This window comes from Cupriavidus necator (assembly GCF_016127575.1).
Classification (GTDB): domain Bacteria; phylum Pseudomonadota; class Gammaproteobacteria; order Burkholderiales; family Burkholderiaceae; genus Cupriavidus; species Cupriavidus necator_D.
Genome location: NZ_CP066019.1, coordinates 1,810,170 through 2,267,653, shown reverse-complemented (window position 1 = coordinate 2,267,653; position 457,484 = coordinate 1,810,170). Strand labels below are relative to the sequence as shown.

At 66.9% G+C, this 457,484-nt stretch carries 405 protein-coding genes, 6 pseudogenes and 1 other annotated feature (2 of these 412 cut by a window edge); of the genes and pseudogenes, 214 read left to right on the top strand and 197 right to left on the bottom strand.

Annotated features, from left to right (window positions below; genetic code table 11):
* Positions 1-222, top strand: the end of a protein-coding gene (locus I6H87_RS29270) for an MFS transporter (RefSeq protein WP_231881519.1). Its footprint begins 1,305 nt before the window's first position; 222 of the gene's 1,527 nt are visible here — the last part of the coding sequence; its start codon lies off the left edge, out of view; it ends in the stop codon at positions 220-222.
* 23 nt (positions 223-245) lie between these two features.
* Positions 246-707 (top strand): MarR family winged helix-turn-helix transcriptional regulator, encoded by a 462-nt coding sequence (locus I6H87_RS29265; RefSeq protein WP_010811054.1) that lies wholly within the window; start codon positions 246-248, stop codon positions 705-707.
* A gap of 26 nt (positions 708-733) precedes the next feature.
* Here I6H87_RS29265 and I6H87_RS29260 read toward each other — a convergent pair whose 3' ends face one another.
* The gene (locus I6H87_RS29260; RefSeq protein WP_010811055.1) at positions 734-1,399 is read right to left on the bottom strand and encodes a response regulator; all 666 of its coding nucleotides are present in this window, start codon (positions 1,397-1,399) and stop codon (positions 734-736) included.
* Between the two features lie 401 nt (positions 1,400-1,800).
* Positions 1,801-2,760 (bottom strand): LysR family transcriptional regulator, encoded by a 960-nt coding sequence (locus tag I6H87_RS29255; RefSeq protein WP_010811056.1) that lies wholly within the window; start codon positions 2,758-2,760, stop codon positions 1,801-1,803.
* 830 nt (positions 2,761-3,590) lie between these two features.
* Between I6H87_RS29255 and I6H87_RS29250 the strand changes: the two genes are divergently transcribed.
* From I6H87_RS29250 to I6H87_RS29235, 4 genes are all read left to right on the top strand, one after another.
* A complete protein-coding gene (locus I6H87_RS29250) occupies positions 3,591-3,881 on the top strand; it encodes a transposase (RefSeq protein ID WP_010811057.1) in 291 nt (96 codons plus the stop codon).
* Between the two features lie 76 nt (positions 3,882-3,957).
* The gene (locus I6H87_RS29245; protein WP_041688188.1) at positions 3,958-4,332 is read left to right on the top strand and encodes a hypothetical protein; all 375 of its coding nucleotides are present in this window, start codon (positions 3,958-3,960) and stop codon (positions 4,330-4,332) included.
* Between the two features lie 49 nt (positions 4,333-4,381).
* Entirely contained in the window at positions 4,382-5,728 is a 1,347-nt protein-coding gene (locus tag I6H87_RS29240; protein WP_010811059.1) for a DUF3300 domain-containing protein, read from the top strand.
* 3 nt (positions 5,729-5,731) lie between these two features.
* Entirely contained in the window at positions 5,732-6,601 is an 870-nt protein-coding gene (locus tag I6H87_RS29235; protein ID WP_011617628.1) for a DUF2950 domain-containing protein, read from the top strand.
* Between the two features lie 30 nt (positions 6,602-6,631).
* On the opposite strand, the gene I6H87_RS29230 is transcribed toward I6H87_RS29235, so the two are convergent.
* Positions 6,632-7,411, bottom strand: coding sequence for a Crp/Fnr family transcriptional regulator (locus tag I6H87_RS29230; RefSeq protein WP_011617627.1), 780 nt, complete (start codon positions 7,409-7,411; stop codon positions 6,632-6,634).
* 240 nt (positions 7,412-7,651) lie between these two features.
* On the opposite strand from I6H87_RS29230, the gene I6H87_RS29225 reads away from it, so the two are divergent.
* Entirely contained in the window at positions 7,652-8,740 is a 1,089-nt protein-coding gene (locus I6H87_RS29225) for an extracellular catalytic domain type 1 short-chain-length polyhydroxyalkanoate depolymerase (RefSeq protein WP_010811062.1), read from the top strand.
* 82 nt (positions 8,741-8,822) lie between these two features.
* Here I6H87_RS29225 and I6H87_RS29220 read toward each other — a convergent pair whose 3' ends face one another.
* A complete protein-coding gene (locus tag I6H87_RS29220) occupies positions 8,823-10,133 on the bottom strand; it encodes an MFS transporter (protein WP_011617626.1) in 1,311 nt (436 codons plus the stop codon).
* Between the two features lie 271 nt (positions 10,134-10,404).
* Between I6H87_RS29220 and I6H87_RS29215 the strand changes: the two genes are divergently transcribed.
* Together I6H87_RS29215 and I6H87_RS29210 are read left to right on the top strand one after the other, a co-directional pair.
* On the top strand, positions 10,405-14,394 hold the full coding sequence (locus I6H87_RS29215; protein ID WP_011617625.1) for a DUF748 domain-containing protein: 3,990 nt from the start codon (positions 10,405-10,407) through the stop codon (positions 14,392-14,394).
* A gap of 121 nt (positions 14,395-14,515) precedes the next feature.
* Entirely contained in the window at positions 14,516-14,698 is a 183-nt protein-coding gene (locus I6H87_RS29210) for a rubredoxin (RefSeq protein WP_010811065.1), read from the top strand.
* A gap of 39 nt (positions 14,699-14,737) precedes the next feature.
* Here the strand turns inward: I6H87_RS29210 and I6H87_RS29205 are convergent, their stop codons facing one another.
* Genes I6H87_RS29205 through I6H87_RS29195 form a run of 3 tightly spaced genes read right to left on the bottom strand, consistent with a single transcriptional unit; the run spans position 14,738 to position 18,345 of the window.
* Complete coding sequence (locus I6H87_RS29205; RefSeq protein ID WP_011617623.1) at positions 14,738-15,979, bottom strand: Zn-dependent hydrolase; 1,242 nt, start codon at positions 15,977-15,979, stop codon at positions 14,738-14,740.
* Positions 15,976-17,007: a histone deacetylase family protein gene (locus tag I6H87_RS29200; protein WP_010811067.1), complete on the bottom strand. Its 1,032-nt coding sequence runs from the start codon at positions 17,005-17,007 to the stop codon at positions 15,976-15,978. Before I6H87_RS29200 ends, I6H87_RS29205 begins: the two co-directional genes overlap by 4 nt.
* A 27-nt stretch (positions 17,008-17,034) precedes the next feature.
* Positions 17,035-18,345 (bottom strand): MFS transporter, encoded by a 1,311-nt coding sequence (locus I6H87_RS29195; RefSeq protein WP_010811068.1) that lies wholly within the window; start codon positions 18,343-18,345, stop codon positions 17,035-17,037.
* A gap of 130 nt (positions 18,346-18,475) precedes the next feature.
* Here I6H87_RS29195 and I6H87_RS29190 point away from each other — a divergent pair, with 130 nt between their 5' ends.
* On the top strand, positions 18,476-19,492 hold the full coding sequence (locus tag I6H87_RS29190) for a LysR family transcriptional regulator (protein WP_010811069.1): 1,017 nt from the start codon (positions 18,476-18,478) through the stop codon (positions 19,490-19,492).
* Positions 19,493-19,549: 57 nt separating this feature from the next.
* Here I6H87_RS29190 and I6H87_RS29185 read toward each other — a convergent pair whose 3' ends face one another.
* Together I6H87_RS29185 and I6H87_RS29180 are read right to left on the bottom strand one after the other, a co-directional pair.
* A complete protein-coding gene (locus I6H87_RS29185) occupies positions 19,550-19,714 on the bottom strand; it encodes a hypothetical protein (protein ID WP_010811070.1) in 165 nt (54 codons plus the stop codon).
* A gap of 42 nt (positions 19,715-19,756) precedes the next feature.
* A complete protein-coding gene (locus I6H87_RS29180; RefSeq protein ID WP_010811071.1) occupies positions 19,757-19,936 on the bottom strand; it encodes a hypothetical protein in 180 nt (59 codons plus the stop codon).
* Between the two features lie 284 nt (positions 19,937-20,220).
* On the opposite strand from I6H87_RS29180, the gene I6H87_RS29175 reads away from it, so the two are divergent.
* The 6 genes from I6H87_RS29175 to I6H87_RS29150 all read left to right on the top strand — a co-directional run bounded on the left by I6H87_RS29175 (position 20,221) and on the right by I6H87_RS29150 (position 25,881).
* The gene (locus I6H87_RS29175) at positions 20,221-20,724 is read left to right on the top strand and encodes a membrane protein (RefSeq protein ID WP_011617622.1); all 504 of its coding nucleotides are present in this window, start codon (positions 20,221-20,223) and stop codon (positions 20,722-20,724) included.
* 263 nt (positions 20,725-20,987) lie between these two features.
* Entirely contained in the window at positions 20,988-22,346 is a 1,359-nt protein-coding gene (locus tag I6H87_RS29170) for a cytochrome c oxidase subunit II (RefSeq protein WP_011617621.1), read from the top strand.
* A 10-nt stretch (positions 22,347-22,356) separates the two neighbouring features.
* Complete coding sequence (gene ctaD / locus I6H87_RS29165; protein ID WP_010811074.1) at positions 22,357-24,114, top strand: cytochrome c oxidase subunit I; 1,758 nt, start codon at positions 22,357-22,359, stop codon at positions 24,112-24,114.
* Positions 24,111-24,758: a cytochrome c oxidase subunit 3 family protein gene (locus I6H87_RS29160; protein ID WP_011617620.1), complete on the top strand. Its 648-nt coding sequence runs from the start codon at positions 24,111-24,113 to the stop codon at positions 24,756-24,758. Before ctaD ends, I6H87_RS29160 begins: the two co-directional genes overlap by 4 nt.
* A gap of 26 nt (positions 24,759-24,784) precedes the next feature.
* Entirely contained in the window at positions 24,785-25,492 is a 708-nt protein-coding gene (locus I6H87_RS29155) for a heme-copper oxidase subunit III family protein (RefSeq protein WP_011617619.1), read from the top strand.
* 5 nt (positions 25,493-25,497) lie between these two features.
* A complete protein-coding gene (locus tag I6H87_RS29150; RefSeq protein ID WP_010811077.1) occupies positions 25,498-25,881 on the top strand; it encodes a cytochrome C oxidase subunit IV family protein in 384 nt (127 codons plus the stop codon).
* A 66-nt stretch (positions 25,882-25,947) separates the two neighbouring features.
* Here I6H87_RS29150 and I6H87_RS29145 read toward each other — a convergent pair whose 3' ends face one another.
* Together I6H87_RS29145 and I6H87_RS29140 are read right to left on the bottom strand one after the other, a co-directional pair.
* Complete coding sequence (locus I6H87_RS29145) at positions 25,948-27,375, bottom strand: NAD-dependent succinate-semialdehyde dehydrogenase (RefSeq protein ID WP_011617618.1); 1,428 nt, start codon at positions 27,373-27,375, stop codon at positions 25,948-25,950.
* A 122-nt stretch (positions 27,376-27,497) separates the two neighbouring features.
* Positions 27,498-28,286, bottom strand: a complete 789-nt coding sequence (locus I6H87_RS29140; RefSeq protein WP_011617617.1) for an MHYT domain-containing protein — start codon at positions 28,284-28,286, stop codon at positions 27,498-27,500.
* Between the two features lie 229 nt (positions 28,287-28,515).
* Between I6H87_RS29140 and I6H87_RS29135 the strand changes: the two genes are divergently transcribed.
* From I6H87_RS29135 to I6H87_RS29120, 4 genes are all read left to right on the top strand, one after another.
* Positions 28,516-30,006 carry an MATE family efflux transporter gene (locus I6H87_RS29135; protein WP_011617616.1) on the top strand — a complete coding sequence of 497 codons (1,491 nt, stop codon included), beginning with the start codon at positions 28,516-28,518 and terminating at the stop codon, positions 30,004-30,006.
* Between the two features lie 443 nt (positions 30,007-30,449).
* Positions 30,450-30,911 (top strand): tripartite tricarboxylate transporter TctB family protein, encoded by a 462-nt coding sequence (locus tag I6H87_RS29130; RefSeq protein ID WP_010811081.1) that lies wholly within the window; start codon positions 30,450-30,452, stop codon positions 30,909-30,911.
* Between the two features lie 12 nt (positions 30,912-30,923).
* Positions 30,924-32,426: a tripartite tricarboxylate transporter permease gene (locus I6H87_RS29125; RefSeq protein ID WP_010811082.1), complete on the top strand. Its 1,503-nt coding sequence runs from the start codon at positions 30,924-30,926 to the stop codon at positions 32,424-32,426.
* Positions 32,427-32,643: 217 nt separating this feature from the next.
* Positions 32,644-32,946 carry a helix-turn-helix transcriptional regulator gene (locus tag I6H87_RS29120; protein ID WP_010811083.1) on the top strand — a complete coding sequence of 101 codons (303 nt, stop codon included), beginning with the start codon at positions 32,644-32,646 and terminating at the stop codon, positions 32,944-32,946.
* 97 nt (positions 32,947-33,043) lie between these two features.
* On the opposite strand, the gene I6H87_RS29115 is transcribed toward I6H87_RS29120, so the two are convergent.
* From I6H87_RS29115 to I6H87_RS29080, 8 genes are all read right to left on the bottom strand, one after another.
* Complete coding sequence (locus I6H87_RS29115) at positions 33,044-33,823, bottom strand: DUF4397 domain-containing protein (RefSeq protein WP_010811084.1); 780 nt, start codon at positions 33,821-33,823, stop codon at positions 33,044-33,046.
* A gap of 335 nt (positions 33,824-34,158) precedes the next feature.
* The gene (locus tag I6H87_RS29110; protein ID WP_011617614.1) at positions 34,159-35,178 is read right to left on the bottom strand and encodes a diguanylate cyclase domain-containing protein; all 1,020 of its coding nucleotides are present in this window, start codon (positions 35,176-35,178) and stop codon (positions 34,159-34,161) included.
* A 54-nt stretch (positions 35,179-35,232) separates the two neighbouring features.
* Entirely contained in the window at positions 35,233-36,252 is a 1,020-nt protein-coding gene (gene cheB, locus I6H87_RS29105; protein ID WP_010811086.1) for a chemotaxis response regulator protein-glutamate methylesterase, read from the bottom strand.
* A complete protein-coding gene (locus I6H87_RS29100) occupies positions 36,249-38,504 on the bottom strand; it encodes a hybrid sensor histidine kinase/response regulator (RefSeq protein ID WP_011617613.1) in 2,256 nt (751 codons plus the stop codon). The genes cheB and I6H87_RS29100 overlap by 4 nt, the downstream gene beginning before the upstream one ends.
* The gene (locus I6H87_RS29095; protein ID WP_011617612.1) at positions 38,501-39,187 is read right to left on the bottom strand and encodes a chemotaxis protein CheW; all 687 of its coding nucleotides are present in this window, start codon (positions 39,185-39,187) and stop codon (positions 38,501-38,503) included. Before I6H87_RS29095 ends, I6H87_RS29100 begins: the two co-directional genes overlap by 4 nt.
* Positions 39,180-40,451 (bottom strand): CheR family methyltransferase, encoded by a 1,272-nt coding sequence (locus I6H87_RS29090; protein WP_011617611.1) that lies wholly within the window; start codon positions 40,449-40,451, stop codon positions 39,180-39,182. Before I6H87_RS29090 ends, I6H87_RS29095 begins: the two co-directional genes overlap by 8 nt.
* On the bottom strand, positions 40,448-40,924 hold the full coding sequence (locus I6H87_RS29085) for a chemotaxis protein CheW (protein WP_010811090.1): 477 nt from the start codon (positions 40,922-40,924) through the stop codon (positions 40,448-40,450). Before I6H87_RS29085 ends, I6H87_RS29090 begins: the two co-directional genes overlap by 4 nt.
* 18 nt (positions 40,925-40,942) lie before the next feature.
* Positions 40,943-42,598: a methyl-accepting chemotaxis protein gene (locus tag I6H87_RS29080; RefSeq protein WP_011617610.1), complete on the bottom strand. Its 1,656-nt coding sequence runs from the start codon at positions 42,596-42,598 to the stop codon at positions 40,943-40,945.
* A 245-nt stretch (positions 42,599-42,843) separates the two neighbouring features.
* Here I6H87_RS29080 and I6H87_RS29075 point away from each other — a divergent pair, with 245 nt between their 5' ends.
* Positions 42,844-44,172: a putative bifunctional diguanylate cyclase/phosphodiesterase gene (locus I6H87_RS29075; RefSeq protein WP_011617609.1), complete on the top strand. Its 1,329-nt coding sequence runs from the start codon at positions 42,844-42,846 to the stop codon at positions 44,170-44,172.
* A 288-nt stretch (positions 44,173-44,460) separates the two neighbouring features.
* Positions 44,461-47,355: a DUF6600 domain-containing protein gene (locus I6H87_RS29070; protein WP_136227879.1), complete on the top strand. Its 2,895-nt coding sequence runs from the start codon at positions 44,461-44,463 to the stop codon at positions 47,353-47,355.
* A gap of 156 nt (positions 47,356-47,511) precedes the next feature.
* On the opposite strand, the gene I6H87_RS29065 is transcribed toward I6H87_RS29070, so the two are convergent.
* The 5 genes from I6H87_RS29065 to I6H87_RS29045 all read right to left on the bottom strand — a co-directional run bounded on the left by I6H87_RS29065 (position 47,512) and on the right by I6H87_RS29045 (position 52,119).
* On the bottom strand, positions 47,512-48,684 hold the full coding sequence (locus I6H87_RS29065) for an ABC transporter substrate-binding protein (RefSeq protein WP_011617607.1): 1,173 nt from the start codon (positions 48,682-48,684) through the stop codon (positions 47,512-47,514).
* Positions 48,685-48,759: 75 nt separating this feature from the next.
* A complete protein-coding gene (locus tag I6H87_RS29060) occupies positions 48,760-49,467 on the bottom strand; it encodes an ABC transporter ATP-binding protein (RefSeq protein WP_010812719.1) in 708 nt (235 codons plus the stop codon).
* Positions 49,454-50,218, bottom strand: a complete 765-nt coding sequence (locus tag I6H87_RS29055; RefSeq protein WP_011617606.1) for an ABC transporter ATP-binding protein — start codon at positions 50,216-50,218, stop codon at positions 49,454-49,456. The genes I6H87_RS29060 and I6H87_RS29055 overlap by 14 nt, the downstream gene beginning before the upstream one ends.
* Positions 50,211-51,242 carry a branched-chain amino acid ABC transporter permease gene (locus tag I6H87_RS29050; protein ID WP_011617605.1) on the bottom strand — a complete coding sequence of 344 codons (1,032 nt, stop codon included), beginning with the start codon at positions 51,240-51,242 and terminating at the stop codon, positions 50,211-50,213. The genes I6H87_RS29055 and I6H87_RS29050 overlap by 8 nt, the downstream gene beginning before the upstream one ends.
* A gap of 13 nt (positions 51,243-51,255) precedes the next feature.
* Positions 51,256-52,119: a branched-chain amino acid ABC transporter permease gene (locus tag I6H87_RS29045; RefSeq protein WP_010812722.1), complete on the bottom strand. Its 864-nt coding sequence runs from the start codon at positions 52,117-52,119 to the stop codon at positions 51,256-51,258.
* A 700-nt stretch (positions 52,120-52,819) separates the two neighbouring features.
* Here I6H87_RS29045 and I6H87_RS29040 point away from each other — a divergent pair.
* Positions 52,820-53,935: a hypothetical protein gene (locus I6H87_RS29040; protein ID WP_136227878.1), complete on the top strand. Its 1,116-nt coding sequence runs from the start codon at positions 52,820-52,822 to the stop codon at positions 53,933-53,935.
* Positions 53,936-54,056: 121 nt separating this feature from the next.
* Here I6H87_RS29040 and I6H87_RS29035 read toward each other — a convergent pair whose 3' ends face one another.
* Both I6H87_RS29035 and I6H87_RS29030 read right to left on the bottom strand, forming a co-directional pair.
* Entirely contained in the window at positions 54,057-55,457 is a 1,401-nt protein-coding gene (locus tag I6H87_RS29035; protein WP_136227877.1) for a hypothetical protein, read from the bottom strand.
* A 342-nt stretch (positions 55,458-55,799) separates the two neighbouring features.
* Positions 55,800-56,132: a type 2 periplasmic-binding domain-containing protein gene (locus tag I6H87_RS29030; RefSeq protein ID WP_136227876.1), complete on the bottom strand. Its 333-nt coding sequence runs from the start codon at positions 56,130-56,132 to the stop codon at positions 55,800-55,802.
* Between I6H87_RS29030 and I6H87_RS29025 the strand changes: the two are divergent.
* Positions 56,107-56,979, top strand: a pseudogene (locus I6H87_RS29025) (adenosine deaminase family protein); the annotation flags it as partial. The gene I6H87_RS29030 and the pseudogene I6H87_RS29025 overlap by 26 nt on opposite strands.
* A 201-nt stretch (positions 56,980-57,180) precedes the next feature.
* Here I6H87_RS29025 and I6H87_RS29020 read toward each other — a convergent pair.
* Complete coding sequence (locus I6H87_RS29020; RefSeq protein ID WP_010812729.1) at positions 57,181-57,948, bottom strand: ParA family protein; 768 nt, start codon at positions 57,946-57,948, stop codon at positions 57,181-57,183.
* Positions 57,949-58,210: 262 nt separating this feature from the next.
* On the opposite strand from I6H87_RS29020, the gene I6H87_RS29015 reads away from it, so the two are divergent.
* From I6H87_RS29015 to I6H87_RS29005, 3 genes are all read left to right on the top strand, one after another.
* Positions 58,211-59,158, top strand: a complete 948-nt coding sequence (locus tag I6H87_RS29015; protein ID WP_041688181.1) for a pseudouridine-5'-phosphate glycosidase — start codon at positions 58,211-58,213, stop codon at positions 59,156-59,158.
* Positions 59,159-59,325: 167 nt separating this feature from the next.
* Positions 59,326-59,664, top strand: a complete 339-nt coding sequence (locus I6H87_RS29010) for a hypothetical protein (RefSeq protein ID WP_011617600.1) — start codon at positions 59,326-59,328, stop codon at positions 59,662-59,664.
* An 864-nt stretch (positions 59,665-60,528) separates the two neighbouring features.
* Positions 60,529-62,739, top strand: a complete 2,211-nt coding sequence (locus I6H87_RS29005; RefSeq protein WP_011617597.1) for a penicillin-binding protein 1A — start codon at positions 60,529-60,531, stop codon at positions 62,737-62,739.
* Between the two features lie 112 nt (positions 62,740-62,851).
* Here I6H87_RS29005 and I6H87_RS29000 read toward each other — a convergent pair whose 3' ends face one another.
* The 3 genes from I6H87_RS29000 to I6H87_RS28990 all read right to left on the bottom strand — a co-directional run bounded on the left by I6H87_RS29000 (position 62,852) and on the right by I6H87_RS28990 (position 64,396).
* Positions 62,852-63,292: a YMGG-like glycine zipper-containing protein gene (locus I6H87_RS29000; RefSeq protein WP_010812733.1), complete on the bottom strand. Its 441-nt coding sequence runs from the start codon at positions 63,290-63,292 to the stop codon at positions 62,852-62,854.
* 275 nt (positions 63,293-63,567) lie between these two features.
* A complete protein-coding gene (locus I6H87_RS28995; protein ID WP_010812734.1) occupies positions 63,568-63,771 on the bottom strand; it encodes a cold-shock protein in 204 nt (67 codons plus the stop codon).
* Positions 63,772-64,021: 250 nt separating this feature from the next.
* Complete coding sequence (locus I6H87_RS28990) at positions 64,022-64,396, bottom strand: hypothetical protein (RefSeq protein WP_010812735.1); 375 nt, start codon at positions 64,394-64,396, stop codon at positions 64,022-64,024.
* A 1,020-nt stretch (positions 64,397-65,416) separates the two neighbouring features.
* Here I6H87_RS28990 and phaP4 point away from each other — a divergent pair.
* Positions 65,417-65,986 (top strand): TIGR01841 family phasin PhaP4, encoded by a 570-nt coding sequence (gene phaP4 / locus I6H87_RS28985; RefSeq protein ID WP_011617595.1) that lies wholly within the window; start codon positions 65,417-65,419, stop codon positions 65,984-65,986.
* A 74-nt stretch (positions 65,987-66,060) separates the two neighbouring features.
* On the opposite strand, the gene I6H87_RS28980 is transcribed toward phaP4, so the two are convergent.
* A complete protein-coding gene (locus I6H87_RS28980) occupies positions 66,061-66,369 on the bottom strand; it encodes an EthD family reductase (protein ID WP_010812738.1) in 309 nt (102 codons plus the stop codon).
* Positions 66,370-66,512: 143 nt separating this feature from the next.
* Here I6H87_RS28980 and I6H87_RS28975 point away from each other — a divergent pair, with 143 nt between their 5' ends.
* The 3 genes from I6H87_RS28975 to I6H87_RS28965 all read left to right on the top strand — a co-directional run bounded on the left by I6H87_RS28975 (position 66,513) and on the right by I6H87_RS28965 (position 68,202).
* Entirely contained in the window at positions 66,513-66,716 is a 204-nt protein-coding gene (locus I6H87_RS28975; RefSeq protein WP_010812739.1) for a hypothetical protein, read from the top strand.
* A gap of 540 nt (positions 66,717-67,256) precedes the next feature.
* Positions 67,257-67,718, top strand: a complete 462-nt coding sequence (locus tag I6H87_RS34540; RefSeq protein ID WP_010812741.1) for a transposase — start codon at positions 67,257-67,259, stop codon at positions 67,716-67,718.
* A 172-nt stretch (positions 67,719-67,890) separates the two neighbouring features.
* Positions 67,891-68,202 carry a hypothetical protein gene (locus I6H87_RS28965; protein ID WP_011617593.1) on the top strand — a complete coding sequence of 104 codons (312 nt, stop codon included), beginning with the start codon at positions 67,891-67,893 and terminating at the stop codon, positions 68,200-68,202.
* 83 nt (positions 68,203-68,285) lie between these two features.
* On the opposite strand, the gene I6H87_RS28960 is transcribed toward I6H87_RS28965, so the two are convergent.
* The 8 genes from I6H87_RS28960 to I6H87_RS28925 all read right to left on the bottom strand — a co-directional run bounded on the left by I6H87_RS28960 (position 68,286) and on the right by I6H87_RS28925 (position 76,458).
* Entirely contained in the window at positions 68,286-68,876 is a 591-nt protein-coding gene (locus I6H87_RS28960; protein ID WP_010812743.1) for a helix-turn-helix domain-containing protein, read from the bottom strand.
* A 57-nt stretch (positions 68,877-68,933) separates the two neighbouring features.
* Positions 68,934-70,250 (bottom strand): M20 family metallo-hydrolase, encoded by a 1,317-nt coding sequence (locus I6H87_RS28955; protein WP_011617592.1) that lies wholly within the window; start codon positions 70,248-70,250, stop codon positions 68,934-68,936.
* Between the two features lie 15 nt (positions 70,251-70,265).
* Positions 70,266-71,570, bottom strand: coding sequence for an amidase (locus I6H87_RS28950; RefSeq protein ID WP_010812745.1), 1,305 nt, complete (start codon positions 71,568-71,570; stop codon positions 70,266-70,268).
* Between the two features lie 15 nt (positions 71,571-71,585).
* On the bottom strand, positions 71,586-72,299 hold the full coding sequence (locus tag I6H87_RS28945; RefSeq protein ID WP_010812746.1) for an ABC transporter ATP-binding protein: 714 nt from the start codon (positions 72,297-72,299) through the stop codon (positions 71,586-71,588).
* Positions 72,296-73,078 carry an ABC transporter ATP-binding protein gene (locus I6H87_RS28940; protein WP_011617591.1) on the bottom strand — a complete coding sequence of 261 codons (783 nt, stop codon included), beginning with the start codon at positions 73,076-73,078 and terminating at the stop codon, positions 72,296-72,298. The genes I6H87_RS28945 and I6H87_RS28940 overlap by 4 nt, the downstream gene beginning before the upstream one ends.
* Positions 73,075-74,286 (bottom strand): branched-chain amino acid ABC transporter permease, encoded by a 1,212-nt coding sequence (locus I6H87_RS28935; protein ID WP_010812748.1) that lies wholly within the window; start codon positions 74,284-74,286, stop codon positions 73,075-73,077. The genes I6H87_RS28940 and I6H87_RS28935 overlap by 4 nt, the downstream gene beginning before the upstream one ends.
* The gene (locus I6H87_RS28930) at positions 74,273-75,202 is read right to left on the bottom strand and encodes a branched-chain amino acid ABC transporter permease (protein WP_013953596.1); all 930 of its coding nucleotides are present in this window, start codon (positions 75,200-75,202) and stop codon (positions 74,273-74,275) included. Before I6H87_RS28930 ends, I6H87_RS28935 begins: the two co-directional genes overlap by 14 nt.
* An 80-nt stretch (positions 75,203-75,282) precedes the next feature.
* Positions 75,283-76,458: a branched-chain amino acid ABC transporter substrate-binding protein gene (locus I6H87_RS28925; RefSeq protein WP_011617589.1), complete on the bottom strand. Its 1,176-nt coding sequence runs from the start codon at positions 76,456-76,458 to the stop codon at positions 75,283-75,285.
* A gap of 417 nt (positions 76,459-76,875) precedes the next feature.
* Between I6H87_RS28925 and I6H87_RS28920 the strand changes: the two genes are divergently transcribed.
* Complete coding sequence (locus I6H87_RS28920; protein ID WP_010812751.1) at positions 76,876-77,127, top strand: antitoxin; 252 nt, start codon at positions 76,876-76,878, stop codon at positions 77,125-77,127.
* Positions 77,124-77,534, top strand: a complete 411-nt coding sequence (locus tag I6H87_RS28915) for a type II toxin-antitoxin system VapC family toxin (protein WP_010812752.1) — start codon at positions 77,124-77,126, stop codon at positions 77,532-77,534. The genes I6H87_RS28920 and I6H87_RS28915 overlap by 4 nt, the downstream gene beginning before the upstream one ends.
* Positions 77,535-77,614: 80 nt before the next feature.
* Here the strand turns inward: I6H87_RS28915 and I6H87_RS28910 are convergent, their stop codons facing one another.
* From I6H87_RS28910 to I6H87_RS28900, 3 genes are read right to left on the bottom strand one after another with little or no spacing between them, the layout of a single operon-like run.
* Positions 77,615-78,562 (bottom strand): tripartite tricarboxylate transporter substrate binding protein, encoded by a 948-nt coding sequence (locus I6H87_RS28910; protein ID WP_051398610.1) that lies wholly within the window; start codon positions 78,560-78,562, stop codon positions 77,615-77,617.
* 53 nt (positions 78,563-78,615) lie between these two features.
* Complete coding sequence (locus I6H87_RS28905) at positions 78,616-79,626, bottom strand: NADPH:quinone oxidoreductase family protein (protein WP_010812754.1); 1,011 nt, start codon at positions 79,624-79,626, stop codon at positions 78,616-78,618.
* The gene (locus I6H87_RS28900; protein WP_011617587.1) at positions 79,623-80,852 is read right to left on the bottom strand and encodes a CaiB/BaiF CoA transferase family protein; all 1,230 of its coding nucleotides are present in this window, start codon (positions 80,850-80,852) and stop codon (positions 79,623-79,625) included. Before I6H87_RS28900 ends, I6H87_RS28905 begins: the two co-directional genes overlap by 4 nt.
* Positions 80,853-80,942: 90 nt before the next feature.
* Here I6H87_RS28900 and I6H87_RS28895 point away from each other — a divergent pair, with 90 nt between their 5' ends.
* The gene (locus I6H87_RS28895) at positions 80,943-81,917 is read left to right on the top strand and encodes a LysR family transcriptional regulator (protein ID WP_010812756.1); all 975 of its coding nucleotides are present in this window, start codon (positions 80,943-80,945) and stop codon (positions 81,915-81,917) included.
* A 29-nt stretch (positions 81,918-81,946) separates the two neighbouring features.
* Here the strand turns inward: I6H87_RS28895 and I6H87_RS28890 are convergent, their stop codons facing one another.
* The 3 genes from I6H87_RS28890 to I6H87_RS28880 form a co-directional block, all read right to left on the bottom strand.
* Entirely contained in the window at positions 81,947-82,921 is a 975-nt protein-coding gene (locus tag I6H87_RS28890; protein WP_011617586.1) for a tripartite tricarboxylate transporter substrate binding protein, read from the bottom strand.
* A gap of 273 nt (positions 82,922-83,194) precedes the next feature.
* The gene (locus tag I6H87_RS28885; RefSeq protein WP_010812758.1) at positions 83,195-83,971 is read right to left on the bottom strand and encodes an aldolase; all 777 of its coding nucleotides are present in this window, start codon (positions 83,969-83,971) and stop codon (positions 83,195-83,197) included.
* A gap of 47 nt (positions 83,972-84,018) precedes the next feature.
* Positions 84,019-85,008, bottom strand: a complete 990-nt coding sequence (locus I6H87_RS28880; RefSeq protein WP_011617585.1) for a Bug family tripartite tricarboxylate transporter substrate binding protein — start codon at positions 85,006-85,008, stop codon at positions 84,019-84,021.
* 149 nt (positions 85,009-85,157) lie between these two features.
* On the opposite strand from I6H87_RS28880, the gene I6H87_RS28875 reads away from it, so the two are divergent.
* Positions 85,158-85,757 (top strand): helix-turn-helix domain-containing protein, encoded by a 600-nt coding sequence (locus tag I6H87_RS28875; RefSeq protein ID WP_010812760.1) that lies wholly within the window; start codon positions 85,158-85,160, stop codon positions 85,755-85,757.
* A gap of 152 nt (positions 85,758-85,909) precedes the next feature.
* Here I6H87_RS28875 and I6H87_RS28870 read toward each other — a convergent pair whose 3' ends face one another.
* Positions 85,910-86,767: an alpha/beta hydrolase gene (locus I6H87_RS28870; protein WP_011617584.1), complete on the bottom strand. Its 858-nt coding sequence runs from the start codon at positions 86,765-86,767 to the stop codon at positions 85,910-85,912.
* Positions 86,768-86,904: 137 nt separating this feature from the next.
* Here I6H87_RS28870 and I6H87_RS28865 point away from each other — a divergent pair, with 137 nt between their 5' ends.
* The 4 genes from I6H87_RS28865 (at position 86,905) to I6H87_RS28850 (ending at position 90,304) form a co-directional block, all read left to right on the top strand.
* Positions 86,905-87,690 carry an AraC family transcriptional regulator gene (locus I6H87_RS28865; RefSeq protein ID WP_011617583.1) on the top strand — a complete coding sequence of 262 codons (786 nt, stop codon included), beginning with the start codon at positions 86,905-86,907 and terminating at the stop codon, positions 87,688-87,690.
* A gap of 146 nt (positions 87,691-87,836) precedes the next feature.
* On the top strand, positions 87,837-88,301 hold the full coding sequence (locus tag I6H87_RS28860) for a RidA family protein (protein ID WP_011617582.1): 465 nt from the start codon (positions 87,837-87,839) through the stop codon (positions 88,299-88,301).
* Between the two features lie 3 nt (positions 88,302-88,304).
* The gene (locus I6H87_RS28855; RefSeq protein WP_010812764.1) at positions 88,305-89,681 is read left to right on the top strand and encodes an adenylosuccinate synthetase; all 1,377 of its coding nucleotides are present in this window, start codon (positions 88,305-88,307) and stop codon (positions 89,679-89,681) included.
* Positions 89,678-90,304 (top strand): pyridoxamine 5'-phosphate oxidase family protein, encoded by a 627-nt coding sequence (locus tag I6H87_RS28850; protein WP_174549448.1) that lies wholly within the window; start codon positions 89,678-89,680, stop codon positions 90,302-90,304. The genes I6H87_RS28855 and I6H87_RS28850 overlap by 4 nt, the downstream gene beginning before the upstream one ends.
* 52 nt (positions 90,305-90,356) lie before the next feature.
* Here I6H87_RS28850 and I6H87_RS28845 read toward each other — a convergent pair.
* Positions 90,357-90,497 (bottom strand): annotated as a pseudogene (locus I6H87_RS28845) (transposase); the annotation flags it as partial.
* 311 nt (positions 90,498-90,808) lie between these two features.
* Positions 90,809-91,147 (bottom strand): winged helix-turn-helix transcriptional regulator, encoded by a 339-nt coding sequence (locus I6H87_RS28840; protein WP_011617580.1) that lies wholly within the window; start codon positions 91,145-91,147, stop codon positions 90,809-90,811.
* Positions 91,148-91,237: 90 nt separating this feature from the next.
* Between I6H87_RS28840 and I6H87_RS28835 the strand changes: the two genes are divergently transcribed.
* The 3 genes from I6H87_RS28835 to I6H87_RS28825 all read left to right on the top strand — a co-directional run bounded on the left by I6H87_RS28835 (position 91,238) and on the right by I6H87_RS28825 (position 94,154).
* Positions 91,238-91,567 (top strand): nuclear transport factor 2 family protein, encoded by a 330-nt coding sequence (locus tag I6H87_RS28835; RefSeq protein WP_011617579.1) that lies wholly within the window; start codon positions 91,238-91,240, stop codon positions 91,565-91,567.
* Positions 91,564-92,343 (top strand): SDR family oxidoreductase, encoded by a 780-nt coding sequence (locus I6H87_RS28830; protein ID WP_011617578.1) that lies wholly within the window; start codon positions 91,564-91,566, stop codon positions 92,341-92,343. Before I6H87_RS28835 ends, I6H87_RS28830 begins: the two co-directional genes overlap by 4 nt.
* Before the next feature lie 437 nt (positions 92,344-92,780).
* Complete coding sequence (locus I6H87_RS28825) at positions 92,781-94,154, top strand: MFS transporter (RefSeq protein WP_010812767.1); 1,374 nt, start codon at positions 92,781-92,783, stop codon at positions 94,152-94,154.
* A gap of 40 nt (positions 94,155-94,194) precedes the next feature.
* Here I6H87_RS28825 and I6H87_RS28820 read toward each other — a convergent pair whose 3' ends face one another.
* Positions 94,195-94,686 (bottom strand): polyhydroxyalkanoate granule-associated phasin, encoded by a 492-nt coding sequence (locus I6H87_RS28820; protein WP_231881453.1) that lies wholly within the window; start codon positions 94,684-94,686, stop codon positions 94,195-94,197.
* A gap of 363 nt (positions 94,687-95,049) precedes the next feature.
* On the opposite strand from I6H87_RS28820, the gene I6H87_RS28815 reads away from it, so the two are divergent.
* The gene (locus tag I6H87_RS28815; RefSeq protein ID WP_010812769.1) at positions 95,050-95,529 is read left to right on the top strand and encodes a carboxymuconolactone decarboxylase family protein; all 480 of its coding nucleotides are present in this window, start codon (positions 95,050-95,052) and stop codon (positions 95,527-95,529) included.
* Positions 95,530-95,602: 73 nt separating this feature from the next.
* The gene (locus tag I6H87_RS28810; protein WP_371852230.1) at positions 95,603-95,944 is read left to right on the top strand and encodes a cupin domain-containing protein; all 342 of its coding nucleotides are present in this window, start codon (positions 95,603-95,605) and stop codon (positions 95,942-95,944) included.
* Between the two features lie 72 nt (positions 95,945-96,016).
* On the opposite strand, the gene I6H87_RS28805 is transcribed toward I6H87_RS28810, so the two are convergent.
* The 3 genes from I6H87_RS28805 to I6H87_RS28795 all read right to left on the bottom strand — a co-directional run bounded on the left by I6H87_RS28805 (position 96,017) and on the right by I6H87_RS28795 (position 98,379).
* Entirely contained in the window at positions 96,017-96,523 is a 507-nt protein-coding gene (locus I6H87_RS28805; RefSeq protein WP_011617575.1) for an Ohr family peroxiredoxin, read from the bottom strand.
* A 17-nt stretch (positions 96,524-96,540) separates the two neighbouring features.
* Complete coding sequence (locus I6H87_RS28800) at positions 96,541-97,299, bottom strand: SDR family oxidoreductase (protein WP_010812772.1); 759 nt, start codon at positions 97,297-97,299, stop codon at positions 96,541-96,543.
* 144 nt (positions 97,300-97,443) lie between these two features.
* The gene (locus I6H87_RS28795) at positions 97,444-98,379 is read right to left on the bottom strand and encodes a GlxA family transcriptional regulator (RefSeq protein WP_010812773.1); all 936 of its coding nucleotides are present in this window, start codon (positions 98,377-98,379) and stop codon (positions 97,444-97,446) included.
* Positions 98,380-98,832: 453 nt separating this feature from the next.
* Here I6H87_RS28795 and I6H87_RS28790 point away from each other — a divergent pair, with 453 nt between their 5' ends.
* The gene (locus tag I6H87_RS28790; RefSeq protein WP_011617574.1) at positions 98,833-99,852 is read left to right on the top strand and encodes a LysR family transcriptional regulator; all 1,020 of its coding nucleotides are present in this window, start codon (positions 98,833-98,835) and stop codon (positions 99,850-99,852) included.
* Positions 99,853-99,889: 37 nt separating this feature from the next.
* On the opposite strand, the gene I6H87_RS28785 is transcribed toward I6H87_RS28790, so the two are convergent.
* Positions 99,890-100,825 carry a LysR substrate-binding domain-containing protein gene (locus tag I6H87_RS28785; protein ID WP_010812775.1) on the bottom strand — a complete coding sequence of 312 codons (936 nt, stop codon included), beginning with the start codon at positions 100,823-100,825 and terminating at the stop codon, positions 99,890-99,892.
* Positions 100,826-100,944: 119 nt separating this feature from the next.
* Here I6H87_RS28785 and I6H87_RS28780 point away from each other — a divergent pair, with 119 nt between their 5' ends.
* Positions 100,945-104,511: an indolepyruvate ferredoxin oxidoreductase family protein gene (locus I6H87_RS28780; RefSeq protein WP_011617573.1), complete on the top strand. Its 3,567-nt coding sequence runs from the start codon at positions 100,945-100,947 to the stop codon at positions 104,509-104,511.
* A gap of 41 nt (positions 104,512-104,552) precedes the next feature.
* Here the strand turns inward: I6H87_RS28780 and I6H87_RS28775 are convergent, their stop codons facing one another.
* Positions 104,553-105,170, bottom strand: a complete 618-nt coding sequence (locus I6H87_RS28775; protein ID WP_011617572.1) for a LysE family translocator — start codon at positions 105,168-105,170, stop codon at positions 104,553-104,555.
* A 53-nt stretch (positions 105,171-105,223) separates the two neighbouring features.
* On the bottom strand, positions 105,224-105,847 hold the full coding sequence (locus I6H87_RS28770) for an FMN-binding negative transcriptional regulator (protein WP_011617571.1): 624 nt from the start codon (positions 105,845-105,847) through the stop codon (positions 105,224-105,226).
* Between the two features lie 83 nt (positions 105,848-105,930).
* Here I6H87_RS28770 and pdxR (I6H87_RS28765) point away from each other — a divergent pair, with 83 nt between their 5' ends.
* Complete coding sequence (gene pdxR, locus I6H87_RS28765) at positions 105,931-107,505, top strand: MocR-like pyridoxine biosynthesis transcription factor PdxR (protein WP_011617570.1); 1,575 nt, start codon at positions 105,931-105,933, stop codon at positions 107,503-107,505.
* Here pdxR (I6H87_RS28765) and I6H87_RS28760 read toward each other — a convergent pair.
* A complete protein-coding gene (locus tag I6H87_RS28760) occupies positions 107,483-109,582 on the bottom strand; it encodes a TonB-dependent siderophore receptor (protein WP_041688178.1) in 2,100 nt (699 codons plus the stop codon). The two genes, pdxR (I6H87_RS28765) and I6H87_RS28760, sit on opposite strands and share 23 nt — an antisense overlap.
* Positions 109,583-109,785: 203 nt before the next feature.
* On the opposite strand from I6H87_RS28760, the gene I6H87_RS28755 reads away from it, so the two are divergent.
* From I6H87_RS28755 to I6H87_RS28745, 3 genes are all read left to right on the top strand, one after another.
* Positions 109,786-110,712, top strand: coding sequence for an IclR family transcriptional regulator (locus tag I6H87_RS28755; RefSeq protein WP_010812781.1), 927 nt, complete (start codon positions 109,786-109,788; stop codon positions 110,710-110,712).
* Between the two features lie 32 nt (positions 110,713-110,744).
* Positions 110,745-111,557 carry an SDR family oxidoreductase gene (locus tag I6H87_RS28750; RefSeq protein WP_010812782.1) on the top strand — a complete coding sequence of 271 codons (813 nt, stop codon included), beginning with the start codon at positions 110,745-110,747 and terminating at the stop codon, positions 111,555-111,557.
* Positions 111,558-111,642: 85 nt separating this feature from the next.
* On the top strand, positions 111,643-112,617 hold the full coding sequence (locus tag I6H87_RS28745) for a Bug family tripartite tricarboxylate transporter substrate binding protein (RefSeq protein WP_010812783.1): 975 nt from the start codon (positions 111,643-111,645) through the stop codon (positions 112,615-112,617).
* 66 nt (positions 112,618-112,683) lie between these two features.
* Here the strand turns inward: I6H87_RS28745 and I6H87_RS28740 are convergent, their stop codons facing one another.
* The 3 genes from I6H87_RS28740 to I6H87_RS28730 all read right to left on the bottom strand — a co-directional run bounded on the left by I6H87_RS28740 (position 112,684) and on the right by I6H87_RS28730 (position 118,279).
* A complete protein-coding gene (locus I6H87_RS28740; protein ID WP_081225751.1) occupies positions 112,684-114,075 on the bottom strand; it encodes an MFS transporter in 1,392 nt (463 codons plus the stop codon).
* Positions 114,076-114,217: 142 nt separating this feature from the next.
* On the bottom strand, positions 114,218-117,613 hold the full coding sequence (locus tag I6H87_RS28735; protein WP_011617567.1) for an ATP-binding protein: 3,396 nt from the start codon (positions 117,611-117,613) through the stop codon (positions 114,218-114,220).
* A gap of 18 nt (positions 117,614-117,631) precedes the next feature.
* On the bottom strand, positions 117,632-118,279 hold the full coding sequence (locus tag I6H87_RS28730) for a response regulator (protein ID WP_011617566.1): 648 nt from the start codon (positions 118,277-118,279) through the stop codon (positions 117,632-117,634).
* 468 nt (positions 118,280-118,747) lie between these two features.
* Between I6H87_RS28730 and I6H87_RS28725 the strand changes: the two genes are divergently transcribed.
* The gene (locus I6H87_RS28725) at positions 118,748-118,912 is read left to right on the top strand and encodes an FmdB family zinc ribbon protein (protein ID WP_010812787.1); all 165 of its coding nucleotides are present in this window, start codon (positions 118,748-118,750) and stop codon (positions 118,910-118,912) included.
* A 181-nt stretch (positions 118,913-119,093) separates the two neighbouring features.
* The gene (locus tag I6H87_RS28720; RefSeq protein WP_010812788.1) at positions 119,094-119,348 is read left to right on the top strand and encodes a hypothetical protein; all 255 of its coding nucleotides are present in this window, start codon (positions 119,094-119,096) and stop codon (positions 119,346-119,348) included.
* A gap of 9 nt (positions 119,349-119,357) precedes the next feature.
* Here I6H87_RS28720 and I6H87_RS28715 read toward each other — a convergent pair whose 3' ends face one another.
* Together I6H87_RS28715 and folE are read right to left on the bottom strand one after the other, a co-directional pair.
* On the bottom strand, positions 119,358-119,801 hold the full coding sequence (locus I6H87_RS28715) for a BLUF domain-containing protein (protein WP_010812789.1): 444 nt from the start codon (positions 119,799-119,801) through the stop codon (positions 119,358-119,360).
* 45 nt (positions 119,802-119,846) lie between these two features.
* Positions 119,847-120,596 (bottom strand): GTP cyclohydrolase I, encoded by a 750-nt coding sequence (gene folE, locus I6H87_RS28710; protein ID WP_011617565.1) that lies wholly within the window; start codon positions 120,594-120,596, stop codon positions 119,847-119,849.
* A gap of 292 nt (positions 120,597-120,888) precedes the next feature.
* On the opposite strand from folE, the gene I6H87_RS28705 reads away from it, so the two are divergent.
* Complete coding sequence (locus I6H87_RS28705; protein WP_041688176.1) at positions 120,889-121,080, top strand: hypothetical protein; 192 nt, start codon at positions 120,889-120,891, stop codon at positions 121,078-121,080.
* A 9-nt stretch (positions 121,081-121,089) separates the two neighbouring features.
* On the opposite strand, the gene I6H87_RS28700 is transcribed toward I6H87_RS28705, so the two are convergent.
* Genes I6H87_RS28700 through I6H87_RS28690 form a run of 3 tightly spaced genes read right to left on the bottom strand, consistent with a single transcriptional unit; the run spans position 121,090 to position 125,433 of the window.
* Positions 121,090-122,343: an arsenic transporter gene (locus I6H87_RS28700; protein WP_010812792.1), complete on the bottom strand. Its 1,254-nt coding sequence runs from the start codon at positions 122,341-122,343 to the stop codon at positions 121,090-121,092.
* Between the two features lie 30 nt (positions 122,344-122,373).
* Entirely contained in the window at positions 122,374-124,485 is a 2,112-nt protein-coding gene (locus I6H87_RS28695) for a penicillin-binding protein 1A (RefSeq protein ID WP_011617564.1), read from the bottom strand.
* Between the two features lie 30 nt (positions 124,486-124,515).
* Positions 124,516-125,433: an alpha/beta hydrolase gene (locus I6H87_RS28690; RefSeq protein ID WP_011617563.1), complete on the bottom strand. Its 918-nt coding sequence runs from the start codon at positions 125,431-125,433 to the stop codon at positions 124,516-124,518.
* A gap of 190 nt (positions 125,434-125,623) precedes the next feature.
* Between I6H87_RS28690 and I6H87_RS28685 the strand changes: the two genes are divergently transcribed.
* On the top strand, positions 125,624-125,866 hold the full coding sequence (locus I6H87_RS28685; RefSeq protein ID WP_010812795.1) for a hypothetical protein: 243 nt from the start codon (positions 125,624-125,626) through the stop codon (positions 125,864-125,866).
* 169 nt (positions 125,867-126,035) lie between these two features.
* Positions 126,036-127,988, top strand: a complete 1,953-nt coding sequence (locus I6H87_RS28680) for a sigma-54-dependent Fis family transcriptional regulator (RefSeq protein WP_010812796.1) — start codon at positions 126,036-126,038, stop codon at positions 127,986-127,988.
* A 96-nt stretch (positions 127,989-128,084) separates the two neighbouring features.
* On the opposite strand, the gene I6H87_RS28675 is transcribed toward I6H87_RS28680, so the two are convergent.
* The 4 genes from I6H87_RS28675 to I6H87_RS28660 all read right to left on the bottom strand — a co-directional run bounded on the left by I6H87_RS28675 (position 128,085) and on the right by I6H87_RS28660 (position 131,223).
* Positions 128,085-128,486 carry a DUF779 domain-containing protein gene (locus I6H87_RS28675; RefSeq protein WP_011617562.1) on the bottom strand — a complete coding sequence of 134 codons (402 nt, stop codon included), beginning with the start codon at positions 128,484-128,486 and terminating at the stop codon, positions 128,085-128,087.
* Positions 128,487-128,488: 2 nt separating this feature from the next.
* Positions 128,489-130,009, bottom strand: a complete 1,521-nt coding sequence (gene adh / locus I6H87_RS28670) for an aldehyde dehydrogenase (RefSeq protein ID WP_010812798.1) — start codon at positions 130,007-130,009, stop codon at positions 128,489-128,491.
* Positions 130,010-130,229: 220 nt separating this feature from the next.
* Complete coding sequence (locus I6H87_RS28665; protein WP_010812799.1) at positions 130,230-130,568, bottom strand: antibiotic biosynthesis monooxygenase family protein; 339 nt, start codon at positions 130,566-130,568, stop codon at positions 130,230-130,232.
* A 25-nt stretch (positions 130,569-130,593) separates the two neighbouring features.
* Entirely contained in the window at positions 130,594-131,223 is a 630-nt protein-coding gene (locus I6H87_RS28660) for a LysE family translocator (RefSeq protein WP_011617561.1), read from the bottom strand.
* Positions 131,224-131,307: 84 nt separating this feature from the next.
* On the opposite strand from I6H87_RS28660, the gene I6H87_RS28655 reads away from it, so the two are divergent.
* Complete coding sequence (locus I6H87_RS28655) at positions 131,308-132,633, top strand: aminotransferase-like domain-containing protein (protein ID WP_011617560.1); 1,326 nt, start codon at positions 131,308-131,310, stop codon at positions 132,631-132,633.
* A gap of 22 nt (positions 132,634-132,655) precedes the next feature.
* Here the strand turns inward: I6H87_RS28655 and purU are convergent, their stop codons facing one another.
* The 7 genes from purU to I6H87_RS28620 all read right to left on the bottom strand — a co-directional run bounded on the left by purU (position 132,656) and on the right by I6H87_RS28620 (position 142,341).
* A complete protein-coding gene (gene purU / locus I6H87_RS28650) occupies positions 132,656-133,552 on the bottom strand; it encodes a formyltetrahydrofolate deformylase (protein ID WP_041688172.1) in 897 nt (298 codons plus the stop codon).
* A gap of 30 nt (positions 133,553-133,582) precedes the next feature.
* Entirely contained in the window at positions 133,583-136,078 is a 2,496-nt protein-coding gene (locus I6H87_RS28645) for a GcvT family protein (RefSeq protein ID WP_011617558.1), read from the bottom strand.
* 97 nt (positions 136,079-136,175) lie between these two features.
* Positions 136,176-137,027, bottom strand: a complete 852-nt coding sequence (locus tag I6H87_RS28640; protein WP_041688170.1) for an EamA family transporter — start codon at positions 137,025-137,027, stop codon at positions 136,176-136,178.
* A 98-nt stretch (positions 137,028-137,125) separates the two neighbouring features.
* A complete protein-coding gene (locus I6H87_RS28635) occupies positions 137,126-138,259 on the bottom strand; it encodes a 2-aminoethylphosphonate--pyruvate transaminase (RefSeq protein ID WP_011617556.1) in 1,134 nt (377 codons plus the stop codon).
* A gap of 41 nt (positions 138,260-138,300) precedes the next feature.
* On the bottom strand, positions 138,301-140,115 hold the full coding sequence (locus I6H87_RS28630) for a putative 2-aminoethylphosphonate ABC transporter permease subunit (protein ID WP_041688168.1): 1,815 nt from the start codon (positions 140,113-140,115) through the stop codon (positions 138,301-138,303).
* Positions 140,106-141,218, bottom strand: a complete 1,113-nt coding sequence (locus I6H87_RS28625; RefSeq protein ID WP_010812807.1) for a putative 2-aminoethylphosphonate ABC transporter ATP-binding protein — start codon at positions 141,216-141,218, stop codon at positions 140,106-140,108. The genes I6H87_RS28630 and I6H87_RS28625 overlap by 10 nt, the downstream gene beginning before the upstream one ends.
* Before the next feature lie 88 nt (positions 141,219-141,306).
* Positions 141,307-142,341: a putative 2-aminoethylphosphonate ABC transporter substrate-binding protein gene (locus I6H87_RS28620; protein ID WP_010812808.1), complete on the bottom strand. Its 1,035-nt coding sequence runs from the start codon at positions 142,339-142,341 to the stop codon at positions 141,307-141,309.
* Between the two features lie 263 nt (positions 142,342-142,604).
* Here I6H87_RS28620 and I6H87_RS28615 point away from each other — a divergent pair, with 263 nt between their 5' ends.
* The 12 genes from I6H87_RS28615 (at position 142,605) to I6H87_RS28560 (ending at position 156,594) form a co-directional block, all read left to right on the top strand.
* The gene (locus I6H87_RS28615) at positions 142,605-143,315 is read left to right on the top strand and encodes a phosphonate utilization associated transcriptional regulator (protein ID WP_010812809.1); all 711 of its coding nucleotides are present in this window, start codon (positions 142,605-142,607) and stop codon (positions 143,313-143,315) included.
* A 60-nt stretch (positions 143,316-143,375) separates the two neighbouring features.
* Positions 143,376-144,638, top strand: a complete 1,263-nt coding sequence (phnA, locus tag I6H87_RS28610; protein WP_011617554.1) for a phosphonoacetate hydrolase — start codon at positions 143,376-143,378, stop codon at positions 144,636-144,638.
* Positions 144,639-144,680: 42 nt separating this feature from the next.
* The gene (gene phnY / locus I6H87_RS28605) at positions 144,681-146,144 is read left to right on the top strand and encodes a phosphonoacetaldehyde dehydrogenase (protein ID WP_010812811.1); all 1,464 of its coding nucleotides are present in this window, start codon (positions 144,681-144,683) and stop codon (positions 146,142-146,144) included.
* Positions 146,145-146,277: 133 nt separating this feature from the next.
* The gene (locus tag I6H87_RS28600) at positions 146,278-147,033 is read left to right on the top strand and encodes a DeoR/GlpR family DNA-binding transcription regulator (RefSeq protein WP_010812812.1); all 756 of its coding nucleotides are present in this window, start codon (positions 146,278-146,280) and stop codon (positions 147,031-147,033) included.
* 308 nt (positions 147,034-147,341) lie between these two features.
* Positions 147,342-148,685 carry an NADP-specific glutamate dehydrogenase gene (gdhA, locus tag I6H87_RS28595; RefSeq protein ID WP_010812813.1) on the top strand — a complete coding sequence of 448 codons (1,344 nt, stop codon included), beginning with the start codon at positions 147,342-147,344 and terminating at the stop codon, positions 148,683-148,685.
* A gap of 339 nt (positions 148,686-149,024) precedes the next feature.
* Positions 149,025-149,711 (top strand): hydrolase, encoded by a 687-nt coding sequence (locus I6H87_RS28590; protein WP_010812814.1) that lies wholly within the window; start codon positions 149,025-149,027, stop codon positions 149,709-149,711.
* A gap of 60 nt (positions 149,712-149,771) precedes the next feature.
* A complete protein-coding gene (locus I6H87_RS28585) occupies positions 149,772-150,593 on the top strand; it encodes an alpha/beta fold hydrolase (protein WP_010812815.1) in 822 nt (273 codons plus the stop codon).
* A 5-nt stretch (positions 150,594-150,598) separates the two neighbouring features.
* Positions 150,599-152,539 (top strand): amidohydrolase, encoded by a 1,941-nt coding sequence (locus tag I6H87_RS28580; protein ID WP_011617553.1) that lies wholly within the window; start codon positions 150,599-150,601, stop codon positions 152,537-152,539.
* Positions 152,540-152,573: 34 nt separating this feature from the next.
* A complete protein-coding gene (locus tag I6H87_RS28575) occupies positions 152,574-153,023 on the top strand; it encodes a DoxX family protein (protein WP_010812817.1) in 450 nt (149 codons plus the stop codon).
* The gene (locus tag I6H87_RS28570) at positions 153,020-154,645 is read left to right on the top strand and encodes an MFS transporter (RefSeq protein WP_011617552.1); all 1,626 of its coding nucleotides are present in this window, start codon (positions 153,020-153,022) and stop codon (positions 154,643-154,645) included. Before I6H87_RS28575 ends, I6H87_RS28570 begins: the two co-directional genes overlap by 4 nt.
* Before the next feature lie 161 nt (positions 154,646-154,806).
* Positions 154,807-156,267, top strand: a complete 1,461-nt coding sequence (locus I6H87_RS28565; RefSeq protein ID WP_011617551.1) for an aldehyde dehydrogenase family protein — start codon at positions 154,807-154,809, stop codon at positions 156,265-156,267.
* A 39-nt stretch (positions 156,268-156,306) separates the two neighbouring features.
* Entirely contained in the window at positions 156,307-156,594 is a 288-nt protein-coding gene (locus I6H87_RS28560; RefSeq protein WP_010812820.1) for a XapX domain-containing protein, read from the top strand.
* 8 nt (positions 156,595-156,602) lie between these two features.
* On the opposite strand, the gene I6H87_RS28555 is transcribed toward I6H87_RS28560, so the two are convergent.
* Complete coding sequence (locus tag I6H87_RS28555; RefSeq protein WP_010812821.1) at positions 156,603-157,577, bottom strand: tripartite tricarboxylate transporter substrate-binding protein; 975 nt, start codon at positions 157,575-157,577, stop codon at positions 156,603-156,605.
* A 178-nt stretch (positions 157,578-157,755) separates the two neighbouring features.
* Here I6H87_RS28555 and I6H87_RS28550 point away from each other — a divergent pair, with 178 nt between their 5' ends.
* Together I6H87_RS28550 and I6H87_RS28545 are read left to right on the top strand one after the other, a co-directional pair.
* Positions 157,756-158,685 (top strand): LysR family transcriptional regulator, encoded by a 930-nt coding sequence (locus tag I6H87_RS28550; RefSeq protein WP_010812822.1) that lies wholly within the window; start codon positions 157,756-157,758, stop codon positions 158,683-158,685.
* A 460-nt stretch (positions 158,686-159,145) separates the two neighbouring features.
* Entirely contained in the window at positions 159,146-159,451 is a 306-nt protein-coding gene (locus tag I6H87_RS28545; RefSeq protein WP_010812824.1) for a DUF1272 domain-containing protein, read from the top strand.
* A gap of 12 nt (positions 159,452-159,463) precedes the next feature.
* On the opposite strand, the gene I6H87_RS28540 is transcribed toward I6H87_RS28545, so the two are convergent.
* Positions 159,464-159,892, bottom strand: a complete 429-nt coding sequence (locus I6H87_RS28540) for a phasin family protein (protein WP_010812825.1) — start codon at positions 159,890-159,892, stop codon at positions 159,464-159,466.
* Between the two features lie 280 nt (positions 159,893-160,172).
* Between I6H87_RS28540 and I6H87_RS28535 the strand changes: the two genes are divergently transcribed.
* Positions 160,173-161,714 carry a methyl-accepting chemotaxis protein gene (locus I6H87_RS28535; RefSeq protein ID WP_011617550.1) on the top strand — a complete coding sequence of 514 codons (1,542 nt, stop codon included), beginning with the start codon at positions 160,173-160,175 and terminating at the stop codon, positions 161,712-161,714.
* Between the two features lie 70 nt (positions 161,715-161,784).
* Here I6H87_RS28535 and I6H87_RS28530 read toward each other — a convergent pair whose 3' ends face one another.
* Entirely contained in the window at positions 161,785-163,146 is a 1,362-nt protein-coding gene (locus I6H87_RS28530; protein WP_011617549.1) for an esterase-like activity of phytase family protein, read from the bottom strand.
* Positions 163,147-163,486: 340 nt separating this feature from the next.
* Here I6H87_RS28530 and I6H87_RS28525 point away from each other — a divergent pair, with 340 nt between their 5' ends.
* Positions 163,487-165,724, top strand: a complete 2,238-nt coding sequence (locus I6H87_RS28525) for an NADP-dependent isocitrate dehydrogenase (RefSeq protein ID WP_011617548.1) — start codon at positions 163,487-163,489, stop codon at positions 165,722-165,724.
* A gap of 82 nt (positions 165,725-165,806) precedes the next feature.
* On the opposite strand, the gene I6H87_RS28520 is transcribed toward I6H87_RS28525, so the two are convergent.
* Positions 165,807-166,034, bottom strand: a complete 228-nt coding sequence (locus I6H87_RS28520; protein WP_010812829.1) for a hypothetical protein — start codon at positions 166,032-166,034, stop codon at positions 165,807-165,809.
* Positions 166,035-166,359: 325 nt separating this feature from the next.
* Here I6H87_RS28520 and I6H87_RS28515 point away from each other — a divergent pair, with 325 nt between their 5' ends.
* The 4 genes from I6H87_RS28515 to I6H87_RS28500 all read left to right on the top strand — a co-directional run bounded on the left by I6H87_RS28515 (position 166,360) and on the right by I6H87_RS28500 (position 167,980).
* A complete protein-coding gene (locus tag I6H87_RS28515; protein ID WP_010812830.1) occupies positions 166,360-166,563 on the top strand; it encodes a cold-shock protein in 204 nt (67 codons plus the stop codon).
* Between the two features lie 178 nt (positions 166,564-166,741).
* Complete coding sequence (locus tag I6H87_RS28510) at positions 166,742-167,044, top strand: hypothetical protein (RefSeq protein ID WP_010812831.1); 303 nt, start codon at positions 166,742-166,744, stop codon at positions 167,042-167,044.
* Positions 167,045-167,184: 140 nt separating this feature from the next.
* Positions 167,185-167,511, top strand: a complete 327-nt coding sequence (locus tag I6H87_RS28505) for a hypothetical protein (RefSeq protein ID WP_010812832.1) — start codon at positions 167,185-167,187, stop codon at positions 167,509-167,511.
* Between the two features lie 94 nt (positions 167,512-167,605).
* Positions 167,606-167,980 (top strand): hypothetical protein, encoded by a 375-nt coding sequence (locus I6H87_RS28500; RefSeq protein WP_010812833.1) that lies wholly within the window; start codon positions 167,606-167,608, stop codon positions 167,978-167,980.
* 29 nt (positions 167,981-168,009) lie between these two features.
* Here I6H87_RS28500 and I6H87_RS28495 read toward each other — a convergent pair whose 3' ends face one another.
* The 4 genes from I6H87_RS28495 to I6H87_RS28480 all read right to left on the bottom strand — a co-directional run bounded on the left by I6H87_RS28495 (position 168,010) and on the right by I6H87_RS28480 (position 170,222).
* Positions 168,010-168,264, bottom strand: coding sequence for a hypothetical protein (locus tag I6H87_RS28495; protein ID WP_010812834.1), 255 nt, complete (start codon positions 168,262-168,264; stop codon positions 168,010-168,012).
* A gap of 77 nt (positions 168,265-168,341) precedes the next feature.
* On the bottom strand, positions 168,342-168,563 hold the full coding sequence (infA, locus tag I6H87_RS28490; protein WP_008646230.1) for a translation initiation factor IF-1: 222 nt from the start codon (positions 168,561-168,563) through the stop codon (positions 168,342-168,344).
* A gap of 98 nt (positions 168,564-168,661) precedes the next feature.
* A complete protein-coding gene (locus I6H87_RS28485) occupies positions 168,662-168,886 on the bottom strand; it encodes a hypothetical protein (RefSeq protein ID WP_037023361.1) in 225 nt (74 codons plus the stop codon).
* A 427-nt stretch (positions 168,887-169,313) separates the two neighbouring features.
* Positions 169,314-170,222, bottom strand: coding sequence for a LysR family transcriptional regulator (locus tag I6H87_RS28480; RefSeq protein WP_011617546.1), 909 nt, complete (start codon positions 170,220-170,222; stop codon positions 169,314-169,316).
* Positions 170,223-170,374: 152 nt separating this feature from the next.
* On the opposite strand from I6H87_RS28480, the gene I6H87_RS28475 reads away from it, so the two are divergent.
* Positions 170,375-171,052 carry an isochorismatase family protein gene (locus I6H87_RS28475; protein ID WP_010812837.1) on the top strand — a complete coding sequence of 226 codons (678 nt, stop codon included), beginning with the start codon at positions 170,375-170,377 and terminating at the stop codon, positions 171,050-171,052.
* 91 nt (positions 171,053-171,143) lie between these two features.
* Positions 171,144-171,770: an isochorismate family cysteine hydrolase YcaC gene (ycaC, locus tag I6H87_RS28470; protein WP_010812838.1), complete on the top strand. Its 627-nt coding sequence runs from the start codon at positions 171,144-171,146 to the stop codon at positions 171,768-171,770.
* 81 nt (positions 171,771-171,851) lie between these two features.
* Here the strand turns inward: ycaC and I6H87_RS28465 are convergent, their stop codons facing one another.
* From I6H87_RS28465 to I6H87_RS28450, 4 genes are all read right to left on the bottom strand, one after another.
* Complete coding sequence (locus I6H87_RS28465) at positions 171,852-173,210, bottom strand: MFS transporter (protein WP_010812839.1); 1,359 nt, start codon at positions 173,208-173,210, stop codon at positions 171,852-171,854.
* A gap of 47 nt (positions 173,211-173,257) precedes the next feature.
* Positions 173,258-174,862, bottom strand: a complete 1,605-nt coding sequence (locus I6H87_RS28460) for a benzoate-CoA ligase family protein (protein WP_011617545.1) — start codon at positions 174,860-174,862, stop codon at positions 173,258-173,260.
* An 85-nt stretch (positions 174,863-174,947) separates the two neighbouring features.
* A complete protein-coding gene (locus I6H87_RS28455) occupies positions 174,948-176,495 on the bottom strand; it encodes a 3,4-dehydroadipyl-CoA semialdehyde dehydrogenase (protein WP_011617544.1) in 1,548 nt (515 codons plus the stop codon).
* Positions 176,496-176,503: 8 nt separating this feature from the next.
* Positions 176,504-176,968 (bottom strand): DUF4863 family protein, encoded by a 465-nt coding sequence (locus I6H87_RS28450; RefSeq protein ID WP_010812842.1) that lies wholly within the window; start codon positions 176,966-176,968, stop codon positions 176,504-176,506.
* A gap of 89 nt (positions 176,969-177,057) precedes the next feature.
* Between I6H87_RS28450 and I6H87_RS28445 the strand changes: the two genes are divergently transcribed.
* The 4 genes from I6H87_RS28445 to boxA all read left to right on the top strand — a co-directional run bounded on the left by I6H87_RS28445 (position 177,058) and on the right by boxA (position 182,735).
* The gene (locus I6H87_RS28445; RefSeq protein ID WP_011617543.1) at positions 177,058-178,020 is read left to right on the top strand and encodes a helix-turn-helix transcriptional regulator; all 963 of its coding nucleotides are present in this window, start codon (positions 177,058-177,060) and stop codon (positions 178,018-178,020) included.
* 159 nt (positions 178,021-178,179) lie between these two features.
* Entirely contained in the window at positions 178,180-179,838 is a 1,659-nt protein-coding gene (boxC, locus tag I6H87_RS28440; protein ID WP_010812844.1) for a 2,3-epoxybenzoyl-CoA dihydrolase, read from the top strand.
* 45 nt (positions 179,839-179,883) lie between these two features.
* The gene (boxB, locus tag I6H87_RS28435; protein WP_011617542.1) at positions 179,884-181,311 is read left to right on the top strand and encodes a benzoyl-CoA 2,3-epoxidase subunit BoxB; all 1,428 of its coding nucleotides are present in this window, start codon (positions 179,884-179,886) and stop codon (positions 181,309-181,311) included.
* A 143-nt stretch (positions 181,312-181,454) separates the two neighbouring features.
* Positions 181,455-182,735 (top strand): benzoyl-CoA 2,3-epoxidase subunit BoxA, encoded by a 1,281-nt coding sequence (gene boxA, locus I6H87_RS28430; protein ID WP_010812846.1) that lies wholly within the window; start codon positions 181,455-181,457, stop codon positions 182,733-182,735.
* Between the two features lie 23 nt (positions 182,736-182,758).
* On the opposite strand, the gene fusA is transcribed toward boxA, so the two are convergent.
* Positions 182,759-184,813, bottom strand: a complete 2,055-nt coding sequence (gene fusA / locus I6H87_RS28425; RefSeq protein WP_010812847.1) for an elongation factor G — start codon at positions 184,811-184,813, stop codon at positions 182,759-182,761.
* 202 nt (positions 184,814-185,015) lie between these two features.
* A complete protein-coding gene (locus I6H87_RS28420; protein ID WP_010812848.1) occupies positions 185,016-185,894 on the bottom strand; it encodes an oxidoreductase in 879 nt (292 codons plus the stop codon).
* A gap of 189 nt (positions 185,895-186,083) precedes the next feature.
* Here I6H87_RS28420 and gcvA point away from each other — a divergent pair, with 189 nt between their 5' ends.
* The gene (gcvA, locus tag I6H87_RS28415; RefSeq protein WP_011617541.1) at positions 186,084-186,980 is read left to right on the top strand and encodes a transcriptional regulator GcvA; all 897 of its coding nucleotides are present in this window, start codon (positions 186,084-186,086) and stop codon (positions 186,978-186,980) included.
* Positions 186,981-186,986: 6 nt separating this feature from the next.
* On the opposite strand, the gene I6H87_RS28410 is transcribed toward gcvA, so the two are convergent.
* The 13 genes from I6H87_RS28410 to I6H87_RS28350 form a co-directional block, all read right to left on the bottom strand.
* On the bottom strand, positions 186,987-188,222 hold the full coding sequence (locus I6H87_RS28410) for a CaiB/BaiF CoA transferase family protein (RefSeq protein WP_011617540.1): 1,236 nt from the start codon (positions 188,220-188,222) through the stop codon (positions 186,987-186,989).
* Between the two features lies 1 nt (position 188,223).
* Entirely contained in the window at positions 188,224-188,643 is a 420-nt protein-coding gene (locus I6H87_RS28405; RefSeq protein WP_010812851.1) for a PaaI family thioesterase, read from the bottom strand.
* Positions 188,640-189,623 (bottom strand): tripartite tricarboxylate transporter substrate binding protein, encoded by a 984-nt coding sequence (locus tag I6H87_RS28400; RefSeq protein WP_010812852.1) that lies wholly within the window; start codon positions 189,621-189,623, stop codon positions 188,640-188,642. The genes I6H87_RS28405 and I6H87_RS28400 overlap by 4 nt, the downstream gene beginning before the upstream one ends.
* Before the next feature lie 32 nt (positions 189,624-189,655).
* Positions 189,656-190,459, bottom strand: coding sequence for an enoyl-CoA hydratase/isomerase family protein (locus I6H87_RS28395; RefSeq protein ID WP_010812853.1), 804 nt, complete (start codon positions 190,457-190,459; stop codon positions 189,656-189,658).
* A gap of 11 nt (positions 190,460-190,470) precedes the next feature.
* The gene (locus tag I6H87_RS28390; protein ID WP_011617539.1) at positions 190,471-191,235 is read right to left on the bottom strand and encodes an SDR family oxidoreductase; all 765 of its coding nucleotides are present in this window, start codon (positions 191,233-191,235) and stop codon (positions 190,471-190,473) included.
* 1 nt (position 191,236) lies between these two features.
* Positions 191,237-192,382, bottom strand: coding sequence for a thiolase family protein (locus I6H87_RS28385; protein ID WP_010812855.1), 1,146 nt, complete (start codon positions 192,380-192,382; stop codon positions 191,237-191,239).
* 28 nt (positions 192,383-192,410) lie between these two features.
* Positions 192,411-192,764, bottom strand: coding sequence for a Zn-ribbon domain-containing OB-fold protein (locus I6H87_RS28380; protein WP_010812856.1), 354 nt, complete (start codon positions 192,762-192,764; stop codon positions 192,411-192,413).
* Between the two features lie 200 nt (positions 192,765-192,964).
* Complete coding sequence (locus I6H87_RS28375; protein WP_011617538.1) at positions 192,965-193,312, bottom strand: hypothetical protein; 348 nt, start codon at positions 193,310-193,312, stop codon at positions 192,965-192,967.
* A gap of 194 nt (positions 193,313-193,506) precedes the next feature.
* Positions 193,507-194,436 (bottom strand): LysR family transcriptional regulator, encoded by a 930-nt coding sequence (locus tag I6H87_RS28370; RefSeq protein ID WP_041688165.1) that lies wholly within the window; start codon positions 194,434-194,436, stop codon positions 193,507-193,509.
* A gap of 136 nt (positions 194,437-194,572) precedes the next feature.
* Positions 194,573-195,016: a GNAT family N-acetyltransferase gene (locus I6H87_RS28365; protein WP_010812859.1), complete on the bottom strand. Its 444-nt coding sequence runs from the start codon at positions 195,014-195,016 to the stop codon at positions 194,573-194,575.
* A 235-nt stretch (positions 195,017-195,251) separates the two neighbouring features.
* Positions 195,252-197,366 (bottom strand): xanthine dehydrogenase family protein molybdopterin-binding subunit, encoded by a 2,115-nt coding sequence (locus tag I6H87_RS28360; protein ID WP_011617536.1) that lies wholly within the window; start codon positions 197,364-197,366, stop codon positions 195,252-195,254.
* Complete coding sequence (locus tag I6H87_RS28355) at positions 197,363-198,340, bottom strand: FAD binding domain-containing protein (RefSeq protein ID WP_011617535.1); 978 nt, start codon at positions 198,338-198,340, stop codon at positions 197,363-197,365. Before I6H87_RS28355 ends, I6H87_RS28360 begins: the two co-directional genes overlap by 4 nt.
* Entirely contained in the window at positions 198,337-198,870 is a 534-nt protein-coding gene (locus I6H87_RS28350; protein WP_011617534.1) for a (2Fe-2S)-binding protein, read from the bottom strand. The genes I6H87_RS28355 and I6H87_RS28350 overlap by 4 nt, the downstream gene beginning before the upstream one ends.
* A 469-nt stretch (positions 198,871-199,339) precedes the next feature.
* Here I6H87_RS28350 and I6H87_RS28345 point away from each other — a divergent pair, with 469 nt between their 5' ends.
* Positions 199,340-200,224: a helix-turn-helix transcriptional regulator gene (locus tag I6H87_RS28345; protein ID WP_010812863.1), complete on the top strand. Its 885-nt coding sequence runs from the start codon at positions 199,340-199,342 to the stop codon at positions 200,222-200,224.
* A gap of 131 nt (positions 200,225-200,355) precedes the next feature.
* A complete protein-coding gene (locus I6H87_RS28340) occupies positions 200,356-201,129 on the top strand; it encodes an SDR family NAD(P)-dependent oxidoreductase (RefSeq protein ID WP_011617532.1) in 774 nt (257 codons plus the stop codon).
* A 49-nt stretch (positions 201,130-201,178) separates the two neighbouring features.
* Here I6H87_RS28340 and I6H87_RS28335 read toward each other — a convergent pair whose 3' ends face one another.
* From I6H87_RS28335 to I6H87_RS28320, 4 genes are all read right to left on the bottom strand, one after another.
* Positions 201,179-202,624, bottom strand: coding sequence for an NAD(P)/FAD-dependent oxidoreductase (locus I6H87_RS28335; protein ID WP_011617531.1), 1,446 nt, complete (start codon positions 202,622-202,624; stop codon positions 201,179-201,181).
* 15 nt (positions 202,625-202,639) lie between these two features.
* Positions 202,640-203,044 carry a nuclear transport factor 2 family protein gene (locus I6H87_RS28330; RefSeq protein ID WP_010812866.1) on the bottom strand — a complete coding sequence of 135 codons (405 nt, stop codon included), beginning with the start codon at positions 203,042-203,044 and terminating at the stop codon, positions 202,640-202,642.
* Positions 203,045-203,184: 140 nt separating this feature from the next.
* Positions 203,185-204,747, bottom strand: a complete 1,563-nt coding sequence (pdxR, locus tag I6H87_RS28325; protein ID WP_011617530.1) for a MocR-like pyridoxine biosynthesis transcription factor PdxR — start codon at positions 204,745-204,747, stop codon at positions 203,185-203,187.
* A gap of 76 nt (positions 204,748-204,823) precedes the next feature.
* Positions 204,824-206,260, bottom strand: coding sequence for an amino acid permease (locus I6H87_RS28320; protein WP_010812868.1), 1,437 nt, complete (start codon positions 206,258-206,260; stop codon positions 204,824-204,826).
* 334 nt (positions 206,261-206,594) lie between these two features.
* Here I6H87_RS28320 and I6H87_RS28315 point away from each other — a divergent pair, with 334 nt between their 5' ends.
* From I6H87_RS28315 to I6H87_RS28305, 3 genes are read left to right on the top strand one after another with little or no spacing between them, the layout of a single operon-like run.
* Positions 206,595-207,425 (top strand): IclR family transcriptional regulator, encoded by an 831-nt coding sequence (locus I6H87_RS28315; protein WP_011617529.1) that lies wholly within the window; start codon positions 206,595-206,597, stop codon positions 207,423-207,425.
* A gap of 48 nt (positions 207,426-207,473) precedes the next feature.
* Positions 207,474-208,490 (top strand): AAA family ATPase, encoded by a 1,017-nt coding sequence (locus tag I6H87_RS28310; RefSeq protein ID WP_011617528.1) that lies wholly within the window; start codon positions 207,474-207,476, stop codon positions 208,488-208,490.
* Positions 208,487-210,208: a cobaltochelatase CobT-related protein gene (locus I6H87_RS28305; protein ID WP_011617527.1), complete on the top strand. Its 1,722-nt coding sequence runs from the start codon at positions 208,487-208,489 to the stop codon at positions 210,206-210,208. Before I6H87_RS28310 ends, I6H87_RS28305 begins: the two co-directional genes overlap by 4 nt.
* An 86-nt stretch (positions 210,209-210,294) precedes the next feature.
* Here the strand turns inward: I6H87_RS28305 and I6H87_RS28300 are convergent, their stop codons facing one another.
* The 4 genes from I6H87_RS28300 to I6H87_RS28285 all read right to left on the bottom strand — a co-directional run bounded on the left by I6H87_RS28300 (position 210,295) and on the right by I6H87_RS28285 (position 212,911).
* Positions 210,295-210,597, bottom strand: coding sequence for a 2Fe-2S iron-sulfur cluster-binding protein (locus tag I6H87_RS28300; protein WP_010810366.1), 303 nt, complete (start codon positions 210,595-210,597; stop codon positions 210,295-210,297).
* A 26-nt stretch (positions 210,598-210,623) separates the two neighbouring features.
* A complete protein-coding gene (locus I6H87_RS28295) occupies positions 210,624-210,947 on the bottom strand; it encodes a hypothetical protein (RefSeq protein WP_011617526.1) in 324 nt (107 codons plus the stop codon).
* 1 nt (position 210,948) lies between these two features.
* Positions 210,949-211,290, bottom strand: coding sequence for a 2Fe-2S iron-sulfur cluster-binding protein (locus tag I6H87_RS28290; protein WP_010810364.1), 342 nt, complete (start codon positions 211,288-211,290; stop codon positions 210,949-210,951).
* 82 nt (positions 211,291-211,372) lie between these two features.
* On the bottom strand, positions 211,373-212,911 hold the full coding sequence (locus tag I6H87_RS28285; RefSeq protein WP_010810363.1) for a hypothetical protein: 1,539 nt from the start codon (positions 212,909-212,911) through the stop codon (positions 211,373-211,375).
* A 442-nt stretch (positions 212,912-213,353) separates the two neighbouring features.
* On the opposite strand from I6H87_RS28285, the gene I6H87_RS28280 reads away from it, so the two are divergent.
* The 10 genes from I6H87_RS28280 (at position 213,354) to I6H87_RS28235 (ending at position 223,116) form a co-directional block, all read left to right on the top strand.
* Positions 213,354-214,049 (top strand): sulfite exporter TauE/SafE family protein, encoded by a 696-nt coding sequence (locus tag I6H87_RS28280; protein ID WP_051398576.1) that lies wholly within the window; start codon positions 213,354-213,356, stop codon positions 214,047-214,049.
* Positions 214,050-214,108: 59 nt separating this feature from the next.
* Positions 214,109-215,041 (top strand): ornithine cyclodeaminase family protein, encoded by a 933-nt coding sequence (locus tag I6H87_RS28275; protein ID WP_011617524.1) that lies wholly within the window; start codon positions 214,109-214,111, stop codon positions 215,039-215,041.
* A 176-nt stretch (positions 215,042-215,217) separates the two neighbouring features.
* Positions 215,218-215,949, top strand: a complete 732-nt coding sequence (locus tag I6H87_RS28270; RefSeq protein WP_010810360.1) for an iron-containing redox enzyme family protein — start codon at positions 215,218-215,220, stop codon at positions 215,947-215,949.
* Positions 215,950-215,974: 25 nt separating this feature from the next.
* Positions 215,975-217,420 (top strand): aldehyde dehydrogenase family protein, encoded by a 1,446-nt coding sequence (locus I6H87_RS28265; protein WP_011617523.1) that lies wholly within the window; start codon positions 215,975-215,977, stop codon positions 217,418-217,420.
* Between the two features lie 29 nt (positions 217,421-217,449).
* Positions 217,450-217,929: a GlcG/HbpS family heme-binding protein gene (locus tag I6H87_RS28260; protein WP_010810358.1), complete on the top strand. Its 480-nt coding sequence runs from the start codon at positions 217,450-217,452 to the stop codon at positions 217,927-217,929.
* An 8-nt stretch (positions 217,930-217,937) separates the two neighbouring features.
* Positions 217,938-218,936, top strand: a complete 999-nt coding sequence (locus I6H87_RS28255; RefSeq protein WP_011617522.1) for a 2Fe-2S iron-sulfur cluster-binding protein — start codon at positions 217,938-217,940, stop codon at positions 218,934-218,936.
* Positions 218,937-219,007: 71 nt separating this feature from the next.
* Positions 219,008-219,715, top strand: coding sequence for a GntR family transcriptional regulator (locus I6H87_RS28250; RefSeq protein WP_010810356.1), 708 nt, complete (start codon positions 219,008-219,010; stop codon positions 219,713-219,715).
* A gap of 139 nt (positions 219,716-219,854) precedes the next feature.
* On the top strand, positions 219,855-220,031 hold the full coding sequence (locus I6H87_RS28245; RefSeq protein WP_010810355.1) for a hypothetical protein: 177 nt from the start codon (positions 219,855-219,857) through the stop codon (positions 220,029-220,031).
* Between the two features lie 250 nt (positions 220,032-220,281).
* Positions 220,282-221,778 (top strand): amidase, encoded by a 1,497-nt coding sequence (locus I6H87_RS28240; protein ID WP_011617521.1) that lies wholly within the window; start codon positions 220,282-220,284, stop codon positions 221,776-221,778.
* 33 nt (positions 221,779-221,811) lie between these two features.
* Complete coding sequence (locus tag I6H87_RS28235) at positions 221,812-223,116, top strand: MFS transporter (protein ID WP_010810353.1); 1,305 nt, start codon at positions 221,812-221,814, stop codon at positions 223,114-223,116.
* Positions 223,117-223,148: 32 nt separating this feature from the next.
* Here the strand turns inward: I6H87_RS28235 and I6H87_RS28230 are convergent, their stop codons facing one another.
* The 8 genes from I6H87_RS28230 to I6H87_RS28195 all read right to left on the bottom strand — a co-directional run bounded on the left by I6H87_RS28230 (position 223,149) and on the right by I6H87_RS28195 (position 232,539).
* The gene (locus tag I6H87_RS28230) at positions 223,149-223,919 is read right to left on the bottom strand and encodes a sulfite exporter TauE/SafE family protein (protein WP_011617520.1); all 771 of its coding nucleotides are present in this window, start codon (positions 223,917-223,919) and stop codon (positions 223,149-223,151) included.
* Positions 223,916-224,950, bottom strand: a complete 1,035-nt coding sequence (gene pta / locus I6H87_RS28225; protein WP_011617519.1) for a phosphate acetyltransferase — start codon at positions 224,948-224,950, stop codon at positions 223,916-223,918. The genes I6H87_RS28230 and pta overlap by 4 nt, the downstream gene beginning before the upstream one ends.
* Positions 224,951-225,072: 122 nt before the next feature.
* Positions 225,073-226,839 (bottom strand): sulfoacetaldehyde acetyltransferase, encoded by a 1,767-nt coding sequence (xsc, locus tag I6H87_RS28220; RefSeq protein ID WP_037023447.1) that lies wholly within the window; start codon positions 226,837-226,839, stop codon positions 225,073-225,075.
* 402 nt (positions 226,840-227,241) lie between these two features.
* Positions 227,242-228,417: a c-type cytochrome gene (locus I6H87_RS28215; RefSeq protein ID WP_011617518.1), complete on the bottom strand. Its 1,176-nt coding sequence runs from the start codon at positions 228,415-228,417 to the stop codon at positions 227,242-227,244.
* 31 nt (positions 228,418-228,448) lie between these two features.
* Positions 228,449-229,327 (bottom strand): ABC transporter ATP-binding protein, encoded by an 879-nt coding sequence (locus I6H87_RS28210; RefSeq protein WP_011617517.1) that lies wholly within the window; start codon positions 229,325-229,327, stop codon positions 228,449-228,451.
* On the bottom strand, positions 229,321-230,379 hold the full coding sequence (locus tag I6H87_RS28205) for an ABC transporter permease (protein ID WP_010810347.1): 1,059 nt from the start codon (positions 230,377-230,379) through the stop codon (positions 229,321-229,323). The genes I6H87_RS28210 and I6H87_RS28205 overlap by 7 nt, the downstream gene beginning before the upstream one ends.
* Before the next feature lie 4 nt (positions 230,380-230,383).
* On the bottom strand, positions 230,384-231,400 hold the full coding sequence (locus I6H87_RS28200) for an ABC transporter substrate-binding protein (protein ID WP_011617516.1): 1,017 nt from the start codon (positions 231,398-231,400) through the stop codon (positions 230,384-230,386).
* Between the two features lie 41 nt (positions 231,401-231,441).
* On the bottom strand, positions 231,442-232,539 hold the full coding sequence (locus I6H87_RS28195) for an LLM class flavin-dependent oxidoreductase (protein ID WP_011617515.1): 1,098 nt from the start codon (positions 232,537-232,539) through the stop codon (positions 231,442-231,444).
* Positions 232,540-232,767: 228 nt separating this feature from the next.
* Between I6H87_RS28195 and I6H87_RS28190 the strand changes: the two genes are divergently transcribed.
* The 3 genes from I6H87_RS28190 (at position 232,768) to I6H87_RS28180 (ending at position 236,329) form a co-directional block, all read left to right on the top strand.
* On the top strand, positions 232,768-233,979 hold the full coding sequence (locus tag I6H87_RS28190; RefSeq protein WP_011617514.1) for an acyl-CoA dehydrogenase family protein: 1,212 nt from the start codon (positions 232,768-232,770) through the stop codon (positions 233,977-233,979).
* Between the two features lie 113 nt (positions 233,980-234,092).
* Complete coding sequence (locus I6H87_RS28185) at positions 234,093-234,710, top strand: cysteine dioxygenase family protein (protein WP_010810343.1); 618 nt, start codon at positions 234,093-234,095, stop codon at positions 234,708-234,710.
* Positions 234,707-236,329, top strand: coding sequence for a rhodanese-related sulfurtransferase (locus I6H87_RS28180; RefSeq protein WP_011617513.1), 1,623 nt, complete (start codon positions 234,707-234,709; stop codon positions 236,327-236,329). Before I6H87_RS28185 ends, I6H87_RS28180 begins: the two co-directional genes overlap by 4 nt.
* 139 nt (positions 236,330-236,468) lie before the next feature.
* Here I6H87_RS28180 and I6H87_RS28175 read toward each other — a convergent pair whose 3' ends face one another.
* On the bottom strand, positions 236,469-236,828 hold the full coding sequence (locus I6H87_RS28175; RefSeq protein ID WP_011617512.1) for a type II toxin-antitoxin system PemK/MazF family toxin: 360 nt from the start codon (positions 236,826-236,828) through the stop codon (positions 236,469-236,471).
* Positions 236,821-237,051, bottom strand: a complete 231-nt coding sequence (locus tag I6H87_RS28170) for an antitoxin (protein ID WP_037023349.1) — start codon at positions 237,049-237,051, stop codon at positions 236,821-236,823. The genes I6H87_RS28175 and I6H87_RS28170 overlap by 8 nt, the downstream gene beginning before the upstream one ends.
* Before the next feature lie 156 nt (positions 237,052-237,207).
* Here I6H87_RS28170 and I6H87_RS28165 point away from each other — a divergent pair, with 156 nt between their 5' ends.
* The 4 genes from I6H87_RS28165 to I6H87_RS28150 all read left to right on the top strand — a co-directional run bounded on the left by I6H87_RS28165 (position 237,208) and on the right by I6H87_RS28150 (position 243,568).
* Complete coding sequence (locus tag I6H87_RS28165) at positions 237,208-237,612, top strand: hypothetical protein (protein WP_010810337.1); 405 nt, start codon at positions 237,208-237,210, stop codon at positions 237,610-237,612.
* Positions 237,613-237,827: 215 nt separating this feature from the next.
* Positions 237,828-239,282 (top strand): TolC family protein, encoded by a 1,455-nt coding sequence (locus tag I6H87_RS28160; RefSeq protein ID WP_041688163.1) that lies wholly within the window; start codon positions 237,828-237,830, stop codon positions 239,280-239,282.
* 2 nt (positions 239,283-239,284) lie between these two features.
* The gene (locus I6H87_RS28155; RefSeq protein WP_010810335.1) at positions 239,285-240,445 is read left to right on the top strand and encodes an efflux RND transporter periplasmic adaptor subunit; all 1,161 of its coding nucleotides are present in this window, start codon (positions 239,285-239,287) and stop codon (positions 240,443-240,445) included.
* A 6-nt stretch (positions 240,446-240,451) separates the two neighbouring features.
* Positions 240,452-243,568, top strand: coding sequence for an efflux RND transporter permease subunit (locus tag I6H87_RS28150; protein WP_010810334.1), 3,117 nt, complete (start codon positions 240,452-240,454; stop codon positions 243,566-243,568).
* Between the two features lie 161 nt (positions 243,569-243,729).
* Here I6H87_RS28150 and I6H87_RS28145 read toward each other — a convergent pair whose 3' ends face one another.
* Together I6H87_RS28145 and I6H87_RS28140 are read right to left on the bottom strand one after the other, a co-directional pair.
* Positions 243,730-244,098 (bottom strand): hypothetical protein, encoded by a 369-nt coding sequence (locus I6H87_RS28145; protein ID WP_011617510.1) that lies wholly within the window; start codon positions 244,096-244,098, stop codon positions 243,730-243,732.
* Positions 244,099-244,213: 115 nt separating this feature from the next.
* A complete protein-coding gene (locus I6H87_RS28140; RefSeq protein ID WP_011617509.1) occupies positions 244,214-246,667 on the bottom strand; it encodes a DUF3772 domain-containing protein in 2,454 nt (817 codons plus the stop codon).
* 446 nt (positions 246,668-247,113) lie between these two features.
* On the opposite strand from I6H87_RS28140, the gene I6H87_RS28135 reads away from it, so the two are divergent.
* Positions 247,114-247,782 (top strand): alpha/beta hydrolase, encoded by a 669-nt coding sequence (locus I6H87_RS28135; RefSeq protein WP_011617508.1) that lies wholly within the window; start codon positions 247,114-247,116, stop codon positions 247,780-247,782.
* A gap of 20 nt (positions 247,783-247,802) precedes the next feature.
* Here I6H87_RS28135 and I6H87_RS28130 read toward each other — a convergent pair whose 3' ends face one another.
* The 3 genes from I6H87_RS28130 to I6H87_RS28120 all read right to left on the bottom strand — a co-directional run bounded on the left by I6H87_RS28130 (position 247,803) and on the right by I6H87_RS28120 (position 251,710).
* Complete coding sequence (locus I6H87_RS28130) at positions 247,803-248,528, bottom strand: GntR family transcriptional regulator (RefSeq protein ID WP_011617507.1); 726 nt, start codon at positions 248,526-248,528, stop codon at positions 247,803-247,805.
* 68 nt (positions 248,529-248,596) lie between these two features.
* A complete protein-coding gene (locus I6H87_RS28125) occupies positions 248,597-249,925 on the bottom strand; it encodes an MFS transporter (protein ID WP_011617506.1) in 1,329 nt (442 codons plus the stop codon).
* Positions 249,926-250,054: 129 nt separating this feature from the next.
* Positions 250,055-251,710, bottom strand: a complete 1,656-nt coding sequence (locus I6H87_RS28120; RefSeq protein WP_010810328.1) for a GMC family oxidoreductase — start codon at positions 251,708-251,710, stop codon at positions 250,055-250,057.
* Positions 251,711-251,840: 130 nt separating this feature from the next.
* Here I6H87_RS28120 and I6H87_RS28115 point away from each other — a divergent pair, with 130 nt between their 5' ends.
* Positions 251,841-252,665, top strand: a complete 825-nt coding sequence (locus tag I6H87_RS28115; protein ID WP_010810327.1) for an IclR family transcriptional regulator — start codon at positions 251,841-251,843, stop codon at positions 252,663-252,665.
* An 18-nt stretch (positions 252,666-252,683) separates the two neighbouring features.
* Here the strand turns inward: I6H87_RS28115 and I6H87_RS28110 are convergent, their stop codons facing one another.
* On the bottom strand, positions 252,684-253,691 hold the full coding sequence (locus tag I6H87_RS28110; protein WP_010810326.1) for a LysR family transcriptional regulator: 1,008 nt from the start codon (positions 253,689-253,691) through the stop codon (positions 252,684-252,686).
* A 172-nt stretch (positions 253,692-253,863) separates the two neighbouring features.
* Between I6H87_RS28110 and I6H87_RS28105 the strand changes: the two genes are divergently transcribed.
* The 3 genes from I6H87_RS28105 to I6H87_RS28095 are packed head-to-tail and all read left to right on the top strand — an operon-like array spanning position 253,864 to position 257,405.
* Positions 253,864-254,853: a Bug family tripartite tricarboxylate transporter substrate binding protein gene (locus I6H87_RS28105; RefSeq protein WP_010810325.1), complete on the top strand. Its 990-nt coding sequence runs from the start codon at positions 253,864-253,866 to the stop codon at positions 254,851-254,853.
* A 26-nt stretch (positions 254,854-254,879) separates the two neighbouring features.
* On the top strand, positions 254,880-256,379 hold the full coding sequence (locus I6H87_RS28100) for a M81 family metallopeptidase (protein WP_010810324.1): 1,500 nt from the start codon (positions 254,880-254,882) through the stop codon (positions 256,377-256,379).
* A gap of 33 nt (positions 256,380-256,412) precedes the next feature.
* Positions 256,413-257,405 (top strand): tripartite tricarboxylate transporter substrate-binding protein, encoded by a 993-nt coding sequence (locus tag I6H87_RS28095; protein WP_011617505.1) that lies wholly within the window; start codon positions 256,413-256,415, stop codon positions 257,403-257,405.
* 43 nt (positions 257,406-257,448) lie between these two features.
* Here I6H87_RS28095 and I6H87_RS28090 read toward each other — a convergent pair whose 3' ends face one another.
* Positions 257,449-258,066, bottom strand: a complete 618-nt coding sequence (locus I6H87_RS28090; protein WP_011617504.1) for a uracil-DNA glycosylase family protein — start codon at positions 258,064-258,066, stop codon at positions 257,449-257,451.
* Between the two features lie 13 nt (positions 258,067-258,079).
* Positions 258,080-258,838: an IclR family transcriptional regulator gene (locus tag I6H87_RS28085; RefSeq protein WP_010810321.1), complete on the bottom strand. Its 759-nt coding sequence runs from the start codon at positions 258,836-258,838 to the stop codon at positions 258,080-258,082.
* A gap of 178 nt (positions 258,839-259,016) precedes the next feature.
* Between I6H87_RS28085 and I6H87_RS28080 the strand changes: the two genes are divergently transcribed.
* The 10 genes from I6H87_RS28080 to I6H87_RS28035 all read left to right on the top strand — a co-directional run bounded on the left by I6H87_RS28080 (position 259,017) and on the right by I6H87_RS28035 (position 269,006).
* On the top strand, positions 259,017-259,796 hold the full coding sequence (locus I6H87_RS28080) for an enoyl-CoA hydratase/isomerase family protein (protein ID WP_011617503.1): 780 nt from the start codon (positions 259,017-259,019) through the stop codon (positions 259,794-259,796).
* Complete coding sequence (locus tag I6H87_RS28075; RefSeq protein ID WP_011617502.1) at positions 259,793-261,418, top strand: acyl-CoA mutase large subunit family protein; 1,626 nt, start codon at positions 259,793-259,795, stop codon at positions 261,416-261,418. The genes I6H87_RS28080 and I6H87_RS28075 overlap by 4 nt, the downstream gene beginning before the upstream one ends.
* Complete coding sequence (locus I6H87_RS28070) at positions 261,415-261,831, top strand: cobalamin B12-binding domain-containing protein (RefSeq protein WP_010810318.1); 417 nt, start codon at positions 261,415-261,417, stop codon at positions 261,829-261,831. The genes I6H87_RS28075 and I6H87_RS28070 overlap by 4 nt, the downstream gene beginning before the upstream one ends.
* Positions 261,828-262,955, top strand: a complete 1,128-nt coding sequence (locus tag I6H87_RS28065) for a CaiB/BaiF CoA transferase family protein (protein WP_010810317.1) — start codon at positions 261,828-261,830, stop codon at positions 262,953-262,955. Before I6H87_RS28070 ends, I6H87_RS28065 begins: the two co-directional genes overlap by 4 nt.
* A complete protein-coding gene (meaB, locus tag I6H87_RS28060; protein ID WP_010810316.1) occupies positions 262,952-263,854 on the top strand; it encodes a methylmalonyl Co-A mutase-associated GTPase MeaB in 903 nt (300 codons plus the stop codon). The genes I6H87_RS28065 and meaB overlap by 4 nt, the downstream gene beginning before the upstream one ends.
* Positions 263,855-263,891: 37 nt before the next feature.
* Positions 263,892-264,227 carry a hypothetical protein gene (locus I6H87_RS28055; RefSeq protein WP_010810315.1) on the top strand — a complete coding sequence of 112 codons (336 nt, stop codon included), beginning with the start codon at positions 263,892-263,894 and terminating at the stop codon, positions 264,225-264,227.
* Positions 264,228-264,333: 106 nt separating this feature from the next.
* Entirely contained in the window at positions 264,334-265,506 is a 1,173-nt protein-coding gene (locus tag I6H87_RS28050; RefSeq protein WP_037023437.1) for an ABC transporter substrate-binding protein, read from the top strand.
* Positions 265,507-265,602: 96 nt separating this feature from the next.
* Positions 265,603-266,703: an isopenicillin N synthase family dioxygenase gene (locus I6H87_RS28045; protein WP_011617500.1), complete on the top strand. Its 1,101-nt coding sequence runs from the start codon at positions 265,603-265,605 to the stop codon at positions 266,701-266,703.
* 107 nt (positions 266,704-266,810) lie between these two features.
* Positions 266,811-268,244, top strand: a complete 1,434-nt coding sequence (locus I6H87_RS28040) for an aldehyde dehydrogenase family protein (protein WP_010810312.1) — start codon at positions 266,811-266,813, stop codon at positions 268,242-268,244.
* Positions 268,245-268,253: 9 nt separating this feature from the next.
* Positions 268,254-269,006: an SDR family oxidoreductase gene (locus I6H87_RS28035; RefSeq protein ID WP_011617499.1), complete on the top strand. Its 753-nt coding sequence runs from the start codon at positions 268,254-268,256 to the stop codon at positions 269,004-269,006.
* Positions 269,007-269,034: 28 nt separating this feature from the next.
* Here I6H87_RS28035 and I6H87_RS28030 read toward each other — a convergent pair whose 3' ends face one another.
* The 7 genes from I6H87_RS28030 to I6H87_RS28000 are packed head-to-tail and all read right to left on the bottom strand — an operon-like array spanning position 269,035 to position 277,428.
* Positions 269,035-269,859 (bottom strand): IclR family transcriptional regulator, encoded by an 825-nt coding sequence (locus tag I6H87_RS28030; protein WP_010810310.1) that lies wholly within the window; start codon positions 269,857-269,859, stop codon positions 269,035-269,037.
* A 37-nt stretch (positions 269,860-269,896) separates the two neighbouring features.
* Positions 269,897-271,054, bottom strand: coding sequence for an alpha-hydroxy acid oxidase (locus I6H87_RS28025; protein ID WP_010810309.1), 1,158 nt, complete (start codon positions 271,052-271,054; stop codon positions 269,897-269,899).
* Between the two features lie 13 nt (positions 271,055-271,067).
* Positions 271,068-271,982, bottom strand: a complete 915-nt coding sequence (dapA, locus tag I6H87_RS28020) for a 4-hydroxy-tetrahydrodipicolinate synthase (RefSeq protein WP_011617498.1) — start codon at positions 271,980-271,982, stop codon at positions 271,068-271,070.
* 11 nt (positions 271,983-271,993) lie between these two features.
* Entirely contained in the window at positions 271,994-273,763 is a 1,770-nt protein-coding gene (locus I6H87_RS28015; RefSeq protein WP_011617497.1) for an ABC transporter permease subunit, read from the bottom strand.
* Positions 273,760-274,851 carry an ABC transporter ATP-binding protein gene (locus I6H87_RS28010; RefSeq protein ID WP_011617496.1) on the bottom strand — a complete coding sequence of 364 codons (1,092 nt, stop codon included), beginning with the start codon at positions 274,849-274,851 and terminating at the stop codon, positions 273,760-273,762. The genes I6H87_RS28015 and I6H87_RS28010 overlap by 4 nt, the downstream gene beginning before the upstream one ends.
* 38 nt (positions 274,852-274,889) lie before the next feature.
* Positions 274,890-275,975: an ABC transporter substrate-binding protein gene (locus I6H87_RS28005; RefSeq protein WP_011617495.1), complete on the bottom strand. Its 1,086-nt coding sequence runs from the start codon at positions 275,973-275,975 to the stop codon at positions 274,890-274,892.
* Positions 275,976-275,994: 19 nt separating this feature from the next.
* A complete protein-coding gene (locus I6H87_RS28000) occupies positions 275,995-277,428 on the bottom strand; it encodes an FAD-binding oxidoreductase (RefSeq protein ID WP_011617494.1) in 1,434 nt (477 codons plus the stop codon).
* A 227-nt stretch (positions 277,429-277,655) separates the two neighbouring features.
* Between I6H87_RS28000 and I6H87_RS27995 the strand changes: the two genes are divergently transcribed.
* Together I6H87_RS27995 and I6H87_RS27990 are read left to right on the top strand one after the other, a co-directional pair.
* A complete protein-coding gene (locus I6H87_RS27995) occupies positions 277,656-278,849 on the top strand; it encodes an acyl-CoA dehydrogenase family protein (RefSeq protein ID WP_010810303.1) in 1,194 nt (397 codons plus the stop codon).
* A gap of 41 nt (positions 278,850-278,890) precedes the next feature.
* A complete protein-coding gene (locus I6H87_RS27990; RefSeq protein ID WP_010810302.1) occupies positions 278,891-279,709 on the top strand; it encodes an IclR family transcriptional regulator in 819 nt (272 codons plus the stop codon).
* A 17-nt stretch (positions 279,710-279,726) separates the two neighbouring features.
* Here I6H87_RS27990 and I6H87_RS27985 read toward each other — a convergent pair whose 3' ends face one another.
* The 3 genes from I6H87_RS27985 to I6H87_RS27975 are packed head-to-tail and all read right to left on the bottom strand — an operon-like array spanning position 279,727 to position 282,476.
* Positions 279,727-280,077 (bottom strand): AtuA-related protein, encoded by a 351-nt coding sequence (locus I6H87_RS27985; protein ID WP_010810301.1) that lies wholly within the window; start codon positions 280,075-280,077, stop codon positions 279,727-279,729.
* Positions 280,078-280,086: 9 nt separating this feature from the next.
* Complete coding sequence (locus I6H87_RS27980; RefSeq protein WP_011617493.1) at positions 280,087-281,442, bottom strand: acyclic terpene utilization AtuA family protein; 1,356 nt, start codon at positions 281,440-281,442, stop codon at positions 280,087-280,089.
* Positions 281,443-281,480: 38 nt separating this feature from the next.
* Positions 281,481-282,476 carry a Bug family tripartite tricarboxylate transporter substrate binding protein gene (locus tag I6H87_RS27975; protein ID WP_010810299.1) on the bottom strand — a complete coding sequence of 332 codons (996 nt, stop codon included), beginning with the start codon at positions 282,474-282,476 and terminating at the stop codon, positions 281,481-281,483.
* Positions 282,477-282,663: 187 nt separating this feature from the next.
* On the opposite strand from I6H87_RS27975, the gene I6H87_RS27970 reads away from it, so the two are divergent.
* Both I6H87_RS27970 and I6H87_RS27965 read left to right on the top strand, forming a co-directional pair.
* Entirely contained in the window at positions 282,664-282,906 is a 243-nt protein-coding gene (locus I6H87_RS27970) for a hypothetical protein (RefSeq protein ID WP_168711903.1), read from the top strand.
* A 52-nt stretch (positions 282,907-282,958) separates the two neighbouring features.
* A complete protein-coding gene (locus I6H87_RS27965) occupies positions 282,959-283,963 on the top strand; it encodes a tripartite tricarboxylate transporter substrate-binding protein (RefSeq protein ID WP_011617492.1) in 1,005 nt (334 codons plus the stop codon).
* Between the two features lie 517 nt (positions 283,964-284,480).
* Here the strand turns inward: I6H87_RS27965 and I6H87_RS27960 are convergent.
* The 4 genes from I6H87_RS27960 to I6H87_RS27945 all read right to left on the bottom strand — a co-directional run bounded on the left by I6H87_RS27960 (position 284,481) and on the right by I6H87_RS27945 (position 288,487).
* The gene (locus I6H87_RS27960; RefSeq protein WP_010810296.1) at positions 284,481-285,485 is read right to left on the bottom strand and encodes a tripartite tricarboxylate transporter substrate binding protein; all 1,005 of its coding nucleotides are present in this window, start codon (positions 285,483-285,485) and stop codon (positions 284,481-284,483) included.
* A gap of 70 nt (positions 285,486-285,555) precedes the next feature.
* Entirely contained in the window at positions 285,556-286,638 is a 1,083-nt protein-coding gene (locus I6H87_RS27955; protein ID WP_011617491.1) for a hydroxyacid dehydrogenase, read from the bottom strand.
* A complete protein-coding gene (locus I6H87_RS27950) occupies positions 286,635-287,315 on the bottom strand; it encodes an RraA family protein (protein ID WP_011617490.1) in 681 nt (226 codons plus the stop codon). The genes I6H87_RS27955 and I6H87_RS27950 overlap by 4 nt, the downstream gene beginning before the upstream one ends.
* Positions 287,312-288,487 (bottom strand): alpha-hydroxy acid oxidase, encoded by a 1,176-nt coding sequence (locus I6H87_RS27945; protein ID WP_011617489.1) that lies wholly within the window; start codon positions 288,485-288,487, stop codon positions 287,312-287,314. The genes I6H87_RS27950 and I6H87_RS27945 overlap by 4 nt, the downstream gene beginning before the upstream one ends.
* A gap of 257 nt (positions 288,488-288,744) precedes the next feature.
* Between I6H87_RS27945 and I6H87_RS27940 the strand changes: the two genes are divergently transcribed.
* Both I6H87_RS27940 and I6H87_RS27935 read left to right on the top strand, forming a co-directional pair.
* Positions 288,745-289,647, top strand: a complete 903-nt coding sequence (locus I6H87_RS27940; protein WP_010810292.1) for a LysR family transcriptional regulator — start codon at positions 288,745-288,747, stop codon at positions 289,645-289,647.
* 224 nt (positions 289,648-289,871) lie between these two features.
* On the top strand, positions 289,872-290,372 hold the full coding sequence (locus I6H87_RS27935) for a DUF6496 domain-containing protein (protein ID WP_041688505.1): 501 nt from the start codon (positions 289,872-289,874) through the stop codon (positions 290,370-290,372).
* Positions 290,373-290,535: 163 nt separating this feature from the next.
* Here I6H87_RS27935 and I6H87_RS34530 read toward each other — a convergent pair.
* Positions 290,536-290,721: pseudogene (locus I6H87_RS34530) on the bottom strand (biotin carboxylase N-terminal domain-containing protein); the annotation flags it as partial.
* A gap of 77 nt (positions 290,722-290,798) precedes the next feature.
* On the opposite strand from I6H87_RS34530, the gene I6H87_RS27925 reads away from it, so the two are divergent.
* Positions 290,799-291,761: a Bug family tripartite tricarboxylate transporter substrate binding protein gene (locus tag I6H87_RS27925; RefSeq protein ID WP_011617487.1), complete on the top strand. Its 963-nt coding sequence runs from the start codon at positions 290,799-290,801 to the stop codon at positions 291,759-291,761.
* A 15-nt stretch (positions 291,762-291,776) separates the two neighbouring features.
* Here the strand turns inward: I6H87_RS27925 and I6H87_RS27920 are convergent, their stop codons facing one another.
* The 9 genes from I6H87_RS27920 to I6H87_RS27880 all read right to left on the bottom strand — a co-directional run bounded on the left by I6H87_RS27920 (position 291,777) and on the right by I6H87_RS27880 (position 299,671).
* Positions 291,777-292,766, bottom strand: coding sequence for a 2-hydroxyacid dehydrogenase (locus I6H87_RS27920; RefSeq protein ID WP_011617486.1), 990 nt, complete (start codon positions 292,764-292,766; stop codon positions 291,777-291,779).
* Between the two features lie 20 nt (positions 292,767-292,786).
* On the bottom strand, positions 292,787-293,731 hold the full coding sequence (locus I6H87_RS27915) for a sugar kinase (RefSeq protein ID WP_010810288.1): 945 nt from the start codon (positions 293,729-293,731) through the stop codon (positions 292,787-292,789).
* A complete protein-coding gene (locus tag I6H87_RS27910) occupies positions 293,728-294,516 on the bottom strand; it encodes a sugar phosphate isomerase/epimerase family protein (protein ID WP_011617485.1) in 789 nt (262 codons plus the stop codon). The genes I6H87_RS27915 and I6H87_RS27910 overlap by 4 nt, the downstream gene beginning before the upstream one ends.
* Positions 294,513-295,247 carry an amino acid ABC transporter ATP-binding protein gene (locus I6H87_RS27905; RefSeq protein ID WP_010810286.1) on the bottom strand — a complete coding sequence of 245 codons (735 nt, stop codon included), beginning with the start codon at positions 295,245-295,247 and terminating at the stop codon, positions 294,513-294,515. Before I6H87_RS27905 ends, I6H87_RS27910 begins: the two co-directional genes overlap by 4 nt.
* Positions 295,234-295,884, bottom strand: a complete 651-nt coding sequence (locus I6H87_RS27900) for an amino acid ABC transporter permease (RefSeq protein ID WP_010810285.1) — start codon at positions 295,882-295,884, stop codon at positions 295,234-295,236. Before I6H87_RS27900 ends, I6H87_RS27905 begins: the two co-directional genes overlap by 14 nt.
* A complete protein-coding gene (locus tag I6H87_RS27895; RefSeq protein WP_010810284.1) occupies positions 295,881-296,639 on the bottom strand; it encodes an amino acid ABC transporter permease in 759 nt (252 codons plus the stop codon). Before I6H87_RS27895 ends, I6H87_RS27900 begins: the two co-directional genes overlap by 4 nt.
* A gap of 54 nt (positions 296,640-296,693) precedes the next feature.
* Positions 296,694-297,497: a transporter substrate-binding domain-containing protein gene (locus I6H87_RS27890; RefSeq protein ID WP_010810283.1), complete on the bottom strand. Its 804-nt coding sequence runs from the start codon at positions 297,495-297,497 to the stop codon at positions 296,694-296,696.
* Between the two features lie 245 nt (positions 297,498-297,742).
* Positions 297,743-298,798: a LacI family DNA-binding transcriptional regulator gene (locus tag I6H87_RS27885; protein WP_011617484.1), complete on the bottom strand. Its 1,056-nt coding sequence runs from the start codon at positions 298,796-298,798 to the stop codon at positions 297,743-297,745.
* Positions 298,799-298,927: 129 nt separating this feature from the next.
* Positions 298,928-299,671: an SDR family oxidoreductase gene (locus I6H87_RS27880; RefSeq protein ID WP_010810281.1), complete on the bottom strand. Its 744-nt coding sequence runs from the start codon at positions 299,669-299,671 to the stop codon at positions 298,928-298,930.
* 98 nt (positions 299,672-299,769) lie between these two features.
* Here I6H87_RS27880 and I6H87_RS27875 point away from each other — a divergent pair, with 98 nt between their 5' ends.
* Together I6H87_RS27875 and I6H87_RS27870 are read left to right on the top strand one after the other, a co-directional pair.
* On the top strand, positions 299,770-300,666 hold the full coding sequence (locus I6H87_RS27875) for an AraC family transcriptional regulator (protein ID WP_174549449.1): 897 nt from the start codon (positions 299,770-299,772) through the stop codon (positions 300,664-300,666).
* 138 nt (positions 300,667-300,804) lie between these two features.
* Positions 300,805-301,173: an AraC family transcriptional regulator gene (locus I6H87_RS27870; RefSeq protein ID WP_255266277.1), complete on the top strand. Its 369-nt coding sequence runs from the start codon at positions 300,805-300,807 to the stop codon at positions 301,171-301,173.
* Positions 301,174-301,251: 78 nt separating this feature from the next.
* Here the strand turns inward: I6H87_RS27870 and I6H87_RS27865 are convergent, their stop codons facing one another.
* Genes I6H87_RS27865 through I6H87_RS27855 form a run of 3 tightly spaced genes read right to left on the bottom strand, consistent with a single transcriptional unit; the run spans position 301,252 to position 302,591 of the window.
* Positions 301,252-301,767, bottom strand: a complete 516-nt coding sequence (locus I6H87_RS27865) for a DUF1097 domain-containing protein (RefSeq protein WP_010810278.1) — start codon at positions 301,765-301,767, stop codon at positions 301,252-301,254.
* Positions 301,768-301,826: 59 nt separating this feature from the next.
* Positions 301,827-302,246, bottom strand: coding sequence for an organic hydroperoxide resistance protein (locus tag I6H87_RS27860; RefSeq protein WP_011617482.1), 420 nt, complete (start codon positions 302,244-302,246; stop codon positions 301,827-301,829).
* Positions 302,247-302,279: 33 nt separating this feature from the next.
* Positions 302,280-302,591 carry a hypothetical protein gene (locus I6H87_RS27855; RefSeq protein ID WP_010810276.1) on the bottom strand — a complete coding sequence of 104 codons (312 nt, stop codon included), beginning with the start codon at positions 302,589-302,591 and terminating at the stop codon, positions 302,280-302,282.
* A gap of 414 nt (positions 302,592-303,005) precedes the next feature.
* On the opposite strand from I6H87_RS27855, the gene I6H87_RS27850 reads away from it, so the two are divergent.
* The 8 genes from I6H87_RS27850 (at position 303,006) to I6H87_RS27815 (ending at position 310,413) form a co-directional block, all read left to right on the top strand.
* Entirely contained in the window at positions 303,006-303,941 is a 936-nt protein-coding gene (locus tag I6H87_RS27850; protein WP_010810275.1) for a dioxygenase family protein, read from the top strand.
* 42 nt (positions 303,942-303,983) lie between these two features.
* Positions 303,984-304,733: an SDR family NAD(P)-dependent oxidoreductase gene (locus I6H87_RS27845; RefSeq protein ID WP_041688159.1), complete on the top strand. Its 750-nt coding sequence runs from the start codon at positions 303,984-303,986 to the stop codon at positions 304,731-304,733.
* A gap of 51 nt (positions 304,734-304,784) precedes the next feature.
* Positions 304,785-305,669, top strand: coding sequence for a beta-keto acid cleavage family enzyme (locus I6H87_RS27840; protein ID WP_011617480.1), 885 nt, complete (start codon positions 304,785-304,787; stop codon positions 305,667-305,669).
* A gap of 41 nt (positions 305,670-305,710) precedes the next feature.
* Entirely contained in the window at positions 305,711-306,688 is a 978-nt protein-coding gene (locus tag I6H87_RS27835) for a quinone oxidoreductase family protein (RefSeq protein ID WP_011617479.1), read from the top strand.
* Positions 306,685-307,026: a cupin domain-containing protein gene (locus tag I6H87_RS27830; protein ID WP_010810271.1), complete on the top strand. Its 342-nt coding sequence runs from the start codon at positions 306,685-306,687 to the stop codon at positions 307,024-307,026. The genes I6H87_RS27835 and I6H87_RS27830 overlap by 4 nt, the downstream gene beginning before the upstream one ends.
* 85 nt (positions 307,027-307,111) lie before the next feature.
* Positions 307,112-308,215: a porin gene (locus I6H87_RS27825; RefSeq protein ID WP_011617478.1), complete on the top strand. Its 1,104-nt coding sequence runs from the start codon at positions 307,112-307,114 to the stop codon at positions 308,213-308,215.
* Positions 308,216-308,302: 87 nt separating this feature from the next.
* Entirely contained in the window at positions 308,303-309,286 is a 984-nt protein-coding gene (locus I6H87_RS27820; RefSeq protein ID WP_010810269.1) for a tripartite tricarboxylate transporter substrate binding protein, read from the top strand.
* A 92-nt stretch (positions 309,287-309,378) separates the two neighbouring features.
* Positions 309,379-310,413: a LacI family DNA-binding transcriptional regulator gene (locus tag I6H87_RS27815; RefSeq protein ID WP_010810268.1), complete on the top strand. Its 1,035-nt coding sequence runs from the start codon at positions 309,379-309,381 to the stop codon at positions 310,411-310,413.
* Positions 310,414-310,434: 21 nt separating this feature from the next.
* Here the strand turns inward: I6H87_RS27815 and I6H87_RS27810 are convergent, their stop codons facing one another.
* Both I6H87_RS27810 and I6H87_RS27805 read right to left on the bottom strand, forming a co-directional pair.
* The gene (locus I6H87_RS27810) at positions 310,435-310,743 is read right to left on the bottom strand and encodes a hypothetical protein (RefSeq protein ID WP_041688501.1); all 309 of its coding nucleotides are present in this window, start codon (positions 310,741-310,743) and stop codon (positions 310,435-310,437) included.
* Positions 310,744-311,049: 306 nt separating this feature from the next.
* A complete protein-coding gene (locus tag I6H87_RS27805) occupies positions 311,050-311,853 on the bottom strand; it encodes an SDR family NAD(P)-dependent oxidoreductase (protein WP_010810266.1) in 804 nt (267 codons plus the stop codon).
* A gap of 169 nt (positions 311,854-312,022) precedes the next feature.
* Here I6H87_RS27805 and I6H87_RS27800 point away from each other — a divergent pair, with 169 nt between their 5' ends.
* Both I6H87_RS27800 and I6H87_RS27795 read left to right on the top strand, forming a co-directional pair.
* The gene (locus I6H87_RS27800; RefSeq protein ID WP_010810265.1) at positions 312,023-312,973 is read left to right on the top strand and encodes a GlxA family transcriptional regulator; all 951 of its coding nucleotides are present in this window, start codon (positions 312,023-312,025) and stop codon (positions 312,971-312,973) included.
* 149 nt (positions 312,974-313,122) lie between these two features.
* Positions 313,123-313,587, top strand: coding sequence for a RidA family protein (locus I6H87_RS27795; RefSeq protein ID WP_010810264.1), 465 nt, complete (start codon positions 313,123-313,125; stop codon positions 313,585-313,587).
* Between the two features lie 15 nt (positions 313,588-313,602).
* Here I6H87_RS27795 and I6H87_RS27790 read toward each other — a convergent pair whose 3' ends face one another.
* Positions 313,603-314,514 carry a LysR family transcriptional regulator gene (locus I6H87_RS27790; protein ID WP_010810263.1) on the bottom strand — a complete coding sequence of 304 codons (912 nt, stop codon included), beginning with the start codon at positions 314,512-314,514 and terminating at the stop codon, positions 313,603-313,605.
* 289 nt (positions 314,515-314,803) lie between these two features.
* Between I6H87_RS27790 and I6H87_RS27785 the strand changes: the two genes are divergently transcribed.
* The 3 genes from I6H87_RS27785 to I6H87_RS27775 all read left to right on the top strand — a co-directional run bounded on the left by I6H87_RS27785 (position 314,804) and on the right by I6H87_RS27775 (position 317,706).
* Positions 314,804-315,514 (top strand): SDR family NAD(P)-dependent oxidoreductase, encoded by a 711-nt coding sequence (locus I6H87_RS27785; RefSeq protein ID WP_011617474.1) that lies wholly within the window; start codon positions 314,804-314,806, stop codon positions 315,512-315,514.
* A 147-nt stretch (positions 315,515-315,661) separates the two neighbouring features.
* Positions 315,662-316,405 (top strand): response regulator, encoded by a 744-nt coding sequence (locus I6H87_RS27780; RefSeq protein ID WP_011617473.1) that lies wholly within the window; start codon positions 315,662-315,664, stop codon positions 316,403-316,405.
* On the top strand, positions 316,402-317,706 hold the full coding sequence (locus I6H87_RS27775; protein ID WP_011617472.1) for a sensor histidine kinase: 1,305 nt from the start codon (positions 316,402-316,404) through the stop codon (positions 317,704-317,706). Before I6H87_RS27780 ends, I6H87_RS27775 begins: the two co-directional genes overlap by 4 nt.
* Positions 317,707-317,722: 16 nt before the next feature.
* Here the strand turns inward: I6H87_RS27775 and I6H87_RS27770 are convergent, their stop codons facing one another.
* Positions 317,723-319,201, bottom strand: coding sequence for an efflux transporter outer membrane subunit (locus tag I6H87_RS27770; protein WP_011617471.1), 1,479 nt, complete (start codon positions 319,199-319,201; stop codon positions 317,723-317,725).
* Between the two features lie 122 nt (positions 319,202-319,323).
* Here I6H87_RS27770 and I6H87_RS27765 point away from each other — a divergent pair, with 122 nt between their 5' ends.
* The 4 genes from I6H87_RS27765 to I6H87_RS27750 all read left to right on the top strand — a co-directional run bounded on the left by I6H87_RS27765 (position 319,324) and on the right by I6H87_RS27750 (position 324,017).
* Positions 319,324-319,812: a winged helix-turn-helix transcriptional regulator gene (locus I6H87_RS27765; RefSeq protein ID WP_011617470.1), complete on the top strand. Its 489-nt coding sequence runs from the start codon at positions 319,324-319,326 to the stop codon at positions 319,810-319,812.
* Between the two features lie 84 nt (positions 319,813-319,896).
* Entirely contained in the window at positions 319,897-321,003 is a 1,107-nt protein-coding gene (locus I6H87_RS27760; RefSeq protein ID WP_010810257.1) for an HlyD family secretion protein, read from the top strand.
* Entirely contained in the window at positions 321,003-322,601 is a 1,599-nt protein-coding gene (locus tag I6H87_RS27755; RefSeq protein WP_010810256.1) for a DHA2 family efflux MFS transporter permease subunit, read from the top strand. The genes I6H87_RS27760 and I6H87_RS27755 overlap by 1 nt, the downstream gene beginning before the upstream one ends.
* 363 nt (positions 322,602-322,964) lie before the next feature.
* On the top strand, positions 322,965-324,017 hold the full coding sequence (locus I6H87_RS27750; protein ID WP_011617469.1) for an alpha/beta fold hydrolase: 1,053 nt from the start codon (positions 322,965-322,967) through the stop codon (positions 324,015-324,017).
* A 209-nt stretch (positions 324,018-324,226) separates the two neighbouring features.
* Here the strand turns inward: I6H87_RS27750 and I6H87_RS27745 are convergent, their stop codons facing one another.
* From I6H87_RS27745 to I6H87_RS27735, 3 genes are all read right to left on the bottom strand, one after another.
* A complete protein-coding gene (locus I6H87_RS27745) occupies positions 324,227-325,546 on the bottom strand; it encodes an epoxide hydrolase family protein (protein WP_011617468.1) in 1,320 nt (439 codons plus the stop codon).
* Positions 325,547-325,579: 33 nt separating this feature from the next.
* Positions 325,580-326,401: an alpha/beta fold hydrolase gene (locus I6H87_RS27740; protein ID WP_011617467.1), complete on the bottom strand. Its 822-nt coding sequence runs from the start codon at positions 326,399-326,401 to the stop codon at positions 325,580-325,582.
* 71 nt (positions 326,402-326,472) lie between these two features.
* The gene (locus I6H87_RS27735; RefSeq protein ID WP_011617466.1) at positions 326,473-326,862 is read right to left on the bottom strand and encodes an MAPEG family protein; all 390 of its coding nucleotides are present in this window, start codon (positions 326,860-326,862) and stop codon (positions 326,473-326,475) included.
* Positions 326,863-326,985: 123 nt separating this feature from the next.
* Here I6H87_RS27735 and I6H87_RS27730 point away from each other — a divergent pair, with 123 nt between their 5' ends.
* Both I6H87_RS27730 and I6H87_RS27725 read left to right on the top strand, forming a co-directional pair.
* The gene (locus tag I6H87_RS27730) at positions 326,986-327,945 is read left to right on the top strand and encodes a GlxA family transcriptional regulator (RefSeq protein WP_010810251.1); all 960 of its coding nucleotides are present in this window, start codon (positions 326,986-326,988) and stop codon (positions 327,943-327,945) included.
* A 96-nt stretch (positions 327,946-328,041) separates the two neighbouring features.
* Complete coding sequence (locus tag I6H87_RS27725) at positions 328,042-328,476, top strand: MarR family winged helix-turn-helix transcriptional regulator (protein ID WP_010810250.1); 435 nt, start codon at positions 328,042-328,044, stop codon at positions 328,474-328,476.
* Between the two features lie 32 nt (positions 328,477-328,508).
* Here the strand turns inward: I6H87_RS27725 and I6H87_RS27720 are convergent, their stop codons facing one another.
* Complete coding sequence (locus I6H87_RS27720; protein ID WP_010810249.1) at positions 328,509-329,285, bottom strand: enoyl-CoA hydratase; 777 nt, start codon at positions 329,283-329,285, stop codon at positions 328,509-328,511.
* Positions 329,286-329,578: 293 nt separating this feature from the next.
* Here I6H87_RS27720 and I6H87_RS27715 point away from each other — a divergent pair, with 293 nt between their 5' ends.
* From I6H87_RS27715 to I6H87_RS27700, 4 genes are all read left to right on the top strand, one after another.
* On the top strand, positions 329,579-330,067 hold the full coding sequence (locus I6H87_RS27715) for a winged helix-turn-helix transcriptional regulator (RefSeq protein WP_011617464.1): 489 nt from the start codon (positions 329,579-329,581) through the stop codon (positions 330,065-330,067).
* 116 nt (positions 330,068-330,183) lie between these two features.
* Positions 330,184-331,371, top strand: a complete 1,188-nt coding sequence (locus I6H87_RS27710) for a thiolase family protein (protein ID WP_011615250.1) — start codon at positions 330,184-330,186, stop codon at positions 331,369-331,371.
* A gap of 65 nt (positions 331,372-331,436) precedes the next feature.
* Positions 331,437-331,910 (top strand): MaoC family dehydratase, encoded by a 474-nt coding sequence (locus I6H87_RS27705; protein WP_010810246.1) that lies wholly within the window; start codon positions 331,437-331,439, stop codon positions 331,908-331,910.
* The gene (locus I6H87_RS27700; protein WP_010810245.1) at positions 331,907-332,845 is read left to right on the top strand and encodes a 2-dehydropantoate 2-reductase; all 939 of its coding nucleotides are present in this window, start codon (positions 331,907-331,909) and stop codon (positions 332,843-332,845) included. Before I6H87_RS27705 ends, I6H87_RS27700 begins: the two co-directional genes overlap by 4 nt.
* Positions 332,846-332,948: 103 nt before the next feature.
* Here I6H87_RS27700 and I6H87_RS27695 read toward each other — a convergent pair whose 3' ends face one another.
* Together I6H87_RS27695 and I6H87_RS27690 are read right to left on the bottom strand one after the other, a co-directional pair.
* Entirely contained in the window at positions 332,949-333,290 is a 342-nt protein-coding gene (locus I6H87_RS27695; RefSeq protein ID WP_010810244.1) for a putative quinol monooxygenase, read from the bottom strand.
* Between the two features lie 73 nt (positions 333,291-333,363).
* Positions 333,364-334,113 (bottom strand): SDR family oxidoreductase, encoded by a 750-nt coding sequence (locus I6H87_RS27690; RefSeq protein ID WP_011617463.1) that lies wholly within the window; start codon positions 334,111-334,113, stop codon positions 333,364-333,366.
* Between the two features lie 113 nt (positions 334,114-334,226).
* On the opposite strand from I6H87_RS27690, the gene I6H87_RS27685 reads away from it, so the two are divergent.
* Complete coding sequence (locus I6H87_RS27685; RefSeq protein WP_010810242.1) at positions 334,227-335,144, top strand: LysR family transcriptional regulator; 918 nt, start codon at positions 334,227-334,229, stop codon at positions 335,142-335,144.
* A gap of 68 nt (positions 335,145-335,212) precedes the next feature.
* A complete protein-coding gene (locus tag I6H87_RS27680) occupies positions 335,213-336,592 on the top strand; it encodes an FAD-containing oxidoreductase (protein ID WP_011617462.1) in 1,380 nt (459 codons plus the stop codon).
* 29 nt (positions 336,593-336,621) lie between these two features.
* On the opposite strand, the gene I6H87_RS27675 is transcribed toward I6H87_RS27680, so the two are convergent.
* Complete coding sequence (locus tag I6H87_RS27675; RefSeq protein ID WP_011617461.1) at positions 336,622-337,218, bottom strand: DJ-1/PfpI family protein; 597 nt, start codon at positions 337,216-337,218, stop codon at positions 336,622-336,624.
* Between the two features lie 83 nt (positions 337,219-337,301).
* A complete protein-coding gene (locus tag I6H87_RS27670) occupies positions 337,302-338,426 on the bottom strand; it encodes an NAD(P)H-dependent flavin oxidoreductase (protein WP_010810239.1) in 1,125 nt (374 codons plus the stop codon).
* Between the two features lie 264 nt (positions 338,427-338,690).
* Between I6H87_RS27670 and I6H87_RS27665 the strand changes: the two genes are divergently transcribed.
* Positions 338,691-339,590 carry a GntR family transcriptional regulator gene (locus I6H87_RS27665; protein WP_051398573.1) on the top strand — a complete coding sequence of 300 codons (900 nt, stop codon included), beginning with the start codon at positions 338,691-338,693 and terminating at the stop codon, positions 339,588-339,590.
* A gap of 108 nt (positions 339,591-339,698) precedes the next feature.
* Here the strand turns inward: I6H87_RS27665 and I6H87_RS27660 are convergent, their stop codons facing one another.
* Positions 339,699-340,367, bottom strand: coding sequence for a GntR family transcriptional regulator (locus I6H87_RS27660; protein ID WP_010810237.1), 669 nt, complete (start codon positions 340,365-340,367; stop codon positions 339,699-339,701).
* Positions 340,368-340,702: 335 nt separating this feature from the next.
* On the opposite strand from I6H87_RS27660, the gene I6H87_RS27655 reads away from it, so the two are divergent.
* From I6H87_RS27655 to I6H87_RS27640, 4 genes are read left to right on the top strand one after another with little or no spacing between them, the layout of a single operon-like run.
* On the top strand, positions 340,703-341,956 hold the full coding sequence (locus I6H87_RS27655) for an MFS transporter (RefSeq protein WP_010810236.1): 1,254 nt from the start codon (positions 340,703-340,705) through the stop codon (positions 341,954-341,956).
* 28 nt (positions 341,957-341,984) lie between these two features.
* A complete protein-coding gene (locus tag I6H87_RS27650) occupies positions 341,985-342,797 on the top strand; it encodes a putative hydro-lyase (RefSeq protein ID WP_010810235.1) in 813 nt (270 codons plus the stop codon).
* 27 nt (positions 342,798-342,824) lie between these two features.
* Positions 342,825-344,468, top strand: a complete 1,644-nt coding sequence (gene pxpB, locus I6H87_RS27645) for a 5-oxoprolinase subunit PxpB (protein WP_011617459.1) — start codon at positions 342,825-342,827, stop codon at positions 344,466-344,468.
* 27 nt (positions 344,469-344,495) lie between these two features.
* Complete coding sequence (locus I6H87_RS27640; protein ID WP_011617458.1) at positions 344,496-346,226, top strand: acetyl/propionyl/methylcrotonyl-CoA carboxylase subunit alpha; 1,731 nt, start codon at positions 344,496-344,498, stop codon at positions 346,224-346,226.
* Between the two features lie 39 nt (positions 346,227-346,265).
* Here the strand turns inward: I6H87_RS27640 and I6H87_RS27635 are convergent, their stop codons facing one another.
* Entirely contained in the window at positions 346,266-347,069 is an 804-nt protein-coding gene (locus tag I6H87_RS27635; protein WP_011617457.1) for a BPL-N domain-containing protein, read from the bottom strand.
* Positions 347,070-347,241: 172 nt separating this feature from the next.
* Positions 347,242-348,153 carry a LysR family transcriptional regulator gene (locus I6H87_RS27630; RefSeq protein WP_041688156.1) on the bottom strand — a complete coding sequence of 304 codons (912 nt, stop codon included), beginning with the start codon at positions 348,151-348,153 and terminating at the stop codon, positions 347,242-347,244.
* A 114-nt stretch (positions 348,154-348,267) separates the two neighbouring features.
* On the opposite strand from I6H87_RS27630, the gene I6H87_RS27625 reads away from it, so the two are divergent.
* The gene (locus I6H87_RS27625) at positions 348,268-349,266 is read left to right on the top strand and encodes a Bug family tripartite tricarboxylate transporter substrate binding protein (RefSeq protein ID WP_010810230.1); all 999 of its coding nucleotides are present in this window, start codon (positions 348,268-348,270) and stop codon (positions 349,264-349,266) included.
* A gap of 7 nt (positions 349,267-349,273) precedes the next feature.
* Positions 349,274-350,449 (top strand): M20 aminoacylase family protein, encoded by a 1,176-nt coding sequence (locus I6H87_RS27620; protein ID WP_010810229.1) that lies wholly within the window; start codon positions 349,274-349,276, stop codon positions 350,447-350,449.
* Positions 350,450-350,595: 146 nt separating this feature from the next.
* Here I6H87_RS27620 and I6H87_RS27615 read toward each other — a convergent pair whose 3' ends face one another.
* The 7 genes from I6H87_RS27615 to I6H87_RS27585 form a co-directional block, all read right to left on the bottom strand.
* A complete protein-coding gene (locus I6H87_RS27615) occupies positions 350,596-351,549 on the bottom strand; it encodes a tripartite tricarboxylate transporter substrate binding protein (RefSeq protein ID WP_011617455.1) in 954 nt (317 codons plus the stop codon).
* Between the two features lie 58 nt (positions 351,550-351,607).
* A complete protein-coding gene (locus I6H87_RS27610) occupies positions 351,608-353,107 on the bottom strand; it encodes an aldehyde dehydrogenase family protein (protein WP_011617454.1) in 1,500 nt (499 codons plus the stop codon).
* 24 nt (positions 353,108-353,131) lie between these two features.
* On the bottom strand, positions 353,132-354,031 hold the full coding sequence (gene mmsB / locus I6H87_RS27605; RefSeq protein ID WP_011617453.1) for a 3-hydroxyisobutyrate dehydrogenase: 900 nt from the start codon (positions 354,029-354,031) through the stop codon (positions 353,132-353,134).
* 12 nt (positions 354,032-354,043) lie between these two features.
* On the bottom strand, positions 354,044-355,111 hold the full coding sequence (locus tag I6H87_RS27600; RefSeq protein WP_328706765.1) for a CaiB/BaiF CoA transferase family protein: 1,068 nt from the start codon (positions 355,109-355,111) through the stop codon (positions 354,044-354,046).
* Positions 355,112-355,176: 65 nt separating this feature from the next.
* Positions 355,177-356,430, bottom strand: a complete 1,254-nt coding sequence (locus tag I6H87_RS27595) for a CaiB/BaiF CoA transferase family protein (RefSeq protein ID WP_011617451.1) — start codon at positions 356,428-356,430, stop codon at positions 355,177-355,179.
* A gap of 73 nt (positions 356,431-356,503) precedes the next feature.
* Positions 356,504-357,340 (bottom strand): patatin-like phospholipase family protein, encoded by an 837-nt coding sequence (locus tag I6H87_RS27590; RefSeq protein WP_011617450.1) that lies wholly within the window; start codon positions 357,338-357,340, stop codon positions 356,504-356,506.
* Positions 357,341-357,436: 96 nt separating this feature from the next.
* On the bottom strand, positions 357,437-359,506 hold the full coding sequence (locus tag I6H87_RS27585) for a flavin-containing monooxygenase (RefSeq protein ID WP_011617449.1): 2,070 nt from the start codon (positions 359,504-359,506) through the stop codon (positions 357,437-357,439).
* Positions 359,507-359,870: 364 nt separating this feature from the next.
* On the opposite strand from I6H87_RS27585, the gene I6H87_RS27580 reads away from it, so the two are divergent.
* From I6H87_RS27580 to I6H87_RS27520, 13 genes are all read left to right on the top strand, one after another.
* Positions 359,871-360,977 carry a Zn-dependent alcohol dehydrogenase gene (locus I6H87_RS27580; protein WP_011617448.1) on the top strand — a complete coding sequence of 369 codons (1,107 nt, stop codon included), beginning with the start codon at positions 359,871-359,873 and terminating at the stop codon, positions 360,975-360,977.
* 55 nt (positions 360,978-361,032) lie between these two features.
* The gene (locus I6H87_RS27575) at positions 361,033-362,184 is read left to right on the top strand and encodes a 4Fe-4S binding protein (protein WP_011617447.1); all 1,152 of its coding nucleotides are present in this window, start codon (positions 361,033-361,035) and stop codon (positions 362,182-362,184) included.
* A gap of 20 nt (positions 362,185-362,204) precedes the next feature.
* Complete coding sequence (locus I6H87_RS27570) at positions 362,205-363,401, top strand: cytochrome P450 (RefSeq protein WP_011617446.1); 1,197 nt, start codon at positions 362,205-362,207, stop codon at positions 363,399-363,401.
* Between the two features lie 40 nt (positions 363,402-363,441).
* The gene (locus tag I6H87_RS27565; protein ID WP_039016261.1) at positions 363,442-364,302 is read left to right on the top strand and encodes an enoyl-CoA hydratase/isomerase family protein; all 861 of its coding nucleotides are present in this window, start codon (positions 363,442-363,444) and stop codon (positions 364,300-364,302) included.
* 70 nt (positions 364,303-364,372) lie between these two features.
* On the top strand, positions 364,373-365,233 hold the full coding sequence (locus tag I6H87_RS27560; protein WP_011617444.1) for an enoyl-CoA hydratase-related protein: 861 nt from the start codon (positions 364,373-364,375) through the stop codon (positions 365,231-365,233).
* Positions 365,230-366,423, top strand: coding sequence for a CaiB/BaiF CoA transferase family protein (locus tag I6H87_RS27555; protein ID WP_011617443.1), 1,194 nt, complete (start codon positions 365,230-365,232; stop codon positions 366,421-366,423). Before I6H87_RS27560 ends, I6H87_RS27555 begins: the two co-directional genes overlap by 4 nt.
* Positions 366,424-366,425: 2 nt before the next feature.
* Positions 366,426-366,671, top strand: a complete 246-nt coding sequence (locus I6H87_RS27550) for a ferredoxin (RefSeq protein WP_136227872.1) — start codon at positions 366,426-366,428, stop codon at positions 366,669-366,671.
* Positions 366,672-366,729: 58 nt separating this feature from the next.
* Positions 366,730-367,527: an enoyl-CoA hydratase gene (locus I6H87_RS27545; protein ID WP_041688154.1), complete on the top strand. Its 798-nt coding sequence runs from the start codon at positions 366,730-366,732 to the stop codon at positions 367,525-367,527.
* Positions 367,528-367,585: 58 nt separating this feature from the next.
* Positions 367,586-368,554 carry a LysR family transcriptional regulator gene (locus tag I6H87_RS27540; RefSeq protein WP_011617440.1) on the top strand — a complete coding sequence of 323 codons (969 nt, stop codon included), beginning with the start codon at positions 367,586-367,588 and terminating at the stop codon, positions 368,552-368,554.
* Between the two features lie 261 nt (positions 368,555-368,815).
* Positions 368,816-370,420 carry a class I adenylate-forming enzyme family protein gene (locus I6H87_RS27535; RefSeq protein WP_041688152.1) on the top strand — a complete coding sequence of 535 codons (1,605 nt, stop codon included), beginning with the start codon at positions 368,816-368,818 and terminating at the stop codon, positions 370,418-370,420.
* 18 nt (positions 370,421-370,438) lie between these two features.
* The gene (locus I6H87_RS27530) at positions 370,439-371,860 is read left to right on the top strand and encodes an aldehyde dehydrogenase family protein (protein ID WP_011617438.1); all 1,422 of its coding nucleotides are present in this window, start codon (positions 370,439-370,441) and stop codon (positions 371,858-371,860) included.
* 44 nt (positions 371,861-371,904) lie between these two features.
* Positions 371,905-372,933 (top strand): zinc-dependent alcohol dehydrogenase family protein, encoded by a 1,029-nt coding sequence (locus I6H87_RS27525; protein ID WP_011617437.1) that lies wholly within the window; start codon positions 371,905-371,907, stop codon positions 372,931-372,933.
* A gap of 48 nt (positions 372,934-372,981) precedes the next feature.
* Positions 372,982-373,908, top strand: a complete 927-nt coding sequence (locus I6H87_RS27520) for an AraC family transcriptional regulator (protein WP_011617436.1) — start codon at positions 372,982-372,984, stop codon at positions 373,906-373,908.
* A gap of 43 nt (positions 373,909-373,951) precedes the next feature.
* On the opposite strand, the gene I6H87_RS27515 is transcribed toward I6H87_RS27520, so the two are convergent.
* On the bottom strand, positions 373,952-374,713 hold the full coding sequence (locus I6H87_RS27515; RefSeq protein WP_011617435.1) for an SDR family NAD(P)-dependent oxidoreductase: 762 nt from the start codon (positions 374,711-374,713) through the stop codon (positions 373,952-373,954).
* Positions 374,714-374,869: 156 nt separating this feature from the next.
* On the opposite strand from I6H87_RS27515, the pseudogene I6H87_RS27510 reads away from it, so the two are divergent.
* A pseudogene (locus tag I6H87_RS27510) lies at positions 374,870-376,094 on the top strand (IS3 family transposase).
* Positions 375,148-375,264, top strand: a sequence feature (AL1L pseudoknot). Its footprint overlaps the pseudogene before it by 117 nt.
* Before the next feature lie 561 nt (positions 376,095-376,655).
* Here the strand turns inward: I6H87_RS27510 and I6H87_RS27505 are convergent.
* From I6H87_RS27505 to I6H87_RS27495, 3 genes are all read right to left on the bottom strand, one after another.
* On the bottom strand, positions 376,656-377,522 hold the full coding sequence (locus I6H87_RS27505; protein ID WP_011617433.1) for an alpha/beta hydrolase: 867 nt from the start codon (positions 377,520-377,522) through the stop codon (positions 376,656-376,658).
* 103 nt (positions 377,523-377,625) lie between these two features.
* A complete protein-coding gene (locus I6H87_RS27500; protein ID WP_011617432.1) occupies positions 377,626-378,384 on the bottom strand; it encodes an anti-sigma factor family protein in 759 nt (252 codons plus the stop codon).
* Positions 378,381-378,899: a sigma-70 family RNA polymerase sigma factor gene (locus I6H87_RS27495; protein ID WP_011617431.1), complete on the bottom strand. Its 519-nt coding sequence runs from the start codon at positions 378,897-378,899 to the stop codon at positions 378,381-378,383. Before I6H87_RS27495 ends, I6H87_RS27500 begins: the two co-directional genes overlap by 4 nt.
* 270 nt (positions 378,900-379,169) lie before the next feature.
* Here I6H87_RS27495 and I6H87_RS27490 point away from each other — a divergent pair.
* The 4 genes and pseudogenes from I6H87_RS27490 to I6H87_RS27475 all read left to right on the top strand — a co-directional run.
* A pseudogene (locus I6H87_RS27490) lies at positions 379,170-379,534 on the top strand (Tn3 family transposase); the annotation flags it as partial.
* A gap of 112 nt (positions 379,535-379,646) precedes the next feature.
* Positions 379,647-379,994, top strand: a complete 348-nt coding sequence (locus tag I6H87_RS27485) for a helix-turn-helix domain-containing protein (RefSeq protein ID WP_136227871.1) — start codon at positions 379,647-379,649, stop codon at positions 379,992-379,994.
* 635 nt (positions 379,995-380,629) lie between these two features.
* Positions 380,630-380,815: a hypothetical protein gene (locus I6H87_RS27480; RefSeq protein WP_010810228.1), complete on the top strand. Its 186-nt coding sequence runs from the start codon at positions 380,630-380,632 to the stop codon at positions 380,813-380,815.
* Positions 380,816-381,031: 216 nt separating this feature from the next.
* Complete coding sequence (locus tag I6H87_RS27475) at positions 381,032-381,907, top strand: EamA family transporter (RefSeq protein WP_041688485.1); 876 nt, start codon at positions 381,032-381,034, stop codon at positions 381,905-381,907.
* A 24-nt stretch (positions 381,908-381,931) separates the two neighbouring features.
* On the opposite strand, the gene I6H87_RS27470 is transcribed toward I6H87_RS27475, so the two are convergent.
* The 3 genes from I6H87_RS27470 to I6H87_RS27460 all read right to left on the bottom strand — a co-directional run bounded on the left by I6H87_RS27470 (position 381,932) and on the right by I6H87_RS27460 (position 385,241).
* Positions 381,932-382,624 carry a GntR family transcriptional regulator gene (locus I6H87_RS27470; RefSeq protein ID WP_010810226.1) on the bottom strand — a complete coding sequence of 231 codons (693 nt, stop codon included), beginning with the start codon at positions 382,622-382,624 and terminating at the stop codon, positions 381,932-381,934.
* Positions 382,625-382,741: 117 nt separating this feature from the next.
* A complete protein-coding gene (locus tag I6H87_RS27465; protein WP_011617429.1) occupies positions 382,742-384,355 on the bottom strand; it encodes an OpgD/OpgG family glucan biosynthesis protein in 1,614 nt (537 codons plus the stop codon).
* A gap of 133 nt (positions 384,356-384,488) precedes the next feature.
* Positions 384,489-385,241 (bottom strand): TerC family protein, encoded by a 753-nt coding sequence (locus I6H87_RS27460; protein ID WP_010810224.1) that lies wholly within the window; start codon positions 385,239-385,241, stop codon positions 384,489-384,491.
* Between the two features lie 206 nt (positions 385,242-385,447).
* Here I6H87_RS27460 and I6H87_RS27455 point away from each other — a divergent pair, with 206 nt between their 5' ends.
* The 11 genes from I6H87_RS27455 (at position 385,448) to I6H87_RS27405 (ending at position 400,702) form a co-directional block, all read left to right on the top strand.
* Complete coding sequence (locus I6H87_RS27455; protein WP_011617428.1) at positions 385,448-386,425, top strand: 2-dehydropantoate 2-reductase; 978 nt, start codon at positions 385,448-385,450, stop codon at positions 386,423-386,425.
* A gap of 276 nt (positions 386,426-386,701) precedes the next feature.
* The gene (locus tag I6H87_RS27450; protein WP_011617427.1) at positions 386,702-387,421 is read left to right on the top strand and encodes a GntR family transcriptional regulator; all 720 of its coding nucleotides are present in this window, start codon (positions 386,702-386,704) and stop codon (positions 387,419-387,421) included.
* 358 nt (positions 387,422-387,779) lie between these two features.
* Complete coding sequence (gene frc, locus I6H87_RS27445; protein ID WP_011617426.1) at positions 387,780-389,012, top strand: formyl-CoA transferase; 1,233 nt, start codon at positions 387,780-387,782, stop codon at positions 389,010-389,012.
* 137 nt (positions 389,013-389,149) lie between these two features.
* A complete protein-coding gene (locus I6H87_RS27440; RefSeq protein ID WP_011617425.1) occupies positions 389,150-389,932 on the top strand; it encodes a fumarylacetoacetate hydrolase family protein in 783 nt (260 codons plus the stop codon).
* Positions 389,933-389,969: 37 nt separating this feature from the next.
* Positions 389,970-391,532: a Re/Si-specific NAD(P)(+) transhydrogenase subunit alpha gene (locus I6H87_RS27435; RefSeq protein WP_011617424.1), complete on the top strand. Its 1,563-nt coding sequence runs from the start codon at positions 389,970-389,972 to the stop codon at positions 391,530-391,532.
* 16 nt (positions 391,533-391,548) lie between these two features.
* The gene (gene pntB, locus I6H87_RS27430; protein WP_010810218.1) at positions 391,549-392,946 is read left to right on the top strand and encodes a Re/Si-specific NAD(P)(+) transhydrogenase subunit beta; all 1,398 of its coding nucleotides are present in this window, start codon (positions 391,549-391,551) and stop codon (positions 392,944-392,946) included.
* A gap of 344 nt (positions 392,947-393,290) precedes the next feature.
* Complete coding sequence (gene oxlT, locus I6H87_RS27425) at positions 393,291-394,634, top strand: oxalate/formate MFS antiporter (RefSeq protein ID WP_011617423.1); 1,344 nt, start codon at positions 393,291-393,293, stop codon at positions 394,632-394,634.
* A 585-nt stretch (positions 394,635-395,219) separates the two neighbouring features.
* On the top strand, positions 395,220-396,959 hold the full coding sequence (gene oxc, locus I6H87_RS27420; RefSeq protein ID WP_010810216.1) for an oxalyl-CoA decarboxylase: 1,740 nt from the start codon (positions 395,220-395,222) through the stop codon (positions 396,957-396,959).
* Positions 396,960-397,001: 42 nt separating this feature from the next.
* Positions 397,002-398,252 carry a formyl-CoA transferase gene (gene frc / locus I6H87_RS27415; protein ID WP_010810215.1) on the top strand — a complete coding sequence of 417 codons (1,251 nt, stop codon included), beginning with the start codon at positions 397,002-397,004 and terminating at the stop codon, positions 398,250-398,252.
* 155 nt (positions 398,253-398,407) lie between these two features.
* Complete coding sequence (locus tag I6H87_RS27410) at positions 398,408-398,845, top strand: PAS domain-containing protein (RefSeq protein WP_011617422.1); 438 nt, start codon at positions 398,408-398,410, stop codon at positions 398,843-398,845.
* Between the two features lie 279 nt (positions 398,846-399,124).
* Positions 399,125-400,702, top strand: coding sequence for an AMP-binding protein (locus I6H87_RS27405; protein ID WP_011617421.1), 1,578 nt, complete (start codon positions 399,125-399,127; stop codon positions 400,700-400,702).
* 6 nt (positions 400,703-400,708) lie between these two features.
* On the opposite strand, the gene I6H87_RS27400 is transcribed toward I6H87_RS27405, so the two are convergent.
* The gene (locus tag I6H87_RS27400) at positions 400,709-401,314 is read right to left on the bottom strand and encodes a TetR/AcrR family transcriptional regulator (RefSeq protein ID WP_010810212.1); all 606 of its coding nucleotides are present in this window, start codon (positions 401,312-401,314) and stop codon (positions 400,709-400,711) included.
* Between the two features lie 253 nt (positions 401,315-401,567).
* On the opposite strand from I6H87_RS27400, the pseudogene I6H87_RS27395 reads away from it, so the two are divergent.
* Positions 401,568-401,845 (top strand): annotated as a pseudogene (locus I6H87_RS27395) (type II toxin-antitoxin system RelE/ParE family toxin).
* An 11-nt stretch (positions 401,846-401,856) separates the two neighbouring features.
* Entirely contained in the window at positions 401,857-402,174 is a 318-nt protein-coding gene (locus I6H87_RS27390) for a HigA family addiction module antitoxin (protein ID WP_041688146.1), read from the top strand.
* Positions 402,175-402,239: 65 nt separating this feature from the next.
* On the opposite strand, the gene I6H87_RS27385 is transcribed toward I6H87_RS27390, so the two are convergent.
* The gene (locus I6H87_RS27385) at positions 402,240-402,545 is read right to left on the bottom strand and encodes an HAD family hydrolase (RefSeq protein ID WP_010810209.1); all 306 of its coding nucleotides are present in this window, start codon (positions 402,543-402,545) and stop codon (positions 402,240-402,242) included.
* A gap of 104 nt (positions 402,546-402,649) precedes the next feature.
* The gene (locus I6H87_RS27380; RefSeq protein WP_010810208.1) at positions 402,650-403,591 is read right to left on the bottom strand and encodes a LysR family transcriptional regulator; all 942 of its coding nucleotides are present in this window, start codon (positions 403,589-403,591) and stop codon (positions 402,650-402,652) included.
* A 318-nt stretch (positions 403,592-403,909) separates the two neighbouring features.
* On the opposite strand from I6H87_RS27380, the gene I6H87_RS27375 reads away from it, so the two are divergent.
* From I6H87_RS27375 to I6H87_RS27350, 6 genes are all read left to right on the top strand, one after another.
* The gene (locus I6H87_RS27375) at positions 403,910-404,833 is read left to right on the top strand and encodes a LysR family transcriptional regulator (RefSeq protein WP_011617419.1); all 924 of its coding nucleotides are present in this window, start codon (positions 403,910-403,912) and stop codon (positions 404,831-404,833) included.
* Positions 404,834-404,981: 148 nt separating this feature from the next.
* On the top strand, positions 404,982-405,200 hold the full coding sequence (locus I6H87_RS27370) for a hypothetical protein (RefSeq protein WP_010810206.1): 219 nt from the start codon (positions 404,982-404,984) through the stop codon (positions 405,198-405,200).
* A 679-nt stretch (positions 405,201-405,879) separates the two neighbouring features.
* The gene (gene oxlT, locus I6H87_RS27365; RefSeq protein WP_010810205.1) at positions 405,880-407,199 is read left to right on the top strand and encodes an oxalate/formate MFS antiporter; all 1,320 of its coding nucleotides are present in this window, start codon (positions 405,880-405,882) and stop codon (positions 407,197-407,199) included.
* Positions 407,200-407,379: 180 nt separating this feature from the next.
* Positions 407,380-409,089, top strand: coding sequence for an NADH-ubiquinone oxidoreductase-F iron-sulfur binding region domain-containing protein (locus I6H87_RS27360; RefSeq protein ID WP_011617418.1), 1,710 nt, complete (start codon positions 407,380-407,382; stop codon positions 409,087-409,089).
* A gap of 9 nt (positions 409,090-409,098) precedes the next feature.
* Entirely contained in the window at positions 409,099-411,915 is a 2,817-nt protein-coding gene (gene fdhF / locus I6H87_RS27355; protein WP_011617417.1) for a formate dehydrogenase subunit alpha, read from the top strand.
* A gap of 169 nt (positions 411,916-412,084) precedes the next feature.
* A complete protein-coding gene (locus tag I6H87_RS27350) occupies positions 412,085-413,101 on the top strand; it encodes a zinc-binding alcohol dehydrogenase family protein (RefSeq protein ID WP_010810202.1) in 1,017 nt (338 codons plus the stop codon).
* A 77-nt stretch (positions 413,102-413,178) separates the two neighbouring features.
* On the opposite strand, the gene I6H87_RS27345 is transcribed toward I6H87_RS27350, so the two are convergent.
* A complete protein-coding gene (locus I6H87_RS27345; protein ID WP_010810201.1) occupies positions 413,179-413,472 on the bottom strand; it encodes a GYD domain-containing protein in 294 nt (97 codons plus the stop codon).
* 274 nt (positions 413,473-413,746) lie between these two features.
* Positions 413,747-414,268: a MarR family winged helix-turn-helix transcriptional regulator gene (locus I6H87_RS27340; RefSeq protein WP_041688483.1), complete on the bottom strand. Its 522-nt coding sequence runs from the start codon at positions 414,266-414,268 to the stop codon at positions 413,747-413,749.
* Between the two features lie 139 nt (positions 414,269-414,407).
* Between I6H87_RS27340 and badH the strand changes: the two genes are divergently transcribed.
* Genes badH through aliA form a run of 4 tightly spaced genes read left to right on the top strand, consistent with a single transcriptional unit; the run spans position 414,408 to position 418,859 of the window.
* Positions 414,408-415,175 carry a 2-hydroxycyclohexanecarboxyl-CoA dehydrogenase gene (gene badH, locus I6H87_RS27335; protein ID WP_011617415.1) on the top strand — a complete coding sequence of 256 codons (768 nt, stop codon included), beginning with the start codon at positions 414,408-414,410 and terminating at the stop codon, positions 415,173-415,175.
* A 30-nt stretch (positions 415,176-415,205) separates the two neighbouring features.
* Complete coding sequence (gene badI / locus I6H87_RS27330) at positions 415,206-415,988, top strand: 2-ketocyclohexanecarboxyl-CoA hydrolase (RefSeq protein ID WP_010810198.1); 783 nt, start codon at positions 415,206-415,208, stop codon at positions 415,986-415,988.
* 30 nt (positions 415,989-416,018) lie between these two features.
* A complete protein-coding gene (gene aliB / locus I6H87_RS27325; RefSeq protein WP_011617414.1) occupies positions 416,019-417,170 on the top strand; it encodes a cyclohexanecarboxyl-CoA dehydrogenase in 1,152 nt (383 codons plus the stop codon).
* A gap of 45 nt (positions 417,171-417,215) precedes the next feature.
* On the top strand, positions 417,216-418,859 hold the full coding sequence (gene aliA, locus I6H87_RS27320; RefSeq protein WP_011617413.1) for a cyclohexanecarboxylate-CoA ligase: 1,644 nt from the start codon (positions 417,216-417,218) through the stop codon (positions 418,857-418,859).
* A gap of 48 nt (positions 418,860-418,907) precedes the next feature.
* Here aliA and I6H87_RS27315 read toward each other — a convergent pair whose 3' ends face one another.
* Genes I6H87_RS27315 through I6H87_RS27300 form a run of 4 tightly spaced genes read right to left on the bottom strand, consistent with a single transcriptional unit; the run spans position 418,908 to position 422,170 of the window.
* Positions 418,908-420,332, bottom strand: a complete 1,425-nt coding sequence (locus I6H87_RS27315; RefSeq protein WP_011617412.1) for a diaminobutyrate--2-oxoglutarate transaminase — start codon at positions 420,330-420,332, stop codon at positions 418,908-418,910.
* Entirely contained in the window at positions 420,329-421,162 is an 834-nt protein-coding gene (locus tag I6H87_RS27310; protein WP_011617411.1) for a 4'-phosphopantetheinyl transferase family protein, read from the bottom strand. Before I6H87_RS27310 ends, I6H87_RS27315 begins: the two co-directional genes overlap by 4 nt.
* Positions 421,149-421,967: a thioesterase II family protein gene (locus tag I6H87_RS27305; protein WP_011617410.1), complete on the bottom strand. Its 819-nt coding sequence runs from the start codon at positions 421,965-421,967 to the stop codon at positions 421,149-421,151. Before I6H87_RS27305 ends, I6H87_RS27310 begins: the two co-directional genes overlap by 14 nt.
* Complete coding sequence (locus I6H87_RS27300; protein ID WP_010810192.1) at positions 421,964-422,170, bottom strand: MbtH family protein; 207 nt, start codon at positions 422,168-422,170, stop codon at positions 421,964-421,966. Before I6H87_RS27300 ends, I6H87_RS27305 begins: the two co-directional genes overlap by 4 nt.
* A 383-nt stretch (positions 422,171-422,553) precedes the next feature.
* Between I6H87_RS27300 and I6H87_RS27295 the strand changes: the two genes are divergently transcribed.
* From I6H87_RS27295 to I6H87_RS27280, 4 genes are all read left to right on the top strand, one after another.
* Entirely contained in the window at positions 422,554-423,501 is a 948-nt protein-coding gene (locus I6H87_RS27295; protein WP_136227916.1) for a TauD/TfdA family dioxygenase, read from the top strand.
* A 115-nt stretch (positions 423,502-423,616) separates the two neighbouring features.
* Entirely contained in the window at positions 423,617-432,901 is a 9,285-nt protein-coding gene (locus I6H87_RS27290) for a non-ribosomal peptide synthetase (protein ID WP_011617408.1), read from the top strand.
* Positions 432,894-435,989: a non-ribosomal peptide synthetase gene (locus I6H87_RS27285; RefSeq protein ID WP_011617407.1), complete on the top strand. Its 3,096-nt coding sequence runs from the start codon at positions 432,894-432,896 to the stop codon at positions 435,987-435,989. The genes I6H87_RS27290 and I6H87_RS27285 overlap by 8 nt, the downstream gene beginning before the upstream one ends.
* 37 nt (positions 435,990-436,026) lie before the next feature.
* Positions 436,027-442,053 carry a non-ribosomal peptide synthetase gene (locus I6H87_RS27280; RefSeq protein WP_011617406.1) on the top strand — a complete coding sequence of 2,009 codons (6,027 nt, stop codon included), beginning with the start codon at positions 436,027-436,029 and terminating at the stop codon, positions 442,051-442,053.
* 12 nt (positions 442,054-442,065) lie between these two features.
* On the opposite strand, the gene fhuF is transcribed toward I6H87_RS27280, so the two are convergent.
* On the bottom strand, positions 442,066-442,821 hold the full coding sequence (fhuF, locus tag I6H87_RS27275) for a siderophore-iron reductase FhuF (RefSeq protein ID WP_011617405.1): 756 nt from the start codon (positions 442,819-442,821) through the stop codon (positions 442,066-442,068).
* A 250-nt stretch (positions 442,822-443,071) separates the two neighbouring features.
* Here fhuF and I6H87_RS27270 point away from each other — a divergent pair, with 250 nt between their 5' ends.
* The 8 genes from I6H87_RS27270 (at position 443,072) to I6H87_RS27235 (ending at position 455,269) form a co-directional block, all read left to right on the top strand.
* The gene (locus I6H87_RS27270) at positions 443,072-446,299 is read left to right on the top strand and encodes a non-ribosomal peptide synthetase (protein WP_011617404.1); all 3,228 of its coding nucleotides are present in this window, start codon (positions 443,072-443,074) and stop codon (positions 446,297-446,299) included.
* Positions 446,296-447,978 (top strand): cyclic peptide export ABC transporter, encoded by a 1,683-nt coding sequence (locus I6H87_RS27265; RefSeq protein ID WP_011617403.1) that lies wholly within the window; start codon positions 446,296-446,298, stop codon positions 447,976-447,978. Before I6H87_RS27270 ends, I6H87_RS27265 begins: the two co-directional genes overlap by 4 nt.
* Positions 447,979-448,010: 32 nt before the next feature.
* Positions 448,011-449,111 carry a GNAT family N-acetyltransferase gene (locus I6H87_RS27260; RefSeq protein WP_011617402.1) on the top strand — a complete coding sequence of 367 codons (1,101 nt, stop codon included), beginning with the start codon at positions 448,011-448,013 and terminating at the stop codon, positions 449,109-449,111.
* Positions 449,112-449,133: 22 nt separating this feature from the next.
* The gene (locus I6H87_RS27255) at positions 449,134-450,534 is read left to right on the top strand and encodes a lysine N(6)-hydroxylase/L-ornithine N(5)-oxygenase family protein (RefSeq protein WP_011617401.1); all 1,401 of its coding nucleotides are present in this window, start codon (positions 449,134-449,136) and stop codon (positions 450,532-450,534) included.
* A 180-nt stretch (positions 450,535-450,714) separates the two neighbouring features.
* On the top strand, positions 450,715-452,922 hold the full coding sequence (locus I6H87_RS27250) for a TonB-dependent siderophore receptor (RefSeq protein ID WP_051398566.1): 2,208 nt from the start codon (positions 450,715-450,717) through the stop codon (positions 452,920-452,922).
* A 70-nt stretch (positions 452,923-452,992) separates the two neighbouring features.
* Positions 452,993-453,316: a hypothetical protein gene (locus tag I6H87_RS27245; protein ID WP_010810181.1), complete on the top strand. Its 324-nt coding sequence runs from the start codon at positions 452,993-452,995 to the stop codon at positions 453,314-453,316.
* Positions 453,313-454,944, top strand: coding sequence for a PepSY-associated TM helix domain-containing protein (locus I6H87_RS27240; RefSeq protein ID WP_011617398.1), 1,632 nt, complete (start codon positions 453,313-453,315; stop codon positions 454,942-454,944). Before I6H87_RS27245 ends, I6H87_RS27240 begins: the two co-directional genes overlap by 4 nt.
* Positions 454,928-455,269 (top strand): DUF3325 domain-containing protein, encoded by a 342-nt coding sequence (locus I6H87_RS27235; RefSeq protein ID WP_011617397.1) that lies wholly within the window; start codon positions 454,928-454,930, stop codon positions 455,267-455,269. Before I6H87_RS27240 ends, I6H87_RS27235 begins: the two co-directional genes overlap by 17 nt.
* A 128-nt stretch (positions 455,270-455,397) precedes the next feature.
* Here the strand turns inward: I6H87_RS27235 and I6H87_RS27230 are convergent, their stop codons facing one another.
* The 3 genes from I6H87_RS27230 to I6H87_RS27220 all read right to left on the bottom strand — a co-directional run.
* Positions 455,398-455,730 carry a DUF2917 domain-containing protein gene (locus I6H87_RS27230; protein ID WP_011617396.1) on the bottom strand — a complete coding sequence of 111 codons (333 nt, stop codon included), beginning with the start codon at positions 455,728-455,730 and terminating at the stop codon, positions 455,398-455,400.
* Between the two features lie 14 nt (positions 455,731-455,744).
* Complete coding sequence (locus tag I6H87_RS27225; protein ID WP_011617395.1) at positions 455,745-456,770, bottom strand: alpha/beta fold hydrolase; 1,026 nt, start codon at positions 456,768-456,770, stop codon at positions 455,745-455,747.
* A gap of 171 nt (positions 456,771-456,941) precedes the next feature.
* Positions 456,942-457,484, bottom strand: the 3' portion of a protein-coding gene (locus I6H87_RS27220; protein ID WP_041688140.1) for a TetR/AcrR family transcriptional regulator. Its footprint extends 63 nt past the window's final position; 543 of the gene's 606 nt are visible here — the last part of the coding sequence; its start codon lies beyond the right edge, outside the window; the stop codon is at positions 456,942-456,944.

The following is a 457,484-nucleotide window of genomic DNA, read 5'->3' as shown; positions in this document are numbered from 1 at the left end:
CTGATCGACAAGGCCTCGCAAGTCGCGTTGCTCGGCCAGCTGGAGCAGGCCGGGCACAATGGCGCCCTGCTGCTGGAACAGGCGCGCGTATCGCTGGTCAGCGCCATCCACCTCGGCCTGGTGGTGGCTGCGGTGGCTGCCGCGCTGGGTGTGTGGTGCGCCCGCCGGGTACCGTCGATCAAGCTGACCCGGGCGCCGGCGCCCGCCATGGCAGCCGACTGAAGAACGTAACCTGAGGAAAACGGATGGAACTGGAGCGACAAAGCGTGGCCGTACTGCAGCAGTTCGGCCGCACCTACCGCGCCTACGCGGCCGCGTTCGAACAGCGCCTGGGGCTGCCGCTGCCCCGCTGGCGCATCCTGCATGCGCTGCATCACCAGGAGGGCGCGATCGGCCAGAAGGCGCTGGCTGACCTGGTCGGCATGGACCCCGGCGCGCTGACGCGCCAGCTCAAGGCCATGCAGGAACTTGGCTGGGTGGAGCGCAGCACCTCGGAACGCGACAACCGCGTGACCCACGTCACGCTGTCACGGACCGGCCAGCAGGTGGTGGCGCACGCCATGCCGCTGCGCTCAGCCTTTCTGGAGGATGTGCTTGCCGAGGTGTCGCCGTCGACCATGCGCGAGCTGTCGCGCGGACTGGCGCGGCTGGAGGCCGGCATTGCATACGCGCAGGCCCATGCGGCACAGGCAGCCGACGCCGCCTGATACGGCCGCGCCCGTGCCGCTGGCGCTCAGGCAGTCAGCAGCATGCCGTTCAGCGCCGCGAATTCAAACAGTTCCCGGTCGTTGGTGACGCCGAGCTTCTGCATGGCGCAGTTCTTCTGCCGGCTGATGGTCTTGACGCTGCGGCAGAGCAGGACGGCGATCTCACTCACGGACCGTCCGGTCAGGTACAGCCGCAATACTTCCATTTCACGCCGGGACAGGCGCTCCGCGCCGGCCTGGCCGGGTGTGGCCGGGTTGCCGGGATCGGCCTGCGACAGTACTTCAAGCGCGGATTTGCCGATGTAGTGGAAGCCCCGCTGGATACGGCAAACCACAGTCACCAGTTCTGACAGGGGCGAGTCCTTGAGCAGCAGGCCGTGCACCTGGGTGTCCAGGATGGAGCGCAGCACCAGCGGATTGGTGATCATGGTCAGCACGATCACGGCCAGCGACGGATGCCGCCGCCGCAGGCTGGCAAGCAGGCGCAGGCCGTCGCTGTTGCCTTCGCCGTGCGCGGGCATGTGGTAGTCGGTGATCACGACATCGGGACGCAGGCTTTCCACGCTGTTCAGCAAGGCCGTCGCGCTGGTCACGCAGCCGCACACCTCCCACCCGGTCTGGGTATGCAGGCGGTCCGCGACGGCTGCGCTGACCAGGGGGTGGTCGTCGGCAAGCAGGATCCTCAATGTCATCTGGTTGCTCCTCGATTCTTGTTCGTGGCAGCGCCGGCATCAAGAAAACGCCGCACGTCAGCGAGACGTGCGGCGCAAAAACGACGCCAAACAATACGACGCCAGACAACTGCGTGCATTGCCCCGGGACCGGGCCAAACGGGAGACGGCCGGACCGCGGCAATGCCATTGCAGGATATCGGCCGCGCGGTCTGGCGAAACTAGGAGGATTCGCAAAGCGCCGCCGTGGCGCAGCGGCCTGCACCGGTCAAATTGGCGCGAGTGTAGCGCAGGGTCAGCGCTCGGAAAAATGTCTCAAGACTGTAATAAGAACGCCGCCGCTTCTGCGCAGCCAAAGAAAAAGGCGCTGGCGCCATGGGGCTGCCAGCGCCTTGCGGGCGCCGCCGCTGCGGGGCGTTGCGTCACGCCAGTGCGGATTGCGCGTGGGCTGCGGCGCGGCCGTTGCGGCGGCTGTCGATGGCCTTGAGAGGGGCGCGCAGCACGGCGCTGCCGACATCCATGATGTCGCGCAGCACGCCCTTGTCGCCGCTGCGCTCCGGTGCCCAGAAATGCAGTGCGGCCCATTCCGGGAAGCTGCTCGGCGGTGCCAGCAGGCGCGTCTTGCGCTCGCGCGTGACCAGCGGCACGTTGAAGTCCAGCACCGGGCAGATGCCCCCGGCCGAATGCAGCAGCGTGATCTGGGTATGCCATGATGGGACCACGGTCTCGCGATGCCCCGGAGTGCTGGCCTGGCGGCTCAGGAAGGCCCGCAGCGGGCTGCCGGCCTCGCAGTCTTCCTGCAGCAGGATCCAGTCGCTTTCGCCTTCGTCATGGCTGCCGCCGCGCGTGGCGCTGACCAGCCGGCGCGGCGTGGCCATGATGTTGTGCTGGCGCACGCGTTCGGGATCGTGGCCGCTGTCGACGATGAAGGCGCAGTCCAGTTCGCCGCTGCCGAGATGGCCGGCAAGGGTGGCGTCGGCGATCACCGGGCGCGTGATAAAGCTGTCGCGCGGAAACTGCTCGCACAGTGCGGTCAGGATCTCGGTGATGACCGGGTCGCCGATCGACGATGAAAAGCCGATCGAAACGCGTCTGCCGTCGTCACGGCGCTTGCTCAGGCCAGGCTCGCCGGGGCGCACCAGCTGGTTCCATTTGGCCAGGATCTGCCGCGCCGTCTGCTCCAGGCGCAGCGCATGCGGTGTGGGTTCGAGCATCCCGTTGCGCTTGACGAACAGCGGATCGCCGGTGATTTCGCGCAAGCGCGCGAGGCTGTAGGCCACCGTCGGCACGCGTCCCTGCGTGCAGGCCGCAACGGCGCTGAGGTCCCGGTATTCCATGACCAGGACAAAGACATGCAACAACTTCGTGCTGACGTGACGCATTCCGACTTCTCCCGATCCATGACTTTGTTTTCTCTATTTTCTTGTTGGTCCGACACCTACAGCACTGCGTCGAAACAAAGGGCGCAAGCGCGGCCTGGTGTCAGGGCAACGATCCGGTCCCTGACAGTGACAGGCGCAAGCGGCATGCACGGCGCGCGCTGCGGGCATGTCCGGATGAAAGACAGGTGGGCGAAAGCCCGGGCAGGATGCTGCGAAAACGCATGGCACGACTCCTAAATGTCCGACTTGCGTCGACAAATGGCGCAGTGACGATTCGATCCTTCAGGCCCGGTACTGTTGGCAGCGTGAACGCGCACCACGTCTGGGTGGTGCGGGCTGCCTGGCCGCTCTTCTGCCGGCGCCGCCAGGGCGCCGCGCGAAGGCGTGCGAAATTTAGTTGTGCCGAGGAATCTTAATACATGCTCAGCAAAAGTCATAGAAACTTGAATTGATGGCAGTCTTCTAATTTTGTTTAGTACCTCTTTGTCTGTACATCAATACATGGCTTGAAATCGGGGCCACCGGGCGATTCATCCACGATCACTGCCGTGCAGAAGGTCGTCATGCCCATGTGTTATCGCGGCCGGCATCTTCGTTTCCGCGATGCGCAGCGCGAATGATCTAACTGGACTCCAAATTGGCTTAACGAAATTTGGCAATGCGCGCCAGCGCCGGCGGCAGCTTGTGCAGAGATAATTTTCTTAACTCGCGCAGCGAAGACACTGAATTGCTTTTTGGCGCGGCCGTGGGCTAACGTAGGGCCAGAGTCGGCACGGTTGGCGGCGCGGCTGGCGCCGCTTGTGGCCCGCCGTTGTGATGCGGAGAGATTCGTGAACAGACGGTATTCGGAAGAGCAGATCCGCGGCTACCTGGCCGAGGCGGCCAGCGGCGTGCCGGTGCGTGAGCTGTGCGCGCGCTATGGTTTCAGCGATGCTTCGTTCTACGGATGGCGGGCCCGTTACGGCCAGCCCAGCCAGGGTGATGCACGTGACGGCCGCAAGCTGCGCGAGCTGCAGGAAGAGAATGCCCGGCTGAAGAGTATGCTTGCGGATGCGCTGCTCAAGCTTGAGCTGATGCGCAACCGTACCGGCCGCCGCAATGGCACTGGCAAGGATCGCTAGCGGCGGACGGTTCTTGCAACTTGCAATGCGCCGCGGTGTCGCTTCCACGTGCCGCGGAGGGTTCTGGAGTATTGGTTTGACGAAGTTTCTGATCAAGGCGGGCGTGCTGGCATGCGCCGCCATGGTGGTTGTCCCGGCGTGGGCAGCCAGTGCTGCATCGGCGGCTGCGGCCGCCGGCACTCCGATGGTGGCCCCGCCGCCGCCACGGATGCTGGACGAAGCCACGGCCGTGGTGGAAGGACCTGATGGCAAGGTGTCTGCGTCGCAGCGGCAGCACTGCCAGTCATTGCTGGACCAGGTCAACGCGCTGCCCGGCGGGCCGCAGTGGTCCACTGGCAAGTCGTCGGTAACCACTGCCGACGGGCGCACATATCCGACACTGGAACGCCAGGCAGACCGCAAGCGCCTGGAAGAGGCGTATCGCCAGGAATGCACGCAGCAGCGCCGCTGAGGCGCCCCCCGGCAGCGGGCCGTCACCTGCGTATTTGTGGAGAGCCGACATGCACCGTTTCAAACACCTCTTCGCATGGTGCCTGGCACTGATGCTGATGGCGCCGCTCGGGCCAGCGATGGCGCAGTCCAAGCTGAGCAATGCCCAGCTTGACCAGCTGACCGCGCCGATTGCCCTGTATCCCGATGCGCTGTTGTCGCAGGTGCTGATGGCTGCCACCTATCCGGCCGACGTCGCAGCTGCGGCGCAATGGTCCAAGGCCAATCCCAGCCTGTCTGGCGATGCCGCGACCAAGGCGGTCGCCAGCCAGGCCTGGGACCCCAGCGTGCAGTCGCTGGCCGCGTTCCCCTCCGTGCTCGACATGATGGGCCGCCAGCCGCAGTGGGTGCAGTCGGTCGGCGACGCTTTCCTGGCCCAGCCCAATGACGTGATGGATTCGGTGCAGCGGCTGCGGGTGCAGGCGCAGAAAGCCGGCACGCTGAAGACGACCGAGCAGCAGAAGGTCGTGACGCAGACCACCGGCGGCACCACGATCGTGCAGATCGAGCCGGCCAATCCGCAAGTGGTCTACGTGCCGACCTACAACCCGACCACGGTTTACGGTACCTGGGCGTATCCCGCGTATCCGCCGGCCTATTACCCGCCGCCGCCCGGCTCCGTGTTTGCCACGGCACTGGTAACGGGCATCGGCTTCGGGCTTGGCGTGGCGGCGGTCGATGCGATGTGGGGCGGGTTCAACTGGAATAGCCACGACGTCAACATCAATGTGAACCGCTACAACAACATCAACGTCAACCAGCGCCTGGACGTCAACCGTGCCAACGTGAACTGGCAGCACAACCCCGCCAACCGCGGCAACGTGCCCTACAACAATGCGGCGGTGCGCGGTCGCTATGACCAGCAGCGCCAGTCCGGCCTCGCCAGCCGCCAGCAGGCTGCGCAACCCGGCCAGCGCGTGGGGGCCGCCGGCGGCGGGGTGCAGCGCCAGCCTTCCGAGCGCGACCAGGCGCGTGAGCGCGCCGCGCAGTCGTTCGAGGGCCGTACCGGGCAATCCATACCGGGCCATGCGGGCGGGGTGGCAGACCGCTCGCGCCCGGGTGCCGCCGGCGGTGGCGTGCAGAATCCGCGGCCGGCCGGCGCCGACCGCCAGCGCGCAGACCAGGCCCAGGCCCGCGACCGTGCGCGCAATGCCAACCGGGACAGCGCGCTGCGCGATGCCGGCAACGGCGACCGCGTGCGCCAGCAGACCCAGCGCGCGGCGACGCCGCAGCGGGAAGCGCCGCATGCGCGCCCGGCCGGGCTCCACCAGGGCGGCGGGCACCAGGGCGGTGGTCTGGGCGGCGGCGGTGGAGGCCGGCTCGGCGGCGGCGAACATTTCGGCCATGGTCGGAGGTAAGTCATGATGCACATGACCGCTAATCCCTTCTCTGCCGCAGCCCGAGCGCGCGCGCTGCGCACGCTGGCGGCGGCCGCGGCCCTGTCCCTGGCCCTGCCGGCGATGGCCCAGCAGGTCTTCCCCAGCCCTGACGCTGCCGCCGAGGCGCTGGGTGATGCCATCGCGCGCAGCGACGGCGATGCATTGCAGCGCGTGCTGGGCAAGCAATACCAGTCGCTGGTGCCGGAGGGCTCCATCAACCGCGACGACGTGTACGAATTCCTTGGCGCCTGGGCGCGCCACCATGCCGTGCAGCCCGATGGCGAGCGCCGCGCGCTGATCGCGGTCGGGCAGAGCGGATGGACCTTCCCCGTGCCGCTGGCAAAGCAGAAGGACGGTTGGCAGTTCGACCTGCGTGCCGGCCAGCAGGAAGTGCGCCGCCGCCGGCTCGGGCGCAATGAACTGGTGACGATGGAAACGCTGCTGCAGCTGGCCGATGCCCAGCAGCGCTACGCGGAGCAGGTGGGGCTGGGGCGCTACGCGACCCAGTTGATCAGCGCGCCGGGCAAGACCAACGGCCTGTACTGGCCCGCGGCCAGCGAGCAGGACGCCAGCCCGATCGGCCCCGATGCGCTTGCCATGGGCCCGGATACGCCCGCCGCAGATGCTTTCTACGGCTACCATTACCGGATCCTGCCGCCGGCCAAGGGCAGCGACGCCAAGTATGGCCTGATTGCCTGGCCGGCCCGCTATGGCGATACCGGCGTGCATAGCTTCATGCTCGGCAGCGACCGCGTCTTCTATGAGCGCGACCTCGGGCCCGGCACCGCATCGCGCGCCAAGGCCATCCGCAGTTTTTCGCCTGCCGGCTGGCAGCGCGTGGCGGACCGCTGAGCCCTTGGCCCCTGCGCCCCGGCCAGCCGTCTAGGCCAGCCGGGGTTCGCCGAACTCCCCGCCGTAGGCTTCTGATCTGGCCGCCGCCTGGCGCGGGGCCGGATCCAGGTCGGCATAGACCGCGGCCAGCCCGTCGCGGTCGATGATGCGCAGGTGCCGCTGGCGCACCGAGATCAGCCCGACCGAGGCAAAGCGCGACAGCAGCCGCGACACCGTTTCCAGGGTTAGCCCAAGCAGGCTGGCGATGTCCGTGCGCGACATCGCCAGCGTCAGCGCGCCGTCGCGGTTGCCGTCGCGGCGCGCCTGCTCGCCGGCGAGGTCGAGCAGCAGCATCGCCAGGCGCTGTGGCGCCCTCATCGACCCCACCGCCACCAGCAGCACGCGTTCGCGCTCGGCGTTGCGGCGCATCGCTTCCAGCACCGTTTCACGGAATGGGGCGGCCTGCATGAGGGTGCGCAGGGATTCGACCGAGACCGCACAAACCATTGCATCCTGCAGCGCGATTGCACCAGTCCCATAGACCGGACCTTCGTGCGGCTCAAGCCCCAGCACGTCGCCGGGCAGCGAAAAACCCGTTACCTGCCGCCAGCCCAGCGGCGATTCATAGACCTGCTTGGCGCTGCCATGGCGCAGCGGGTAGACCGTCAGCGCAGGGCGGCCCTGGCGAAACACATGCTCGCCGGTGCGCACCTCTACCAGCTCCGGCTGCAGCGCCATCGGCGCGTGCGGCAGGGGGGCTTGTGGCCCGGCATTGTGGCAAACGTGGCGAAAGAGGCAGAGCAGGCAGGCTGGGGCGCCGCTGTCCGGCATGGTGTCATTGTCCTCCGGTGACGATGGCCAAGTATAAAACGCCGGCAACGCAAGCCATCTCGCTGCGATCTGCATTCTTTCGTATGGCTGGTTTAAAAATTTCGCATTACGGGGGCGAGGCTCGTTGCGTTTGTGCCATAAGCGCGGGAGCACGCCGGCGGGCGTAATGCGGATTGTGATATGCTGCAACGCAACAATAAAGGCATAGGAGGAGATCGCGTCACACGATCAGGAGTCCTCATGACCAAAAGCTTTGCCGCTGACTGGCACGCGCAGATCCGGCGACTGAGCCGTGCGCAAGCCCGCACGGAAGCCCAGGTGAAGTCCTGGCTGGACCGCGTGGATTCGCTTAATCCGCTCACGCCGGCTCGGCCTGACCGCCCGCCGGGCAAGGTCCGGCCCGCCCGGCCAGCACCCGCGCCGGGTTCCCTGCCCGGTACCTGGCAGGCGCACAGGCTGCGCCTGGCGCCGCTGCCGGGCGAACTGGTGCCGCAACTCTCGTATCACCTCTACATACCGTCCAAGGCCCATCGCGGCCCGTTGCCGGTGGTGGTGGTGCTGCATGGCTGTCGCCAGACGCCGGATGACCTGTCGGCCGGCACCCGCATGAATGCGCTGGCCGAGCGCGAGGGATTTATCGTGGCCTACCCGCAACAGCCCTTGCGGCGCCAGGTGCAGCGCTGCTGGCAGTGGTTCGACCTGGGCGCCGCTGAGGGCGGACGCGAGGCGCAGGCGGTGGCCGCGCTGATCGATGCGCTGGCTGCGCGCCACGACGTGCGCGAGCGCGAGATCTACCTGGCCGGCATGTCCGCCGGCGCGGCCATGGCCGCGGTGGTGGCGTTGCGCTACCCGGGCAAGGTGGCGGCCGCGGCGCTGCATTCCGGCGTGGTCATCGGCGCCGCCGACAACCCGCGCGCCGGCCTGCGGGCCATGCAGCAAGGCTCGGCGGCCGATCCGTCATGGCTGCTGGATGCCGCCGGCGTGACGCCGGGCGGTCCCGAGATGCCCGCGCTGGTGATCCACGGCCTGGCCGACGACGCGGTCCATCCGGTCAATGGCCGTCTGCTGGCGCGGCAGTTCCTGGCTTACAACGGCCTGGAAGACCGGCTCGCCGGTGCGCCCGCGCAGTCCGGCCCGGAGGACGAAGCGCCGGGCCGGTCTCATGAATACCGCTTCGGCCGCTGGCGCCGCGACCTGGTCACGCTGGTGGAAGTGGAGGGCTTGGGCCACGCCTGGAGCGGCGGCGATGCCAGCTATGGCTACCACAGCGATATCGGCCCGGATGCCAGCACGATGATGTGGCAGTTCTTCAGCCAGCACCGCCGTTGAAGTCGGGCAGCACCAATGCGCATCAAGCGCGCACAAGTAAAGGGAGGGCGCCTGCCCTCCCTTTTTCCTTGCAGCAGCCGCGTCAGCCGCGCGAGCGGTCCTTGACGAACAGCGCAGTCACCATGCCCAGCACGCACAGCGCGACCACATAGTGGGCCGGTGCCAGCGGATCCTGCTTCAGCATCAGCGTGACGACCATCGGCGTCAGCCCGCCGAAGATCGCATACGACACGTTGTACGAGAATGACAGGCCCGAGAAGCGCACCTGCGCCGGGAACGCATTGACCAGCACGAACGGCACCGCGCCGATGGTGCCGACCAGGAAGCCGGTCAGCGCATAGAGCGGCAGCAGCAGGTCGGGGCGGGTGAAGATCGTCGTGTAGAACATATAGGCGCAGATGGCCAGCAGCAGGCCGCCGACGAACAGCGTGCGGCGCGCACCGATGCGGTCGGCTAATGCGCCGGAGACGACACAGCCGATCGTCAGGCACAGCGTGGCGACGCTGTTGGCGACCAGTGCCGTGCGCGCGTCAAAGCCATACAGCTTCTGCAGGAAGGTGGGCGTCATCAGGATCACCACCACGATGCCGGCCGACAGCATCCAGGTCAGCAGCATCGACACCGCGACGCTGCCGCGGTGGTTGCGCACCACCGACTTCAGCGGCATTTCCGCGGCCAGCGCCTTGCGCTTCTGCAGTTCGGCGAAGACCGGCGTCTCATGCAGCCAGCGCCGCAGGTACATCGAGGCGATGCCGAACACGCCGCCGATCAGGAACGGCACGCGCCAGCCGTGGTCGGCCAGCTCGGCCGGGGTGAAGACGCTGTTGATGCCGGTGGCGACCAGCGAACCCAGCAGGATGCCGGCAGTCAGCCCCGCGGTCAGCGTGCCGCAGGCATAGCCGACATGGCGCGCCGGCACGTGCTCCGATACGAACACCCAGGCGCCGGGCACTTCGCCGCCGACGGCCGCGCCTTGCAGGATGCGCAGCACCAGCAGCAGCACCGGCGCGGCCAGGCCGATCGACTGGTAGGTGGGCATCAGGCCCATCAGCAGCGTGGGCACCGACATCAGCAGGATCGACAGCGTGAACATCTTCTTGCGGCCGAGCAGGTCACCGAAGTGCGCCATGATGATGCCGCCCAGCGGCCGGGCCAGGTAGCCGGCCGCGAAAATGCCGAAGGTCTGCAACTGGCGCAGCCAGTCCGGCACCGACGGCGGGAAGAACAGCTGCCCGATGACCGTCGCGAAAAAAACGAAGATGATGAAGTCGTAGAACTCAAGGGCGCCGCCAAGCGCGGCAAGGGCAAGGGTCTTGTAATCCTGGCCGGTCAGCGGGCGCGCGCTGGCTCGCGGCGCGCCGATACCTGCGGCGGTACTGCTGGTGGTAGACATGAATGGACTCGCATGGAAGAGATCGCATGCGAAGCGCGCAGCACGGAATACGTGATGGGTGTGGCCGGAGGGTACAGCGCAGGGGAGGCAGGCCCGATGTGGCGGGTAAGCCGCAGGCTTGCGACGAAACGCTTCGCAAAGGGCGTAAAGATACCAGATCGGCCTACGCAGCGTTGAGGGGTCAATTCTGATTTCTTTGCTTTGTCCGAAACCGTTGCCATAATGTCGAAAAATGTGAAATCCGGGGCACAAACCATCGTGCAGCGCCGGAATGCGGGGTCAGATCTTCTGGAACGACATGGCTTTCAAGCAATCCATCCAGGCAGTGGCTGCCACGCCACGCGGCCGGCTGACGACGCGCGTCGCCGGCGGCGTGGTCGCGGCGCTCGCGGTGTTTGGGCTGGCCGGGTATTTTGGCGGCCCGCCGCTGCTCAAATACCTGATTGAAAAGAACGCGACCGACGCGCTGGGGCGCAAGGTTACGCTGGGCAGGGCCCACGTGCGCCCGTTCGAGCTGGCGGCCACGCTGACCGATCTCACTATCTATGAGCGCGATGGCAAGACCCCCGCGCTGACGCTGGGCGAGGCCGAGGCCAATACCTCGCTGGCCTCGGTCTGGCACCTGGCGCCGGTGGTGGACAACCTCCACGTCGACCGGCTGGCCGTGCACGTGGTGCGCGACGCCGACGGCCGCATGAGCTTTGCCGACGTCCAGGAGAAGCTTGCTGCCCTGCCGCCCAAGCCGCCCGATGCCAAGCCGGCGCGCTTTTCGGTCAACAACATCGCAGTTACCGGCAGCAGCTTCGGCTATGACGACAAGCAGCTCGGTTCCAGCCTGCGCGTCGACAACCTGACGCTGACCCTGCCGTTCCTGTCGAACCTGCCGCATGACGTCGAGATCGTGACGCGGCCCACGCTGAGCGCACGGGTCAACGGCACGCCGCTGGCGCTGGACGGCGAAGTGCTGCCGTTTGCCGATTCGCGCCAGACCCGGCTCAACGTCAACCTAGACGGCCTGGAGGTCGCGCGCCTGATGGCGTTCGCGCCGCCGCTGCGCGATGCCGAGGTCAAGTCCGGCAAGCTCGATACGCGCCTGACCGTGGCATTCCGACAGCAGAAGGACACGCAGGAGATGCTGGTGATGGGCACGGCCGCGTTGCGCGATGCCGAGGTCGTCACGCGCGTCGGCCAGCCGCTGGTCAAGAGCGGCCGCCTGGCGGTGGATATCGGCAAGCTCGAGCCGCTGGCTCACCGCGCGCAGCTGCGCAGCGTTGAGATCGAGGGGCTGGGCGTGGAAGCCGCGCGGCGCGCGGATGGCTCGCTGAACCTGGCCACGGCGTTCCTGCCACAGGCGGTCAGCAAATCCACGGATGGCGTGGCGCCCGCGCCGGCGCCTGCCTCGGCGCCGGCAGCGGCCGCCGCCTCGGGGGTGCAGGCGGCGCCGGCCAAGGCGGCGCCAAAAGACGTGCCGTGGCGCTATGCGGTCGACCGCATCGTCGTCAGGCAGGCCCGGCTGGGGTTTGAAGATGCGCTGGCGCCATCGGGCCCGGGCAAGCTTGCACTCGGCCCGCTCGATGCCGAGGTCAAGGGCTTCGCCGGCACCGACGGCGACAAGCCGGCCAGGATCGAGGCCACGCTGACCGTGGCCGATGGCCAGACCCTGCACCATGCCGGCGACCTGCTGCTGCGCGACGGCTCGATGGCCGGCACGCTGGAAACCACCGGCCTGCGGCCGCAGGGGTTTGCCGCATGGTGGCCGCGCGAGCTGCGCAGCCAGTTCGGCACTACCGCGGTCAATGCCGAACTGAACTACCGCATGTCGTGGGGCACGCCGCAGTTCCAGTTCGTGCTGGAAAAATCGCGGCTGGAACTGGCGCCGCTCTACGTGGCCACGCGCGATCCGGTGACGATGCCGGTTCCGGCCGCCGCACGCGATGCCGATGCCAGTGCAAGACCCGCCGGCAACGACAATGCCGCCCCGCGCAGCGCACGCCGCGCGCGTGAGCGCGCCGCCGACCGCGAGGGCGCCAACCTGCCGCTGCTGCAGGCTGAAAAACTGGTGCTGGACGATATCCAGTTCGACCTGGCCAAGCAGACCTTCGCCACCAGCCAGGTCACCCTGGCCAGGCCGCAGCTCGCTGCCACGCGCGACCACAGCGGCGAGCTGATCGAGATGGCGCGCCTGTGGGCTACCGAATCGGCGCAGCAGGTGCGCGCCACGCCGCGCCGGAATGGAGCAGCCGCACCCGCCACCAACGGCAAGCCAGCGGGTGGCGGCTGGAAGGCAGACATCGGCAAGGTCACGGTGGAAGGCGGCAGCGCCCGCCTGGCCGACTACCAGCCGGCCGGGGCCAACCGCGGCCGCCCGGTGATCCACCAGTTCCGCAATATCGCGCTGAGCACCGGCTCGGTCGCCTGGCCGCTGACGCCGGCGGCGGTGCCGCTCAAGCTGCATGCCGAATCCGGTCGCCGCGGCGTGATCGGCGTCGATGGCACGGTGTTGCCGACCGTCCCCGCCAGCCGGCTGCAGCTGGACCTGCGCGAGGTCGAGGTGAGCCCGCTCCAGCCCTATCTGGCTGACCGCTTCAACGCCGCCCTGCGCACCGGCACGCTGACGGCAAGGGGCAAGCTCAATGTCGATGCGCCAACCGGCAAGCCCATCGCCGCGCAGTTCAGCGGCAACGTGCAAACCGGCAACGTGCGCACGGTGGACCGCGTCAGCGGCGAAGACTTCCTGCGCTGGCGTTCGCTGGCGGTATCGGGCATCGACTTCGCCATGGACGAGAGCAAGGGCCCGATGCGCGTGAGCCTGGGCAATGTCGCGCTGTCTGACTTCTATGCCCGCGTGATCCTGAACGCCAACGGCCGCCTGAACCTGCAGGACGTGATGGCCGGCGGCGCCGAGAAGGGCGAGGCGGCGCCATCGACCAGCCTGACGCAGGCCAACCCGGCCTCGGCGCCGGCAACGCCGCCGGTGCAGACCGGTGATACGCGTACGGCCCAGGTCGAGCAGAAGCCGGGCGGCCCCAAGCCGCAGGTGCGCATCGGCGGGGTCTCGGTCGAGAAGGGCAATATCAATTTCTCGGACTTCTTCGTCAAGCCCAACTACACGGCCAACCTGACCGGCATGAAGGGCAAGGTGTCCAAGGTGTCGTCGGGCGACCCCACGCCGGCCGACCTGGTGCTGGATGGCCGCATCGACGACGATGCGCCGGTCAATATCAGCGGCAAGCTCAATCCGCTGGGTGAGCAGCTGTTCCTGGACATTGCCGCCAAGGCCTCGGGCGTGGAACTGACGCGGCTCACGCCGTATGCGGCCAAGTACGCCGGCTACCCGATCACCAAGGGCAAGCTGACGGTGGACGTGGCCTACAAGATCGAGAACGGCAAGCTCGATGCGAGCAACCACCTGTTCCTGGACCAGCTCACCTTCGGCGAGCGCGTCGACAGCCCGGATGCGACCAAGCTGCCGGTGCTGCTGGCGGTGTCGCTGCTGAAGGACCGCAACGGCGTGATCGACGTGAACCTGCCGGTGTCGGGCTCGTTGTCGGATCCGGAGTTCAGCATCGGCGGCGTGATCGTGCGCGTGATCGTCAATCTGCTGACCAAGGCGATCACGTCGCCGTTCTCGCTGATCGCCTCGGCCTTTGGCGGCGGCGGGGGCGAGGAGCTGGGCTATGTCGAGTTCGCGCCCGGCACCGCGGCGCTGACGCCGGCGGCCAGGGACAAGATCACCAAGCTGGGCCAGGCGCTCAATGACAGGCCCGCGCTGCGGCTGGAAATCAGCGGCCGCATCGACCCGGCCACCGACGAGGCCGGCGCGCGCCGCGCGTGGCTGGATGCGCGCGTGGCCGAGCAGAAGCGGCGCGACCAGCGCGACAGCGCACAGGTGGGCGGCGAGGCCGACAACGACGAAGCCGGCGAGCAGGGCGCCGAGATCAAGGTCTCGAAACAGGAGTACCCGAAGTACCTGGAGCAGGTCTACAAGCGCACATCGATGAAGAAGCCGCGCAACTTCGTCGGCTTCACCAAATCCCTGCCGCCCGAGGAAATGGAAAAGCTGCTGATGGCCAACGCCACGGTCACCGAGGCCGACCTGAAGCGCCTGGCCGAGCAACGCGCACTGGTGGTCAAGCAGTCGCTCGAACGCGAGGGCAAGGTGTCGGAGAGCCGGCTGTTCCTGACCGCGCCCAAGCTCAGCGCCGAGGGCATCAAGGACAAGGGCGCGCCCAACCGCGTGGACTTCTCCATTCGCGGCTAGCCGGGGCGGCAGCGCCGCACGGTGCGGCGCCGCCACAGGCCCGGCCCGGAAAACCGGTATGATTCGGCCCGGACAATCCGTTCCATAGCCGATTCAGGAGTGTGTTTTGCAGCAGGATCAATTGGAAGCCGCCGTCGCCTACAAGACCTGGGTGTGCGTGATCTGCGGCTGGGTCTACGACGAAGAACAGGGCTGGCCGGAAGACGGCATCGCCCCCGGCACGCGCTGGGAAGACATCCCCGAGGACTGGCGCTGCCCGGAATGCGACGTCGGCAAGGCCGAATTCGCCATGATCGAGCTGTAACGCCGCACGCACTTTCCTGTCCGGCCGACCCATGCGGGCTCAGCCCCGGGCTTGCGCCAGCATGGCGGCAAGCAGCACATTGGCGCCCGCCTCGAGATGCTCGGGCCTGGCGTCCTCGATCTCGTTATGGCTGATGCCGTCCTTGCACGGCACGAAGATCATTGCCGCCGGCGCTACCCTGGCCAGGTAGACCGCGTCGTGGCCAGCGCCGGTGACGATGTCGCAATGCGTGTAGCCACGCGCCGCGGCCGCGTGCCGGACATGGGCCACAAGCTCGGGCGCGAAGGGCGTCGGCTCGAAGCGCTGGATCGCTTCGACTTCCACCGCCAGCGCGGCACCTGTAGTGCTGCCGCTGGCCAGCGCCGCGCACGCTGCGCGCAGCCTTGCTTCCATCCGGTCGAGCTGGCCGCCATCGAGATGGCGAAGGTCGACGCTGAACTGTACCCGCCCCGGAATGACGTTGCGTGAAGACGGGTGGACATTGACCACCCCGACCGTCCCCCGGCCATCGGGGGCAAAGTCGTCCGCGATCTTCGCCACTTCCTGGAACAGGAACGAAGCGCCATGCAGGGCGTCCCGGCGCAGCGGCATGGGGGTGGGGCCGGCATGCGCCTCCATGCCCGTCACCGTGACGTCATACCAGCGCAGGCCAAGCGACCCCGTCACCACGCCGATGACCTTGTCCTCGGCCTCGAGGATCGGGCCTTGCTCGATATGCGCCTCGAAGTACGCGCCAACCTTGTGGCCGACCGGCGCGGTGCCCGCATAGTCGATCGCCGCGAGTTCGCCGGCAACGGACTTGCCGGCGTTGTCGGTTGCCGTCAAAGCGGTGGCTTCGGGGAAAACGCCGGCGAACACGCCCGATCCCATCATCACCGGCACGAAGCGCGCGCCTTCCTCATTGGTCCAGATCGCCAGTTCCAGCGGCGCCTCGGTGGTCACGCCGTGCTGGTTGAGCGTGCGCATGACTTCCAGCCCGGCCATCACGCCATAGCATCCGTCGAACTTGCCGCCGGTGGGCTGGGTGTCGATATGGCTGCCGGTCATGACCGGGGCAAGCGCGTCGTTGCGGCCCGCCCGGCGCCCGAAGATATTGCCCACGCGGTCGATGCGCACCGCCAGGCCGGCGTCGCGCATCCAGCCGGTGACGAGGTCGCGCGCCTGCCCGTCCAGCGCGGTCAGGGCCAGACGCGCATTGCCGCCCCTGGGCGTGGCGCCGATCCGCGCCAGGTCCATCAGCGCTTGCGACAGGCGTTCGCCATTGATCGTGATTGCGTTCATACGCCCGTCCCTGACTGTTGGATGCCGCCGAAGAAGGCCGTTGCATTGGCGGCGAGCGAATCGAGGTGGTAGCCGCCTTCCTGCACGACCAGCGTGGGCAGGCCCAGTGCGGCAACGGCGCGGCCGAGGCGGCCGAAGCCTGCGGTGGACACGTCCACCAGCGACTGCGGATCCTCGCGGTAGATGTCGAAGCCGAGCGACAGCACCAGCGCGTCTGCCTGGAAGCGTTCGATGGCGCCGCGTGCGGTGTCCAGCTTGTCGAAGAAGACGGACTCGGGCGAACGGTGCGGCATCGGCAGGTTGAGGTTGTGGCCGGTGCCGGCGCCGCGGCCGTGCTCATCGTCGAAGCCCGCGACCACCGGATAGAAGTTGGTCGGGTCGCCGTGGATCGACACGTAGAGCACATCGGCCCGGTCGTAGAAGATCTCCTGGATGCCCTGGCCGTGGTGCATGTCGGTATCGAGGATGGCCACGCGGCCAAGGCGCGCGCGCAGGGCCTGGGCGGCGATCGCGGCATTGTTCAGGTAGCAGAAGCCGCCCGCCGCGTCGCGCCGGGCATGATGGCCAGGCGGCCGGCACAAGGCGTAGGCGCGGCGCGCGCCGTCCAGCAGCGCCCGGGCCCCGGCCACCGCGCTCTGCGCCGACCAGTAGGCCGAGCGCCAGGTGTTCAGGCCCACCGGGCAGCTGCCATCGGCGAGATAGCGCGCGGCCTGCGCCAGCACGCCGCGCAGGGCGTTGGGCTCGCGCACGAAGATATTGGACATGACCTCGTCGCCCCAGTCCTCCGGCAGCTCGCGCCAGCTGGCATGGGCGTCCTGCAGGAACTGCAGGTAAGGCTGGTCGTGCACCGCGGCAAGCGGCGCGAGGCCGTGGTCGGCGGGGGCGTGGAGCGCGAAGCCAAGCGCCTCTGCCGCCTGGACCAGCCGCTGCGCCCGCGCAGGCAGCTCCTGCGGCGAGCGCATCCTGCCGCGCGAGTAGTAGCTCTGCGGATGGTGCAGCAATTGCTCGGGATGGAAAAACGTCAGCATGGGGTTTGCAATGTCCGTGGAAAGGCGTCAGGCCTGCGCGGCTTGCGCGGCCGGTTGTGGTTGCTGGCGCTGGCGTGCATCGATGCTGGCGATGCACAGCAGCGACACGCCGGCCAGCAAGGTGTAGAACACCGCCAGCGGCCACCATTGGCCCTGGAAGCGCTGCGCGAGGACGGTCCCCACCAGCGGTGTCAGCCCGCCCGCCACCGCGCCGCAGACCTGGTAGGACAACGAGATCGCCGAGTAGCGCACGCGCGTTTCGAAGACACCGCTGACAAAGCCCGCGATCACCGAATAGAAGCTCGCCATGCACACCACCGCCAGCGCGATGCCGAGCACGATGGCCGGCGCCTGGCGCGTCTGCACCAGCAGGAACATCGGATAGGGTGAAGCCATCGCCAGCAGCGCGGCCAGCTTGAGGAAGCGCGCGCCGCCAAGCTTCTCTGCCAGCCAGGCGGCCAGCGGCTGCGCCAGGAACTGGATGATGGCGACGGCGAACAGGCAGTCGAGGATCAGCGTCCTGGGCAGCGACAGGTATTGCGTGGTGTAGGCAATCATGAAGGTGTTGGTGAAGTACACCCCCGCAATGCCGATGGTATTGGCGCCGATGCACAGCAGCACCGGCACGCGGGCCGTGCGCCAGACCTCGGCAAGCGGCAGCCTGGCGGTCTTGCGCTGCGCCTGCACCTGCGCGAACTCGGGCGATTCATTCACGCCCAGCCGGATCGCCACGCCCACCAGCAGCAGCGCCGCGCTGGCCAGGAATGGCAGGCGCCAGCCCCAGTCCATGAACACCTCGTGCTCCATCGACGTGACCGCGCGGAAAGCCAGCAGCGACAGGATCAGGCCGGCCGGGCTGCCGAGCTGCGCGAACGAGGCGAAGAAGGTGCGGCGGCCCTTGGGGGCATGCTCGCCCGCCATCAGCACCGCGCCGCCCCATTCGCCGCCCACGGCGATGCCCTGCACCACGCGCAGCAGGACCAGCAGCACCGGCGCGATCGCGCCCGCAGTGGCGTAGGTCGGCAGCAGGCCGATGCCGATGGTGGCCACGCCCATCATCATGAGCGTGATCATCAGCGCCTGCTTGCGGCCGATGCGGTCGCCCCAGTGGCCGAACACGATGCCGCCGAGCGGACGGGCAAAGAAGCCGACCGCGAAGGTGCCGAATGACGCCAGCGTGCTCAGGAAGGGATCGCCGCCGGGAAAGAACAACGGGCCGAACACCAGCGCGGCGGCGGTGGCGTAGATGTAGAAGTCGTACCACTCGATCATGGTGCCGACAAAGGCGGCGGTGGCGGCGCGCACGGGCTGGCGCGTGCCGGAAGGGGACACTTGCATGGACTGGCTCCTCACTATGTTTGTGCCGCTGCATCAGGGGCAGCTGTGGGAGGAGTTATCGCGCGTTGACAAATATCAGTCAAATTTCTAATATTTATTTTTCATATAACTTCAATTTATACGTTGCGTGATGGAGCGTTCTGCCCTGGACCGGGCCCTGCTGACCGACCGGCTCGACTGGAACCTGCTGCGCACCTTCCTGACCATCGTCCACGAGCGCAGCCTGAGCCGCGCCGCGGTGCGGCTGCATATCACCCAGCCGGCGGTGAGCCTGGCCTTGCGCCGGCTCGAAGAGCATCTGGGACACACGCTGATCGAGCGGCGCGGCAGCAATTTCCGCCTGACCCGGGCCGGCGAAGAAGTGCTGCGCATCGCCACCGACGTCTATGGCAGCGTGGCGCGGCTGGGGGCTGAACTGGCGGAGCAGCAGGACGAAGTCAGCGGCCTGCTGCGGCTGCTGACCGTGAGCCGTATCCATTCAGGCGTCTATGACGAATGCCTGGCCGCGTTCCATCGGCAGCATCCGCGCGTCACGCTGCAGGTGGACGTGATGCGCAGCACCGAGATTGCGGACGCGCTCGCGCAGAAGGCTGGCGGCGTGGGCCTGAGCCTGTACCGGCAGCCGGGCCGGCAGTCGGGCGACGGGCTTGAGCACATGCTGTTCCTGCGCCAGCGCTATGCCATCTTCTGCGGGCGCCATCACCGGCTGTTCGGGCGCACCGGGCTGGCCATTGCCGACCTGCTGGCCGAGCACTTCGTCTCGTTCAGCAGCGACCAGCTTGGCGACGTGCTGGCGCCATTGGCCGTATTCCGCGACCAGCACGGCTTTTCCGGCCAGATCGTCGCGACCTCGCCCAGCCTCGATGAAATCCGGCGGCTGGTGTTCGCGGGCTATGGCATTGGCTGCCTGCCCGAACATATCGTTGCCGACGATGTCGCCCAGCAACGGCTGTGGCGCCTGCCGCCCGAAGAGGGCGTGGCCGATATCGACATGTACCTGCTGTGGAATCCGGAGCGGCGCCAGACGCCGGCCGAGGCCGCGTTCATCGAGCACTTCCGCCACTACGTGGCGCGCTATTCGCTGATGGAGCGGCTGGGGGAGTCAGTGAACGCGCCGCTGGCGGCGTTGCGCGCGCCGACGGCATGATGGACTACTGCCCGGTTCGCGTACCGGGCAATGGTGCAGAAGAACGCTTGTTGGGGCCTAGCCGTGCCGTCGCAGCGTATGCCGGCACAGCCCGGCGCGTTGCCGTTGTGCAGCGCAACGCCGGTAGCGCATCCGGTACGGATGGCTGCAGCGCCAGATGGCCCGCAAGACGGTAATGAACAGCAGCGCCGCCATGACGGCAGCAAGCAGGCCGATCGACATAACGGCCCTCCTCCCCAAAAACCGTCTGTCCGACCTCTGGGGTCAGATCAGCAGCGGTAATGCCTCTAGCACCAACACGGCAACCAGTGCGCCGATCAGGGCGCCCATGGTCCGGCAACTGATGCGCAGGTACTTGGCAGTCACCGGGATCGAACCCATGGCGATCACGCCTACCAGCGCCATCGGAATCAGGAATACAAGATCATGCGCGGTGAAGTGCATGGCGGTCTCCTGTCTCTCTTTTGTGATTCCAGTATAGGCAGTGTGTGCCCGATGCATGGCTGCGTGCATCGGGATTGTCCCGAACCCGGGAGATGCGGATGCCACCCAGGTACCGATGCGCGCACTTAGGACGGTTCAGGCGTTGCGCTGCGTACGCATGCCCCACGTTTTTCGCCATGCGAACCCCCGAAGCGGGAAACACGTGTCCTATGCTGATCAGAGACGCGGGGCCCCGTTCCCATTCAAGTCCAATGCCCCGCGGACCGAGAGAGACGGAGGTGGCTATGGAACTTCACATGCAATCGCACCACTACGTGCGGCGGCAGCCGGACTGGACCGCGGCAGCGGTCTCGGGGCTGGCGGCCGGGGCGTTGCTGCTGGTGCTGGAGCTGTTCTGGTCGTCGATGGTGTCGGGCGTGAACCCGTGGATCGCCACGCGCATGATCGCCGGGATCCTGATGGGCCAGGACGTGCTGCAGAGCGCAACGTTTACCGTCGGCACGGTGGCCGCGGCGCTGGTGATCCATTTCGTGCTGGGCGCCGTGCTGGGCATGATCCTGGCGGCCATCATCGCGCCATTCACGCTGGATTCGAGCCTGGGCATGGCAATGCTGGCGGGCGCCGTGTTTGGCATGGTAGTGTACTTCTTCAATTTCTATGTGATGACGTTGGCCTTCCACTGGTTTGTCGAGGTGCGCGGGTGGCATACCTTCATCGGGCATCTGATCTTCGGGATGGCCGCGGCGGCATGCTACTGGAAGCTGGAGAGCAAGGACGTATCGCACTGACAGCGCTTCGGGGCAGGGCGCGGCGAGCGCCGGCTCATGGCGGTTGCGTTGCGCGCGCCAGCCTTTGGGCGGGTACGCGCGCAAGACCTGCGGCGGCCGGAACCAGGGGTTCCCGCCGCCGCTTTTTCTCGCGCTGCGCGCTTGTGCAGTGCGACACCAATGCATTGGCATGTCGCCTTGCAGTGACCTGACGGCATGCACTAGTCTTATGTCTACCTGCGTGACTTGCGCATCCCTCGCCGCGCGCGAGGAGGAGGGTGGATATGGCGTTGGCCATCGCACTCGTAGTCATGGTCGTCGGTTCGGTGCTCTTCCATTTCATGAGCCCGTGGTGGGCGACCCCGCTGGCGTCCAACTGGCAGCAGATGGACGACACGCTGACCATTACCCTGGTCATCACCGGCATTTTCTTCATCGGCATCAACCTGTTTGTCGGCTACATCGTCTGGCGCTTCCGGCATGAGGCACCGCATCCCAATGGCGGCACCGGCCACCGCGCGTCCTACCACCCGGAGAACAGCAAGCTCGAACTGTGGCTGATCGGCGGCACCACGCTGGGCGTGGTGCTGCTGCTGGCGCCGGGCCTGTTCGTCTACGCCGACTACGTGCGCCCGCCGCGCGAAGCGATGGTGATGGAAGTGGTGGGGCAGCAGTGGTCCTGGGCCTTCCGCTTTCCCGGCAAGAGCGGCCAGCTGGGTGCTTCCGATGCGCGCTTTGTCACCGGTGCGAATCCGCTCGGGCTGGACCCCGACGATCCGCGTGGCCTGGACAATATCGTGATCGTCGGACCGGAGGTGCACCTGCCGCTGAACAAGCCGGTCAAAGTGCTGTTGCGCTCCAAGGACGTGCTGCATGACTTCTACGTGCCGCCGTTCCGCGCGCGCATGAACATGGTGCCGGGCATGGTGACGTCGTTCTGGTTCACGCCGACGCAGGCGGGGCGCTTCGATATCCTGTGCGCGCAGCTGTGCGGCGTGGGGCACTACAACATGCGCGGCACGGTGGTGGTGGAAGAACCGGCTGCGTACGAGGCATGGCTGGCCAGGCAGCAGACCTTTGCCATGACGCTGGCGAAGGCCGCGGCACCGCCGGCGGCAATGGCCGCTGCCGCACCCGGCGCCGCGGGCGACGCCGGCACCGTCGAGAAGGGACGCGCGCTGGCGCAGAGCAAGGGCTGCGTCGGCTGCCACAGCATCGACGGCAATCCGGGCGTGGGGCCGACCTGGAAGGGCCTGTACGGCAAGACCGAGACCTTTGTCGACGGCAGCAGCGCCAAGGTGGACGATGCCTTCCTGCACAAGGAGATCACCGACCCCAATGCGCGGCTGGTCAAGGGCTTCGGCCCGGTGATGCCGAAGTTGCCGATGAGCGAGGATGAGGTCGCGGCACTGACCGCCTATATCAAGTCGGCCGGCAGCGGCGCGGCGGAAGCCGGCACGGTGGCGCCGGTGGCGCCCGCGGACGTGCCCGCCGGCCCGGCTGCCGTGACCAGCGCCGCCACCACGGCAACCGCTGGCTCTGGGGCGCCCGCTGCCACGCCCGGGGCCGCGTCCGGCACCTATACGACTTCGACGGCCGTGGCCGTGCCGCCCTCGGCGGCACCCGCGCCCGCCAGGAAGTGAGGAGACCCGCATGGCTTACGCCGACGATGCCGCCCATCACGCGCCGCAGAGCTTCTGGACCCGCTATGTCTGGAGCCAGGACCACAAGGTGATCGCCGTGCAGTACACCATCGTGGCGATCGTGGTGGGCCTGGTGGGCGTGGCGCTGTCCAACCTGATGCGCATGCAGCTTGGCTTCCCGGGGCGCTTCGAGTTCATCGACGCCAACCGCTACTACCAGTTCGTCACCATGCACGGCATGATCATGGTGATCTACCTGCTGACGGCGCTGTTCCTGGGCGGCTTCGGCAACTACCTGATCCCGCTGATGGTGGGGGCGCGCGACATGGTGTTCCCCTTCCTCAACATGCTCAGCTTCTGGGTCTACCTGCTGTCGGTGATCGTGCTGCTGGCCAGCTTCTTCGTGCCCGGAGGGCCCACCGGCGCGGGCTGGACGCTATACCCGCCGCAGGCCATCCTGCCCGGCACCCCAGGCCATGACTGGGGCATCATCCTGATGCTGGTGTCGCTGGCGATCTTTATCGTCGCGGCCACCATGGGCGGCCTCAACTACGTCACCACCGTGCTGCAGGCGCGCACGGAAGGAATGACGCTGCTGCGCATGCCGCTGTCGGTATGGGGCATCTTCATGGCCACCATCCTGGCGCTGCTGGCGTTCCCGGCGCTGTTCGTGTCGGCGGTGATGATGCTGCTGGACAAGACCCTCGGCACCAGCTTCTTCATGCCGGCGATGGTGTCGATGGGGCAGCAGCTGCAGTACAAGGGCGGCAGCCCCCTGCTGTTCCAGCACCTGTTCTGGTTCTTCGGCCACCCCGAGGTGTATATCGTCGCGCTGCCGGCCTTCGGCATCGTCTCGGACCTGGTCAGCGTGCATTCGCGCAAGAGCATCTTCGGCTACCGCACCATGGTGTGGGCAATCCTGGCGATCGGGGTGCTATCGGTGGTGGTGTGGGCCCACCACATGTTCGTCAGCGGCATGAACCCGTACTTCGGCTTCTTCTTTGCCACCACCACGCTGATCATCGCCATCCCCACCGCGATCAAGGTCTACAACTGGGTCATCACGCTATGGCGCGGCGATATCCATTTCACCGTGCCGATGCTGTTCGCGATCGCCTTCATCAGCACCTTCGTCATCGGCGGCCTGACCGGGCTGTTCCTGGGCAATGTCAGCGTGGATATCCCGCTGTCCAACACCTACTTCGTGGTGGCGCACTTCCATATGGTGATGGGCGTGTCGCCGATCCTGGTGGTGTTCGGCGGCCTCTACCACTGGTACCCGAAGGTCACTGGCCGGATGCTGGACGACAGCATGGGCCGGATCCATTTCTGGGTCACCTTCGTCGGCACCTACGCCATCTTCTTCCCGATGCACTACCTGGGCGTGCTGGGCATGCCGCGCCGCTACTACGCCTACGAGAACTACGCCTTTATCCCGGAGTCGGCGCATGTGATGAACATGTACATCTCGGTGGCCGCCTTCATCGTCGCCACGGCGCAGCTGCTCTTTGTCTTCAACCTGGTGTGGAGCCTGTGGCATGGCCGCAAGGCCGACGCCAACCCGTGGCGCGCGGCCTCGCTGGAATGGCAGACGCCGCAGACGCCGCCCGCGCACGGCAACTGGGGGCCGCACCTGCCGGTGGTGTACCGCTGGGCCTATGCCTACAGCGTGCCGGGCGCGCGCGAGGACTTTATCGCGCAGAACGCGCCGCCGGAAGAGGGCGGGGCCGAGCCTGAACCGCATGCCAGCCGCGGAGCCGTCGCATGAACGCCGAAGCCCTGTACAAGGTCAGCCGCGACGATTTCGGCGGCAGCCCGTCCGACGAGAATGCCGCCAACCACCGGCCGCAAGGGCGCGCCCCCGCGAGCATCGGCCTGTGGGTGTTCATGGGCGTGGTGACCTCGCTGTTTGCGCTGTTCCTGACCGCCTATGCGCTGCGCATGGACAGCCCGGACTGGCACCGCATCGGGCTGCCCTGGCAGGTGTGGCTGTCCACCGCGCTGCTGGGCGCCGGCAGCGTGGCGATGGCGGTGTCGTCGCGCGCCGCGGGCCGGGGCGAGATGGCCGTGGCCAGGCAGGCGCTGCGCCTGGGCGGTCTGGGCGCGGCCGGCTTCGTCGCCTCGCAGCTGTGGGCCTGGCAGGCACTGGGCGCGATGCAGGTGATGCCTGCCGGCAACCCGGCCGGCAGCTTCTTCTACCTGCTGACCGCGATGCACGGCCTGCACGTGCTGGGCGGCCTGGCCGGCTGGGGCTTTGCCATGTCGTCGCGCGGCAGCGGCGAGGCCGCGGTGCTGCGCATGCGGCTGTGCGCGCGCTACTGGCATTTCCTGCTGGCGGTATGGGTGGTGCTGCTGGCGGCGCTGGGGTGGCTTACGCCCGAACTGGTGCGCTATATCTGCGGCACGGCCTAGCGGCGGCGGCAGCAAGGAGGACCGGCATGTCAACGCAACTGTCTTCACCATCGAGCCCACCCGGCGTGGCGCCCGCGCCCCCGGTGGGCGGCGTGCGCGGCCTGCTGGCCGACTGGTCGTCGGACCAGCAGGCCTTCAAGGTGTCGTGGGGCAAGGCCATGATGTGGATCTTCCTGCTGTCCGACACCTTCGTCTTCAGCTGCTTCCTGACCGGCTACATGACCGTGCGCATGTCGACCACGGTGCCGTGGCCCAACCCCAGCGAGGTGTTCGCGCTGCACGTGGGTGGCGCCGACATTCCGTTGCTGCTGATCGCCATCATGACCTTCGTGCTGATCACCAGCAGCGGCACCATGGCGATGGCGGTCAACTTTGCCTACCGGCGCGCGCGCCGCGAGTGCGCGCTGCTGATGTTCGTCACCGCGCTGTTCGGCGTCATGTTCGTCGGCATGCAGGCCTTCGAATGGACCAAGCTGATCGTGGACGAGGGCGTGCGCCCGTGGACCAACCCGATGGGGGCGGCGCAGTTCGGCTCGACCTTCTTCATGATCACGGGCTTCCACGGGCTGCATGTGTCGTGCGGCGTGGTGTACCTGCTGATCGTGGCCACGCGCGTGCTGCGCGGACGCTACGAGGCCACCGGCAACTACCAGATCGTGGAGATCGCGGGCCTGTACTGGCACTTCGTCGACCTGGTCTGGGTGTTTATCTTTGCGTTGTTCTATCTCTGGTGACGGCCATGGCATCGAATCCGGCAACTCCCGCAACCCCGGTGACGCCAGCGCATGGCTCCGGCAACGATGCCGGGCATGCCGCGCACTCCGGCCAGCAGCATCCTATCGGGCTGTACCTGAAGATCTGGCTGCTGCTGTTCGTTCTGTCGACGCTGTCGTACCTGGTCGACTATTTCCATGTCACCGGCTACCTGCGCTGGACGCTGATCCTGGTGTTCATGGGGCTGAAGGCGGGGCTGATCGTGGCAGTGTTCATGCACATGGCATGGGAGCGCATGGCGCTGATCTGCGCCATCCTGGTACCGCCGCTGTGCCTGCTGGTGCTGGTCTGGCTGATGGCGGAAGAAGCGAATCATACGTTCCTGACGCGCGGTATCTTCTTCCGCTGACGGGGAGGCGCCGCCGGCCCCGGGGAGGGAGCCGGCGGCAAGCCGCCTTGCACCGCGCCCGGGCGCTCAGGCCTGGGTGATGAACTTGGTTACCAGGTAGCCATCGAAGGTCTCCTGGCCGCCTTCGCTGCCGATGCCCGAATCCTTGATGCCCCCGAACGGGGTCTCGGCCAGCGCCATGCCGAAGTGGTTGATGTTGACCATGCCGGCTTCCAGGCCGTTGGATACTTCGGTCGCGGTCTTCAGCGAGTTGGTGAACACATACGAGGCCAGGCCAAAGGGCAGGCTGTTGGCGCGGCGCAGCACCTCGGCCGTGTCCTTGAAGCGCGTCACGGGCGCCACCGGGCCGAACGGCTCGTCGGTCATCAGACGCGAGTCGTCGGGCAGGTCGGTGACCACGGTGGGCGCGAAGAAATAGCCCTTGTCCCCCAGGCGCGAGCCGCCTGCCACCACCTTGCCGCCACGCTGGCTGGCATCGTCCAGGAACTGCTCCATTGACAGCACGCGGCGCTCATGCGCCAGCGGCCCCATCTGGGTGCCGTCCTCCAGGCCGTTGCCGACCTTGATCGAGCCGATCACCTCGGTAAAGCGCGCCAGGAAGCGGTCATAGGCTTTCTCCTGGACATAGAAGCGCGTCGGCGACACGCATACCTGGCCGGCATTGCGCAGCTTGAAGCGCGCCAGCATCTCGGCGGCGGGGTCGATGTCGGCGTCGTCGAACACCAGCACCGGCGAATGGCCGCCCAGCTCCATGGTCACGCGCTTCATATGCGCGCCGGCCAGCGCCGCCAGCTGCTTGCCCACCGGCACCGAGCCGGTGAATGAAATCTTGCGCACGATCGGCGATTCGATCAGGTAGGTCGAGACCTCGCTGGGCACGCCCCAGACGATGTTGAGCACGCCCGGGGGCAGGCCCGCATCATGGAACAGCTGCGCCAGCGCCACCACCGCGCTGGGCGAGTCTTCCGGCCCCTTCAGGATCAGCGTGCAGCCCGCGCCCAGCGCCGACACGATCTTGCGGATGGCCTGGTTGAACGGGAAGTTCCACGGCGTGAAGGCGGCGCACACGCCGATCGGCTCGCGCACCACGATCTGGCGCACATTGGGCTGGCGCGGCGGGATCACGCGGCCGTAGATGCGGCGGCATTCCTCGGCATGCCAGTCGGCGTGCTCGGCGCAGACCATCACTTCGCCGACGGCTTCGGCCAGCGGCTTGCCCTGGTCCAGCGTGATATTGCGGCCGATCTCCTTGGCGCGCTCGCGGGTGAGCTCGCCCACGCGGCGCAGGATCCTGGCGCGCTCCAGCGGCGAGGTCTTCTTCCAGGTTTCAAAGGCGCGCTGCGCGGCGGCCAGCGCGCGGTCCAGGTCGGCGCGGCTGGCGTGCGGCAGCTTGCCCAGCACTTCCTGCGTGGCCGGGTTGATGACATCCTGCTCGCGCCGGTCGCCTCCCTTGATGAATTCTCCGTCGATATAGAGGGCGAGATCCTGGTACATGTGTGTTCTCCTGGTGGGCGGTGAAACCGCAAGCTTAACCCGGCGGCCGCGTTCATGCAGCGCGCCGGGTGTGTTCCCAGGAGGAATGTGCGGGAATGTCCCCGCGGCCGGTTCAGCCGATGTCAGGCGGCATCGCGCGTGCGCGCCACCGGCACGACTTCAGCCCCGGTGCGGGTGGCTTCCACCACCAGGATCACGAGCAGCGTGATCAGCGTCAGGCCGAACACCGCATAGCCGATGCTGTCGCCCTCGATGGCGAACAGGCTGGGCGCGTAGGTCGGGCTGGTGCAGATCATGGTGCCCGCAGACATGCCGGTGTAGTGCATGCCGCAGACGGCGACGCCCATGACCACTGCAGCTGCCAGCTGCTTGCCGCGGGTCTTCACCGTGGTGGCCAGCCACAGCGCCACCACCGACACCACCACGGCGATCACCACCGACAGCCCGATGATGGCCAGGTCCCAGTCGAAGCGGGTGTTGGAGCGGATCGCGGCCATGCCGGTGTAGTGCATCGCCACCACGCCCAGCCCGGTCAGCACGCCGCCCTTGATCACGTTGTCGGTACGGCTGCCGCGCGGGCGCGAGGCGATCGCCAGTCCGGCGCCGGCCAGCACCATCACGACCACCAGCGAAGCCAGCGTCATGAACAGTCCGAACTCGCGGTGCGTCGGGGTCTGGTAGGCCACCATGCCGATGAAATGCATCGACCAGACCGCGCCGCCGCCCAGCGCCACGCTGGCGCACAACAGCCGGTCCACGTCCAGGCGGCCGTCGGGCATGCGCACGCGCCGCGACCAGCGCAGGCCCACGTAGGCGCCGCAGACAGAGATCAGGAACGACAGGCCCACCATCGGCCAGTCATAGGCAAACGGCACCAGGGCGCCGGAAACAGGCTGGAAACCGACAAACATGACCCCACCTCCTCGTTTTGACTGCGACTGAAGGGCGCACGCGCATGCCGGGCATTGCTTCCGGCAGCCGGCCTAGGACGCGGTGGTCCCGTGCCGAGTATGCAGGGGGCCGCAACCGGAGGGGAATAACTCATTCAGGTAAAAAGCACGGCGCCGTGCCGGCCGTGTGTCCTTGTAGCTGCCTCCGGGCAGGAATAGACTGGCCGGATTTCCCCATGCGCGACGCCTCATGAAGCCAGACGCCAGACTGACCACCGGCCCGATCGGCCGCACCCTGCTGCTGTTCTCGCTGCCGGTGCTCGGCAGCAACATCCTGCAGTCGCTGAACGCCTCGATCAATTCGGTCTGGGTCGGCCGCTTCCTGGGCGAGGCCGCGCTGACGGCAACCTCCAACGCCAACATCATTCTGTTCTTCCTGCTGGGCGTGGTGTTCGGTATCAGCATGGCCAACACCATCATGATCGGACAGGCCGTGGGCGCGCGCGACCTGGACGAGGCGCGTCGCGTGGTCGGCACCAGCACCACCTTCTTTGTCGGGCTGTCGGTGCTGGCCTCGGCGCTGGGCTATTTCTATACGCCGGCCATCCTCGCGGCGATGCACACGCCGGAAGACGCCGCGCCGCTGGCGGTGAGCTACCTGCGCATCATCTTCCTGGCGCTGCCATTCATGTACTTCTACAACTTCGTGATGATGACGCTGCGCGGCGCGGGCGATTCGCGCACGCCGTTCTGGTTCATGCTGTTGTCGGTGGTGCTGGACGTGGCGCTCAACCCGGTGCTGATCTTCGGTATGGGCCCGGTCCCGCCGCTGGGTATCGCGGGCTCGGCGCTGGCCACGCTGATGGCACAACTGGCGAGCCTGGCGGCGATGATGGTGCTGCTGTACCGGCGCCACCATTTCCTGCTGCTGCACCGTGGCCAGCTTGCACTGCTGCGGCCTGATCCGGCAATCCTGCGGGCACTGGTGGTCAAGGGCTTGCCGATGGGCCTGCAGATGGTGGTGATCTCGTCGTCGGCGATCGTGATGATGGCGCTGGTCAATGCCTATGGCTCGCAGACCACCGCCGCCTACGGCGTGGCCTCGCAGCTGTGGACCTATGTGCAGATGCCCGCGCTGGCGGTAGGCGCGAGCGTGTCATCGATGGTGGCGCAGAACGTCGGCGCCGGACTGTGGCAGCGGGTGTCGCGCATCACGCGCGTGGGGCTGCTGATCAATGTGGTGATGACCGGTGCGCTGGTCGCGCTGATCTATCTGTTCAACCGGCATCCGCTGGGGCTGTTCCTGGGCACTGACGGCGTCGCCATCGGCATCGCGCAGCATATCAACGTGGTGGTGCTGTGGTCGTTCATCCTGTTTGGCTTCACCATCGTCATCTTCGGCACGGTGCGCGCCACCGGCGCGGTGATGGCGCCGCTGGTGATCCTGTTCCTGTCGATGTGGGTGATCCGGCTGCCGTTCGCGTGGTTGCTGGGACCGCGCATCGGCGCCGAGGCGATCTGGTGGAGCTTTCCGCTGGGCTCGGTGGTGTCGCTGGTGCTGGCGGCCGGCTACTACCGCTTCGGCAACTGGCGCCGCAGCCATATCCTGCCCACCGTGCCGCACCCGGCGCAAGCCGTGGGGCAGGCGCCCGATACCAGCATGGGAACGCCCTGCGAAGACGCGGGCGAGGTCGTCGAGGAGACCGCCTCTGCAACGCCCGAGCCCGCAGTCGTGCGCTGAGCTGCAGCGGCCCGCGATCGTGCCGCCGGCTTTGAAAGCCATTCGAAAGATCGGTGTGTCATCGTGTCATCGCTGGCACTCCCTCCCAGCGCACGCGTCGCCTGCCTGGCCAGAGCAGGCGCGCATCCTTCCGGCCGCGCCTTGCCTTGATGCAAGTGCGCGTGCCGTCTTGTTCGCCTGACATTCCCGTCGACTTTTCTTCCGGATTCTTCACCAAGAGATACATCACGTTGTGATGTATTTTTTTCGTAAATAGGCTGGATTTGCCCTTGTTTCCAAGGGGTATCGGTGAATACCCCTAAACCAAGACAAATGAAAGGCACCTGAAAGATCACGTCTCTAAGGTTCGGGTCAACCGTCGGGGAGCATGCGCGCCGCATGCCTTGCCGCTCGAGCCAGTGCGTCCCCGGCATGGCATTTCGTGAACTTTGAGGAGAATCGTTTTGCGCATACGCAGCCAAAAGGACTTTGCCTCCGGCCTGATGTTCGTTCTGGTCGGTCTGGGCTTTTCCTGGGTCGCTCGCGGCTATTCCATGGGAACGGCCGCGAAGATGGGACCCGGATATTTTCCATTCCTGCTGGGACTGGTGCTGGCAGTGCTGGGGGCGGTGGTGCTGCTGTCCTCGCTGTCGCCCAAGGGCGAGGAAGACCATCTGGCGCGCTGGGACCTGAAGACGCTGCTGTGGATCCTCGGTTCGGTGGTGCTGTTCGGCCTGCTGCTCAAGCCGCTGGGCATGGTGCTGTCGGTGTTCGTGCTGGTGATGGTGTCGTCGATGGCCAGCCATGAATTCAGCTGGAAGGGCGCGCTGCTCAACGCCGTGGTGCTGGTGCTGATCAGCCTTGGCGCATTCGTCTACGGCATCAACCTGCAGATGCCGGTGTGGCCGGCCTTTATCACCGGTTAAGGAGCGCCGACCATGGAATTGTTTGATCACCTTGCGCTGGGCTTTTCCACGGCCCTGTCGCTGCAGAACCTGGCCTACGCCTTCCTGGGCTGCGTGCTGGGTACCCTGATCGGCGTGCTGCCGGGCCTGGGGCCGCTGGCCACCATCGCCATGCTGCTGCCGATCACCTACACGCTGCCGCCGGTGGCCGCGCTGATCATGCTGGCCGGCATCTACTACGGCGCCCAGTACGGCGGTTCGACCACCGCCATCCTGGTCAACCTGCCTGGCGAATCGTCATCGGTGGTGACCACCATCGACGGCTACCAGATGGCAAGGCGAGGACGAGCGGGGGTGGCGCTGGCCACCGCCGGCCTGGGCTCGTTCTTTGCCGGCTGCGTGGCCACCCTGATCCTGGCAGCCTTTGCCACGCCGCTGTCTGAACTGGCGTTCAAGTTCGGCCCTGCCGAATACTTCTCGCTGATGGTGCTGGGCCTGATCGGCGCCGTGGTGCTGGCCTCGGGGTCGCTGCCCAAGGCGATCTCGATGATCGTGCTGGGGCTGTTGCTGGGCCTGATCGGCACCGACGTGAACTCGGGCGCGGCGCGCTTCTCATTCGATGTGCCGGAACTGACCGATGGCATCGACTTCGTGGCGCTGGCCATGGGCATGTTCGGCTTTGCCGAGATCATCGCCAACCTGGAGCAGAAGGAAGCGCGCGAGACCTTCACCAACCGCGTGACCAACCTGTTCCCGACCAGGGAAGACTTCAGGCGCATGATCCCGGCTGTGCTGCGCGGCACCGCGCTGGGCTCCGCGCTTGGCATCCTGCCCGGTGGTGGCGCGGCGCTGGCCTCGTTCGCGGCGTACTCGCTGGAGAAGAAGACCTCCAAGTACGCACATGAATTCGGCAAGGGCGCGATCGAAGGCGTGGCAGGTCCGGAGTCTGCCAACAACGCCGCGGCACAAACCTCGTTCATCCCGCTGCTGACGCTGGGCATTCCGCCCAACGCGGTGATGGCGCTGATGGTGGGTGCGATGACCATCCACAACATCCAGCCCGGCCCGCAGGTGATGACCAGCAACCCGGCGCTGTTCTGGGGCCTGATCGCCTCGATGTGGATCGGCAACCTGATGCTGATCATCCTGAACCTGCCGATGATCGGCATCTGGGTGAAGCTGCTGACCGTGCCGTACCGCTTCCTGTACCCGGCGATCCTGGTGTTCTGCGGCATTGGCGTGTACTCAGTCAACAACCAGACCTTCGACGTGTTCATGGCCGCCGGCTTTGGCATCATCGGCTACCTGTTCCTGAAGCTGCGCTGCGAACCCGCTCCGCTGCTGCTGGGCTTCGTGCTGGGGCCGATGATGGAAGAGAACTTCCGCCGCACGCTGCTGCTGTCGCGTGGTGACTTCACCGTGTTCGTGACCCGGCCGCTGTCGGTCGGACTGCTGATCGCAGCCGCTGCCCTGGTTGCAGTAGTGGCGCTGCCGTCGATCAAGGCCAAGCGCGAAGAAGCGTTCCAGGAAGAATAGCGCCACGCGCGCTCCCCGGAAGGGCGCCGGCCTGTTTGATGCCGGCCGGCGCACGCAACGCAAGCAAACGGGGTGCCTTCGCGCACCCCGTTTGCTTTCGCGGGCCGATCGCGTATCCGCCCGCCATCAAGACCAGAGAGCGCCCGACTGCGGCAGCAGTCATGGGCTGCGCATGATGATCAGGATTCCCGCACCATCGGGTGCGCCGACAGCGCCCATGAAACCGCCCATCTTTGACCGGCTTTTCTCACGCATCCATGTGCTCAAGCTTGTGCAGTCGAGCCCGTCCACGGTCCTGAGCCTGGTCGACCGGCTGCGCGAGCGCGGCATCGACAAGAATATCCGCTCGTTGCGGCCGATCCTGCGCAGCCTGATGATGGCGCGGGCCATTACTGCCGAGCTGGTTGAAGGCTGTGGCCGCGTCTATTGCATCACCGAGCAGGGGCGGGCGGAGCTGGAGGCTTATATGTCGCACCTGGCGGTGCTGAAGGCGGAGCTGGAGCCGGGGGCAGAAGAGTAGGGGCAGTCAGCTGCCACCCGTCAGACAAAAAAGGCCGGCCCATCGGACCGGCCTTCTGCATGCTGCCCGCCTGCCGCAGGCAGCTGCAAGCACGCTGTTACTGCGTTACGAGTTCAAGACCAGCTTGCGACTCATCATCGCCGCGTGCCACCAGCACCTTGATCTTGTTCGGCGTCAGGCCGGCAATGCCATCCACCGGGATCGTGGTGATCAGCCAGTCAGCGTTGTTGGCCAGGGTCAGTGCGCCGGAATCGAAGATCACGGTCTTGGTCCCCGCGGTGGTGATGCGCAGGCGGTAGGTGGTGTTGCCATCCACGTCGATCGAGTCGGTGCCCGAGGCTGGCACAGCCTGCTTGTAGCCCACGTTGGCGAAGGTCGGGCCCACCGAGTTCAGGTCGATGGCCGGCAAGGTCAGGTAGATGTCAATGTTCTGCGCATTGAACGAGGCGTTCAGGCTGCGCACGCGTGCCTTGTGCGACAGCAGGCCCTTCTCGAACGGATCGTCGATCGTCAGCGTTTCAGCGGAGCTCGCACCCGGCAGCGCGACCACGGTGTATTTGTGGCCGGTGGCGGCGGTCAGGGTGGCGCGGCCCAGTTCCGTCTGCGTGCCAGCCGTGTTGAAGGAGATCAGCTGGTTGCCGGTTTCGACATTGAAGTAGGTCGAGACGAACTTGTAAGGCTTGTTCACGAAGCTGGTCAGGGTGCCGTTCTGCAGCACGTCGACGTTCGGGCCGCCGGTGATGGCGTGGATCACGCGGATCGTCGGCTTGCTCAGCCCGATGCGGTCGTCGATGCCGTCATCACCGCCGCCGCAGGCAGTCAGGACTGCAGTGGCAGCTAACGCGAGGCCGATAAACAGGGTCTTGGATCGGAACATGGGTCACCTCTTGCTGTTGGAGGAGTCAGAGACGATCTGGCCCATGCCCGCGCGGGGGCGCGCCGGTCGCGTGGCCAGTTGGCTGTCTGTTGTTGCAGGCGCAGCGATTGCACCTGTCGTGATGCAACGATAGGTATCAACCCAGGGGCGAGACAGGCGCGGGGCTCCGAATCGCATGTCGGACAATTCCGACAAGCGGTGACGCGTGCGTGCGTGGCGGGGCCGGCCAGGCCCGCAGGTGCGGGGCCTGGCGGGACGTTGGCCGGGCTGGTGGCCCGGTTGGCCGGTGGCCGCCAGTGTGTAACTGGTTGTTGCGGCTGTGCTGCTGCAGTGACTCAGCCTTGCGCCATCATCACCTGGTTGCGGCCATTGCGCTTGGCCTGGTAGAGGCCTGCATCAGCGGCTTCCACTACCTGGTTCGGCGCCTGGTCAGGCTGGGGCACCAGCACGGCGCCGCCGATGCTGACGGTGACGCAGTCGGCGGTGGGGGAGCCGCCGTGGGCAATGGCCAGCCCCTGCACTGCGCGCCGCACCTTTTCGGCCAGCAGCCGCACGCCGCCTGGCGAGGTCGCCGGCAGCACCATGGCGAATTCCTCTCCGCCAAAACGCGCGGGCAGGTCGGTGGGGCGCACGCAATTGTCGCGGATCACAGCGGCCACGCGGCGCAGCACCTCGTCTCCGGCGACGTGGCCGTAGGTGTCGTTGTAGGCCTTGAACGCGTCGACGTCGATCATCAGCAGCGCCACCTGGGTTTGCTCGCGCAGCGCGCGGCGCCATTCCGCGCCGAGGTATTCATCGAAATAGCGCCGGTTGGACAAGCCGGTCAGGCCGTCTGAATTGGTCAGCCGCTGCAGCTCCAGGTTGGTTTCCAGCAGTTGTTGCTGGCTTTGCCGCAGCGCGCGATAGGCTTCGTCGCGCTGCAGCTGGTTCAGGTAGGAGCGCGAGTGGTAGCGGATGCGCGCAATCAGCTCGATGCTGTCGGGCAGCTTGACCAGGTAGTCGTTGGCGCCGGCGGCAAACGCCGCGCCCTTGGTCGCGGCATCTTCCTTGGTCGAAAGCACGATGATGGGGATGTCGCGCGTGGCGGGGTTCTCGCGATAGCGCTGCACCAGCGTCAGGCCGTCCACGCCCGGCATCACCAGGTCCTGCAGGATCACGGTGGGCTTGGTCCGCTGCGCCACCGCCACGGCCTCGTCGGGCTGCGCGCAGTAGTGGAAGTCGATGTCGGCTTCGGTGGAGAGCGCGCGGCGCACCGCTTCGCCGACCATGGCCTGGTCGTCCACCAGCAGCACCATGGCAAGGTAGTCCTTGTCGGCCGCAGGCGCTGCGGGTCGGTTGGGTAATTCGGGTTGCATGTTCAGTTCCTGGGTGTCACGGTCCCGGTGCCGGCCGCGACGTATTGCATCGGGTCAAAGCGGCACGGTGCCGCCGCATGCCTGCACCAGCCGCGGCGCAATGCGCGGCAGCGGCAGGATCTCCGCGGCCGCGCCCATGGCTGCGGCGGCCTTGGGCATGCCGTACACGGCGCTGGTGGCGCGGTCCTGGGCGATGGTCAGGAAGCCGCGCTCGCGCATCGCCTTCAGCCCCAGCGCGCCGTCGCGGCCCATGCCGGTGAGCAGCACGCCGATCACGTCGCCGCGCCAGTGCTCCACCACGCTTTCAAAGAACACATCGATGGAGGGGCGGTACAGGTAGTCGCAGGGCTGTTCGGAGTAGGCCATGCGCGTGGGACTGGCCAGGCGCAGGTGGTCGTTGGTGCCGGCCAGCAGCACCGTGCCGGCCTGGGGCGCGTCGCCGGCGCGGGCAATGCGCACCGGCAGCTTGCACTGTCCGTCGAGCCAGTCGGCCATGCCGGCGGCAAAGGCTTCGTCCACATGCTGCACGGTGACCACCGCGGCGCCGAAGTCCGCCGGCAGCGCGCCCAGCAGCGTGGCCAGCGCGGCCGGGCCGCCGGCCGAGGCGCCGATCGCCACCAGCCGTGGTGCGGCCACTGCGCGCGGCGCTGCCGTCAGCCTATGCTGCGGGGCCACGCGGCCGGCCAGCAGGCGGCCGATATTGCGCAGCTTGCGCAGCAGCGGCCCGGCGGCAAGCTGGGCGTCGGGCTCGACCAGCGTGGGGGTGTCGACCGCGTCGATGGCGCCGTGGCCCATTGCGTCGAACACCTGCGAGGCATTGCGGCCCAGGTCCATGGTCACCACCACGATGGCGCAGGGGGTGGCGGACATGATGCGCCGGGTCGCCTCGACGCCGTCCATGACCGGCATCAGCAGGTCCATCAGGATCAGGTCCGGGGTCTGGCGCGCGGCCATCTGCACCGCCTGTTCGCCGTCGCCGGCGACCCAGGCGATCTCGAACGACGGATCCAGCGCAAGCGCGCGGCGCAGCGCGGCTACCGCAAGCGCCGAGTCATTGACGATGCCGATCTTCATGGGCGTGCCTCGCCGATCAGGTCATGGACCGCGTCGAGCAACGCGGCGTCGTGGAAACTGCCCTTGGCCAGATAATAGTCCGCGCCGGCCTCGAGCCCGCGCTGGCGGTCCTGTTCGCGGTCCTTGTACGACACCACCATCACCGGCAGCTGCCGCAGCGCGGCGTCCTGCCGGATCCGGCGCACCAGCTCGATGCCGTCCATGCGCGGCATGTCGATATCGGTGATGACCAGGTCGAAGGGCTCGGCGCGCAGCACATTCCAGCCGTCCATGCCGTCGACCGCCACCGCCACGTCATAGCCGCGCCCGGCCAGCAGCTTGCGCTGCAGCTCGCGCACGGTGAGCGAGTCGTCCACCACCAGCACGCGCCGCGCGCGCGCCTGGACGCTGGCCACGGCCGCCTGCCGCACGCCTTCGATGCGGCCCTCGGAGACCAGCTTCTCGACCGAGCGGATCACGTCCTCGACATCGAAGATCAGCACCGGCGTGCCGTCGTCGGTGAGGCTGCCGGCGGCGATGTCGCGGACCTTGCCCAGTGCCGCCGGCAGCGGCTGCACCACCAGCAGGCGCTCGCCCAGCATGCGGTCGACGGCAATGCCATAGATGCGCTCGGCCTCGCCGATGACCACCACTGGCACTTGCGCGTGCGCATTGGCAGCGTCAGCCTCGGGGCGTTGCAGCACCTGCGCCGCGCTGACCAGCCCGATGGCGCGGCCTTCGTGGCGGAAATGCTGGTGCCCTTCGGTCTGCTCGATCTCGCTGCGCGCCACCGAGGCCGCGCGCAGCACGCGGCCCAGCGGGAAGGCATAGGCTTCGCCCGCGACCTCCACCAGCAGAGCGCGCACCACCGACAGCGTCAGTGGCAACTCCATCCGGAAGTGCAGGCCCTGGCCCGGCTGCTGCGTCAGGCGCAGGCTGCCACGCACGCGGCGCACCATCTCCTGCACGGCATCGAGGCCCACGCCGCGGCCGGAGACCTCGGAGACCGAGTCGCGCATGCTGAAGCCCGGCAGCAGCAGGAAGTCGAGCAGCTCTGCCTGCGACAGCCGTGCCGCGGTCTCTGCGGACGCCAGCCGCCGCCGCACGATGGCGTCGCGCAGGGCTTCCAGGTCGACGCCGGCGCCGTCGTCGAAGATTTCGATCACCAGGCGGCCCGCGTTGTGGCGCGCCTGCAGCGTGACGCGGCCTTCCGCCGGCTTGCCCTGCGCCGCGCGCACCTCGGGCGCTTCGATGCCGTGGTCCACCGCGTTGCGCAGCAGGTGCGCCAGCGGCGCGTCCAGTGCTTCCAGGATATCGCGGTCCACCTGGGTGCCGGCGCCGATCAGGTCCAGGTGCACCGGCTTGCCGAGCGCGCGCCCGAGGTCGCGCACCATGCGCGCATAGCCGGTCAGCGCGTCCGCCAGCGGGCGCATGCGCGAGGCCAGCGCGCTGTCATAGAGCCGGCGCGCCAGCCGCGTGGCGCGGTGATCGTACTGTTCGAACTCTTCCAGCCGCGCGGCCAGCTGATCGTGGCTTTCGTCCAGCAGCTGGCGCAGTTCTGCCAGCGCGGTGTGCGCAGCCGCGCCCGCGTTGCCGTCCTGCAAGGCTTGCTGCAGCGCATCGACGGCGCGCAGTGCGCGTGCCTGTTGCCGCCTTGCCTTCTGCAGCGAGGTGCCGAAGGGGCGCAGCCAGTGCGACTCGACCATGGCCTCGCCGGACAGCGCCAGCAACTGGTCAAGCGCGTCGGCATTCACGCGCAGCATGCGCTCCTGTGTGTCGTCTGCCGGTGCCGGCGGCGCCGGTATCGCGGGCGCTGGTTCCGGTAACGGGGCCGGCGCTGGCTGTGCCTGCACGACCGGCGCCGCGGCACCGCCATCGACCGTGCCCAGCCGCTGCACCACTGCATCGATCTCGGCGCGGCCCGCGTGCTCGGCCCAGCCCGGATTGCCGCCGGGCGGATGGCCGATGCGCAGCAGCAGGTCGGTGCCTTGCAGCAGCGCGTCGATATGCGCGGCGGTCAGCGGCATGCCGCCCTGTGCGGCGACCAGGCAGTCTTCCATGGCGTGTGCTACGCGCACGCCGCCATCGAGCCCGACGATGCGGGCCGCGCCCTTGAGCGAGTGGGCGGCACGCATGCAGGCTTCGAGCTGCTCGGCGGCTGCCGGGTTGCGCTCCAGCGCCAGCAGGCCGGCATTGAGGACTTCGGCCTGGGCATCGGCCTCGAGCGCGAACAGTTCCAGCAGCGAGGCGTCGCGCAGTTGCTCGGAATTCATGCCAGGCTCCTGGCCAGCGCCTGGCGTACCAGTGCGGCATCGAGCAGCCCGACGCTGCGGCCCTGGTCGAGGAACAGCGCCTGCGTGTAGCGCGCCGAGGCCCGCGCAAGGGTGGCGGGCAGCGGCTGCAGCGCGGGCTGCGGCACGCGGGCGATGCCAGACACCTCGGCCACCGGCAGCGCGATCGCGGCGCGGCCCTGCCCGAGGATCAGGAAACGGCTGCCGCTGGCACTTTCACCGGCGCCCGCGTCGAACAGCCGGGCCAGCGACAGGCAGGCCAGCAGGTTGCCGCGCACCGCGGCCAGCCCCAGCACGGCGGCATCGCGCCGGTGCGGCAGCGAATGGATCGGGCAGGGGGCGGTGACTTCGCTCAGCGCTGCGGTTGGCAAGGCCAGCCACTCATCGCCGATGCGGAACACCAGGCAGGCCAGCGCGGTGCCGCGTTCTGCCGGCAAGGCCCCGTCATCGTCGGTGAACGTGGCGGCATCGGGCAGTGCCTCCGGCATTACGTCCAGCCGTTGCGCGTCCAGCAGCATGGCCGCGGCCCGGGCGTAGGTGGGGCAGTTGCGGCAGTGCGCGTGCTCGGCCAGGGCGGGGCACGAGCCGTCGCCGCGCACGCCGATGCGCCGCCAGCAGTCGTCGACGTTTTCGGTGCGCAGGAGAATGCCTGGGGGCTCAGCCATGGTGCTTGCGGGTGTGGCGTTGCGCGCGCTGGCGCAGGTGCATGGCGCCAGCGTGATCGCCTTCGGTATCGAGCAGCGCGGCCAGGTGGTACAGGCTTTCCTGGTGCGCCGGGTCCAGGTACAGCGCCTTGCGGTAGGCGGCATGGGCCTGCGCGGCGCGGCCCGCGGCGTCGTGCAGCACACCCAGCATGCAATAGGCGTCGGCGTTGGCATCCGCGGTGCGCTCGAGCAGCGCCAGGCAGGCTGCGGTGGCAGCCTCCAGCTCGCCGCGGTCGGCCTGGGCGGCAATGGCAGCCAGCGCGGCGCGCTGATCGTTGCCAGGCGCGGGCGCTGCGGGCCGCAGGGGCGGGGGCGTGACCGGGACGGGCCGCATCGAGGCAGGCGGCCGCGGCAGCCGTGGCGGTGCGGCCATGCGCGGCGGCTGGGCCGCGTGCACGGGCGCACGCGGCGCCGCCCTGGCGGCGGGCACGGCGGACGGCTTGCGGAAGGCAAAGGTCAGCGGCAGGCCGACCGGCTCCAGGCCCTGCGCGCTCAGCACGCTGGCCTCGGCCGGCCCGACAAAGAGAATGCCGTCGGCAGCGGCCAGCCGCGCCAGCGTCTGCACCGCATGCCGCTGCCCCGGCGCGTCGAAGTAGATCAGCAGGTTGCGGCAGAACACGAAGTCATAGGGCCGCTCGCCGGCCAGCAGGCCGGGATCGACCAGGTTGCCCTGCAGCAGCCGCACCTGTGCGCGCACGCGTGCATCCAGCACATAGCCGCTGGGCGTGGCCGTGAAATAGCGGTCGCGGAAATCCAGCGGCGCGCTGCGAAACGCGTTTGCGCCGTATTCGCCCTGGCGTGCGCGGGCCAGCGCGCGGGCGCTGATGTCCACCGCATCGATGGCAAAGCGGCCCGCCGGCACGCCCGCATCGAGCATGGCCATGGCGATCGAGTAGGGCTCTTCGCCGGTGGAGCAGGGCAGGCTCAGCGCGCGCAGGGTGCGCCTGCCGTCGGCAAAGGCGCGCTCGGCGGCAAGGCGGCCCAGCGCCAGCAGTGCTTCGCGATGCCGGAAGAACCAGGTCTCGGGCACCACCACGGCCTCGATCAGGGCCTGGAATTCATCGGCGGTGCCGTGCAGCAAGTCCCAGTAGGCCTGGGTGTCCGGCGCCTGCCGTGCCTGCTGGCGCTCACGCACGGCGCGTGCTACCGCGCCGGTGCCGATGGCGCCGGCGTCCAGGCCGATGCGGGCCTTGAGCAGGGCCTCGATGTGCGTGGCAGTGCTCATGCCGCGGCCTCCCCGGAGGTGTCGGCAAACAGCATGGCATGGACGTCGTCCGGCAGCAGGGCATCGACCCGCACCCACTGCAGCAGGCCGCGCGCGTCGTGCCGCACCGGCCCAAGGTAGCGCGGGCTGGCTCCGGCGATGCCGCCGTCGACAAACGATTTCACCGGGCAGCGCAGCGTCTGGGTGGCCGATTCCAGGCGCAGGCCCAGCAGCCGGCCGGCCTCGCCGCCATGGCGGCGGTAGTGGACCAGCACCGTGCGCGTGCTGGTGCGCAGCGCCGCCGGCACGCCGGTGGCCAGCGCCGGCAGGTCGATCACCGGCACCGGCTGGCCGCGGCGCTCCATCAGGCCCGCCACCCAGGCCGGCGCGCCGGGGATCTGCTTGAGCCGCGTGAGCGGCAGCACCTCGGCCACCTCGGCGGCATCGAGCGCATAGTGGTCAGCGCCGAGGCGGAACAGCAGGAAAAGTTTCATGGCGGCGGGGCGCAGGCCCTAGACCTTGAAGCGCGAGACGCCGCTGCGCAGGTCGTTGGCCACCAGCGTCAGTTCGTCGATCGCCTGGCTCGACTGGCGCAGCGACTCCACGGTCTGCTGCGCGGCCTCGGACAGCTGCATCAGCGCCTGGTTGATCTGCTCGGCGCCGCCGGCCTGGGCCTGCATGCCTTCATTGACCATCAGCACGCGCGGCGCCAGCGACTGCACCTGCGCGATGATCTGCGACAGCTGGTCGCCGACCTGCGTGACCTCGGACATGCCGCGGCGCACTTCCTCCGAGAACTTGTCCATGCCCATCACGCCCGCCGACACCGCCGACTGGATCTCGCGCACCATCTGCTCGATATCGTAGGTGGCCACCGCGGTCTGGTCGGCCAGGCGGCGGATCTCGGTCGCCACCACGGCAAAGCCGCGGCCGTATTCGCCGGCCTTCTCGGCCTCGATCGCGGCGTTCAGCGACAGCAGGTTGGTCTGGTCGGCCACCTTGGCGATGGTGGTCACGACCTGGTTGATATTGCTGGCCTTTTCGTTGAGCGTGGCCAGCTTGGCATTGACCGAGCCGGCGGCGTCCATCACATGCTGCATGGTGCCTTCCATGCGCGACAGCCCGACCTGGCCGGTGCCGGCCAGCCCGGCCGCCTGCTCGGCGGCGCTGGAGACTTCATGGATGGTGCGCACCAGGTCGCGCGCGGTGGCCGAGATCTCGCGCGAGGTCGCGCCGATCTGGGTCGTGGTGGCGGCGGTCTCGGTGGCGGTGGCCTGCTGCTGGCGCGCCGTCGCGGCGATCTCGTTGACCGAGGTGGTGACCTGGATCGCGGTGCGCTGCGCCTGGCCCACCAGCGAGGTCAGCTCTCCCGTCATCTGGTTGAAACCTGCCTCCACTTCCTGGAATTCGTCCTTGCGGCGCAGCGCCATGCGCAGGCGCAGGTCGCCGCCGCGGATGCCGGACAGCAGGTTGACGATCGACTGCATCGGCACTGTGATCGCGCGCAGCAGCAGGTAGCCGCAGACGATGGCGACCACCAGGGCCACGATCAGTGCCGCTTCGATGCCGATCTTGGCGGCATTGACGGCGTCGTCGATGCCGCGCGCCGCCCGCGCATTGACCGCGCTGTTGTCGTCCACCAGGTGCTGGGCGGCCTTGCGCGCCTCGATCCAGCGGTCATGCACGGTGCCGCGCAACGCGGCTGAGGCGGCGGCGCCGTTCCACTCGCCCGTCCGGGTCAGGATCTGGGCTGCCTGTTCGTATTGCGCGCGCACGTCCCGATAGGCCCTGAAGGCGGCGCGGTCTTCGTCGCGCGTGATCGAGGTCTCGTACTGCTGCTCGACCTTGTCGAGCCGGCTTGCGGCGTCCTGGCCCTGTTGCTGGAAGCTGCGCCGCTCGGCCTCGTCGGCGGCATTGATGGTCTGCCACGCCAGCACGTAGCGCTCGCCCCAGATGCCGCGGATGCCGGTACTGTGGTTCAGTCCGGGCAGCGCGTCCTTCAGCATCAGCGTGGTTTCGCGCTCAATGGCGCTCAGGCGGGTGTAGGAGACAACGCCCATCAGCGCCATGACAAGCAGGATCAGCGAAAAGCTTGCCAGGATGCGCGTGCGGATGGTCCATTCGTTCACGGTGTGGTCCCGGTGATGTTCTTGTTCAGGAGCGGCCATTCCCCGCAAAGCCGCCTCAGGGGCTCCTCTCGGGGTAGCAAGGGGCGGCGCGGCGGCGGCGGGCGGCCTCGACGCGCGGTAGGGTACTGTAAGCCGGGACCCGATTCAACGCGCAATGCGGCGCCGTTGCGCGGGTGCATAGCCATTCCCGCCACAATCGGAACTGCTTGATTTTTTCCAAGTTTTCGTCACACTTGCTAAATTGCTAGCGGGTAACAATGTCGACAATTACAGATGGGGCAGGGATGGTGGCCAAGTCGGGGGCGAAGGCGACTGGCGCCTCGCCAGGCTCGGATCTCGATCCGCTGACCGGCGTTGACAATCGCCAGGGATTTCTGAAGCGGCTGGAGGCACGCCTGCAGAGCGAGGCGGTGCCCCGCTGTGCTTTGCTGTTGATCGGCATTGACGATTTCCGCGCCTTCAACGACATGCACGGGCATGCCGAAGGCGACCTGATCCTGCAGCGCGTGGCCCGCCGCCTGCGCGACGCCTCGCCGCGCGACGCTGCCATCGGCCGCATTGGCAGCGACGAGTTCGGTGTGCTGCTTCCCTCCATTGCGGATCCCACGCTGGTGCGCCATGTCGGCGCGGCGATCCTCTCGATGCTGTCCTCCCCGCATGAGAACGCGGGTGGCCGCCACCATGTGCTGGCCAGCATCGGCGCCTGCGTGATCCCCGCCGCCGGCGAACAGGGGTCAGACGTGCTGGCCGCGGCCAGCCTGGCGCTGGCCCGCGCCAAGCACGACGGCGGCCGCACCATCCGCTTCTTCAAGCCGCAGATGCGCTCGGACGTGACCACGCGGCTGTCGCTGGTGCAGGCGTTGCACGAAGCCTATGCCCAGCGCCAGTTCGAGCTGCTGTACCAGCCGCAGGTCGACCTGCGCGACGGCCGCGTGCACGGTGCCGAGGCGCTGATGCGCTGGCGCCATCCGACCCGCGGCCTGCTGGCGCCGGCCGCCTTCATCGACGCGCTGGCCGGCAGCAGCATCGCCAGCGATGTCGGCATGTGGCTGCTGCAGACCGCCTGCGCCCAGGCGCGCGCGTGGTCGCTGGCCTTTCCCCAGCCGCCGCGGGTGGCGATCAACCTGTTCGCGGCCCAGCTGTCCGAAAGCCGGCTGCTGACCGAGGTGCGCCACGTGCTGCGCGCGCTGGAACTGGCCCCGGACTGCCTGGAGATCGAGATCACCGAAACCATCGCGCTGCAGCAGGGCGACGAGGTCGCGGACCAGCTGCAGGCGCTGCGCCGCGACGGCGTGACGCTGACTTGCGATGACTTCGGCACCGGCTATGCCTCGCTCAGCTTCCTGAAGTCGTTCCCGGTGGACCGGCTCAAGATCGACCAGTCCTTTATCCGCAACGTGACCGAAGACCCGGTCGATGCCGCAATCGTGCGCTCGGTGATCAACGTGGGCGCAAGCCTGCACATTGGCGTGGTCGCAGAAGGCGTGGAAACGCCCGAGCAGCGCGACTTCCTGCTGGCCAACGGCTGCCATGAGGCGCAGGGCTACCTGTACGGCCGCCCGATGCCGGCCGAGCGCCTGACCGAAATGCTGCGCCAGCAGTCCGGCCGCTGAGCCGCTTCCGCCGCCGTTTTGCCCCCCGCCCTGTCAGGGAAGTTGTTTCCACCTTTGACGGCGAGCCTGCTCGTCCCGGGCACCCGCTGACCCCCCGCCCGCCCGCAGCCTGCCTGGGATAGCGGTCCTGCCCGCGCGGCATGGCCGCATGGCGAAATACGAACTTACAAAGTCTGCCGCCCCGGGCGTGCCGCGGCATCCGGGGCAATGTATGGTGACATTAGGGTTGCCGCTGACATCGGCCGGCCGCCCCGGTGCGTTATGCGTTTTGTCCTGGTCCTGACTTCCATGTTCGATCCTTCCCAATCTGTCCCCCCTGCTCGAGGCCAGTTCCGTGGCAGGCTGGCGCTGACGGCCATGGCCGCCGCCGGCCTGGCGGTGGCGGCGGCTGCACTGGCCCAGGTGCCCGCCGGCCCTCCCGGCGAGGCCTATCTTGATGCGCCGACGACTGACGGCCAGTACCAGCAAGCCGATCCTTCCTCGCGCATTGCCACGCTGACCGCCGTCGACGGCAATCTCAGCTTTGCGCCGGCAGGCTCGGACGACTGGGCTGCCGCAGGCCTGAACCGGCCCTTCACCACCGGCGACCGGCTTTGGCTTGACCACGGCGGCCGTGCCGAGGTGCATGCCGGCACGGTGGCGGTCCGGCTGGGCGGTGCCACCGCGGCCAGCATCCTGAACCTGGACGACAGCGCCACGCAGGTCAAGCTGACCCAGGGCACGCTGCAGCTGCGCGTGCGCGCGCTGCCGCCGGGCCAGACGGTCGAGGTCGACACCCCCAACCTGGCCTTCGTGCCGCGCGAGCCGGGCGACTACCGGCTGGATGTGGCGCCTGACGGCAGCACCACCACCGTGACCATGCGCCACGGCAGCGCCGTGGTCTACGGCGACAGCCGCTCGATCGAGCTGCAGCGCGGCGACCGCATGCGCTTTGCCGGCACCGACCTGACCGACGCCGGTGGCGGCGGCGCGCCGGAAGACGCCTTCGACCGCTGGACCGCGGCCCGCGACGCGCGCGAAGACGCCTCGCCGTCCGCCCGCTACGTGCCGCGCGAGATGCCGGGCTACGCCGCGCTGGACGGCTACGGCGACTGGCAGGAAGACCCCGGCTACGGCGCGGTCTGGTTCCCGCACGTGGTCAGCGCCGGCTGGGCGCCGTACAGCGCCGGGCACTGGGCCTGGATCGCGCCGTGGGGCTGGACCTGGATCGACGACGCGCCCTGGGGCTTCGCGCCTTCGCACTACGGCCGCTGGGCCTATGTGGGCTCGCGCTGGGGCTGGGTGCCGGGCCCGCGCGTGCGCCCGTGCTACGCCCCCGCGGTGGTGGCCTTTGTCGGCGTTAGCGGCCCGAACTGGAGCGTGCGCGTTGGCAGCGGGCCGGGCGTGGCCTGGTATCCGCTGGGGCCGCATGACGCGTACCGGCCGGTCTATCGCGCCAGCCCGACCTATGTCGCCCGCATCAATCGCGTCACCGTGAACAACTTCGTGATGGGCGACCGCCGGCCTCCGCCTTACGCCAACCGCAACGTGCCCGGCGCCATCACCGGCATGCCGGCACGCAATTTCGTCGAAGGCCGCCCGGTGCGCGGCATGCATCGCGACGAATGGCGCAACCTGCCGGCAGGCGAGGCCAGGGGGGCGCCGCCAGTGGCGCCGGTCAAGGGCAGCCTGGTGGGATCGGCCCCGATGCGGCCGCTGCCGCCGCAGGCCCGCCATGGCTTCGAGCGCCAGGCCATCGCCGCCCGCCCGCCGGGCCGGCCCGCCACGGACGACCTGGCCCGCCGCTTCGCGCGCGAGGGCGGGGTTGTGCCCGGCGCCGGCCCGGCCTGGCGCGGCGGCAATGAGCGGCGGCCCGGGCGCGACGTGCAGCGGGCGCCCGATGTGCGCATGAGCCAGGCGGCCATCGCCGCGCGCGACCAGGCGCCGTCGCAGCCGCGCGCCGGCCGCGGCGATGCCGATGGCCCCGCACGTGGCGATCGCAACTATTCGAACGCCCCGGGCGAACCCTGGCGCGGCAACGGCCGCGGCCAGAGCAGCCGGCCCGACGAAGCCCGCGGCTTTGTTGGCCAGCCGGGCCAGCCGGGCGGACCGGCCGACCCGCAACGGCGGGCGCAGGGCATGCAGCGCGAACAGCAGCAGGTTTTGCAGCGCCAGCAGATGGAGCTGCAGCGGGAACAGCAGCGCGCGCTGCGCGAGCAGCAGCGGCAGGCGCCTGATCTGCAGCGGCAACAGCAGGAGGCCCGGCAACGCGACGCCCAGCAACGCCAGTGGCAGGACCAGGCCCGCGACCAGCAACGCCAGCAGGATCAGCAGCGCATGCAGCAGCGCCAGTGGGCGGATGGGCAGGACCGTCCCGATCCGGGGCGGCAATCGCAGGAAATGCATCGGCAGCGCTTTGAGCAGCAACGGCAGATGCAGGATGCCCAGCAACAGCGCCAGATGCAGGAGGCCCAGCAGCAACGGCAGATGCAGGAATCGCGGCAGCGCCAGGCGCAAGACGCCCAGCGCCAGCAGATGGAGCAACAGCGCCAGTCCGAAGCCCAGCAGCAGCGGCAGATGCAGGAATCGCGGCAACGCCAGGCGCAAGACATCCAGCGCCAGCAGATGGAGCAGCAGCGCCAGTCCGAAGCCCAGCAGCAGCGGCAGATGCAGGAATCGCGGCAACGCCAGGCGCAAGACATCCAGCGCCAGCAGATGGAGCAGCAGCGCCAGTCCGAAGCCCAGCAACGCCAGGCCGCCGACCAGCAGCGCCAGCAGGCGGAGCGCCAGCGCCAGATGGCCGAGCAGCAGCGGCAGGGCCAGGAGATGCAGCGCCAGCGTTTCGAGCAGCAGCGGCAAATGCAGGAGGCGCAGCAGCGCCAGGCCGAGGCGGCCCAGCGCCAGCAGATGGCACAGCAACGCCAGATGCAGGAGCAGCAGCGGCAGATGCAGGAGCAGCAACGCCAGGTGCAGGAGCAGCAACGACAGCAGGCCATGCAGCGCCAGCAGGCGGAACAGCAGCAGCGCCACATGCAGGAGCAGCAGCGTGCCGCGCAGGAGCAGCAACGTGCAATGCAGGAGCAGCAGCGGCACCAGCAGGACCAGCAACGGCAGATGCAGGAGCGCCAGCGGCAGCAGATGGAGCAGCAGCGCCAGCAGCAGCAACAGCAACAGCAGCAACAGCAACAGCGCGCCCAGAACTAACGCGGCGAGATGGAGGCGCGCAACGGGCGCGACGGCGATCGCCGGCAGTGGCACGGCCCGCTTGACGGAGCCCGGAAGGCAGAAACCCCGGCAGGCCTCGCGGCCTGCCGGGGTTTGTTCTTGCGCGGTGCCGCGCGGGCGCCGTCGCGGCCTGGCTTACTTCGCCAGCTCCGACAGCCGGACCTGCGAAATCTTGCCGTTCTGCACCCAGCCGACGATGGTGTCGGCCATCGAACCGCCCTTGGCGTCGATGCCGTCGACTTCGTTGGGGTTGACCTCCTTGGCCAGGCCCTTGACCGCGTCGGGCATCTTCGCCCGGATCGCTGCCGCGTCGCTGGTGGTGCCGGCCAGCTTCATCGCACCGGCCAGCGCGTACACCATGGTGTAGTTCAGCGACATCTCGGTGGTGGCATCGCGCCCGTCATGCAGCTTCTTGTACTTGGCGTTGAAGTTCTGCGCGGCGGGGCGGCTGTCGTTGACCAGCGGCAGCACGCCGATGGAACCCTCGAGCATGCCCAGGCCGTTGGTGACCTTGGCCATCTCGTCCATCTTGGCCTGGTCCATCACGATAAAGCCGCCCTTGAAGCCCAGTTCGCGCGCCTGCTTGACCACCAGTGCGGTCGGTTCCGACGGGCCGCCGACGAACATCACGTCCGGCTTCTCGCTCATCGCGCGCGACACGCCGCTGTAGAAGTCCGTGGCCTTGGTGTACGACATCGGGTTGTTGGCCACCACCTTGCCGCCGGCCGATTCCCACGCCGGCACGAAGGCCTGCACCCAGGCCTTGGCGTAGTCGTGGTCGGCCGGGGCCAGCGCCACGTTCTTGCCGTAGCGCTTCATCTGTGCCTTGACGAAGGGCTCGATATAGCCCGTGTACGCGGGCGGGATGCGGATGGTCAGCTTGTTGCCGGCGTCGGTGATGCGCGGCACGCTGGAGTAGGCCATCACCAGGAATTTCTCCTGCTCATTGAAGGCCTGCAGCGCGAAGATGCCGCCCGAATGCGGGACGAACACCGCCGGGGTCTTGTGCTGCTGCACCAGGCGGCGGCCGTTGATGGCGGCCTCGGCGGGCGAGTACTTGTCGTCCAGCGCCACCACCTCCAGCTTGACCTTCTTGCCCTTGACTTCCAGGCCGGATGCATTGATCTCGTCCACCGCCATCTGCACGCCCGACAGCACGTTCTTGCCATACAGCGCGGCGCCGCCGGACAGCGGGCCGGTATAGCCGATCTTGACCACTTCCTGCGCCAATGCGGCGCCAGAGGCCAGCATGGCGGCCACGGCGCTGGCGGCCAGCGGGAAGATACGGCGCATGATCTTGCTTTGCATTGCTATGTCTCCTGAAAGTACTGCACTTGCTAGGTCTGGTTGTGTTTTGCTGTCGCGAGGCCGGCTCCTCTGAACCTACCCCCCGATATACGCCTTCCGAATCCCCTCATCCTTCAGCAACGTATCCCGATCCCCCTCCATCACGATGCGCCCGCTCTCGATCACATAGGCGCGATGCGCGATGCCCAGCGCCGCGTAGGCGTTCTGCTCGGCCAGCAGCACGGTGGTGCCGGCACGGTTGATGCGCTGGATGATCTCGAACATCTGCTTGACCACCAGCGGCGCCAGCCCCAGCGACGGCTCGTCCAGCAACAGCGCGCGCGGGCGGCTCATCAGGGCGCGGCCCAGCGCCACCATCTGCTGCTGCCCGCCGGACAGCGAGCCGGCCGGGTCGTCCTTCTTCTGCCGCAGGATCGGGAACAGTTCATAGACCTCTTCCAGCGTCTTGCGGATACCCGCACCATCGCGCCGGTGCACGTAGGCGCCCAGCACCAGGTTCTTCTCCACGCTCATCGCCGGGAACAGCTTGCGGCCCTCCGGGCAGTGCACCAGCCCGGCCTGCACGATCTGCGACGGCTTCATGCCCGACAGCTCGCGCCCATCGAAGCGCATGCTGCCACCGCTGATGCGGTGGATCGCGCTCATCGCCAGGAAGATCGAGCTCTTGCCGGCGCCGTTGGCGCCCAGCAGCACCACCAGCTCGCCGGCGCCGGCGTGCAGGGTGATGTTGTCGAGGGCGCGGAAGCTGCCGTACGACAGCGAGACGCGTTCAAGCTGCAACATGGTCGGCTCCCAGGTAGGCCTCGATGACATGCGGATCCTGCTGGATCTGCGCGGGCGTGCCTTCGGCAATCTTCTCGCCGTAGTTCAGCACCATGATCTTGTCTGCCAGGCGCATGATCATGTCCATCTTGTGTTCGATCAGGCAGACCGTCTTGCCATGGCGCACCATCTTGCGGATCAGCTCGGCCAGGCCCACGGTCTCTTCCGGGTTCACGCCGCCAGCGGGTTCGTCGAGCAGCAGCAGTTCCGGGTCGGTCGCCAGCGCCAGCGCAAAGGCCACCCGTTTGCGCGCCTCTTGCGTGATATCGGCGGCGACCTCATGCGCCAGGTGCGACAGCCCGACGAAGTCCAGCGCCGCTTCGGCCTTGTCGCGGCACAAGCGCTCTTCCTCGCGCAGGCGGCGCGTGCTGAACAGCACGTCGCGCAGGCCCGAGTGGGTGCGCAGGCGGTGGCCGACGATCAGGTTGTCGAGCACCGTGGCGCGGTCGAACAGCGCCGTGGCCTGGAAGGTGCGGGCCACGCCCAGGCGCGCGATCTGGTCGGCGCGCAGGCCGGCCACGTCCTCGCCCTTGAACAGGATCTGGCCGGAGCTGGGCGCATGCGTGCCCGCCACCAGGTTGAAGAAGGTGGTCTTGCCAGCGCCGTTGGGGCCGATGATGGCGTTGATATGGCCTGGCTCGAAGGTCACCGAGACATCGTGCACCGCGGTCAGGCCGCCGAATTTCTTGGTCAGGTTGCGGATCTCAAGCATGGTCGGCTCCGGCGCGGGTGGTCGGGACAGCGGTGACGGGTTGTGCAGGGAACTGCGCCGCCAGCTTGCCGCGCCGTTCGGCCGCGGCCTTGCGTGCGTGCTTCTTCAGCCAGGAACCCACGATGCCGTCCGGCACGAAGATGATCAGCAGGATCAGCACCGGGCCGAACACCAGCATGCGGTAGTCCTGCATGAACTGCAGCGACTGCGTGATCCACGGCACCAGCACCGCGCCCAGCAGCGGCCCGAAGATGGTGCCGATGCCGCCTACCAGCATCGACATCACCATGTCGAAGGTCAGGTCGGTGCGCGCGATATCCGGCCCCAGGAAGCGCACCTGCCCGGCGTACAGCGCACCGGCAAAGCCGGCGTAGCCCACCGACAGCACGAACGACAGCACCTTGGTGCGCATCAGGTTGATGCCCAGGGCCTCGGCCAGGGCGTCGCTGTTGCGAACCGCCATGAAACTGCGGCCCAGCAGCGAGGTGACGATGCGGTGCATCAGGAAGGTGCCGACCGCCAGGAAGAACAGCACCAGGTAGTACTGCGCCTGCACGCTGTCGAAGCTGAGCGGCCCGATCGCGGCCGGCACCGGGATTCCGATCAGGCCCACCGTGCCATGCGTCAGGCTTTCCCACTTCTCGATCAGCAGGTAGATGATGTAGCCCACGCACATGGTGAAGATCGAGAAGTAATGGCCCTTCAGGCGCAGCGACACAACGCCGATCACATAGCCCAGCACCATGCAGATCACGCCGGCCAGCACGAAGGCCAGCCAGAACGGCACCTGGTGGTCCACCGTCAGGATGCCCAGCGTATAGGCGCCGATGGCCATGAAGCCGCCATGGGCCAGGTTCAGTTGCCCGGTGTAGCCGGTGATCAGGTTCAGCCCGAGCGTGGCGATGGCATAGATGAAGGCCAGCGTCATCACGGTCAGGTAGTAGCTGTTGGGCGTGATCAGCGGGAAGGCGATGGCCGCCGCAAGCAGCAGCGTCCAGCCGGTTTTTCCTTGCAGTGCTTTCATTGTGTTGTGCTCCTCAGGCCGTCTTGCCGGCAAACAGGCCCTGCGGCCGGATCGACAGGATCACCACCAGCAGCACGAAGGCGATGATGTCCTTGTAGTCGGTGGAAACGTAGAAGCCGCCGAAGCTCTCGGCCATGCCGATGATCAGCCCGCCGACGATGGCCCCGGGGATGCTGCCCATGCCGCCCAGGATGATGATGACGAAGGCCTTGGTGATCACCAGGTTGCCCATGCTGGGGTAGACCAGGTTGATCGGGGCGTAGAGCGTGGCGGCGATTGCGGCAAGCGCGCCGGAGATGGCAAACACCAGCAGCGTCACGCGGGTGGCGTCGATGCCGACCAGTGCGGCGCCTTCGCGGTTCTGCGCCATGGCCATGATGGTGGCGCCGGTCATGGTGCGCGTCAGGAACAGGTGCAGCAGCACCATCAGCGCAAAGGCGGCGCCGATGATCAGCAGGCGCTGCAGCGGCGCGGTCAGCCCGAACACGTCGACGATCTGGCCATAGGGCGTGGGCATGCGGTGGAAGTCCGCGCCCCACAGCGCCTGCGCCCCGGCTTCCAGGAACAGCAGGATGCCGATCGCTGCGATCATGTCGTGCAGCTCGGGCGAGTTGCGCAGCGGGTGGAACACCAGCCGGTCGGCAGCCATCGACAATACGGCCACCACCAGCGCCGCGCCAAGCATCGCCAGCCAGTAGTTCACGCCCAGCGATGTCATCAGGAAGTACGACACATAGGCGCCAGCCATGTAGAAGGCGCCATGCGCGAAGTTGGGCACGTGCAGGATGCCGTAGACCAGCGTCAGGCCAAGCGCCACCAGGCTGTAGACGCCTCCCAGCGTCAGGCCGTTCAGGAACTGTTGAAGGAACAATGCCACAGGGGTACCTCGTGCGGTTCGGGAAACCAGGCACGCAGCGGCAAAGGCCGTGCGTGTTCCGTCGCGGCGGCGCCAGGCGCGGCCACGGTCAGGAAGTCGGGGGTGGAACTCAGGCGGGCGGCAGCGCCGGCTCGCGCGCTGTGATGCGCGGGCGGGATGGCCTGGCCCAGGGCGCGCCGTGGCGGTCACGGTGCGGGTGTGCAGATGCGTGTTGCAGGTACTGCATGGTTGTCTCCTGTGCGATGCGGCACGCTGGCCGCCCGGCAAGCCGGGGCACTTGGCCGCGTCGGCGTGGACGGCGGCGTTGCGATCCGGTGACGAGGTGTCGGGAGTATTCCCGCACGATCGTTCGTTTTCACCGACTTTTGCATAGGCGTCGCGGCATCGTCAAGGAAAGCGGCGGAGTATTCCGCACCGCGAAATAGCAGTCGGCGCGTCTCCGGGTAAGCCCGGAGGCTTGCCCCGCCATCCATCGACAAGGCCGATGACCCCTATGCGTCCCCTGCATGGACAGCAGCCCGCCATTCCTTTGTTGCTGACTTCATTGATGCGACTGCGGATTGCGTGCCCAGCACATCCTGCGTTCTTTTTGATAGCATCGCGCAGGCTTCCTTCTGCCCTGGCGGTCGCCTGGTCGGCTTCCTTTATCGCGTGGGCGCTGGTGTAAAAAACCCTAAAAATCAAGAGGAAGGAGAGTTCTATGAAGAGGCTCATAACGGCGATTTGCAGTTGCCTGCTGCTCGCTGCATGCGGAGGCATGCACGTGCGGCCTCCCGGCGACTATGTGTTGGCTGGTGAGCCAGCGCCTTCCAGCAATCTCGTGAGGGTGGCTTTCGACCAGCTTGGGGATGTTTATCCCCGAGACGCTTCCAGCATTCCCTGGCCGCAACGGGCGCCGGGCGTGAATTCTCGCTTTGCACTGAGCGACATTCTTGAACATGGCGATCACGGTCGGCGACTGTACGGTCCAGAGCAACGGCGGGAAGCGGAAGATGCCGTTGTTGCAGCGCTCAATTCGAAGCTTGCCGCTGGCGACACGCTCCTGGTGCTGGTGCATGGCTTCAATGAGGACTTCGAATCCGCGCAACGGCTGTACAGCGGTTCCCGTAATCTGCTTGGAAGTGAAAAGCCGGCGGTTATTCTTGAGGTCTACTGGGACGGACTTCGAACGCGCAACCCGGAGATCATGACGGAGCAAACGCGACTTACCTTCTGGCCGGATGCGCTTCTGAGCTCCAACTACGCTGGCCAGAGGGGTTTGCGGCCCATCTTGAATCGGCTTTCGAAGCCTGTCGATCTCCGCTTTCTTGTGCACTCGCGAGGTACGGCTGTGGCCCTCTCAGCAGTGGCCGACCCTGTTTATGAGCGCAATTTCGGAAACGATCCGGAGAATCGTGTCCGTCCGCTGGACAACCCCAATATTCGTAGCATTAAGATCGCAGCCTTTGCGCCGGCAGTGGGGAGCGGACATGTTGGCCAAGCCATCTATGACAAGTGGGGAAATCACCCCGTTGATCTGGCTTTCACAGTAAATCCTTGGGACCTGGCACTCTCAAAGCTCTTTGTCTTTCATGACACTTTTTGGGGTGACACAAGTCTAGGTACATCCGAACATTTCGTCCGAGCTCGGATGGAGGAGCATTTCGCGCGGCTCCGCCTCATCCCTGTCAGATTTCCCAATAAAATCGGTCATGCTCTGGACAAATACGTTGAGGGAGACCCCGACGCAGCTACCTGCATCATTCGATTTGCAGGCCTGACATCGTCCGAATGCCCGTCGAGCGTTGAAATCATTCATTTGCGTGATGGGCAGTGACGGCTCTCAGGCTTACGCAGGCGGCTATCCATCGTTAGCTTGGTTTTCGGCTGCGGGTTAGACTCGACCCGCAACTGCGGGGAGGCAAGGAGTCCTCCCTTCCTGCTTGCCGCGTGCGGCATCACTCCGTCAGGCGCAATGTGACCGTGCGTGGTGACGCGTCGACGGATGCCAATGCGGCCAAATTGGCGGGACAATTCTGGAGCCGCGACCACATCACGCCTTCGGCGGTTTTGCGTACGCCGACGGCAACTGCTGTTTGTATGGAAGTGGCTAGCGCCTCATTGTTGATCGAGAACAGCCAGCCACCTCGAATCGCAATGCCAACGGCTGCAAACGTGCCAGCCTCGGCGCGGTCGCCGATATTGTCCACTTGCTTGAGCTTGTCAGTGTTGTCCTTGCCTGCACACATGGAAGCGGAGGCCCTGCACAGGGAAGAATTTTTTGCCCCAGGGACGCGGATGCGGTCGTCACCCGTCGCCTCGAACAGGACACGCACCAAGTCAGAAACCACCGCATTGGGGTCGATCTTGTTTGTTGAAACCTTTTTGTCCCCCGCCAGATCGACCGTGGCGGCCAGACCTGGAAATCCATAGCTCTTGCCCGCACGACTCACAAACGTCTGCTCGCCCAGTACGCCCAGGATCCGGCAGGAGGTGACCTTACCTTCCTCCTGGCACAGCCGCTGTCCGAGGTCCTTGGCAAGCTGGTCGATCTGGGCATCCGCAGCCGTCAAGACCGTCTCGTCCTTGATCGACTTCTTGAGCTTGTCAAGGAGCTTGGACTTCAGGTCGGGGTAGTCAAAATCGAGTGTGACGATTTTTCCATTCCGGAAGTAATCCGACACATAGCGCGCCACGAGGAGCCGCAGTGTCACCTGAGCGGCATCTTGCGCCTGCGTAGTAGTTGTTATCTGGTTGAGTCCATAGGTCTTCGCGTAGTGGCCCAACGCTTGCGCTGCCGCACCGACCCACCCTTCGCCGCTGGTGGCGAACGATACGTCCTGAATCATCCCGGTCCATTCACGGCGGCTGATGGTAATTTCGCCGCCGCCAAATTTCGACGAGGTAACCGCAGGGTCCGCTGGCGCCAGGTCTCGAAACAGCGTCGAAGTCAGTACCTGATTGGCGCGATCCACTGCATCAGGCGCAAGAGCGTCGAGATTGACCTCGATGCCGCTCGGATCAATCCCGAGTCGTGCGAACAGCCCTTGTGAAAAGCCCGTGACATGATCATCGTATGCTGCAGCTGATGCCGGCACAGCGCTTCCGGAAGTGGCGGACGCCAGCATACTCAGCCCGAGTTGCAGATCAGTGCGATTGCGCTGGTTGCCCGACAAGCTGGCATTCACTGCGGCCGGCGGCATAGTCGTTGGGGACAGGGCGTATTCAGCTTTCGCACGTGCACAAGCGCTGACAGGCGAGCCAATGACTACCGTCGTGCCTGTGTCTGCGATCTTCTTGTTGAAGTCGCCAGCCGTGATGCATCCGCCGAGTGATGGCAACACCGTCGCGAAAAGCACACCCCTAAAGCATTTCCTCATAGCCATTGTTCCATGGACGAACCGTCGGAGTTGAATAGGATGCCGGGATGTTTAGGGCGGCGGAGAGAACTGTCCGCCCGCCAACTACCTGGCCGACTGCACCTAAGCGACATAAGTCAGCCACGCGGGCAGTTCATTGGATGGCTTCCGTCGTGTTTTTCACATGCTCTGGGGCTGGACGGGCAGGAATATTCCTGACAAGGCAACCACGCCGCGAGTACTACGACGCAATCGGTGAAACTGTTCGTGCGTGACGCGTTGCGCGAGAGTGCGCGATGCATTTGGTCCCCGGAGGGAGTTGCTGAAGGCTACCGCAAGAGTTCAATACCGCAAATCCCCCCAAGAAGGGGGATCTGACACCTTGATCTTTTCAGGCCTGGCGACGGCACGGGCGCCGCTCAGCAGCGGATCGCGCCGGACAGGAAGCGGAAGCAGCCGGCGGCCGCCGGCATCCTGGGCGCCGGTTCCTTGCGCATCATCAACGCCACGCGGCGCTTGAAGCTGGGGCTGCCCAGGGGGCACGGCACGCAGCGCCACATCGTTGATGCCCTGGGCGTATAGCCGGGACAGCAGACCGACCGCGAGCCCCGCGCACACCAGGCTGTAGAGCGATTCGCTGTACTGCAACCTGCAGGACGCGGCGGCCGAAGGCATCCGCTACAGCGAGTTCTTCTGGAACCCCACCGGCACCGTCAGACAGTCCGGCATTCCGTACCGCGCCGCCATGGAAGCCATCGTGCGCGCGATCGTCGATGCCGAGGCAGGGTTTGGCATCGTGGGGCGGCTGGTGCCGTCGATCGACCGCGAAGCCGATCCCGCCGAGGCGGTCGAGATGGTCGACTGGGTCATCGCCGACCGCCGCGACGAGGTGATCGGCATCGGCATCGACTATCGAGAGAATGACCGGCCGCCCGAGCTGTTCGCCGAGGCCTATCGCAAGGCCCGCGCCGCCGGGCTGAAGACCACTGCCCACGCCGGCGAGTTCGGCACGCCCTGGACCAATGTGGCCACCGCGCTGGACCTGCTGCAAGTGGATCGCATCGACCATGGCTACACCGCCATTGACAACCCCGAGTTCGCGCAGCGTTGCGCGGACCGCGGCATCGTCTTCACGGTGGTGCCGACCAATTCCTACTACCTGCGCACGCTGCCGCGCGAGCGCTGGGCGCTCGATCACCCGATCCGCCATATGCCGGGCATGGGCTTGCGTGTGCACCCCAACACCGACGACCCCGTGCTGCACCACGTCACCGCCAGCCAGGCCCGGGGGATGATGGTGCGCGATTTCGGCTTTGGCCTGGACGACCTGCGCGAGTTCATGCTTAACGGGCTGGACGCCGCGTGGATCGACGACAGCACGCGCCGTGCGTGGCGGGGGCAACAGTGCGCCGAGTTCGATGCGCTGCGCGCCAGGCTGTTCGCGGCCCCGGCTGCCCGAGGCTGCAGCCTGGTCCGTTTCCGTTCCGCTGTTCGTGGACCAGTTCCTGTCCAGGCGTACTGACATCTTCCTGACCGGGCGCTACCAGCGTGCTATGGGCGAAGCGACTACGGCGGCGATTTTCGGCTACCCGACTTCCGCCGGGCGCGATCAGGTGGTGGTTACCACGGGGATGCGGCATCGGTTCTGACCGGCCGCGAGGAAGCTGACGCCCGGCAGTGTCATTGCGTGGGGAAATCGATCTCAGCGCGCCTTGGCGATTCCTCAACCAGCCAGCTCGCGGTGCAACGCCACATATTCCTGCGCCAGCTTGTGGCGCGGATCCAGATGGATCATGGGGGTGGCATGCTGATGCGATTCGCGGATCTTCACCGATGCAGATAGCCGCGATTCAAGTACTGGCAGGCCCTCGCTTACCAGTTCGTCGACCAGCTTCTGCGGCAAGCTGGCTCGCGGCTGGAACTGGTTGATCACGATCCCCTCGACCTGCAGCCCGTCGTTGTGGTCCTGTTGGATTTCCTTCACGTTATCGAGCAGCGTGTAGAGGGCACGGCGCGAGAAGTCATCGCAATCGAACGGGATCAGGCAGCGCTCCACGGCGATCAGTGCGGAGCGGGTATAAAAATTCAGGGCCGGTGGCGTGTCGATGTAAATGGCGTCATAGACTGCCTCCAGCTCGAGCAGGGCGTCGCGTAGCTTGTAGATCTTGTAGCGGGATTCGAGCTTGCCGTGGAGGGAATCCAGGTCAGGATGCGCCGGCATCACATCGAGGTTCTCGAACGGCGTCGGGTGGACAAAGGACGTAAATTCCACCGGCCTGAAGTTGTAGGTCAGGGAGGTCTCGAAGAAATTCGCCGCGGTCGGACTTGCCTCCGCGGCCCGCGCGCCAAGCAGGTACTGGGTGGAGTTGCCTTGTGCATCCAGGTCAATGACCAGGGTGCGCAAGCCCTCGCTGGCGCTGATCGCCGCGAGATTGCACACAATGGTCGATTTTCCGACCCCACCCTTCTGATTGAACACGACGCGCCGCATTTGCCCCTCTGGAGAGAATCGATCCGAAAGCGGCAGCATACCTCAGCGTGAGGTTCCCGGCAGCACCCCGCCCGGCTATGACAACGATATTCCAGGCCGTGATGAGGTGGCACCCGCGGGCAGGCGATTCAGTGGGTGCCAGAGTCAGCCGTCCGATTCCTGCTCGCGGTACCATTGGCGCCTTGAGGTGGTCCCGCGCTTGCATCTCATGGACCAGCCTTGTGCTGCACACTATGCGGCTCACGCCACCGAATGCATCGACATGGTTGCCGACCTTGCCCGTTCCTGGTTGACCTTCAGCGCGCCTGTGGCCGCTGCACAGGCTGCCGGCCGCCCGCTCGTGGCGCTCGAATCCACTATCATCGCCCACGGCATGCCCTACCCGGAGAACGTTCGCACGGCGCGTGAAGTGGAGGCCCTGATCCGCGACCTGGGAGCCGAGCCCGCGACGATCGCGCTGATTGGCGGGCGAATCCGCATCGGGCTTTCGAACGACGAGCTGGAGCTGCTGGGGCGCTCGGAGCGGGCACACAAGGTGAGCCGCCGCGACCTGCCAGCCGTGCTGGCCGGCGGCGGGCTCGGCGCCACGACCGTGGCCGGCACGATGATATGTGCCGCGCTGGCGGGCATTGAGGTCTTCGTCACCGGCGGGATTGGCGGCGTGCACCGCGGTGCGCAGGAAACCTTCGACATCTCGGCTGACCTGCAGGAACTGGCCAGGACCTCGGTGGCGGTGGTCTGTGCCGGGGCGAAGTCCATCCTGGACATCGGGCTCACGCTGGAATACCTGGAAACACACGGTGTGCCGGTGCTCAGTTGTGAGCAAGACAATGTTGCTGCGTTCTACACGCGCGACAGCGGCTTTCGTGCTGACTTCAGGCTGGACGACGCGGCGGAGCAGGCACGCTTCATCCGCACCAAGTGGGACTTGGGCCTGGCGGGCGGCGTGGTGTTGAGCACACCGGTGCCGCAAGCGGCAGCGATGACGTCCGGGGAGATCGACGCGCTGACTCGGCAGGCGCTTGCCGAGGCCAGGGCGCAGGGAATCACCGGCAAGGCCGTGACGCCTTTCCTGCTGGCTCGCATCAAGGCGCTGACGAGCGGACGCAGCCTGGCGACAAACATCGCGCTTGTGAAACACAACGCCGAGGTGGGAGCAAGGCTTGCGCTGGCATTGGCACGCGCGGGGCGCGGGGCGGGCGCAGCCTAGTCATGTGAGCAGGCCGGCATCCGCAGGGTGCGGGCGCGCACCTGGCAAGCTGGGTCTATGCGCCAACGTCGCCTAATCTTGTGTCTTAGCGATCAGCGAGTGGAAAACTCGCCTGAAGTCGCAACGCGTACATTTTCGATCCGGGGCTAGCGGAAGGAGTCATCATCATGCGACTCTCACTAATAGTCAGCGGCGCCATGCTGGCGCTTTCGGCATGTACATTGGAACCGGCCGGAACAGGCGCCTTTACAGTCATGGGGCCGGCCAGCTTCGATCGCACCTTCACCGCAGCAGCCGGGGCCATGCGCGACCAGGGCCTGGCGATCAGCGTCGAGGACCCGGTCAATGGCGTGGTCGTCGGCAGTCTGGATACCACGACGGTGATGGCCGGTGTGCACCAGCAGGCAGACGGCTACGTGCGGGTGGAATTCGACGGCATGGCTGCACACGATCCAGCGTTGATGGCGCGAATTTCGCGCAGCTACAACCGCCGCATGGGCCGCTGAATCGCGTCAGAGGTCAATTCAATGGATGTCCGCTTTCCGGAAGCGGACCCTGACGAGCCAGATCACGACCGGCTGTCTGCCCTTCAGAACGCTCGGACGTCGGGGACGCGGGCATGGCTCGGGCAAAGCGCCAGCGCGAAATCCTCCGGATCCTTCTGGGTGTTGCCGTGAGGCTTCCGGACCCGATCCATGGGTTCAACGCGGATTCGCCTTCCCATGTCCGCGCCGTTCAGCGAGCGCGTCGGCGAGTGCTCTCACCCGCAACGGTATGTGGCGATGGCTGGGGGCCTGAGCAACCTCTCCGTCTGGCAGCAGAGCAGCGCGCCTGGCGGCCTGCTGGCGTTGGCGCAGGGTATGGGTCCGCTCGGCCAGGTAGGGCAGGTTCGCCGATAGGCATGCCCCTTTAGTCGCCGGCTCTGACGGGCTTGGTAATTGCAGTCGCGACTCCGCGTCGTTCACTTTCTTGGCCGGCGCCGGAGCCCGGGGAAAAGGATCGCGGCGAGCAATAGTCCTCCGCCGGTGAGAATCAGAATGTCCTGCATGCCTTGCGCCTCCCACGAAGATGCCAGATCGAGCGAGCCAATCTTAGGGATAACGCTGTCGCAGTGCTATCCGCCTCTGTCCGACAAGATGTTGGACCGAGCGCAGGAGTTCGGATCGCCGACGCGCGCTCGCATGCAATACGCCGCCGGCCGGCATTGATCGCAAAAATGACCGCAAAGCCAGAGGCACAGGCAGCGAACGTGCGCCGTACGAAACAAATGTAATCGTTTGTTAATGCCGCCCCCGCAGCCCCGTGTTGCCAACAGATGCTTCCTTCCGCTTTGGTACGATGCCGCTCTTTCCGCAAAGCGTCCCGCCACCGTGAATCGCCGCTGTATATTGTTTTTTCGTGAGTATTGCGTACGGTGGCTCATCCGCATCCAATCGCTGGCCGCTGCCGGCATCACGATAGCCAGGCGCGTCTTTCCCGGCGCGCTGCGCCGCCTTGGCCACCCGACGCGACGCGGCATCATGCTGACGCTCGCCGCGGTGCCGGCGCTGTTTCTGCTGTACGTGCTGGCGCTCGTGCCGTTTACGCCGGGCATCGGCGACATCCGCAAAGCCCGCATCGACCGCCCAGCGCTGATCGTATCGGCCGACGGCAGAGTGATCGACGAATTCAAACCGGTCAATCGCGAGTGGGTATCGCTCGGGCAGATCTCGCCGTACATGGTCGCTGCATTGATCGCCACCGAAGATCGCCGCTTTTATGAGCATCACGGGATCGACTGGCTGCGTACCGCGTCGGCTGCGCTGCATACGTTCTCCGGCGACCGGCAGGGTGGCTCGACGATCACGCAGCAGCTTGCGCGCAACCTGTATCCCGACGAAATCGGCCGCGCGCCGACCCTCGCACGCAAGCTCAGGGAAGCGATCACGGCGCTCAAGATCGAAGCCGTGTACAGCAAGGACCAGATCCTTGAGACATACCTGAACAATGTGCCGTTCCTGTACAACGCCTACGGCGTGGAAATGGCCGCACGCACGTATTTCGGCAAATCGGCGCATCAGCTCGATATCCTCGAGAGCGCGACACTCGTCGGCATGCTGAAGGCCAACAGCACCTACAACCCAGTGCTGAATCCCGAGCGCGCATTGGAGCGGCGAAACACTGTGCTAGGGCAGATGAACAAGTACGGGAAGCTCAAGCCCGACGCTTACACCTGGCTGAGGCGGCAACCGCTCAACGTCAATTTCGGGTTGCAGACCGCGCCACGAAGCGCAGCGCCGCATTTTTCCGCGCAACTGCGCAAGTGGCTGATCACATGGGCCGAGCGCAACGGCTACAACATCTATGCCGACGGGCTTGTCGTGCGCACAACCATAGATTACCGTCTGCAGACGATGGCGGTGCAGGCGATGGACTGGCAGGCGAGCCAGTTGCAATGGATCGCGAACGGGGCATGGAACGAACGCACTGGCTGTTGGCCAGGCAACGACCTGTTCCGGACATTCATCCGGCAAACGCCTGACTATCGTGCAGCACGCGATGCTGGTCAATCGGATCAGGTCGCGCTCAGGAAGCTCGGCATGAATCGCACGTTTGTCCGCGCACTCTGCCGGAGCAAGACTCAGGTCCAGGCGGGTTTTGTCGCGATCGATCCGCGCAACGGCGATATCAAGGCATGGGTGGGTAGTCGCGATTTCGGTGATGCACCATTCGATCACGTGCAGCAGGCCCGGCGCCAGCCGGGTTCTACCTTCAAGCCATTCGTCTACGGGGCGGCGTTCGCGGACGGCGCGCGGCCAGGCGATACGATCGTAGACCGGAACGTCGCCATTCCACTGGCCGGCCAGGCGATCTGGCGGCCTACCGATGCGGCGCCGCCCACCGACCGGCCGATGACGCTGCGCGACGCGCTAGTGTATTCGCGCAACCGCGTCACCGCTCAGCTCATGCAAAAGGAAAGCCCCGAGAAGGTCGCACGGCTCGCGCGCGCGATGGGCGTGCGCGACAGTCCCCTCGCAGCGGTGCCGTCGCTCGCGCTCGGCACGAGCCCGGTCACGCTCAAGGAAATGGTATCGGCGTACAGCACGATCGCGAACCGCGGTGCCTATGTCGAACCGCGCATGGTTACCCGGATCGAGGATCACGACGGCAAGGTGCTCGCCGAATTTGCGAGCGCATCGCCGGAACAGGCACTGTCCGCCGCCGCCGCGCAAACGCTCGTCGATGTGATGCGCGACGTCATTATCCGCGGCACCGGCGCAGGCATCCGCACGCGCTTCGGGATTCGCGCCGACGTGGCCGGCAAGACGGGCACCACGCAGGACAACGCGGATGGCTGGTTCATCCTGATGCATCCGCAACTGGTCGCGGGCGCGTGGGTGGGTTTTGACGATGGACGTGTGACGCTCGGTAACGACTGGGGCCAGGGCGCGCATAGCGCGCTGCCGATGGTGGGCGCGTTCTACGACATGGCGCTGCGCGCACGAGTGATCGACCCGGATGCGCGGTTCAGTCCTGAGACCCGGGCTCCTCGCAAGCCCCATGCGCGACAGCATCGGCAATTCCTGTTCTGGAAATTCTGATGTCGTCGCTGGCGGACGCGACATTCGCTTTCGCAGGTGCCGCCGCGCGATGCGGTTAAGAGCGCGATGGGATGGATGCCCAAGTGACGGGCGCCATCGCGCGTCGCCTCACTCAGTCGTCGTGACGATGCTTCTTGTGGCCCTTGTGCTTGCCGCGATTGCCGTTCTTGTGGTCATCGGCATAGTTGTTGCGCGACACATTGCCGCCCAGCGCCGAACCCGCTGCACCACCGGCCGCGGCACCGACGATGCCGCCGGTTCGGCCGCCCAAGGCATTGCCGGCCGCCGCGCCGGCGCCACCGCCCAGCGCGCCACCCACGATGGCGCCGGTTCGTTCCTTCTTGTTGGCAGTCACCGCGCCGCCCGCACCGCCGCCCACGGCACCGCCGACCACGGCACCCGTGCTGCCGCCCAGTGCGCCACCGACGGCGGCGCCCGCGGCACCACCCAGACCGCCGCCCACGGCGTTCTTCAGGTCATCGGCCAGCACCGGTGTGGTGGCAGCGGTCAGCAGCAGGGTCAGGCACAGCGTACGAAGTGATTGTCGAGTCATGTTCTTCCTCAATAGGGGATGGTTGGCGATCCGCCGATGCAGGAGTTTACACGGGGCGGCAAGCGGCTCCGTTTGGAACTCGCAACGGTGGTCGACTACCTCCGTCGCCATGAGCCCGAGGTCTGTCGCGCTGAGCCCGGAATGCTGTTGTCAGTCGATATTGGCGCAGGAAATAGCGACCCCCCGGATGCGGCTGGCACCAGCCGCAAAACAGAAAAGCCCTTCGCAATTCGTGGAGGGCTTTGTCAATTCAGGCCGTCAGGTGGGCAGGTCGACTATAGCGGGCGAATCTTTGACGCTTGTGGGCCCTTCTGACCTTGCGTGACTTCGAATTCCACTCTCGCACCTTCCTCCAGCGATTTGAACCCGGTGCCTTGGATTTCGCTGTGGTGGGCAAACAAGTCCTTGCCACCATCATCCGGCGTGATGAACCCATAGCCCTTTTCACTGTTAAACCACTTCACGATGCCAGTCGCCATCTCGTCCTCGACATTTGGTGCACACAGGTTGCGTGCTGAGAAGTCCCGCCCCAGAATCGCCCCGTCGCCAAAATATGGTTGGATGCGTTACGGCGCGCCGAACCCCTAGCATACCGAAGAGGAGGGCGGGCAGCATCTGCGGGTTAACCTCTGGATCAGAGCGCTGATGATGAGGCGGGCGAGTCGCGATACGGGCTGAGTGCGCAAATTTCCGATCGCCGAATCCGAGGAAAATCCCCTCGATCCAGGCTCACTCAGTCCAAACGGCATCGACGTCCCGCAGCAGGTGCCCGGCCAGGATGTAGTCGCCAGCCTTCATGGCCTTTGTCTCCAAGGCAACCAACTCGTTGGCTGCCAGCTGGTCCAATGCAAACTGGCAGTACAGGTTCCGTTGCCGGAAGGACACCTTCGGCCGGCTGAGGCCAGCAATGAGCGCCGCGAGGGACTTCACGGCAATGCTTTCGTGTCCGCGGTACTCCACCCGTATCCCTACCTTATTACCAAGGCGCCCGAGCTCAATAGCATCTTGCCAACCTGACTCATAGTCGAGCTCGACCAGCGCGACCCCCTCTGCCTCCAGGAGCCTGATGGCTTCCCCTTTGGTTCCAGCCCGAGCCGTTGTCATTTCTGCCTCCACTCACACCATCCCGCGCGGGGTTGCCGGTCTGATTCAATGTGCTACTGAATTCAACTCAGCGTTGCCCTGCTCACCTTGCCCCTTGGCTTCAGATCTGGAGAGTCAAGGTCTTGCTTAATTCTGACGTAAGAAAAATCTAAGTCAATATAGAATCGCCCTGAAGTCCTGCTACTACCACCCGCGTCACCACTCCGGCGACGCGTTTTTTTTGACGCAGAGCGGTCCTCATTCGGCCTGAAGCTCCATGCCTTTCCCCAGCAGCGACATATCGGTAGCGGACCTCGGCGAGTTGCGCTAATGCAAGCCGTCCGGTCGGTCGGCGAATGGTGCTCCCGAACCTGAATGTATGTCATGTTGCGATATTCGTTGATCTGCCCCTGCGCACGTTTTGGTAAAGGAGAAAATACCGGGGATTACGGCAAACATGCTTGCAATCACATTGAACACAAGGTGGCGAGCAACTAAGATGAACGTTCCGGGTGCGAAAACAAGCACCCGCCAGCCAGAACCTCGCGTCCGAGACGAAACAAGCGGCCTGTGCAAACCAGGCCGGCTGTCACGGACAGTAGTGAAGTCCCGTAGCAAAAGTAAACCTACAGCTTGGGAGACGACTGTGCTGAGTCATCATGAATTCGCCACGCTTGTGCTGGTAAGCGGCAGCTCCGACCCAACGGGGCTGGACCGCGCGGATATGGACGCGCTGCTCGCGTATAAACTGGTTACGCTTGAGCGCCTTGGGCCAAACCACAGCCGCCCTCAGGTGACAATCCAGGGCTACGCTTTTCTGAAAGCCCTCGGGCGAGTTCGCGCAAGCGAGGGTCAGGCTCGCCAGGCCTCCTTATGAGCGTATTGCTTTAGCTGGAAGCGACTGCCGGCGTTGGCGCGCTTTCGTCTGATCGGCGTGGCCTGCCAGGGTCACGATGCAGCAATTGTTTTCCACTCGATTCCGGTCCCGTCGGAGCTCTCATCGGATAGCTCAGGTGGCGGGTCGCACTTAGGAGACGCAAGATGACTCAGTGGTCCCCCGAGCAATTCATTAAGGTCCAGATGGCAGGCATTGAAGCCCTGACCGGGCTGACCGGCAAGGCCTTTGAAGGCTTCGAAAAACTGCTGGAGCTGAATCTGCAAGCGATGAAGACGGCGCTGGCTGATTCACGAGAAGGCGCAAGGAAAGCGCTCTCAGCCAAGGACCCGCAAGAATTGGTCGAATTGCAAATCGCGTTATTTCAACCCGCGGCCGACAATGTACTGGCATATCGTCGTCAACTGTACGACATCCTCGCCGCCACCCGGGCGGAGTTCGAGAAGGTCGCCGAGGTCCAGTACACGGCAGGCAAGCAGGGTCTGCACGACTTCCTTGGAAGCGTGGTGAGCCAAACGCCCAGCGGCGCGGCGGCGGCGCCATTGGCTGCCTGGCAGGAGGCCGTCAGCGCGACCACTACGCTCTATGAGTCGATGCAAACGACGGCAAAACAGGCCGTGCAAGCGGCCGAGAGCAGCTTCAATACTGCTGCGCAGGTGGCCTCGAAAGGCATGCAACGTCGCGCAGCACAGGCCTCAAAGGCAGCTGCAAATTAAGTCGGCTTTGGCTCTTGGGAGGCCAGAAGAGGCGGAGCGCTGGGGGCGGCCATGTGCTTTGCACCGCCGCCGGCCTAAACTTCCTTCGTGTCGAAGATGAGCATGTCAACCCCGGCCTGGGCAAAATTGGCCAGGTCAGCTGCTGCTGCGGCGCCCTCAGGCGAAGCCATTGCCTGCTGGAGCGCCGCCAGCGAATCGAAGCTCAGCACCGCAACCAGGTGAAACGGCGAATCGCCGGCCGGGCTTGCAACCGGGCCGCTGCTGACCTCGTAGCGTCGCAGGCCGGCGATCTTCTTGGCGATCGGAACATGGGTCGAGAAGTAATATGAATCAAACGCCGCCGTGTCCGCAGGCTTCTTGTATAGCACCACTAGCTTTGCCATCGTGGTTCCTCCAAGCGTGAGTTTGATATAGCCCGAGCTTGCAAGTGTATCGTCCCTATGGCGGGTGAACCCCATTTCTGTCAGAGGGTCGGGTTGACCAGTTTCTTCATGCTACGATTTTCCTATCTAAGTCGGAGGTCGTCATGACAATCGAAAGCTACCAGGGCTACATCGTCCGCGGCTTTGCAAAGCAGCTTGGCGACGGATCCTTCGAGGCATCCGGTGCAGTTGAGAAGGACGGCCGCATCGAAGAAGGATCGGATCCCTTGGGGTACTACCCCTCGTTTGAGCGTGCCGCGGCAGCCGGCATTGCCTGGGCGAAAGCGTGGGTAGATGATCACGGCTGAACCCCTCTGAAATCGCCCACCCAGACCCACGGATTGGCACCTATGCGCCGCCGCAGTTGATGCCGGATGGTGCGTTCTTTCGTCATGCTAGGATGCCTCGAAACGCTGGGAGGTCGCCATGTCGAGCCATGTCTGGGTCGAAGAAGGGGAGTACTACTGCCACTGCACGGTCTGGAAGTCTAAGTCCGGGACCTGGGAGGCATCGGTATTGTTCGAGCGAAGAATCGATCACGCAAACGAGTTTGTCCCAGGCTTGCGGCACAAGATCAAAGCCTCGTTCAATAGCGAGGGCGAGGCAATGACCGAAGCAATCGCTTACGCAAAAGCATGCGTCGAGAACACTAAGACCGGCTTGTAGCCCCATGCGGCTACCCCAAATCGTTTCGATCCCTGCACCGACTGGCTCGCCATCTCAGGCACGTTGACGATCGGTGCTGCCGTCATCGGCGACTTCGCGCTCGGGACACGATTTCTTACAACCGGGGGAGGTGCCCGTCGGTATCCTTGCGGCAAATTCGCCAACTGCAAGCGCAGGTCACCATGAAACCCCTATTTGTGCTCACCGTGGTCACGGCAGCACTTCTCACCGGCTGCGCCGTCGCTCCCTATGATGACGGCTACTACCACGGCGGATACTCGCGTCCGATTTACGGCGGCGGTTACTCCGATTGGGACGGCGGAAGGTACTACGGCGGCAACCGAAAGTGGGGCGGTGACTGGGATCGAGGCTGGGACCGGGACGAGCAGCGAAACAGGGGCCGTGACTGGAGCGGCCGTGATAACCGCGGCTGGAACCGTGGTGGAGACCAAGGCGAAAACCGCGGCGAGAAGCGTGGATGGAACCGGGGCGATGAGCGAGCAGAGAATCGCGGCCGGGACCGGCGCGGAGAGCATGGCGGGGACCGGGGCAATGACCGTGGCGGTAACCGCGGTGATGACCGTGGGCGGAATCGTGACGCCGACGGTGGCAACGGTCGCGGCAGAGACCGTAACAAGGATTGATGCGACAGCCTCTGACTTCGCAGTGGATACAAAGCCTTACAAGACTCTCAAGCGCCGTGGTCAACTGTCACAACCTGCCGCCGTTACACGAGGTAACCAGCTTTAGGTTCTGCACATACCAAACAGGGCGAGAACGCCATAAGGTATTGGCAACATTCGACGGAACAGCATCATGCAGAAGATCCTGGCAGTTTGTGCAATCGCAGTCGCATCCATGCTTGCGTCTGGCGCCGCCCAGGCAAGGGTAGACGTCGGAATTGGCATCGGTATTCCAGGTGTCGTGGTTGCAGCGCCTCCGCCCCCGGTGTACTACGAACCGGCCCCTGTCTACGTTGCTCCGCGCCCGGTGGTAGTGGCGCCTGATTACTACGACGATTGGCAGGCACGCGCATGGCGTGAACAACAGTGGCGCGAGCAGCGGTGGAGGGAACGCGAGTGGAGGCGGCGCCATCGCGAGTGGCACCGCTGGCACGATGACGATTGAAGCCGTCGGGGCTCTGAGCCAAGTCTGCCTTCGTGCGGGCCTGACCCGAGCCACGGGCTTCCCTGCGCAAGCCCGCTCCCGTCTCAGAAGGTGGCGGGCGAATTCACCCACAGCACCCTGGCCACCACGTCGCCCACATTGCGGTAGCCATGCGGCACCTGGCTGGAGAACGTGAAAGCATCGCCCGGGCCGATCAGGTAGACGTCGTCGCCGAGCATCAGTTCGAGCTGCCCTTCGAGCACGTAGCCAACTTCCTCGCCCTGGTGCTCGATCTGCCCGTCGCTGGCCTCGCCGGGCCAGACGATGTGGATGTTGGCCTGCAGCAGGCCGCCACGCTTGGGCAGCACCACGCGTTCGAGCGCCACGCCGCCGGCCCGGATCACCGGGCGTTCACCATGCCGCAGGATCGGTGACTGGTTTGGCTCCTCGTCGCTGGTCAGCGCGCCGATATTGGTGTCCAGCGCCACGGCCAGCCGGTGCAGCGTGGTAAACGACGGGGTTGCCAGCCCGCGCTCAATCTTTGAAATCAGGCTTTCCGAGCAACCCGCCTTTCCGGCGAGCTGCAGCAGCGTGTAGCCGGCCACCAGCCGGGCGTGGCGCAGCTTGACGCCAAGCGTCAGGGTGGCCGACTTGCTGTCGGCCGCTTCAGGTGTGGGTTGCTCGGTCTTTGCCATGCAGGCTCGGAATTGGTTGGACTTGGGTCGGCCACCAGGCGCCGTACGTCAATGCGTTCAGCGGCTGGCCAGTTCGGCGACAGTGTAAGCCAGTGCCTGGGCTCCAAGGAACAGATCGGCGCCTTCCGTATCTTCGGCGGCATTGTGGCTGATGCCCCCTTTGCTTGGCACGAAGATCATCGCCGTGGGGCAATGGTCGGCCAGGTACATGGCGTCGTGGAACGCGCCGGAGGTCAGCCGCACCGGCAGCGCGCGGCCGGCGTTGCGGCTGGCACGCGCGCAGGCGCGCTCGATGGTGCCCAGCATGGCCTCGGGGAAATGCGTCGGCTCGCGATGGAAGAAGCGCGTGACCGTGACCGCTTCGGGCGCATGTGCGTGCCTGACGCACACCGCGCGCAGTGCCGCTTCGGCGCGGTCAAGCGCGGCGTCGTCCAGGCAGCGCATATCGACCGTGAACGTGACGTGGCCGGGAATGGTGTTGACCGAGTTCGGCGCCACGCTCCAGCGGCCCAGCGTCAGGCGCAGTTCAGGAGTGCCGGGGGTGGCCGCATGGCGCGGCGCCAGCGCGTACAGGTCTTGCGCGATGGCCACGGCCGCGGCCATCGCATCGCATCGTACCGCCATCGGCGTGGTGCCGGCATGGGCCATCGTACCCGTGCATTCCACGCGGAACCAGCGCACCGCCTGGATGCCGGTGACCACGCCCAGCGGCACATTTGCGCCTTCCAGCACCGGCCCCTGTTCGATGTGCAGTTCGACGCATGCCGCCATGGGCCGCGCCATCGGCACTCTGGTGACATCGTGGCTTTCCGCGAGCGCGGCATCGAGCGCCTCGCCGAAGCGAATGCCGGCGGCGTCAGCCACGTCGCGATAGCCTGCCAGCCGGGCGGGTTCGACGAAAGCGCTCGACCCCATCGCGCCGGGACCGAAGCGGCTGCCTTCCTCGTTGGTCCAGGACACGACCTCGATGGGGCGCAAGGTCTCGATGCCGGCCGCGTTGAGCGCGGCAATCACTTCCAGGCCGGCCAGCACGCCGTACGCGCCGTCGTACTTGCCGCCCACCGGCTGGGTATCGGCGTGGCTGCCGGTCAGCACCGGCGGCAGGTCTTCGCGGCCGGGGCGGCGGAAGAACAGGTTGCCGCAATCGTCGATGCCGACGGTGCAGCCCAGCGCGCGTGCCTGGTCGATCAGGTGGCGCCGGGCGGCCAGGTCGGTCGCGGTCAGTGTTTCGCGGGAAACGCCGCCGTCGTGGCGCAGGCCAAAGCTGGCCAGGGCTGCCAGCGATGCGGCCAGGCGCCCGGCGCCCACATGATCCTGTGCGCGTTCGGCAATGGCTTGTGCGTTGGCGAGGGGGGGCGGGTTCGATACGGTCAATTTGGTCTCCAGATATCAGGCAAGGCTGGCGCCAAGCGCCTGCTCAAGGCGATGAGCCATGCCGAGCACGCGGGCATCGGCATGGCGCGGCCCCGTCACGGTCACGCCAACCGGCATGCCGGTGGCGCCGGTGCCCGTCGGCACATGGACGCATGGGGTGCCCAGCAGCGACCACATGCGGCAGAAAATCGGATCGCCGGTGGCGCCAAGGCCAGCAGGCGCTTCGCCTTCGGCGCTCGGGGCCAGCACGACGTCGAATCCTGCCATCGCCGTGTTGAACGCCGTGCGGGCCGCTTCCGCGTATGCCAGCGCGACATGGAAGCGCTGGCCGGTGACGGCGCGGCCCGCTTCGAGCTGGCGCGCGAAAGCCGCGCTGAAGTCTTCTGCGTGCTCGCGTGCTTCCGGCGCGAATGCGGCGAGTGCCTCGAATGCCATGATGTCCAGTTGGGCTTCAGTCAGCCCGTGGCAAGCCTGCGGCAGGTTGAAGTCGCGCACCGTGCCACCGATGCGTTCGAGCGCACGGATCGCGGTGTCCAGTGCGGCTTGTGTATCGGCACCAGCACGTTCCCAATGCGGCGTGCGGCAAATGCCGATGCGCAGCGGCGCGTGGCGTAGCGTCGACGCGTCCGCTAGCGCGGCATCGCGCGCCAGGGTGCCGATGAAGAAGGCCGCGTCGTCCACGCGGCGGGCCAGCACGCCCACCGTATCCAGGCTTGGTGCCAGCGGCTTGATACCGGCCAGCGGCAGTGTGCCATGCGTGGGCTTGTAGCCCACCACGCCGCAATAGGCGGCCGGCCGCACAATCGATCCCGCGGTCTGTGTGCCGAAGGCCAGCGGCACCATGCCTGCGGCGACGGCGGCGGCCGATCCGCTCGACGAGCCGCCGGGGGTGCGGGGCCTGTCCGCCGGCGCGCGCGGGTTGCGGGTCGGCCCCGGCTGAAACGTGGCGAATTCGGTGGTGACGGTCTTGCCGACCACGACCGCGCCCGCCGATCGGGCCAGTGCCACCGCCGCCGCATCCACGCCCGGCCGATGTCCGGCGTATATCGGCGAACCATAAGTGGTCGGCATGTCGGCTGTATCCATCAGGTCCTTGGCGCCAAGCGGGACGCCCGGCAACGCGCCTGACGCGCCGCCGGCATCCAGCCGCCGCGCCTGCGCCACGGCGGTGTCGCCACCCACGTGCTGCCAGGCCAGAATGCCTGCGTCTTGCGCCGCAATGCGGGCCAGTGCCGCACGGACCACCGCTTCGGCGCTCAGTTCGCGCCGCGACACCATCGCCGCCAGCGTGCGGACCGGAAGATCGAGGAAGTCGTCCATCGCATGTTCTCCGGATCAGCCGAAATAGGCTGCGCGAACCTCATCGTTCTCGCGCAGCGCCTGCGCGGTGCCCTGGGCCACGACACGGCCCTGGGTCAGCACATAGCCCTGGTGTGAGATGGCCAGCGTCTGGCGCGCGTTCTGTTCCACCAGCAGCACCGTCATGCCCAGTTCGTTGATCTGCTGGATGACCTTGAAGTTTTCCTTCACATAGAGCGGCGACAGGCCCAGCGACGGCTCGTCGATGACCAGCAGCCGCGGCTGCGCCATCAGTCCGCGCCCGATCGACACCATCGCCTGTTCGCCGCCGGACATGGTGCCGGCGAGCTGGCCCGCGCGCTCGCGCAGCCGGGGGAAGATCGTGTACACGCGCTCGATGCGCTCGCGCACCCTGGCCGGGTCCGCCTCAAGGAATGCGCCCAGCGCAAGGTTTTCGGCCACCGTCATGCGCGGGAACACCTTGCGGCCTTCGGGAATGCAGGAGATGCCGCGTGCGATGATGTTGTGGGTCTTCTCGCCCGCGATGTCCGTGCCGTCCCACAGGATGCGTCCCTGGCGCGGCGGTGTCAGGCCCAGGATCGAACGGATCAGCGTGCTCTTGCCGGCGCCGTTGGCGCCAAGGATGCATGTGATCTTGCCCGGCGGCACCTCGATCGAGACATCGTGCAGGACGTTGACCCTGTCGTAGCCCGTGGTCAGCCCTTCCACGCGCAGTGTGCTGTCGCTCATGCGGCTTCCTCCCCCAGATAGGCGGTCTGCACGTCGGGATCGGCGGTAATCTCGGCGTAGGTTCCCTCGGCAATCTTCTTGCCGTAGTTCAGCACGATGCAGCGGTCGGTGATGCGCTCGATCACGTTCATTTCGTGCTCGATCAGCACCACCGACAGGTCCTGCAGCTTGCCGCGCACCTGCAGGATGTCGTCCATCAGTTCATGGGTCTCGTCATGCGTCATGCCCGCCGAAGGCTCGTCGAGCAGCAGCAGGCGAGGGCGGCTCATCAGGGCCCGGCACACCTCGATGCGGCGGCGGTCGATCATCGTGAACGTTTCCACCGGCTCGAACAGCCGCGCCACCAGTGGCGGGCTGAAGATGCCCAGCAGCTCGCGCACCGACTCCACGTAGCGTTCGTACTCGGCGCGGAACGCCTTGCGCCGGAACAGGTTGAAGACCAGCCCGTGACGCATGTTCTGGTAATCGCCGATCACGATGTTGTCGAACACCGTCAGCGGCAGCGACAAGCGCGAACGCTGGAACGTCCGCGCCACGCCGCTGCGGTAGATCTGCTGTGGCGTCTTGCCGATGACGTTGTTGCCGTCATAGGTAATGGTTCCGGCGCTTGCCTTGTACAGCCCCGTCAGCACGTTGAAGAACGTGGTCTTGCCGGAGCCGTTGGGGCCCAGCAGGCCCAGGATCTCGCCACGGCGGATCTCGAGCTGGAGGTTGTCCAGCGCGGTCAGGCCGCCAAAGCGCATGGTCAGGTCGCGCACCTGGATCATTGCGTCGCTCATTGCGCATCCTCCCGGGGAAAGAACAGGCGGGTCTTGCGCGGCATCAGGCCGTCCGGGCGGAACAGCAGGATGGCGATCACCAGCGCCGCGTAGAACAGGAAGCGGTATTCCTGGATGAACTGCAGCTTTTCGGGCAGCACCAGCACGATAATGGCCGCCGGCACCAGGCCCACCACGTTGCCGAGGCCGCCCAGGATCACGATCGACAGCATCAGCAGCGAGTCGGCGAAGGTGAAGTTGTTGGGCGCCACGAACGCAGTGACCATGCCGTAGACACTGCCGGCGATGCCGGCAAAGAAGTTGCCGAGCATGAACGCAATCACCTTCCACCGGGCGATGTGCAGGCCGAACGCGGCGGCGGCGGTCTCGTCGGTGCGCACCACGTCCATCGCCAGGCCTACCCACGAGCGCTCCAGCGCCTTGACCACGGCAAACGTGCCCGCACAGATCAGCAGGCTCAGCAGCGCATAGCTGGCGTAGAACGACACGTCCACGCCGAACAGTGTCACGCTCTCATTGAACGCGAAGCCGAACAGCGTCATCCCGGGCACCTGCAGGCCCTGCGGCCCGCCCAGCACGTCGTTGACCTCAAGGAAGGTCTTGAACAGGATGCCGAACGCGATGGTCACCAGCGCCGCATAGTGGCCGCGCGTGCGCAGCACGGGCGCAACCAGCACCGAGCCGATCACGGCCGCTGCCAGGCCAGACAGCACGATCACCAGCACGTGAGGAATGCCCGTGTGCGTGGCCAGCACGGCCGTGGTGTAGGCGCCGATGCCAAAGAACGCCGCGCCCGCGAAATTGGACACGCCGGAAAACCCGAACTGGACTGTCAGCCCCAGGCAGGCGGTGGTGTAAAGCAGCACGGCACACAGCATCAGCAGGACGAAATGGCTCTCGTGGAACAGCGCGACCAGCGCCAGCGTGCCGGCCAGCGTCCATAGCCTGGACTGCCCTGGCCGCCGCGATGCTGCCTGCTCCACGGCCTGCGTCAGGCCCAGCCGGCCCGCCGCGAACACCGCGGCCCCGGCCAGCGCCAGCAGCACGGCTACCGCCAGTTGCGATTCCGCATGCAGGAAGAAGTAGAGATAGGCCACCAGGGCGATGGCCGAGATGGCCAGCACCATGGCCGGGCGCCGCTGCGGGCCCTCGGCCGTGGCGGCGGAGGCCGCCGGCAGCGGCTTCGAGACGTTGTCAGACACGTTCACTGGCTTTCTCCGCGATGAGTCCGGTCGGCTTCCAGGCCATCAGCACGATGACCACGGCAAAGGCGAATACGTCCTTGTAGGCGCTCGGGATGTCGGGCACCAGGGCCGGCAGCATGGCACTGCCCAGTACCTGCAGCGCCGCAAACAGGAAGCCGCCGAGGATGGCGCCGTAGATATTGCCTAGCCCGCCAAGGATGGCAGCGGCAAAGCCGATCACCCCCAACAGCAGCCCGACGTTGAAGTTGATCTCGTTGTAGTAGAGGCCGTTCATCACGCCCGCCAGTGCCGCCATGGCGGACCCCAGCGCAAACGTGACCAGTACCACCACCTCGAAGTTGATGCCCATCAGCCGGGCCGTTTCGCCATCCTGGGCCACGGCACGAATGGCCATGCCAAAGCGCGTGCGGGTGATCAGCAGATGCACGCCGAGGATGATGGCCACGCCGGCGGCCAGCAGGATCAGGTTGTCCGCGCGGATGGAGAGCGCGCCGATGGTGAACTCGCCAGCGGGCAGCAGCGCGGGAAATGGCTTCGGGTTCGAGCCGTCCGGGTAGAACAGCCGGACCGCCTCACGCAGCACCGTGCCCAGCATCAGCGTGGCCAGCAATGTGTTCAGCGGCGGCGCACGGCGCAGCGGCAGGATCAGGACGCGGGCGATGCCGGCGCCCAGCAGGCCGGTCACCGTCACCGCGCACACCACGATGGCCAGCAGCTGCAGCCACGGGGAATCCACATGCATCGCCACCACGCCGGCTGATGCCGCCAGCCCGGCAAACGCACCCACCATCAGCACATCGCCATGAGAAAACTTGATCACGTCGAGCACGCCGAAGAACAGCGTGAAGCCTACCGCCACCATTGCGTAGATCATCCCGAGCATCAGCCCGTTAAAGACGTACTGCCCTAATACACTCATCGGTATCCCCCGAATTCCGGATGCCCAGGCGGGCGCGGGGCCGGGCGGGGGCAGGATTGCCCCGAACCCGGCCGCCATGCTTACAGGCCGGTCAGCTTCTTCTTGCCCTTGCCGTAGGTGCTGTCTTCCCAGATCACCCACTTGCCGTCTTCCACCACATACTTGGTGATCAGCGGCACCACGTTCTGGCCGTGGTCGTCGAAGGTGACCTTGCCGATGATGGTGTTCACGTCCCTGGTGCCGTTCAGCACATCACGCACCTTCTTGCGGTCCGGGCCCACCTTTTCCACGGCGTCGATGATCAGGTTGGCCGCGGCAAACGCAAACGGGCCGTACGCTTCCGGCGGTTCACCGTATTTCTGCTGCGTGTAGCGTTCCATGAAGAACTGGCCGCCCGCCAGCTTCTCTACCGGCGCGCCTTCGATGAACGCCAGCGAACCCTCCGACAGCGATTTGCCCACGCCTTCGATATAGGCATCGGACTTGATGCCCGACGTGCCCTCGAACTGAGCCTTGATGCCGAGCTTGTCCATCTGCGTGCGGATGCGCACGCCCAGCGGCGTGAGGCCGCCAAAATACACCACGTCGGGCTTCAGTTCGCGGATCTTGGTCAGCTCCGTGGTGAAATCTTGCTGATCGGCTGTCACGCCGAACGTGCCGACGATGGTGCCGCCGTCCTTCTTCAGGAACTCGCTGAAATACTTGTTGTGGCCCTTGCCGTAGTCGGTGGTGTCATGGATGATCGCCCACTTCTTGTAGCCCAGCCCGGTCATGAATTTGGCCGCCACTTCGCTCTGGTTGATCATCGTGCCGTTGACGCGATGGATCTCCTTGAACTTGTTGCCATAGGTGACCTCGGGCAGCACGGCGCCCCACACCACGGCGGGCATGCCGAAGCGGCTGTAGACGCCCACTGTGCCCATGGCCACGGCAGAGCAGAAGTGCGTCACGCCGGCAACGATGGACTTGTCCGCCGCGATCTTGGTCGCCACCTGCACGCCGACGTTCGGCCGGCACTCGTCGTCCTGCACCACCAGTTCATAGGTGTACCTGGCCTTCGGGTCCGCATTGCGCAAGCGCACGGCCAGGTCCGCGGAATTGCGTCCGCCCAGGCCGATCGACGACACGCCACCGGTCAGCGGACCGACAAAGGCAATCTTGACGACATCCTTGGCCTGCGCCGGTGCTGCCGTCAGGACCATTCCGGTCGCTGCGGCTGCGATGGCGGCGGCTACTGCAGTGTGTTTCTTGCGCACTCTCTTCCCCCTGGGTTGCATGGACAATTGGACGGACCGCTGCGCGGCGTCACCGACCCGAACCGATGCAAGGCGCGTGTGGACGCCCGGGAAAGCTCTTGGAAAGCTGCCTGCACCATATTCAAGTCACTTGAATACTATGCAACAGACATGCCAACGTTCAACGAGCGAAAACCCGTAGCTTTGAATGGGCGCTGGGGAAATGAGGGGGAGCCCGTGCTCAATCCGGGCGCATGGGTGCACGGTTGCGGTGCGCCGCAGAGCAAAACAAGGGACGAAGCATTGCTGGGACGTAGGTGTTGCTTAGCGCATTTTTCGTCCCATCTCGTTAGACATCCCACAGATACAGCTAGTGGTAGCTATCTTGATATCCATCGCATGACGGTATATCTTTTGGTATCTATCAAAGGAAATATCGTGAGCACCACTGCCAAGATCTTCACCACCGGCCGCAGCCAGGCGGTACGGCTGCCGCAGGAATTCCGCTTCGCCGAGCGCGAGGTATATATTCGCCGTGACCCGTCCACCGGTGACGTGATCCTGTCGCGCCGGCCGGAGAGTTGGGACGGCTTTTTGGCTGCCATCAAGGACAGCGCCGTGCCGGAAGACTTTATGGCCGACCGCGCGCAGGGCGAGCAAGCCAGGGATCCGCTGGCGGGTCTCGAATGACGCGCTACATGCTCGACACCAATATCGTGAGCCTTCTGTTGCGGGCACATCCGGCAGTCGTGGCACGCGTGACGGCAGCGCCGATGGTGGCGCTGTGCCTGTCAGCCATCACCGGTGCGGAACTGATGTACGGGCTGGCCAAGCGTCCCGGCGCAGCGCGCCTCGCGCGCGCGGTCGACGAGTTGCTGCGCAGGGTCGAGGTATTGCCCTGGACCCCTTCAGTGATGGCCGGCTATGGTGAAACCCGCGCTGCGCTGGAATCCCAAGGACAGCCGGTGGGGGCACTGAACCTGCTGATCGCCGCGCACGCGCTGGAGACTGGCGCGGTGCTGGTGACCAATGACCAGGCATTCCGGCGCGTCCCTGGCCTGGTGGTGGAGGACTGGACGGTTCCGACCGGAAATTGATCGCAGCAATCTGAAAGATTGGCCAACTGCGCGTCTGGCCGACACCCGGCATCGGCCAGTCCTGCGGCAACCGCCGTGCGCTACTGGTCTGCCTTGGCCCCCGAGCGCCGCACGATTTCCGCCCATTTTTTGCCTTCGGAAGCGTTGTAGCGGGCAAAGTCGCCAGGTGAGGAGCCGACCGGCTCGGCGCCCATGTCGGCATATTGCTGGCGCACATCGGGCCGCTTCAGCGCGCCGGCCGCATGCGCGGCCAGCTTTTCCACGACCGGGGCCGGCGTGCCGCGCGGCGCCCACAGCCCATACCAGGTGCTGATGTCGAAGCCGGGCAGGCCGGACTCGGCGACGGTGGGCACGTTTGGCAGCGCGCTCGCGCGCCGCGCGGTGGTCACGGCAACGGCACGCAGCTTGCCGGACTTGATGAAGGGCATCGCCGACGGCATGGAATCAAACATCAGCTGGATCTGGCCGCCCATCAGGTCCGTCAGCGCCGGCGCGCTGCCCTTGTACGGCACATGCTGCATCGGCACCTTTGCCGCCAGCTTGAACGATTCGCCGGCCAGGTGCTGGGCCGAGGCATTGCCCGCCGAGCCGAAGTTGAGCGCACCGCCCTGGCTATTTGCGTAGGCGATCAGGTCCTGCACTGTCTTCACCGGCGAGGCGTTGTTGACCACCAGCACCAGCGGCACGTCGGCCAGCTGCGTGATCGGCACGAAGTCCTTGAAGGAGTCATAGCGCATCTTCGGCTGAATGCTGGGGTTGATCACATGCAGCGAGGCATTGGCCAGGATGGTGTAGCCGTCGGCGGGAGCGCGCGCCACGGCTTCGGCGCCGATCATGCCGCTGGCGCCGGGTTTGTTGTCGACCACCACGCTCTGGCCCAGGCTCTCGCCCATCTTGACCGCGACCACGCGCGCGAGCAGGTCGGTGGGCCCGCCGGCGGGGTAGGGCAGCACCATGCGCACGGGATGCTGCGGGAAGTCCTGCGCGACGGCGGCAGCCGGCAGCGCGGCCGCGGCTGCCGCCAGCATCAGTGCCGCGCGCAGCCGCGGCCAAGCCGGAAGTCGTTTCTGGTATCGGTTGTTCACGTCTCTGTCTCCTTGATTTTTATGGCTACCTTGCCCACCACCTGGCGGGATTCCAGCGCGGCCAGGGCGTCGTCCAGGCCGGTGATCGGATAGACCGCGGATACGGTCGGCTCCAGCTTGCCCCGCGCGGCCCAATCGAACAGCGTCGCCATGACCTCCTGCAGCGCCGTTGCATGCTCGGCCCGCTCGTTGGCGGGCGTCCAGCCGATGTAGCGGCCAAAGAAGAACCCGTGCAGCGTGAGGTTCTTGACCAGCAGCAGGTTGACCGGGGCCTGCGGGATGGTGCCGCTGGCAAAGCCGATGCTGAGGATGCGCGCGTTCGCCGCCGCCGCACGCAGGGCCTGGTTGAACAGGTCGCCGCCGACCGGGTCCACCACTACGTCCGCGCCACGGCCGTGCGTCAGCGCCTTGACCGATGCCGCCAGGTCCGCCGGGGCCAGCGCGTGCGTGGCGCCGCGCCGCAGCGCGTCGGCACGCTTGGCCTCGGTGCTGGCGCAGGCGATGACGGTGGCGCCGAGCTGGCGCGCAATTTCCACGGCAGCCAGGCCGACACCGGCCCCGGCGCCAAGCACCAGCACCGTGTCATTCGGGCGCAGCGCGCAGCGCCACACCAGCCCGCAATACGCCGTGCCATAGGAAATCGGGATCGGCAGCGCGGCCTTTGACGGCAGCGCATCCGGGACGCGGTAGACGGTGTACTCGGGCACGGTGACCTGTTCGGCAAAGCAGCCCCAGTCCGCGATCGCCACCACCCGGTCGCCGGGACGCAGCCGCGTGCACGCGTCACCGCAGGCCACCACGCGGCCGACCGCTTCGGTACCGGGCACGAAGGGCAACGGGGGCCGGCGCTGGTACTGGCCGGCGATCATCAGGCCGGTGGCGTGGCTGACGCTGGCGTACTCGACGGCAATCGTGACCGCATGCGGGTCGGCCAGCACCGGTTCCGGGATGGCCTGCAGCGCCACGTCCTGCACGCCGCCGAACTGCTTGCAGACAAGCGCCTTCATTGCACACCTGCCTTGGCCGCGGGGGCCGTCGCCTGTCGCACCACACCCTGCTGCAGCCATGCGTCGATGGCCTGCTGGCCGAAGCCGGCCTCGCGCAGGACCTGCACGGTATGTTCGCCGTTGGCCGGCGCCGGGCCGGCATCCCGGCGCATGTCGCGCGCCGGGATGCCGGCGAAGGGCAGCGGTCCGAGCCCCGGCTGCGCGATCGTCTGGAAGGTCTGCCGGTATGCCGCCTGCGGGTGCGCCAGCACGTCGTCATAGCTGCGCACCGGGGCATGCAGCACGTCGTGCCGGCTGAGGATGTCTTGCCATTGCGCGGTCGTGCGCGTGGCGATCTGCTCGGCCACCTGCTGGTTCAGCAGCGCGGCGTGGGCCATGCGCGCGGCATTGTCGGCAAAGCGCGGGTCTTCCAGCCAGCCGGTGCGGTCCAGCGCATGGCATAGCTTGGCGAACTGCGCGTTGTTCAGCGCCAGCAGCGTCACGCTGCCGTCGCTGCTGGCATAGACGCCATTGGGCGCGCTCACCGGGCCGGCGGCCGTCGGACCACCGATGGCATGCTCGAGCAGGTTGTTGGCCTGCAGCGCACAGCAGGCATCGAACAGGTTCAGCTCGACATGGCCGCCGAGCCCGCTGCGAAAACGCCGGCACAGCGCCGCGGCGCAGGCCTGGGCGGCATAGAGGCCGGTGGCGGCGTCGGCGAGCAGCATGCCGATGCGGCGCGCGCCACCGTCGGCGCCACGGTTGGCGAACATCAGCCCGGAGTCGGCCTGCATCACCGAGTCCGAAGCCGGATAGTCGGCATAGGGACCATCCGGGCCATAGCCGCTGATCGACACATAGATCAGCGCTGGCCGCTGCGCGGCCAGCGCCGCATAGCCCACGCCCAGCCGTTCCGCCACTTGAGGGCGGAAGTTCTGCACGACGATGTCCGCCTGCAGCGCAAGGCCGAGCAGCACCTCCTTGCCGGCGTCAGTGGTGGCGTCGATGCAGGCGCTGCGCTTGCCGGCGTTATAGGCGATCGCCAGCGCGCTGGTATCGCCGCGCACGACCCCGACCTTGCGGCCCCAGTCGCCCGCGGGCGGCTCGACCTTGACGATTCCAGCGCCTTGCTGCCACAGGATGTGCGCGCAATACGGGCCGGCAATGCCCTGGCTGATGTCGAGCACGCGCAGGCCGGCGAAAGGCAGGTCGGTGTCGGACAGGTCGGAAGCGGGCAGTGCGGACATGGCGTTCGAAAGGTGGGTAAGCAGGAGGTTTATGCTAGGGTTGGCTTCCTGCCAGGACAATCCCTCGATTTGTGCCTACGGTGTTGACTCATGATTGACAATAATTTCGATCTCAACCTGGTGCGGCTGTTCGTGACCATGGTCGAGTCGCGCACGCTGACCGCCGCCGCGGAGCGCAGCGGCATGACCCGCTCCAACGTATCGCGCCGCCTGAAATTACTGGAGCAGCACCTGGGCGCCCAGTTGATGCGCCGCACCACGCGCCATGTCGAACTGACCGAGGCGGGCCAGTTGCTGTACGCGCATGGCTTGCGCATGCTGGACGAACTGCAGTCGGCCAATACCTCGATCGACAGCCTTGGCCAGGTGGTGCGCGGCGACGTGCGTATTCGCCTGCCCACGGGACTGGGTCATCTCTACCTGACCCCATTGCTGCTGGAATTCGCGCGCAACTACCCGCAGATTTCGCTGCGCGTCGTCATCAACGACAACATTGGCGACCTGATCCCGGCCGAGGTCGACGTGGCGCTGAAGATCACCTCGCAGCCGCCCGATGACCACGTGGCGAGGCGCATCTGCGATGTCGGCTGGTGCCTGTGCGCGTCGGCCTCGTTCCTGGACAGCCACGGGCCGATCCGGACCGTGGCCGACCTGGAGCGCTGCGACATGATTGCCCCGGCATCGCTGGGGCGCCGCTTTACGCTGAAGGTATGGCTGGCGGGCACGCCGATGACGCTGCGCGTGTCGCCCCGGATCCAGTCAGGCGACTATCCGTTCCTGTTCGAGTCGGTGATGGGCGGGCTGGGCGTGGCGCTGCTGCCGCGCTATGCGGTCTGGCGGCAACTGCAGTCCGGACAGATGCGCGAGGTGCTGGCCGAGTGCGAAGCCGAAGGCGTGGGCGACAGTGTCTACATGCTGACCGCGCCAAACCGCTATCCCACGCTGGCAACGCGAACGCTGATGGACTTTATCCGCCTGCACCTGGAGCGGCAGGCAGAGAACTGGGGGCGCCGCAACCTGCCTGCGGCAACGGCCAATGAAAGCCGTGCCGCCCCGGCGTCCTGACCGATGGGGCGGCATGGCGGGCACAGCGATTACTTCTCCTGCATCCTGGCGGCCTTGACAATCTCGCCCAGCCGCTTGCGCTCCGCCTCGACAAACTTCACGAAGTCCGCACGCGTGCCGCCGACCGGTTCGATGCCCACGGCCTTCAGCTTGGCGGCGGCGGCCGGGTCCTTCATGGCCTTGTCCACCGCGGCGGCCACCTTGTCCAGGATGGCGTCGGGCGTCCCCTTGGGGGCATGGACGCCGGCCCAATGCGCGATCTGCAGGTCCGGGAAGCCTTGCTCCACCGCGGTGGAAAGCTGCGGGTAGGCCGAGATGCGCTGCGTCCAGGTGGTGGCGAGCGCCTTGAACTTGCCATCGTGCAGGATATGCGGAAGGGCGATGATGCTGGCCTCGGAGGTTCCTTCCACCTGGCCGCCCAGCACTGCCGTAGTGCTTTCCGACCCGCTCTTGTAGGGCACCGGCTGCAGCTTTGCGCCGTACTTCACATTCAGGATCTCCGCCACGAAGTGCGGGGTGCTGCCGGTCCCCGCGGTCGCGAAGTTGAAACCGTTCCCCTTCTTTGAGGCCTCGACGAAGTCGCGCAGATCCTTGTAGGGCGCGTTCTTCGGCACCACGATGACCGAAGGCGCAAGGCCGATCATGGCCACGGGAACCAGCGCGTCATCCTTGAACGGCATTGACTTCTTGATCATGCTGTTGGAGATGACGCCGGCTGCGCTGATCAGGAAGGTATAGCCATCCGGCGCGCTCTTGGCCACGATGTCGGCGCCCACGGTGCCGCCCGCGCCGGGCCGGTTCTCGATCAGCACGGTCTGGCCCAGCGCCTTGGTTGCGCCCTCGGCCGCGGCGCGCGCCATCAGGTCATTGGCGCCGCCGGCGGCAAAGGGCACGACAAAGCGGATCGTCTTTGCTGGCCACTGTTCTTGTGCGCAAGCCGGGGCCGCCGCGATGAGGGCTGCCGTTGCCAACAGGCCCAGGGTGAATCGGTTTTTAATGGTCAAGGCATGTCTCCGTTCTTGGGTAGGGATATGAGCGCCGGCGGCGGGCGCCGGCTATGGCGCCGTCACTCACCTGCGCCATCGGCGGCAGATCTGCGATTCCCGCCCTGCCTGCCATGACGCGATTATCCCATTCGACCAATACTGTCGGAGCTTGCGCTTCTCATATCAAGCAAGCGGCAATGGCGCAGGGCCAGGCGTGGTTCAGGTTCTCAGCAGACTGCAGACTTCGCCATGTCCTGGCCGTGCTTGCGCCGGCCCGTCGGCGCCCTGTTGCTATTCGGCGCCCAGCCCGCGACGCGCACGCCGCGAGTAGTAGGCAAAGGTAGCTTCGAACCGCTTTTGGGTGCTGACCCAGCGCTGCGCTTCGCAGCCCAGATCGTGCGGGATCGGCTGGATCGGGCCCGCCGCCATGGCCAGCAGTTGCAGCCGGGCGGCACGCTCGAACATCACACCCAGTACGCAGGCTTCTTCCACCGTGGCACCGGCCACCAGCAGGCCGTGGTGGGACAACAGGATGGCCTTCTTGTCACCAAGGGCTCCCGAGATGATTTCTCCCTCTTCATTGCCGACAGGAATGCCAGGCCATTTCTCAAGGAACGCGCACTGGTCGTAGAGCACGCACGTGTCCATATGCGAAATGACCAGCGGCACCTCCAGCATCGCCAGCGCCGAGGCGTGCGGCGCGTGCGAATGGACAATGCAGTTCAGGTCCGGACGCGCACGGTAGAGCCAGGAATGGAAGCGGTTGGCCGGGTTCGGCATGCCGCTGCCTTCCAGGACTTCCAGGTCTTCGTTGACGAGCAGCAGGTTGTCGGACGTGATTTCGTCGAAGCCCAGACCCAGGCGCTGGGTCCAGTAGGTGCCAGGCTGTTCTGCGCGCGCGGTGATCTGGCCTGAGAGGCCGGAGTCGTGCCCGAAGGCGAACAGGATCCGGCAGGTTTCGGCTACTGCCTCGCGCAGCGGCATTTTCTGCGTGCGCAGTTCCATCTGGATTTTCTGGAGCGAGGCGGCGACGATTTCGCTCTTGCTCAGTTGCATGGTGCTGGCCATGGGATTTTCCTTTCGTTGTGCTGGAGAAGGGGAGCTTTCAGTCCGCGTTACCTGGTCTTGTTGTCAGCCTTGAGCAAGGCCGACCAGCGCTGGTCTTCTTCTTTGATCAGCTTGCGGAATTGTTCGGGCGACGATGACATCGGTTCAGTGCCCTGTGCCATCAGCGTGGCCTTGAACTTGGGGTTCGATACCACGCCGGCAATGGCTGTGTTGAGCTTCTTCACGATGGCGGCATCAAGGCCGGCAGGCGCAATCAGGCCTGCCACCGAACCGGACACGATGGTCGGCAGGCCCAGTTCCGGTGTCGCCGGCACGTCCGGCGCGGTGGCCAGCCGCCGCGGATTGGCAACGGCCAACGCCCGCAGCTTGCCGGAGGCGACGAATGGCATCACCTGCGGCGTGGCCTCGAATGTCATGTTGACCTGCCCCGAGACAACGTTGGTCACCGATTCAGCGCCGCTCTTGAACGGTACGTGCAGGAATTCGGCCCGGGCCGCGTCCTGCAGCACGCGCATGCCCTGGTACGGCGAGCTGCCGACGCCTGCGGTGCCTACGCTGACGGCGCCGGGCTGGCGTTGCGCGAGCTTGATCAGTTCGGGCAGCGTCCTGGCCGGGACGTCGGCGCCGACCACCACCAGATGGGGCGTGGAACCGACGAGCGAGATATAGGTGAAGTCCTTCGCGCTATCAAAGCTGACCTTGACGTCCGTATGCGGATTGACCGCAAGGACGCCCACGGTGGCAAACATCAGTGTGTAGCCATCGGGCCGGGCACGACGTACGAAATCTGCCGCGATGTTGCCGCCCGCGCCGGGGCGGTTTTCCACGACGATCGACTGGCCAAGCTGTTCAGACAGGGCCTTGCCGGTGGCGCGTGCCACCAGGTCAGTGATGCCGCCGGCGCCGAATGGCACCACCAGCGTAATGGGACGATCCGGATAGCCGGCCGCGTGGGCAGCAGGCAAACCACTGAGGAAGAGGGTGACAAACAGGGCTGCTGCACCTGCGAGATGGGGGCGCTTGGGACTCACTTGCATGCTCCTTCGGGGGCGGGTGGGGAAACAAGTGTGTCTATAATGACACCGAAGTGTCATTTAGGCAAACCGAGTTGCCGATGTGTCGTGCCGACCTTACAATCCGAGCCGACCCATGCGCCTGTCCGGGCGCTTCTAACCAGTGACTGCGGATGATCAGGAAGCAAGAATCGGGCGCTCCGGCCGCTCTTTCGACCATCGCCGAACGGCTGGCGGCACTGCGCAAGCTCAACGGGCTGACGCTTGAGGAACTGGCGCAACGGGCATCGCTGACCAAGAGCTACCTGTCCAAGCTGGAGCGCGGCCTGTCGTCGCCGACCATCGGTACGGTGCTCAAGCTGGCCGAGGCCCTCGACGTGACCGTCGACCAGCTGATCGCCAAGCCGCAGCGCGGCAATGAGATCCTGCTGGTCAAGGCCGCGGACCGGGTTCCGTTCAGCCCGTCCGCCGAGCGCCAGGGCTATACCTACGAAGCCATTGCCACGGAGCGCGTGGACAAGGCGATGCAGCCCTTCGTCATGGTGCCGCCGTTCACGCTGGCACAAGACCAGCCAATGGCCAGCCATGCCGGCGAAGAGCTGATCTTCGTCGTATCGGGCGAGATGGAGGTGCTGTTCGATGACCGCACGGTACGGATGCGGGCTGGCGACTCGCTGTATTTCAACGCATCGATCCCGCATCGCTCGCGCTCGATTGGCAAGACCCTGGCACAGGCGCTGGTGGTAGTCAGCGACCGGAAGAGGGTGGGGTAGCGCGTGGTTTGCCACGCCATGGAATCTTCTGATCACGAGTTCGCGCTTTCACAACCGTGCAGGCAAGCGCCCCGATCCGGTGATTGCACCGGGACCGCGGACATGGCGGCCTATGCTGAATGCCGCCCTGCCCGCGATCCGGCCCTCAGGCCTCAGGCGCGCTCGATCATGCGCAACACCGACGCGGCCAGGGCGCCATCGGCATCGCCCAGCAGGTCGACCGCGTCGAAATGATGGCCGCGCTCCTGCACCACCACCTGCACGTCAAAGCCGCATTCGCCCAGCAGCGCCTGGTATTCGCGCTGCAGCCGGTGGTACTCCGGCGACTCATCCCCGCCAGCGGTCAGGATCATGGGCAATTTCACTCGTGGAACATGATGAATCGGGCTGTAGCTGGCGACATCCGCCTCGGTCAGGCCGACCACCTTGTTGAGATAGCACAGGCGGATAGGTTCCAGGTCATACAGGCCGCTGATCGCGCATCCGCCCTTGAGCACGTCAGCGGGGAGGCCGAACGACTCCCAATCGGTTCCTGCCAGCGTGGCGGTGAGATGTCCGCCGGCTGAGTGGCCGGATACATAGATGCGGTTCGCATCGAACCCCAGTTCGGCCGCATTGCCGTAGAGCCATGCCACGGCGTCGCGATTATCGCGGACGATCTCGGCCATCCCGACCTCCGGGGCGAGCCGGTAGTTCACCACGGCGACGTTGATGTCGTGCTTCAGGTACGGGGCGGCAACGTGGCTGAAGTCCGACTTGTCCAGCGATTGCCAGTAGCCGCCATGAATGAAGACGAGCAACGGACGGCTCCTGGTGGCTGCGGGAAAGAAGTCCAGCGCCTGCTTGGCGTCCAGGCCATACGCAAGGTTCTCCTTTACGGGATGGGCGCGACGGAATGCGGCGCTGGTGTTCTCCCATCCCTTGAAGATGTCCTGGAACCCGGGAATTCCCGCCCTGACGTTGTACTGCTTGTCCAGTTCTTCCTGATTGAAGTTTCGATACACTGACATTACTTTTGGCTCCAGACTGTGGGACCGATGCCTCGATTCCATTTGATCGTTGCGACGCATTTGGCGTCCGGCCAAAGATACGTATCGGCGTGTGGCTGCGCGCGCCCCTGGATGACAACGACTATCGCAAAGACGCCATGTTTGGAAAGAGCGAAAACCGGGATGACTACCAGGCGATAGACCGGCGAGTGGGCGGGATGGCGCGCAAGCTGAAGGACGGCTTCTATATCTCCGCGCATTCCCACCCGCGTGGCCAGCTGATCTACGCCTATGTGGGCGCTATCCTGGTGACCACCGATTTCGGCTCCTGGGTGGTGCCGCCTCAACGCGCGGTCTGGGTTCCGTGCAACGTCGAGCACGCCATGCAGGCCTGCGGCGATGTGGAAATGCGCACGGTCTATATTCGCGCTGATGCCATTCCTGATGAGTTGCGCAACTGTTGTGTCGTCGCTGTGCCGCCGCTGCTGCGCGAACTGATATCGGCCGCCGTGCGCATGCCGCTGGACTATGACGAAAGCGGCCGCGACGGCCTGGTGGTGCAGCTTCTGCTGCAGGAACTGCGCCCGCTTTCCGTGGTGCCGCTGCATCTGCCGATGCCCAAGGACCCTCGGCTGAGCAAGATCTGCGCAAAGATCCTCGAGGACCCTGCCGATGAGACTTCCGTGGCGGCGTGGAGCCGTTCGGTCGGCGCCAGCGAGCGCACCATCATCCGCCTGTTTCCCGAAGAAACGGGCATGACCTACAGCCGCTGGAAGCAGCAGGCCCGGCTGATGGCCGCGGTACGCCTGCTTGCCGAGGGCTGCCATGTCACGGACATCGCGCTGCAACTTGGCTATGAGAGTCCAAGTGCCTTCAGTGCCATGTTCAGGCGTGCGCTGGGCATGACGCCGACCGAATACTTCAGGGACATGGCTGGCGACTAGGCGCCAGCCGGCAGGTTGGCGTCTGCGCGACATCAACTGGCGTCGCCACGCGAATCTAAGGCTTAACTGTGCGGCACAGTCGTGGTGTCGGCGGAGGCCCGCACCGTGCTCACTTCGCCGACACTTTTTCAAGTCGAGGAGTCAGTATGTCAGTGATGGATCGTATCCAGGCTGCCGGCATTGTCTTGCCTGCCACGGAATTTCCCAAGGCGCACTATGTCCCTTACACCCTGCACCATGGTTTGCTGACGGTATCGGGGCAGTTGCCGCTTCAGGACGGCAAGCCGGTCTTCGTCGGCAAGGTCCCGGGCGCAGTCACCGTCGAAGCGGCACAGCAGGCCGCGCGGTTGTGCCTGGCCAACCTGCTGGGTTGGGTGGCGGCAGCGACCGATGGGGATTTCGAACGAATCCGGGGCATCGTCCGCGTTGGAGGCTATGTTGCGGCGGAGCCGGGTTTCCATGATGCGCCGCTGGTGATCAATGCAGCGTCGGAATTGCTGAACCGGATCTTTGAAGAGAGAGGGCGCCATGCCCGCCTGGCGCTCGGCGTGGCGAGCCTTCCCTTCGGTGCCCCGGTGGAGATCGAGGCGACATTTGCGCTGGACGCGTAGGCGATGGGCACCGCGAAAAAGGCGGGGTACGCCGACGTCCTGGTCGGACTGCAATATGGCGATGAGGGGAAGGCGCGGGTCGTCGATCACCTCGCCGGCGAGTACGAGGTGATTGCGCGCTTCAATGGCGGCGCGAACGCCGGGCATACCATCGCCACGCCTGACGGAACCTTGCGGCTACGGCAGGTCCCCTCCGGGGTGCTGCATCCCGGCGTTGCGCTCTACATCGGCTCAGGCTGCGTGATCGGGTTGCAGCAACTGGCAGCCGAAATCGAGATGCTCGCGGCGCAGGGGATCGATCTGGGCGGGCGGTTGACGATCAGTGACAGGTGTCCGGTCGTCCAGCCTCTCCATGTCCTGGCCGATCGCCACGATGGCGCCCAGATTGGCACCACCGGCAACGGCATCGGCCCGTGTTATGCGGATCTCGCGACCCGCGTGCGGGGAGGGGAGCGATCTTCGTTTCAGCTCCGCGACCTGGTGGTTGACGGGAGCCGGGTGTTCGAGCAGATGATGCGGCTGGCCGTGCAGCGCGACGGCGACGGCGAGGGTCTTGTGGCCGTGGTGAACGCGATGCGCCAGGCGTGGAAGGTGGTTGAGCCGTTCGTGACGGACGATCCGGTTGCGCTCTTGCGGCGGGTCGAAGCGGGTGCCAATGTGCTCTTCGAGGGCGCGCAGTCCGTCATGCTCGATGTGGTGCAGGGCGTTCAGCCTTGGGTCACGTCCAGCCATACGATGCCTTCTTACGCGTATGTGGGTGGCGACCTCCCATGCAAGTATCACCGCAAGACCATCGGCGTCGCCAAGGCGATCGTATCCCGGGTCGGCAGCGGGCCGTTGCCAACCGAACTTGGCGCAGGGCGATCCGAGGCCTATTGCGCCGATGCGGCGCGGGAGGGCCGCGGCGGGGCCGACGAGGCGGCCAGGCTGGATCCGCTGGCTTTGCTCGCCGAAGCGGACGAATTCTCCATCGGCGTGGCGATCCGGATGCTGTCGAATGAGTACGGCACCGGAACCGGCCGGCCACGGCGGGTAGGGCTGCTTGACGTGGCGCAGCTCCGGCTTGCTGTACGGCAATGCGGGGTTGACGAGGTGTATCTGAACAAGTGCGACAGCCTGGCGGCCTTTGACCGCACGCGCGAGCGCTGCATCCCGGTCGTTGCCGGCGCCACTGACACCGGTGGCCAGCGCGTGGTGCGGTTTCCTGCCTTTGCCGAAGACACCATCCCGAGGGATGCCACTTCCCCCCTGCCTCCGCAACTGGAAGCCCTGCTTGAATGGCTGGCGGATGCCATTGGCCGGCCCTTGCGCGGAATTGGTTTGGGGCCCGGACGCGCGCAGATGCGGCATTTTCAGAACCATCAGCAGACGAGACCATGACGACCACGACACCCGCCTACCTTCACAACGAAATGCGCCGGACCGACCTGGCCTGGACCGACTGGCCGGCCATCGAGGCCTTCCTCCGGAACGAGCTGATCTGCCGGGTCGCGGTGCATGACACACCCTATCCCTACATTACCGCGCAGAGCTTTACCTTCACCGGCGACGCCTTCCTGATCCACAGTTCCAGATTCGGAAAGCTGGCCTCGGCGATTCGGTCGAATCCCCTGGTCACGATCGAGGTCGACCGGCCCGTGGCCTTGCTGAAGGCACCGAAGGGACAGAATACAAGCCTCGAGTACTACAGCGCCATCGCGCGATGCGAAGTCACGCTGCGTGACAGTGCCGACGAGGTGCGTGCGCACCAGTACCAGGCGCTGGACAAGTTCCGGCCCGAGAAAGACTACTCGCCGATCGAGGACGGCGCAGCCAGCCAGATCGTTGCCTATCGCTGCGAGATTCGTGAGATGAGCGCGAAGAAACGCATTCTTGCCGATGGACAGTACTCGCCACCGGGTCAGCCGAAAGCGCCGTACCTGCGCTATCCCTTCCAGTCCGGTGCCACGCTGTCCGGCTTGCCGCCGGAGGCATTCGATCCCCACAGGTTTGCTTCCAGGTGAGTCAGGCCATCGCGCGACATGAAGAGGTGCTCCGGCACCTCTTCTTTTTGGTTCAACGAGGAATTCCGGGGAACGCCGCCTTGATCTTCAGGAAGAAGTAGTCCTCGACACGGTAGCCGTAGGCTCGGCGCTTGATGACTTTGATGGTGTTGTTGATGCCCTCAACGACGCTTGTGTTCAGCGGGTGCCGGCATCACGCGCTATACGATGCCCGAGCGAACTGTTACGCCTTCCTGTGAGCGGAGAGGTGAACATTAGGATATCCGCATATTCTGATTTGATGCCTTCATTGCATGCTGCACTGCAAGTGTCGAACAAATCGGAGACACGATTTCACAGCGCGGTCGGCCGTCTCAGTTCGCCCCAGTGCTGCCTCTCAAATGAGATGGACGACCGTCAGGTTCCAGCGCGACATGAGACCATCGCGGATGAGACCACGTCGACGACTTTGCGAATTGGAGTTCTGGATGACAGCTAGCGTCACGCACGCAAGCTCGTCGCAGCCTACGGAAAGTCTTCACGGTGCTCCGCCCATGTCAGGATCGCATCCAGTGCCGGGCACAACGCCTGGCCCCAATCAGTCAGGCGGTAGTCCACCTTCGGCGGCACCTGATGATAGACCGTACGTGTCACGATGCCGTCCGCTTCGAGGCGGCGTAGCTGCTGGGCAAGCATCTTCTGTGTGATGCCGGGGATCAGTCTCTCGAGGTCCGAAAAGCGCTGTACCTGACCACCGAAAAGGTGAAACAAAATCACCAGCTTCCAGCGGCCTTCCAGCAGCTTGAATGCGGCTTCGACATCGATTGCGGCAGTCGCGGGGGTGTAGTTTTTTCGGTTAGCCAAGGGTTACTTACTTTTTTGTGCGTTCTTGCGATACGGTAACTGTAGCGCCATGATTGGGGCATGCAAACCTTCACGTTGAGGTAAACCCCGATGAACATGATGCTGCCTCCGCCACTGGATGCCTATCTGCTCGCGGAAACCGTCACGGACACCGCCCCTCTCTCGAACTGCTTTACCGCCGATGCCGTTGTGCGGGACGAAGGCCGCACGATCAAGGGGCTGGAAGCAATCCAGGCCTGGAAGAAGGACAGCAAAACCAGGTACCAGTACAGCATTGAGCCGTTGGACGTCTCCCAGAACGGCGCCACTGTGACGATGCACGCACGACTCACGGGCACATTCCCTGGCAGCCCGGTCGAGCTGACCTACACGTTCGTCCTGGCCGGCGGCAGGATTGCGTCGCTGGAGATTCGCCAATGAGCTCCGCACCCGAACTTCTGGGGCTTCGGGCGCTCGTTACGGGCGGAACGAAAGGCGTCGGCAAAGCCGTCGTCGCACGCCTTTGCGAGGCAGGTGCGAACGTTCTGACGACGGCGCGTTCCCGTCCCGATGAACTTGCCGAAGAACGGTTCATCGGGGCGGACATCACGACGGCCAAGGGCTGTAAAGCCATTGTCGACGCCGTGCTCAAGCGGTTCGGTGGCGTCGATATAGTCGTGCACGTCGTGGGCGGCTCATCTGCACCGGCCGGTGGCTTCAGCGTGCTAGATGACGATGAATGGAACAAGGCATTGAACCTGAACCTATTCCCGGCAGTGCGCATCGATCGCGCGCTGTTGCCCTCGATGGTCGAGCAGCGTTCGGGCGTCATTATCCACGTCACGTCGATCCAGCGGCAATTACCGTTGCCGGAGGCGACGATTGCCTATGCCGCCGCCAAGGCTGCCCTGTCAAACTACAGCAAAGCCTTGTCCAAGGAGGTCAGTCCGAAGGGCGTTCGCGTCGTGCGTGTCTCACCGGGCTGGGTCGAGACGGATGCCGCCGCAGGTCTCGTTGCCGAGATCGCCCGCCAAGGCGGCATCGACGCGGAAGGCGCCCGCAAGGTCATCATGGATTCGCTCGGCGGCATTCCTCTTGGCCGGCCATGCTCACCCCGGGAAGTGGCAGAACTCATTGGTTTCCTCGTCTCTGGCCGCGCCAGCGCCATCACCGGCACTGAGTACGTCATCGACGGAGGAACTGTTCCGACTGCGTGATCTGAGCCGCTTGCCCGGCCGCCCTGGTGTCGAACGTGTCTGCCTACGGACAGGCAGCCACGACCAAGCCTCTTCTGCGACACAGGGCTTCTGTTCGCGACCGCCGCAACGGTCTACGAGCCGACGGTCACAGCATCATTGACGACTGTCTCTTATCGGTCCGGGAGCGGGCAGTCGTGAAATTTCCTTGAGCGACTCAAGCTGGCCGAACTCGGCCGTCGGACCAGTGGCCTTCCCCGGAAATCGGCGATGAACCTTTTTTTTTGGGGCCCACGCGACCCGCGGCAATTGGCTTGGCACCTGCGAGACAGACCTTGGCGTTCCCGCGCGCGTCGCGGCTGCGTCTCCACGCGACAGTAGCAGGCGATATCGCATCGATGCGTTATCGCCTGCCGCCAGTGCCCAAGAGCGCTGGTACTGGAACTACTGGAGACAAGATGAAGCTTACCTCTCTCGAGCTGATGCGCGTGCGCACCGGCGACCGGCTGGAACGGCTACCCGTATGCGGGTATCACCGCCTTCTGTTTGCCATCATTGCGCTGGCCTTCTTTTTCGATAACCTCGACCTGGCCATGATGACGTATCTGCTGGGATCGATTCGGACGGAATTCGGGTTGACCGCAGCGCAGGCCGGCATGCTCGGCAGCGCCAGCTTCGTCGGCATGGCCACTGGCGCGATCAGCTCCGGGGTGCTGGCGGACAAGTTCGGCCGCAAGCCGGTCTTCCAGGTCAGCATGATCATCTGGGGCGTGGGCAGCTATCTGTGCTCCACCGCGAACGGTCCCATGGAGCTGGGTGCGTATCGGCTGTTGCTCGGGCTCGGCATGGGCATGGAGCTGCCATTGGCGCAGACGCTGATGTCGGAATTCATTCCCGCGCGCCAGCGCGGCAAGTACCTGGCGCTGATGGACGGAAACTGGCCGATCGCCTTCATTTGCGCTGGGCTGATGTCGTACTACGTGCTGAGCGCCTACACCTGGCGCACGATGTTCCTGCTCGGCGCGGTCCCGGCGCTATTCCTGATCGTAGTCCGCCGCTTTGTGCCCGAGTCCCCGCGCTGGCTGGAGTCGCAGGGACGCCATGCCGAAGCGGCCGACATTGTCGACCGTATCGAGCAATCGGTCATGCGGCGGATGAAGCTCGATGCGTTGCCGGAAGTCACGCCGGCGGCAGCGGCGGCGGAGCCGGCCACATCGGGCCTGCGCGTGCTCTGGTCCCGCGAGTACCGTAGTCGGACCTTGACCGTATGGGGCCTGTGGTTCTTCGCCCTGCTGGGGTTCTACGGCCTCAATACCTGGATTGGCGCGTTGCTGCAGCAATCGGGCCTCGGGGTAACCAAATCCGTGCTGTACACGGTGTATATCTCAATCGGCGGCATTCCCGGCTTTCTCTGGGCCGCATGGGCGGTGGAGCGCTGGGGGCGCAAGCCAGCATGCGTGGCGACTCTGGTGGGCGGGGCGTGCATGGTGTTTATCTACGGCAGGGTCGCCGGGTCCAGTCCCGACCCCATGGCGCTCTTCCTTTCCGGCGGCATGATGCAGTTCTTCATGTTCGGCATGTGGGCAGTGCTCTATACCTATACGCCGGAACTGTATCCCACGCGGGCGCGCGCTTCAGGTTGCGGGATGGCGTCGACGGTCGGGCGGATCGGATCGCTGCTGGGTCCGGCGTTGGTGGGGCTGGTTCTGCCCGTTGCCGGCCAGGCTGGAGTGTTCTGCCTTGGCGCGCTGTGTTTCCTTGCTGCGGCCGGCATCGTGTTCCGGTTCGGCATCGAGACCCGTGGCAGAGCGCTGGAGACCATTGCTGACTAATACCGCCCCTAGCGATGCATGCGCCCGGGCCCGGCAGCCTTCATGATGCACGCAGGCGCTTCGCATTTGCCATCGCGCGGCCGTGGATCGGCGCGAGGATCTGCTGCATCAGGTTTGTCGCCAGGTCTGCCAGCTGCAGCGGGTTGCCGGGGAACCCGGCGGCCAATTGCAGAAGGTCGGCCTGGCGTTCGAACCATTGCGCGGCGGATCGACTGGACGCCAGCGTCGCCGCGGCCGCGGAGGTCGCCCAAAGATGATCGCTGGTGTCCTTTGCGAGGGTCATGGTCAGGTTGATCCATCCCGAACCCATGGCAAGCAACGATTCAGACGCGGCCTCTCCTTTCTCAACGCTCATCAGGCTGAATTCGCGCTGGTCCTGTTCGCCAGGCGCCGGACCGGCGATGGCCATGCGCGTGGTGCGAATGCTGACGACATGTATTGCTGCCTGGAGCAGTTCGCACATGTCACGAAAGAGGCGGGAGGAGTTTGCAGAAGCGTCGAGGATCGGCTGCGGAAGAGGGGAGGAGGGCACGCGGGTTTTCCTTCGGCATCCGATGAATAACGGACACCTGGCAAGTTCTTGGGAGGCGAGCGGCGTCCGGGTCGCTTTTCGAAGGCGTAGCCGGCTGGCATGCCTCCAAGCATAGGGGTATTTATGTTGCATTGCACCATTTCTTTTGGTTTTCTGCGCTGGATCGGCACGACACGACAGGATCCGGCTTCCCCCGAGCCGCGCTACGCCAAAGCCCTGATTGGTGTCGAAGCCTCAACAGTGTGGGTACCTTGGCGCGCCTACCGCCGTGCGCCGCCGCGGCCTACGATTTGCTCCATGCCGCGGCACGCAGTGGTGAGTGCCACGGCATCCCTTCACATTTTCCATCCCTCAGGAGCCGACATGACCCAACGCGTGAATGCCATGAAGCAGTCCCCCGAACTCTTCAAGAAGTACCTGGAATTCGGCACCCTGCTGCAGGACAATGCGATCGAGCCATCCATCCGTGACCTGGTCGAGATTCGCGCTTCGCAACTCAATGGCTGTGCCTTCTGCCTGGACATGCACGTCAAGCAGTCGCGCATCCATGGCGAGCGAGAGCTCCGCCTTCACCATGTCGCGATCTGGCGCGAATCGACGCTGTTCCAGCCGCGCGAGCGGGCCGCGCTGGCGTGGACCGAGGTGCTGACCAACATCCCGCCGCACGGTGTGCCGGATGACCTGTACGAGCGCGTGCGCGCGCATCTGTCGGAAAAGGAACTCTCGGACCTGACCTTTCTGGTCATGGCCATCAATGGCTGGAACCGGCTGAACGTGGCCTTCCGGACCGTGCCGGGCTCGGCCGACAAGGCCTATGGCCTCGATAAGGCAAAGCTGGAGTGACATCGTGAAAATCATCAGAACGCTGGGCCTGGCCCCGCTGCTGCTTTCCGTCCTGCTGGTGGCGCAACCGGCCATGGCTGCGCCGCCGGAGCCCAAGGTGACGCTGCTGTCGACAGAGGCGCTTCCGGAATATCCCGGCAAGGAGGTGCAGATGATCGTGGTGGAATACCCGCCCGGCGGCGCCGACCCGGTGCATCGCCATGACGCGCACGGATTCGTCTATGTCCTTGAGGGCAGTATCGTGATGGGAGTCCGGGGCGGCAAGGAAGTCACGCTGACTGCCGGGCAGACCTTCCACGAAGGCCCTGACGATATTCATATTGTCGGGCGCAACGCCAGCAACACCAGGCCCGCGAAGTTCATGGTGCTGTTGCTGAAGAACAAGGGCGCTCCGATCCTGACGCCAACGAAGTAGCACATTGGCCGGCTGCGGATGCGATCCCGAAGGTTCAGGGATCGCATCCGCGGGCCCGTCGTTGCGCGCAGCTCAGTCAACCACTGCCACGACGCTGACAATGCCCTGCCTGGCCATCTTCACATAGGGGCAGAAGCGCTCGGTATTGCGCACCAGTTCTTCCGCCACCTGTCGTTGCACGCCAGGCATCCTGACCCGGATGTCCGCGGCCAGCGCGAAGCCGCCGTCAACGGGATCGCGGCCGAACGCTATCTCCACTTCCACTGCGAGGTTGTCGACGCTGACATTGGATCGCTGGGCCAGCAGGTTCAGCGCCCCATGAAAGCAGGCGGCATATCCCGCGGCGAACAACTGCTCGGGATTGGTGCCGTGGCCGTGGCCGGGGCCGCCCAGCGCCGCCGGCAGCCGCAGGTCGATGACAAGATTGCCGTCGTCGGAACGCGCCACGCCCGAGGCGCGGCCGTGTCCGGTTTCCCCGCCCGAGACGGTGACGGTCGTGGTGTAGAGGGCGTGGAAGCCCTGCCCGCGATACTTGTCGAGCAGGCTCAGCGGGGGGGCTTGCAGCCCCTTGTTGTCCATATGGCCCGCCCGCGTTGTCAGGCCTTCGGCTTCTGGCTCTGTCGCAGCCACGCTTCGAAAGCGGTCTTGCCCAGGCGTGCCGGGCCTTCCGGTACCAGCGTATCGTCTTGCAGTTCGGCGCCGAAATAGCGGGCCTTGCCATCGACGACAACCTTGCGCGGATCCTTGGTGGCATCGAGATAGCGTTGCACGAGGTCGCTCAGGTGGAAGCGTTCCGGCCCGGCGATATCGACGATGCCGTTGACGGGATCGGCAAGGGCGTGGTCGGCCACAGCTTCGGCCACGTCATCCGAGGCAATCGGCTGGATCGATGCGGATGACAGGCGCACGGAATCGCCATCGGCGCCCGACTGGACGATGCCGCCAAGGAATTCGAGGAACTGCGTGGAGCGGACAATGGTGTAAGGGATGCCGGCGTTCCGGATCAGCGCTTCCTGCGCAATCTTGCCGCGGAAGTAGCCACTTTGTGAGAGCTTGTCCGTGCCGACCACTGACAGCGCCACATGGTGCGCGACACCGGCTGCCTTCTCCGCCGCCGCAAGGTTGCGGCCGGACGTCTCGAAGAAATGCAGGACGGCATCATCCGCGAACGATGGCGAGTTGGCCACGTCCACGACAACCTGCGCCCCGGCAAGTGCCTGGCTCAGGCCTTCGCCTGTCAGCGCATTCACGCCGGTCTGCGGAGACGCGGCAACGACTTCATGGCCTTGCCCGGCAAGCCGGGCGACGACCTTGCTGCCGATCAGGCCAGTACCTCCAATCACAACGATCTTCATCATGCACCTCGATTCTGGTGGAAGGGATGGGCATCCAACCCATGTCCCATGCTAGGCGAAGGGGTGCAGTGACGGTAGCGCCGGCGGCGGACGCATGGTGTTTCCCGTTCGGCACCAATGGTGCGGCCGGGTTGTGGCGTTTTCTCAGCCGGTCACCTTCGACCGATACTCGCTGGGCGAGAAGCCCAGGTTGCGCTGGAACGTAAGGCGCATCCGTTCCTCGCTGCCGAAGCCGCACTGCCTTGCGATCTGCTCCACCGGCAGATGCAGGTCCTGGAGCAGCCGGCGTGCGGCTTCCAGCCGGAAATGCTCAACCCCCTTGGCCGGGGTGCGCCCGGTCTTTTGCTTGTAGACCCGGGCAAAGTTGCGGGGGCTCATTCCGACCTGTTCGGCGAGCTGTTCCACTGACAGCCCTTCCCGCGACAGGTTTTCGATGATCCATAGATGGAGCGCCTCGAACAGCGGCACGTGCCGGCTCTGCGCCAGCAGGATCTCGCTGATCTGTGGCTGCGTGCCCGGCCGCTTGATGAAGACCGCCAGCTCCCTGGCCGCGCTCAGCGAGATATCGTGGCCATAGTCGTCCTCGACCAGCGCAAGCGCCATGTCGATGCCGGTGGTCACGCCGGCCGAGGTCCAGATGCGGTCCTGGCGGACGAAAATGGCGTCCCGGTCCAGTTCGACCGCGGCAAAGCGCGCGCGGAACTGCGCATGCATCGCCCAGTGAGTGGCAGCGCGCCTGCCGTCAAGCAAGCCCGCTTGCGCAAGCAGGAAGGCCCCGCTGCAGACCGAGGCAACGCGGCGTACCTGTCCGGCGGCCTGCTGCAGCCAGGCGACCAGCGAGGTGGCGCTGTCGAGCACCCTGACCATCTCGGGGGCACCCGGGAGGATGATCGTATCGATGTGCTGCAGATCGATTTCCGAGAGCGCCATGGCCTGCACGGCGGTGCCTTCGGCCGAGGCAACCAGGCCGCCGTGCTCGCTTGCCAGATAGCTCCGGTAGCCGGCGAAGCCGCGTTCGCGTGCAAACCGGGAGGCAGCCCAGAACACGGTTTGCGGTCCGGTGAGATCAAGCAGGCTCATGTCCGGGAAGGCCACGAACAGAAGATTGCGTGGCTGGTCGTCAAGTGTCCGGGAAGAGGGCGCAGGCGGAGAGGGAACCATGGCAGGGATCTTGAAAGTCGATGGATGTTATGCCGCCGGCGCGATCCCGCGCAAGGCATGTGGCCGGCAAGCACGCGCAGTGCGACGCCTTCGCCACGGATCGCAGCGGAAGGCCCTGTGGACCGGCGCCTTCCGCTGCTTCATATCTGCATTGTCGCCGCTCGCGCCGGGCCGGATGGCAGAAATCCAGGGGCATCTGTCATTTACCCGGGCATGGCGGGTCATTACGATCATGCCATGGTTGTGCACCGCACAGCGTGGATCCTCATTCGTTGCGCCGCTCCGAAAGGCAATGACATGGACATCGTCGTTCCAGACGTTCGCCTGACGTCCCCTGTCAACCGCGGGGGGGCGGATAGAGACGTAACCGGTATGCCGCAGCGGGGCTTTCGCCCCGGCCCGCCGGATCGCGCGGACGGGCTGTCCGCCAGTTTCGCGGCAAGCTACGCCGGCATCATCGCCTTCATGGCGGTCGCCACCGAGGGCAGCTTCTCCAAGGCGGGCGAGCGGCTGGGCATCGGCCGCTCAGCGGTCAGCCGCAACGTCCTGAAGCTGGAAACGCAGCTGAGCACCCGGCTGTTCCTGCGCACCACGCGCACCACCCAACTGACCCGCGAGGGCGAGCGCTTCTTCGAGAACTGCCACCAGGGCGTGGCGCATATCGTCGAGGCCATGAACGACATGCTGGAACTGCGCCTTGGACCGCCAAGCGGCCTGCTTCGCATTAGCGCGACGGCCGGCTTCGGCCGCAAGGTGGTGGCGCCGCTGCTGTCGAAGTTCTCGGCGGCTTATCCGGACATTTCCCTGGACCTGGTGCTCGATGACCGGCCAACGGACTTCGCGGCCGGGAACATCGACGTCGCGTTCCGCAATGGCCGCATCGAGGATTCAAGCATCGTTGCGAAGCAGCTGATCCCGATGCAGATGGCTGTGTGCGCGTCTCCTGCCTACGCGGCGCGGCATGGACTACCGTCGACGCTGGAGGATATCGCCCGGCACGAATGCATCAACACCCGCATCGCCGGCGCGCGCATCCTTGAATGGGAATTCAAGGTCGAGGGGCATGTGCGCAAGGTTGTGCCTGCCGCAAGGCTGACGTTCAATGACCCTGAGCTGGTGCTGGCGGCGGTGCTCGACGGGCTGGGCATCGCGCAGATGGCGGGCTACCAGGCCTGCGACCGCATCGCCCGCGGCGAACTGGTCATCGCCATGGGACGGTATGCGCCTGACGACCGCGGGCATTACATCTGTTACCTCAGCCGCCAGCACCTGCCCTCGCGCATCCGCGTTTTTGTTGACTTCATGACTGAAGAGATCCGGGCGCTCAATCTGCATTGCCTGGCGGACTTCTACACGGACTACTCGACGACAGGCTACCGGTCCTTCAGATAGCGTTGTTGTAAGGGCGCGGGCAATCGAATGTCCCGCCTCAGCTCCCGCACGCGTGAATCAGGAACTCCCTCAGCGCATCCGCCGGCTTGCCCAGCTTGCGCCCGGGCTGCCACAGCATGCCAACCTCCATGTCCGGCACCGCATTGGCAATCGGGCGGGCCTCGATCTGCTTTCCCTCCAGTGACCACGGGCGATACACCATGTCGGACAGCACGGTGACGCCGAAGCCATGCGCCACCAGCCCGCGCAGGGCCTCCATCGAGCCGGTCCGGAATGCGACCTTGGGTGCGAGCCGGTGGCTGCGCCAGTAACGCAGCGTGGATTCCTCGGCCTCGTCCACGGTGATGAGGATATACGGATAGGCCGCAATATCGCGCAGCGAAGGGCGCTCGACGGCCAGCAGCGGATGGCTGGACGAAGTCCACAACTGGCGCCGGGATCGCATCAGCGTATGGCGCTGGAAGCGCTGGGGCCGCTCCAGGTTCGACAGCAGCGCGATGCCCAGCTCGATCTCCCCCGCCAGCACGGCCCGCTCGATATCGGGCCGGTCCATGTCGAGCAGATCCAGTTCGATGTCCGGATAGTTGGTGCGAAAGCGCGCCAGCAGCCCCGGCAGGAAGTAGCCCAGCACCGTATAGGAGGCGGCAAGGCGCACGCTGCCCTGCAACCCGTGCACCTGGAAGCGCGGCTCGCGCAGCGCATCCTCGACCGAATCCAGGATCTGGCGGGCGTGCTGGAAGAAGAGGTGGCCTTCTGCCGTCAACGTCACCCCATGGGGCCGGCGCTCGAACAGGCGTACCGCCAGGCGCTGCTCAAGCGCCAGCACGGCATTGGTGATGGCCGACTGCGAGACATGCTCGGCGGTCGCGGCCATCGAGAATTGCCCGGTCTCCGCGGCCGCGACGAAGTAGCGGAACTGCCTCAGCGTGACTTCCTTGGCCAGTCTTTCCGAGCCTTCGCGCGCCTTGAACATGGGAATCTCCGGGTTATCCGTTTTTCAGATATCAGGTGTTTGAATTCATGATTTTACGATGACGGCACGGATTTCTAAACTGCTCCGGATACAAGAGAACAAGCACGGAGACTGAGATCGTGAATGCCCCGCTGAACCCCGCCTTGCTCGAAGCCCTGGCCAGCGCCAGCCTGGACGACAAGTACACCCTGGAGCAGGGCCGCGTCTACATGAGCGGCGTGCAGGCCCTGGTCCGCCTGCCAATGCTACAGAAGGCGCGCGACCGCGCCGCCGGCCTCAACACCGCCGGCTTTATCTCGGGCTATCGCGGCTCGCCGCTGGGCGGCGTCGACCAGGCCCTGTGGAAGGCCAAGCAGCACCTGGCGGCCAGCGACGTGGTGTTCCAGCCCGGCGTCAACGAAGACCTTGCCGCGACCGCCGTCTGGGGCAGCCAGCAGGTCAACCTGTTCCCCGGCGCCACGCGCGACGGCGTGTTCTCGATGTGGTATGGCAAGGGGCCGGGCGTGGACCGGTCCATCGACGTGCTCAAGCATGCCAATTCGGCCGGCTCGTCGCGCCATGGCGGCGTGCTGCTGCTGGCCGGCGACGACCATGCCGCCAAGTCCTCCACCGTGGCGCACCAGTCGGAGCACGTGCTGCAGGCCGCCGGCATCCCGGTGCTGTACCCCGCCAATGTGCAGGAGTACCTCGACTACGGCCTGCATGGCTGGGCCATGAGCCGGTATTCCGGCCTGTGGGTGGCAATGAAGTGCGTCACCGACGTGGTGGAGTCGACCGCCTCGGTCGAGATCGATCCCGAGCGCGTGCAGATCGCGCTGCCGCAGGACTTTGTCATGCCGCAGGGCGGACTCAATATCCGCTGGCCCGATTCCCCGCTGGAGCAGGAGGCGCGGCTGCTTGACCACAAGTGGTATGCGGCGCTGGCCTATGTGCGGGCCAACCGCCTCAATCGCGTCGTGCTCGATTCGCCGAACGCGCGCTTCGGCATCATGACTGCCGGCAAGGCGTACCTGGACGTGCGCCAGGCGCTCGCAGACCTGGGCCTGGACGATGACACGTGCGCCCGCATCGGCATCCGCGTCTACAAGGTGGGTTGCGTGTGGCCGCTGGAGGCGCACGGCGCCCGTGAGTTCGCCACCGGCCTGGAAGAGATCCTGGTGGTGGAAGAGAAGCGGCAGATCCTCGAATACGCACTCAAGGAAGAGCTGTACAACTGGCGCGAGGATGTGCGGCCCAAGGTCTTCGGCAAGTTCGACCAGCGTGGCAACGATGGCGGCGAGTGGTCGGTGCCGCGTGGCAACTGGCTGCTGCCCGCGCACTATGAATTGTCGCCGGCGCTGATCGCCAAGGCCATCGCCCGCCGGCTGGAACGCTTTGACCTGCCGGAAGCGGTGCGCGCACGCATTGCCGCGCGCGTGGCGCTGATCGAGGCCAAGGAGCGCGAGGCCGCGCAGCCGCGCATCGCGGTGGAGCGCAAGCCCTGGTTCTGCTCGGGGTGCCCGCACAATACGTCCACGCGCGTGCCGGAGGGCTCGCGTGCGCTGGCCGGCATCGGGTGCCACTACATGACCCTGTGGATGGACCGCAATACCGACACCTTCAGCCAGATGGGCGGCGAAGGCGTGGCCTGGACCGGCCAGATGCATTTCACCGGCGACAAGCACGTGTTTGCCAACCTGGGCGACGGCACGTATTTCCACTCGGGGCTGCTGGCCATCCGCGCATCGATCGCGGCCAAGGCCAATATCACCTACAAGATCCTGTTCAATGACGCCGTGGCAATGACCGGCGGGCAGCCCATCGACGGCGTGCTGACGGTGCCGCAGATTGCGCACCAGGTGCTGGCCGAGGGCGCGAAGAAGCTGGTCGTCGTCACCGACGAGCCGCAGAAGTATGGCGACGGCGCCATGCTGCCGTCGGGCGTGACTGTGTTCCATCGCGACCAGCTCGACGCCGTCCAGGTCGAGCTGCGCGATACCGCGGGCGTCACCATCCTGATCTACGACCAGACCTGCGCGACCGAGAAGCGCCGCCGCCGCAAGCGCGGCACCTATCCTGACCCGGCCAAGCGCGCCTTTATCAACGACGCGGTCTGCGAGGGCTGCGGCGATTGCTCGGCCAAGTCCAACTGCCTGTCGGTGGAGCCGCTGGAGACCGAACTCGGGACCAAGCGCAAGATCAACCAGTCGTCGTGCAACAAGGATTTCTCCTGCGTCAACGGCTTCTGCCCGAGCTTTGTCACTGCCGAGGGGGCGCAGGTGCGCAAGCCCGCGGCAGCGGGTGGCAAAGGCACCGGCGCCGACTTCGAGGCGCTGCCGCTGCCGCGGCTGCCGGCCCTGGAGCGGCCATACGGCGTGCTGGTCACCGGCGTGGGCGGCACTGGCGTGGTCACCATCGGCGGCCTGCTGGGCATGGCATCGCACCTTGAACGCAAGGGCGTGACCGTGCTCGACATGGCTGGCCTGGCACAGAAGGGCGGGGCTGTGATCAGCCACGTGCAGATCGCACCGGGCCCGGACGACCTGCATGCGACGCGTATCGCGACGGGTGAGGCGCGCCTGGTGATCGGGGGCGACGCCATCGTCTCGGCGTCGCCCGAGGTGTTGTCGAAGGTCCGGCATGGCCTGACCGCCGCCGTGGTCAACAGCGCCAACACGCCCACCGCGGAATTCATCAAGAACCCGAAGTGGAAGTTCCCCGGTGCCAGCGCCGAGCAGGACCTGCGCGCCAGCGTGGGCGATGCCTGCGCATTCTTCGACGCCAGCGCATGGGCGGTGACCCTGCTGGCCGACGCCATCTACTCCAACCCGCTGTTGCTCGGCTTTGCCTGGCAGAAGGGCTGGATCCCGCTGCAGCGTGAAAGCCTGCTGCGCGCGATCGAACTCAATGGGGTGTCGATCGACAAGAACCGGCTGGCATTCGAATGGGGGCGGTATCTCGCGCACCATGGCGAGGCGGCGGTCAAGGCGCACTTGCCGGGTGCTCCGGCGGCCCCGGCCGCACAGGTCGTGGCAATCCCGCAGGCGCTCGACACCCTGATCCGCAAGCGCGAGACGATGCTGGCCGAATACCAGAACTCTGCATATGCCGCCCGCTACCGCGAGGCTGTCGAGCGCATCCGCGCCGCGGAGCAGCAACTGGGCATCGACCGCAAGCTGCCGCTGACCGAGGCCGTGGCCCGCAACCTGGCCAAGCTGATGGCCTACAAAGACGAATACGAGGTGGCGCGCCTCTACGCCGATCCCGCCTTCCTGGACAAGCTGCGCGCCCAGTTTGAAGGGGAGCCCGGCCGCGACTACCAGCTCAATTTCTGGCTGGCGCCGCCGCTGCTGGCCAAGACCGACAAGGGCCACCCGGTCAAGCGCCGCTTCGGTCCGCGCACGATGACGGCATTCCGCTTGCTGGCGCGCCTGAAGGGGTTGCGTGGCACGGCGTTCGATGTGTTTGGCAAGACTGCCGAGCGCCGCGCCGAGCGGGCGCTGGTCAACGACTATCTGGCCTTGGTCGACGAGTTCGCGGCGTCCCTGAGCGCGGACAACGTCGACACCGCGCTGGCGCTTGCCGCGTTGCCGGAGGATATCCGCGGCTACGGCCACGTGAAGGAGGCCAGCATGGATGCGGCGGCAGTACGGCGGGACGCGTTGCTGGCGCAGTATCGCGGCGCGGCCCGGCGGGCTGCTGCTTGAGGGGCGGGCGGTTCGAGCCCTGCGCCGAACCGCCCCCCTGTCTATGCTTCGCGCCGGGCGAGCGCCAGAATGGCGCCCAGGCCCAGCATCGTCACGCCCGACATCCGGGTCATCAAGCGGGCGCGAGCTTCGCGGGCGGCGCCGGACTTGAGCAGACGATGCGCGGCAAACACGACAACAACGTCGACCAGCGTATTGAGCGCGACGCAAATGCAGCCCAACAGCACCAACTGCGGCACCAGAGCTTCGCTCGCCGAGACAAACTGCGGCAGGAACGCCAGAAAGAACAGCGCCGTCTTGACGTTCAGGACCTCGACCATGATGCCCTCGACCAGAGCGCGGCGCGCACCTCTGGATGGCATGGTTTCGAGCGTGACCGGCGCCTGCTTGCGCATCAGCATGCGAATCCCCAGGTACACCAGATAAGCAGCACCCAGATACTTGAGCAGGTTGAATGCCACGGCCGACTGGGCAATGACCAGCGACAGGCCCAAGGCTGCCGCGAGCACATGGAGCAAGCCTCCGAGGGCGGTGCCGAAGCATGAAGCCAGGCCTGCGGATCGGCCGCCAGCCACCGTTCGTGCAACGACATAGGCGATGGCCGGGCCGGGGGTGATGGCGAGAACGATGGCTGCGATCAGGAAGGGGATGAATGACATGGCGGGGTATTCGTCAATGGTGAGGAAAAGCTGAGCGCGGGCCCGGGGGCAATTCAACCAGCCTTGCGCATGGACTGCGCAAGTTCGCCATACCCCCGCGCCTCCAGGGTGTCGGCGGCACCGAGGCGATCCCGCAACTCCCTGTTCTGGCTGACCTTGACCTTGCCCACCAGCGAAGTGACGGCGATCTCGATGCCCACGATGTTGCGCAGCATGCTGTCGATGTACTCCGGCGCGGAGTCCCCCATCTTCCAGGGCCTGGGTTCGGCTGCCTCGTGCCGCCGTGTCAGGCGCGCAACCAGGCGGCGAACAAAACGCTCGTCGTCATGCACGGTGATCGTGCCGTGCGCGTGCACCACCTCGTAGTTCCAGGTCGGCACCTGGCGGTGCGCCTCATGCTTGCTCGGGTACCAGTTGGGCGAGATATAGGCCTCGGCGCCCCGGAACACGACCATGACCGGCGAGCCGGTGGGGCAACGCTGCCAGAGCGGGTTCGCGCGGGCCACGTGGGCTGTGAGCACGCCGTGGGTTCCCTCGCCGGGATCGAACTCGAACGGGATGTGGTCGGCATCCAGTCCGGCGCTGCCTTGCGTAACCAGCATCCCCAGCGGGTGCTCGCGGATGATGCGGCCCAGTTCCTCTGGCCGGTTTTCAGCAAAGTGAGCAGGAATATACATGGTGGGGAATCGGAAGCGATGGAATGCTCGATACTGTCGCCGACAACTGGCACAATCGGAAGGTCCGGTTTTCATGATTCTTTATGGGCCAGTCACGCCAGCCAGCCGGTACCCGTGCCGGAGCCACGGGCGCGGGGCGCCGCATCTACGATCTTCTGCGTGCCCAGATCGCGGACGGCACCCTGCCGCCGGGCGCCCGGGCGCCGTCCACACGGGCGCTGGCGTCCGAGTTGGGGGTGTCGCGTACCACTGTCACCGCCGCCTACGAACAACTTGCTGCCGAGGGCTTCCTCGTCACTGCGGTGGGGCGCGTGGCCCGAATCGCCAGCCCCCTGGCGGCACCGGCACCAGCCGGGATCAGCGCAGGCCGGCGCGCCAGGACCGCCCCAACCCTGTCCGAATTCGGGCGCCGCGTGGCGGGACTCGGCATGCCGGCACTGCTGCAGGCTGAACCGGTTCGTTTCGACTTCCTGTATGGGGCGGTGGCTTCGCGGGACTTCCCAACCCTGGCCTGGCGGCGTGCCTACCAGGCCGAACTGCTGCGCCAGCAAAACAGCCTGTCTTACGCCCCGCCAGAAGGTGAGGCGTCGCTGCGACGCGCCCTCCAGGGCTATTTGCGGCGTGCCCGGGGACTGGCCTGCGAGGCCGAGCAGGTTCTGGTGGTGCATGGCTCGCAGCAGGCCATCGACCTGTGCGCGCGGCTGCTGCTGGATGCCGGCGACGCCTTTGCCTTCGAAGATCCCGGCTACCTGATGGCGAGGCGCTGCTTCGAAGCCACCGGCGCCAGGTGCCAGGCCACGCCGGTGGACGGGAATGGCCTGGATACCGCCAGCCTTCCCCAGGACGATCGTGTGCGCCTGGTGTACGTGACACCGTCGCACCAGTTCCCACTAGGGGGCGTGCTGCCGATCGGCCGGCGCCTGGAGCTGCTGCAATGGGCGCAGCGCCACGACGCCTGGATCATCGAGGACGACTACGACGGGGAGTTCCGCTACGGCCAGCGCCCGATCGACACGCTGCGCTCGATCGACACCGACGGCCGCGTGATCTACGTCGGCACTTTCTCCAAGGCGCTGTCGCCACAACTGCGGCTCGGCTACCTGGTGCTGCCGCCTGAGCTGGTGCCGGTGTTCCGGCAGGCCAAGCGGCTGGCCGACCGCCATGCGCCCGTGCTGGAGCAGCGCGTGCTGGCAGCGCTGATCGAAAGCGGTGCCTACGAACGCCATGTGCGGCGCATGCGCCGGGAAAACGAGCGCCGGCGAGCGGCCTTGCTGGATGGCGTCGCACGTTTCCTGCCAGCGGACGCGGAAGTCTGCGGTACGGCGGCGGGGCTGCATGTGGTGCTGTGGTTGCCGTCGCTGCGGCCCCGCGACGAGACAGCGCTGGTGGCCGCTGCGCGCAGCCAGGATGTGGGGGTCTACCCGGTATCACCGTTGTTTGCAGGGGTCCGGCCGCACGGACAGCGTCGAGCGGCCGGGCTGGTGCTCGGTTATGCGAGTTTGACGGTGGAGCAGATTCAGCGGGGGATGCAGATTTTAGGGGCGGTGATTGCGGCGATGGGGCGGGCGCAAGGCCAGCCACATCAGCTTGATGGCCGCCTGACTACTGGTCAGGAGGCTCCAGGCGGGGGCCGCATCAATAGTTCATCGTCACGTTGAGCATGGCCACCCGCGGATTGCCCACTGGTAGCACGTTGTTGTTCAGGCCGCCCGCGTAGTACATCTTGTCGAACACGTTCTTGACGTTGAACGCCGCGCGCCAGTGCGATGCCACGTAGCCGACGGCAAGATCGGCCACCGTGTAGCCCGGCACGGTGTAGTTAAAGCTGTAGCCGCGCTTGGCGCTCTCGCCGCGCACGCCGGCACCGACGTACCAGCCAGCCAGCGCGCCGCGGAAGCGGTACTGGCTCCACACCGAGAAGCTGTGCCGGGGCACGCTGTTGAGCGGCTTGCCGACGTTCGCAGCCGTGGTGTCTTCGGTGACTTCGCTTGCGATATAGGCATAGGCGCCCGAAACGCTGAGGCCATTGCCGAGATCCTGCGTCAGCTCCATTTCCAGCCCGCGCGAACGCTGTTCGCCCACGGCCACGCTGAAGCCTGTGTTAACCGGATCGGTACTGAGCACATTGGTGCGGGTCAGGTCGAACGCGGCCAGGGTCAGCAGGCCGGTCTTGTCCGGCATGTCGAACTTGATGCCCACTTCGTACTGGCGGCCCTTCTCGGGCTTGAACGTGGCGCCGTTGACGTCGGTGCCGGCGTTCGGCAGGAACGAAGTGGCGAAGCTCAGGTACGGACGTGCCCAGTGCGTCAGGTCGTACATCACGCCCGCGCTGCCGGTGACGGCGTTGTCGTCGTTGCCGGTACGCGACCGCGCCAGCCGGTCCGTCGTGCTCGTCTGCGCGGATTCGTAGCGCACGCCGCCGGTCACGGTCCAGCGCTCGGCGATACGGATCTGGTCGCGCAGGTAGAGGCCAACCGCGTTTAGCGTATCGGTCGCGTCCAGGCTATAGGCGGACGGGCAGTTGATGCTGGCGCCATAGACCGGGTTGTAGACGTTCAGCGCTGCCACGCGGCACGTCTTCTGCAGGCGGTCTTCCTTCGTATGGCGGTAGTCGATGCCAAAGGTCACGCTGTGGGCATGCCCCGTGAACGCGAAAGTCCGCTGCACGTTAGTGTCAACACCGAACGAGTCCCCCGAGAAGCTCTGCTGCGTGCCACTGCGGTTCATCGCCTGGCTGTTGACGGCCATGGTGCCGGCCGACACCAGCGTGCCGGTCAGCGACGACGTCTGGTAGCGCAGGTTCTGGTTCAAGGTCCAGCCGGAGTCGAAGCGGTGCGTCAGCGCGTAGCCGATGCGGTTCTGCTCGCCGTCATAAGACGGCGCATTCGGCTCGCCGATGAAGCGGTTGCTCGGCACCACGCCATTGCGGTTCGGCACCAGGGTGCCATTCACTGGCAGGCCCTGCTGGCGCACGTAGTTGCGTTGGCTGTGGCTGGCCAGGATCGTGAAGTCCGTGCGCGTGCCAAGGTCGAGCGTCAGCGATGGCGCGATCCAGCGGTTGCGATACCAGACGTAGTCGGTCGGATCGTCGCTGTTCATCATCAGCGCGTTCAGGCGGAACGCGGCCTTGCTGTCCTTGGCCAGCGGCGTGCCGACGTCGACCGTCGTCTGCCGGAAGCCGTAGTTGCCGACGGTCAGGCCCAGTTCACCGAACAGTTCGGCACGCGGGCGCTTGCTGACCATGTTGACCAGGCCGCCCGGCTGCACCGCGCCGAACAGGATCGAGGCCGGTCCCTTGAGCACTTCCACGCGTTCCACGCCGAACAGCTCCTGCGCCACGCGGTTGTTGCTGTCGACGAGCAATCCGTCGGCAAAGATCGATTCCGATGCACGCTGGCCGCGGATGATGAAGTCGTCCCAGCCGCGCCTGCCATAGACGTTGGTGACCACGCCGGCTGAGTTCTGCAGCGCGTCGCTGAGGTTCTGTGCCTGCTGGCTGTCGAGCAGGTCACGCGTAATGACGGTGATCGACTGCGCGGCGTCGGCCGCTGATTGATCCGACTTGGTCACTCCGGCCGGCCGCCGCGTGCTGAAGCCTACGTCAGTTTGCCCGTCGGCGGCGGCGCTGACCGTCACGGATGGCAGCGTGCTGAGATCTTCGGCGGCGTGGGAAACAACGGAAGGCAGGAACAGGCAACTGACGGCGGCGGGTATGGCAAGACGGCGGACAAGCATGAGGGCGCAAGGTGAAAACGACGAAAATGGCGCATCATAAATGAGAATGGTTTGTATTTACAAGAATTTCGTCCGGCAAAAGCCGTACTAACTTTTTGATTCGTATCCATCAACGCCGTTTCTATGGCACATGCTTTCCCTACATAGCGGTCCCTGCGCAGCCCCGTTGCTGCTATCAATGTTCTCTTCCCGGCCGCCTGCCCATGAAACGCACCACCACCATTCCAACCCCGCCGCCCGATGCCGCACATGTCCTGGTGCCGGCCGACGCGCAGGCGGGCCATGCCTGCGCCGACGACCGCAACTTCGTCACCGCGCTGGCACGCGGCATGGAGCTGTTGCGCGCCTTCGGGCCGCAGGACGATTACCTGGGCAACGCCGAGCTGTCGCGGCGCACCGGCATCCCGCGCCCGACCGTGTCGCGGCTCACCTACACGCTGGCCACGCTCGGCTATCTCACCTACATCGAAGCCACTGAGAAGTACCGGCTGGGGCAGGGCGCGATGGTGCTGGGCCACCGCTATGTAGGCGGCGCCGGCATCCGCGAGATCGCGCAGCCGCTGATGCAGTCGCTGGCGTTTGCCTCCGATTGCACGGTGGCACTGGCCATGCCGGACCGGCACGCCATGGTCTACCTGGAAAGCTGCCAGCCGCGCGGGGCGCTGGTGATCCGGCTGGCGCCGGGCGCGCGCCTGCCGATGGCCACCTCGGCGATCGGCCGCGCCTGGCTGGCGGGGCTCGATGCCGATCACCGCGAGGCCGCGCTGGCCGAACTGGCGCGCCACTATGGCTCGCGCTGGCCCGCCGTGCGCACCGGCATCGACCGTGCGCTGCGCGACTACGCACGGCGCGGCTTCTGCGTGGCGCATGCCGAATGGGACCGCACCGTCAGCGGCGCCGCCGCGCCGCTGCGCCTGGCGGGCAGCAGCGAGGTGCTGGCGTTGAATATCGGCGGGGCCGCGACACGGCTGTCGCCCGAGATCCTGGAAAGCAACCTGGGCCCGCGCATCCGCGAACTGGCCGAGACCCTGCAGGCGCGGCTGTGGCAACCCGGCGGCGCGCGCGCGACCGCCCGCTTTGCTTCCGCGCAGCCAGACCCTGATACCCATACCCACGCGTCCAACGCATGACGCGGGCACTGAATTCAACGAGGAGACAACCCATGGAAGTACGCAACAAGACCGTCGTGGTGACTGGCGCGGCCACCGGCATCGGGCGCGCGCTGGCGCTGGCCTTTGCGCAGGCCGGCGCGCGCGGCGTGGCCGTGGCCGACCTGAACGCGGCCGGCGCCGCCACCGTTGCCACCGAGGTCCAGGCCGCGGCGCCTGCGTGCCAGGTGTTCGCCCAGCCGGTCGACGTGGCCGATGCCGCCGCCGTGCAGGGCCTGGCCGACGAGGCCACGCGCCGCTTTGGCCAGGTCGACATCTTCTGTTCCAACGCCGGCATCATCCTGCGCAAGGGGCTGGATGCGAGCGCCGACGAGTGGCAGCGCATCTGGGAAATCAACGTGATGGCGCATATCCACGCGGCCAGGGCGGTGCTGCCGCAGATGCTGGAGCGCGGCGACGGCTACTTCATCAACACGGTGTCGGCAGCGGGCCTGTTGTCGCAGATCGGCTCGGCGCCGTATGCGGTGACCAAGCACGCCGCCATCGGCTTTGCCGAGTGGCTGTCGATCACCTACGGCGACCGCGGCATCAAGGTCAGCTGCATCTGCCCCCAGGGCGTGCAGACCAACATGCTGTTCGGCGAGAAGGGCGAGCGCAAGGGCTTCCTGCAGGAAGGCTCGGTCACCGCCGAGCACGTCGCCGCGGTGACGCTGGAAGGGGTGGCCGATGAGCGCTTCCTGATCTTGCCGCACCCGGAGGTGCTTGAGTACTATCGCCGCAAGGGCCAGGACTATGACCGCTGGCTGCGCGGCATGCGGCGCCTGCATGACAAGGTGATGCAGGAGTTCGGCGGCATCGCGGTATAGAGCTTAGCAGGTTCAGACGGCGGCAGTGGCCGCCGTCTTCACATAGCAGGCGGCCACGCAGCCGCCGGCAACAGGAGGAACACCCATGCGTTTCGGCACCCTTGCCGCGGCAATGCTTGTCACATCCGCGCTGGTCGGCGCGGCCCCCGCGCTCGCGCAAACCTGGCCCGCCAAGCCGATCCGGATCGTGGTCGGCTTCCCGACCGGCGGCGCGCCCGATACGCTGGCGCGCATCGTCTCGGAGAAGATCTCGCCATCGTGGGGCCAGCCCGTGATCGTGGACAACAAGCCCGGCGCGGGCGGCAATATCGGCGCCGAGGCGGTGGCGCACGCGCCGGCGGACGGCTACACCCTGGCACTGGGCACGGTCGGCACGCACTCGATCAACGGCGCGCTGTACAGCAAGATGCCGTACGACATGGTGAAGGACTTCGCGCCGGTCATGATGATCGCCTCGACGCCCAACGTGCTGGTGGTCAACCCCGGCGTGCCGGCGAAGACCACGGCCGAGCTGATCGCACTGGCGAAGAGCAAGCCCGGCGCGCTGACCTTCGGCACCCCCGGCGTCGGCACCTCGCCGCACGTGGCCGGAGAAATGTTCAATTCGATGGCCGGCGTCAAGATCACGCACGTGCCCTACAAGGGCCGAGCCATGGCCATCCCCGACCTGCTCGGCGGCCATATCACCATGATGTTCGACAACCTGCCGTCGGCCTTGCCCGTGGTGCGCGAGGGCAAGCTGCGCGCGCTGGGCATTACCAGCGCGAAGCGCTCGGCCTCGGCACCGGATATCCCGACACTGGCCGAGCAGGGCTTGCCTGGATTTGAAGCCGATTCATGGTTCGCCGTGTTCGCGCCGGCCAATACGCCGAAGGATGTGGTGGCCAGGCTCAACACTGAACTCAACCGCATCTTCACGCTGCCCGATGTGCAGGCGAAGCTGAAGACGCTGGGGCTGGATCCGATCCTGGGGACGCCGGAGAAACTGGCGGCATACCAGCGCCAGGAGATTGCAAAATGGGCGAGGGTGGTGAAGGAATCGGGGGCGAAGGCGGAGTAGGCCTTTAAACCCAGAGGGTTTGCTCCCCTCTCCCGCTTGCGGGAGAGGGGAGCACGCAATCACTGATCAGGCGTCCGGCTCCACCGCCCCCCGCGCAGGTTCCGCGCCGCTGGCATCGCGCAACCTGCTCAGGCTGATCAAGGCCCCCAGCGCCGCCACCACCGCCGCCAGATACAGCGCAATGCGCGCCGCGCCGGTCGGCGTCAGGCTGAACAGCAGCGCCACCACCGCTGTGCCGCTGGTCTGCCCCAGCAGCCGCGTGGTCGCCTGCGCGCCGCTGGCGCCGCCGCTGCGCTCGGGCGGCGTGGCGCCGATCATGGCGCGGTTGTTGGGGGACTGGAAGAAGCCGAAGCCCGTGCCGCACATCGCCATGCGCCAGACGATATCCAGGCTGCCGGCGTCCGGGCCCAGCGTGGCCAGCCCGACCAGCCCGCCCGCCAGCATGGCCAGGCCGATGCCGGCGAGGATGCTGGCCGGATAGCGGTCCGACAGCCGGCCCGACACCGTGGCCATCACCGCCACCATCAGCGGCCAGGGCGTGATCAGCAGGCCGGTTTCCTGCAGGGAGCGGCCGAGCTGGTATTCGAGATAGAACGGCAGCGCGATAAAGGCCAGCATCTGCGTCATGAAAGAGCAGAACGAGGTGCCCACCGCCAGCGTGAAGGAGCGGCTGGAAAACAGGTCCACCGGCACCAGCGGCGCGGGGCGCCCGTGCTGGCGCCGCACCAGCAGCCAACCCAGCATCACAGCGGCGGCCATGCCCGCGGCGCCTGCGATGCGCCAGCGGGCGTGGCCCAGGCCGTCGACGCCGAGGATGAACATGCCGAACACCAGCGCCGACAGCAGCGCGCTGTGGTAGTCGAACTCGCGCGGCTGCGGCGGCGTCGCGGGCAGCGAAGTGCGGCTCAGCACCAGCGCGACGATGGCCACCGGCACGTTGACCGCGAACAGCCATTTCCAGCTGGCGACCGCCAGGATCAGCGCGCCCAGCGACGGGCCCACGGCGATGGTCACGCCGACCACCAGCGCGTTCAGCCCGATGCCGCGGCCCAGGCGCGTGGGCGGGTAGATAAAGCGCACCAGCGCCGTGTTGACGCTCATGATGCCGGCGCCGCCGATGCCCTGCAGCACGCGCGCGGCCACCAGCATCGGCAGGTTGACCGCCAGCGCGCACAGCAGCGAGCCCAGCAGGAAGGTGGCCAGCCCCGCCCGGTACACGCGCTTGTAGCCAAGGATGTCCCCCAGCGACGAGAGCGGCAGCAGGCACACGGTCACCGTCAGCTGATAAGCGTTGACCACCCAGATCGTGCTGGACGGATCGGCCTGCAGCTCGCGTGAGATCGAGGGCAAGGCGATGTTGGCGATCGAACCATCGAGCACGGCCATGATCAGGCCGAAGAAAACAGTGAGGATCGCCCAGGTCCGCTGTGGCTGGGGAAGGCCTTGTTCTGGCTGCATGGGGAGAGACATTGAAGACAATGCCGCGCCAGCATTGCTCAGGCATGGCCAGGACGGCCATGGCGCAGCGTTGCCATTATCGTCCCGCGTGGCGATGCTCGCAAATCCGCTAATTGTGGTAAGGCGCAGCGCGCCGCGCGCATTATTCCGCTGCGGCGGCCTGCGCGTATCCGCGCAGCCGTTCATGCAGGGCTTCGGCCGCGGCTGCGGCGGCCGGGGTCCACGCCTGGGCGCCGTCACACAGTGCTTCCAGTGCCAGGCATGCCCCGACGATGGGCTGGCGGCGCACGATCATGAAGGCGCCGGCTGCGGCATGGACCCAGTGCCGCAATGCCGGCAGGTTCTGCTGCGCAATGATGTGCGCTAACGCTGGCAGGTCTTGTTGCAGCTGCCGGCGCAGCATGGCTTCGTAGCGGCGGCGATCAGCGGTTTCTGCCTGGGAAGCCGCAGCTGGCTCGTCATTGGTGCGAGGGGCCGCGGCATGCCGGCGGCCGGGCAGGCCATGCAGGCACGCCTGCAGGTCCTGCAACGACGCCGGCTTGGCGATAAAGCCGGAAAAGCCGCGCAGGCGCCAGTCTGCGCATGGCTCGCTGCCAGTGAATGCGCTGAAGGCCAGTACCGGCATGTCGGGATGCTGCGCGCGCACCGCGCGCAGCAGCGCATGGCCGTCCATGACTGGCATATGGATATCGGTCAGCACGGCGTCGATGTGCGTGCTCTTCAGCTCCGCCAGTGCCTGCCTGCCGTTGCCAGCAACGATCGGGTGGCAGCCAAGTGCCTGCAGCTGTTCGGCGATCAGGGTCTGGTTCAGCGCATTGTCCTCGGCGACAAGGATCGTCAGCGGCGCCTCGGCCGATGCCGGGAGTGCCTGCGCCGCCGGCGCCGGGCCTTCGGCCGCCTGGGCCACGCAGTCGAGCAGCGCGCGGTGGCTGTAGGCCGTGACTTCGTGCATGCCGGGGGCGCACTGGCACGGCCGATGCGGGCCCTCCTGTGTCACCCACACAACCGGGACCTTTGCCGCATCGCGCAGGCCGGCCAGTGCGGCCAGGGGGTACTCTTCAGTGGCGACGATAACGCGTGGCACCTTGACCTGGAAAGACGCCAGTGCGGCCGCCTGCGATGCCAGCACATCGGCACGCCAGCCTGCCGTGGCGAGCCACGCGGCCAGGGCCTCGCCGGTACGCATGTGCTGGCACAGCACGACCACGTCGCCGCACTGCGCCGCGGCGGGCGGGACCGGCGGCAGCGGCGTGCCAGCGGCCGCCGGCAGCGGCACCGAGACCGTGAACGCGCTGCCCACGTCCGGCACGCTGTCCACGCTGATGCTGCCGCCCATCAGCTCGCACAGCCGGGCGCAGATCGACAAGCCCAGGCCAGTGCCGCCGTAGCGGCTGGCGGTTGCGGCATCGCCCTGCACGAAGGGCTGGAACACGCGCGCCGCCAGCGACGGCGGCATGCCGATGCCGGAATCGCTGACGCGGCAGACCAGCCGCTGCGTGCCGTGGTGGTCCTGGCGCAGCTCGCCGTTTAAGGTGATGCGGCCGCTGGCAGTGAACTTGAAGGCGTTGCTCAGCAGGTTGTTCAACACCTGCACCAGGCGCATGCGGTCGCCTGTGACCTCAGCATCCAGCGATGGCGACAGCTGCAGGTGGAAGCGGATGGGGCGGCCGGCCACCATCGGCGCATGGGTCAGCGCCACGCTTTCCAGCGCCTCGACGGGGCGGAAGGGCGCGTTGACCAGCCTGAGCTTGCCGGCATCGATCTTGGAAAAATCCAGCACATCGTTGACGATCCGGCGCAGCGCCTCGGCGGCGCTGTCCAGCGCCCTGAGCCGGGGCGCGTGTGCCGCCAGGCCGCTGCCGCGCGCGAGCAGCTCCAGGTTGCCCAGCAATGCGTTCAGCGGCGTACGGATTTCGTGGCTCATCGCGGCGAAGAAGGTCGAGCGTGCGCGCATCATTGCCTCGGTGGCCTGCTGGGCGGAGCGCAACTGCTCTTGCAGTGCCTGCTGCGCGGTGCAGTCCTGCACGGCGCAGAACAGCACTGCCTCATCGCGGTAGCGCGCCGGCGCGTAGGTGATTTGCAGGAAGTGCTGGGTGGCGTCGCCGTGGCCGGATGGCTCATCCGCCGGCACGCGCGGCGGTGCCGCGACGGTAAAGCTGGAAATGGACGCTTGTCCGCTGCTGCCACCGCATGGCTGTTTCTTGAACGCCTCCGCTACGGCATCGGGCAGGTGCCCATGGGGCTGCCATTGCAGCAGCACGCCGGCCAGCGGGTTCGACGTCAGGACGGCGTAGTCGTGCTGACGCACGATGCAAAGGCCGATCGGCGTGGCATTGACCAGCACCTGGTTCATCAGCTCGCTTTCCAGCGCACGCGAGGCTTCGGCGTGCGTGCGCCGCAGCAGGTGCCGGCTCCAGTAGCGCGCGGCCAGCCCGATGGCGCCGGTCAGCAGCAGCATGGCGCCGGCGATCACGGCCAGCTCCGCTGCCAGCGCCGTGCCCAGCATGCGATACGGCAGGTGGTAGACCAGCTGCCCGAAGCCTGCCGGCAGCGGCTGCACCAGCCGCATGCCCGATGGCGTGACATCCAGCCTGCTGTGCGACAGCAGGCGCGTGCCGGCTGCCACATCGTTGACGCTGGCCGAGGCCGCCGGCCAGTCTTGCGGCGATACATCGATGACCTGACCGGCTGGATTGAGCAGTGCCAGCAGCGCCGGATCCTCCGCGCGCTGCAAGTCGGCCAGGAAGGCGTGCAGGGGCACGCAGGCGGCCACCAGCATGGTGGGCGTGTCGCCGGCATAGGCGGCGCCGGCCAGCACCATGACCGGAGTGTCGTCCACCGGGTGGCGCAGCGGACCCACCCAGACCTGCTGCTCGCGCGCCGGCACGCTGCGGCCGCTGCGCTCCAGCAGCGCCTGGGTCAGCCATGTGCGCAGCAGCGGGATCAGCGCCGGGTCGAGCGCGAGCGGTGGCGCGCCGGCCTCGGGCTGGCTGATGACCACGGCGCTGTCCTCGTTCAGCGCGACCGCGTAGGCCCCGTGGTCGAGATCGAACGCCTGTTGCGTGGCCACCGCAGCCAGGGCAATCTGCCGCAGCCGCACGTACTGCGCCGGCAGCCCGGCGCCCCAGCCCTGCCGCGTTGTCTCGGTGGCAAGCAGGTGATAGTCCTTGCGCACGGCATCGACGTGGAGGCTGGCGGTGCCGGTGCGCCGGAAGGCCCCGAAGCCGGGATCGCGCGATGGCTCCGGTGCGGGTGCATCCAGGTTGTAGCGGATGCCCAGCACGGTGCGCCGCAGGAACGAGGACTCGTTATGCAGCAACTGCGAGACCGAGCCGGCGTACCGCGAGACGTCGCTGCGGCGGTAGTCCAGGTGTTGTTCCGTGGCCAGGCCGGCAAGCAGCAAGCCGGAGAACAGCACGATGGCGATCAGCACCGCGATGGTCACTGAATACTGGTGTTGCTGGCGCCTCGCATTGTCGGCAAGCGCATCGAAGGCGCTGGCCAGGGTTTCACGGGCACGGTCGACGGTTTGCTGCATCGGCGGGTTCCGGCCGTGTCAGATCAGGCGGTTTTCATAGGCGTAGCGGATCAGGCCGGTATTGGTCTGCACCCCCAGCTTGCGCATGGCCACGGTCTTCTGGCTGGAGATGGTGCTGACCGAGCGGCCGAGCTTGCCGGCGATGTCGGTCAACTGCAGGCCCTGCACATAGAGCCGGATCACTTCCAGTTCGCGCTGCGTCAGTTCGGTGGCCGGTGCGCCGGCCAGCGTGGCGTGTTGCAGGATGGCGTGCACCGCGGGCGAATAGAAGCAGCTGCCGCCGGATGCGACGTGGATGCAGGCGCGCACGACCTCCTCCAGGTGGTCTTCCTTGCTGACGAAGGCGCGCACGCCAAGCTTCATGGCGCGGCGGATGATGGCGGGATTGGTCTGGGCGCTGATCACCACCACGCGCGTCAGCGGATGGCGACGCGCCAGGCGGCCCAGCAGGTTGAAGCCGTCCAGCGAGGTATCGCCGTGGCCCATGCAGAAATCGGTGATGGCGATATCGGCGTGATGTTGGTCCAGCGCGCCGAGCAACTCCGTGCCGTTGCGGCATTCGCAGCTGATCTGGGCACTGCCGCTGCGCTGCAGGCAGTCGCGCAGGGCGGCCACGACCAGCGGGTGGTCGTCCGCCAGGGCGACACGCAAGACTCCGTCGTACATAGCTATCTCCGGATGGGCGGCAACCGGTCCACGCCGGTTGCACTGGGCGATTGCGCCACCACAAATCCGAGATTCTGGCTATGTTCCGCACCTCCTTGAATCGTAATTCAGCTAGTTCAGGGAACTAGCTGAGGCGGGCATGGACACGGCCAGTTTGGGAAATGCGTGACCTGCCAATAGAACGGCGCCATGCCGCGATGCTTGACCTGGGTTTGCGCAGCATTGCGTCGCTTGTTCCGCGGCGAGCGCGGCCGGCTATTTGCCTTATGTCAATGCGTGGCGGAAGACGCATTCACGCAGCGGCAGGCAGGAGCGCCGCGAGAGAAAGTGAATTCGCGGTGACATCCCCGCATGCGCGCAGCGCGCCGGCTCCGGCACGGCGAACTTTCACGCTTCGGGGCACGGACCGCTGTCCTAGAATGAAGCTGACACGCGCCCCGCGGCGCGTGCACCGCGTTGGGGAACGCCATGCCCGTCTACCAATACCGCTGCGAGAAGTGCGGCCATATGTTCGAGAAAACCGAGCATCTCGCGGAACACGCCTCTGCCCATCCGAACTGCCCGAACTGCGGCAGCCAGTCCGTCCAGCACGCACCGGCCCCGTTCGTGGCAGTGACCCAGCGCAAGAGCTGAGTCCGCTGAGTCCGAACAACTACCTCCCAGGAGGGTTTGCGGCCCGCCGCAGTTGTGCGGCGGGCGCGCAGGTGTGCCGCCGGCCGACGGCCGCGGCATGTCTTTTCCAGGCGTGGTGCCCGTGCACCACGTGCGTTAGCGCTGCGCGCAAGCGGCGATCTCAACCTTGACGGAGGATGCCATGGCAACGAGACCGTTCACCGAATTTCCCGCCGACGAGCAGCAACAGGTCCTGCAGGTATGCAGGCAGGTCGGGCTGGCGGCCGAGATGTTCGAGATTTTCGAGGAAAGCCGCGAGGCCGGGGTGCGGCGCATCAGCGTGCGCCGGGTCGGCACGGACAAGACCAGTGTCTACGAGGCAGGCCCCGGTTCGGTCTGGGTCGAGGAATTCGAGAGCGACCTGGAGTGCGGCCTGTTCGGCCAGGTGACGGCCTGACGGCGAGGCTCAGTGCCGTCCGCGTTCGCCGGTGCGCGACACCACTGACGCGCCGGCGATCAGCTCCTTGAGCAAGGCCAGCGACGCCGCACCGCAGGTGCGGTACGGATCCAGTTCGGCGCGCGCCGAGAACTTGAGCAGGGTGGCGGTGTTGATGCGCGCCGCATTGACCTGGCCCATCGCCCAGCCGGCAAAGTCGCGCGTGCAGGTTTCCTCGAAATGCAGCAGGGTCACGTCGTGGTGGCGCGGGTCGCGTGCGATCGCCTGGAACAGCTGTGATACGTCCTGGCGGTCGCCTTCCAGCGCCTGCAGGAAGATGCCGTTGCCGTGGCACAGCACCCCGGTGATGCCGTGGCGCGGATTGCGTTCCAGGCTGGTGGCCAGGATGGCGTCGAGCAGGGCGGCGTCGATGGCCTGGCGGGCACGGCTGGCATAGAGCAGGCGGACTAGCATGGGCGTGGCGCTCGGTTGTGGCGGCTGGTGGGCGGGGCGTGCGGCCTAGCCGCGGTTGTGGTTCAGCAGCGTGAGGAACTCGCGGCGCAGGCTGTCGTCCTTCAGGAACGAGCCGCGCATCACGCTGTTGGTCATCTTGGCATCGGTGTCGCGCACGCCGCGCCAGTGCATGCAGAAGTGCTCGGCTTCCATCACGATGGCCAGGCCGTCGGGATTCATCTTTTCCTGCAGCAGGTCGGCGACCTGTGCCACCGCCTCTTCCTGGATCTGCGGCCGGCACATGATCCATTCGGCTAGCCGCGCGTACTTGGACAGGCCGATCAGGTTGGAATGCTGGTTCGGCATCACCCCTACCCACAGCTTGCCGATGATCGGGCACAGGTGATGCGAGCAGGCACTGCGCACGCGCAGCGGGCCGACGATCATCAGTTCGTTGAGCTGGCCGACGTTGGGGAACTCGGTCACCGGCGGCGCCTTGGCGTAGCGGCCGGCGAAGATCTCCTTCAGGTACATCTTGGCGACCCGGCGCGCGGTTTCCTGGGTGTTGTGGTCGTTGTCGACGTCGATCACCAGCGCGCGCAGCACGTCCTCCAGGCGCGCCTGCACTTCGGCCTGAAGCTGCTCCATCTCGCCCGGCTCGATGTGGTGCGAAATATTGTCGTTGGCGTGGAAGCGCTCCTGCGCGGCCTCGAGCCGTGCGCGGATGCGGGCGGAGACGCTGGGGGCGTGGGGGTGGCCGGCATCGTCGCCGGCGTTGCTGTCCTTCGCGCGGTGCGCCGCGTCCTTGCTGGTCATGGTTATGCGTGGTGGGATGGATGACTGCGCAGCGGGTGTGCCGGATTCACTATATGGCAGATGCCGTGGCCTCACAACCCGCACGGGGCATGGCAAGGTGCGGCGCGGTGGGCCGATTACGCCACAAGCCGACGTTGCTCCGTGAATAGTTCATGACATCGCTAAAGCCCGCGCCGCACAACGCCGACAAGCGCACATAATGTCTGCACAACGCCAGGCAGCCCGCCATAAAGCCGCCGGCACCCGGCCGCTGCAGCGCGCGGCCTGACTCTTTGTCGGGAATAACGTCATCATGCCGATTGCCTTTCCGTGCAGCAGCCTGATGCTGCTCCATGTGGTCACAGTGCCGCTGCCGGCCACGCCGGTGGAAACTGGCGTGGCGGAACACCACGCCAGTGCCGTGCGCCATGGCGCGACCGGCCTGCGCCGGCCCCTGCCGCAGGCCGCCAACACCCCCGCGGCCAATGACGCCGCTACCAGCTGAGCCAGCGGCCTAAAGCAGCAAAAGCGCCAGTGCCGGCAGCATCGCTGCCGGCATCACCACGGCCCCCACGCGCAGGAACTGGCCGGCGCTGACCATATGCCCTTCGCGCCGCAGCGCCGTGAGCCACAGCAGCGTGGCCAGCGAGCCGGTGACGGACAAGTTGGGGCCAAGGTCAATGCCGATCAGCACGGCACCGGTCACGGCATGCGAGGCATGTCCGCCCGCCAGCGCCGAGGCGGCGATCAGGCCGGCCGGCAGGTTGTTGGCGATATTGCCCGCCAGCGCCACCACCGCGCCCACGCCCAGCAGGGCCAGTGCGCCGCCGTCGCGCGACGCCGCTGCGACGGCATCGGCCAGCTGGCCGATCACCACGGTCTGCTCCAGTGCCGCGACCAGCACGAACAGCCCCGCCACCATCGGCAACACCCCCCATGACACCTCGCGCAGCGCCGGCACCAGCAGCTCGCGCCGGGTCGCGCAGACCAGCAGCAGCGTGGCCACGCCCGCCGCGCAGGTCGGCCAGCCCAGGTCGTTGCCGCGCAGCGAGGCCACCAGCAGGATCAGCCCGGTCAGCACGATGCCCAGCGCGGTCAGCCGGGCCTGCGGCGACAGCGGCGGCACCGGCACGTCATGTTCGATGGGCTCGGCCAGCGCCGCGCGCTGGGTCCACCACAGCGCTGCCAGCGTGGCCAGCACCGCGGCCAGCGACGGCAGCGCGAAGCTCGCCAGCCAGCCCGCCAGCGGCGGCATGCGTGTGCCGAAGATGACCAGGTTGGCCGGGTTGGAGATCGGCAGCACGAAGCTGGCGGCATTGGCGATGAAGGCGCACGCGTACAAGTAGGGCAGCGGATGCCGGACCCGCGCGGCGCGGGTGGCGGCCAGCACCGCGGGCGTCAGCACCACGGCGGTGGCGTCGTTGGACATGAATGCCGTCACCAGCGTGCCGAAGCCGTACACCATCAGGAACAGCCGCGGCGCCGAACCGCGCGCCCGGCGCACGGCGAGCGCGGCGACGTGGTCGAACAGCCCGGTCTTGCGGGCCAGCTCGGAGATCAGCATCATGCCCGCGAGAAACAGGTACACGTCGTAGCCGCGCAGCACCGCCGCCAGCGCGTCGGGCAGCGTCATCAGGCCGGTGACGCACAGCAGCAGGGCGCCGGCGGCGGCCCAGAAGGCTTCGGGCAGGCGGAACGGGCGGAACAGGACGCCGGCCGTGGTCAGCGCGGCGACCGACCAGATCAGCAGCGGGGCGTGGCTGGACATCGGGATCGGGGACAGTGGAAAGCCGGAAGTCTACAGCCTGGCGTCCGCGGGGACGGCCGGCGTGGCAGCGCCGGGCGCCGGCAGGCCAGTTGTCTCGCTGGTGACAGGTGTCGGCGCGGGGGCAGCCGGGGCCGGCGCCGCGGTCCCGCCGAGGTTGCTGGCGACCGGATCGACCGCCGGCGCCGCCGCGGGTGCCGGCGGCGGGAAGCCGATGGCGGCGATGCCGTGGCTGCCATCGGCATACTCCGCGTACATCCAGTCATCTCCCACGCGGACCACGCCGGCGGGCGCTTCAGCTTCAGGCACGGGCACGCCCGCAAGGCGGCCCTCCATATAGGCGGCCCACACCGGCAGCGCGGTGGTGGCGCCGAACTCATGCTCGCCCAGGCTGCGGTTGTCGTCGTAGCCCATCCACGCCACCGTGACGACGCCGCCGGCGTAGCCCGCGAACCAGCCGTCGACCGAGTCATTGGTGGTGCCGGTCTTGCCGGCCACGTCGGCGCGGCGCAGGTAGCGGCGCACGCCGGCGCCGGTGCCGTCGTCGACCACGCTGCGCAGCAGGCTGTCCATGACGAAGGCGTTGCGGGCGCTGATCACGCGCGGCGGGGCCGGGCTGTCCGCGGCGTCCTCCGACTCGGCAGAGAACAGCACCTTGCCTTCGCTGTCGGTGATGCGCGCGATCAGGTAGGGCTCGATGCGGTGGCCGCCGTTGGCAAAGACGCCATAGGCCGCGGCCAGGCGCAGCGGCGAAGTGGTGCCGGTGCCCAGTGCCAGCGGCAGGTAGCGCGGCAGCCGCCTGGGCGCGAAGCCGAAACGGCTGGCGAACTCCACCGTGTACGGGATGCCGATCGCCTGCAGCGTGCGGATCGCCGGCAGGTTGCGCGATTCCGCCAGCGCCTGGCGCACGGTGATGGAGCCGACAAAGCGCCCGTCGTCATTGGACGGCTGCCAGCGCGAACCATTGGGCAGCGGCGCGTCGTTGATCAGCGTGCCGGGCGACACGCCGCGCTCCAGTGCCGCCGCATAGACGAAGGGCTTGAAGGTCGAGCCCGGCTGGCGCTGCGCCTGGGTGGCGTGGTTGAAGCGGCTGGTGGCAAAGTCGGCGCCGCCCACCATCGCCTCGATCGCGCCGGTGGCGCTGTCCAGCGATACCAGCGCACCCTGCGGGCCCTGCGACAGGTCCTTGACGAACTTGCGGTGGCGCCGCGCGTAGCCTTCCAGCCCGCCGTGCACCGCATCGTAAGCCAGGGTCTGGCGCACCGACGACACCGTGGTGTAGACGTTCAGGCCGCGCGTGTAGGCCTCGTCGCCAAAGCGCTCGCGCGCCAGCTGGCGCGCGAGTTCGGCCACGTACTCGGCATGCCCGGCAAAGCTGCCGGGGCTGTCGTCGGAGATTGCCAGGCGCGCGGCGCGGGCCTCGCGGTAGTCGTCCTGGCTGATCATGCCCAGTGCCAGCATGCGGCCCAGCACATATTCCTGGCGCCGCTTGGCGCGCGGGAAGTTGACCACCGGGTTGATGGACGAAGGGGCCTTGGGCAGCCCCGCCAGCATCGCCGCCTCGGCCAGCGACAACGACGCCAGCGGCTTGCCGAAGTACGCATGCGCGGCGCTGCCGAAGCCGTAGGCATGCTCGCCCAGGTAGACCTGGTTCATGTACAGCTCAAGGATGCGGTCCTTGGGCAGGGTCTGGTCGATGCGCCAGGCCAGCAGCATTTCATACCACTTGCGCGCCAGCGTCTTCTCGCGCGACAGGTAGAAATTGCGCGCCACCTGCATGGTGATGGTGGACGCGCCCTGCGCATAGCCCTGGCCCAGGTTGGCCAGCGCGGCGCGCAGCACGCCGGGCATGTCGACACCCTCGTGCTCGTAGAACTGGTCGTCCTCGGCAGCCAGCAGCGCCTGGACCATGCGCGACGGCATCTGCCCGAAGGGGATGAACTCGCGGTGCTCGCTGCCGAACTCGCCGATCTGCACATTGTCGCTGGTGTAGATCCGCAGGGGCACGTCGGGCCGGTAGTCGCGCAGGGAGTCGACTGCGGGAAGCTGCCGCAGGCTTACCACCGCGGCAAAGCCGGCAAGCAAGGCACCGGCTGCAGCCAGCGCCAGTACGGCGCCGCCTGCCTTGACTGCGATTTTTTTCATGCGCGCATTTTACCCGCTGCCTGACTGGCGCTAGCGGCCGGCCGCCAGCGGCAGCGGGTTGCCGAGCTCGTCATGGTCGATGGGCGGCGTGCCGGTGGCGGCCGGCGGTGCGGGCTGGGCTGTAGCCACGCGCAGCCTGGCCTGGCCGTGATGCCGGGCAAATTCGCACAGCGCCAGCCAGGTTTCCTCGCGTTCGATAATGGTGAAGTGATTCGTGGCTGGCACGGTCTGCAACGCCACCGGGCCGGGCCAGGCAGCCATGAGCCGTTCCGAGCATTCATGCGGCACCACTTCATCGGTCTCGGCCAGCAGCACCTTGGTGCTCTGCACGACCTTCTTGCAATGCGAGATCGAATCGAAATGGTGGCGCATCAGCTGGCGCAGCGGCACCAGCGGGAAGCGCTTGCGCACCAGTTCAAGCAGCGAGTCGTAGGGCGTGATCAGCTGCAGGCTGTCGAAGTCCTGCAGATCCGCCAGCTGGATCGCGACGCCGGTGCCCAGGCTGCGGCCCACCACATGCACCCGGGTGTCGGGGAAGACACGCCGCGCATGCAGCAGGAACTGGCTGGCGTCGGCCACTGCGGCGCCCTCGGACGGCAGGCCGTCGGAGTGTCCCAGGCCGCGGTAGTCATAGGTGGCGAAGGCCATGCCGGCGGGCAGCCAGCGCGCGTACTGCAGCGTTTCGAGCACATCCTCGCCACGCCCGGGCAGGTAGAACAGCAGGTCGCGCACGTTGTCGCCGGGGCTATGGTAGATGTAGCCGCGCACCACGCCGCCGGGGATCAGGTGCGAGTAGCCAATGATGCCGTCGGGCAGGTCGCGCGGCGGACGCCGGCGTGCATCGAACAGCAGCCGTTCCTGGTTGAGCGTCAGGTAGGTCCAGTAGCAGGCGAAGCCGCTGGCAGTCATCAGCGCGGCTGCCAGCGTACGGCGGGTGATCAATGGCATGGCTAGTCTTCAGTGTCGCTGCCAGGCGGGGCGCACCAGCGCCGGCCTTGCCGCCCAGCCGCGCAGCCTACCTCATTTTTGTCAGGCGCGAGCGCGCAGCGCAAGCCGCCCGGCGCAGTTCTTGTACGATATACCTCATTCACGCGCGCGCACCCCCTCCCGAGACGGCGCGCATACGGAGCAAACGGGCATGAGCGAGCAGAAACACGAGCAATACCGCGCCGAAGAGGCGCAGGCCATGGAACGCGTGGTCGCGGCCACGCGGCAGGTGCAGGTGGCCTTCACCGCCTTGCAGGCCCACTATCCGCCGCAGGGCAGCGGCAAGCCTTCCAAGCTTGCGCTGCAGACGTTCGATGCGGCGCTGCAGGCGCTGGAAGATGCCCAGGCCACCTTCGACGAAATCCTGAACGACCTGCTCGACGAAAAACGCTGACCCCGGCCCGGCATGGCGCGGGGGCAATACATGGCCGGGAGCCTGTGATAAGGTTGCCGGACTACAGCCGCCCGGCCTGCCGCCGCACCTGAGCTGCACGGCACGCGCCACGGGACGGCAGGCAGCGGCCGCGACGCGCGCCGCCTGCTGATACAGGAGACCCGCCGCCATGCACCGTGCCGCCCATCCCGCTGCGCCTTCCGATGTTGCCCGCCAGGCTGCCCATGTCGACCCGGCCGATGCCGACCGCGCTGGCCTGATCGCCCGCGCGCATGCGCGTTCGGCCGGCTTCGGGCTGGATGTGCGCCATGCGCCCGGCTTCGATGCCGTCAGCCCGCGCGCGCTGGGTGAGCTGGTGGACGCCAGCCGCGACTTGTACCGCCATGCCTTGCCGGTGATGGAGACCCTGCACGCGCAGATCGCCAATACCGACAGCATGGTGCTGCTGACCGACAGCAGCGGCGTGATCCTGCACAGCCTGGGCGACGGCGAATTCGTCGCGCGGGCGCGGCGCGTGGCGCTGGCACCGGGGGTATCGTGGTCGGAGCCGAGCAAGGGCACCAATGCCATCGGCACCGCACTGGCCGAGGCCCGTCCCACCCTGATCCATGCCAGCGAGCATTTCCTCGAGTCCAACCACCAGCTGACCTGCTCCTGCGCGCCGATCGCCAGCCCGACCGGTGCCATCCTGGGCGCGCTCGATGTCAGCGGCGATCATCGCGGCTTCCACCGGCACACCATGGCGCTGGTGCGGATGTCGGCGCAGATGATCGAGAACCACCTGTTTGCCAACCACTTCCCGGACGCGCTGCTGGTGCGCTTCCATGCGCGGCCCGAGTTCGTCGGCACGCTGTTCGAGGGCGTGGCGGCGTTCTCGCCCGACGGCGCCTTCCTGGCTGCCAACCGCAGCGGCCTGTTCCAGCTGGGGCTGGCCCCGCACGCGCTGGCGGACGCCGGTTTTGCCGGGCTGTTCGGCCAGCCGGTGCGCGCGGCGATGCAAGCGCGCGGTGGCGCGGCGGGATCGCTGCAGACGCTGACGCTGCCCAGCCGGGTGCAGGTGTTTGCCCGCATCGAATACCTGGCCGCGCCCATCGCGGTGCGCCAGCCCGGCGCCGAAGACCCGCTGCCGCCGGCACTGGCCGCGCTCGATACCGGCGACGCAGCGGTGGCCGCGGTGCTGCGCCGCGTGCGCAAGGTCAGCGGGCGCGATATCACCATCCTGGTCCAGGGCCGCACCGGCACCGGCAAGGAGTGGCTGGCGCGCGCCATCCACGCCGCCTCGCCGCGCGCCGGCGGGCCTTTCGTCGCGGTCAACTGCGCGGCCATCCCCGAATCGCTGATCGAGGCCGAACTGTTCGGCTATGAAGAAGGCGCCTTCACCGGCGCGCGTCGCCGCGGGAGCGAGGGCAAGGTCGTGCAGGCGCACGGCGGCACGCTGTTCCTGGACGAGATCGGCGACATGCCGCTGGCACAGCAGGTGCGGCTGATGCGCGTGCTGCAGGAGCGCGCGGTCACCCCGCTGGGCAGCGCCCGCGCGCTGCCGGTCGATGTGCGCGTGGTCTGTGCCACCCACCGCGACCTGCGCGCGATGATTGCCGATGGCGCTTTCCGCGAAGACCTGTACTACCGCATCAATGCGCTGGCCGTGACCCTGCCGCCGCTATGCGAGCGCAGCGACCTGCCGCTGCTGGTCGATCGCATCCTGCAGCGGCAGTGCGAAGAAGCCGGCCTGCCGTCCCCGGTGCATGTCGACGCGCAGGTGCTGGCGCTGCTGCGCCGGCACCCGTGGCCGGGCAATATCCGGCAGCTTGCCAACGTGCTGCGCACCGCGGCGATCCTGGCGGAAGGGGAGGCGCAGATCGGGGTGGAGCACCTGCCGGAAGGGTTTGAGCAGGAGTGCGGCGATGAGGCGGAGCGCTGTGACGCGGCGGCTGCCGTGCAGGCGCCGGCGCCATCAAAATCCGCCCGCATGCGCGACTGGGAAGCAGGCCTGATCCGGCAGGCGCTCGCCAGGCACGGCGGCAATGTCAGCCACGCGGCGCGTGAGCTGGGGGTGTCGCGCAATACGATCTATCGGAGGTTGAGGGAGGGGTTGGAGGGCGACGAGGAAGCGGAGCGCTGAAGGCCTTCCGATCCCGCTTGTTTGCTCCCTCTCCCGCTTGCGGGAGAGGGAGCACTCCGTCGGCAAGCAACTACCGACATCAGCAAGCAATCATCCTCACAACCCCGGCTGCGCCGCGAGCCACGCGGCCTCTTCATCGCTGAACAACTCCGACCGGGTCAGGAACCGCTTCCCCGTCCGTCCCTCCAGCGAGAACATCCCGCCCGCCCCCGGCACCACATCGATCACCAGCCGCGTGTGCTGCCAGTACTCGAACTGCGCCCGCGTCATGTAGAACTGCGCGCCGCCGATCTCGCCCAGGCAGACATCGGCCTGCCCCACCAGCAGTTCGCCGGCGGGGTAGCACATCGGCGCGCTGCCGTCGCAGCAGCCGCCGGACTGGTGGAACATCAGCGGGCCATGCCGCGCGGCCAGCTCCGCGATCAGCGCGAGCGCGGCCGGGGTTGCCACCACGCGTGCGACCGGCGCGGTGGCGGGAGCGGACATCGGGCCCGCCATGGTCAGAAGAACCCGAGCGCGTTGGGGCTGTAGCTCACCAGCAGGTTCTTGGTCTGCTGGTAGTGGTCGAGCATCATGCGATGGTTCTCGCGGCCGATGCCGGACTGCTTGTAGCCCCCGAATGCCGCATGCGCGGGGTAGGCGTGGTAGCAGTTGGTCCACACGCGCCCCGCCTGGATGCCGCGGCCCATGCGGAATGCGCGCGCGCCGTCACGTGTCCAGACACCCGCACCGAGCCCGTAGAGCGTGTCGTTGGCGATGGCCAGCGCTTCTTCCTCATCCTTGAAGGTGGTCACCGATACCACCGGCCCGAAGATCTCTTCCTGGAAGATGCGCATCTTGTTGTGGCCGGCGAACACGGTCGGCTTGACGTAGTAGCCGCCCGCGAGGTCGCCGTCCAGCACGTTGCGCTCGCCGCCGGTGAGGCACTGTGCGCCTTCCTTGCGGCCCAGGTCGATGTACGACAGGATCTTCTCCAGCTGTTCGGCGGACGCCTGCGCGCCGATCATGGTGCCGGTGTCGAGCGGATGGCCCTGGCGGATAGCGGCCACGCGCTTGAGCGCGCGCTCCATGAAGCGGTCGTAGATCGATTCCTGGATCAGCGCGCGCGACGGGCAGGTGCAGACCTCGCCCTGGTTCAGCGCGAACATGGCAAAGCCTTCCAGCGCCTTGTCGAAGAAGGCGTCGTCGGCAGCCAGCACATCCTCGAAGAAGATGTTGGGCGACTTGCCGCCCAGCTCCAGCGTCACCGGGATCAGGTTCTGCGACGCGTACTGCATGATCAGCCGGCCGGTGGTGGTCTCGCCGGTGAAGGCGACCTTGCTGATGCGCGGGCTCGATGCCAGCGGCTTGCCGGCTTCCAGGCCGAAGCCGTTGATCACGTTGACCACGCCCGGCGGCAGCAGGTCGCCGATCACTTCCATCAGCACCAGGATCGAGGCCGGCGTCTGCTCCGCGGGCTTGAGCACCACGCAGTTGCCGGCGGCCAGCGCCGGCGCCAGCTTCCAGGTGGCCATCAGCAGCGGGAAGTTCCACGGGATGATCTGGCCGACCACGCCCAGCGGCTCATGGAAATGGTAGGCAATGGTGTCGGCGTCGATCTCGGAGATGCCGCCTTCCTGCGCACGGATGCAGCCGGCGAAGTAGCGGAAGTGGTCGACCGCCAGCGGCAGGTCGGCGGCGGTGGTTTCACGCACCGGCTTGCCGTTGTCGATGCTCTCGGCCACGGCCAGCAGCTTCAGGTTGGCCTCGATGCGGTCGGCGATGCGGTTCAGGATATTGGCGCGCTCGGTGGTCGAGGTGCGAGCCCACGCGGCCTTGGCGGCGTGCGCGGCGTCCAGCGCGGCGTCGACATCCTGCTGGCCGGAGCGCGGCACGCGCGTGAACGGCTTGCCGGTGATCGGCGTGGTCGATTCGAAGTACTCGCCGCCGGCGGGCGGCACCCAGGCGCCGCCGATGTAGTTCTCGTACTGCTGCTTGTAGGGGTTGCTGACGCCCAGCTGGGCGATTTCCGCCATGTTCATGTCTCGCTCCGTTCAGAGATTTCTGTGGTGTCGTCACGGCATTCCGGCCGTGCGCACGGCAGGCAGATCGCAAGAGCTGTGCCGGGGCGTGAATCGAACGAAAAAACGGGGAAAAGCGGGGGGCGCGTGCGCGTGGCACGGGTGGGAGATGTCACGCGCCGGCACGGCTGTGCCAGCGCGTGACACCGGGTGTTCCAGAATGGAACACCCGGGGCAGGGCTTACCCCTGCCGCTGGCGCCGGCTGTCGGGCACGAAGTGCCGGAGCGAACCGTCGCCATAGGCGCGCTGCACTTCGGATATCACCACGTGATAGCCGTCATACCACTTGCGGTACTGGCGCTTGGCGTCCAGGTGCCGCGGGTGGGTGGCGAAGGCCTGCAGGGAGTCCTTGTCGCGCCAGTAGTAGCTGGCGTTGGACAACTGGCCATCTGGCGAGCGCCAGGACTCGGCACCGACAAAGCCGGGTATGCCGGCGGCGATCTCGTCGATCAGGGCGCTAAGGCGGTGGAACTCGTCATCGGCCTGGCCGGGCCGGTAAATAAAGGCTGCGATATACATCAGGGGCTCTGCGTGGGAAACGGGTTCAGGCCGGGCGTGAGGTCAGCACCACCCGCAGCGCCAGCAGCACCAGCACGGCTGCCAGGCCGCGCGACTGCAGTGTTGCCGCCTTGGGATGGCGTGACAGGAAGCGGCGCACGGTGCCGCCAGCCGCGCCGAGCAATGCGTGAAACACGGTGGCGATCACCGTCAGGACCAGGCCAAGCACGAGCAGCTGCCGGGCCACGCCGCCCTTGCCGGGATCCACGAACTGCGGCAGGAAGACCATGAAGAACAGCAGCGCCTTGGGATTGAGCAGGCTGTTGAGCATGGCGCGCACGAACACCGAGCGCAACGACGCCTGCGTCACCACTGCCTCTTTCAGCGCAAGCGGCTGCCGCAGCGCCTTGACCGCCATCCACAGCAGATAGGCCGCGCCGGCATAGCGGATCAGGTCGAACGCCGGCGCCCACGCCATCACCAGGGCGGTGATGCCGGTGGCTGTCAGGACCGTGAGGATCAGGTCGGCCACGGCAATCCCCAGTGCCGTCGCAACGCCGCCCCGAAGGCCATAGGTGATGCCATGTGCCATCACGAAGGCCATGTTCGGGCCGGGTGACAGGAGCAGCAGCATCACTGCCGCCGCGAAGACCGACAGGGTGGTCAGGGCAATCATGTGCAGGAAATGGTTAGCGTTGACTAGGCATGCAGGCTATTCTTCTGGCCTGATACACGCAAAGCATTGTTCTAGATACAAAGCATGGCCCACGCGCGCTACAAAACCATTGTTGACGAGATTGCCGCGCGCATTCATCGCGGCGAACTGCCTCCGGGCACGCAACTGCCGACGGTGCGTGCGCTGATGAAGCAGTACGGCGTGGCGCTGGCGACCGCGGCACGCGTCTACGTCGAGCTGGAGGCCGTCGGCCTGGTGGTCGGCGAGACCGGCCGGGGCACGTTCGTGCGCGATACCTCGCTGCCGCGTGGCCTGGGGCTGGAGCAGCATCCGGTGCGCGCCGGCGCGGTGGACCTGACTTTCAACTATCCGTCGCTGCCCGGGCAGGTTGAACTGTTGCGCGATGGCTTGCGCAGCATCGCGGCTTCGGGCGACCTTGACGCGTTGCTGCATTCCGCGCCGCAGGGCGGGCGCCCGCACGAACGGCAGGCCGTCGCCCGGCACCTGCGCAACCGCGGTGTCCGGGTGCCGGGCAGCCAGGTGCTGATCGTCAACGGCGCGCAGCAGGGCCTGGCGGTGACGGTGATGGGGCTGCTCAATCCCGGCGACGTCTTGGCGGTTGACGCGCTGACGTACCCGGGCATGAAGGCGCTGGCGCAGTTGTATCGGCTCGACCTGGAGCCGTTGCCGGTGACCGCCGCGGGCCTGGACCTGGATCGCCTTGCCGCGCTCTGCAAGCGGCGTCCGGTGCGGGCGGTCTACACCATGCCGACCATGCACAATCCGCTGGGCTATGTCATGAGCGAGGCGGACCGCGGTCGCCTTGCGGCCCTGGCGCAACGGCATGATCTGCTGATCATTGAAGATGGCGCCTACGCCTTCCTTGCCGAACCGGCGCCGAAACCGGTGTTCACCTTCGCGCCAGAGCGGACCGTCTACGTCTCGGGCCTGTCGAAGAGCGTGGCATCGGGACTGAGGATGGGGTTTGTCGCGGCGCCCGCGCCGCTGGTGCCGGCCCTGGAACGCGCCATTCGCGTGTCAACCTGGAACACGCCGTCGCTGACCGTGGCGCTCGGCTGCCTCTGGATCGAAGCCGGCATCGTCGATGACCTGGAAGATCGCAAGCGCAAGGATGCCCGGCGCAGGCAGAGCCTGGCGCGGCGCATCCTGCGCGGCTGCCGCGTCACGGCGCACCCGTCTTCATACTACCTGTGGCTCGAACTCGAGGAGGACCTGCGCGCCGACCAGGTCGTGGCCGCCCTGGAGCACGAGGGTGTGCTGGTGACGACGGCCGAGCCGTTCGCGGTCGGCGCGAGCGTGCCGCATGCGCTGCGGCTGGCGCTCGGGTCGATTTCCATGGATGCGCTGGAGCAGGCGTTGCGCAAGGTCCGGCGGGCGGTGGCCGGCTGAAGCTGCGGCAAAGGCTGCCGCGTCAGCGGAACACCAGGGTCCTGCCGCCGTTGCGCAGGACCCGATGTTCCGCATGCCATTTCACCGCACGCGCCAGCGCCACGCATTCCACGTCGCGTCCGATGGCGGTCAGCTGTGCGGCGTCCATGGCATGGTCCACGCGCGCGACTTCCTGTTCGATGATGGGGCCTTCGTCGAGGTCGCCGGTCACGTAGTGCGCTGTGGCGCCGATCAGCTTGACGCCGCGCTCATAGGCTTGCGCGTACGGGCGCGCGCCCTTGAAGCTGGGCAGGAAGGAATGATGGATGTTGATGGCGCGGCCCTCCAGGCGGCGGCACAGGTCGTCGGACAAGACCTGCATGTAACGGGCCAGGACGACCAGGTCGATGCTGTAGTCGCAGACCAGGTCCCACAGCCGCGCTTCTTGCGCGGCCTTGCCTTGCGGCGTGGCATTGAGCAGGGGCAGGTGATGGAACGGGATGTCGTAGCTCGCCGCAAGCTGGTAGAAGTCCTTGTGGTTGGAGACGATGGCCGGAATCTCGATGGGCAGCTGGCCGGTGCGGTAGCGGAACAGCAGGTCGTTCAGGCAGTGGCCGATCCTTGACACCATCAGCATCACGCGCGGCTTGCGCGCGGCGTCGTGGAGGGACCAGTCCATCTCATGCGCGGCCGCCACGCCTGCCAGCGTGCTGCGCAGGGCAGCGAGCGCATCGCCGGCATCCTGGCCTTCGGGCAGCGGCCGCTGGAAGTGCACGCGCATGAAAAACCGTGCGCTGTCGCGATCGCCGAACTGCGCGGAATCGACGATATTGGCGCCGGCTTCCACCAGCAGCGCTGAAACGGCATGGACAATGCCGGGACGGTCGGGGCATGACAGCGTCAGGATGTAGCTGGCGGTTTCGGTCTGGATCACTGGCATGGGCACTCCGGTATCCGCTTGCATCGAGGTTCAGGCCTTGGTCCGCTCGCTGGCCGGATCGTACGGCGCGCGCAGGTGGATGCGCGCGGGCAGCAGTTCCCCGGCCAGGTCTACGTGATACTTGCCGCCCTCGATCCATGCCGCGTCGGCCGGACCATCGGCGCGTGCCAGCAAGCCCATGCCCACTGGACAGCCAAGGGTGTGGCCGAACGCGGCCGACGTGACGAAGCCGGCCGGGCGCACGGTGCCGTCCGGGGCGGTGCGCAGGATCGCCTCGCCGCCCCAGAGCATGGCCTCGCTGGCGCCGTCCAGCGTGACCACGGCAACGCGCCGCCGCACCTGCGCGGCACCGCCGGCAGCGCGCAGCTTGAGCAGCGCTTCGCGCCCGCGGAACGGGATGTCCGTGTTCAGCTTGCAGGCAAACGACAGCCCGGCCTCGAACGGATGGATGTCGGTGGTCAGTTCGCGGCTCCAGGCGCGGTAGCCCTTCTCTATACGCAGCGATTCGATGGCGTAGTAGCCGGCGTTGACCAGTCCGAAGCGTTTCCCGGCCTCGTGCAAAGTGTCATGGACGCCCACGGCGAATTCCACCGGGACATACAGCTCCCAGCCCAGTTCGCCCACATAGGTCAGGCGTGTGGCGCGCACCGTGGCATAGCCGAGATCGATCTCTTTCGAGGTGCCGAACGGGAACGCCTGATTGGAAAAATCGGTGCGCGACACGCTCTGCAGCAGCTCGCGCGAGCGCGGGCCCATCACCGCCAGCACGGCGTACTGCCCGGTGACATCGACAATCGCGCAGCGCTTGTCGGCCGGAATCAGGCGCTCGATATAGTTGAAGTCGCGCGTGGTCTGCGCCGAGCCGGTCACCAGCAGGTACTGGTCGTGCGCCAGCCGCGTCACGGTCAGGTCGGATTCATAGGTGCCGCGATCGTTGAGCATGGCGGTGTACACGGTCTGCCCCGGCGGCACGGCCACGTCGTTGCTCATCACGTATTGCAGCACGGCCTCGGCATCGGCACCCTTGACGATGTACTTGGAGAACGAACTCATGTCGAACAGCGCCACCGCCTCGCGGCAGGCGCGGTGTTCCGCGCCGCTCCACGGCAGCCAGTTCTGTTGCCCGAACGAGTAGCGGATCTCGGGCGATTGTCCGGCAGGCGCGAAGAAGTTTGGCCGCTCCCAGCCCATCTTGCTGCCGAAATTGGCGCCGGCAGCGTGCAGGTGGGCATAGAGCGGCGAGCGCCGGAACGGCCGCGCCGTATCCAGTTCCCGGTTGGGCCAGGGCATCGCGTAGTGCAGGCCCAGCGTTTCCCTGACGCGGTCGTGCAGCCAGCTTTGGTTGCCGTTGAAGCCGGCAAAGCGGCGGATATCGACCGGCCACAGGTCCATGGTCGGGTCGCCCGCGACGATCCATTCCGCCAGTGCCATGCCGGCGCCGCCGGCAGACGCGATCCCCATTGAGTTGAAGCCCGCGCCCACGTAGAAATTGCGCAGCTCGGGCGCTTCGCCGAGGATGAAGTTGTTGTCCGGCGTGAAGGACTCGGGCCCATTGTAGAACTGCTTGACCTGCGCCGACTCCAGTGCCGGAACGCGGATCAGCGCGTTCTCCATCAGGATCTCGAACTGATCCCAGTCATCAGGCAGCAACTGGAACTCGAACGGCTCAGGAATGCCCTGCATGCCCCACGGCTTGGCATTGGGCTCGAAGCCGCCCATCACCAGCCCGCCCACTTCTTCCTTGAAGTAGATGAAGCCGTCCGGGTCGCGCATCACCGGCAGGTCAGGATGCACGCCGGCAATGCGCTCGGTGACGATGTAATAGTGCTCGGCCGAGTGCAGCGGCACGGTCACGCCGCACATCTGCCCGACCTGGCGCGCCCACTGGCCGGCGCAGTTGACGACGATCTCCGCCTCGATGCGGCCTTCGTCGCCGGCCTTGTTGCGCCAGCTCACGCCGGTGGCGCGGCCATCGCGGGTATGGATCGCGGTGATCTTCGTATCCTGCGCGATGACCGCACCGCGGCTGCGCGCGCCGCGCGCCAGCGCCTGGGTCAGGTCAGTCGGGTTGGCCTTGCCGTCGCCCGGCAGCCAGACCGCCCCAAGCAGGTCGTCAGTGCGCATCACCGGCCATAGTTCGCCGGCCTGGGCGGGCGAGATCACCTCGCAATCCACGCCATAGGCCCGCGCCACCGCCGCGGTGCGGCGCAGTTGCGTCATGCGTTCCGCGGTGCGCGCGACCGACAGCGAGCCGCATTGCTTCCAGCCGGTGCCGAGGCCCGTTTCCGCTTCCAGTTCGCTGTACAGCTGGGTGGAGTAGCGGATCAGTTTCGTCATGCTTTCCTGCGAGCGCAGTTGCCCGACCAGCCCGGCCGCGTGCCAGGTGGTGCCGCAGGACAGTTGTCCCTGTTCCAGCAGGACCACATCCTTCCAGCCGAGCTTGGTCAGGTGATAGGCGACGCTGCAACCGATGATGCCGCCGCCGATGATGACGACGCGGGAGTGGGATGGGATGACAGGGGACATGGCGGGAAAACCTCGGCAGGAAAGGGTTTGGCGTTGCCTGCCATGTTATGCAAAAAAACGCCAACAAACAACACAAAATGCAACATACGTCGACGGATCAGCGCGCCAGTTGCAGTGTCAGGATCCCCGCCAGGACCAGCGCGGTCGCAATCAGCCGCCGCCGGTCGAAGGGCTCGCGCAGCAGGAAGTGGCCCAGCAGCGCGGCAAAGATCACGCTCGATTCACGCAGCGCAGCCAGCTTGGTCACGGGCGCCATGGTCATCGCCCACAGCATCAGCGCATACGAGCCCACCCGGTTGATGCCGCCGATCCACGCGCGCTTCCATTCCGTGCGCATCAGCGTGACCAGCGCGTTGCCGCGCCGGCTGAAGGCGTAGGTCGGCATGAAGATGTGCGACATCGCCTGCAGCCAGACGATGTAGGTGAAGACCTCGCCGTAGCGCTTGACCGCGGTGCCGTCGATCACGGTGCCGGCCGCCAGGCAGGCCCCGGCCAGCAGCGCAAAGCCGAGCAGGTCGGGCGATTGCCGGCGCCAGCGCACCAGGCTGACCAGCCCGCAGCAGATCAGCGCGATGCCGGCATAGCCGCCTGGCCCCAGCCGTTCGCTGCCGGCCAGCAGCAGCAGGATCGCCACCATCATCGGCGCCGAGCCGCGCATCAGCGGATAGGCCTGGCTGAAGTCACCACGGTTGTAGGCAGCCACCAGCGACAGCTTGTAGCCGACTTCCAGCGCCACTGTGGCCAGCAGGAAGGGCCACACCTGCGGCGCGGGCAGGGGCACCAGGAACAGGAAGGGCAAGGCCACCAGCAGGCAGAAGGTGTCGATCAGAGCCATCGACGACAAGCGGTCGCCGCCGATCTTGACGATGGCGTTCCACGACGCGTGCATCAGCGCGGACAGCATCACGGCGGCAAAGGCGAGGCCGTGAAAGTCTGGGGGGAGGGGCATGAAGGGTTGAGTTTGCGAACCGATGGTTTGCTCCCCTCTCCCGCTCGCGGGAGAGGGGAGCCTGCTGCTAGGCGAGTGAGGTGAAGATGCTCAAGGGGTCAAGCCGCTTCTGCCAGCGGCGCCTGCATCTTGATCCCCATCTCGCGCAGCACCTCGCCAATCGCCGTCACCACATTGCGCATCTCGTTGTCGTCGATCGCACCAATGCACCCGACGCGGAAGGTCTCCATCTGCGTCAGCTTGCCCGGATACAGGATGTAGCCGCGCTCGCGCACCCTGGCGTAGAAGGTCTTGAAGTCATAGCGCGCGTCGGCCGGCGCATGGAAGGTGACGATGATCGGCGCCTGCACCGCCGCCGGCAGGAAGGCGCGGAAGCCGAGTGCGGCCATGCCCTGCACCAGCGCGTCGCAGTTCCTGCGGTAGCGCGCGCCGCGCACCGGCTGGCCGCCTTCTTCCAGGAACTGGTCGAGCGCGGTGCGGAACGCCGCCACCACGTGCGTGGGCGGCGTGAAGCGCCACTGCGTGGTCTTCTGCATGTAGACGTACTGGTCGTACAGGTCCAGCGCCAGCGAGTGGCTGTTGCCCTGGCTGGCTTCCAGCACGTCTTTCTTCACCAGCACGAAGCCCATGCCCGGCACGCCCTCGATGCACTTGCCGGTGGCGGCCACCAGCGCGTCGAACGGCATGGTGCGGGCGTCGATCTCGATCGCGCCGAACGAGCTCATCGCGTCGACGATCAGCCCCTTGCCCAGCCGCTGGCACAGCGCGGCGATTTCCTGCAGCGGGTTGAGCACGCCGGCGCCGGTCTCGCAGTGCACCTGCGCCACGTGCGTGATCGACGGGTCGCGCCGGATGGCCTCTTCTATCAGCGCGGCGGTGGCGGGCTGGTCTTCGGGGATCGGCAGTTCCACGCTGGCGCGGCCAAGCACCTTGCAGATCTTGAGGATGCGCTGGCAATAGGCGCCGTTCTGCGGCACCAGCACCTTGCCGTCGCGCGGCACCACGTTGGCGATGGCGGCCTCCACCGAGAACGTGCCGCTGCCCTGCATCGGCACGCACACATGGGTGCCTTCGCCGTGGACGATGCGCACCAGGTCGTCGCACAGGCTGCGCGTGATGGCGTTGAAGGCGGCGTCCCACGAGCCCCAGTCGCGCAGCATGGCCTGCTTGGTGGCGAGCGAGGTGGTCAGGGGACCGGGGGTCAGAAGGATCGGGTCGTTGCCGCGAATCATGATGAGCTCCTGATTGGGAAGGAGTGGAAACAGGGGAAAGGTCAGTCGTTGCCCTGGCGCCAGGCCTGGGTCTTGCAATCGAGCACGCGTTGCAGCAGGTAATAGAGCAGGCAGGCGAAGGCCGAGGTCAGCACCACCAGCGTCGCCATTGCCGCCGCGGGGCCGATGTCGCCGGATTCATCCAGGTTGACGATCTCGACCGAGGCCAGCTTGGTGTCGGCGCCGTACAGGAACACCACTGCGGAGACCGTAGTCATCGCATTGATGAACAGGTAGCGCGAGATCTCCAGGATGGCCGGCAGGCAGGCCGGCACCGTGACCTTGAAGAAGGTCTTGTAGAACGGCACCTTGAGCGATGCGGACACGGCCTCGAACTCGCTGTCGAGCTGCTTGAGCGCGGTGACCGCCGTCAGGTGGCAGGACGCGTAATAGTGGACGATGGTCACCAGCACCAGGATCCCCAGCGTCTGGTACAGCCCGTGCATCGGGTTGGCCTGCGGCACGAAGAAGAAGATGTAGCCCAGGCCCAGCACCAGCCCGGGCACGCCCATCGGCAGCACCGCCATCAGCCGCACGAAGCTGCGCAGCCAGTCCATGCCGCGGGTCTTCTCCAGCAGGTAGGCGGTGGCGAAGATGAACACCGGCCCGATCACCGCGGCCAGTCCCGCCATGCGCAGGCTGTTCAGGTAGGAATCGACCACGCCGCCCTCGACCAGCCCCACCCGGTAGTGGTTCAGCGACAGCGAGAAGTTGTACGGCCACAGCTTGACGAAGGACGCGTAGATCGCCATGCCCATCACCGCCAGCATCAACGCCGCCATCAGCCAGCAGAACATCGCCATGGCCAGGTCGAAGCGGCGGCTGCGGCGCGGCACGTAGGGCACCGAGCGTGCCGACATCAGCGCCATCTGGCGGCGCTGCACGCGCGCATCGACACAGTAGGTGACGGCCACCGGCACCAGCAGCATCAGCGACACCACCGCGCCCTGCGAGAAGTCCTGCATGCCGATCACCAGCTTGTAGATGTCGGTGGCCAGCATATGGAAATTGCCGCCGATCACCTTGGGGATGCCGAAGTCCGAGATCGCATAGGTGAACACCACCATGGCCGCGCTGACCAGGCCGTAGCGCGCGCCCGGCACGGTGATGGTGAAGAACTTGCGCACGGTCGAGGTGCCCAGCGCATCGGCCGCCTCGTACAGCCGCGCGTCGGTCAGCGACAGCGCGGTGATCAGGATCATCAGCGCATGCGGGAAGGTGGCGAACACCAGCGAGGCCACGATGCCCAGCGGCCCGTAGATCTGGGTGCTGCCCATCCACGGCTTGAACAGCCCCTGGTTGCCGAACCAGAAGATGAAGGAGATCGCCGCCAGCAGCGATGGCGCCAGCAGCGGGATCAGCGCCAGGTTGCGCAGCAGGCCCTTGCAGGCGATGCGGCTGCGCGTCAGCGCATAGGCAAAGCTGAATGCCAGCGGCAGGGTGATGCAGGTGGCCAGGGCAGAGACCCACAGGCTGTTCCACACCGAGCGCAGCAGCGCGGGCGACTCGAAATACGCGCGGAAGTGCGCGATGCCGGCCAGGCTGCCGTCGCGGTTCTGCACGCTCTTGGCCAGGATCATCACGATCGGCGCCAGCACGAAGCAGGCGAGCGCCAGCGCGGCCAGCGCCAGCAGCACGTGGGCGAGGCGGTCGGTCCAGTGCGCGCGCACGGCGGTTGCGACCACGGCCGGCGGGGCGGGTTGCGCGCCAGGGTTGGCAGGCCCGGCCGGCCCGCTGGTGGCGGGAGCGGGGATGGTATCGGTGGCCGGCATGGTGGCAGACGTATTGGCCGGCGCCGCAGTGAGGCTCATGCGCATGCGTGGCGGAAAATGCGGATACGGTCAGCGGGAATGGCCAGGCGCAGCAGGTCGCCGGTGTTCGGGCGCAGCTCGTGCAGGTCATTGAGGGAGAGGTCCGCGTACAGGGCGCCGGACGCTGCGTCAGGCAGGCGCAGCGTCAGCCGCGAGAACGCGCCGAGGAACTCGATCTTGTCCACGGTGGCCTCCAGCACGTTGGGGCCATGCTGTTCGATTCCGCGCACGCATACGTCTTCGGGGCGGAAGAACACCTGCACGTCCTCGTCGGCGCAACAGCCCGGGGGCGCGGCGCAGCGCATGCGCACGCCGCCCAGGTGCAGCTCGCCGTCGCCGCAGACGCGCGCGCCCAGCATATTGGTCTTGCCGACGAAGTCCGCGGCGAACGGCGTGGCCGGGCGCTGGTAGATCTGCGCCGGCGTGCCCACCTGCTCGATCGCGCCCTGGTTCATCACCACGATGCGGTCGGCCATCGACAATGCCTCTTCCTGGTCGTGCGTGACCAGGATGGTGGTGATGTTCAGCCGTTGCTGCAGCGCGCGGATCTCGCTGCGCAGCCGCACCCGCACACGGGCATCGAGCGCGGACAGCGGCTCATCCAGCAACAGCAGGCCGGGTGAGGTGGCCAGCGCGCGCGCAATCGCCACGCGCTGCTGCTGTCCGCCGGACAGCTGCGCCGGGTACTGGTTGCCGCGCTCGGGCAGCCCCACCAGCGTCAGCAGCTCATCCACGCGGGCGCGGCGCTGGTCACGCGGCATGCGGCGGTTGACCAGGCCGTAGGCCACGTTGTCCGCCACCGTCAGGTTGGGGAACAGCGCGTAGGACTGGAACACGATGCCGTAGTCGCGCTCCATCGGCGGCAGCGTGGAGATGTCGCGCCCGCCCTGGCGGATGGTGCCGGCGCTCTGCGATTCCAGTCCGGCGATGATGCGCAGCAGCGTGGTCTTGCCGCAGCCCGACGGGCCCAGGAAGCACAGCAGCTCGCCCTGGCGCACGTCCAGGTCGATATTGTGGAGTGCGACGAAGGCGCCGCTGCTGCCGCCGAAGCGCTTGTGGATGCCTTTCAGGCTGAGGTAGGTCTCGGCCGTGGATGGGGAGGTCTGCATGGCGTGGGGCCCGGTGGGTTCTGTTGGGGGACCCGGCGTCCTCTGCCCCAGGGGGCGAGGGCGCCGGTACAGGACGGCGCTCAGGCGCTCAGGGCTGCTTCTCCGACTTGCTGGCATAGCGCTTCTGCCACTCGGCCAGCACGCGCTCACGGTTCTTGGCGATATGGCTGAAATCGTTCTTGACCAGCATCTGCTCGTAGTTGGCCGGGATGGTCTCGATCTTCCTCGCCACGCCCGGATAGGCGACGATGGCCCAGTCCTTGGCAAACAGCTGGTTGGCCTCCTTGCTGGCCAGCCAGTCCATGTAGCGCTGCGCGGCTTCCATTTTCTTGGTGCCCTTGACGATGCCGGCAGCCTCGATGTCGTAGCCCAGGCCTTCCTTGGGGAAGATCATCTCGATCGGCGCGCCCGAGGCCAGCGTCTTGTGCGCGCGCAGCTCGAACGAGATGCCGATCGGGAACTCACCAGAGCCGGCCTGCTTGCATGGCTTGGAGCCCGAATGGGTGTACTGGGCGATGTTCTCGTGCAGTGCATCCATGTACTTCCAGCCATCCTGCTCGCCATAGAGCTGCAGCCAGGCGGTCACGTCCAGGAAGCCGGTGCCGGAAGAGGCCGGGTTGGGCATCACGATGGTGCCCTTGTAGACGGGCTTGGCCAGGTCCTTCCAGGTCTCGGGGCGCGGCAGGTTGCGCTTCTTGGCTTCGATGGTGTTGAAGCAGATGGTGGCGCCCCAGACGTCCAGCCCCACCCAGGACGGCGGCGTGGCCTTGTCGCTGTAGTCGCGCGTCAGTTTCTCGAAGCCCTTGGGCGAGTAGGGCGCCAGCATCCCTTCCTGCTTGAGCAGTTCCAGGCTCGACGCAGCCAGCCCGGCGATCACGTCGGCCTGCGGGTTGCCTTTTTCGGCGAGCGCCTTGGCGGTGATGACGCCGGTGGAGTCGCGCACGTACTTCAGTTCGATATCGGGCGCCACCTTGGCAAAGCCCTCGGCGTACGGCTTGAGGGTCTCGATCTCCCACGCCGTGTAGACGGTGAGGGTGGTCTTCTGGGCCAGCGCCGTGCCGGAGGCGGCTAGCGCAAGCAGGGCGGCGGCGGTGCGCAGGGTGGAAGTGAAGGACGGTTGCATGGGACTCCTTCTGGCATTGTAGGTGGAGATATGTGTCAATTTGGTGAATATGTTGCATTGCCATAGGGCGTGCTGCACAACATTGAATCACCGTGAAACCCTTGTGCTACAACACTTGCAAGACATATGCCTGGGTTTTCGCGCTCCGTGCGTCACCATCCGCGCCACATCGATGTCTTGATTGTTGACAATATACAAACCGCTTGCTTTAATGGCAATAAGGATTTTCGATATTGCGCAATCCCTCACAAACGGGAGTTTTCATGTCACGCCAAGCACCGCTGGCGAGCGAAATCACCATCCTGCAGAGCCAGTCCCTGGCCACCCTGGTGCAGCGCGAACTGGAACTGCGGATCATGTCGGGCGACCTGCCCCCCGGCGCCAAGCTCAATGAGATCGAGGTGGCAGGGCAGCTCAATGTGTCGCGCGGACCGGTGCGGGAAGCCTTCCGGGCGCTGGAGCAGGCCGGCCTGCTGCGCACCGAGAAGAACCGCGGCGTGTTCGTGCGCGCCATCTCGGTGGAAGAAGCCGATGAGATCTATGAGCTGCGCGCCGTGCTGGATGAGTTCATCGGCCGCCAGCTGGCCGCCCGCATCACGCCCGAGGGCCTGCGCGAACTGCGCGCGCTGGTGGAATCGCTGGGCGTCGCCAGCCAGGCGCGCGATGTCGATGAATACACGCGGCTGAACCTGGAGTTCCACGACCGCATGGTCGAACTGGCCGGCAACCGCAAGCTGCTGGATACCTACCGGCGCCTGGTCAAGGAACTGACGCTGTTCCGGCGCGAAGCGCTGTCCGGCAGCCACGCCGCCATGCCCGACTCCACCCGCGAGCACCGCGCCATCGTCTCGGCGATTGCCGCGCGCGACGGCGAACTGGCCGCGCGCCTGATGCGCGAGCACGTGGAGCGTGGCCGCGCCCGCATGCATGCCGCGGTGGACCCGGCCAGCGCCGACAAGGGCGCCGCTGCCTGAATCCGACCGTATCCATGGAAAGTACCGACCCCGATCGCGCCCAAGCACAGGAACCCCAACATGCCTGACACCAATGCCCGCACCATTACCGTCAACCAGCGCACCTACCGCTGGATGCAGCAGCCCGTCGTGGTGGTCTGCGTCGACGGCTGCGAGTTCGACTACCTGGAAGCCGCCGCCGCCAGCGGCCGCGCGCCCTACCTGAAGCGGCTGCTGGAAGCCGGCTCCGCCTTCCGCGGCGCCTGCGTGGTGCCCACCTTCACCAACCCCAACAACCTGTCCATCGTCTGCGGCGCGCCGCCGGCGGTGCACGGCATCTGCGGCAACTACTTCTTTGACCGCAGCGCCAACGGCGGGCGCGGCGAGGAAGTGATGATGAACGACCCCAAGTACCTGCGCGCCGGCACCATCCTGGCCGCGTTTGCCGATGCCGGGGCCAGCGTCGCCGTGGTGACCGCCAAGGACAAGCTGCGCCGCCTGCTGGGCCACGGCATGCAGGGCATCTGCTTCTCGTCGGAGAAGGCCGACCAGGCCACGGTGGAAGAGAACGGCATCGACGGCGTGGTCGAACTGGTCGGCATGCCGGTTCCAGACGTGTACAGCGCGGAGTTGTCGGAGTTCGTCTTCGCCGCCGGCGTGCGCCTGATGGAAACGCGCCGCCCGGACCTGATGTACCTGTCCACCACCGACTATATCCAGCACAAGTTCGCACCCGGCTCGGACGGCGCCAACGCTTTCTACGCCATGATGGACAAGTATCTGGCGCGGCTGGACGAACTGGGCTGCGTGGTCGCGCTGACCGCCGATCACGGCATGAACGCCAAGCACGACGACGCCACCAAGGCGCCCAACGTGATCTACCTGCAGGACCACCTGGACGCATGGCTGGGCCGCGGCGTGGAAGACGGCGGCGCGCGCGTGATCCTGCCGATCACCGATCCCTACGTGGTCCACCACGGTGCGCTCGGGTCCTACGCCACCATCTATCTGCCCGACGATGCGGACCCGGCCGCGATCAAGGCCCGGCTGTCCGACCTGCAGGGCGTGGAAAGCGTGCTGACCAATGCCGAGGCCTGCGCGCGCTTTGAACTGCCGCCCGACCGCGTCGGCGACCTGGTGGTGACCAGCGACAAGCATGTGGTGCTGGGCACCAGCCACAGCCGCCACGACCTGTCCGGGCTGGACGCGCCGCTGCGCTCGCACGGTGGCGTGTCGGAGCAGACCGTGCCGCTGGTATTCAACCGCGCCACGGCCGGTATCCCCGGCAAGGCCCTGCTGCGCAACTTCGACATCTTCGATGTCGCGCTGAACCATCTGCACTGAGTGCATCGAGCCGTACCGAACCGTGTTGACCGGAGGAGACTTATGAACGCCCCCCAATTCCCCGCTGGCGCCGTCAGCCCCCATTTCCGCGCCGAGGCCCTGCGCATCGACGGCCAGAAGATCGTGCGCGAGCGCATGATCGAAGTGCGCAACCCGTATGACGGCACTCTGGTCGGCACCGTGCCCAAGGCCACGCTTGACGATGTGCGCCGTGCCTTCGAAGTGGGCCAGGCCTACCGCTCCACGCTGACGCGCTATGAGCGCGCCGCCATCCTGAACCGCGCCGCCGCGCTGCTGCGTGAGCGCACTGAAGAAGCGTCGGACCTGATCACGCTGGAATCCGGCCTGTCCAAGAAGGATTCGCTGTATGAGATCGGCCGCGTCGCCGACGTGCTTGGCTTTGCCGCCACCGAGGCGCTGCGCGACGATGGCCAGCTGTTCTCGTGCGACCTGACCCCGCACGGCAAGAAGCGCCGCGTGATGACCCAGCGCGAGCCGCTGCTGGGCGTGATCTGCGCCATCACGCCGTTCAACCACCCGATGAACCAGGTGGCGCACAAGGTGGCGCCGTCGATCGCCACCAACAACCGCATGGTGCTCAAGCCGTCGGAGAAGGTGCCGTTGTCGGCGTTCTACCTGGCCGACCTGCTGTATGAAGCCGGCCTGCCGCCGCAGATGCTGCAGGTGATCACCGGCGACCCGCGCGAGATCGCCGACGAGCTGATCACGCACCCCGCCGTGGACCTGGTGACCTTTACCGGCGGCGTGGCGATCGGCAAGTACATTGCCAGCAAGGCCGGCTACAAGCGCGTGGTGCTGGAGCTGGGCGGCAACGACCCGCTGATCGTGCTGGACGATGCCGACCTGGACCGCGCTTCGGACCTGGCGGTGCAGGGCTCCTACAAGAACTCGGGCCAGCGCTGCACCGCGGTCAAGCGCATGCTGGTGCATGAGGCCGTCGCCGCGCGCTTTACCGAACTGGTGGTCGAGAAGACGCGCGCTTGGAAATACGGCGACCCGATGGATCGCGGCGTGGACATGGGCACGGTGATCGACGAGCAGGCCGCGATGCTGTTCGAGGCGCGCGTCAATGAAGCGGTAGCGCACGGCGCGCGCCTGCTGGTGGGCAACCACCGCAACGGTGCCAGCTATTCGCCGACCGTGATCGACCGCGTGGACCCGTCGATGACGGTGGTGCGCGAGGAGACGTTCGGGCCGGTGTCGCCGATCATTACCTTCCGCGATGTCGATGACGCCATCCGGATTTCCAACGGGACCGCGTTCGGGCTGTCTTCCGGCGTGTGCACCAACAATATCGAGGCCTTCACCAAAATCGCCAACTCGCTGCATGTGGGCACGGTCAATCTTTGGGAAGTGCCGGGCTACCGCATCGAACTGACGCCGTTTGGGGGCATCAAGGATTCGGGGCTGGGCTATAAGGAAGGCGTGCAGGAGGCGGCCAAGAGCTTTACCAACCTGAAGACGGTGACGTTGCCGTGGGCGTGAAGCACCGGGGGAAATGAATCTGTCGCTGGTTTGGCCCCTCTCCCGCAAGCGGGAGAGGGGCATGGTCCTTGGCACACCGCAGCACCCGCTGCGCTAGAATCAGCCCCCAGTCCCTGACGCTTCCGGAGTCACCGTGCTCGCCGAACAACGGCAGAAATACATCCTCGACCAGCTCTCCGCCACCGGCGCGCTGGCTATCAGCGAACTGGTGACCGAGCTCGACGTCTCGCGCGAGACCGTCCGGCGCGACCTCAACGCGCTGGCCGCCCGTGGCCTGCTGGTGCTGACCCACGGCGGCGCGCTGGCTTCTGACCGCACCGAGCCCGATACCCAGACCCGCGCCGCGGTCAATGCCGAAGGCAAGCGCGCGATCGGCGTGCGCGCCGCCGAGCTGGTGCGCGACGGCGCCTCGCTGATCCTGGACTACGGCACCACCACCCACGCGGTGGCGCAGGCGCTGCATGGCCACCACAACCTGCTGGTCTACACCAACGACCTTGCCATCGCCCAGCTGCTGGGCCGGCGCAACGGCAACCGGGTGATCGTGCTGGGCGGGGAGCTGCAGGACAACGAAGACGCCACGCACGGCTGGGACACCATCGAACAGCTGTCGCGCTACCACACCGACTTTGCCTTTGTCGGCATCGGCGGCGTCACGCCGCGCGGCGAGATCTGCGACTTCTCCCGCGCCGCGGCGGAACTGCGCAGCCGCATGCTGCTGGCCGCCGACGTGGCCTGCGTGGTGGCTGACCATACCAAGTTCGGCCGCAATACCGGCGTGACCATCAAGCATTTCGACCTGGCTGCCTGGCTGATTACGGACATGGCGCCGGAGCCGGAACTGGCCGCGGCGCTCAAGGAGCGGGGCGCCAAGCTGCTCATCGCCTGAAGGCCCAGAGCGTCCGCCCCAGTCGGATTCCCAAAGGCGGCGCGGCGCTGTCCGCTGATCGCACGGAAATCCCCGCCTGATGCACTAAAATGCGGCTTTCACGCCGCTGTCACAGGTGTTTTGACTGTCGTGTGCCCCACGCTGGTGCTAAAGTGCTGCATTGTCCGACAGGCACGGCCCCGCCGTGAATGTGCGGACAACCGGAGGCCACCCACCTTCCATCGGCGCAACGCCAGACGGCACCACAGACCGGCACCAAGCCGGCAAGGCTGCCGGATCCAGCCACTCCAGCACAGCAAGAGACATCCGTGAATTCTCCCTCCCTTGACGCATTCCTGGCGGGGGTTGCCCGCCGCGACCCCAATCAACCTGAATTCCTCCAGGCCGTGAAGGAAGTGATGATGACGCTCTGGCCCTTTGTCGAGCGCAATCCGCGCTACGCCGACCAGGCCCTGCTCGAGCGGCTGGTGGAGCCCGAGCGCGTGATCCAGTTCCGCGTGGCCTGGACCGACGACCAGAACCGGGTGCAGGTCAACCGCGCCTTCCGCGTGCAGCACAGCTCGGCCATCGGCCCGTTCAAGGGCGGCATGCGCTTCCACCCGACTGTGAACCTGTCGGTGCTGAAGTTCCTGGGCTTCGAGCAGACCTTCAAGAACGCGCTGACCACGCTGCCCATGGGCGGCGGCAAGGGCGGCTCGGACTTTGATCCCAAGGGCAAGTCCGATGGCGAAGTGATGCGTTTCTGCCAGGCGCTGGTGACCGAGCTGTTCCGCCACCTGGGCCCGGATACCGACATCCCGGCCGGCGACATCGGCGTGGGCGCACGTGAAGTCGGCTTTATGGCCGGCATGATGAAGAAGCTTTCCAACCAGTCCGCCTGCGTCTTCACCGGCAAGGGCCTGGCCTACGGCGGCAGCCTGATGCGCCCGGAAGCGACCGGCTACGGCACGGTCTACTTTGCGCAGGAGATGCTGCACCGGCGCGGGCGCGCTTTCGACGGCCTGCGCGTGCTGATCTCGGGCTCGGGCAACGTGGCCCAGTACGCGGCCGAGAAGGCGATCGAGCTGGGCGCCACGGTGCTGACGCTGTCCGATTCAGGCGGCGTGCTGCACTACCCGCAGGGCATGACTACCGAGCAGCTGGCCGAAGTGATGGCCTTCAAGAATGAAGAGCGCGGCCGCCTGTCTGACTTTGCCGCCCGCCACGGCATGGCCTTCGAAGCCGGCCGCACCCCGTGGCACGTGCCCGCCGACGTGGCGCTGCCGTGCGCCACCCAGAACGAGCTGGACGGCAACGACGCCGAGACCCTGCTCGGCAATGGCGTGATCTGCGTGGCCGAAGGCGCCAACATGCCGTCGACGCTGGAAGCCGTGGACCGCTTTGTCGATGCGAAGATCCTCTACGCCCCGGGCAAGGCCAGCAATGCCGGCGGCGTTGCCACTTCCGGCCTGGAAATGTCGCAGAACGCCATGCGCCTGTCCTGGCACCATGCCGAGGTCGACGAGAAGCTGCACGCGATCATGAAGGACATCCACCAGAACTGCATCCACCACGGGCAGAAGGCGGATGGCTATATCAACTACGTGGAAGGCGCGAACATCGCCGGCTTCGTCAAGGTAGCCGACGCCATGCTGGCGCAAGGCGTGATCTGACCTGAAGTTCCGGCCGGCGCAATGCCGGCCGTTGCCAGGCGGGTGCAGGCACGTACCCGCCTGGCGCATCTCGCCCCGAGTCCCCCTCTGGCAGTACCCACCCCGCAGCGCTGGGCAGCGCCCTCACGCTCGCCATTTCCCGCCACGGCCCGCCGCCCGACTGCATCTCCCGATTATTCGCAAATCGCGAACACTGTCCTCGGACTTTGCTACGTAGTCAGTGCACGGCGCCTTGCCTACTATGCACACACCCCAGGCGAACACCACTGGTGAACGAATACAGCGGTAGCAATAACTAACTTCACAGCCTATCCAGGCGCCCCCTGACCGGAGATCATCATGACGAACCCCAAGCTCGAAGTCCTGACCCCGCAAAACAGCCAGCTGATCTTTATCGACCACCAGCCGCAGATGGCCTTCGGGGTGCAGTCGATGGACCGCCAGGCCCTGAAGAACAACACCGTTGGCCTGGCCAAGGCGGCGAAGATCTTCAATATCCCGACCACCATCACCACGGTGGAAACGGAGTCGTTCTCGGGCTTCACCTACCCGGAACTGCTGGATGTGTTCCCGGACCACAAGCTGCTGGAGCGCACCTCGATGAACTCCTGGGACGACCAGAAGGTGCGTGACGCCCTCAAGGCCAACGGTCGCAAGAAGGTGGTGGTGTCCGGCCTGTGGACCGAGGTCTGCAACAACAGCTTTGCCCTTTGCGCCATGGCCGAAGGCGACTATGAGATCTACATGGTGGCCGATGCCTCCGGCGGCACCTCGAAGGAAGCCCACGACTACGCCATGCAGCGCATGGTCCAGGCCGGCGTGGTGCCGGTCACGTGGCAGCAGGTGCTGCTGGAATGGCAGCGCGACTGGGCCCACCGCGACACGTATGACGCGGTGATGAAACTGGTCAAGGAGCACTCGGGCGCCTACGGTATGGGGGTGGACTACGCCTACACCATGGTCCACAAGGCCGCGCAGCGCACCGCCACGCCGCATGAGGCACTGGCCGCCGTGCCTGCCCGCTGAGCCGGCACTGAACCAGCCGCAAGCTCACCCGATCCCTTGATTGCATCCAGGAGTCCCATCATGACCACCATTACGACGCAGGACGGCACGCAGATCTTCTACAAGGACTGGGGCAGTGGCAAGCCCGTGGTCTTCTCCCACGGCTGGCCCCTCAATGCCGATGCGTGGGACGCGCAGATGCTGTTCCTGGTGCAGCAGGGGTTCCGGGTGATCGCCCATGACCGCCGCGGCCACGGGCGATCGGACCAGCCGGCGCAGGGCAACGACATGGACACCTACGCCGACGACCTGGCCGCGCTGCTGGACGCGCTGGACCTGCGCGATGCCACGCTGGTGGGGCATTCCACCGGTGGCGGCGAGGTGGCGCACTACATCGGCCGCCATGGCACCGGCCGTGTCGCCAAGGCGGTGCTGATCGGCGCGGTGCCGCCGATCATGCTCAAGACCGCGGCCAACCCCGGCGGGCTGCCGATCGATGTGTTCGACGGCATCCGCAAGGGCGTGGCCGACAACCGCTCGCAGTTCTACCAGGACCTGGCGACGCCGTTCTTCGGCTTCAACCGCCCCGGCGCCAAGGTCTCGCAAGGCACCATCGATGCCTTCTGGGCGCAGGGCATGGCCGGCGGCATCGTGGGCCAGTACGCCTGCATCAGGGAATTCTCGGAAGTGGACTACACCGAGGACCTGAAGAAGTTCGACGTGCCCACGCTGATCCTGCATGGCGATGACGACCAGATCGTGCCTATCGACGCTGCGGCGAAGCGGTCGGTGGAACTGGTCAAGGGCGCGACCCTCAAGGTGTATCCGGGCGCTTCGCACGGCATGTGCGTGGTCAATGCCGACCAGGTCAACGCCGACCTGCTGGCCTTCCTGAAGGCCTGAGCCCGATGTCAGTCACCCGCCGGCAATTTATCGCCTCGGCCGCCGCGCTCGGCGCGGCGCCGCTCTCGGAGACCTTCGCCATGCCGCCTGGCAGCCAGCCCAGCCTCATTCTCGTCAACGGCAAGTTCGCCACGCTCGACAAGTCCAGGCCGCAGGCGGACGCCGTTGCGATCCGCGACGGGCGTTTCGTCGCCGTCGGCACGCGCCAGGACATCATGAAGCTGGCCGGCGCGCAGACCAAGGTGGTCGACCTGAATGGCCGGCGCGCCATTCCCGGGCTGATCGACAGCCATATGCATATCATCCGCGGCGGCCTGAACTACAACATGGAGCTGCGCTGGGACGGCGTGCGCTCGCTCGCCGACGCCATGCGCATGCTGAAGGAACAGGTCGCGCGCACGCCAGCGCCGCAATGGGTGCGGGTGGTGGGCGGCTTCACCGAGCACCAGTTCGCCGAGAAGCGGCTGCCCACCATCGAGGAACTGAATGCCGTGGCGCCCGACACCCCGGTCTTCATCCTGCACCTGTACGACCGCGCCATCCTGAACGGCGCCGCGCTGCGCGCGGTGGGCTACAACAAGGACACCCCGAACCCGCCCGGCGGCGAGATCGCGCGGGATGCGCGCGGCAATCCCACCGGCCTGCTGCTGGCCAGGCCCAACGCCACCATCCTCTACGCCACGCTGGCCAAGGGCCCGAAGCTGCCGCCTGAATACCAGAAGAACTCCACGCGGCATTTCATGCGCGAGGTCAACCGGCTGGGTGTCACCGGCGTGATCGACGCCGGCGGTGGCTACCAGAACTACCCGGAGGACTACAGCATCATCGAGGAACTGCACCAGGCCGGGCAGCTCACGGTGCGCCTGGCCTACAACCTGTTCACGCAGAAGCCCAAGGAAGAGCTCAGCGATTTCAAGACCTGGGCCTCCAGGGTGAAGCCTGGCCAGGGCGACGACCTCTACCGCCACAATGGCGCCGGCGAGATGCTGGTCTACACCGCTGCCGACTTCGAGGACTTCCGCGTCGAGCGCCCCGAGATGGCGCCGTCGATGGAGGCCGACCTGGAGCCGGTGATCCGCCTGCTCGCGGAGAAGCGCTGGCCGTGGAGGCTGCATGCCACCTACGACCAGACCATCTCCCGTGCGCTCGATGTCTATGAAAAGGTGGCCAAGGACGTCCCGTTCAACGGCCTGAACTGGTTCTTCGACCACGCCGAGACCATCTCCGACCGCAATATCGACCGCATCGCCGCACTCGGCGGCGGCATCGCGGTGCAACACCGGATGGCCTACCAGGGCGAGTACTTTGTCGAGCGCTACGGCGCACGCGCGGCCGAGGCGACGCCGCCGGTGAAGAAAATGCTGGAGAAGGGCGTCAAGGTCGGCGCCGGCACCGATGCCACGCGCGTGGCCTCTTACAACCCGTGGGTGTCGCTGTACTGGCTGACCACCGGCAAGACCGTGGGCGGCATGTCGATGTACCCGCAGGCCAACCTGCTCGACCGCGAGACCGCGCTGCGGCTGTGGACCGAGGCCAATACCTGGTTCTCGTCCGAAACCGGCAAGAAGGGCCAGATCAAGGCGGGCCAGCTGGCCGACCTGGCGGTGCTGTCCGCGGATTACTTCAGCGTGCCGGGCGACGAGATCCAGGACATCACCTCGGTGCTGACCATCCTCGGCGGCGAAGTGGTCTATGGCGACGGCGACTTCGGCAAGCTGTCGCCCGCCATCCCGCCGGCCATGCCGGACTGGTCGCCGGTGCGCCACGCGGGCGGCTACCAGCCGCGCCCGCAAGCCCAAAAGCTGGCCTTGAACACAGCCTGCGGCTGTGCCAGTTCATGCGGCGTGCACGGCCATGCGCATGCCAGGGCCTGGACGGCCGGCGTGCCCACCTCGGACGAGAGTACGTTCTGGGGCGCGCTGGGTTGCTCATGCTGGGCGTTCTGATGCCGCTGCGTTGCCGATACCAGGAGACCCGACCATGACTGCCCATCCCATCCGCCCCACGGCGCGCGCGGCGACCACGCCCGGCGCGCCCTCGGCCTGGCTGCGCTGGCTGGCGCTGCTGGCACTGTCCGCGCCCTACCTGCAGGGTGGACTGGTCAAGGCGGCTGACTTCGGTGCCGCCATCGCCGAGATGCAGCACTTCGGCCTGGCGCCGGCCGCGCCGCTGGCAGCGGCCGTGATCGTGCTGGAACTGGGCGCGGCCGCGCTGATGCTGAGCGGGCGGCTGCGGTGGCTGGGCGCGCTGGCGCTGGCCGTCTTCACCTTGTTGGCAACCTTTGTCGCCAACCGCTTCTGGCAGGCGCCGCCGGATGCACGCTTCGGGCAGGCCAACGCCTTCTTCGAGCATATCGCGCTGGCCGGCGGCCTTTGCCTGGTCGCCTGGGAAGACCTGCGGCAACGCCGCGCGGGCAGGGGCCAGGCATGAGCCCGGCCGCCAAGCCCGCGCCGATCCCCGGTGCCGCCGCGCCGGCCGGCGGCAGCTTCGCGCCGCTGGCGCATGGCACCTTCGCCGTGCTGTGGGCGGCGACGGTGCTGGGCAATATCGGCAGCTTCATGCGCGATGTGGCCAGCGCCTGGCTGGCGACTGACCTGTCGGGCTCGCCCGCCGCGGTCGCCATGATCCAGGCGGCCGGCACGCTGCCGGTGTTCCTGCTGGCGATTCCCGCCGGCGTGCTGTCTGACATCCTCGACCGCCGCCGCTTCCTGATCGTGATCCAGGTGGGGCTGGCAATGGTCAGCGGTTCGCTGATGCTGCTGGCATGGCAGGACGGGCTGACCATCGAGCTGCTGATCGGCCTGGCTTTCCTGGGCGGCATCGGCACCGCGATGATGGGGCCGACCTGGCAGTCGATCGTGCCGGAACTGGTGCCGGCCGGTGAACTGAAGCCGGCGGTGGCGCTGAACTCGCTGGGCGTCAATATCGCGCGCGCCATCGGGCCGGCCGCGGGCGGCCTGTTGCTGGCCGCGTTCGGCGCGGCGGCGACCTATGGCGCGGACGTGGCCAGCTATCTGTTCGTGATTGCCGCGCTGCTGTGGTGGAAGCGCCCGGCACGCGCCGAAGACCCGCTGCGCGAGCATTTCTTCGGTGCTTTCCGCGCCGGCGTGCGTTTTGCCAGGGCGCACAGCAAGCTCCATGTGGTGCTGCTGCGCGCGGCCTGCTACTTCGCGCTGGGCAGCAGCATCTGGGCCTTGTTGCCGCTGGTGGCGCGCCAGATGCTGCACGGCGGCGCATCGCTGTACGGCATGCTGCTTGGCGCGGTCGGCGTGGGTGCGATCCTGGGCGCGCTGGTGATGCCGCGCCTGCAGAAACGGCTGGACCTGGACCAGCTGATGCTGGCCGCGGCACTGGCTACCGCCGCGGTGATGGCGGTGCTGTCGGTGGCGCCGCCGGCATGGGCCGCCATGCTGGCGCTGCTGCTGCTTGGCGCCGCGTGGATCCTGGCGCTGACCACGCTGGCCGGCACGGCCCAGGCGATCCTGCCCAACTGGGTGCGCGGCCGCGCGCTGGCGGTCTACCAGATGGTGTTCAACGGCGCCATGGCGCTGGGCAGCCTGGTGTGGGGCTTTGTCGCGCAGGGGCTGGGCACTCCGGCGGCGCTGATGATCGCCGCGGCCGCGCTGTGCGTGGCCGCCTTCGTCATGCACCGCGTCAAGCTGCCGCGTGGCGAGGAAGACCTGGGCCCGGCACGGCACTGGCCAGCGCCCGAAGCCGCCGAGGAGGTGGCGCACGACCGCGGCCCGGTGATGATCCTGATCGAATACCGCGTGCGCGCGGCCGACCGCCAAGGCTTCCTGCAAGCCATCCACAAGCTGTCCGAGGAACGGCTGCGCGACGGCGCGTTCAACTGGGGCGTGATGGAGGACCCGGCCGATGCCGAGGCCTACACCGAGTGGTTCCTGGTCGAATCCTGGGCCGAGCACCTGCGCCAGCACGAGCGCGTGCCGCACGCGGACGCAGACCTGCAGCGCGAGGTCGCGCGCTTCCACACCGGCGAAGGGCCGCCGCGGGTGCGGCACCTGCTGGCAGCGGGGCGGCCTCTGGAATAAGCAAGCCATAGCGACGGCCTTCCGATCTGCCGCTGCGGAACTCCCCTCTCCCGCTTGCGGGAGCGGGGCAGGGGTGAGGGCAGGCGTGGCGCACCGACACCGCCCTTCAGGCAATGCCGCCACCCTGCCACCTACGCGTCCCTCATCCCCAAGGACCCCCCATGCACAACCAGCTGTTTATCGACGGCCGCTTCGTCGACGCCCTTGACGGGGACACCCTCGACGTCGTCAATCCGCACGACGGCAGCCTGATCACGCGCGTGACCGCGGGCGCGCAGCTCGATATCGACCGCGCCGTGGCCGCGGCACGCCGCGCCTTTCCCGCATGGTCGCGCCTCGCCGCCGGCGAACGCGGCAGGCTGCTGGCACGGCTGGCCGACGCCATCGAGGCCGACACGGGTCTGGCCGAACTCGAAAGCGCCGACACCGGCCACCCCATCCGCGATGCGCGCGGCCTCGACGTACCGCGCACCGCCGCGTGCTTCCGTTACTTCGCGGGCATGGCCGACAAGATCGAAGGCACCGTGGTGCCGGTCGAACCCGGTTTTCTCAACTATGTGCAACGGACCCCGGTCGGCGTGGTGGGGCAGATCGTGCCGTGGAACTTCCCGCTGATGTTCACCGGCTGGAAGCTGGGGCCGGCACTGGCGGCGGGCAATACGGTGGTGCTCAAGCCGTCGGAGCTGACGCCGCTGTCCGCGCTGCGCGTGGCGGCGCTGGCGGCTGACGTCGGTTTCCCGCCGGGCGTGATCAACGTCGTGCCCGGCTTCGGCAACGTGGCCGGGCAGCGGCTGGCCAATCATCCCGACGTGGACAAGATCGCCTTCACGGGGTCCACTGCCACCGGCCGGCGCATCGTCGAGGCCTCGCGCGGCAACCTCAAGCGCATCCAGCTAGAGTTGGGCGGCAAGGGCGCCAATATCGTCTTTGCCGATGCCGACCTGGATACCGCCGTGGCGGGCGCGGCCTGGGCCAGCTTCCACAACCAGGGCCAGGCCTGCATCGCCGGCTCGCGCCTGCTGCTGCATGAGGACATCGCCGATGCCTTCCTCGAGCGCTTCGTGGCGCTGGCGCAATCGATCCGCGTGGGCGATCCGGCCGACCCTGCCACCGAGATGGGGCCGCTGACCTCGGCCGCCCACCGCGACCGCGTGCTGGAGTCTGTGGAGATGGCACAGGCCCAGGGCGGCACCGTGCTGGCCGGAGGCAAGGCCCCTGCCGACCCCGGCCTGCGCCAGGGCTTCTATGTCGAGCCCACTGTGGTCGCTGCGCGCCCGCAGGACCGCATCGCCCAGGAGGAGGTCTTCGGCCCGGTCGTCACGGTGCTGCGCTTTGCCAGCGACGAGCAGGCGCTGGCCATCGCCAACGCCACGCAATACGGGCTGGGCAACGGGCTATGGACGCGCGACCTGGCCCGCGCGCACCGCCTCGCGCGCGATATCCGCGGCGGCATGTGCTGGGTCAACTGCTACAAGCGCGTCCATCCGGGCAGCCCCTTCGGCGGCGTGGGTGAATCCGGCTACGGGCGCGACATGGGGTTCGAGGCGATGCACGGCTACACCGAGTCGCGCTCGGTATGGATCAACGTGGATGCCGGCATTGCGCCGCACTTTGCGCGCTGAAGCCCGCGCGGCACCACCAATCATTTCAGGGAGAACGCAATGAAGCTCTATCTGGTATCACTGGCCGCCGGCATCCTGGTCGGCATCATCTATGCACTGCTGCAGGTGCGCTCGCCGGCGCCGCCGGTGGTGGCGCTGATCGGCTTGCTGGGCATGCTGATCGGCGAGCAAGTGGTGCCGCCCGTCAAGCGCCTGCTGGCGGGCGAGGCGGTCACGGTGGCCTGGTTCCGTGGCGAGTGCGTGCCGAAGATCACCGGCGCACCGTCGGCGCCGACGGCGGCACGCCCGGCTGCGGAAGCTGCACGGGACGAGCCGCAGGCGCACTAGGCATCGCGCTAGCTCAGCGCCAGCGTGCGTTGCCGCGCCAGTTCCGCCCAGCGCGCCGCTTCGGAAGCGACCAGTGCATTCATCGCCTCGCGTCCGCTGGCCACGACTTCAAAGCCATTGTCGTACAGGTACTGCGTGACGGCCGCTTCGCGCAGCGTCTGGCTGACTGCGGCGGCCAGGCGGTCGAGCTGCGCGGCCGGCGTGCCGGCCGGCGCGATCATGCCGACCCAGGAATAGGTGACCAGGCCCGGCCAGGTGTCGGCCAGCGTGGGCACCGTCGGCAGATGCGGATTGCGCGCAGAAGAGCTGACCGCGAGCGCCCGCAGCTTGCCGGCCTGCAGTTGCGCCAGCACCAGCGGCAGGCTGGCGAACATCGAATCGACATGGCCGCCCAGCAGGTCTTTCAGTGCCGGGGCGCCGCCGCGGAACGGCACGTGCAGGCCATGGGTGCCGGCGGCCTGGTGGAACCATTCGGCGGTCAGGTGGTTGGAACTGCCGACACCCACGGAGGCATAAGACACCTCGCGCCATTGTCGGCACGCCCGCACATAGTCCTGCAGCGTGCGCCACGGCGACGCGGCCGGCACCACCAGCGCCATTGGCGCGCGCACCATATACGACACGCCGGTGAGATCACGCCCGGCGCGGTAAGGCAGGTTCGGGTAGGCCAGCGGCTCGGTCGCATACGAGTCATAGACCAGGCCGATGGTGTGGCCGTTGGCCTTGCTGCGCGCCACGATGCCCGTGCCGATGGTGCCGCCGGCGCCGTCGTGGTTCTCGATCACCACGGTCTGGCCGAGCCGGCGTCCGAGGCCAACATGGACTGCGCGCGCGGTCTTGTCGACCACGCCGCCTGGCGCAAACGGCACGACCAGCACCAGCGGGCCGTTGCTGCGCGCTTGTGCGCCGGTGCGGCCGGCCAGCAGCATGGCCGCGGCGCCGCCCAGCACCAGGCGACGGCGATGCAATGCACGGATCTGCATGACGGATCTGCCCCTCGTTCGCTATGATTGCCGTCGAACTGCCTTCTGATCGCGGCCGGGATGTCGCCGCGCCCCACCGTTGTGCAAGCAACCGCGGCACGTTGTCGGCCTTGCTGGCCCGGCGAGGGCCAGATGGTAGCACTGCGGTGGGTCATGATCCTCTTCGCACGGGTTTGCCATGGACCGTTTTCTCAGTATCGAAGCCTTTGTCAGGGTCGCGGACACGTTAAGCTTTGCCGAGGCCGCGCGCCAGCTCGGTGTGACCAATTCCGTCGTCAGCCACCGCGTGCAGCAGCTCGAGAAGTACATCAACGCGCCGCTGTTCCATCGCAGCACGCGGCACGTGCGCCTGTCGGAAGTGGGCGAGACCTACTACCGTCAATGTGCCGACGTGGTCGCCAACCTGGCCGACCTGACCGACCAGATGCGCGACCTGCGCGCCACCCCGGCGGGGCGCCTGCGCATCCAGGTGCTGCCCGGCTTCGCCATTGGCCACTTCGCCGATATCCTGGCCGGCTTCAGCCAGCAGTATCCGGATATCGAACTGGACGTCGTCGTCAACGACCGCGTCATCGACCCGATCGAGGAAGGCTTCGACGTGGCCTTCCAGATCTTCGCGCCCCAGAACGATTCGCTGATCGCGCGGCGCCTGTTCACACTGCGCCGGATCTTCTGCGTGGCCCCGGAGTTCATTGAACGCTGGGGCAAGCCGGAGCGGCCGGCGGACCTGATCTGCAGCAAGGTGGCGCTGTACTCCGCCTACCCGACCCGCAACAAGTGGACCTTCTCGCGCGATGCCGAATCGGTCGAGATCGACCTGGCCCCGCGCATGCGCACCAACTCCGTCCACCTGCTGCGCGACTATGCGGTCAGCGGAGCCGCCGTGGTTTGCCTGCCCACGCTGGTCGCCAGCGAAGACCTGCTGGCCGGCCGGCTGGTCCCGGTGCTGCACGACTATGCGCTGTCATCGTTCGAGTTCGCCGCCGTGTATCCGGCCACGCAGCGGCAGGCGCTGAAGGTGCGGGTGCTGGTGGACTACCTGGCGGAAAGGCTGCAGGGCGAGCCGCCGTGGGATGTGCCGTTGATGGAGAGGGGGTGGGTGCGGTAAGGGGGAGCGATAAGCCAGTGCGACGAGGCTTCACTATCGCAGGCCGATGTAGGGGAGCATCGAGCCTTGGGACGTCCGGCGATGCCCAGAGACACGGTCGCGGCATTCATTTCCGTTGCCGAAAGGATGGTTGATATAACGCCCGGAAACGGTATCCGCCCGCTCGATTTCTTCAAACGTGAGCGCCTTGGCCCATGCGCCGAAGGGCCGGGCCTCGGGGTAGCGGGCCAGTTCGTAGAAGCCATCGTGGCCTTGCCACAGGCCTGGCTGTTGCTGACCGCGGCCACCGACCCGTCCGCCTGCAGGTCCACCGCGAAATCCTTGCGTTGGTAGCGCAGCAACTCGGCGGCGCCGGGCATCAGGCCGGGGCCGGCTGCGGTGGTGCGCTGGAACGAGCGAGCCCCGTCAGCGGAAATGCGGCTACGATAGCGTCGATCCCCAATCGTTCACCGCAAGCGATATGCTGGAACTCAGACCGGGCTGCGAGCATTGCAACAAGCCCCTGCCACCCGCATCGACCGAAGCCCGTATCTGCTCGTACGAATGCACCTTCTGCGCAGACTGCGTGGATACGCTCCGCAATGTCTGCCCGAACTGCGGGGGCGGCTTCGTGCCGCGTCCGGTGCGCCCGGCACGCGACTGGAAGAACGGCAACTACCTCGGCAACAACCCGGCCAGCACCAGGGTCAAGCACCGGCCGGTGGACCTCGAGGTGCATGCCCGCTTTGCCGGGGCGATCGCCCCGGTCCCGCCCGAGCAGCGCTAGCGGTGGCCTGGGCTAGCCCTTGGATTTCGGCTTGAGCAACTCGCCAGCCTCCTTCACATTCTGCTCGGCGCGCTTGCTGATCACGGCCAGCGCTTCGGCCTGCGCCTTCTGCGCGGTTTCGGCCAGCGCGCGCATGTTCTCCAGTGCCTGGTGCAGCTGCTGCTGCACGAATTCGCTGTGCTTGGCCATGGCCTCGGCAGGATTGCCCGCGGTGCTGTACTGCTGAGCGGCCGCCTGCAGCTGCTGCATGGTCTGGGCGAAGATCTCCTGCTGCTTCTGCACCAGGGCCTGGATGCCCTCATAGGCCAGCTTGTTGGCCTCGGTCAGGGCCTCGATGTCCTTGCGGCGCGCTTCCATTACCGCGCTCATGTCCACGCCCGGCAGGCGGAACTGTTCCATCATCTTGGTGAAGTCTGCAAAGGGATTGGGAGGCGTGGCCATGCTGGGTCTCCTTCTGGAAGGACTGGCAGGGTGGCCGGCGGCGGGGATGGAGCGTGCCCTTCGGCCGGGTTCCTGTCCACTATAGCCGGTATCCGCACACTTCCGGCCGTCAATCGAGGAAGACCCTAAAGTTTCCGGACCCCATGCCGTTGGCATCCATAGCCCGCAAGTGCGTCGGCCCGACCGGGCCCGTCCGCGGACGATGAGAGCGAAGAACGCCGCGCCGGTCCCAGGCGCGGACCGGCACTTCGCCGTAACCAGTGCTAATCAGGTAGAAGACATGAAGAATCTAGGCATCGGGGTACGCCTCGGCATCGGCTTTGGGGTGGTATTGCTGCTTTCTGCGCTCATGACGGTATTCGGCATGATGCGCCTGCAACAGGTGGCTGAGCGCACGCACGCGATGATGCAGCAGCCGCTGACCAAGGAGCGGCTGGTCAGCGACTGGTACCGCCTCATGCACACCAGCGTGCGCCGCACCACGGCGGTGGCGCGCAGTGCCGACCCGTCGCTCGGCGCGTTCTTCGCGGCCGAGACCAAGGCGTCGATCGAAGGCATCGCCGCCTTGCGCGACAAGCTCCAGCCCATGCTCAGCTCGGCCGAGGAAAAGGCCGCATTCCAGAAGATCCTGAGCGTGCGCGACCCGTACAACAACGGCCGCGACAAGATCACCAAACTCAAGCAAGAGGGGCTGACCGAAGAGGCCAACCAGGTGCTGGAGAAAGAGTTCGTCCCGGCCGGCGACGCCTACCTGGGCGAGATCCAGAAGCTGCTCGACATCCAGCGCGCCAGCATCGACGCCACCGCGCGCGAGATCAACAGCATCTACGTCAACGCCCGCAACAGCCTGATCGGGCTCGGCGTGGTGGTGCTGGCGATCGGCATCGCGTTCTCGGTATGGCTGACGGCAGGCATCACGCGGCCGCTGCATCGCGCCGTGGCGGTGGCGCGCACCGTGGCGTCGGGCGACCTGACCAGCCGCATCGACGTCGACAGCCGCGATGAAACCGGACAGCTGCTGCAGGCACTGGCGGACATGAACGCCAATATCCTGCGCATCGTGCGCCAGGTGCGCGCGGGCACCGAGTCGATCGTGTCCGGCACCAGCCAGATCGCGGCCGGCAACACCGACCTGTCGCAGCGCACGGAAGAACAGGCCTCGTCGCTGCAGCAGACCGCGGCCAGCATGGAAGAGCTGACCAGCATCGTGCGCCAGAACGCCGACAACGCGCGCCAGGCCAGCACGCTGGCGGTCAATGCCTCGGACATCGCCGAGAAGGGCGGCGACGCGGCGGGCAAGGTCGCCGAGACCATGGAGGAGATCAACGGCGCGTCGAGGAAGGTGGTCGACATCATCGCCGTGATTGAAGGCATCGCTTTCCAGACCAATATCCTGGCGCTCAATGCCGCGGTGGAAGCCGCGCGCGCCGGCGAACAGGGCCGCGGCTTCGCCGTGGTCGCGGGCGAGGTGCGCACGCTGGCGCAGCGCAGCGCTTCCGCAGCCAAGGAGATCAAGGCGCTGATCGGCGATTCGGTCGATCGCGTCGAGAAGGGTTCCATGCAGGTGACGCAGGCCGGCCAGACCATGGTGGAGATCGTTGCCGCGGTCAAGCGCGTGACCGACATCATGGGCGAGATCAGCGCGGCCTCGGCCGAGCAGAGCGCCGGGATCGAGCAGGTCAACCAGGCGGTGACGCAGATGGATACCGTGACGCAGCAGAACGCGGCGCTGGTGGAAGAGGCCGCTGCTGCAGCAGGCTCGCTGGAGGAGCAGGCGCAGCGGCTGAAGGAGGCGGTGTCGACGTTCAGGCTGGCGGCGTAAGCGTAGCCTGTTTGTTTTCTCCCCTCTCCCGCAAGCGGGAGAGGGGAGCACCCCCCATCACAGCAGACGCTCACCGCGCCTTCAGGAACTCCCCCACCTCCAGCAACACCAGTTCGTTGTCGTCCGCCTTGTTCGGCTCGCGGCTGCTGCTGAAGGGCAGGTTGTTGTCGTTGCCCACCACGATATGCGTGGCGTCGACCACGTCGACGTTCTCGATGGTGAAGAACGGGAACGCCAGCACGCCATCGGTCAACGGCTTGCGCGCAAGCTTGGCCGGGTCGGCAATGCGCAGCAGGTCGATATAGCCGATCTTGCGCAGCGGCCCGCCGGCGTTGGCATCGCTCAGCTCGACCTTGTACACGCGCTTGAACTTCGCCACATCGTCAAAGCAGTCCGGGCGCTTCTGCCCGGCCGGACAGGCCTTGTCCGGCGTGCCTTCGCCGTTGTCGCGCTCGATGATAAGGCCGGTGGTGGCATTGAACATGTTGAAGTCGCCGATGGCGTGGCTGGCGCCTTCCAGTACGTACTTCCAGTGGCGGCCGGTCCAGGCCTGCTGCCTGACATCAAACTCCAGCACGCGCAGGTAGGGCTTGCCGCCTTCGTTCTCGTAGCCCTTGGCGGCCTCGTCCCACAGCGCGCCTTCCAGCAGCGCGTACAGCTTGCTGCCATCGGGCGAGGACGCCATGCCCTCGAAGCCCTTGGAGCGCCGCACCTGGAACTTCACGCTGCCGTCTGGCGCACCGGGCGCGGTGACGGCGGGATGGTCGGGCGAGCGCACCACCTTGCCGTCGACCTTGGTGTCGAACACGGCCAGCACCTTGCCGTCCAGGTCCGCCTTGATCAGGAACGGGCCGAACTCGTCGCCGATCCAGATCGCTCCGTCGGCGAACTGGAAGCTCTCCGTATCGAAATCCGACCCCGTCAGGTAGCGCTGCCTGGTGCCCTCGTGGACGATGCGGAACGGCACCTTCTGGTCCGGGTCGTGCAGGAAGATGGTCTTCAGGCGCTGCAGGCGGCCGCTGCCGAAGTCCACCTTGTAGTGGTTCAGGTACAGCATGAAGTCCGGCGAGTTGGCCTTGGCGCCGGCGCCGTTGTCGGTCAGCACCCAGAAGCTGCCGTCGGCCATGCGCTTGATGCCGGAATGCCCCTGTGCCGGCTGGCCGCGGAACGGCAGCGACACGCCGGTGGGGCGGCCATTGGACTTGCCTTCGACCGTGCCCGGCGTGTCCACGCGCTGCGCGGTGGTGAACTTACCGCTGACCTGCAGGTCAGCGGGCGCGTCCTTCGGCACGGCAAGCAGGGTCTGGGCCGGCAGCACCGCGTGGCCTGCCAGCCTGGCGGGGTAGGCGACAGGGGCCTGCGCCCACGCCTGCGCCGCGCCCAGGCAGCCCAGTGCGATGGCCGCCGGGGCCAGCAGCAAATGACGAGACATTGTGGTTTTCCTTGGCGTTGAAGAGGACAAAACCCTGCATTGTCGGCGCCAAGTTTGACAGAACTGTGATCCGTGGGGCGCACGGCCCCGGCATGTTGCGTCGCAGCGTAGATGCGATATGGGCACCGTGCCGGTGCAATCTGCGAACGATCATGCTGTGCGGGCGGGCCCAACGCGGCACCGGCATCCGGATTTCTGCCGATAGCCGCGCAAAAAGCAGTGGGTTTTCAGGCCCCTGAAAGCAAACTGAGGCAAAATTCTATTTTTCGCCTAGTATGCTGCCGCGCTGTGACCCAGCAGGCGGATGTCCTACCACCCGTTCGAGGATCTGAGAGAAGCAATGAGTACCCAGCAACCCACCATCATCTACACGCTGACCGACGAAGCTCCGCTGCTGGCGACCAGTGCGTTCCTCCCGATCATCCAGACCTTCACCAAGCCCGCCGGCATCAACGTCACCACCAGCGACATCTCGGTGGCGGGCCGTATCCTGGGCGAGTTCCCCGAATTCCTGACCGAAGCGCAGCGCGTGCCGGACAACCTGGCCGAGCTGGGCAAGCTGACCCAGCTGCCGGACACCAACATCATCAAGCTGCCGAACATCAGCGCCTCGGTGCACCAGCTGGTCAGCGCCATCCGCGAACTGCAGGGCAAGGGCTACAAGGTGCCGGACTATCCGGAAGATCCGAAGAACGACGAAGAAAAGGCAATCCAGAAGCGCTATTCCAAGTGCCTGGGCTCGGCCGTGAACCCGGTCCTGCGCGAAGGCAACTCCGACCGCCGCGCACCGGCAGCGGTCAAGAACTTCGCGCGCAAGCACCCGCACAGCATGGGCGAGTGGAGCATGGCCTCGCGCACGCACGTGGCGCACATGAAGCATGGCGACTTCTACCACGGCGAAAAGTCCATGACCCTGGACCGCGCGCGTGACGTCAAGATGGAGCTGGTCACCAAGAGCGGCAAGACCATCGTGCTCAAGCCCAAGGTCTCGCTGCTGGATGGCGAGATCATCGACAGCATGTTCATGAGCAAGAAGGCGCTGTGCGACTTCTATGAAGAGCAGTTCGAAGACGCGCGCAAGACCGGCGTGATGCTGTCGCTGCACGTCAAGGCGACCATGATGAAGGTGTCGCACCCGATCGTGTTCGGCCACGCCGTCAAGATCTTCTACAAGGAAGCCTTCGCCAAGCACGGCGCGCTGTTCGACGAACTGGGCGTGAACGTCAACAACGGCCTGGTCAACCTGTACGAGAAGATCGAGGCGCTGCCCAGCTCCAAGCGCGAAGAGATCATCCGCGACCTGCACGCCTGCCACGAGCATCGCCCGGAACTGGCGATGGTGGATTCGGCCAAGGGCATTTCCAACCTGCACGCGCCCAACGACGTGATCGTGGATGCCTCGATGCCGGCCATGATCCGCATCGGCGGCAAGATGTGGGGTGCCGACGGCCGTCCGAAGGACACCAAGGCCGTGATCCCGGAAAGCACCTTTGCCCGCATCTACCAGGAGATCATCAACTTCTGCAAGACCAACGGCAACTTCGACCCGACCACCATGGGCACCGTGCCCAACGTGGGCCTGATGGCGCAGAAGGCCGAAGAATACGGCTCGCACGACAAGACCTTCGAGATCGCCGAAGACGGCGTCGCCAACATCGTCGACCTGGCCACTGGTGAAGTGCTGCTGACGCAGGACGTCGAGCAGGGCGACATCTGGCGCATGTGCCAGGTCAAGGACGCGCCGATCCGCGACTGGGTCAAGCTGGCCGTGACGCGCGCGCGCAACTCGGGCATGCCGGCGGTGTTCTGGCTGGACCCGTACCGTCCGCACGAAGCCGAGCTGATCAAGAAGGTCGAGACCTACCTGAAGGACTACGATACCAACGGCCTGGACATCCAGATCATGTCGCAGGTGCGCGCCATGCGCTACACGCTGGAGCGCGTGATCCGCGGCCTGGACACCATCTCGGTGACCGGCAACATCCTGCGCGACTACCTGACCGACCTGTTCCCGATCATGGAACTGGGCACCAGCGCCAAGATGCTGTCGATCGTTCCGCTGATGGCCGGTGGCGGCATGTATGAGACCGGCGCCGGCGGTTCGGCTCCGAAGCATGTCAAGCAACTGGTGGAAGAAAACCACCTGCGCTGGGATTCGCTGGGCGAGTTCCTGGCGCTGGCGGTGTCGCTGGAAGACGTTGGCATCAAGACCGGCAATGCCAAGGCCAAGATCCTGGCCAGGACGCTGGATGCTGCCACCGGCAAGCTGCTGGACAACAACAAGAGCCCGTCGCCCAAGACCGGCCAGCTGGACAACCGCGGCAGCCAGTTCTACCTGGCGATGTACTGGGCGCAGGAACTGGCCGGCCAGTCGGAGGACGCCGAACTGGCCGCGAAGTTCGCGCCGCTGGCCAGGACGCTGACCGACAACGAGCAGAAGATCGTTGGCGAACTCGGCGCCGTGCAGGGCCAGCCGGTGGATATCGGCGGCTATTACATGCCGGAAGCCGACAAGCTCAGCGCCGCGATGCGCCCGAGCCAGACGCTGAACGCCGCGCTGTCGACCGTGACGGCCTGACCGGACTGGCCCGCTCGGCGGGCCGGCAGGTGTCGCAACCCCGGGCCCTGGCCCGGGGTTTTTCTTTGCGCCGCGGAAGGCGTTATGGCTGCTGCGCTTCCATATGGATGTCCCACCCCTGTTCCGGGCCGCTCTTCTGGTCCCGGTAGGTCCAGAGCGCGCCGCAGTCCTGGCAGACGAAGCTGCTGATGGTGACGGCGGCGGAGCCGGCGGGCTTGATGCGTCGGGTGTCGGTGATGCGCAGTGCCGCGTGCCCGGGGGCGCCGCGCACGTGGCGTTCAATGGCCTGGCAGGCAGTGCAGAGTGTCATCCGTGTCTGTTCCGTTCGATCGGCCACTGTAGCATGCCGGCGCCTTCGGGGCCGGAAGTGGGAGGGGTACATGCCGCATACACAGGATTTCGCCCGGCGAGACCCTCAACCCGCACTTTCCCCGTGATTTGGGCCCGATCCGGTGAAGTTCGTTGACACGCCTGGGTGGGGCCTGTATAAGGATGAGTGCAGGATCTTTCAAGCAGCAACCTAGAAGTCCAGGTGCTTGCCCACACGGCGCCACTTTTTCTCCTTGTGTCTTCCTTGATCGTCATGCCTTGCCGGCGCTTTTGCCGGTGAGAAAAAACTTATTGAGGAATCCAACATGGAAACCGGTACCGTCAAGTGGTTCAACGATTCGAAGGGTTTTGGCTTCATTACGCCTGATGCAGGCGGCAACGACCTGTTCGCGCACTTCTCCGAAATCCAGGGCAACGGCTTCAAGTCGCTGCAAGAAGGCCAGAAGGTGCGTTACGTCGCTGGCGTCGGCCAAAAGGGCCCGGCCGCGACCAAGATCGAGCCGATCTGAATCGCACCGACCTGAGTTGAGCTGAGCGCCGAGGCGCCAGTCCAATGAAAAAAGCTCCGCCAACGCGGAGCTTTTTTATTTCCGTTGCCGCAATTCCCCGCAACCGTGAAATAAAGCCACTGCTGGCGCGGCAACAAGCGTAGAGTGGGGGCAGGATCACCAAACGGCGGAGGCTGCCATGGATATCTATCCGGCTGCAACTTACAAGGGCTACGACCTCTATCCCCTTGTGTACAAGCACGCCGCCGAGCGCGTGTGGCCCGAGCCGCGGCCGGACCGTTCCTTCGATGCTGCCGTGGTGATCTGCCTGGAAGGCGAGTCGCCAGAAGGCATGCAGGCGCGCACGTTCCGCCTGGACGCCGCACCGTGGGATAACGTCGGTGGCGCGCGACGCGGTGCGTTGCGCTATGCCGAGGCCATCATCAATGGCGCGGTGCCGGGGGTGTCGGTAATAGCGGCCGGCGCGCCGATGGCATCCTGAAGCTCCGACGACGGGCCCTGGCGCCGTGGTGCATTTGCGCCGCTGACGCCCGCGCCGGGCCATGGCTCATGCCGTGCGCGTGATCCAATGAGTTCAGCAATCCTTCCCATCAGCGCGGCACGATGCCGCATGGAGATGTCGTGAGCGACAGCAGTCCCAGCCGCAGTCCCGGCAACACTGTTCCCGGCAGTACGCCCTTTGCCAGCTACAAGGGTTTCGATCTGTATCCCCTGGTTTATCGCCATCGGCCTGAGCAGGCCTGGCCGCGCACCAAGCCCGACAACAGCTTCCTCGCGTCGATCGTGATTTGCCGCGAGGGCTATCGCCCTGGCAGCGACCATGCGCGCGTGTACCCCATGAGCGAGTCGCGCTGGGAGAACATCGGCTCGGCGCGCCGCGGCGCGCTGCAGTTCGGCGAAGACATCATCAATGGCCTGGTCGCCGGCGAATCCGTGACGTCGATCTAGGTATCCGGTTCCGTAGCGCGGCCTGGTCACAGGCCAAGTTGCGGAGCGGGGAAACAGGCGCGGCGCTATCCGTCAGACTGCAAGGAGTCCGTTCATGGACATGCGTTCGGGATCATCTGGTTTTCTGTGCACGTTGCCCGGTGAGGGCAAAGGCATCACCTATCACGTTGCAGTCTGCTTTATCGATGCGGAGCGCCCCACCGGGGTGCTGTTCACCAGCTTCGTGGGTGTGGGGCGGCGGTCGTTCGGCGTGCTGGCCGAGCCAGGGGCCCTGCAGGGCCAGCTTGCCGCCAGCGGCGAGGTGCTGTGCCGCCTGGCCATTGGCCAGGTGGTACGCGACCAGTTGCACGACAAGGCGCGCGAAGGCGATGCGGTGCTGGACCTCGCCGCCGCGCCATGGGACGGCGAACTGAGGCCGGTCGGCGCGGGGCTCAGGACGGCCCGGCCGCATGTGCGCGTGCTTGGCTGAGGCCGCACGCAGTCGTCAAGCCAGGTCAGTCAGATCTGGAATACCGGGTCGCCGTGGCGCTCCAGCAGCGCTTCGATCAGCGCCATGTCGGTAATCTCGGGAGTACGGTCTTCAACCGCGCGCGACGGCCCGCAATAGGTGGCCGTTACGTGGCGCCTGACGGTCAGCACGCCGGAAGCGGGCGGTGCGACTTCAACCGCCTGCCACGGTGCATGCCGGTAACTGCCTGCCTGCCAGCCTTCGGGCGTCAGGTGCACGGCTTCCCATTCTTCGATGACGGACATGATCGGTTCTCCTTGATTGAGGGATGAATCGTTAGCGGGACGGCACGCGCCGGCGCGGCGCATGCCATGACGACGGCCTACGACTTGTGCCGGTAGTTGATGCGCCCCTTGGTGAGGTCATAGGGCGACATCTCCAGCGTGACGCGGTCGCCCGCCAGCACGCGGATGCGGTTCTTCTTCAGCCGCCCGGACGAATACGCCCAGACTTCGAAGCCGTTTTCCAGGATCACGCGGAAACGGTTGTCGGGCAGGACTTCCGACACCTTGCCGCCGAATTCGACCAGTTCTTCTTTTGCCAAGGAGGCTCCTTGCTGTAGCCGCGCCGCTTGTGCGCGAGCTGTTGTGACGGCCAACTGGACACCAACTGGCCGATGGGATGGGGCTTACGGTGCCTGGCTTACTGCTGGCGCAGGCGTGCTGCGGCGCGTTCGCCGGCACGGCGGGCGGACTGCCTGGCGCGGGCTTCAGAGCGGTGCGTGTCGTGGCGCATTGCCACGTTGGCGACGATGCGTTCGGCGCCATTGCGGTATTCCGCAATCATGTAGGTCGCGAACCAGAGGCCGGGTTCCTGCTGGATGGGATAGACGGAAACGGTGTAAGGGGTAGGGTTGACTCGATTCAATGTGATGCCTGTTCTGAGGCACGGCCGCAGGGGCGCGGAGCATCGTTCCGATGCAGGCGTCGCGCGGTGGCGGCCGTTCGCCGTTGCTGTAGGCCAGCGTCGGGCCCGCGCGGCTGCGCAGGCGTTGCATCTGGCGTGAAGTGGACCATGCCTGCGCAGGCCGATGCGCCAGGTACAGGAGCGATCGTTGCGGAGCGGACGTGCCGCTGGTCGGATAGGGTGGTGGGCCGTTCTGCATCGGCTGGCCCAAAGACGCATCGGGTGTACGCCCGATAAGCCGCCGCTAATGCTTTTGTGGGATTGTTTGCGGCTGGCGCACAGAGGTCGGGCGTTGCCGATCCGTGCATAGGATCCTGGATGATACCACTTCCGGGCCAATCCTGCCCGCGTGACGGGCAGTGCCCCTGGCGCGGCCGCCTTGCGATGCCTAGAGTTCGCTGATCTGCGCGAAGCGCTGCGACAGGAAGTCGATCAGTTCACGCACCGAAGGCAGCAGCCCGCGCCGTGACGGGAACACGGCGTGGATCACGCCGCCCCTGACCGACCAGTCCGGCAGGACTTTTACCAGCCGGCCATCGCGCAGCTGGTCGGTCATCATCATGACCGGCAGCTGCACGATGCCGGCACCGGCCACGGCCGCGGTGCGCAGCATGATCATGTCGTCGGTGACCAGGCGGGGCTTGTGGTGCAGCTCGGCGCTGGCGCCATCGGGGCCGTATAGCGACCAGGTGTGCGAGGGGCGCGGCGGCCCCAGGTCCAGCGTTGGCAGCACGTTGAGGTCCGCGGGTGCCAGCAGCGGCCCATGGCCGGCCAGCAGCGCCGGGCTGGCCACGAAGCACCAGGCGCGCTCGGCCAGCACGCGCATCACCAGGTCGCTGTCTTCGAGTGGCGGCACGCGCACGCGGATGGCCAGGTCGATCCCCTCCGCCACCACGTCCACGCGCCGGTTGGTGGCTTCCAGGTGCACGATGACCTTGGGGTTGGCCGCCATGAAATCCGCAATCATGTCGCCCACCCGTGCGTGCAGCAGCGCCACCGGGCAGCTCATGCGCACCAGGCCGCTGGGTTCGGCGCGGGTTTGCTCGATCGCGCTCTCGGCCGCTTCGGCCTCCACCAGCATGGCCTTGCAATGGGCGTAGTACGTCTGCCCCAGTTCTGTCACGGAGAAGCGCCGCGTCGAGCGCTGGATCAGGCGCACGCCCAGGCGTTCTTCCAGCATCGCCACGCGCCGGCTCAGCTTGGACTTGGGTATGCCGAGCACGCGCCCGGCGGGCGCAAAGCCCTGGTGATCGACTACCTGCGCGAAGTAATACAGGTCATTCAGGTCGGGATGCAAGCGGGCGGCTCCTGTCGTCCTGCCAGTAGGACGCTGAGGGCAGATTTTCCATCCTAGCGATGCGATTTGCCAAGACCTATGCTTTGGCCACACGGTCGGCTTGGGGATTGCCCGGAGTCGCCGGTTTCGCCAACCGCATAGGAGAAAGCCAAATGACCACACCCGCGAATTTCAACGGCAAGCGTCCGGTACTGGATCCCGCCGATACGGCCATGCTGCTGATCGACCACCAGAGTGGCCTGTTCCAGACCGTTGGCGACATGCCGATGCCTGAGCTGCGCGCCCGTGCGGCCGCGCTGGCCAAGATGGCGACGCTGTGCAAGCTGCCCGTGATCACGACGGCATCCGTGCCGCAAGGCCCGAACGGCCCGCTGATCCCGGAAATCCACGAAAACGCCCCCCATGCCAAATACGTCGCGCGCAAGGGCGAGATCAACGCCTGGGACAACCCCGACTTCGTCGCCGCGGTGCGTGAGACCGGCAAGAAGACCCTGATCATCGCCGGCACCATCACCAGCGTGTGCATGGCATTCCCGTCGATCAGCGCGGTGGCTGACGGCTACAAGGTGTTCGCGGTGATCGATGCGTCGGGCACGTATTCCAAGATGGCGCAGGAAATCACCCTGGCGCGCGTCGTCCAGGCCGGCGTGGTGCCGATGGATACCGCCGCCGTGGCCTCGGAGCTGCAGCAGAGCTGGAACCGTCCGGACGCGCAGGAATGGGCCGAGGTCTACACGCAGATCTTCCCGGCCTACCGCCTGCTGATTGAAAGCTATCTCAAGGCGCAGGACGTCGAGAAGAAGCACGAGGTGCTGGACTCCCAGCGCTGACGCCTTGCCGGTAACGCACGGCATACCCAGGGGTACGCACGCGTGGCTCAAGCCAAGCGTGCGTACCTTTTTTTGTTGACAGGAGCACACCATGAGCAAGCCCTACAAGCGCCTTGACAAGAGCCAGGCCGCCGTCCTGATGGTCGATCACCAGGCCGGCCTGCTGTCGCTCGTGCGGGATATCGAGCCCGACAAGTTCAAGAACAATGTGCTGGCACTGGCCGACCTGGCCAAGTACTTCAAGCTGCCGACCGTGCTGACCACCAGCTTCGAGGATGGTCCCAACGGACCGCTGGTGCCTGAGCTCAAGGCCATGTTCCCTGACGCGCCGTTCATTCCGCGCCCGGGCCAGATCAACGCCTGGGATAACGAGGACTTTGTTGCCGCGGTGCGTGCCACCGGCAAGAAGCAGCTGCTGATCGCCGGCGTGGTCACCGAAGTGTGCGTGGCCTTCCCGGCGTTGTCGGCGATCGAAGAGGGTTTCGAAGTCTTTGTCGTGACCGATGCCTCGGGCACCTTCAATGAAATCACGCGCGATTCGGCCTGGCAGCGGATGTCGGATGCTGGCGCGCAACTGATGACGTGGTTCGGTGTGGCTTGCGAACTGCACCGCGACTGGCGCAACGACATCGAGGGTCTGGGCACGCTGTTCTCGAACCATATTCCGGATTACCGGAATTTGATTACGGCGTACACGACGGTGAAGGGCAGCAAGTAAGCTACGTCCTTTTCAGCGCTGCCGGTTCGCTTCCTCTCCCGCAAGCGGGAGAGGGAGCGAACAACTGGCGGTTGACTTCTCTCAGGCTTCCTTCACAGTTCCTCGCACCGGCGCCGCAGCGACTTCCGCCTGCGCCGACGCCGACCTCCGGTGGTTGATCATCGACACCGCCCCCACTGCAATCACCGCCGGAATCGCCATCGCCATGAAGTTCTGCTGCAACGGCAACGACATCCCAACCAGCACGCCGATCACGATCGGTGCCAGGATGGCGCCGCTGCGTCCCACGCCGGACGCCCAGCCGATGCCGGTGCCGCGCACCGCCATCGGATAGAACTGGCCCGCATAGGCATAGGTGACGATCTGCGTGCCGATGGTGGAAGCACCTGCCAGGCCCACCACGACGAACAGCGCTGCGCTGGGCATCGGGTAGCCCAGCAGCGTGATCGACACTGCCGCCAGCGTGTACATGCCGATCAGCACATGCTTGATCGGCAAGCGGTCGGCCAGCCAGCCGCCGCCGATGGCGCCGAGCATGGCGCCGAAGTTCAGCACCAGCACGAAAGTCAGCGCCGAGCCCAGGCTGTAGCCTGCGCCGGCCATCAGCTTGGTCAGCCACGAGCTGAGCGCGTACACCATGAACAGGCACATGAAGAACGCCACCCAGAACATCACCGTGCTGAAGCCGCGGCCGTCCTGGAACAGGCGGCGGATCGGCGCGCTGCCGGCCTTGTCGTCCGCAGCCAGCGTAAAGACGTCGCCGGCTTGCGCGCGATGCGACGGCACCAGGCGCGATACCACGGATTGCAGAGCGTCGGTCTGGCCGGTGCGGAGCAGGTAGGGCATCGACTCCGGCAGCGAGCGCAGCACCAGCGGGACCAGCAGCACCGGCAGGCCGGCGGCGAGGAACACCGACTGCCAGCCATAGCTTTCGATCAGTCCCTTGCCCAGCAGCGCGGCCAGCATGCCGCCCACCGAATAACCGCTGAACATCAGCGTCACCAGCGTGCCGCGCAGCTTGCGCGGCGAGTACTCGGTCATCTGCGCCACCACGTTGGGCATCACGCCGCCGATGCCCAGGCCCGCCAGGAAGCGCGTGACGCTGAACGTCACCGGGTCGCTGGTAAAGCCCGCCGCCGCGGTGAAGACACTGAACAGCACGATGCAGATGGCGATGGCGCGCCTGCGGCCGATGCGGTCGGCCACGGTGCCGAGGAAGATCGCGCCGAACATCATGCCGAACAGCGCCGAGCTGACCATGAAGCCGGCGCTGGTTGCGGTCACGCCCATCTCTTTCATGATCGACGGCAGGGCGATGCCGGCCACGGCCAGGTCGTAGCCGTCGAAGATGATGATCAGCGCACACCAGAACAGGATGAGCGCATGGAAGCGGTTGAAGCGGGCCTCGTCGGCCAGCTTGTGGACATCGATCTGACGCATGGTTTGTCTCCGGTATGGTGGTATGACGGGGCGGGCGGCGTTGCCGCTCACGCCGCCGCGACGGCGCGCTCTGCGGCGGCCTTCAGTTCGCGTTCGCGCAGCATGAAGCGCTGGATCTTGCCGGTGGCGGTCTTGGGCAGCGTATCGACGAACTCGATCGCGCGCGGGTACTTGTATGCCGCCAGCCGCTCCTTGACGAAGGCCTTCAGTTCGCCGTCGCCAAGCTGCGCGCCCGCCTTCAGCACCACGAAGGCCTTGGTCTTGACCAGTCCTTCATGGTCGGGTACGCCGATCACCGCGGCCTCCAGCACTGCCGGGTGCTGCACCAGCGTGGCCTCGACCTCGAACGGCGAAACGTAGATGCCGCTGACCTTGAGCATGTCGTCGCTGCGCCCGGCGTAGCTGTAGGTGCCATCCGGGTTGTGCACGTATTTGTCGCCGCTCTTGGTCCAGCCGCCGCGGAAGGTCTCGCGCGACTTCTCGCGGTTGGCCCAGTACATCAGCGCGGCGCTGGGGCCCTGGATATAGAGGTCGCCGATCTCGCCGTCGGGCACCGGGCGTCCTTCTTCGTCGCGCAGCTCGATGGCGTAGCCCGGCACCGGCCAGCCGGTGGTGCCGTAGCGCACCTGGCCGGGGCGGTTGGACAGGAAGATATGCAGCATCTCGGTGGAGCCGATGCCGTCGATGATCTCGCAGCCGAAATGCGCGGTGAAGCGCTGGCCGATATCGGCGGGCAGGGCCTCGCCGGCGGACGAGCACAGCCGCAGCGCGACCTCGGCGCGCTGCGGCAGCGCCGGCGAGGCGAGCATGCCGGCGTATCCTGTCGGCGCACCGAAGAACACCGTTGGCCGGTGTTGCAGCCAGCGGCGGAAGGTGGCCTCGGGTGTGGGCCGCTCGGCCATCAGCACCACGGTGGCGCCCACGCTGAGCGGGAAGCTGAGGCCGTTGCCCAGCCCGTAGGCGAAATACAGCTTGGCCGCAGAGAAGCAGACGTCCTGCTCCTGCAAGCCGAGCACCGGGCCTGCATAGAGCGCCGCGGTCCAGTACGGGTTGCCGTGGCTGTGCACCACGCCCTTGGGCTGGCCGGTCGAGCCGGACGAGTAGAGCCAGAAGCCGGGATCGTCGCAACTGGTGGCGGCAGGCGCCTGCAACGGCGTTTGCGCGGCAAGCAGCGCATCCAGCGCCGTCATGCCATCGGGCAGAGGCTCATGCGCACGGGACACGAACACTTGCCCGACTTCATGCCCCGGACGGGCCAGCGCCTCCTGCAGCACGGGCAGCAGCGCGGCCGACACCAGCACAGCCTGCGCGCGGCTGTGCTGCAGCATATAGCTGTAGTCGTCGGCGGTCAGCAGCGTGTTGACGGCCACCGGGACGATGCCGGCGTACATCGCGCCCAGGAAGCAGACCGGCCAGTCGCTGCAGTCGTGCATCAGCAGCAGCACGCGTTCCTCGCGGCGGATGCCGGCGCCGAGCAGCGCCGCGGCCAGGCGCCGCACCTGCTGCGCCAGTTCGCCGTAGGTGAGCTGGCCGTCGTCATCGATATAGGCGACCTTGCCGGCGCGTCCGGCATTGCAGCCGAGCAGGTGCCCGGCAAAGTTGAAGGACGTGCCGGGTGGCCGGACGGGTGGTTCTGCGGGTGTGGCGGTCATGGGTGTCTCCCCGTTGCTGGTGTACGGTGTGCCGCGCGCCGCCATGCGGACGTGGCGGCGCGGTGAAGCGGGTTGGCTTGAACGGTCAGGCGAGTTCGTCGAGCACCGCGGTACTGGCCTGAATGGCGCTGCGCCGGTGATAGAAGTGCAGGGCGCGCAGTCCGCCCAGTTCCTCGCCGCCGCCGGCGCGGCCGGGGCCGCCATGCAGCGATTGCGGCATGACGTTGCCGTGGCCGGTGTGCAGCTGCGCCACGTCGGGCGAGATCACATGCACGCGGCCATGGCTGTCGGCCAGCTCGACGGCGGCCGCACCGAGCGCGGCCGCGTCGCTGCCATAGAGCGATGCCACCAGCGAGCCCTGTCCACGGCGCACGAGTGCCAGTGCGTGGGCGGTATCCCGATAGGGCAGCAGCGTGGCCACCGGGCCGAACACTTCGGTGTCGTGCACCGCGGCGGCGGCGTCCGCATCGGCCACGCCCAGCAGCGTCGGGCCGATGCAGCAGGCCACGGCCGGATCGGCATCGACCAGCGCCTGCTGCGTGCCGTCATGCAGCACCTGTGCGTGCTTGCGCAGGGTTGCCAGCCCGTCTTGCACGGCGTTGAACTGCGCACGGCTGACCAGCGCACCCATGCGCACCGTATCGTTGCGCGGGTTGCCCACGGTCACTTTCGACAGCCGTGCGCCGATCGCCTCGGCGGCCAGGCCATACAGCGCTTCAGGCACGAACACGCGCCGGATCGCGGTGCATTTCTGGCCGGACTTGACCGTCATCTCGCGCACGACTTCCTTCGCCAGCAGGTCGAAGGCGGCGGTATCGGGGCCGTCCTGCGGCAGCAGCACGGCGGAATTGATGCTGTCCGCTTCGATATTCACGCGAACAGAGCGTTGCGCGATGGCGGGATGCGAGCGGATCACCGCGGCCGTATCGGCCGAACCGGTGAACGACACCACGTCAAAGGGCTGCAACTGGTCCAGCAGGCCGGCCGAGCTGCCGCACACCACCGACAACGCGCCGGCCGGCAGCGCCCCGGCCTCGACCACGTCGCGCACCATGCGCTGGGTCAGCCAGGCGGTGGCGGTAGCGGGTTTGACGATCACCGGCACGCCGGCCAGCAATGCCGGCGCCGCCTTCTCCCACAATCCCCAGCTCGGGAAGTTGAAGGCATTGATAAACAGCGCCACGCCGCGCGTCGGTACCAGCACGTGCTGCGACTGGAACAACGGGTCCTTGCCCAGCCGCACGGCCTCGCCATCCGGCAGGTAGTGCCGGTCGCCGAGCGTATCGCCCAGCCTGGCGTAGGTGCCCAGCGTGAAGATGCCGCCGTCGATGTCGACCGCGGAGTCGTTCCTGACGGTGCCGCTGTTGGCCGTGGCGATGTCGTAATAGGCATCGCGATTGGCCTGCAGCACCTTGACGATGTCAGCCAGCAACGCGGCACGCTGGCGATAGGTCAGCGCGCGCAGGGCCGCGCCGCCCTGTTCGCGGGCAAAGGCGAAGCCGGCAGCGAGGTCCAGCCCGGTGGCGTCAACGCGCACCAGTTCGTCGCCCAGCACCGGATCGAACAAGGGCGTGCCGGCACCGCTGCCGGCCTGCCACTTGCCGCCGAGATAGTTGGATAGCAATTCAGTCATCGGGAATCTCAGCGCGTGAAGTCGATGCGGCCTTCCGGCAGCAGGTAGAGCACCAGCGCGCGGCCGTTGCTGACGGTGGGGCGGTGGGCGCTGCCCGGCGGGCATACCAGCCAGCCGGCGGGGCGGCCGTCGAACTGCGCGTCGCCCTCGAGCGGCATGATCAGGTCGATCTCGCCGTTGGGATGGGTGTGATGCGGGCCGGCAATGTCCTGCATCTCGACCACGTCGACGGAAAAGCCGTGCAGGTCGTCGGCCGGCTTGAAGATGCGGCCGTAGCGGATGCCGCCGCCTTCGCGGTCGCACAGCCAGCCTTCGGCCACGCCGGCCTGGCAGGCGTCCTTAAGTTGCTGGTAGGTGGGGCTGCCGGCGCCGTGCTCGGCATTGAGCCAGGCATCGAGTGCGGCATCCAGCGGACGGCCTGCCAGTTGCGCGGTGAACTGCGCGATCTGGCTGCGGAATTCTGTGGGGGACATAGTGGGGGGGCTCCGTCTGGTTCGCCAGTTGCCATCACTGGCTTCATGCATTATTGTGCATGTATGAAAAATAGAGCCGCGCCGAAATCATGTCAAGCACTATATTGCATGAATCTGGGTTAACCCCGGAAGTCGACCTGCATCATGATTCAGATGCACGTGCTGCCAACGGCACTGACAAGAACCCGTTTCTGGTCGCGCTGGGCGAGCGTGTGCGCGAGTTGCGCGCCTGCCGCGGCCTGACCCGAAAGGCCGCCGCGCAGGCCGCCGGCGTGTCGGAGCGGCACCTGGCCAACCTGGAATACGGCAGCGGCAACGCTTCCATCCTGGTGCTGCAGCACATTGCCGATGCGCTGCAGTGCTCGCTGGCCGGGCTGCTGGGCGACATCACCACGTCGTCGCCTGAATGGATCCTGTTGCGCGAACTGCTGGAGCACCGCGACGAAGCCACGCTGCGGCGCGTGCGCATTGCCGTGGGCGAGATGCTCGGCACGGGTGGCGAGAATGCCGGCCAGGCTGCGCGCAGCCCGCGTGTGGCGCTGATCGGGCTGCGCGGCGCCGGCAAGAGCACGCTGGGCGGGATGCTGGCCGAAGACCTCGACTTCCCCTTTATTGAGCTGAGCCGCGAGATCGAGAAGTTTGCCGGCTGCAGCATCTCGGAGATCCAGGGCCTGTATGGCATGAACGCCTATCGCCGCTACGAGCGGCGCGCGCTGGAAGAAGCCATCCAGATCTATCCCGAGGCCGTGATCGCCACGCCCGGCGGCCTGGTCTCTGATCCGGCCACCTTCAACCTGTTGCTGGCCCACTGCACCACAGTCTGGCTGCAGGCGGAGCCGGAAGACCATATGGAGCGGGTGCGCGAGCAGGGCGACTTCCGCCCGATGGCGGCCAGCAAGGAGGCGATGGAGGACCTGCGCCATATCCTGGCCGGGCGCGCGGCCTTCTATTCCAAGGCGGAGTTCTCGCTGGACACCAGCGCTCAGCCGCTGGAACCCACATTTGCCGCGCTGCGCGAGCTGGTACGCCAGGCCTTGCGCATGCCGTTGTGACGGCAGGGGCGCAATAACCCGGCATCCGGAGCGGTGACCCGCACCTCTTGAAGGATCTGCACAATAGTGCTTGCATGAAATCTGATTGATGAACTATAGTTCGTGTTACCAGATTCCTGTTCATGCACGATAGTGCAGTTTCGCAGAGGAGACACCGCCGTGACCACCGCCCCCCGCGTCGATTACCAGACCGCCCCCGCCCAATACAAACACCTGAAGCTGACGTTCGACGGCCCCGTCGCCACGCTGGCGGTGGACATCGACGAGAACGCCGGCCTGCGCCCCGGCTACAAGCTCAAGCTCAACAGCTATGACCTCGGCGTCGACATCGAACTGAACGACGCGCTCAACCGCGTCCGCTTCGAGCACCCGGAAGTGCGCACCGTGGTCGTCACCAGCGGCAAGGACAAGGTGTTCTGCTCCGGCGCCAATATCTTCATGCTGGGCGTCAGCAGCCATGCGTGGAAGGTCAACTTCTGCAAGTTCACCAACGAGACCCGCAACGGCATCGAGGACTCGTCGCAGCACAGCGGCCTGAAGTTCCTGGCCGCGGTCAACGGCGCGTGCGCCGGCGGCGGCTATGAACTGGCGCTGGCCTGCGACGAGATCCTGCTGGTGGACGACCGCTCGTCGGCCGTGAGCCTGCCGGAAGTGCCGCTGCTGGGCGTGCTGCCGGGCACCGGCGGCCTGACCCGCGTGACCGACAAGCGCCATGTGCGCCATGACCTCGCCGATATCTTCTGCACCACCACCGAAGGGGTGCGCGGCCAGCGTGCCAAGGACTGGCGCCTGGTCGACGATATCGCCAAGCCCGCCGTGTTCGCGCAGAAGGTGCAGGAGCGCGCGCTGGCGCTGGCCGCGCAGAGCGATCGTCCGGCCGATGCGCAGGGCGTGGCGCTCGAGCCGATCGAGCGGACGATCGAAGCGGATGCGCTGCGCTATATGCATGTGACGGTCGAGATCGATCGCGCCGGCCGTACCGCGACCTTTACCGTGAAGGCACCCGTCGGTGCGCAACCGCAAAGCATCGAGGAGATCGTCGCCGCCGGCGCCGCCTGGTACCCGCTGCAACTGGCACGCGAACTGGAAGACGCGATCCTGTCGATGCGCACCAATGAACTGGACATCGGCACCTGGCTGATCAAGACCAGCGGCGACGCCGCCGCGGTGCTGGCCACCGACGCCGCGCTGCTGGCGCACAAGGACCACTGGCTGGTGCGCGAGACCATCGGCCTGCTGCGCCGCACGCTGAGCCGCCTGGATGTGTCGTCGCGCAGCCTGTTCGCGCTGATCGAGCCGCAATCGTGCTTTGCCGGCACCTTCCTGGAACTGGCGCTGGCCTGCGACCGCAGCTACCACCTGGCGCTGCCGGACGACGAGGAGCGCGCGCCGAAGATCACCGTGGCGGAAGTCAATTTCGGCCTGTACCCGATGGCCACCGGCCAGAGCCGGCTGGGCCGCCGCTTCTACGACGAGCAGCCCGCGCTGGACGCGGTGCGCGCCAAGGCCGGCCAGCCGCTGGATGCCGATGCCGCGTATGCGCTGGGCCTGGTCACCGCCAACCCCGACGACATCGACTGGACCGACGAAGTGCGCATCGCGCTGGAAGAGCGCGTGGCGATGTCGCCCGATGCGCTCACCGGTATGGAAGCCAACCTGCGCTTCAACGGCCAGGAAAACATGTTCACCCGCATCTTTGGCCGCCTGACCGCATGGCAGAACTGGATCTTCCAGCGCCCCAACGCGGTGGGCGACAAGGGTGCGCTCAAGGTCTACGGCAAGGGCGACAAAGCCGCCTTCGACTGGAACCGCGTCTGATCCAGCCTTACACGACAACCGAATCGTCCCCTGAAGGAGACCACAATGTCCGGCATCAACTACAGCGACAAGATCCCCAACAACGTCAACCTGAGCGAAGACCGCACCCTGCAGCGTGCGCTCGAGCAATGGCAGCCCAACTACCTGAGCTGGTGGAACGACATGGGGCCGGAAGGCTCGCACAGCCATGACATTTATCTGCGCACCGCGATCAGCGTCGATCCGCAGGGCTGGGCCCACTTCGGCCACGTCAAGATGCCGGACTACCGCTGGGGCATCTTCCTGAACCCGGCCGAGGCCAACCGCAAGATCCATTTCGGCGACCACAAGGGCGAAGACGCCTGGCAGGACGTGCCCGGCGAATACCGCGCCAACCTGCGCCGCATCATCGTGACGCAGGGCGATACCGAACCGGCGTCGGTCGAGCAGCAGCGCCACCTGGGCCTCACCGCCCCCAGCATGTACGACCTGCGCAACCTGTTCCAGGTCAACGTGGAAGAGGGCCGCCACCTGTGGGCGATGGTCTACCTGCTGCACAAGTACTTCGGCCGCGACGGCCGCGAGGAGGGCGAGGCCCTGCTGGAGCGCCGCAGCGGCCAGCAGGACAATCCCCGCATCCTGCAGGCGTTCAACGAACAGACCCCGGACTGGCTGTCGTTCTTCATGTTCACCTACTTCACCGACCGCGACGGCAAGTTCCAGCTGTGCGCGCTCGCGGAAAGCGCCTTCGATCCGCTGGCGCGCACCACCAGGTTCATGCTGACCGAAGAAGCGCACCACATGTTCGTGGGCGAGTCCGGCGTGTCGCGCGTGATCCAGCGCACCTGCCAGGTGATGAACGAACTCAAGACCGACGATCCCGCCAAGCTGCGCGCGGCCGGCGTGATCGACCTGCCGACGCTGCAGCGCTACCTGAACTTCCACTACAGCGTCACCATCGACCTGTTCGGCGCCGATGAGTCGAGCAACGCCGCCACCTTCTACAGCACCGGCCTCAAGGGCCGCTACGAAGAAGGCAAGCGCATGGACGACCACGTGCTCAAGGGTCAGACCTACCGCATCCTGCAGGCGCAGAACGGCCAGCTGACCGAGAAGGAAGTGCCGATGCTCAACGCGCTCAACGAAGTGCTGCGCGACGACTACATCAAGGACAGCATGGGCGGTGTGGAGCGCTGGAACAAGGTCATCGAGAAGGCCGGCATCCCGTTCCGCCTGAAGGTGCCGCACAAGGCCTTCCACCGCAATATCGGCGCGCTGGCGGGTGTCAAGGTATCGCCGGACGGCCGCGTGATCTCTGACGCCGAATGGCGCGACTTCCGCGACCAGTGGCTGCCCAGTGAAGGCGACCGCGCCTTTGTCGCCAGCCTGATGGGCCGCGTGGTCGAGCCGGGCAAGTTCGCCAACTGGATTGCGCCGCCGGTGATGGGTATCAACCGCCAGCCGGTGGATTTCGAGTACGTGCGGTTCAACTGAGCCACGGCCTTACCCTTTGCTCCCTGTTTGCTCCCCTCTCCCGCTTGCGGGAGAGGGGCCGGGGGAGAGGGCAGGCGCGTCCATGAAGCGCCGCTGCAACAACGACCCTCACCCCGAACGCCCCTGATCCTGTGGAGACCGCCATGGACATGGCAGAAATTCAAGTCATCAAGCAGCACCTGATCGATCCCGAGATCTGCATCCGCTGCAACACCTGCGAAGCGACCTGCCCGGTGGGCGCGATCACGCACGACTCGCGCAACTACGTGGTCGATGCCGACAAGTGCAACCTGTGCATGGCCTGCATTTCCCCGTGCCCGACCGGCTCGATCGACAACTGGCGCGCCATGCCGAAGCTGCGCGCCTACAGCATCGAAGAGCAACTCAGCTGGGACACGCTGCCGGAAGAGCTGACGCCCGAGCAACTGGCCGACCTGGCGCCCGGCGCCGAGCTGCAGACCGCCGCGCCGGAGATTCCCGCCGCGTCGCCGCTGGCCGGCACCGGCGAAGACGCCGTCAACAGCGCCCGCTACGGCGCCACCGTGCCGCCGTGGTCCGCCGCGCATGCCTACACCAACCTGTATGGCGCCAAGTCCGCCAACAAGACCATCACCGCTACCGTGACCGGCAATGTACGCGTGACCGAAGTGGGGCGCGAGTACGACACGCATCACATCGTGCTGGACTTTGGCGCGACCCCGTTCCCGGTGCTGGAAGGCCAGTCCATCGGCATCGTGCCACCGGGCACCGACGCCGGCGGCCGCCCGCACCATGCCCGCCAGTACTCGATCGCCAGCCCGCGCAACGGCGAGCGTCCCGGTTACAACAACCTGTCGCTGACCATCAAGCGCGTGCTGCAGGACCATGACGGCAACCCGGTGCGCGGCGTGGCCTCCAACTACATGTGCGACCTGAAGGTTGGCGACAAGGTGGAGGTGATCGGCCCGTTCGGCGCCAGCTTCCTGATGCCGAACCACCCGCGCTCCAACATCGTGATGATCTGCACCGGCACCGGCAGCGCGCCGATGCGGGCCATGACCGAATGGCGCCGGCGCTTGCGCAAGGCCGGCAAGTTCGACGGCGGCAAGCTGATGCTGTTTTTCGGGGCGCGCACGCAGGAGGAGCTGCCGTATTTCGGCCCGCTGCAGAACCTGCCCAAGGATTTCATCGACATCAACCTGGCGTTCTCGCGCACGGCGGGGCAGCCGAAGCGCTACGTGCAGGACCTGATGCGCGAGCGCGCGGCGGACCTGGCAGCGTTGCTGGCGGGTCCCGATACCTGCTTCTATGTGTGCGGGCTAAAGAGCATGGAAGAGGGCGTGGTGCTGGCGCTCAGGGACGTCGCGCAGCAGGCGGGGCTGCAATGGGAGGCGCTGGCTGAAGGGTTGAAGCGGGAAGGGCGGCTGCATCTGGAAACGTACTAGATGCAGCCGCGGGCGCGAACCCCTCAATCCGTATCCTGCTGCGCCTTGTGTTTCGATGCCATCTTGTCCTGCTGCGCCGGCGGCACGTTGTCGTAGTGGCTGAACTGGATGGTATAGCTGCCGTGGCCGCCGGTGATGCTGTTCAGCCGTGACTGGTAGTCGTTGAGCTCGGACAGCGGCACCTGGCCGGCCACCACCACGGCGTTGCCGACCGCGGTGCGCGTGCCGTGGACCTGGCCGCGCTTGGTTGAGAGGTCGCCGATGATGTCGCCCATGGCTGTGCCCGGCGCCGTCACCTCGATGTCGACGATCGGTTCCAGCACGCTGGGCCTGGCCTTGAGCACCGCGTCGATAAAGGCCTTGCGCCCGGCGGTCGCGAACGCGACTTCCTTGGAATCGACCGGATGGCTCTTGCCGTCATACACGGTCACGCGCACGTCCTGCATCGGGAAGCCCGCCAGCGGGCCGCTGTCCAGCACCTGGCGGATGCCTTTTTCCACGGCGGGAATGAACTGGCCGGGAATCGCGCCGCCCTTGACCGCATCGACAAAGTCGAAGCCCTCGCCGCGCGCCAGCGGCTCCACGCGCAGCATCACTTCACCGAACTGCCCGGCGCCGCCGGTCTGCTTCTTGTGCCGGTGATGGCCCTCGGCCTTGCCGCCGATGGTTTCGCGATAGGCAATCTTGGGCGGGCGCGTCACCACCTCCAGCTTGTATTGCTCGGTCAGCCGCTCCAGCGCGCAGCGCAGATGGAATTCGCCCAGGCCGAACACCACGGTCTCATTGGTGCCAACCGGATGCTCGACGCGCAGGCACGGGTCTTCCGCGCTAAGCTTGTGCAGCACTTCGGCCAGGCGCTGCTCGTTGCCGCGCCGCGCCGGTTCGATCGCCAGCCCGTAGATGGGAGTTGGGAACTCCAGCGGCGTCAGGTGGATATTGCCGTCCTCGGTGGCGTCGTGCAGCACGGCATCGAAGCCCAGTTCGTCGACCTTGGCCACTGCGCAGATATCGCCCGGGCCGGCCCGCGGGATCTCCTGGGTCTCCTTGCCCTGCAGCCGCAGCAGGTGCGCCACCTTGAACGGCTGGCGCCCGTCGCCGATATAGAGCTGGCTGTCGCGCGTGACCGTGCCCTGGTGGATGCGGAACACCGCCAGCTTGCCGACATAGGGGTCGATCACCACCTTGAAGACATGGGCCAGCACGTGCTTGTCAGGCACGGGCTCGGCGCGCACGGCCTTGCGGTGTTCGCTGCCATCGCCCGTATCGCGATAGAACAGCGGCGGATTGCCTTCAGTCGGGTTGGGCAGCAGTTGCACGAACACGTCGAGCAGTTCCGTGATGCCGGCGCCGGTGGCGGCCGAGGTAAAGCAGATCGGCACCAGGTGGCCTTCGCGCAGCGCGCGCTCGAATGGCGCGTGCAGCTGCTCCGGCGTGATCGCCTCGCCTTGTTCCAGGTACAGCTCCATCAGTTCGGGATCGATCTCGATCACCTGGTCGATCAGCGCATCGTGGGCGGCGGGAACAGATAAAAAATCCGACTCGCCGGCCGGATTGAAGAAGCAGTCCACCACCTGGCTGCCGTTGCCGGCAGGCAGGTTGATCGGCAGGCATTCCTTGCCAAAGGCCTCCTGGATGTCCGCAAGCAGCGCGGGCAGGTCGACCTTGTCGCCGTCGATGCCGTTGACGATGATCATCCGGCACAGCTGGCGCGCCTGCGCCCACGCCATCGCGCGGCGCGTGGTCATCTCGATGCCGGTCTGGGCATTGATGACGATGGCGGCGGTTTCCACCGCCGCCAGCGCGCTGATGGCGAGGCCGGAGAAGTCGGGATAACCGGGGGTGTCAAGCAGGTAGATGCGGGTGTCGCGGTAGTGCAGGTGGGCGGCGGCGGTGGTGAGCGAGCGTTTGTACTTGCGCTCGAGCGGGTCGCTGTCGCACACCGTGGAACCGCGTTCGACGCTGCCGGGCGTGTGCAGGGCACCGCCCTTGTGCAACAGCGCTTCGACCAGCGAGGTCTTGCCGCACCCCGCGTGCCCTAGCAAGGCGACGGTGCGGATGGCATCGGGACTATCGTGCATGGTGGCTCTCGTCCGGCAATGGCTGTCCGGGAATTATTGGCGAAATTCGCCGGAAGCGACATACGCGGATGCCCGACTCGGTGCATTGCCTGACGCAAGATGGCCCGCAAGTGGCGAAGCCGGCGCTCGGTCGGCCTCGTTTCGCGTTTCGCACGGCATGCCCGCATTGCAGCAAACCGTGCGCTGGTGCGCTGCAGCAAGATCAGCGGCGCACGTCGTCGTGGTCGGTCGACACCGCCAGCGCCTGCCACGCGGCCAGTTCGCTTTCCACCTTGCGGTTCTTCTCGGTGATGCGGTAGACCGTGTCCGAGCCCAGCGGCAGCCGCACTGGCGGGGTTTCGCTGTCGGCCAGGGTCAGCAGGGCTGCCGCCAGCTTGGCCGGGTCGCCGGGCTGCTGGTGGTTGGCCGAAGCCATGTGCTCGCGCATTGCCCCGACCGTATCGGCATATGCGGCGATCTCGGTGCGCACGCGCACCAGCGAGCTGGCATCGAGGAAGTCGGTGCGGAAGAAGCCCGGCTCGACCACGGTGGCGCGGATGCCCAGCGGCGACAGTTCCGCATCGAGCGCTTCGGTCAGGCCCTCCACCGCGAACTTGGTGGCGCCATAGACGCCCCAGCCGGGATACGCGGCGTAGCCACCGATCGACGAAATGTTGAGGATGCGGCCGCTGCGCTGACGGCGCATCTGCGGCAGCACCGCACGCGTCACGGTCAGCACGCCGAACACGTTGGTGGCGAACTGCTGCTCGACTTCCTCTGCGGAGGCCTCTTCGACCGCGCCGAGCAGGCCGTAGCCGGCGTTGTTGACCAGCACGTCGATGCGGCCGAAGCGGGCCACGGCGGCCTCGGCGGCGGCGATGGCCTGCGCTTCGTTGGTGACGTCCAGCGCCACGCCCACCAGGTTATCGTGCTCGCCCAGTGCGGCGGTGATGGTTTCCGGGCGGCGCGCGGTGGCGACGACCCGGTCGCCGCGTGCCAGCGCGGCACGGGTCAGTTCCAGGCCGAAGCCGCGCGAAGCGCCGGTGATGAACCAGACCTTGCTGGCAGCGTTGATGGCGGTGTTGGTGGTGTTGGCGGACATGGTGAATCTCCTTTCAGGGTGCTCGGTTTGACTGCGATGTCTGATGGCGGGGGCCACGGAGACAAATTTAGGCAGGCAACGCCCACAACACTAGGCGGTGCAATCGCGTTTCAATGACAACTATTAGTTTTGAATGGAAGTCCGGCGCGTCGATTGAGAAAGCCTCAACCGTATGGCAGACTCCCCGGCATGGACAAACTGCCCCCACTGAACGCGTTGCGCGCCTTCGAGGCCGCCGCCCGGCACCTCAGCATCACCACGGCCGCCGAGGAGCTGCATGTCACCCCCGGCGCCGTCAGCCGCCAGATCCGCGCGCTGGAGGACGGGCTGGGCGTGCAGCTGCTGCATCGCGGCCACCGCCAGATCTCGCTCACGCGCACCGGCGAGGACTACTACCGCGCCGTGACCAGGGCGATGGACGACCTGCGCGAGGCCACGCGGCGATTGAGCAAGCGCGCCAAGCGCAAGCAGCTGAAGGTGCGCGCCTACACCACCTTTGCCATGCGCTGGCTGATCCCGCGGCTGTCGAGCTTCCATGCCGCCAATCCCGGCATCGAGGTGCTGCTGACGGCGTCGCTCGATCCGGTCGACTTCCGCAAGGAAGACATCGACGGCGCGATCAGGCTGGGTGACGGCAAGTGGAGCGGCGTGAATACCTACCGGCTGGTGTCGAACATCCTGGTGCCGGTATGCAGCCCGGGGCTGCTGGAGGGCGGGCCGAAGGTGAAGAAGCCCGCCGACCTGCAGCACCAGACCCTGCTGCACTCGATCGCGCGGCCCGACGATTGGGCCCACTGGCTCAAGGCCGCGCGCGCCGACAAGGAGGTCGATGCGCGCAGCGGCATGACCTTCCAGAGCTCGGCCATGGCCTATGCGGCCGCGGCAGAAGGGCAGGGCTTCGCGATCGCGCAGCGCTTCCTGGTGGCGGCGGATCTCGACGCCGGCCGGCTGGTGGCGCCATTCCGCCAGACTGTGGACATGGGCGACTTCACCTACTACCTGCTGACGCCTGCCGATCGCAAGGAGAGCCCGAGCATGGCAGTGTTCCGGCAATGGCTGCTGGCGCAGTTTGACACTCAGGGTTGAGCGCGCTCACGATGCCGCCGCGACCACGTGTCGCTTTTCCTCGATATCGCCGCAGCGGATAGCGCCCCGAGACGACAGCGCGGCGATTTCGTCGCGGCTGTAGCCAAGCTCGCCCAGCACCGCCTGCGTATGCTGTCCGCAAGCTGGTGCCGGCCGCGATGGCAACGCGTTCTCCTGAGCGCTGTTGATCGGGAATCCCGGCATGCGGATCTCGCCCAGCGTGTCGTGCCGGACGCGCTGCACCATGCGGTTGGCGGCCACCTGCGGATGCGCCATGACGTCCTCGTAGGTCGCCACGGGGGCGCACAGAATGTCGGCGTCCTGGAGCAACGCCAGCCATGTGTCGGTCGCGCGGGTGACGAAGGCACTGGTCAGCACCTCCACCATTGCCGCGCGATTGACCACGCGCAGCGGTGAAGTCGCAAAGCGCGGATCGCCGGCCAGTTCGGGCCGGCCCAGCACATCGCACAACCGGCGCCAGCGCTCGGGCATATAGGCGGCCACCATGACCCAGCCATCGGCGGTGCGGAAGGCCTGGTTGGGCGCTGAGTAGGGCGCCGCGCTGCCCACACGTTCCGGCAGTTGCCCGTCGGCGCAGTAGCTGGTGATGGACGACTGCTGCAGCGCCAGCGCCGCATTGAGCAGGTTGACGTCGAGATGGCCGCCCAGGCCGTCGCGGGCCCGCTGCGCGAGCTTCGCCAACACGCCCACGGAGGCCACGTAGCCGGTCATCACGTCGACGACCGGCGCCTGCACCTTGCACGGCTCGCCGTCGGGCAGGCCGATCAGGCTCATCAGGCCGGAATCCGCCTGCATGATGCCGTCGACGCCGGCGCGGCTCGCATATGGTCCCTCCTGCCCGTAGGCGGAGATCGAGCAGTAGATCAGCGCGGGGTGTTCGTCCGCCAGTTGCGCATGGCCAAGGCCGAGGCGTTCCATCACGCCGGGCCGCATGCTTTCCACCACGATGTCGGCACCCACGATCAGGCGGCGGGCCACGGCCACGCCGTCGGCGGACTTCAGGTCGAGCGCCACGCCCAGCTTGTTGCGGTTGAAGCCGTGAAACAGCGCGCTGTCGTCGCCGAGCCAGCCGGGCCCCAGCCCGCGGCCCATCTCACCGCCCGGCGGCTCCACCTTGATGACCCTCGCGCCCATGTCGGCCAGCAGCATGGTGCAGGTCGGCCCGGCGCCGATCTGCGTGAAATCGATGACGGTCAGGCCGTCCAGTGCGTCGCGCAACATGTCATGCCTCCGGTAGGGTGCGGGATCGTTTGAACGTGCCTTGCGCGGTCGCCACCAGCACGCCGGCATCGGTGGTCAGCTCCGCCGAGGCGAAGTACAGGCTCTTGCCGGCGCGGGTGAGTTGCGCCGTGGCGCGCAGCCGGCCCGTGCTGGCCTTGCTGAGATAGCTGATCGTCAGCATGACGGTGACCGCGTGGCCGAGCGTGCCGTCCGGGCCGGCGGGCAACCCGGCGTAGCCGCAGGCGGCGTCGAGCAGCGTGGCGGTGACGCCGCCCTGCACGCTGCCCTGCCGGTTCAGGTGGCGTGGCTCGAGGTCGAGCTCGAAGGTGCAGCGGCCGTCGCCGACGCTGGCCAGGCGGATGCCGAGGTAGTCCAGCAGCGGGTTGTCGGTTGACGGCACCGTGGCGGGATGCATGTTCATAAGGCCACCTTGATGCCGTTGTCCTGGATCAGCCGCTGCCAGCGCGCCATTTCCTTGCCGATATAGGTCTTCAGCTCGGCCGGCGACGACGCCTGCGGCTCGAAGCCTTGCTTTGCCATCTGCTCGGCGATGTCGGGCGATTTCAGCGCGGCCACCAGTGCGGCGTTGAGCTTGTCGACCACTGGCTTCGGCGTCTGCGCCGGCGCCAGCAGGCTGTACCACAGCTCGGCGTCGTAGCCGGCGATGCCTGCTTCCGCAAAGGTCGGCAGGTCGGGCATGAGCGCGGTGCGCTTCTTGCCGGCGATGCCCAGCGCGCGCAGTTTGCCGGCGCGCACATACTGGATCGCCGAAGCAAAGGTCGCGAACGAGATCTGCACTTGCCCGCCCATCAGGTCGGTGATCGACGGCCCGGTGCCGCGATAGGGCACGTGCAGCAGTTCGGTCTTGTTGAGCCTGGCAAAGACTTCACCGGCCAGGTGCTGGGGCGTGCCGTTGCCCGGGCTGCTATAGCTGAGCTTGCCGGGATTGGCGCGGGTGTACTGGATAAAATCCTGCAGCGTGCGGAACGGCTGGTCGGGGTTGGCGACCAGCATGATCGGCACTGACGCGATCCGCCCCACCGGCTCGAAGTCGCGTTCGATGCTGAACGGAATCTTCGTGCCGAGAAACGGGTTCATCGTCACCTGGCTGGATGCGATCACCAGCGTATAGCCGTCCGGAGCCGCGTGGGCGACATAGTCGGCGCCGAGATTGCCGCCCGCGCCGGGCTTGTTCTCGATCACGACGGTCTGGCCCAGCAGCTTGCCCATCTTCGGCGCGATCAGCCGCGCGAGGATATCGTTGCCGCCGCCGGGGGCGAACGGCACCACCAGCGTAATCGGTTTTTGCCTTGGGAAGGGCGCCTGCGCCGCGGCGCCCAGCGCCGTGGCTGCCAGCATGCCGGCCAGCGCCACGCGTGCGAATCGGGTAATGCGGGTCATGGTCTGTCTCCTGTCTTTCTGTTTGCGAACGCTTAGCGCCCGGTGTAGCGGGGCTCGCGCTTCTCGGCGAAGGCCTGCCGGCCTTCGGTGCGGTCCGCGGTATCGCGCAGCACGCCCCAGTAGAGTTCGGTCAGTTGCTGGGCGTCGGCTTCGCTGAGGTGGCTGGTCTGGCGCGACAGCTTCTTGACGGCCTGCACCGCCAGCGGCGCATTGGCGGCGATGCGGGTCGCGATCGCCAGCGCACGGTCGAGCAGCGTGGCAGGCGCCACCGTCTCGGTGACCAGCCCGATGCGCGCGGCCTGCGCCGCGTCGATTCGCTCGCCGGTCAGCACCATCTGCATCGCATGCGCCGCCGGCACGGCCTTCAGCAGGCGATGCAAGCCCGAGACAGCGGGGATTGACCCGACCGCGGCTTCGGGCAGGCCGAAGCTCGCTTGTTCTGACGCGATCCGCGCATCGCATTGCAGCGCTATCTCAAGCCCCGCTCCAAGGCAATGGCCGTTGACCGCCGCGATCAGCGGCTTGAACAGGCCCAGGTCGGTCAGGTCCATCAGCCGGATATAGAGCCCCAGGTCGGCGGCCTGCTCCGGCGCGCGGAACAGTGCTTCCGGATAGGTCGCGGGCGAGCTGCGCGTGCCTTTCAGGTCGGCGCCCGCGCAGAAGGCGCGCGTGCCGGCGCCGGTCAGCACCGCCACGCGCAGGTCGTCGCGGTCGCGCACTTCGATGAGGTGCGCGCGCAGTTCGCGCAGCGCGGCCACGTCCAGCGCATTGAGGGCATCGGGCCGGTCGATCGTTAGCACGGCGACCGCGCCTTCGGTGTGGAGTCGTACGGTCATGGCTTGCCTCCTTACACGCTTGGCGACGACAGGCTGCGGCCGCCACAGACATAGAGCACCTGCCCGGTCACGTAGGACGACTGCGGGTCGAGGAAGAAGCTGACCGCGTTGGCGATATCGTCGGCGGTGCCGATGCGCTGCACCGGGACCGACTTCTGCAGCCGGGCCTGCACGTCGGGCGCGAAGCCGCGGAACAGCGGGGTATCGACGATGCCCGGCGCCACTGCATTGACGGTGACGCCCTTGCTCGCAAACTCGATCGCCAGCGAGCGCGTCAGGCTGACTACGCCGCCCTTGGCCGCGGAGTAGTTAGCCTGTCCGAATCCGCCCAGCCACGCCCGCGACGAGATATTGACCACGCGCCCGTAGCCGCGCTCGACCATGCCGGGCAGCGCCGCGCGGCAGCACAGGAACTGCGAGCGCAGGTTGGTATCGATGACCAGGTCCCAGTCGTCGTCGGTCATCTTCAGGAAGCGCATGTCGCGCACGGCGCCGGCGTTGTTGACCAGGTAGTCGACGCGGCCAGTGCGCGCCTGGATTTGCGCGAAGGCATCGTTGACGGCGGCCGAGTCGGTCAGGTCGGCGCTGGCGCCGAAGGCGTTGAAGCCCTCGGCAACCAGCGCACCGACGGCGGTATCGAGCGCGGCGGCGTCGCGGTCGAGCAGGGCCACGGCCAGCCCCTGGCGGGCCAGTTGCGTGGCGATGCCCAGGCCGATGCCGCGCGCTGCGCCGGTGACCACCGCCACATGGGAAGGATCGAAGCGTTGCGTGCCCATCTCAGACTCCCAGCAGGTGGACGGAAGAAGCGGCGTGGTCCACGCCCGCGATGCCGCCGCCGGTGCATTGCGTCAGGCCGATGCGGGTATCCGCCACCTGGCGTTCGCCGGCGCGGCCTTGCAGCTGCCACAGGATCTCGACCATCTGCGCCACGCCGGTGGCGCCCAGCGGATGCCCCTTGGCCAGCAGGCCGCCGCTCGGGTTGACCGGCACGCGCCCGCCCAGGCGCGTCGCGCCGGACTTGAGCAGCGCCACGGCATCGCCACGCGGTGCCAGGCCGAGGGCTTCGTAGTAGAGCAGTTCGGCGATGGTGAAGGCGTCGTGCAGTTCGACCACGTCGACGTCCTGCGGGCCGAGCCCGGCCTGTTCGTAAGCCTGGCGCGCGGCGCGCGCGGTGATCTCGGCATCGAGGATATCGTCGTCGGCCTCCTCGCGCATGCCCGACACCACTACAGACGACAGCACCTTCACCGGCCGCGCCTGCGCCGGCCGGCGCGTGCTCAGCACCACCGACGCCGCGCCATCGACCTGCGACGGGCAGCACTGCAGCAGCGTCAGCGGGTCGGCGATCATGCGCGAGGCCAGCACTTCCTCGACCGTGGTGGTCTTGCGCTGCTGGGCATACGGGTTCAGCGAGCCGTGGTAGCGGTTCTTCACGGCCACTTCAGCGAGGTCGGACGGATTGGCGTCGCGCTCGTGCAGGAAACGCGTGCCGCGCATCGCATACACCGCGGGCAGTACCATGCCGGACTTCGCATAGAGGTCGGTCTTGTGGTCATTGCGCTGCAGCGGGATGGTGCCGCCGCCGAGCGCGGTCAGCTGCTCGATGCCGAAGACCAGCACCGTGTCGTATTGCCCGGCCAGCAGCGCGTGCCGTGCCAGGTGCACGCCGGTGGCGCCGCTGGCGCAGGCGTTCTCGACGTTGTAGACCGGGATGCCCTTGAGCCCCAGATCGCGCACGATCAGCTGGCCGAGGATCATGCCGCCCAGGACGTTGGCGCAGTAGACCGCCTGGATGCGGCCGGCCGGCACGTCGGCATCGGCCAGCGCCTTCAGGATTGCCTGTTGCGCCAGCTCCGGCGCCAGCACGCCGGGGTGCCGGCCGAACGGCGTCATCGCGCCGCCATGGATGTAGATGTCCTGCATCTTGCTTACCTCTCCTTCTCTCGATCGATCAGACCGTGACGGCCTCGAAGACATAGCCCAGCTCGGCGTCATGCCGCTGCGCGTAGCGTTCGCCGATGACCGGACGCGCCGCGCCCTGCAGGCGGCCGAAGATTCGCACCGGCCCGACGAAATCGACATAACCCAGCGCATACGGAGCCAGTCCGCTCTTGGGCGCGGGATGGATCACGGTGAAGCTGTAGAGCACGCCCGTGCCGGTGATGGCGACGGTCTCGTGGCCGTCCGCCAGCGGAGAGTCGGCGGGCAGCGCCGGGAAGATCCACTCGCCGGTGGCGCGGTCACGCGAGGCGAGCAGGTGGGGGACGGGTTCCGCGCTCCAGAGCGGATAGGGCTGGTCTGACATGGCTGTCTCCTGTGGGTTGGCCTTGGCGTAATAGTTGTCGTCGGCGGCCTGCGCGACAAACGATATTTCCGGCGTTTTCGGTTGAGAAAAAATCAAACGACAAGGCGAGGCAGGGCGTCTGGAAAAGCGCTTTGTCCGGGGATTGGAGTCAGCCGTTCAGGGCTCGTCCTGCCGCGTTGCGTCGACTTCGGACCGGGCGATCACACCCACGCCGATGCGCCATTCAAGGCCGTGCCGCGCAGGCGCGGATTGCCTTCGACCGCACGGGCACCCTCGGTGTACGGATCGAACTTTCGCCCCGGCGTGGCCGAGACCCCGCTGCGGTCGGGCCCGGCGACGAGCGCAGTGGCGCCACTGTCATGCGCGCCTTCGGAGAAGGTGTCGAAGCGGCCCTGCCGCTGGCCGTCGGTGAACACGTCATGCGTGCGCGCTGCCACGCTGGCGGGCGCGCTGTTGCCGGCTTGCGCGGCATTGGCGTTCTGGAGGGAGACGGCGGCCACCAGCGAGATGGCGGCGGGAACAAGGGTGCGTGCGAGTTGGGCAATCATGATGTCGCTCCTGGAGACTGGTCATCAGAGAAAGAGGCGGACGGTGGCTGCTGCGCGTTTCCCGGTGTGGTTCCGGGGATGGCGCTGTGCAGCCGCCGTTGAGACCAATTTAGGCGTGGAGCGAACGTCGCACTAGAGAGTGGAATGGCGTTTCAATAGCAACTTCTGGTTGTCTGTGCTGCGGGGTAGCAGGCTCAGGTCACGACCCCGACCAGCCGTGACAGCGACTGCTCCGCGCCCCGGCCCGCTTCCACCACGAAGTCGATGAAGCGCCGGACCCGCACCGGCATCTGGCTGCGATGCGGGTAGTACATGTACATGCCGACATTGCTGCTGCTGTACCCCGGCAGGATCGCCTTCAGCCGCCCGCTCACGAGGTCGGCGTGGATCATGTAGGCGGGCAGCTGGCCGATGCCCATGCCGGCGCGCACCGCTTCGACCTCGGTTTCCACGTCATTGAAGCTCGCCACGGCAGGCACCTCCTGGTAGATCAGGTCGCCGTCCACCTGCAGCTCCCACGGCACCATGCGCCCGGTCGCGGGGCGGCGGAAGCCGGTGCACTGGTGCTGCAGCAAGTCGTCGAGGGTGGCCGGCTCGCCGTGCCGCGCCAGGTAATCCGGCGCCGCGCAGATGACCAGCGGCAGGTCGCACAGCCGCCGCGCCACCAGGTTCTGGCCGGGGCTGGTGCCGACGCGGAAGCCGACGTCGATCTTGGCTTCGACCAGGTCGGTGAAGAGGTCGCTCAGCACTACATCGAAGGTGATGCGGGGGTATTGTTCGCGAAAGCCCCGCACCAGCGGGACCAGCACGCGGCTGCCGAGCGACGGCGGAGCGGTCAGGCGGATCAGACCGTCGTTGTCGCTCTTGCTGCTGCGGACCTGCTCGAGCGCTTCGTCGAGCTGGCGCATGCCCGGCGCGGCCAGCTCGAACAGGCGTGCGCCTTCTTCCGTCAGGCTGAGCTTGCGCGTGGTCCGGTGCAGCAGGCGCACGCCGAGATGATCCTCCAGCGTGCGCACGGCCTTGCTGGCGGCCTGCGGGGTGACGCCAGCTTCCACCGCGGCGCGGTGGAAGCTGCCGGCGCGTACCACGCCGAGGAAGAGGGTGAGGACACGGGCCTTGTCCATGACTGGCAACGGATGGTGGAGAATGCCGCCATCATAGTGCCGATTTGGGGACAACCGGCGGGCGTGGGCCGCCACAGACCCCGTGCCTGTGAATTGCGGATAGAGCGAACAGAGCGGATTGAGCGGGCAGAGGCGTCTACTTCAGCTCGCAATGCATGCACAGCCCTGGCGGTATGCCTGCAATCCTGAGCGTGTGCGACGCGCGGACTTCAGCGGGAAGGTTCTCCGCGGAGACCAGCTGGAAGCCATAGCGGGCGAAATGACTCGGGCAATTGCTGGTCGCCAGTACGGCGCGACGCACGCCTTGCGCGCGCGCCCGCATCAATACCGCGGAGACCAGGTGAGTCGCCACCCCGAGCTGGCGATATTCGGGAAGGACGGCCACAGACCGGATGACGACGAGATCGTCGTATCGTTCGGCGCCGGCGCATCCAACGATGCGGCCTTCCAGCACGGCAACATGGAAAGTCTCCAGATGCGCTTCGATTTCGTGCTCGTCCAAGCCGCATTGCGCGAGAACCTTCGAAATTGCCGGCAGATCTTGCGTGCCCGCAGAACGAATGCGTAGATCTTTGATCATGATGAAGCCTGTCGCCGGCGGTCCTTGACGCGTGGGCGGATACGGAGTGTTTTGGTGTTGGGGGGAGAAAAGTACCTTATCAATCCCCGGCAGCCTAGGTTTTCGTACACTAGAAAACCCTAGGTCTTCGGGTAAGCCCTTAGAGAAATACATTTCAAAATCGCGTCGAGCCTGCGGATCCCCGCCGACGCCGTCAGTTTGGGCGGCGTCGGCGGCATGTCTCGCACTTGCCGGACTAGTGCTCGACCAGGTGCTCGATGCGGATCGGAAGCTCCCGCACGCGCTTTCCCGTTGCGTGAAACACGGCGTTGGCCACGGCCGGCGCCACGCCCACCAGCGCGATTTCACCTAACCCCTTGACGCCCAGTTCGTTCACATGGGGATCGACCTCGTCGACAAAATGCGCTTCCAGCCCGTGGATATCCAGGTTGACAGGCACGAGGTAATCCGCCATGTGCGCATTCACCGGCCGGCCGTCCCGCGGATCCAGCGCGGTTCGCTCCATCAGCGCCATGCCGATGCCGCCGACCATCCCGCCCGTGCATTGGCTGGCTGCGAGCCGCGGATTCACGATACGACCCGCGCCATAGGCGCCGACCACGCGCCGGACACGGATCGTGCCGACATCGGGATCGATGGCGACTTCGACGAACACGGCACCGAAGGCATGCATGGAAAACCGGCTGCGCACCTCGCCATCCGGGCCTGCCGTGGCGCTCGCTTCGATGGCGCCGTCCGTGCGATCCGCGCGCGCCTGGCGCTGGTCCAGCGCGGCAATGCAGGCCGCGCGCACGGCCGAGCCGACGGACGCGAGGGTCATCGAGCCCCCGTGCGGCGGGGTAGGTGGGAAATCCGAACGGCCAAGGCTGAAGCGCACGCTGTCCATCGGCAGGCCCAGCGTCTCGGCGGCAATCTGCGTGATCGAGGTGTAGGTGCCGGGCCCCATGTCGCTGGCGGCGGCTTCGACTTCGGCCGTTCCGTCGGCAAGCAGGCGCACGCGGGCGCTGGCCTGGCCGTGGAAGACCGGGTAGCTGGCACAGGCCATCCCCCAGCCGATATGCAGGCGGCCGTCCCGCATCGAGCCGGGCGAGAGCGTGCGGCGGGACCAGCCGAACGCGTCGGCGCCGCGTTCGTAGCAGGCAAGCATGGAGCGACTGGAGAACGGCAGTTGCATGCCCTCGTCGAGCCCGGGTTCATTGCGCCGCCGCAGTTCCAGCGGATCCATCTCGAGGGCGTAGGCCAGCTCGTCCATCGCGCATTCCAGCGCAAAGACGCCGGTGGCCTCGCCCGGACCCCGCATAAAGGTCGGCGTGCCGATGTCCAGCGGCACCAGCCGGTAGCGAGTGCGCACATTGGGACAGCGATAGAGGAACGGCGTCACCGCAGTGAGTGCCTCGGTGAACTGCTCATGGCGGCTGGTTTCGCCGGTGCCTTCGTGCACGATGCCGGTCAGCCTGCCGTCGGGCGTTGCCGACAGCGCAATGCGCTGCACGGTGCGCGGCCGGTGCCCCGTCTGATGGAACATCTGTCGCCGCGACAGCACCAGCTTGACGGGCTTGCCCACTTCGCGCGCGGCGACTGCCGCCAGCGTGACATGCGGCCAGGTGCGCAGGCTGGTGCCGAAGGCGCCGCCGATAAACGGGCAGATGACGTGGACGTTCTCAGTCGGGATGCCGAGGATCGCCGCGATCTCGGCCTGCTCGTTGATCACGAACTGGCTCTTGCTCCAGAGCGTCAGCTGGTCGCCTTGCCAGGCGGCAACGGTGGCGTTCGGTTCGATCGGGAAGTGATTTTCTCGCGCGGCATCGTAGGTGGCGTCGATGCTGACGGCAGCCGCCGCCAGCGCGGCCTCGGGGTCGCCGCGGACCCGGTCCGCCGAATGGGGGCCTGGTTCGCGTCCCGCCTCCGGCACCACGGCTTCGGCGCGCTGGTCGAGCGGGTCGGAGACCGGTGATTCCTCGGCATAGCGAATCAGCAGCAGGCAGGCCGCATGCTCGGCCTGGTCCAGCGTCTGCGCCACGACCACGGCAACCGGCTGGCCATAGAAGCGGACGTGATCGTCCTGCAGGACATGCAGACGTTCGCCGTGTTCCGGATCGATAAAGCCCTTGTGTGGGGCGTACGCCAGTTTCGGCGCGTTTTCGTGCGTCAGTACCGCCAGTACCCCTGGCAGTCGGCGCGCGGCTTCGGCGTCGAGTGCGATCACGCGACCGAGTCCGATCGAAGCGCCCACGATCACCGCGTAGGCCTGTCCTGGCTGGTTGAAGTCGGCGGCATACCGCGCGCTGCCGGTCACCTTGGCGCGCCCGTCGACGCGGGCATGCGGCTGGCCGATATGGTTTGCGTTCATCTGCCTTCTCCTGCGAGTTCGAGGGCCCGTACCACCGTTCGTTGCAGCAGCGCGACCTTGTAGTGGTTACCTGGCAGCGGGGTGGCGCCTGCAATCGTGGTAAGCGCTGCCGCCTCGAAGCTCGCGCGCGTGGGCGGCCTGCCTTGCAGCGCGAGTTCGGCCGCGCGCATGCGCCATGGCCGGGTGCCCACGCCACCGCATGCGAGGCGAGCGGCCTGGATCACGCCATCCCTGACCTCGAAGGCTGCCGCGGCAGATACCAGGGCAAACTCATACGAGGCCCGGTCCCGCACTTTCAGATAGCGCGCAGTCCGTGCATAGGCGAGCGGTGGAACTCGCACCTCGGCAATGAGTTCGCCGGCCTGCAAGGTGTGTTCGAGATGCGGCGTGGTTCCGGGCAGGCGGTAAAGGTCTTCCACGCGGAAATGGCGCGCGCCGTGCGGACCCCGTACGTGGACCACCGCGTCCAGCGCGACCAGGGCAACCGCAAGGTCGGACGGATGCGTTGCGGAGCAATGGTCGCTGGCGCCCAGGATGGCATTGCCCGCGTGCAACCCGTCGATGGCCGCGCAGCCGCTGTCCGGGGTGCGCTTGTTGCAGGCGGCATCGAGCATGCGGAAGTAAGGACAGCGCACGCGCTGGAGCAGGTTGCCGCCGATGCTGGCCATGTTTCGCAACTGGGGAGAGGCGCCCTCGACCAGCGACTCGGCGATCACCGGGTGGAGCCGGCAAACGTCGGGATGCGCGGCGACATCGGACATGCGGGCCAGCGCGCCGATGACCAGCTCGTCGCCCTCCATGCGGATATGGTTCAGCGGCAGCGCGTTGATGTCTACCAGTTGCGTGGGCTGTTCCACGTGCTCGCGCATCAGGTCCGCCAGCGTGGTGCCGCCGGCGATGAAGCGGGCCCCGGCCGCGGCCGCCGCCAGCGCTTCAGCTTCCGAGCCGGCTTTCTGCAGTGTGAACGGGATCATGGCAGCATCCTCCCGCCGACCTCGGCGATCGCCGCGACGACCCCCGGGTAAGCCCCGCAACGGCAGATATTGCCGCTCATCCAGAAGCGCACATCGTCGGCGGAGGTGGCATGACCCTCATTGATGCAGGCGACGCCGGACATGATCTGGCCTGCCGTACAGAATCCGCATTGGAAGCCATCGTGCGCGATAAATGCGGCCTGTAGCGGATGCAGCTCGCCGTCGGCCGACGACAGGCCTTCGATCGTGCTCACGTGGGCGTCGTTGTACATGGCGGCCAAAGCCAGGCAGGCGTTGATCCGGCGCCCGTCCACCAGCACCGTGCAGGCCCCGCACGCGCCCTGGTTGCAGCCCTTCTTCGTGCCCGTGAGGTCCAGGCGCTCGCGCAGTACGTCAAGCAGGGATTCGCGCGGATCGATATCGAGGCGATGCAGCGTGCCGTTGACCGTCAGGCACAGCGGCATGCGGGTTGAGCCGTAGCTATCGCCAGGCTGTGGTTGGCTTGCGTCGGAACGAACAGAACTGGACATAGTCGACATTCCTCTTTGCATAGCCCGGATGATTCGGGCGGTTGGGGACAGGGACTTCGCCCGGGCCTGCGCCAGCTTCGGCAGCGAACTGCCGGAACGACTGGGGGCGCATTCTGCAAGTCTCTGCAGGTTTGGCCTGACACTGGCCTGCCTCGGGACCGGAAGGTGTGTGGCTGCCTCGGACTGGTGGGACAGTCGTTGAAACGCTACAGGCACCGGCGGTCATCGCAATAGAACGTGGTTGCGCTGCGCTGGACGATTCTTGCGCTGACTCGTTGGATGATAGGTATGAAAAGGAGGACCAGCCGGCATGGCTTGCGTCAGGTCCCGCGGATTGTGCGGGCCGCTTTACTTCAACCGGATAAATTCATATGCTTTCATGCGCAGCGGGGACCTGACCCTTGCCCCGACGCTACCGTTGTGGGCCCTTGCGGGGTATGTGCCTATGCGATCGCCGACGAGACATGGCGTGATCGATGCGGAGTTGCCGGTTCGTCCCGATGTCAGCAGCAGCGGACGCCCGTGGGCTGGCATCACCGTGCAGATCCATCACTGGCGCTCGGCCGGATCGGTGTCCTCTCCGGAGCTGGACCACGACATGCTTGCGATGCGACTCGCGGGACACGCCAGGCTTGAGCAGCGGCGACTGGGCCAGGTGCATCGCGGCATCGTCGTTCCCGGCAATATCAGCCTGCACCCGCGGCTGGTCGAATCCAGCTGGAGTTGGGACAGGCCCGGTTCCATCGTCATTGCGAGGATTCCGCAAAGCCTGCTGGCCGAAGCCGCTGATGCCACGATCCGCCAGCCACGCGCCGCGCACAGGCTCCGCAATTGCTTCGGGCAGCGCGACGGCTTCGCCGAGACTATTACCTTTACGCTGGCGCGAGAGATCCAGGCGGTCGCGCATCCGGCGCAAATGCTGATCGCCGAGTCCCTTTCCTGCGCGCTGTCGGCGCATCTAGTGCATCGCTTCAATGTCAGTGACCCGGGCGCCTCGTCACTTCCCGGCGGGCTCCATCCGCAGGCCCTCAGCAGGGTCCTGGACTATATCCACGGTACACCGGAGGCGGTGAAGCTGCAGGCGCTGGCGGATATGGCCAATGTCAGCCGCTTTCATTTTGCGCGCATGTTCAAGCGCAGCATCGGCGAAACGCCGATGGCGTATGTCGAGCGCGTTCGCTTGCTGCGCGCGCGCGAGATGATCCGCTCGGGAGACTATCCGTTGGCATTGGTTGCCACGCTTGTCGGTTTCGCCGACCAGTCTCACTTTGGACGGCGGTTCAAGCGGCATTTCGGATGTACGCCGGGTGAATTTGCCGGGCATAAGGATGCCAGTCAGGGAGCCGCTCTTTAGGCTGTCATGGGGCGGCGGTGGCCATGGCCGGTCCGGCGCCCGTCACCTGCCTCGGCGATTTCATCCATTCCGACGACGCCTTGAACCCTTCGCCATGTGAACAATGTCCCACCCCCCGAGGAGACAATCACATGACAAAGCATCCATTCGACCTGAGCGGCAAAGTGGCACTGGTGACCGGCGGCAACGGCGGCATCGGCCTGGGCATTGCCGAAGGGCTGGCCGCGGCCGGCGCCGATATCGCGATCTGGGGCACGAATGCCGCCAAGAACGCCGCCGCCGCCGACCACCTGGCCCAGCATGGGCGCAAGGTGCATACCGAGCTTTGCGACGTCGGCGACGAGCAGGCGGTCGATGCTGCCATGCAGCGCACGGTGGCGGCGCTGGGGCGTATTGACGGCTGCTTTGCCAATGCCGGCGTGGGCAGCGGCAACAAGGGGCCGTTCGACCAGATGGCCACCGAGGCCTGGCGCAGGACCATGCGCGTCAACCTGGACGGTGCCTTCTTCACGCTGCGCGCCGCGGTGCGGCAGATGCTGGTGCAGGGCGAGGGTGGCGTGCTGTGCAGCACGGCCTCGGTCGCGGCCATAGAAGGCGCGCCGCGCTCCGAGCACTATGCCGCCACCAAGGGCGGCGTGATCTCGATGATGCGGGGGCTGGCGGTGGAGTACGCGCGCAAGGGCATCCGCGCGCACTCGATCCTGCCGGGCTGGATCAAGACCGAGATGACCAGCGTGGCCCAGGGCAACGATGCCTTCCAGGAGATGGTGCACAAGCGCGTGCCGATGCGCCGCTGGGGCGAGGGCAGCGACTTCGCCGGGATTGCGGTCTATCTGATGAGTCCGGCGTCGGCCTACCACACGGGCGATACCTTTGTGATCGACGGGGGCTACACGCTGTTCTGAGCGAGGCCTGAAGCGTGGGCGCGCCAGGGGCGGCACGCCCACGCGCCAGTTACAGCACGTCGTCCTTCAGGTGATACCAGTGGTACAGCACCCGCTGCCCCATCCTTCGGAACGGCGCAAACATCTGCGATTCCACCATCTCGCGCACGTTCGGGAACGGCAGCGGCGAGCGGAAGATTGGCAGTTCCGGCAGCGCGGCGGCCTTGCCGGCGATCAGCGCCGCCAGGCGCTTGCCGGCCTGCGCGGAGTACATCACGCCGTTGCCGCCGTAGCCCATGGCGTAGTAGATCGACTGGGCCGGATCCGGCTGGGTGATGCGCGGCATCATGTCGTGGCTGACATCGACCCAGCCCCACCACGAGTAATCGACCTGGATCCCCTGCAGCGCGGGGAACTTGCGGTGCATGTCGTCGATCAGCTTCTGCTTGTACTGCTCCTGCGGCGCATCGTTGCCGGTGATGGCGCTGCGGCTGCCGATCTGCAGGCGGCCATCTGGCATCAGGCGGTAGTAGTGGCGCAGGATGCGGGTGTCGGTGATGACCTGCGTGGTGCGGAAGTTGCACGCGGCCAGTTCGCTGGCCGTGAGCGGGCGCGTGACGATGGAGTTCGACAGGATCGGGAACAGCCGGTTCTTGAGCTCGCGGTGCAGCGTCTGCGAGGTATAGCCGCCGGTGGCCACGCCCACGGCGCGGGCGCGCACGATGCCGCCGGGGGTGCGCAGGTAGTGCACGCCGTTGCGCGTTTCCCAGCCGGTCACCGGGCTGGACGGATGCACCTTGGCGCCCAGCTCGCGCGCGCGGCGCAGGTAGCCGAAGGCGAGCTTGCCGGCGTGGATGCCGATGCCTTCGGGCTCATGCATGGCGCCCGCGGCTTCCTTGTCGTCGACATAGTCGCGCCGCACGGTGTCGGCGTCCATGATCCGTGCGTCGTACTTGAAGACTTCGCGCAGGAGCTTGGCTTCCTTCTCCAGCGCCGGCATCACCTTGGCGCGGTGCGCGATATACAGGTGGCCGCCAGGCTGCGGATCGCAGTTGATGTCCTGGATCAGGCCCTTGAAGGTCTCCATGCCGTCGCAGATTTCTTCATGCAGGCGCAGCGCGGTGTCCAGGCCGTAGCGCTGGATCCACTGCGAGCGCTTGAGCCGCCCGGACGCGCATTGCGCCTGGCCGCCGTTGCGCGTGCTGCAACCCCAGCTGACGCGGTTGGCTTCGAGCACGGTGGCCTTGATGCCGTATTCCTGTGCCAGGAAGATGGCGCAGGTCAGGCCGGTGAAGCCCGAGCCGATGATCGCCACATCCACGTCGATGTCATGCGTGATCGGGCCGTCGTCGGCGGGCGGTTCGCCCGCGGTGCCGATCCAGTAGGTGGGCGCGTATTCGCGGCCGTGACCGGGGGTGGGTGTGTGCAGGGGATCGTAGGCGGGGTCGTACGGCCGGGTGGGCGCGGTGGACTGCTCGCCGGCAAGGAGGCTGCTGCGGGGGGCTACGGCTTGCATGGCGCGTCTCCTCGGTCAGGCTGCGGGCGCTACGACGGGCGGGCGATCCTTGCGGTACGCGTTCTTGACCGCGATCTTGCCGTCGCGGAAGGTGAAGACGTCCACCATGCGCGCCTCGATGCGGGCGCCGTCGGCACGGGTGCCGCGGAAGGTGGATTCGCTCACGCCGCGGTCGCCCACGACAAAGTGGTCGCCATCGACCCACTGCGCGTCGGGGAAAGTCTGCCAGGCCAGCTGGAAGCCTTCGCGCACCGCGTCGCGGCCGATAAAGCTGCGGCCCAGCAGCTCGGGCCCGGCCACGCCGTGGAAGGCGCAGTCATCGGCCATGAAGCCCATCAGGGCCTCGATGTCGTGGCGGTTCCAGGCGTCGTTGAAGGCCTGCAGCAGTTCGATGCCGGCGGCGGTGTTGTCCTTGGACATGGGTTGGTCTCCTGAGTGTTGTCTGCCGGTCCGTGGGGAACCGGCCATGACTCGAGGATAGGGAAGCCGCGCGCGGCGCTGTAGCGCCAGTTCGGGACAATCGCTTGGGCCAGCGGCGGCAGACACCGCCGCGGGCCGGCTCAGGCCGCGGGACGGACCCGGGAAGTGACGGCGGCGATGGTTGTGGCGCCGCTGGCGGTGGCCTGCAGCTCACGCGCCACGCCCGCCAGCACGCGGATGCCGGGCTCGATGCGGTCCAGCGAGATCGACGAGTATCCGAGCCGGAAGCCATTGCGCGGCGCGGGCTCGGCCATGAAGAAGACGCTGCCGGGCTCTATCAGCACGCCCTGCAACTCGGCCAGCCGCGCCAGCGCATCGGCATCGAGCCAGGACGGCCCCTCGATCCAGCATGAGGCGCCGCCGGCGATCGGCACCGCGCGGAAGTCAGGCATATGCGTGGCCAGTGCCGCCAGCACGGCTTCGGCGCGCTCGCGGTGCGCGGCCGCCAGCCGGCGCAGGTGCGCGTCATAGTGGCCCAGCGACAGGAACAGCGAGAACGCGCGCTGGATATACGCCGACGGATGCCGAAGCATCAGCCGCCGCGCGCCGCGCAGCTCGGCGATCAGTGCCGCCGGCCCGACGATATAGCCGATGCGCAGCCCCGGCGCCAGGCTCTTGGACAGGCTGCCGACATAGATCACGCGGTTGCTGCGGTCCAGGCTCTTGAGCGTGGGGGTGGGGTCGCCTTCGAAGCGGCTTTCGCTTTCGTAGTCGTCCTCGATCAGCACGAAGTCAGCTTCCTCGGCCTGGCGCAGCAGGGCCTGGCGGCGCGCCAGCGGCATGGTGACGGTGGTGGGGCACTGGTGGCCCGGGGTCACGTAGACGTAGTCGCAGGCGCGTTGCGCGTCAGACAGGGTCAGGCCGTCGCCGTCGACCGGCAGCGGCACCAGGTGGGAGGTGTGCGAGCCAAAGATATTGCGTGCGTCCGGATAGCCGGGGTCCTCGATCCCCACCGGCGTGTCGGGGCTGACCAGCAGGTCGGCCAGCAGGTACAGCGCCTGCTGCGCGCCCACGGTCACCACGATCTCGTCGGCGCCGGCCCACACGCCGCGGCGCGGCAGCACGCGGGTGCGGATCTGCTGCACCAGCGATTCGTCGTCGCGCAGGATCATGTCCTGGGCCCAGTCGTGGATGTCGAGCACGCTGAGCGCCTTCAGGCAGCATTCTCGCCAGTCCGCCGTGGGGAACAGCACCGGGTCGTACTGGCCGTAGATGAAGGGATAGGGGTAGTCGCGCCAGTTGGCGCGCTTGACGATATTGCGCTGCTGCGTGGGGCGGAACACAAAGCGCCGCTCCCAGTCCGGCTCGCCTGAGCGGGCGGGCACCGCCTCGCCGCGCAGCGAGGCCACGCCGCTCACGCGCGTGCCCAGGATCTCCGGGTTGACGAAGTAGCCGCTGCGCTCGCGCGCCACCAGGTAGCCTTCATCGACCAGCTGCTGGTAGGCCAGTACCACCGTGTTGCGCGCCACGCGCAGTTGCGCCGACAGCTCGCGGCTGCTGGGCAGCGGCTCGCCCTGCGGCAGCTGCTCGTCAAGGATGGCCGAGACCAGCATCTGGCGGATCTTGCCCTGCAGGCTCAGGCCCGAGTGGGCATGCTGCTGGAACAGCTGGGACCAGAGGGTGGTGGGAGACTTCAGGCTCATGGGGCAGGGGCGTTGCCTAGACGGCGAAGCGCGCCAGCATACCGCACCGGCGCGCCACGTCAGTCATGGTCAGTCATCAATACTCATGCAGGTCCGGGCGCGGCATCTCCGCCAGCGGCACTACCGGATCCACGCTACCGCGAAACAGGTGCCGCGCGGCGTAGGCCACCAGCAGGATGCCCAGGCTCACCACACCCAGCGCAAGCGGCGTGCGCTGGTCGGGGATGAAGGCCATCGCCACCACGATGCCGATCATGCCGACGATCGCCAGGTAGGTGAGGTACGGGTAGCACCACATGCGCACGCGCAGCTGGCCCGGCGCTTCGCGCTCCAGGCGGGAACGCAGGCGCAGCTGCGAGATCGCGATCAGGATGTAGACGAAGATCGCCACCGTGCCGTACGAGTTCACCAGGAAGGCAAACACCGTATCAGGCGAGACATAGGACATCACCACCGCACCGTAGCCGAACAGGGTCGCCACCAGGATGGCGCGCACCGGCACGCCGTTGCGGCTCACGCGGGCCAGCGACTTGGGGGCGTCGCCACGGCGGGTCAGCGCGAACAGCATGCGCGACGAGGCATAGAGGCCCGAGTTAAGCGCCGACAGCACCGCGGTCAGCACGATCGCGTTCATGATCTGCGCGGCCGCCGGCACGCCCATCACGTTCAGCGCGCTGACGTACGGCGTGGCGATGCTGTTGGAGTTCCACGGTACCAGGCAGACCACCAGCAGGATCGAACCCACATAGAAAACCAGCACGCGCGTGATCACCGAGCTGGTGGCCTTGGCCACTGCCTTCTGCGGCTCGGCGGTCTCGGCGGCGGCGATGGTGACGATCTCGGCCCCGAAGTAGAAGCCCGTGGCGGCTACCGCTCCGGTCAGCACCGGTACGATGCCGTGCGGCATGAAGCCGCCGTTGGCGGTCAGGTTGGCCACCTGCATGCCATGGGCACCGGGCGCCAGGCCCAGCACATAGACGCCGGCGACGAACAGGAACACGATGATCGCGGCCACCTTGATCGACGCGAACCAGAACTCGAACTCGCCGAAGGACTTGACCGACACCAGGTTGGTCAGCGTCAGCATCACCAGCAGCACCAGGCTGATGATCCAGTTGGGCACGTCGGGCAGCCAGTAGCGCACCAGGTCGGCACCGGCCACGGCTTCCAGCGCCACCACGATGACCCAGAAGTACCAGTACATCCAGCCGGTCAGGAAGCCGGCCAGGTTGCCCACCGCCGGGCGGTCGCGCCAGGCTTCGCGCGCATACTCATAGAAACCGCCGGTGCCGGGCATGGCGCAGGCCATCTCGCCCAGCATGCGCATCACCAGCACCACCAGCAGGCCGGTGATCAGGAAGGAAAGGACCGCGGCCGGGCCGGCGGACTTGATGACGACGCCGCTGCCGACAAAGAGGCCTGCGCCGATCACGCCACCCAGCGCGATCATGGTCATGTGGCGTTGCTTCAGGCCGTGGGATAGCCCGTTGCCGGACTCTGGTTGTTGGATCATGTTGTGTCTCCTGTGCTGCGCTAGCTGTCGGTACTGCGTTGCAGCCAGTACAGCGTTTAAGGCAGGCGCCACGGCTTCTCTTCGGTATAGATGGCAGGGCAGTAATTGCCAGCCTGGGGCCGTGGTCGTTCAGTATTTGCAATCCCGGGGAGGGATGGCCTATCCGTACATGTCGACTTGTCTCCGGTGATCGCTTAAAAACTGGAACCAGAAGTTCCGAAAAATTGTTCTTTCACTGGAATGTAGGCCGTTCGCAGGGGAAGGTCAACCAGAAGTTTCGATAATTGATATGATTTGACTCTGAAAATGAAACTTACCTATGATGGAGCCAGGCATGAACGATATGCGCCTCGCCAAAAGTGACGCCAAGCCGGATGGAGACACGCCGGCACTGCGTTTGTTCGGCCTGCTCGAAGTCATCGCGGAGAAGGACCAGTCCTTCAACCTGCAGGCGCTGGTGGAAGAAACCGGACTGCCCAAGCCCACGCTGCACCGCATGCTGCAGCAGCTGGAGGCGGCGGGCCTGATCCAGCGCAACGGCGACGGGCGGCAATACGGCACCGGCCTGCGGCTGCGCCGGCTGGCGGAGAACCTGTTGCTCAACAGCACCTCGCACGGTGCGCGCCACATGGTGCTGCGCCGGCTGGTGGAAGAGGTGGGCGAGAGCTGCAACCTGACCGCGTTCTCCGGCGGCGAGGTGCTGTACCTGGACCGCGTGGAAACGGCGGCGCCGCTGCGCTTCTACCTGCATCCGGGCTCGCGCGTGCCCGCGCACTGCTCAGCCACGGGCAAGCTGTTCCTGGCGCAGCTGGCGCCGGCGCAGCGCCAGCGGCTGCTGGCCAACGTTGAGCTGGAACGCTACACGCAGAACACGCTGACCGACCACGCGCAGCTGGAAGCCGAACTGGAGCGCGTGAAGCGCGACGGCTACGCGATGGACGATGAAGAGTTCCTGCCGGGGCTGGTCTGCATCGGCGTGCTGGTGCCGGCCGTGGACGGCGGCAAGTCCAACCTTGGGCTGGCGCTGCAGGCCCCGGTGATGCGCGTGACGCGCGACAAGGTGCTGCAATTGCTGCCCGCGCTGCAGCGTGCGGCGGGCGCGCTGGCGGCGATCGAGGCCGACAGCGCCGGCAGCTGGCAGGGCGGCGCGGAAGAGGACGAATAGCGCGCACGGCGTCACGCGGATTGCTCCGCTTGCCGCAGTGCCGATGGCATGGCAGCAAGCAACAAGGAGCATGAGGTGACGCAAGACCAGTTTGGCAAGCCGGACCGGATGATTCCGGTGCGCAGCGCGTTCGGCATCGATTCCGGCCTGATGGTGCCGGCCTTCAGCCAGCGCGACGACCACGTGCCGGAGATCGATCCGGCCTACCGCTTCCAGCCCGAGGTGACGCTGGCAATCCTGTCCGGCTTCATGCGCGACCGGCGCGTGATGGTGCAGGGCCTGCACGGCAGCGGCAAGTCGACCCATATCGAGCAAGTCGCCGCGCGGCTGAACTGGCCTTGCGTGCGCGTCAACCTGGACGGGCATATCAGCCGGCTGGACCTGGTCGGCAAGGACGCCATCGTTATCCGCGACGGGCGCCAGGTCACCGAATTCCAGGAAGGCATCGTGCCGTGGGCGCTGCAGCGCCCGGTGGCGCTGATCTTCGACGAATACGACGCAGGCCGGCCTGATGTGATGTTCGTGATCCAGCGCATCCTGGAGCGCGACGGCAAGTTCACGCTGCTGGACCAGAACCGCGTGATCCGCCCGCATCCGTCTTTCCGTTTGTTTGCGACCTCCAATACCGTCGGCCTGGGCAACGTCAACGGCCTCTACCACGGCACCCAGCTGCTCAACCACGCGCAGATCGACCGCTGGAACGTGGTCGCCACGCTGGACTACCTGCCGCATGAAGAGGAGGCCGGCATCGTGCTGGCGCGCGTGCCGGAGCTGGACCACGACGCCGGGCGCGCGCTGGCCGATGCGATGGTGGCGCTGGCCGGGCTCACGCGCCGCGGGTTTGCCGCCGGCGATGTGTCGGCGCTGATGTCGCCGCGCACGGTGATCAGCTGGGCCGAGAACTGCCAGATCTTCCGCGACCCCGCGCTCGCCTTCCGGCTGACCTTCCTGAACAAGTGCGACGAAGCCGAGCGGCCGGTGGTGGCCGAGTACTACCAGCGTTGCTTTGGCCACCTGCCGGGCGAAGCCGCCGGCGTCAGCTCCGAGTCGGAGCCCGCGCGATGAGTGCGGCCACGGTCGCGCAGCAGTTGCGCCGGCGCCAGCGGCAGGATGAGCTGTCCGGTGCCGCGGTGCGCGCGATCACTGGCGATGCGGCGCTGCATTTCCGCGACGGCCAGCTCTGGCGCGCGATGCGCCCGGTGCCGCAGCATGCGCCGCACTTGCGCACGGACCTGGAAACTGACACGGCCACCTGCCTGCGCGGCGCGGCCGATGGTGCCGCCCTGCGCCAGGCGCATTCCGACGCCGCGCTGCATCGGCAGCTGTGCCCGGCAGATGCGGTCGAGCGCCTGGTCTTCGAACTGCTTGAGCAGCTGCGTTGCGAGACCCGCCTGCCGCGCGGCATGGCCGGCGTGGCGGCCAACCTGCGCCACCGCTTCATGGCGTGGTCGCGGGCCTTCCATCGCTCCGGGCTGACCGAGGGGCATCTCGGCATCCTGCTCTATACCGTGGCGCAGGTGTCGTGGTCGCGCCTGACGGGTGAGCCGGTGCTGGAAGAGACCGAAGACCTGATCGAAGCCACGCGCGCCGCCATCGTGCCGGTGCTCGGCACCGCGCTGGCCGGCCTGCGCGCGCAACGCCACGACCAGGCCGCCTACGCCGCGTACGCACTGGCGCTGGCGCGCGCGGTGGCGCAGATGATCCGTACCGAAGCCCCGCTTGCCGGCGAAGACGACGACAACGCAGCCTCGGCTGCGCGCGCCGGGTTTGCGCTGTGGCTGGATTTCGACGAACCGCCTGCGGAAGACTTTGCACTGGCCGACAGCGGCCACAGCCGCGTGCTGGCCGACGCCACCGACGGCTACCGCGTCTTCACCACCCGCTACGACCGCGAAGTGCGCGCCGCCACGCTGGTGCGCCGCGCCTTGCTGGACGAGTACCGCACGCGGCTTGACGCACGCATCGCGCGCGCGGGCGTGAACATCGCCCGGCTGGCGCGCCGGCTGCGCGCCGCGCTGTCGCAGCCGCGCGTGGACGGCTGGTCCTTCGGCGAGGAAAGCGGCCGTATCGACGGCCGCCGCCTGGCGCAGCTGGTCTGCTCCCCCTCCGAGCGCCGGCTCTTCCGCCTGGAAGCGCACAAGGCTCATGCCGACTGCGTGGTCGGCTTCCTGATCGACTGCTCCGGCTCGATGAAGGCGCAGGCCGAGCCGCTCACGCTGCTGATCGACATGCTCACGCGCGCACTCGACCAGGCCGGCGTGGCCACCGAGGTGCTCGGCTTCACCACCAACGCCTGGAACGGCGGCCGCGCCCGCGCCGACTGGCTCGCGCGCGGCCGCCCGCAGCACCCTGGCCGGCTCAACGAGACCTGCCATATGGTGTTCAAGGACGCGCAGCGAAGCTGGCGGCGCGCGCGCACCGACATCGCCGCACTGCTCAAGGCCGACCTGTTCCGCGAAGGCGTGGACGGCGAGGCGGTGGAGTGGGCCTGCGCGCGGCTGCACGCCAGCGGCAAGGCGCGCCGCATCCTGGTGGTGGTGTCCGACGGCAGTCCCATGGATACCGCGACCGGGCAGGCCAACGACGCCTGCTACCTCGACAACCACCTGAAGGCCGTGGTGGCGCGGCATGAGGCGCTGCGGGATGTGGAAGTGCTGGGGCTGGGGGTAGGGCTGGACTTGAGCCCCTACTACCGGCACACGCTGGCGCTGGACCTGTCGCAGCCGGTGGACATGGCGATGCTGGATGAGGTGGCGGGTCTGGTGGGGGCGAGGCGGCGGTAGCGGCAAGACTAGCGTTCGGAAACGCTGCGCGAAGGCGCACCCGCCTGCCCCGCGCGGTATTCTTTCAGCCGCTCCTCAGCGCCCGCTCACCCGCGCATCGTCTCCCTGGGCTGCCATGACACCGCGATATCCCCATCGATAAAAGTCTGGCAGGCCAGCCGGAACCCCGTCGCCAGCTCCTCCTCGGTCAGCAGTTTCTTTTCCTTCGGCTTGACCGCGTCTGTATGCTCGTGGCCCTTTTCGATGCGGCATTTGCAGGTGCCGCACAGGCCGCCCCCGCACTTGAAAGGGATGCCGCCCTGCTCGCGCAGCGACACGCGCAGCAGATTGCTGTTGACGGGCGCGCTGACCGTCTTGCCGTGGTTGGTGAGGAAGGTGATCTGGATCATGGCGAAGATTGACTGAAGGTCAGGCGTTAGTAGTCAGGAGCGCCTGCCATGGCGACCGGGGCGGGCACCAGGGCGATGTCCATGCTGCCGAAGCTGGCCAGCTCGCGCAGCGCGACGCGGGCGGCTTCCAGCGTGGCGTACTTGTCGAGGAACTTGGTCGACACCAGGTTGACGATGCCGGGCGGCGTTTCTTCCATCACCCGCACCTTGGTGTCGGCGGCCAGTTCCGCGATGACAAAGCGCGCCGTGCGCTTGCCATAGAAGACGTAGTCGTATGCCTCGACCGCGGTCATGCCCGCGGTGGGCTCGGTGCGGAACTGACCGGGGCGGCTGGTGAGAAGGACGAACATGTCAGACATCCGCGCCGGCCGTGGCCACGATGGCAGGCGCCTGGGCGGGCAGGTCGTCCTGGGCCAGTTCGATGTCATGCTCGATCCAGAGCTGGCAGGCCAGCCGGTAGCCCTGTTCGAGCCGCTCGCCGAGTTGCTTTTTCTCTTTCCAGTTGGGCGGCGGCAGGTGTTCGGCGCCGGCGATCACGCGGCAGGCGCATTTGGAGCACTTGCCCATGCCGCACTCGTAGCGCAGGTTGGGGTAGGGGAACTGGCGGATCCCGGCGCGGACGACCAGGTTGGTCTGGGGTTTGACCTCGTCGACGAAGGTCTGGCCCTGCTTGTGGAAAGTGACTGTCGGCATGGCGCGGTTCCTGCCGGGCTGGCCGCCCGGCCTCATGAATTGTCGAAAAAATCGGAGGGGCCTGGCTGTTGCTTGCGGCCGCCTACGACCACAACACCATCGCGGCGACGGTGGAGCATGCCAGCCCGATCAGCACCGGGATCAGCAGCGCGCGCACCGCGTCCAGCACCGGCACGCGGGCGAAGCCGGCCACCGCGATCAGCGACGACCACGCCACCAGCGTGCCGCCGCCGGTCCAGACCGCGCCCATCTGGCCCACCGCGGCCAGCGTCGCGGGGTCGAAGCCGACCACCGGGCCGAGCGCGCCGGCCAGCGTGCCGGTCAGCGGCAGCCCTGCGAAACCGGAGCCGTCGATGCCGGTGATCATGCCGACCAGCAGCACCCCGAAGGCGACCAGCACGTGGTTGTCCGGGATCATGTGCTGGTAGGCCTGGATCAGCTCGAACAGCAGGCTCGGCGCCTTGCCCGGCGGCAGGCCCAGGATCTGCGCGGCGGTTTCGCCGGCGCCGACGAAGAAAAAGCCCGCGATCGGCAACACCGAGCCCATCGCCTTGAAGGCAAAGACAAAGCCGTCGGTGATGTGCTCCGGGCACACGTCGAGCATGCGGCGCGGGCCTTCCGCGGCCAGCGTCGCCAGCATCATCAGCACCGCCGCGACGCCGCCGACCAGCGCAGCCGCATCGCCGCCCTTGAGGTCCTGCACGCCGGTACCCAGCTTGGGCAGCACCATGACGGCGACCACTGCGAGGAAAGCAATCGGCGTTACGATCGCGAAGCATTTCGACCACTTCACCCGGCGCCGGGCCACCATCGCCAGGCTTGCCTCGATATTGCTGTCGCTGGCCAGCGGCTCGGCGTGGGCGGTGCCCCTGGCGATCTCGGCCTTGTCGAAGGTACCGCCGCCTTCCAGCGCCTCGGCGCTGCCGCTGGCGCGCGCCTGCCAGCGGTCGAGCAGGGTGCCGCAGGCGGGGACGATATGCTTGCGCATCGACAGATAGGCCAGGCACAGCGCAATCGTGCCGGTGATGATCGACAGCGCCAGCGCGCGATCGGCCACCACCGCGGCGCTCACCGCCGCGCCGGCCGCCTTGGCGCTGATGCCGGGCGCGACGCCGATCACATAGTCCGATGACAGCGCCATGCCCTGGCCGGCGATGGCGATGGCCATCGCGCCCGCCAGCGGCGGCAGCCCCGCCGCGATAGCGGCCGGCAGCAGGATCGCGGAGACCAGCGGCACGGCCGGGGTTGGCCAGAAGAACAGCGAGATGACGTAAGTGATGCCCGCCAGGATAAAGAACGCCGAATGCCCGTTCTTCATCACCACGCGGAAGGGCTCGACCATGCGGATGTCGGAGCGCAGCGTTTTGAGCGCATTGAGCAGCGCCGTCATGAACGCGATCACAAGGAAGATATTGAACAGCTCCTTGGCGGCAACCAGGCTCGCGGAAAACACCCCGCCCAGCGCCGAAACCGGGCTGCCGGTAAGCGCAAACACGACCAGGGCGGTGCCAACGATCGACGGCACGACAACATTGGCGCGCAGGATCATCGTCAGCACGATGACTGCTACCCCTGACAGATAGATCCAGTGCGCGGCACCGATCACGACTTGTTGTGACATGAAGACTCCCTTGGGGCGGAGGGGTTGTGGGGCCCGGATTCCCTCTCAGCTTCGGAATCCGGTGTTGGTATACTATATTCCGATGCAATCTCGCGACAACAGGTTTTTCATCCGGAATTACGCCTAGCCCAGACTGGTGCAAGTTGCCCGAACGTCGCACATTTATTGGGCCTGCGGCGGTATGTGGCGTCCTCCAAGTGGTGCGCGGACAGGTGAGTGATTTGCAAGGTCGCCGCCGCGACATGTAGACTGTATACCGTTAAGCGCAGCTTCCTCGCGAAGTGCGATATGAGCAGGAGGCATGCCCGCATAAGGCCGTCCCTCCAACCCGCTTCGTATGCCCTCCAAGCTGCTGTCCCGACTTGCTGCCATGACCTCTGCCTTGCCCGCCACGTTGTACTCCCTGCTCCCCACAGGCCTCTCCGTCTCCACTTATCTATGGATGGGTGCGCTCATCCTGGTGGGCGCTTGCCTGCAAGGCGTGGGCGGGATCGGCTTCGCGATGCTTTCGGCGCCGCTGGGCGCAATCTTCTTCCCGGACCTCGTGCCGGGACCGCTGCTGGCGATGGGCTGCTGTCTCTCTTTGATGGGCGCGCTGCGTGAGCGGGAGGCGATCGCGTGGCGCATCGCAGGCTTCGCCCTGATCGGGCGCGCGCTTGGCGGGGCGGCAGCGGTGCTGACCATGGCGTGGCTGGCGCCGGGGCCGCTGGGGGTGCTGTTCTCAGTGTCGATACTCGCCGCCGTGGCGCTGAGCCTGCTGGGCTGGCGCCTGCTGCCGACCTCGCCCAATGTGGTCATCGCCGGCACCGTGTCGGGCTTCATGGGAACGATCACCTCGGCCGGTGCGCCGCCGTTCGCGCTGGTCATGCAGCACATGGCGCCGGCGCCGATGCGCGCGACGATGGGTTGCATCCTGGCCGGCGGCGCGGTGCTGTCGCTCTCCATGCTGGCGCTGGCGGGGCGCTTCGGTTTGCCGCAGCTGGTGCTGGCGGCGGCCCTTGCGCCATTCCTGTTTGCGGGTTTCGCGCTCTCGAACCGGTTGCGCGGGCACGTCTCGCCCGGGGCGGTGCGCCGGCTGCTGCTGGGTCTTTGCGCTGCCGGGGCGCTCGGTGTGCTCGGCCGCACTGCCTTTTCGTGACGCTCTGGCCCGCAGAGATCACTGTCTTTCCTGTCTCCATCCCAACCAGCGGAGTTCCCATGCAGCACATTACAGACGCGATGATCGATGCCCACGTCAGCCCGGACGATGCCCGGCAAGTCATGGAAGCCGCTTTTTCCAGCTTCGGTCGCGGCGACGCCGCGATGCAGGAGCGCATTCGCACCGAGGCGGGCGGCGTCAAGCTGTCCACGCTGGGTGCGGTGATCCCGCAGCAGGGCGTGGCGGGCGCCAAGGTCTACACCACCATCAACGGCCAGTTCTCCTTTGTCATCCTGATCTTCTCGACCGACGACGGCCGTCCGCTCGCTTCGTTCGACGCTGGCGCCATCACGCGCCTGCGCACGGCTGCCTGCACCACGCTCGCGGCGCAGCGGCTGGCCCGGTCCGGCTCGCGCACGCTGGCGCTGTTCGGCGCCGGCACGCAGGGCGTGCAGCACGCGCGCCAGCTCAGCGAGACGCTCGGGCTGGCGCGCATCCTGGTGTCCGATCCGCACGCCGATGCCGGCATGGCGGTGCGGCTGTCGGCGCTGTGCGGCATCCCGGTCACGCTGGCGGAGCCCGATGCTGCCGTGGCCGAGGCCGATATCGTCGTCACGGCGTCGCGCGCGACCACGCCGCTGTTCGCGGGCGCGTCGCTCCGGCCTGGCGCTTTCGTTGCCGCCATCGGCTCCAGCCTGCCGCATACGCGTGAACTGGACGACACCGCGCTGCGCCGCGCCGCCGCCGTGGTGGTCGAGTGGCGCCCGCAGTCCGTGCGCGAGGCGGGCGACATCGTGCTGGCCGATTCGCAGGCTCTTCCGCGCGAGAAGATTGTCGAGCTGGGCGAGGTGGTCCTTGGCAAGGTGTCGCCGCGCCAGCGGGACGACGACATCGTGATCTACAAGTCAGTCGGCGTAGGGCTGGAGGACGTGGCGCTGGCGGGCTTCGCCTGGTCCCGCATCGCCGGCGCGGCGGAGCGTCGCGCGGCCTGAGCGCCATTGCCCGCGACACCGACGGGTAAACACTTACATGATTAGTCAACGAAGCCCTTGTCGTCGCTGCATGGCTGTATATAGTATACAACCATGCAAGGGCTGATCGATTTGCGAAGCGACCCCGGCATCCAACCCACTTAATCGCCCCACCTCGCCAACCAGGAGCCTCCGCCATGGCCGAACTGATGAACCGCGAAGCATTCCGTGCCGCCCTCGAAGAAGCCATCAAAGGCAAGAGCGCCAACAAGGCGCCGTTCAGCGTGGCCTGGGCCAGCGGCAAGCTGACCCGCGCCCATCTCGCACGCTGGGCCGAGAACCACTATCACTACGTAGGCCCGTTCGCGGATTACCTGGGCTACATCTACGCCCGCACCCCGGACCGCTATACCGAAGCCAAGGATTTCCTGCTCGCCAATATGTATGAGGAAGAGATCGGCGGCGACCGCCATACCGACCTGCTGATCCGCTTCGCCGAAGCCTGCGGCACCACCCGCGAGCGCGTGATCGACCCGGACAATATGTCGCCCACCACCCGTGGCCTGCAGAGCTGGTGCTACGCCGTGGCCATGCGTGAAGACCCCATCGTCGCGGTAGCCGGGCTGGTGGTCGGGCTGGAGTCGCAGGTGCCGTCGATCTACCGCAAGCAGACCCCGACGCTGCGCGACAAGTACCAGTTCACTGACGAGGAAGTCGAATTCTTCGACCTGCATATCGTCTCGGACGAGATCCACGGCGAGCGCGGCTACCAGATCGTGCTGGAGCACGCCAACACGCCGGAGCTGCAGCAGCGCTGCCTGAAGATCTGCGAGATCGGCGCGCAGATGCGGCTGCTGTACACGACGGCGCTCTATCACGACTACGTCGAGAAAGAGCTGCCGCTGCCCGAACTCGACATGGCGGCCTGAGCGCCGCAGCGCAACCGGATCGACGATGACTGTATTCCTCAACCATATCGACGGCGAATGGACGGCCTGCCAGTCGGGCCGCACCTTCGATAACGTCAACCCGGCTGATACCGCCGATATTGTGGGCCGCTTCCAGGCGTCTGCCGCGGTGGACGCGCAGGCGGCCGTCGCCGCCGCCGCGGCAGCGTTCGCCGGCTGGAAAAAGACCCCGGTCGGCAAGCGCGCCGCCATCCTCAACCGTGCCGCTGACCATCTCGAGGCCAACGCCGATAGCATCGCCGCCGAGCTGACCCGCGAGGAAGGCAAGGCGCTGGCGCTGGCCCGCGACGAGGTGCTGCGCTCGGCCCAGACGCTGCGCTTCTATGCAGTGGAAGGGCAGACCTTCACCGGCGAGGTGTTCCCGAACGACGACCCCGACCAACTCGTCTACAGCCAGCGCGAGCCGCTGGGCGTGGTGACCGTGATCGCGCCGTGGAACTTCCCGGTATCGATCCCGGCCCGCAAGATCGCCCCGGCGCTGGTGACCGGCAACACAGTAGTGTTCAAGCCGTCGTCCGAGGCGCCGCTGTCGGGCTACCGGCTGGCCGAGGCGCTGGTCAAGGCCGGCCTGCCCAAGGGCGTGCTGAATTTCATCACCGGCAGCGCGGCGGAAATCGGCGCTGCCATCACCGAGGCGCCGGCCGTGCGGGCGATCTCGTTCACCGGCTCGTCGCGCGCCGGCGAGCAGATCCACCGCGCCGTGCCGCTGACCACGCGCACGCAGATGGAGCTGGGCGGCAAGAACCCGCTGATCGTGATGGAAGACGCCGACCTCGACCGCGCCGTCGACCTGACCATCAAGGGCGGCTTCTCGCTGTCGGGGCAGGCGTGCACCGGGACCAGCCGCGTGCTGGTGGCCGAGTCCGTCAAGGCGGCATACACAGAGCGGTTGCTGGCGAAGGTCGCCACCCTCAAGGTCGGCAGCGGCATGACGGCCGGGATGGACCTCGGGCCGCTGGCGTCGCACAAGCAGCTGGAAACGGTGCTGCGTTACATCGATATCGGCAAGTCCGAGGCGACGTTGCTGTGCGGCGGCGCGCGCCTTGCCGGCGGCGACTTCGACAAGGGCTACTACGTGGCGCCGACCGTGTTTACCGACGTGACCCAGCAGATGCGGATCGCGCGCGAGGAGGTCTTCGGGCCGGTGATCGCCATCCTGGGCTTCACCGACTACGCCGACGCCATCGCCAAGGCGAACGACACCGAGTACGGCCTGGCGGCGGCCATCGTCACCAGCAACCCGCGCTACATCCACCACTTCGCCACGGACATCGAGGCGGGCACGGTCAAGGTCAACCGCACCACCACCGGCAACCTGGTCAACGCGCCCTTTGGCGGGGTAAAGCGGTCGAGCACCTCGACCTTCCGCGAGTCGGGCCGCACCGGCCTGGAGTTCTATACGCAGGTCAAGACGGTCTACCGCGGCGCCTGAGCCCGGCCGTCACAAGGAGTCATAGAGACATGAAAAAAGCCATCAAGCTGGAACTGCGCGAGGCGCGCCATATGGTTGCAGCCGCGATCCGGCGCTCGGAGGAAATCGGCGTGCTGGAGTCGATCTGCGTGGTCGACGAGGGCGGCTATCCGCTCGCGCTCGAGCGCATGGACGGCGCCCGCATCACCGGGCCGCAGATCGCATGGAACAAGGCCTTCACGGCCGCGGGCCACAAGCGCTCCACGCACCTGTTCACCACGCCGCCCAACGGGCCGGCACTGCCAGGCAACGAGGCATTCGGCATCCAGTGGAGCTTCGAGGGCAAGTTCGCCGCGTTCGTGGGCGGCTTCCCGATTGTCGTCAACGACGAGGTGATCGGCGGCATCGGCCTGTCCGGCGGCAATGGCGAGCAGGACACGCAGGCCGGGCTGGCCGCGCTGCTGGCGCTGGCCGAGCTGCTGGCGCCGCAGGACCTCAAGGTGTTGGTGCAGGCCGATATCAAGAAGTAGGAGGCGCCATGTCGTACCGCATCCAGATCGCCGAAACGCAGCAGGTCTTTTTTGTCGAACGCGGCGAGACCCTGCTGCAGGCCGCCGGGCGCGCCAGTATCGCCTTGCCGCGCGACTGCCAGCTGGGCGGCTGCGGCACCTGCCGTATCCGGCTGCTGGCCGGGCAGGTGCGGTATGACGAGGAACCGTTCGGTCTGGCCCCGGACGAGGCCGCCGCCGGCTACGCGCTGGCCTGCCAGGCGCAGCCGCTGGGCGACCTGGTCATCAGCACGGCGCGCGAGGACGAGGCCTGCGCCGAGCCGGCGCGTTATCGGGCGCTGGTGCAGGCCGTGCGCGCGTTGTCGGCTGACGTTTTGCATATCGAACTGGAAGTGCCGGACGCTGGTGCGCTCGACTATCGTCCCGGCCAGTACCTGAAGCTATTGAGCGAGGATGGGCGCGCGCGCAGCTTCTCGATGGCATCGGTGCCGCGCGACGGACGGGTCGACCTGCATGTGCGGCGCATCCCGGGCGGCGCCTTCACCGACGGCATCCTGCCGCAGATGAAAGCGGGCGACGCCGTTGACGTCGAACTGCCGCTCGGTAGCTTCTTCTACCGCGCCATGGATTACCGGCCACTGCTGATGGTGGCCACCGGCACCGGGCTGGCGCCGATCAAGGCCATCCTCGAATCGCTGATGGACGATCCCGACTGCCCACCGGTGTCGCTCTACTGGGGCATGCGGAAGCCGGAAGACCTGTACCTGCACTCCGATATCCCCGCCTGGGGCGAGCGGCTGTATGACTTCCAGTACGTACCGGTGCTGTCCCGTGCCGGCGCAGGATGGCAAGGACGGCGCGGTTACGTGCACGATGCGGCGCTGGCTGACCTGGGTGACCTGAGCGAGCACGCCATCTATTTGTGCGGTTCTCCCAATATGATCCGAGACGCGCGCACCGCTTTCCTGGCGAGCGGCGCCAGTACGGATCACATTTATGCGGACAGCTTCACCTTCCAGCATTGTTAAGACATGGCGGTATACAGGGAACGGCTGGTATACAATGATGCCAGCCTTTCCGCTTACGCCTTTGCTGACCCATGTCTCTCACTCCATCTCCTGCCGCGCCCGCCGAGCCGCTGAGCCTCGGTGCCAGCCACTCGCCGCTGTTCGCCCTTGTCACCGACAAGCTGCGTGAAGGCATCCTGAACGGGAAGTACGCGCCAGGTGAACGGCTGGTGGAAAACAAGCTGTCGGCCGAACTGGGCGTGTCGCGCATCCCGGTGCGCGAGGCGCTGCGCGCGCTGGCCAGCGAGGGCCTGGTGGTGATCGAGCCGCGCCGCGGCGCAACCGTTGCCAGCCTGTCGCCAGTGATCGCGCGCGAGATGGTGGAGGTGCGCGCGACGCTGGAAGGGCTCAACGCCAAGCTCGCCGCGCAGCGCCGCGACCCGGCGCTGGTTGCTGAGCTGGAGAGCGTGCTGCGCCAGGGCATGGATGCCGCCGCCCAGGGCCGCGCGGATGAGTTGCTCGCCCTCAATACCCGCTTCCATGAGGTGCTCGGCACCATAGCCGCCAACAGCGTGCTGCAGGAAATGATGCGTTCGCTGCGCGAGCGCACCGCGGTGCTGTTCGGCCCGGCCAACGTGGTTCGCGCCCGTCAGAACTGGGATGAACACGCCCAGATCCTGCAGGCAGTCATCGCCGGGGATGCCGACCTTGCCGCCTTGCTGGCCGCGCGCCATGTCTACAGTGCCGCCAAGGCGGCAGACTTGCCGGTGGACGGGCAGGGCAGGGCAGAGGCGGCCTGAGGGCGTTGGGCCCCGGTTTTTCCTCTCCCGTTTCCAGCATTTCGTTGCATGCCCGGCAACTGGGCATTGCATGCGCCGCCATGGCGCATTGCACCAATTTAGGTATACTGTAGGCATTCCAGATCAATAGGGATTTACCATGCAGTCGCCTGAGCAACGCTATCTTTCGCAACCCGTCGGCCAGCAACTGTTGCACCACTTTGCCGCGCGCAATGCCGTCCGCCATGCCACGCCGCTGCTGCCGCTGCGCCTGCGCGATATCGGCCGCTTCTTCCTGGCGCTGGGCGGCCGCGCCCCACGCCGTGGCCATTGCTGATCCAGCCTGACTGAGAGCCGGCGGCGTCAGCACGCCGCCGCTGCCTCCTGGCAGGCGTTCTGCCTGCCGACCATTCACCTTCTACGCTTTCCACTGCTGGCGTGCTTCAGCGCGCTCGCGCGTGACACTTTCGCTTGCGCTCCGTTCAATACGGAATATAGTATACCAACGCATTCGCAGCACTTCCCGAAGCTTGTCCTATACGCCCCCACCGCGCCGCTGCCGGCTCGGATAATGACAAGGAGTCGATGTGAACCTGTCCGACCGGGCTCCCGGCGGTTTTCCGCCGTTGTGGGAGGTGGCACAGCGGCTCGCCGCCGGCGAAGTCTCCGCGGTAGAACTGGTGGATGGCTGCGAAGCCGCGTGGCACGACTGGCACGGCATCATCAATGCGCTGGTGCTGTCAGATTTCGATGCCGCCCGCGCCGCGGCGCTGGAAAGCGACCGAAGGCGCCGGGCAGGGCAAGCGCGCGGGGTACTCGACGGCGTGCCGTTCTCGGTCAAGGAGTCGTTCGACGTCGCCGGCTGGCCGACCACTTGCGGCAATCCGGCCATGCAGGGCCGTGCGGCCCAGCACGACGCCGCGGTAGTGCAGCGCCTGCGCGATGCCGGCGCCGTCCTGCTCGGCAAGACCAACGTTCCGCTCGGCCTGCGTGACTGGCAAAGCTACAACGCCATCTACGGCACCACCCGCAATCCGCACGATCCGTCGCGCACGCCGGGCGGCTCGTCCGGCGGCAGCGCGGCGGCGGTGTGCGCCGGCCTGTCATATTTCGATGTGGGCTCCGATATCGGCTCCTCGCTGCGCAATCCGGCCCACTACTGCGGCATCTTCTCGCTCAAGCCCAGCCATGGCCTGGTGCCGCTGGCAGGCCACGGGGTGGGTCCGGCGCGCTTCGGCGAACAGGACATCAATGTCGCCGGCCCCTTGGCCCGCAGCGCGCGCGACCTGGAACCGGTGTTGCGCGCCATTGCCGGCCCGCACGGCGACGAGGCGCTGCCCTACCGCCTTGATCTGCCAGAGTGTCCGCACCGACGGCTGGCCGACTTCCGCGTCGCGGTGTTGCCCACCCATGCGCAGGCTGAATCCGACGGCGAGGTTGCCGCGCAGATCGAAAAACTGGGCTACTGGCTGGCCGGGCAGGGCGCGCGCGTGGACTGGCATGTGCGGCCGGATTTCGATGCGGCCGAACTGTGGCACGTCTACGTGACGCTGCTGCGCGCAACCACCGCGGTGCACATGGACGATGCGGCCTATGCCGACGCGTTGAACCGCACCGCCACAGCCGCCGCGGACGACCATGCCTACGCCACCCTCCAGTACACCGGCGCGACCCTGAGGCATCGCGACTGGCTGCGCCTGCAGGTGGCCCGCGAACGCTTTGCCACCGCGTGGCGGCGCTTCTTCTCCACCTATGACGTGCTGCTGTGCCCGGCCGCAGCCACCACGGCCTTCGCGCTGGACGAGGCCGGCCAGCCCTGGCAGCGCAGCCTCACCGTCAACGGCCGCGCGCAGCCGATGACCACGCAATTGTTCTGGGCCGGCCATTCCGGGCTGTGCGGGCTGCCTTCAGCGGTGGCGCCGATCGGGCCGGGCACCAGTAGCCTGCCGGTCGGCGTGCAGATCGTCGCCGGCCGCTACCGGGATCTCACCGCGCTGCGCTTTGCCAGCCTGCTGGAAGGCGCGGGCTACGCGTTCCGGCCCCCGCCGCGGCCGTCTGTCCTGCCGGCGGATCACAACAACTAAGCCACAACACCACACACACCACAGGGAGGGATCATGTTCGACTGGTTCCGTGATTTGTCGTGCATGGAGCGCAAGGGCTTCTATGGCGCGTTCCTTGGGCATGCGGTCGATGTCTTCGACTTCATGATCTATTCGTTCCTTATCTCCACGCTGCTGGGGCAGTGGGGCATGAGCAAGTCGACAGCGGGCGCCATCGTCACCTGGACGCTGGTGTCGTCGCTGGTTGGTGCGATCGGGGCCGGCATCCTGGCCGACCGCTACGGGCGCGTGCGGGTGCTGCGCTGGACCATCGTGGTGTTCGCGGGGGCCTGCTTCCTGTGCGGGCTGGCGCAGTCGCCGGAGCAGCTGATGCTGTTCCGCATGATCCAGGGCCTGGGGTTTGGCGGGGAGTCGTCGCTGTGCATGGTGCTGGTGACGGAGATGATCCGCAATCCGGTCCATCGCGGCAAATACTCGGGCTTTACCGCCAGCAGCTATTCCTTCGGCTGGGGCGCGGCGGCCATCGTGTACGCGATCGCATTCAGCGTGCTGCCGGCGGAGACGGCGTGGCGGGTCTGCTTCTTCCTCGGCATCCTGCCGGCGCTGGTGGTGGTCTACCTGCGCCGCAACCTGGAAGAGCCGGAAATCTTCCTGAAGAGCCGGGCGGCCGGCCGGCAGGGGGCGGCGCTGGCAGGCCTGGGCCGGCTGTTCCGTGGGCCGCTGCTGTCCAAGACCTTGTTGTGCAGCCTGCTGTCGGGCGGGATGCTGGGCGCGTACTACGCCATCGCCACGTGGTTGCCGACCTTCCTCAAGACCGAGCGCGGCCTGTCGGTGTTCGGCACCAGTTCTTACCTGGCGGTCACCATTATCGGCTCACTGATCGGCTACGTGGCGGGCGCCTACGCCACCGACCGCTGGGGCCGGCGGCTGACCTACATCGCCTTTGCGGTCGGGGCGTTCGTGGCCGCGCTGGTCTATATGGTGATCCCGGTGTCGAATACGTCGATGCTGTTCCTTGGCTTCCCGCTCGGCATCCTGATGCAGGGCGTGTTCGCGGGCATCGGCGCGACCATCTCCGAGTCTTATCCCAACGATATCCGGGCAACGGGGTATGGCGTTTCGTATAACGCCGGCCGGGTGATCGGTTCGCTGTTCCCGCTGTCGGTGGGGTGGCTGAGTACGGGGCACACCTCGCTGCCGATCGCGATCGCCATCGTGGCGGGAGTCGGCTACGCGATGGTAGTGGTCGCCGCGGTGCTGCTGCCCGAGACTACCGGTATGGACCTGGGGCAGGCGGGCGGCGGCGGGGAGAAGGAAGAGACCGCGCCGCTGGCGCAGCCCGCAGGCTCAATCGCCTGAGGCCCGTCCCGGTTCTAAGGGCGCGCGCGCCCTTAGAGCACCCACGCCGAAATCGCCGGCAGCATCAGGCTGGCCCCGATCCCGATCAACACCCCGAACGCCACCCTGCGCGTCGTGGCCGGCGAGAACGGCGGCGGAAAACGCCGCCCCAGCAACGTGGCGATCACCACCACCGGCACGGCAATGGCGGCCTGCACGCACACGGCGGCATCGAGCTGCCCCTGCCAGGCCGAGAACAGCGTGCGCACGGTGGAGGTCACGGTAAAGACCAGGATCAGCGCGCAACGGATTTCAACCGGCTTCATCGGCTGGCGGTAGAACTGGAAAATCAGCGGCGGGCCGGAGACGCCGAACATGCCGCTCAGCAGTCCGCCGAATACCCCGCTGACGAAGAAGGTGCCATCGCCGGAGCGTTGCGCCAGCGGCGCGGGCTTGAGTGCGGCGCTGAGGCCGCCATACAGGATCACGGCGCCCAGCAGCAGTTGCAGCAGGGTGGCTGCGCTGGAACTCAGGTACTCCAGCACCAGCACGCCGACCACTACCGACGGCAGGATGCCGATGGCTGCCGCGGCGACGGCGCGCCAGTCGATATGCTGCAGCTTGCCTGGCAGCGCGCAGGCGCTGTTGGCCAGCGTGACCAGGCTCACCACCGCGGCCACGGTGGCCACGGGCGCCAGCCCCAGTCCGCTGGTGACGCCCATCACGATCATGCCAAGGCCAAAGCCGGTCACCGTCTGGAAATAGGTGCCGGCACCGAGCAGGGCCTGCAGGCCCAGCAGCGGCAACAACAGTTCTGCCTTCATGCCGCCGCCTGCTCGCCCTTGCTGGCCTGTTCCGCGGTGGCTTGCGCCTGGACCACGGTGACGGCGATGACATGGAACACATCGTCCGCGCTGCAGCCGCGCGAGAGGTCGTTGGCGGGCTTGTTCAGCCCCTGCAGCATCGGCCCGATGGCCTTGGCGCCACCGACCCGCTCGGCCAGCTTGTAGCCGATATTGCCGGCTTCCAGGCTGGGAAACACCAGCACGTTGGCGTGGCCGTTCACCTGCGAATGCGCGACCTTGCGCGCGGCGATCTCGGCGACGATGGCGGCATCGAGCTGCACGTCGCCATCGATGGCCAGGTCCGGGCGTTGCGCGCGCACGCGCTCGGTGGCGGCCACCACCTTGTCCACTGCCGCATGGCTGGCGCTGCCACTGGTCGAGAACGACAGCATGGCCACGCGCGGCTCTTCCATCAGCAGCGTGCGTGCGCTGTCGGCCGCGGCCATGGCGATATCGGCAAGCGCATCGGCATCCGGATCCACCACCAGCCCGCAGTCGGAGAAGATCAGCCCGCCCTTGAGCGTGTGGAAAGGCTCGCACAGCATCATCAGGAAGAAGCTCGACACCAGCCGGAAGCCGGGTGCCAGCCCGATCAGCTGGATCGCGTTGCGCACCACGTCGGCGGTGGTGTGGTCGGCGCCCGCCACCGAACCGTCGGCGTGGCCAAGGCGCACCATCAGGTTGGCGAAGCACAGCGGATCGAGCACGGCGCGCTTGGCTTCATCGAGCGTCATGCCCTTCTTCTGGCGCAGCGCAAAGAGTTGCTGCGCGAACGAGGGCGTGAGCGCCGAGGTCGATGGGTCGACCAGCGTCATGCCGTCCAGCCCGATGCCGTGGATGGCCGCGGCGGCGTTGATCTGGCGCGTGTTGCCGACCAGCACGATGCGCGCGATGCCTTCCTGCGACGCGCGCTGCGCGGCCTGCAGGATGCGCGGGTCTTCGGCCTCGCACAGCACGATGCGGCGAGGCGCGGCGCGGGCGCGGTCGATGATGCGGAGGATGGCTTTCATGGTGGTTGGCTCGGTAAAACTGAAAAAAGGGCCAGCGACCTGCGCTATGCCCTTGGTGTTCTCCCCTCTCCCGCAAGCGGGAGAGGGAGCACGCCGTCAGCTGGCGGTGTGCAGTACTTCGATCAGACGTAGTCCTTGTACTTGTCCAGGTAACGCACCGGCTTGGCCAGCGCATCGCGGCGGAACGGGTCGCCCAGTTCACGCGTGCACATGATCTCGATGATCGTGGTCTTGCCATGATTCATCTGCAGGTCGATGGCGCGCTTCAGGGCCGGGCCGACATCTTCCAGCCGATCCACCACGATGCCTTCCGCACCCATCGCCTTGGCGATGCCGGCAAAGCTCTGGTTGTCCAGCTCGCCCGCCACAAAGCGGCGGTTGTAGAAGTCCACCTGGTTCTTCTTCTCCGCGCCCCACTGGCGGTTGTGGAACACCACCGCGGTCACCGGGATGTTGTGGCGCACGCAGGTCATGGTTTCCATCAGGCTCATGCCCCAGGCGCCGTCACCGGCGTACGACACGGCCGGGCGGTGCGGTGCCGCGACCTTGGCGCCGATGATGGTCGGGAAGGCGTAACCGCAGTTGCCCCAGCTCATCGCCGCGAAGAAGCTGCGCGGCTTCTCGAAGCGCAGGTAGCTGTTGGCCACCGAGTTGATGTTGCCGATGTCGGTGGACACCATCACATCTTCCGGCATGGCCTTTTCCAGCTCGCGCAGCACCTGGCGCGGATGCAGGTAGTGGCCGCCGGTGGGCGTGCGCTCCTGCTTCTGCTCTTCGATCATGTCCAGGCTGTACGGGTCGCGCTCATGGGTCCAGTCGTCCAGCTCCTTCTCCCACGCGGCCTTTTCGTTGGCGATTTCGGTGGCGCGGGCCTCGCGGCTGGCGTCGCAGGCCAGCGTGCGGCCGGCCAGGCGCTGGCTCAGCGCGACCGCGGCGGCCTTGGCGTCGCCGCAGATGCCCACCGAGATCTTCTTCACCAGGCCCAGCATCTTGTGGTCGGCGTCGATCTGGATGATCTTGGCGTTCTTCGGCCAGTAGTCCATGCCGTGCTGCGGCAGCGTGCCGAACGGCCCCAGGCGCGAGCCCAGCGCGATCACCACGTCGGCGCGCGAGATCAGCTTCATCGCCGCCTTCGAACCCTGGTAGCCCAGCGGGCCGCACCACAGCGGGTGGCTGGCCGGGAACGAGTCGTTGTGCAGGTAGCTGTTGACCACCGGCGCGCCCAGGCGCTCGGCCAGGGCCTTGCACTCTTCGATCGCATCGGCCATCACCACGCCGCCGCCCGAGATGATCACCGGGAATTTGGCGTTGGCCAGCAGCTCGGCCGCTTCGTTCAGGCTCTGCTCGCCGCCGGGGCCGCGGTCGAGGCGGCGCGGCTGCGGGATCTCGACGTTGACCTTGCCGTAGAAGTGGTCACGCGGGATGTTCAGCTGGGTCGGGCCCATTTCCGCGGTGGCGCGGTCGAAGCAGCGGGCGGTGAACTCGGCCATGCGGGCCGGGTTGGTGACGTGGCCCTGGTACTTGGTGAACTCCTGGAACATGGGCAGCTGGTTGGCTTCCTGGAAGCCGCCCAGGCCAATGCCCATGGTGCCGGCCTCGGGCGTGACGATCACCACCGGGCTGTGGGCCCAGTAGGCAGCGGCGATCGAGGTCACGCAGTTGGAGATGCCGGGGCCGTTCTGGCCGATCACCACACCGTGGCGGCCCGACACGCGGGCGTAGCCGTCGGCCATGTGGCCGGCGCCTTGTTCGTGCACCACCGGGATCAGGCGGATGCCCGCCGGCGCGAAGATGTCCATCGCATCCATGAAGGCCGAGCCCATGATGCCGAACATGTCGGTCACGCCATTGGCGGCCAGCGTTTCAACGAAGGCTTCCGACGGGGTCATGGTCTGCGGGCCGGCCGGGACCTGGCTCTCCTTCGCGGCGGCCGAGCCACCGGAAACGGCGGGATTCGAGGTGGTATCGAGGTCGCGCATGGCGTTGTCTCCTGATGAGGGTCTTATAAAGTGGAACAGGACGTTCCGGAAAATTGCTTGCTGGAGGAAATGTAGGCGGAAGACTTCGGTTGGTCAATAGGAAGTTTTGATTTACGGAATGAAATTGATGAAAAATTGAGACAAGGTGCGGTTTTGAGTGCCTCGTACGGCATTTATAGGGGTCCGTTGGCCGTTCCAGAGCGGCGACGGAAGGTGCGCCGCGGGCGAGGGCTCACCTGCGGTGGCGGAAACAAGGGGGAGGAGGGTCAGGCGTGCGGCACTCGGATGGCTGCGTGCCGGCCTGGGGGCGGTTCAGTGAATGAAGCCGCCCTTGACGAAGCGCACCGGCTCGGCGTCCATGCGCAGGAGCAGCGCAGTCAGCCCGTCAGTCGCGGGCGAAGGCGCGCGCTGTGCGCCGGCGTCCGGTCCCGAGACGCAGACCAGGTCTGCGTCGGACCATTGCCGCCCCGGCGTGCCGCGGGCGCGCAGCCAGCCGCCGCGGTCGGCCAGCAGCTGGGTGCCGGCCAGGCGCGAAGGCGATTGCCCGGCGATTGCCGCCACGGCCTGCCAGGCATGCGAGGAGACCGCGGCGCAGCCGGCACGGAAGCGCGGCACCTGCGCCGGCGGTTGCCCGTCAGGCGTGACCAGCACGGTCAGGAAGCGGGGATCCTCGAACGGCAACGATGCCATCCCGTCCACCGCCACCAGCCGCACGCGCTGGTCGCCGCGCCATTGCGACAGCGCCAGCGGCGCGGCATCGGCGCAGCGGATTGCCATCTCCGGCAGCCGCAACGGCACCGGCCAGTTGCCCTCGGCACCACCGCCGGCCGACAGCGCTTTCATGTAGTCGATCACAGCCCAGGCCTCGCGGAGGCCGAGCACATTGCCGAAGGCCGGCATGGTGGGCTGGCCGTGACGGTCGCGCATGCCGGCCAGCACATGCCAGAACAGCTCGCCATCGACGCGGCGCGCCAGCAGCGGGCTGACCAGCGTGGGCGGCCACTGCGCCAGGCTGGCGGCCAGCGGCCCTTCTCCGCGCCCGTCCGCGCCGTGGCAGCTGGCGCAATGCTGCGCATAGACCCGGGCGCCGAGCGCGATGGCATCGACGGAGAAGCGGGTAGGGCTGGCGTGGAAGCTGGTCGGCGCTGCCGGCACCAACAGCAGCGCTGCGCTGGGCCAGGGGGCCGCCACCAGGGCGAGCGCACCGGCGGCCAGCAGCACGCCGCGATGGCGTCGCCAGGCCAGCGCGGCGGTAATGGCCAGCACGGCAAAGACAAGGGCGCACAGGCTCAGGCCGACCTGGCGCGCGAGGCCCAGGTCGATCAGCAGGGTTTCGCCCGCCACGCGCCGTGCCCACGGCCAGGCTGGCTGGCCGTGGCTGTCGCCGGTCAGGCCAAGGGCATGCCATAGCGACAACAGGGCCAGCTGGAATTTCTCGATCAGAACCAGCAGTGCATTGAGCCATGCCTGCGGCGGCGGGCTGTTCATCTGGCGGCCCGCGAGGTGAAGCGCAACGCCATTACCAGCTCGCGTCCAGCCCCAGGTGGCGCAGCGCTTCGTGCCGCAGCCCGGTCAGCCGCGGATCGCCGCGATGGCGCGGGTAGGGCAGGTCGACCCGGATCTCCGCCGTGATGCGTGCCGGACGCTGGCTGAAGATGATCACGCGCTGCGCCAGGAACAGCGCTTCCTCCACGTCGTGCGTGACCAGCAGCGCCGAGAAGCGCGAGCGTTGCCACAGTTCGACCAGGTCGCTCTGCATTGCCAGCCGCGTCAGCGAATCCAGCTTGCCCAGCGGCTCGTCCAGCACCAGCAGGCGCGGATCGTTGACCAGCGCGCGCGCCAGCGCCACGCGCTGCGCCATGCCGCCCGAGAGCTGGTGCGGGAAGGCGCGGGCGAAGGTCTCCAGCCCTACGCGCCGCAACGCATCATCCACGCGCGGGCGCTGGCTTGCCAGCACGCCGCGTGCCTGCAAGCCCAGCGCGACGTTGTCCCAAACGCGCCGCCACGGGTACAGCGTGGGGTCCTGGAACACCACGATGCGCGACGGGTCAGGCTCGGCGATCGAGGTGCCGTCCTGCAGGATCTCGCCGGAGGAGGGCTGGTCCAGCCCTGCCACCAGCCGCAGCAGCGTGGACTTGCCGCAACCGCTGGGCCCCAGCAGCGCGACGAATTCGCCCGGTGCGACGCTCAGGTCGACGTCGTCCAGCACCTGCAGCCCGTCGCTGCCGCTGCCGAACCAGTGGCTGACCTGATGGATGTCGATGCGGGCACCGGTCTGGGCTTCCGCGGTGTCGTCTGCCGCCGCGTTAGCTCCCCTCTTCCGCGTGCGGGAGAGGGGAGTCTTCTTCACGTGCGTGTAGGGTCTCGATGCTTTCAACCGCTCAACAACACTCACCATTTCACCGTCCCCTTCTGCCACGACAGCACCCGGTCACGCGCCACGAACAGCAGCGTGATCACGCCCGAGAACAGCAGCGCCATCACGATCAGCGCCGCATACATATTGACGTAAGAAGCCCAGCCCTGCGCCCACGTCAGGTACCAGCCCAGGCCCGACTTCACGCCCATCATCTCCGCCGTCACCAGCACCGAGAACGAAGCGCCCAGACCCATGAACAGGCCGACGAATACCTGCGGCAGCGCCGCCGGGATCGCCACGCGCAGCACCAGGAACCAGCCCGAGGCGCCCATGGTGCGCGCCACGTCGTAGTAGCTCTTGTTGACGCCGGCCACGCCTGACCAGGTCAGCACCGCCACCGGGAAGGCGGTGGCCAGCGCGATCAGGAACACCGCGGCGGAATAGCTCGACGGGAAGAAGTAGAAGGTCAGCGGCAGCAGCGCGGTCGACGGAAGCGGGCCCAGCACGCGCAGCACCGGATGCACCCAGTAGCCGATGCGGCGCGACCAGCCGATCGACACGCCCACCAGGAAGCCGGCCAGCCCGCCATAGGCCACGCCCAGCCCGAGCAGCCTGAGCGTGTTCAGCGCGCTGTCGCCGAGGCGCCGCCAGTCGTCGGCATAGACCTCGATCAGCGCCTGTGGCGGCGCGAAGAAGGGCGTGGGCAGGATGGCGGTCTTGGCGGTCAGGATTTCCCACGCGGCCAGGGCCACGGGCAGCGCCACCAGCCACGGGCCGGCGGCGCGCAGCGTGGCCAGCGCGCGTTGCGCGGCCCGGACCCGCTGGCCGGCCAGCGCAACTAGTGCCAGCAACGCGGCGCCTGCCAGCGCCGCAATCCCCAGCTCTGTCGTATAGGCCCAGTCGCTGAAGCCCACCGCCTGGTTGGGCCACAGCCATGTCAGCGCGCCGAACGCGGCCCACGCCAGCGCGGCGAGGATGCCGGTGGCCCAGACCGGGCCGGACGCGCGCGCGCTTGCGGCGGCATGCGGCACGGGGGCCGCGGCTGGCTTGCGCGCAAGCCCGGCGTCGAATGCAGGTTGGCTTGTCGTCATGGCATCACCCCAGCACATTGGCGTAGACGTGCTGCGCCAGGCGTTTGGCATCGGTGGTCTTCTTCAGCACGCCGATGCGGCGGAAATCATCGGCGTAGAAGGCGATCTCGTCGCGCAGGTCGACGCCGGTCGGGTGGTGGGTATAGGTCAGCGTGGCGTAGAGCTTGCGCAGGTCTTCCGGATTGATCTTGGGCGAGTACCTGGCGAAGACCCTGGCGGCCTCGTTGGGGTTCTCGTTGATATAGTCGGTGGCCTGCACGATGGCGCGCGCCAGCGACGTGGCCGCGGGGCGGTCGTTGCGCACCAGTTCGCCGCGGGCGCCGACCACGCAGCAGACCTTGCGTGCGTACTCGCCGGTGAGGTTGGTGGCCAGTTCCACGTAGGCGCCGTTGGTGCGCTTTTCCAGCAGGTAGAGGTTGGGGTCGCCGTCGGCGATCGCCTGGATCTCGCCCTTGTCCACCGCCACGCCCAGCAGGTCGGCCGGGTACTGGCGCCAGGTGATGTCCTTGTCCGGGTCGATACCGTTCTTGGCCAGCAGGATGGTGAAGAAGTGTTTGCCCGGTGCCGCCAGGTCGCTGACGCCGACTGTCTTTCCCTTCAGCTGCTGCAGGCTGGTGACCCCCGCCGCTTTCGATCCCACCAGCCGCACGCAGCCGCCGTGCGAGCTGCCGATGATCTTGACGTCGAAGCCGGCTTCCAGCGGCTTGAGCCAGCGGTGGATCATGCCGACCGCGGCATCGGCCTTGCCGGTGGCGATCGATTCCAGCAACTGGTCGGTCGAGCCGCTGTAGTTGATCAGGTCGACCTGCAGGCCGTTCTTCTCGAAGAAGCCCTTCTCCTGCGCCACCACGATCGGCGTCAGGCAGAAGGCGTTCTGGTTCCACGCGAAGGTCAGCTTGCGCGGCGCCGACCAGGCCTGTCGGCCCAGGATCAGCGACGGCGCGGCGATGGCCGCGGCACCGGCCAGCCGCAGCACGCTGCGCCGGCGCGGGTCGGCGTGATTGTTGTTGTCCTGGCTCATGGCGAGACTCCCCGTCTTCGTTGTGTGGTGTGGCGAGGCCATCAGGCGGCCTTGCGCTCCGCCTGCTGCGCGGCGCCGTGCTGCGCCACCAGCTCGCGCACGCGCGGGATCAGCTCGCGGCCATAGTCGATGGCGTCTTCCAGCGGATCGAAGCCGCGGATCAGGAAGGTGGTGACGCCCAGTTCGTAGTACGCGAGCAGGGCCTGCGCCACCTGCTCCGGCGTGCCGATCAGCCCGGTGGAGTTGGAGCGCCCGCCGGTCTCGCGCGCGATCGCGGTCCACAGGCGCTGGTCGACCCGGTCGCCTTGGTCGGCTGCAGCGAGCAGGCGCCGTGCGCCTTCGCTCTGTTGCGGGCCGCCGCGGCTGTAGCCGGCCTGCACGCGCAGGGCGCGGGTGTGCGCCAGGATGCTGTCGGCGCGGGCCCAGGCTTTTTCTTCGGTCTCGGCCAGCACCGGGCGGAACGACACCGAGAAGCGCACCGTGCGGCCGTGCTGCGCGGCTTCGGCACGCACGCGGCCGGTCAGCTCGCGCACCTGCTCGAGCGACTCGCCCCACAGCGCGTAGACGTCGGCATGCTTGCCGGCGACGGCCAGCGCCGCTTCCGAGGCGCCGCCGAAATAGATCGGCACATGCGGCTGCTGCGCGGGCTTGACCTCCGAGAAGCCCTGGGTAAAGCGGTAGAACCGGCCTTCGTGGTCGAACGGCGCGGGCTCGGTCCAGATGCGGCGCAGGATGTGCAGGTACTCGTCGGTGCGCGCATAACGCTGGTCATGGTCGAGGAAGTCGCCGTCGCGCTGCTGCTCGCTGTCCGAGCCGCCCGAGATGAAGTGCACCCCGAGGCGGCCGCCGCTGAACTGGTCGAGCGTGGCAATCTGGCGCGCGGCCAGCGTCGGCGCGGTAAAGCCGGGGCGGTGCGCCAGCATGAAGTGGATGCGCTCGGTCACGCTGGCCGCGTAGGCGATGGTCAGCGTGGCCGACGGGCCGGTGGAATGGTGCGGCACCAGGATGCGGTCGAAGCCGGCCTGCTCGTGGGCCTGGGCAAACGCGCGCACATAGTCGCGATCGATCACCGGGCCTGACGGCGGATGGATCTCGGACTGCTTCTGGCTCTGGATCATGCCGATGAAATCGACGCTCATGCGCGTTCTCCTGTATTCGGTGAGGGCGGCAGCGTGACCGCCCGGATGGTGTTGGGCTGAGGCAGAAAGTACGACAGGCGCGCGCGCTCGCTAACGAATAAAAACGACGGTCCATATTCAATAAGCGTCGTTTTCGTAATGCGGTGCCGGCGCTACGCTAGGCGGCATTCGGTGCGGGCCGCGCGCCGGCAGCGCGCCTCGTCGTTGTCCTTCCCGGAGTCTTTTTCCATGTCATTAACGTCTACCCTGCGCAGGCTGCCCAGCAGCGAAGCGCGCCTTGGCGAGGTGCTGGCCGGGCTCTGCGCGCGCTTTGCCGCCAGTGCCGGCGCGCACGATGCCGCTGCCAGCTTTCCGCACGACAACTTTGCGCAGTTGCACGCCAATGGCCTGGTTGCGCAGGTGGTGCCGCACGCGCAGGGCGGCGGCGGGGCAGGCCTGGCGCAGGCGCGCCGCATCGTGGCCGCGGTGGCGGGCGGCGATGCCGCAACCGCGCTGGTGCTGACCATGACCTACCTGCAGCACCGCGCGATCGCCCGCGCCGATTCGCACTGGCCACAGACCGTGCGCGACCAGGTCTTTGCCAGTGCGGTGCAGGACGGTGCGCTGATCAACGCGCTGCGGGTGGAACCGGAACTGGGATCGCCGGCACGCGGCGGCCTGCCGGCCACGGTGGCCACGCGCGTGGCCGACGGCTGGCGCATCAGCGGGCGCAAGCTGTACAGCACCGGCATCCCGGCGCTGCGCTGGCTGGCGGTCTGGGCGCGCACCGATGAGCCTCAGCCGCGCGTGGGCGTGTTCCTGGTGCCCGGACCGGCGGCCGCCATCGCGGGCGTGCGCATCGTCGAAAACTGGAACCACCTTGGCCTGCGCGCTTCAGGCAGCCATGAGACCGTGCTCGACAACGTCTGGATCCCGCCTGACCACGCGGTCGATATCCGCCCGCCGTCAGCATGGGCGCCGACCGGTGCCAGCCAGGCCGACATCGACGCCAACGCCGACCAGCAGGGCTGGATGATCGTGCTGCTGGGCAGCCTCTATGACGCGGTGGCACGCGCTGCCGCCGCATGGATCGGCGATTTCGTTCGCGAGCGCGCGCCCGGCAGCCTGGGCGCACCGCTGGCCACGCTGCCGCGCGTTCAGGAAGCCATCGGCGAGATCGCCGCGTTGCTGCGGGCCAATCAGGTGTTGCTGGACGATGCCGCCGCGCGCACCGACGCGGGCGAGGCGCCCACGCCGGCCGACAGCGGGCTGCTCAAGTACACGGTGACCGGCAATGCGATCCGCGCGGTGGAACTGGCACTGCAGCTCTCCGGCAACCACGGCTTGAGCCGGAACAACCCGCTGGAGCGCCACTACCGCGACGTGCTGTGCAGCCGCATCCATACGCCGCAGAACGATTCCATCCTGGTCGCCGCCGGGCGGGCGCAGCTTGGCCTGTAAGCGCGGGCCTGCCTGGCCGTGCTATGTTTGCAGCAGCACCGCCCCGCGGATGGCCGCAGCGCAGGCGCCCGCCGCGCCGGCAAACCAGAACGAGACACTCCGGAGTCAATCCCATGGGCAGCACCCCCACCCCCAACCCGCTCGCGCCGCTGCGCGACTTCATCACCGGCCTGGCCGCGCTGCTGGACCAGCAGCCGGACGAGCCCCGCATCCTGCGCGAAGGCGGGGCGCTGCTGGCAAGGCTGGTTGCGCGCGACGACTGGCTGCCCGATGCCTGGGCCCAGCCGCATCCCGAGTACTACCAGCAGCACCTGCTGCATTGCGATTCCGCCGAACGCTTCTCGGTCGTCAGCTTTGTCTGGGGACCGGGCCAGCGCACGCCCATCCACGACCACACCGTATGGGGCCTGATCGGCATGCTGCGCGGCGCGGAAGACTCGCAGCCATTCGTGCTCGACGCCGGCGGCCGGCCCGTGCCGCATGGCGATGCCGTGCGCCTGCTGCCCGGGCAGGTCGAGGCCGTGTCGCCCACGGTCGGCGATATCCACCGTGTCAACAACGTGCATGACGACCGCGTCTCGGTCAGCATCCACGTCTACGGCGCCAATATCGGCGCGGTGCGCCGTTCGGTCTATGCCGAGGATGGCACGCGCAAGCCCTTTATCTCCGGCTATTCCAACCAGACCCTGCCCAACCTGTGGGACCGCTCCCGCGAAGTTGCCCAGTCATGACCAAGATTACTGCTACGCAAGCTGCATCGGTTTTCCCGACCTATTCGCCCGAGGACGTGCGCAAGGCCCTGCTCAACCACGACGAAATCGCACTGATCGATGTGCGCGAGGAAGACCCCTTCGCGCAGGAACACCCGCTGTGGGCGGCCAACTTCCCGCTGTCGAAGCTTGAGATCGAAGCGTGGGCGCGTATCCCGCGCCGCGACACGCTGATCGTCGTCTACGGCGAATACGCTGGCACCGACCTGGCGCCGCGCGCCGCGGCCGTGCTGCGCGAGCTGGGCTATACGCGCGTGCATCTGCTGGAAGGCGGACTGCGCGCCTGGATCGACGGCGGCGGCGAGGTGTTCCGCGACGTCAACGTGCCGAGCAAGTCGTTCGGCGAAGTCGTCGAAGCCAGGCGCCACACGCCGTCGCTTGCCGCCGAGGAAGTGCAGGCATTGATCGACACCAAGGCCGATGTGGTGATCGTCGATGCGCGCCGCTTCGACGAGTACCAGACCATGAGCATTCCCACGGCGACCAGCGTGCCGGGCGCCGAACTGGTGCTGCGCGTGCGCGAGCTGGCGCCCGATCCGAACACGCGTGTGATCGTCAACTGCGCCGGGCGCACGCGCAGCATCATCGGCACCCAGTCGCTGGTCAACGCGGGCATTCCCAACCCGGTGGCGGCGCTGCGCAACGGCACCATCGGCTGGACCCTGGCTGGCCAGCAACTGGACCATGGCGCCAGCCGCCGCGCGCCCGCCGCGGTCAGCGATGCCAACCGCGACAGTGCCTGCCGTGGCGCGCGCGAGATCGCCGACCGGGCCGGCGTTCGCCGCATTGCGCTGGCCCAGATCGAAACGCTGCAGCAGCCCGGGCGCACTGTGTACCGCTTCGACGTGCGCACGCCTGAGGAATTCGCAGACAGCCACCTGCCGGGCTTTGTCAACGCGCCGGGCGGCCAGCTGGTGCAGGAGACCGATCATTCCGCTCCGGTGCGCGGTGCGCGCATCGTGCTGGCGGATGATGACGACGTGCGCGCCAGCATGACCGGCTCATGGCTGGCGCAGATGGGCTGGGACGTCTGGGTGGTGGAACCGGCGACAGCGGCGGAACGTAGCGAAACCGGCGCGGTCAGCGCACCGGTGCCGGCGTCAGCGCCGGTATCGACCGTCACTGCAGCCGAACTGGCCAAATGGATTGACGCAGGCGACGGCAGCACCGCTGTCCTCGACTTCACCACCAGCGCCAACTACGTCAAGCGCCATATTCCCGGCGCCTACTTCGTCATTCGCGCGCAGCTTGCGGACGCGCTGCCGCGCATCCCGCAGCCCAGGCGCTACGTGCTCACCTGCGGATCGAGCCTGCTGGCGCGCTTTGCCGCGGCCGACCTGCAGCGCCTGACGGATGCGGAAGTGCTGGTGCTGGAAGGCGGCACCCAGGCGTGGATTGCAGCGGGGCTGCCGCTGGAAAGCGGGGAAACGCGCCTGGCCTCGGAACGCACTGACCGCTACCGCCGGCCGTATGAGGGCACTGACAACCCGCGCGAGGCGATGCAGGGCTACCTGGACTGGGAGTTCGGCCTGATCGCGCAACTGGAGCGCGACGGGACGCATGGGTTCAGGGTGGCGTAGGGCGCGGTGGCAGGTTATGTTTTGAGCATGCCCGGGTAGTGCTCTTGCAGCCAGTTGTGCATGGCTGCCTCCCCATCCATCGCTGCATATCATGCACTGTCACTGCATGATATGCAGTGGTGCAGAGGCGAAAGGGAGCTCAAAGCTTAAGGAGGAGTCGCAATGCCTCCTCCACTTTACTCATGTAATCAGTCCCCAATCTCGCGACCGGCCGGCCGCCGATGAACCGGCGATTGGACACCGCTCGGACCTGATCGATCAGCAGGTCCGTCTCATAGGCCAGGCCAGGCAGCTTGCCCAGCGCGACCCGCAACGGAAAGCAATCCTCGCGCTCGATTTGTGATGTGCCCGGCACGATGATCGTGGTCGGGTGGCCGGCGTCGTTGAGCAAATCCGTCTGGATGACCAGCGCCGGCCGGTTGCGCTTGGCCGGCTCTTCCCGATGGGTCTGTGGGTTGAGGTCGACCTCCCAGATCTGCCCGCGTTTCAGCTCAGTCAAGCCCGTCTCCGGCCGATGCGTCCATTTCCTCGCTGGCGGCCAGGTGCTTTGCCGAGAGCTTGCGGGAAAGCACGGCGATACGGGAGGCCATTTCCCGTTCGTTCTTCTCGCGCACGGCGTCGCGGATGTAGTCGGAGGTTTTTTGTCCCGATGCCTTTGCCAGCGCGCGAGTCTGGTCGGCCAGTTCTTCGCCGGCGCGGAAGGACAAGGTCGTTCCTTGCAAGCCCTTTCAGGCGCCCGATCTCTCTACAGCAAGGGAACGAACGTAACGATTCCCTGTCAATCGTAATCGTTCAGTTACAATGCTGTCCTGCAGCATCCTGCCGGCCAGGCCCCCGACTGGGGACGGCCGGCGGATGCCGTCAATGCCCCCGATTCAATGCGACTGTTGTTCCTGCTGCTGACTGCCATGTGCCTGTCGCTGCTCTCCTTCGGAGCAGTGGCGGACGCGCGCGCGGCGCTGCAGGCGCAGGCCAGCGTTGACCTGGTGGACCTGGCGGCGGCACAGCCTGTCGACGACCTGGGCCGCATCATCGTGCCCGGCGACGACGGCTTGCATGACGACGATATCTGCGACGACCCGCCCCCCGGGTATTGCAATATCTGGTCGGCGGACCTGCTCGACCCCCTCGACCTGCTCGACGAGATCGAGGAATCCAGTGCCCTGATTGCCTTGCCGCCAGTGAAGCTGCTGCTGCCCTCCGGCGATGTCGCCCAGCATCCGCCTGGCCGCGCCGAGCCGCCGCCTTCGGCCTTCTTCCGGCCACCCATTTCCCGCGCCTGAGCGTTTCCTGCGCCCGCACCGCACGCGCTGCAGCATGCCGCCTCCGTGCCGCGGGCCGCGCCCCCTTGCCTGATATCGCCAGCCTGCCTGTTGCCTGACCGCGCGGGCAAGCCGCTGCCGTTGTGCGTCCTGCCGTGATCGCGTCCAAGCGACCGCTCGCCCGGGGCGGGCGGCAGCATGGCGACAGGCAGCCGTATTGCTTGCTTTCCCGACTCATGACAACAACCAAGCTGACCCTGATCGCGTCGCTTTTGCTGATCGCGCTCGCCGCTGCACCGACCCATGCCGGCGCACAAGGCGGGGTGTCCCCGAAGCCAACGGACGCGGCCGGTGCCGCGCCAGCCGCCCCCGCGCCCCTGACCAAACCTGCTGCCGCACCCATGCCGGGCTCCGCCATCCTGGCGGCTGCGGCGGTGCCGAAGCCCGCATCCGCCGCAGCGGCCGGCGCCCAGGCGGGACCCGCCTACTCGCTGCCCCAACTGCTCGAGCTGGCCCAGTCCACCAACAAGGGCGTGGCCGCCGCCGAGGCCGGTGTCGATGCCGCCAGCGCGGCAATCAGCAGCGCACGTGCCTATCCCAACCCGCAGGTGGAAGTGATGTACGGCCGCTTGTCCGGCAAGCAGCCGGGCGTGACCAGCGGCAATGCGCCCAGCTACGCCGTGGTGCAGAAGCTGGACTACCCGCACCAGCGCAGTCTGCGCGAGGCCATGGCCACCCGCGGGCTGGAGTCGTCGCAGGCCATGCGGCAAGGCTTCCGGGCCGACCTGGCCGCCCGCGTGAAGACTGCCTACTACGACGTGCTGCGCCGCGAGAGCGAGCTGCATGCCGCCGAGGAAGACCTGGCGATGATGCGCCAGATCCATTCGCGGGCGCGCCTGCGCGTGGAGGTGGGCGAGGCGCCGCGCTATGAACTGATCAAGGCCGAGACCGAACTGCTGGCCTCGCAGAAGAGCCAGCAGACTGCCGGGCTGCGTGTCAACCAGGCCAAGGCAGCGCTGCGCCAGCAGGTGGGCGGTGCCATGCCGGGCCAGTTTGCGCTGGCCGGCACCCTGGGCCAGTCGCCCGACGTGCCGCCGCTGCCGGTGCTGCGCGACACCATGACCGCCAGCAATGCCGAGCTGGTCCAGCGCCGCATGGAGCTGGAGCGCGCGCAGCTGGGCGTGAACTACCAGAAGTCGCTGCGCTGGCCCGAGGTGGCGGTGCGCGCCAGCACCGACCGCCAGCCTGACAACAACGTCTCGCAGATCGGGCTGGTCCTGACCATCCCGCTGTGGGACCGCCGCAGCGGCCCGGTGGGCGAGGCCACGGCGCAGGCCACGCAGGCGCGCAGCGCCCTGGAAGCGCGCGAGTTCGAGCTGACGCAGGAGCTGGAAGCCGCCTACCGCCAGTACGAGATCAACCAGGCCCAGGTGACGGCGCTCGAGTCCGGCATCGTGCGCGAGGCCGAGTCGGCGCTGGGCGTGGCCGAGTCCGCCTACCGCTTCGGCGAGCGCGGCATCCTGGACTACCTCGATGCCCAGCGCGTGCTGCGCGGTGCGCGCAATGACCTGATTGCCGCCCAGTACGACCTGCAGGTGGCCGCCATCCAGATCGAAAAGCTCATGTCGACCGCCCCGGGCGCTACCGCAGCGCCGGGCCTGCAGCCGACCTCCACCATCGAACAGAAATAACCATGCGCCCCAATTTCCTGCTTTCTCTGACGGCCGCTGCCGTCCTGACGCTCAGCCTGGCGGCCTGCTCCGACAAACCTGAACCTGTTGCCGAAGCGCCCAAGCTGCCGCCTGGCGTGATCCAGCCCGAGGGCAACCTGCAGAAGGGGCTGAAGGTGGCGCCGGTGGCTACTTCCCCGTTCAGCGAGATGCTGCGCGTGGCCGGCCGCGTCGACTTCGACGAGCAACGCGTGGCCCGCATCGGCGCCAGCGTGACCGGCCGCGTGACCGACCTCTATGCCACCCTGGGCCAGGAAGTGAAGGCCGGCCAGGTGCTGGCGCGCCTGCACAGCAGCGAGCTGGGCGCGGCGCAGATGGCCTTCCTGAAGAGCGAGGCCCAGACCGAGCTGCAGGGGCGCAACGCCGAGCGCGCGCGCCAGCTGTTTGCCGCCGACGTGATCGGCCGCGGCGAGCTGCAGCGCCGCGAGAGCGAACTGGCGATTGCCTCGGCCGAGATGCGCGCCTACCGCGACCAGTTGCGCGTGCTGGGCATGTCGCAGGCATCGATCGCCGAGCTGGCCAGGAGCGGCAGCATCAACTCGCATTCGCCGGTGTTTTCCAGCATCAGCGGCACCGTGGTCGAGCGCAACGTGGCGCAAGGACAGGTGGTGCAGCCGGCCGATGCGCTCTACACCGTGGCCGACCTGTCGCGCGTGTGGGTGGTGGCCGAGGTACCCGAGCAGCAGGCCGCCCAGGTGGCCGAAGGGCAGAGCGTCGACATCGAGGTGCCTTCGCTTGGCAACGGTGCGGGCAGCAAGAGCATCACCGGCAAGCTGATCTACGTCGGCCGCACGGTCAACCCGCAGTCGCGCACGGTGCTGGTCCGCACCGAGCTGGAGAACCGCGAAGGCCGCCTCAAGCCTGCCATGCTGGCCAGCATGCTGATCGCCGGCAAGCCGGTCGACCAGCTGGTGATCCCGGCCGCCTCGGTGGTTCGCGACGGCAACGACGAGCTGGTCTATGTCGAGATGCCGGGCAACAAGTACCGCCTCACCAAGGTCAAGCTGGGCGCCGAGAGCGACGGCATGCGCGTGGTGCAGAACGGTGTGAAGGCCGGCGACCGCATCGTGGTCGATGGTGCCTTCCATCTCGACAACGAGCGCAAGCGCCTCGAGCAAGGGTAATCGGCCATGATGAAATCCCTAGTCGAAGCCGCCATCAAGCAGCGGCTGGTGGTGTGCGTGATTGCCGTGGTGCTGTTCTTCTTCGGCCTGCGCGCTGCCACCAAGCTGTCGGTGGATGCTTTCCCCGATGTCACCAACGTGCAGGTGCAGATCGCCACCGAAGCCGCGGGCCGCTCGCCCGAGGAAGTCGAGCGTTTTGTCACCGTGCCGGTGGAAATGGCCATGACCGGCCTGCCCGGCCTGGAAGAGATGCGCTCGCTGAACAAGGCGGGCCTGTCGCTGATCACGCTGGTGTTTACCGACGCCACTGACGTGTACTTTGCCCGCCAGCTGGTGATGGAGCGCCTGATCGAAGTGGGCGGGCGCATGCCGGAAGGCGTGTCGCCGGTGCTGGGCCCGGTTTCCACCGGCCTGGGCGAGGTCTACCAGTACACGCTGGACCGTGCCGACGACGGCAACCGCGAACTGACGCAGGAAGAGCTGGCCGAGCGCCGCATCGCCCAGGACTGGGTGGTGCGCCCGCTGCTGCGCTCGATTCCGGGCGTGGCCGAGATCAACTCGCAGGGCGGCTACGTGCGCCAGTACCAGGCGCTGGTCAACCCGGAACGCATGCGCCACTACCAGATCTCGACCCAGCAGGTGTATGAGGCGCTGGCGCGCAACAACGCCAACTCCGGCGGCGGCGTGCTGCCGCATTATGCCGAGCAGTACCTGATCCGCGGCGTGGGCCTGGCCCGCGGCGTGGATGACCTGGGCAGCATCGTGCTCAAGGAGATCAACGGCACGCCGGTGTACCTGCGCGACGTGGCCAACGTCACCATCGGGCATGAGGTGCGCCAGGGCGCGCTGGTCAAGAACGGCCAGACCGAGGCGGTCGGCGGCATCGTCATGATGATGCGCGGCGGCAATGCCAAGGAGGTGGTCAGCCGCGTGAAGGCGCGCGTGGCCGAGATCAACGAGCGCGGCATGCTGCCGGGCAAGCTGCAGATCGTGCCGTACTACGACCGCAGCGAACTGGTCGACTCCGCACTGTGGACCGTGACCAAGGTGCTGCTGGAAGGCGTGGTGCTGGTGGTGATCGTGCTGTTCCTGTTCCTGGGCGACGTGCGCTCGTCGGTGATCGTGCTGGCCACGCTGGTATTGACGCCCTTGCTGACCTTCATGGTGATGAACGAGGTGGGCCTGTCGGCCAACCTGATGTCGCTGGGGGGGCTGGCCATCGCCATCGGCCTGATGGTGGACGGCTCGGTGGTGGTGGTCGAGAACGCGTTCGAGCGGCTCGGCCACAAGGAGCCGGGCCTCACCAAGACCGAGATCCTGGTCAAGGCCGTGCAGGAGGTGGCCACGCCGGTGATCGTGGGCGTGGGCATCATCATCCTGGTGTTCCTGCCGCTGATGACGCTGTCGGGCATGGAAGGCAAGATGTTCGCGCCGCTGGCGTTCACCATCTCGATCGCGCTGGCGATCTCGCTGTTCCTCTCGCTGACGCTGTCGCCGGTGCTGTCGTCGTACCTGCTCAAGGGCGGCGCCGAGCACGACACGCATGTGATCGCCTTCATGAAGCGCCACTACCTGCGCCTGCTGCACTGGGCGCTGGGCAACAGCCGCAAGACGGTGATCTGCGCGGTGGCGGCCTTCGTTGCCACGGTGGCGATCGTGCCGCTGCTGGGCACCTCGTTCATTCCGGAGATGAAGGAAGGCTCGATCGTGCCCGCGCTCGACCGCGTGCCCAACATCTCGCTGGAAGAGTCGATCAAGCTGGAGAAGGAAGCCAACAAGCTGGTGCTGAGCGTGCCGGGCGTGAAGTCGGTGGTGTCCGGCGTGGGCCGCGGCGAAAGTCCGGCCGACCCGCAGGGCCAGAACGAGTCGACTCCGATCGCCAGCCTTAAGGACCGCGGCGAGTGGCCCGACGGCTGGACCCAGGACGATATCGCCAACGCCATCCGCGAAAAGCTCAAGGCCATTCCCGGCGTGCAGATCGTGATGGCGCAGCCGATCTCGGACCGTGTCGACGAAATGGTCAGCGGCGTGCGTTCTGACGTGGCGGTGAAGGTGTTCGGCGACGACCTGGACAAGCTGCGCGAGCTGGCGGGCGAGATTTCGCGCGTGGCCGGCGGCATCCAGGGCTCGCAGGATATCCGCATCGAGCGCGTGTCGGGGCAGCAGTACCTGTCGATCGAGATCGACCGCCAGGCGATTGCGCGCTACGGGCTGAACGTGTCCGACATCCATGACGTGATCGAGATTGCCATCGGCGGCAAGCGTGCCACGGACATCTTCGAAGGCGAGCGCCGCTTTGCCGCGGCGGTGCGCCTGCCGGAGGAGTTCCGCAACAACGAGCAGGCCATCCGCCAGCTGCTGGTGTCCACCCCCAACGGCACCCAGGTGCCGCTGCAGAGCGTGGCCAAGATCGAGGTCAACGACGGTCCGGCCCAGATCAGCCGCGAAATGGCCAAGCGCCGCGTGGTGGTGATGATCAACGTGAAGGACCGCGACCTCGGCGGCTTCGTGGCCGAGCTGCAGCAGGCCACCGACGCCAAGGTGAAGTTGCCCGAAGGCTACTACCTGGAGTGGGGCGGCCAGTTCCAGAACATGGAACGCGCCATGGGCCACCTGAAGATCATCGTGCCGGTGACCATCGCCGCGATCTTCTTCCTGCTGTTCCTGCTGTTCAACTCGCTGCGCTTTGCCACGCTGATCATCACGGTGCTGCCGTTTGCCTCCATCGGCGGCATCATCGGGCTGTTCGTCACCGGCGAATACCTGTCGGTGCCGGCCTCGGTGGGCTTTATCGCGCTGTGGGGCATGGCGGTGCTGAACGGGGTGGTGCTGGTGTCGTATATCCGCACGCTGCGCGACTCGGGTTTGTCGCTCGATGAAGCGGTGGTGCAGGGCGCGACCCAGCGTTTCCGCCCGGTGATGATGACCGCGACCATTGCGATGCTGGGCCTGGTGCCGTTCCTGTTCTCGACGGGGCCGGGCTCGGAAGTGCAGCGTCCGCTGGCGGTGGTGGTGATCGGCGGGCTGATTACGTCGACGCTGCTGACGCTGGTGATGGTGCCTACGCTGTATCGCTGGTTTGACGATCGCAAGCCGGATCCGACCAGGGATGTGCCGGTGTAAGGCAGCACAGACCTTCAAGTCCCGCTGGTTTGCTCCCTCTCCCGCAAGCGGGAGAAGGAGCACGCAAGTGGTCATTCAGAACCCTGCGCGCTTGCCAGCCGTTACAAGACAAACGCCCCATGCTTGGCATGGGGCGTTTCTTTTTTGCACAGCCGCCTTATTCAATAGCCGTAATACGGCTGCTGCTGTTCGTAATACCCCGACGGCTGCGGGCCGCAAGGCACATAGGCACGGTCGTAGTCGCGGTAGCAATACCCCGGCGGCGCTGCCGGCGGTGCGTATGAGACGGGAGCCGGCGCGTAGGTCACCGGAGCCGGTGCGTACGTGACGGGGGGCGGTGCCGCCATGACCGGCGTCGAGGCCAGGGCCGCGCCAAAGGCCAGGCCGACCAGCGCGCCGACAGCCAGCACCGCTCCGGCATTCGAGCCGCCGCCGTGGTGGTGGTGGCGGCCGCGCGCGGATGCCGGGCCGGCTGCCACCAGCGCCACGCTCAGGGCAACCGCTGAAACGATTCGGGTGGAGGGGCGCATATCGGACTCCTTCTGATGCAGCTTGTGTGCATTCATGATGCACGCAAAGCGCCCCTCAAGGTGTTTCTGCGCGGCCGGCGACTTGTTAGGGTTGTAACGGCTGCTTTAATGCCGGTCAGCCGGCGGCCAGCGCGCGCTCGGGCTCCTGCCCGAATGGCGGCATGTTTTCCAGCCGCAGCGATTGCGGCACCGACAGCGAGATGTCCGCGGCGCGCAGGCGCTTGAGGATTTCGAACAACAGGTCGCTGCGCGTGTTGGCGGCGATGCGCGGGCTGCCGACATAGCCCGTCACCGACAGCGTGATGCCGTTGGGCGCCAGCTGGCTGAACATGACCGAGGGTGCCGGCACGTCCAGGATGCTCTCGTTCTCGCGGTAGACGTCCAGCAGCAGGTCGCGCAGCTGTTCGGGGTCGGTATTCAGGGGGAAGGTAAGTTGCAGCGACGCCACTCCCTGGGTGCTGTTGCTCATGGTCACGTTGCGCAGGTTCTGCGAGATCAGCTGCGAGTTGGGCACGATCACGGTGGAGCGGTCGCCCAGCTGGATTTCGGTAGCGCGCACGTTGATGCGGCGGATATCGCCCTCCACGCCGGCAATGCTGACCATGTCGCCCACCTTGACCGGACGCTCGGTCAGCAGGATCAGGCCGGAGACGAAGTTCTTCACGATCTCCTGCAGGCCGAAGCCGATACCCACCGACAGCGCGCTGACGATCCACGCCAGGTTGTCCCAGCGCACGCCCAGCAGCGACAGCACCAGCAGCACCAGCAACACGTAGCCGACATTGCTGTACAGCGTAATCAGCGAGGCGCGCAGGCCCGGCTCCTTGCAGACCTTGGGCAGCAGTTCTCCATCGAGCCAGCGCCGCACCGAGCGCAGCAGCCAGATGCCGACCCCGAGAGCGACCAGCGCATTCAGGATGCGGTCGGGCATGATGTTGAGGCTGTGCAGCTTCTCGCCGCCCAGCACCATTACCAGGCTGTTGAGCAGGTCCGCGGGTGTGGTGCCGAAGCCGCCGGTCAGCAGCGCCAGCACCGCCACCAGCAGCAGCACGCTGGCGCCGATGCCTGACAGGATGGTGGAGGCCTGCTCCAGGTGCGAATCGTCCACGCCGAACAGCTGCTTGATGACACGGCCGCTGGCGTAGTTGGTCGAGAGCAGGCTTTCGCAGACGTCGCGCGTGACCTGGGTCAGCAGGTACAGGCTGCACAGCACGATGTCGAACCAGACCAGCTCGTAGGTCAGGAAGCGCGCAAAGCTGATGTAGCCGGCCAGCAGCGCCACCACCGACACCAGCACGATGACCGACACGCCGGCGTGGATCATGCCCGCCAGCGTGGCGCGCGCCTCGGGCCGCTCGCCGGCGGCCGCCAGCAGGTTGCGCACGCGGTTGGCGCGCAGCAGCGCGGCGCCGATGGTCAGCACCACCACCAGCGAGACCAGCCCGCGTCCCAGCAGCGTGACCTGCACGCTGGTATCGGCAATGCGGTTCAGCTGCTCGAGCGTGCCGGCCAGCAGCAACAGGCCGGCCAGCACGGCGGGGAACGGCTTCATCGCCAGCGCCACCGGATCGGCCAGCGCCGGCAGGCGCCAGGAGGGATGGCGCGTGCACAGCAGCGCGCGCCCCAGGCCCGCGATCAGCGCGCTGGTCAGCGTCAGCTTGAGCAGCTGGCCGTACAGCTCGACCAGGTCCGGCGGCAGTTCATAGCTGCGCGTGAAGGCGTTGTAGACCAGCTGCACCGCCAGCCCGGTGGTGCACACGGTGGCCAGCGTGGTGGACAGTGCCAGGGCGCTGCGGCGCAGGCGCGTCTCCGGCAGCTTGTGCAGGCAGAACCACGCCAGTGCCCGTTCCGCCAGGCGCCGGCCCAGGGTCCATACCGCCAGGGCCAGCAACAGCAAGGCGATGGTGGCGGCGCGCTGTGACGGCTGCCAGGCCAGTTGCGCCATCGGCACCACCTGGTCGGTAAAGGTGGCCAGGCGCGCCTGGTCTTCCTGTGTCGGGCTGACCAGCGGCTTCCAGAACTGCGGGTTCAGGATGCTCTCGGAGCGCAGCGCGAGCTGGTCCTTCATCTGGCCGCGCTGCAGCCGCGCCAGCTGGTCGCTCAGGTTGGCGATGTTCGCCTTGCTCTCTCCTGCCTGCTTGAGTTGTGCGTCAAGCTGGGCACGGCGCGCATTCAGATCGGCGCGCTGCCTGACCACCGCCGGCGCTTCCTTGGTGGTGGCGGCCGCCGGTGGCGGGCCCAGCACGTCCAGCTGCGCCTGCAGCTGCGCCCGCTGCGGCGTCAGCGCCGAAGACAGCTTGTCGACGTCGGCATCGAGCTTCTGCAGCGTTTCTTCGAGTTCATGCAGCCTGGTGTTGCCTTCCGGGTCGGAGGCCTGCTGCTTGATGCGGTCCTGCTCGGTCTGCAGGCGCTTGAGTTCGGCGGCGGCCTCGCCGTGGCTGATGGCGGGCGCCTGCTGGGCGCCGGCCTCGGAAGCCGCTTCTGATGCCGGGGCGGCCAGTGCGGCCGGCGTCAGGTGGCATAGCGCAGCGAGCGCAAGGCCCAGTGCGAGCCGTGAAACTTTGCTCATGGCGGAATCTCGTCGGATGGTGACTTGCGGCGGCCCCGGCATCGGCAACGGCATCGCGCTGGCACGCGTCGGGTGCGGCGGCGATGGGATGCGGGAACGGCCGGAGCACCGGCAATGAACACGGGAAGGGAGCCGCTCGCTGGCGCTCCCTTCAGCGAAGTCTGGTCAGGGCACGAAGCGCGGCGGGCTGCCTGGCAGGCCGGTGTGCGGGACACGGGACGTGCTGACCGATGGCGGCGGGACCAGAGGACACGAAAAACGGCCTTGCCGCGGTTCGCGAAATTATACGAAAGCGGATACGCCACCCAGCCGTTCCTTGTGTCGGATAGCGCACGGGGTGACATTTTGATACGGATACGCGCGCGGTGGCGCGTGGTCTGCGGGAATCGCATTACCATCACGGTCTTTCGGGCCGCAGGCGGCCCATTTCATTACCAGGAGATGGCATGGCTGTTCCGTCAGGCACGGAAAAGGCGCAGCTCGGCGGCGAGGCCGGGCAGATCGAAATGTTGGTGGACCGTCCCGCCGGCGCGCCGCGAGGCATCGCCGTGGTCGCGCATCCGCATCCGCTGCTGGGCGGCTCGGCCACGCACAAGGTGCCGCACCAGTTGGCCAAGGCGCTGGTGGCACGCGGCTTCCTGACCGTGCGGCCGAATTTCCGCGGGGTCGAGGGGTCCGCGGGGCAGCATGACCAGGGCAGCGGCGAGGCGCAGGACATGCTCGCCGTGGTCGCCCATCTGCGCGAGGCCCATCCCGGCCTGCCGCTGGCACTGGCCGGCTTTTCCTTTGGTGCGTTCGTCATGGCCAATGCCGCCGCCACGCTGGCGGCGCGGTCCGTGCCGATCCGCCACCTGGTGCTTGCCGGCACGCCTTACGGCACCGTCAAGGCGCACCGCAGCTATGACACGCCGGCCGTTCCCGCCGATTGCCTGGTGGTCCACGGCGAGCGTGACGAGCGCGCGGAACTCGGCGCGCTGTTCGACTGGGCGCGCCCGCAGGGGCTGCCCGTGGTAGTGGTGCCGGGGGCGGACCACTTCTTTACCGGCAAGCTGCCGCTGCTGGTCCGTATCGTCGGCGGCTACCTGGATCGTCCCGAGGCCGGGGCGGCCGCCTGACGGCTTAAGGGTGCCAGGCCTCAGGCGTTCGGCATCGCCGGTGCGCCGCCGATCGGGTCGGGATGGATCTGCATCAGCGCGGCGCGCTTCTCCAGCAAGTGCTGGCGCAGGATGGCCGCCAGCCGCTTGCCGTCGCGGGCTTCCAGCGCGTGGATCATCTCTTCGTGATCGTGCACGGCGCGGTCCCATTTGTCGGTCTGGTGGTTGGAGCGGAAACGCATCGCCTTGAGCCGCCGGTTGAGGGTCAGGTAGGTCTGCTGCAGCGTCTGGTTGCGCGCGGCACCGGCGATGCGGTCGTGGATCTCCTGGTTGCGGGCGTAGTAGCCGGGCAGGTCGTTCTGCGCGCGGCAGGCCAGCATGGCGTAGTGCAGCGCCTTGATCTCGGCCAGCTCCGGCGGCGTGATGCGCTCGCACGCCAGCTCCCCGGCAAACGCCTCCAGGCCGCTCATCAGCTCGAAGGCTTCCCAGGCCTCGGCCTCGCTCATCCGTGACACGCTCGCGCCGCGGTTGGGCGAGATCTCGATCAGCCCCTCGGCGGCCAGCACCTTCAGCGCCTCGCGCAGCGGCGTGCGCGAGATGCCCAGCGTTTCACACAGCTCGCGCTCATTGAGCTTCATGCCCGGCGGCAGCACCCCCTCGACGATAAAGTTGCGCAGGTGGTCGACCACGGTGTCGTGCAGCCGCTGGCGCACGACCCTGGGCAGGAGCGGGGCGGCGGCTGCACCGGTGCCGTCCGGAGTTTGCATGCAATGTCCCTGTCATTGGCGTTGCGCCATTCTAAGACATTGCCGGCGGGCGGCGGCCCGCTCCTCGCCTATCGCGCCGGACCGCGCAGCGGCATGCCGTTTTCACGCGGCGCCTGGGAGCCTTCGCCCCGTCCGATCAGCGCCACCGACAACGCCGACACCACCCCCGCAAAGGCAACGTAGGCGCAGATCTGCCAGGGCTTGCCGCCGCCCGACTTGAGCAGTGCCGTGGCGATGATGGGCGTGATGCCGGAGGCGAAGATTCCCGAGAACTGGTAGACGAACGAGATCCCGGTGTATCGCACCCTGGCATCGAACAGCTCGCAGAACAGCGCAGCTTCCGGGCCATAGACCGCGGCGTAGAGGATGCCGAACGGCACCACGATGGACAGCCACAGCAGCATGGTGTTGCCGCCGCTGTTCAGCATCAGCCAGAACGCCGGGAAGGCGGACAGCGCCGTGATCAGCGAGCCCCAGAAATACACGCGGGTGCGGCCGATGCGGTCGGACAGGTGGCCGAAGAACGGAATGAAGAAGCACATCGCAATGGCCGCCGCCATTACGCCGACCAGCGCTTCAGTCCGGCTGATATTGATGGTCTGGGTCAGGTAGGTGATCGAGAACACGCCGAAGATGTTGAAGAAGACCCCGTCGATATAGCGTGCGCCCATGCCCTTGAGGATATTGCCCGGGTAGCGCCGCATCATGTCGACAAAGGGAATCTGGGTCTCGGCATTGCGCTGCTTGATCACGGCGAATTCAGGTGTCTCCTTGACGTTGAGGCGGATATACATGCCCACGAACACCATCCCCGCCGAGATCAGGAAGGCCACGCGCCAGCCCCACGCCAGAAACTGCGTATCGGTCAGGGTCAGCGACAGCAGCGCCACCACGCCGGATGCCAGGCACAGTCCGATCGCCAGCCCGATCTGCGGCAGCGACGCATAGAAGCCCCGTTTGCCCGGCGGTGCGTACTCATAGGCCATCAGCACCGCGCCGCCCCATTCGCCACCCAGGCCGATGCCCTGCAGCACGCGCAGCAGCAGCAACAGGATCGGCGCCAGGATGCCGATGCTGTCATAGGTCGGCACCAGCCCGATCAGGAAGGTGGACACGCCCATGATCATCAGCGTGATCACCAGCATGCTCTTGCGGCCAACCTTGTCGCCAAAGTGCCCGAAGATCACGCCGCCCAGCGGCCGCGTGACAAAGCCCACCGCAAAGGTGGTGTAGGCCAGCATGGTGGCCACCAGCGGGTCATTGCCGGGGAAGTACAGCTTGTTGAAGACCAGGCCGGCGACCACGCCGTACAGGAAGAAGTCATACCATTCGATGGTGGCGCCGATCACGGACGCCAGCGCGACCTTGCGGATCGCCTGTTCGTTGGGGCTTGTCATGCTTGTCTCCTCTGGTGATGGGCGGCGTCCTCTGGAAGGATGGTTATGGACGCCGGATGCACTGCAGGGTTTGGCCTTGTTATGGGTGCCTGGCCTTGGTTGTTCGCAATCAGGATTGGCGCAGGCCGCTCAGGCGGCTGCTGCCATCTTGGTTGCCACGTCGACGGGATGCACTTCCCGCCGTGCGTCTTCGCGGATGAAGTCGGCCGCGCGCTCGGCCATCATCACCACCGGCACGTTGGTGTTGCCTGAGACCAGCGTAGGCATCACCGAGCAGTCCACCACGCGCAGCCCGCCCACGCCATGCACGCGCAGGCGCGCATCGACCACTGCCAATGGATCGGCGGCGGGCCCCATTTTCGCGGTGCCCGACGGATGGAAGATGGTGGCACCGTACTCGCGGCAGAAATGCAGGATCTCGTCGTCGCTGCGCACCTCGTCGCCCGGCCGGAACTCGCGCTTCATCAGGCCGCGCATCGGTTCGGCCTGCGCCACGCGCCGGGCGTAGCGCACCGCTGCCACGGTGCAGCGCCGGTCCAGCTCGGCCGACAGGTAGTTGGGCTGCATCGACGGCGGCTCATACGGATCGGTCGAGCGGATCCGCACCGTGCCGCGCGACTCGGGCCGCAACTGGCATACCGAATAGGTGCAGCCGGAGAAGGGATGCACCGTGCCGCCCGCCATGTCGGCGGACAGGGTCGAGAAATGGAACTGCGTGTCCGGCGTGGCGCTTTCCTGCGGCAGTGCGCGGCAGAACATCGCGCCCTGGTTGATGCCGATCGCCAGCGGCCCCTTGCGCATCAGCAGCCATTCCAGGCCCATGCGCGCCTTGCCCGTCAGCGAGCGCAGCTGGTCGTTGGTGGTGATCGGCTTGGCCACCTCGTAGATCAGTCGCACCTGCAGATGGTCCTGCAGGTTCTCGCCCACGCCCGGCAGGGCATGCACCACCGGTACGCCCAGGTCCTGCAGCAACGGCGCCGGGCCGATGCCCGACAGCTGCAGCAACTGCGGCGACTGCAGCGCGCCCGCGCACAGGATCACCTCGCGCCGCGCCCGCAGGATATAGGGCTGGCCATGCTGGGTGTAGCGCACGCCCACGGCACGCTTGCCTTCGAACAGGATCCCGGTGGTGTGGGCATCGGTCTCGACGCGCAGGTTCGTGCGCCCGCGCGCCGGGCGCAGGTAGGCCACCGCGGTGGAGCAGCGCCAGCCGTTGCGGGTGGTGAGCTGGTAATAGCCCACGCCCTCCTGGTCGCCACCGTTGAAGTCGGTCTTGCGGGGCAGGCCCAGCGCCTGGCCGGCGCCGATGAAGGCATCGACCAGCGGATGCTGCCGGTCGATCGAGGTCGCGTTCAGCGGGCCGTCGGTGCCGCGCGTGGGGCCGGCGCCAAGGTCGTTGTTCTCGAGCTTGCGGAAGTAGGGCAGGCAGTTGTCCCAGCTCCAGCCCGGATTGCCCAGCGTTTCCCAGTGGTCATAGTCCTCGCGCTGGCCGCGTACGTAGATCAGGCCGTTGATGGCGCTGCTGCCGCCCAGCGTGCGGCCGCGCGGCCAGTAGATGCGGCGATCGAGCATGTTGGGATCGGGATCCGTATAGAAGCCCCAGTTCACTTGCTTGTGGAACATGGTCTTGCCATAGCCGATCGGGATATGGATCCACGGGTAGCGGTCGGGCGGGCCGGCCTCCAGCAGGCAGACCGAATAGCGGCCGTCTTCGCTGAGCCGGTTGGCCAGCACGCACCCGGCCGAGCCGGCGCCTACCACGATGTAGTCAACGGTTTGCGACATCGTCGCTGTCTCCTTTTTTGGCCGGCAGGCACGTAACCATCCGGCTTGGATCTATAATCTGAAACATTCTGTTCCGGATTTTATTTTTCAAAGCCGGAATGGAAAGCTCAATCGCGAGGAGACGCCGGTTGTGAAACAGAACGTGCAATTCCCGTTTCAGAATCGCACTGCAGCAGAAGACGGGGCGGTGGAGGACGATGCACGCAGCCTGCGCGTGCTGATGGTGCTGTCCAGCCTGGCCAGGGCGCAGCACCCGCAGACGTTGTCCCAGCTTTCGCAGCGGTTGCATGTGCCCAAGGCGACACTGATGCGCCTGCTGGCCGCCATGGAGCGCACCGGCTTCGTGGTCCGCATGCCCGCCGAGCGCGGCTATGTGCCCGGCCCGGGCGCCGCGTCGCTGGCACTGCAGACCCTCAGGAGCCCGCCGATGCTGCGCGAGTGCCGCGCCATCCTGGCCAGGCTGGTGGCGAGCCTGGGCGAGACCTGCAACCTCACCGCGCTCGACGGCGACCGGGTCCTCTATGTGGAGCGGGTCGAGACGCACGAGCCACTGCGCCTGCAGCTGTCGCCCGGCATCCACGTGCCGCTGCACTGCACCGCCAGCGGCAAGCTGTTCCTGTCAGCGATGAACCGGCTGGAGCGCCAGCAGATGCTCAGGCGGCTGGACCTGGCCCCGCACACGCCGCGCACGCTGTCCGATGTGCCGGGACTCAACACCGAGCTGGACCGGCTGGGCGCGCGCGGCATCGGCGTGGACCACGAGGAATTCGTGCGCGGCATGTGCGCGGTGGCAGTGCCGGTGCGCGAGCCGGATGGAGAGGGTTCAGGCCGGGTGGTGGCCGCGATTGCCTGTCATGCGCCGACTGCGCGGGCTTCGCTTGAGGCGCTGCTGCAGGCGGTGCCGACGCTGCAGGGCGCGGCGAGGGAGATGGCTGCGGTGCTGTGCGCGCACTGAGCCGGGCCGGCTTCCCGTTCAGCGCTTGCGAACGCCGGCCGCCGCCACCGCGCGCGCGGCCAGCAACGGCACTGGCTCGGCCACGAGGGTCTCGCCGGCGCGACGCATGACGAGCTCGCGAAACAGGCGCGCCGGCGTGCGTGGCGTGAGTTCGTCGTTCCAGACCGCGACCACCGGCTCCACGCGGCTGCCGAGTTCGAAGCGAAGCACTCGCGCCACCTTGGCCAGGGTGAGCTGCGCGGCAATGCGCTCGGGGAACACCGCGAGGAAATGACCAGCCTGCAACAAGCTGGCCGTGGCGGCCACATCGCTGGTGCGGATGCCCAGCGAGGGCGCCGGCGCCCCTAGGGTATGAAACGCCGTGTGCAGCAGGTGAAGCATGCGCGAGCCGGCCACCGGAATGCACCATTGCTGCCCGGACAGTTCCCGCGCCGCCAGCTTGCGGCGCGTGAGCAGCGGATGGTCCAGGCTGGCGACAATCACCACCTTCTGCGCCGGGACTACCGGTGCCGTGCGCAGCGCGGGTAGCGACAGGCGCGGATCGTCATAGGCGAACAGCAGGTCCAGCGAGCCATCCACCAGTTGATCCGCCAGTTCGCCGATGCCGCCTTCGATCACGCTGATCTCCACGCGCGGATGGTCACGGTAGAAGTCGCTCATCGCCCGCGCCAGGAAGGGCTGCACCGACATTGTCCGGAACGCGATGCGCAACGCCCCCTGGCTGCCGGCACGCACTGCCTGCAGCGATTCGGCGAGCCGTTCGAGCTGCGCCAGCAAGACCGCCGCATGGGCTGCCATCTCCCGTCCGGGCTCGGTCAGGTGCAGGCCGCGGCGGCTGCGCTCGAACAGCGGCATGCCCACGATGTCTTCGATCTCGGCCAGGGTCTTGGACACCGCGGCGGGGCTGACATGAAAGCGCGCGGCGACGGCTGCGGCGGTTGGCATCTCGCTCAGCGCCAGCATGATGCGCAGGTGGCGCAGCTTGAGGCGGCCAAGCAGGGTATGGGCGAAGGCTTCGGCGGGCATGGGGGCAGGCGACGATCGGCGGGGCCGGGTGGCTCATTCTACAAGTTAACCATTTGCTCAACAAACAGCGATTTTTATTCGCTTTTGGTATCGGAACCGATCCCATATAGTCGGCGCATCACCTGATTCATTCCAAGCCATCACGAGGCAATCAGACCTCAGGAGGAGACCCATGGAAACCATGAGCCATTTGCGCTCGATCATGCGCGGCATGCTTGCCGGCGCAGCCTTGCTCGCAGCCACTTGCGCAACTGCCGCACCCGCGTGGCCCGACCGGCCGCTGCGCCTGGTGGTGCCGTTCCCGGCCGGTGGTTCCTACGACATCATCGGCCGCACACTCGCGCGCAAGCTGGAACAGCGGCTGGGGCAGCCGGTGATGGTGGAGAACATCGCCGGTGGCGCGACCGTGCCGGGTGTGTCGTCGGTGCTCAAGGAGAAGGCCGACGGCAACACGCTGCTGCTGGCCAGCGACGGCACGCTCAGTATCAATCCGTTCACGATCAAGGGCCTGCGCTATCGCCCCGAGACCGACCTGACGCCGGTGACCATCGTCAGCACCGTGCCGCACTGGATCATCACGCGCGCCGACCGCAAGGAGATGACTCTGGGCGAGCTGAAGACGCATATCCAGCGCAATCCCGGCAAGGTGTCGATCAGCATCAACGTCGTCGCGGGGGCTGCGCACCTCGGCCTGGCCGACTGGAAGCGCCGCAATGGCCTGGATTTCACCATCGTTCCATACCGCGGCTCGCCGCCGGCCATGGCGGACCTGATCGGCGGCCAGACCTATGCGCATGTCGATGTGATCGGCTCTTCGGTCAATTACGTCCAGGATGGCAAGGCCAGGCCCCTGGCTACGCTGCAGGCGGAGCCCGTCACGCAGTTTCCCAGCCTCGAAACGCAGAAGGCGGGCGGCACGGATGTGCTGCAGGTACGCGGCAACCTGGCGCTGGTGGTCAAGGCGGGTACGCCGGCCCCGGTCATCGACCGGCTCTACAGGGAAGTGAAGGCCAGCGTGCAGGAAGCGGACTTTGCCGCGCGCCTGCAGACGCTTGCCTATGAGCCGGTCCTTTCCACCCCCGAGCAGGCCCGCCGCTTCCTGCAAGCGGAAACGATCCGCTACGGCGCCATTGCGCGCGCAGTCGATCTCGAATCCAACTGAACCCTTCACGCTGTCGGAGCCAGTCCATGCGTTTTGTCATTGCCCTGATGCGGCATGAAACCAATACCTTTTCGCCGATTGCCACGCCATTGAGCGCGTTCAACCGCGGCAGCACCGCTGGCCCGCTCTACGGCGACGACGCGGTGCGTGCGTGCCAGGGCACCAACAGCGCCGCGGCCGCGTTCATCGACCTGGTACGCCGCCAGGGCGACGAGTTCGTGATGCCCCTGATGGCGAACGCGGTGCCCAGTGGCATGGTGACCGCACAGGCATTCGAGTCGATGGCGGCCAGCATTGTCGAGGCGGTGGGCGCGGGCTGCGATGCCGTGATGCTGGACCTGCACGGCGCCATGGTGGCCGAGGGCTATCCGGATGCCGAAGGCGAACTGCTGGCACGCATCCGTGCCGCCGCGCCCGAGGTGCCGATCGCGGTATCGCTGGATTTCCACGCCAACTTCAGCGCTGCGCTGGTTGACAATGCGACCGTGATCGCCGGCTACTGCACCTATCCCCACGTGGACGTGTACGAGACCGGCGCACGCGCCGCCCGTACCCTGATGGCGGCGCTGCGAGGCGAGGCCCGCCCGGTCCTGTTGTGGCGCACGCTGCCGATGCTCACCCACATGCTGCGCCAGACCCCGCGCGCGCAACCCATGAAGGACATCATGGAGCGTGCGATGGCGGCCGAGCGCGATGGCGAGGTGCTCAACGCCTCGGTGTTTGGTGGTTTTCCGCTTGCCGATATCCCGCATACCGGCCTGGCCGTGGTGATCGTGGCGGATGCCGCCAGGGTCGACGCAGGGCGGCGCCTGCTCGACGAGCTCTGCGGCATGGCGTGGGAACGCCGGGCTGATTTTGTTTTTCCGATCGAGCCGATGGAGGAATCCATCGCGCGCGCCAAGACGCTCACGCAGGGCCCGGTCGTGCTGGTCGACCATGGCGATAACTGCGGCGCTGGCGGGCCGACGGATGAAATGACGGTGCTGGGCGAAGTCCTGCGCCAGGGGCTCGAAGGCGTGGTCGCCGGGCCGTTCTGGGACCCGGGCGCGGTGGCGGAACTGATTGCCGCCGGCGTCGGGCAGTCCGTCACACTGGATGTGGGCGGCAAGACCGACATGCCCGCGCTGGACCTGAAGGGCCGTCCGCTGCGGCTGAGCGGCCGGGTGCAGTGCATTACCGACGGCAACTACCAGGTCACCGGCCCGATGTTCACAGGCATGAAGCTGAGCCTGGGCCGCACCGTGGTGCTGGATGTCGCCGGCACGCTGGTCGTGATCTGCGAGAAGCCGCAGGAGCCGTTCGATACCGGCGTGTTCACGCATGCGGGCATCGACCTGTCGCGCCGCAGGTACATCCTGATCAAGTCGCGCCAGCACTTCCGCGCAGGGTTCGAGCCGATCGCCAGCGAGATCGTGCTGGTGGCCGGCCCCGGAGTCTGCAGCTCTGACTACAGCCAGTTCCCGTTCCGCAACCTGCGCCGCCCGATCTATCCGCTGGAAGTGCACACTGCGCTCGAGGCCGCCTGAGCGCATCCGCCGCCGTCAACCGGAGTAATCCGTATGCTATTTCCGAACCCCTTGCGACGGCTGGCCGCCGCGCTGGCATTGGCCCTGGGTGCCAGTGCCGTTCCTGCCATGGCTGCCCCCGCCAGCGGCGACGCGCCCGTGCGCATCGTGGTCGGCTTCGCGGCCGGTGGCGCGCTGGACATCTTCGCGCGCGCGCTTGCTGAAAAGCTGCGTGTTTCGCTCGATACGCCTGTCCTGGTCGAGAACCGCCCCGGCGCATCGGCGCGGCTGGCGCTGGAGAACGTCAAACGCGCGCCGCCGGACGGCAAGACGGTGCTGATCTCGCCCGCGCCGCCGTTCACCATCTTTCCGCTGACCTACAAGCGCCTGGCCTATGACCCCGACAAGGACCTGGTTCCGGTCGCCTACCTGGCCGACGTGCCGCTGGTGGCGTCCGCCAGCGTCAACCAGCCCTATCGGACCATGCCGGAATACCTGGCATGGGTGAAGCGCAACCCGGACAAGGGCGGTGTCGGGCTGGTCACGCTCGGCGGCAGCATTCATTTCGGGGTGCTGTCGCTCAGCAAGTCGATTGGCGTGCCGTTGCTGCCCACTGCCTATCGCGGCGCCGTCATGATGCTGACCGATGAGATCGGCGGCACGCTGCCGCTGGGTATCGATGCGGTGGGGGGGCAGATGGAGCTGTACCGGGCGGGCAAGATCCGTTTCCTCGGCGTCACCGGGACCCGCCGGTCGGCGCTGCTGCCTGATGTGCCAACGCTGGCGGAGGCGGGCGCGCCGGGTTTCGAGACGGCGTCAGGCTGGTACTCGGCCTTTGTGCCGGCGGGGACGCCGCCGGCTACGGTGGCGAGGATCGAGAAAGCGCTGCTCGACGCCGTCAAGGATCCCGTGGTGCGCGACAAGATGTCGGCGCTGGGCATGGAGATGAACGGCAAGCCGGGGGATGCCCTGCGCAAGCTCATCCAGGCGCAGCGCATGCAGTGGGGACCGGTGGTCGCGGCTTCGGGCTTTACGGCCAGCGAATGAGGTGAGCGGGCCAGGCGACGGTGGCGCGGGTATCGCTTGCTGCCTACCCTGATTGCGCAGGGCCGTGCCGCAACAGCCGGCCAACCCGCTCACGCAACATCGGCAGCACCTCGTCCTCAAACCAGGGATGCTGCTTGAACCACGGCTGGTTGCGCGGTGACGGATGCGGCAACGGCACGAAGCCGGGCGCGTAGTCCTTCCATGCCCTGACGGTCTCGGTCAGCGTCGGCTTGCGGCGCGCCCCGAGGAAATGGCGCTGCGCGTACTGGCCGACCAGCAAGGTCAGCTCGATCGACGGCAGTTGCGCCAGCAGCCGGTCGAGCCACAATGGCGCGCACTCGCGGCGCGGCGGGTTGTCGCCGCTCTTGCCGCGTCCGGGATAGCAGAACCCCATCGGGATGATCGCGAACTGCGATTCGTCGAGGAAGGTGGCGGCATCGACCCCGAGCCACTGCCGCAGGCGGTCGCCGCTCGCATCGTTCCAGGGAATGCCGGTTTCATGCACGCGTATCCCCGGCGCCTGGCCGACGATCAGGATGCGCGCGTCGGCCCCGACGCGCACGATCGGGCGCGGGCCCAGCGGCAGGTGTGGCGCACAGGCGCGGCAAGCCCGCACTTCGGTCAGCAGGGCATCGAGCGAGGCGTAGCGGAGCCGGCTCATCGTCACTGCGCCATCACGCGTGGTTGCCTGCCACCTGCCGCGACAGGAAGCTGCAGGTGGCCACCAGCACTTTCGCGCACTCAGGGATGCACGTCTCCATCCGGTTCTTCGGCCCTGCCACGGCAATGGCCAGGGTCTCATTGTTCAACGTGAGGAAGGTCGCGACGGCCCAGACGTCGCTGACGTTCTCGCCGCGCGTGACGAAGTAGCCGGCGCGCCGGCTTTCCTGGATGTCGCGCACGAGGGCCTCTGGGTCGGTCTTGGTGGCCATGGTGATGGCGGGCAGTTCCCGGCCGGCCAGCCAGCCGCGCAGCTCCTGCTCCTTCAGGCCGCCCAGGATGGCCTTGCCGATGGAGCTCGAGTGCAGCGGCTTGAACTCCCCCGGCTTGGCCGTGTAGCGGATCGCGTGCACGCCTTCGATGACCTGCAGGTAGATCACGGATTCACCCTGCCGCTTGCCAAGGATCACGGTTTCCCGCGTGGCGTCGCGCAGCCGCTCCAGCACCGGCGTGGCGCGTTCCACGAACGGGTCTTTCTCGGTGATGTCGCGCGCCACGTCATAGATGCGCCGGGTGGGATAGAGCGCGCGCGGACGGGTGAGGGAATAGAGGTAGCCGCGTGCCATCAGGGTCGAGACGATGGCGTGGCAGGTGCTCTTGGGAATGTCTATCGCCTCCGCCAGCTCCGTCAGCGACAGCGGCCGCTGGTTTGCCTGGAAGGCTTCAAGGATATCGATCACCCGCTCGATGGCGGTCACCGTGACGCCGGACATAGTCCCCTCCTTTCGCTTGCACCTGGCTGGAAGAAATTCGGCCGGCTGAACAAACGCCGGCGGCGTGGCCGTATTCCGCTGCATTGTACTCATTTGTTCGAGATACGGAACTAGCGTTCTTGTGCCGGAATAAACCCCCGCCTAGCATCCATTCAAACCAGTCGGGAGGCAGAACAGCGTGTACGCAGCTAAGGACATCACCGTGGAGGAGCGCGCCGGCGGCGCGCTATGGATCACGATCGACCGGGCGCAGAAACACAATGCGCTGGCCCGCCACGTGCTGGCGGGATTGGCGCAGGTGGTGAGCGCCGCGGCGGCGCAGCCCGGGGTGCGCTGCATCGTGCTGACCGGCGCCGGCCAGCGCTTCTTTGCGGCAGGCGGCGATCTGGTCGAGCTGTCCGGCGTGCGCGACCGGGAGGCTACGCTGGCCATGAGCGAGCAGGCGCGCGGTGCCCTGGATGCGGTGCGCGACTGCCCGCTGCCGGTGCTGGCCTACCTGAACGGCGATGCCATCGGCGGCGGCGCCGAGCTGGCATTGGCCTGCGACATGCGGCTGCAGTCGGCGAGCGCGCGCATCGGCTTTATCCAGGCGCGGCTGGCCATCACCTCGGCCTGGGGCGGCGGCCCCGACCTGTGCCGGATCGTCGGCGCGGCGCGGGCCATGCGCATGATGAGCCGTTGCGAGCTTGTCGATGCGCAGCAGGCGCTGCAGTGGGGCTTGGCCGATGCGGTGGTCACGGACGGACCCGCCGGCAAGGACATCCACGCCTTCCTGCAACCGCTGCTGGGCTGCGCCCCGCAGGTGCTGCGCGGCATCAAGGCGCAGACCGCGGCCAGCCGGCGCGGCGAGTCGCATGACGCTGCCCGCACCATCGAGCAGCAGCAACTGTTGCATACCTGGCTCCATGCGGACCATTGGAACGCTGCCGAGGGCATCCTCTCCAGGAGGGCCCAATGAGCAACGCTGAGCTGTCCATGACGGATGCGGGCGCCGAGCCGGCCTTGCGGCCGGTCAGCCAGAGCGGCATCGAGGTTCCGGCGAGCGTGGATGCGGCGGCGGTCCATCCGGACAAGATCGGGGACCCCGGCAGCTACCCGTTCACGCGCGGCATCTTTCCCGATGGCTACCAGGGCCGGCTGTGGACCATCCGCCAGTACTCGGGATTCGGCACCGCGGAGGAGTCCAACGAGCGCTACAAGTTCCTGCTGGCGCAGGGCCAGACCGGCCTTTCAGTGGCGCTGGACCTGCCGACCCAATGCGGCTTCGATCCGACCCACCCGATGGCCCGGCCGGAAATCGGCAAGGTCGGCGTGTCGCTGTCGAACCTGAGCGAGGCCGAGATCCTGTTCGACGGCCTGGACCTGTCAAGGATCTCGACCTCGTTCACCATCAACGGTACGGCCGCGATCGTCTATGCCATGTACCTGGCCGTCGCAGACAAGCAGAACGTGCCGCGCAGCAAGCTGACCGGCACGATCCAGAACGACATCCTGAAGGAGTACGTCGCGCGCGGCACCTGGATCTTCCCGGTGCGGCCGTCGATGCGGCTGATCGCCGATTCGATCCTCTATTCGAACGAGGTCTCGCCACGCTTCAACCCCATCAGCATCGCCGGCGCCCATGTGCGCGACGCGGGGGCCACCGCGGCCGAGGAAATGGCGTACACCCTGGCCAACGGACTGGCCTATGTGGACGAGCTGCGTGCCCGGGGCGGCGACGTGGAGAAGTTTGCCAAGCGCCTGTCCTTCTTCTTCTACGTGCACATGGACTTCTTCGACGAGATCGCCAAGTTCCGGGCGGGCCGCCGGCTCTGGGCGCGCCTGATGAAGGAGCGCTATGGCGCCAGGGATGCGAAGGCCCAGCATTTCCGCTTCGGGGTCGTCTGCGGGGGATCGTCGCTGGTGGCGCCCCAGCCTTACAACAACGTGGTGCGGGTGGCGGTGGAGACCATGGCCGCGGTGCTGGGCGGGGCCCAGTCGATCTTCACCTGTGCCTTCGACGAGGCCTTCCAGATCCCGACCGAGTTCTCCGCCGAGCTGGCCGTGCGCACGCAGCAGATCATCGCCTATGAAAGCGGCATCGGCCGGACCGTCGATCCGCTGGGCGGCAGCTACTTCCTGGAGCAGCACACCGACCGGATGGAGGCGCAGATCGTCCACGTGATGGACGAGATCGAGGCGTACGGCGGCGTGATCCCTGCCATCGAGGATGGCTGGATCCAGATGCGGCTGGCCGAGCGGGGCCTGCAGCGCAAGCTGGACACCGATTCCGGCCAGACCGTCATCGTCGGCCAGAACCACTTCAGGAAGGAGGGGGAGGAGATCCGGGTCGGCGAGGTGTTCACGCTGGATCCGACCGTCGCGCAGCGGGCCCTGGAGAAGTTCCAGCGCGTGCTGGATACGCGCCAGCAGTCAGCCGTGGACGCATCGCTGGCCCGGCTGACGGCCGCGGCCGCCAGGGACAGCGAGAACGTCATGCCCTATCTGGTGGATTGCTGCCATGCCTATGCCACGGTCGGAGAGATGGTGGCTTGCCTGAAGCAGCAATGGGGCGAATTCAAGGAGCCGGTGAACCTATGAACACCTTGCAAGCCGCCGGCGCGTTGTCCGGCAAGCGGATACTGATTGGCAAGCCCGGCCTGGACGGCCACGATATCGGCGCGAAGATCATCGCGCTGACGTTGCGCAATGCCGGTGCCGAAGTCATCTACACCGGCCTGCGCCGCAGCCCATTGCAGATCGCGCAGGTCGCTGTCGACGAGGGCGTTGACGCAGTCGGCCTGAGCATCCTGTCTGGCAGCCACAAGGAGCTGGTGGGGGAGGTCATCGCCCAGCTGCGCGAACTCAATGCGCATGACATCAAGGTCTTTGTCGGCGGCACCATTCCCGCCGAGGACCAGCCCTTCCTGCGGACGCTGGGGGTCACCGCTGTGTTTACCGCCGACATGCCGCTGGAGACGGTGGTCAGCAATCTGGGCAGGAGCCTGGCGTGAGCGCGCCCCTTGCCGGCATCCGCATCATCGAAGTCGGCCACATGCTTGCCGGGCCCTACTGCGGGCTGATGATGACCGACCTGGGCGCCGAGGTGATCAAGATCGAGACCCCGGAAGGTGATATCGGCCGCACCATCAGCCCCCATTTCATCGGCCCGCACAATGCCTACTTTGCCAGCCTGAACCGCAACAAGAAAAGCGTGGTGCTCGACCTCGCCAGCGAGGCAGGGACGCTGGCACTCGGGCGGCTGTTGCGGCAATCCCATGCGCTGGTGACCAACCTGCGTCCGGCGGCGGTGCGCAAGCTCGGGCTCACCTACGAGGTGCTGCGCCAGTGGAATGAGCAGCTGGTCTGCGTGGCCGTCACCGGCTACGGCCTTGACGGCCCCTATTCGGACAGCCCGGCATACGACTATGTGATCCAGGCCATGACCGGGGTCATGGCCTTGACGGGAGATCCGGCGGCACCGCCCACCAAGGCCGGCTACTCGGCGGTGGACAACTCGGCTGGCCTGGTTGCCGCAGTGGGCTTGCTTGCGAAGATCGTGCAGGGGCGGGGTGGGCAGGTGGACGTGGCCATGTACGACGTGATGCTGTCACAGCTCAACTACCTTGCCGGGGCCGCCCTGAACGCGGGGGAGACCATCGAGCGGCTGGCCGACTCGTCGCATCCCTACCTGGTGCCCGCACAGATCTTCCCGACCGCCAAGGGCTGGCTGACGCTTTTCATCACCCATGACCGCTTCTGGAAGACCTTCTGCGAGGAGGTGGACCGGCCGGCGTGGACCACGGATCCGCGCTTTGCCACCATGGCGGGCCGCCGCGCGCACCGTGCCGAGGTGATACCCGAGATTGCCGAGGTGCTGCGCTCCGCCCCGGCGGCGCAATGGGTGCGGCGCCTGGGGCCACAGGGCGTGGTGGTGTCGGAGGTGGGCACATTGAATGAGGCGTTGGGCAGCGACATCACCGCTGCGCGCTCGCTGATCGTGGCGCTGGGGCAGGGCGAGTTGCCGCTGCGCGCGGTGGCAAGCCCGATCCGCTTCTCGGATTACGAGCCGAGCTATGGCCTGCCGCCGTTGCTTGACGAGCATCGCGATGAAGTCCTGGGCAAGGTGGCGCCATGAACCCGTCCTCGCTCGACCGGGGCGCGCTGGGCCGGACGCTGACCCGCATCGCCAACGCCACGCCCGCGGAGCTGGTGCAGCGAGCGCAGCGGGATACCCCGCTGCATCCGGCCAGGCGCATCGGCATGACCGGTGCGCCCGGCGCGGGCAAGAGCACCCTGTTGGGCCACCTCGCCATGGCGCGCGCGTCTAAGGGGCGCCTCGGCGTGCTCGCGGTGGATCCCAGCAGTCCCAGGAGCGGCGGCGCCATCCTCGGGGACCGGATCCGCATGGATGAGCTTGGCACCAGCCCGGAACTCTACATCCGCTCGCTGGGCTCGCGCGGCACCTCGGATGGCCTGGCTGACAACCTCCCGGAGATGCTGGATGCGATGGATGACTTCGGCTTTGCCGAGGTGCTGCTGGAAACGGTCGGTGTCGGCCAGACGGAATACGCGGCGCGCGCGCAGGTCGATACGCTGGTGCTGCTGTTGTTGCCGGACAGTGGGGACATGGTGCAGGCGATGAAGGCGGGAATCATGGAAATGGCCGATATCTTCGTCGTCAACAAGGCAGACCTGCCGGGCGCCCAGCGCATGGCCACGGATATCCGGCGCATCGGCGCCATCACGCGGCATGCGCAGGGCGCGTGGGTTCCGCCGGTGCTGCTGACCGCGGCATCGCGTCCCGCCTCGGTCAGTGCTCTGTCCGATGCCATCGACCGGCACCAGGCGTGGCTGGCTGCCGCCGGGCGGCAGGCGGCCTTGCGCAGGCAGCGGGCCCGCTACCGGCTGAAGCGCCTGCTCGAGGTCCAGGTCGCCGAGGTGGTCGCCAATCAGGACGATGAATTCCTGGCCCTGCCACTGCGGCAGCAGCTGTCCCAGGCCTGGACCCAGCTGGGCAAAGCCATTGGCGCGTAGCGCTGCCAGTCCGAACAACGCCGGAGCCGCAAGCACCATGTCGCGCGAAAGAATCAAGGCACTCAAGAAAACCATCCGCACCGCCGGCCGCGCCGAAACCCCGGCGCACCAGGTGCCAGATGTGCGGGCGGCCGCGCTGGCGCTGCTGCGGCACAGCGTCAGGATGCGGCACGAGCGGCTGGCGGTAATCCGCCTGCTGGACGCGATCAGGCTGCGTGCCGACATAGACGGGGAACTGTGGCGCTATTTCGAAACGGTGGAAAGCGTGCGGGCAAATCCGGGGCAGTTGCGCAGGCTCAGGAAAGCGCACCTGTCCGCATTGGCCAGCCCGGCCGGGGCAGAGGCAGCGCCACCAGGCGGGATGCGGGCGTGAACGGATGCAGTGCAATCTGTCGACAGGAGGGGAGATGCGGATAAATAGAAAACGAGTGCCTGAAGGCCGGGCAAGGCGGATCAGGTGGCCGGCTGCGTTGCTGGGCATGGCCGGCCTGGCCCTGGCCGGACCGGCTGCGGCCCAGTTCAGCGACGAGTCGGTGAAGATCGGCGTGCTGGCGGACATGTCAGGGCTTTACTCTGACATGGGCGGCAACGGCCTGGTCGAGGCAGTGCGGATGGCGATTGCGGATGCCGGCGGCGAGATCAACGGCAAGCGCATCGAGCTGGTCCACGCCAACCATGCCGGCAAGCCCGATACCGCGGCCACGCAGGCCCGCGAGTGGTTCGACCGGCAAGGGGTGGACATGATCATCAGCGGGCCCAGTTCCGGCACCAGCCTGGCGGTGGCCAAGGTCGCAGCGGAAAAGCAGCGCCCGGTCATGGTGACCGGCGGCGTGGCGGCGCAGCTGACCAATGAGGAGTGCTCGCCCTATACCATCCACTATCTCTATGACACCGTGGCCCTGGCCAGGGGCACCGGTGCCGCCATGACCAGGCAGGGCGGACGGTCGTGGTACTTCCTGACGGTGGACTATGCCTTTGGCGCCTCGCTGGAGAAGGAGACCGCGGCGGTGGTCACCGCCGGCGGCGGCAAGGTCCTGGGCAGCGTCCGGCATCCTTTGTCCGCCTCCGATTTTTCCTCCTTCCTGCTGCAGGCCAAGGCATCGCGGGCCCAGGTCCTGGGGCTGGCCAACGGCGGCGGCGACACCATCAATGCGATCAAGGCGGCCAACGAATTCGGCATCTCCAGGTCGATGAAGATCGCGGGGCTGATGCTGTTCATCACGGATGTGCACGCCCTCGGCCTGGGACTGACCCAGGGCATCACCCTGACCGAAGCCTGGTACTGGGACCAGAGCGATGACTCAAGGAAGTGGGCAGGGCGGTTCCAGGACAAGATGAAGAAGAAGCCCACCAGCATGCAGGCGGCCAGCTACTCGGCGACACAGCACTATCTGCGCGCGGTGAAGGCTGCCGGCACGGACGCCGCCGCGAAGGTGATCGCCGGCATGAAGGCCACCCGCATCAACGATATGTACGCCCAGAACGGCTATATCCGCGGAGACGGACGCATGGTGCACGATCTGCGCCTGATGGAAGTGAAGAGCCCGGCTGAATCACGCCAGCCGTGGGACTACTACAAGGAGGTGCAGCGGATTCCCGGGGAGCAGGCCTTTGCTTCCAGGGCGGAATCCCGATGCGCGTTCTGGAAGTGAGATGTGTGCAGTGGAAGTTTGATCAAGCCGATCCACCGTATCGGCGGGCAAGGCAGCACGTTCCCCGTATCAGTCAAACCATAGGAGACACCGATCATGACAGCAATGCCATCCCGGGCTGCGGCCCAGCCGTTGCAGGCCGCTCCCTCAGAGCAGGTGCGCGCAGCCATAGCGCGCGGGACCGACCTGCCCATTCTCGACCTGGGCCCCTACCTGGCTGGCGTGCCCGGCGCGCTTGAGCAACTGGCCGCCGACGTCAAGCTGATCCAGGAGGAGCTGGGGTTCTTCTCGGTGATCAATCACGGCATCCCGCACGCCCTGATCGACGAGTCGTTCCGCCAGACCGCCAAGCTCTTCGAGATCCCGATGGAAGAGAAGCTCAGGCACCGGGTCGGCTATCACCACCAGGGCTACCTGCCGCCGAAGGCATCCATCCTGAAGTCCGAGGCGATCCGGACCAAGATTGCGGAGAACACCAAGAAGGATACCAATTCGGCCTGGCTTTTCATGCGCAACCGCACCGAGGACGACCCCAAGGTGCGGGCCAATGTGCGTCATCGTGGCCTGAACCAGTGGCCGGAGAGCCTGCCGGAGTTCCGCCAGACGCTGTACGACTACCAGTTGTCGATGGAGCGCCTGGCGCTGAAGTTCCTGCCCATCTACGCCAGGGCGCTGGAGCTGCGCGCGGACTATTTCGACAGCATGTTCAAGGCGCCGGAATACTACCAGCGCTGCGCCTACTACCATCCTGAGGAACACCTCGACGAGGGCCAGTACGCGCTGGCGCCGCATTCCGACGGCAGCTTCCTGACCTTGCTGCCGATGACCCCGGTGCCCGGCCTGCAGGTCATGACCCCGTCGCGCGAGTGGCTGAGTGTCAGCTACGTCAAGGACGCGCTGATCGTCAACACCGGCCAGATCCTGAACCGCCTGTCCAACGACCGCTTCATCGCCACGCCGCACCGCGTGGTCAATCCGCCGATGAAGCGCTATGCGCTGACCTTCTTCTTCTACCCGGACGATGACGCCAATGTCGGGCCGATTCCGGAATGCGTCAGGCCCGGGGACGAGATCAGGTATGACTCGCGCTCGTTCTATGACTTCTTCGTGCCCTACCTGGACGATCTCTATCACTACAACGACGCGGAGTTCATGAAGGAGTCGGAGTCGCCGGGCTCGCTTGCGCGGAGCCAGTAGGGGAGCAGACCGATTTCCATGGGCTGAGGCGGTACCGCTGGCCTGCGCGAGGCGCACAGGCCGGGAGTGGCCGCGGTGACGATAGATGTGCTGTTCAGGAGCGGCGGGTGAAGACGTTACTCATCGGAGGGAAATGGCTCGGCGCCATCGATGGCGAGACCATCGACGTGATCGATCCCAGTGACGGCATGGCGTTTGCGAAGATCAGCCGCGGCCGCGCCGCGGATGTGCAGCAGGCGGTGAGCGCGGCGCAGGATGCCTTGCAGGGCGAGTGGGGCAGCAAGACCGCGACCGAACGCGGGCGCATCCTGCAGCGGCTGGGACAAGGCATTCTCGATCACGCGGAAGAGCTGGCGGCAATCGAGGCGCAGGACACCGGCAAGCCGATCTCGGCCGCGCGCGCCGATGCCAGGGCGGTGGCCAGGTACTTCGAGTTCTACGGTGGCGCCGCCGACAAGGTCCACGGTCAGACGATTCCGTACCTGGACGGATACAACGTGAGCGTGGTGCGCGTCCCGCATGGCGTGACCGCCCACATCATTCCCTGGAACTACCCGGCGCAGATGATGGGGCGCACGCTGGCGCCGGCACTGGCGATGGGCAATGCGGCGGTGCTGAAGCCATCGGAGGATGCGTGCCTGAGCGTGATCCGGATTGCCGAGCTTGCCATGGAAGCCGGGCTGCCGCCCGGAGCCCTCAACCTGGTGACCGGGTATGGCGCGGAGGCAGGCGCCGCGCTGACATCGAACCCCGGCATCCATTTCGCCACCTTTACCGGCTCGCCCGAGGCCGGCGCCCTGGTGCAGCAGGCAACCGCGGCCAACCACGTCCCCTGCGTGCTTGAGCTGGGCGGCAAGTCGCCGCAGATCGTCTTCGACGACGCGGACCTGGACAAGGCGGTGCCGGCCGTGGTCAAGGCCATTGTCCAGAACGCCGGGCAGACCTGCTCGGCGGGCAGCCGGCTGCTGGTGCAGCAAGGCATCTACGATCGCTTCGTCGGCATGGTGGCGCAGGCCTTCCGTGCCCTGCAGGCGGGCGTGCCGGCCGCCGATCTGGATTGCGGGCCGATCGTCAGCGAGCGGCAGTACCGGCGTGTGATGGGGCTGGTGGAGGCCGCGCGGGACAGCGGCGTGCCGGTTATCGCCGAAGGCGGGTTTGCGGCGGATTTGCCCCGGGGTGGGTACTTCGTCAGGCCGGTCCTGTTCGGTCCGGTGCCGCGCGACCACGCGCTGGCGAATATCGAGGTATTCGGGCCAGTGCTGTCGGTGATGCCGTTCACGGACGAAGAGGATGCCATCCGGCTGGCCAATGCCACCGACTACGGCCTGGTCGCCGGCGTGTGGACCGAGAACGGCAGCCGGCAGATGCGGGTCAGCCAGCGGCTGCAGAGCGGGCAGGTCTTTATCAATTGCTACGGTGCCGGCGGTGGGGTCGAACTGCCCTTCGGCGGCGTCAAGAAGAGCGGGTACGGCCGGGAAAAGGGCTTCCTCGCGCTGGAAGAGATGAGCACCACCAAGACCATCGTGCAGCACTACCAATAGGGAGACGACATGTCGGAGCTATCAGACCAGGTTGCCATTGTCACGGGCGCAGGCAGTGGCTTTGGCGCCGCGATTGCGCGGGCCTTTATCCAGGCGGGAGCGAAGGTCGTGCTGGCCGATATCGATCGCGATGCCGTGCAGAGACTGGCGGACGAGTTGGGGCCGAATGCCAGTGCGGCTCCGTGCGACGTCACCAGCCCGGCGCAGATCAACGCCGCGGTGCAGCACTGCTGCGACCATTTCGGCGAGCCGGACGTGGTCGTCAACAATGCCGGCACCACGCATCGGAATCAGTCGATGCTGGAAGTCGACGAAGCGGTCTTCGACCGCGTCTTCGCCGTCAACGTCAAGTCGATCTACCACATGGCACGCGCGGTCGTGCCGCTGATGAAGCAGCGCGGCAAAGGCGTGATCCTCAATATCGGCTCGGTCGGCAGCCACCGGCCGCGCCCGGGGCTGACCTGGTACAACAGCTCGAAGGGCGCGGTGAGCGTGATGTCGAAATCGATGGCTGTTGAACTGGCCGCGCACGGGATCCGGGTCAACCTGATCTCGCCCGTGATGGCGGCGACCGGGCTGCTGCAGGACTTCATGGGGGTTGCCGACACCGCCGAGAACCGCGCCCGCTTTGTTGCCACCATACCGCTGGGGCGAATGTGCGAGCCGGCCGACGTGGCCAATGCCGCGGTCTTCCTGGCAAGCCCGGGTGCCCGCTTCCTTACCGGCATCGACATGCCCGTTGACGGAGGCCGGGCCATCTGAGCGAAGCCGGCGGCGTTTCCGGCATCGCTCATGCCGTCTGGAAACTCATCCGCTTTGCCTGCGAGATCGACATGGCCGCCACTTGCACATGCGGGGCCAGCTTGGCCTGGGCGGTTTCCAGCGTCCAGCGCGTGGACGGGACTGAGATATTGATGGCCCCGACCGGCAGCCCGCGGTGGTCGGTGATTGCGGCTGCGACGGAGATGTCGCCGACCACGGTCTGGTTCATGGCCACGGCATAGCCGCGTTCACCGGCCTCGCGGATCGCCGTCATCAGCTTGTCGGGGTCGGTTTCAGTGAACGGCGTGATGGGGTTCAGTGCGGTCGCCCGCACCACCTCCAGGCGCTGCGCTTCGGGCAGCTTCGACAGGATCGCAATCCCGGACGCGGTGTACACGGCCGGGAGCCGGTACCCGACCCCGAAATCGACGTTGATCAGGTGCTGCCCGGGGAAGCGGGCCAGGAACACGATTTCGTGCCCGTCGAGTTCCTGCAGGTTGGCGGTTTCTCCCAGCGTGCGGCTGATATCGAGCAGGTAGGGCGATGCGCGCTCGACCAGGTCGTTGGAGCGCAGGTAGTTGTACGACAGGCCCAGTGCCTTCGGCGCAAGCCCATACATCGCCGAATCGGGCAGGCGCCGGATGTAGCCCAGCTGTTCCAGTGTGTGCACCAGCCGCTGGGTGGCGCTGCGGTCGAGATCGGCCGCCCGGGCGATTTCCGCCATCGACATCAGGCGGCGGTCCGGGCCGTGGAAGGCTTCCAGCACCTGGAAGGCCTTTTCCACCGAACCGACGAACAGGGACGAACGCTCGCGCCTTGTGCGCAGCCCGTTGCCTTCATTACCTGAATCCACACAACCTCCTGCTCGTCCTTGTCATTGTTTTCATGGCTTACAGTGCGGCCAGCCGCGCGGCATGGTCGTCCGAGAGCGCGGCAGCGTCCAGCCTGGCTGCCTGCGGAACGCCGAGCAGCCGCAGCGTGGTCTCGAATTCTCCACGCAGGATGGCCAGGACTTCCGCCACGCCGCGGGGACCGCGCGCCGCCAGCCCGTACAGCGGTGCGCGCCCCACCAGCACGCCGCGGGCGCCCATTGCCAGCGCCTTGGCGATGTCGGCGCCGCGGCGCACGCCGCCATCGACGAATACGTGCATCCCGCCCGCCGCCGCGACGATGGCGGGCAGCATCTCGACCGCGCTGGGCGCGCCTTCCAGCTGGCGGCCGCCGTGGTTGCTGACCACGATGCCATCCAGGCCCTGGCGGGCGGCGATTTCCGCGTCGGCCGGCGTAAGGATACCCTTGATGATGACGGGCCCGTGCCAGTGCCGGCGCAGCCAGGCGATGTCGTCCCAGCACAGCGACATGTCCATCTGCCGGCTCAATCCCGCCGCCTGCGCCTTCAGGTCGTTGGCCATCCCGCTGCTGCGGGCCAGGTTGACCAGCTGCGGCGAGCCGCCCTGGCGCAGCATGCGCAGGCACCACCGCGGATGTGCCGCGAGGTCGGCCAGCAGCCGCGGCGTCCACGGCACCGGCATGCGAAAGCCGTTGCGGATGTCATGGTCGCGCTTGCCGTGCACCATGGTGTCGACGGTCAGCATCAGCGTGCTGAAGCCGGCGGCGCGTGCGCGCGCCATCATGCTCTCGGCGATGGCGCGGTCGCGCTGCACGTAGAGCTGCAGCCACAGGTCGCCGTCGCTGGCTGCGCGCACGTCTTCGATCAGCGAGGTCGATGCAGTCGACATCACGAAGGGCAGTCCTTCAGCGTGTGCGGCCCGTGCCAGCGCCTCTTCGGCCTTCGGCCAGTACAGTCCGTTCAGCCCCGTGGGGCCCACCAGCAACGGCAGGCGGTACTTGCGGCCGAAGATCTCCATGCCGGGATCGGTCTCCGTGACGTCGCGCAGCACGCGCGGCCGGAACAGCAGTGCCTGGTATGCGGCCAGGTTGCGTGCCAGCGTGCGCCCGTCCTCCGCGCCTCCCTCCAGATAGTCGAAGGCGAAGCGCGACAGCCGGCGCCGCGCCAGGTCCCGATAGTCCTTGATGGCCGGCAGCATGATCGTCGGCGCCTCAGGCGAGGGCGGCCTCGGCTTGCAGCCGCTGCGTCAGTTCGGCACGCAGCTGTGCCTGCAGCCCGGGTGCCGGCGCTACCAGCGGTGCCAGCACCTTAGGCGCGGTCACGCCCACCAGGTCGAGCACGGATTTCAGCGGCCCAGGATTGGTTTCGGAGAAGGCCAGGTCCAGCAACGGAATCAGCTGGCGGTGCAGGCGTACCGCTTGCGCGGTATTGCCGGCCACGCCGAGCTCATAGATGGTGCGCCAGGTGCGCGGCAGCACGGAGGCGGTCACGACCACGCCACCCCTGGCACCCGCCGCCATGTGCAGCGGGAACAGGCTGTCCTCGCCGCTGAACACGCTGAAGCTGTCGTCGACACCCGCCACCACCTTGAGGAAGTGGTACATGTCGGTGTTGCAGGCTTTCATGCCGATGATGTTTTCGTGGCGCGACAGCTCGTGCAGCACCTCGGGCGCGATCGCGATCCGCGTGCGGTAGGGGATCTCGTAGATCATGACCGGCACCGGCGAGGCGTCGGCATAGCGCAGGAAGTAGTCGCGGATGCCTTGCTGGGTCGGCGAGGTGTAATAGGGCGTCAGCACCATCAGGGCAGAGGCGCCGACGCCGGCAAAGGCCTTGCCCGCATCCAGCGCATCGTGGAACCCCGGGTCGAGCACGCCGGGAATGACGGGAACCTGGCCAGCCGCTGCTTCGACACAAAGGGCTGCCATGCGGACGCGCTCCTCGCGCGACAGGGCACCGTATTCGCCGGTGCCGCCCAGCGGCACCACGCCGGCAACGCCGTTGGCCAGCAGGTAGGCCATCAGCTTGCGCGTGGCGTCCTGGTCGATCCTGTCGTCGGCCGTCACGGGCGTCGGGATGGCGGGGAAGATGCCGCGCAGGTCGGCGGCGGTAAGCTTGTTGTTCATGGATAAGGTTCTCAGCGCCCGGCGCTCTTGCGGCGCAAGCGCTCGGCGCAGGTGATCAGGAGGGTAACGAAGACGAACAGGCAGGTAGACACCGCGGCAATCACCGGTGAAAGCTGCAGCGTCACCTCGTCCCAGAACTGCTTGGGCAGGGTGGCGCTCAGTCCGCCAGAGGCAAACAGGGCGATCGTCAGCTCATCGAACGAGGTGGCGAAGGCGAACAGGAAGGACGAGAACAGGCCGGCGGCGAGGATCGGCAGCGTCACGTAGCGCAGCGTCTGCCAGGGCCTGGCGCCCAGGCTTTGCGCCGCCAGGTCGAGCCGCGTGTCGTAGTTGCGCAGCACCGCCATCATCGTCATGACGACGTAGGGCACGGCAATGACGGTGTGGCCGATCATCAGACCGAGCGAGGTGCCGACCAGCCCGACCCTGGCGAAGAAGTAGAACATCCCCACCGCGATGATCATGCGCGGGATGATGATCGGCGACAGCACGAACGCCAGCAGCAGCGACTTGCCCCGCATCTGCGAGCGCGCCAGCAGGAACGCCACCGGCGTGCCGACCAGCAGCGCCAGCACCGCGGCGCCAAGGCCGACCAGCAGCGAGCGCAGCCCGGCCTGCATCCACAGCGGCGAGGCGAGCATGTCCTGGTAGTGCTGCAGCGTGAAGCCGCGCGGCGGCCAGTTCAGCCCCGACTTGTCGGCGAACGACAGCGGGATCATCAGCAGCGCCGGCACGCTCAGGAACAGCAGCACCATCAGCACGATCGTGCGCAGCGGCAGCGAGTCGCCCGGCTGCGGCTCGCGCCGGCCGCGCGGCACCAGTGCCAGCAGCTTGTCGCTGACCGCTCCCAGTGCGCCCAGCACGCTGTCACCGAGCCGATGCAGCACGCCATCGTGCGCGGCCGCGGAGCGGGTGCGTTGCTCCGCTCCGCCTGCCATCGACGAGAGCCCGAGCACCTTGTCATACAGGGCGAACACCGCCAGCACGACCAGCAGCAGCAACACCGAGATCGAGCCGGCGAAACCCCAGTTCATGGTCTGCTGCACCTGGTCGATGATCAGCTGGGCGACCATGATCTCTTTGCGTCCGCCCAGCAGCGCGGGCACGATAAAGAAGCCGACGGCGGTGACGAACACCATGATGGCGCCGGCCGCCACGCCCGGCATCGAGAGCGGGAAGTAGACGCGCCAGAACGCCGTGCCAGGCCGTGCCCCAAGCGTAAGCGCCGCGCGCGGGAGGTTGCGGTCGATGTTCTCCATCACCGACAGCATGGTCAGCACCGCCAGCGGCATCAGCGCGTGCACCATCGCCACCAGCACGGCGCCGAGGCTGTACAGCAGGTTGGAAGGCGCATCCTGGATGCCGGCGGCGCTCAGCAACTGGTTGACCACGCCGTTGCGGCCCAGCATCACGATCCAGGCAAAGGCGCGCACCAGGAAGCTGGTCCAGAACGACAGCAGTACCCAGAACAGCCACTTTGCCTTCCTGTCCTTTGACAGCGAGGAGATCAGGTAGGCCACCGGATAACCGGCGACCACGGAGAGCAGCGTGGTCCAGAGCGAGATCTTCAGCGTGATCAGCATCACGTCGACGTAGACCGATGACGCAAACAGCTGGCGGTACTTGGCCAGCGTGAAGGCACCGTCGCTGTAGACGCTCAGCAGCAGCAGCTGGCCGACCGGGTAGACCAGCAGCACCACGAACAGGAGCACCAGCGGCGCGGCCAGCAAGGCGGGCCGCAGCCAGGGTAGGGGTCGGCGTTGCAGGGCGACGGCGGTCATAGCGAATCCGGGACGGCGACAGCGTCGCTGCGCTGCCAGGTAAGCGTGACTTGCTGCCCGACCGCATGCCGGGAAGCGCCCATCGAGGTGGGGTAGGACAGCACCACCGGGGCCTGGCCGGCGGCATCGGATTCCACGTACAGCTTGGTCAGGCTGCCGGTGATCATGCTGTCAAGCACTTTGCCGCTGACCGCATTGGCGGCGGTGACGCCGTTGGCCATGGCGATGTTCTGCGGCCGCACCATGACCCGCACCTTGCCCCCGGCGGCCACCGGCGCATTGGTGACCGCGTGGGCGACGGCGCCGCCCTGTGCCAGCGCCACCTCCACGTGGTCGCCGCGCACTTCCGTGACGGTGCCCTCGAACAGGTTCGATTCGCCCAGGAAGTCGGCCACGAACAGCGTGCGCGGGCGGAAGTACAGGTCCGACGGCGTGCCAAGCTGCTCGATCTTGCCGCCGTTCATCAGGCAGATGCGGTCAGACATCGTCATCGCCTCTTCCTGGTCGTGGGTGACATAGACGATGGTGGTGCCCAGCTCGCGGTGGATGCGCTTGATCTCCAGCTGCATGTGGTCGCGCAGCTTCTTGTCCAGGGCGCCCAGCGGTTCATCCATCAGGATGATCGATGGCTTGTAGACCAGGCAGCGGGCCAGCGCGATGCGCTGCTGCTGGCCGCCCGAGAGTTCCTTCGGGAAGCGCGCCGCGACGTGGGGCAGGCGGACCATTTCCAGTGCTTCCAGTGCCTGGCGCCTGGCCGTGGCCGCGTCGACCCGGCGCATCTTCAGCGGGAAGGCGATGTTCTCCGCGATCGTCATGTGCGGGAACAGCGCGTAGTTCTGGAACACCATGCCGATATCGCGCTCGTAGGGGGCGCCAAAGGTCACGTCCTTGCCATTGATCAGCAGCTGGCCGCCGTCCGGCACGGCCAGCCCGGCGATCAGGCTGAGCAGCGTGGTCTTGCCCGAGCCCGAAGGGCCCAGGAGGGTAAGGAATTCCCCCTCGGCCACTTCAAGGTCGGTCGGGGCCAGCGCGACGAAGTCGCCATAACGCTTGGTCAGCCCGGAAATCTTGAGTTTGGAATTCGGCATCGTGTCGTTGCTTGTGGTGTCTGGTGAAGAGGTTCAGATCACTTGAGGATCCAGCCGTTGAACTTCTCCATCACCGCGGCCTGGTTATCGAGCCAGTACTTGGCGTTGATCTGCACGCCCGACTTGATGTTGTCGGGGTGGGTCGGGCAGTTCTTCGCAACCTCGGGCTTGATGTACTTGAAGGCATCCGGCTGGGTCACGCCTGCCGGGAAGTACTCCACCAGCGAGGCCATGCGCTTGGGGTCGGACGCGAACTTGATGAATTCGCGGCAGGCTTGCGCATTCGGCGTGCCGGCCAGGATGGACCAGTTGTCCACGCCCCACAGGTTCTGGTTCCAGACGATGCCGACCTGGGCACCGGAGGCGGCCGCGCTCTGTGCGCGCGACACCCAGGTGGCCACCATGTCGACCTCGCCGGACTTGAGCATCTGCTCTACCTGGGCGCCGGAGTTCCACCACACGTCAACGTTGGCCTTGATCTTCTCCAGGTTGGCGATGGCCTGGTCGATATTGAGCGGATAGAGCGCGGAGGTCGCCGTGCCGGCGGCCATCAGCGACTCTTCCAGCGTGTCGAACGGGTGCTTGCGCAGGGCGCGGCGGCCGGGGAAGTCCTTGACGTTCCAGAAGTCGGCCCACGACGACGGTGCCTTGCGGCCCTTGAAGGCGTCGGTGCGATAGGCCAGGACCGTGCTGTAGACGTTGGTGCCCACGCCGTAGGGCGACATGAAATGCGCCGGAATGGTCTTGATGGTGGCGTCGCCCTCCAGGCCGTGCTTCTCCAGGTAGACCTTGCCGCCCTGCGTCAGCAGCAGGATGGCCGGCTGGCTGATCTTGGCCATGTCCCAGGTGTAGTTCCTCGTCTCGACCATGCTGCGGATCTGCGCCACCGGTTCGGCGTTGGCCTGCACGCCCACGACCTCGATGCCGGTCTTCTCGGTGAACGGCTTGTAGTACACCGCGCTGTAGGCCTTGGTGTAGATGCCGCCGTCGTCGCGCACCACGATGCGCTTGGACTGCGCGCGCGCATATTGCAGCACTGCGGGCGCGGCAAGCGTGCCAAGGCCGGCAGCGGCGACCTTGAGGGCACGCCGGCGAGAAGAGTTGATGGGGCTGTGGTCGTTCATGCGAGCTCCTTGATTGCCGTTATTGCTGGGAAGGTGGGGACGGCAGCAGCCGGCCGGGGTTGAACAGGTCGCGCGGGTCGAGCATGCGCTTGATGCCGTGCATCATGGCGATCTCGACCGCCGGCTTGAACTGCGCCATTTCCTCGGTCAGGACCTGGCCGATGCCATGTTCCGCGCTGAAGGTGCCGCCCAGTTCGTAGGCCACCTGGTCGATGGCGTGCTTGATGCGGGCGGCCACGGCATCGCGCTCTGGCAGCGCTTGCCACTGCGGGAAAGGCACCAGCGGGATGAAGTGGACGTTGCCATCGCCCAGGTGGGCCACGACGATGATCGGCAAGTCCGGCAGGACCGCATGCGCCGCCGCGGTGGCGCGCTCAATGAACTGCGGCACCGCCGAGACCGGCACGGCGCAATCGGTGTTCAGGCCCAGGCCCGCCTTCTTGTTGCCTTCGGAGACGCTATGCCGCACCTGCCACATGGCTTCGCGCTGCGCGCCGCTGGCGGCCACCACGGCATCGTCGACCAGGCCTTCGGCCACGCCTTGCTCCAGCACTTCCTGCAGCACCTGGTCGAGCAGCTCGCGCCGGCCGGTGTCGGCAAGTTCCACCAGCACGTGCCAGGGATGGCTGGCAGGCAACGGCGCACGGCGGCCGGGCACGTGATCGAGCACGATCTGCAACTGCACGTCATTGAGCATTTCAAACGCGGACAGGGTGGCGCCACAGCGCTGCTGGAAGCGTCCCAGCATCTCCAGCGCCGCCTGCGGCGTGCTCACCGCCAGCCACGCCATGGCGTGCGCGGTGGGCAGCGGGTGCAGCTTGAGCGTGGCGGCGGTGATCACGCCCAGCGTGCCTTCGGAGCCGATAAACAGGTGCTTGAGATCGAGGCCGGTGTTGTTCTTGCGCAAGCGGTACAGGCCGTTCCAGACCTGGCCGTCGGGCAGGACCACTTCAAGGCCGAGCACGTTGTCGCGGGTGTTGCCATAGCGCAGCACGCCGGTGCCGCCCGCATTGGTGGCGATATTGCCGCCGATCTGGCAGGAGCCTTCGGCGCCCAGGCTCACGGGATAGAGGCGCCCCTGTTCCGCCGCCGCCTGCTGGATCGCGGCCAGCACGCAGCCTGCCTCGACTTCCATCGAGTTGTTGGCCGCATCGATGGCGCGGATGCGCCGCATGCGTGCCAGGCTGATGACGATGGGCGGCGTGCCGTCCGGGGCCGGCACCGCGCCGCCGCACAGGCTGGTATTGCCGCCTTGCGGCAGCACGGGCACGCTGGCCTGGACCGCGGCCTGCACCACCGCGGCGACTTGCGCGGTGGAGGCCGGCAGCACCACGCACAGCGCCGGGCCCTTATAACGGCCGCGCCAGTCCTCGATGTAGGCGGCTACGTCCGCGGGTTCGGTGAGAACCGCATCGGGTCCCAACAGGTCTTTCAGCTTCAATACAAGTGACATCGCCTTGTGCCCTCGTGCTCGATTGAAGCCATACTAGTCGATTGTCATGAGCATATGTATAGGTGAAATCCACATACTAGTAATCGCAATGCGATTACTTTGTCGCTCGACAGGCAAAGGGCTGCAGACCAGATGTCGGGGGTTCCTTGTGCGAACGGCCTTCCGTGACAGCGGCCCGGCGGCGTGCCGCCCTACAATCTGATCCTGTCCTGACAACGAGGCTCACCATGTTCACCGCCTGTCCCACAGAAAGAAGCCGTGTCATTGCCGATCGCGTCGAGCGCTTTGTCCGCGACGTCGTGGTGCCCTATGAGCGCGACGTGCGCTGCGAAGCCCATGGCCCGACGGCCGGGCTGGTCGCCGAGCTTCGCGACCTGGCGCGCGCGGCCGGCGTCATGACGCCACATATCCTGCCCGACGGCTCTCACCTGACCCAGCTCGAAACCGCGGCCGTGCTCAAGCGCTCGGGCTTGTCGCCCCTCGGGCCGGTCGCGGTCAACACCATGGCCCCGGACGAGGGGAATATGTTCCTGCTGGGCAAGGTCGCCACGGAGGCACAGCAGCAGCGCTTCCTTGCACCGCTGGTCAGCGGCGAGGCCCGCTCCGCATTCTTCATGACCGAACCTGCGGAAGAAGGCGGGGCCGGTTCCGATCCGTCGATGCTCCAGACCACCGCGGTCAGGGACGGCGACGAATGGGTGATCCGCGGCCGCAAGAAGTTCATCACCGGAGCCGAAGGGGCCAGCGCCGGCATCCTGATGGCGCGCACCGGCGATGGTGAGCGCGCGCAGGCCACCATGTTCCTGGTCGACCTGCCCCATCCGGCGATCCGCATCGAACGCCTGCTTGACACCATCGACAGTTCCATGCCGGGCGGACATGCGCAGGTCCTGATCGACGGCCTGCGCGTGCCGCAGGACCAGGTGCTGGGCGAGGTGGACGAGGGCTTCCGTTATGCGCAGGTTCGCTTGTCGCCGGCGCGGCTGTCGCATTGCATGCGCTGGTTCGGGGGTGTGGCGCGTGCCGACGAGATCGCGCGCGCCTACGCCACCACGCGCAAGGCTTTCGGCAAGCTGCTGATCGACCACGAGGGCGTGGGCTTCATGCTCGCCGAGAACCTGATCGACCTGCAGCAGGCCGCACTGATGATCGACTGGTGCGCCGGGGTGCTCGACGGCGGTTCCCTGGGTACGGCCGAGAGTTCGATGGCCAAGGTGGCCGTGTCCGATGCCTTGTTCCGCGTGGCCGACCGCTGCGTGCAGATCCTCGGCGGCATGGGCGTGTCGCGCGACACCATTGTCGAACAGGTCTTCCGTGAAGTGCGTGCGTTTCGCATCTACGACGGCCCGACCGAAGTCCACAAGTGGTCGCTGGCAAAGAAGATCAAGCGCGATACCCTGGCAGCATCGCATCATGGTTGAGCGCCGCCCTGGCGCCGGGCCTGCCTGAGGGGGCCCGGCAGGTGCCATCGCGCCCATCCCCGATCCAGCGCGCCCTGGCCGTGCTGCGCGCGCTGTCCGATCCGGAAGTGCGCCGCATGAGCGACGTGGCGCGCGCCACCGGGCTCGATCCGGCCACGGCTTCGCGCATGCTCGACCTGCTGGTGCAGGAGGGGTTCGCCACGCGCGACCAGGCGCGCCGCTACGGCATCGGGCCCGAGATCTTCCAGCTGGCAGACGTGGCGCAGCGGCGCGTGGACTTGCGCAAGCTGGCGCGTCCGGCGCTGGAACGGCTGGTGGAGGCGTTCGAGGATACCGCCGTGCTGACCGAGGCCAGCCGTGGCGAGGCGGTGTGCACCGACCTGGAACCCGGCACGTATGCGATACGGGCGAACTACGTGACGGTCGGCACGCGCCGGCCGCTCGGCGTGGGCGCCGGCAGCCTGGCGGTGCTGGCATGGCTGCCCGCGCCCGAGCGCGCGCGCCGGCTGCAGCAGACCACGCGCAAGCTTGGCAAGCACCCGCGGCTCGATGCCGCGTGCATCGCCGCGGAAATCGAGGCAGCCCGGGCGCGCGGGCATGTGCTGTTTCTCGATTGGGTGGTCGACGGCATGGGCGGCATTGCGGTGCCGATTCTCGACTATGAGGGCCGGCCGATCGGTGCCTTGAGCGTGGCGGCGACGAGCGCGCGTATCCGCTCGCGCGAGGCCGCGCTGGCACGCAAGCTCAAGCAAGAGGCGCGACGCATCACCAGCGCCTGGACGCGCACCGTGATACCGCCGCGGGCCGACGCATGCACCGACGGCCGGCGTGCCAGGGGGCGCCAGTCCGGCGGTGGCTGACGCCTACCCCGGCGAGCCTATGACGCCGGCCCGCGCAGCAGGCCGGCCAGCGCGTCAGGTATCTCGACTTCGAAACGCAGCACGGCACTGGCCAGCGCCTTGCCGTAGTTGTCGATCGCGAGGCTGCGCGACACACCGCCGCCGAGCGCGCCCTCCGCGACGAAGTTGAGCACCTGCAGTCCATCCACTTCATGGCGCGTGACCGCGCCTGTGATCAGCGTGCCGTACAGCGCCTTGAACGCGGGTGCCGTCAGCTGTGCCTTGATATGCGGGTAGAACTCCGGCGCGTAGGCGATGACCGCCGTGTTCGAAGTATTGCCCTTGTCGCCGGAGCGGCTGTGTGCGAGACGTCGCAGTGGTACACGCATGGCGAATCCTCAGAGATAGTGGACCTGGGAGGTGATCAACGCGCGCGGCACCAGTGCCGACCAGACGCCGATGATCTCGCGCGTGCGCTCCTGGTGCGGCACGCGCTTGCCGGTGGAGGCCAGGCCGCAGACCGCCATGCCGTCGATCTCGCGGCCAACCTTGGCGGCTTCGTCGCGCGTGCGGGTGCGCGCGGCGACGCGGACCGCGATTTCGTTGGGCTCGCAGACAGGTTCGGGCGAGGCCGCGCCGTGCACGGCGTTGACGCCGAGGAAGTCGATGCGCACCTCATCCGCCTGCAACCTTGCCATGGCAAAGCGCGCTTCGAGGATGCGTTTGGCCAGCCTGGCCTTTTCCAGGCAACCCGGCCCCGCGTAGAAGAACATGTCTTCACCGATATGCCCTTCGGTGCAGCCCAGCGACACCTTGAGCGTATCGGTGCGCGGCTGCCCGCTCACACCGCTGATACGCACGCGGTCCGGCCCTACCTGTTCGAGCACCGCGGTCGAGAAGTCGACCACCACGTCCGGCGTGATGTAGCGGCGCGGGTCGTGGACCTCATAGAACATCTGCTCCTTGACGGTCTGCTGGTCGATGCGTCCGCCGCTGCCATCCACCTTGCCGATCACGGCGCTGCCGTCGGCCTCCACCTCGGCGATCGGGAAGGCCAGGTTCCATGGTTCCGGCACATCCTTGTAGCCGGGGTCGCCGAAATATCCCCCCGTCACCTGCGCGCCGCACTCGAGCAGATGGCCGATGGCGCTGCCGCGCGCAAGCCGAGTCACGTCGTCCGGCGACCAGCCGAAATGATGGATCATCGGCGCGAGGAACAGCGACGGGTCGGCCACGCGCCCGGTGATCACGATCTGCGCGCCCGCGCGCAATGCGGCGACGATCGGTTCGGCGCCTTCGTATGGTTCGGCGCTGATCAGGGTTTCACGCAGCGAGGAAACCGGTGCGCCGCTTTCCAGCAGGGTGAGATCCAGCTCGCAGATGCTTCCGGTCAGGTCCGTGGTGGTGACCGCGGCGATTCTGACGCCGGGCAGGCCCAGTTCCTCGCAGAGCTCGGCCACGCGCCGGGCCCCGCCGAGCGGATGAATCCAGCCCTGGTTGCTGATGATGCGCGTGCCATTGGCGATGCACGGGGGCAGCACTGCGCGCATGCGTTCGTCGAGATAGGTGTCGTAGCCGGCGAAGGCCGGGTCGCGCCGCTTGCGCACCTGCGCGGCGGATACCGTGGCCTCGGCCATGGTCTCGAAGCACAGGTAGTCGAGCTTGCCCAGGCGCGCCGAACGCTCGGCCGGCTCGACGCGGTCGCCCCACCAGCCCGATCCCGAGCCGATGCGAAGGGTGTTGGTCTTGGTCATGATTGTCCTGTGTCAGGGGTTGGCGCTGCCCAGCCGCGTCATTGCGGCTTGATGCCGGCGGTCTGGATCACGCGCGACCATTTTTCCGTATCGCTCCTGATCTGCGCCGCGAACGCGGCGGAGCCTTCGCCGCCCGGCTCGGCGCCAAGCTGTTCGATGCGCTTGCGCACGTCGGGCGTGGCCAGCACCTTGTCCACCGCCTGCTGGAGCCGGCGCACGCGCTCGGGCGGCGTGCCGGCCGGCGCGAGCAGCCCGAACCAGGAATTGACTTCATAGCCCGGCAGCCCCGACTCGCGCACGGTCGGCACGGAAGGCAGCACCGAGGCCCGCCTGGCACTGGTGACCGCCAGCGCCGTCACCTTGCCAGCCTGGATCTGTGCGAGCGCGGACGGCAGGTTGTCGAACATCAGGTTGACCTGGCCCGCGAGCAGGTCCGTCATGGCGGGGGCGGCCCCTTTGTACGGCACGTGCTGCATGCTGACGCCCGCCATCATGTTCAGCAACTCGCCTGACAGGTGGGGCGACCCGCCGGTGCTGGTCGAGGCATAGTTGATCTTGCCCGGCTCGCGCCTGGCCAGCGTCACCAGTTCGCCCACCGACCTTGCGTTCAGCGTGCTGTTGACAAGCAGCACGTTGGGGGAATTGGCGACCAGCGTCACGGGCACGAAGTCCCGGGTGCTGTCGTACGGCATGCGCGGGTAAATGAACTGGTTGGTCACCTGCGTGCCCAACGTGCCCATCAGCAGCGTATAGCCGTCAGCTGCACTGCGCGCCACGGCCTCAGCGCCGATGTTGCCGCCCGCGCCCGGACGGTTGTCGACCACGATCTGCTGGCCCAGCGCCTCGCCGGCCTTCTGCGCAACCAGGCGCGCCAGGATGTCAGTGGTGCCGCCGGGCGTGAAGGGCACCACCAGCCGGATCGGACGCGAAGGAAATGCCTCTGCCGCGCAGGCCGGTGCGGACCAGGCGCACAAGGCAGGCAGGGTGGCGAGCGCCGCAACTATGGCACGCCGCTGGCGGGAATGACGCTGCATCGGGTTGTCTCCTGGGCGCGAGGCGGTGCGCGCGCATCTGGTTTCGTTGAGGGAAACTCTGTGCGGGAGATCTTAGGGAGGGGAGCGAACGAGCGTCAAACGAATGCCATATATTTTCATTGGTTGAAAATTTCAGGCGATTTCAAGCGGACCAGTGCCGTGGGCGCGTGGCGATGGAGAGCTGAACATGAAGCCTCGACCTGCGCCGGAAGATGCGCCATGGTGGCGGGCGGATGCCGCCATCTGCAAGAGTGACCAGCGCAGCAAGCTTGTGTCGTCCCTCGCCATGCTGGCCCGGGAGACCTGCGACTTCGGGCAGAAGTTCCCGACCGGGTGGTCGGCTGGCGTGCGTTCGGCCTGGCCGTATGGCCCGTTCGATAAATCCGGATTGTCCTCCGGTGCCGCTATCCCGCACTCTAGCGCTGTTTGATAAACCGACCGGCGCGACACAGTCAGCGTGCCGGCGACATGGAGACGGTGATATGTGCGTTCAAGCGGGCAAGGCCACGCTGGCCGGTATGAAGTGGATCATGTGCGGAGCGCTTGGACTGGCGTTTTCCGCGGGGGCGCTGGCAGCGGATGCCTATCCGTCCAAGCCCATCACGCTGGTGGTGCCGTTCTCGGCCGGCGGCCCGACCGATGTGGTGTCGCGGGCCCTTGGCCAGGCCATGTCGAAGGATCTGGGACAGAGCGTTGTCGTGGAGAACAAGCTCGGCGCCGGCGGCACGGTGGCGGCCGCATTCGTGGCGCGGGCGCAGCCCGACGGCTACACCATCCTGATCCACCACAATGGCATGGCGACGGCGCCGGCGCTGTACAAGAAGCTCTCCTACAGTCCGATGAAGGACTTCGAGTACATCGGGCAGGTGGCGGATGTGCCGATGACGCTGCTGGGCCGCAAGGACCTGCCGCCGGCCAACGCGGCGGAGCTGATCAAGTATGTCTCGCAGAACAAGGAGAAGGTCTCGCTGGCCAATGCCGGCCTTGGCGCGGTTTCGCAGCTATGCGGCCTGCTGTTCGAGGAGGCAGTCAAGGTCAAGATGACTTCCATTCCCTACCAGGGCACCGGCCCCGCGCTGACGGCCTTGCTGGGCGGGCAGGTGGACCTGCTGTGCGACCAGACCACCTCGACGCTGCCGCATATCAACGCCAACCGCGTCAAGCTGTATGGCGTGACGACGCCTAGCCGCATCAAGGCACTGCCCAATGCGCCGACGCTGCAGGAAGGCGGCCTGAAGGGCTTCTCGATGAAGGTGTGGCACGGGATCTATGCGCCCAAGGGCACGCCGCCCGAGGTCACTGCCAGGCTGACCAGGGCGCTGCAGCAGGCACTGAAGGATCCCGCCGTGGCCAAGCGGCTTGACGACCTGGGTGCGGAGGTTGTGCCGGTAGACAAGCAGACGCCGGAAGGGCTGCGCACCTGGCTCAAGGCGGAAAGCGACAAGTGGCAGCCGCTGCTGAAGACGATGAAGGTGGAGGCCGACTGACATCCTGCAGGCGGCAAGCGCGCCAGCGCTTGCGTTCCGTTGCACCCTGAATGTACGCCGCGCGACGATGGCTGCGCGGCGTACTTGCGCTTACGCGGCGCCCGCGGAGCAAGCTTCGGGTTAACACCGCAGTAGAAGCCCCAGGCATGCCGCCCCTTGATAGCAGCAGCGGAATTTTCTATTTCACCGTCGCCACGGTTGCTCGCTACCATCGTTTCAAAGGGTGTCGACGCGCAATGCGCCACCCAATCAAAACTATCTTCGTGGAAGAGACATGAAACGCTTGCTTGCTCAAGTAGGGATCGGTGCGCTCATTTCGTTCAGCGCGCACGCCTAGGCTGCTTATCCTGACCATCCCGTCCGCCTGGTCGTACGCTTCGCCGCCGGCGGCAGCACCGACGTGGTGGCGCGCATCGTGTCGAACAAGCTCGGCGCCTTGCTCGGGCAGCCAGTCGTAGCCTGGAGATTCCGGCGGAGAACCTGATCGGCGAGGAACCCCCAGCGTTTGCAGCAAAGCTCAGTTCTCCTGCCACGGCATCTCTTTCCACAGCTGACGGAAGCCCGTCTCCCCGCGCTCCAGCTCCGCGCTGTAGGCGGCCGGCGCCAGATAGTGCAACGGCGCATACATCGCTTCGGCCTGCTGGCGGAACTGCGGATCCGCGACCACGCGCGCCATCGCCTCCACCAGTTTCTTCCTGACCGGCTCAGGCAGGCCCTTGGGCGCCGCCAGGCCGCGCAGCGAAGCCAGCTCAATGTCGAAGCCCTGTTCGCGGAAGGTGGGCACGTTCGGGGCCAGCGTTGCCCGTGTTGCGCCCATTTGGCCAAGGAACTTGATCGGCGAGCCGCCTTTCTGGTACTGCAGCGCTTCGCCCACGTTAATGGCCCCGATGGTGAGCTGCTGCCCGACCAGCGCCGCACGCACGTCGCCTGCGCCCTTGTAGCCGACATGGGTGAGCTTGACGCCCGCGGCCCTCTCGAACAGCAGCATGGCGAGGTGGTCGTCCGAGCCGACGCCGGTGGTGCCGACTGACACCTCCCCCGGATGCGCCTTGGCATGGCGGATCAGCGCGGCCAGCGAGTCGATGCCGTTGCTGTTGTGCACCGTGAAGCCGCCCGGATCGTCGACCAGGTTGCCGATCAGGTCGAAGCTGCGCCAGGTGAAGGTGGTCTTGCGCTCGATGGGAATGGTCAGCAGGTTCGGCGTATTGATAAAGCCGATGGTGTAGCCGTCCGGCGCGGACCGTGCCAGTTCGGCGAAGCCGATGGCGCCGCCCGCGCCGGGCTTGTTCTGCACCACCACCGTGGCGCCGCCGAGTTGCTTCTCGAGGTGGCGGGCCAGCAACCGTGCCACCAGGTCCGTCCCGCCCCCGGGACCGTAGGCCACGATCATCTGGATAGGGCGGTTGGGATAGGGCGCCTCTGCCTGTGCGCCGGTCGCGGCGGCGAGGCCGCAGGCCAGCGCGAGCGCGCCGGCCAGGCGAAGGGGAAAGCGCCGGCGCCATTGGTCTTGGGTCGGGTGCATGGTTGGTGTCTCCTCGCCGGTCTGGTATGCCAGCGTGTTATGTGTAAAGAATAGTCTGCGGAATCGGGGGCTAAGGTGTGACCGATGACAGGGCGGCAGCCTGCATCACCGCCGCAATGCGCAGGCGCGCTCGCGGCCAGACTTCGGGATTGACCAGCCGCTCGGGCCGCTCGCCACTGGTCAGCAGCGTGACGATTTGAGTGGCGGCCAGTTCGGCGTTCCTGCGCCGTGCCTCGTGAGTAACGCCAGCGGTGTGGAAGGTGGCGACGACGTTGTCCAGCGCGAGCAAGGGGTGGGCGCGTGGTGGCGGCTCCTGGTCCCACACGTCCAGACCGGCGCCGGCAAGATGGCCGCTGGCCAGCGCCGCATGCAGCGCGCCCTCATCGTGGATGCCGCCGCGCGCGGTGCTGACGAAGATGCTGCCCGGCCGCATCGCGGCAAAGGCGGCGCCATCCATCATGCGCAGCGTGGTGGCATCGCGCGGGCAATGCAGCGAGACGATGTCGGCACTGCGCAGCAATTCCTCGAAGGACACGGCCTGTGCGCCGCGTGCGGACAGCTCCGCCGCATCCAGCGCCGGGTCGCACCCGATCACGCGCATGCCCAAGGCGCGGCCGAGTGCGGCGACGCGGCGGCCCGCGTGGCCCACGCCGACCAGGCCGAGCGTGCGGCCGCGCAGTTCGTGGCCCATCAGGTCCTCACGGCTCTCGCAGTTGTGCGCGCGCAGGCTGCGGTCGGATTCGGCGATGCGGCGCAGTACCGCGAGCATCAGGCCCAGCGTCATCTCCGCCACCGAGTCGGCGTTGCCGCCGGCCTGGTTGAGCACCGCGACGCCGGCCTCGGTGCAGGCATCGATGTCGATGGTGTCGCAGCCGGAGCCGCTGGACGACACCGCCAGCAGGTTCGGGCAGCGCGCCAGCAGCGCGGCGTCGGCGAACCAGCGGCGCGGGATCTCGTCCTTGGCGGCCGAGATCTGGTAGACATGGGCGCCGGACAGCCGGTCCCAGGCGGCCGCGTCGGCGCCTTCGCGGGCGCAGGTGTGCAGCGTCAGGCCTGGCGTGGCCGTAATGATGCGGTCAAAGGCTGCGTCCAGCCAGTGGTCGAAACGGACCACCGTGCCGGCGGCAGGCATCAGCAGGACGGGCGCGTTCATACGACCACCCCCTTTTCGCGCAGCGTGCGCTCGACCCAGCTCCGATCGGCGCGGCCTTGCGCGATCGACTCGAGCACCGCTGCTTCGGTGCGTTGTACGTTCTCCACGCGCGCGGCGATTTCCTCGGCATCCTCGGCCGCAACGACCAGCAGGCCGTCGCCATCGCCCAGCACCAGGTCGCCGGGGCGCACCACCATGCCGTCGATGCAGACGGGCACATGCAATTCGCCGGGACCGTCCTTGTAAGGACCGCGGTGCGAGACCCCGCGCGCATACACGGGCAACGTCTCCTTGCCGATCGTATCGCTGTCGCGGATCAGGCCGTCGATGACGAAGCCCGCTGCGCCGCGCGCGATCGCCAGCGCCAGCATGATCTCGCCGATGATGGCATTGGGACCGGCGCCGCCGGCATCGACGACGATCACATCGCCGGGTCCGCAGAGGTCGAGGGCCTTGTGCACCATCAGGTTGTCGCCCGGGCGCGTGCGCACGGTGAGGGCGCGGCCGGCCATGACGCCATCGCGCCGGTGATAGGGCCGCAGCCGCGTGGTGCCGACGGTGCGGCACATTGCGTCGCTGACATTGGCCACCGGGAAGCTGCGGTAGCGTTCCAGCAGCGCGTTGCTGGCAGTCGGCGCCGGCTTGGGGTGGATGCGAAAGCCGTGAAGCGTGCTCATCGATAAGTCTCCGGGTGAGGGGGCATGTGGGGTAGTGAAGCGGCAGGCCGGATGCAGGCAGGGCCGATGTCTGCCAGCCGGGTCAGGCCGAGCATTGCCATATCGCGCGAGATCTCGGCCTGCAACAAGTCGATGGCGTGCGCCACGCCGGGGGTGGACCCGACCGTCGCCGCATAGGCGAACGGCCGGCCGACAAAGACGCAACGCGCGCCGAGCGCGAGCGCCTTGATTACGTCGGTGCCGCGGCATACGCCGCTGTCGAGCATCACCGGCAGGTCGGGCACGGCGTGCACGATCTCAGGCAGGACGCGCAGCGGCGCGATGGCGCCGTCGAGTTGCCGGCCGCCGTGGTTCGAAACGATGACCCCGTCCACACCGTGCCGACGCGCCAGCAAGGCGTCTTCCGCGGTCAGGATGCCCTTGACCACCAGCGTGCCTTGCCAGCGCCGGCGGATGGCTTCAAGGTGCGTCCAGGTGAAATGCGCGCGGTCGGAGAAGTCGCGCAGCACGCGCGATGACAGGATAGGCGCGCCGCGGTGCGCATAGGCGTTCTCGAAGTGCGGCATGCCGTGCCGCAGCAGCGTGCGCGCAAAAGTGCCGAGCAGCCAGCGCGGATGCGTGATGCCTTGCCATGCCAAGCGCAGGCTTGGCCGCAGCGGTGTCGAGAAGCCGGCGCGCACGTTGTTCTCGCGATTGCCCGCAACGGGCGTATCGACGGTGATCACCAGCGTCGATACGCCTGCCGCCTCGACGCGCGACAACAGCCCGTCGATCTGCGCCACGTCGCCGGGCAGGTAGGCCTGGAACCAGGTGCCGGGCGCGGCTGCCATCACTTCTTCCAGCCGGATCAGCGATGAACCGCTCATGATCGCCGGCACCGCGGCCTGCTGCGCGGCCTGCGCGAGCACGATATCGCCGCGGTAAGCGAACAACGCGGCGATGCCCATGGGTGCAACGCCGAAGGGGGCGGCATAGCGCCTGCCGAACAGCTCGAAGTCCAGTTCGCGCGTGGCCACGCCGGCAAGCACGCGTGGCCGCAACGCGATCTCGGTGAAGGCGCGGCGATTCTCCGCCAGCGAGACGCTGTCCTCCACCGCACCGCTGACGTAGGCGTACAGCGGCCGGGGCAGGCGGCGGCGGGCGAGCGGTTCAAGGTCGTTCAGCGAAAGCACTTGGCGGCGCAAGGTACCTGCGCCGCTTGCGCTTGCAGTCGTCACGCGCGGCGCGGAAGCGGTGCCGACGGCATCTGTGGCGCGGTCAGCGGCGTTTTCTGCAGCAGGGGCATGAAGAGCTGACATGATCGATAGGGGGCCAAGGCGACGACGAGGCTTCAATCTAGCAACCGCAGGGAATCGATAAAAGCGAAAAATAACGAAGCTATAATTTCGCTTTTAGGAAACTAATAATCGCCGCCCGCGGCGCGGATCCCATGACCCTCAAGCAACTGGAAGCCTTCTACTGGGCCGCGACCTGCCTCAACTTCTCGGTAGCCGCCGACCGCTGCCATCTGTCCGTGTCTTCGCTGTCCAAGCGGGTGGCCGAGCTTGAAACCTCCCTCGGCGTGCAGCTGTTCGACCGAAGCGGCCGCCGCGCCGAACTGACGGCGCAGGGCGAGCAGATGCTGCCGCGCATCCGCGAATTGCTGCGGGTCGCGGCCGAGTTGCAGCAGTCAGCGGGGCAGAGCCGTGGCCTGCAAGGCCGTTGCCGCGTGGGCCTGGGCGAACTGAGCGGCCTGACCTGGCTGCCCCGGCTGGTACGGCAGACGGCCATCCGGCACCCCGAGCTTCAGCTCGAGCCCTACGTCGATATCGGTCAGGTGCTGGAGCAGCGCCTGGAAGATGGCGAACTCGACCTCGCGGTGATCGCCGGGCCGTCATCGCGCAGCAGCCTCGCGTCGGAGCGGATCGCGCAGGTCGACTTTGTCTGGGTCGCGAGCGAGTCTTTTATCGACCAGACCGGCACCGACGATCCCCGGCGGCTGATGGCGGAGCAATTGCTGCTGTCCCTGCCGGTCGGCGCGGGCGGCACCCGGGTGCTCGACCAGTGGCTGGCCACCCGTGGCATGGCGGTCAACCGTCGCCTGGTGTGCAACAGCTGGGGCGCTGTGGTCGGCATGGTGGCGGAGGGGCTGGGTTTCGCCTTCATGCCAAGGCAGTGGGCCGAAGCGCTGGAAGCGCGCGGGGTGTTGCAGATACTGAAGAAGGGCGGCGCGCTGGAACCGCTGCACTATGTCGTGCAATGGCGTCGCGACGACGCGCGCCTGCTGATCACGGAGATGCGCGATGTCATCAAGGACGTGATCGAATTCCAGGCGCCGCGTTGCCTGGTGTAGACCGCGTCTCGCAGGGTAGATTTGGCCCAAGGTGTGCAGATTTCGCACGCGGCAGTACAACCGTCGCCTCTATGAGTGGCAGTGGCGCGCCAGTTGCACGCCTGGAACGACATTTGCGAGGGATTTTTTTAACCCGCCGGCAGATGGCGGGCCCTGAACAGCGCCGCGGACATTGCATCTGCCATGGCCCGTGCCGGATGACCGCGGCCGTCATGGAGACGACCATGCCAAGGGCATCGAGCATAGCCAAAGCCAGGGCAGACAAGAGAGCAGGCAAGTCGCCGACCACCCAGGCCGGCCATTTCGTTCACGACGAGATCGAAGCCGTGCGAAAGGGTAAGCACGGCGTGCGCTCGGCCAAGCAGGCCATAGCGATCGGTTTGTCGGAGGCACGCCGCGCTGGCGTCGATGTGCCGCCAAAGAAGGGCGCGACCAAGGCGGAAACCAAGGCTGCTGCCGCCAAGGCTGCACCGCGACGGGCGAGTTCAGAAAGCACGGCCAAGCGGTCCCAGGCCGCGCTCAAGGCACTCAAGCGCGAGAGCACCGCCGGTGCTTCTCCCAAGGCGCTGTCTGCCCAGGCCAAGAGCGCGGCAAGCAAGCGCACGGCGACCGATCGCTCGGCTGCCGCGAAGAAGGCCGCCAGCACCAAGGGAGCTGCCGGTCGCTCCGAAGCGGCCCGCAAGGCCGCTAGAACGCGTGCGGCAAGGAAGGAGTCAGCCCGTTAGCGAACCAGCGTACCGCTGTCGGCAAGCTGCGCGCCTGGCACGCCGCGTTCTCCGGCGTTCACCGCACTGAACCGACACGGAGGTAAGCCACCCACTCTCTCGCCGGCTTCGACTGTGCGGTCGAGCAGCGAGTAGGTCTCTTCGGCCAGGGGGCTGGCGTAGAATCTGTCGGTGCGCCCTCGGAGCCCGGAACGCCGGGGACACCGGCTTCGATCATGGCGCGTTTGGCGCTGACCTTGTCGCCCATGCGCCGGATCGAAGCCGCGGTAGGCCCGATGCCCAACCCGTCCCTTCCAACGGCTTTGGCAAAATCCGCGCTCTCGGACAAGAACCCATATCCGGGATGCGATGGTCTTTCACGTCGTGTGTCCGAGGCTTCCCCCAACGGAATCAACTTCTCCGCCCCCCCTGAATTGAGAGCCATAGATGCGATCGCCCCGCAAGCTGTTTCACATGGCCGCCCTGCTGGCCTCACTTGCCGTCGTCGGCCAGGCGCCCGCGGCGCCCTACCCGGATCATCCTGTCGAACTCGTGGTGCCAAGCACGGCGGGCGGTGGTACCGACACGGTTGCGCGGGCCTTCAGCGAAGCCATGCGAAAGTACCTGCCGCAGCCGCTGACCGTGGTGAACAAGCCAGGTGCCAGCGGCGCCATCGGCATGACGGAAGTGGCCCGCGCCAGGCCCGATGGCTACAAGCTCGGCATCATCATCGCGGAAGCCGTGATCGTCCCGCATCTCGGGCCGACCACCCTCGACGCCGCCGAGCTGGTGCCGATCGCGCGCCTGAATGCCGATCCGTCGGCGATCACGGTCAAGGCCGACTCGCGCTGGAACACCATCGAGGCGTTCCTGGCATTCGCCGCGGCGCACCCGGGGGAGGTGCAGGTCGGGAATTCCGGCCCGGGCTCGATCTGGCACCTGGCGGCGACGGCGCTGGAGGACAAGGCGCACGTCAAATTCAATCATGTGCCGTTCTCCGGTGCGGCGCCGGCCCTGGTGGCGTTGATGGGCGGGCATATCGACGCGGTGGCCGTCAGTCCGGCCGAAGTATCGGCCTATGTGGCCGCAGGCAAGGTGAAGACGCTCGCGGTGATGGCCGGGCAGCGTGTCAGGGGCTTCGAGAACGTTCCGACGCTGCGTGAGCGCGGTATCGACCTCTCGATCGGCACATGGCGCGGACTGGCCGCGCCCAGGGGCACGCCACCTGAAGTGCTCGAAACCCTCGCGGCCGCCAGCCGCAAGGCGGTGGCGGACCCTGTCTTCGTGGCGGCGCTGGGCCGGCAGAACCTTGGGATTGCCTATGCCGACGCGGCGACCTTCAAGGCGATGATCGCGGCAGACAACGCGGTGATGAAGGTACTGGTGGCCAGGACCAACCTGCGGAAGTGAGGCAGCGTGTCCGTATCAGGCGGCTGCCCGGGCGGCAAAGGCCGCGAGGTCGAAGCGCGCGGCGGGCTGCCGCCCGGCGAGCGCGTCCAGCAGGTTGCGCGTGGCGAGTTCGGCCATGGCGCGCCGGGTCTCATGCGTGGCCGAGCCGATATGGGGCAGGGCTGTCACCCTGGGATGGCTGCGCAGCGGTGAATCCTGCGGCAGTGGCTCGGTGGCGAAGACGTCCAGCCCGGCCGCGCGCAGGTGGCCGCTGTCGAGCGCCGCGAGCAGCGCGTCTTCCTGCACGATCTGGCCGCGGGCGCCGTTGACGAAGATGGCGCCCGGCTTCATCAGCGCGAACTCGCGCAGGCCCATCAGGCCACGCGTGCTGTCGGTCAGGGGCAGCGTGACGGCGACGATATCGGCTCGCTGCAAGGCATCGTCGAGATCCGTCCGGGTGGCGCGTCCCACCAGGTCACGCGGTTCCGCCGCGGTCTCGTTGACGTAGAGCACCTCCATGCCGAAGCCGAGCGCCGCGCGTCGCGCCACGGCCTGGCCGATGCGTCCGAAGCCCAGGATCGCCAGGGTCTTGCCGTGCACGTCCCAGCCGAACAGGCCCTCGCCGATGTTGGCGGCCCAGCGGCCTTCGCGCACATGCGCCGCAAGCTCGACCAGGCGGCGGCTCGTGGCCATGATGAGCGCGAAGACAGTGTCGGCGGTGGTCTCGGTGAGTACGCCGGGCGTGTGGCACAGGGTGATGCCGCGCCGGTGCAGGCAGGGAAGGTCGTAGTTGTCGACTCCGACCGAAATACTCGAGATCACCTCCAACTGGCCCGCTTCGGCCAGTTCCGCTGCGCCCAGCTTCACGCTGGAGCCGATCAGGCCATGGGCGTTTGCCAGCGCGGCGCGGAAGGCAGGCAGTTGTGCCGGCTGGCGCGGGTCGGCCACGATCACATCGTGCTCCGATTCGATCCTGGCGAGCAGGTCATCAGGAATCGGGCGGAACACCAGGACATTCTTGCGCATGGGTAATCCTTGCAGTGGCTTCACAAACTGGCGGCCGCCAGCTGGGCATGGGTCGGCAGGCCTTCGGTATCGCCGCGCACCTGCACCGCGCGGGCGCCGATCCAGGCGCCGCGCCGGACGGCGTCGCGCACTGGCCGGCCCTCCAGCAGCGCGCTGATCACGCCGACGGCAAAGCCATCGCCGGCGCCAACGGTATCGACAACATGCTCGACGCTGAATGCCTCGACATGGCCGGTGCCGGCCTCGCCATCGAAGTAGGCGCCGTCGGCGCCCAGCTTCACCACCACCAGCCTGGCGCCGCGGGCACGGTAGAAGGCGGCAATGCGTTCCGGCTCGGCGTGGCCGGTGAGGAAGCGGCCCTCTTCGATGCCGGGCAGCACCCAGTCGCACTGCTGCGCCAGGTCGTTCAGCGTCTCCCGCATCAACTCGGGCGAGGCCCACAGCGTGGGCCGCAGGTTGGGATCGAATGAGATCGTGCGGCCGGCGGCCTGCATGGTGGCGATGGCCTGGCGCGTGGCGGCCTGCGTGCCTGCGGCCAGCGCGGGGAACACGCCGGTGACGTGCAGGTGCCGCGAGCGCCGCAGCCACCTGCCGTCCAGGTGCTCCGGGTTCATGCGGCTCGCCGCCGAGCCGCGGCGGTGGTATTCGACGGGGGGATCGCTGCCGTCGTCGACCCGGCCCTTGAACTGGAAACCGGTGCGCTCACCGGGCTCGCACACCACCTGGCTGCAATCCACGCCTTCGCGCTGCATTTCGCCGAGCAGGTAGCGGGCCATCGAGTCGTCGCCCAGCCGGCTGGCCCAGCCAACCTTCAGGCCCAGGCGCGACAGGCCGATGGCCACATTGGTCTCGGCACCGGCGGTGCGCTTGTGGAAGGTCTGCGCGCCTTCGAGCGGCCCGGCTTCGCCGGCGACCAGCATCAGCATCGCCTCGCCCAGCGTGACCACGTCAAGATCGGTGCTCATGCGGGGACCTCCACCGAACGCAGCAGTTCGACATGATGGCGCGTGACCTGCACCAGGTCTTCGCCTTGCAGCGGGAATTCGATCGCACGCGCAACGTGCGTGGGCAGGCGGCGCAAGACGCTGCGCCAGGGTGCCGCCGACTGATCAAGCGGCACCGCGATCCATTTGGCAGGCGTGCGCTGCACGCCTTTGCAGTGCACGTAGCCGACGCCGGCGCCGAAGACCTGCGCGGCGTCGAGCGGGTCTTCGCCGGTCCAGTGCCAGTTGCCCATGTCGAAGGTCATCGGCACGTTCTCGCCGAGCGCCGTGATACGCGCGAAGAAATCGCGCAACGGCGGCACGGTGCCGGCCTGGGCGGTCTGGTCGTTTTCCACGACGAGTTCGATGCCATCGTGCCGCAGCCAGGGAAGCAGTGCTTCCAGTGCCGTGCCTTCCCGATAGCCGCCAAGCGACATCTTGACCCGGGTCGCACCGAGCGCCAGCGCGGTCGTGAAGGCACGGTCGAGAGCGGCGGCATCGAGGCTGCCGGCTTCGCTCCAGAGGCCTTCCGGGCTGGACCAGACTACGCTCAGCCCATGCTGCCGGGCGACCTCGCGCTGTTCAATGACTTCATCCTTGTGCCCGCGCTGGAGTTCGCCGCGAAATTCCACGCCGTCCGCGCCGGCTGCCGCGGCAATCCGCGCGAGTGCGGCCTGTCCGTCGCGCAGGGCGAAGTCGGCGCCATAGGCTGTCAACGAGATCAGCACCGGCGGGCGCGAAGCAGCATCTGCTTGCCAATGGCTCATTTCAGTGCTCCCGCGCCGAGGAATTGCTGCAGTTCCGGTGTCCGCGGCTGCGCGAACAGCGCCTTCGATGGCCCCGCCTCGTGGACCTTGCCCTGGTGCATGAAGATGGTGGTATGCGCCATGCGGCGCGCGAACTCCATTTCATGCGTGACCAGCACCATGGTCATGCCGGAGGCAGCGAGGTTCTCCATGACCCGAAGCACTTCCGCTGTCAGCTCGGGGTCGAGCGCGGAGGTGACCTCGTCGAACAGCATCACCTTGGGCTCCATCGCCAGCGAACGGGCGATGGCCACACGCTGTTGCTGGCCACCCGAGAGCTGCTCGGGGTAGCAGTCCTTCTTGTCGAGCAGGCCGACCTGGGTCAGCACCTGGTCGACGATGCCGTCGATCTTGCTGGCTGCCATCTTCTTCACGATGGACGGCGCCAGCGCGATGTTCTCGCCCACGGTCAGGTGCGGAAACAGGTTGTAGCTCTGGAACACCATGCCCACGTCGCGGCGCAGGTCGAGCAAGCGCTTGCGGTCGTGATCCAGCTTGTGCCCGGCGACGGTGATGTCGCCGGCGTTGATCGTCTCCAGGCCATTCAGGCAACGCAGCATGGTGCTCTTGCCGGAGCCGCTGCGGCCGATGATGGCGACCACCTGGCCCGGCTCGATCGCAAACGAAACGCCCTTCAGGACTTCGACAGCGCCATATGACTTGTGCACGCCTTGTGCTTCAACGATTGACATGGAGCCTCCTTTCCATGCGCCGCGCCGCCGCCGACAGCGGGAAGCAGAGCGCGAAGTAGATAAGTGCGACGACGACGAAGACCGCGAAGGGCTGGAAGGTCGCGTTGTTGATCAACTGGCCGGCGCGGGTCAGTTCGATGACGCCGATGATGGAAGTGATCGAGGTGTTCTTGACCAGCTGGACCGAGAATCCCACCGTGGGCGGCAAGGCCAGCCGCACGGCCTGCGGCAGCACCACATAGCGCAGCTGCTGCCAGCGGGTGAGGGCGAGCGCTTCACTGGCTTCCCACTGTCCTTGCGGCACGGCCTCGATGCAGCCGCGCCAGATCTCGCCAAGGTAGGCGCTGGCGTAGATCGACATCGCCAGCATGGCCGCGACCATCGGCGACAGCTTGAGCCCGAGCACGGAGAGTCCGTAGTAGCTCAGGAACAGCACGATCAGCACCGGCGTGCCTTGCACGACCTGGATATAGGCCGTGCTGGCGAGGCGCAGCATCGGGCTTCTGGAGGTACGTGCCAGCGCCACCAGGAAGCCGGCCAGCGTGCCGCCGACGAAGGCGAGCAAGGTCACCCACAGCGTCCAGCGCGCTGCCAGCAGCAGGATTTCAAGATGATTCCAGGAGAACTCGGTGATCATTGCGCGCTCCCTGCAGCCGCTGCCGTCAGTTCCGCCTGCGCCATTGGCGCGATGCGGGCTGTGCGGGCCAGCTTTCGTGCGCGCGCCACCACGCGGCGCCGCTTGAACACGAGGTTGCCGATCAGGCCGAATATGGCGCGCAGCATCAGTGCCAGGCCGATATAGACGAACATGACCAGGATGTAGCTCTCGAAGGTGCGGAAGGTCTGCGAATCGACCTGGCTGGCGACCGCCGTCAGCTCTTCCACCGAGATCGTCGACACCACGCTCGACGTCAGCATCATCAGCGTGAACTGGCTGGTCAGGGCCGGATAGACCTTCTCGAAAGCCGGCACCAGGGCGACGTGGCGGATCAGCTGCCAGCGTGTCATGCCCAGCGCGGCGGCGGCCTCGAGTTGCGAGCGGTGAACTGCCTGCAGGCCGGCCCGGATGATTTCCGTCGAGTAGGCGCCGAGGTTGACGGTCATGGCAATCACCGCGGCGGTGACGGCATCGATCTGCAGGCCCACGGTTGGCAAGCCGAAGAAGATGATGAAGAGCTGGATCAGGAAGGGCGTGTTGCGGATGGCTTCGACATATGCCCTGGTGGCACGCTGCAGCCAGGGGCCGCCAAAAGCGGCGGCAATCGCGCCGGCGGTGCCGACCACTGTGCCAAGCAGGATCGAGCCGAAGCTGAGCGCCAGCGTCATCGCCGCGCCTTCCGCGAAGCGGTCCAGCTGCGACAGCACCGGGGTCCATTCGAATTGGTAGTTCATGGGGGTCTCCTGGCACGCCGGCTGGCGCCGGCGCGCAACCTCAGACGGCCTGGTTCAGAACGCTTGCAGCGCAGGCAGCGCCTTGCCGGTCCACTTCTGCGCAATGGCGTCGAGTTCGCCATTCAGCTTGACGTAGGAGATGGTGGTGTTGAGCCACTGGCGCAGCTCGAAGGCGTCGCGGCGCACGGCCATTGAATTGGGCTGCACCGAGAACGCGAACTTGGCGTCGAACTTGCCGGCACCGCGCGCCTTCATGATCTCGTTGCCGGTGGTATTGGGCAGGGCAATGGCTTCGACCTGGTTGCTGATCAGCGCCTGCGCGCAGGTGGCATCGTCCTCGAAGCGGACGATGTTCATGCCGGGCACGGCCAGCCGGGTCAGCGCGGTGTCCTGCGTGGTGCCGCGCGTCACGCCCACCTTCTTCTTCCCGAGTTCCGTCAGCCTGGCGTACTTGGCAGCGACGGGCGCGAAGATGGTCAGCTCGAACGCGCTGTAGGGTGCACTGAACATGATGGCCCGCGCCCGCTCGGGCGTCGGCGCCAGTGTGGCGACCAGGAAATCGACCTTGCCGGCCTCCAGCGCCGGAATCCGGCTGGGCGAGGTGAGCGGAACGATATCGACCGGCACGCCCAGGTACTTGCCGAGCAGGTTGGCCACGTCGACGTCATAGCCGGCGGGCTTGCCGGTGGCGTCCGTGGTGCCGAAGGGCGGGGCGCCGGTCACCACGCCGATGGTGACCCTGCCCTTCTTGACGATCTCGGCGACGGTCTGCGCCTGGGCGGTGAAAGCGGCGCTGGTCAGGACCAGCAGAGTCAGCACGGGCGCGGCTGCGCGGCGCAACAAGCGTTGGACGTTCATCATGTCTCCTGCACGTTTATGGAATGTGTCGCTGGCGTCGCAGCGTTGGGCAAGCACCGTTTTGAAACCGGTTTCAGGATTATAGGAAACCGGTTTCAGAGATCCAACAGTGGAAACCCTTACGGTCAAAAACTGCGTTTGGCGGATGTGGAAACAGGCACGTCAGGCACCCGCTGGACGTGCGCAGCGGGTGCAGGCGTGGATCAGGCGGGCACGGCGGGCGCCGGTGGGGAAGGGCTCTGCGATCAGGCGCGGCGGGTCGATCCGCGCGTGACCAGCGTGCCGGGCAACAGCACCCGGCGCGGCGGCAGCTGCGTGCCTTGCAGGCGCTCTATCAGGCAGTTGGTGGCAACGCGCCCGATATCGTCGGTGGGCTGGGAAATGGCGCTGAGGCCAGGACCGACCAGTGCAGCCCATTCCGGATCATCGAAGCCGATCAGGCCCAGGTCGGCGCCAAGCTGCCACCCTAGTCTGGCGGCCGATGCGGCCACGCGCAGCGAGATCACGGCGTTGGCCGCCAGCACGGCAACGGGTGCCTGTCCGGCGCCACGGCGCAGCGCGCGCAGCGCTTCATCCAGGGCATCGTCGTCACCCCGCTGGGCTTCAAAAACGGTCCCTCCAACCGTGTCCACGTGTTCGGCGACAAAGGCCTGGAACGCGCGCGCCCGCTCGTTGCGCGAGCTGATGGCCTTGATCGGCTCGCTGATGAACAGCAGGCGCCGGTAGCCGGCTTCGACCAGGTGGCCGGCGGCTTCCTGGACGGCGGTCTGGTTGTCCAGGGCCACCAGGTCGACTTCGGCATCGCCGACCTTGCGGTCGACCAGGACCACTGGCTTGCCCAACTGCGCCGCATCGGCCAGGGCGCCGGCATCGTGGCCCAGCGTGTGCAGGATAAAGCCCTCGACCCGGTAAGCCGACAGCGAGCGAATGGCTTCGCGCTCCAGTTGCTCGTCATTGCCGAGGTTGAACAGCATCACCATGTAGCCGGCGTCGCGACAGGCCTTCTCAACGCCGCGCAGCACGGCCACCGAGAACGAATTGGAGACATCCGCGACCACCAGGCCGATCAGGCGCGACTTGCCGCGCTTGAGCCCCTGCGCCATCGGGCTGGGGCTATAGCCGAGCGCGCGGATGGCCGCGGCGACGCGCGCCTCCACGTCCGCGGAAAGCTGCTCGCCGCCCCGGTTCAGGTAGCGCGATACGGTTGCCTTGGACACGCCCGCATAGTCGGCAACGTCCTGGATGGTGAGTTTCTCTGCAGGTTTCTGGTCGGACACAGGTCGGATAACAGGGCGCGGCATAGGGTTCGGGTCTCGGTGAAACCAGTTTCACGATTATGCCTCGGGCGTGTGGGGATGCGCCAGCCTCCGGGGCGATTGGGCTCCGATACCTGGTGCGGCAAACCGTCGAAGGGCCAGACCCTTCGACGGTTATCCCGAATGAGCCAGCGCTACCGCATCGGCACCTGCCGGAAACCGAAGCAGCCCGGACCTGTCGTTGGCGGCACGCCAAACCGCTTCGGCCACCTCGGCCTCGGTCGTCACCGCTGCCGGTTGCGAGAGGGAAGCAAAGATGCCCTGCGCGCAAGACGCGTATGCCTCGGGGATCAGGCCCTCCATGCGCGGTCCCCCGTTGCTGGTAAAGCGCGTGGTCGGTCCGTAGCCTGGCTCGACCAGCTTCACGCTCACGTTGAACGCTTCGAGCTCGAACGCGAGCGATGCGGTGAAGCCTTCGATGGCCATCTTGCTCGCGGTGTAGACGGCTACCATCGGCATCGGCGCCAGCGTCGTGCTCGAGGTCACGTTCACCACCACGCCCGACCTGCGCGCACGGAACTGGGGCAGCACCGCCTGGGTCATCGCCATCACGCCGAACGTGTTGGTCTCGAACACCTCGCGCGTCGTGGCCATCGGAGTGGCCTCGAAGGCGCCAAACAGGCCGATGCCCGCGTTGTTGACGAGCACGTCGATGGCTCCGCTCGCTGCAAGCGTGGCGGCGATGCTGTCGGGCTTCGTCACGTCGAGCGCCAGCACGCGGATCCGGTGGGATCGGGGCAAGAGTTCTTCGTTCGGCGTTCGCATGGTGGCGATGACGTTCCAGCCCTGCGCGTGGAAGTGGCGCGCGGTTTCAAGGCCATAGCCAGAGGAGCAGCCGGTAATCAGCACGGTTTTCATGAGGGTTTCGGTGGTGGTTTGGATGCCGGCAACGATAGCGGGGATGCGACGGACTGCCTACAATGAAAAGTCCAGATTTCATTTGCAATCGTCCGGCGATGAGCGATCCCCTGTCAGAAGTCATCTCGCTGCTTCAGCCGCGTGCCGTGTTCTCGAAGTCCATCAGCGGCGCCGGCCGCTGGGGTGTTCGCTACGCTGACTTCGGCCAGCCAAGCTTCTGCGCCGTGCTCGAGGGCAGTTGTCGTCTCGCCGTCGACGGCCAGCATGCCCTCACGCTTGAGACGGGCGACTTCGTGCTCCTGCCGGCAACGCCGGGCTTCACCTTGTCGGGCTTTGAGCCGGTGGCGCCCGAGCGCATCGACCCCAAAGTCACGCCCGCGCCGATGGGCGAAGTTCGTCACGGCAGGCGCGGTGGACGCCCCGATGTGCGACTGCTCGGCGGCTACTTCGTCTTCGACTCGTCCAATGCTGCGTTGCTGGTGTCGCTGCTGCCGGCGCTGGTGCATGTGCGCGGCGCCGAGCGGCTTTCGGCAATCGTGCGGCTCGTCAGCGAGGAATCGGGTGAACGGAGGTCGGGGCGCGAGCTCGTGCTCACGCGCCTGGTGGAGGTGCTGCTGATCGAAGCGCTGCGCTCAACTTCGGGGGAGGACGCGCCCCCGGGGCTGCTGCGTGGCCTGACCGATACGCGACTCGCGTCAGCGATGCGGCAGATGCACGCCGATCCCGCGCGCTCGTGGACGGTGGCCCAACTCGCCAGGAAGGCAGCGCTGTCGCGCTCGACCTTTTTTGAGCGCTTCACGCGCGCCGTGGGAATGCCACCGATGGAATACCTGATCGCCTGGCGCATGGCCGTGGCGAAGGACCTGCTCCGTCGCCATGACATCGGGATCGCCGAAGTGGCTGAACGGGTCGGCTACGGCTCGGCAACTACCTTCAGCACCGCGTTCAGCCGGCACGTCGGCCAACCACCGAGTCTCTACGCGCGCAAACGCTAGAACGTCGTGTTCCACGCAGGGGCGAAGAAACCCTGATAGACGCAGATCGACTCACCGTCGAGCGCATCGCCAGCCTGACGGGCTTCACCGACCCGAACGCATGCGGCGGGCATTCCTGCGAATCTTCGGCGAACCCACCTGCACGAAGACCTCTCGGTTGAAAGGCTCGCAGATTCCGTGCATATGAGCCCACGCCACTTCGGCCGCGAGTTCCGGCTGAACACCGGTCAATCACCCGCACGTGCAGTCGAGCAGCTGCGCGTTGAAACGGCGCGCATCCTGGCAGCCAGGAAGATAAAGATTGCACTGCCAGAGAACGTGGCCATCGACGCCGAAGTCGACCTCGGCATGGCGGGCGATGCGTATTGCCTGCAGGCGCGCCTCAACGTGCACGTCCCAGGCGTGGAGCGCGAGACCGCGGAGGCCCTGGCGCACGAGGCGCATCAGACCTGTCCGTATTCCAAGGCCACGCGGGGCAACATCGACGTCACGATCAACGTGGTCTGAGGGGCGCGCGCGTGAAAGCGATAGGCGATCCCGCGCCGGCTCGGCTGAGCGTTGCCTGCTCGGCGCAGACAAGCCGGCTCAAACTGCGCGCGCCAGTCGCGCCTGCAGCACGTTGCTGATACCGGCGCCGATCGCGCCGAGCACACCGGCAGCGGCCAGCGCCCCTAACAACATCAGCGACGGTGGCTGGCTCGCAGCAAAGAAACTGATCAGGCCAAGGAAATAGGCAAGCGGATTGTTGATCCGTGGCAGCGCGCGCAGGCTGAGCACGAGTACCACGTCGCCGAACACCGCGAGCGGTGTAGCCAGGTCACCGAAGCGCGGCGTCAGCCATCCAATCAGCAGTCCGGTCGCAGCACCGAAGACGATGCCGAGCAGGAATGCCGCAAGGTTCGCTGCGCCTTCGCGCGCCGTCTGCGAGCCTGTGTTGAATGCGACCCAGCCAAGGAACATGGCCCAGGCGGGTAGCGCTGCGGTGAGCGTCAGGAAAGTCGTAACGGCAGCCACCACGGCCCCGATCAGGGTAATGCCATGGAACGTGCCTGGCGGGATATTCAGTGCCGCAGCCTGTACCGAAATGCCAATCTTCGGCATGGGAGCCTCCTTCCGGAAGATGACCTGCCCGGTTGGCCTCAGGCAGGTCACGGTGTGTGTCAGACCAGGTTGGTCTCGACGTGGATGTTGCCGTGCAGGGCCTTCGAGTATGGGCAGGTCCGGTGCGCGGTATCCACCAGTGCCTGGGCCACTTCACGGTCGATGCCGGGGATGTGGACATTGAGCCGGGCCTGCAGCAAATAGGCCTCGCCAGCCATGCCCAGGTCAACCTCGGCGTCGACCGAAAGCTCGGCCGGCAGCTTCACGTTCATCTTGCCGGCGGCCAGCCCGATCGCGCCGATAAAGCACGCCGACCATCCCGTGGCGAGCAATTGCTCCGGGTTCGTGCCCGGGCCTTTGGTGCCCGGCGAGGACAGTTGAAGGTTCAGCCGGCCGTCATCGCTATGGGCTTCGCCGTCGCGTCCGCCTGCGCTGATGTGGACTTTGCCGGTGTACAGCACTTTTTCGATACGGGTCATGATGCGCTCCTTGTTTATTCAGAAAGTCGGGGTTCAGGCGTAGGCGCCGTCAAGATAGGGGTCGACACTGCGCGCCGGGTCCGCTGAAACGCCGGTGCGGTCCAGGCCGGACAGGGTGCGTGCGCCGTCGTAGTACGGATCGACGTTGCGCGCACCGTCCGTGAACGGGTCGACGGCACGCGCGCCGTCGCTGTACGGGCTGCGTGCCTCTTGCACGGAGCGGGCACCGTCGGTGAAAGGGTCTCGCGCGCCCGGCTGGGACAGTGCGGCGGCCTGCGCACCGGCAGCGGCGGCAACCAGGGCGATGGCGAAGACAAAGCGCTTGGCGATGTTGTGGGTAGTCATGATCGTCTTCCTTAAAGGTTTGGGTTCGGTATTGCGCGGCAGGGACTGGCTTTGTTGAGGATCGCCGCCGGGCCACGGAATGCATTTAAGGCGATCGATGTATCTGGCCCGTAGCGCGTGAGGGGTGTCTCTGTCGAAACACGTATCGTTGCAGCTGCGTGATACAGACGGGTACAAATTCATGCGCGAACGGGCTGGGGAGCCGCATCGGCAGGGGACTCGGACAGGCTTATGCGCCACATTCTGCGCCTCTGCATGCACCTAGGGTTTCTCCCGAAAATCCTCCGTACGCCCTTGTTTTGATTGTGATTCTGGTTGAACGGCAGCCGTTGCTAGTCGTGGCGGTGACCAACTTCGACCTTGACCATCCGTCGAAACCGCCGATAATGCAAACGTTTGCAAAGGAGGCAAAACATGGAAACTTCCAGCGAGCGGCAGGCGCCACAAGGCGAGCGTCTGGCGCTGATCGAGGACGAACACTCGGTGACAGGCGTGGTCCAGGCGGCCATGGCCAATACCGCCAATCCCCGCCTGCGCTTCATCATGGATTCCCTGGTGCGGCACCTTCACGGGTTCCTGTCCGAGGTGCGGCTGTCCGACGAGGAATTCGAGCTTGCCCTGGGGTATATCGCCAGCCTGGGCCATGCGACCAATGCCAAACACAACGAGGTTGTGCTGGCTGCCGACGTGCTGGGGCTGTCGACGCTGGTGACCGTCATGAATAACAGCACCAGGGACGGGCGCACGCCCGGCGCGCTGCTGGGCCCGTTCTATCGCGCCAACGCGCCGCGCTATGACTGCGGTGACTGCGTGGTGCAGGACGACGCGCCTGGCTTGCCGCTGCTGGTCAGCGGCACCGTGCGGGCGACCGATGGCACGCCGCTGCCAGGCGCGCTGGTCGAGATCTGGCAGGCGTCGCCGGTGGGACTGTATGACAACCAGGATCCGGCCCAGCCCGACCGCAACCTGCGCGGCTGCTTCCATACCGATGAAAGCGGCGGCTACCACTTTCGCACGGTACGGCCTGCCGGCTATCCCGTGCCGACCCACGGCCCGGTAGGCACGCTACTGGCCGAGCAGCAACGCCATCCGTACCGGCCGGCGCATATCCATTTCATCGTCGCGGCGCCGGGTTACCGGACGCTCGTCACCCAGGTGTTTGCCGACGCGCCGGACAAGCTGGAATCCGATGTCACGTTCGGCGTGCATCGGCAGCTGGTTGGCGATCTCCGGCTGCACCATCAAGGCCCCAGCCCGTGGGGCGATGTGCCGGCGCCGTTCTACACACTGGCGTTCGATTTCACGCTCGAGCCCGGCGAGCAGACCTTCCCGAAGCCGCCGATCGACTGATCGCCGGATCGGCTTCCCCTGACCCATTCCCACATTGAAACCATGAGTGCTACTTTTCTTTCCGGCAAGGTGGCCGTGATCCTCGGCGGCACCGGCGCGATCGGCTTTGCCGCCGGTGAAACGCTGGCGCGCCTTGGCGCAAGCGTCGTGCTGACCGGGCGCGACGCCGACGAGGCGGCCAGTGCCGCGGCGGCCTTGCCGGCCGGCAACCATCTTGCCGCTGTGGCCGAGGTTGCCGACAGCGCCTCGCTGCGCGCGCTGGCCGACGAGGTCAGCCATCACTACGGCCGCGTCGATATCCTGGTGAACACCGCAGGCTTTACGCGGGCGATCCCGCACGCCGACCTGGACGCCCTGGACGATGCGCTGATCGATGAACTGTTTACCATCAACTGGCGCGGGCAGTTTGCTGCGATCCGTGCGTTCGCGCCGCACCTGCGCGCCAATGGCGACGGGCTGGTGGTCAATGTCGGGTCCATCGCCGGCCGTACGGGGCAGGGCAGCAACGTTGCGTACTGCGCTGCCAAGGCCGGCCTCGATGTCATGGCGATGTCGCTCGGGCGCGCGCTGGCGCCGCATATCCGCGTGCTGAACGTATCACCGGGCGTGGTCGATACCGCCTTCGTGCCGGGACGCGACAGCGGCTTCAACGAGCGCGCCGCCAAGTCGACGCCGCTCAAGCGCGTCGGCCAGGCACAGGACGTGGCCGATGCCATCGCGGCGTGCGCGACGTCGCTGCGCTTTGCCACCGGCACCACCATCGTCGTGGACGGCGGCCGCCAGCTTGGATAGGCCGGGCCCCGCTTGTTTACCCAACCGAATTTCCATCACTGACCTTCGCTCATGCACGCACGCAAGACCATCATCACCTGCGCGGTGACCGGTAATATCGTCACCCCGGAGCAGCACCCCGGCTTGCCGGTCACGCCGGCCCAGATTGCCGACGCCGCGCTGGAAGCCGCCGAGGCCGGCGCAGCCGCCGCCCACATCCACGTGCGCGACCCCGAAACGGGGCGCCCGTCGATGTCGCTCGACTACTACGCCGATGTCATCGACCGCATCCGCAAACGCAACCGCTCGCTGATCATCAACCTCACCACCGGGCCCGGTGGCCGCTTCGTGCCGAGCGAGGACGAGCCGCGCGTGGCCGCGCCGGGCACCACGCTGCTGCATCCCGCCAAGCGCGTCGAACACATCGCGGCGCTGCGCCCGGACGTCTGCTCGCTCGACCTGAACACCATGAACTCCGGCGGCGACGTGGTCATCAACACGCCCACCAACGTGCGCAAGATGGCCGGCGTGATCCGCGCGGCCGGTGTCATGCCCGAGCTGGAGATCTTCGATTCCGGCGACCTCAATATGGCGCTCGACTTCATCCGTGAAGGCGTGCTGGACGGCCCCGGCCTGTGGACCCTGGTGCTGGGCGTGAAGTACGGCTTTGCGGCCACGCCGGAAACCATTTTCTACGCGCGCAGCATGCTGCCCGCCGGCGCCCACTGGTCGGCCTTCGGCATCGGCCGCGCGGAGTTCCCGATCGTGGCCCAGGCATGGCTTGCAGGCGGACACGTGCGTGTCGGCATGGAAGACAACATCTATCTGGAGAAGGGCGTGCTGGCGCCAAGCAACGCGGCGCTGGTCGCCAAGGCGCGCGACATCGTCAGGTCGCTCGGCGGCGAGATTGCGTCGTCGGCCGAGGCCCGGCGCACGCTTGGCCTGCGCGAGGCCTGATCCCGGCCATACCGAACCAAACATTTCAGGAAGGAAGCACCATGAACACCATTCGAGTCAGCGAGAAAGCCGCCAATATCGACGCCCTGCAGCTGGAGCTGCTCGGCGTGCCGCGCCCGGAAGCGGCGCAGGGTCAGGTCATCATCGAAGTGGCCAGTGCCGGGGTCAATCCGAGCGACGTGAAGGCAACGCTCGGCCTGATGCCGCATGCGGTCTGGCCGCGCACGCCAGGCCGCGACTACGCAGGCCTGGTGGTCGACGGACCCTCCGAGCTGCTGGGCCAGCCGGTCTGGGGCAGCGGCGGCGAGCTCGGCATCCGCCGCGACGGCACGCATGGCAAGTATCTGCGCATCCAGGCCAGCGCCGTGCGCGCCAAACCGGCGTCGGTGTCGCTGCTGGAAGCCGGCGCCGTGGGGGTGCCGTTCATTACCGCCTATGAAGGGCTGCGCCGCGCGGGCATGCCGCAGGCTGGCAGCACCGTGCTGGTGTGTGGCGGCAATGGCAAGGTGGGGCAGGCTACGATCCAGATCGCCACCGCGCTCGGCGCGCGTGTTTTTGCGGTGGAGCGCACCGCGGAAGCCTATCGCGGCCATGCCAGCGGCGACGTGCGCATGATCGATGCCAGCAGCGAATCCATTGCCGCGGTGGTGCGCGAAGAGACCGACGGACACGGTGCGGACATCGTCTACAACACGGTGGGAAGCCCCTACTTCGAACAGGCCAACCAGGCCATGGCGATCGGCGCGGCGCAGATCTTCATCTCGACCATTGAGAAGCCGGTGCCGTTTGACATCTTCGCCTTCTATCGTGGCCAGCACACCTATGTGGGCGTCGACACCCTTGCGCTGGACAGCAACGCCTGCGCGGGCATCCTTGACCAGCTCGCACCGATGTTCGCCTCGGGTGCGCTGCGGCCGTTCCCGGTCTTCTCCGACTACACCTATTCGCTCTCCGACGCCAAGGAGGCCTACCGGGCGGTCCTGCAAGGCGCGACCGAACGCGTGGTGCTGAAGCCGTGAACACGACCCGGTTCGCGCAGGCGCCGGCCTACTTTCCGGCCAATCATGAAGGCATGCACTGCCTGCGCCTGCAAGGGCATGAAGCGGGACCGTCCGAAGCCTTGTGGATGGGGGTCTCGGTGCTGTTGCCGGGCGGCCATACGTCGATGGATGCCGCGCCCGTGGAAAAGCACTACGTCGTGCTGGAAGGCGAAGTCTGCATCGCCACGCCCGACGAGCGCGTGACGCTGGCCCAGTTCGATTCCGTGCGCGTGGCGCCGGGTGAGGCGCGGCAGGTGTTCAACCCGGGCAATCGGCCGGCGATGCTGTTGCTGGCGATGCCGTATCCCAAGAGCTGATGTTTTTGGGCCGGACTGCAAACGATTGCAAAAGAGCGGGGCAGACGGCCCGCCCACAACAACCACGACAAACCAGGGGAGACAAATGAAGTCCATCAGAAAGCCCAGCCATCTGCTCATGCTGGCCATGGCCGCAGCCTGTGGCGGCGAGGCCAGCGCGCAGTCGGCCGTGACGCTGTACGGGCGCATCAATACGGCACTGGAGTATTCCTATGCCAACACCGCGACCGACGGCACCCGCCTTGGCGGCGTGGGGCGCCTGACCAACAACCGCTCAGTCTTCGGCATGCGCGGCGAAGAAGGCCTGGGCGGCAGCCTGAAAGCCATCTGGCAGATCGAAAGCAATTTCTCGCTCGATACCGGCCAAGGCCAGGTGGCCGGGCGCAATACGCGGGTGGGGCTGCAGGGCGATGCCGGCACGCTGTTCCTGGGGCATTGGCAGACCCCATACACCGAATCGACAATGGCCTACGACCCGTACTATCCGACCACCGCCGGCTATATGGCGCTGATCGGCAACGGCTCCACGTCCAGCTCCGACAACGTCCAGGACACCAGCTCGTTCGACCGCCGGCAGAAGAACATCATCGTCTACAAGTCGCCGTCGTTCGCCGGCTTCAGCGGCGCCGCGGCGTGGGGCGTGAATGAGGAGAAGACCACCGTACCGCGCAATCCCGGGTTGTATTCGTTCTCGGCGGCCTACGACAACGGCCCGCTCAACGTGGTGCTGGCCTATGAAGTCCACCAGCACTACCAGACCGCCGGCCGCAACGATGATGCGATGAAGGCGGGCGTCTCGTACAAGTTCCCCACCACCACCGTGGCGCTGCTCTATGAACGGCTCCACTACCGCACCGCGACCGGCGACCTGACCCGCAACGGGTACTACGCGTCGCTGGTGCAGAAGCTCGGGCCGGGCAGCGTGCGCGTCGGTTTTGGCCTTGCCAGCAATGGCGCGGGCAATGCGACCGAGACCGTGGGCTTCTTCCGCAGTGGCGCGGAAACGGGTGCCACGCAGGTCACGGTCGGCTATGACTATCCGCTGTCCAAGCGCACCGCGCTGTATGCGTACTACAGCCGCATCAACAACAAGCGCAATGCGATCTACGACTTTGCCATCAATGAACTGGGCGTGAGCGCGGGTTCAGACCCGCAGACGGTCGCGCTCGGCATGCGGCACTTCTTCTGAAGCAGGGCGGCACGCCCGGCATGGGCATGCCGCATTCATCGGCGACGCGCGGTGTTCGCGCTCGCTTCTGGAGTGAGGAGACACAGAATGATTCGATCCATCCAAGGCACCGTGCTGGCGCTGGCGTCATCGCTCATGCTGGCGGCCGCACCCGCCGCCCACGCGCAACCGCAATATCCCAGCAAGCCGATCCGGCTGGTGGTGCCGTTCTCGGCCGGCAGCGCCACCGACATCCTGGCGCGCATCATCGGCAGCAAGATGGGCGAGGGCGGCACTTACCAGGTGATCGTGGACAACCGCCCCGGCGCCGGCGGCACCCTGGGTGCCACCGGCGTGGCCAAGGCGGCGCCGGATGGCTACACGCTGATCCTGGTTTCGGTCGGGCACGCCATCAACGCCACGCTGTATCCCAAGCTCTCGTATGACACGGTGAAGGACTTCGCGCCGGTCTCGCTGGTGGCCACGGTCCCCAATGTGCTGGTGGTCAATGCCGCCAGCAAGTACAAGTCGGTGCGGGACGTCGTCAACGCCGCCAAGGCGACGCCGGGCGGGCTGAATTTCGACTCGGCGGGTTCGGGCAGCTCCACCCACCTGAGCGGCGAGATGTTCAAGATGCAGGCCGGCATTGACATCGTCCATATCCCGTACAAGGGCACGGGCGAAGCGCTGACCGACGTCATGGCTGGCCGGGGCGACATGATGTTTGCGCCCAGCGTATCGGCCATGCCGTTCGTCAGGCAGGGCAAGCTGCGGGCGCTGGCGGTCACCACGGCCAGGCGCGCCAGCGCGCTGCCGGAGATTCCCACGGTGGCGGAGTCCGGCTTCCCCGGCTACGCGTTCGACTCCTGGTTCGGCGTGCTGGCGCCCGCCGGCACCCCGAAGGAAATCGTCGATGCGCTCAATGCCGAGATCGGCAAGGCCTTGGCCGCGCCGGATGTGCGCGAGCGCCTGGCCGCCCAGGGCGCGGAGCCAAAGCGCTCGTCGCCGCAGGAGTTCGCTGCCTATATCCAGGCGGAGATCGGCAAGCTGGCGCCGGTGGTCAGGCAATCCGGCGTGAAAGCGGGGCAGTAGCGGCACCCGGCAGGCGTGCGGCGACGGCGCGGGGCTGGCTTAGAATGGTGGTTTCCAACCCTCCCCGGGCTGCCGCCCCGCCAACTGCCGTCATGCCTGAGCGCAAGCGCCTCACCCTGAAAGACCTGGCTGCCGAGATCGACGTGCATTACTCGACCATCTCGCGAGTGATGAACCCGGCCACGCGGCACCTGGTGGCTGAGGACGTGGCGGCCCGCATCCTGGAGGTTGCCGAGGCGCGCGGCTTTCGCCCCAACCGCATCGCGGCGGGGCTGCGCACCCAGCGTTCCGGACTGGTGGGCGTGGTGCTGCCCGATATTTCCAACCCGGTGTTTCCGCCCATCCTGGCCGGGATCGAATCCGTGCTGGCGCAGCAGGGCTACGTGCCGATCGTGGTCAATGCCGGTACCGACAAGAGCCGGCAGCGCTTTGTCATCGACCAGATGATCGGCCGGCAAGTCGAAGGACTGGTGCTTGCCACCGCGGAACGGGACGATCCGATCCTCGCCTACTGCCTTAAGCAGCATATCCCCGTGGTCACGGTCAACCGGGGCGATGACACGGGCCGGGTGTCCTGCGTGGTGAGCGACAACCTGCTGGCCATGCGGCAGACGGTCGACCACCTGGTCGGCCTGGGCCACCGCCGCATCGGGCATATTGCCGGGCCAGCCACGCTGTCGACCGGCTTCCTGCGTCGCGAGGGCTTTCTTCAGGCGGTCAAGCGCCACCGCCTGCGCCGCGGGGAATGGCAAGTCATGGAGGCCGCCAGCTATTCGCGCGAGGCCGGCCGGCTCGCATGCGAGCAGCTCTTCGCGGCATTTCCGCAGGTGACCGCTATCGCCGCCGGCAATGACCTGGTGGCGATGGGCTGCTACGACTACCTGCGCGAGCACGGCATGCGTTGCCCCGAGGATGTCTCGGTGGTGGGCCACAACGACATGCCTTTCGCCGACGCCCTGACGCCGCCGCTGACCACCGTGCGCATTGCCGTCCACGAAATGGGCGAGGAGGCAGCCCGTCTCCTGCTCAGGAAGATCGACAAGCCAGCCTCCGATGCCGTCACCGTGCAACTGACGCCGCAGCTGATCGTGCGGGGTTCCACGGCTGCGCCGCGCGCAGCGGAATAGCCGAGGGTCAATGCCCTGCTATCAGGCGTGGGCGCCGTCCTGGTAGGGATCGAAGCTGCGCGCCGGATCAGCGGACGGACCCGTGCGGTCCCAGCCGGCCAGGATGCGTGCACCCTTGTCGTACGGGTCGACATTGCGCGCGCCCTCGGTGTACGGGTCGCGTGCGTCCTGCACGGCGCGGGCGCCGTCGGTGAATGCGTTGCGTGCGTCCTGCACGGAACGTGCGCCTTCGCTGAACGGATCGCGCGCACCGGGACCGGCGGCCTGGGCGCCGGCGGCGGCAGCTGCCAGGGCGAGGGCGAGAACAATGCGCTTGGTGAGATCGGTAATCTTGGTCGGTTTCCTTGAGGTCTGGGTTGAACTGCGCGGCCGGGGGATCGTCTTGTCGACGCATGCCGTCGGTCCACGAGATGCATTAAAGGAAACCGGTGTATCTGCGCTATAGCGTGGAGACCCTGTTTCTGTCAGGGCACGTATCGTCCCCTGTGCTTGATACATAGCGATACAAAAGGACCATGGGAGGCGCCTGCTGGCGTAGGCGGCAGGGAGGAGGCGCGCGGCGGCCGGAGCGCTTGCCGGATACCGCGCGCCCCGGGGAAGGTGGTGTAAAGGCCGCGCGCGTCCGCGAGCCGTCAGTTACCGGGCAACGCCGTACCGGGTAGCGGGCTGGTCACGCGAAAGATTGGGGCCGAGCGCGGCGCGTGCCGCCTCGAACGTGTTCCAGTCGGCCACGTCGGGCAACGACGGCACGGTAATCACCTCGCCCTGGTCCAGCCCTGCCAGGGCCGCGTCGACCAGGTCGTCGCCGCTCATGACTATCGATTGCGGCAGGTTCTCGACCGGCTGGCCGGCGGTGTCCCAGAACTCGGTGCGGGTGGCCCCCGGCAGGACCGCCTGGATGCGCACGCCCTTGCCCGCAAGCTCATGTTGCAGCGACTGGGTAAAGGCCAGCACAAACGCCTTGGTGGCGCCGTAGACACCGTTCAGGACCTCGGGCGCGACCGCCACGATCGAGGCGATATTGATGATGGTGCCCTCGCCGCGCGCAACGAACGCCGGGGCGGCGGCGTAGGTGAGCCGGGTCAGCGCCGTGACGTTGAGCTCGATCATTGCCTGCATGGTGTCGACATCCGATTGCAGCAGCGGTGCCGCGCCGCCGAAGCCGGCGTTGTTGACCAGCGTGGTGATGCTTGCATCCGTGCGCAGGATCTCTTCGATGCGTCGTACATCGGCTGCCTGGCCAAGGTCCGCGGTCACGATTTCGACCGAGCGGCCGGTATCGTCGGTAATCCGGCGGGCCAGTGCTTCCAGCCGCGCGCGGTTACGCGCCACCAGGATCAGGTCGTGGCCCCTGCGCGCCAGGCGCTCCGCATAGATGGCGCCGATGCCGGAAGAAGCACCGGTGATGAGGGCGGTGCCGGAATGGTTGTGCGTGGTCATGTCAAAGCTCCAGATTCAGTGAGGGGGGATGTTGGTGGCGGTCGGCGCTGGATCGGCCGGCTGCGTGAAGCCAAGATTAGGCGCACAATGGCGTTGGCACCAATGTCATAGATGCCACCTTTTCTGCCATCCGGGAAGGACACCTTCCTGCTGCCCTCGGGAGATCGACATGCATCACGTGGCCCTTGCCCTCTATCCCGGCTTCCAGGCGCTGAACCTCGCGGTCTCGACGGTGCTGGAGTTCGCCAACCGCTCGCTCGGAGAGCCGCTGTACAAGGTCCACCTGCTGTCCGAGCATGGCGGCCCCGTGTTGAGTTCCGGTGGCTTTTCCGTCGGCACCGAGCCGTTCGGCAAGCGTCGCTTCGACACCGTGCTGGTGGTGGGAGACAACGACGTGCTGCCCACGCCGCCCGCCCTGGTGAAGTTCCTGCAGCGTGCGGCGCGTACTTCGCGGCGCATCGGCGCCACCTGCACCGGTGCCTTCAACCTGGCCGAGGCCGGGGTGCTGGACGGCCGCCGCGCCACCACGCACTGGTACTACGCGGAGCAGTTGCGGCGGCGCTTTCCGAACGTCGGCGTGGAAGAGGACCGCATCTTCATCATCGATGGCCCGGTCTGGACCTCGGCCGGGATGTCGGCCTGCATCGACCTGGCGCTGGCGCTGGTGGAGAAGGACGCGGGCGCCGCGGTTGCGCGCGATGTGGCGAAGTTGCTGGTCGTGTATCACCGGCGCGCCGGCGGCCAGTCACAGTTCTCGGCACTGCTGGACCTGGAACCGCGCTCGGACCGCATTCGTGCCGCGCTGGATTTCGCGCGGCAGAACCTGCAACAGGAACTTTCGGTGGAACAACTGGCGGATGCGGCGCACCTGAGCCCGCGGCAGTTCGCGCGCGCATTTCGTGACGAGACCGGGCAGACCCCCGCCAAGGCCGTGGAGCACCTGCGCGTGGAGGCGGCCAGGCTGATGATGGAAGGCGGCCGCCATGCCATCGATGTGGTGGCGCGGGATACCGGCTTCGGCGACCGCGAGCGCATGCGGCGTGCGTTCCTGCGGGCGTTCGGCCAACCGCCGCAGGCGATCCGGCGCATGGCGCGCGGCGACGAACTGCAGACCGCGTAGGGGCGGCCGTGCCGGTACAGGGGCATGCAAGGAAGTCGGGTATCCGACTTGTTACCCCAGGTACCAATTCCTGTTCCGCGCCATGCCTTTATCCCAGGCTGGCGCGCACATAGAGTTGGTCGCGTGACCCTCACCTGATTGGAGCCAGCATGTCTGTGCAAGAACGTCTCGCAGCGCGCGGCCTGGTGCTGCCGCAGCCACCGCAGCCCCTGGGCAGCTATACCGCGGTCAGCCAGGCCGGCGACCTCCTGTTCATTTCCGGGCAGTTGCCCTTGCAGGATGGCAAGGTGGTCTGGCAAGGCCAGGTCGGCAAGGACCTGGATGTCGGGCAGGGCAAGCGTGCCGCCGAGCTGGCGGCGCTCAACGTGCTGGCGCAGATCCATGCCTACCTGGGTGGCTTCGAGCGCCTAGACCACATCGTCCGCGTCGACGGGCACATTTCCAGCGCGCCCGGCTGGTTCGGGCAGCCGGCGGTGCTCGACGGTGCCTCGGACCTGTTTGGCGAGGTGCTGGCAGAGAAGGCCGGCCACGCGCGCACCATTTCCTCGCACTTCCAGCAGCCGGCGAATGCGGCCGTGATCCTCGTGGTCATTGCCCAGATCCGGCCTGAATAAGCGCGGCGTGAGCCGCTACGCCGAGAACTTCTCGACCAGGAAGTCGACGAACGCCCGTACCCGGCGCGAGACGTGGCGCGCGGACGGGTACAGCAGCACAAAGGGGCGCGTACTGCCGCCGTAGTCCTTCAGCACCTCCACCAGCGTGCCGTCGCGCAGGTCCTGTTCCACGACGAAGCGGTAGGTCTGGAACAGGCCCGCGCCGGCGCGCACCAGCGTGGCCCCGCCCAGGATGTCTTCTGACGCCGCATACGAGCCGGCGGTCACGATATCCGTGTCCTCGCCGTTGACCCGGAACGTCCATGGGATCCGCCGGCCGCTGCTCGGGCGCTCGAACTGGATGCACTCATGCCTGAGCAGGTCCTCCAATGACTGCGGTGTGCCGGCACGCCGCAGATAGCCAGGCGTTGCCACCACCACCAGCTCCGCGTCTTCCAGCTTGCGCGCGATCAGGTTCGAGTCATCCGGCGCACGCCCGCGCACCGACAGGTCATAGGTGTCATCGGCGAAATCCACGTTGCGGTTGCTGATGTGCACGTCGATCTCGACCTCGGGGTAGCGCTCGCGGAATGCCGGCAGCACCGGCAGCACGCGATAGTGCGCGTAAGGGGTCGGCAGGCTGATCCGCAAGCGCCCCGCGGGGGCAGCCTGCTGGCCGCTGATCTGCCGCTCCGCGTCCACCAGCTGCGCCAGTGCGCCGCGGCTCTGCTCGAAATACACCCGGCCTTCGTCGGTCAGGCGGATCTGCCGCGTGGTCCGCACGAACAGCCGCACCCCCAGGCGCTCTTCCAGCCTTTGCACAGTGCGGCTGACTGCGGGCGGTGTCACGCCCGCGGCCACTGCCGCCGCGGTGAAACTGCCCAGCTCCGCGGCCAGGCAGAACAGCTCGATGCTGCCAAGCTGAAGGTCATCGAATTGCCGTTTCATTTCTTTGCTTGCGACCGCAGGCCGCACCGGATCAAGCGATGTATCCATCATATGTGCGCCACTGGCAGAAGTCGATGTCCGGGCCGTGGCCTGCGCCGAAGTGACCATGAGGCTGCGCACGCCAGGCGCGCCGGAGGATTCGTCCCGCTCCATTTGTGCTTGTGGCGCAAGACTGTTTGTGCCGCCAGGGTCTTCGAATACGGAAGCGAATTGCCTAGATTGGAACCCATCGGAGCCGCCGGCCCGATCGGCAAACAAGCCGATTCAATCTACATCGAGGTTCAAGAAAATGAGTGCAGCACAGAAAGTCGTAGTCGTCACGGGCGCATCGCAAGGCATTGGCGCCGAACTGGTCAAGGCGTTCCGGGAGCGCGGCCATCGCGTTGTCGCCACGGCGCGCACCATCAAGCCGTCGGACGACCAGGACATCCTGGCAGTCGCCGGCGATATCGCCGATCCGTCCACGGCGCGCCGCGTCGTCGCCGAGGCCGTGGCAAGGTTCGGCCGCATCGACACCCTGGTCAACAACGCCGGCATCTTCGTCGCCAAGCCGTTCACCAGCTATACCGACGAGGACTACGCGGCCGTCACCGGCATCAACCTGACGGGCTTCTTCCATATCACGCAGCTGGCCATCGCCGAAATGGAGAAGCAGCGCAGCGGCCACGTGGTCAGCATCACGACCAGCCTGGTCGACCATGCGATCAGCGGGGTGCCGTCGGTGCTGGCCTCGCTGACCAAGGGTGGCCTGAACGCCGCGACCAAGTCGCTTGCCATCGAGTACGCCAGGACCGGCATCCGCGCCAACGCGGTCGCGCCCGGCATCATCAAGTCGCCGATGCATGCGCCGGAAACCCATGAGGCGCTGGGCGCCCTGCACCCGGTGGGGCATATGGGCGAGATGCGCGATATCGTCGATGCGGTCCTGTATCTCGACAACGCGCCGTTCGTCACGGGCGAGATCCTGCATGTAGACGGCGGCCAGAGCGCAGGGCATTGAGCGGACACCCCCGCGGCGCGCGCCGGCGCACCGCGGGTGTTACCCGACGGCGCGATGGGGGAATACCCGTCGCGCCGTATTGCGTTAATCTTTCGGTGCCCGGCGCCGCGCCTGGCGGTTTTCAATCAATCTGCCAAGGTGACGCCGATGGAAGCACACACCGACCACATCCTGATCGTGGATGACGACCGCGAAATCCGTGAACTGGTCTCAACCTACCTCACCAAGAACGGCTTGCGCGTTACCGTGGTGCCTGACGGGCGGCACATGCGGTCGTTCCTGGACGTGAACAGCGTCGACCTGATCGTGCTGGATGTGATGATGCCGGGCGACGATGGCCTGGTGCTGTGCCGTGAACTGCGGGCGGGCAAGCACAAGGCCACCCCGGTGCTGATGCTGACCGCGCGCAGCGACGAGACCGACCGCATCATCGGCCTGGAAATGGGCGCCGACGACTATCTTGCCAAGCCTTTCGCCGCACGCGAGCTGCTGGCCCGCATCAAGGCGGTGCTGCGGCGGACCCGGATGCTTCCGCCCAACCTGCAGATCACCGAGGCGGGGCAGCTGCTTGCATTTGGCGACTGGCAGCTCGACACCACCGCGCGCCACCTGATTGACCAGGATGGCGTCATCGTCGCGCTGAGCGGCGCGGAATACCGGCTGCTGCGCGTCTTTGTCGACCATCCGCAGCGCGTGCTCAACCGCGACCAGCTGCTCAGCCTCACGCAGGGCCGCGAAGCGGAAATGTTCGAGCGCTCGATCGACCTGCTGGTCAGCCGCTTGCGCCAGCACCTCAGGGACGACGCGCGCGAGCCCCGCTACATCAAGACCGTGCGCAGCGAGGGCTATGTCTTCTCGACGCCCGTGGAGATCCGGGAGGCACGCCAGTGAATCTCCGTGCCTTGCCCTGGCCCCGTACGATGGGCGCGCGGCTGTTCCTGATCCTGCTGGCCGGCCTCATCGTCGCCCATGGCCTGTCGTTCGGCGTACTGTTTGCCGAGCGCTACATTACCGCGCGCAAGGTCATGCTCGGCACCCTGGAGACCGACGTCTCCACCTCGATCGCCATCCTCGACCGCCTGCCCGCGGCGGAGCGCCCGCAGTGGCTGCGCCACGTGAATCGCGGCGCCTACCAATACATCCTGGGGCCGGGGCTGCCGGGCGTGCCAGAGATGTCCGCGCAGGCCACGGAAGTTGCCGACCGGATCATGGAAGCGAGCGGCGGCCGCTTCCCGGTCAGGGTCGAGTCCATCCCCGGCCAGGGCAAGCGCATGCAGGCCCACCTGACCCTCAGCGATGGCAGCCCGCTGACCATCGACGTGCATCCGAAGCCGACGCCGGTCGCGCAATGGCTGCCTTATGTGCTGCTTATCCAGTTGCTGCTGCTGATCCTGTGCTGCTGGCTTGGCGTGCGCCTGGCGATCCGCCCGCTGGTGGCGCTGGCCAATGCCGCCGACGCGCTCGACCCGAATGCCAGGACCCAGCCGCTGGGCGAGACCGGGCCCACCGAACTGGTGCGCGCCGCGCGCGCATTCAATGCCATGCGCGAACGCATTGCCCGCTTTGTCGAGGAGCGCGTGCAGATTCTGGCCGCGATTTCCCACGACCTGCAGACGCCGATCACGCGGATGAAGCTGCGCGCAGAAATGACGGAAGACTCTGAGGAAAAGCGCAAGCTGGTGCAAGACCTCACCGAGATCGAAACGCTGGTGAAGGAGGGGCTGGCCTACGCGCGCGCCATGCATGGCGATGGCGAGACGCCGTCGCGGATCGACATCGGCTCGTTCGTCGAGAGCCTGGTCTACGACTACCAGGACACCGGCAAGGCCGTCACCATCCTGCAGCGTGCCGGCGGCACCCTCGACACGCGCCCGCACGCCTTGCGCCGCATCCTGACCAACCTGACCGACAACGCCCTCAAGTTCGGCGGGGCGGCGGAGCTGAGCGTGCACCGCGAGGACGGCGGCGCGGTGACCATCAGCGTGCTCGACCGCGGGCCCGGCATCCCGGCTGAGCAGCTGGAGTCCGTGCTGCAGCCGTTTGTCCGGCTTGAGGCATCGCGCAACCGGGAGACCGGCGGCACCGGCCTGGGCCTGGCGATTGCGCACCAGCTTGCGCTGGCCATCGGCGGCTCACTGACGCTGCGCAATCGCGAGGGCGGTGGCCTGGAGGCGCGGCTCAGGGTGGGTTGAGCCGCCGCCCGCTACGTTACCAGCCACCCCCCAGCGCACGGAACGTTGCCACCGCCGCGCGGGCATTGTCGGCGCCCACACGTGCCTGCTGGTCGCGCGCGGCCAGCAGCAGGCGGTCTTCCTCCAGCACTTCGAACAGGCTGACCGCGCCGCCCTTGTAGGCGTCCTCGGCGGCGCCGCGCGAGCGCGCGTGGGCAGCCACTTCCACGGTCAGCTCCTTGCCCTGCAACTCCAGCTGGGTCAGCGTGATGATCGCGTTTTCCACGTCCTCGGTGGCGCGCAGCATGGCCTTGCGGTAGGTGGCCAGGGCTTCGGCGTTGGCGCCTTTGGCCTGCGCCACTTCGGCATCGACCCGGCCGAAGTCGAACAGCCGCCAGCGCAGTCCCGCGATCGCGGCGGGCTGGAAGGCGGACCCGGTGAACAGCTTGCCGGCGGAGAGGCTCTCGAAGCCGAGCAGCGCTGACAGCGACAGCTTCGGGTAGTACTCGGCAGTGGCCACGCCGATGCGGGCACTGGATGCCGCCAGCCGGCGCTCCGCGGCAATCACGTCCGGGCGGCGTTGCAGCAGGTTGGCCGGACCTTGCGCCACGGCGATCTGCGGCACGGCGGTGCGCTCGGTCGGCGTCAGGAGTTCAGCGGCATAGGTGCCCGGATGCGCGCCCATCAATACATCGAGCCGGTTCAGCTGTGTCTCCAGTTCGATCTGCAGCGGCGGGATGGTCACGCGGGTCTGTGCCAGCTGTGCTTCCGCCTGCGCGCGTTCCCGCTCGGCGCCGATGCCATCGGCCAGCCGCAGCTGCACCAGCTCGAGCAGCTTTGCATTGGTCCGCACCTGCTGTTGCGCGATGGCGATGCGCTGCTGCGCGCCGCGCACGCGGAAGTAGGCATCGGCCGCTTCGGCGGCTACCAGCACGCGCACGCCCATGTGCTCGGCTTCCGCGGCCTGGGCCTCCGCGCTGGCGGCCTCGGCGCCGCGCCGCAGGCCGCCGGCCACGTCGATCTCCCAGCTTGCTCCCACACCAGCGCTGTACACCGTCTTGTTGCGCTCAAAGCCCGGCGCGTTCTTGCCGAGGCTGCCCAAAGGCCCTTCCAGCGACTGGCGCTGCCTGGCCACGCTGCCGGACAACGATGCCTGCGGCAGCAGTTCGGCGCCGGCGTGGCTGGCCGCGGCGCGGGCCTGGTCGACCCGCGCAATCGCCGCCGCCAGGTCGAGGTTCTGCTCCAGCGCGCGCTGGATCACGCGCGTCAGCGTGGGATCGTCAAAGCCCAGCCACCAGCTGTCCAGTGACGGCGCGGGCTGCGTGGCCTCGCGGGCGTCCAGCGCCGCTGCGTGCGGGTAGGCCGCGGGCATGTCCGAGGCCGGCATGTGGTAATCGGGGCCGGCCGCGCAGGCCACCAGGGCGGCCGCGGCGCTGGCCGCAAGCAGGGTGGGCAGGAGGCGGGCGATACCGGCGCGGGTGCGCCGGAGCGGGGGGCGGAATGGACTTTGGGGCATGACGGACACCTTTCAACAGCGACGAATAAAGCACAAGCCAAAAACTAACTTGCATGATGATAGTTACTACTCTAGACTAACTTTCAATTTGATAGCAACCACAATTTCGGAGGAAGCCACTCATGCAGAGAAAGCCGCTTGCTGAGACGCCTTGCCCCATCGCTCGCACGCTGGCCTGCGTTGCCGACAGCTGGAGCGTCCTGATCCTGCGCGAAGCCTTCTATGCCGTGACGCGCTTTGATGAGTTCCAGCAGAACCTGGGCATCGCCCCCAACATGCTGACCCGCCGCCTGAACTCGCTGGTCGAGGACGGCTTGCTGGAGCGCCGCCCGTACTGCGACCGCCCGCCCCGTTCCGAGTACATCCTGACCGAGCGCGGCCATGACTTCCGCCCGGTCCTGCTGGCCATGCTGGCCTGGGCCAACAAGCATCTCGCGCCCGAGGGCCAAAGCGTGCAGCTCGTCAACCGACTCACTGGCGAGCGTGTCGAGCCGGTACTGGTCGATGCCGCCAGCGGCCGCCCCGTCACCGACCCCGATTTCCACATCGTCCCCGGGCCGGCGGCTACCGACGGCCTGCGGCGCCGGCTGGACCGCTCGGCCGAAGCCTGACCCGAACTATCCCGAACCCTACCGAACCCTCCACCCATGCCGCCTCGCAGGCGGGATAAGTCCTGAAAGCAGAAAGGAAGTGCCATGAGCAGTAATACGCTGACTGAACGGGCGGGTACCGAACCCGTTCCCGCTTCGAAATCCAAGGCCAGCCCCAGGCGGCTGCTGGCGACCGGCGCGCTGGTTGTGGCCGGATTGGCCGCAATCGGATACGGCTACCACTGGTGGACATCGGCTCGCCACCTGCAGCGTACCGACGACGCCTACGTCGGCGGCGATGTCACGGTGATCGGCGCCAAGGTCGGGGGCTACATCGCGGAAGTCGCGGTGACGGACAACCAGACGGTCCACGCGGGCGATGTGCTGGTGCGTATCGACGACCGCGACTACCGCGCCGCACTGGCCAAGGCCGAAGGCGCCGTGGCGGCGCAACAGGCACTGCTGGCAAACCTGGATGCCACCGCGCGCCTGCAGGAGGCGGTCATCGCCCAGGCCAAGGCCGGCATCGCGGCCACCAATGCCGACACCGTACGGGCGCGCGACGACCAGGTGCGCTACGCCAGCCTGGTGGCGAAGGCGGCTGTCTCCATCCAGAGCTCGCAGAAGGCTGACTCGGACTACAAGCAGGCCCAGGCCAATGGCGAGAAGGCGCGTGCGGCGCTGCTGGCCGCGCAGCGCCAGCTGGACGTGATCGGCACGCAGAAGCAGCAGGCGCAGGCGTCGCTGGCGCAGGCGACCGCCGAGCGCGACATCGCGAAGCTGAACCTTGGCTATACGGAACTGCGCGCGCCCGTGGACGGCACCGTGGGCAACCGGCGCGCCCGCGTCGGCGCCTTTGCCGGTGCCGGCAGCCAGTTGCTGTCCATCGTGCCGGCCAGCGGGCTGTGGGTGGACGCCAACTTCAAGGAAGGGCAACTGGCGCACATGCGCCCCGGCATGCCGGTCGAAATTGAAGCCGATGTGCTGCCGGGGCGGGTCTTCCATGGCCACGTCGCCAGCCTGGCGCCGGCCACCGGTGCGCAGTTCAGCGTGTTGCCGCCGGAGAATGCCACCGGCAACTTCACCAAGATCGTCCAGCGCGTGCCGGTGCGGATCCGCCTGGACGAGCAGGATGCCCGGCTTGGGGTCCTGCGCCCGGGCCTGTCGGTGATCGCCCAGGTCAACACGCAGCCAGGCAAGCAGGTGCAGTGATGACCACGGCTACCCTGACCACCCCTGCGTCCGCCGTGGCGATGCCGGACGAGATGTCCACTGCCGCCAAGGTGTTCGCCTTCAGCACGATGTGCGTGGGCATGTTCATCGCCTTGCTCGATATCCAGATCGTCTCCGCCTCGTTGCGCGATATCGGCGGCGCGCTCTCGGCCGGCGCCGATGAAACCGTGTGGGTGCAGACCAGCTACCTGATCGCCGAGATCATCGTCATTCCCTTGTCCGGCTGGCTGTCGCGCGTGATGTCGACGCGCTGGCTGTTCGCCGCCTCCGCGGCGGGCTTCACGGTGGCCAGCCTGCTGTGCGGGGTGGCGTGGGACATCAACAGCATGATCGTGTTCCGGGCGCTGCAAGGTTTCCTGGGCGGCTCGATGATCCCGATGGTGTTCACCACGGCCTTTGCCTTCTTCGTCGGCCCCCAGCGTGTCATCGCCGCCGCCACGGTCGGCGGGCTGGCCTCGCTGGCGCCGACGCTGGGGCCCACCATCGGCGGCTGGATCACCGATCACTATTCCTGGCACTGGCTGTTCTTCATCAACCTGGTGCCGGGTATCTTCGTCACCATCGCCGTGCCGCTGCTGGTCAAGATCGACCGGCCCGACTGGTCGCTGGTGCGCGGTGCCGATTACCTGGGCATGGTGCTGATGGCGCTGTTCCTGGGTTGCCTCGAATACACGCTGGAGGAAGGGCCGCGCTGGGACTGGTTCGGCGACGACGTGATCCTGGCCACCGCCTGGATCTCCGGCCTGTCGGGCGTGGGCTTCATCTGGCGCACGCTGACCTATGCCAACCCCGTGGTGGACCTGCGCGCGCTCAAGGACCGGAACTTCGCGCTCGGCTGCTTCTTCTCCTTTGTCACCGGCATCGGCATCTTTGCCACCATCTACCTGACGCCGCTGTTCCTGGGGCGCGTGCGCGGCTTCAGCGCGCTCGATATCGGGCTGGCGGTATTTTCCACGGGCGTGTTCCAGATGGCATCGATCCCGCTCTATGCCTTCCTGGCCAACCGGGTCGACCTGCGCTGGTTGATGATGATCGGCCTGGGGCTGTTCGCGGTGTCGATGTGGTACTTCGCGCCCATCACGCACGACTGGGGCGCGGCGCAACTGCTGCTGCCGCAGGCGCTGCGCGGCATGGCCCAGCAGTTCGCGGTGGCGCCCACGGTGACACTGACCCTGGGCAGCCTGCCGCCGGAGCGGCTCAAGCTTGCGTCCGGGCTGTTCAACCTGATGCGCAACCTGGGCGGGGCCATCGGCATCGCCGCCTGCGCGACCGCGCTCAACAACCGCGGCAACCTGCACTTCCTGCGCGAGGCAGAGCACCTGAACATCCGTAATGAAGCCATGGGCAACCTGTTGCAAGGGATCAGCGACCAGTTCGTCGCGGTCGGGCACGATGCCCTCGATGCGCAGACCGCCGCCCTCAGGCAATTGTGGGGACTGGCCTGGCGCGAGGCGCAGACCCAGACCTTTGGCGACATCTTCCTGCTGATCCTGGTCTGCTTCGCGATCGCCACCGCCATGGTGCCGCTGATGCGCAAGGTTGCAGCGCCGAAGGGTCCGTCGGCAGACGCGCATTGATTGTGGAACGACCATGAAAGTCAGTCTGTGCAATCGGCTCCTGCCTGTCGCGCTGATCGTGGCGAGCGCCACGGTGGCATATGCGGGGGAGCGCCCGCGCGAAAACGGTGTGGCGTGCGCTCGTGCAGCTAATGCCTATTGCAATCTTCCAGATCAGGGCAACAGGCCAATGCCGCAAGGCGTGCCGCAGGGAGAGTCCGCTTGACTGGCGTGCCAGTCCTTCAGCCGGGCTGCTTTGTATCCAAGTATGTCGCCATCGCGGATACATACACAGCGATACAAATCCCCTGAAATCCGACACATTCCGCTTGCCATGGCCTCCTAGACTCGTGCTCACATTGATCACGCAAACGGGAGAAGCAAATGTCGAAGACAGTCGATCTACCTCGTCGAGGCTTTCTGGGTGCAGCGGCAGTGACGCTGGCCACCGCGCCGTTCGGGCTGCCGCAGGCCGCCCGCGCGCAAACCGGTCTGTCGAAGGCGCCGGCGCTGCCCTTGACCACGCCGGGCACCCATGCCAGCTTCGCGCCGGTCAAGCAAGTCAACGCCGGCGTGCTCAATATCGGCTACGCCGAGGCCGGCCCTGCCACAGGGCCGGTCGCGCTGCTGCTGCACGGCTGGCCCTACGACATCCACAGCTTTGTCGACGTGGCGCCGCTGCTGGCGGCCCGCGGCTATCGCGTGATCATTCCCCACCTGCGTGGTTTTGGCTCGACGTCCTTCCTGTCTGCCGACACCATGCGCAACGGCCAGCCCGTAGCGATAGCCGCCGACATGATCGCGCTGATGGACGCGCTGAATATCCGCAATGCCGTAGTGGCCGGCTTTGACTGGGGCGCGCGCACCGCCGACATCATGGCGGCGATCTGGCCGGACCGCTGCAGGGGGCTGGTCGCGGTCAGCGGCTACCTGATCGGCAGCCAGGCAGCCGGCAAGCAGCCGCTACCACCCGAGGCCGAGCTCCAGTGGTGGTACCAGTTCTATTTCTCCACCGACCGGGGCCGCGCCGGCTACCAGAAGTACACCCACCAGTTCGCCAGGCTGATCTGGAAACTGGCATCGCCGCAATGGAAGTTCGATGATGCGACGTTCAACCGCAGCGCCGCCGCCTTCGACAATCCCGACCACGTCGAAATCACCATTCACAACTACCGCTGGCGGCAGGGGTTGGCCAGCGGGGAAGCCAGGTTCGACGACCTCGAGAAGCGGCTCGCCACGGCACCCGCCATCGGCGTGCCCACCATCACCATCGAGGGCGATGCCAACGGCGCGCCGCACCCCGAGCCCAGCGCCTATGCCAGCAAGTTCACGGGCCGCTACGAGCACCGGGAACTGACAGGCGGGATCGGCCACAACCCGCCGCAGGAAGCGCCCACGGCGTTTGCGCAGGCGGTGCTCGATGTAGACAGGCGCTGACGCATGAGGGGCGCAATGCGCAGATTGCTGATACTGGCTGCCATGACGCTGTCAGCGCTGGCATCGGAGCTGGGCGGCGCTGGCCATCGGTGCGCATGGTCGGGCATGCCCCGGACCATGCGCCCGGATAAGCGGGCACGAAGCAAGGGCGGCTCGGGCGCTGAAGGCATTGCCATGCTTCAGCGCCCGCCGCCGCCCGCCTGCCGCGCTCAGCGCAACGACCTGAACGCTGCGCGCAACTCTTGAGCGAACAGCTGCGGCTCTTCCCATGCCGCGAAGTGCCCCCCCTTGTCGACCTTGTTGAAGTAGGTCAGCCGGGGGTAGGCGCGCTCGGCCCAGCTGCGCGGGGCTTGATAGAGCTCGCCGGGAAATACCGTCACGCCTACAGGCACCTTGATCTGTGCGGTCATCTGCTCGGCGGCGTTGAAGTTGTTGGTGTTGTTTTCCCAATATAGCTGTGCTGACGACGTGGCGCTGTTGGTGAGCCAGTAGAGCGTGATGTCGTCGAGCATCTCGTCCCTGGTCAGCGAGCGCTCGGGGTTGCCACCGCTGAAGGTCCAGGCGGCAAACTTGTCATAGATCCATGCCGCCTGCCCTGCGGGGGAATCCGCCAGGCCATAGCCCACGGTCTGCGGGCGGGTCACCATCATCGCGGCATAGCCGCCGCCCAGCGTATACAACTTGTTCATCGACTCGAAGGCTGACCTTTCGGCGGCGGACAGGCCGGCCGGCGCTGCTTCGCCGTTCTTCAGCGCCCGGGCGACGTCCGCTGGCACGGTGGCGGGCATATTGACGTGAATGCCGAGCAAGCCCTGTGGTGCCTGGCGGCCCTGCGCATGCGCCACGACCGAGCCCCAGTCGCCGCCCTGTGACACATAACGTGTGTAGCCCAGCCGCTTCATCAACACATCCCACGCACCTGCAATGCGGTCGGGACCCCAGCCGGTCCCGACGGGTTTGCCGGAGAAGCCGTAGCCGGGCATCGACGGAATCACCACATCGAAGGCGTCCTCGGCACGGCCGCCGTAGGCGGTGGGATCGGTGAGCGGGCCAATCACCTTCAGCAGTTCAAAGACCGAGCCCGGCCAGCCGTGGGTGATGACGAGCGGCAGCGCATTGGGATGGCGCGATCGCACATGCAGGAAGTGGATGTCGAGCCCGTCGATCCTGGTGACGAACTGGGGGTAGGCGTTCAGCTTTTGCTCTGCCTTGAACCAGTCGTAGTCGTTGCCCCAATAGCGCACCAGCTCCTGGATCTTCGCCAGCTGCACGCCCTGCGATTGATCGGATACCGTCTCGCGGTCTGGCCAGCGCGTGGCGGCGATGCGCTGGCGCAGGTCGGCCAGTGCCGCTTGCGGGAAGCTGGCGTGGAAGGGGCGAATGGATGCGTCCTCGGTCGCCGCGCGTTGCGGGATTGCGCCGCCTTCGGCGGCCGGCGATGCCTGGGCGTGGCTTGGCAAGGCCAATTGAGCCAGGCATAAAGCGATCGTGGCGATGGCAGGTGCCGTGCGTGTTGCGTGGAGTTTCATGTCGATACCAGGTAGAGGGAAAGTGGAATCCGGTCAGCGGCGTGTCGTTGGCGGGTGCACGTCGGGTTTCGGTTGATACACCGCGGCGGCGTAGATGGCATCCGCAACCTGCTTCGGCCTTGACAGCTGCGGTACGTGGCTCGTCGGCAGTGTCACGATGCGGGCGGAGATCTTCTGTGCCATCGCTTTCTGCAAGGCGGGCTGGATCATGTGATCCTGCTCGCTGAGGATGTACCAGGACGGCCTGGTCCGCCATGCGGCAACCGTGACCTTGTCCTCGAAGCTCTTGCCGCTGACGGGTCCCTGTGTCGCCGCCATGATCCGGGTCTGGGCCGCCGGCACGTCCTGGGCGAAGTGTTTGGACATCCCCTCGGGCGTCAGCGTCAGGAAACCGTCCTTGTCAGCGACGATGAAGCTGGATCCCTCGGGCTTTGGGTAATCCTTGGCCAGGTCCGCCACCGACTGGTTTTCCGAAGGTGCAAACGCCGCGACATAGACCAGGGCCTTGACGCGCTCATGCTGTCCGATTTCAGAGATCACCACACCGCCCCAGGAATGCCCCACCAGCACGACCGGTCCGGCCTGCTTGTCGAGCGCGCGGCGCGTGGCTGCCACGTCGTCGGCCAGGGAAGACAGCGGGTTCTGGACCGATACAACATGAAGCCCCTTGGACTGGAGCAGGGCAATGACCTTGTCCCAGGCCGATCCGTCGGCAAAGGCGCCGTGCACAAACACCACCGTGGTAGCGCGGGTGTCAGCAGCCGGTGCGGCGGCGGCTGTGCTCGCAGCGGCTGCAAGGCTGCTGACGGTGGCAACAAGCGCCGCAGTCCTGATGAACGTATTCAATGTCTTCATGCGATTCCCCTTAAGGGTCAGGTACTAATGGGATTGGAGAGTGGCCGCTCTGCCGGCATCGGCAGCCCGGGTCAGACGGTGAGGGCGGCCACGCAAAGGGCTGTCCCGAAGGCATACGTTCCCAGGGCACCAACGGCGCGGGCCGGATTCGGCCTGGACATGGAGGGCCAGGCAAGCAGTGCAACCACCAGGAGCACGCGACAGGCAGTTGCACCTGCCATGCACCAGACCGCCCAGCCAGGCGGATGCTGAGTTCCGAGGTACAGGAAGAGCACCGCAAGGAACGGCGCGTACTCGGTGGTGTTGCCGTGAGCGCGAATCAGCCGTGCCAGCAGTTGATCGGGCTCGGATGGGTAGCCGCTCAGCACGCCGATCCTGGACCGCTGCACCGAGGTGGCGAGTCCGAGCGAGAACAGAAGCAGACCGAGGACAGTGGTGCAGGCCAGCGCAATGATGTTCATTCGATACCTCGTGGATGGTCGATAGCGCGCATTGGGAGAAGCCCATCGGGAGTTGATTGACAGTTTTAGGATAGGGTCCTAGCCTTTGTCCTGAATGACGAACTTCCCTCGTTTCAGGACAACATGAACCAAATCGGCCTCGTGCTCTTCCCCGGCTTTCAGATGCTCGATTTGGCGGCGGTGTCGGTCTTCGAGATGGCTAACCTCGAAGTGCGGGTCCCGGCCTACGAAATCCATGTCGTCTCGGAACGCGGCGGGGCCGTGAAGAGTTCAATGGGCACGGCGATCCAGACCACCGCGATGGATCCGCTGGCTTTTGACACGCTGATGGTTGGGGGCGCTACCTCGGTGCCGGCGCCATCGCCCAGGCTGCTGCGCCTGCTAGGCCATGCACTCGAGCCGACCAGGCGCATGGCCAGCATCTGCACGGGGGCGTTCATCCTCGCCGAGGCCGGCATCCTGGACGGCCGGCGGGCTACTACGCATTGGCACCATGCCAGTACGCTGCGGCAGCGCTTTCCTGCGGTGCGCGTCGAAGACGACCGCATCTTTGTCCGGGACGGAACGGTGTGGACATCGGCCGGCATGACGGCATGCATCGACCTTGCGCTGGCACTGGTAGAGCAAGACCTGGGGACCGACGTGTCGCGCGCAGTCGCGAAGAAGCTCGTGGTTCATCACCGCCGTGCCGGGGGGCAGTCCCAGTTCTCGATGTTGTCGGAACTGGAATCGAGGTCAGAGCGCATACAAGCGGCATTGACCTACGCCAGGAATCATCTGCACCAGGATCTGTCGGTGGAGCTGCTCGCCAGCGCCGCCAACATGAGCCCGCGGCATTTCAGCCGCGAGTTCCGGCAGAGCACGGGCCAGTCCCCGGCACGTGCCGTCGAGCGCTTGCGCGCCGACACGGCCCGCCTGCTCGTGGAAGCCGGCACGCTGACGATCGAGCGCATCGCCAGCAAGACCGGCTTCTCCGACCCGGAGCGCATGCGCCGGGCGTTCTTGCGGATTTTCGGCGAGCCGCCGCAATCCCTCAAGCGTGCCGCCCGTGCGCGGCGCAGCGAAGAGCCGGCCGCCGTGTGACGGACGGCCAGGCGCTGTGCGTCACGCTATTCGGGACACCGGCGCATGATAATATTCGCATGCGAACGAAATCTCACCCTTTATGACGCACCAGACATGGAACATCGCCTCGTCTACCTGTTGAACGTGGGTCAGCGGCGCCTGCAGCGGTGGTCACAAGCGCGCACTGCCGCGGGTGGCGTGACATCAGCCCAGGCCGGACTGCTTTTCTTCCTGGGCAGCAACGATGGCGCGCTGACGAGCGAGGCTGCCGCGGCGCTGGACCTGGGCGCGCCCGGGATGAGCGGCCTGGCCGACCGGACCGAAAGGGCCGGCCTGATCGAGCGCCGGCCGGACGAGAACGATGGCCGTGCCTCGCGCCTGTGGCTGACGGAGGCAGGGCGCCTGGCGCGCCAGCGTTCCAAGGCGAGCATGAAGGCATTGAATACCAGGCTCACCGAAGGTTTCACCGCCGCCGAGATCGACGTGGTGGCGCGCTGGCTGACCAGCCTCCAGACAAAGTTTCCGGCCGCGGACGAGGGCGAGGTGTAGCCTCGCAGCGGCCGGAGAGCGAGGCAGTCGACTCACTGCGCGGCAACCCTGGTGAAGTCTGGTTTGCGCTTTTCGGCGAAGGCCGAGAATGCTTCCCGGGCTTCCGCACTGGCCAGCCGCTCCTCGAACCTGGCGCTTTCGCTGTTCATCTGCGAAACCAGTTTTTCCGCATTGCGCATGAGCTGTTTCATTGCGCTCAGGGAGCCGGCCGGCCTGGCGGCAATCTTCTCGGCCATCCGGCGCGCATCCGTGCGCAGCTGGTCATTGGCGCAAACCTTGTTCGCGATGCCCCATGCCAAGGCCGTTTGCGCGTCAAGCGGCTCGCCCAGCGCGAACATCTCGAAAGCCCTGACGTGCCCGATCCGCAGCGGCAGCAGGTAACTCGAAGCCGCTTCGGGAACCAAGGCGAGATTGACGAAAGGCGTGATCAGTTGCGCGTCCTGGCCGAGCACCACGTAATCACAATGCAGCAGCATGGTGGTCCCGACGCCGACGGCCTTGCCATTGACCGCGGCGACAATCGGTACGGTCGAATTGGCAAGGGCGCGCAGGAAGCGATGCACGTGACGTTCGCTGGGGCCATTTCCCGACGCGATCGCCGCGAATTCGCCGAGATCATTGCCGGCCGTAAAGCTGTCCCCGTCCCCCTGCAGCAGCAATACCCGGATAGCCCGGTCCTGCTGTGCCTGCTCGATGGTGTCGGCAAGTGCGCCGTACATCTCGTTCGTCAAGGCGTTCATCTTGTCCGGCCGCGCAAGCGTCATGGTCAGCACGCCGCCGGTGAGGTCAATGCGGATTTCGGGGGTCATTGGTCGGTCTCCAGGTGAGAGTTGCACGCTGCCGTGCAGGCATCGCGATTAAGTTCGCATGCGAAGTATATAGATAGTTCGTGTGCGAAGTAAACGGTTGAGGCCGGGCAGTGTGCAGAATCGGCGTCTGGGCGGCGGTGCCCTCCACATAGACGGTGTGGGCAGGGGCGTGCTTCCGGTGCCTCGCGGGCGCGGAATACAGCACAAGCGAAAAACGAACTTGCACGATGATAGTGACTACCCTAGACTGACTTTCAAATCGATAGCAAGCAGGTCTCTCGAGGAAGCCAATCATGCAGAAGAAGCCACTTGGCGAAACGCCGTGTCCGATCGCTCGCACCGCGGCCCGCGTCGCCGACAGCTGGAGCGTATTGATCCTGCGCGAAGCCTTTTACGGCGTGACCCGGTTCGACGAGTTCCAGCAAAACCTGGCTATCGCGCCCAATATGCTCACGCGTCGCCTGAACTCGCTTGTCGAAGAAGGCATGCTTGAGCGTCGCCAGTACTGCGACCGCCCGCCCCGCTCCGAGTACATCCTGACCGAGCGCGGGCGCGATTTCCGCCAGGTGCTGCTGGCGATGCTGGCCTGGGGCAACAAGCATCTCGCGCCTGAAGGTGAAAGCGTGCAGTTGACGAACCGGCGCACCGGCGTGCGCGTGGAGCCTGTGCTGGTCGACCCCGCCAACGGGCGCCCGGTCACCGATGCCGACTATCACCTTGCACCCGGCCCCGCCGCCAGTGACCGCGTGCGCCAGCGGCTGTCGCGCTCGGCGGAAGCCTGAGCCGGATTTCCCGCGCAGCCAATTCTTGTTGCAACCTTCAAGACCCGGCTACCGGGCGCATACCGCATGGAGTGCGTGCGGCCGATTGAAACTGATTGTTTGGTAGGGAGAATGCGATGCATGCAAGAGATGTCGTGCTGTGCCAGCCGGTGCGCACCGCCATTGGCGCCTACAACGGCTCACTGAAGGCCGTTCCGGCGGTTGATCTCGGCGCCGCAGCGATACGGGCAACCGTGGCACGGGCGGGAATCGATCCAGGCGAGGTCGGCAGCGTGGTGTTCGGAAATGTGATCCAGGCCGGCAACCGCATGAACCCGGCCCGGCAGGCTGCCATTGGGGCAGGGCTGCCGGTTTCGGTTCCGGCGATGACCGTCAACCGCGTTTGCGGCTCGGGGGCCCAGGCCATCGCCACGGCAGCGGACGAGGTACGGCTCGGCTATGTAGATATCGCCATCGCCGGCGGCATGGAAAACATGGATCGCGCGCCATACCTGATGCCGTCCGGCCGCTGGGGTCAACGCATGGGCGATTCCGTCCTGTACGACAGCATGCTGCACGACGGCCTGTTTGACGCCTTCTCCGGTGAGCACTCCGGATGGCATACCGAGGACCTTGTCGCCCGCTACGCGCTGACCCGCGAGGCCCAAGACCGCTGGGCCGAGCGTTCGCAGCGGAATTTCGCGCTGGCGCAGGCGAACGGGCGATTCACCGGCCAGATTGCCGGGGTGGCGACCAAAGGGAAGGGCGGTACGGCCATGTTCGAAGTGGACGAAGCCAACCGCCCTGATACCAGCCTCGATACGCTCGGCCGGCTCAAGCCGGCGTTTCGCCCGGACGGCACGATTACCGCCGGCAATGCGCCCGGGCTCAACAGCGGCGCAGCGGCCATGATCATTGCCGAACGTGCGCTGGCTGAAGCCAGGGGGCTGCAGCCGTTGGGACGATTGGCCGCTTACGGTGTCGGGGCCGTGGAGCCCGGCATGTTCGGGCTGGGCCCGGTCCCGGCGGTGCGGCAGGCGCTGCAACGCGCCGGCTGGGAGCTGGGCGACATTGAACGCATCGAGATCAATGAAGCATTTGCCGCGGTGCCGCTGGCTGTCGCGGTGGAGCTCGGATTGCCGCACGACATCATCAACGTCGACGGTGGCGCCATTGCCCACGGCCATCCGATCGGTGCGACCGGCGCGGTGCTGACGACGCGGCTGCTGCATGCCATGCGCGCCGACGGCATACGGCGCGGCATCGTCACGCTGTGCATCGGCGGCGGACAAGGGATTGCGCTGGCGCTCGAGACGCTGGCCTGATCCGTCTGTTCTCGTAGCGGGCGTGCATTGATGCAAAGTTCAGCACAAACCATCTGGAGGAGAAAATGAACATTCAATACATCGAGGATCTCGCGGCGGGCCAACGATACGGTTCGGGGCGGCTGACCGTCGCGCCTGAACGGATCAAGGCCTTTGCTGCCGAGTTCGACCCGCAGCCCTTCCATCTCGATGAAGCCGCCGCCCGCGACACACTGTTTCGTGGACTGGCTGCGAGCGGTTGGCATACCGCTGCGCTGACGATGCGCCTGCTGGTCGACGGCGAATTCCGGCCCGCGGGCGGCATCGTCGGCGCGGGCTTCGAGGAGCTGCGCTGGCCAAGGCCGGTTCGCCCTGGCGATGAACTGCATATCGAGAGCGAGATACTTGAAGTGCGGATTTCGAAATCGCGCCCCGACCAGGGCGTGGTGAAGGTGCGTACCACAACCTTCAACCAGGCCGACGAGCCAGTGCAGGTTTTCACCGGCAACCTGATCGTCCAGTGCCGCCCCGCAGCCGCCGCGCAGGCAGAGGCGTCATGAAGATTCTTGTACTCGGTGCCGGGGGCATGGGCGGCTACTATGGCGCGCGCCTGATCGAGGCAGGCGCGGATGTCACCTTCATGTTGCGGCCCGGCCGCGCGCGGGCGCTGGAACGGGTTGGCCTGGCCGTGCGTAGCGAACTTGGCGACTTCCACCGCCCGGTAAAGATGGTCCTGGCCGGTCAGGTCGGCGCGCAGTTCGACGTGGTACTGCTGGCATGCAAGGCCTACGACCTTGCCGACGCGATCCGGGCCATCAGCCCGGCCGTTGGCCGGGACACTGCGGTATTGCCTCTGCTCAACGGCCTTGACGCCTATGACCGGCTCGACCAGTGCTTTGGCAGGCAACGCGTGCTGGGTGGAGTCGCATACATAGCGACAACGCTGGCGGCGGATGGAACCGTCGTGCACGCCGGCCGCATGGACCGGCTGGTAGTCGGCCCGCGCGCCGCGCAGGGGTCGGCATTGGCCGCGGATTTCCATGCGCTGGTGTCCAGGGCGGCCGGTACGCGTGAGCTATCGGGCGCCATCGGGCAGGAGCTGTGGAACAAGTGGGCCATGATTGCCGCCGGCGCAGTGATGACATGCCTGATGCGCGGGACCGTGGCGGACATCATGAAGACCCAGGATGGCCGTCGCCTGATGCTTGACGCGATTGCGGAGTGCCGCACGGTGGCGCAACTGTACGGCCATGCCATCCCTGAACCCGTTGTCGCTGCCATGCAGGCCCGACTGCTGGACGAAGCATCGACCTGGGCTGCCTCGATGATGCGGGATATAGCGCGGGGCGCCCCACGCATAGAAGCCGACGCCATCGTCGGCGATCTCATCAAGCGCGCAGCCGGGTACGGGCATGAGCTTCCGTTGAGCCGTGCGGCATATTGCCACCTGCAGGTCTATGAGCGCCAGCGCGCTGCGCACCAGACGGCTGGCTGAGCAGCCTTCGCCCATTCATGGAAATCACCAATCACGACATGACTATGCCGTCAGACTGTGCTGCGCGCGACCGAGGATGTCGAAAATGCCTTCTCGGCGCTGATCAAGCGTGAAGATCCGGCCGGCACGCTGGCACAAGGCGAGACATCGCCGGCGTTAGAAACTCCGGCGTGCGTGGTGCTTTCAGCAGATCGGCCAGCACCGCCTCGTATTCGCGCCGGTAGGACGCTTTCAGGTGGTGGTCCCTGAAATGCTGCTCGCTGCAGGCCCAGTTCTCATAGAGAACCAGGGTGTCAGGATCTTCGAGCGAGCGGTGCAGATACGTGTTGATAAAGTCCGGCTCCTTCGACATCTGCTCGAGGACATCAAGCAGTCTCGACTCTAGCTCAGCGCGCCGCTCGGGCTTGCCCGGCAGATGGACGATAAAGGCAATGGATTGGTTCATGAAGCTGCTCCAGGCAGGATGGGCCACCTCATGCGCAGACCGCGCCCACGCCGCGGCCCGCAGAGGCATTGACTTACAGTTGGCTCATGCCGCCGTCGGCGATGATTTCCGTACCGACGATGAAGGCCGATTCGGGCGCCGACAGATGCAGCACCGTCGACGCAATCTCCGCCGGCAGGCCGAAGCGGCCCAGCGGAATCCGGCTCTGGATCTGCGCGGCAGTGGCCGACAGGGTGTCGGCTTCCAGGCCCAGCTTGCCGTACAGCGGCGTCGTCACCGGCCCGGGGCTGACCACATTTACCCGGATGCCCGAGCTGACCAGCTCACCCGACAGGGTCCTGGCAAGCGAGATCAGTGCTGCCTTGCTGGCGGCATACACGGAAGACATCGGCATGCCGATGCGCGCATTGATCGAGCCGTTCAGCACGATCGACGTGCCCCGGTTCAGCAGCGGCAGCAGCGCCTGGATCTGGAAGTACGCGCCCTTCACGTTGGCGTTGAAGGTGGCGTCCCACAGTGCCTCGTCCACATCGGCAACGGCGGCAAACTTGGCAATGCCGGCGTTGATGAAGACGGCGTCCAGGCGGATGCCTGCGTCGGTCAGCTGGCGAGCCAGGTCACGCGCGGCCTGCACGGTGCCGGTTTCGTTGCGGATGGCGATGGCCTCGTTGCCGAGCGTGGCGCGGGCGCCCTCCAGTGCCGCTGCGTCGCGGCCGGTGATGACCACGCGGGCGCCTTCCTGGGCGAATGCCTGGGCAGCCGCCAGGCCGATGCCGCTGTTGCCGCCAGTGATCAGAACGGTCTTGCCTTCGAAGCGATTCATGATGTCCTCCAATCGGGAAAGGTGAATTTGAACAATTGCGTGACTGGAGTATGGGCGCTGGCCTCCGGTTTGCCATACGATCAATCCGACGAACACGTTCGAAGGAGTTGCACATGTTGTCGGAGGACGAATTGGCCCTGCTGGAGGCCATCCGGGAGGCCGGCAGCCTGTCGCGCGCGGCGGCCAGGCTGGGCAAGGCGCCGTCCACGGTGTCGCACGCCGCGCGGCAGCTGGAGCAGCGCTTTGATGCACTCTTGTTCGACCGCCGCGGCTACCGCCTGCAGCTGACGCGCGCCGGCGAATTGCTCACCGAAGAAGCCGCCCGGCTTGCGCAGGATGTCGCGCGCGTCACACAGCGCGTGCGGCAGGTCGCCAATGGCTGGGAAGACCGGTTGTGGATCGTGACCGACGAGCTGATGGAATTCGAGACGCTGATGCCCGTCATGCATGCGTTCGACGCGCAGGAATCCGGCGTGGCGCTGCGCGTCACACACGAAGTGCTGGCCGGCACCTGGGAAGCGCTGCGGGATGGCCGCGCCGATCTGGTCATCGGTGCCACCAACGAGCCGCCCGCCATCCCCAACCTGGGGTGGTTCGAGCTGGGCGTGATCGAATGGGTGTTTGCGGTCTCGCCCCGGCATCCGCTGGCGGCCGCGCGCGAACCATTGACACGTGAGGAGATCGCCCGCCATCGTGCCGTGGTGGTGGCAGATTCATCACGCCTCACGGGCGGCCGCGCTTACGGCATGGTGGGTGGTCAGCGCTTGCTGGCCGTGCCGAGCGTGCGAGCCAAGACCCTGGCGCAGCGCGATGGCCTGGGGATCGGCTGGCTGCCCAGGCACCGGGTCGGCTCGCTGCTGCAGCGCGGCGAACTGATAGAGAAGCGCACCGCCGACCCGCGCGAGCCCAACCTGCTCTACGTGGGCTGGCGCGGCGATCACGAAGGCCGCGCGCTGCAATGGTGGCTGGAGCAGTTGCGACGGCCTCGGCTGGCCAGGCTGCTGGTGCGGGGCGTCGACGCCTACGCGTAGCTGGCAGGGCAGCGTCGCACCATCTAAAGTACCTTGTGGCTTTGCGATACCAGGCAAGGAGAATCGTGATGGCTCAAGGATTCGACGCGATCATCATCGGCACCGGACAAGCCGGTCCCGCACTCGCTGCGCGGCTGGCCGGCGCGGGCATGAAAACGGCCGTCATCGAGCGCGCGCGTTTTGGCGGCACCTGCGTGAACACCGGCTGCATTCCCACCAAAACCCTCATCGCAAGCGCGTACGCAGCGCAACTGGCGCGGCGGGCTGCCGAGTACGGCGTGACCATCGGCGGGCCGGTCGCCGTCGACATGAAGCAGGTGAAGGCACGCAAGGACGAGATCTCCGGCCGTTCCAGCAACGGTGTGGAACAGTGGATGCGCGGGCTGGAGAACGTCACGGTGTATCAAGGTCATGCCCGCTTTGAAAGCGCGCATAGCGTGCGGGTCAACGGCGAACTGCTGGAAGCTGACCGGATTTTCGTGAACGTCGGCGGCCGGGCCCTGGTTCCGCCCATGCCCGGGCTGGACCAGGTGCCGTACCTGACCAACTCGAGCATGATGGAGGTGGATTTCCTGCCGGAGCACCTGATCATCGTTGGCGGCAGCTACATTGGCCTTGAGTTTGGCCAGATGTACCGGCGTTTTGGGGCCAGGGTGACCGTTGTCGAAAAAGGCTCGCGCCTGATCCAGCGCGAAGACGAGGATGTGTCGCAGGCGGTGCTGGAGATCCTGGAGCGCGAGGGGATCGAAATCCGGCTCAATGCCAACTGCCTGAGCGCGCGCAGGGAAGGCGACCACATTGCGGTCGGGCTGGATTGTTCGGACGGGGCGCGCGACGTCCACGGCTCGCACCTGCTGCTGGCGGTCGGGCGCGTGCCCAACACGGAGGACCTGGGGCTGGACCAGGCGGGGGTGGAGACCGACGCCCGCGGCTATATCCAGGTAGACGAACAGTTGCGCACCAATGTCCCCGGCATCTGGGCGCTTGGCGACTGCAATGGCCGCGGAGCGTTCACGCATACGTCGTACAACGACTATGAGATCGTCGCTGCCAACCTTCTCGACAACGATCCCCGCAAGGTGACGGACCGCATCGCAGCCTATGCCATGTTCATCGACCCTCCGCTCGGCCGCGCCGGCATGACGGAAGCAGAAGCCCGGCAATCCGGACGCAGGCTGCTGGTCGGCTCTCGCCCCATGAGCCGCGTCGGGCGAGCCGTGGAGAAGGGCGAGAGCCAGGGCTTCATGAAGGTCGTGGTCGACGCCGATACCCGCATGATCCTGGGCGCCGCGATCCTCGGCGTGACCGGCGACGAGGTGATTCACTCACTGCTCGACATCATGTATGCCAAGGCACCCTATACCACCATCAGCCGCGCGATGCACATCCATCCGACGGTGTCGGAGCTGGTACCGACGCTGCTGCAGGAATTGCGGCTACAGGCTTAGCTGGCGCGCCGGCTCGACCGGGGCGCACATCAGAGGAACGGCGCAATGTTCGCCATCGCGCGCGTCACGTAGGCCACCTTCTCGCCCACTGGCGCCACATAGTCAATCGCGTTGCGTGCAGCCTCGACGCCTTCCAGACGGGCGATGAACCAGGCGGCCAGGTACTGCGACGCCAGGCATCCGCCGGCGGTTGCAACGTTTCCCCTGGCGACAAACGGCTGATCGAGCACAGCCACGCCTGCCTCCACTACCCATGGCTTGGAGATCAGGTCCGTACAGGCCGGAACGTCGTTCACCAAGCCCAGTTTGGCTAGTATGAGCGTGCCCGAGCATTGCGCGCCCAACAACTGGCGCGTCGGGTCGAAGCGGAGTTGCGACATCAGCGCGGTATCGGCGACGACTTCCCGGGTTCGTATCCCACTACCCACCAGCACAGCGTCCGCGTTGCATGCGTCCTCCAACGATGCTTGCGCCTCCATCACCACACCGTTCAGCGAACGCACCTTGGCCGCCGGACTGGCGATCGAAACCCGCCAGCCGGGCCGCTTGACCCGGTTGAGGATGGAGAGCGCGATCAGCGAGTCGATTTCGTTAAAGCCTTCGAAGGTCAGGATGGCGATATGCATGGGGCCTCGTGGGAGTGGCGACGTTGGGTTGCGCCATCGTAGAGCCGGCAGTCAGTACATTCAAATAATTGTTATAGATACGCTCAGGCTGCGTCCTGCGGGTCCGCAAACGTCGCCATGCGCAGGATCGCTTGCCTGAGCTCCGACCTGAGTTGCGCCACCAGCTCCGCGGCCGGCAGGGACCTGGCCAGCGGCGCTGCCTGCCCGGCCCACTGCGCCGCGTACTCAGCGCTCCCCGCGGCCTTGGCAGCGGCGTGAAGCGCCTTTCCCGCGTCATAGGCGATCGGGTAGTCCGGCACCGGAGGTGCGTCGGCGGCGGCGCCGAGTGCCGTGAGCCGGTTGGTGAAGCCCCTGGCCGCGCGGCCCGATATGGCGCGGGTGAGCGTGGTCGCGCGCGGCTGGGGCGCGGTCAGCGCCGCGCGATAGGCGGCATCGGCAGATGACTCCGGGCAGGCGACGAATGCGGTGCCAAGCTGGGCGGCTTCTGCCCCGAGAGCCAGTACCGCGGCAATGCCTGCCCCGTCCATGATGCCGCCCGAGGCAATCACCGGAAGTTTCGTGCCCAGCACCAGAAGACGCACCAGAGCCAGCGTGCCGAGGCCTTCGTCGTAGCCATCGGTGTCGAAGGCGCCGCGGTGTCCGCCAGCTTCAATGCCTTGCGCGACGATGGCGTCCACGCCGGCGGCCTCTATCTGGCGGGCCTCATGCAGGGACGTTGCACTGGCCAGCAGCACAATGCCGGCCGCGCGCAGCGCGTCAATTTTCTGCTTGGCGGGAAGGCCAAAATGGAAGCTCACAACCGCTGGCTTTTCTTCCAGCAGCATCTGGAACATGGCGTCGTCGGCCACGAAACTCCTGTAGATCTCGCGCAAGCTGGCGGGTGTGGTCGCGCCGTGCTCGGCAAACTGGGCGGCAAGGTAGCTGAGCCAGGCCTGCTCGCGCACCTCATCGGCCTTGGCGGGGGCGTGGCAGAACAGGTTGACGTTGAATGGCTTGCCGGTCAGCGCTCGTGTCTCGCGGATTGTCTTTCGCGCCGCTTCGGCATCCATTGCCCCGACGCCGAGCGAGCCCAGCCCGCCGGCCTCTGACACGGCTGCAGCCATGGCCGCTGTGCTGACACCGGCCATGGGCGCCTGGATGATGGGCGTGGAAATGCCCAGGATCGAACAAAGGTTGCGGCGCTGGCTGGAAGGCCTGGAAGTGTCCATGAGAGTCTCTTTCGCTTTGATGTGCATGATTCCGCTCGGGAAATTTTCGAAGGCGAGGCTGTGTCGGAGGGTATCGAGAATGCCATGAAATCTCGCGGCGTGAGAAGTTGCTGCGGCTTCGCAATGCATTGTTCATCGCGCGACGCATCCGGACCTGTCGGTGCCGGGCAAGGTGGCTTACCGCGCGCGCCCCGCATTGCGTGCCTGGAATACCCGGCAACTATCGACTAGCTTGAAAGCCTTGGGCCGCTTTGATGGGGCATCATGATGAAGAGGATCACAGGGCGCCTGGCCACCATTGTCTCCGTGGGTGTAGCAGCGGGCCTTACTGCCGCAAGCGGCGCGTGGGCCTCTGACATCGTCTGCAAGCCAATTGCGCGCGAATCCCCCGTACGCTGCAACAATCCGGATGGCTCCGGGGTGAGATGCAGCCTTGCGACGGACGAGGCCGGTCCGCAGGCGCGCCCGCGGCATCTGATCTGCGATTCCCCCAGGCTGTCAGAGCGCTACGAGCGCATTTACGCCGAGCAGCAGAGGATGCTGCGCAAGGGCAGGATCCTGGACTCGGACATCGCGGCGTGGCGCGGCCGGCGCGATGCGTGCGGCTCGGTGCGCTGCCTGGAAAGCATGTTCGCGAAATTCTGGCGGGAGCGGGATTCGATGCGAATCGCACCGGGCCGGTCCGACTCCGCGAATCAAGCAGCAACGGCGGTGTCGCCACCCGCCAGCCAGGAGGCGGCACCGCCGCCTGCGGTGTCTTCCGCGCAGGGCTCGCAGACCTCAACGCAGATCCCTGCGCCGACGCAGCGCGTGCAAGAAGAGCCGCCGCCGGCAGAGCCGCTTGCCGAGGCGGCTGGACCGGAACCCGTCGAACCAACACGGCCGACGGCTCCGGCTGTTGAAACGCTGCCTGTCTGGCAAGCCACAGCGCCTCCCGTTGCCGAGAACAAGAACAGCCGCCCGGACAAGTCCCATCCGGCAGCCCTTGCCGTGGAGAGCCTGCTTTCAGGACTGGTCGTGATGGGTGCGGGGTTCCTGTGGACGCGCCGTGCCGCGCGCGCACAGGATCGGACGCGTTTCGCCATCCCGGCGGCGGCGGTGGTCGTCTATGGCTTGCTGCTTGTGAATGCGCTGCTGCTGCCGTTTACGCTTGCCGTGAAGTGAGGACACTGGCGCCTTACCGACGACAATGCATGGCTCCGCATCTTGAGCAGGCGGGGGCCATTGCGGCTCGGCGTGCAGCAGCTATGCATGGATGCGCCGCACCGGCGTTCAACGCCCCTTGAAAATCGGGTGCCGGGCGCAAACCGACAGCACGATGCGCTCGGACTGCACCAGGTAGTCGTTGAGGGCTGCGGCACACTCTGCGAGCTTGCCCGCCTCGAACAACTGCAGGATGTGCTGGTTCAGCTCGACATATGGGCCATGCAGGAATTCGGGATCCTGCAGCATGCCGAAAGCCAGGCGCAGCTCGGCCAGCAGGTGGGCGAACATCACGTTCAGCCGCTCGCTGTCGGCCAGTTCCACGATCGCCATATGGAACTCCATATTGGCGGTACCCGCGCCTTGCCAGTCGCCGCTGTCGCGGCAGCGCAGTCCCATTTCCACCGCTTCGCGCAGGTGCTTCCTGGCTGGATGGCTGGGGTAGGCCTGGGCGATGGCCTGGCACTCGATCATGCGGCGCACGCGGTAGATGTCGATGATGGCCGCAATGCTGGGAATTGCCACGGATACCCCGCGGTTGGGTTCGTGCTTGAGCAGGCCTTCCTTGGTCAGCACGCGAAAGGTCTCGCGCAAGGTGTTGCGCGAGATCTGCAGGCTCTCGCTAAGCGCGGCTTCCGACAAGCGCTGCCCGGGCGCGAATTCGCCATGCACGATGCGCTGGCGAATCTGCTCCGTGACCCGCTCGGCCAGGTTTCTTACGTCAGTACTGGATGTCATGTTGGCTTGCGTCAGGGGCGACAGGTTCAGGCATGCCCCGTGCGGCGATGTTATCTCACTTTGTTGAACAATAGGCACAAGATTGGTGCGAAGTCTGCCCTGCAGACGTGACTTAGGTGTATACGAGAATCGAACCTCAGCCAATATTGTTCAACAATATGTCACGGTGGTTGAGTCATACGTGCAGATAGATGAACATGGCATGTGTTTTGCTAAACAGCGGCTGGGGTGCGGGGCCGCTGTCTTAGTGGTCTTGCTCGCTACCGGAACTTCGTCGTGAAGACATCGCGACGAGCCTTGTCCACGCTTTGTCCTTATCCATAGTGAGCGCAACCATGTGGCTTAAAGAAACAAATCAGGCGGAGCGCAAGACGCTCTTTGCCGCCTTCGTCGGCTATGGGGTCGATGCCTTCGACTACATGATCTACACCTTCATGATCCCCACCTTCATCCTGGTGTGGGGCATGACCAAGGCCGAGGCTGGCTACATCGCGACGGGCGCGCTCATCAGCTCGGCCATCGGCGGCTGGCTGGCCGGCATCCTGGCCGACAAATATGGTCGCGTGCGGATCCTGCAGCTGACCGTGCTCTGGTTCAGTTTCTTCACGTTCCTGAGCGGCTTCACCCAGTCCCCCGAGCAACTGTTCCTGACCCGCATGCTGCAAGGCCTGGGCTTTGGCGGCGAATGGTCAGTCGGTTCCCTGCTGATCGCCGAGATGATCCGGGCCCGCCACCGTGGCAAGGCGGTCGGACTGGTGCAAAGCAGCTGGGCCATCGGCTGGGGCCTGTCGGCGATTGCATTCTGGGCGGTCTATGCCGTGTTCGAGCAGCAATACGCATGGCGCGTGCTGTTCTGGGCCGGCGTGCTGCCGGCGGTCTTTATCCTGTATATCCGCCGCAATATCTCCGAGCCCGAGGTGTATCAGGAAACCAGGGCCAAGCTGGCCCGCACCGGGCAAAGCAATAACTTCATGCTGATCTTCAAGCCCGGCGTGCTGCGCGTGACGGTGCTGGCAAGCCTGCTGGCGACCGGCATGCAAGGTGCCTACTATTCGGTGACGACCTGGCTGCCCACCTACCTCAAGATGGAACGCAATCTCTCCGTGCTCAACACCAGCGGCTACCTGATGGTGCTGATCGCCGGGTCCTTCGCCGGCTACCTGACCAGCGCCTGGCTGTCCGACCGCCTGGGGCGCCGGCGTTGCTTCATGCTGTTTGCGGTGAGCGCGGCCTTCCTCGTGATCTGCTATACGCAGTTGCCGATCACCGACGCCGCGATGCTGGTGCTGGGTTTCCCCCTGGGTTTCTTCCTGTCCGGGATCTTCTCGGGGATGGGGGCCTACCTGACGGAGCTGTATCCGAGCCATATCCGCGGCTCCGGCCAGGGCTTCTGCTACAACTTTGGCCGTGCGGTCGGTTCCATATTCCCGGCCATGATCGGGCATATGAGCGCATCGATGTCGCTGGGGGTTGCCATCGGCTATCTCGCCGCCGGCGCCTATGGGCTGGTCGTTATCGCCTGCCTGCTGTTGCCGGAAACGCAAGGGCGCGAATTGCTCGCCGAAGCCGGGGCCGAGGCCGCGCATTGATCTGATCCAAGACACTGGAGCAACACGCATGCAAGATTCCGCACTGGAACGCACCCGCATCGCCGCCGTGAACGCCGCGCGCGCAGCGCGCGCAAGCTACCGTGCCGGCACGGTACAGCCTACCGCCGGCATTGCACCGGGGATGACGCAAGCCAACATGATCGCGTTGCCGCGCGACTGGGCCTGGGACTTCCTGCTGTACGCGCAACGCAACCCCAAGGCCTGTCCCGTGCTCGACGTGATCGAAGCGGGTGCACAGCAGACCGTGCTGGCGCAAGGGGCCGATATCCGCACCGATATCCCGCTGTATCGCGTGTGGCGCGACGGCAAGCTGGCGGAGGAGGTGGCGGATGCCACGCCCCTGTGGACTGAGCACCCGGACCTGGTCACCTTCCTGATCGGCTGCAGCTTCACCTTCGAGACGCCGCTGCAAGAGGCAGGCATCGAGGTGCGGCATATCGCCGACGGTTCCAACGTGCCGATGTACCGCACCAACCGCCAGTGTCGCCCGGCTGGCCGCCTGCATGGCGAGATGGTCGTGTCCATGCGGCCCATCCCTGCGCATCGGGTTGCCGATGCGGTTTCCATCAGCGGACGCTTCCCGTCGGTGCACGGCTCGCCCGTCCATGTCGGCGATCCGGCCGCGCTGGGCATTGCCGACCTCGCCAGGCCTGACTTTGGTGACGCCGTGCGTATCGAGCCGGGCGAGATCCCGGTGTTCTGGGCTTGCGGCGTCACGCCCCAGGCGGCCGTGATGGCGTCAGGCGTGCCGTTCGCCGTGACGCATGCGCCGGGCCACATGTTCATTACCGACGTGCCAGACAGCACGTATCACGTCTAGGACCTCCGGGTCATTGCGGAGCTCGTTTTGCGTTTTCTGCCCGTCACTTCGAATGCACTGCTGGTGGAACTGGCCGACCTGGACCAGACCCTGGCCCTGCTGGCCTCGCTGCAGCGCGATCCCGTGCACGGCGTGGCGGAGCTGGTGCCCGCCGCGCGCACCATCCTCGTTCACTTCCGCCCATCGGCCATCAGCGCCGCCGCGCTGGTATCGGCCATCGCCGCGCGCGACCTGTCGCAGCGCGTCGAGCGCAGCAACATCCTGGTCGAGATTCCGGTGCGCTATGACGGCGAGGACCTGGCCGAGGTGGCCCAGCTGCTTGGCATCACGCCCAGGGAAGTGGTGCGCCGCCACACCGGCAGCGAATACACCGTTGCCTTTACCGGCTTTGCGCCAGGCTTTGCCTATCTCAGCGGCGGCCATCCCAGCTTCGACGTGCCGCGCCGCAGTACGCCGCGCACGCGTATTCCCGCCGGCGCCGTGGGCCTGGCTGGCACCTTCAGCGGCGTGTACCCGCAGGCCAGCCCGGGCGGCTGGCAGATCATCGGGGTTACCCCCGTGGCCATGTGGGACCTGAATCGCGAACAGCCTGCGCTGCTGCAGCCCGGCTATCGCGTGCGCTTCATCGACATCGCCACGCTCGATGGCGTGCTCGATGCGGGCAGCGCCATCGCCGCCGGCGCCCCGGCGCGCCAGCCGTTGCCGACGGACAAGGCGGCTGCTGCCGCGGCGCTGAAGGTGAGGGCCACCGGGCTGCAGACCGTGTTCCAGGACCTGGGCCGGCACGGCCAGGCGGGGCAGGGCGTCTCGGCCTCGGGTGCGATGGACCAGGCCGCCCTCAAGATGGCCAACCGCCTGGTCGGCAACCGCAGCGACGGCGCGGCGCTCGAGACCGTGGGCGGCGGCCTGCAACTGCAGAGCGTGGGTGAAACCGTGCTGGCTGTCACTGGCGCCGATGCGGCGCTGACGGTGCGCACTGCCGATGGTCGCCAATGGAGCGTCCCGAACCACCAGGCCGTGGCGCTGGCCGATGGCGACACGCTGAGCATCGGTCAGCCTCTTGCCGGCGCCCGCAGCTATGTGGCAGCACGCGGCGGGTTTGCCGTCACGCCGGTCCTGGGCAGTTGTGCGACTGACTCGCTGGCCAAGGTCGGTCCCGCGCCACTGGCCGTGGGCGATGTGCTGGACCTGCTGCCCGCACCGGCCGGCGCCGTCGTGGGCACCCCCGGGTTGCCTGCCGCCGATCTGCCCACGGTGGAGCAGGACGTCGTGCTGGATGTGGTGCTCGGTCCCCGCACCGACTGGTTCACTGCGGAGTCCGTGGCGCGCCTTGCTGCGCAGCGCTGGCAAGTCACCCCGCAATCCAACCGCGTGGGCCTGCGCCTGGCCGGCGAGGTGCCGCTGGAGCGCGCCATCACCGGCGAGCTGCCCAGCGAGGGCACCGCCCTGGGTGCGTTGCAGGTGCCGCCAAGCGGCCAACCCGTGCTGTTCCTGGCCGACCACCCGCTGACCGGCGGCTACCCCGTGATCGGGGCCGTGGCGCCTTACCACCTGGACCGCGCCGGACAGATTCCGGTTGGCGCCTGGCTGCGCTTCAACCCGCTCGGCGCCTTCGAAGAACTTCAACCGTCAGAACTGCAACTGTCGGCGCAGCGATCGTCTGCCGCCTGAGCGCACAAGCCCCAACCGAGATTTGCGATGAAGAAAGTCCTGATTGCCAACCGTGGCGAGATTGCCGTCCGCATCATCCGCGCCTGTGCCGACTACGGAGTCGGGTCGGTGGCCGTGTATGCCAATGCTGATATCGACGCGCTGCACGCGCGGCTGGCCGACGAGGCCTACGGCCTGGATGGCGACCGTCCGGCCGACACCTACCTGAACATTCCCAAGCTGCTCGATATCGCCCGGCGCAGCGGGGCAGATGCCGTGCATCCAGGCTACGGCTTCCTGTCGGAAAGTGAAGCCTTTGCCAAGGCCGTGATCGATGCCGGCCTGGTCTGGATTGGCCCGTCTCCCGCCACGATTGCGCGGCTGGGCGACAAGGTGGAAGCGCGCAAGATCGCCTTGCAGGTTGGCGCCCCGCTGGTCGCCGGCACGCCCGACCCGGTCGTGGATGCCAGTGAGGTACTGGCCTTTGCCGAGCAGTACGGCCTGCCGATCATCATCAAGGCAGCCTTCGGCGGCGGCGGCCGCGGCATGAAGATCGCATGGCGCATGGATGAGGTGGAGGAGTTGTACGCCTCCGCCGTGCGCGAGGCTGTCACTGCCTTTGGCCGCGGCGAATGCTTCGTTGAGCAGTTCCTCGACAAGCCCCGCCATATCGAAGCGCAGGTACTGGCCGACCAGCATGGCAATGTCGTGGTGCTGGGCACGCGCGACTGCTCGCTGCAGCGCCGCAACCAGAAGCTGGTCGAAGAAGCCCCCGCGCCGTTCCTGACCGACGCGCAGCGCGCGCGTATCCACGCCGCCGCCCGCGACATCTGCGCGGCGGCCAGCTACACCAGTGCCGGCACCGTGGAATTCCTGCTCAGCGCCAGCGGCGCGATCTCCTTCCTGGAGGTCAACACCCGCCTGCAGGTGGAGCACCCCGTGACCGAGCAGACCACCGGCGTGGACCTGGTGGTCGAGCAATTGCGCGTGGCGGATGGCTTGCCGCTCTCCATTACCGAAACCCCGGCGCCGCTGGGCCATTCAATCGAGTTCCGCATCAACGCCGAGGACGTGGGCCGCGGCTTCCTGCCCACGCCCGGGCCGGTGCAGACCTTCGAAGCTCCGTCGGGCCCCGGGGTGCGCGTGGACTCGGGTGTGCAGTCGGGCTCGGTGGTCCCCGGCACATTCGACTCGCTGATGGCCAAGCTCATCGTGACCGGTGCCACGCGCGAACAGGCGCTGGCGCGCGCACGCCGTGCGCTGCGCGAGTTCCGTATCGAGGGTGTGGCGTCGGTGCTGCCGTTCCACCGTGCGGTGATCGACCACGCAGATTTCCTCGGCGCGGATGGCTTCAGGGTCCACACGCGCTGGATCGAGTCCGACTTCGCCGAACCGCTGGCAGCGGCCACCCGTGCCGAGCCCCGGCACGATGCCAGCCTGTTGCGCACCGCCATCGAGATCGACGGCCGCCGCATGGTGCTGGGGCTGCCGGCGCAGCTGCTGCGCGGCCTCGCCGACGCGCCCGGGCAAGGCAGCGCCGCGGCGCCGGCCCAGGCCGCCGCTACTGACCCGGCCGACCTGCCATCCCCGATCGCCGGCACCGTGCAGACCTGGAAGGTCGCAGTTGGCGACGAGGTCAAGGAAGGCGATCTGATCGCCGTGATGGAAGCCATGAAGATGGAGATGCAAGTCCATGCTCATCGCGGCGGCCGCGTAACGTGGCAGGCGGCCGCAGGCACGTTCCTGACGGCGGGGACGCGGCTGGTCAACATTGTGTGAATTCACTAAGAATGCCGGCCAAAGGGTAGGGCGCGCCGCTCAGTTCAGCACCAGCCCCGCGTGCGCCAGCAACCGGCGAAACACCGCCAGGCGTGTATCGCCGGTCTCCGCCAGCCGGTCGCAGACATGGAGGTGTTCACGCATATCGCTGTGTCCGCGCAGCGCATCCTTGCACTCCCGCTCGGAGATCTCAAGGTGGACGCCGGCGAGCACCGCGCGGCCCTTGCCAACCCGTGAACTGACGATGGCCGGCGGCGTGCCATCGATATCCGCATAGACGGCCAGGACCTGCGTGTCAGCGCCGGGAGCGTCGCCGAAGTCAAAGCGGCAGCCGCCATGGTAGTGGGTGTATAGCGACATCGGGACATCGGTCAGGCTGTCCGTGGTGCGCAGTTTCACCGCGGCCGTGGTACGCGGCGTGCCGTCATACAGCATGCCGTCAGTCAGTTCTGGCAGCGAGCCCACTGCCACGGCGTCGACAAAGCACAGCTCGCGCGGGCCGCAGATTGCGCCCCTGGTGCCGGCGTGAAACGCCAGTTCCCGACATGCGTAGTAAGCGCCCGCGCAAATCCCGAGGTAGACGCCGCCCTGTTCGACGAAACGCCGGATGCGCGCGTTCGGGGCACCGTTCAGCATTGCACAGTAGGGAAGGTCGGCGCCTCCCGGCAAGACAAACAGCACCGCCCCATCGAACAGCGTGGCGTCGTGCCGGATGTCGTCTGCCATCACCGCACGGTTCTCGTAGGTGCTGGCGTGGAGTTGGTGCCCGATGGTCCGCATCAGGCATGCGGTCCAGTCGGAAGCGCCGGCGTCGACATAGGTCAGGATCTGGGGCCTTGGCATACCGGCATCCGCTTTTGAATAAGGAACGGGAACTCACGGGACGGCTCCGGTACCGGTCTCGGAGTGGAGGTTGGGTGATCCAAGGAACTCTTATTGTGCATCGACAAGGCACATCATTGCCCTGAATGGATTCAAGCATAACGCTGCCGATCGGGAACAGCTCGCCTGGCGGCTAGTCACGCAAATGCTCGTCCGTGAATTTCCGGAATATTTCCATGCTGGGCGCCTCGGTCCGCCCCGCCAGGGTGAAAGAGGCATAGCGGGGGCCATCATCGACCGCTGGGGTCGTGACCAGTTCGCATAGTTTTCCTGCGGCAATCTCCGCACGCACTGCGGCGACGATGCTGAACAGTATCGCGTCGGAATCCAGCACAGCTTCGACCAGGCTCCGGACATTCTCGCACCTGAGGCTAAGGCAATGCTCCGGATCCGCGCGTGGACCGAAGCGCTTCACCAGGTTGCGCGCGACTTCCGTGCTGAGCGGGGCGGAAGCCAGCGGATAACGCATGACATCGTCAAACGATACGGCGTCTCCGCCGGCAGCCTGTTGCACAAGCGGATGTCCTGTGCGGCAGATAAAGCGGCCCTGCAACGCGTTCAGCAGTTCGTGGCGAAGGTCCGTTGCTGGCGCCACGCTGCTCACCTCCACGATGACTGCATCAAGCGATCGCTGACGCAGCTGGATCATCAGCGCATCGGAAGTACCAAGCGACACGCTGACCTGTATGCCGGGATGGTGCCTGGCCATGTATCGGAGAAACGGCGTCGCCAGCACTGCGCCCGGCCCCGCGCCCAGCCCGACGCGGATGGCACCCAGGTGGTGGTGGTGGAACAGTTCGACGCTGCGGTGCAGTTCCGCTTCCTCGAACACGATGCGCCGGGCCCGGTTTGCAGTCAGCTCCCCCAATGGGGTCAGCACATTGCGCTTGCCGTGCCGGTCGATCAGGCGGCCTCCCAGTTCGTCCTCCAACGTCTGGATGCTCCGGCTCAGCGCGGACTGGGTCAGGTGCAGGCGTTGTGCCGCCTGGCTGAAGGACGCCATATCCGCCACCATCAGCAGATGCTTGAGATGTTTGAGATGCATTGCGCACTTATAGATGAGATTTTTGAATAAATTTTAGACCGATAATGCATTGGACGCATGCCGGACGGCGCTTTACGATCCGATTCCACAAGAACACGCATTGAGGAGACCGCCATGACCCGATTCAAGAACATTGGCCGCCGTTGGCTCGGCGGCCTGGTTGCAGCACTGCTTTTTGCAGGGCTGGCGCCGGCACACGGCTTTCCTGACCGGCCGGTAACGCTGATGGTGCCGTTCCCGGCGGGCGGCCTCTCCGACGTTGTTGCCCGGAACCTGAACGGGTCCCTGGCCCGGCAGTTCGGGCAGCCAGTCATCGTCGAGAACCTCGGGGGAGCTGGTGGCGCGATTGCCGCGCAGAAGGTCCTTCATGCACCGGCCGACGGCCACCTGCTATTGCAGGCAGGGCCCGGCGAGCTCATCACTACGCCGCTGGCCAATGCCGCAATCAAATTCAGGAGCGAAGATTTCAGGCTGGTGCATATGGTCGGCACTGTCGATCTTGCCATCCTGGTGCGCAGGGATCTGCCGGTAAAGGATGTCGACGAACTCGCCGCCTATGCCGCGCAGGCAGCCAAGGCCGGCAAACCACTGACGTACGCCAGCGTCGGCATCGGCTCGCTCTATCACCTCCTGGGGGCGCACATGTCCCAAACCATCGGAGCGCCGATGACTCACGTCCCTTACAAGGGCGGCGCGCCCGTGATCCAGGACCTCGTTGGCGGAATCGTCGATATCTTCATCTCGCCATTTGGCAAGCCTGACATCGAACGCATGCGCACCGGCCAGGTCCGGATGCTGGCCGTACTGTCGCCTACGCGAGTGGAGGCAGTGAAGTCGGTCCCCAGCGTCAATGAGAGCAAGGCGCTGCGAGGCTTCAACTATTCAACCTGGGCTGGCATCTTCGTGAAGAAGGACACTGCCGAGCCTGTCGTGCAGGCGGTGCACAACGCGATTGTGCATACGCTGGCCGACCCCTCGGTGCGCGCAAGCCTGGATGCCGCGAACCTGCCTGCGTCCAAGCCGGTGTCGCTTGCCGAAAGTCAGAAGGCCTATCAGCAGAGCATCGAACAATACCGCGGCATTGCCCGTGCCATCGGCTTGCAGCCGCAATAAGGACGACATGCATCCCATCCTGGCCGCGCTGCGGGACAGCGCCGAAGAGTTCGTAGCAGTTCGCCGTGACCTGCACCGGCATCCGGAGCTCGGCTTCGAGGAACACCGCACCAGCGACATGGTGGCCAGCCTGCTCGCCGAATGGGGCTATGAGGTCGAGCGCGGGCTGGGGACAACGGGGGTCGTCGGCCGGCTGCGACGCGGTACGGGCAACCGCAGCCTTGGCATTCGCGCCGACATGGATGCCCTGCCGATGGAGGAGGCCACAGGGCTCCCCTATGCCAGCTGCCATCCCGGCGTGATGCACGCCTGCGGGCATGACGGGCATACCACCATGCTGCTTTGCGCAGCAAAGTACCTCGCCCGGCGCGGCGACTTCAGCGGAACCCTGAACCTTATCTTCCAGCCGGCAGAGGAGGGGTTGGGCGGTGCAAAGAAGATGATGGAGGACGGACTGTTCAGGAAGTACCCTTGCGATGCCGTCTTCGCCATGCACAACGTACCGGGCACCGCATCGGGCCGTCTGCTGTTGCGCGAGGGCGCGGCGCAGGCTTCGGCCGACAACGTCACCATCACGCTGGAAGGCGTCGGCGGCCATGCGGCGATCCCGCACCACGCGGCCGACCCTGTCGTGGCCGGCGCCTCCATCGTGATGGCCTTGCAGACTATCGTGGCGCGCAATGTCGATCCGCTGCAAGCGGCGGTCATTACCGTGGGCGCGTTCCAGGCCGGTACCGTCTCCAATATCATTCCCTCGCACGCCGTGCTCAGGCTGAGTGTCCGCGCACTGGACCGCGATGTGCGAGAGCGGATCGAGCAGCGTGTCAGGGACCTGGTATCCGCGCAGGCGCAGAGTTATGGCGTCACGGCGCAGGTCGATTATCAGCGCGGGTATCCAGTCCTGGTGAATACGCCGGCCGAAACGGCGTTCGCAAGCCAGGTCGCCCTGGACTTGCTGGGCGCGAGCCACGTCAACTGCCAGGCGTCGCCCATTGCCGCCAGTGAGGACTTTGCCTTCATGCTGGATGCCGTGCCTGGCTGCTACCTGTGGCTTGGAAACGGCGAAGGCGGAAAGGCCGGAGGCTGCTCGGTCCACAATCCCGGCTACGACTTCAATGATGGGAACATTGCTGTCGGTGCGGCGTATTGGGCCCTGCTGTGCGAACGTTTCCTCGTGGACTAAACGCCACCGATCCCCCTGGAACTGTCTGGCGACCGTCGAAATGCTGCTCGATTTCGGGGCCGCACGGCTTGCGCCCAGCGCGGCCCCGAGCCGATGTGCCCGGGGACAGACACGTCAGGCTATTCGCACCAATGCATGTGGCTTCTCTATTCCGGCTTGAGGTCGAGCTGATTGGCAATCTGTTGGTACCGCGTTGTGGTCGCGCCGAGCATATCCCGGAAGGCCTTGGGAGATGCAGGTGAAGGGAGAAATCCCAGCCTTTCTGCAAAGGCCTTGAATTCAGGGTCTCGGAGGACCTTGAGCAATGCGGCGTTCAGTGTATCGACGACGTGCGGATCCATGCCGGCCGGACCAAGTATGCCGATATAGTTGTCCTCTACGTAGCCTGGGATGCCAGATTCAGCAAGCGTCGGTACGTCCGGAAGGAGAGGGTGGCGGTTTTCGCCGGTAACCAAAAGAGCCTTGGCGCGACCCGATCTGATGTTTGGCAGCTCCGCGGCAACGCTGTCAAACATCACGGATACCCTTCCAGAAGTCACATCGATAAAGCCTTCCGGTGCGCCACGGTACGACACGCGCATCAGGTCGAAACCGGCCAGCGCCTTGATTTGCTCGGTCGCAAACATGATGCCCGGCGACGGCGAGGCGTAGCTCAGGCCTTTCTCTTTTCGCGCCATCTGGACAAATTCTCGGCCATTGTTGGCCGGAAGGCCCGGACTACTGACCAGTACAAGAGTCACTCTGACCAGACTGGAAATAGGAGTGAAATCCTTCAACGCATTAAGCTTGTGCGATGAGTACAACATCGGCCCGATAATCAGCGCATTGCCGCCGACAAGCAAGGTACGGCCGTCTGGTGGGCTCTTGGCGACAACGCCAGCGGCAATGTAGCCGTTTGCCCCGGGCCGGTTTTCAACGACAACAGGTTCGCCCAGTACCTGAGAAAGCTTCTGGCCGATTGCCCTGGAAAGCGTGTCGCTGCCTCCGCCCGCGGTATAGGGAACGATGAGGCGACGGGGCGTCGTGCTGTCATTGGCGTGAGACGGCATCGAGACTGTGGTGACCAATGCACAGAACAGCAGCGCGATCGAATTTTTCATGACCGGTGTCTCCTTAATGATTTTCTGAGGCAGAGCGGCGCCTGCGGCGCCGCTGGTGCTATGCGAGATTCACGAGGATGGTCTTCATCTGTGTGAAGTGGTCCAGCATTGCCTCAAGCGATGCCTCCTTGCCCAAGCCGGAATTCTTGTAGCCGCCATACGAGAGGCCAGGCTGGGCTACGAGATTCTGGTTTACCTGGACGAAGCCGGCCTGAAGCCTCAGGCTGGCATCCATCGCCGTCTTCAGATCCCGGGTCCAGACTGACGCCGTCAAGCCGTAGTCTGTGTCGTTGGCCATCGCCAACGCGTCCCTGTAGCTCGAGAATTTCATGACGCAGACGACCGGACCGAAGATCTCTTCGCGCGCCAGCTTACTATCATTGGTCAGGCCGGTGAACATCACAGGGCGGATGAACAGTCCGGCTCCCAGCGCCAGGTCTGCTGGCAATGTCGAGCATTCCACCGCGGTTGTGCCGGGCAGGGATCGTCCCGCTTCGATGTATCCGCACACCTTGTCGTACTGGGCTGGCGAGATGATAGTGCCGATGTCCGTGGCCTCGTCCATCGGATCGCCAATCTTCATGGCATCGACCAGCGCCTTCACCTTGCCGACAAATGCGTCATGCACCGACTCGTGCACGATCATCCGGCTGGAGGCCGAGCAGCTCTGGCCCTGGCGGGTGAACCGCATGCCGGCCACCGCGCCGGCGGCAGCCTGATCCAGGTCAGCGTCGGGCATGACGATCATCGGGCTCTTGCCGCCAAGCTCGAGCGTGACGGGGATCAGCTTGTCGGCCGCTGTCTTGTAGATGATCTTGCCTGTTTCCACGGAGCCGGTGAAAGTGACCTTGTGCACACCGGGATGCGCGACCAGCGGCGCGCCGCATTCAGGGCCATAGCCGGCAACCACGTTGAGGACACCCTTGGGCAGCACCTGGCTCAGGATCTGGCACACGCGCAACACTGCCAGGGGTGCTTCCTCGGCAGATTTCACCACGACAGTGTTACCGGCCACGAGCGAGGGTCCGATTTTCATCGCCAGGATGTACATTGGCGCGTTCCAGGGCAAAATCGCGCCAACGACGCCGAGCGGTTCCCGCACGGTGAGCGTCAGGACATCCGGCCGGTGGGGCACGGTCTCGCCCTTCAGCTCCGGGGCCAGGCCGCCGTAGTACTGCAGCATGTCGGCGATACCTTCCGCTTCGGGACGGCTTTCGGTCCGAATCGCCTTGCCGGTCTCGAGTGTCACAAGCCGTGCCAGCTCCTCGACGTGCGAGGCCAGCAGCCGGGCACATTCAATGACCAGGGCGCCGCGCCTGCGCGCCGGTGTATCGGCCCATTCGCGCTGGGCGCGCTGCGCGGCATGGACGGCGAGATCCACGTCATCGGCAACGCTGAAGGGCGCATCCGCGATCTTGCGGCCGGTGGCGGGATTGATCACGGCGAACGTCCTGCCCGAGCGTGTGGGCGCAAGCTCGCCGTCGATGAAATTGTGCCCACTCAGGGCCAGGGCCAGATCTTCCGCGTTGAGATTGGGATGGAGGGGGTTAGCTGACACAGAGGTCTCCTGGGCTATGCAGCATTAATTGAGAGAAGCGCTGTTTTCGATCAACCTGGCAACTACGGTCCAATCGCGGGCGCCAAGGCCAGATTCGCTTAGCTGCCGGTACAGCTGGATGGCCCTGGCGCCAAACGGTGTCGCGGCGCCAACCTCACTGGCGGCAGACGCGACGAGGGAGAGGTCCTTGAGCATCAGATCCGCCGCAAATCCAGGGACATAATCGCGACTGGCGGGCGAAGACGGCACGGGGCCCGGCACCGGGCAGTTGTGCGAGAGGGTCCAGCACTGGCCGGTAGACTGTGTGATGATGTCGTACATCGTCTGATAGTCCATGCCGAGCTTGCTGCCCAGGATGAAGGCTTCCGAGACGACCGCGCTGCTGACGCAGGCGATCAGGTTGTTGCACAGCTTGGCAATCTGGCCATTGCCGCTGGCCCCGGCATAAAAGATTCTGGCGCCCATCTGGCGCAGGACTGGCTCAGCGCGGTCGAAGGCCGTGCGCGCGCCGCCGACCATGAATGTCAGCCGCGCTTCGCGGGCGCCAGCCTGGCCGCCGGCCACGGGAGCATCCAACATCGCAAAGCCGGCTTGCGCCGCTTCCGCGGCGACAGCACGCGCGGCGGCGGGTCCGATGGTTGAGCTCTCGATCAGCAGGGCTCCCGGCGCGGCGACGTCCAGGACACCGCCTGCGGTGCAGTACAGGTTCTTCACGTCATCGGCATTTCTCACGATGGAAATGACGATCGATGCGCCATCGACAGCCGCTGCCACGCTGCGCTGCGATTGCCCCCCCTGTCCGGCGAAGCCGGCCAGTGCGGCTTCCGAGATATCGAATCCCTGCACGTCGTGGCCCGCACGTACAAGGTTCAGGGCCATGGGCATGCCCATATTGCCAAGACCAATGAATGCAATTCTGCTCATTTCGCTTACCCCTCAGCTATCGGTTGCCGGTTCGCTTGCGCACAGTGCGGTGCGACGCCCGGGGCGGATCGCATCGCGATCGTCCTGTTGAGGGCGAAGCATCCTGGGTGCATCGTTCACGGTGCGCGAGTAGCGCGGAGCCGGGCTGGGCTGCACGACACCATCGATGGTCGTGAATACCCCGCGCGCGCGGGCGTGCGGGTGATCGGGCGCCTCGCTCATCGAAAGGACCGGGGTGACACAGGCATCGGTGGGGTCGAAGATGCGGCACCATTCGTCGCGGCTGCGGGTCTTGAAGATCGTGGAAAGCCTGGCTTTGAGATCCGGCCAGGCTTTCGGGTCCCGCTGGCGGTCGAAGTCCGGGTCGTCGGCCAGACCTAGCCTTTCCCGCAGCAGCGCATAGAACTCGGGCTCAACCGCGCCGATCGCGATGTACTTGCCATCGCTGGTCTCATACGTCTCGTAGAAATGCGTGCCGGTGTCGAGCAGATTGACACCGCGCTCGTCGCGCCACACACCGGCGGAACGCAGCGACCACATCATGCTCATCAGCAACGCGGTGCCGTCGAGCATGGCGCAGTCCACCACCTGACCTTCCCCCGTGGCGCGTGCATGCAGGATGGCGCTGACCATGCCGAACGCAAGCAACATGCCGCCGCCGCCAAAGTCTGCGACCAGGTTGGCGGGTGGCGTTGGCTTGCCGCCCTCGCGCCCGAAGGCGTGCAATGCACCGGCCAGCGCGATGTAGTTGATGTCGTGCCCGGCGCGCTGTGCGAGGGGCCCGTCCTGGCCCCATCCGGTCATGCGCCCGTACACCAGCCGCGGGTTGTCAGCCAGCAAGACCTCAGGGCCAAGCCCGAGTCTTTCCATGACGCCCGGGCGGTAGCCCTCGACAATGCCGTCCGCGTCGCGTGCGAGCGCGCGGGCCTCGCGCACACCTTCGGGCGTCTTGAGGTCAAGGTGCACGACGCGGCGCGAGCGTGCCAGAACGTCCTTGCTCGCATCCATGATGCCTTGCCGCCAGGCCGGTACATGCCGCGCCACGCGGATGACGTCCGCGCCGTTGTCGGCCAGCATCATGCAGGCGAATGGCGCCGGCCCGATTGCGCCGAACTCGATGATCCTGACGCCTTTCAATGGACCGCTCATGCTTGTGCTCCCACCGCGGACTTGCCTGCGGCATCCGCCTCGTCCATGCGGCCGGCGACCACCCGGCTTGCAAAGGCCTGGTTGATCTGCGTTGCCGTCTTGCCCAGGCCCGCGAGGAGTGCGCTGGTGTCCTCCCCGAGCAGGGGCGGCCGGCGGCGGCTGGCCGCTGGCGTCAGCGCCAGGCGGATCGGGGACCGAAGCTGACGCACTCTTCCGAGCAATGGATCGTCATCGTCCGAGTACGTGCCGTTGTGCCGGACCTGCGGATCGGCGAAGAACCCGGCCAGGTCGTTGACGCGCCCAAGCGGGACGCTGTGCTTCTCGGCAAGCTGCTCGACGGTGGCCGTGTCGAGCCGCCGCGCGCTGTGCCGGATTTCATCCCACATCGCCTCACAGTGATCGCGGCGCTCCTTCACACCAGCGAAGCGGGGATCGTCGATCAGGTCCAGGCGGTCAAACATCCGGCAGAGATTCCTGAACTGCTCGTCGGTGAAGATATGGCCCATGACGTGGCCGTCCGACGTCCGGATTGGGAAGTAGGTGTTGGGCAGGGCGCGCGCACCGATACTTGGCGTCTGGAAGTAGTGGTTCACCATCAGATCCGGCAGCATGAAGGCGGCGTAGGCGTCCAGCAGCGACACGCAGACCCGCTGGCCCTTGCCGCCGTTGCGCTCGCGGTGGACGAGCGCGGCCAGAATTGCTTGTGCGGCGGTGGCAGCGGTAATCTTGTCGACGACCGAATTGCGGACGGGCTCGGGCTGGTCCTGGCTGCCGATGCCCGGCATGGTCCCGCTCAGCGCCTGCACGACATGATCGTATGCGGGCCGTGCGGCATACGGTCCATCGACGCCGAAGCCATTGATTGACGCATAGATGAGCCTTGCATTGGCCTGGCAAAGGGTCTCATGCCCGAGCCTGAATCCGTCCATCACGCCCGGGCGGAAGTTCTCAATCAGCACATCGGCAGTCAACGCCAGCTCGCGCGCCAGCGCTTGTCCCGAAGGGGACTTGAGGTCGATGCACATGCTTCGCTTGCCACCGTTGAACAGCGCGAATCCAGCCGCGACCCCCTGGTGCTGGGGGTGCCCCTTGCGCATGGGATCGCCACTGATGGGCTCGATCTTGATGACCTCGGCCCCGAGATCGGCCAGCATCTGGCCGGCGAACGGCCCGGCAACCATGGTTGCGAATTCCAGCACGCGCAATCCTGCGCACGGGCCGGGTGCCTTGTCCCCGTTTTCGGTTGTCATATTGTTCCCCGAAGTTTCTGTACACCCAGGCGGTGTTGCGTGAAAGACGCCCGCCGCCGTCGGGTTCCCTACATCAGCACACCCGCCATGCGTCCGGCATTTCACGGACGAGTTGCTTACCCTGCCGTCTCCCTGCCTCGGCGGCCACCTGGCGCCGGCTGGGGTCGAAGTTGTTCTGGCCGATCGCGGCTTCGCTGCTCGCGTCAGGAACAATGAGCACGGCGTCGTCGCGCTTGCCGCAGGCGTCGATCTCGGACTGCACCGTGACGCCGGTTAGGTTGCCCGGCCGGGGCGAGATGACGATGCATTGGCCGAATCTCCGTGCGAGGTGTGCATTGGTCACCGATACGCTGCCGCCGTCCACCCAGCGTTTGCCGCCGGCCGAGATCACGGGCCAGATGCCCGGCGCCGCACCGCTGGCAGCGGCAGCGTGCACCAGGTCGATGCCCGAGTCGCTGGTAAGCAGGTGCAGCTCGCCGCTGTCCACGTCGATGGCGGTGAGCATCAGCCGGTCGGACGGCCAGTCATCGCGGTCGAGCCGGTCGCGCACGACAGCCAGGCGCCGGCGGACCTCAATGGATGAGGCCGCCAGCGCAAACTCGCCGATGCGCCGTCCGGCGCGCGCCGCGTCGCCGGCGCATTCCGTCAGCAATACGGACAGGGTCTGGATGACATCAGAGGACGAGGCGACCGGCACCTCTTGTACGCTCGCAGCAACCTGCCGCGCGTACGCCCACGCAATGCCCCTCGGGTCAAGGAGTGCGCAGCCGGCAAATGCGCCGGCCGATGTCCCGATGACTTCGCTTGCGCCGAGCAGGTCGATGCCGCCGGACGCAAGCCCGTGGAGCACGCCAATCTCCCAGGCGAGGCCGAGGACGCCACCGCCCCCAAGTATCAAACCGCGGTTCATGCTCTAAGTTCCCGTTACCTTGACTGGTTCATAGCCCCGCGCCGGAGGGCTGCCTGCCGGCAAGCATCCGGGCGGCGGGGCGCCGACGGCATTGCATCAGCGCAGGATGAAGGCTTCCTTCATGGGCTCGCGGGTCATGCGCCAGAAGTCCACATGGCGCCATGGCGTCGGGAGGATGGGCCGCCCCTTCTGGTTGGTGTAATAGGTGTGGGCGCGCCGCTCCCAGGCCCAGATCGCCCCCGCCATCTTCTCGTCGAGCTTGCGGTTGTGTTCATCAAACGCTTCCTGGGTCACCTCCAGCGAGCGGGCATCCTCCTCGACCAGTAACTGCAGGCATTCCATCGCGTAGTGGTTGACGACCTCCGCCATGAAGTTGTGCCCGCCAGCATGCCCAGCCCCGGTATGCGGGCCAGAGTTGATGAAGAGATTGGGGAACTTCGGCACCATCCCGCCCAGGTAGGAGGACGGATTGTTGTCGCGCCAGACGTCGGATAGCCGTACCCCGTTGCGTCCCGCCACCTCGATCGGCGACAGCCAGTCGAGGGTCAGCCCGGTCGCGTAGATGATGACGTCGAGCTCGATCAGCTTGCCGTCCACGGTCAGGATGCCGTCCGGCACCACACGCGCCAGCTTGCTGGTCTCGAGGGCCACGTTCGGCTGCGACAGGGCGTAGTAGAAGCCACCGGGGGCAAAGTCATACGGGTCGCGCACGCTTCGCTTGCCCAGCGGTGCGTAGTCCGGCGTCAGCTTCCGGGCCAGTTCGCTTCCCTCGCCAAAACACGAGTTGATGTAGTTGATGCAGAACTGCATCAGGCGGTCGTTGGCTGGAGAGATGGAGACGTGCGTCTTCGCCCATTCTGGGTCTGCGCGAACGATCGGATATCCGACCTTGTCGCTATAGGTCCAGTAAGACTTCAGCCTGTCCCAGTGGAGGAAGTACGGCAGGTACTGGCGCGCCCAGCGCTTGCTTTGCGGAATATCCCCGTCTCCCGCCTGGTTGGGAATGATCCACATCGGCTGGCGCATAAAGACGGTGAGGTGGTCCACTTCCTGCGAGATCTTGCCGATCACCTGCACGCCGGTCGCTCCGGTGCCGATGATGCCGACGCGCTTGCCGCGCAGATCGACGTCATGCTTCCAGCGGTTGGCGTGAATCGATACGCCCTTGAACGTCTCGCGGCCTTGCAGGTCGGGATAGTTCGGGCGGTTGAGGTGGCCGAGGCATGACATGACTGCTGTGGCGCGCACCCGAGATGCCTCGCGCCCCTTCTTGACCACCATCAGTTCCCACTCCTGGTCCTCTTCGATCCACTGGATCTTCAGGATTTCGCTCTCGAGCTCGATGAACTCACTGATGTTGTGCTTCTCGACGATGCCTTCGAGATAGCGCAGGTACTCGGAGCCCACCGGGTAATAGTTGCTCCACGATGGATTGAGTTCGTACGACAGCGAGTAATACGTGGCGGGTGTATCGACCGCGACGCCCGGGTAGTCGTTCGCCGCCCATACGCCACCGACCTTGTTGTTGCTATCGAAGATGCGGTAGCGGAAGCCGCGGTCCTTCGCCTGGATGGCGGCCGCGATGCCACTCATGCCGGCACCGATGATGGCCAGTTCGATACGCTCGGTCGGGCGGCCGCGCTGCGGCAGCACGGGCTGGTTGCGCACAAAGCCTGCCTGTTCGAGCAGCATGTCGCCAAACTCGGCATCGATCGGCTCGCCGGTGACCATCGCTGCCATCTTGAGAAACAGATCGGGCGCCAGATCGTAGCCCGACAGGTATTCGGTCTGTTCGGAGGCGGGCTTGTCCAGCGCGGCAACCGTCAGCTCGATCATCTCTTGCCGGATAGCCCCTGGGATGGTGGCGACCTGGGCGAAGCCCTTCAGCGTTTCGACGACCTTCACGCCAGGCATGAGATCGCCCTTGTCCGGCATCTTCAGTTCAGGCGCGTAGCGGCTGAGCAGCGATGGGTCGCGCGTGATGTGCACGAGCGACGCTAGCAGCAGCGCCGGGTCTACGTCTGCAAGGTATTTGCGAAGGTCAGATTCCGCGATCTGGCGTTGACGCGCAATGTTTGTGAAGACATCTCGGAGTTCGCTCCTGGCTGCAAGCGGGTTGGTCCCGGCTGCGGATGGGATGGCTGCGTTGGAAGGTTCAATATACATAGTGGATTGGCGTTCCGGTTTAGTGGTTTGTTCATGTGGCACGGCCTTGCAGATTGCGGGGACCATGCCGTCCCTGGTCACGTGTCGGAAGTGTAGGAACGGCGCAGTGCCGGACCAACAGGAACCGGTGAAGATGAGAACTTCGCAAAACGCGATATGCAGCGCCAGCGCATGCCGAATGGATCGGCGATCGAGGGTCGTGCTGACGCAGTGCAGCAGTACGAGGCGCGCCTGGACTGGTGATGCAAAGAGGGCAGGAATTGCTCGAATTGAGCAAGTAAGAACTTCGTGAAACGGCGCAATGCGCCCGGACGTCCGCCTCTAAACTTCAAGCGACTGAAGACCGGAAACAAGAGGCGACGCGATGCGAACAAAGGTGCAGGCTGCCGTGATGGTGAAGGCCCGCGAACTCCAGGTGGAGTTGCTGGACCTGGATGAACCGCACGATAACGAAGTGATGGTGGAGATTGCCGCGACAGGCGTGTGCCATTCGGACCTGTCGGTGTACCAAGCAGTGCTGCCGACACCGCTGCCAGTGATACTGGGGCACGAAAGCGCGGGTGTCGTCGTGGGCCTGGGATCTCAGGTGTCGGGCCTGGCGCTCGGCGACCGCGTGGTGCTCAGCCTGCTGGCCCAGTGTGGCAACTGCTTCTATTGCAACCACGGCCAGCCGGTGTTGTGCGAGTCGGGGCAGCCATCGATGCTGCAGGGCACCATGGCAGATGGCACGACGCGATTTACATGGAATGGCGCACCGGTGTTCCAGATGGCCGGTCTGGGAACGCTTGCACAGCGGGTTGTCGTACCGGCTACATCGGTCGTTCCCATCCCGGACTCTCTGCCGCTGGAGCAGGCGGCATTGCTCGGCTGCGGGGTCATGACGGGCTGGGGCGCAGCGGTCAACACGGCCCGGGTCGAAGTCGGCGAAGCGGTGGCCATCCTCGGTTGCGGCGGTGTCGGCCTGCATGCGATCCAGGGCGCGCGTACCAGCGGTGCCAGCATGATCATCGCAATCGATCCCCGTACGGATCGCCTGGAGCTGGCGCGGTCGCTGGGTGCGACCCATCAGCTGCAGCCCGGGACCGGACTGGTGGAAAAGGTACGCGCGCTCACCGGTGGGCGCGGCGTCGAGGTCGCGCTGGAAGTCGCCGGGCGCCAGCAATCCATCGATGACGCCATACGGATGACCCGACGAGGCGGCCGTGCCGTCATTGTCAGTGCGCCGGGTAAGGACGTGGTGGTGAACATCTCCGCGTTCGGCGGGCTGGTGCTCACAGAGAAGACCATCCGCGGCTCCCTCTATGGTTCCGCTCACGTGCGCCGCGACATTGCGCGGCTGGTAGACCTCCACGGGGCGGGCAAGCTGCAACTGGACAACCTCGCGTCAGTCATCTATTCGCTGGACCAGGTCAATGAGGCCATGGCGCATTGCGCCACGGAGGCGGGCGGTCGGGCCATCGTGCGCCCATGAGGTCACGCGCGATGCCTACTCGCCGCGCAGGCGCCGCCAACGAACAGGAGCAACCATGACGCTTCCCACGTCAACATCGATCACGCAGCACCTGATTGATCCGGCCATTTGCATACGCTGTAACAGCTGCGAGGAGTCCTGCCCGGTTGGCGCGATCACACACGACCACAACAACTACGTGGTCGACGTCGAGCGCTGCAACCATTGCCGTGCGTGTCTCCCCCCGTGCCCAACGGGCGCGATCAATCACTGGTACCCGGTGCAGCAGCCGTACACGCTTGCGCAGCAACTTTCGTGGCAGGATCTGCCAACGCCGATGCAAGCGGGCACCGAGACCGATGCCAACGAGAGTCCTGTCCTAGTGCGGGCGCCCGCGTCGGCGAGTGCGCCGGCACTGCACCTGTACAGCCGCGCTGCACCAGCCGTCGCGACGGTGACATTGCGCGAGCGGGCCACGGCACTCGACGCTGACGATGATGTCTGGCACATCGTGCTGGATTTCGGCAACCAGGCGATGCCCATCCTGGAGGGTCAGAGCATTGGCATCCTGCCGCCCGGCCTCGATGCCAATGGGCGCCCGCATATCGAGCGACTGTACTCGGTCGCCAGCGCAAGAACGGGCGAGCGGCGGGGCACCAGCACTGTCGCACTGACGGTGCGGCGCAAGCCGGGCGGCCTGTGTTCGAACTATCTGTGCGGCCTGGTCCCAGGTGAAACGGTGCGGGTCGTCGGCCCGCTGGGCGATACGTTCCTGATGCCCATGGAAGCGTCCGCCAACCTGATCATGGTCTGCACTGGCACAGGCGTCGCGCCTTTTCGGGGCTTCATCCAGCACCGCCTGCGCAGCATGCGCGGCGCCACAGGCAGCCTGATGCTGTTCTTCGGCGGCCGTCGTCCCGTGGAGCTGCCTTACTGCGGTGAGGAAGACGGGTTGCCGGAGGGTTTTGTCGACCACTACTTCTGCTTCTCGCGTCAACCGGACGCGCCCCGCATATATGTGCAGGACGGCATCCGGGCCGCCGGCAAGCGAATCAGGACGCTTCTACAGGACGAACTCACGCACGTGTTCCTGTGTGGCCGCAAAGGCATGGAAGCCGGCGTGGAGGATGCCTTCGCGGGTGTCCTTCGCGGCGACGGCGCATCCGCATGGCCAATGGTCCGGGAACGCCTGTTAGCCAGCGGACGCTATCACGTTGAAACGTACTGACATTTTCCAGGAGATCCCAAGTGACCGACACCAACCAGCACGCACTGCTCCATGACGGCTATGACCTTCTCTCCGACCACTATGTACAGGAGGCGCATGCCCTGTGGCGCGACATCCGTTCCAGCGGCTGTCCGGTGGCGCATAGCGAAAAGTGGGGCGGCTCCTGGCTGCCGACAACATACGACGATATCCACCATGTCGCCCAGAATCCCGCAGTGTTCTCATCGCGGGCCGCGGAAATTGCGGGCGAAGTGCCGCCGCAGGGTTCGGGCCTGGTGCTGCCACCGCTGACCAGCGACCCGCCGGATCACAAGATCCACCGTGACCTGCTCGAGCCCTACTTCACGCCGGCGCGAGTTGCAGCCATCGAGCCGTACGCACAGAGTCTCGCGCGCGACCTGGCGCGACGGGTCGCCGTCAAAGGCGAAGCGGACCTTGGCGAGGACTACTCCAAGCCCTTCGTCTTGTCATTGCTGACACGCTTCCTCGACGTACCCGACGACCGTCAGGAGCGCTTCATGGACTGGGCCATCCGGGTCCTGAAGTACGGGCCCTTCGACCAGGAGTTGCGCAAGGCGGCGTTCGATGAAGCCTTCGCGGATCTTGAGCAATTGCTCAAAGAGCGGGAGCAGGACCCGGGCGAAGACCTCGTCAGCCATATCGCACTGGCCACCATCGACGGCAAGCCGATCTCGCGCAAGCACCGTATCGGTAGTCTGCTGCTGGCCGTCCTTGCGGGCGCCGATACCACGTGGAACGCTCTCAACGCCAGCCTGAACCATCTGGCTGATCACCCTGCCGACCGGGCGACGCTGATCAACGAGCCAGGCCTGTTGAGGACGACTGCGGTGGAGGAGTTGCTTCGCTTCTATGCGCCGCTGTCTATCGCGCGCGTCACCACCGAGGAAGTGGAGTTGAAGGGGCGCTGCATCGGTGCTGGCGAGCGGGTGATTCTGGCTTATCCGGCGGCCAATCGCGACCCGGCGGTATTCGAGAACCCAGACGAAGTGCAGCTTGATCGCAAGCGTAACCGACACCTGACCTTCGGGGTGGGCGTGCACCGATGCCTCGGGTCCCACCTCGCCCGCATGGAAATGCGCGTCGCCATCGAGGAATGGCTCAAGGCGATTCCGAATTTTGAGCGCATATCCGGCGCGGTCAAGTGGTCTGCGGGCAATGCCCGTGGTCCTGAGAACGTGCGTATCCGGGTGGTTTGACGCCTGGATGCCCCAGCGGATACAGAACAAGGAGACGACGTTGAACAGCACAGTGATCCTGGAAAAGGACGGCCCGGTGGCGCGACTGATCCTGAACCGGCCGGAGAAGCACAATGCCCTGCGCTTCGATGAGATGGACGACCTGGTTGCCGCCCTGCGGGATGCCGAGTACGACGATGACATCAAAGTCATCATCCTGAAGGGGAACGGGCCCTCATTCTGCGCAGGCCACGACTACAACGATGCCGTCAAGTCGTACGGGCTGGAGCTAACCCCGGACGGCGGCAAGCCGCGGCGCCCCAACCAAAGAACGCGCTTGCAGCGGGACCGACGCCTGGGCATGAGCTACATGGCGTTCCAGAATTCGGCCAAGCCGGTTATCGCACAGGTCCATGGCCATTGCACCGGCGTGGGCATCTACCTGGTGGAGCTGGTGGATCTGGCGATTGCCGCGGACGATGCCTGCTTCAGCCATGCGGAACAGCGCTTTGGTCTCGCCGGCAATACCTGGCACATGAACTCGCAGATCCTGATGTATGGCGCCAAGGTTGCCCGGGAACTCATGCTACTGGGCGAGCGCTTCAATGGCAGCGAGGCTTGCCGGCTCGGTCTGGTCAATCGCGCGGTGCCGTTGGCTGAACTGGAGACTACCGTTGAGAACTGGGCCGGACGTATCGCCAAGCACCCGCGCGACGCCCTGGTGACGGGCAAGGCCATGCACCAGATGGCGCTGGAAAGCCTGGGCTGCGCGGCCCAGTTCACACGTGGCTTTGTCGGCCACACGCTCGGTACGAACCTGAGGTTCGAGAGCGACGAGTTCAACTTCCTGCGCGAGCGCAGGGAGTCTGGCACAACCGCGACTTTCAAGCTGCGCGACATGAACCATCGGGATGCCGACTGAGGCGAGGCCCGGCCGGCAACGACGCTGCCCACCTGCGCGTCAATGCCCATCACCCTGATAAGGAGACGGCGTGGAACTGCATGTCACCCAACTGAGCGTCGACAACGGCGTCGGCCTGGTTCGGCTCAGCCGCCCCGGGCGCGGAAATTCCTGGACTACGCGCATGAATGCCGAGTATCGTTGGCTGATGTCATGCCTGGACGACGACCCGCGCGTGCGTGTGATTGTTGTCACCGGCGCCGGCCAGCAGTTTTGCGTCGGCGCTGACACGAAGGCGCTGGACCATTACCGTGAGTCCGATCAGGACTATCTCGAAAGCTTCAGGAATGACGTGATGGCAACGCCGGGTCACGGCGTACGCCCGGAGTACGAGCACGAGCTGATCTGGCATTGGGGCCTGCAAAAGCCCGTCATTGCCGCCATCAACGGGGCCTGCGCCGGCATCGCCGTCGCGCTGGCCGCTTACTGCGACCTTCGCTATGCCGCGGCAGGCGCCAAGCTCACGACCTCAACGCCACGGCTAGGGCTGCCTGCCGAATTCGGGCTGTCCTGGATCATGCCGCGTATCGTGGGCCTGACCCACAGTGCCGACATTCTGCTGTCAGGGCGCGTGTTCCTGGCGGAAGAGGCGCGCGCCATGGGGTTCCTCAACGGCGTGATGCCGCGTGAAACCCTTGAGGAGGAAGTTCTCCGGATCGCGCGCGGCCTGGCGGACTCGACATCGCCGGTGGCCGTGAAAACGGCCAAGCGTCAACTCTACGCCGACCTCATGCGGCACGACGCGGGCGCCGCGATCGAGGATTCCCGGGAACTGATGGGGCAGTTGATGAAACAGCCGGATTTCAGTGAAGCCATGCGGGCCATGAAGGACAAGCGGCCGCCGGCCTTCAGCCCGCTGCCCGGCACGGCCATGGGGAGTACCGCGTCATGAGTGCCTCCAATCGGCAGGGCCCGCTCGAGCGTTTTCGTGTACTCGACCTCACCCGCCTGCGAGCGGGCCCGACGGCGGTACGGCAGCTGGCGGACTGGGGAGCGGATGTCATCAAGATTGAAAGCCCGCAGGCGCTTGACGTCAGCGACGGCTGGATCGGGGACCGCCTCGGCTCGGATTTCCAGAACCTGCATCGCAACAAGCGCAGCATCACGCTCAACCTCAAGGATCCGGAAGGCGTGCGGATCCTCCAGCGGCTGGTCGAGGCCGCTGACGTGCTGGTGGAGAATTTCCGGCCAGGCGTGAAGACCCGGCTTGGGGTGGACTATGAAACCTTGCAGCGCAGCAATCCCGGGCTCGTCTACGCCAGCATCTCGGGCTTCGGGCAGGACGGCCCGTATGCCGACCGGCCAGGCTACGACCAGATTGTGCAGGGCATGGGCGGGCTGATGGCGATCACCGGCGAAAAGGGGCAACCGCCGTTGCGGACCGGGATCTCGCTGGCGGATACCGGTGTCGGCCTGTACGCGGCGCTCGGCATCATGACGGCCCTGCTCGAGCGTGAAGTGTCGGGCCGTGGGCAATGGGTGCAGACCTCCCTGTTGCAGGGCATGATCGCGCTGACCGACTACCAGGCGGCACGATGGCTGATGGACGGCGAGGTGCCGGAACCGGCAGGCAACGATCATCCCACTGCGACGCCAACCGGCGTGTTCCCGACCGCCGATGGCCATATCAACATTGCCACGGCAGGCGAGGAGATGTGGCGGCGCTTGTGCAATGCGATCGGGGCGCCGGAGCTGCTCGGGCGGGTCGAGTATGCCAGCAACGAACTGCGCACAAAGAACCGGGAGGCGTTGAAAGGCGAGCTTGCGCAATACACGAGGCGCAAGACAAGTTCCGAATGGATCCGGGCCTTCGAGCAGGCGAGCGTTGCCTGTGGCCCCATTTACCGGATGGACGAGGTATTCGAGGACCGGCAAACGCAGCATCTGGGCATGGCCATATCCCTGCGGCATCCGGAGCTTCAGGAGATAAAGGTCGTGGCGCAGCCGTACACGTTGTCGCGCACGCCAAGCCAGATGCGCACGGCAACGCCCGGGCGAGGCGAGCATACCGAAGCGGTGTTGATGGAACTGGGATATAGCGCGGAACAGATCTCGGACCTGCGCGAGCGTCACGTGGTGTGATCGTGGGCGAGCGCGCCAACCTGACCACAGACTACGGAGTGAGCATGAAAATTCGAATTGAATCGGCACGATGCAAAGGGCATCAGAACTGCATCCGGGCGGCGCCGGAACTGTTCATCGTTGGGGAGGACGGCTATGCGCGCGTCAGGGGAAGTGGCGATGTGCCGCCGGCCCTGAAGGAGGAGGTGCTGCTTGCCTGGGCAAACTGCCCTGAGTTCGCCATCGAGGTCGAGGACGACGAGCAATGACCCGGCCTTGATGCGGATACCTGGCGCGACTGGCGCTTTGTAACGAAAACCGGACCATATGATGGAGAACAGCAGGGGACACCTGATTCTCGAGCGCGACGGTGCGACGGGGCGGATTGTGTTCAGCAATATCGCCCGTCGCAACGCAGGCACGGACTCGATGTGGCGCGACGTGGCGCCGGCCCTGGATTCGCTCGCTGGTGACCCGGATATCCGGGTCATTCTGATCGAGGGCGACGGCGGACGCGACTTCATGTCCGGCGCCGACATCGCCGAGTTCAACAGCCGCTTGTCGCAGGCCGATGCCGTGCGCACGGTCGAGCGCAGTGCGCTGCAGGCTTACCGGGCAGTCTGGGACTGTGCCAAGCCGACCGTGGCCGTGATCCGTGGCTACTGCCTCGGCGGGGGACTGGCGCTGGCGAGTTGTTGCGATCTTCGGATCGCATCGGAAACGGCGCGGTTTGGCATTCCTGCTGTAAAGCTGGGAGTTGGCTATCCGGGTGACAGTATGGCGAAGATCCGTTCGCTCGTCGGGCCGGCGTTCATGAAGGAAATCCTCCTGACCGGACGCCAGTTCTCTGCTTCGGAAGCGCTGCGCATTGGACTTGTCAATACGGTCGTGCCCGATGGGGACCTGGCTGCGGAAGCCAGGAGCGTGGCCGCCGCCATTGCCGCCGCAGCACCCCTGACTGTCCGGGCAATCAAGCTGATAGACCGTGATCTGGACAGGTCATCCGCGGACTGGAATACTGAGCGTTGGGACGAATCTATTGCTGCCTGCTTCGCGAGCGAGGACTTTGTCGAAGGTTGCAAGGCATTCGCCGAGCGGCGCGCGCCGCAATTCAAGGGAAGCTGATTGGCCTGGATGTCGTGCGCGCAGTGCAGTGCAGTAGTGGGCGCAGGAGCAAAGGTTAGTGGATAAGTTCGCGGCTATTCAATCCTTCGTCGCCGTTGCGCAAAGGGGAGGCTTCTCGGCGGCCGCTCGCCAGCTCGGCGTGACGGCGTCCATTCTGACCCGGCGGATCGCAAGCCTGGAGCAGGAATTGCGCGTGCCGCTGCTCGTGCGCAATACCCGAAAGCTTGCTTTGACGCCGGCGGGCGAGGCGTATTTTGTGCGCTGCCGCGAAATCCTTTCCTCCATGGAGGAGGCGGAACAGGAGCTGGAACGCGCCTGCGATGATCCGGTCGGCCGGCTGCATGTCCAGCTGCCGCTGATCGTGGCGCGGCTGCACGTGGTGCCACGCCTCAGTGAGTTCGTTGAGCAGTATCCGGGAATCAATCTCAAGATCACGCAAGCCGACGGCTTGCAGCACGACCTGATCGGACGCGGCCTGGACATTGCCGTCTGGGGCGGCGATTTGCCCGACTCGCGGCTCGTCGCGCGCCCGCTGACACGGAACCTGCGCGTCACCTGCGCGACGCCGGAGTATCTTGACCGCTACGGCCGACCCGAACGCATCGAGGACCTGGCATCGCACAACTGCCTGACTGCGGACCTCTTTCATGGCGGGCGCTCGTGGCTCTTTCAGACGCCGGAGGGAGAACGCCTGGCGCCCGTGAAAGGCAACCTGGCGTTCGACAACAGCGACAACTACCGGGAAGCGGTTCTTGCCGGGTTGGGGCTGGGCCAGGGCCCATCGATCCTGTTCGATGTTGACGTCAGAGTCGGGCGCCTTGAACAGGTCCTGACCGGGTACGTCGCGCGCGGGCAGACCCTGTACGCGGTCTACCCGCCAGCACAGGGCCGGAACGCCAAAGTGAAGGCGTTCGTCGAGTTCCTGTCCCGCGTACTTCCCGTGGGCTGGAGTGGCATGACCGTGAGCCAGCCGCGCCTGGACGAAGCCGCGCAGGCGCTGGCAGGCAGGCGCGCGCAACGTCTGTAGGGCGCGATTCCCGGTCGGCGAAATCACGTCGCCCAATCCGGTACGCGCTGCATCTCTCGCCTGGCGAAGTACTCTTGTTCGCTCCGCTGTGTTGATCGCCGCCAGCGCACGGGGTCTACTACTACCCATGCGATGTGCGATCAGCATCGGGGTATCCCGGTCAATGGTCGGTACCGCGTGGGGCCATGGCCTCGACCCCGGATGTCGAGGCCTGGTGGCTGGACTCCCGTCAACGTAGTCGTCTGCATTGGTACCACTCCTATGATCACCCCACGACGCTGGTCTCGCGAGGTCGCGAGAGCAAGAGTTGAGAACTACTCAACACTGGTCTATACATATCGTCCGACGTCACTGGCCGAGTTTCTGCTCGACGCGCGCCGCTGGGCAGACCGTCCGTTCATTGTGCAAGGTGAACTGCGCCTGAGCACCCGGGAATTCGAATGCGCCGTACGGCGCGTCGCCGGCTTCCTGGCCGCGCAGGGGATTGGCCGCAGGACGAGCGTGATGTTGCTGGGCCATAACAGCCTGGAGTGGCTGCTTGTGTTCTGGGCGGTGCAATGTCTTGGCGGCGTGACAGTCCTTGGTAATGCAATGTGGGGCAATGCACAGGCGCAAGCTTGCGCGGAGCTGGCTGAACCGACGCTGCTCATTACGGACAGGGCGACGGCGTCGCCCCGGGGGCCGTGGTTGACCACTTCCTTCGATGAGATTGGCGCGGCCTTGCGCAACACGACTGCGGCGTTTCCATGCCCGGAGCCTGCGCCTGACATGGAGGACGAGACCGCCGTTATCATGTTCAGCTCCGGCACCACGGGCGATGCCAAGGCGGTGGTGATCTCGCACCGGTCATTCATCGCCAATATCCAGAATCTTCTGGTCCTGACCGGGCGCCTGCCTGACGAACTCGCGCCCGAGGCGTCGGGGACCATCAGCCTGCTGACCATGCCGCTGTTCCACATGGGAGGCATCCAGATCGCCACGACCACCCTGCTGACCGGCGGGACCCTGGTGATGCTGGAGGGACGCTTCGATCCGGTGACGGTGCTGAGGCTCATCGAGCAGGAAAGGGTGCGCGTCTGGGGCAGTGTGCCCACGATGGTTTCGCGCGTGGTGGAGCACGAACTGTTCGGCAACTTCGATACCACCAGCCTGAGGTCGATCCCGATGGGTGGCGCGGCTCTGTCCGACGATCTTCGCGCCAGGATCCAGAAGGCGTTCCCGTCCATGCAAAAGCGGGTGGGCAGCCTGTATGGGATGACGGAGGCTGGCGGTGTCCTGGCGGCAGGATCGAGCGCAGAGATCGAAGGCCGGCCCAAAGGGTGTGTTGGCAGGCTGCTACCCCTGGCCGAGGTGAGGATCGACGCCCCTGACGACGCGGGGGTAGGGGAGATCATGGTGCGCACCGCCACGATGACCCGGGGCTACCTTCGCAACCCTGAGCCGATGACCGGTCCGGACGGATGGTTTGCCACGGGCGACCGCGGCTGGCTCGATGCCGAGGGCTACCTGTACCTGGTTGGCCGTTCCAAAGACATCATCATCCGTGCAGGGGAGAACATCGCATGCGCGCAAGTCGAGCAATGTCTGCTTCAACACGGCGATGTGGTCGAAGCAGCGGTCGTGCCACTGCCGCACGCCGACCTTGGCGAGGAAGTCGGCGCCGTTGTTGTCTTAAGGCCGGGTACCACCGTTACGCCTGAGCGCCTGCGCGCCCATGCTGCCGCGCTGCTCGGGCGGCATGAAGTGCCCTCCCGCTGGTGGCTGCGCGCCGAGGCACTGCCAACGAATGCTGCCGGCAAGGTCGCCAAGCGAGAAGTCCTGGCTCAGTGGCGGCAGGCGGGGTCGGATCTTCCGCATGCTGATTGAGCGACGTGAGACTGTTACATGATCGAACGCACCACTCTCTATATTGGAGGACATTGGCTGACGCCGTCCTCTGCCGGGACACTGCAGGTGACAGACTCGAACACGGGCGACCTCTTTGCCACCATCCCTGCCGGCTCCGAGGCGGACGTGAATGCGGCCGTCAGTGCAGCGCGTGCGGCTTTCCCCGGATGGTCTCAGACCTCGTCAGCCGATCGTGCGAAGGTCCTGCAAAAGGTATCCGATGGCCTGCTGAAACGCGGTGACGCGTTGACGCGGCTGATTGCCACAGAGGTCGGTACGCCGCTGCGGGCCTGCTCACTGGTCCAGGTCGCCGCGCCCGCGAATTCCTGGGCGTACTACGCGAGACTGGCACAGCAGTTTGACTATGAAGCGCGCGTTGGCAACTCAATGGTTGTGCGCGAACCCGTGGGGGTGGTCGCCGCCATCACGCCCTGGAACTATCCGCTGCACCAGATCACGCAGAAGATCGCGCCGGCGCTTGCCAGTGGGTGCACGGTTGTCCTGAAGCCGTCTGAAATCGCTCCACTCAATGCCTTCGTTCTTGCCGAGGTCATTCATGAGGCCGGCCTGCCGCCGGGAGTATTCAATCTGGTGACGGGTCTCGGTCCGTTGGTCGGTGAGGCACTGGCAGCGCACCCAGAGGTGGACATGGTCTCGTTTACCGGGTCAACGCGCGCCGGCAAGCAGGTTAGCAGGATCGGCTCGGAGACGATCAAGCGCATCTCGCTGGAGTTGGGCGGAAAGAGCGCATCGATTGTGCTTGACGACGCCGACCTCGCGAAGGCCGTCCAAGCCACCGTTTCACACTGCTATCTGAACTCAGGCCAGACCTGTGCAGCATGGACTCGCATGCTGGTGCCTAGAGACCGCCTGGACCACGCACGCGAATTGGCGCGCCAGGCAGCCGATTCGTTTGTCGTAGGAAGTGCCTTTGCCGAAGGCGTAAAGCTGGGTCCGCTGGCGTCGGCAGCGCATCGGGACCGGGTGCTCAGCTACATTCGCCTCGGCCTCGAAGAAGGCGCCGAACTCGTGACCGGTGGACCCGAGGCCCCGGCCGGCACCGGTGACGGGTATTTCGTCCGGCCCACGGTGTTCGTCGCGGATCCTCGGAGCACGGTTGCACGGGAAGAGATCTTCGGCCCCGTACTTACGATCATTCCTTATGACTCCGAGGCCGAGGCCGTGAATATCGCCAATGACACGATATATGGACTGTCGGGCGCTGTCTGGGCCGGAACGGATGATCGTGCTCTCGGTGTCGCGCGGCAATTGCGCACGGGCCAGGTCGACATCAACGGCGGCCGCTGGAACCCCCTGGCTCCGTTCGGCGGATATAAGCAATCCGGACAAGGTCGCGAGAACGGAATTTACGGATTGGAAGAATTTCTTGAGTACAAGGCAATCCAGCTACGTGCCTGATGCGCAGCCGGCTGGACGCCCGGGATCTTTACAGGACCATAGACATGGCCACAGCGATACGCCTGGGACGGCCCGCCGGCATCGATCAACTGGTGCCATTCGATGAGGAGCCGGGTCGTCCGGGACCCGGGGAGGTGCTGGTGCGGGTGCGCGGCAGCTCGCTGAACTTCCACGACTACCTCGTGGTGACGGGCCGCATGCCGACTGCCGAGGGCCGTATCCCCTTGTCCGACGGCGCGGGCGAAGTTGTTGAGGTAGGACCGCCACACGGGGGTGAGGCGGATCCGTCCATGGCATGGCGCGTGGGCGATTTGGTGCTGGGGACGTTCTTTCGTCACTGGCGCGAAGGGGCACCCGCCCAGTGGAAGCATGGCGCCGTTGCCGGGGAACACGTCGACGGGTACGCGCGCCAGTTTGCCGTGGTGCCGGCGGCCGCCCTGACGCGCGTGCCGCTTGGCCTCTCGCTGGCGGCAGCCGCAACCCTGCCCTGCGCCGGCCTGACCGCGTGGCGCGCACTTGGATGCTGTGGCGGCATCGGTCCTGGCGATGTGGTGCTTGTCCAGGGCACGGGCGGGGTGTCGGTGTTCGCGCTGCAGTTCGCCAAGACGAGGGGGGCAGCGGTGATTGCGACCTCATCCTCCGAGGGCAAGCTGGAGCGTCTTCGCGCGCTCGGGGCGGACCACGTGATCCACTACAAGGCGGAGCCGGACTGGGGGCGCGCGGCCAGGCAATGGACGGGCGGCCGGGGCGTCGATCACATTGTCGACATCGGCGGCGCCGACCTGCTTAACCAGTCGATCGAGGCCTGCCGGACCGGCGGCAGCATTGCGCTCGTGGGCTTGCTCGCAGGCACGGCCGGCCGTGTCGACACGGGGCGGATCATGGCGCGGCAACTCCGGCTGCAGGGGGTTGTGGTCGGCAGCCGCACGGATCAGCTGGAGATGATCCGTGCGATCGAGGCGGCTGGAGTGCACCCAGTGATCGATTCCAGTTTTCCCCTGGAAGCACTGCCTGCCGCGTTCCGGCACCAGGAAGCCGGTCGCCATTTCGGCAAGATCGTTGTCGAAATCTAGCTGAGAACAAAACCCGTACCGCGCTGGCCTCCGCGCCACCCATGCACCATGAATGAGGACCCACTCACTGACATTCTCACCCTGGCCAGCGCGCAGTGCGTCGACGTCGGGAGCCTGGCTGCGGGAGGATCGTGGGCATTGCGATTCCCTCCGCCCGGGCAGCTCAAGTTTATGGTTGTCGTGAAGGGTGCCTGCTGGCTGACCATCGAAGGGATGACCGCGCCGCGCGAGGTGACGAGAGGCGACGTGTTCGTGCTGCCAGCCGACCTGGCTTTCGTGCTGGCGAGCGACTTGCAGACAGCGTCCGTCGATGGCCGTGAGCTTTTCTCTGGTGCATTAGAAAGCAAGGTGACACTCGGCCATGGTCTAGATTTCTTCGCCGTTGGTGCTCACATTGCCTTGGACCGCGAGCGTGGCAAGCTGCTCTCGGAGGTGTTGCCACCATACCTTCATATCGGCGGAAATTCGGCCGAGGCTGCGGTCGTGCAATGGCTCTTGAATCAACTTGTTCAGGAGCTTGTCTCTGAGCGACCAGGGGTTGCGCTGGCAACAAGGCAGCTTGCGCAGCTGCTGTGTGTTCAGGCCATCCGGTCATATCTCGATGCTTCCGGGCCTTGTGTGGCGGGATGGGTCAAGGCACTCAGCGACGAGCGCCTCGCTCCGGCGTTGCGCCTGATGCACCGCGAGCCTGGCCGGGCATGGGAGCTTGGCCAACTGGCGAAGGAAGTTGCCATGTCACGCTCCAGCTTCGCCATTCGCTTCAAGGCTGGTGCGGGCATCCCGCCCCTGACTTACCTGCAGAACCTGCGCATGTGCCTTGCCGAGTATGAATTGCGCGAGGGCGTCATGCCCATATCGGAACTTGGCCGTTCGCTGGGCTATTCATCTGAAAGCGCGTTCAGCAGCGCCTTCAAGCGTTCCTCAGGCATGGCCCCCGGGCGCTACCGGTGCCTCTTCGCGAAGGCAAGCCGGTAGCGATCAGGCAGCGGGCGGGGTCCCCGTGCTTAGCGCGGAAGCCTCAAACTTGTCTCAATCCGCCGTCGACAAACAACTCGACGCCGTTCACATAGCTTGATGCATCGCTGGCGAGGAAAACCGCGACCTTGCCGATTTCGCGAGCATCACCGATGCGGCCCGCTGGGCTTCGTTGCGCGATGGATTGAACGATGGCGTCCGCCATGTCGGCGCCTGCCGCTTTGATAAGCGCTCTGCGCAGGGAAGGCGTGTCTACTGCCCCCGGGCTCAGAATGTTGATCCGGACGCCGGTGTCTTTGGCATCCTGGATCAGGGACCGGACCATGCCGTGGAATGCGGCTTTGATCGCGCCATAGATGCTCATGCCAGCGGGTGGGGCGACTGAAGCGGTCGACCCGATAAGAATGATGCTGCCGTCGCTCTCCAGCAGCGGCATCGCAGACTGGATGGTGAAGAGCACGCCCTTGAGATTGACGCCGACCATCTTGTCGAACTGTTCTTCTGTAATCTTGCCCAGCGGCGCATGCTCGTCAGCGACGGCGTTGGCGATGACGGCATCCAATCTCCCGTGATCGGCTTTGACTCGCTTCAGCAGCGCGTCCATCTCGGCAATGCTGGAAGCATCCGCCTTGGCACCGAAGCTGCGCGGGCCGATTTCCCTGACGGCTTCGTCGAGTGCCTCCTGTTGAAGCGCCGTCACAACAACTTTAGCGCCTTCCGCAACGAATTCCTTGGCGATTGCCAGACCGATTCCTGTTGTGCCGCCCGTGATCACGGCGACTTTTCCTTCAAGGGAATTACTCATGTCATCTCCAATTGGATTGATTAAACGTCCTCTTGCAGAAAGATACTTCCATCGAGCTGTGCATGGAATGCTTGGGATTCTATAAAACCTGCGAGAGCGTCCAAGATGAACCGCCCCGGGTTTTGAGGAGGCTCCAATCGTTGAGAGAATGGAGCCATGAGGAAGTCAGTGAAGTTTTCCCCCGAGGTCCGCGAGCGCGCCGTGCGCATGGTGTTCGAGCATCGTGGCGAGCACGAATCGCAGTGGGCTGCCGTGGTGTCGATCGCAGCAAAGATCGGCAGTACTCCGCAGACCTTGTTGAATTGGGTTCGCCAGCATGAGCGTGACAGCGGCCAGCGCGCGGGCACAACCACGGCAGAAGCCCAACGCATCAAGGATTTGGAGCGCGAGGTTCGCGAACTGCGCAAGGCCAACGAGATCCTGAAGCTGGCCAGTGCGTTTTTCGCCCAGGCGGAGCTCGACCGCCGATTCAAGTCTTGAGGGACTTCATCGACGAGTACCGAGGCACCCTCGGGGTCGAGCCGATCTGCAGGGTGCTGCAGGTCGCCCCGTCGGGCTATCGCCGCTACGCGGCCAGCAAGCGCGATCCGGCATTGTTGAGCGCACGGGCGAAGCGTGATGCGGCGCTGGTGCCCACATCGAACGCGTTTGGCAAGCCAACATGCAGGTCTACGGCGCCGACAAGGTCTGGCGTCAGCTCCAGCGCGAGGAAGTCCCGGTGGCCCGCTGCACCGTGGAGCGCCTGATGCGCCGCCATGGCCTGCGAGGCGTGGTGCGTGGCAAAGTAGTGCGCACCACGGTCAGCGATGCCAAGGCGCTGTGTCCACTGGACCTCGTCAACAGGCAGTTCAGCGCGCAGCGGCCGAATCAACTCTGGGTCTCGGACTTTACGTATGTTTCGACCTGGCAGGGCTGGTTGTACGTAGCCTTCGTGATTGACGTGTTCGCCCGGCGCATCGTGGGCTGGCGGGTGAGCAGTTCGATGCGAACGGACTTCGTGCTCGATGCCCTGGAGCAGGCCCTGTACGCCAGGCAGCCCGGGCGTGAGGATGCCCTCGTGTGCCATTCGGACCGCGGCTCGCAGTACGTCAGCATTCGCTACACTGAACGCTTGGCCGAGGCCGGCATCGAGCCCTCGGTGGGCAGCAAGGGCGACTCCTACGACAATGCCCTGGCCGAGACGATCAACGGGCTATACAAGGCTGAGTTGATCCATTGCCGCGCACCTTGGAAGACCAAGGAGTCCGTGGAACTGGCAACGCTCGAATGGGTGTCCTGGTTCAACCATCATCGATTGATGGCACCGCTGGGATACGTGCCGCCGGCCGAGCACGAGGCCAACTACTATTGCCAACTTGAGCAGCAGGCCATGTCGGCCTGACTCAAGCCAAGGGGCCTCCACGAAAACCGGGGCGGTTCACCAACACTCACACCCGTCGCCCTAGCGATCTGCCGGTGCGAAAGGCCACACGCCCACTTCAGGCGAAGCACTTCCTTGATCTTGCGCATGGTCATCCGGTTGGCCGGCATCAGCTTGCTTCCTTGCAAAAGGGAAGCAGCGTATCGCCGGCGTTCTAGTCCATGCGCAGTCCCACCCCCAGCCCTTGCCCGGCCTCATTACGGTGCTTGATCACCCGTTTCGGCTGCTTGATCGTCCGTTTCGGCAACGTGATCACTCGTTTCGGGATCATGATCACCGATTTCGGCAGCGTCGCCGAAGTGATCACGTTCCGCCGAAACCAGCGATCAGCTTCCCGCCGAAACAGGTGATCACGTTCCCCCGAAATCGCTGATCACGCGCCCCGAAATACGCAGTGGCGCTATGCCGGACCAGCCGAACACCGAGCGGTAAGGGAGCGGTGCCAGTTCCTGCGAGAGCATCGAGGCGCCGCCAATGCGGTCGCCCAAAGCCGGTGGCTGAAGCGTGCGCGGTTCCCCGGTGTCACACACCATCGGTGTACGGGTCGCGAGCGGTAGTCACGGCATAATGGTTCGAGAAAGTCCGCGCTTGCGCCGCACGGGTACCCTGCTGGTTGCCGGCCGCCTGAAGAATCAGATTTGCGACTTGCTTGGGGCGGGAGATCAGCGAGACATGGCTGGAAGGGATTTCAATCGTTTCGGCACCCATGCGCTTAGCCATGAATCGCTGAAGATCGGGATTGATAGTGCGGTCTTCGGTCGAAACGGCATACCACGTGGGCTTGCTACGCCATGCCGCAACCGTAGTCTTGGCCATCGTGATCGCCTTGCCCATCGGCTGTTGCACCGCGTAGTAGGTCGCGGCCTCCTTCCGTGGAAGGTCACCGGCGAAATCGTTCAAGAAGGCTTGCATGGACAGCTTGCCAAAGCCATCGGCCGACCATAGCAGTCCAGCGGAGGCCGGCGCCGCCGGAAACTTGCGCGTCAGCGCCGGATAATCCTCGCCCGCGTCCGGCGCGCGTGCGGCGATATAGACAAGGCCCGCCACCTTTGGATCGTCACCGGCCTGCGAGATCACCATTCCGCCGTAGGAGTGGGCCACTAGCAGCGTCGGGCCGTCCTCCTGCGCCAAGGCGCGCTTGACCGCATCGACATCGGCATCTAGCGATGTTGTCGGGTTCTGCACGGATGTCACGTGCAACCCCTGCGCCTGCAACAGCGGAATGACTTTCTCCCAGCTAGAGCCATCGGCATAGAGACCGTGAACCAATACGATGTTCTTGATCGGGCCAGCTCGGGTGACAGCGCTTTCCTGCGCCATGGCGGCCTGTGCAAACGTCAGTGCGGCGAAGGAGGCCATGGCGGCCAGCAGCGAGTGGTTCAGTTTCATGTTCGATCCTTTCAGTTTGAGATCACATGCATGGAGCAGTCATGCGTTGTGTTCCAGTCAGACGAACATGCCAGGGTCGTTATTCCGTCGCCATCAACATTTTTCAGATCCTGCCCGGCTCGAGGGCGCGCTGTACCGGCAATGTCGTCGGTGTATCGGTGGCGCTAACCACCGCATAGAAATAGCGGCCGTTACGCCAGTACTGGGCGAGCAGGTTCCCCTCCTTGCGCGCGCCGTTGCTGAAATGCAGCAGATTGCCGGGCGGCCGTACGTAGTAGACGATCGACTCCATCTTCTGGTTCTGGTAGAGGATCATTGCCGCCGTGCCCTGTTCCGATGACATCAGGCGACCACTGACCGGCCGAAATCCGTATGATGAGAAATCGGGCAACGGTGCCGGCTGCACGAAATGCTGGTCCAGCCAGGTCTGCAACTGACGTGGATCACTGGTCTTCACGTCCACCATCTGCGGTGTGTCGCTGACAGCGAACAGCCGGTAGGCCGACATCGCGTCGGCCATTGGCAGATAGTTCTGCTGGAAGGCGATCTCACGCGTTTGCCAGCCACCCATACCACCCACGGTCAAGGCCAGCACCAGGGACGCCGCTACGGCCACCCGGTGCCGCATGCGATCGCGCAACTCGCGACGAATACGGAATGGATCGAGCCGTACTGGCGTATCGGCCGGCGGAGGCTCCATGCTTGCGCGCAATCGCTGTGACTCCTGCCGGATCTGCTCAGCTTGCCGCGCCAATTCGGGCTGGCTGGCTATCAGGCTCTCGATCTGCCGTCTCCGCGTTTCATCCAGCTCGCCATCGACATAGGCATGGAGTTCGGGTTCGGTGGGAATGAGCATCTTCATTTGAGGACCTGCATGGAGGGAGGGACGACCCTGCCTTCGGAAAATTCGCGCAGCGTCTTCCGGGCCCGCGATATGCGCGACATGATGGTGCCGATCGGCACGTCCAGCGCATCGGCGGCCTCCCGGTAACTCAGGCCTTCCACCGTCACCAGGATCAACAGCGCGCGTTGCTCGGCAGACAATTTGTTGAAACTCTCGAGGGCCGATCTTGCCACAACCATGTCTTCGGCCGATGGTGCGCTGTCTTCGTCACTGCCAACGCCAAACAGCGACAACACCAGTGCATACCGCTTGGCGCGACGCTGGCCGTCAAGAAAGAGACGGTAGAGGATTGAAAACAGCCAGGCGCGTAAGTCGCCGGCATCCTGTCGAGAAGTCCGACGCACCAGCGCGCGCTCCAAGCACGCCTGAACCAGATCGTCGGCAGTGGCGTCGTTGCGCGTTAGCGATATCGCAAAGCGGCGCATTCTCGGGATCATTTCGCGCAGCGCATCATCTGTAAAGTCTTTGTCCATGGGGCGGAACAGCCAAGGCAGGGTTCACGGTTACAAGGTAAACGAACGGCGACGCGGCTTATTCCCAAGATTGCAAAACTGCGGTTCCAGTAGATGCGACTTGCCGACCCATGATCCGAAAGCGAAGGGGATCGTCCTTTCTCTGCAGATTGATACGGTTGTAACCGAGTCCCTTGTTGCGGTCGCGTTTCAAGCCATTAGCTTGACCTTTGCGGCCATCCGAGCATTTATCGTACAGTTTTGCCCCTAACGACACTCCGAAAGTGTAGATGTCGGCATTTGCGTATCCCGACGTTGGCAGGGAAGAGTTGTCTGCCCGCCCAACGAAGTCCGACGTTGTACGAGCATCAACAATGGGTCAAGGAGCCCCTTGGCATCAAGCCGTTCGATGTCGCCAGCCAGACCGCTTTGCTGGACACCACCGCTCAGCGATGGCTCTACGATCGCTGCTGCCTCATTCCCGGCCAGCGCCAGCTTACCGACATGGCGCAGCATGCCTTTTCCGCCTACCAGGCGCAAATGCTCGCAGCGGTCAAACACGCCGTGCCGGCGGCCACGCTGCACCACTGTTTGGGATCGTCCGCAGTCCACGGGCCGACGGCTCTGCCCCGATGGTCGGCCAGATTCCCCCACCTGTGGTCACCTCAAACTCCCCACCTGAAGGGGCGCTTCAAGTGATGTGAGCGCCAGGCAGGACGTTACCTTGTTCCCCTCGAATAAAGCAGAGGGGTTACCGGAGTGAACGTCTTGAAGCCGCATCTACAGACCACCATCGCTACGCTAATCGCCGCTGGCAAGGGTCAGCGGGAGATCGCCCGGATCACTGGCGTCGACCGCAAGACGATTCGGGGGTATCAAGCGCAATTTGCCGCCGCGCAGCAGGCAAAGTCCCCCACGGTGACCACCGGCTCTGAGCCGCAAATTCCCCCACCCCGACCACCGGCAACTGGCGCACATCAATTGTCGGCGTGCGCGCCATACCAGGAGTTTGTGCGAGCCCAGGTGCAACTGCATCGGAACGCCACGGCGATCTACCACACCAAGATCTCGTCGATCAGTACGGACTACTGGCCATGGCGGCCTACTGCGAAGTGAGCCTTCTGAGCGTCTTTCGAGGTGAGCCGTTGCCGTCAAGCACTAGGATGCAGTCTCTTGCCCTTGCTCGATCGCGTAGAGCCCTCTTGGAAGCGCGACGACATGCTGGAGGCAAAAATTGAACGCCTTGCAGAAAAATATCGCTCTATCAACATATGCGCCGACTCGGGTGCTACGGTTTGTCGGCAGCTGGGCGTGAACCGACGCTTCCTGGCAACGCATTATCCGCCACTGTGGCCACAAATCGTCACCGCACAAGTATATAGCTGTGTCGCTTGACCAAGCTCTCGAAGCAAAAACAAACCGGCTCCTCAGCGCGATTGAGACCGTGCTCGGAAGCGGGGAAGAATTTACTTACGCCGCGATTATGCGTGCAGCGAAGATCGAAGGCTGGGAGCGCTTGGGGATGACTCGGGTGCTTCAAAGCATACTTTGTATGATGCCGGAAGGTCGGCAAGCGTAATGTGGCTGTTCTTCCCTGCAAGCATAACGTGGCACTTAAGCCATGAATTGGCTAATTTCCCACTCATGGTTGCTCTCCCACATACGTACTTTCACCTAATGCTGCATTGCCACAATTCCTCTGCTACAATCAGGGAAAACCCCATAAGGGTAATCCCGAAAGGAAGGACGCCATGAACACCCAATCCGATATCAAGCTGACTGACCAACTCGAACGCGAACTGATCGACCGTGAACTCGGTACGCAAAGCCTGGGCTTCGCCCACGACGTGAAGCGCGCCATCGCCTTCGTCCAGAGCGCGATCGAGCGCCTGCAGACCCAGGCCCGCAAGGCCCACGTGGTCTACGCCAACGGCTAAAGAGTTGTTTGCAGCAGAGTAGTTGTGGCCCGTTGCGGGCTGCGTTGTAGAACCGGCCATACGTGCGCCCGCCCGGGCAGGCGCGGCCGGTTTTGTTTTGCCCGCGGTTCTTGCGTGCTTTGTGAATAACTTTCGCAAGGCTTGCCAGACCTTTTCGTTTGGCCGGGACGTGGCAGGGGGCTATCGTGGATGCCTTCGCAATATGCCTTCCCGACCATGCCCCCGCTTGTCCTGCTGTGCCTGCTGATCACCTATGTGGTCTGGGGCACGACCTACCTGGCGATCCGCTTTACGCTGGAGAGCTTTCCGCCGCTGTTCATGATGGGCACGCGCTTCCTGTGCGCGGGCCTGCTGCTGGCCGCCTGGCTGGCGTGGCGGGGCACGCCGATGCCGTCGTGGCGGCTGTTGCGCAACTGCGCGGTGCCGGCGCTGTTCCTGCTGGTGGGCGGCATGGGCCTGACAGCGATTGCCGAGCAGACGATTTCTTCCGGTGCCACCACGGTGATGATCGGGTCGATGCCGATCTTCGCGCTGGTCTGGAGTGCCTGCTTCGGCAACCGGCCGAAATGGTATGAGTACGTGGCGATCGCAATCGGCAGCCTGGGCATCCTGGTGCTGACCGCGGGGGCGGAATTCCGCGTCAGTACCGGGGGCGTGGTGGCGCTGATGCTGGCAGTGGCGAGCTGGTCATTCGGCTCGCAGCTGGCGCGCCGGATGGAGCTGCCCCAAGGCGCCGCGGCATTTGCCGCGGAGATGCTGATCGGCGGCGTGGTGCTGATGGTGCTGTCGGCGCTGCGGCAGGAGCCGTGGCCGGCATCGGTCAGCGCGCAGGCCGGCTGGGCCTGGGTCTACCTGGTGGTGGCGGGGTCGCTGGTGGCGTTCTCTGCCTACATGTACCTGGTGTCCACTGTCAGCCAGACGTTGTCGGCCAGCTATGTCTATGTAAACCCGCCGGTGGCGCTGGCGATGGGCGCATGGCTGGGCGGCGAGCAGATCGCGCCGCAGACGCTGGGTGCCGTGATGCTGATCCTGGTGGCGCTGGCCGTGCTTAGCCTGGGCACGCTGCGCACGGCGCGGGCCCAGGCGGCCTGATACGGCCGACTGCTGCCGGGCAGATCAACTGCCCGACTGTTCCTGGATCCAGAGCGACAGCCGCACCTTGTAGGCCTGCTGGATATGCCGGCGCGCGATCTGTTCGGCCAGTGCCGGGTCGCGCTTTTCCAGCGCCTCGACCAGCGAGATGTGTTCTTCGTAGGAGCTGCGCGCGCGCCCTGGTACCGCCAGCGTGGTGCGTCCCAGCAGTGCCATCGACTCATGCAGCGAGCGCAGCGTCTTCAGCAGGTAGCGGTTGTGGGCGCAGCGGTGCAGGGTTTCGTGGAACAGCCGGTTGTTCAGCGCGAGCCGGTCGGGGTCGTCGGCGATGGCCAGGTCGCGCTCGACGATATCGCGCAGAAGCGAGATCTCCACGTCGGTGGCATGGCGCGCGGCCAGCGCGGCGGCGGTGCCTTCCAGCACTTCGCGCATGACGTACAGCTCGCTGACCATGCTGGCGTCGAGCTGGGTGACCATCATGCCGCGGTTGGGCTCGTTGACGACCAGCCCTTCGGACTCCAGCCGCGACAGCGCTTCACGCACCGGCGTGCGCGACAGGCCCAGGGATTCGGCCAGTTCCACCTCGCGCAGCCGCGTGCCGGGGGGCAGCTGGCCGGCCTGGATGGCGGCGCGCAGTTGCTGGTAGGCGCGCTCCGAGCGCGGGAGCGATGCGGCCTGGCCACTCTCGGCGGCGCCGGCGAACTCTTGAGAAATCATGTGAGGCTGGCTGATGCAGTTGGACTGTCGTAGCCAGTCATCATACCCGCTCGTGCGCGCCTGACATCACGGCGACGCAATATGGTGTAAAGGGCCAGGCGCGCGGCCGTGGGCACCTCAGCCCGCCGGCGACTGGAACGGATGGTATTGATAGAGCCAGGTCTCCGACAGCGGCTTGCCGTTGAGCCTCAGGAACAGGCGGATATCGACCGGCTGGTTGCCGTCGGCGGTCAGGTCAAATTGTGCACGCCAGTGGCCCGGCACATTGTTGGGCACGGCTTCTGTGAAGACGTAGGAGAAGCTGCCGCGAGATGCGGTCAGTACGGCTTCAGGTTTGACGCCGAAGGGCAGTTTCTCCAGCGGCGCGCCCTTGAACTCGACCATGAACTTGCGCACGCCCTTGGGCCGCGGCTGGCCCGGCTGACCGCCATTGCCCAGGCGCGTGGCCACGCAGCGCGCCAGCGGCGAGGGGAAGGGCTCGTCGGCCTGCCAGTGCAGCCGGTAGCGCAGGCGGTAGGTGCTGCCGGCCTTGGCCGGGGCCTTGGGCACCCACATGGCGACAATGTTGTCGTGGATCTCGTCATCGGTGCGCAGCTCAACCAGCTGCACCGAACCGGCGCCCCAGCCGTCGCGCGGCTCGACCCACAGGCTCGGGCGGCGTTCATAGTTGACGCCGTCCTGGTAGTGGTCGAACAGGCGGTCGCGCTGCAGCAGCCCGAAGCCCTTGGGGTTATCGTCGGAAAACGCCGAGGCCGTGGTCTGCGGCGGGTTGTTCAGCGGGCGCCAGATATGCTCGCCGGCGCCGTTCCACAGCGCCAGGCCGTCGGAGTCATGCACCTCCGGGCGCCAGTCGACGGCGGTGCCTTTGATGCCCTCAGAGAACCAGAACATCGAGGTCAGCGGCGCCAGCCCCAGCCGGCCCACATCCTTGCGCAGGAACAGCGCGCACTCCACATCCATGATCACGGCCTTGCCACGCTGCATGACGAAGCGGTAGGCGCCGGCGATGCTGGGGCCATCCAGCAGGGCATAGACCGTGACGGTATCGCCGTTGCCCTCGGGCGTCTCGAACCAGAAATGGGTGAAGGCCGGGAATTCCTCGGACTTGCCGGCTTCGGCCACGTCGATGGCGATGCCGCGCGCGGACAGCCCGTACTGGTACAGGTCGCCGATGGCGCGGAAATACGACGCGCCGAGGAAGGCAACCCAGTCGTTCTTGCGCCAGTCGCGTGTCTTCTGGTCGCCGAGGCGGCTTTCCTGGAAGCGGAAGCCGGCAAAGCCGCTGCCCGGCGGCAGCTTGTGCGCGGGGCTGTCGGCCGGCATGTCGAAGTAGGCGTCGTCGTAGACGATCTCGCGGGCCTTGCCGGGGCCGCCCTTGGCGCGTTCGATCACGTGCATGCGCACCGGCGTGCGGAAGTACGTGCCGAGGTGGAAGAAGGTGACCGGGAACTGGCCTGGGCCACTGGCAAAGAGCGCGTCGTCGGTGCGGAAGCGGATCTTGCCGTGGGCGTCGTAGTCGATGCGGGACAGCACGTCCGCGGGCGGTGACGGCGGCGGCGCGTAGGGCTTGCCGGCCAGTGCGCGGGCGCGTTCGATCAGGGCGTCGAAACCGAATGGCTGGGCGTCGCCGAGTTTGATCCGGCTGGCTGCCAGCACCGACGGGGTAATGCCCAGTGCGGCGAGCGCGGCGGAGGCAGTGGCGGAGACCAGCAGGGTTCGGCGGTTCATCATGTGGCGAAAGCGTCCTTTTATTGTCCGGGGGTTGTGCAGAACTGTAAGAGACGCCGCCGTCCGCGAAAAGTTCGGACACCCTCTGTTACAGGCGGCCGCCCGCAGCCCGGCTGCAAGCGGCCGCCGCCGCACATCAGGCCTGCCCGCTGGCCCGGCGCCGCTGGCGCCGTTGCCGCGCCAGCATGTTCAGCCCCTCGACCGCGGCCGAGAACGCCATCGCCGTATAGATATAGCCCTTGGGCACATGGGTGCCGAGGCCCTCCGCGATCAGCGTCATGCCGATCATCATCAGGAAGGCCAGCGCCAGCATCACGATGGTCGGGTTGCGGTTGATGAAGTTGGCCAGCGGCGTGGCCGCGAACAGCATCGCCATCACCGCGGCGATCACCGCCACGAACATGATCTGCACATGCTCGGTCATGCCGACCGCGGTGATGATGCTGTCGATCGAGAACACCAGGTCGAGCACCAGGATCTGGCCGATGGCCGCGGCAAAGCTCTGCACCGCCTTGGCCGTGCCGCCTTCCTCGCCTTCTTCGGCGGCGGTGACGTGGTGGTGGATTTCGCGCGTGGCCTTCCAGACCAGGAAGGCGCCGCCCGCGATCAGGATGATGTCGCGCCACGACAGCCCCTGGCCCAGGATGGTGAACACCGGCTCGGTGAGCTTGACGATGAAGGCGATGGTGGCCAGCAGGCCCAGGCGCATCACCAGCGCCAGGCTGATGCCGACCTTGCGCGCCTTCTCGCGCATGGCTTCAGGCAGCTTGTTGGTCAGGATCGAGATGAAGATCAGGTTGTCGATCCCCAGCACGATTTCCATGGCCACCAGGGTGGCCAGTGCCGCCCACGCGGCGGGGTCCTGCAGCAATGCCAACGACGCTTCCATGGGGGGCTCCGGGTGTCAGGTTGCAACTCGGCGCCGGACGGTGGTCCGCCCGGGGCACATGCAGGCGTCATGTTAGCGCAGCGCCGCTTGCCCGCGCCGTGTGATCCGGAAAGATAAAGGTTGTTCTACGCGGTTGCCATGCGCCTCGATGGAATATAGTATGTGATATATCAAAAGATCCAAATCGAGCCATCAAGGAGACAGCAATGAAAGTGTGTATCTACGGCGCAGGCGCGATCGGCGGCTATGTCGGGGCGCAGCTGGCGCGCGCGGGGGCGGAGGTCAGCTTCGTCGCGCGCGGCCCCCATCTCGCGGCAATGCAGGAACATGGTGTCAGGCTGCTGATCGACGGCGAGGAGCGCGTGGCCAAGGTGCGCTGCACCAGCGATCCGCGCGAGCTCGGACACCAGGACTATGTGTTCATCACCCTCAAGGCGCATTCCGTGCCGGGCGTGGTGGACCAGATGCAGCCGCTGCTGGGGCCGGAAACCGCGGTCGTCACCGGCGTCAACGGCATTCCGTACTGGTATTTCTACAAGCATGGCGGCGACTTGGCCGGCAGCACGCTGGAAAGCGTCGATCCCGGCGGGCGCCAATGGAAGGGCCTGGGGCCGGAGCGGGCGATCGGCTGCGTGGTCTATCCCGCGGCTGAGATCGTTGCGCCGGGCGTGATCAAGCACGTCTACGGCAAGAAGTTTCCGCTGGGCGAGCCGGATGGCAGCCGCTCGGCGCGCGTGACCCGGCTCAGCGAAATGATGATGGCCGCCGACCTGGACGCCCCGGTGCGCGACAATATCCGCGACGAGATCTGGCTCAAGCTGTGGGGCAACCTGTGCTTCAACCCGATCAGCGCGCTCACGCATGCCACGCTCGACGTCATCACCGCCGACCCGGCCACGCGGGCGCTGTCGCGCCAGATGATGGTTGAGGCGCAGGGCATCGCCGAGCGCTTCGGGGTGAAATTCCGCGTCGACGTGGAGCGGCGCATCGACGGCGCCGGTGCCGTGGGCGCGCACAAGACCTCGATGCTGCAGGACCTGGAGGCCGGGCGGGCCATGGAAATCGACCCGCTGCTGACCGTGGTGCAGGAAATGGGACGTCTGGTCGCGCAGCCCACGCCGATGTGCGATGCCGTGCTGGGTCTGATCAAGCAGCGCGACACGATGGCCAAGCTGGCCGCCTGAGCGCGGCTGGGAACAGGGGATACCGCCGGGTCAGGTATCCCCTGGCGCACGCCAGGCGCGCCAAGGTAGCGTTGGCCGGGCTTGCGAAGCGAGAAAGGCAGGCGATAGTGATATACCATATACGACAGACCGCGCACCGCTACTGTGCCGATGCATGACAACAACGCATTGTTTGATGCGTTTTCGTAATGGGTCCGGCGTTTTTGCTAAGCTGTGCGGCAATGCGGGGGGCAGCCATTCCGGCCACCCTGCCGCTGGTCTCACACGAGCTCATTCATGTCTGCGCAAAGCCAATCCATCGTCCAGCCCAACGGGCTGGCCTTGTCCGTGCAACCGATCAATGCCGGCGCGAGCCTGCGCGACCAGGCCTACGCCATGTTGCGCCAGGCCATCGCCGACGCTGACATCTACCAGTCGCGCGACGAGATCCGCCTCGATGAGCGGGTACTGAGCGAGGCCATGGGTGTCAGCCGCACGCCCATCCGCGAAGCCATGACGCTGCTGGAGCAGGAGGGCTTCCTGCGCACCGTGCCCCGGCGCGGCATCTACATCATGCGCAAGACCAAGCGCGAGATCGTGGAGATGATCCAGATGTGGGCCGCGCTGGAAAGCATGGCCGCGCGGCTGGCCACCGAGAACGCCACCGATGCCGAGATCGCGCAGCTGCGCAGCATGTTCGACAGCTTCCGCGATTCCACTCCGGCCGAGCATATCGAAGAGTATTCCGACGCCAATATCGCCTTCCACCAGGCGATCGTGCAGCTGTCCAAGTCGCACATCATCATGGACACGATCCGCAATATCTTTATCCACGTGCGCGCGATCCGGAAGATGACGATCTCGCAGAGCGACCGGGCGGCACGCTCCATCGTGGACCACCTGCGCATCATCGAGGCGCTGGAGAAACGCGATACCGAGCTGGCCGAGCGGCTGGTGCGGCAGCATTCGCTGGATCTGGCTGACTACGTGGAACGGCACTGCGACTTCCTCGACTGAAGGCGGGCGGGGTAGGGCGGCAAAACGGCGGACCTTGGTCCGCCGTTTTGCTTTTGTACGTTCCCGGATGACGCGCGAGCTTTTCGCGTTATGGTATGTGATATATCAATGCGAAAAAGATGCTGGCTGACTGATTCGGGATTTCACTGGGTTTCCCACTTCGGGCAAGCAAAGCAGGCCGATTGCTGCATTGCATCGTCGAAATTTGTGTTGCATCGGGCAAACTCCTCTTGCTCTCTTCTGATATATCACATACCGTATGTCATCAAGAGGGCCGGAACGGACGCGAGCGAGTACGCGCCGAGCACCAGGAACAGACCATATACAAGTGAAACCATCGTCCGAGGAGACATCCGAAATGGAAACCAAGGCACTGCAAGGCGTTCGCATCCTGGACATGACCCACGTCCAGGCGGGCCCCTCGGCCACGCAGCTGATGGCGTGGCTGGGCGCGGACGTGATCAAGGTGGAAATGCCCGGCCGCGGGGACATCACCCGCAGCCAGCTGCGCGACGTGCCCAATGCCGACAGCCTGTACTTCACCATGCTCAACAGCAACAAGCGCAGCCTGACGCTGAACATGAAGACGCCCGAAGGCAAGGCGCTGCTCGAAGACCTGGTCCAGCGCAGCGACGTGCTGATCGAGAACTTCGGGCCGGGCGTGCTCGAGCGCGCGGGCTTTGACTGGGACCACCTGCAGGACCTGAACCCGCGGCTGGTCTATGCCTCGATCAAGGGCTTCGGCCCGGGGCCGTACGCGGACTGCAAGGCGTATGAGAACGTGGCCCAGTGCATGGGCGGTTCGGCCTCCACCACGGGCGATGCCGAGGGCGTGCCCACTGTCACCGGCGCGCAGATCGGTGATTCGGGCACGGGCGTGCATTGCGTGGTCGGCATCCTGGCCGCGCTGCTGCAGCGCGAGCACACCGGCCGCGGCCAGCGCGTGGAAGTGGCGATGCAGGACGCGGTGCTGAACCTGTGCCGCGTCAAGCTGCGCGACCAGCAGCGCCTGGCCAACGGCCCGCTGCGCGAGTACCCGAACGAAGAGTTCGGCGACCACGTGCCGCGCGCCGGCAATGCCTCGGGCGGCGGCCAGCCGGGCGCGGCGCTGCGCTGCGCGCCGGGCGGCCCCAACGACTATGTCTACGTCATCATCCAGCCGCAAGGCTGGGAGCCGCTGATGCGCCTGTGCGGGCGCGAGGACCTGATCACCAATCCGGACTACGCCACGCCAGAAGCACGCCTCAAGCACCTGGCCGACTGCTTCGCCGTGATCGAGAAATGGACCGGTGGCCGCAGCAAGTTCGACGTGATGGCGGCGCTCAACGAGGTCGATGTTCCGTGCGGCCCGATCCTGTCGATGAAGGACCTGATCGAGGACGAGTCGCTGTACCAGCGCGGCTACCTGAAGGCGCTGGAGCACCCGCAGCGCGGCAGCTACGTGCAGCTGGGCTGCCCGATCACGCTCTCGGCATCGCCGGTGGAGATCGAGCGTTCGCCGCTGCTGGGCGAGCATACCGAAGAGATTCTCGAGTGGCTGGGGCGCTCGCCCGCGCAGATCGCCGCGATGAAGCTGGCCGGCGCGGTATGACGCAAGCCTGACGTCATTCCCGCCTGTGCGGGAATGACGAATCCGGGCGCGAGCCGCCCACGATCCCATTTCTTCCAAGATCCTGCAACCGACATCGGAGCAGGCAGGGCCCGCTTTGCCTGCGCAAGGAGCATGCTGTGCAAACCTGGATACGCTTTCGCCGCGCTGACGGCAGCATCGGCCATGGCCGCATCGACGAAGCCGATGGCAACCGTGTCGTCGAATATGACGGCGACGGTTTCAACGACCCCGCCCCCACCGGCGCCGTGCATGAGCGCGCGTCGCTGACGCTGCTCGCGCCCTGTGCGCCGGGCAAGGTGGTGGCACTGTGGAACAACTTCCACGCACTCGCGCGCAAGCTGGAAAAGCCCGTGCCCACGCATCCGCTGTTCCTGCTCAAGCCGGCCTCGTCGCTGGCCGGGCCGGGCGATGCCGTGCTGCGCCCCAAGAGCTACGACGGCAAGATCGTCTATGAGGGCGAGCTGGGCATCGTGATCGGCAGCAAGGCGCGCAATGTGTCGGTGGCCGAGGCCGGCGCGCATATCTTTGGCTACACCGTCGTCAACGACGTGACCGCGGCCGAGCTGATCACGGCCGACCCCAACTTCCCGCAGTGGACGCGCGCCAAGGGCTTCGACACCTTCGGCTGCATCGGCCCGGCCATTGTCTGCGGCTTCAACTGGAAAGCCGCCAGCGTCATCACGCGGCTCGATGGCGTCGAGCGGCAGAACTACCCGCTGTCGGACATGGTCTTCTCGCCCGAGGAACAGGTCAGCCGGATCTCGCAGGACCTGACGCTGATGCCCGGCGACGTGATTGCGTGCGGCACCTCGATCGGCGTGGGGTCGATGAAGGACGGTGCGGTGGTCGAGGTGGCGATCGCGGGCATCGGCTCGCTGGTCAACCACGTGCGCGGCTGAGCCGGCGCCTGATTCCTTCCATAAAACGGTGAATGCCATGCCAATGACGATCGGTGTGCCACGCGAAGTCCACCCGGGCGAGCGGCGCGTTGCCGCCACGCCCGACTCGGTCAGGGAACTGCTCAAGCTGGGCTACCAGGTGGTGGTGGAGACCGGCGCCGGCCAGGAAGCGTCGTTCTCCGACGCTGACTACAGCGCCGCCGGTGCGGCCATTGTCGACGCGGCCAGCCTGTGGGCTTCGGTCGATGTGGTGATCAAGGTGCGCCCGCCGCAGGTCCATCCCAGCCTGGGCGTGGAAGAGGCGGCGCTGCTGAAGAAGCATGCCACGCTGATCGGCTTTGTCTGGCCGGCGCAGCAGATGGCGATGCTGGAGCGGCTGACGCAGCGCGGCGCAACCGTGCTGGCGATGGACTGCGTGCCGCGCATCTCGCGCGCGCAGAAGCTGGACGCGCTCAGCTCGATGGCCAATATGGCGGGCTACCGCGCGGTGATCGAAGCCGCGCATGCGTTCGGGCGGCCCTTTGCCGGGCAGATCACGGCCGCGGGCAAGATCCCGCCGGCGCGCGTGCTGGTGATCGGCGCGGGCGTGGCGGGGCTGGCGGCCATCGGCGCGGCGCGCAGCCTGGGTGCGGTGGTGCGCGCCTTCGATACGCGGCCGGTGGTGCGCCAGCAGATCGAAAGCCTGGGCGCCGAGTTCCTGACCGTCGAGATCGAAGAGGACGGCAGCGGCAGCGGCGGCTATGCCAAGGAGATGAGCCCGGCCTTTATCGAAGCCGAGATGCGTCTCTTTGCCGAACAGGCGCGCGAGGTCGACATCATCATCACCACCGCGCTGATCCCGGGCAGGCCCGCTCCCAAGCTGCTCGAGGCCGGCACGGTGGGCCTGATGCGCGCCGGCAGCGTGGTGGTCGACCTGGCTGCTGAGCAGGGCGGCAACTGCGTGCTGACCGTTCCGGGCGAGGCGGTGCGGCAGCACGGCGTCACCATCATCGGCTACACCGACCTGCCCAGCCGCATGGCGGCGCAGGCCAGCCAGCTCTATGGCACCAATATCCGCCACCTGCTGACGGAGCTGACGCCGGGCAAGGACGGCCAGCTCGTGGTCGACATGGACGACGAGATGATCCGCGGTGCCACGGTGCTGCACCAGGGCACGGTGACCTGGCCACCGCCGCCGCTGACGGTGGCGATCCCGCAGCAGCAGGCGCCGGCCGCGCCGCCGCCGGTGCAGGCCGAGGCCGAGCCGCCGCGCAGCCGCACCGGCGCGACGCTGATCGCGCTGGCCATCGCGGCGGCGGCGCTGCTGGGCCTGGGCGCGGTCGCGCCGCCGGCCTTCATGGCGCATTTCACGGTGTTCGTGCTGGCGATCTTTGTCGGCTACCAGGTGGTGTGGAACGTCACCGCCGCGCTGCATACGCCACTGATGAGCGTGACCAATGCCATCAGCGGGATCATCGTGGTGGGCGCGCTGGTGCAGCTGGGCAAGCCGTCGCTGCTGACGGCGGTGATTGCCGGCAGCGCGGTGCTGCTGGCCACCATCAATATCGCCGGCGGCTTCCTGGTGACGCAGCGCATGCTCAAGATGTTCCAGCGGGACTAGAGACGGGGAGACAGGGATGCCATCCGGAATCAGCAATATCGCTTACCTGGGCGCCAGCGCGCTCTTCATCCTCAGCCTGAGCGGGCTGAGCCACCCCGGCACCGCGCGCCGCGGCAACCTGCTGGGCATCGCCGGCATGGTGATCGCGGTGCTGACCACCGTGCTGGCGGGCAGCCCGGACGGCATCGCCATCATCATCGGCGCGATGCTGGTGGGCGGCATCGCCGGTGCCATGCTGGCCAGGCGCGTGGAAATGACGCAGATGCCGCAGTTGGTGGCGGTGCTGCACAGCTTCGTCGGCCTGGCCGCGGTGCTGGTGGGTTATGCCAACTACCTGGATAGCCATGCGCTGACCGGCGCGGAGAAGGCCATCCATGAAGTGGAAACCTACCTTGGCATCCTGATCGGCGCGGTCACGTTCACGGGCTCGATCATCGCCTTCCTGAAGCTGCAGGGCACCATGGGCGGCAAGCCGATGCTGCTGCCCGGGCGGCATGCCTTGAATGCCATCGCGCTGCTGGTTTGCGTGTGGCTGGGCTATGCCTTCCTGAGCGCGCCCGACGCGCAGCAGGGGCTGGTGCCGCTGGCGGCGATGACGGTGATTGCGCTGCTGGTCGGCGCGCACCTGGTGCTGGCCATCGGCGGCGCCGACATGCCGGTGGTGGTTTCGATGCTCAACAGCTACTCCGGCTGGGCCGCGGCGGCCACCGGCTTCATGCTGGGCAACGACCTGCTGATCATCACCGGGGCGCTGGTGGGATCGAGCGGCGCCATCCTCAGCTACATCATGTGCAAGGCGATGAACCGCAAGTTCCTGTCGGTGATCCTGGGCGGCTTCGGCGCGGTGCAGGCACAGGGCGCGGCGACCGAGCAGGGCGAGGTGCTGCCGGTGTCCAGCGAGGAAGTCGGCAACCTGCTCAAGGACGCCAGCGACGTGATCATCGTGCCGGGCTACGGCATGGCGGTGGCGCAGGCGCAGGGCACCATCAGCGAGATCGCGCGGCGGCTGCGGGCGCAGGGCGTCACCGTGCGCTTCGGCATCCACCCGGTCGCAGGCCGCCTGCCCGGGCACATGAACGTGCTGCTGGCCGAGGCGCGCGTGCCGTACGACATCGTGCTGGAGATGGAAGAGATCAACGACGACTTCGAGAAGGCCGACGTGGTGCTGGTGGTGGGCGCCAACGACATCGTCAACCCCGGTGCGCTGGAAGACCCGGGCAGCCCCATTGCCGGCATGCCGGTGCTGGAAGTCTGGAAGGCCCGCACCGTGGTGGTGTCCAAGCGCAGCATGGCGGCGGGCTATGCGGGCGTGGACAACCCGTTGTTCTACAAGGACAACACGCGGATGTGGTTCGGCGACGCCAAGGGCAGTGTCGATGCCCTGCTGAGGCAGCTGGAGGAAGCGCCGGCCTGAGTTGGTCGAGTCGAGGTCTCCAAGCTGAGCAGTTCAGGCGGCCGCGAAGCCACCGCCGCCCCGCGTTTGTCGGGGCGGCGGTGGCTTTTGTTGTCTGGATGGGCCCATAGACAACCTGTTATGGAAGCCCGGCGGGCGATTCATGCCAGCTCCGCGATATATAAACGATCGCAAATAGAAACGATAAAAAACTTTAAGACTAGTCAAATTAAGCTTCAGGTAGCATCAATCCACGACTTCATGTGCCGCAATGCCAGGCGCCGGTCTAGTTGTGAGAAGGGCAACCCACAAAGCCCTGTTGTGCCAGTCGAGGCACAAACAAACAGTACCAGGAGACAAGACAGATGGCGCAATTTGAAGTATCGGCCCCGGCCGGTCACGGCAACGTGAACGGGCGCGGCCTGCAGAACCGTTGGATCCAGCTTGCAATTGGCGTGGTGTGCATGGGGCTGGTGGCGAATTTGCAATACGGCTGGACCCTCTTCGTGTCACCGATGGACGCCAAGCATCACTGGGGCGCGTCCGCCATCCAGGTGGCATTCTCCATTTTCATCGTGACGGAAACCTGGCTGGTGCCGCTGGAGGGCTGGCTGGTGGACAAGTTTGGCCCGCGCCCGGTAGTGGCGGGCGGGGCGATCTGCGCGGGCCTGGCATGGGTGATGAATGCCTATGCGACCACGCTGCCGGAACTGTATGCGGCCGCGGTGATTGCCGGCATCGGCGCGGGCGGTGTCTATGGGACCTGCGTCGGCAACGCGCTGAAGTGGTTCCCGGACAAGCGCGGCCTCGCGGCCGGACTGACGGCGGCGGGTTTCGGCGCGGGCGCGGCCATTACGGTGATCCCCATCGCCAACATGATCCAGAGCTCGGGCTATGAAAAGGCCTTCCTGACCTTCGGCATCCTGCAGGGCGTGTGCATCTTCGTGCTGGCACTGCTGCTGGTGAAGCCCAGGCCGCCCAAGGGCGCGGTGGCGGCCAAGGCGGTACTGACCAACCCGGTCGAGTTCTCGCCGGGGCAGATGGTGAAGACGCCGGTGTTCTGGCTGATCTACGTGAGCTTTGTCGCGGTGGCGGCGGGGGGGATCATGGCGACGGCGCAGCTCGGGCCCATCGCCAAGGACTATGGCTTCGCCTCGATGCCGGTGACGATGCTGGGCATGACGCTGCCGCTGCTGACCATGACCTTGTCGATCGACAACCTGTGCAATGGCTTTACGCGGCCCTTGTGCGGTTTCCTGTCGGACAAGTTCGGGCGCGAGAACACCATGTTCGTGATCTTCGTCGGCGAGGGGCTGGCGCTGCTCGGGCTGATGCAGATGGGGCACAACCCGTACTGGTTCATGTTCTTCGCGGCGCTGACCTTCCTGTTCTGGGGCGAGATCTTCTCGATTTTCCCGGCCTTGTGCGCCGATACCTTCGGCAGCAAATTCGCCGCGGCCAATGCCGGCACCCTGTACACGGCGAAGGGCACGGCGGCGATGGTGGTGCCGCTGGCATCGATCCTGTCGGCGCATGGCGGCTGGGGAGCCGTGTTCTCGGTGGCGGCGGTGGTGACGATTGCGGCAGGGATCTCGGCCAAGGTGTTGCTGGCGCCCGTGCGCAAGCGCTTTATCACCGGGCATGCCGAGGCAGTGCGCGTGTCCGACACCGCGTTCCTGGCTGGCATTTCGCCGCGTCAGGGGGAGTAATCCCGGGCTGAACGGTAGAGGGGGAGCCTGGCGTAGGCTGCCGGGCTTCCGGAGCGGGGGCAGGACATTCCCATTAGTGGGCGCGCTGGTGTTCGCGGAGGACGCCAGTGCGCGGCAATGTGTTCCAGAGAGCCATAAAGCCGCTGGAATTTTTGGTATGTAGTATATCTTCATGCGTAATCCCGGCGAGATTTCCAGGCTTCGACATGGCCCGGAAATCTGTGCCGATTGCGCATGAATCGCGTGCTTTCAGAAATTACGCTGATTTAGCCGTAATTGCCTGCAAAATTGCTGCGCCGCATCCACGAAACTTGAAGGGCTAGGGGAAATTCTTCTTGCTTCGTTCTGATATATCACATACCGTATGTCATCAAGATCGAGTGAAACGATCGGGCGCCGCAAGGCATACGGGTAGCAACAGCGAAGGGCGAGAAGGCGAGAGTGCCCCGCCCCGTAAAGAGTTCAACGAGGAGACCAAGACATGTCCGAAGTCGTCGAAGCCAAGCGGGTCGGGAGCACCACGCGGAAGACACCCTGAATTAGAAGAATTCCAACCCCAGTCAATTTGTATAGAAGGAATCAACCATGGCAGAAGTCGGAAACGAACTGCAGCGTCACGCCACGGAAGAACATCAGGCACAAACCGATGGTTTTCATCTGGTCATCGACGCGCTGAAGCTGAACGGCATCGAGAACATCTACGGTCTGCCCGGCATTCCGGTCACCGATCTGGCCCGTCTGGCACAGGCCAACGGCATGCGCGTCATCAGCTTCCGTCACGAGCAGAACGCAGGCAACGCAGCAGCGATTGCCGGCTTTCTCACCCAAAAGCCGGGCGTTTGCCTGACCGTTTCTGCGCCGGGCTTCCTGAACGGGCTGACGGCGCTGGCGCATGCGACCACCAACTGCTTCCCGATGATCCTGATCAGCGGCTCGAGCGAGCGCGAGATCGTCGATTTGCAGCAGGGTGACTACGAAGAGATGGACCAGCTGGCCATCGCCCGTCCGCACGCCAAGGCTGCCTTCCGCGTGCTGCACGCTGAAGACATTGGTGTCGGGATTGCGCGTGCCATTCGTGCCGCCGTGTCGGGCCGTCCGGGCGGTGTGTACCTGGACCTGCCGGCCAAGCTGCTGGGCCAGTCGATGGAAGCCGAGAAGGGCCGCAAGTCGCTGATCAAGGTGGTGGATCCGGCCCCGCGCCAACTGCCTGCACCGGACTCGATCGACCGTGCCGTCGCGCTGCTGAAGAGCGCCAAGCGCCCGCTGATCCTGCTGGGCAAGGGTGCCGCGTACGCACGCGCCGAAGCGGATATCCGCACGCTGGTCGAGAAGACGGGCATTCCGTACCTGCCGATGTCGATGGCCAAGGGCCTGCTGCCCGATACGCATCCGCAATCGGCCTCGGCCGCACGCTCGTATGTGCTGGCTGAAGCTGACGTGGTGTTGCTGGTCGGCGCCCGCCTGAACTGGCTGCTGTCGCATGGCAAGGGCAAGACCTGGGGCAAGCCGAAGCAATTCATCCAGATCGACATCGCGGCGACCGAGATGGACAGCAACGTCGCCATCGCCGCGCCGGTAGTGGGTGACATTGGTTCGTGCGTGTCGGCGATCCTCGACAAGGTCGGCAATGACTTTGCCAAGCCGGGCGCCGAGTGGCTGAACGCGGTGGCCGACCGCAGGGACACGAACCTGGCGAAGATGGCCGAGACCCTGGCCAGGTCCAAGGATGTCTCGCCGATGAACTTCCACGGCGCGCTGAACGTGCTGAAGGATGTGGTCAAGGCCAACCCGGGCATCTCGTTCGTCAACGAAGGCGCCAACACGCTGGACTACGCCCGTGCCGTGATCGACATGTACGAGCCGCGCAAGCGCCTGGACGTAGGCACCTGGGGCGTGATGGGCGTGGGCATGGGCTACGCGGTCGCCGCGGCGGTCGAGACCAGCAAGCCGGTGCTGGCGCTGTGCGGTGACAGTGCGTTCGGTTTCTCGGGCATGGAAGTCGAGACGATCTGCCGTTACAACCTGCCGGTCTGCATCGTCATTTTCAACAACAACGGCGTCTACAAGGGCATCGACGTGAATCCGACCGGCGGCAAGGATCCGGCGGTCACGACGTTCGTCCCGGGCGCGCGCTACGACAAGATGATGGAAGCGTTCGGTGGCGTCGGCCGCAACGTCACCACGCCGGCGGAACTCGAGGCTGCGGTGAACGAAGCCCTGCGCTCGGGCAAGCCCACGCTGGTCAACGCTGTCATCGATCCGGCTGCTGGCACGGAAAGCGGTCGTCTGACCAATCTGAATCCGCAAAGCTCGGCCAAGAAGTAATTCACCCGAATTTCACCCCTCTGATCCAATAGGAGAACGAAAGTGAACCTCCCACTCAACGGCATCAAGATCATCGACTTCACGCACGTCCAGGCCGGTCCCGCCTGCACGCAGCTTCTCGCGTGGTTCGGTGCGGACGTGATCAAGGTCGAGCGCCCCGGTTCCGGCGACGTGACGCGCACCCAGCTGCGCGACATCCCGGATGTCGATGCCCTGTACTTCACCATGCTCAACAGCAACAAGCGCAGCCTGACGCTGGATACCAAGAAGCCGGAAGGCAAGAAGATCCTGGAGCAGCTGATCCGCGAGTCGGACGTGCTGGTCGAGAACTTCGGCCCGGGCGCGCTGGACCGCATGGGGTTCTCGTGGGAACGCATCAACGAACTGAACCCGAAGATGATCGTGGCTTCGGTCAAGGGCTTCAGCGACGGCCACCACTATGAAGACCTGAAGGTCTACGAGAACGTGGCCCAGTGCGCCGGCGGCGCGGCCTCGACCACCGGCTTCTGGGATGGCCCGCCGACGGTGTCCGCCGCGGCGCTGGGCGATTCCAACACCGGCATGCACCTGGCCATCGGCATCCTCACCGCGCTGATCGGCCGCGACAAGACCGGCAAGGGCCAGAAGGTGGCTGTGTCGATGCAGGATGCGGTGCTGAACCTGTGCCGGGTCAAGCTGCGCGACCAGCAGCGCCTGGACCGCCTGGGCTACCTGGAGGAGTACCCGCAGTATCCGCACGGCAGCTTCAGCGACGTGGTGCCGCGCGGCGGCAACGCGGGCGGCGGCGGCCAGCCGGGCTGGGTGCTGAAGTGCAAGGGGTGGGAAACCGACCCCAACGCCTATATCTACTTCACCATCCAGGGCCATGCCTGGGAGCCGATCTGCAAGGCGCTGGGCAAGCCGGAATGGATTTCCGATCCCAACTACGCCACCGCCAAGGCTCGCCAGCCGCATATCTTCGATATCTTCAACACCATCGAGGAATGGCTGGCCGACAAGACCAAGTACGAGGCCGTGGACATCCTGCGCAAGTTCGACATCCCGTGCTCGCCGGTGCTGTCGATGAAGGAAATCGCCGCCGATCCGTCGCTGCGCGCCAGCGGCAGCATCACCGAGGTGCCGCACAAGGAGCGCGGTACCTACCTGACGGTGGGCAGCCCGATCAAGTTCTCCGACCTCAAGCCGGAGATCACCGGGTCGCCACTGCTGGGCGAGCATAGCGAAGAGGTGCTGGCCGGCCTGGGCTACGGCGCGGACGACATCAAGCGCCTGCGCGAGTCCCAGGTGATCTGACGCTGCCCGCCGGCACTTGTGGCCGGAGTGTACGCCGGGGTCTCGCGCATAGCGGGCCCCGGCGTTTTTGCTTGCAGCGTGGCCATGTGGCACGCTACCTTGATGGCCATGACAGGCTGGCGCCGACCGGCCCTGGGAATAACGAGGGAATCCCCATGACAGACCAGATCGATTACGCGCAACTGGTGTCCGCCATCGGCGACGCCATCATCATCTCCGACGCCAAGGGCGCCATCACGCTATGGAATCCCGCCGCCGAGCGCATGTTCGGCTTTACCCAGGCCGAGGCCATGGGCAAGTCGCTCGACCTGATCATCCCTGAGCGCCTGCGCGGGCGGCACTGGGAGGGCTACGGCAAGACCATGGCGACCGGCATCACGCGCTACGGCCACGACCTGCTCAAGGTGCCCGCGGTCGACAAGGACGGCAAGGCCATGTCGATCGCCTTCACCGTGGCGCTGCTCAAGGATGATGCGGGCGCCATCACCGGCATCGTCGCCGTGATCCGCGACGAGACCGTGCGCTTCCAGGAGGAGCGGGCGCTGAAGAAGCGGCTGGTGGAGCTGGAAAACCAGGTCAAGGAACAGGCCTGAGGCGCGTGCCATTTCCGTGATCCCGGACCAGCCGCGCAGCGCGTCGGCCCGGTGGCCAGGCCTGGTCCTGGCCGTTTCCTGTTTGCGCGGCGGCCCCGGCCGGGGCCGCCGCGCAGGTCTCGATTGTCCCCCGAGTTTTCCCGAATAGGTGGCCGGCATGCACTTCCAGCGCCGCTTTGGCGTAGCCGATCGTGGTCTTTTCGGTACCAAAATCGTTGACTGAGTACCGAATGCCTCCTACATTGGGAGCCCTGACAAAGACAGATCCGAGGAGACAACATGAGCCGTCAAGCTTCGGCCGCTGCGGTAGTCCATGGCGGCGCTACGGTGGGCCAGCTCTATGCGGCCGCGCTGCGTGCCAGGCCCGGCGTGCCCGCCATCGTCGGCGACGACACCACGCTGAGCTATGAGGCGCTCGCGCGGCAGTGCGCGCGCGTCGCGCGGCTGTTTGCCGCCCGCGGCCTGGCGCGCCAGGATGCCGTGGCCTTCCTGGTGGGCAACCGCGCCGAAGCGGTCGCCGCCATCATCGCCGCGCAGCTGGCCGGGCTGAAGAATGTGTCGCTGCATCCGATGGCATCGGAAGCGGATCACGCCTTCGTGCTGCAGGATGCCGGGGTGCGGGCGCTGGTGGTGGACAACGCCCGCTTCACCGAGCGCGCGCGCGTGCTGGCAGCTGGCGCCGGCCTGCAGGTCCTGCCGCTGGACGATGGCGAGTTCGGGCCTGGCCTGGCCAATGCGGCGGCTGCGTTCGATGACACGCCCGTGGTTCCCGGCGACGACCCCACGGAAATCAGCCGGCTGGCCTATACCGGCGGCACCACTGGCCGTTCCAAGGGCATCCTGCATACGCACCGGACCACGGTGACGGTGCTGCAGTACATGCTGGCCAGCTACGAATGGCCGGCGCAGATCCGCTATCTGGTGACCACGCCGATCTCGCATGCGTCCGGCAGCCTGTTCCTGCCGACGCTGCTGCGCGGCGGCACCATCTACGTGTGCGACAAGTTCAGTCCCGCCGATTTCCTGCGACGCGTGGCCGAACAACGGATCAACCTGACCTTTTTGGTGCCCACGCAGATCTATGGCCTGCTCGATTGCGACGGGCTGGACGCGGCCGACCTGTCCAGCCTGGAGCTGGTGCTCTACGGCGCGGCGCCGATCGCGCCGGTGCGTCTCGCTGACGCGCTGCGCCGCATCGGCCCGGTGTTCGGACAGGTCTATGGCCAGGCTGAAGTGCCGATGTGCATCAGCTACCTGAGCCAGCGCGACCACGATCCGGACAACCCCGAGCGCCTGCGCTCGTGCGGCAAGGTGATCCCGGGCAACCAGGTCAAGCTGCTGGACCCCGACCTGCGTGAAGTCGCGCCGGGCGAGGTGGGCGAGCTGTGCGTGCGCGGTCCGCTGGTGATGGAAGGCTACCTGAACCGGCCCGAGGAAGACGCCAAGGTCTTTGCCGGCGACTGGCTGCATACCGGCGACATGGCCCGTTGCGACAGCGAGGGCTTCCTGTACATCGTCGACCGCGCCAAGGACATGATCATCAGCGGCGGCTTCAACGTGTACCCGAGCGAGGTGGAGCATTGCCTGGCGCTGCACCCGGCCATCGCCATGTCCGCGGTGATCGGCATCCCCGACCCCAAGTGGGGCGAGGCGGTCACCGCCGTGGTCGTGGCACGGCCCGGTGCCGCGCTTACCGAGGCCGACGTGATCGGCCACGTGACGCAGCACAAGGGCGTGGTCAATGCGCCCAAGCAGGTGGTGTTCGTGGATGAGCTGCCGCTGACCGCGCTGGGCAAGATCGACCGCAAGGCCATCCGCGGCCGCTACTGGGGCGGCCAGGAGAGGCAGGTGGCCTGAGCGCGGTTACCTTCCGGCGTGCGGCTGGGACGAGCGCGCGCCGGTGTCCGCGCGGCACAGCAGGCCGTTCAGGATGATCTCGTAGAACTCGCTGAAGGCATCGCCGATCTTCAGGCCGGTTTCCTTCAGGAACTGCTGGTTGCGCAGCCGGTGCGCGGCGCCCAGGATCGCTTCGGAAACCAGCCGCGGATTGTGCGGCGCCATCAGCCCTTGCCGCATGCCTGCCTCGAGCAGGCTCTCAAGCCCGCGCACGCGCGCCAGCTGGTAGTCGTCGAATGCCGCCCGGCCGCTGTCGATCGCATCCAGGTCCGCCAGCGCGGCCTTGCTCAGTCCCGATGTGTTGAGCGCGGCATGCAGGTAGGCGGACACTGCCCGCGCCGCATCGCTTTCGCGGCGCGCCGCGGCAAAGCCCCTTTCCAGGTTGTCAGCGAGCACGTCGCGGCAGATGCCGACGAATAGCGCTTCCTTGGTCGGCGCGATCTCGTACAGGCGCCGCCGTGAGCAGCGCATGCGTCGGGCAATCTCGCCGATGGTCAGCGACGACACGCCTTCGGTGCTCAGCAGCCGGGTCAGTTCGTGGGCAAATTCTTCGTCGGTGCGTCGAGTCGGCATGAAACGGGTGGCAAGCCGGGCAAGTGGCGGGCGCGTGAGTGTTGATGCCGAATCTTACGACGACTGCGCCCGGGCCGGCATGGCAATGGATCCATGCCGGCCGGCACATCGCCAGCTCCCCCAGGCGCGGAATGAGTAATGGCTCAAAAGCAGCCGCCGACTGGTTTCCCAGTGCGCTTCAGGTGATAGAGTCCGTCCCCGGCAACGCAAGCAAGCTTCTAACGCTTATACATTCTTTGCTACCTGGAAATCGATGATCAAGAGTTTCGCCCATGCGGGCCTCAAACGTTTCTTCGAGACTGGCTCCAAGGCGGGAATCCAGCCGCATCACGCGCAGAGATTGCGCAATCAGCTCGGTGCGCTGGATCACGCCACGAGACCCCGGGACATGGGGGTGCCAGGTTGGAAGCTGCATCAACTGGGCGGCGACATGTCCGGCCCTGGTCTGTCAGCGTCAATGGCAACTGGCGGCTGACATTCATGTTCGACGGCATCGACGTCATCGTCGTCGATTACCAGGACTACCACTGAAGGACTTCATCATGACGCGCATGCACAACCCGCCGCACCCCGGCGCGGTGCTGGCCGATTGGCTCGCTGGCATGGACGATATGACCATTACGGCGTTCGCCGCGCACATCAGCGTGACGCGCGCAACGCTCTCGCGCATCCTGAATGGTCATGCATCGATCACGCCGGATATTGCCATTCGCCTGGAAGGAGCCCTGGGCGCGAGCCGCGAGATGTGGGGCGGCATGCAGATGGCATACGACCTCTGGGTCGCGGCGCAAAGGCCGCGCAAGCGCATCAAACGGCTGCCCCGCCCCGCAGGTAAGGCAGCGGAGGCCGACCTCGCCTGAGGGACATGCGGGCCAGGCAAAAAGGCGAGGCCGCTCGCGCGCCTCGCCGTGAACCGAGCGGCCCTTCAGTTGAGATGACCGACCGCGCGCAGGTATTCGTTCTTCTTCTCGAAGATCAGCGCGCTCAGAAAGGCGGCGTCATAGGCGGCCAGCAGGTGCGCGTGGTGTTCTTCGATATAGCGGGCCACGCGCGCCTTCTCGCATTCGATGCCGCACAGCCATTCATACATCTCGGCGTCCCAGCGGAAGCGCAGGCCCAGCTCGATAAACGCGGCGTTGTAGGCGGCGAGCTGGGTGTCGCGCGGAATGGGTTGGTTATCGGTGCCGACCGTGATGGCAGCCTGGCTGCTTTCCTGCTGGACCTGGTTCATGCTCGTCTCCTCAGATGCGCTGTAGCGGTTGGGTTGAGACAAGCATAGGGACCGCGGATGATTTACGATAATTAAAGTTTCATAGCGAAACCATAATCAATTGTTTATGCATTCTGACTGATCAAACCTTCCACCCCGGTAATCCGCTCGATCAGTCCCGCGCCTTCCTCCATCAGGAACTGCTTGAACGCCAGCGCCACCGGTGGCAGCCGCTTGTTCTTGCGGTGCACCACATACCAGTTGAGCATCACCGGGAAGCCCTCGATGTCCAGCACCGCGAGCTTGCCGGCCTGCAATTCCAGGCCGACCGTGTGCGCCGACAGGAAGGCGATGCCCATATTGGCGATCACGGCCTGCTTGATGGTCTCGGTGCTCTTGATCTCCATCGCGATGCGCATGTTCGACAGACGCCCGGCAAAGCCCTCCTGCATTGAATTCCAGGTATCCGAGCCTTTCTCGCGTGAAACGAAGGCTTCATCAGCCAGCTCGGCCAGCGGGATATTGCGCTGTCCGACCAGCGGGTGGGTGGGCGCAGCCACGATGACATAGGGATGGGGGGCGAAGGCCTCGTTGATGGTGTCCATGCCTTCGGGCGGACGCACCATCACCGCCAGGTCGGTCAGGTTGCCGGCCAGCTGGTGCAGCAATTCCTCGCGGTTATGCACGGCAAGGTTCAGCGTCACGCCTTCATGGCGGTTCATGAACTCGGCCAGCAGGCGCGGAAAGAAATAGTCGCCGGCGCTGATCACCGCCACGTTGAGCCGGCCGCCGGAGATGCCCTTGAGCTGGGACATGGCGTCTTCGGCCTCGCGGAACTGCTGGATGATGCTGCGACTGTAATGCAGCATCTCGTGGCCCGCCGGGGTCAGGTAGATCTTCTTGCCCAACTGCTCGAACAGGGGCAGCCCCACGTGGTGCTCCAGCTGGCGCACCTGGGTCGATACCGCGGGCTGCGTCAGGTGCAGTTCCTCGGCAGCGCGTGAAAAGCTCATATGGCGGGCAACGGTCTCAAAGACCTTCAACTGCCGCAGTGTGGCGTTCCTCATCCTCGTCCCGTGCAATATATAAACGATTGGCTATATAAACGATAAAAAACTTTATGCAGTGCTGATCTTAGATTCAAGTAGCATCAATCGTCGGATTTGCCTGCCCCGCCCCGAATCCGGCTCTCCGGCTTGCGCCAGGAGCCCGCCAATGGCCACAAGCATGGCCGATAACAACGATGGCTGCCTACAGCCACGACAAAAAATACACAAGGAGACTACCGTGACCGGACTGAATGCAACGGTGCGTGCAACGCGGCACCCCGCCATGCCTGAAGAGGCCCGTCGCAGCCACGCCGATGCGGGGCAGGGGGGCAGGTCGTGAATATCTCGCTCCCCCAACTGAAGGCCTTCGCCGCAGTGGCGCGGCACAAGAGCTTTACGCGTGCCTCGGTTGAACTGGGCCTGACGCAATCCGCGGTCAGCCGCAGCGTGCGTGAACTGGAAGAAGAGATCGACCAGCGCCTGTTCGACCGTACCACGCGCCAGGTGGAACTGACCGATGCCGGCCAGCACCTGTCGCAGCGCATCTGCCACCTGATCGAAGAGGTCGAGCAGACCCTGCGCGACAGCCAGAGCGCCAGCCGTCCGTGCCAGGGCCTGGTGCAGATCGCTTCGGATCCGGTGCTCAGCTCGATGTCGGTGCCGACGTGGCTGGCCGGCTGCCGGCAAGCGTGGCCGGCGATTGCCATCCACCTGAAGGACCGCTCGCAGGAGTCGGTGCTGCAAAGCGTGCGCAGCGGCGAGGTGGACTTCGGCATTGCCACCGATCCGAAGCCAACCGACGACCTCTATTGTGAACCGCTGTGCGTCGATGCCTACCACGCCGTCCTGCCCGCCCAGCACCCGCTGGCGATGCGCGACGCGGTAGGGTGGGGCGACCTGAGCGATGCCCGCGTGCTGGCCCTGGACCAGCAGTGCGGCATGCAGCCCGCGGTGGAGAAGGCGCTCAGCAGCTATCACGTGCGCGCGGGCTCGCTGCAGTTGCTCGGCCACTTTGCCGCAGTGTTCGGCATGGTGGCGCTGGGCCTTGGCATCGGCGTGGTGCCGTCGCGTGCCCAGGTGGGCGGCATGAATCCGGCGGCAGTGATGCGGCCGCTGCGTCCGCAGGTGACTTCCACGGTGATGCTGGTTCGGCGCAAGAGCCGCTCGCTCAAGCCCAATGCCGCGGCAATCTGGGATGCCTTGCGTGGCCAGGAATATCAGGAGTCGCCGGTGGTGCATCGAAAAACCACCATGGTGTGAGGCAATCGGCTCATCAGGGGGGCATGGGGCGGGCATTCGTTGTATTAGTGCAAAACTTCTATTGATATATCACATACAGGATATTTACACATAGTGCGGTGCAGCATATAATGAAAACTCCTGATCACAACGCTATTGGAGTTTTCAAATGGAAGTCGCTCTTCTCTTCGCTCTTGGCCTGGGCCTGATTGCTGCCGGTGCCGGCGTGACCACGCTGCTGGCCACGCGCCTGCCGATGGACGTGCTGGTGACCGCGCAGGAGCACGGTCGCTTCGCCGGCCTGGGCTCGAACCAGGAAGGCGATGGCGTGGGCCGTGCCAGCCCGTCGCGCATTGTGCCCGCTGCCGGTGAGCTGGCCTACGCGTAATGCGCGCCGGCGCCATGCGCCATCGCGCTGAACCGCGCAACCAGCAAGGGTTGTAGCGGCCGGCACCCCTTGTGGCAGTACCTCGGTTGATACCTGATCTGCGGCATTCGCCGCGAGCCAGGGCAGGGTTCTGCACGAACCTGCGGCCGCCACCATCTTCCTCCCCGATCGCTGCCAGCGATCGCCCGGCACGACCCCTCTTCCTGCGCCCCGGTTCCAGGCCGGCAGGCTCCCTGCTGTGTCTTTAACGCCGCTTCCGGCGTCGTTCCCAAGCCATACGCGCGTCATCAGACATTAATGTATGCATCTAGGGACTTTCCCCAATTCATCGTTTTCCCGATTTTTCCGGGGCGCGATCCCCGGCATTCTTGCGGATGCCATCAGTCGGCCGATTAATGTGCCGATGCATGGCAACTGCTTGATTTCCAACGACTCCGGATGCTGTCGGACCGGCCATTGATGCAGTGTGCGCACCAGTCGCACTGCAGCAACGGCCACCCAGGCGTCACTCACCGCGGTCCCATGCTGCAGAGCCGCGACGAATACGCTTGACTTACCTGATATATCACATACCGTATAGCACTAGAACGGCTCAGCTGTTCTTTGACTGAGAGTCACGCAGAGGCGTCTACAGGCGCCCATCTTCCACCTTGGCGGCACGCCGCTATAAGGAGACATCATGGAATTGCAGCAGAGGGAGTCCACGTCGCGCTTTGCGTCGCCGTGGGTGCAACTGGTATTCGGCGTGATCTGCATGGCGATGATCGCCAACATGCAATACGGCTGGACGCTGTTCGTCAACCCGATCGACGACAAGTACCACTGGGGCCGCACCGCGATCCAGGTGGCCTTCACCATCTTCGTCGTGACGGAAACCTGGCTGGTCCCGATTGAAGGCTATCTGGTCGACAAGTACGGCCCGCGTCCGGTAGTGGTGGGCGGCGGCCTGCTGTGCGCCATTGCCTGGGCCCTGAACTCGGTGGCGTCCTCGCTGCCCATGCTTTACTTCGCGGCGGCGATCGGCGGCCTGGGCGCGGGCGCTGTGTATGGCACCTGCGTGGGCAACGCGCTGAAATGGTTTCCCAATCGCCGGGGCCTGGCAGCGGGGATTACCGCAGCCGGTTTCGGCGCGGGCTCGGCGCTGACCGTGGTGCCCATTGCCAACATGATCAAGACTTCGGGCTATGAGGCTGCGTTCCTGTGGTTCGGTCTTGGCCAGGGCCTGATCGTGTTCATCCTGGGCATGGCCCTGTACCCGCCGTCGGCCAAGATCCTGAGCGAGGTCAAGTCCACGCTGAAGGCTGCCGCAACCTACAACGCTTCGCCGCGCGAGGTGCTGAAGTCGCCGATCTTCTGGGTCATGTACGCGATGTTCGTGATGATGGCCGCCGGCGGCCTGATGGCCACCGCCCAGCTCGGCCCGATCGCCAAGGACTTCGGCCTGCACGACGCCCCGATCTCGATCCTCGGCCTGACCTTGCCGGCGCTGACCTTCGCACTGACCATCGACCGCGTGCTCAATGGCCTGACGCGCCCGTTCTTCGGCTGGATCTCCGATCATATCGGCCGTGAACGCACCATGTTCTTTGCCTTCGGGGTCGAGGCCATCGGCATCCTGCTGCTGTCCAAGTACGGCCACCATCCGGTTGCCTTCGTGGTGCTGACAGGCGTGGTGTTCTTTGCCTGGGGTGAGATCTACAGCCTGTTCCCTGCCACCTGCGGCGACACCTTCGGGCCGAAGTTTGCCGCCACCAACGCGGGCCTGCTGTACACCGCCAAGGGCACGGCCGCGCTGCTGGTGCCGTTCTCCAGCGTGATCACCACTGCCACCGGCAGCTGGCATGCGGTCTTCATGGTGGCCTCCGGCATGGCGGCATTGACCGCGGTGATGGCGCTGTTCGTGCTCAAGCCGATGCGCGAGGCCCATGCCCGCAAGTATGTGCATGCCAATGCCTCGGCACCGATGGGCTACCGTACCGTGCCGGAAGACCTGACCTGATGAAGAAAGCAGTACGGCGCCTCCGGCGCCGGCAGGATCCGGACGTGGCGGCTGCGATGCGTGCACAGGCGCCGCGCCCGGTAGCACAATACGAAAAATAGAAAGAGCGACAGGGAGGCGGCCCGCCGGGCGCCTTCCTGATCGCACATCGGATACCCACAAACAGAATCCAGGCACGCCATGAACCAGGTTGTCATTCCTCTCGAGGCGACGGGGCTCGGCCGGCAGCGCAAGCGCCGCCAGCCCAAGGGCCGGCAGGTAGACGCGGCCGCGCTGGCCGAAGTGCGCGTGGCGCTGGGCGACATGCCCCGCCGGCGCGACTTGCTGATCGAACACCTGCACTGCATCAACGACCGCTACGGCCAGCTGGCGATGCCGCACCTGGTGGCGCTGGCCAGCGAACTGCGGCTGTCGATGACCGAGGTCTATGAAGTCGCCACCTTCTACCACCACTTCGACGTGGTACGCGAGGACGCCGACGGCCAGATCGCACCGCCGCCGGCGTTGACCGTGCGCGTATGCGAAGGCATTGCCTGCGAGCTGGCGGGCGCACAGGCGCTGATCGACAAGCTGCCCGCGCTGCTCGGCACTGAAGTGCGCGTGGTGGCCGCGCCCTGCATCGGCCGCTGCGAGAAGGCGCCCGCGGCGCTGGTCGGGCAGAATCCGGTCGACACCGCCACGGCCGAGGCCATCGACGCCGCCGTGCAGGCAAAGGCCGTGCGCCATGCGCCCGAGCCCTATATCGGCTACGACGCTTACCGGAAGGACGGCGGCTATGCCTTGCTGAAGTCCCTCGCCAGCGGCGACCTGGATCCGGCCGCCGTGCTGTGCACGATGGAGGACTCCGGCCTGCGCGGCCTGGGCGGCGCAGGCTTCCCGACCGGGCGCAAATGGCGCATCGTGCAGAACGAGCCCGCGCCCCGGTTGATGGCCATCAACATCGACGAGGGCGAGCCCGGCACCTTCAAGGACCGCGTCTACCTGGAACGCGATCCGCACCGTTTCCTGGAAGGCATGCTGATCGCGGCGACGGTGGTCAACGTGTCAGCGATCTATATCTACCTGCGCGACGAATACGCCGGCTGCCGCGAGCTGCTGGCGGAAGAACTGCAGCGGCTGCAGCAAGACCCGCCAATCCCCGGCCTGCCGACGATCGAACTGCGCCGCGGCGCGGGCGCCTATATCTGCGGCGAAGAGTCGGCCATGATCGAGTCGATCGAAGGCAAGCGCGGCATGCCGCGGCTGCGCCCGCCCTATGTGGCGCAGGTGGGCCTGTTCGGACGGCCCACGCTGGAACACAACTTCGAGACCCTGTACTGGGTGCGCGACATCATCGAGAAGGGCGCCGAGTGGTTTGCCTCGCAGGGGCGCAACGGGCGCAAGGGCCTGCGCTCGTTCTCGGTCTCGGGCCGCGTGAAACGCCCCGGCGTGCACCTGGCACCGGCCGGCATTACCGTGCGCGAGCTGATCGATGAATACTGCGGCGGCATGCTCGACGGCCATGCGTTCTACGGCTACCTGCCGGGTGGGGCCTCGGGCGGCATCCTGCCGGCGTCGATGGGCAATATCCCGCTGGACTTCGACACGCTGCAGCCCTACGGCTGCTTTATCGGCTCGGCCGCGGTGGTGATCCTGTCCGACCAGGACAGCGCCACGCAGGCAGCGCGCAACCTGATGCACTTCTTCAAGCACGAGTCCTGCGGGCAATGCACACCGTGCCGCACCGGCACCGCCAAGACGCTCGACTTGATCCGCCAGCCGAAGTGGGACCTGCCGGCGCTGGATGACCTGTCCGCGGTGATGCGCGATGCATCGATCTGCGGGCTGGGGCAGGCCGCGCCCAATCCCGTCGACTGCGTCATCAAGTACTTCCCGCACGAACTGGCCTGAGAGACTGACATGAATGCACTGACCCGCGCCGAACGCGCGCTTGTCGAATCCGCCGAGCCAGCCGTCACCTTCACGCTCAATGGCCGCGAGGTGAGCGCCCAGCCCGGCGAAAGCCTGCTCAAGGTGGCCCAGCGCGAAGGCTTCGACGTGCCGCACCTGTGCTACAAGGACGGCCTGGAGCCCGCCGGCAACTGCCGCGCCTGCATGGTCGAGATCCAGGGCGAGCGCGTGCTGGCCCCGTCCTGCTGCCGCTATCCCGCCGAGGGCATGCAGGTGCAGACCGAATCCGAGCGCGCCCGCCGCGCTCAGCGCACGGTGCTGGAACTGCTGCAGTCGGACATGCCCGAGACCGACTACACCCGCCACAACGAGCTGGACCAGTGGGCCGCGAAGCTGGAGGTCGGCAAGCCGCGCTTTGCCCCGCGCGAACGCGTGGCGGCGGATTTGTCGCATCCGGCCATCGCCGTCAACCTGGATGCCTGCATCCAGTGCACGCGCTGCCTGCGTGCCTGCCGCGACGAGCAGGTCAACGACGTGATCGGCCTGGCCCTGCGCGGCGACGAAGCCCGCATCGTGTTCGACATGGACGACCCCATGGGCGTGTCGACCTGCGTGGCCTGCGGCGAATGCGTGCAGGCCTGCCCGACCGGTGCGCTGATGCCCGCGCGCGACGCCGCGCTGGCGGTGCCGGACAAGCAGGTGGACTCGGTCTGCCCGTACTGCGGCGTGGGCTGCCAGCTGACCTACAACATCAAGGACAACCGCATCCTGTTCGTGGAAGGGCGCGATGGCCCGGCCAACCACGAGCGGCTGTGCGTGAAGGGCCGCTACGGTTTTGACTACGTGCAGCATCCGCAGCGCCTGACGGTGCCGCTGGTGCGCCGCGAAGGCGTGCCCAAGCAGGGCGATTTCGTCATGGATCCGGACCACGTCATGGACGTGTTCCGCGAGGCCACCTGGGAAGAGGCGCTGGCGCTGGCTGGCGGCAAGCTCGCGCAGATCCGCGACACCCACGGCAAGCGCGCGCTGGCAGGGTTTGGCTCGGCCAAGGGCAGCAATGAAGAGGCCTACCTGTTCCAGAAGCTGGTGCGCACCGGGTTTGGCAGCAACAACGTCGACCACTGCACGCGGCTGTGCCATGCCTCGTCGGTGGCGGCGCTGCTGGAGGGGATCGGCTCGGGCGCGGTATCGAACCCGGTGATGGATGTCGACAAGGCCGAGGTGGTGATCGTGATCGGCGCCAACCCGACCGTGAACCACCCGGTCGCGGCCAGCTGGATCAAGAATGCGGTGAAGAACGGCACCAAGCTGATCGTGGCAGATCCGCGCCGCTCGGACCTGGCGCGCTTTGCCCATCGCTTCATGCAGTTCAAGCCCGATGCCGACGTGGCGCTGCTCAACGCGATGATGCATGTCATCGTCACCGAGGGCCTGGTGGACCAGGACTTCATCGACAGCCGCACCATCGGCTTTGACGAGCTGCAGCGCAATGTCGCGGCGTACAGCCCGGAACTGATGGCGCCGGTGTGCGGCATCGAGGCCGAAGTCATCCGCGAGGTGGCGCGGCTGTATGCCACGTCCAAGGCCTCGATGATCCTGTGGGGCATGGGCGTGTCGCAGCACGTGCACGGCACTGACAACGCGCGCTGCCTGATCGCGCTGGCGCTGATGACCGGCCAGATCGGCCGCCCCGGCACCGGCCTGCATCCGCTGCGCGGCCAGAACAACGTGCAGGGCGCGTCCGATGCCGGCCTGATCCCGATGATGTACCCGGACTACCGCCGCGTGGACGATCCCGTGGCGATCGCCAGCTTCGAGGCGCTGTGGGGCATGCCGCTGGACCGCCAGCCCGGCCTGACCGTGGTCGAGGTGATGCAGGCGATCGAGCGCGGCGAGGTGCGCGGCATGTACATCATGGGTGAGAACCCGGCGATGTCAGACCCCGACGCCGAGCATGCGCGCCAGGCGCTGGCCTCGCTCGACCACCTGGTGGTGCAGGACATTTTCCTGACCGAGACCGCCTACCTGGCCGACGTGGTGCTGCCGGCTTCGGCCTTCCCGGAGAAGACCGGCACCTTCACCAACACCGACCGCACCGTCCAGCTCGGCCGCCAGGCATTGAACCCGCCGGGGCAGGCGCGCCAGGACCTGTGGATCATCCAGCAGATGGCGGCGCAGCTGGGGCTGGACTGGCACTACGACGGCGTGGCCGAGGTCTTCGACGAGATGCGCCAGGCCATGCCCAGCATCGGCGGCGTGACCTGGGAGCGGCTGGAGCGCGAACACGCAGTGACTTATCCGTGCAAGGAAGAGGGCGACCCGGGCGAACCGGTGATCTTTATCGACAGCTTCCCGACCGCCAGCGGCCGGGGGCGCTTCGTGCCGGCCGACATCATCCCGGCAGCCGAGCGGCCCGATATCGACTACCCGATGGTGCTGATCACCGGCCGCCAGCTCGAGCACTGGCACACCGGCAGCATGACGCGGCGCGCCGGCGTGCTGGATGCGATCGAGCCCGATCCGGTGGCGCTGGTGCACCCGCTGGACCTGGACGCGCTGGGCGGCAAGCCGGGCGACGTGGTCACGCTGGCATCGCGCCGCGGCGAAGTCACGCTGTACGCGCGGGCCGATGCCGGCACGCCGCGCGGGGCGGTGTTCGTGCCGTTCTGCTATTACGAGGCGGCGATCAACAAGCTGACCAATGCGGCACTGGACCCCTTCGGCAAGATCCCGGAGTTCAAGTACTGCGCGGTGAAGATGGCACTGGGCGGCGCGCCGCCGGAGCAGTCGAGCTACGGCGGCGGGCAGATCCTGGCGGCGGTGTAGGGCCGACGGCAAGCCCTGGCGGGGCCGTCTGCGCGGGTAGCGCAGGCGGCCCTTTTTGTTGGGTGATTATCCGGAGTTTCGGGAAATTGATTGCTGTAGCTTCCGGCTAATCAAATCAATCGTGACAGGCTACGCTTCGGTTCATTCCCTACACAACCCGGAGCCCGCCATGAAAGCCATCGGCCTGACCCAGTACCTGCCCATCTCCGACCCGCGTTCGCTGCAAGACGTGGAGATCGACATGCCCAGCCCCGGCGGCCGCGACCTGCTGGTGAAGGTTGAGGCCGTCTCGGTCAACCCGGTCGACACCAAGGTGCGCGCGCCCAAGGCGCAGGTAGAGCCCGCGCCGCGCGTGCTGGGCTGGGACGCGGCCGGCACGGTGGCCGCCGTGGGGCCGGAGGTGACCCTGTTCAAGGTCGGCGACCCGGTCTACTACGCGGGCAGCATCACTCGGTCCGGCTCCAACGCCGAGTTCCACCTGGTCGATGAGCGCATCGTCGGCCACAAGCCTGCCTCGCTGGATTTCGCCAACGCGGCGGCGCTGCCGCTGACGGCGATCACCGCCTGGGAGGCTCTGTTCGACCGGCTGGGCATTTCGCCCAATGGGGATCACGCCGGGCGCCCGGTGCTGATCATCGGCGGCGCGGGCGGCGTGGGCTCGATCGGCATCCAGCTGGCCAAGGTGCTGGCCGGGCTGACCGTGATCGCCACCGCGTCGCGGCCCGAGTCGCAGGAATGGTGCCGCCGCCTTGGCGCCGACCATACGGTTGACCATCGTGGCGATCTGCCGGCGCAGCTGAAGGCGCTGGGATTTGCCGAGGTCGACTACATCCTCTGCTTCAACGACATCGACGGGCATTTCCCGGCGATGGCTGAAGTGGTCGCCCCGCAGGGCAAGATCTGCACGATCGTCGCAAATACGCGGCCGTTGCCGGTGGAATTGCTCAAGAACAAGAGCGCCACCTTCGTCTGGGAATTCATGTTCACGCGCGCCATGTACAGCACGCCCGACATGGTCGCGCAGCATCGTCTGCTTAACGAGGTCACGCGGCTGGTCGATGCCGGGCGCCTGCAGACCACGCTGGGCGAGAACCTGGGGCGCATCAATGCGGAGAACCTGCGGCGCGCGCACGCCATGCTGGAAGGCGGGCGCACTATCGGCAAGCTGGTGCTGGAAGGGTTCTGAGCCGGCGTGCCGCGCCCGGCAAACGACAACGTCCGCCGGGATGCCCCGGCGGGCGTTGTGCGTTCCCGGGGCAGGGGTCAGCCCATCTTGCCGAGGATGCTCTGCATCTCGTCGCTATTGAAGGCGCGCAGGGTTTGGGTGCGCACGTTGCCGGCTGCGCCGATGGTCAGCCCGAAGCTGGTCATGGTCTCGTCGTCGGGCGCTTCGACGGTGAGCACGATGTCGTATTCGCCCAGCGTCCAGTAGATGTCTTTCATCTGCACGCCCAGGCGTGCCCCCATCTCGCGCACGGCGGCCGCGCGCTTGGTGGTGTCCTTGACGGTGCGGATGCCCTGGTCGGTGAAGCTGGCTAGCACGATGTAGCGGGTCATGGCGGGACCTCCGGTTATGGTTGGATCGGTCGCCGTCCCGGCGGCGTGCATGGGGCAAGCGGCCGGGGCAGTGGTTCAGGGCTTCGGGGCGTGGCGAGGCGCGAATGGCATGGCGCCTCACCGTTGATGCTCGCGATGTCTGAGCAACTTCATGCCAACGCATATTGCGCGCCAGTCGGCGCGGCAGGCCAGGATGCGGATCGCGGACGCGCGCTCGGCTGTTCCAGCCGGCCGGTGTGTGCCGGTGTGTTTCAGTTGCGATACTGCGTGCGACTCAGTCCCCTGGGCTGCCACCGTCTGCGCTGTCGGGCGTGTCGAGCGCACGCATGTTGTCCAGCAACTTGAGCAGGTAATGCAGCGTGTGCGTCAGGTCATTGGTAGAAAACCCCGTCAGCGCCTGCTCGTAATAGGCCCGGATCTTCGGCTGCGCCTGGTGCAGCCAGACCTCCCGGCCCGGTTCGCTCATCCGTATCAGCCGTGAGCGGCGGTCGCGGCCGTCCGGGGCCAGCGTGACGTGGCCGTCGCGTTCCATCCGGCTGACCAGTCCTGACAGGTTTTGCCGGCTCACCATCAGGTAGCGGGCCAGGTCGCCCACGCTCATGCCATCGGCGGCTTCCGGACGCGACAACGCGCCGAGCACGGCCCACTGCTGCGTCGTCAGGCCCTCTGCCTCGACGGCTCGTGATCCCGTTTTATGCAACATATTTGCGCATTGGTATAGCCGGAAGAAAAGCCGGTTGGCCAGTTCCATGCGCGCGTTTGTGGGGAGTTCTACTTCTACGTCCGGGTTAACCATAGTCTTTTTCACAGTGTTGGCGTCTTGCGCAGGCAATGGCTGCCTCCTATTATAGGTAAATATATTTACCTAATTGGCGGTGCGATGTGACGGCGTCATGGCCGGCACGATAGCACCGGAATCCTGAAAGGAGAACGCTGTGCAAGGACTTGAAGGCAAGACGGTCATCGTGACCGGTGGTGGCGGTGGTATCGGCGGTGCAACGTGTTTGCGCTTTGCGCGCGCCGGGGCGGCGGTGGGCGTACTCGACCTTAACCCGGAAGCGGCCGAGCGCGTCGCCGGCCAGATCCGCGAGGCTGGCGGGCGGGCGCTGGCGATCCGCTGCGACATCACCGAGCGCGCCAGCGTGGATGCCGCGGTGGCGGCAGTGGAGCAGGGCCTGGGCCCGGTGGACGTGCTGGTCAACAACGCCGGCTGGGATGTGTTCAAGCCATTCATCAAGACCGAGCCCGCGCAATGGGATCGGCTGATCGCCATCAACCTGATCGGCGCGCTGCACATGCACCACGCGGTGCTGCCGGGCATGGTCGCGCGCCGGCGCGGACGCATCGTCAGCATTGCCTCGGACGCGGCGCGCGTGGGTTCGTCCGGCGAGGCGGTCTATGCCGCATGCAAGGGTGGGTTGGTGTCGTTCTCCAAGACGATTGCCCGCGAACATGCGCGCCACGGCATCACCGTCAACGTGGTGTGCCCAGGGCCGACCGAGACCGCGCTGTTCGAAGACTACAAGCAGGGTGCGGGCAACCCCGAGAAGCTGGTGGAAGCCTTTACCCGCTCGATCCCGCTGGGCCGCATCGGCCAGCCCGACGACCTGCCCGGCGCAGTGCTGTTCTTTGCCAGCGACGACGCCGGCTTTATCACCGGCCAGGTGCTGAGCGTGTCGGGCGGCCTGACCATGAACGGCTGAGCAAGCAAACACCAGAAAACGGAGACCACCATGCAATACGAAGACATCCTGTACGAAGTGCGCAACGGCGCCGCCTGGATCCTCATCAACCGCCCGGAAAAGATGAACGCCTTCCGCGGGCGCACCTGCGACGAACTGATCCACGCCATCAACCGCGCCGGCTATGACCGCGAGATCGGCGCCATCGTGCTGGCCGGTGCCGGCGAAAAGGCCTTCTGCACCGGCGGCGACCAGTCCGCGCACGAGGGCCAGTACGACGGCCGCGGCACCATCGGCCTGCCGATGGAAGAACTGCACAACGCCATCCGCGACGTGCCCAAGCCGGTGATCGCGCGCGTGCAGGGCTATGCCGTGGGCGGCGGCAACGTGCTGTGCACGATCTGCGATTTCACCATCGCGTCGGACAAGGCCGTATTCGGGCAGGTCGGGCCCAAGGTCGGTTCGGTCGACCCGGGCTACGGCACCGCCTTCCTGGCGCGCGTGGTGGGCGAGAAGAAGGCGCGCGAGATCTGGTACCTGTGCCGCCGCTATCCGGCCGCGGAAGCGCTGGCAATGGGGCTGGTCAATGCGGTGGTGCCGCACGAGCAGCTCGATGCCGAGGTACAGAAGTGGTGCGACGAGATCATGGAGAAGAGTCCCACCGCGATCGCCATTGCCAAGCGCTCCTTCAATCTCGATACCGCGCACCAGAGCGGCATCGCCGGCATGGGCATGTACGCGCTCAAGCTCTATTACGACACCGAGGAATCGCGCGAAGGCGTGCGCGCTTTCCAGGAAAAGCGCAAGCCCGAGTTCCGCAAGTACGCGAAGTAAGCCGTGCCGTCCGAACCAGCGGAGACCACCATGAATCCCTATCTTGACGAAGACCTGACGGCGCTGGCCGAGCACGCGCGCCGCTTTGCCGATGCGCGCGTGGCGCCCGGCTACCTGGAGCGCGACCGCACCCGCGTGCTGGACCGCGCGCTGATGCGCGAAATGGGCGAGATGGGCTTTATCGCGCCCGAACTGCCGGAGCAGTATGGCGGGCAGGGCATGGGCTCATTGGCCGCCGGCGTGATCCATGAAGCCGTGGCGCGTGCCGACCTGAGCCTGTCGTACATCAACTTGCTCGCGTCGCTCAATGGCCAGATCCTGGCGCACCATGCACAGCCGGAAATCGCCGGACCGTGGCTGCAGCGCCTGACGCGCGGCGAGGCGCTGCTGGCAATCGCGCTGACCGAGCCGCGCGGCGGCTCCGACGCGGCCAGCCTGCGCCTGCGCATGGAGCGCGATGGCGACGTCTACGTGCTCAACGGCGAGAAGACCTCGATCTCCGCCGCCGACCAGGCCGATGCCGCGGTGGTCTTTGCCCGCAGCGGCACCGTCGAGTCCGGCGCGCGCGGCGTGTCTGCGCTGCTGGTGCCGATGGACCTGCCGGGCATCACGCGCAACCGCTTCGACTGCCACGGCCAGCGCGCCATCGGGCGCGGCTCGATCTTCTTCGAGAACGTGCGCGTGCCGGCCAGCCACCTGCTCGGCAAGGAGGGGGAGGGGTTCGTGCAGGTGATGCAGGGCTTCGACTTCTCGCGCGCGCTGATCGGCCTGCAGGTGCTGGCGGTGGCGCAGGCCGCGCTGGACGAGACCTGGGCCTACGTGGCCGAGCGCCAGGCCTTCGGCAAGCCGCTGTCGGCCTTCCAGGGCGTGTCGCATCCGCTGGCCGATTTCGAGACCCAGGTGCAGGGTGCGCGCCTGCTGTGCCTGCAGACGCTGTGGCTCAAGGACCGTGGCCTGCCGCATACCGCCGAGGCGGCGATGTGCAAGTGGTGGGCGCCCAGGCTGGCGTACGACGTGGTGCACCAGTGCCTGCTGTCGTTCGGCCACGGTGGTTATGACCGCGGCGTGATGGAGCAGCGCCTGCGCGATGTGCTGGGCTTCCAGATCGGCGACGGCACGGCACAGATCATGAAGACCATCATTGCCCGCACGCGCGCGGGGCGCGAAGCCGTACCGGCCTGAAGCGGCGCCACGACCGCCGAGCCGTCCGATAAAGAGGAGACACCCATGGATTTCGACGCCGTACTGATCGCGCCGCGCCGTGCCGCCAGCATTGCCGCCAGGCATTGGCATGACCGCACCGTCAACGACTACCTGGCCGCCTGCGTGCGCGACCGGCCCGACGCCCCAGCGCTGACGGCGCTGAGCCTCGACAGCGGCAGCATGACACGCTTCACCTGGCGCGAACTGGCCCGGATGGCGGACCGGGTAGCGATGGGTCTCAGCCGCCTCGGCATCGGCGCGCAGGATGTGGTGTCATGCCAGCTCCCGAACGGCTGGCACCTGACTGTGCTGTATCTCGCCTGCTCGCGGCTGGGCGCGGTGCTCAACCCGCTGATGCCGATCTTCCGCGAGCGCGAGCTGTCGTTCATGCTGGCGCATGCGCAATGCAAGGTGGCGGTGGTGCCGCAGCTGTTCCGCGGCTTCGGCCATGCCCAGATGCTGCAGGGTTTGCGCGAGGCATTGCCGGCGCTGCGCCACATCGTTGTTGCCGGCGGTGATGGCGCGGACAGCTTTGAAGCACTGCTTAGCGGTCCCGCCTGGGAATATGAGCCCGATGCCGCCAACATCCTGCTGCGCAGCTGTCCCGGCCCGGACGACGTCACGCAGCTGATCTACACCTCCGGCACCACCGGCGAGCCCAAGGGCGTGATGCATAGCGCCAACACGCTGTTCTCCAACATCGTCGCCTACGCCGAACGGCTGCGCCTGACCAGCGACGATGTGGTGCTGATGGCGTCGCCGATGGCGCACCAGACCGGCTTCATGTATGGACTGCTGATGCCGGTGTTGCTGGGGGCGCATGCTGTGCTGCAAGACATCTGGGACCCGGCGCGCGCGGCCGCGCTGATCCGCGAGGAGGGCGTGACCTTCACCATGGGTTCGACGCCGTTCCTGACCGATCTGGCGCGTGTGGTGGCGGAGTCCGGCACGCCGGTTCCCAGCCTGCGCATCTTCCTGTGCGCCGGTGCGCCGATTCCCGGCGCGCTGGTCGAGCGCGCCCGCGAGGCGCTCGGCGCGAAGATCGTATCGGCCTGGGGCATGACGGAGAACGGTGCGGTTACCACCACGCTGCCGGATGACAGCGACGAGCGCGCCTCGACCACCGACGGCTGCCCGCTGCCAGGCGTCGAAATACGCATCGTGGACGGCACCGACGCCGACGTGCCGCCCGGCGAAACCGGCCGCCTGCTGGTGCGCGCCTGTTCCAACTTCGGTGGCTACCTGAAGCGCCCGCAGCTCAACGGCACCGATGCCGACGGCTGGTTCGACACCGGCGACCTCGCACGGCTGGATGCCAGCGGCTACCTGCGCATCGCCGGGCGCAGCAAGGACGTGATCATCCGCGGCGGCGAGAACATCCCCGTGCTGGAGGTCGAGACCCTGCTGTACCGCCATCCCGCGGTCTCCCAGGTGGCCATCGTCGCCTATCCCGACGAGCGCCTGGGCGAGCGCGCCTGCGCCTTCGTGGTACCGCGCGCCGGCCAGCCGTTCGACCAGGCGGCGATGGTGGACTGGCTCAAGGCGCAGAAAATGGCGCTGCAGTACATCCCCGAGAAGCTCGTGGTGCGGGACGCCTTGCCGGCCACGCCCGCCGGGAAGATCCAGAAATTCCGGCTGCGCGAGATGCTGCGCGGTGACGCGTCCTGAAGCTGGTTCCGCGGTGGCCCCGGCCACCGCGGAACGGCGCGCAAGCGCTCAGCGGCATTGCTTGTGCGCCGCGCTGACTGCGTCGCCAAACAACTCGGCCACCAGGTCGATCTCGGTCTCGCCGATGACCAGCGGTGGCAGGAAGCGCACCGTGGCGCCGTGGCGTCCGCCCAGTTCGACGATCAGCCCGCGCTGCAGGCATTCGCGTTGCACCGTGCGCGCGAAGGTGCCGTCGGCCGGGTAGGCGCCCACCGCATCGGCCTCGGCACGTTCGTCGATCAGTTCCACCCCGATCATCAGGCCGCGCCCGCGCACTTCGCCGATCGCGGGGCACGCGGTATGCAACTGCCGCAGCCGCGTGGCGAGGCGCTGGCCCATGGTCTCGGCATGGGCGACGATGCCTTGCGCGACCAGGGTGCGGATGGTGGCGGAGCCCGCCGCCATCGCCAGCTGGTTGCCGCGGAAGGTGCCGGCGTGCGCGCCCGGTTGCCACGCGTCGAGCGCGCTGTCGTAGATCACCACCGACATCGGCAAGCTGCCGCCGATCGCCTTGGACAGGACCAGCACGTCCGGCACGATGCCGGCATGCTCGAACGCGAACATGCGCCCGGTGCGGCCGAGCCCGGTCTGCACTTCGTCGAGCACCAGCGCGATGCCGTACTCGCGCGTGATGCGGCGCAGTTCGCGCAGCCAGCGCGCGGGCGCGGGGATCACGCCGCCTTCGCCCTGTACCGCTTCCACCACCACCGCCGCCGGCGGCAGCACGCCGGACTCCGGGTCGGCCAGCATCTGCTCGATATAGCGCAGGCCCGCGTCGATGCCGGCGTCGCCGCGCAGGCCGAACGGGCAGCGGTAGTCATACGGGTAGGGCAGGAACTGCACGCTGCCGCCGAGCGCACCCAGCGGCGCCTTGGGGCCGAGGTTGCCCATCAGCGCCAGCGTGCCGTGCGTCATGCCGTGGTAGCCGCCGGCAAAGCTCAGCACCGTATGGCGTCCGGTGGCGGTCTTGGCCAGCTTGAGCGCTGCCTCGATGCCGTCGGCGCCGGTCGGGCCGCAGAACTGGATACGGGCGCGCGCTGCGAACTCGGGCGGCAGCAGGCCGAACAGGTCGTCGATAAAGCGGTCCTTGACCGGCGTGGCCAGGTCCAGCGTATGCAGCGGCAGGCCGCTGTCGAGCGTGTCGCGCAGCGCGCGCACTACTGCCGGGTGGTTGTGGCCGAGCGCCAGCGTGCCGGCGCCGGCCAGGCAGTCGATGAAGAGCTGGCCGCTGGTATCGCGCAAATACACGCCATAGCCCTGTTCCAGCGCCAGCGGGATGCGGCGCGGATAGGAGCGGGCGTTGGACTCGCGCGCGGACTGGCGCTGCAGGTAGGGGTTGTCGTCGAGCCGGATGGGCGCTTGCCGGACGAAGGCGCCAGCCGAGAACGGCGCGGGTTGGCCGTGGGCATGCGTGGCGAGCGAGGGAGGCGTCATGGTGTCGTTCCTAACGGGGGCGTTGAACAGGGACGTTGACTGCGGGGCCCGGCATCGAGACCGGGCAAGATGGGTTGGCCCGCGCGCGGGGGCAGCTCGCGCGGCGGATACTGCCGGTGCACGACGCGCGCGGCGGCCAGTGGCGTGGCCAGGCTCGCGACGTAGCGGGTGTCGTGATCGGGCTGGCCACATGCATCGTGGATATGCCAGACGCGCAGGTCGGCCCCGGCGCGCGCCAGCGGCGGCACGCAGGCAGCGCACGCCGGCAGCGCCACGCGCACCGATTGCGGCGCAGCCGACAGCCCTGTGCCGACGGCCTTGCTGCACGCTTCCTTGGCAGTCCACAGGCGCAGGAAGGCGAGCATGGCATCCTGCGGTTGGCGCTGCGCCAGCGCGCTCAGCCAGCGCATTTCGTCGGGGTTGCAGGCCACGGCCGCGCTGTCGTGCCAGGCTGTCCACGTCATGTCCGCACGCCAGGCTTCGATGTCGATCCCGACCGGCGCGCATGACAATGCGATTGCGGCGCGTGCGTCGCTGTGGCTGACGTTGAACTGCAGGGCTGTGGTGCAATGGCCGCCAAGCGTGGGTTTGCCGAACGCGTTGGCGACCAGCGGCACGGCGTCGGGCGACACGCCCAGGTATAGGCCCAGCAGTGTCCGCAATGCCGAGCGGGCCGCGGTGAAGCGGGCGCGGTCGCCGGGTTGCCGGAACATGGCGGCGCGCGCGCGTTCGCTTGCCGACAGCGCCGACAGGTCTGCCGCAGCGTCGACTGCCACGTGCCAGACCTGGATCTCGCCGTGCGCTGGCGCGGCCATGTCAGGCGAGCGCATGGCCGTGGTCTCTGGTGGCGCGCATCGTGGAACCGAGCACGGCATCCGTGATGGTGTCCAGCACGTCCTGCGCCGCCTCGTGCAGGAAGAAATGCCCGCCCGCGAACAGCCGGTGGCTGCAGTCGTGCAGGGTCTCGTCGCGCCACGCGGCCAGCATCGCGGGCGGGGCGTGGACGTCGTCCCTGCCGCCGAGCACTGTGACCGGACAGCCCAGCCGCGGGCCCGGACGGTAGCGCCAGGCCTCGCACAACGCGATATCCGCGCGCAGCACGGGCAGGAAGAAGGCGAGCGCTTCCGGCGTTTCGCGGATCTCGGCCGGCATGCCGCCCATGGCGGCGATGACGTCGGCAAAGGCGCCGTCCGGCAGGCTGCTGAACGGCGGCCGAGCCGACGGCAGCGCGGGCGCGCCGCGCCCGGACACCACCAGCGCGGCGGGGGAGAGGCCATGCACGGTTTCAAGCGCGCGCGCGGTCTCGAACCCCAGCAGCGCACCCATGCTGTGGCCGAACAGCGCAAAGCGCGGCGCTTCGGCTCGGGCCGCGCGCGCGATCGAGGCGGCCAGCGCGCTGGCCAGCGCATGGATCGATGCGCCATGCGGTTCGGCAGTGCGCGTGCCGCGTCCGGGCAGGCATACCGGCGCCAGCTCGATCGCGGCAGGCAGCGCGGCGCGCCAGCCGTGGTACGCGGTATGGCCGGCGCCGGCATAGGGCAGGCAGTACAGGCGCACGCGATCGCCGGCAGCCGGCCCGCTGCGGCCCGGCATCACGGCGTACCAGGGATCGCGCATCGGCTGCGCGGGGCTCATGCGCCGGCCAGCGCGCGCTGCAGGCTCAGCGGACGCATATCGGTCCAGACCGTCTCGATATGCGCCAGGCACTCGTCGCGGCTGCCCTGGAAGCCCACGCTGGCCCATCCTGCCGGTACGGGCTTGTAGTCGGGCCAGATCGAATACTGGCCTTCATCGTTGCGGACGACGTGGAAACGCGTGTCGGGATGATCCCAGCTCATGGCTGTGCTCCTTCAGGTGGTTTGAGTTGCCGTCGCAGTCGGTGCCGCGCCGGCAAGGAAAACGTTGAAGACAACAAAAACGTCGAAGGCTACATCGTAAATGATAATGATTTGTATTTCCATTCGTAAATATTTCCGGTAGACTCGCCTTCCATGCAATGTGCAGACATTGTTCGCGTGGCCGCGCCCCTCCCGCCTCAGGCCCCGCTGCAACGCCTCTTCCGGCGCCGTGCGGCAAGCGCGAACGAACCCAGCGAGGGAACAGGGATATGGATTTGGACACGACCGCTACCATCGCCGACCTCCATGCGGACCATCGCGCCGGCTCCGGCGCGGCTGCCACCGCAGCGACAACCGGGGCGGGCGCGCTGCGCACCGCGCCGATGTTTGCGCACAGCGCGCTGCCGCTGGTGGTCACGCCCGACGGCGATACCGACTGGCGCCGCCAGTTCGGCGCCATGGCCGCGATCGCCACGGAGCAGTTGCCGCGCGTCGGCGGCGTGCTGTTCCGCGGCTTCCGCTTTGACGACGATTCGGATTTCCGCGCCTTCGCCAGCGCCTTCGGCCATCCGCTGCTGAGCTATGAGTTCGGCTCGACGCCGCGCTCGCAGGTGAAGGAGGGCGTCTATACCTCCACCGAATACCCGGCGCACCAGGTCATCCCGCTGCATAACGAGCAGTCGTACACGCTGCAATGGCCGATGAAGATCTGGTTCCATTGCGTGCAGCCGAGCGAGACGGGAGGCGAGACGCCCATCGCCGACAGCCGGCTGGTCTACCAGCGCCTGGACCCGGTCATCCGCGAGCGCTTTGCCGCGCGCCGCCTGATGTACGTGCGCAACTACGGCAACGGCCTCGACCTGAGCTGGCAACGCGCCTTCAACACCGATGACCGCGCGCAGGTGGAGCGCTTCTGCCGCGCCCAGCGGATCGATTTCGAATGGAAGGCCGACGGCGAGCTGCGCACGCGCCAGCTATGCCAGGCCGTCGCGCGGCATCCGGTGGCCGGCGAGATGGTGTGGTTCAACCAGGCCCACCTGTTCCATGTCTCGGGGCTCGCGCCCCACGTGCGCGAGGCCCTGCTCGCCGTGGTCGGCAGCGTCGACGAACTGCCGCGCAATGTCGTCTACGGCGACGGCGCGCCGCTGGAGGACGACGCCCTTGCCACCATCCGCGCCACCCTCGACGACTGCACCGTGCGCTTCCCCTGGCAGCAGGGCGATGTGCTGATGCTCGACAACATGCTGGCCGCCCACGGGCGCGGCACCTTCAGCGGCCCGCGCCGCGTGATCGTCGCCATGGCCGAGTCCGCGCCGCCCGGCCTGGGCTGATCCCGCCGCCGTCCCGATGCCCACTGGCCGCCCTGCGGGCCAGGGCCTTGTCATCTCCAACGTTTTCGCCATGTCGTCTTCCGTAGCTTCCCTGCCGGCAGAAACCGGCGCCCTGATGCGAACTCTGCGCGCCGATGGCGTGCGCCTGCGCCTGCTGGACGGGCGCTGGCGCGTGGCCGATGACTGCGCCGCCAGCGCTGAGGCGCTGGACGCCGCGGCTGCGCTGCTCGCCACGCGCGCCGCCGAGGCCGATGCCTGGCTGGCCGCGCATCCCGGCTATTTCGACCGCTATCCCGCCGGGCCCGGCCAGCTGGCGCTGCTGGCCTTCCATCGCCGCCATCCGCACAGCGCCGCGTACAACATGGTGTTCACGATCGAGCTGGCGCCGGGCCTGCGCTTCGACCTGCTGGAGCAGGCCGCGCGCCATGTGGTGGATTGCCACGAGGCGCTGCACAGCGCCTACCTGGACGAGGACGGCGAGATCGTGATGGCGCGGCCGGCCGGCTTTGCAGCCGAGGTTTCGCTGACGCGCGTCGACGGCCTTGCCGAGGCCGATCTGATGGCCTGGTTCGAGCGCGAAGCGGACGAGCCGTTCGACCCCGACGCGGGCCAGGTCTGCCGCTTCCGCTTCCTGGTCTCGCGCCAGGCCGACGGCACCGAGCGCATGTGGATGTGTGCCGGCATGCACCATATCGCCGGCGACTATCTCGGCTTCGAGACGGTTTGCGACCAGATCCTTGCGACCTACGAAGCGCTGCGTGCCAAGGACCCGGCCAGTCCGCCGATGGCGTCGCAGGTGGGCCGCTACCGCGACTGGCTGGTGCGCCAGCGCCAGTTGCTGGCGGGGCCGCGTGGTGCATCGCTGCGCGCCTTCTGGGACAGCGTACTCGAGGACGCGCCCGCGGCGCCGGCCCTGGCCGGCGAGCGCGCTGTCGAGCCCCGCCTGCGCGGCGCCGAGATTGAATTCCACCTGACGGCGCAACAGACGCAGGGCCTGCGCGACCTGGCCGCGCGGCTCGAGGTCAGCGTCTTCGTGGTGATGCTGGCGCTGTTCAAGACCGTGCTGCACCGGGCCAGCGGCGAGGACGACTTCCTCGTCGGCACGCCCACGGCCGGACGCTCCGGCGCGCAGCATGCCGACCTGATCGGCTATACGCTCAACGCCGTGCCGCTGCGCGCGGATTTCTCCGCCAACCCGGCCTTTGCCACGGTGGTGCGCGACTGCGCCCGCCAGATGCGCGGCGCCTTGCGCCACCAGCAATATCCGATGGCGCGCATGGGCGGCGCGGATCGCAGCCTGGGGCCCTTGTTCCGGCATATGACGACCTTCGTGCCGGTGGGTCCGCGCAAGGTGCTGGGCCGCTACCTGGTGCGCGAATACCTGGCCACGCAGCGCGGCGCGGCCAACGACATGAACCTGCGCTGGCAGGACGAAGGCGAACGCCTGCGCGGCCAGTGGCGCTACGACGCTGACCGCTTTGCCCCGGAGGCAGTGCTGCGGCTGATCGCGGCGCTGCGGGTTGCGGTGGACGTGGTGCTCGACAACGCCGAAGTGCGTGTCGGTGATCTGTCCTTGTTCGATGCGGCGGTGCTTTCGCATGCGCAGGCCAGTGGTGCCGCAACGCAGGTCCACGCCACAGCGCTGGCGGCCTTCGAGGCCGGCGTGCGCGCGCATCCGGAGCGCCTCGCGGTAGACGCTGCCGATGCGCAGTTGTCCTACGGTGCGCTCGACGCCGGCGCTGACGCGCTTGCCTCGCGATTGCAGCAAGGTGGCGTGCGCCCCGGCGACGTGGTCGGCCTGCTGCTGCCGCGAGGCGCCGGCATGGCCGTGGCCATGCTCGCCTCGTGGAAAGCGGGCGCCGCGTTCCTGTGCCTCGACGCAGCCATGCCCGCCGCGCGGCTGGCACAACTGGCGGCAGATGCGGACCTGAAAGCGGTAGTGGGCGAGGGGGGGCAGCCGCAGTGGCTGGCGGACGTGTTGCCCGATGCCGGCTGGCATGCCGTATCCCTGCGAGCAGATGCCGCAATTCTCCCGGCGACATGGCCCGCTGCCGTGCCCGCCCAGCCGGCCTACCTGATCTACACCTCCGGCTCGACCGGCACGCCCAAGGCAGTGGTGGTGACGCAAGGCAACCTTGCGCACTACGCCGCTGGCGTGCTGCACGCGCTGGCCCTGCCGGCGGGATCGTCGATGGCGTCGCTGTCCTCCGTGACAGCGGACCTGGGTCACACCGCCTGGTTCGGCGCGCTGCTGGGCGGCCACACGCTGCGCGTGCTGGACGATGGGCTGGGCGAAGACCCCGAGGCCCTCGCCAGCGCGCTGGCGGCGCGGCCGGTCGATTGCCTGAAGATCGTGCCCTCGCACCTGCGCGCACTGCTGGCCGTCGCCGATCCGGCGCGGTTGGTGCCGCGGCAATGCCTGGTGTTCGGCGGCGAGGCGCTGGATGCGGCGCTGGTGGCGCGCGTGCAGGCGCTGCATCCGGCCTGCCGCGTGGTCAACCACTACGGGCCCACCGAAACCACGGTTGGCTGCCTGACGCACCCGGTGCCATCGGGCGGAGCGCAGGGTGCGATTCCGGTCGGCCGCCCGCTGCCCGGCGTCAGCGCCTACGTGCTGGATCGGCACCTGAATCCCGTGCCGCGCGGCGCGGCAGGCGAGCTCTACGTCGGCGGGGCCGGCGTCGCGAGCGGCTACCTGCGGCGCCCGGCGCTGAGCGCCGAACGCTTCGTGCCGGATCCCTTCCAGCCCGGCGGCCGCCTGTACCGCACCGGCGACCGCGTGCGCATGACTGATGACGGCGCCATCGTCTTCCTCGGCCGTGCCGATGCCCAGGTCAAGATCCGCGGCTTCCGCGTCGAACCCGGCGAAGTCGAAGCCTGGCTGCGCCAGGCGCCGCACGTGCGTGATGCGGTGGTGCTGGCGCAGCCCTCGCCCGCAGGCGAAGGCCTGCGGCTGGTCGCCTATCTCGTGCCCGCCGACGGCTTCGACCTGACCGCGCTGCGCACCGCCATGGCTGCCGCACTGCCGGCGCCGATGCTGCCGGCGGCCTTCGTGCAGTGCGACGCCTTCGCGCGACTGCGCAATGGCAAGGTCGATCGCAAGGCCTTGCCGCCGGTGCCCGATGAGGTCGCCGCGCCCGTCCGCGCTACACCGCAGGATGACACCGAGGCTACGCTGGCGCGCCTGTGGGCGAGCGTGCTCGGGCGCGATGCCGTCAGCGCCGACGACAACTTCTTCGCCTTCGGCGGCGACTCCATCCTCGGGCTGCAGCTGGTCGCGCAAGCGCGCCAGGCCGGTCTGGCGCTGACCCCCAAGCTGCTGTTCGCCCATCCCACGCCCTCGGCATTGGCCGCCGCACTGCGCGCGGGCGCCGCACCGGCCGACGCAACCGCTGCCATCGAGCAGACGCTGCGCACCCTCTGGCGCGAGATCCTGCAGCGCGACGAGATCGACCGCGACGCCGACTTCTTTGCGCTCGGCGGCGATTCCATCCTGGCGCTGCAGATCGTGGCCAAGGCCCGCGCGCAGCAGCTGATGCTGGCGCCCAGGGACCTGTTCGCGCACCCGACGCTGGCGCGCCTGTCGGCGCATCTCGCCGCGCGCGCACAACCTGCCGCCGCTCCCGCTGCGACGCCGGCCGTGGCACAGCCATTTGCGCTGAGCGGTCGCGACGCGGCAGCACTGGAGCGCCTGCGCGCCGCGCAGGGCGGCATCGAGGATGCCTATCCGCTGTCGCCGCTGCAGGAAGGGCTGCTGTTCCACCACCTGCGCGACGGCGGCAACGGCGCCTATGTCAACCAACTGGTGCTGGAAATCGACGGGCCGCTCGACCCGGCGCGGATGGCCGCCGCGTGGCAGGCGCTGCTCGACGCCCACCCGATCCTGCGCACCACCTTTATCGCGCCGGGCGAAGCCGGTTGCGGCGACCGCGCGCTGCAATGCGTGCATGCCCGCGCCACGCTGCCCGTGGCCGTCGAGGACTGGCGCGGCGAAGACGGCCCGGCGCTGGCCGAGCGTCTGGCAGCCTGGTGCCGCGCCGACCGCGCGCGTGGTTTCGACCCGGCTGCGCTGCCGCTGATGCGGCTGGCACTGCTGCGCACCGGCGAGCAGGGATGGTGGCTGGTCTGGAGCCGGCACCACCTGATCGTCGACGGCTGGGGCTCGGTGCAACTGCTCGACGAGGCGCTGGCCCGCTACGCCGATCCGGCCCACGCGCCGGCGCCGCGCCGGCCGTATCGCGACTATATCGCCTGGCTCGCCGCGCAACCCGCGACGGCGCGGCAGGCCTTCTGGCGCGAGGCCTTCGCCGGCCTGCCCGGTCCCACCGTGCTGCCGGGCATCGCGCCGGCGGCCGCGAACCACAGCGCGGCGCCGCTGTGCCGCGACCTGGTGCTGCCGGCCGGACTCGATTCCAGCCTGCGCGCGCTGGCCGCCGCGCATCGCGTCACCCTCAACACTGTGATGCAGGCGGCGTGGGGCATCGTACTGGCGCGCCATTGCGGCAGCGACGATATCGTCTTCGGCGTGACCTCGGCCGGCCGGCCCCCGGGCCTCGACGGCGCCGAGCGCATGCTGGGCGTGTTTATCAACACACTGCCGCTGCGTCTGCGTCCGCGCGGCCCGCTGGCGGTGACGGACTATCTGCAGGCTACCCAGCAAGCCGGCGTCGCCATGCGCGAGTTCGAACATGCCGCGCTGGCCGAGATCCAGGCGCAGGCCGGTGCCGGTGGCGCGCTGTTCGACACGCTGATGGTGTTCCAGAACCTGCCCGACCTGAACGACCGGGCGCGCGAGGTGGCGTGCCTGCGCCTGCGCCAGCACGACAACATCGAGCAGACCCACTACGGCCTGACGCTGGAAGTGATGCCCGATCGTCGCTTCACCGTCCGCTTCACCTGCGATGCCGGCCGAGTTGAGGCGGGACGCCTCGCGCAATGGATGGACGCGTACGCGGCCGCGCTGGCATCGCTGGCCGAGGGCGCGGCGCATGTCGGTGCCGTCGATCTGCTTGACCCCGCCACGCACACGCGGCTGCAGGCTTGGGGCGCCAGCGATGACACCAGCGTCTCGCAGGCAGCCCTGCACGACGACTACGTACAGCGCGTGGCGTGCCGCGTCGCCGCGCATCCGGAGCGCGTGCTGGCGCGCTGCGGCGATGCCGCACTGACCTATGGCGACTGGTGGCAACGTGCCGGCCGGCTCGCCGGGGGCCTGCGTTCCGCGGGCGTGGCGCAGGATGACGTCGTCGCAGTGCTGCTGCCGCGCGGGCTCGACTGGCTGGTCGCGCTGGCCGGAATACTGCGCGCAGGCGCGGCCTGGGTGCCGCTTGACGTCAGCCATCCCCCGGCACGCTGGCAACAGGTGCTGGCACAGGCGCGCCCCGCGCAGGTGCTGACCGATGCTGCAGGCGCCGCCGCGCTCGCCGAGGCAGGGATCGCAGGCGCCCGGACGCTGGCAGCCGTAGAGGCCTCCGCCGCGGGAACGACGGCACTGCACACATCCTCGCACCCCGCCCAGCTCGCCTACGTGCTGTTCACCTCCGGCTCGACCGGCGTACCCAAGGGCGCGATGGTCACGCGCGCCGGCATGCTCAACAACATGCTGGCCAAGGTGGTGCCGCTCGGGCTGGGCGAGGGCGACGTGATCGCCCAGACCGCGCCGCCGTGCTTCGACATCTCGGTATGGCAGGCGCTCGCCGCGCCGCTGTTCGGCGCCCGCGTGGAGGTCGTCGCCGACGACGTGGTGCGCGATCCGTCCGCGCTGACGGCGCTGCTCGCGCAGCGCGGCGTCACGCTGTTCGAACCGGTGCCGTCGCTGCTGCAAGCTGTGCTGGACTGCCAGGCCGCGGAGGGCCGCGACGCGCCGCTGCCGGCGCTGCGCTGGGTGCTGCCCACCGGCGAGGCGCTGCCGCCCGCGACCGCGCGCGCGTGGTTCGGGCGCTATCCGGCGGTGCCGCTGATGAATGCCTACGGGCCCGCGGAATGCTCGGACGACGTGGCCTTCCACCCCTTGTCTGCCGATAGCCTGGGGCAGGGCAGCGACACCGTGCCGATCGGCCGTCCCACCGCCAATGCCGTGCTGCAGGTGCTCGATGCCGACGGCAACCTGGCCGCACCCGGCGTGATCGGCGAGGTCGCGGTGGCCGGCGCTGGCGTGGGCCGGGGCTACCTGGCCGACCCGCGCCGCACCGCGGCCGCCTTCGTGCCCGATCCGACCGGCGCCCCGGGCAGCCGCCGCTACCTGACCGGCGACCTCGGCCGCTGGCAGGCCGGCGGCGTGCTGGAATACGTGGGCCGCAAGGACTTCCAGGTCAAGCTGCGCGGCTACCGCATCGAGCTGGGCGAGATCGAGGCCGTGCTGGCCGCGCATCCCGCCGTGCGCCAGGCGCTGGTGACGGTGTACCAGGCCGCCGGCAGCGAATGGCTGACGGCCTACTGGCAGCCAGGAGCCGGCCAGGCCGTGCTGGAAGCCGAGCTCGCCGCCAGCGTCGCGGCGCGGCTGCCGGCCTACATGGTGCCGGCCGCGTGGGTGCGCATGCCGGCCTGGCCGCTCAACGCCAACGGCAAGATCGACCGCAAGGCGCTGCCCGCGCCGCAGGTGGCAGCCGCCGGCGAGGAGGGCGATCCCCCGGCCAACCCGGTCGAGCAAGCCGTGGCGGAAATCTGGGAGGCACTGCTGCCCGGCGTGCGCGTTGGCCGCGACAGCCATTTCTTCCGCCTCGGCGGCCATTCGCTGATCGCCACCCGCGTGGTCGCGCGCTTGCGTGCCGCCGGCCACGCACAGGCCGCGCTGCGCGATGTGTTCGAAGCCCCGGTGCTGCGCGACTTTGCCGCGCGCCTGGCCACGGCGGCGCCCGCGGCGGCGATCCCGGCGCTGGTGCCCGTGCCTCGCGTTGCACGCATGCCGGTATCACTGGCGCAGCAACGGCTGTGGCTGGTCGAGCGCCTGCAGGGCAATGCCGGTGCCGCCTACAACATGGCCGGCGCGCTGCGCCTGCGCGGGCCGCTGGATGTCGCTGCGCTGCGCCAGGCCCTGGCCGCCGTGGCCGCTCGCCACGAGGTCCTGCGCACCGCCTATCCCGACGACGACGGCGAACCGTTCGCCAGCATCGGTGCTGCCGCAGGCATCGACCTGCCGGTGGCCGACCTCCAGGCACTCGCGCCCGAGACCCGCGACGCGGCGCTGCGCGAAGCCATGCGTGAACACGCGTCACGGCCCTTCGCGCTCGACCAGGCGCCGCTGTGGCGCGCCACGCTGCTGCGCTGCGCCCCGCAGGAACACGTGCTGCTGGTCGCGATGCACCACCTGGTGTCCGACGGCTGGTCGGTCGGGCTGCTGGTCGACGAGATCACCCATGGCTACCGCCGCGCACTGGCGCCGGACCAGGTCACACCGCTGCCGCCGCTGGCCCTGCAATACGCCGACTACGCCGCCTGGCAACGCGACTGGCTGCGCGGCGCCGCGCTCGACCGGCTGACCGCCTACTGGCGCGGCGCGCTCGCCGGCGCGCCGGCGGCGCTGGCCTTGCCGGCCGACCGCGCCCGCCCGCCGGTGGCGCGCATGGAAGGCGATGCCGTGCCGCTGCATATCGATGCCGCGCGCATGGCACAAGTGCATGCGCTGGCCCGCGCCGAGCAGGTCACGCCCTTCGTCGTGCTGTTGGCCAGCTTCCAGTGCTGGCTGCACCGTGTCACCGGCATGGACGACCTGGTGCTCGGCACCGATGTTGCCGGCCGCCACGAGGCGGCGCTGGAGCCCCTGATCGGCTTCTTCGTCAACGTGCTGCCGCTGCGCTCCCGGCGCGTCGCCGGCGCCAGCTTCCGCGACACGCTGGCCGCCTGCCGGCGCGGCGTGCTGGCCGCGTTCGAGCATGACGGCCTGCCGTTCGACCGCATCGTCGAAGCCGCCGGCGTACCGCGCGACCGCAGCCGCAACCCGCTGGTGCAGGCGCTGTTCGTGCTGCAGAACACGCCGGCCGGGCAGCTCGCCATGCCCGGCGTGCAGGCCGACATGCTGCCGCCAGTGGAGCGCAATTCCAAGTTCGACATGGCGCTGTTCCTCGAGCCCGAGGGCGGGCAGGGAGCCGCAGCGCTGCGCGGCGACTGGGTGTTCGCCACAGCGTTGTTCGAGCGGACCACGGTGGCGCGCTTTGCCAGCGAGTGGCTGGCCACGCTGGACGCGCTGCTGCACGCGCCGGACCAGCCCGTCGACCACGTCACCGAACTTGTCCCGGGCGCCGCGCGCCCGACCCAACCGAAACCCGAGGAGTCCCGAAACATGGAAACCAGCCAACGCATGGCGGCCAAGCTCGACCAGCTCAAATCGCTGGCGCGGCCGCGCCCGGCCACCCTCGCTCCCGCCACTCCGGTTCCGTCCGCCGCCGACCCGGCCAGCCAGGTGCGGCTGCGCCCGCTGCGGGCCGGTGAGGTCTTTCCCATCGTGATCGAGCCGGCGGCGCCCGGCCTGGATCCCGTCGCCTGGGCCGCCCGGGCGCGCGGGCTGATCGCCGACACCCTGCATAAACACGCGGGCATCGTCTTCCGCGGCTTCGACCTCCCCACGCCGCAGGCCTTCGAGGCCTTTGCCGAAGCGATGCATCCCGGCCTGTACGGCAGCTACGGCGACCTGCCCAAGAAGGAGGGCGGCCGCAACACCTACCGCTCCACGCCGTACCCCGAACGCCAGATGATCCTGTACCACAACGAAAGCGCGCACCTGGAGCGCTGGCCGCGCAAGCAGTGGTTCTATTGCGAGCTGCCTTCCGCCATCGGCGGCGCCACCCCCATCGTCGACTGCCGCGAACTGCTGCGCCGCCTGCCGCCCGCGCTGGCCGCCGAGTTCGCCAGCCGGCAGCTCATGTATGTGCGCACCTTCACGCCACGGCTGGACGTGGACTGGCGCGACTTCTACAAGACCGAGGACCGCGCTGAAGTGGAAGCGCGCTGCCGCGCCGCCGGCATCGACTGCCGCTGGCTGGACGGCGACATCCTGCAGACCCGCACGGTGTGCCCGGCCATCGTCAGCCACCCGGTCACCGGCGAGCGCAGCTTCTTCAACCAGGTGCAGCTGCACCACGTGTCGTGCCTGGAGGAAGACGTGCGTGAAGACCTGCTCGAGATGGTGGGGCTGGAACGCATGCCGCGCCATGTGATGTTCGGCGACGGCACGCCGATTCCCGACGAGGCGATGAAGCTGATAGGCGAACTGTACGAGGCCTGCGCCGTGCGCTTCGACTGGCAGCGCGGCGACGTGGTGATGCTCGACAACATGCTGGCCGCGCACGCCCGCGACCCCTATGAAGGCCCGCGCAAGATCGTCGTCGCGATGGGCGATATGTTTGACCGCACCCAGCCCGACGGCAATGCCGCCGCGGTGCCGCAGGAGAACGCCGATGCCTGAGCTGCAGTCCGCCTGGACCCCGACACCCGAACAACAGGCCGCATGGCAGCAATGGTGCGACACGCCGGGGCCGCGCGCGCATGTGGCGCGGATCGCTCTGCACGGGCAGTCCGACCCTGCCGCAGTGGATGCCGCGCTGGGGGCGCTGCGTGTGCGGCACGAATCGCTGCGTACCGCATATATTGACAATGGCAACGAGCTGGTGGCCTGCGTGCCGCAGGCGGGCACCAACGGTGCCGCCACGGCCATCGCCGCGCCCGGCGATGCGCCGTCGCTGCCTGCGCTCGACCCGGCCACCGGCGACGTACTGCGCGCCTGCATCAGCCCTCTGCCCGCGGGCGGCGCCACCCTGTGGCTGCTGGTTAGTCCGCTGGCGGCTGACCGCGGCACCGTGCTGAAGCTTGCCGAAAACATGCGCGATGCATTGGATGCGCCGGCACGGATCGATGGCGATGAGGAATTGCCGCTGCAATACGCGCAATACGCCGACTGGCAGCAAGGCGCGCGCCTGGGCGAAGACGGCACCGGCAGCGCCGGCCGCGCGTACTGGCAGGCGCAGGCCGCCGGCCTGCCGGCCCCGCTGCGCATCCCCGATGCGCTGGCAGGAAGCGCCGCCGCGCAAGGTAGCGACACCTGGCGCCACACGCTGCATGGCGCGCACCGGCAGGCGCTGGCCGCATCGGCACGACAGTTCGGCACCACGCCCGAGCGCGTGGTGCAGGCGGCCTGGTGGACCGTGCTGGCGCGCCTGTGCGCGCAGCCGGTGTTCAGCGGTGCCTGGCTGCATGATTGCCGCCGCGACTACGACGTGATGGCCGATGCCGCCGGCGTATTCGTCAAGGCGCTGCCGGTCAGCGTGGCTTGGGACGCGCAGCGCAGCGTGGCCGAGCACTGGCGCGCCTGGCTGCCCGCGCTCGACAGCCACGCCGCGTGGCAGGAAGCCTGGCAGCCCGGGGAGGCCGCGCCCCGTATCGGGTTTGCGGTAGCACCGCTGCCGCCCGCCGGCGTGGCGATGGCCAGCCCGGCATGGGCCGGCTTCGACCTGGTGTGCGAGGCACTCGATGACGGGCAGGGCATGGCGGCGCTCGCGCTGCATGCGCGCGCAGGCGTCCTGCATCCGCGCGTCGCGCAGTGGGTGCTGGCGCATCTGGCGGCACTGATCGGCACTTTGCCTGCGGCGCTCGACACGCCGCTGGAATCGCTGTCATGGCCTGCCGACGATACCTTGCGCGTGCCGCAGTGCTGGACGGGCGAAACGCCCGTGGATGCGGGGCAGACCCTGCTCGCACGCATCGCGCAGCATGCCCGGCAGACACCGGATGCACCCGCGCTCGATGCCGCGGACCTGGTGCTCGACTACGCCGGCCTGCAGCGCACCGTGCAAGGCGCCGCGCAACGGCTGCGCGCGCTTGGCGTCGGCCCTGGCACGCGCGTGGCGCTGGCGCTGCCGCGCAGCGGCGCGCTGGTGGCGAGCCTGCTGGCGGTATGGGCCGCGGGCGGGGCCTATGTGCCGCTCGACCCGGCGTGGCCGCAGGCGCGCCGCCGCAGCGTGCTGGCGCAGTCGGCGCCGGTGCTGACCATCGCGCAGCAGGCTGCCCACGATAACGCCACGGTGATCCGTGCCGATGCGCTGCTGGCCAAGGCCGCACAGGTTGATGGCGAATTTGCCAGCGCACAGGAAGACGCCGCCTACGTGCTCTTCACCTCCGGCTCCACCGGCGAGCCCAAGGGCGTGGTGGTCGGCCACCGGCAGATCAGCCATTACACCGCGGCGGTGTGCGAGGCGCTGTCGCTGGCGTCGTGCCGGCGGCTCGGCCTGACGTCGTCGGTCGCGGCCGACCTTGGCAACACCACGCTGTTCGCAGCACTGTGGCAGGGCGCGTGCCTGACGGTGGCCAGCGATGACGACATGGCGCATCCCGCCGCCTTCGCTCGTTACCTGCGTGGACGCGAGGTCGACGCTATCAAGATCGTGCCGTCGCATCTGGCGGCGCTGCTGGAAACGGATGCACCGGCCGTGCCCGCCACCGTGATCCTGGGCGGCGAGCCCTTGCCCGCCAGCCTGGTGCAGGGGCTGCGCCGCCACGCGCCGGACTGCCGGATCTTTAACCACTACGGCCCGACCGAAACCACCATCGGCGTCATGGTCCACGCGGTCGGCGCGGAGGATCCGGCGTGGCCCGCCGGCACGGCGCCGCTCAGCCGGGCCCTGGGCGCGACGCGCGTGCGGCTGCTGGACGATGCCTTGCGCCCGGTCCCGGCCGGCGTGGCCGGGCAGCTCTACGTCGGCGGTCCGCAACTGGCGCATGGCTACCTCGGCCGGCCGGACCTGGACGCCGCCGCGTTTGTCGACGACCCGTTCGCGGCAGGGCAGCGCCTCTACCGCACCGGCGACCTGGCGCGCGCCACCCCCGCCGGCCTGCAACTGCTGGGCCGCGCCGACCAGCAGGTCAAGATCCGCGGCATCCGCGTCGAGCCGGCGGAAGTCGAGGCCGCGTTGCTGGCCCAACCGGCGGTGGCGCAGGCTGCGGTCTGTGCCGCGCCCGGCCCCGGCGCCGCAGCCGTGCTGTGCGCGTTCATCGTGCCGGCATCGGCCGGCTCCGCCGACACGGATGCGCTGCGGCGCGCGCTTGCCGCCATGCTGCCCGACGCCATGGTCCCGTCGCGCTTGATCGCGCTGCCTGCGCTGCCGCGGCTGCCGAACGGCAAGACCGACCGCACGGCGCTGCGCACGCTGGCCGCATCGCCGGACGACATTGCCGCAGCGGCGCCGCAAGCTGCCACGGCATCCGCGGATGCCGTGGAGACCCTGGTCTGCGCGCTGATGGCCGAACTGCTGGAGCAGGAGCGGGTCGACCCGCACGCCGACTTCTTCGCGCTCGGCGGCCATTCGCTGCTGGTGATCAAGCTGGTGGCGCGGCTGCGCCGGCGCCTGCAGGTGGAGATCGCGCCGGGCGTGGTGTTCGACCGCCCGACTGCCCACGCGCTGGCCGCGGCCGTGCGTGAACACGGCGAGACGGCGGGCGAACTCGACGCGCGCGCGCTCACCGCGCTGAATGCGGCGCCGCAGGCTGCCGTGGCCGCCTGAGCGCTCCCCGATATCCATTGACCGTGATACCGCTCCCATGTCAGATGCACTGAATACCGCGCACGCGCAGGTCGCCGCGCGCTTTGCCCGGCTGGCGCCAGCGCAGCGCACGGCGTTCCTGGCCGCGCTGCACGACAAAGGCGTGGCCTTCTCCACGCTGCCGATCGTGCCCGCGCCGCGCAGCGAAGCGCTGCCGCTGTCGTACGCGCAGCAACGCCTGTGGTTCCTGCAGCAGCTCGATCCGGCCGGCACCGCCTATCACATGCCGGGCGCATACCGGCTCGAAGGGGCGCTCGACGCCGCAGCACTGCGCCGTGCGTTCGATCGCATCGGTGCGCGCCATGAGGTGCTGCGCACCACCTATCCAACCGACGCTGCCGGCGTGGCGCGCCAGCAGGTGCACGACAGCCTGCCGCCGCCATTCGTCGAGATGGAAGCCGATCCCGCCGGCCTGGACACCACCATCGACGGCATTGCCCACGCGCCGTTCGATCTCGCCGCAGGACCGCTGTGGCGCGTCGCGCTGATCCGCGAGAGCGTCCGGTCCCATGTGCTGGTAGTGGTGCTGCACCACATCGTCGCCGATGGCGCCTCGATCGTGCGCCTGGTCGCCGAGCTGGCCGCCTGCTACGCGGCCGAAGCCGCCGGCACGCCGGCCGAACTGCCGCAGCTGCCGGTGCAGTACGCCGACTTTGCCGCGTGGCAGCGCAACTGGATGGACGCCGGCGAAGCCGAGCGCCAGCTCGGCTACTGGCGTGAACGCCTGGGCGATGCGCCCGGCGCCGCACTCGATCTGCCGGCCGACCGGCCACGCCGCGCGGCGCGTACCGGCGCGGGCGCCGAGCACACCTTCGTCATTCCGGCCGACGTGGCCGCGGCGCTGCGCACGCTTGCCGGCGCGCATCAGGCCACGCTCAACATGGCGCTGCTGGCCGCCTATGCGGTCTTGCTGAACCGCTACACCGGACAGGCCGATATCTGCATCGGCGTGCCGGTGGCCAACCGGCAACGCAGCGAGACCGAGGCGCTGGTCGGCTGCTTCGTCAACATGCAGGTGATGCGCGCCGAGGTGGCGCCAGACGAGCCGTTTGCCGAGCTGCTGCCGCGGTTGGCGCGGCAGGCAGCGGCGGACCAGGAGCACCAGGCGCTGCCGTTCGACCTGCTGGTGGAAGCGCTTCAGCCCGGCCGCAGCCTGGCGCAGCCGGCGCTGTTCAACGTCACCTTCGACCATCGCGCCGCTGGCGCTGCGGCGGTGCCGCAGCTGAAGGGGCTGCGCGTTACGTCGCTGGAACTGCCGGTGACGACCGCGCGTTTCGAACTCAGCCTGGCCACCACCGAGCTGCCCGATGGCAGCCTTTTCGGTCGGATCGCCTATGCCGCCGATCTGTTCGATGCCGCCACCGTGGCGCGCATGGCGGGGCACTATGGGCGCCTGCTGCAGGCGTTCGCTACCGATCCCGCCACGACGTCCGCCGCAGCGGTGCTGCTGGGGGATGCCGAACGCGACGCGCTGGCCCGCTGGAGCGAACCCGGCTGCGCGGCACCGCCGTTCGTGCCGGTGCATGTGCAGGTGGCGGGCCAGGCCCGCCGCGTGCCCGAGGCCCCGGCCGTGCTGTTCGGCGATGCCACGCTCAGCTACGGCGAGTTGAACCGCCAGGCCAACCGGCTCGCGCACCGGCTGGTCGCGCAGGGTATTGGCGCCGAGAGCCGTGTCGGCGTGGCGCTGGGCCGTTCGCCGCGCATGATCGTGGCGCTGCTGGCGGTGCTGAAGGCTGGCGGCTGCTTCGTGCCCTTCGATACAACCTATCCGGCGCGGCGCCTGCTGGACATGCAGGAGGACGCCGCCCCGCAACTGCTGCTGACCGAGCGCGCGCTGCGCGAGTCCTTCCCGGTGGCAGAAGGCCTGCCGGTGCTGCTGGTCGATGACGACGCCGACGTATCCTGGCCCGAACACGATGCCGAAATTGCCGTGCACCCGGCGCAGCTTGCCTACGTCATCTACACCTCGGGCTCGACCGGCAAGCCCAAGGGCGTCGCGGTGGCGCACGGCCCGCTGGCAATGCACGTGGTCACCACCGCCGAGTGCTACGACATCACGGCCACCAGCCGCGAGCTGCATTTCCTGTCGTTCAGCTTCGACGGCGCGCATGAGCGCTGGATGGTGCCGCTGGCCAGCGGCGCCAGCATCGTGCTGCGTGACGACACGCTGTGGAGCGTGGAGCAGACCTACGCCGCGCTGCGCCGCCATGCGGTCACGCACGCGGGCTTTCCGCCGCGCTACCTGCACCAGCTCGCGGCCTGGGCCGAGTCGCAGGGCGATCCGCCGCCGCTGTGGCTGTATTCCTTCGGTGGCGAAGCCATGCCCCGGGCGGGCGTGGCCCGCCTGACGCAGGCGCTGCGGCCGCAGCACATCATCAACGGCTATGGCCCGACCGAGACGGTGGTGACGCCGCTGGTGTGGAAGGCAAGGGCCGCTGACGCGGAAGCCCAGGTCACCGGCGCCTATGCGCCGATCGGCCGGCCGGTGGGGGCGCGCAGCGCGTACGTGCTGGACAGCCGGCTGGAGCCGGTGCCGGTGGGCGTGCCGGGCGAACTCTATCTCGGCGGCGAAGGGCTGGCGCGCGGCTACCTGGGCCGCGCCGGCATGACGGCAGACCGCTTTATTCCCGATCCGTTTGGCGCGCCCGGTGGACGGCTCTACCGCACCGGCGACCTGGTGCGCTGGCAGCCCGACGGCTGCATCGAATACCTCGGCCGGCAGGACCACCAGGTGAAGATCCGCGGCTTCCGCATCGAACTGGGCGAGATCGAGGCGCGCCTGTTGGCGCAGCCCGGCGTTCGGCAAGTGGTGGTGCTGCCGCACGAGACGTCCGCCGGCACGCGGCTGGTCGGCTACGTCGTGGCGCAGCAGGGCGCGGTATCGTGCGAGGCCCTGCGCGCGGCGCTCGCGGCGGCTTTGCCCGACTACATGGTGCCGGCCGCGATCCTGCAGCTCGACAGCCTCCCGGTCACGCCCAACGGCAAACTGGACCGGCGCGCGCTGCCGGAACCGCAGTGGCAGGCCGAGACCGCCTACGCCGCGCCGGTGTCCGCGGCGGAGCGGATGCTGGCGGCCGTGTGGGCAGACGTGCTCGGCATCGCGCAGGTGGGCCTGCATGACAACTTCTTCTCGCTCGGCGGCGATTCCATCCTGAGCCTGCAGATCGTCGCGCGCGCCCGTTTGCAGGGCTGGCGGCTGACGCCGCGCCAGGTATTCGAGCACCAGACGGTGGCCGCGCTGGCGCGGGTGGCGGAGCGCGTGGGTGGCACGGCGCAGGATGCGGCCAACGATGACGCTGGCGCGGCGCCGCTGACGCCGGTGCAGGCGGCCTTTCTCGGGCAGCCGCTGGCCGAGGCCAGCCGCAACCGCTTCAACCAGTCGGTGCTGCTGCGCCCGCAGTCGGCCATCGACGCACCGGCATTGCAGGCCGCGCTGCAGGACGTCACCGGCCACCATGCCGCGTTGCGCTACCGCTTCACTCGCACGGACCAAGGCTGGCGTCAGCAGGCCGTCGCCGAGGCCGGGGCCGCGGTCGCACTGACGACCATCGACGTGCCGGACGCCACGGCAATCACCGCTGCCTGCGATGCGGAGCAGGACCGGCTGGACATCGCCCGCAGCCCGCTGCTGCGCGCGCTGCACCTGCGCGTCGCCGATGGCAGCGAGCGGCTGTTCCTGGTCTGCCATCACCTGGTGGTGGATGGCGTGTCATGGCGCATCGTGCTGGAAGACCTGCAGGCCGCCTACGCCGCCCGGCTGGCGGGACAGGTGCCAGCGCTGGCGCCGGTGGGCGCCAGCTATGCCGCATGGAGCCGCACGCTGGCAGGGCCGGCGCGCGACATGTTCGCGCCCGAGGCCGAATACTGGCGCACCGTCACGCGCGACCAGATGTCATTGCCATGCGATGGTCCGGGCGGTGAACCGGCGCGCCCCCGCACGGCAAGCTTTGCTTTGGACGCGGCCACGACTGACGCCTTGCTGCGGCGTGCCCATGCCGCCTACCGCACCGGCGTCAACGACCTGTTGCTGACGGGCTTCGCGCGCGCGCTGTGCGCCTTTGCTGGCCGCGACGACATCCGCATCCACATGGAAGGCCACGGCCGCGAAGCCGAGGCGGCCGGCAGCGCGCTCGATCTCAGCCGCACGGTGGGCTGGTTCACCAGCGTCTGGCCGGTCCGGCTGGCGAGCGTTGCGGACGTTGGCGACACCATCGCCGGCGTCAAGGAAGCGCTGCGCGCGGTGCCGCGCCAAGGGCTGGGGTACGGCGTGCTCAGCGCTCTCGCGCCTGCGGCGCTGCCGCCGTGCGCGCCGCAGGTGTTGTTCAACTACCTCGGCCAGTTCGACGGCAGCCTTGGCGAAGGCAGCTGGCAGGCCGCCGCGGAGGATACCGGCCGTGGCGTCTCCGACGACATCCCCTTGCCGGCGCCGCTGGCGTTCGACGGCCGGATCCAGGGCGGCCGCCTGCAGTTCCGCTGCACCTACAGCGGCGCGCAGTTCCGCGAGGCCACCATCGAAGCGCTGATGGCGCGCATCGCGCAGTCGCTGCGCGAGGTGGTCGGGCATTGCGTGGCGCAGGCCGTGACGCGGCTGACGCCCTCCGATGTGCCGGCCAGCGCGCTGTCGCAGCAGCAACTGGATGCGCTCGCGCTGCGTGCCGACGAGATCGAGGACATCTGGCGGCCCACGCCGATGCAGCGCGGCATGATCCGGCACGGCGCGCGGCATCCCGGCTCGCCGGCCTATACCGTGCAGGTGCAGGCCACCATGGACGGGCTCGACGTGGAACGCATGGTCGCGGCGTGGCAGGACGCGGTGCGGCGGCATCCGGTGCTGCGGGCCCGGGTGGCGTGGCTGCAAGCGGGCGCGGGCATGGAGGCCGAGCCGCTGCTGGTGGTGCCCACGCAGGCCACGCTGCCGGTCAGGCACCACGACTGGCGCGAGCGCAGCCATCGCCCGGCCGCAGCCGTCGACGATGCCCAATGGCAGGCGCTGTGCGAGGCCGAGTTCCGCGAGGGCTTCGACCTGGGCCAGGCGCCGCTGATGCGGCTGACGCTGGTGCGCATCGGCGACCACAGCTGGCGCTTCCTCTGGACCTGGCATCACCTGCTGCTGGACGGCTGGAGCATGTCGCGCCTGCTGGGCGAGGTGCTGCGCGGCTACGACGGCGAGCAGCCGGCCCAGCCCGCGGTGTCGCTGCGCCGCTACGTGGCGTGGCAGCAGGCGCAGTTGGGCGCCGATCCTGAACAACGCTGGCGCGAGCGCCTGGCGCCGCTGGCACGCCAACCGGTGCGCATCACGTGCGAGGTCGCGCCGGCACGGCGCGGGCAGCAGATCCGGGCGGTGGAGCACGTGGTGCAGGCCGATGCGCTGCGCACGCTGGCCGCTTTCGCCAGCCGCCAGCACGTCACCGTCAACACGCTGGTGCAGGCAGCATGGATGCTGGCGCTGCGCCAGGCCACCGGTGCGCGCACGGTGGGGATGGCCGTGGTGGGCTCGGGCCGTTCGGCGGAGTTGCCCGGCATCGAAGACATCATGGGCTTGCTCGCGAGTACCTTGCCGCTGGTGCAGGCGCTGCCCGACTCGCTGCGCGTGGCCGACTGGCTGCCGGCGCTGCAGGCCGACAACCTGGCACTGCGCGAGATCGAGCATGCGCCGCCGGCGTGGCTGCAGAGCTGGGCGGCCGGCAGCGACGATGCCGCGCGCACGCCGTTCGACACCATGCTGATCTACGAGAACTACCCAGTCGACAGCACGTTGCGGGAAACCCAGCGCGGCGTGCTGCGCTTCAGCGATGTCGATAACCGCGGACAGATGAGCTATCCGGTAACGGCCATCGTGATTCCGCGTGAAACGCTGACGCTGCGCGTGGAGTACGACACGGCGGCGCTCGACGACAGCGCGGCGGAGGAACTGACCCGGCAGTGCGTGGCGATCCTGCTGGCGCTGCCGGCGCTGGCCGGCGCCACGCTGGGCGAAGTGCCGGTGCGCGTGGAGCACGGCAGCGCCAGCGCGCTGGCGGCCTAGGTGCCGACGGCTTTACCGCAGCAGGCGGCGCGGGCAGTCGCCGCACAGCGTGAAGGCCGGCAAGCGGTAGCGCAGGCAACACAGCCGGCGCAGCCACAGCGTGGTGGTGGTGCCGTCCTGCGTCACGCGGTGCGCGCGCATCGGCGCATGCAGCGGGTTGTCGCGGCCGTCGGGGCGGGTGCGGGTGTCCATCAGCCAGGCCGCGTCGGCCGCCAGCGTGGCGTCCGTGGCCGGCATATCCGGCTGCAGCAGGGCGGGCGCGTGGCGCAATACCTCGGCGACGACAGCGCCGGCATTGGCCCACAGCAGGCGCGGCGACGCGCCGCTGGCCGCTGCCAGCGCTTCGATCAGCGGTGACAGCAGGTCGTCCAGCAGGGCGCCGTAACGCTGCTGCGGCGGCGCGCCGGCAAACCTCTGGCCAGCGTGTGGCAGCAGCAACGTCACGGCGCGGCCGTGCCGATCGGGCCGGATGGCCGTGTCGCGCAAGGGCAGCACGTGGTGCGCCAGCGCCGCGGCGGCCACCGTGCCAGGCAGCAGCGCGGAGAAGCAATGCCGCGCCCAGACCGAGCCGGCCACGCGCGCATCGTCGCCACCGTAGTGGACGGCCATGGCGTGAAGCGCCTGCCGTAGTGGGGCGCGGCCCGCCGGCGCGGACATGAGCGCGGCGGGCATGACGTCATCGGACGTCGTGGGGCCGATGCGTACGGCCTCGGCGTAGTGACGCAGCGGCTCGGGAAACAGTGCAAGCAGGATCGGTAACGGAAACAAGAGGCAGCCCCGTACGGCGTTGCGGATATGCAGTCAACGCCTTTTCTTTGTTGAAAATGAGAATGATTATCAGGTATATTCGCAATTCGCTTTGTAAAGACAATCTCGCACCTGGGCGCCCCCTTGCCAGTCAGTCGCAGCATGGCCGCGGCTGCGGGGCGGTCCTGGCCTTGCCGTTCGCGCGGCAAGGCCATGCGCGCGGTGGCAGCCAGGCCAGCAATGGCTGCCTCGCGGCTCCCGAGGAGACCCAATGACGCAGCCTATGCCCGACCTGACGATCCGTGCGCGCGCCTCGCAAGACCCCGCGCCGCTGTCGTTCGCGCAGCAGCGCCTGTGGTTCCTGCAGCGCTACGCGCCGGACAGCACCGCGTACAACCTGGTGCGCGCCTGGCGCCTGCAGGGCCCGCTGTCGGCTCCGGCGCTGGAGCAGGCGCTGGCGCAGGTGACGGCGCGCCATGCGGTACTGCGTACCCGTTTCTCGACCGGTGACGGCGAGCCCCGGCAGATCGTCGACAACGCGCCGCCGGCCGTGCAATGGATCGACCTGCCCGCAGGCGAGCTCGATGCGCAGCTGCGCCGCGAGTCGGCGCGCGTATTCGACCTGCACGCCGCCGCGCCTTTCCACGTCACCGTCGCCCGGCTGGAGGATGACGCCCACGTGCTGGTGCTGGCCATGCACCACATCGTCTCGGACGGCTGGTCCAACCCGATCCTGGCGCGCGACCTCGCGCGGGCCTATGCCGCGGCCGTCAATGGCAGCGAGCCGGGCTGGACGCCGCTGCCGGTGCAGTACGCCGACTACGCTGCCTGGCAGCGCGAGCGTCTCGATGGCCCTGCGCTCGATGCCGCGGTGGCACGCTGCGCGGACCGCCTGGGCATTGGCATTCCCGCGCTGGAACTGCCGCTCGATGCCCCGCGCCCGGCGCGGCCGGCAGGCAAGGGCGGGCGCGTCCGCTGGACGCTGTCGGACGACGTGGTGGCAGCGCTGCGCAGCTACTGCGCTGGTGGCACGGGTCGGGGTGGCCGGCTCACGCCGTTCGCCGTGTTGCTGGCCGCATGGCAGGCGCTGCTGGCGCGCCACAGCGGCCAGTCCGACTTTGCCGTGGGCGTGCCCAACGCAGCCCGCACGCATGAAGAGCTGGACGAACTGGTCGGCTGCTTCATCAATACCCAGGTCTATCGCGCCCGGCTGACGCCCGGCCTGAGCGGCCACGCGCTGTGTCAGCAGGTCCGCGACGATGCGCGCGCCGCGCTGGACCACGCCGACCTGCCGTTCGAACTGCTGGTCGACAGGCTGGCGCCGTCGCGCGACCCCAGCCGCACGCCGGTGTTTCAGGCGATGTTCAACCTGCAGATGGGCGAGCCCGCCGCCTTCACGCTGCCCGGCCTGCAGGCGAGCGCACTGCCGGTGCCCGACGACAGCGCCAAGTTCGACGTCACGCTCGACCTGCACGCCAGCGCCACGCGCGTGTCGGCCACGCTGGAATACGACGCCACGCTGTTCACCGCGGCCACGGCCCAGCGGATGGCGCGGCACTATGAACACCTGCTCGGCGCGATGCTGGCCGCGCCCGAGACGCCGCTCGAAGCACTGCCGCTGATGGATGAAGGCGAGCAGGCCCGGACGCTGGCCGACGGCAACGACACCGGCCTTGCACTCGACCCGGCCGACGACGTGGTCGCACGGATCGCGCGCGCCGCCGCGGCCACGCCCGATGCCATTGCGGTGACGGACGGCGCCTCGAGCCTGACCTATGCCGGGCTGGAAGCGACCGCCAACCGCATCGCGAACTGGCTGGCCGCGCAGGAACTCGGCGCCGAGGCGCTGGTCGGCGTGTGCCTGCCGCGCACGCCCGCGCTGGTGGCAGTGCTGCTCGGCATCCTGAAGGCGGGCGCCGCCTACCTGCCGGTCGACGCTCACCATCCGGCCGCGCGCAATGCCCACATCCTCGGCCATGCCCGTGCGCGCCTGATCCTGGCGAGCGCCGCTACACGCGCCGCGCTCGGCGACAGCGGCGCGGTGGTGCTGGTCGACGGCGACACGCCGCCCTGGAGCACGGCCCCCGATACGCCGCCGGCTGCGCCATGCCATCCGGCACAACTGGCCTACACGCTCTACACCTCCGGCTCGACCGGCACGCCCAAGGGCGTGCAGATTTCGCGCGGCGCGTTTGCCAACTTCTTGCGGGCGATGACGCCGGTGGTGCCGATGGACGGCAGCGACCGGCTGCTGGCGGTGACCACGCTCGGCTTTGATATCGCGGGGCTGGAGCTGTTCCTGCCGCTGGCCAGCGGCGCCCGCGTGGTGATCGCCACGCGCGACGATGCGCGCGACCCGGCGCGGCTGGCGGCGCTGATGTCCGCGCACGGCATCACCGTGATGCAGGCCACGCCCGCGACCTGGCAGATGCTGGTGACGCAAGCCTCGCCGCCATGGGAGGGGCTGCGCGTGCTGTGCGGCGGCGAGGCGCTGGGGCGCGAGCTGGCCACGGCACTGCTGGCCAGGGGCGCGCAGGTCTGCAACGTCTATGGCCCCACCGAGACCACGGTCTGGTCCGCGGCGCATGCGCTGGCGGCCGAGGGCGCTCCCGCGTGGGCGGTCGCGCCGGTCGGCCGGCCCATCGCCAACAACCAGCTCTACGTGCTGGACGCGCGGCTCGAACCGGTGCCCCCGGGCGTGGCCGGCGAGCTCTACATCGGCGGCGCCGGGCTGGCGCGCGGCTATGCCGAGGATCCGGCCCGAACCGCCGCGGCCTTCGTGCCCAACCCGTTCGCGCCCGGCACGCCGGGCGCCATGGCGGGCGACCGGCTGTACCGGACCGGCGACCTGGCGCGCAAGCGTGTCGACGGCATTGTCGAGTTCCTCGGCCGGCGCGACCACCAGGTCAAGGTGCGCGGCTTCCGCGTCGAACCGGGCGAGGTCGAGGCGGCGCTGAGCGCGTGCCCGCAGGTGAGCCAGGCAGTCTGTGTGGCCCGGCAGGGTCCCGACGGGATGGCGCGGCTGTGCGCGTACTACGTGGCCGCCACGGCTGGCGATGACTCGGACGACGCCATCCTCGCGCGCCTGCGCGAGCAGTTGCCCGGCTACATGGTGCCGTCCAGCCTGACGCGGCTCGATGCGCTGCCGCTCAACGCCAACGGCAAGGTCGACCGCCAGGCGCTGCCCGAGCCGGCCGCGCCGCGCGCGGCGGCGGCACCATCGACGCCGACCGAGCATGAACTGGCGGCGCTGTGGTGCGCGGTGCTGGACGTGGCCCAGGCCGGAGCCGACGACGATTTCTTCCTGCTGGGTGGCCATTCGCTGCTGCTGGTGCGGCTGCAGACCCGCATCCGCGAGCAGATGGCCTGCGAACTGGCGCTGCCGGCGCTGTTCGCTGCGCCCGTGCTGCGCGACATGGCCGCGGCGATCGACCAGGCCGGCCGGCGCGATGCCGACGCCGACCTGGCCTTCATGAACGACCTGCTGGAGGCCCTGTGAATCTGTTCCTCTCATTGCGCCGCCGCTTCGGCGGCCTCCTGCTGTTGGCGCTGGCCGCGGGCACCTGCAGCGCGCTCGCCGGCATCGCGCTGATTGCCGAGATCAACCGCATGATCGCCGCGCCGGCGGCGCTGGAAGCGGGGCGCATCGGCGTGCTGCTGGGCCTGCTGGCGGTGCTGTTCGGCTGCGGCTTCGGCTCGCAGGCGCTGCTGACCGCGCTGGGCCACCGCGTGGTGTACGACATGCGGCTGCGCATGCTCAAGCGCGTGCTCGATACCGACGTGGAGCGCCTGGAAGCGATCGGCGGCCCGACCGTCTATGCCACGCTGACCAAGGACATCGCCTCGATCGGCATGGCCTTCAACCGCGTGCCGTTCGTGTTCTACAACGGCGTGCTGGTGCTGGGCGGGCTGCTGTACCTGGGCTGGCTGTCGTGGCAGCTGTTCGTGCTCGGTGCCGCGGTGCTGGGCGCAGGCGTGCTGCTGGCGCAGCGCTGGGTGCTGCGCATGCGCACCCTGATGAAGGCGGTGCGCGATACCGACGACCGGCTCTACGCCGGCTACCAGGGCGCGATTGATGGCCGCTACGAACTGGCGCTCAATGCCTGGCGCAAGCAGAGCTTCTACCAGCGCGACTTCGAGCCCGCCGCGGAGTTTGCGCGCGCACATGAGGTGCGCGCCGACCGCTACTGGGTGCTGAGCCTGTCGTTCACCGCGACGCTGATCCTGGGGGTGGCGTGCGCGATCTTTATCGCCGGCGATGCGCTGGGTATTGGGCGCGAGCGCATCACCGCCTTCGTGCTGGTGCTGATGTTCCTGCGCATGCCGCTGAACGACCTGGTCGGCACGCTGCCGATCCTGATGACCGGCAACGTCGCGCTGCGCAAGATCGAGACGCTGCGGCTGGCGCCGTACACGGAGGATTTCGCGCTGCATTCGACCAATACCGCCGCTGCACCGCCCGCGCCGGGCACGCCGCTGATCACGCTGCAGGACGTGCGCTACGACTATCCCGGCCAGGGCGACGAGCGCGGCTTCCGCCTCGGCCCCGTGTCGCTGACGCTGTCCGCCGGCGAGACGGTCTTTATCGTCGGCGGCAACGGCAGCGGCAAGTCCACGCTGATGAAGCTGCTGGCGGGCCTGTACCAGCCGAGCGCCGGCAGCATAGCGCTCGGCGACCGGCCGGTGGGCACCGCCGAGCTGCCCTGGTATCGCAGCCATTTCGCCACGGTGTTCTCCAACGCCCATCTGTTCGCGCGGCTGGTCGGCCCGGACGGGCGCTTCGACGCCGCGGTGGCCAATGCTTTCCTGAAGCGGCTGCACATGGACCACAAGGTCGCCATCCGCGATGACCTGCTGTCGACCACGCAGCTGTCGCAGGGGCAACGCAAGCGGCTGGCGCTGCTGGCGGCTTATGTCGAGGCGCGCCCGGTGCTGCTGCTCGACGAATGGGCAGCCGACCAGGATCCCGTGTTCCGCGCCTATTTCTATGAATCGCTGCTGCCGGAGCTCAAGCGCAGCGGCAAGACCATTGTCGCGGTCAGCCATGACGACCGCTATTTCCACGTGGCCGACCGCGTGATCGGCGCCGACAGCGGCGTGATCCGCGCCGACAGCGCCACCGACAGCGCCGCCGCCCCCGCCGCGGCCGGCCAGACCGACCATCAGGCCGCCGCATGACGCGCGCCAACACAGACAGGGAGTCAGTTCACATGCAAAGCAATGCCGCGCCTTTGATGACCCACGCGATCGCGAGCCAGCCCTGGTTGTCCGCGACGAGCCTCACCCTGCAGAGCCGCTGGGATGGCTGCGCGCTGCAGCTAAGCCTCGACGGCACGCCGCTGCAGGCCTGGCAGTTTACGCCCGGCACCCAGCCGCGGCTGGCACTTGCCGATACCGACCCGGTCCATCCGCTGGCGCGCGCCGCGACCTTTGCCGCCTGCGAGGCGGTGCTGGCGCGCACCCCCGCGACGCAGGCAATCGCGCTGGACCTGCCCGATGCCATCGCCAACGCAATGCTGCGCGAGGGCAGCGCCACGCGCGCGGCCGGCGGCGAGCTGGTGACGCGCGTCGAGCAGCTCTGGCAACTGCCGGCGCTGTGGCACACCGGCACCTCGGGCCGCGACTATCCGCTGCAATACGCGATGACCCAGGGCCGGCGCCATCCGCTGCGCGCGCCCAAGCCGTCGGGCCAGGTCTATGCACGCCATATCCCGTGGCTCGGCCAGGTGTTCTCGATGCGGGTGGCCGATCTCGATGCCGACCTGGCGTGCTTCCACGGCTGGATGAACGATCCGCGCGTGGCGGCGTTCTGGGAGGAAGAAGGCGATCTGGAAAAGCATCGCGATTACCTGTCGGCACAGCTGGCCGACCCGCACACCATCCCGCTGATCGGCTGCCTGGACGGCAAGCCGTTCGCGTACTTCGAGGTGTACTGGGCCAAGGAGAACCGCATCGGCCCCTACTACGACGTCGACGACTTCGACCGCGGCTGGCACGTGCTGATCGGCGACGGCGAGATCCGTGGCAAGGCGTATATCAGCGCCTGGCTGCCGTCGCTGATGCACTACATGTTCCTGGACGACCCGCGCACGCAGCGCATCGTCGGCGAGCCCCGCATCGATCATGTGCAGCAGATCCGCAACCTGGACCGTTCCGGGTTTGCCAAGGTCAAGGCCTTCGACTTCCCGCACAAGCGCGCCATGCTGGTGATGCTGCTGCGCGAACGCTTCTTCGGCGAGCGCCTGTGGGTGCCGCAGGACGACGGGCAGGCGCAGCTGTCCGGTGCAGAACCGACCGCGCTGGCGGCCTGAGCCAGCCGCGCAAGGAGAGACCATGCTCTATTCCGCTTCCACCTTCGCCGCCCACGGCACCGATGCCGGTGCAGGGCCCGTGCTCGACCTGCTGGGCATCGGCTTCGGGCCTTCCAACCTCGCGCTGGCAGTGGCCCTGCGCGAAATGCTGCCGCAGCAGGCACCGTTCCGCTTCGGCTTTGTCGAGAAGAAACCGGGCTTCGTCTGGCACGGCAATATGCTGCTCGACAACAGCCGCATGCAGATCTCGTTCCTGAAGGACCTGGTCACGATGCGCAATCCGGCCAGCCGCTATACCTTCATCAACTACCTGCACGAGCGCGAGCGGCTGCTGGACTTCATCAACACCCGCACCTTCTATCCCAGCCGCTACGAGTTCAACGACTACCTGTCCTGGGTGGCGGGTGATTTTGCCGACGCCTGTCACTACGGCGAGGAAGTGGTTTCGGTCGCGCCCGAGCCCGCCGGCGGCAATGGCGATCTGGCCTGCCTGCGCGTGACCTCGCGCACGGCGGAAGGGGCGCTGACCGAGCGCCGCGCGCGCAACGTGGTGGTCAGCGTCGGCGGCGCGCCCAGCATTCCGGACGCCTTCGTGCCGCTGCGGGGCCACCCGCGGGTGTTCCATTCGTCGTCGTACCTCGAGTCGCTGGAGCGGCTGGAGCGCACAGCGCCCGTGCGGCGCGTGGCAGTAATTGGTTCGGGCCAGAGCGCCGCCGAGATTTTCCTGGACCTGCATGGCCGCGAAGGCGGCATTGCGGTCGACCTGGTCAGCCGTGTGCCGGCGCTCAAGCCGGCCGACGACAGCCCCTTCGTCAACGAGATCTTCAACCCGCGCTATATCGACTACCTGTTCTCGCGCGAGGCGACTGAGCGCGAGCAACTGCTGCGCGAGTTCGGTAATACCAACTACGCGGTGGTCGATACCGACCTGATCGAAGCCATTTACGAGGTGCTGTACCAGCAGAAGGTCACCGGCAAGGTGCGCCACCGCCTGCTGGCCGGCAGCGAGGCCCGCCATGCCGAGGCCGATGCCGACGGCGTGCGGCTGGACATTGCGCGGCGTGACGATGGCGCGCATCAGTTGCAGCGCTATGACGCGGTCATCCTCGCCACGGGCTATCGGCGCGAGCTGCACCAGTCGCTGCTGGCGCCGCTGGCGTCCTACCTGGACGACGCCAAGGGCTTCCAGGCCGACCGCGACTACCGGCTGCAGATGGCGCCGGGCTGCCAGGCGGGCGTATTCCTGCAGGGCTGCTGCGAAGCGACGCACGGCTTGTCGGACACGCTGCTGTCGGTGCTGGCGGTGCGCGCGCAAGAGATTGCGGCCGCCGTGCTGGGCAACCGGGCGGGTGCGGCATGCGCCATGGAGGCCGAGCCGCCTCGCAGCCGCCCCGCGCGCGTCGCGCACGCCGGCACGCACTGAGGTATCGCCCATACAAAGCAATATGAGGACCGGCGGCCGCGACCAGGCGGCCAGCCGGGTCCCACGGCCTGGATTTTCACAACCGAGCAGGGGAGTAAGAAGGAAATGAAACACAGCAACAGACGCGCGACCGAACGCGCGCGGGCAACAAGGCATGGGTCCGTGCAGTGCCGCGCTGCCATGCGCTGGATCCCGGCCGCCGTTGGCCTGATGGTCAGCGCGTCGGCTTTCGGACAGGAAAACGTGACAGGTTCGGCATCGTCGGCAACGCAGGCGGAGCAGCCGGCCCCCGCGGGCAGACCCGCCCGGCAACCGGAGCCTTCGCTGCCGGCGGTGACAGTCAACGGCGCCCGCGAAAACCCCGTCAACCCGCCTACTACCGCTGGCAGCAAGGTGCCGCTGACCGCGCGCGAGGTGCCGCAATCGGTCACCGTGGTCAACGCCGAGCGCATCCGCGAGCAGAACCTGACCACGCTGGAAGACGCGATGATGCAGGCCACCGGCGTGTTCGTCGAAAAGCGTGACCAGGAGCGTTCGATCTATTATTCGCGCGGGCTGGAGATCGACACCTTCATGCTGGACGGCGTGCCGACCAAGTATGACTGGCGCAACACCGTGCAGCCGGACCTGTCGATGATCGAGCGGGTGGAAGTGCTCAAGGGGCCGTCGGGCCTGCTCGCCGGGGCGGGCAAGACCGGCGGCGCGATCAACCTGGTGCGCAAGCGCCCGACGCGAGAAACCCAGATCGGCGGCGCGCTGTCGGTGGGATCGTGGAACAACTACCGCGCCGAGGTGGATGCCGGCGGCGCGCTCAATGCCGACGGCACGCTGCGCGCGCGCATCACCGGCGCGTTCCAGGACAAGGACTCGTTCATCGACAAGACCAATATGCGCACCAGTGCGCTCTATGGCGTGATCGAGTACGACATCACGCCCAGCACGCTGGTGACGGTCGGCGCGAGCTACCAGGATTCGGAAGGCCGCCAGCCGTGGACGCTGCCGGCCTACTTCAACCCGGTCACGCGCCAGGCCAGCCTGCTCGACGTGCCGCGCTCGACTTACCTGGGCGCGGACTGGAACCGCGACCACTTCTATACCACCTCGGCCTTCGCCGAGCTGGAGCACAAGTTCGACAGCGGCTGGCAGGTCAAGGGTGCGCTGCGCTACCTGAACAACCGCCTGAACCGCGAGCAGGCCTATGCCTATACGCCGGTGATCCCGGGCGTGAACACGACCACGCTGTTCGCGGCCAAGCAGACCTACACGCAGGAGCAGACCAGCTTCGACCTCTACGCCAACGGGCCGTTCTCGCTGTTCGGGCGCCGGCACAAGGCGCTGGTCGGCTTCAATTTTTCCGATTCGGAACGGCGCGACCCCCGGTATGCCATTTCGCCGTTCTCGCAGGTCGTGAACATCTTCAACCCGCGCAGCGACTTCGCCAAGCCAACCTTCACCCCCAATGGCACAGGCATCACCACCACGACCAGGCAGTACGGCGTCTACGGCGACGCGCGCTTCTCGCTGGCGGATCCGGTGACGCTGGTGCTGGGCGGGCGGCTGAGCTGGTGGGACATCAGCGCGCGCCAGTACACGTCGACCACCAGCGTGACCCGGGGCGACGACATCAACGCCAAGTTCACGCCGTTCGCCGGGCTGATCTACGACTTCACCGAACACTGGTCGGCCTATGCCAGCTATGCCGAGATCTTCCAGCCGCAGGATGAGTACCTGACCGCCAGCGGCAACCTGGTCGATCCAATCAAGGGCAAGCAGTACGAGGTCGGCGTCAAGAGCGAATTTTTCGAGGGCGCGCTGAACACCTCGCTGGCACTGTTCGAGGTACGCGAGACCGGTCGCGCCACGCTCGACAATATCAACACGACCAATCCGAGCAATCCGTTCTTCGTGTCGCAGGGCGAGACCAAGAGCCAGGGCTTCGAGCTGGAAGCCAGCGGCCGCATCACGCCGAGCTGGACCATCTACGCCGGCTATACGTTCAACGTCACGCAGGACCTGCAGAACCGCACCGGCCAGGTCAACACGCCGTTCTCGGCGATTGCCCCCAAGCACCTGTTCAAGCTGTGGACGATGTACCGCCTGCCCGGCGATTTCAACCGCTGGCGCATCGGTGGCGGCATGACCGCGGTCAGCCATGTGCAGAACACCGCGCTGTTCCCCGCGCCGATTGGTGCGGTCACGCTGCGCCGCGGCGGCTATGCGACGTTCGATGCCGCGATCGGCTACGACTTCAACAAGCACGTGTCGGCGGACCTGAACCTGACCAACCTGTTCGACCGCAGCTACTACTCACGGATCAACAACCCGCGCGAAGGCAACATCTGGGGCCAGCCGCGCGCGGCCATGTTCACCGTGCGCATGAAGATGTAAACGCAGCGGCCTTCGTGGTGGTGCGATGCCATTGCACCACCACGAAGGCCGCGCGTTGCGAAGAATTCCAATGAACGACAGTCCCTCATCCCTGCCATCGCGCCGCGCCTTCCCGCGCGCGCTGGCCATGACCGCCCGCGCGCTGGCCGCGCTGGCGGGCAGCTATGCCTTTGTCTGGGGCATCACCGCCGGCGGCGCCGCGCTCGGTTGGCGCCTGGGCCTGGCCCGCAGCGAGGCCGTGCTCTGGTTTTCGATGCTGGCCTTCCTCCTGTTTCCGATGATGTCACTGTGGGCGCTAGTGACGCGGCACTTGCTGCGCGTGTGGCTGGTGCTGGCGGCCGGCGCGGCCATCGGCGCCGGCGTGGCGTGGTGGCTGGGGGAGAAGCTGGCGTGACGCGACCCGCACGAAATAACAAGGCCCGCGCACAGAAGGCCGATGCACATGCCGGCGGCCTGCGCCAGGCCATGACCTGGGCGCACACCTGGATTGGCGTACTGCTCGGCGGTGTGCTGATGGTGGCGTTCTTCATGGGCTCGGTGGCGGTGTTCGACCGCGAGGTCGACCGCTGGATGATGCCGGCCACGCGCCTGGACGCAGCGCCGCCCACGATCGACATCGACACCGTGGTGCCGCGCGCCGTGGCGGCGCTGGCGAGCGGCAAGCCGCTGCGCGAATGGGCGGTCACGCTGCCCGAGCAGCGCACCCCGGTGATGATCGCGCGCGTGCGCTATGCCGCCGCGGGCGGGCAGATCCGCCTGGCCGATCCGCGCAGCGGCGAGCTGCTGCCTGACGTGGGCACCTTGGGCGCGTCGTCGTTCTTCTATCCGCTGCACTACAACCTGCACCTGCGCGCCTGGAACATCGGCTACTGGCTGGTGGGCCTGGCGGCGATGGCGATGCTGGCGGCGATCGTGTCGGGGGTGATCATCCACGTCCGCATCTTCCGCGACTTCTTTACGTTCCGGCCGCGCAAGCAGCTGCAGCGCAGCCTGCTGGACCTGCACAACCTGACCGGCGTGCTGGCGCTGCCGTTCCATGCGGTGATTACGTTCTCCGGGGTCTGCATTGTCTACATGATCCTGATGCCGGCCGGCATCAGCGCGTTGTACCAGCAGCCGAACACCTTCTACGACCAGGCCTTGTCCGGCTACTCGCGCCCGCCCGCCGGGGTGGCGGCACCGATGGCCGCGCTGGGGCCGATGGTCGAGACCGCGCGCGCGCGCTGGGGCGGGGCGGCGCCGGCCGCGATCCGGGTGTGGAACCCCGGCGATGCCAACGCCGTGGTCAAGGTGAGCCGCTCGGTGGGCGACCGCGTCAGCCTGGCCGACGACGCCGCCTACTTCGACGGCGCCACCGGTGCGTTGCTGCATCACGTGCCGTTGCAGCCCGCTGCGACCACGCAGCGCTTCCTGACCGGCATGCACTTCATCGCGTTCGATCACTGGCCGCTGCGCTGGCTGTATTTCCTGGCCGGGCTGGCGGGGTGCGTGCTGATCGCTACCGGGCAGTTGTACTGGCTCGACAAGCGCCATGCGCGCCACGGCGAAAAGGGCGTGCGGCTGGCGGCCGCGGTCACCGCGGGTACCACCACGGGCCTGGTCATCGCCACGCTGGCGATGATGGTGGCCAACCGGCTGCTGCCGATGACGCTGCCGTCGCGCGAGTTTATCGAGGCCGGGCTGTTCTTCCTGGTCTGGCTGACCACCGCGATCCATGCGCGGGTGGCGATGCGTCCGGGCAGCCGCACGCTGGTGCCATGGCGCCAGCAATGCCTGGCGATTGCCGCGCTGGCGCTGGCGGCGCCGGTGCTCAACGGCCTGAGCACCGGCGACTGGTTGCCGCTGGCGCTGACGCGCGGCCACCTTGCCCTGGCCGGCGTCGACATCGTGCTGCTGCTGACAGGTGGGCTGGCGCTGGCGTCGGCGCGACGGCTGCGGCGCGTCGACGCGGCACGCCAGGCCCGGACCGCTGCTGCCAGCAGCCAGGCGCTAGAGGAGATGGACCGTGCCAATCACGCTTGAACACTTGCTGCTGCTGGGCCTGGCGCTGTGCGCGTACAGCGCTTTCGTGCTGTTTGCCTGCGCCACGGAGCGGCACTGGACCGAGTTGTCGGGGCAGGGCGCGGACCTGCCCGCCAGTGGCCGGCGGCGGCTGCGCTGCGCGGCCTGGGCGCTGGTGGCGCTTGGCGCCGTGGCCGCGCAGGCGGGCAACCGCACCGGCTTTGGCGTGCTGCTGTGGGCGCTGGCGATGATGGCGGGAGCGTTGGCGGTGTCGTTCACGCTGACCTGGCGGCGTGGCTGGCTGCAGGCGATCGCACGCGGGCTGATGGCTGTCTTGCGTATCTGAGACACGTGCCCCGCAAGGGACGCGCTTTTTATAGAAAAACGCAATTAACCGCCATAAGTTGCACCCGACCACGACCACGCATCCGCGTCAGGGCTGGCAGAGCCAGGGGGCGCCCCCAGCCCCGCGCATCATCGGCCTGCGCCGGTAAAGCCGCGCCCAGGCGGCGCCAGCAAGCGCCGCAGCCATTGCCGCCAGGCGCTCGCCGCCGGCCCGGCGCCTTGCCGGCAGCGCGTTACGTGCAGCGATGCCGTGGTGACGGCATACAGCTCGATATGGCCGCTGTCGGACAACGTAAAGCTCTCGCTCGCCGTCAGCGCCGTATCCTTCGGGTCTCCGTCGCGGATCAGCCAGAGTTCGCCTTCCGTGCAGCGCACGGCGACGTGTTCGCCGGGGCCCGCCGCCAGCCGCAGCGAACTGCGTGCGGGCAGGGTGGCGGTCATGTCATTGCTCACCAGGAACATGATGGTCTCCAGGCTCAGTCGACGGCCAGCCCGTGCAACGCTGGCGGGATTGCCGCGCGCGCGGGGGCTGTGCCGGGCCGGATGAAATCGGCGATGTGCCGGATCACGCCGGGATCCTGCAGGATGCGGCGATGCCCCAGGCCGCTGGTCGTGACCAGTTGCGCGCCGGGCCAGGCGCCGGCGATGGCGGCACCGTCTTCCCAGCGCACTTCCTTGTCGTCGCGGTCATGGATCACCAGCGTTGGCGGGACCGGCCGGGTGCGGCCGACGTCGGGCACGTTGAAGGCCGACCATGGCAGTCCCAGCCAGCGCTCGCTCTGGCGCTGCATGCGTGCCAGCACGCCGGGCGTGAAGCCCATTTGCCAGGCCAGCGACGCACACGCGGCGTGCATGTCGGCCGGCGATCCGACCAGTACGGCGGCGCGGGCGGGCAGGCCCTCACGCAGCGCCAGCGCGGTGGCCGCGCCGCCGAGCGAGTGCGCCACCACGGCGTGCACCGGCCCCGCGTGCCAGGCCGCGGCGAGCAGCGAGCGCGACATTTCCAGCACCGAGGTCTGCGCCGCGCCGCGTGCGCCGGCATCGGAGGCGCCGTGCGAGAGCGCATCGAAGGCCACCACGCGCATGCCGGCGGCCAGCAGGCCATCGACAACCGCATGCCACTGGCCGGCATGTCCGCCCCAGCCGTGCGCGAGCAGTACCACGGGGCCGGACCTGCCCCAGCGATAGACGCGCACGCGCCGGCTCGGGCCCTGGCCCGTCACCAGCGCCCAGTCGGCGCGCGCACTGTCCAGCAGGCGCCGTGCTGCCGATGTGGCGGCGGCGCGCGGCGGCTTGAACCAGATGTGCTCCAGCGCCCGCGCTGTCGCGCCGGGCCTGACCACGCTGCCCGCCAGCCAGCGCAACCGCTGCCAGCCCTGCAAGGCCCGCTCCACCGCGCCGGACTTGCCGGGGCGCAGCGGCGCATCGCCGGCGCGCGCGGGCAAGGGCGCGGCGGTGCGGGATGAGGAAACCGGGGAAGGAGAAGAGACTGCTTGCGTCACGACCTGCACCTCCAATGGATTCTGGATGGCACGGCATCATCGGCACCGGCCCCGCCGGCGGCTTTCCGTGCTGTTGTTACGACCGACCAGTCGTGCTTTTTTCGGTACAAAAAAAGTCCGCCGGAGCGGTTGCTGCCTGCCGGCGGGATTGCGCCGGCGCCAATGTGTGGATCAGTGGCCGCGAGCACCCTCGGCGGCACGGGCCACCAGGGCCGCAAATGCGCGCCGCGCCATGGTCTCGGCATCGTCGCGGCCGAGCAGCTTGAACGATTGCTGGAAGGCCATGCCGATACCCGAGAGTTCGAAAGCAAATTGCCGTGGGTCGGTATCCGGCCCGAAATGGCCCTCATCGATGGCGTCGCCCACCACGCGCGCAACCGTGCTGTGCCAATCCTTCAGCGACTGCACCACCAGGTCGCGGATCGAGCCCGGCCGGTCGCGGTATTCCTGGCCCAGCGCCGTGAACAGGCAACGTCCCTGCGTCACCGTGCCGCCCAGCCATTCCAGGTAGCCTTCGAACAGCCCCTGCAGTCGTGGCATGCCGCGCGGCTGGCGCATCGCCGGCCGGATCACGATCTCGCCGAAGCGCTCAACGGCCAGGTCCAGCACTGCCTGCTGCAACACCTCCTTGGACTTGAAGTGCGCATACAGGCCGCTCTTCGACATATTGGTGTCCGCGGCCAGCGTGGCCAGCGACAATTGTTCGAAGCCGAC

Bases quoted from the DNA above. Each gene is read 5' to 3' on its own strand.
- I6H87_RS29265 (WP_010811054.1), top strand. From the start codon at position 246: ATGGAACTGGAGCGACAAAGCGTGGCCGTACTGCAGCAGTTCGGCCGC.
- I6H87_RS29260 (WP_010811055.1), bottom strand. From the start codon at position 1,399: ATGACATTGAGGATCCTGCTTGCCGACGACCACCCCCTGGTCAGCGCA.
- I6H87_RS29255 (WP_010811056.1), bottom strand. From the start codon at position 2,760: ATGCGTCACGTCAGCACGAAGTTGTTGCATGTCTTTGTCCTGGTCATG.
- I6H87_RS29240 (WP_010811059.1), top strand. From the start codon at position 4,382: ATGCACCGTTTCAAACACCTCTTCGCATGGTGCCTGGCACTGATGCTG.
- I6H87_RS29235 (WP_011617628.1), top strand. From the start codon at position 5,732: ATGATGCACATGACCGCTAATCCCTTCTCTGCCGCAGCCCGAGCGCGC.
- I6H87_RS29230 (WP_011617627.1), bottom strand. From the start codon at position 7,411: ATGCCGGACAGCGGCGCCCCAGCCTGCCTGCTCTGCCTCTTTCGCCAC.
- I6H87_RS29225 (WP_010811062.1), top strand. From the start codon at position 7,652: ATGACCAAAAGCTTTGCCGCTGACTGGCACGCGCAGATCCGGCGACTG.
- I6H87_RS29220 (WP_011617626.1), bottom strand. From the start codon at position 10,133: ATGTCTACCACCAGCAGTACCGCCGCAGGTATCGGCGCGCCGCGAGCC.
- I6H87_RS29215 (WP_011617625.1), top strand. From the start codon at position 10,405: ATGCGGGGTCAGATCTTCTGGAACGACATGGCTTTCAAGCAATCCATC.
- I6H87_RS29205 (WP_011617623.1), bottom strand. From the start codon at position 15,979: ATGAACGCAATCACGATCAATGGCGAACGCCTGTCGCAAGCGCTGATG.
- I6H87_RS29200 (WP_010811067.1), bottom strand. From the start codon at position 17,007: ATGCTGACGTTTTTCCATCCCGAGCAATTGCTGCACCATCCGCAGAGC.
- I6H87_RS29195 (WP_010811068.1), bottom strand. From the start codon at position 18,345: ATGCAAGTGTCCCCTTCCGGCACGCGCCAGCCCGTGCGCGCCGCCACC.
- I6H87_RS29190 (WP_010811069.1), top strand. From the start codon at position 18,476: ATGGAGCGTTCTGCCCTGGACCGGGCCCTGCTGACCGACCGGCTCGAC.
- I6H87_RS29185 (WP_010811070.1), bottom strand. From the start codon at position 19,714: ATGTCGATCGGCCTGCTTGCTGCCGTCATGGCGGCGCTGCTGTTCATT.
- I6H87_RS29180 (WP_010811071.1), bottom strand. From the start codon at position 19,936: ATGCACTTCACCGCGCATGATCTTGTATTCCTGATTCCGATGGCGCTG.
- I6H87_RS29175 (WP_011617622.1), top strand. From the start codon at position 20,221: ATGGAACTTCACATGCAATCGCACCACTACGTGCGGCGGCAGCCGGAC.
- I6H87_RS29170 (WP_011617621.1), top strand. From the start codon at position 20,988: ATGGCGTTGGCCATCGCACTCGTAGTCATGGTCGTCGGTTCGGTGCTC.
- ctaD (WP_010811074.1), top strand. From the start codon at position 22,357: ATGGCTTACGCCGACGATGCCGCCCATCACGCGCCGCAGAGCTTCTGG.
- I6H87_RS29160 (WP_011617620.1), top strand. From the start codon at position 24,111: ATGAACGCCGAAGCCCTGTACAAGGTCAGCCGCGACGATTTCGGCGGC.
- I6H87_RS29155 (WP_011617619.1), top strand. From the start codon at position 24,785: ATGTCAACGCAACTGTCTTCACCATCGAGCCCACCCGGCGTGGCGCCC.
- I6H87_RS29150 (WP_010811077.1), top strand. From the start codon at position 25,498: ATGGCATCGAATCCGGCAACTCCCGCAACCCCGGTGACGCCAGCGCAT.
- I6H87_RS29145 (WP_011617618.1), bottom strand. From the start codon at position 27,375: ATGTACCAGGATCTCGCCCTCTATATCGACGGAGAATTCATCAAGGGA.
- I6H87_RS29140 (WP_011617617.1), bottom strand. From the start codon at position 28,286: ATGTTTGTCGGTTTCCAGCCTGTTTCCGGCGCCCTGGTGCCGTTTGCC.
- I6H87_RS29135 (WP_011617616.1), top strand. From the start codon at position 28,516: ATGAAGCCAGACGCCAGACTGACCACCGGCCCGATCGGCCGCACCCTG.
- I6H87_RS29125 (WP_010811082.1), top strand. From the start codon at position 30,924: ATGGAATTGTTTGATCACCTTGCGCTGGGCTTTTCCACGGCCCTGTCG.
- I6H87_RS29120 (WP_010811083.1), top strand. From the start codon at position 32,644: ATGAAACCGCCCATCTTTGACCGGCTTTTCTCACGCATCCATGTGCTC.
- I6H87_RS29115 (WP_010811084.1), bottom strand. From the start codon at position 33,823: ATGTTCCGATCCAAGACCCTGTTTATCGGCCTCGCGTTAGCTGCCACT.
- I6H87_RS29110 (WP_011617614.1), bottom strand. From the start codon at position 35,178: ATGCAACCCGAATTACCCAACCGACCCGCAGCGCCTGCGGCCGACAAG.
- cheB (WP_010811086.1), bottom strand. From the start codon at position 36,252: ATGAAGATCGGCATCGTCAATGACTCGGCGCTTGCGGTAGCCGCGCTG.
- I6H87_RS29100 (WP_011617613.1), bottom strand. From the start codon at position 38,504: ATGAATTCCGAGCAACTGCGCGACGCCTCGCTGCTGGAACTGTTCGCG.
- I6H87_RS29095 (WP_011617612.1), bottom strand. From the start codon at position 39,187: ATGGCTGAGCCCCCAGGCATTCTCCTGCGCACCGAAAACGTCGACGAC.
- I6H87_RS29090 (WP_011617611.1), bottom strand. From the start codon at position 40,451: ATGAGCACTGCCACGCACATCGAGGCCCTGCTCAAGGCCCGCATCGGC.
- I6H87_RS29085 (WP_010811090.1), bottom strand. From the start codon at position 40,924: ATGAAACTTTTCCTGCTGTTCCGCCTCGGCGCTGACCACTATGCGCTC.
- I6H87_RS29080 (WP_011617610.1), bottom strand. From the start codon at position 42,598: ATGGCCGCTCCTGAACAAGAACATCACCGGGACCACACCGTGAACGAA.
- I6H87_RS29075 (WP_011617609.1), top strand. From the start codon at position 42,844: ATGGTGGCCAAGTCGGGGGCGAAGGCGACTGGCGCCTCGCCAGGCTCG.
- I6H87_RS29070 (WP_136227879.1), top strand. From the start codon at position 44,461: ATGTTCGATCCTTCCCAATCTGTCCCCCCTGCTCGAGGCCAGTTCCGT.
- I6H87_RS29065 (WP_011617607.1), bottom strand. From the start codon at position 48,684: ATGCAAAGCAAGATCATGCGCCGTATCTTCCCGCTGGCCGCCAGCGCC.
- I6H87_RS29060 (WP_010812719.1), bottom strand. From the start codon at position 49,467: ATGTTGCAGCTTGAACGCGTCTCGCTGTCGTACGGCAGCTTCCGCGCC.
- I6H87_RS29055 (WP_011617606.1), bottom strand. From the start codon at position 50,218: ATGCTTGAGATCCGCAACCTGACCAAGAAATTCGGCGGCCTGACCGCG.
- I6H87_RS29050 (WP_011617605.1), bottom strand. From the start codon at position 51,242: ATGAAAGCACTGCAAGGAAAAACCGGCTGGACGCTGCTGCTTGCGGCG.
- I6H87_RS29040 (WP_136227878.1), top strand. From the start codon at position 52,820: ATGAAGAGGCTCATAACGGCGATTTGCAGTTGCCTGCTGCTCGCTGCA.
- I6H87_RS29030 (WP_136227876.1), bottom strand. From the start codon at position 56,132: ATGCCTTCGGCCGCCGCGTCCTGCAGGTTGCAGTACAGCGAATCGCTC.
- I6H87_RS29020 (WP_010812729.1), bottom strand. From the start codon at position 57,948: ATGCGGCGCGTCGTGTTCAATCAGAAGGGTGGGGTCGGAAAATCGACC.
- I6H87_RS29015 (WP_041688181.1), top strand. From the start codon at position 58,211: ATGGTTGCCGACCTTGCCCGTTCCTGGTTGACCTTCAGCGCGCCTGTG.
- I6H87_RS29010 (WP_011617600.1), top strand. From the start codon at position 59,326: ATGCGACTCTCACTAATAGTCAGCGGCGCCATGCTGGCGCTTTCGGCA.
- I6H87_RS29000 (WP_010812733.1), bottom strand. From the start codon at position 63,292: ATGACTCGACAATCACTTCGTACGCTGTGCCTGACCCTGCTGCTGACC.
- I6H87_RS28995 (WP_010812734.1), bottom strand. From the start codon at position 63,771: ATGGCGACTGGCATCGTGAAGTGGTTTAACAGTGAAAAGGGCTATGGG.
- I6H87_RS28990 (WP_010812735.1), bottom strand. From the start codon at position 64,396: ATGACAACGGCTCGGGCTGGAACCAAAGGGGAAGCCATCAGGCTCCTG.
- phaP4 (WP_011617595.1), top strand. From the start codon at position 65,417: ATGACTCAGTGGTCCCCCGAGCAATTCATTAAGGTCCAGATGGCAGGC.
- I6H87_RS28980 (WP_010812738.1), bottom strand. From the start codon at position 66,369: ATGGCAAAGCTAGTGGTGCTATACAAGAAGCCTGCGGACACGGCGGCG.
- I6H87_RS28975 (WP_010812739.1), top strand. From the start codon at position 66,513: ATGACAATCGAAAGCTACCAGGGCTACATCGTCCGCGGCTTTGCAAAG.
- I6H87_RS34540 (WP_010812741.1), top strand. From the start codon at position 67,257: ATGAAACCCCTATTTGTGCTCACCGTGGTCACGGCAGCACTTCTCACC.
- I6H87_RS28965 (WP_011617593.1), top strand. From the start codon at position 67,891: ATGCAGAAGATCCTGGCAGTTTGTGCAATCGCAGTCGCATCCATGCTT.
- I6H87_RS28960 (WP_010812743.1), bottom strand. From the start codon at position 68,876: ATGGCAAAGACCGAGCAACCCACACCTGAAGCGGCCGACAGCAAGTCG.
- I6H87_RS28950 (WP_010812745.1), bottom strand. From the start codon at position 71,570: ATGGACGACTTCCTCGATCTTCCGGTCCGCACGCTGGCGGCGATGGTG.
- I6H87_RS28945 (WP_010812746.1), bottom strand. From the start codon at position 72,299: ATGAGCGACAGCACACTGCGCGTGGAAGGGCTGACCACGGGCTACGAC.
- I6H87_RS28940 (WP_011617591.1), bottom strand. From the start codon at position 73,078: ATGAGCGACGCAATGATCCAGGTGCGCGACCTGACCATGCGCTTTGGC.
- I6H87_RS28930 (WP_013953596.1), bottom strand. From the start codon at position 75,202: ATGAGTGTATTAGGGCAGTACGTCTTTAACGGGCTGATGCTCGGGATG.
- I6H87_RS28915 (WP_010812752.1), top strand. From the start codon at position 77,124: ATGACGCGCTACATGCTCGACACCAATATCGTGAGCCTTCTGTTGCGG.
- I6H87_RS28910 (WP_051398610.1), bottom strand. From the start codon at position 78,562: ATGCTGGCGGCAGCCGCGGCCGCGCTGCCGGCTGCCGCCGTCGCGCAG.
- I6H87_RS28905 (WP_010812754.1), bottom strand. From the start codon at position 79,626: ATGAAGGCGCTTGTCTGCAAGCAGTTCGGCGGCGTGCAGGACGTGGCG.
- I6H87_RS28900 (WP_011617587.1), bottom strand. From the start codon at position 80,852: ATGTCCGCACTGCCCGCTTCCGACCTGTCCGACACCGACCTGCCTTTC.
- I6H87_RS28895 (WP_010812756.1), top strand. From the start codon at position 80,943: ATGATTGACAATAATTTCGATCTCAACCTGGTGCGGCTGTTCGTGACC.
- I6H87_RS28885 (WP_010812758.1), bottom strand. From the start codon at position 83,971: ATGGCCAGCACCATGCAACTGAGCAAGAGCGAAATCGTCGCCGCCTCG.
- I6H87_RS28880 (WP_011617585.1), bottom strand. From the start codon at position 85,008: ATGCAAGTGAGTCCCAAGCGCCCCCATCTCGCAGGTGCAGCAGCCCTG.
- I6H87_RS28875 (WP_010812760.1), top strand. From the start codon at position 85,158: ATGATCAGGAAGCAAGAATCGGGCGCTCCGGCCGCTCTTTCGACCATC.
- I6H87_RS28870 (WP_011617584.1), bottom strand. From the start codon at position 86,767: ATGTCAGTGTATCGAAACTTCAATCAGGAAGAACTGGACAAGCAGTAC.
- I6H87_RS28865 (WP_011617583.1), top strand. From the start codon at position 86,905: ATGTTTGGAAAGAGCGAAAACCGGGATGACTACCAGGCGATAGACCGG.
- I6H87_RS28860 (WP_011617582.1), top strand. From the start codon at position 87,837: ATGTCAGTGATGGATCGTATCCAGGCTGCCGGCATTGTCTTGCCTGCC.
- I6H87_RS28855 (WP_010812764.1), top strand. From the start codon at position 88,305: ATGGGCACCGCGAAAAAGGCGGGGTACGCCGACGTCCTGGTCGGACTG.
- I6H87_RS28850 (WP_174549448.1), top strand. From the start codon at position 89,678: ATGACGACCACGACACCCGCCTACCTTCACAACGAAATGCGCCGGACC.
- I6H87_RS28835 (WP_011617579.1), top strand. From the start codon at position 91,238: ATGAACATGATGCTGCCTCCGCCACTGGATGCCTATCTGCTCGCGGAA.
- I6H87_RS28830 (WP_011617578.1), top strand. From the start codon at position 91,564: ATGAGCTCCGCACCCGAACTTCTGGGGCTTCGGGCGCTCGTTACGGGC.
- I6H87_RS28825 (WP_010812767.1), top strand. From the start codon at position 92,781: ATGAAGCTTACCTCTCTCGAGCTGATGCGCGTGCGCACCGGCGACCGG.
- I6H87_RS28815 (WP_010812769.1), top strand. From the start codon at position 95,050: ATGACCCAACGCGTGAATGCCATGAAGCAGTCCCCCGAACTCTTCAAG.
- I6H87_RS28810 (WP_371852230.1), top strand. From the start codon at position 95,603: ATGGCTGCGCCGCCGGAGCCCAAGGTGACGCTGCTGTCGACAGAGGCG.
- I6H87_RS28805 (WP_011617575.1), bottom strand. From the start codon at position 96,523: ATGGACAACAAGGGGCTGCAAGCCCCCCCGCTGAGCCTGCTCGACAAG.
- I6H87_RS28800 (WP_010812772.1), bottom strand. From the start codon at position 97,299: ATGAAGATCGTTGTGATTGGAGGTACTGGCCTGATCGGCAGCAAGGTC.
- I6H87_RS28795 (WP_010812773.1), bottom strand. From the start codon at position 98,379: ATGAGCCTGCTTGATCTCACCGGACCGCAAACCGTGTTCTGGGCTGCC.
- I6H87_RS28790 (WP_011617574.1), top strand. From the start codon at position 98,833: ATGCCGCAGCGGGGCTTTCGCCCCGGCCCGCCGGATCGCGCGGACGGG.
- I6H87_RS28785 (WP_010812775.1), bottom strand. From the start codon at position 100,825: ATGTTCAAGGCGCGCGAAGGCTCGGAAAGACTGGCCAAGGAAGTCACG.
- I6H87_RS28775 (WP_011617572.1), bottom strand. From the start codon at position 105,170: ATGTCATTCATCCCCTTCCTGATCGCAGCCATCGTTCTCGCCATCACC.
- I6H87_RS28770 (WP_011617571.1), bottom strand. From the start codon at position 105,847: ATGTATATTCCTGCTCACTTTGCTGAAAACCGGCCAGAGGAACTGGGC.
- pdxR (WP_011617570.1), top strand. From the start codon at position 105,931: ATGGGCCAGTCACGCCAGCCAGCCGGTACCCGTGCCGGAGCCACGGGC.
- I6H87_RS28760 (WP_041688178.1), bottom strand. From the start codon at position 109,582: ATGCTTGTCCGCCGTCTTGCCATACCCGCCGCCGTCAGTTGCCTGTTC.
- I6H87_RS28755 (WP_010812781.1), top strand. From the start codon at position 109,786: ATGAAACGCACCACCACCATTCCAACCCCGCCGCCCGATGCCGCACAT.
- I6H87_RS28750 (WP_010812782.1), top strand. From the start codon at position 110,745: ATGGAAGTACGCAACAAGACCGTCGTGGTGACTGGCGCGGCCACCGGC.
- I6H87_RS28745 (WP_010812783.1), top strand. From the start codon at position 111,643: ATGCGTTTCGGCACCCTTGCCGCGGCAATGCTTGTCACATCCGCGCTG.
- I6H87_RS28740 (WP_081225751.1), bottom strand. From the start codon at position 114,075: ATGCAGCCAGAACAAGGCCTTCCCCAGCCACAGCGGACCTGGGCGATC.
- I6H87_RS28735 (WP_011617567.1), bottom strand. From the start codon at position 117,613: ATGCAGCAAACCGTCGACCGTGCCCGTGAAACCCTGGCCAGCGCCTTC.
- I6H87_RS28730 (WP_011617566.1), bottom strand. From the start codon at position 118,279: ATGTACGACGGAGTCTTGCGTGTCGCCCTGGCGGACGACCACCCGCTG.
- I6H87_RS28725 (WP_010812787.1), top strand. From the start codon at position 118,748: ATGCCCGTCTACCAATACCGCTGCGAGAAGTGCGGCCATATGTTCGAG.
- I6H87_RS28720 (WP_010812788.1), top strand. From the start codon at position 119,094: ATGGCAACGAGACCGTTCACCGAATTTCCCGCCGACGAGCAGCAACAG.
- I6H87_RS28715 (WP_010812789.1), bottom strand. From the start codon at position 119,801: ATGCTAGTCCGCCTGCTCTATGCCAGCCGTGCCCGCCAGGCCATCGAC.
- folE (WP_011617565.1), bottom strand. From the start codon at position 120,596: ATGACCAGCAAGGACGCGGCGCACCGCGCGAAGGACAGCAACGCCGGC.
- I6H87_RS28705 (WP_041688176.1), top strand. From the start codon at position 120,889: ATGCCGATTGCCTTTCCGTGCAGCAGCCTGATGCTGCTCCATGTGGTC.
- I6H87_RS28700 (WP_010812792.1), bottom strand. From the start codon at position 122,343: ATGTCCAGCCACGCCCCGCTGCTGATCTGGTCGGTCGCCGCGCTGACC.
- I6H87_RS28695 (WP_011617564.1), bottom strand. From the start codon at position 124,485: ATGAAAAAAATCGCAGTCAAGGCAGGCGGCGCCGTACTGGCGCTGGCT.
- I6H87_RS28690 (WP_011617563.1), bottom strand. From the start codon at position 125,433: ATGCCATTGATCACCCGCCGTACGCTGGCAGCCGCGCTGATGACTGCC.
- I6H87_RS28685 (WP_010812795.1), top strand. From the start codon at position 125,624: ATGAGCGAGCAGAAACACGAGCAATACCGCGCCGAAGAGGCGCAGGCC.
- I6H87_RS28680 (WP_010812796.1), top strand. From the start codon at position 126,036: ATGCACCGTGCCGCCCATCCCGCTGCGCCTTCCGATGTTGCCCGCCAG.
- I6H87_RS28675 (WP_011617562.1), bottom strand. From the start codon at position 128,486: ATGGCGGGCCCGATGTCCGCTCCCGCCACCGCGCCGGTCGCACGCGTG.
- adh (WP_010812798.1), bottom strand. From the start codon at position 130,009: ATGAACATGGCGGAAATCGCCCAGCTGGGCGTCAGCAACCCCTACAAG.
- I6H87_RS28665 (WP_010812799.1), bottom strand. From the start codon at position 130,568: ATGTATATCGCAGCCTTTATTTACCGGCCCGGCCAGGCCGATGACGAG.
- I6H87_RS28660 (WP_011617561.1), bottom strand. From the start codon at position 131,223: ATGATTGCCCTGACCACCCTGTCGGTCTTCGCGGCGGCAGTGATGCTG.
- I6H87_RS28655 (WP_011617560.1), top strand. From the start codon at position 131,308: ATGGCCCACGCGCGCTACAAAACCATTGTTGACGAGATTGCCGCGCGC.
- purU (WP_041688172.1), bottom strand. From the start codon at position 133,552: ATGCCAGTGATCCAGACCGAAACCGCCAGCTACATCCTGACGCTGTCA.
- I6H87_RS28645 (WP_011617558.1), bottom strand. From the start codon at position 136,078: ATGTCCCCTGTCATCCCATCCCACTCCCGCGTCGTCATCATCGGCGGC.
- I6H87_RS28640 (WP_041688170.1), bottom strand. From the start codon at position 137,027: ATGCCCCTCCCCCCAGACTTTCACGGCCTCGCCTTTGCCGCCGTGATG.
- I6H87_RS28635 (WP_011617556.1), bottom strand. From the start codon at position 138,259: ATGATTCGCGGCAACGACCCGATCCTTCTGACCCCCGGTCCCCTGACC.
- I6H87_RS28630 (WP_041688168.1), bottom strand. From the start codon at position 140,115: ATGCGCATGAGCCTCACTGCGGCGCCGGCCAATACGTCTGCCACCATG.
- I6H87_RS28625 (WP_010812807.1), bottom strand. From the start codon at position 141,218: ATGCAGACCTCCCCATCCACGGCCGAGACCTACCTCAGCCTGAAAGGC.
- I6H87_RS28620 (WP_010812808.1), bottom strand. From the start codon at position 142,341: ATGCAACCGTCCTTCACTTCCACCCTGCGCACCGCCGCCGCCCTGCTT.
- I6H87_RS28615 (WP_010812809.1), top strand. From the start codon at position 142,605: ATGTCACGCCAAGCACCGCTGGCGAGCGAAATCACCATCCTGCAGAGC.
- phnA (WP_011617554.1), top strand. From the start codon at position 143,376: ATGCCTGACACCAATGCCCGCACCATTACCGTCAACCAGCGCACCTAC.
- phnY (WP_010812811.1), top strand. From the start codon at position 144,681: ATGAACGCCCCCCAATTCCCCGCTGGCGCCGTCAGCCCCCATTTCCGC.
- I6H87_RS28590 (WP_010812814.1), top strand. From the start codon at position 149,025: ATGACGAACCCCAAGCTCGAAGTCCTGACCCCGCAAAACAGCCAGCTG.
- I6H87_RS28585 (WP_010812815.1), top strand. From the start codon at position 149,772: ATGACCACCATTACGACGCAGGACGGCACGCAGATCTTCTACAAGGAC.
- I6H87_RS28580 (WP_011617553.1), top strand. From the start codon at position 150,599: ATGTCAGTCACCCGCCGGCAATTTATCGCCTCGGCCGCCGCGCTCGGC.
- I6H87_RS28575 (WP_010812817.1), top strand. From the start codon at position 152,574: ATGACTGCCCATCCCATCCGCCCCACGGCGCGCGCGGCGACCACGCCC.
- I6H87_RS28570 (WP_011617552.1), top strand. From the start codon at position 153,020: ATGAGCCCGGCCGCCAAGCCCGCGCCGATCCCCGGTGCCGCCGCGCCG.
- I6H87_RS28565 (WP_011617551.1), top strand. From the start codon at position 154,807: ATGCACAACCAGCTGTTTATCGACGGCCGCTTCGTCGACGCCCTTGAC.
- I6H87_RS28560 (WP_010812820.1), top strand. From the start codon at position 156,307: ATGAAGCTCTATCTGGTATCACTGGCCGCCGGCATCCTGGTCGGCATC.
- I6H87_RS28555 (WP_010812821.1), bottom strand. From the start codon at position 157,577: ATGCAGATCCGTGCATTGCATCGCCGTCGCCTGGTGCTGGGCGGCGCC.
- I6H87_RS28550 (WP_010812822.1), top strand. From the start codon at position 157,756: ATGGACCGTTTTCTCAGTATCGAAGCCTTTGTCAGGGTCGCGGACACG.
- I6H87_RS28545 (WP_010812824.1), top strand. From the start codon at position 159,146: ATGCTGGAACTCAGACCGGGCTGCGAGCATTGCAACAAGCCCCTGCCA.
- I6H87_RS28540 (WP_010812825.1), bottom strand. From the start codon at position 159,892: ATGGCCACGCCTCCCAATCCCTTTGCAGACTTCACCAAGATGATGGAA.
- I6H87_RS28535 (WP_011617550.1), top strand. From the start codon at position 160,173: ATGAAGAATCTAGGCATCGGGGTACGCCTCGGCATCGGCTTTGGGGTG.
- I6H87_RS28530 (WP_011617549.1), bottom strand. From the start codon at position 163,146: ATGTCTCGTCATTTGCTGCTGGCCCCGGCGGCCATCGCACTGGGCTGC.
- I6H87_RS28525 (WP_011617548.1), top strand. From the start codon at position 163,487: ATGAGTACCCAGCAACCCACCATCATCTACACGCTGACCGACGAAGCT.
- I6H87_RS28520 (WP_010812829.1), bottom strand. From the start codon at position 166,034: ATGACACTCTGCACTGCCTGCCAGGCCATTGAACGCCACGTGCGCGGC.
- I6H87_RS28515 (WP_010812830.1), top strand. From the start codon at position 166,360: ATGGAAACCGGTACCGTCAAGTGGTTCAACGATTCGAAGGGTTTTGGC.
- I6H87_RS28510 (WP_010812831.1), top strand. From the start codon at position 166,742: ATGGATATCTATCCGGCTGCAACTTACAAGGGCTACGACCTCTATCCC.
- I6H87_RS28500 (WP_010812833.1), top strand. From the start codon at position 167,606: ATGGACATGCGTTCGGGATCATCTGGTTTTCTGTGCACGTTGCCCGGT.
- I6H87_RS28495 (WP_010812834.1), bottom strand. From the start codon at position 168,264: ATGTCCGTCATCGAAGAATGGGAAGCCGTGCACCTGACGCCCGAAGGC.
- I6H87_RS28475 (WP_010812837.1), top strand. From the start codon at position 170,375: ATGACCACACCCGCGAATTTCAACGGCAAGCGTCCGGTACTGGATCCC.
- ycaC (WP_010812838.1), top strand. From the start codon at position 171,144: ATGAGCAAGCCCTACAAGCGCCTTGACAAGAGCCAGGCCGCCGTCCTG.
- I6H87_RS28465 (WP_010812839.1), bottom strand. From the start codon at position 173,210: ATGCGTCAGATCGATGTCCACAAGCTGGCCGACGAGGCCCGCTTCAAC.
- I6H87_RS28460 (WP_011617545.1), bottom strand. From the start codon at position 174,862: ATGACCGCCACACCCGCAGAACCACCCGTCCGGCCACCCGGCACGTCC.
- I6H87_RS28455 (WP_011617544.1), bottom strand. From the start codon at position 176,495: ATGACTGAATTGCTATCCAACTATCTCGGCGGCAAGTGGCAGGCCGGC.
- I6H87_RS28450 (WP_010812842.1), bottom strand. From the start codon at position 176,968: ATGTCCCCCACAGAATTCCGCAGCCAGATCGCGCAGTTCACCGCGCAA.
- I6H87_RS28445 (WP_011617543.1), top strand. From the start codon at position 177,058: ATGTCAAGCACTATATTGCATGAATCTGGGTTAACCCCGGAAGTCGAC.
- boxB (WP_011617542.1), top strand. From the start codon at position 179,884: ATGTCCGGCATCAACTACAGCGACAAGATCCCCAACAACGTCAACCTG.
- boxA (WP_010812846.1), top strand. From the start codon at position 181,455: ATGGACATGGCAGAAATTCAAGTCATCAAGCAGCACCTGATCGATCCC.
- fusA (WP_010812847.1), bottom strand. From the start codon at position 184,813: ATGCACGATAGTCCCGATGCCATCCGCACCGTCGCCTTGCTAGGGCAC.
- I6H87_RS28420 (WP_010812848.1), bottom strand. From the start codon at position 185,894: ATGTCCGCCAACACCACCAACACCGCCATCAACGCTGCCAGCAAGGTC.
- gcvA (WP_011617541.1), top strand. From the start codon at position 186,084: ATGGACAAACTGCCCCCACTGAACGCGTTGCGCGCCTTCGAGGCCGCC.
- I6H87_RS28410 (WP_011617540.1), bottom strand. From the start codon at position 188,222: ATGTTGCGCGACGCACTGGACGGCCTGACCGTCATCGATTTCACGCAG.
- I6H87_RS28405 (WP_010812851.1), bottom strand. From the start codon at position 188,643: ATGAACATGCATCCCGCCACGGTGCCGTCAACCGACAACCCGCTGCTG.
- I6H87_RS28400 (WP_010812852.1), bottom strand. From the start codon at position 189,623: ATGACCCGCATTACCCGATTCGCACGCGTGGCGCTGGCCGGCATGCTG.
- I6H87_RS28395 (WP_010812853.1), bottom strand. From the start codon at position 190,459: ATGACCGTACGACTCCACACCGAAGGCGCGGTCGCCGTGCTAACGATC.
- I6H87_RS28390 (WP_011617539.1), bottom strand. From the start codon at position 191,235: ATGGGCACGCAACGCTTCGATCCTTCCCATGTGGCGGTGGTCACCGGC.
- I6H87_RS28385 (WP_010812855.1), bottom strand. From the start codon at position 192,382: ATGCAGGACATCTACATCCATGGCGGCGCGATGACGCCGTTCGGCCGG.
- I6H87_RS28380 (WP_010812856.1), bottom strand. From the start codon at position 192,764: ATGTCAGACCAGCCCTATCCGCTCTGGAGCGCGGAACCCGTCCCCCAC.
- I6H87_RS28375 (WP_011617538.1), bottom strand. From the start codon at position 193,312: ATGATTGCCCAACTCGCACGCACCCTTGTTCCCGCCGCCATCTCGCTG.
- I6H87_RS28370 (WP_041688165.1), bottom strand. From the start codon at position 194,436: ATGGACAAGGCCCGTGTCCTCACCCTCTTCCTCGGCGTGGTACGCGCC.
- I6H87_RS28365 (WP_010812859.1), bottom strand. From the start codon at position 195,016: ATGATCAAAGATCTACGCATTCGTTCTGCGGGCACGCAAGATCTGCCG.
- I6H87_RS28360 (WP_011617536.1), bottom strand. From the start codon at position 197,366: ATGAACGCAAACCATATCGGCCAGCCGCATGCCCGCGTCGACGGGCGC.
- I6H87_RS28355 (WP_011617535.1), bottom strand. From the start codon at position 198,340: ATGATCCCGTTCACACTGCAGAAAGCCGGCTCGGAAGCTGAAGCGCTG.
- I6H87_RS28350 (WP_011617534.1), bottom strand. From the start codon at position 198,870: ATGTCCAGTTCTGTTCGTTCCGACGCAAGCCAACCACAGCCTGGCGAT.
- I6H87_RS28340 (WP_011617532.1), top strand. From the start codon at position 200,356: ATGACAAAGCATCCATTCGACCTGAGCGGCAAAGTGGCACTGGTGACC.
- I6H87_RS28335 (WP_011617531.1), bottom strand. From the start codon at position 202,624: ATGCAAGCCGTAGCCCCCCGCAGCAGCCTCCTTGCCGGCGAGCAGTCC.
- I6H87_RS28330 (WP_010812866.1), bottom strand. From the start codon at position 203,044: ATGTCCAAGGACAACACCGCCGCCGGCATCGAACTGCTGCAGGCCTTC.
- pdxR (WP_011617530.1), bottom strand. From the start codon at position 204,747: ATGAGCCTGAAGTCTCCCACCACCCTCTGGTCCCAGCTGTTCCAGCAG.
- I6H87_RS28320 (WP_010812868.1), bottom strand. From the start codon at position 206,260: ATGATCCAACAACCAGAGTCCGGCAACGGGCTATCCCACGGCCTGAAG.
- I6H87_RS28315 (WP_011617529.1), top strand. From the start codon at position 206,595: ATGAACGATATGCGCCTCGCCAAAAGTGACGCCAAGCCGGATGGAGAC.
- I6H87_RS28310 (WP_011617528.1), top strand. From the start codon at position 207,474: ATGGCAGCAAGCAACAAGGAGCATGAGGTGACGCAAGACCAGTTTGGC.
- I6H87_RS28305 (WP_011617527.1), top strand. From the start codon at position 208,487: ATGAGTGCGGCCACGGTCGCGCAGCAGTTGCGCCGGCGCCAGCGGCAG.
- I6H87_RS28300 (WP_010810366.1), bottom strand. From the start codon at position 210,597: ATGATCCAGATCACCTTCCTCACCAACCACGGCAAGACGGTCAGCGCG.
- I6H87_RS28295 (WP_011617526.1), bottom strand. From the start codon at position 210,947: ATGTTCGTCCTTCTCACCAGCCGCCCCGGTCAGTTCCGCACCGAGCCC.
- I6H87_RS28290 (WP_010810364.1), bottom strand. From the start codon at position 211,290: ATGCCGACAGTCACTTTCCACAAGCAGGGCCAGACCTTCGTCGACGAG.
- I6H87_RS28285 (WP_010810363.1), bottom strand. From the start codon at position 212,911: ATGTCACAACAAGTCGTGATCGGTGCCGCGCACTGGATCTATCTGTCA.
- I6H87_RS28280 (WP_051398576.1), top strand. From the start codon at position 213,354: ATGGGTGCGCTCATCCTGGTGGGCGCTTGCCTGCAAGGCGTGGGCGGG.
- I6H87_RS28275 (WP_011617524.1), top strand. From the start codon at position 214,109: ATGCAGCACATTACAGACGCGATGATCGATGCCCACGTCAGCCCGGAC.
- I6H87_RS28270 (WP_010810360.1), top strand. From the start codon at position 215,218: ATGGCCGAACTGATGAACCGCGAAGCATTCCGTGCCGCCCTCGAAGAA.
- I6H87_RS28265 (WP_011617523.1), top strand. From the start codon at position 215,975: ATGACTGTATTCCTCAACCATATCGACGGCGAATGGACGGCCTGCCAG.
- I6H87_RS28260 (WP_010810358.1), top strand. From the start codon at position 217,450: ATGAAAAAAGCCATCAAGCTGGAACTGCGCGAGGCGCGCCATATGGTT.
- I6H87_RS28255 (WP_011617522.1), top strand. From the start codon at position 217,938: ATGTCGTACCGCATCCAGATCGCCGAAACGCAGCAGGTCTTTTTTGTC.
- I6H87_RS28250 (WP_010810356.1), top strand. From the start codon at position 219,008: ATGTCTCTCACTCCATCTCCTGCCGCGCCCGCCGAGCCGCTGAGCCTC.
- I6H87_RS28245 (WP_010810355.1), top strand. From the start codon at position 219,855: ATGCAGTCGCCTGAGCAACGCTATCTTTCGCAACCCGTCGGCCAGCAA.
- I6H87_RS28235 (WP_010810353.1), top strand. From the start codon at position 221,812: ATGTTCGACTGGTTCCGTGATTTGTCGTGCATGGAGCGCAAGGGCTTC.
- I6H87_RS28230 (WP_011617520.1), bottom strand. From the start codon at position 223,919: ATGAAGGCAGAACTGTTGTTGCCGCTGCTGGGCCTGCAGGCCCTGCTC.
- pta (WP_011617519.1), bottom strand. From the start codon at position 224,950: ATGAAAGCCATCCTCCGCATCATCGACCGCGCCCGCGCCGCGCCTCGC.
- xsc (WP_037023447.1), bottom strand. From the start codon at position 226,839: ATGACCCCGTCGGAAGCCTTCGTTGAAACGCTGGCCGCCAATGGCGTG.
- I6H87_RS28215 (WP_011617518.1), bottom strand. From the start codon at position 228,417: ATGAACAGCCCGCCGCCGCAGGCATGGCTCAATGCACTGCTGGTTCTG.
- I6H87_RS28210 (WP_011617517.1), bottom strand. From the start codon at position 229,327: ATGGTGAGTGTTGTTGAGCGGTTGAAAGCATCGAGACCCTACACGCAC.
- I6H87_RS28205 (WP_010810347.1), bottom strand. From the start codon at position 230,379: ATGACGACAAGCCAACCTGCATTCGACGCCGGGCTTGCGCGCAAGCCA.
- I6H87_RS28200 (WP_011617516.1), bottom strand. From the start codon at position 231,400: ATGAGCCAGGACAACAACAATCACGCCGACCCGCGCCGGCGCAGCGTG.
- I6H87_RS28195 (WP_011617515.1), bottom strand. From the start codon at position 232,539: ATGAGCGTCGATTTCATCGGCATGATCCAGAGCCAGAAGCAGTCCGAG.
- I6H87_RS28190 (WP_011617514.1), top strand. From the start codon at position 232,768: ATGTCATTAACGTCTACCCTGCGCAGGCTGCCCAGCAGCGAAGCGCGC.
- I6H87_RS28185 (WP_010810343.1), top strand. From the start codon at position 234,093: ATGGGCAGCACCCCCACCCCCAACCCGCTCGCGCCGCTGCGCGACTTC.
- I6H87_RS28180 (WP_011617513.1), top strand. From the start codon at position 234,707: ATGACCAAGATTACTGCTACGCAAGCTGCATCGGTTTTCCCGACCTAT.
- I6H87_RS28165 (WP_010810337.1), top strand. From the start codon at position 237,208: ATGCGACTGTTGTTCCTGCTGCTGACTGCCATGTGCCTGTCGCTGCTC.
- I6H87_RS28160 (WP_041688163.1), top strand. From the start codon at position 237,828: ATGACAACAACCAAGCTGACCCTGATCGCGTCGCTTTTGCTGATCGCG.
- I6H87_RS28155 (WP_010810335.1), top strand. From the start codon at position 239,285: ATGCGCCCCAATTTCCTGCTTTCTCTGACGGCCGCTGCCGTCCTGACG.
- I6H87_RS28150 (WP_010810334.1), top strand. From the start codon at position 240,452: ATGATGAAATCCCTAGTCGAAGCCGCCATCAAGCAGCGGCTGGTGGTG.
- I6H87_RS28145 (WP_011617510.1), bottom strand. From the start codon at position 244,098: ATGCGCCCCTCCACCCGAATCGTTTCAGCGGTTGCCCTGAGCGTGGCG.
- I6H87_RS28140 (WP_011617509.1), bottom strand. From the start codon at position 246,667: ATGAGCAAAGTTTCACGGCTCGCACTGGGCCTTGCGCTCGCTGCGCTA.
- I6H87_RS28135 (WP_011617508.1), top strand. From the start codon at position 247,114: ATGGCTGTTCCGTCAGGCACGGAAAAGGCGCAGCTCGGCGGCGAGGCC.
- I6H87_RS28130 (WP_011617507.1), bottom strand. From the start codon at position 248,528: ATGCAAACTCCGGACGGCACCGGTGCAGCCGCCGCCCCGCTCCTGCCC.
- I6H87_RS28125 (WP_011617506.1), bottom strand. From the start codon at position 249,925: ATGACAAGCCCCAACGAACAGGCGATCCGCAAGGTCGCGCTGGCGTCC.
- I6H87_RS28120 (WP_010810328.1), bottom strand. From the start codon at position 251,710: ATGTCGCAAACCGTTGACTACATCGTGGTAGGCGCCGGCTCGGCCGGG.
- I6H87_RS28110 (WP_010810326.1), bottom strand. From the start codon at position 253,691: ATGCCCGCCGAAGCCTTCGCCCATACCCTGCTTGGCCGCCTCAAGCTG.
- I6H87_RS28105 (WP_010810325.1), top strand. From the start codon at position 253,864: ATGGAAACCATGAGCCATTTGCGCTCGATCATGCGCGGCATGCTTGCC.
- I6H87_RS28100 (WP_010810324.1), top strand. From the start codon at position 254,880: ATGCGTTTTGTCATTGCCCTGATGCGGCATGAAACCAATACCTTTTCG.
- I6H87_RS28095 (WP_011617505.1), top strand. From the start codon at position 256,413: ATGCTATTTCCGAACCCCTTGCGACGGCTGGCCGCCGCGCTGGCATTG.
- I6H87_RS28090 (WP_011617504.1), bottom strand. From the start codon at position 258,066: ATGAGCCGGCTCCGCTACGCCTCGCTCGATGCCCTGCTGACCGAAGTG.
- I6H87_RS28085 (WP_010810321.1), bottom strand. From the start codon at position 258,838: ATGTCCGGCGTCACGGTGACCGCCATCGAGCGGGTGATCGATATCCTT.
- I6H87_RS28075 (WP_011617502.1), top strand. From the start codon at position 259,793: ATGAGCAACGCTGAGCTGTCCATGACGGATGCGGGCGCCGAGCCGGCC.
- I6H87_RS28070 (WP_010810318.1), top strand. From the start codon at position 261,415: ATGAACACCTTGCAAGCCGCCGGCGCGTTGTCCGGCAAGCGGATACTG.
- meaB (WP_010810316.1), top strand. From the start codon at position 262,952: ATGAACCCGTCCTCGCTCGACCGGGGCGCGCTGGGCCGGACGCTGACC.
- I6H87_RS28055 (WP_010810315.1), top strand. From the start codon at position 263,892: ATGTCGCGCGAAAGAATCAAGGCACTCAAGAAAACCATCCGCACCGCC.
- I6H87_RS28050 (WP_037023437.1), top strand. From the start codon at position 264,334: ATGGCCGGCCTGGCCCTGGCCGGACCGGCTGCGGCCCAGTTCAGCGAC.
- I6H87_RS28045 (WP_011617500.1), top strand. From the start codon at position 265,603: ATGACAGCAATGCCATCCCGGGCTGCGGCCCAGCCGTTGCAGGCCGCT.
- I6H87_RS28035 (WP_011617499.1), top strand. From the start codon at position 268,254: ATGTCGGAGCTATCAGACCAGGTTGCCATTGTCACGGGCGCAGGCAGT.
- I6H87_RS28025 (WP_010810309.1), bottom strand. From the start codon at position 271,054: ATGCTGCCGGCCATCAAGGACTATCGGGACCTGGCGCGGCGCCGGCTG.
- dapA (WP_011617498.1), bottom strand. From the start codon at position 271,982: ATGAACAACAAGCTTACCGCCGCCGACCTGCGCGGCATCTTCCCCGCC.
- I6H87_RS28015 (WP_011617497.1), bottom strand. From the start codon at position 273,763: ATGACCGCCGTCGCCCTGCAACGCCGACCCCTACCCTGGCTGCGGCCC.
- I6H87_RS28010 (WP_011617496.1), bottom strand. From the start codon at position 274,851: ATGCCGAATTCCAAACTCAAGATTTCCGGGCTGACCAAGCGTTATGGC.
- I6H87_RS28005 (WP_011617495.1), bottom strand. From the start codon at position 275,975: ATGAACGACCACAGCCCCATCAACTCTTCTCGCCGGCGTGCCCTCAAG.
- I6H87_RS28000 (WP_011617494.1), bottom strand. From the start codon at position 277,428: ATGTCACTTGTATTGAAGCTGAAAGACCTGTTGGGACCCGATGCGGTT.
- I6H87_RS27995 (WP_010810303.1), top strand. From the start codon at position 277,656: ATGTTCACCGCCTGTCCCACAGAAAGAAGCCGTGTCATTGCCGATCGC.
- I6H87_RS27985 (WP_010810301.1), bottom strand. From the start codon at position 280,077: ATGCGTGTACCACTGCGACGTCTCGCACACAGCCGCTCCGGCGACAAG.
- I6H87_RS27980 (WP_011617493.1), bottom strand. From the start codon at position 281,442: ATGACCAAGACCAACACCCTTCGCATCGGCTCGGGATCGGGCTGGTGG.
- I6H87_RS27975 (WP_010810299.1), bottom strand. From the start codon at position 282,476: ATGCAGCGTCATTCCCGCCAGCGGCGTGCCATAGTTGCGGCGCTCGCC.
- I6H87_RS27970 (WP_168711903.1), top strand. From the start codon at position 282,664: ATGAAGCCTCGACCTGCGCCGGAAGATGCGCCATGGTGGCGGGCGGAT.
- I6H87_RS27965 (WP_011617492.1), top strand. From the start codon at position 282,959: ATGTGCGTTCAAGCGGGCAAGGCCACGCTGGCCGGTATGAAGTGGATC.
- I6H87_RS27960 (WP_010810296.1), bottom strand. From the start codon at position 285,485: ATGCACCCGACCCAAGACCAATGGCGCCGGCGCTTTCCCCTTCGCCTG.
- I6H87_RS27955 (WP_011617491.1), bottom strand. From the start codon at position 286,638: ATGAACGCGCCCGTCCTGCTGATGCCTGCCGCCGGCACGGTGGTCCGT.
- I6H87_RS27950 (WP_011617490.1), bottom strand. From the start codon at position 287,315: ATGAGCACGCTTCACGGCTTTCGCATCCACCCCAAGCCGGCGCCGACT.
- I6H87_RS27940 (WP_010810292.1), top strand. From the start codon at position 288,745: ATGACCCTCAAGCAACTGGAAGCCTTCTACTGGGCCGCGACCTGCCTC.
- I6H87_RS27935 (WP_041688505.1), top strand. From the start codon at position 289,872: ATGCCAAGGGCATCGAGCATAGCCAAAGCCAGGGCAGACAAGAGAGCA.
- I6H87_RS27925 (WP_011617487.1), top strand. From the start codon at position 290,799: ATGCGATCGCCCCGCAAGCTGTTTCACATGGCCGCCCTGCTGGCCTCA.
- I6H87_RS27920 (WP_011617486.1), bottom strand. From the start codon at position 292,766: ATGCGCAAGAATGTCCTGGTGTTCCGCCCGATTCCTGATGACCTGCTC.
- I6H87_RS27915 (WP_010810288.1), bottom strand. From the start codon at position 293,731: ATGAGCACCGATCTTGACGTGGTCACGCTGGGCGAGGCGATGCTGATG.
- I6H87_RS27910 (WP_011617485.1), bottom strand. From the start codon at position 294,516: ATGAGCCATTGGCAAGCAGATGCTGCTTCGCGCCCGCCGGTGCTGATC.
- I6H87_RS27905 (WP_010810286.1), bottom strand. From the start codon at position 295,247: ATGTCAATCGTTGAAGCACAAGGCGTGCACAAGTCATATGGCGCTGTC.
- I6H87_RS27900 (WP_010810285.1), bottom strand. From the start codon at position 295,884: ATGATCACCGAGTTCTCCTGGAATCATCTTGAAATCCTGCTGCTGGCA.
- I6H87_RS27895 (WP_010810284.1), bottom strand. From the start codon at position 296,639: ATGAACTACCAATTCGAATGGACCCCGGTGCTGTCGCAGCTGGACCGC.
- I6H87_RS27890 (WP_010810283.1), bottom strand. From the start codon at position 297,497: ATGAACGTCCAACGCTTGTTGCGCCGCGCAGCCGCGCCCGTGCTGACT.
- I6H87_RS27885 (WP_011617484.1), bottom strand. From the start codon at position 298,798: ATGCCGCGCCCTGTTATCCGACCTGTGTCCGACCAGAAACCTGCAGAG.
- I6H87_RS27880 (WP_010810281.1), bottom strand. From the start codon at position 299,671: ATGAAAACCGTGCTGATTACCGGCTGCTCCTCTGGCTATGGCCTTGAA.
- I6H87_RS27875 (WP_174549449.1), top strand. From the start codon at position 299,770: ATGAGCGATCCCCTGTCAGAAGTCATCTCGCTGCTTCAGCCGCGTGCC.
- I6H87_RS27865 (WP_010810278.1), bottom strand. From the start codon at position 301,767: ATGCCGAAGATTGGCATTTCGGTACAGGCTGCGGCACTGAATATCCCG.
- I6H87_RS27860 (WP_011617482.1), bottom strand. From the start codon at position 302,246: ATGACCCGTATCGAAAAAGTGCTGTACACCGGCAAAGTCCACATCAGC.
- I6H87_RS27855 (WP_010810276.1), bottom strand. From the start codon at position 302,591: ATGACTACCCACAACATCGCCAAGCGCTTTGTCTTCGCCATCGCCCTG.
- I6H87_RS27850 (WP_010810275.1), top strand. From the start codon at position 303,006: ATGGAAACTTCCAGCGAGCGGCAGGCGCCACAAGGCGAGCGTCTGGCG.
- I6H87_RS27845 (WP_041688159.1), top strand. From the start codon at position 303,984: ATGAGTGCTACTTTTCTTTCCGGCAAGGTGGCCGTGATCCTCGGCGGC.
- I6H87_RS27840 (WP_011617480.1), top strand. From the start codon at position 304,785: ATGCACGCACGCAAGACCATCATCACCTGCGCGGTGACCGGTAATATC.
- I6H87_RS27835 (WP_011617479.1), top strand. From the start codon at position 305,711: ATGAACACCATTCGAGTCAGCGAGAAAGCCGCCAATATCGACGCCCTG.
- I6H87_RS27825 (WP_011617478.1), top strand. From the start codon at position 307,112: ATGAAGTCCATCAGAAAGCCCAGCCATCTGCTCATGCTGGCCATGGCC.
- I6H87_RS27820 (WP_010810269.1), top strand. From the start codon at position 308,303: ATGATTCGATCCATCCAAGGCACCGTGCTGGCGCTGGCGTCATCGCTC.
- I6H87_RS27815 (WP_010810268.1), top strand. From the start codon at position 309,379: ATGCCTGAGCGCAAGCGCCTCACCCTGAAAGACCTGGCTGCCGAGATC.
- I6H87_RS27805 (WP_010810266.1), bottom strand. From the start codon at position 311,853: ATGACCACGCACAACCATTCCGGCACCGCCCTCATCACCGGTGCTTCT.
- I6H87_RS27800 (WP_010810265.1), top strand. From the start codon at position 312,023: ATGCATCACGTGGCCCTTGCCCTCTATCCCGGCTTCCAGGCGCTGAAC.
- I6H87_RS27795 (WP_010810264.1), top strand. From the start codon at position 313,123: ATGTCTGTGCAAGAACGTCTCGCAGCGCGCGGCCTGGTGCTGCCGCAG.
- I6H87_RS27790 (WP_010810263.1), bottom strand. From the start codon at position 314,514: ATGAAACGGCAATTCGATGACCTTCAGCTTGGCAGCATCGAGCTGTTC.
- I6H87_RS27785 (WP_011617474.1), top strand. From the start codon at position 314,804: ATGAGTGCAGCACAGAAAGTCGTAGTCGTCACGGGCGCATCGCAAGGC.
- I6H87_RS27780 (WP_011617473.1), top strand. From the start codon at position 315,662: ATGGAAGCACACACCGACCACATCCTGATCGTGGATGACGACCGCGAA.
- I6H87_RS27770 (WP_011617471.1), bottom strand. From the start codon at position 319,201: ATGCCCCAAAGTCCATTCCGCCCCCCGCTCCGGCGCACCCGCGCCGGT.
- I6H87_RS27765 (WP_011617470.1), top strand. From the start codon at position 319,324: ATGCAGAGAAAGCCGCTTGCTGAGACGCCTTGCCCCATCGCTCGCACG.
- I6H87_RS27760 (WP_010810257.1), top strand. From the start codon at position 319,897: ATGAGCAGTAATACGCTGACTGAACGGGCGGGTACCGAACCCGTTCCC.
- I6H87_RS27755 (WP_010810256.1), top strand. From the start codon at position 321,003: ATGACCACGGCTACCCTGACCACCCCTGCGTCCGCCGTGGCGATGCCG.
- I6H87_RS27750 (WP_011617469.1), top strand. From the start codon at position 322,965: ATGTCGAAGACAGTCGATCTACCTCGTCGAGGCTTTCTGGGTGCAGCG.
- I6H87_RS27745 (WP_011617468.1), bottom strand. From the start codon at position 325,546: ATGAAACTCCACGCAACACGCACGGCACCTGCCATCGCCACGATCGCT.
- I6H87_RS27740 (WP_011617467.1), bottom strand. From the start codon at position 326,401: ATGAAGACATTGAATACGTTCATCAGGACTGCGGCGCTTGTTGCCACC.
- I6H87_RS27735 (WP_011617466.1), bottom strand. From the start codon at position 326,862: ATGAACATCATTGCGCTGGCCTGCACCACTGTCCTCGGTCTGCTTCTG.
- I6H87_RS27730 (WP_010810251.1), top strand. From the start codon at position 326,986: ATGAACCAAATCGGCCTCGTGCTCTTCCCCGGCTTTCAGATGCTCGAT.
- I6H87_RS27725 (WP_010810250.1), top strand. From the start codon at position 328,042: ATGGAACATCGCCTCGTCTACCTGTTGAACGTGGGTCAGCGGCGCCTG.
- I6H87_RS27720 (WP_010810249.1), bottom strand. From the start codon at position 329,285: ATGACCCCCGAAATCCGCATTGACCTCACCGGCGGCGTGCTGACCATG.
- I6H87_RS27715 (WP_011617464.1), top strand. From the start codon at position 329,579: ATGCAGAAGAAGCCACTTGGCGAAACGCCGTGTCCGATCGCTCGCACC.
- I6H87_RS27710 (WP_011615250.1), top strand. From the start codon at position 330,184: ATGCATGCAAGAGATGTCGTGCTGTGCCAGCCGGTGCGCACCGCCATT.
- I6H87_RS27705 (WP_010810246.1), top strand. From the start codon at position 331,437: ATGAACATTCAATACATCGAGGATCTCGCGGCGGGCCAACGATACGGT.
- I6H87_RS27700 (WP_010810245.1), top strand. From the start codon at position 331,907: ATGAAGATTCTTGTACTCGGTGCCGGGGGCATGGGCGGCTACTATGGC.
- I6H87_RS27695 (WP_010810244.1), bottom strand. From the start codon at position 333,290: ATGAACCAATCCATTGCCTTTATCGTCCATCTGCCGGGCAAGCCCGAG.
- I6H87_RS27690 (WP_011617463.1), bottom strand. From the start codon at position 334,113: ATGAATCGCTTCGAAGGCAAGACCGTTCTGATCACTGGCGGCAACAGC.
- I6H87_RS27685 (WP_010810242.1), top strand. From the start codon at position 334,227: ATGTTGTCGGAGGACGAATTGGCCCTGCTGGAGGCCATCCGGGAGGCC.
- I6H87_RS27680 (WP_011617462.1), top strand. From the start codon at position 335,213: ATGGCTCAAGGATTCGACGCGATCATCATCGGCACCGGACAAGCCGGT.
- I6H87_RS27675 (WP_011617461.1), bottom strand. From the start codon at position 337,218: ATGCATATCGCCATCCTGACCTTCGAAGGCTTTAACGAAATCGACTCG.
- I6H87_RS27670 (WP_010810239.1), bottom strand. From the start codon at position 338,426: ATGGACACTTCCAGGCCTTCCAGCCAGCGCCGCAACCTTTGTTCGATC.
- I6H87_RS27665 (WP_051398573.1), top strand. From the start codon at position 338,691: ATGATGAAGAGGATCACAGGGCGCCTGGCCACCATTGTCTCCGTGGGT.
- I6H87_RS27660 (WP_010810237.1), bottom strand. From the start codon at position 340,367: ATGACATCCAGTACTGACGTAAGAAACCTGGCCGAGCGGGTCACGGAG.
- I6H87_RS27655 (WP_010810236.1), top strand. From the start codon at position 340,703: ATGTGGCTTAAAGAAACAAATCAGGCGGAGCGCAAGACGCTCTTTGCC.
- I6H87_RS27650 (WP_010810235.1), top strand. From the start codon at position 341,985: ATGCAAGATTCCGCACTGGAACGCACCCGCATCGCCGCCGTGAACGCC.
- I6H87_RS27640 (WP_011617458.1), top strand. From the start codon at position 344,496: ATGAAGAAAGTCCTGATTGCCAACCGTGGCGAGATTGCCGTCCGCATC.
- I6H87_RS27635 (WP_011617457.1), bottom strand. From the start codon at position 347,069: ATGCCAAGGCCCCAGATCCTGACCTATGTCGACGCCGGCGCTTCCGAC.
- I6H87_RS27630 (WP_041688156.1), bottom strand. From the start codon at position 348,153: ATGCATCTCAAACATCTCAAGCATCTGCTGATGGTGGCGGATATGGCG.
- I6H87_RS27625 (WP_010810230.1), top strand. From the start codon at position 348,268: ATGACCCGATTCAAGAACATTGGCCGCCGTTGGCTCGGCGGCCTGGTT.
- I6H87_RS27620 (WP_010810229.1), top strand. From the start codon at position 349,274: ATGCATCCCATCCTGGCCGCGCTGCGGGACAGCGCCGAAGAGTTCGTA.
- I6H87_RS27615 (WP_011617455.1), bottom strand. From the start codon at position 351,549: ATGAAAAATTCGATCGCGCTGCTGTTCTGTGCATTGGTCACCACAGTC.
- mmsB (WP_011617453.1), bottom strand. From the start codon at position 354,031: ATGAGCAGAATTGCATTCATTGGTCTTGGCAATATGGGCATGCCCATG.
- I6H87_RS27600 (WP_328706765.1), bottom strand. From the start codon at position 355,111: ATGATGCTGGCCGACAACGGCGCGGACGTCATCCGCGTGGCGCGGCAT.
- I6H87_RS27595 (WP_011617451.1), bottom strand. From the start codon at position 356,430: ATGACAACCGAAAACGGGGACAAGGCACCCGGCCCGTGCGCAGGATTG.
- I6H87_RS27590 (WP_011617450.1), bottom strand. From the start codon at position 357,340: ATGAACCGCGGTTTGATACTTGGGGGCGGTGGCGTCCTCGGCCTCGCC.
- I6H87_RS27585 (WP_011617449.1), bottom strand. From the start codon at position 359,506: ATGTATATTGAACCTTCCAACGCAGCCATCCCATCCGCAGCCGGGACC.
- I6H87_RS27580 (WP_011617448.1), top strand. From the start codon at position 359,871: ATGCGAACAAAGGTGCAGGCTGCCGTGATGGTGAAGGCCCGCGAACTC.
- I6H87_RS27575 (WP_011617447.1), top strand. From the start codon at position 361,033: ATGACGCTTCCCACGTCAACATCGATCACGCAGCACCTGATTGATCCG.
- I6H87_RS27555 (WP_011617443.1), top strand. From the start codon at position 365,230: ATGAGTGCCTCCAATCGGCAGGGCCCGCTCGAGCGTTTTCGTGTACTC.
- I6H87_RS27545 (WP_041688154.1), top strand. From the start codon at position 366,730: ATGATGGAGAACAGCAGGGGACACCTGATTCTCGAGCGCGACGGTGCG.
- I6H87_RS27535 (WP_041688152.1), top strand. From the start codon at position 368,816: ATGATCACCCCACGACGCTGGTCTCGCGAGGTCGCGAGAGCAAGAGTT.
- I6H87_RS27530 (WP_011617438.1), top strand. From the start codon at position 370,439: ATGATCGAACGCACCACTCTCTATATTGGAGGACATTGGCTGACGCCG.
- I6H87_RS27525 (WP_011617437.1), top strand. From the start codon at position 371,905: ATGGCCACAGCGATACGCCTGGGACGGCCCGCCGGCATCGATCAACTG.
- I6H87_RS27520 (WP_011617436.1), top strand. From the start codon at position 372,982: ATGAATGAGGACCCACTCACTGACATTCTCACCCTGGCCAGCGCGCAG.
- I6H87_RS27515 (WP_011617435.1), bottom strand. From the start codon at position 374,713: ATGAGTAATTCCCTTGAAGGAAAAGTCGCCGTGATCACGGGCGGCACA.
- I6H87_RS27505 (WP_011617433.1), bottom strand. From the start codon at position 377,522: ATGAAACTGAACCACTCGCTGCTGGCCGCCATGGCCTCCTTCGCCGCA.
- I6H87_RS27500 (WP_011617432.1), bottom strand. From the start codon at position 378,384: ATGAAGATGCTCATTCCCACCGAACCCGAACTCCATGCCTATGTCGAT.
- I6H87_RS27495 (WP_011617431.1), bottom strand. From the start codon at position 378,899: ATGGACAAAGACTTTACAGATGATGCGCTGCGCGAAATGATCCCGAGA.
- I6H87_RS27480 (WP_010810228.1), top strand. From the start codon at position 380,630: ATGAACACCCAATCCGATATCAAGCTGACTGACCAACTCGAACGCGAA.
- I6H87_RS27475 (WP_041688485.1), top strand. From the start codon at position 381,032: ATGCCCCCGCTTGTCCTGCTGTGCCTGCTGATCACCTATGTGGTCTGG.
- I6H87_RS27470 (WP_010810226.1), bottom strand. From the start codon at position 382,624: ATGATTTCTCAAGAGTTCGCCGGCGCCGCCGAGAGTGGCCAGGCCGCA.
- I6H87_RS27465 (WP_011617429.1), bottom strand. From the start codon at position 384,355: ATGATGAACCGCCGAACCCTGCTGGTCTCCGCCACTGCCTCCGCCGCG.
- I6H87_RS27460 (WP_010810224.1), bottom strand. From the start codon at position 385,241: ATGGAAGCGTCGTTGGCATTGCTGCAGGACCCCGCCGCGTGGGCGGCA.
- I6H87_RS27455 (WP_011617428.1), top strand. From the start codon at position 385,448: ATGAAAGTGTGTATCTACGGCGCAGGCGCGATCGGCGGCTATGTCGGG.
- I6H87_RS27450 (WP_011617427.1), top strand. From the start codon at position 386,702: ATGTCTGCGCAAAGCCAATCCATCGTCCAGCCCAACGGGCTGGCCTTG.
- frc (WP_011617426.1), top strand. From the start codon at position 387,780: ATGGAAACCAAGGCACTGCAAGGCGTTCGCATCCTGGACATGACCCAC.
- I6H87_RS27435 (WP_011617424.1), top strand. From the start codon at position 389,970: ATGCCAATGACGATCGGTGTGCCACGCGAAGTCCACCCGGGCGAGCGG.
- pntB (WP_010810218.1), top strand. From the start codon at position 391,549: ATGCCATCCGGAATCAGCAATATCGCTTACCTGGGCGCCAGCGCGCTC.
- oxlT (WP_011617423.1), top strand. From the start codon at position 393,291: ATGGCGCAATTTGAAGTATCGGCCCCGGCCGGTCACGGCAACGTGAAC.
- oxc (WP_010810216.1), top strand. From the start codon at position 395,220: ATGGCAGAAGTCGGAAACGAACTGCAGCGTCACGCCACGGAAGAACAT.
- I6H87_RS27410 (WP_011617422.1), top strand. From the start codon at position 398,408: ATGACAGACCAGATCGATTACGCGCAACTGGTGTCCGCCATCGGCGAC.
- I6H87_RS27405 (WP_011617421.1), top strand. From the start codon at position 399,125: ATGAGCCGTCAAGCTTCGGCCGCTGCGGTAGTCCATGGCGGCGCTACG.
- I6H87_RS27400 (WP_010810212.1), bottom strand. From the start codon at position 401,314: ATGCCGACTCGACGCACCGACGAAGAATTTGCCCACGAACTGACCCGG.
- I6H87_RS27390 (WP_041688146.1), top strand. From the start codon at position 401,857: ATGACGCGCATGCACAACCCGCCGCACCCCGGCGCGGTGCTGGCCGAT.
- I6H87_RS27385 (WP_010810209.1), bottom strand. From the start codon at position 402,545: ATGAACCAGGTCCAGCAGGAAAGCAGCCAGGCTGCCATCACGGTCGGC.
- I6H87_RS27380 (WP_010810208.1), bottom strand. From the start codon at position 403,591: ATGAGGAACGCCACACTGCGGCAGTTGAAGGTCTTTGAGACCGTTGCC.
- I6H87_RS27370 (WP_010810206.1), top strand. From the start codon at position 404,982: ATGGAAGTCGCTCTTCTCTTCGCTCTTGGCCTGGGCCTGATTGCTGCC.
- oxlT (WP_010810205.1), top strand. From the start codon at position 405,880: ATGGAATTGCAGCAGAGGGAGTCCACGTCGCGCTTTGCGTCGCCGTGG.
- I6H87_RS27360 (WP_011617418.1), top strand. From the start codon at position 407,380: ATGAACCAGGTTGTCATTCCTCTCGAGGCGACGGGGCTCGGCCGGCAG.
- fdhF (WP_011617417.1), top strand. From the start codon at position 409,099: ATGAATGCACTGACCCGCGCCGAACGCGCGCTTGTCGAATCCGCCGAG.
- I6H87_RS27350 (WP_010810202.1), top strand. From the start codon at position 412,085: ATGAAAGCCATCGGCCTGACCCAGTACCTGCCCATCTCCGACCCGCGT.
- I6H87_RS27345 (WP_010810201.1), bottom strand. From the start codon at position 413,472: ATGACCCGCTACATCGTGCTAGCCAGCTTCACCGACCAGGGCATCCGC.
- I6H87_RS27340 (WP_041688483.1), bottom strand. From the start codon at position 414,268: ATGGTTAACCCGGACGTAGAAGTAGAACTCCCCACAAACGCGCGCATG.
- badI (WP_010810198.1), top strand. From the start codon at position 415,206: ATGCAATACGAAGACATCCTGTACGAAGTGCGCAACGGCGCCGCCTGG.
- aliB (WP_011617414.1), top strand. From the start codon at position 416,019: ATGAATCCCTATCTTGACGAAGACCTGACGGCGCTGGCCGAGCACGCG.
- aliA (WP_011617413.1), top strand. From the start codon at position 417,216: ATGGATTTCGACGCCGTACTGATCGCGCCGCGCCGTGCCGCCAGCATT.
- I6H87_RS27315 (WP_011617412.1), bottom strand. From the start codon at position 420,332: ATGACGCCTCCCTCGCTCGCCACGCATGCCCACGGCCAACCCGCGCCG.
- I6H87_RS27310 (WP_011617411.1), bottom strand. From the start codon at position 421,162: ATGCGCTCGCCTGACATGGCCGCGCCAGCGCACGGCGAGATCCAGGTC.
- I6H87_RS27305 (WP_011617410.1), bottom strand. From the start codon at position 421,967: ATGAGCCCCGCGCAGCCGATGCGCGATCCCTGGTACGCCGTGATGCCG.
- I6H87_RS27300 (WP_010810192.1), bottom strand. From the start codon at position 422,170: ATGAGCTGGGATCATCCCGACACGCGTTTCCACGTCGTCCGCAACGAT.
- I6H87_RS27295 (WP_136227916.1), top strand. From the start codon at position 422,554: ATGTTTGCGCACAGCGCGCTGCCGCTGGTGGTCACGCCCGACGGCGAT.
- I6H87_RS27290 (WP_011617408.1), top strand. From the start codon at position 423,617: ATGCGAACTCTGCGCGCCGATGGCGTGCGCCTGCGCCTGCTGGACGGG.
- I6H87_RS27285 (WP_011617407.1), top strand. From the start codon at position 432,894: ATGCCTGAGCTGCAGTCCGCCTGGACCCCGACACCCGAACAACAGGCC.
- I6H87_RS27280 (WP_011617406.1), top strand. From the start codon at position 436,027: ATGTCAGATGCACTGAATACCGCGCACGCGCAGGTCGCCGCGCGCTTT.
- I6H87_RS27270 (WP_011617404.1), top strand. From the start codon at position 443,072: ATGACGCAGCCTATGCCCGACCTGACGATCCGTGCGCGCGCCTCGCAA.
- I6H87_RS27260 (WP_011617402.1), top strand. From the start codon at position 448,011: ATGCAAAGCAATGCCGCGCCTTTGATGACCCACGCGATCGCGAGCCAG.
- I6H87_RS27255 (WP_011617401.1), top strand. From the start codon at position 449,134: ATGCTCTATTCCGCTTCCACCTTCGCCGCCCACGGCACCGATGCCGGT.
- I6H87_RS27250 (WP_051398566.1), top strand. From the start codon at position 450,715: ATGCGCTGGATCCCGGCCGCCGTTGGCCTGATGGTCAGCGCGTCGGCT.
- I6H87_RS27245 (WP_010810181.1), top strand. From the start codon at position 452,993: ATGAACGACAGTCCCTCATCCCTGCCATCGCGCCGCGCCTTCCCGCGC.
- I6H87_RS27230 (WP_011617396.1), bottom strand. From the start codon at position 455,730: ATGTTCCTGGTGAGCAATGACATGACCGCCACCCTGCCCGCACGCAGT.